Source organism: Candidatus Thiodictyon syntrophicum, assembly GCF_002813775.1.
GTDB lineage: Bacteria > Pseudomonadota > Gammaproteobacteria > Chromatiales > Chromatiaceae > Thiodictyon > Thiodictyon syntrophicum.
On record NZ_CP020370.1, the window covers coordinates 5500788 to 5958527 of the forward strand.

Consider the following 457740-nt stretch of genomic DNA (forward strand, 5'->3'; position numbering starts at 1 on the left):
AACGGTAGCACCAGCTCGGCGGGTGCCGCGACACGCCGCCTTGCGCGTCCCAAACGGCCTGTTGCGTATGGAAACTTTCTCTTTTCGATCAATGTGTTGGCGATCTCCCGCTCCACCACCAGCAGGTCCAAATCCGAGCCCGCGTCATCCCCACTCAGCGCAGCCTGCGCTGTCGGCTGAAGTCCTCGCCGCCGATCGAGGTCGACAGGCTGGCACCACGCGCTTGCTTGATCTGCAGTGAGGCGAGGGCGTTGACGATATGGTATTGAGTCGGCATGTCTTCCCAACTCGCTGCGTGGAACTGTACGCTCCCCTCGCCTCGCCACAGAGCCGTGGTGCGCGCCTGGCTGTATCCGTTCGGCTGGAGCACCGCGTAGTCGGCGTCAGGCGTGCTGTCCTGGCCGGTCCCTGGGATGTACTTGTAATGGAGCATGCCAAGCGCTATGCCGTCACGCGCCACCTCGGGTGGTGGCGGATAATTCGCCGGCGGGACCGCGATCAGGTTGCGGATCGCGATATCCACAAACCGAAATCCGAGCCAACTCGCGCTGAGGTGCGTCTCATTTCCGCGAATGATCGGGGCCGGGATCTCGGCATAGATCTTGGCAAACCCGATCTGTTCCCTTCCGGTCAGAATCGGGTCTGCCAGGTTCTCCCAGAGCACGGCCAACAAGGGTCCGGCGGCGCGATCCCGCTCGCCGCTGTAGGTGACGGGAAACATGACTCCCAGGACATTGTAGCCACGCCCTGCAAGCCACTCGACCTCGGTCAGGTGGACGGACGCAATCGTCACGACCGGCTCACCGGCCACCGCGAAGCCAGGTGGGCATAAGGCCTCGAGCTGATCCGCATCGGTTAGAAAGCTGACCGTGTAGGTGGTGCTCTTTGGCGAGGCGACATGATTGAACGGCTTGAGATCGGGGCCCTGGCGCGGACCCGACAGCGGGCCGAAGTGGGTCGGCATCATGTACATCACGCCTGGTTCGATATGGTATCCCATGATTCACTCCGATGGTCCGCAGGCCGTAGCGTCATCGCCGTCGACGCCATTACGCAGGAGCCGACCGATCGCGGCATCGCGTTGGTAACGGTGAAAATGGAGAGTCCGAGACATCGTCGTCAACCCGACGGTCAACCGCGCGCCCAAGGCCGCGCCGATCGACCGCCATCCGGGTCGAGCGGTGGCTCCAGCGGCCAGCGCCGCGACCGCCACCCCCTGACCCGAGCCGGACCACCATGATCGACGACCCGACCCCCCGCCTGCGCGCCTGGATCATCGCCAACCTGCTCGACGGCCGGGCGTGGCCGGGCTTCGACGACAACACCGACCTGATCGCCGACGGCCTCATGGACTCCTTGGCGATCATGATCGTTGCAAGTACCACTACGGCATATCCTGCGGTATCACCGTTGCCAGCGTAGGCTGCGATGCGATCAGCCGTGCGCGACCGATTGCCACGTGCGAGGTGAACAACGCGTAATTATCGGCATTGTGCATGCGCGGCTGGTGCGCGAGCTTGAATGCGCCTTCGCGGTAACCGTTGGGCGCATCGACAATCCGGCGCTCTTTGGATTCATCATCAACAAAATGAAACAGTTCATGTAGCAGGATGTGCGCGAACAAATCCTGTGCCTCGAAATCGATTCTATCGCAGAGATAGACATGGCCCGACGTAATGCCGTCCTTGCGCCTGTCCTCAAATGTCTGCATGGGCGTGAAGGCGCGCCAGTCGGGCCGCAGGCCGGTGGGATCAATGTCGAATATGGCCACGCCAAAGGGATTGCCGCCGAAAACGCTGGGCCGCGGATTGTTGATCACACCGTTCAGCCGCCTGAAGGTTGTGCGGATAAAGCCGAGATCCTGCAACGTCTGCGCCTGCGGCTGGTTGCCAAACCTGAAATGAAAATCGACCTTGCGAAATGACTGGGCGTTGGATGCCAGCGCGCCGGCACCCAAGGCCACGTGATCCATTGCCTGTTCGATCACACGCAGCCCCTCACGCCCGGCGCGTATCAGGTCGGGCAGTGTGCGCTCGGTGCGCTTGAGCCGCAGCGCGCGACGCAGTGCCGGCCCGAGGCCGGCCAGATTGCGCACTGCCGGCACATCCGCACCCAGCACTGCGCGCAACTGTGCAATCGCGCGCTGGCCCGGGGTCGATACTTCGTTCAGGCGCCGCAGCGTCGGTCCATCGGGATCGATGCGTCCGTCCGCCACTTTCAGTTGCTGACCCTTCTGAAATTTGTGTATGGCACCTTGAGTCAAGGGCCCGGTGATGCCATCCTCCGCCAACAAAGGCAGCGGGCCGCTTTCCTCGGGTGCCACGCCGTTGAGCAACTGCTGAATGGTGAGCACATCAACGCGCGCATTGACACCGCCCACACCAACGGAGGCCTTGATTGTCGATGCGCCCGGCCCGGCAGAATCGAGGTCACCCACCTTGCAGCACGATGGCGTATTTGCGCGTACCAGCATGACTGTCTCCTGGTGCGGACTATCCGCACGGCTGCGGTTCCAGCATTGGGCAATCTACCCCCCGATTCACCCAGCGTCAACCGTCGGCGCCGACGAGGTGTATATCAAACTCAACCTGAGCGCGGCGGACTCAGGTCAGCAATTTGTAACGGGGCACCATCCTGAAAGAGCGCCGCCCCCTCCCGGCGGAAAAACCGTCCAGGATGCCAAGCTGGCGAAGGAGCACCACGAGACGACGTATCCACGTTGCTGACCGCAATACGCTACCGAGACCGCTCGCATAAAATGGGAAAATCCGCCCCCCGGCGCACCACCGAGCAACCCCCATGACACCCATCACCCCCGACCTTGCCCTGGACTTCACCCGCGACATCTACAGCGTCGCCCGCCTGGCGAGCGAGGTGCGCGCGGTGTTGGATGGCAGCTTCCCGTCAATCTGGGTGCGCGGGGAGATCTCCAACCTGGCGCTGCCGGCGTCCGGGCACTGCTATTTCAGCCTCAAGGACGAGGCCGCCCAGGTCCGCTGCGCCATGTTCCGCGCCAAACGCCTGCTGCTAGGGTTTCGGCCGGAGAACGGGCAGCAGGTGCTGGTGCGGGCGCGGGTGACGCTCTATGAGGCGCGCGGGGACTTCCAACTGGTGGTGGAGCACATGGAGCCGGGCGGTGAGGGGGCGCTGCGCATGGAGTTGGAGCGGCTCAAGCGCCGGCTGGCGGCCGAGGGGCTCTTCGCCGAATCCGCCAAGCGCCCCCTGCCCGCCTTCCCGCGCCAGGTCGGGCTCATCACCTCGCCGACCGGGGCGGCGGTTCATGACCTGCTGACGGTGCTGGGGCGGCGCTGTCCGGCCCTGCCGGTGTTGATCTACCCGGCGCAGGTGCAGGGCACGGCGGCGGCGGCCTCCCTGGTCGCGGCCTTGACGCTCGCCAACCGGCGCGCCGAGTGCGATGTGCTGATCCTGGCCCGCGGCGGCGGCTCATTGGAGGATCTGAACGCCTTCAACGACGAGTCCCTGGCGCGGGCCATTCGCGCCTCCCGGATCCCGGTGGTCAGCGGGGTCGGCCATGAGGTCGACACCACCATCGCCGACCTGGCGGCGGACCGCCGCGGGGCCACCCCCTCGGCGGCGGCAGAGCTGGTGGCCCCCGCGGCGGAGCACCTGGCGCAGCGGGTCGCGGCGCTGCGGGCGCGCCTCGGCCACCTGCAAGGGCGGCTGATCGAGGGGGCCGGCCTGCGCCTGGCGGCGGTCCTGCGCCAGTTGGCCCTGCTGCACCCGGCCGCACGCCTGGAGAGCCGCGCGCAACACCTGGACGAACTGGACCGGCGGCTCGCCGAGGCGATGCAGCGGCACCTGCGCGGCGCCCGCGCCCGCCTGGAGCCGCGCGCGCTCAGTCTCGCGGCGGTCTCACCGGCGCGGCGGCTGGGACTCGCCGCCGCGTCATTGGACGGGCTGCGGGCACGCCTGCACTGGGCCCAGTCCCGCGCCCTGGGCCGACTGCAGGAGCGCCTGGGCCGGGCGCTCACCGGTCTGGACGCCCGCAGCCCGCTCGCCACCCTGGCCCGCGGCTACGCCATCGTTACCCGGCTGCCGGATGGCCAGATCCTCCGCGACCCGACGCAGGCCCCGCCCGGGACCCGGATCGAGGCGCGGCTGGCGCAGGGCGTCCTGCACGCCCTGGTGGACTCGCCCGAAAACGTAAACCCAAGAAGAGTACTTGGCCGCAAATGAACGCAAATAAGCGCAAATAAGCGCAAATAAATCTGCTTGTTAGCATCGTCGCGGGCATCACCCTTGATCATAACTCCGGCCGCCTCGAGTGTGAGATCCGTCGCGGCCTGGGGGCCGCTCCTACGGCGTAGGAGCGGCCCCCAGGCCGCGACGGGTTGCCGCAAGGGCGCATGGCCGGAGTTGTGATCAAGGCCGCGGGCGTCACCCGGACGGCGAATTTGCAGTAAAGGCCAAGTCTCTGATTATTTGGGTCCATTTGCGTTCATTTGCGGCTCAACTGCTTTTTCTATGGTAAAAGGTTAAGCCAAGGTCAGGTTCCGACACCGCGTCTCCCGTATCAAGGATGCGGCAATCAGGCCCAGCAGCGCACAGGCGCAGGAGAGCCAGAGCCCGTTGTGGTAGTCGCTCAGGGCATAGTGGCGTACCCCCGCGACCAGGGTCCCGTCCCAGGTGAGGTCCATGGCCCAGCCGAAGGCCGGCTGCATGATGGCCGCCCCCAGGAAGAGCCCCGTGTTGACCAGCGCGATCACCATGCCGGCTACCCCCGGGGGCACCACCTCCTTGGCGGCGACATAGCCGACCACGAAGCCGCCGGTGCCCAAACCCAAGAGGGTGAACAGCGCGAGCCCCGTCCAGCCCGGCCCCCAGGGCAGCAGGACCAGCCCGAGCCAGGCCAGCACCGCGAGCAAGCAGGCCCCGACGATCACCGGCTTGCGTCGACCCAGATAGTCCGAGAGTGACCCCGTCAGGAGACACCCCAGCGCGAACCCGGTGAGCATCAGCGTGGTGTAGAGCGAGGCCGCGGTGCGGTCCAGCCCGAAGCAGTCCTGCATCAGCTTCACGCCCCAGAGCCCGGCGAAGGCGAACAGGCTGCCGGTCACACCGAACATCATGAAGAACACGGGCCACACGGCCCGAGTGGTGAAGACCCCACGGAGATCCAGCAGCCAATGCTGGTGGCGCTCCGGGTGGGGCGCCAGGCCCTCCAACTCGCGCACTGAGGGAAAACCCGCGTCCTGTGGGCGGCTGCGCACGACGACCACCGTCAGGGCCGCCGTCGCGAAGGACAGCACACCGATGCCGACGAAGACGTCCCGCCAGGACACCACGGCAACCAGGAGCGCAAGCGGCCCGGCCGCCAGGATGGCGCCCAGGTTACCAAGCAGCAGGGTCGCCCCGCTGATGGCCCCGGAATAGCGCTCGGAGAACCACTGGGTATTGCTGCGCATGAGCCCGACGAAGACCACCGAGACCCCGAGCCCGACCAGCAAGCGGCCGACGGCGGCGACCTCGAAGGTCTGCGCCAGCCCGAACAGGATCGACCCGCACCCCGCTACCAGGCACGCCAAGGCGACCCCAACGCGCGGCCCCAGGGTGTCGGCCAGCACCCCGGCGGGGATCTGCATGGCGGTGTAGATGTAGTAATACATGGCCGCCAGCGACCCCAGCGCCGCCCCGCTGGTGTGGAAGGCCGCCATCAGCTCGCCGGCCACCACCCCCGGGGCCATGCGGTGGAAGTACACCGTCATATAGGCCAGGATCAGGATGGCGTAGATGCTCCAACGGCGGCGCTGGAAGCGCCGCCAATCCGCGGGGTCGAGTGACATGAGTCGGTCCTGGTGGGGGTCCGGCGGGTCGGCGGCCCGGCCGGAACTTGAGCGGGCGGGGCCTATGTTACCGGAGCGGGCGGGCGGGGGCCGACGCATCACGGTTGACCAGCGTCGCATCAGGGGCTAGAGTCTGGTCAGGCTGACTAGACAACAGGAGAAGCCATGAAGAGCACTGGCGCAGAGGAGCCCTCCCGTCGTGGGAATACAAGCTACTGGCAGCTTCAGGATGCCAAGGCCCGGTTCAGCGATGTGGTTCGCCGGGCCGTCGAGCAGGGACCTCAGCATGTGACAGTCAACGGGGAGGAGCGAGCCGTGGTCGTCTCGGCCCGGGAGTATGACCGTCTCACGGGCCACCGCACGGGCGGCGAGCTGGTAGCGTTGCTGGTCGACTCGCCCCTTGCAGAGGTCGAATTCGAGCATCCACGGATTACCGGGCCGGTTCGGGATGTCGATTTGTGAGTGGTTGGCTCCTCGATACCAACGTCCTTTCCGAGCTTCGGCGCAAGCAACCCGAGCCCGCGGTCGCGCGCTTCGTCGCCGCGCAGCCGTTGAACGATTTGTACGTGAGCGCTGTGACCTTCGCCGAGATCAGATTCGGTATCGAGCTGATCGGTGACCCAGAGCGGCGGGCCGAACTGCACCACTGGCTGACCCAGCGGTTACGGGCGCTGTTCGAGCGGCGGGCACTACCCGTCACGGAGGACGTCCTCCTGCAATGGCGGCTGATGATCGAGGCCGGACGCAAGCGTGGTCATACCTTCAGCCACCCGGATATCCTCATCGCCGCCACGGCGGCCCAGCACGGACTGACGGTCGTGACGCGAAACACCGGCGAATTTGCCGCTGCGGGCGTTGCCATCTTCAATCCCTGGAAAGGTCCGTAGGGCGGAACGCGCAACGGTTCCGCCATCGTCAGCGTCGGCGCCATGGCGGACGCCGAAGCGGGCATCCGCCCTACGGGACCTTCGGCGCGCCGCGCCGCGGCCTGGGACCGAGCAAGTCCTCCAGGCTCTGGGCCTCGAAGATCCCCTCCAGCCAGCCGTCCAACTGATCCATGGCGGCCCCGTCCAGACGCAGGACGGCCCACCGGGGCAGGGCACCGAAGCGGCGCTTCAACTGTCGCTTCAGTCCGTCGGCCTTGCCCTTGGCCTCGCCCTCGGCCTTGCCCTTAGCCTCGCCATCGGCCTTGCCGGCGGCTTCGCCCTTGGCAAAAATCTCCTGATAGGCGCGTGTTTGTTCCAGTGGAACCAGTACCGGCAACATGCTGCGCAACTCCTCGTTGGTGAGTAGTGGAAACCGCTCCATCAGCAAGAATTCGAGTATCCTTTCCAGGGTGGCGCGGACCGGCGGCGCCACGGCGGCCGTCCGGATCACCTGCCAGGCCGCCGGTGTACGGACCCGAAGGTCCTCGGTACGCGGGATGATCAACGGGACCAAGGCGGCGACATAGGGGTTGTCCGGTTCGCGCTCCAGCCACGCGGGCAGAATCTCGTCGAGATACGCGACCGAGCACAGGGGCGGCCCGGCGCCCGGCGGTAACCCGGGATCATCGCCCGCGCGCAGGAAGATCAGCATACCGCGAACCGCGCGCCCCGGGTGCGCCTCCCCGTAGAGACCGAGCTTGGTCAGCAGGTTATACCAGGCGCCGGCCACCGGTTGCGCCTGAAACTCGACGATCTGGACGGGACCGTCGTGATCATCGGGCTCATAGATCCCGTCCAGGCGCCGCTCGATGCCCTTGAGCGTCAGGGACACGAAGCGGTAGCTCCCGCTCAGGGTTACACCGCCGCTCAGGATGCGAAACGCCTCGGCGCCGGTTGAGAGGTATTCATAGATCGACGGATCGGTCTTCATGTCGCGCTGTCCGCTGCCGGCCATGGCCTTAAGGATAGCCCAACCCCTACCGCACTTCCTCCCGCTCGGTCGCTGCCGCGTAGGCTCCACCTCCTCCCAAACTGCCCACCACCGGCACCATCCGCCACGCCACCACCCGCTCGCGAATCCCGGTCCAGTCCCGCTCGCCCTGCCGCACCACGACCACCGATCGCCCGCCCACGATCAACCGGGCCAAGGTCCGCCCGAACAACCGCCCCGGCACGCCGAAGAGGGCACCACGAGGGTTCTCGCCCAGCGGTTGCAGCCCCAGCAGCCCGGCGATGGGCGCATCACGCCGGTCGTAGAACTCATAGTAGGCCCCGACCTGAAACAGCGCCACGGCGTCCGGGAAGCGCCCGCGGACCCAGGCATACTGCTGACGGACATTGGTCAGCCCCGGCGGCATCCGCCAGCGCGGTGTGACCCGCCAGGCCGCCGCATCCCAGTCGAAATAGACCGCCAGCCACCCGTGCCCGGCCCACAGCGACTGCCACAGACGGTGCGCATTGGCGTGCTTGAAATGGCCGAGATAAGACGACAGCACCGCGTGCAGCCGATCCAGGTCCGCCGCCTCGAAACGGTAGGTCACAGTCCCCGCGTCCGCCGTGACCAGCAGCGCCCGGTAGGCCCGCAGCCGTGCCTTGAGCGCATCGACCACCCGCCGACGCACCAGCCGGTAGTCGCGCCGCACGATATAACCCAGGAAATCCACGCCGTCGGACAGCGGTCGCAGCCGCTCGCGCGGGTTCAGTTCCAAGGCCAGCGTCTCGCGCAGATAGGTCTCGAGCCGCGCCCGCCAAGACACCAGCTCATCCCGGTCCGCCGACAGCAGCAGGAAGTCGTCGCAATAGCGCAGGTAATAGCCGCAACGCAGTTGATGCTTGACGAACTGATCCAGCCCGTTCAGATAAACATTGGCGAAAAACTGGCTGTTGAGATTGCCGATCGGCAGGCCCTTGCCTGGCTCGCAGCGCAGCAGGGTCTTGTGGGGCGGCACCCGCTCCAAGTCGCCGGGCGCGCCCTTGACGATATGGCCCAGGGTGCAGTCGTGAAACACCAGCAGTTCGGTGAGCCAGCGCGCATCCTCATCGGTGATATGCGGGGCGAGCAGCCGCCACAAGATCGCCTTATCGATCCGCATGAAATAATTGCGGATGTCCAGTTGCAGATACCAGCCCGGGCGTTGGCCGTTGGCCGTCACCTGACGGATGAACCCCTGCAAACGCGCCACCGCCGCATGGATGCCTTTACCCTTGCGGCAGGCATAGGAGTCGTGGATGAAGACCCGCTCCCAATACCGCTCCAGATGGTCCACCAGCACATGGTGGACCACCCGGTCGCGGAAGTCCGCGGCGAAGATCTCCCTGAGCTTCGGCCGCTGAGTAACAAAGCAGACAGATGGGGCTGGCCGGTAGGTACGCGTCTCCAGCGCCTCGCGCAGCGCCAGGAGGTTCAGTTCCTGATGCTCCTCGAAGCGCAGGGCGTTGATGGTGTTGCGCTTGTTGCTCCGGCACCGCAGATAGTGCCGGTCGAGGTTCTCATAGGAGAACAGCATCAGGCCCCACCTCTCGGGCTCATCTGAAGCAAAGGGAATCATTCTCCGGGGCGCACGGCCCAACCGTAGATCTGGTTGTCCTTGTTGTCGTTGTTCTGGTTCCCGTTGTCGGTGTTGAAGTTCCACGCGTTGTTGGGATTCGGCGCGAACTGCGTACCGGACCAGTACACGGACGCTTGCCCAGCCACTTACCGGCACCGCATCCGGCGTTACATCCGGCTCCGCGGCACCCCACCGGTTGGGAATCCCGCTTAGGGTATCCCGCCCTGTATCGACATGCCTGCCCCTCATGGGTGGCGAGGGCCAGGCGGGATGGGCGCACAATGATTCAATCGGCACGCGTCGGCGGTCGCGCGCGAAGGCGACGCCCGCCAACTTCTGGCCCCCGTTGCGTTGGCCCGTCTTGCGGACCCTTGAAACTGCGGAGCCAACCCTCGTTCTGTCTGCAAACCGAGGCGACCTGTTCTACCGTGAACTGATAGGCCGCAAAACTTTTGAACGCCTGGACCTCTTTCGCCAGGCGGATCAGAATGAATAACTCATCGAGCTGGCCGCGCAGCACCAGCAGCATCGGCGGCTTGTCATACTCGGCATTGGCGCGAATAATGAGGGAAACGATCTCCCGGCTCTTATTGCGTAGCTCGGTGCCCAGCGTGTATTTGTGATAGCGGCTGAAGCCGGCCACTACCTTCTCGAAGTGTACCGCGACGTCCATCGCCTGTTTGTAGATCGGCAGATGTTCGTATCGCGCCATAACATTGCACTTTTTGTGTATTCACGCGCGCTACGCGCGCGAGCAGGGGGGAAGTATCCCCCCTGACCCCCCTCTAAAGGGCCGAATCACCCGAATCACCGAATAACCAAAGTCGCTCGCCGCCCGTGTCGGGTAGCTCCGAGGGCCAGCAAGCCCAGTGCCATCAGCAAGCCCGTCGCGGGTAGCGGGGCGGCGGCGACTTGTCCGGGGCGCACGGCCCAACCGTAGATCTGGTAGCCCTTGCCGTCGTAGTTCTGGAACCCGAAGCGGGGTAGAAGAACCACGCGTTGCTGGGATTCGGCGCGAACTGCGTACCGGACCAGTACACGGACGACTGCATGTAGGTGAAGTGTTGAGTGAGCACCGTACTGGAGGTGATGGCTTGGCCCGATGTCAGACCACCCTCGGTATAGAACAGGTGCCCCAATTCACTTCCGGTGCAGTTGTAGCCGGAACAAGGGCCACTGCCATCGCTGTTCAGCGCCGACCACAGCCGCCAGCCGTTGGTGCCCGCATAGTTGGCCGCGTTCATCGCCGTGATCCAGCTTTGGGCCACGTCCCAGGTCATGGTGCCGTTGGCCGCGATACCGCTCACGCCGAAGTCGACCGTGTCGGCGAGGTTGGCGTTTTTCAGCCAGGTCAGTCCCGTCGCGCCATAGTCGTTGTCCCAGACCAGGTTCACGCCACCCGCCGTGTAGTCGATCAGCGCCGCCTGAGCCGCGCCGCCGCCCAGCAGCAGCGCCCCCGCCAGCAGCCCCGCGCCCGTCAGTGTCGTCCTCATCGTTCCCCTCCGGCCTATCAGTTGAACAAAGGATTCGGCAACCCGGGGCCCGGTGGTTTCCTTGCGGCTTGGGCGACGTGTGCTGCCTATGGCGATATTACCATAGCCGGGGGGGGGGAGACAAGAAAAGTGAACCGACGCAGCAGCCCGGCGCGCGGTCCCGCAGCGCCCGCGCTGCCGCAATCATCGGGGTCGGCGCAATGGCGGACGCCTAAGCGGGCATCCGCCGTGCGGTACCGTGAAGGTCGCGCAGCGACGCTGTGGGAGCGGCTTCAGCCGCGACCAGACTCGCAGCCCGGTCGGCCGGTCGGTCGGGTCAGGCGCGCGCGGCACGAATTCGCGTTTTGGCTTGGAGGCTTAGCGCGCTCCGACTCGATCCCATCTGGGCGCGCCTAACCCGACCTACAAGATCGTCAGCGCACCTTCGGCCCGCCGCGCCGCGGCCTGGGACCGAGCAGGTCCTCCAGGCTCTGGGCCTCGAAGATCCCCTCCAGCCAGCCGTCCAACTGATCGATGGCGGCCGCATCCAGACGCAGGATGGCCCAGCGGGGCAGGACACCGAAGCGGCGCTTCAACTGCCGCTTCAGTCCGTCGGCCTTGCCCTTGGCCTCACCCTTGGCCTCACCCTCGGCCTTGCCATCGGCCTTGCCCTTGGCAAAAATATCCTGATAGGCGCGTGTTTGCTCTAGGGGAACCAGTACCGGAAACATGGTGCGCAACTCCTCGTCGGTGAGTAGTGGAAACCGTTCCATCAGCAGGAAGATCAGCATACCCCGAAGCGGACGCCCCGGGTGCGCTTCCCCGTAGAGCCCGAGCTTGGTCAGCAGGTTATACCAGACACCGGGCGCCGGTTGCGCCTGAAATTCGACGACATAGACCGGCCCGTCATGGTCCTCGGGTTCGTAGATGCCGTCCAGGCGCCGCTCGATGCCCTTGATCGTGAGGGACACGAAGCGGTAGCTCCCACTCAGAGTCACACCATCGCTGAGCACCCGAAACGCCTCGACGCCGGTCGCGAGAAATTCATAGATCGACGGATCGGTCTTCATGTCGCCCTGTCCGCTGAGTTCAAACCTCAGTCCACCGCCCGCCCCTGGGCGAAGTAACGGGCCAGGAACTGGTCGAAGTCCAGATCGTCGGCGGCCTCGATCTCCTCGCGGCGGCGGATGGACTCCGCGGCGAGGTCGGCGAACAGGGCCTCGCGCTCGGGACTCAGAGGGCGTACCGCGAGTTGCTCCCGATGGGCCTGCGAGAGGCGCCGGGCAAAGTCGGCGAAGCCGAGACCCTCGGCGCGCATCCCGGCCAGCATTCGGGCCGATGGGGTCAGGTCCGGGTCCTGCACCTTCGCCTGCTGCAAGGCCAGGCGGCGCGCACGTGGACCCGCGCCCGCGCCGTCCAGCAACGCGGCGATGGGTTCCATGGCGCCGAGCAGATCCCCGGCCCAGCGGCGCAGTTCGACCGCCGCGCCGTCGCGATTCAGCGTGAGGCCCGGCTCGCGCCCGCGCTGCGCGGCGAGGACCTGGTTGTCGTCGATCGCCTGCCGCTCGGCCGCGGCGATGCGGGGGCTGTCGCCGAGCAGGCAATAGAGCATCAGGGTCTCCAGGACCAGGAGTTGTTCCAGCCCCACCCCGATGGGCTCGAAGGCGTTCACGTCGAGCGAGCGCAGTTCCACATAGCGGATGCCGCGGCGGCGCAGGGCCAGCGTCGGCTTCTCGAGCCAGTCGATGATCTGCTTGGGTCTGACCGTGCTGTAGTATTCGTTCTCGATCTGCAGGATGGCGGCGCTCAACTGCTCGTAGCGGTCGCCGACCTTGACCCCGATCTTCTCGTATTGGGCACAGGGTGTCTCGATCGCCCAGGTGAGGCTGCGGATATAGGCGTCCAGGCTGTCGTAATTGGCCTTGATCCCGGTGCACTGCTCCTGCTGATTCTGGTAGCCGATGTCGCCCATGCGCAGTGAGGTGGCATAGGGGTAATACAGGGTCGTGGCGTCGAAGGGGAGCAGGTCGGTGTCGCGCCCCTGCACGAAGCTGCGGCACACCGCCGGCGAAGCGCCGAAGAGATAGGGCACGAGCCAGCCGACCCGCTGGAGGTTGCGGATCATGCCCATGTAGGCCTCGGAGCGGAACGCCTCGAGTGGTCCCGCGTCCCCCTCCAAGCCCTGGTAGAGCCGCCAGAAGTCGTCACCGAAGGAGAAGTTGAAGTGCACCCCGGCGATGGCCTGCATCGTGCGCCCATAGCGGTTGCCCAGGCCGCGGCGATAGACCGTTTTCATGGTCGCGGCGTTGGAGGTCCCGTAACGGGCCAGCGGGATGCCGCGCGCCCCTTCGAGTATGCACGGCATACTGGTGGCCCACAGGCACTCGTCGCCCAGGTGGCGATAGACCAGCCGGTGGATGTCGGCGAGAAAGTCCAGCACCGCGGCCGGCTCCCCCAGGGCCGGCGTGACCAGTTCGATCAGGGCCTCGGAGAAATCGGTGGTGATGTGAGGATGGGTCAGGGGGGAGCCGAGCTCCGGCGGGTGGGGCGTCGCGGCAATGCGCCCCGTCGGGGTCACGCGCAGGGACTCCTTCTCCAAGCCGATGCGGTTGCCCTGCAGCGCCTGCGCCAGGCTTTTGGATGAAACGTCGCTGCCGAGCGCGCACAGGCGCCGGCTGAGAGGGTCTGAGGTTGAGTTCACGGTGCGGTCCTTGTTGGGTGGCCCCGGATGCAGGCCCCGAGGCTGGATCGAGACTCCGGCGACTCGCGCGCAAACGATGGGTTTCGCTGCGCTCTACCCATCCTACGGGCTAACACATGCGTGATACCGTGAAGCGGTGTCACGCGAAAATGACAAAACTGAATTTTGCCCCAGCGGGCCAAAATTCAGTTACGCATGGCGGCCTTGGGTCGGCTGGCGCTCTCCAGTCGGATGCCGTCGGCCAACACCCGCGCCGCCTCCTCCACCTGGATGCGGGCGATGGCATTGCGCTGGGCCTCGAGGGCGTCCTCGTCCACCTGGTCGGCGTCCTCCTTCACGGGGGTGATGCCGCGGGCGCGCAGGAAGCGGTCTTTTTCGTCCTCGAACAGGGTCCGCCGGTGCTTGTCCTCGGCGCGCCGGTCGGACTCGCGCAGCGACACCCGCGTCTCCTCCTTGACCTCGCGCAAGACCTGATTGCGCCGCTCCAGCATCTTGAAACCCACATCCTGGCCGATCCGCTCGGTCGACTGGCGGGTGAGCGCGGCTGCATCGGGGACTTGGGCGTGTTGATAGTCGGCCGCATCGATCCGCGCCCAGGGCAGCGGATTGTGCAGCGAGCGCTCGCCATGTTCCGCGGGATCATCGCCCGCCGGGAAGTGCACGTCGGGCTCCACCCCCTTCAATTGGGTGCTGCCGCCGCTCACCCGGAAGAATTCCGCCATGGTCAGGCGCAGGCGGCCCAGATTGGTTTGATCCCCAGGGACATAGCGGTTGAGATCCACCAGGGTCTGCACCGTGCCCTTGCCGAAGGTCGGCTCCCCGATCACCAGGCCGCGTCCATAATCCTGGATGGCGCCGGCGAAGATCTCGGAGGCGGAGGCGCTGTCGCGGTCCACCAGGACCGCCAGGGGCCCCGCATAGGCCACCCCCGGATCGGTGTCGCGCTCCACCTCGACCTTGCCGGATGAGTCCTTGACCTGGACCACCGGCCCCGTGTCGATGAAGAGTCCGGTCAGCGACGTGGCCTCCGCCAACGCGCCGCCGCCGTTGCCGCGCAGGTCGATGACGACCCCGTCGACCCCCTGCCCCACCAGTTTGTTCAGGATTTGCCGCACGTCACGGGTGGTGCTCTTGAAATCGCGCTTGCCATGGGTTTCGGCCTCGAAATCCCGATAAAAGGCAGGCAGTTCGATCACCCCGATCTTGAGCCCGGGGGCATTGGGCAACTGGTCGATCACGGAATCCTTGGCGGCCTGGTCCTCGAGCTTGATCTCGTTGCGCACCAGCGACACCTCGCGGGTGCCGCCCTTGTGACCGCCGGCCTGGGACACGAGTTGCAGGCGCACGACCGATCCCTTGGAGCCGCGGATCTTGTCCACGACGTCCTGGAGCCGCCAACCGACCACGTCCTCGATCTTCCCGTCCAGGCCCTGGGCGACACCGATGATCCGATCACCCGCCGACACCTGCCCGGAGTCCCGCGCCGGTCCGCCGGGGATGGTCTTCTGGATGACCGTGTATTCGTTGTCGGACCGCAGGACGGCGCCGATGCCCTCCAGGGACAGCTTCATGCCGATGTCGAAGTTCTCCGAGGTGGCCGGCGACATATAGCTGGTATGGGGCTCCAGGGTCTCGGTGTAGGCGCTCATGAAGGTCTGGAAGACATCATCACCGGTGAACTGCTGGATGCGCCGCGCCAGGCTGTCGTAGCGCTGGCGCAGGCGCTCGCGGATGTCCTCGTCGCTCTTGCCGGCGATGCGCAGGCTCAGGAAGTCGTTCTTGACCCGCAGGCGCCAGAGCTCGTCGAGCTCCGCGTCGGTCTTGGCCCAGGGCGCCTTGGCGCGGTCGAATTGGTAGGACTCATCGACGGTGAAATCAAAGGGGCGGGTAATGAGACCCAGGGCGTAGGCGACGCGCTCATCGACCCGCATGCGGTAGACCCGGAAGATGTCAAAGGCACTATCCAACTCCCCGCGCCGCAGGTTCTCGTTGAGCCGACGGGCACCGCCCTCGAAACGCTCCACGTCCCGTGCCAGGAAGAAGGAACGGCCGGGGTCCAGGGCCTCCAGATAATTATCGAGCACCGAACGGGCAAAGGCCTCGTCGAAGGTCACCTTGCGATAGTGGTAACGCTCCAGGACCTTGTTGATGACGATGGCGGTCTTCGCCTGCGTCTGGCTGGGGAACAGTTCGGACAGCGACACCTGGTGCGGCGCGGCGCCGAGCGCCCAAGCGCTGAACAAGAGTGCCGCGGCGGTCAGGAATAAGGGTATGCGCAGTCTCATGTAGATGCTCGATTACGAAAACTAAAATGGGCCCGTCGCCAAGGGACAACGGGCGCTGCCGGGGGTTCCCGGAGGGGCCGCCGGGACCCGCATGGCGACGGGGAAGGCACCAACCGGCCCGCCCCGAGACGGCCACCGGGCGCCGTGCCCCACATAACCGCAGGGTAGAGGTTGGGAAAGAGGATTTCAACGACTTAAGCCACTTTTTCGGCTAAAGAGATCGGTCCGCCGACTCACCAGCCGATCGATGAACAGGAGACCATCCAAATGGTCCAGTTCGTGCTGAAAGGCGCGCGCCTCAAAACCCTCCATCTCGAGCGTCAGCGGCGCGCCCCCCGGGTCCTGGGCTTGGAGTTGGAGACGGGTGGCGCGGATCACATTACCGGTAAAGTCCGGCACCGACAGACATCCCTCGCGGCCGATCGCAAAGCCCTCCCAGTGGACAATCTCCGGGTTGACCAAGACCAGGCGACCCTGGGCACGAACCTTGGGTCGCCCCGAGCAATCCAGGATCAGGATACGCTGGTGTCGGCCGACCTGGGGGGCCGCGATGCCCACCGCGGCGGGGCCCGCACGGCGCGTCTCCTCGAGATCCGCGATGAAGTCCAGCAGTGCCTGGTCGAACTCGCGAACGGGCTCGGAAACCTGTTTCAGACGCGCGTCCGGCAGCCGCAGGATGGGTAGGATTGCCATCGGTCAGCCGATCAGCAGATCCACCGCGGCCACCGCGACCGAGACCCCGCGCACGGCCAGTGTCGATAAGGCCTGCTTCAAGTCCTCCAGCGTCCGCGGGCAATAGCCCTCGATGTTCATGATGTAGACCGGGCGAGCGTCGTCACCCGCCACGTCCGACTCCAGCTCCAGAATATTGAATCCCTGCTCCGCCAGGATCTCCGTCACGTCCGCCACGATACCGGCGCGGTCCGCCCCCGCCACCCGCACCGTGACGTTCGGCACCAGGTGCTGGTGCAGACCACCCTGGACCGGGTCCAAGTGGACACGCAGCCCGAGTTGCGCGGCCACTGGGGCCAGGATCGCCGCCAGATCCGCGCCGCCAGCCCCACCGGAAACCATCAGCAGAATGGTAAAGTTACCGCCCAGGCGCAGCATGGACGCCTCCCCCAGGTTACATCCCGCCTCACACAGGACGCGGGTTACCCGGGCAACGATCCCGGGCCGGTCCTGGCCTACCAGGGTCAGCATGGTCCAGTCGGTCATCAAGGTCTCTCCAGCGGCTCACTCAACCAGATCAGACTCGCCATCCGCCCCGTCACGCCATCGCGACGAAAGGAGAAAAAGCGCCCCGGGTCGGACCAGGTACAGTGGTCGCCGCCGAACACCCGCGTCACCCCCGCCCGCGCCAGCCGGGCGCGCGCCAGGGCATAGAGATCGGCGAGCCACCGATCGCCCGCGCCGGGGCGGAAGGCGCAGGCGACGCCCGGGTCGGCGGCGAGGAAGGCGGCGCGGACCTCCGGTCCCACCGCGAAGGCCGCGGGACCGATCGCCGGTCCCAGCCACACCAGGAGGTCCGCGGGTGCCTCGCCCAGGGCCTCCAGGGTCCGTTCGATGACCCCCGCGGCCAGCCCGCGCCAACCGGCGTGGACCGCCGCCGCCGCGCGACCCCGCCGGTCACAGATCAAGAGCGGCAGACAGTCCGCGGTCAGCACCGCGCAGACCACCGCGGGCCGCCGGGTCATGACCGCGTCCGCGAGCTGCCCCGGCACCGCCCGCTCGCCCTGCGCCACCGCGCACCCGTGGACCTGGGTCAGCCACCGCGGCGCGGCCGGGAGATCCAGCGCGGCGCGCACCAGGGCGCGGTTGCGTGCGACCCGGCGCGACTCGTCCCCCACATGGTCGCCCAGATTGAGGCTGTCATAGGCCCCGGTGCTGACCCCGCCGCCGCGGGTGGTCGAACCGGCATGGACCCACGGGGGGGCCGGCCACTCAGGTCGGATCAGTTCCACGCGCCGCCTCCCGTCGGAAGAGTTCGAGCAGCGACTCCAGATCGGCCGCCAACGGCACCTCCCAGGCCATCGGTCGACCGGTCTCGGGGTGCTCGAGCCCCAGGCGCACGGCGTGCAAGGCTTGGCGCCCGAAGCCCTGGATGGCCGCGACCAGGGCCGGGGCGCACCCCTTGGGCGGCCGCGGTCGCACCCCATAGACGGGATCACCGACCAGGGGGTGACGCACATGGGCCAGGTGCACCCGAATCTGATGGGTACGCCCGGTCGCCAATTCCACCCCCAGCAAACAGTGGCCCGGATAGCGCTCCAGCACCCGGTAGCGGGTGAGCGCCGCACGCCCGTCCGGGACCACCGCCATGCGGGTGCGCTGGGTCGGGTGCCGCCCGATGGGGGCCGCCACCGACCCGCCGCCCGCCAGCTCCCCGACCACCAGTGCCCGATACTCCCGGTGCACGGTGCGCTCCTTGAGCTGGGCCACCAGTGAGCAGTGGGCCTGCAGGGTCTTGGCCACCACCAGCAGGCCGCTGGTGTCCTTGTCCAGGCGATGCACGATGCCCGCCCGCGGCACGGCGGCGAGCCCGGGCGCGTGGTGCAGCAGGGCGTTGAGGAGGGTGCCGTCCGGGTTGCCGGCGGCCGGATGGACCACGAGCCCCGCGGGCTTGTCGATCACCAGCAGCATGGCGTCCTCGTAGACCACCGCGAGCGGGATCGCCTGCGGCGAGTCGCGCCCGACGGCGACCAGTTCGGCGTCGAGCGCGACCGCCTCATGGCCCCAGACCCGGTCCCGGCAACGGCGCGGGGCACCATCCACCAACACCTGCCCGGCCTCGATCCACCGTTGGATGCAGCCGCGCGAGAACTCGGGCCAGGCCTGGGCCAGGGCCTGATCCAGACGCTGGCCAGCGCTCGCGGACTCCACCCGCAGGGTACGCCGAACCCGTGACACCGGCCCGGCACTCATCCCGCGAGCCCCTGGGGAGCGCGACCGCCGCCGGGACCAGACCCGGCCCCATCGGGTATACTCGCCATGTTTAGAGACTGGTAAACACCTGACATGCGCCGCACCCTAACACGACTGGCCACGCTGCTGCTGATCGCATTGCTGATCGGGACCTCGATCTGCGCCTGCTCGGCGTTCAAGGGCAAGGAGTTCGACGAGACCGAGGGCTGGAACGCGTCCAAGCTCTACGCCGAGGCGGCCTCCGAGATGGATTCGGGCGGCTACAAGAAGGCCATCGAGTTGTACGAGAAGCTCGAGGCCCGCTACCCCTTCGGCCGCTATGCCATGCAGGCCCAGCTCGACGTCGCCTATGCCAACTACAAGGCCGAGGAACCGGAGGCCGCCATCGCCGCCGCCGACCGCTTCATCAAGCTCTACCCGCAGAATCCATTCGTTGATTACGCTTATTTTCTTAAAGGGATCATCAACTACAACCGCAGCGTCGGCTTCCTGGACCGCTACATCCCCACCGACCCGTCCCAGCGCGACCCCGGCGCCGCGCTCGATGCCTTTGCCGACTTTTCCGAGCTGATCAAGCGCTTCCCCGACAGCAAGTACACCCCCGATGCCCGCCAGCGCATGGTCTATCTGCGCAATAACCTGGCGCAGAACGAGGTCAACGTCGCCCGCTACTACATGAAACGCCAGGCCTACGTGGCGGCGGCCAACCGCGCCAACTATGTCATCGAACACTTCCAGCGCACCAGTGCGGTGAAGGGCGCGCTCGAGGTCTTAGTCGCTGCCTACCAGGCGCTGGGAGAGGAAAAACTGGCCGCCGACGCCCAGCGGGTGCTGGACGTCAATCGCAAGGCCGGGCGCTTTATCTCCAACGACCCGGCCCCGGCCGAGATCGGTGTGACCCGCAAGCTCTGGGACTATATCGAACTCGACAAGAACTAGGCGGCGCGCGGGGACCGGGCTTCGTTGTCGTTGTCGTTGTCGTTGTCGTTGTCGTTGTCGGATTATTCGATTACGACAACGACAACGACAACGTACCCGGGGGCAACCTGTCGCCCGGCGCCGCCTCAGACCGCGGCCTCGTTCTCCTCGCCGGTGCGGATGCGCACCACCCGCGTCACCTCGGAGACGAAGATCTTGCCGTCGCCGATTTTGCCGGTGCGCGCGGCGGCCGTGATGGCGTTGATGCAGGCGTCCAGATTCTCGTCCGCCACCACCAGTTCAACCTTCACCTTGGGCAGGAAATCCACGACATATTCGGCCCCGCGGTAGAGCTCCGTGTGGCCCTTCTGCCGGCCGAAGCCCTTGACCTCGATGGCGGTCATGCCGGTGATGCCGGTGGCGGACAGGGCCTCCCGGACGTCGTCGAGCTTAAATGGCTTGATAATCGCTTCGACCTTCTTCATGGGGTACTCCGCTGGGGGGTCAGAACTGGTAAAGCCTGTGAGTATAGTTTCCGGCCCCGGAGAAGAACAGACTGCGCGTGCCCTCAGTGCGGCAGCGAGACAAAGACCGGACGGCCGTTGAGCGGCTGCGCCGGGCGGGCATTGCCCCCGGTCGCGCGCGCGATGCGCCCGATCAGCTCCGGCGCCAACTCCACCGGCGCGGCCAGGATGAACCAGGTGACCGGCTCGCTGCAGGGCGGGTTGGCGAACGACCCGGTGTAGCGGTAATAGCCCCTGTCCGGCGGGAGCAACAGCAACGCATTGATGCCCAACTGCCGGTAGTTGACCCGCTCTCCGGCCCGCAGCGGCAGGCGCTCGGCGATGCGCACCAGGGCGCTGTTGGGGTGCGGCCCGGGTTGGATCGGGACCACCACGACCGCGTGCCGGCCATCCCGATCGAGGTGCACCAGATGGATCTCCGCCGCCGCCGCCACCCCGTTGATCAGGGTCTCCCCGGGGACATGAAAATGCAGTGCCGTCAGGTTGTAGCTCAGGCCGCCGACGCGCAGTTCGCTCCCCGGCTGGATCAGGACATTGACCCCGCGACCGTCGTTGACCGCGTCCAGGGGTTGGGAGCGATACCGCGGCTGGAGCGGCTCGTAGGGGATCGGCTGGACCGTACGGATGTCGATCGGTGACTGCCGCTGGCCCGTGCGGCAGGCAGCGAAGCCGGGCGACAGGTCCGCCCACCGGGCCGGCCCGGTCGCGCCCTGATAGGACCAGGCGGCGGCGGATGGCGGGGCGGCCAGGGCCCGACCGCCCAGGGGCGCCGCCAGGCCGACGGCGAGCAACAGGGGCACCAAGGCCCGGCCGACAGAGTGGACGTATGAGCGGGTCGGCATCATCAGTTCGCCTTGCGCTTCAGGCCAGCCATCGGCACCAGTTCGACCGCCTGCGGTTCGTCCGTGAAGTGGGGGCGTTCCCCGCCGCGGCCCTGGAGTTGCGCCAGGCCCCGCTCCCGGGCCGCGATCAGCAGCAGACAGTGGCGCACGTCCTCAATGGTGGCGTCACGCAGCGGGTGGCGCATCCCGGGCGCCGGGGTCAGATCCCGGATGATCGCCGACAGGGTCTTACGCATCGCGATCAGGATCTGCTGCTCTTCGGTCAGGTCGTTGGGCGGTGCGGTCATGTGCGTTCCTCAGGTGGTGGGCTAGGTGTCGGCGATCAATCGAGCCAGTTGCTCCTCGGTCATGATCGGCACGCCGAGTTCTTGCGCCTTGTTAAGTTTGGACCCGGCCGCCGCTCCCGCCAACAGAAAATCCGTGGCCGTGGAGACGCTGCCCGTGACCTTGGCCCCCAGCGACTCCAGTTCAGCCTTGAACGCGTCGCGCGGGCGGCTCAGGGTGCCGGTGATGACAAAGGTCTTGCCGGCCAGCGGCCGGGCCTGGGACCCCGCCGGGGACCCGGGAGTGACCGCCGCGGCGGGCCAGCGGATGCCGGCCGCAATCAAACGCTCGATCGCCTCGCGGTTATAGGCCTGGGCGAAGAATCCGACCAGATGCGCGGCGACCACCGGTCCCACCCCCTCCACCAGGCCGGCGCCGGCCCCAACCAGGTCCGCGGGCAGGGCCCCGCGCAGCCGCTCCAGGGTCCCGCAGGCCGCGCCCAGGGCTGCGGCGGCGGCGCGATTGAGTCCGGGGATCTGTTGAGCCGCCAGCCATTCACCCAGGTCGGGAGTCGCCTGCGCGTCCGGGCTCGCGAGCAGCCACGCCTGGAGCGCCTGCGCCGCCGCGGGTCCGACCCCGCGCACCCCGCGCGTGGGCAGGAAGTCCGCCTCGCGCGCCGCCATCAGCGCCGCCAGTGAGTCGAAGTGCGCGGCCAGGGCCGCCGCCGTTGCCTCACCCACCTCGCGAATGCCGAGCGCGAAGATGAAGCGGGCAAAGCTGGTCTCACGGCTGCGCGCCAGGGCCGCGATGAGATTCTCCGCGGACTTGTCGCCCATCCGCTCCAGGGCGGCCAACTGCCCCTGGGTGAGCCGATAGAGGTCGGCCGGTTCCTGGACCAGGCCCCGCTCGACCAGTTGATCGATCAGCTTCTCGCCCAGGCCCTCGATATCCATCGCCTTGCGGGAGGCGAAGTGGCGAATCGCCTCCTTGCGCTGCGCCGGGCAATAGAGCCCGCCGCTGCAGCGCGCCACCGCCTCGCCCGCCGGGCGGATCACATCGGCGCCGCACACCGGACACCGGGCCGGCAACACCACTGACTGGGCGTCCGGGGGCCGCCGCTCGGGCAGGACCCGCACGATCTCCGGGATCACATCCCCGGCCCGGCGCACCGAGACACTATCGCCGATCCGCACGTCCTTGCGCTCCACCTCGTCCATATTGTGCAGGGTGGCGTTGGCCACCGTCACGCCGCCCACGGCGACGGGCGTCAGGCGCGCGACCGGGGTCAGGGCCCCGGTGCGGCCCACCTGAAACTCCACCGCCTCCACCACCGTCAACGCCTCCTGCGCCGGGAACTTGCGGGCGATGGCCCAGCGCGGGTGGTGAATGGTCGCCCCCAGGGCGGCCTGATCCGGGATACGATCCAGCTTGAAGACCACCCCGTCGATATCGTAGCCCAGGGACTCCCGGCGGCGACCCAGGTCGTCGAAATAGTCCCGGCAGCCCGTAAGCCCGGTCACCTGCCGCAGTTCCCGGGAGATCGGCACCCCCCAGCCGGCGAGGCGCTGGAGCATGGCGAACTGGCTCGCGCCGGGGTCCGCGCTGGTCTCGCCCCAGCCATAGCAGCAGAAACGCAGCGGGCGGGCGGCGGTCATGCGGGGGTCGAGCTGGCGCAGACTGCCGGCGGCGGCGTTGCGCGGGTTGGCGAAAATCTTATCGCCGCGCGCCAGGGCCTCCGCGTTCATCCGCGCGAAGCCCGCATGGGGCAGATAGACCTCACCGCGGACCTCCAGCACCGCCGGATAGTCATCGCCCAGCAGACGCAGCGGCACCCCCTGGATGGTGCGCACATTCGCGGTGATGTCCTCGCCGGTGGTCCCATCGCCGCGGGTGGCGGCCTGGACCAGGGCGCCCTGCTCGAAGCGGATGCTCACCGCCAGGCCGTCGAGCTTGGGTTCGGCGGTGAAGGCCGCCTCCCCGGTCGCCGCGAGCCCGCTGCGCACCCGGCGATGGAACTCCGCCAGGTCGGCGTCGTCCATCGCATTGTCGAGCGAGATCATCGGCAGGCGGTGCCGGACCTGGGTGAACTCCGGCCGCGGCGCCGCCCCCACCCGCTGGGTGGGTGAGTCCGGGGTCACCAGGTCCGGGTGGCGCGACTCCAGGTCCACGAGTTCCCGGAACAGGCGGTCGTAGTCCCCGTCCGGAATATCCGGATCATCGAGAACGTAATACCGGTGGTTGTGGTAGCGTAACTGCCCGCGCAATGCCGCGGCACGGGCCCGGGCCGCGGCCTCGGCGCCAGCCGGCGACCCGGTGTCGGGACCGCCCGCGGTCACCGCCGTGCGGCCCTCGCAAAGCGCGCCTCATTGGCCAGGACCGACTTGCGCAGTTCCTCCTCCTTGCGGACCGTGAGCGGTCGGCGGGTCTCGTCGAGCACATCGCCGCCCAAGGTCGTGGCGAGCTTGCGCGCGGTGGCGATCATCTCCTCCAGGATGGTCAGGTCCTCCGGTCGGCCGTCGAGTTGCGCGAACAGCATCATCCCCGGGGTGTTGAAGCCCTCCATGTCGTCGAAGGGGAAGGTGCCGGGCTTCACCATGTTGGCCATGCTGAAATAGACCCGGGTGCCGTCGTCGAATTCGTCCAGGCAGTGGAAGATGTCCATGTCGCCGGGGCGCAGTCCGCAGGACTCGGCCACCTCCAGGAGGTCCAGCCCCGGAAACTCACCATAGCGCTTGGCAACGCTCAGTTGGAGCAACAGCGGGGCCGGGACGCCCTCGTCCGGGGCCGCGTCGGCGCGCGCCGCCGGGGCCTGGGGCCGGTCGCCCTCGTCCTCCGGGTCGGGGTCGTCCACGTGGTCGCGGGCGTGCCGGCCCTGGGGCTCGCGCCCGCCGGGACCCGCGGCCTCATGCGTATCGTCCTCGTCGTCGCCATCGTCCGACCCCTCCTCATCGGGACCGCGACTGCGTTCCCAGAGGTATAGGGCGAGGATCAGGATGGCTCCCAGGACGATCAGGATCAGTCTGACGGTAGTGGCGTCCATTCATGCTCAACGCGATGGTTAAAGAGAAGATCGGGCAGCCCGGAGTATAACCCGGGCGCCCTGTTTATGGGCACAGGCACGCACCGGGGCGGCCCCCCGCACCCCGCTCCCGGCGGACCAGCGGCGCCGGCCGCAGCCCTCGCGGGTCCGCCCTGTGCGGTACAACCATAGCAGATCGCATCGGGGAGATCCCGAAGCGCCTGAGCGCGCGGCACAGGATGTCATACTCCGGGACGCCGCGGCCGGTTCAGGCCGCGTGCGGCGCGGTTCGGCAAGGGCGGTCTGTGGCATGGGCGTCTCCCGGGGCGGTGGCGGTCATGGACATAGCCTGGAACGGGTCCCGACGGTCGCAGGCCCGCAGTCCAAGGCGCGAGTACCGCCGGGTGGAAAGGCGCGGGTCAATAGCCGAACCGGTAAACCTGAATCCGGCATCCCCGGATTGCTCTTTCTGGGAAAAAGCCGCCCGGGGATTCAGGCCCGCGGCGCGCCCAAGGCCGCCAGGGCGCTGCGAAGTCCGCACCCCAACTCGGCCGCGAGCGCGCCCAGGTCCGCGGGCGGGCGCAGGTCGGCGACCCGCGTGACCGCCAGCCCCGGATAGCCGCAGGGATTGATACGCCCGAAGGGCTCCAGGTCGAGGTCGACGTTCAATGCCAGCCCGTGGTAGCTGCACCCCTGACGCACGCGCAACCCGAGGGACGCGATCTTGGCCCCGTCCACATAGACCCCCGGGGCATCGGCACGCGCAACGGCGACGATCCCGCGGGTGGCCAGCAGGTCGATCACCGCCTGCTCCAGGAGTTGGACCAGGCGCTTGACCCCGATCCCGCCGCGATGCAGATCAAAGAGCACATAGGCGATGAGTTGGCCGGGTCCGTGGTAGGTCACCTGGCCGCCGCGGTCGGTGCGGATGACCGGGATCGTGCCGGGATCGAGCAGGTGCTCGGGGCGCCCGGCCTGACCCAAGGTGAAGACCGGCGGGTGCTCCAGGAGCCAGATCTCGTCCGGAGTCGCCGCGTCGCGCGCCGCGGTGAAGGCGCGCATCGCCTCCCAGGTGGCCTGATAGTCCTGCAGACCGCTTAGGCGGCGCAGGATCAGGGTGGGGGACGGGACGGGCATCGCGGCCTCCGGGGTGGGATCCCGACCGAAGTCATTGTCGTTGTTCGGGCCGGACGGGGCATTCGCCCCGTCCGAAACGTTTTCCGTGGACCTGCCGAATGGTGGCGACGCCCGACGTAGCATCAAACGTTCGGGACGGGGTGAATACCCCGTCCCGCCCTGGCACCGTTGACGTTGTCGTTGTCGTTGTCGTTGTCGTAATCGAGGTTATCGTAGTGCCCCGGATTCTCTCGCACCCCAAGTTGCATCGCCTCTCCGATTACGACAACGACAACGATTGTGTTTAACTTTGATTGTTGACTCCTTACTAAAGGGCCCAGACGACCTGCTCGTGGGCGGACAGGTCCCGGTAGATGGCATTGAGTTGGGCACGGTTCTGGGCCACGAAGGTGACGGTGACCGCGAGCCACTTGCCGCCGCTGCTCACGCGGGCGCTGATGGCGGTTTCGTCGAGTTCCGGGGCGTGGCGGCGCATGATGGCGAGCACCACGGACTGGAAGTCCGCGTCGGCCCGTCCCATGGCCTTGATCGCATAGCGGCGGGGGAAGTACCGGGGCTTCTCCTTGGCGGCGTTGGGCGCCCAGAGCGACGGGTTAAGCACAGCCGCGGCGCACCCGCGCCTTGTAGTCCTGGTAGAGGGCGTCCATGCGTCGCCACAGGGGTCCCGGCACGCCGCCCCCCACGGGGACGACATCCAGACGGGTGACCGGCAGGACCTCGCGGGTGGAACTGGTGATCCAGATCTCCTGCGCGGCCGTCAGTTCCTCCATGGGGATGCGCCGCTCCAGGGCGCGGATACCCTGGTCGCGGGCCAACTCCAACACCAGTTCCCGGGTGATGCCGGGGAGGATCAGGTGGCCCCGGGGCGGGGTGACAATCTCGTCGCCCACGACCACGAATACGTTGGTGGCGGCCCCCTCGGTCACCATCCCGTCGCGCAGCAGGATGGCCTCCAGGGCACCCTCGTCCGCGGCCTCGCGGCGCATCATCACGGCGGACAGGAGCGAGATGGCCTTGATCTCGCAGCGGTGCCAGCGGATGTCCGGGCGGGTGATGCAGGCCACGCCCGCCGCGGCGACCGCCGGGTCGCGGGGGGCAATGGGCTTGGCACGGGCGAAGACCGTCGGCACCACCCCGTCGGGACACAGGTGGTCGCGCTCCGGCGCCGCGCCGCGGGTTACCTGGAGATAGACGGATTGATCGGGCGCCGGGGCCGGTCCGATCAGGTGGGTCAGCATCGCCTCCCACTGCTCCCGGCCCAGGGGATTGTCCAGGCGGATCGCCGACAGGCCGTCGTCGAGCCGATCCAGGTGCTGCTCCAGGCGCAGAAAGTGTCCGCCATAACTGGGGATGACCTCGTAGACGCCGTCGCCGAACACAAAGCCGCGATCCATCACCGAGACCCGGGCCTGCTCCTGCGGCAGGAAGGCGCCGTTGAGAAAAATTTCACTCATGGCGTGCGGACCCGGATCAGAACCACTGCCAAACCGTGTCCCTGGTGCGCTGCCAGAGGTTGCCCTCGGCCACGTCCTGGAGGGCCACCAGGGGCACCCGCGAGACCTCGGTACCGGCGAGGAAGACGACGATGTCCCCGACCCGCGCACCCCGGGCAATCGGGGCGGTCAGGGTCTGGGCCTTGTCCAGACGGGGGCTCAACTCCGCGTAGCGCCCGCGCGGGATGGTCGCGTAGACATCGCGGCCCGGACCGACCGGCAGTTCCTTCAGGTCGCCCTTCCAGACCCGCAGGTTCTCCAGCGGCTGGTCGGCCGGATAGAGCAGGTGACTTTCAAAGAAACGGAAGCCGTAGTTCAGGAGTTCCAGACTGGCGACCGCGCGCGCCTCCGGGTTCTTGGCGCCCAGCACCACGGACACCAGGCGCATCCCGTCGCGCCGGGCGGAGGCCACCAGGCAGTAACCGGCGGCCTCGGTGTAGCCGGTCTTGACGCCATCGACGGTCGCATCCCGCCACAGCAGGCGGTTGCGGTTCTGCTGCTTGATGCCGTTGTATTCGTACTCCTTGGTCCCGTCCCACTCATAGAACTTGGGGAACTCGCGGATCAGGGCGGCGGTGACCCGGGCGATGTCGCGGGCGGTGGTGAAGTGGTTGGGGTCCGGCAGGCCGGTGACATTGACGAAGTGCGAATTGGTCATGCCCAGGCGCTGGGCATTGGTGTTCATCAACTCGGCGAAGACCTGCTCGCTGCCCGCCACATGCTCGGCCAGGGCCACGCTTGCATCGTTACCGGACTGGATGATCATGCCCTTGAGCAAATCCTCCAGGGGGACCTGCTTGCCGACCTCGATGAACATCTTGGAGCCGCCGGTCCGCCAGGCGTTTTCGCTGATCAACACCGGGTCGGTCAGGTGCACATGCCCCGCGAGCAACTCCCGATAGATCGTGTAGCCGGTCATGATCTTGGTCAGGCTCGCCGGCTCCAGGCGGTCGTCGGCCCGGGACTCGGCCAGCACCGCCCCGGTGTTGAAGTCGATCAGGAGATAGCCCTTGGCATCCACCACGGGGGGCGACGGGACGGCTTGGGGCGCGGCCGGGACCGCCGCGGTCGGGGGTGCCGACGGCGCGGCCGGCGGCGTTGCGGTCTGGGCCGCGGTGCGGGCCGGGGCGGCGGCCGGGACGGCCTGCGCCGGGGGCGGCGTGTAAGCCGGGGCCGGCGCGACCGCGGGGGCGGCCGGCGCCGCGGCGACCCTCAGGTTCAGCGGCAGCAGGACGGACAGGCACAGGACGAGCAGCGCGGGTTGCAACTTCATGGGGCGTAACCGGAGATCTGGATAGCGGGCGAAAGACAGCGCCGATTCTACCCGTCCGCGGGGGGTTTGGCACCAACCGCGCCGAGCGTCCAAGGCATTACCCTATCCGTCAGGCTGGGACCCGGTGGGAGCGACTTGCGCCACGACGAGGCCACGGCAGCTTGCGAGCTGCGGCAAAGCCGCTCCCACGAATCAGTTCCACGTCAGCCGCGGCGCCTCGCTGATGCCCAGCGCCGTGAGTTTGGCGGAGAGGCGCCGCGCATCACTCTCGGAACCCAGGGGGCCGACCCGGACCTTGTAGATGTCGGACGCGCCCGCGGCGCTGCGCTGGACACGCACCGGTTCGGCCAGTTGGGGGCGCAGGCGCTCACGCAGACGCTCGGCGTTGCGCGGGTCCCCGAAGGCGCCGACCTGGAGGAAGAGCCCGCGGCCAGGCCCCGCGGTGTCGGCCGCACCGCCCGCCCCGTTGCTGTCGGCGCCGATAGCGCGGGGGCGCGCCGCCACGACCTTAGCGGCGGGGGCCGGCGCCGGCGCTGCATCGGCAACCCGCGCGGGCCCCGGCTCGGCATCCACCGCGGCGAACGCCGCCGCCGCGGCCCGCTCGCGCGCGTCCGCGGGTCTGGCCGCAGGACGAGGGGGTGGCGCCGACCCCCGGTTGGCAATCGCCAATGAGCGGGCGATGGCGTCGCCGCTCGCCCGCCCCGGCTGGTTCGTCCAGAAGGGCGTCGGCGCCGCCGCGGCGACAAACCCCGCATCGGTTCCAAACCCGGCGCCGCCGGCAGGGGCAGGCACCGCACCCGGGTTGGCGGGATCGATCCCCCGGATCTCCACCGTGGCCGTGCCCTTCGGGAAGACCCCGATCTTGGTGGCGGCGGCATAGGACAGGTCGATGACCCGGGTGCCGTGGAAGGGTCCGCGGTCGTTGATGCGCACGACCGCGCTGCGCCCATTCTCCAGGTTGGTGACGCGGGCATAGCTGGGCAGGGGCAGGGTCTTGTGGGCGGCGGTCATGCCGTACATGTCGTAGCGCTCGCCGGAGCTGGTGCGGCGGCCGTTGAACTGCTTCCCGTACCAGGAGGCCAACCCGTGCTCGACATGGCCGCGGCCGTCTTGTTTGGTGCGGTAGACCTTGCCGCGGACCTTATAGCTGGCCATATTGCCGTACTTCGACCTGGCCTCCACACGGGGCACCGCATCCGGGATCCCGGTGGGGTCCAGACGGCGGTAGTCGGGGCCGCCATCGGCGTCGCGGGAGCCCTGGCCGGCACAGCCGGCCAACAGCAGCAGGGCCGGCAGGATCAGCGCTATGGGAGCGTGGGCGTCCCGCCCGCGGCTTCCCCGGGCGGAGCGCGGGAGGCCCACGCTCCCAGGCGGGGCTGGATGAGGCTCGGTGTGCACATTCATCGGTCGATTCCCCCCGTAGGCGTAGGGTGCGCCGTGCGCACCTGGAGCGGCTGCGCTTCACCGCAACGCTGTGGGTCGCGGCTGCCGCCATGGTGCGCACGGCGTACCCTACGCGATATTTTACCTTCAGTGTATCCGCAAACTCGCTCAATTCAAAGCTATTTGCGATGGGTCTGAATCCCCATGAGAAGACCGAACCCGACCATCAGCGTGACCATGGAGGTCCCGCCGTAGCTGATCAGGGGGAGCGGGACCCCCACCACCGGGAGCAGGCCCGTGACCATGCCGGTGTTGACGAAGACATAGACGAAGAACACTAGCGACAGGCCGCCGGCGAGCAACTTGCCGTAGGTGTCCGGGGCCTGCACCGCGATGCGCAGCCCGCGGTAGATGATGAAGAGGTAGATGACCAGCAGCACCAGGATGCCGGTCAGCCCGAACTCCTCCCCGATCACCGCGAAGATGAAGTCCGTGTGACGCTCCGGCAGGAACTCCAGGTGGGACTGGGTGCCGTTGAGCCACCCCTTGCCGTGCAGGCCGCCGGAGCCGATGGCGATCTGGGATTGGATGATGTGGTAACCGGTGCCCAGCGGGTCGGACGTCGGGTCCAGGAAGGTTAGTACACGCTGGCGCTGGTAGTCGCGCATGTGAAACCACAGCAGCGGCGCCAGGGCCGCCGCGGCGGCGCCGACCATGAGGATGACCCGCCAGCTCAGGCCCCCGATGAAGAGCACCGTGATCCCGGCAGCGGCGACCAGGATCGCGGTGCCCAGATCGGGCTGTTTGGCGATCAGGACCACCGGGATCAGGATCAGCAGCGTGGCCGCGAACACCCGCGCCAGGCGCGGCGGCAGGGACCGGTCCGCCAGCACCCAGGCGACGGTCATGGGAACCGCGAGCTTCAGCAGTTCAGACGGCTGAAAGCGCAGCGCACCCAGCGCGAGCCAGCGCTGGGCGCCCTTACCCACGTCGCCGACCAGGAGCACCGCCACCAGCATCAGCACCCCCGCCACATACAGAGGAAGCGACCAGCGCCGCAGTTGGTAGGGGGGGACTTGGGCCACCGCGAACATCAGCCCGAAGGCCAGGGTGAGCCGCACCAACTGGCGCTCCACCCCGCCGAGGTCGCGGTCCATCGCGCTGAACAGCACCATCAGACCAAAGGCGCAGAGCAGCAGCAGCCCCGCCAGCAGCGGGGCATCGATGTGCAGGCGCGTCAGCAGTCCGGCGTCACCCGGGTCCGCCAACTGGTGCAGCCCTGCGGCGACGGGCCTAGTCGCCATCGACCACCCCCGGATCGGTGATCAGGGTCGAACCGCCGAGCCAGGCATCCATGACCTTGCGCGCCACCGGCGCCGCCACCGTGCCCCCGTGTCCGCCGTTCTCGACGATCACCGCCACCGCGATCCGCGGGTCGTCCGCCGGGGCAAAGGCGACGAACAGCGCATGGTCGCGCATCGTCTCGGTGAGCCGGGCGGCGTTGTAGGTCTGGTTCTTGCCCAGGGTGAAGACCTGGGCGGTCCCGGTCTTGCCGGCGATCCGGTAATCGCGGCTGCGGATCCCCTTGGCCGTTCCGCGGGGGCTCTCCACCACCTGGGTCATGGCGTGGATGATCTGGTCCCACTGGGTCGCGTCGCCCGCCGCGATGGTGCGGGAGAAGACCGGCAACTCCTGGGCCCGCGGCGCGCCCGGCACCTGGGCGGCGCGGGCCACGCGGGGCGCAAGGAAGTGACCGCGATTGGCCAGGGTGGCGGTGGCCACGGCCAGTTGCAGCGGGGTGGCCAGAAAGGCGCCCTGACCGATGCCGACGATCAGGGTCTCGCCGGGGTACCAGAGCTGCTTGCGCACCTGTTCCTTCCACTCCCGCGAGGGCACCAGCCCGCTCAACTCGCCGGCCACGTCGATGCCGGTGCGGGCACCGAATCCGAACGCGCCCAGGTAATCCTTGAGGCGCTCGATCCCCAGTTCGTGGGCGAGAACATAGAAATAGACGTCGCACGACTGCACCAGCGCGGCCTCCAGCGCCACCGCCCCGTGCCCGCCGCGCCGCCAGCAGCGATAGCTGTGACTCTGACCGGGCAGCCGGTAGTAGCCAGGGCAATAGGTGGTCTTGCGCGCATTGGTCACCCCCGCGGCGAGCCCGGCGAATCCGACGAAGGGCTTGACCGTGGACCCCGGGGGATACTGACCACGCACCGCCCGGTTGTACAGCGGCTTGTCCGGGGAGTAGAGCAGGGCGTGATAGTCGGCACTGCCGATGCCCTCGACAAAGGGGTTGGGGTCGAAACTGGGCTTGCTCACCAGGGCCAGCACGCCGCCGGTGCGCGGGTCGATGGCCACCACCGCACCGCGGTTGTCACCCAGGGCCTCGGTGGCCGCGCGCTGCAGGGCGATGTCCAGAAACAGGTGCAGGTCCTGCCCGGCGACCGGGGACTTGCCCTCGAGCGTGCGCAGCACCCGGCCGCGCGCGTTCACCTCCACCTGCTGGTAACCGGCCTGTCCATGCAGGAGCCCCTCATGGTACTTCTCCACCCCGCCCTTGCCGATGAAGTGGGTGCCGGCATAGGCACTGGTGTCGATATGGTCCATCTCCTCCCGGTTGATGCGCCCCACATAGCCCAGGACATGGGCGGTGAGTTCCCCGTGCGGATAGCTGCGGATCAGCTCGGCGCGCACGTCCACGCCGGGGAAGCGATAGCTGTCGAGCGAAAAGCGGGCCACCTCCTCCGGGGTCAGATTCAGCCGCAGGGGCACGCCCTGGAAGCGCACCCGCTGACCCTTGAGGCGCCTGAAACGCTCCCGGTCCTTGTCATCGACGCGGATGATGGCCGCCAGCGCATCGATCGTCGCGGACAGGTTCTCGACCTTCTCGACGGTAATCTCCAGCGAAAAGGAGGGGTGATTGTCGGCCAGGACCACACCCTTGGTGTCATAGATGAGACCGCGGCTGGGCGGGACCGGCTGGACCTTCACCCGATTTTCCTGGGACAGCACGGAGAAGTGCTCGTGGTCGGCGATCTGCAGGCGCGCGAGCCGCACCACGACCAATGACAGGGCCGCCAGGACCAGGACCGCGGCAACGATGGCACGCGCCCCCACCAGCCGCCACTCGCGCTGCCGATCCGCCAGATGGGAGTCCAGGCGCATCAAAAGAGCCCGGCCCGCCGCCCCAGATCGCGCAGCACCACGAAGACCCAGGGCCACAGCAAGGCGCCCAGGAAGGTCGGCGCCCAGTAGATCAGGGTGGGCATCGGCTGCCCGGTGGCCTCCAGCACCCACAGATACAACAGCCGCTCCACCAACAGCAACAACCAGACGAACAGGGTCTGTTGCCACAGGGGGAAGGTGCGCACCCGCTGGTGCAACTCCACCACCACGTAAGCGATCACCGCGAGCCCCAGGGCGTGGTGGCCAAGCAGGGCGCCGGTGGTCACATCAAGCACCAACCCGGCCGCGAAGGCGGAGAAGACCCCCACCCGTTCGGGCAGGGTCAGGCACCAGAAGATCAGGGTCAGGGCCGCCCAGGGGGGGCGAAACTCATCGATCCAAGCGGGCATGGGCAGGATGCTCAAGAACAGCGCGACGAGCAGGCTCCCCCAGACCACGCCGCCGCCGCCGCGCTGCGGCTTGCTCATGGCAGGTGCTCCGCCGCCGGCCGCGCGCCGGGCGCGGCCCCGCTCAGGGCGTCCTGACGCTGATCAGGGCTCAGGGTCCAGACCAGCAGGACCTCCCGGCTGCGGTCGAGCCGCGCCATGGGCTCCGCCTTCACGCTGGTGAATGGGTTATCCGGCGCGTGCCCGACCGAGGTTACGCGCGCCACCGGATAGCCCGGCGGGAAGCGTCCGCCCAGCCCGGAGGTCACCAGCAGGTCGCCGACCTGGATATCGGCGTTCTTCGGGATATACAGCAGGTCCAACTCGTGGCCCAGCCCGGACCCGGCCGCGATGCTGCGCAGCCCGTTGCGATTGACCTGGACCGGCAGGGCGTGGTCCAAGTCGGTAATCAGCAGGACCGTGGCGGAGAAGGGGTTGATCTGGATCACCTGCCCCATGACGGCATTGGCATCCAGGACCGGCTGCCCGACGAAGACCCCGGAGTTGCTGCCCTTGTTGATCAGGACCTGCCGGCGATACTCGGCGAGATTCACGGCCAGGATCTCCGCGATCAGGACCCGCTCACCGATCTTGAAGGAGGACCCGAGCAGGTCGCGCAGGCGCATGTTCTCCGCCTCCAGCGACGCGAGTTGCTGGGAGCGCGCGCCCAGGATCAGGTTCTCACGGCGCAGGCCGTCATTCTGATCGCGCAACTGCCGCGCGTCCGCCAGCCGGTCCTGCGCCTCGCGGGCATAGTGCACCGGCAGGTCGGCCAGCAATTGCAGCGGATAGACCAGCACCGCCAGGGCCGAGCGCAGGGCGCCCAGGTGCCGGCCGCGATGATCGGCCACGACCAGCCCGATGGCCAGGAGCACCGCCAGGATCACCCGGAAGGTGGGGGACGGTCCATGTAGAAACAGGGGTTTGATAGCGGTGCCCCTCGGGCAGGCGATGCGGACCCGGGCGTGCCGCGCCCGCAACGGCCCAGGTAAGTAAACGCCACAAGCGGCAAGTAGGGGCCTTAGACCGTCGCGTCGGACACGCTGGACTGATCAACCCAACCAGACTCAAGAAGATAATTTAGCCGCAAATAAACGCCAATGAGCGCAAATAATGCGCTTGCGACCCTATATGTGCCGCCGGGCTCCGACCCGGCACAATACCTTAAGTGCCGCGGCTATTTGCGTTAATTTGCGTTCATTTGCGGCTAAATTTACTCAGTGGAGAAGAGGTCCAGGCCCCGGGTGTCGAGCATATCCAGGGCCTTGCCGCCGCCGCGGGCGACACAGGTCAGGGGGTCCTGCGCCACCACCACCGGCAGCCCGGTCTCCTCCTCGATCAGGCGGTCGAAGTCGCGCAGCAGGGCCCCGCCGCCGGTCAGCACGATGCCGCGCTCCGCCACGTCCGAGCCCAGCTCCGGCGGGGTCTGCTCCAGGGCCGACTTGACCGCCCCGACGATGCCCGACAGGGGTTCCTGGAGCGACTCCAGGATCTCGTTGCTGTTGAGGGTGAAGCTGCGCGGGATGCCCTCGGCCAGGTTACGCCCGCGCACCTCGATCTCCAACACCTCGTTGCCCGGGAAGGCCGAGCCGATGGCGTGCTTGATGCGTTCCGCCGTCGCCTCCCCGATCAGGGTGCCATAGTTGCGGCGCACGTAGTTAATGATCGAGTCGTCGAAGGTATCGCCGCCGATGCGCACCGAGTTGGAGTAGACGATGCCGTTCAGCGAGATCACCGCCACCTCCGAGGTCCCGCCGCCGACATCGATCACCATGGAGCCGCGCGCCTCGCCCACCGGCAGCCCGGCCCCGATCGCCGCCGCCATCGGCTCCTCGATCAGATAGACCTCGCGCGCCCCGGCCCCGGCCGCGGACTCCTTGATCGCGCGCCGCTCCACCTGGGTCGAGCCGCAGGGCACGCAGATCAGCACCCGCGGGCTCGGGCGCACCATGCGCGCCTCGTGCACCTTGTGGATGAAGAACTGGAGCATCTTCTCGGTGACGGTGAAGTCGGCGATCACGCCGTCCTTGAGCGGACGGATCGCCGTGATGTTCTGGGGCGTGCGCCCGAGCATCGCCTTGGCCTCCTCCCCCACCGCCACCACCGTCTTGGGGCCCCCGGCGCGCTCCTGGCGAATCGCCACCACCGAGGGCTCGTTGAGCACGATGCCCTGGCCGCGCACATGGATCAGGGTGTTTGCGGTCCCCAGGTCGATCGCCAGATCGGTGGAAAAAATGCCACGAAAACGTCTGAAAAACATCAGGTCTTTACCTTGAAGAAACGGGGGCACGGCGCCCGCTCGACCCGGGGGCCGGGGTGCATCCGTTGGGGTCCGCTGGGGAATCCGCTGGGGAGTCCATCAGAAAAGAGGGCGGTAATCTAACAACGTAGCGCGCAGTCGGCAAGGCGGGGCAGTCCGGGGTCGGCACACCGGCCCGGCGGCCCTCCCCGCGGGACGGGGTGCGCAACCCCGTCCCGAACGGTGGTGACCGAGATCCCGGGTACGTTGTCGTTGTCGTTGTCGTTGTCGTAATCGAACAATCCGACCACGATTACGACAACGACGCCCGGCGCGTGGGAACGTCCGGTAGCTGCAGGATACGTATCGCGTACCCGGCTCCGGCGGTCGCCGGGGCTTGGCGGGTAGGCGATGCCTACCCATCCGGCGGGACGGGGTTTGCAACCCCGTCCCGAACGTTTTCCTTCGGTCCCTTGCCGGCCTCCGCGCCTTCGGTCGGCGGGACCCGTGCTAGGCTATATTGCTAACCGCCACCGCTCCGGGAGACGCCCATGTCGCAGACCGCCCTTGCCGAACCGCGTCGCACGCGGCCTGAACCGGCCGGTGCCGCACCCCCCTCTGCCGCCGGCCGCTACGTCTCGGAGGAGGAATACTGGCGCGACTACTACCTCGACTCCGACGTCCACTATGAATGGAACAACGGGCGTCTGGAGGAAAAGCCGGTGTCCAACTATGAGACCTTCCTCGTCTACCAGTGGTTCATGCTGCTGCTGGAGCACTTTCTGACCGCCCGACCCATCGCCAGGATGGTCGCGCTGGAGATGGGCTTTCGGCTGCCACTGCCGACCGGCACCGTCATCCGCAAGCCCGATTTCGGCGTCGTCTGCAACGACAACCCGCAGCCGTTGTTGCCGCTCGATGCGTCCTATCGCGGCGTTTTCGACCTCTGTGTCGAAGCCCTGTCGGATCAGGAGCGCCGCGACATCCTGCGCGACACCGTGGTCAAGAAGGCCGAGTATGCCGCCGGCGGCGTCCCGGAATATTACATCCTGCACCGCGCGCCCGAGCAGCAGGCGTTCTTCACCCGCACGGCAACGGGCGTCTATGTCCCCATCGCACCGGACGACGGCGTCATCCGCTCACGGGTCTTGCCCGGCCTGCAGTTTCGCGTAGCCGACCTCTGCCGCCGGCCCGCACACGAAACGCTGCGCGATGATCCGGTCTACGCCGCCTTCGTGCTGCCCGGCTGGCGCGCGGCCGAAGCGCATGCCGCCGCGCAGGCGCAGGCCCGACGCGAGGCCGAACAGGCTGCCGCCGCGCAGGCACAGGCCCGGCAGCAGGCCGAACAGCACGCCGCCGCCGAATCGAACCGTGCCGACAACGAGTCGCACCGCGCCGCCGCCGAGGCACAGGCGCGCCGGCAGGCCGAGCGGCGAGCCCAGGAGGCGGAGCAGGCACTTGCCCGGCTTCAGGCACAACTGGCAGGCCGCAACGCTGCGCAGTGACCGGCCCCCGGGCGGCACGGCAGCGAATACTCTGTGCAAAGTCAGCCCAGGCCCCGGTGGGGGCGGCTTGAGCCGCGACCCGACCTTACAAGCAGCCGCGGCCTCGTCGCGGCTGAAGCCGCTCCCACGGGGGATGCGCGGCCGTGCGGCCCGCGTGCCTCTGCCCTGCCCCTATGGTACTTTTGCCGCTTCACGCACGCGCCCGCCGCTCCCGTCGGCCGGCCGTCCCACCTACGCCTCAGGACCCTCACGCAATGGCACTGGATCGATCCGACGTCGAGAAGATCGCGCACCTGGCGCGGCTCGCGGTCAGCCCCGCGGCCTGCGACCGCTACGCCCTGGACCTGACCAACATCCTGGACCTGGTGGCCCGGATGGACGCGGTCGACACCACCGGCGTCGAACCCATGGCCCACCCGCTGCACATGACCCAGCGGCTGCGCCCGGATCGGCCCACCGAGCCCGATCAGCGCGAGCGCTTCCAAGCCATCGCACCCCAGACCGAGGCCGGGCTCTACCTGGTCCCCAAGGTGATCGAGTGATGCACGACAAGACCATGACCGAACTAGCCGCGGGGCTGCACGCCGGGACCTTCTCAAGCCGGGAGTTGACGCGCCACTACCTGGAGCGGATCGCGCGCCACAACCCGAGCCTCAACGCCTTCATCACCGTCGCCGCGGAGTCGGCACTGGCCGCCGCCTCGCAGGCCGACCAGGCGCTCGCCGCCGGCACCGCCGGGCCGCTGACCGGCATCCCCATCGCCCACAAGGACATCTTCTGCACCGCGGGACTGCGCACCAGTTGCGGCTCGCGGATGCTCGACCGCTTCATCGCCCCCTACGACGCCACCGTGGTCGAGCGCTTGGCCGCCGCCGGGGCCGTGGTGCTCGGCAAGACCAACATGGACGAGTTCGCCATGGGCTCGTCCAACGAGACGAGCTGGTACGGCCCGGTGAAAAACCCCTGGGACCAGACCCGGGTCCCCGGCGGCTCCTCCGGCGGCTCCGCGGCGGCCGTCGCCGCCCGTCTGTGCGCCGCCGCCACCGGGACCGATACCGGGGGGTCCATCCGCCAACCCGCGGCCCTGTGCGGCATTACCGGCATCAAGCCCACCTATGGGCGCTGCTCGCGCTGGGGCATGATCGCCTTCGCCTCCAGCCTGGACCAGGCCGGCCCCATGGCGCGCACGGCCGCCGACGCCGCACTGCTGCTCCAGGCCATGGCCGGCTTCGACCCCCGCGACTCCACCTCCCTGGATACCCCGGTGCCCGACTACGCGGCCGGATTGGACGCCGACCTCAGTGGGCTGCGCATCGGTCTGCCTAAAGAGTATTTCGGCGCCGGGCTCGATGAGCGCATCGGTGCCGGCATCCAGGCGGCGCTGTGCGAATACGAACGCCTGGGTGCCCGGGTGGTCGAGATCAGCCTGCCCAACAGCGCCCTCTCGGTGCCCGTCTATTATGTCGTGGCCCCCGCCGAATGCTCATCCAACCTCGCCCGCTTCGACGGCGTGCGCTATGGACACCGCTGCGAGAATCCGCAGGACCTGGAAGACCTCTACAAGCGCAGCCGCGCCGAAGGCTTCGGCGCCGAGGTCCAGCGCCGCATCATGATCGGCACCTATGTGCTGTCCGCCGGCTATTATGACGCCTATTATCTCAAGGCCCAGAAGGGCCGCCACCTGATCGCCGACGACTTCCGCCGCGCCTTCGAGCAGGTCGACGTCATCATGGGACCGACCAGCCCGACCACGGCCTTCCCCATCGGCGCCAAGATGGACGATCCGGTGGCCATGTACCTGAACGACATCTATACCATCGCCGCCAACCTCGCCGGCCTGCCCGGCATCTCCATCCCGGTCGCCGCGGTGGACGGCATGCCGGTCGGGTTGCAGATCATCGGCAACTATTTCGATGAGGGGCGGCTGCTCAATGTCGCGCACCGGTTGCAGCGGGAGACGGAGTGGCATTTGGGGGTGCCGCAGGGGTTTGAGATCTGAGCAATAGCCATCCACTGAGCGCAACTGCCGACACTGTCGGCAGCGCGAAGACGGAAAAGATAAATTTCTAACTCTACACGCAATACACCACTATGAAAATCGAACGGTTCCAATACCACAACAAGGCTCTGCAATGGGAACTGGAGCCCGTATCTTTTTCAGACTTGACACTTCTCGTCGGCATTTCCGGAGTCGGCAAGACGCAGATTCTTCAGGCCCTTCTTAACTTGAAGAGGATCGCCGAAGGAAAATCGCGGAATGGGATAGAGTGGAATGTCGAATTCTCTACTATCGAGGGACACAAATATCAATGGACGGGCGAGTTTGAAACACAGAATCGAATTTTCTCAGATGAAGTCACGTTCCTGCCTGACAACGATGAAGGCATTCGCGATAAGCCCGCAATCATCGCAGAAACGTTAGTCAAAGATGGGGCTACGATTGTCACTCGAACACCCGATGACATCTTTTTCCTTGGCGAGAAGACTCCTAAACTTTCGCCAAGCAGCAGCATCATCAGCCTATTGAGCGAAGAGGAGAGTATTCAGCCAGCCAGCAACGCTTTCCGTCGAATCATTTACAGCGACCAATCGGTCCAGCGCTCTCTCCGCGTCCTCGACTCGAAATTCGATAAGCTGGCGGCTAAATACGACACACTGGCGCAGATCCGCGAAAGCGATCTGGACACACAGACGAAGCTTGCGCTTGTTTACAGGAATCATGAAGAGGTCTTTAGTCGCATCAAGAACCGATTCCTGGATATTTTCCCTCAGGTCACGGACATCAAGGTTGAGCCGCGGGACAACTCAGAAGACATGCCCGCATTCTTCGCCGACATACCAATCCTCCAAATCAGGGAAGACGGAGTAAAAAACTGGATCGAACAAGACAAGATTTCCTCGGGAATGCTTCGGACGATAATTCACGTTGCAGAAATGTACCTGTGGCCAGACGGCACGGTGATTCTGATTGATGAGTTCGAGAATAGCCTGGGGGTCAACTGCATTGACGTTATCACTGAAGATCTGCTGCTCAACAACCGCAGACTTCAGTTCATCCTAACCAGCCACCATCCGTACATCATTAATAATATCGGCACCCGCTACTGGAAAGTCGTGACGAGGAAGGGCGGGATAGTGACGGCACATGACGCATCATCCCTTGGCCTTGGTGAATCCAGCCATGACGCCTTTATGCAATTGATCAACAGCGACAAGTACCGGGACGGCATCAACGGATGAACGCCTACATCCTCGTGGAGGGCAAGCGATGCGAAAGAAAACTCTATCCCGCATGGCTATCGGCTATTGCGCCACATCTGCAACAAGTCAAAGACCCGAACAAGATCGCAAGCAATAACTATTTCTTGTTCAGCGGGGAGGGTTACCCGTCAATTCTCGATGTACACCTGGGAAACGCCATCCGCGACATTGAGAAGGTGGGCCGCTTTGATTTCCTGATTGTTGCACTGGACTCGGACGAGGATTCAGCAGCGGCCAGGGAGGAGGCCGTAATTGCAGCCGCAGAAAACGCTACGCCAGCGCTGACGACCGCCACCCTGGAAGTCGTCATACAACACCGTTGCATAGAAACCTGGCTGCTGGCAAATCGTAGGATATTTGTCAGAAACCCCGAGAATTATGAGCTACGGAATTACATTGAACATTACGATGCCCGACAGTTGAACCCCGAAGAGATGCCGAAACCACCGGAATTCAACACCCACGCGCAATTCCACTACGCATATCTGCGGGCCATTTTTGAAGAACGAAAGATCAGTTATACCAAGACCCGACCGGGAGAGGCGGCAACGTCGGCCTATCTTGAACAGATCATGAGCCGAGCGAAAGACTGCCCTGATCACATCCAGTCGTTTTCGCGATTCCTGGACATTTGCAGAAAACTCTCCTGAATCAAGTTTGACGCCGCCAAAGTGATGCCATTTCAAGGGCCGCTTTCCGGCGGCCGACACCAATTCGTGGCGGAGGCCACAGCACGGCGTTAATCAGGTAAACAGCGTCAATACCCCCGTATAGCCATAAAGCCGGTCCCGGGAGATCTCACCATTGGCATAGAAGCCCACCAGGGGGAAATCGCCCAGGGTGTCGCGGATCTGTCTCAGCTCGGCGGAATCCGGGCCGAAGAGGTTGACGCCGCGCCCCAGACAGGTGCAGTAGACGCCGCCGCGGGGCGGCCCGGTGAGGCGGCCGGCCAGGGCCTTGAGCATCCGGTCCAGGTCCTCGCGGGCGGTGCCGGTGTCGCGGCGACAGAAGATGAGGCTGCGGCCCTGCTCCATCAGGTCGCCGACGGCCACCAGGCCCTCGGTGGGGTCCAGGCCCACCAGGTTGCGGACCAGATAGTCGCCGGTGTCGGAACCGGTGATCGGCAGCCCGACGAAGATGTAGCCGCCGATGCGCATCAGGTCCCGGGACAGGACCTCGCCGATGTCCTCCTTGAGCACGTCCAGAGCCGGCCGGCCGTCCAGGGTCATGACGATGTTGCGCTGCGCCTTGGTGATGGTGCGGTGGGGGCCGATGGGGGAACAGCCCTGACTCAGGCGGGTGAGGAGGCCGACCCCCTCGGCGAAGAGCACGCCGGAGAGCCCGCCCTGGTGCAGCCCGTTGGCGATGGTGTAGGTCGTGCCGCGGGAGCTGGCGAGCCCGCCGACCAGGAAGCCGGCAGCGGTGCGCTGCGCGAGCGCCTTGATCAGGTCTTCGCTGACGCCGCTCGTCGGGTCCCCATGGACCAGGCCGAGGTTGGGGCGGCGCTCCGCGATCCACTCGCCATGGCGCGCGTCGAAGGCGTCCAGGTCCTCATCGACCAGCCCCGGGAAGACCCGGAAGCCGTCGGGAGGAAACTCCCCCAACATCAGGGCCGCGGCCGGCTCCTCGTAATACTCGGTGCCGGTGGCGCAGATGCCGATCCCCACGGCGCCGACCCAGGCGCGCACCCCGGTCGCGTCCTTCAGTTGGGCGAGCAACTCATCGAGATCCTCCGCCAGCGCGTCGGTCACGTAGAGAAAGCCCAGATTGGCGGCGGCGGGGACCCGTGCGAGCTGGTCCAGACAGGCGTCCGCGATCTCCCGCCAGTCGTCCCCGGCGGCATGGGCGAATCGGAATGGGTGCATGGGGCAGGAACCTCAAGCTGTGCGAACGGTCAGCGGCCCTGGTCAGGAGTCCGAAGGTCGGCCCGGCCGCTGGGACTCTACGACGCTGGCCTGACGCTAACACCGGCGCGGACGGCGGGCAAGCCCCGGCGCGATCCCTGGCGTCGATCAGCCGCTCCGGGCCTGGAGACAGCCGATGTCGATCAGCTCCTGGCCTGGAGTGGGCGTGTCCTCAATGCCCACACGCTCGCGGAGGTCTTCGCGGACGATCCACTCTAGTGCATTTCATCGTTACCAAGCTGGAACTCGGTAACCGAATCCACCAGATCATAAAGAGAATCGAACCACCACGGAAACCTCCAATTTCATTAGTGCCTTGCCGGTTCGATTCTCTTATTCAAACCTCCGCCAGGTCCCCCTTCTCCTGCAGCCAGGCACGCCGGTCCGCCGCGCGCTTCTTGGCGAGCAGCATGTCGAGCAGGCTGGTGCTCTCATCCGTCGCCTCGATCGTGAGTTGCACCAGCCGACGGGTGTCCGGGTGGATGGTCGTCTCGCGCAATTGCGCCGGGTTCATCTCGCCCAGGCCCTTGAAGCGCTGGACATTGACCTTGCCCTTGATCCGTTCGGCCTCGATCCGGTCGAGGATGCCCTTCTTCTCGCCGTCGTCCAGGGCATAGTAGACCTGCTTGCCGACATCGATCCGGTAGAGCGGCGGCATGGCGACGTGCACATGCCCCTCGCTGACCAGGCGTCGGAAGTGCTTCAGGAACAGGGCACAGAGCAGCGTGGCGATGTGCGCCCCGTCGGAGTCCGCGTCGGCCAGGATGCAGACCTTGCCGAAGCGCAGCCGGGTGAGATCATCGCTGCCCGGGTCCACCCCGATGGCCACCGCGATGTCGTGGACCTCCTGGGAGCCCAGCACCTCCGCGGCGTCCACCTCCCAGGTGTTGAGGATCTTGCCGCGCAACGGCAGGATGGCCTGAAACTCCCGGTCGCGCGCCTGCTTGGCGGAGCCGCCGGCGGAGTCACCCTCCACCAGAAAGAGCTCGCTGCGGTCCGGGTCCGTGGAGGTGCAGTCGGCGAGCTTCCCCGGCAGGGCCGGCCCCGCGGTGATCTTCTTGCGGGTGACGGTACGCCCGGCCCGCAGCCGCGCCTGGGCGGCGGTGATGGCCAGTTCCGCGATCCGCTCACCCTCCGCCGTGTGCTGGTTGAGCCACAGGCTCAAGGCGTCCTTGACCACCCCGGAGACGAAGGCGGCGCACTCGCGCGACGACAGCCGCTCCTTGGTCTGACCGGAGAACTGGGGGTCGATGAGCTTGACCGAGAGGATATAGGCGAGCCGGTTCCAGACGTCCTCCGGGGCCAGCTTGACGCCGCGCGGCAGCAGGTTGCGAAACTCGCAGAACTCGCGCACCGCCTCGGTCAGCCCGCTGCGCAGACCGTTGACGTGGGTGCCGCCCTGGACCGTCGGGATCAGGTTCACATAGCTCTCGGTCACCGGCTCACCCGCCTCCGGAGTCCAGGCCAGGGCCCAACTGGCCGCCTCGTTGGTGCCCTCCATGTCGCCGACGAAGGGCACGGCGGGCACCGTCTCGCAGCCGCCCAGGGTCTGGACCAGATAGTCCTTGAGCCCGTCCTCGTAGCACCACTCGCGCTCGTCCGCCGCCGCCTCGTCGCGATATCGCACGGTCAGCCCCGGGCACAGGACGGCCTTGGCCTGCAACAGGTGAATGAGCGGCTTGGGGGCGAACTTGGGGGTGTCGAAATACTTGGGGTCCGGCCAGAAACGCAGCCGGGTCCCGGTGCGCCCGCGCGCGACGGTGCCGACCGGCCGCAACGCGCTCGCCTTGTCCCCGTGGGCGAAGGTCATCTGGTATTCCTGTCCCCCGCGGCGCACCCAGACCTCCAGGCGCTCGGAGAGCGCGTTGACCACGGACACGCCCACGCCGTGCAGGCCGCCGGAGAAGCGGTAGCTCCCGCCGCCGAACTTGCCGCCGGCGTGGAGCTTGGTCAGGATCACCTCCACCCCGGGCATCCCCTCCTCCGGGTGCATATCGACCGGCATCCCGCGCCCGTCATCGGCCACCTCCAGCGAACCGTCGGCGAAGAGCACGACCTCAATGCTGCGGGCATGGCCGGCCAGGGCCTCGTCGACGCTGTTGTCGATGACCTCTTGCGCCAGGTGGTTGGGGCGGGTGGTGTCGGTGTACATCCCCGGGCGCTTGCGCACCGGGTCGAGGCCGCTTAAGACCTCGATCGCTGAGGCGTCGTAGTTGCCTGTCATGGGCCTGTGGCTGATCCTTAGGTAGCGAATGGGCGGCGGCCGAGGTGTGACGGGACGCGCCTGGTTCGGGGACGCGAAAGCCGTCGGTTTGACCGTCAAACCGCGGTACGCTACCGTAGTTTGAAACCCTGATGCAAACCCCATGAAGAAAGTCGCAGAACCCTCCCCGCCCCCGTTCGAGCAATCCCTAGGCGAACTGGAGGCGATCGTCGCCGCCCTGGAGAAGGGCGACCTGACGTTGGAGGCGTCCCTGACCGCCTTCGAGCGCGGCGTGACCCTCACGCGCGCCTGCCGGGCCGCCCTGGAGGGCGCCGAGCAACGGGTCCGCATCCTCACCGAAGGCCGCCCGGACGCCGTGCCCGAGCCCTTCACCACCCCCAAGGCCCCCGTCACCGCCCCCCTGGACCATCCATGACTGAACAAGCACTGGACGCCTTTCGCGCGCGCTGTGTCGCGCGCGTCCAGGCCACCCTCGAACGCCTGCTGCCGGCCCCCCAGATCGAGCCCGCACGGCTCCACGAGGCCATGCGCTACAGCGTACTGACCGGCGGCAAGCGCATCCGCCCGCTGCTGTGCTATGCCGCCGGGGAGGCCCTGGGGGTCTCCCCAGCGCTGCTGGACCGCCCGGCCGCCGCCGTGGAGCTGATCCACGCCTACTCCCTGATCCATGACGACCTGCCGGCCATGGACGACGACGCACTGCGCCGCGGCCGACCCACCTGTCACAAGGCCTTCGACGAGGCGACCGCGATCCTTGCCGGCGATGCCCTGCAGACGCTCGCCTTCGAGACCCTGGCCGAGGCCACGGATCTCAACGCCACCGCCCGCATCGCCATGGTCGCCGCCCTGGCCCAGGCCAGCGGCTCCCGCGGCATGGCCGGCGGTCAGGCCCTGGATCTGGCAGCCGAGGGCAAGCACCTCGATCGCGTGATGCTGGAGCACATCCACATCCACAAGACCGGCGCCCTGATCCGCGCCGCCATCCGCCTGGCGCTGCTCGCCAACGGCCCGGTCGACACCGACCACGCCGCCCGCCTGGACCGCTATGCCAAGTGCGTCGGGCTGGCCTTCCAGATCCAGGACGACGTGCTCGACGTGACCGCCGAGACCACCATCACCGGCAAGACCCGCGGGCGCGACCAGGACCTTGCCAAGTCCACCTACCCCTCGGTGGTCGGGCTGGCCGAGGCCAAGGAGATGGCGCATAACCTGCTGACCGATGCGTTGACCGCCGTGTCCGTCTTTCCCGCGCGGGCCGATCCGTTGCGGTGGGTGGTGGAGTCGTTGATCGTGCGGACGGCGGCGTAGGGCGGAGCTCCGCGGGAGGTTCCGCCGACTACCTCGGTCAAGCCCCCCGTTGGCGGATCGCCCTGCGAGCTACGAGCGTTGCTCCACTATAGGGACCCCGCGGTTTATTGCGTGTTCCTCCCCCGAAATGTCGTTAGGAGTAGGAGACCATTCGTGATCCGGAGTGGCGTGAGAACATCGCTGCCGCGGTCAAGGGTTCCGATGTAAACAACCAGGGCCGTGCGCACAGTCAGAATGTGGCTAAGCTTGAATTCGAGGGTCTACTCTTTCGATCCAAGCCAGAGGTTCTTCTATATAAGGCTCTCAAGGCAACGGGAATCCCGGTGGCGCCCCTTCCGGTGTTTATTCGGGGTGGCGCATCCTTCTCCCGCGTCGAGCCTGACTTTGTTCTGATCAAGGATGGCGTCGTGGTATTTGTGGAGGTTGATGGACCGATCTCTCACAGCGAGAGCCCAGCAGACGCTCACTATCGCGTTAAGCCGTTTCTGGACGAAGGTGTCATCGTGGAGCGTGTGAAGTCTGGGGACTGCAACACCCAGGAAAAAGCCAACCTCTACGCCAAGCAGCTCACTGACCTAATTAAGAAGCGCGGCGCGCAAAAGTAGTCGCCGTATTCTGAAAGCGGGACGGGGTATTCACCCCGTCCCGAACGTTTTCTGCGTGACCGCCCGCTGGCACAAGCCGGGCGTTCCGGAGAAACGTTTCGGACGGGGCGAATGCCCCGTCCGGCCTACAACAGAGCTAATCGGGAACTAATCGGGGACAGTGCTAATCGGGTGCTAATCGGGGGCAGACATCGAATCCGTCAGCGCGATGCATCCGCTGCGGCCAACCCGGAGATTCCATATGATCTCACTCACCAATGTCACGCATCGTGATCCGGAGATACTCAGCGGAACACCGGTATTCGTAGGCACACGCGTGCCGGTACGCTCGCTGTTCGACTACTTGGAGGGCGGTGATACCCTGGAAGAGTTCCTGCACCAATTCCCGTCCGTCAAGCGCACCCAGGCCATCGCGGTCCTTGATGCCGCCTATGAATAGATTGCCGCAGATGCGCATCCTGCTTGACGAGAACTTCCCGGCTGATTTTGCAACGTTGCTGGCTGGGCATCAAATCGCAGCCGTTCACAGCCTCGGCTGGTCAGGCATCAAGAACGGCACCGCAGTGCGCAAACTTCCGGCGCCTGCTGGTCGCGCGGTACAACGCGAGGGTGGCGTTAGCGCCTTGCCCTCTGGAAATGATGCCTATACCATTGTCGTATGACAAGCAAGCACCGCTTTCGCGGAAAGTACCGGCTTGAACTGCGGGAACGGGACCACGCCCCGGCCCACGTCCATCTGGTCGGGGGCAATTTCGACGTTTGCATTGATCTTGCCACCCTGGAGACGGAGGGCCGATGGCCCCGTGGGCTGCAAGCAGAGGTCTTGGCCTGGGTCGCCGCGCACCGCGACGAACTGTTGGAGGAATGGCACCGATGGCATCCATGAAACGCCCCCGCCTGACCAGTGCCGAGCCACTGGCCGGACACCGGCTGCGCCTGACATTCATCGACGGCAGCACCTACACACTCGATTTCACGCCGCTGCTCGATGCCTCCCCAGGGCTTGCCCCACTGCGGGAGGCCGCCGCCTTCGCCGGGGCCACGGTCATCCCCGGTGAAGGCTGGGCCGTCGTCTGGCCGGATTTTGACATCCAGATCGGCGCCGACACCCTCTGGCTGGACGTGCAAGCACAACAGGCGCCGGACGAGAACACCCGCACCTTCGTGCAATGGCGCTCCCGCCACGGCCTGTCGCTCACCCAGGCCGCCGCCGCCCTGGGCCTCACACCCCGCACGGTCAGCGCCTATGGGACCGGCGCCCGACCGGTTCCGCGTTACATCGCGCTCGCCTGCAAGGGGTGGGAGGCGGATCGCAGGCAAGGTTGAGTGGTTTAACGGGCGCCGGACGCCCTGAAAAATGGCTAATCGGGCAGCTGCTCGGCGGTCGCTTTTGCAAAGTTGCCGGTTGGGAATGAACTCGCAACCGTTCACAGTCTCGGCTGATCAGACATCGAGAACTCGGTCCCTGACTTCGGAATCCTCCTTGATGAATCAACCGAATAGCCGCTCCTTCCAAGCCACAGACCGGCGTGCCGCATCGGCATTCTGGGCAAAGGTCACGCCCCGGATCGCGGTGCCGAACGGCAGGCACCAAAGCCAAAGATGGCGGGTTACGGGCTACTTCGCAGAAACGTATTTAATGATCGAAGGTCTATAGATAATGAAGCTATTGCCGGATTCGACGCCTGCACATGCGAGTGCGATCATCCTGCTGGCCGCTGCCTGGATTTTCTCGCCGGGCCTGCCCGCTGACCAGAGTGCACAAAAGGGGTTGACCTGGGGGAAGCTGCGTCATTTGAATGACCTGCAGATTGACTTTGTGGGATGCGGCGGCTGTGACGCCTACCACGGAGACACCAGTTGCCTGGAGGCGCGCCCCATTCTATGCCTGAAGGTAGACCATTCGCCCAGGCCGCCCTATGAGATTACCGGTTCAGCTCACGCGATGCCCAAGGAGTATTATGAAGGTTGGGCCGACGGGACCATCGCCCTGACCGCCCCGGTCATCGGCACGACGTTGCAGAGCCCAAGTAATGCCGATGACATCTGCAGCGCGCAACTCGGAGCGGGTTATCGCATGGCGGAGTTCCACGATGGCCATGGCGGATGGAATTTTTGGGCTTTTGGAAATATCCCGGACAACTCTCGGTTCTGGGTCGCGATAAACGATCAGCCCGCCAACTGTTGGGGCCAAGTTGCGGCACCGGCCCGGGTTACGGCGCCAGCCCAGGTTAAGGCGCCCGACTTCGTCGCGGCACCGGATCACCCCTCGAAATCAGCAAGCGTTTTCAAATGCCGCGGCGCCGATGGAGTTATCACTCTGACTGATCAGCCCTGCGCTGGTGGAGCGAGAGACAGTGATGGGCCGTCGATTGATGCAGACGACGACCGCTAATCAGTGCTCGTCGCGTTTGCCACCCTAGCTGATCAGGGACAGACTAGGTTCACAGTCTCGGCAACAAAACGCGTCGGTCCCGGAGTTCGCGCTACTGCGTCGATGAATCAGACGAACAACCGCTCCATCCAAGCCACGAACCGACGTGCTGCATCGGCATCATGGGCAAAGGTCGCGCCCCGGATCGCAGTGCCGAAGGGCAGCGCGGGCTCCTCCTGCCAGGCAAGCCAGGTATGGATGCGCGCCTTGATGAAGTCGGTCTGCGCGAATCCAGCGCCGAGTTGACTGGCACGCATGGTGCTCTCCTGCGACCAGGCCCAGCACGGATCGTCTGGCGGAACCAAGAGGGCGAGGAAGTCTTCCAACTTGCCCGGATTCTGGTTGTCTGGCATGAGCCAGACACCCAGGCGCCGACCATCCGCCGCTGCTGCCACTGCACCTGCCGGGTCGGGCAGATCCGGAAGCGGGAAACCCGAACCGGTCAGGCGATCACAGAGCGACTGCCACCGGTCTCCAACTGCGAGGTCTGCATCCAAGACGATCCCGACCCGCCGGCAGGAGCGCAATGTCACTGGCAGGGCTTCCAGTGCGAGCGTATCGCCTTTGGCATCATCGATATAGGGATAATGCGGCCCGGGGTTATCCCAGTCCCAGCCGTGTTTGGCAGTCAGTTCGATGATCGACCACTGATCATCTCGCCCCTCGACGATCAGGCGATGGGGCGCGTTCGGCTTCACCTTGGCCGCGGTCATCCCCGCACCTCGATATGGTGACGCGCGGCGATTTCGATGTCCGCCGCCGAATAGCGGACCGCGGCGGTTGCGGTGCGGTCGATCCGATGCACCGAGATGTCCGCCGCCAGTTCGGGGGCGTCGGTCTGGAGCCAGGCCAGAGCGCGGATACAGTCGCCGCTGTGAGAAGTGGCAAAGACCTGGACATCGAGGCGCCGGGCGGACTCGATGACGAATCGCCACATGGCTTCCAACGTCGTGTAGTGGAGTCCGGTATCGATCTCGTCGATCAATAGCACGCCACCGGCCGCACGAGCCAGGCAGATCGCCTGGGCGAGCAACCGCTTGATCCCGTCGCCGAGACTGCCCAGGGGTATTCGCTGCACTTCCCCGGTCAACTTCACGAACGCGGCACTCTCAGACGAGGTGGGGTGGCCTGTGAAGGCGAGCCGCTCAATCGTTGGTTCAAGCATCCGTATGGCAAAAATGACCTTTTCTTCCTCCGGCGTGAGCACGAGTGGATCCCAGAGTGCCCGCAGAACGTTCAGGTCCACGCCTGCGGTGTCGAGAAACCAGACATTCGCCTGCCCAAGCAGGTGCGGGGAGGTGCCACTACGACGGTACTCAGGAACCGAGCCACGCGCCGACAAGGGAAGGTCCGGGATGCCATTTGGGTTGTCCGGACCAATGAGGACGATGTCCAGGGGCGGCCCCGGATCGGGTTGCATAGCCAGAAGGTAGAGTTGATTCTGTTCTCTCTGACTTCGCTGGACCTCACAGCGAACCTTGCGTTCAATAGAGCCGGTACAGGCAGTCACCTCGAAGTAGGCGTTCTCCTGTATCCGGTGACCCCAAAAAAGGTGGCAGACACCCAGGTCGCGCCGAACCTGCTCATCCACCGATTCGAATGAAACTTCGCCCCGCCGCGCGAGACTTCCCAGCAACGAGCTGATACGCCCACCCAACGCGGCCATTTCGACCGCATCGAGGAGGGATGTCTTGCCGGCGTTATTCTTGCCGACCAGGAGATTGACGCGCGTCAGCCCGGGAAGCTCGAACGAGTTGAAGGCGCGAAAGCCTTGAACCTTCAGGGAGTCAAACATGATCGGCCGTGATCCTCATTTCAACCAATGGCCCTCGAGGCGCAGAGCGCCTGAGACAGGCGTGACACCGCTGGAGCGGCGCCACGAGCGCAAAGCGCAGCCGGCGGAGCGACGGACAGATGACTCGGTGCGGCAAGCCCTCAAAGCACCAAATCCAGCCCCCGCTCCAGATTCGCCACCGTCCGCTCGCAATCGTGCAGCTTGTCGAGCCCGAAGAGCCCGATGCGGAAGCTCTTGAAATCAGCCGGCTCGTCGCACTGTAACGGCACACCGGCGGCGCTTTGCAGGCCGACGGCGACAAACTTGGCGCCGGTGGCGAGGCCATCGTCGGTCGTATAGCTCACCACCACGCCCGGCGCCTGGAAACCCTCCGCCGCCACGCTGCGGATGCCGCGCGATTCCAGCAGGGCACGCACCCGCCGCCCCAGTTCCCATTGCTCCGCGCGCAGCTTCTCAAAGCCATAGGCCGCGGTCTCTTTCATCATATCGCGCAGTTGCGCCAGGGAGTCGGTGGGCAGAGTGGCGTGATAGGCGTGGCCGCCGGCCTCATAGGCGGCCATGATCTGGAGCCATTTCTTGAGGTCGCCGGCGAAGCTGGTGCTGGTGGTGGCCTCGATGCGCTCGCGGGCCAGGGGGCTCAGCATCACCAGCGCGGCGCAGGGCGAACTGGTCCACCCCTTTTGCGGGGCGCTGATCAGGATGTCGACCCCGATCGCCTGCATGTCCACCCAGATGGCGCCCGAGGCGACACAGTCGAGCACGAAGAGACCGCCGACCGCGTGCACCGCCTCGGCCACGGCGCTCAGGTAACCGTCGGGCAGGATGATGCCGGACGAGGTCTCGACGTGCGGCGCAAAGACCAGATCCGGCCGGTAATCGCGAATCGCGCTCACGACCTCCCCAAGCTGCGCCGGGGCGAAGGGTGACTGCGGGGACTCGGCCACCCGCCGCGCCTTGAGCACCACGGATTCGGCCGGGATCGCGCCCATGTCGAAGATCTGCGTCCAGCGGAAGCTGAACCAGCCGTTGCGGAGCACCAGCACCTTCTTCCCGGTGGCGAACTGGCGCGCCACGGCCTCCATGCCGAAGGTGCCGCCGCCGGGCACGATCGCCACGGCCTGGGCCTGATACACGGTCTTCAGCATGGCGGACAGGTCACGCATCACGCCCTGGAAGGCCTGGGACATGTGGTTGAGCGAACGGTCGGTAAAGACCACCGAGTATTCGAGCAGGCCGTCGGGATCGACGTCGGGGAGCAAGCCGGGCATGGTCACCTCGCAAGGACCCGGCGGCGCCGGGCGGACGTGGGGCAGGTCGAGTGCCTGCGCGAAGCCTGCGATTGTAGCGGGTGTGGGCGGGGAAGGAGGCACCGCACGAGCCCGTCGACGGTTCGCCGTCGGCCGCGGCGGTACCCGCTGCAAGCGCGGCGCGCGCCTGGCAGCCGCCGCGTCCTGGTCCTGGAGGTGCTCCGGATCGGCAAGGCACCGGCCTGAGCGTGCGGGGCCGGACCAGCCCCCCACAGCCCCCGCGCGGGGGGTAGCCCCCCGGGGCCTGTCAATGAACGCAGTGCTCAGGCCGGACGCCGCCGCCGCAGGAGGAGACCCAAGACGCCGATTCCCATCAGCGCGGTCGATGCAGGTTCCGGCACTGTAATGTCGACGACTTCGCCGAGGCTGTCCGTGGTGTGGTCGAAACTCCAGACCCGCAGTTCATCGTAGGTACCGCTACCGCCTCTCAGGCCCGGCCCGGTAGGCCCGATACTCAGCATCAGGCTATTCAACGCGTGGGCAAAGCTGGTGGTCGTCGCAACCGCGTACCTTTGGTCATCCTGGTAGAGCGCGACGGTGCCGTCGTAGGAGATCAGCGTCGCCCTGAACCACTCGTCCGGCGAGTATGCGAAACCGATCATACGCGTGGCAGCGGAGGCACCCTGGATCAGGTTGATGCTGCCCTTGTTCACTTCCAGAGTAACGGCGTTGGCGGCCTCTTCATTGGTGCTGAACAGCAGGTAGCTTTGGTTGACTTCGGGTACTTCCGGCACCTTCACCCAGAGCTGCGCCGCCCAGTCGTCGGTCAAACCGTAAGTGGCGGTGGTACCCGTCCATCCCGCGTTTGCGATCCAGGCCGCTTGAATCAATTGAATCGCTGCGGTGCTGCCGGGGGCGGCCAAGCCAGTCGTCTGAATACTGGGAATGGGCTCGCCGCCGTATTGGTAACGGGTGAAATCATTTGGTGTACCGGCACTGTCTTTCAAGGGTGCGAAACCGTAATACTGGGGATTTGAAGTGGTGCCGATACTGTTCGGCTCGCCCAGTCCGTAACTGCCTATCAAGGCGATCGTCGCATCGGCACTCGCACCGAGGCCAAGTCCGCCGACGAGAAGGATCAGGTGATACGTCTTCGCTGCTGGTATATGCATCTTTGTTCTCACTGTGTGCTTAGGCTTGATTGACAGGTTGCGCTCCCTTGCGGATGCCCTGCCAGGTGCTGCGCGCTGTCCGCTCCCGACCGCGTTTCAAAGCGCGGCGGGCCATTCCGACGTCAGGCCCTGAAACATCGGCAAACGACGCAACGGCGGGGGCCGTTCATCCCCATGGGGGCTCAAACGAACGCCCATCGCTAGACTAAGTTGCGCGCGACGAGATGTAACTACGCCTCTCAACGTAGAAGGGAGTACGCAAATATGCTTACGGCAGCCGACCCGACGCCGCCTGGACCCGCCCGGCTGAAAGCAGATGCTGCCTCCGAGAACGGGCCGACCGGGATCTACACGGCCAAACCTTCCAGTACCGCCCACCGCACCACGTTCGCGACCGAATGCAGATCCAATTTATTCATCAACCGGTTGCGGTGGGTATCCACGGTGCGGGGACTGATTTCGAGGACCCGGGCGATCTCCTTGCTGCTCTTGCCGTGGGCGATCAAGCGCAAGATCGTGCGCTCCCGAGGGGTCAGGGTGCCCGCCGGCTGGCCGTTTCGCTGGAGATCGCGAAGGCTGCGGCGCACCGCTGGAGTCATGAAGGTCCCACCCCCCGCAACCGTGCGCAGGGCGAGGGACAATTCCTCAAAGGTGCTGTTCTTCAGCACATAGCCGGCGACCCCGGCCTGTTCGGCCTCAAGCACCGCGCGGGGATCGCTGTTCATGGTGAGCAGGACGACCCGGGTGTTCAGCGCCGCCTCCTCGATTCGGCGGGCGAGCCCGATACCGTGGATTCCGGATAAGGCGATGTCGAGGATCGCCACCGCCGGGTGATACTGCACGATGAGTTGCCAGGCCGTGTCGCCGTCGGCGGCCTGGCCGAGTACGCTGACGTCCTCTTCACGCTGGAAGAGGGCAACAAGTCCCTGGCGGACCATGGCCTGGAACTCGGCGAGGATGATGGTGGTCGACATGGTGCGTCTCTCCTTTCGATCTGATCTCCAGTCAGAAACGCCATGGTGGTGACCCGGCACTGACCGGTAAGGATGTCGCGGGCCTTGGTCATAGCTCCGGCCACGCGGCAGCGTAGGGTGGACAAGCGCAGCGCAGTCCACCAACAACGGCACGGGATTCGGTGGACTGCGCTAGCGCTTGTCCACCCTACGGCCGGAATTATGATCGAGGCCGGTGTCGCGCAGGCTCGACCAGCGGTCGAGCGCCTGAACGAAGCGCCCAGGCGCCGCGGGGTCGGTGCGAAAATAGAGCGACGGCTCAATCAACTCGAGTTCCATCAGCAGGAAGCCGCCATCGGACCCGCGCACCAGATCGACCCGGGCGTAGAGCGGCGGCTGCGCGAGCGACGCAACGACGGTGCCGGCTTGGGCCAGCAGCCGGGCCGCGGGCGCGATGGCGCGGAGCCGCCCGCCGTGCTCCTCCTGGACCCGGAAGTCACCGGGCTTGGGCCGCTTGAGCACGGTGTGGCTGTAGACCCCGGCGAAGAAGAAGACCGAATACTCCCCTTCGCGCACGATGGTGTCCAGGAACGGCTGGGCCATGAAGGGACGCCGCGCGAAGGTGCCCACGGCCTGGGCCAGGACCTGGGGCGGGGAATCGCGACGCAGCCGGAAGGTATCGTGCGCCCCCGCGCTCACCACTGGTTTGAGGACCAGCTCGGCCGTCCGCAGGGCGTCGAAAAGACCATCCAGCCCGTCCCGATCGAGCCCCTCGCCCCAGTGGGTCGGGACTATGGGGATGCCGGCCGTTTCGAGGTCACGTAGGTAGGTCTTGCGCAGATTCCACTGCACCAGACGCAGGTCGTTTTGCAGGCAGGTCCCGGAGTGGTCGATCTTCGCCAGGGTGGCGAGGAAGGCCTCAGGGTCATGGTAGTAGTCCCAGGTGCTGCGGATCAGGACCAGATCGAAGCGACCCCAGTCGACCTGCCCCTGGCGCCAGGGGATCGACTCCAGGCGCCAGCCGGCCGCGGCCAGGGGCCCATGGACCAGGTGGTCGTCGCTGAAGAAGCCGGCGAGGCTCGGGATGGTGAGGAAGGCGCAGGATCGAGGCATTGTCGCACCGGGTCGCGGTTTGCGCTCAGGCGGCCATCCGCTGGTCGTCGAGCATGGCTGGTATTCGTCTGAAAAGGTCGTCAGGGCGTTGGATCCGGGTCTTGAGCATGACGGCAAGCGATCATCATGGCAATTCGCCGTCATTGACTGGATGCTGACCTGACCCAACAAGGCTTCATCGGGGTTTGCCCGAGGCGTATCCTTGGCAGGAACTGGCGGGACGTCCGGGCGCGCGGACAAGATGCCTGCGGCGAGCCCCGCCCATAGCGACGGACACCGAGGACGCGCACCCATGGCCCACCAGGCACGCACACGCATCTGGCTCGCGCTGGCGCTCCTGCCCGCGCTCGCCCCCGCGGCGACCGCCGCGCCCGGTTTCTGTGTCGAGGACAGCGATGACGCGCTCTGGATCGACTGCGAGCGCGAGCGCTCCGGCGTCACCGGCCGCGCCTTCGTCCTGTGCCGCCGTGCGCCCGCGAAGGAACTGATCGACCGACGCGCGCCCAGGCCGGTCCTGATCGAGGTCACCGACATCGCCCGCGAGCTTAGCCCCGGCAGCGGCGACTGCCCGGCGCCGAGGGCGACCCGCGCGTCGGGCTCGGCGCCGGACAAGGACGGGCTTCCCCGCACCGACGGCGATGGCGCGGACGCCGACGGCCAAGTCACCGATGCCGCGGCCCCGGGAGCGCCGGCCGCCGGCCGGCCCGCGGGCGCGACGCCCGCGCCCCCAGGCCCAGCGCCGTCGGCCGCCCGCCCGGTCCCGGAGACCACCCATGGCCGCTGAGCCCGCGCCCGGCGCACCCGCCCCCCGGCTCCCGCTCCCTGATCTCGCCTGGATCACCGGCCTCGTCCTCGCCTGGCTCTATGCCGCCGGCTGGTCCTACGCCTACCGCTGGTACGCCCGCTTCGACCTGGGGCTGAACGGCCTGGACCTGCCGGTCGAGACCGTGCTGATGTACGGTTACTGGGTGCTGCGCTCGCACTGGGTCCTGCTCCTGCCCGCGCTCGCCGTCTGGCCGCTGTGGACCCTGGTCCCGCCGACCGTGCGGCGCCGCGGGGTCTACGGCCTGCCCCTGGTGCTGATCCTGCTGTTCGCCCTCGCCTACACCCTGGGCGCCCGCGCGGCCGATGACCGCTTCGTCGCCCATCGCGACCACGGCTTCCGCTGTCTGCCGCGGGCGCGGGTCGGGCTCGTCCCCCAGGCCGACCGCGGCCCCGCCATCGCCGCCCTGGCCGCCGGCCTGGCCCGCGAGTCCCCGCCGCCGGGCACCCCCGACCCCAGCCCCGACGCCGAGTGGCGCCTGCTGGTGCAGACCGCGAGCCTGCTCGTGCTCATCAAGCCCGAGCCCCAGGGGCCGCCGGTGGTCGCGCTGGTGCCCTGGGAGAACCTCGATGTCGCGCGGCTGAGCCCGGTGGTGGGGGGGTGCGAGTAGTGAGTAGCGAGTCGGGTGGAAGGTGCGGCGCTTCCGCCACCCCACCGGACACCAAACGCCCGAACATCCTTAACGGAGGTCCCGATGTCCCGCCGTCGCCTTGCGTCCGCCGCCCTGCTGGCCCTGCTCGTCGCCGCCGTCCCGATCGCCCCCGGCCCGACCGCCGCCGAGCCCGCCGCCGATGCCGATGCGGTCATTGAGCAGGTGCGGACACGGCTGCGCGAGCGCGACGGCGCCGAGCCGGATGCGAGCGCGGTAATCGGTGCGCTGAATGACCGCGTTGTCGCCCTGGATGGAAAAGGCGACTACGCTGTCGCGGCCAAGCTGGCGAAGCTCACGCTGGACTATGCGGACCGGGTGCTGGGGGCCGAGCATCCCGATACCCTCCAAAGCATCAACAATCTGGCTAACCTGTACGAGTCCCAAGGCCTCTACGACGAAGCCGAGCCGCTTTACCGCCGCGCACGGGAGGCCCGCGAGCGGGTGCTGGGGGCCGAGCATCCCGATACCCTCACGAGCGTGAACAACCTGGCCTTCCTTTACCAGGCACAGGGCCGCTACGGCGAGGCGGAGCCGCTCTACCGCCGCGCACTGGAGGCCCGCGAGCGGGTGCTGGGGGCCGAGCATCCCGATACCCTCGGGAGCGTGAACAACCTGGCCTTCCTTTACCAGGCACAGGGCCGCTACGGCGAGGCGGAGCCGCTCTACCGCCGCGCACTGGAGGCCAGCGAGCGGGTGCTGGGGGCCGAGCATCCCGATACCCTCCAAAGCATCAACAATCTGGCTAACCTGTACGAGTCCCAAGGCCGCTACGGCGAGGCCGAGCCTCTCTACCGCCGCGCCCTTGCGGCCCGCGAGCGGGTGCTGGGGGCCGAGCATCCCCAGACCCTCTCGAGCGTCAACAACTTGGCCAGCCTGTACCAGTCCCAAGGCCGCTACGGCGAGGCCGAGCCGCTCTACCGCCGCGCCCTTGCGGCCCGCGAGCGGGTGTTGGGGGCCGAGCATCCCCGCACCCTCATAAGCGTCAACAACCTGGCCTTCCTATACAAGTCCCAAGGCCGCTACGGCGAGGCCGAGCCGCTCTACCGCCGGGCGCTGGCGGCCAGCGAGCGGGTGTTGGGACCCGAGCATCCCCATACCCTCGGGAGCGTCAACAACCTGGCCTTGCTGTACCAGTCACAAGGCCGCTTCGGCGAGGCCGAGCCGCTGTCCCGCCGGGCACTGGCGGCCCGCGAGCGGGTGCTGGGGGCCGAGCATCCCGATACCCTCGGGAGCGTCAACAACCTGGCCGCCCTGTACGACTCGCAAGGCCGCTTCGACGAGGCCGAGCCGCTCTACCGCCGCGCCCTGGCGGCCAACGAGCGGGTGCTGGGGGCCGGGCATCCGCAGACAATCACCACCCAACTCAACCTGGCCGTGCTGCTGGTCAACCAGGACCGCACCGGCGCGGCACTGCGTCAACTGCGCACACTGGACGAACGTATGCGCGGTCTGGTCGCCCAGGAACTGGCCAGCACCGAGCAGGAGTCCGTGCGCCTCGCCCGGCTCGCCGCGGAGTCGCGTCTCCAACACATCGTCTTCACCCTGGCACTGGCCCACCCGCGCGACCCGGAGGCCCGTGGGCTCGCGGCCGACGTGCTGCTGCGCTGGAAGCGTCTGGCCGCCGACGAGGAGTCGGTGGTGGTCCGGCTGGCCCGCACCAGCCAGGACCCGCGGGTGGTCGAACTGGCCGGGTCGCTGCGCGGCGCCCGGGCCGAGCTCGCGCGCCTGACGGGCCTGTCGCTGGAGAAGATGAACGCGGCCCAGCGCGAGTCCCATCGCACCGCGCTGGAGCAGGCCGGCGCCGAGGTCGGCCGGCTGGAGGTCGCGCTGGCGCAACTGAGCCGCACCTTCCGCGGACAGCAGGCACGCCGCGGGGTGGAGTGGGAGTCGGTGCAGTCAGCCCTGCCGACGGGCGCGGCACTGCTGGAACTGCGCGCCTTCAGCCCGTTCGACTTCAAGACCGGCAAGTACGGCGAGCCCCATTGGCTCGCCCTGCTGCTGCCGGCCGAGCCGCCGGCCGACTGGGCCGGCGGGACGGGCGAGGCCCCGCCGCTGCGGTTCTGGGACTTAGGCGCGGTGGCGGACAGCGCGGCGGCGCTCGCCGCGCTGGGCGGCGGCGACGCGGCGGCCGCCGCCGCGCTCTATCAGACCCTGTTCGGACCCATCGACCGCGAACTCGCCCGCTACCAGACCCTGTTCCTGGCCCCGGACGGGGTGCTGGACCTGGTCGCCTTCGCGCGCCTGCGGGTGCCGGCCGAGGAGCCCGGGGCGGCGGGGGCGCCGGGGGCGTCCGCCGGGCGCTGGTGGATCGAGCGTCAGGCACTGCGCTCGGTGAGGGTCGGGCGCGACCTGGTGGCGTTCGAGCGTGCAGCCACGCCCGCGGGCGGGATGCTGGCGCTCGGCGGGGTCGACTATGAACGGTTCGCGGAGGCGGCCGGGCCGGGCGCGGAGGGGCCGCGGGCGGCGGGCGCGGCCAGGGTGTCGCCGGGACCGGGTGGGACGGGGGCAGCGCCGGGGCGGTCGGGGGCGGATGGGGAGGGCTTGCAGGGTGAGGCGGGGGCGGCGCGGGAGGGCGGGCCGGGCGCGGCGGGGGCGATGGGTTTCGCTGCGCTCTACCCATCCTACGGGGGCGGCGCGGTCGGCGCGATGAACGAACGGCTGCGCGCCGAGCGCGGGCGCTTCGAGGCGCTGGAGAATACCGGTCCCGAGGTCGCGGAGGTGCTGAACTATTTCTGGGAGCCGGACAACCGCACCCCGCGCAAGGAGCCGCTGACCGGGTCGGCGGCGACCGAGACCGGGCTCAAGACCCGGCTCGCCCCGGGGCGCACGGCCCCGCGGGTGCTGCATCTGGCCACCCACGGCTTCTTTCTCGCCGCCCAGGAGGGAACAGGCACGGGAACAGGCACGGGCGCGGCCCCGGTCGGCGGCCGGGACCGCGCCCTGACGCTGGCCGGTCTGGCGCTCGCCGGTGCCAACCGCGGGCTCGAAGGCGGGCGCGACGCGGGCGGTGACGACGGCATTCTCTATGCCCTGGAGGCCCAGGACCTGAACCTGGAGGGGACCGACCTGGTGACCCTCTCCGCCTGCAACACCGGCCAGGGGCGGGTGGATGTCAGCGAGGGCGCCTATGGTCTGGTGCGCGCCTTCCAACTCGCCGGCAGCCGTCATGTGCTGATGACCCAGTGGACCCTGAACGACCCGCTGGCCCGGGACTTCATGCGCGCCGTCTACCAGCGCTGGCTGACGCCCGCGGGCATTGCCGACCCAGCCGCAGCGCTGCGCGCCACCCAGCGCGAGTGGCTCGGGGGCGATGATCCGGTGCGCGCGAATCCGCGGTATTGGGCGCCTTATGTGTTGATCGAGCGGGGGTGAGGGGCTGGCGGCGGGGCCGCCCGCGGGCCTCCGCCCGCGCCTGGGTCATACAAGCAGAAGCGCTGCCAAGGCCTCTTGGGTTGGCCTTGGTCATCGCCCCAGCGGGCGGCATCGGTCCGCACAGCGGACCCTGCGGCAGCGCCGACCCGTCGGGTCCAATCAAGGAGTAAGCCCGGCCACCCCGGACATTGAACGGCCTGGGTGGGAGCGGCTTCAGCCGCGACGAGGCCAGGGAAGCTTGCGAGGTCGCGTCGCGGCTGAAGCCGCTCCCACAGGGTCCCCGTCGGGCTTTTACGGTAGAGCCTTGGACCTTGATCAGCAGTGCGCCCGTGGACAAGCGATAGCGCAGTCCACCGAATCCCGCGCCGCCTGGCGGAATACGAGACGCGATAAGGGTAACCGGGAGCAGCGCCAAGACCCGGGGGGCTTGCTCGCAACGCCGACCCTTGGGAGCGCCGCACCCCAGTGCGGCCCGGCCTATCGAACACCCCGAGGCCGCAGGCACCAGCGAGACCGCGCCGCACTGGGGTGCGGCGCTCCCGATCGCGCTCATCGCGCGCCATGACCGGCGCGTTCTCGATCAGGCGCCAGCGCGGATTGGTTCGGTAGGCCATGCAGGTAGCGGCTGCCAGATCGGCAGTGAGGGGCTGCTTGAGGACCACTGGGTTGCGTAGCAGCAGGTAGAGTTCGACCAGCACCAGTTCGCAGATCGCCACATCGTCCCGGGTCCCACAGGCGGCGACGAATCCAAACGCGGGCCCATGCTCGACGCAATCAACGTTCTTGGCATAGAGCAGGATGTTGGTGTCGATGGAGATCACGGCAGGGTGCGATCGGTGGGCTCATTGGCCAGGAGCCGCCAATCGTCCACCGGGGCCTGGAAACGCCCTAGCGATCTGGGTTCGGGCGGCGTCCAATCCCCCACCGGGGAAATGATGTCGCCCAGGATTCGACCCTTGCCGGCGATGTCGGGCGGCGGCTGGCGGCGCCGCGACGCGGGCGGCTCATCCAGCACCAAAAAGATAGCCTCCATCCGGACACCCGGGAATAGCGGAGGCAGATTGACGATCTGTCCATGCTCGTTCGTCTCGACGATCAGTCGTGTGGCTTGCATGTCGAATGTTCCCGGACTGTCAGCAAGACGCCTTTGTGGGTCTGGCGCCTGCCTGCCGCGCCCGGCGATGGGCGCGGCATCATGCCCGAGAGTATAGGCCCCAACCGCGCATTGCGGTCGTCGGCGCTCGGGGCGCACAGCGCCCAACACAGGCGTGACACCGTTGGAACGGTGTCACGAGGGTCGGAGAGGAGGCGGCGCGCGCCCCCGCTCCGACCGCCCTCAGCACCCCGCCCGATAGCGCAAATCAAGCGTATAGGGATGCTCCCCCGCCGGCTCCTCCACCGGTGCGTCGATGATCCCCGACGTATGCCCCATGAGCCGGAAGCGCGCGATACGCCGACTCTCGGCCTCATAGCTGTTGACCGGGAAGTTGGACTCGCTGCGCCCGCCCGGGTGAGCGACATAGTAGGTGCAGCCGCCCAGGCTCGCGCGATTCCAGGTGTCGACGATCTCGAACACCAGCGGGCTGTGGGCCGGGATGGTGGGGTGCAGGCCGGAGGGCGGGTTCCAGGCCTTGAAGCGGATGCCGGCGACGAACTCGGCCTTGCGGCCGGTGGGGCGCAGGGGCACGCGGCGGCCGTTGCAGGCGAGTACGTGACGGTCGCCGACCATGCCGCTGACCTTGACCTGCATCCGCTCGACCGAACTGTCGACGAAGCGGGAGGTGCCTTGGGCCGTGACCTCCTCGCCCAGGACGTGCCAGGGCTCGATGCCGGCGCGCAGTTCCATGTGGATGCCGTTCTCCGTCACCAGGTCCCCGTAGTGGGGGAAGCGGAACTCGAAGAAGGGGTCGAACCAGGCGGACTCGAAGGGGTAGCCGGCGCGCCGCAGGTCGCAGATCACGTCCTCGAAGTCGACCCGTGCGAAGTGGGGCAGGAGGAAGCGGTCGTGCAGTTCGGTGCCCCAGCGCACGGGCTTGCGGGCATAGGGTTCCTTCCAGAAGCGGGCGACCAGGGTGCGCAGCAGCGCGATCTGGGCCAGGCTCATGCGGGCGTGCGGCGGCATCTCGAAGCCGCGGAACTCGACCAACCCCTGGCGGCCGGAGGCGCTGTCGGGCGAGTAGAGTTTGTCGATGCAGAACTCGGTGCGGTGGGTGTTGCCGGTGACGTCGGTCAAGAGGTTCCGCAGCACCCGGTCGACGATCCAGGGCTGGGCGACCTGGCCTTGCGGCATCTGCTGGAAGGCGATGGCCAGCTCATAGAGCCGGTCGTCGCGCGCCTCGTCCACCCGCGGGGCCTGGCTGGTGGGGCCGATGAACATGCCGGAGAAGAGGTAGGACAGGCTCGGGTGGTGCTGCCAGTAGGTGATGAGGCTCTGCACCAGGTCGGGGCGGCGCAGCAGCGGGCTGTCGGCCGGGGTGGGGCCGCCCAGCGTCACATGGTTGCCGCCGCCGGTGCCGGTGTGACGGCCGTCGAGCATGAACTTCTCGGTGCCCAGGCGGGCGAGTCGGGCCTCGGCGTAGAGGATATCGATGTCGCGCACCAGGTCGTCCCAGGACTCGGCCGGGTGGATGTTGACCTCGATCACGCCCGGGTCGGGGGTGACGGCGAGCTTCTGCAGCCGGTGGTCGCGCGGCGGCTCATAGCCCTCGATGATGATGGGCATCTTGAGCTCCGCCGCCGTGTCCTCCAGACACAGGGCCAGATCCAGCCAGTGCTCCAGGTGGGTCAGCGGGGGCATGAAGCAGTAGAGCCGGCCCGCGCGCGCCTCGATGCAGAGGGCGGTGCGCACCAGGTCCGGGTGCAGGTCGTCGGGCAGGGCGATCTGGGGGTGCAGCGACTGGTGCGAGTCGTCCGCCGGGGTCAGGCGGCCATAGCGCGCGGCGATGCCCCGCGGGTCGGTGCCCTGCTCGCGGAGCGTCTGCGGGGGTTGCGCCGGTTGCACCAGTTGGCTGTAGCGGCGTGTCACCTCGTCGGTGGGGGAGCGCAGGGTCGCGACCGGCTCGAAGGGGTTGCGCTCCGGCACCTGGTCCAACTCGGCCTCCGGCAGGTAAGGCAGGCTGTCCAAGGGCAGGCGAAAGCCCATGGGGGAGTCGCCGGGGACCAGGAACAGGCGCCCGTCGCGGAAGGTCCACTTGCCGCTCTTCCAGCCGCCCTGGGCGCCGAAGCCCCACCAGCGCAGCGGCAGGGCGTAGCCGGCCACCTGGTTCAAGCCCTGGTCGAAGAGCCGGGCGATGCGCTTGCGCTCGTTGGGGTCCTTGAGCTTGTTGTCCAGCGGGTCGACGTTGACCGGCAGGCGTTGCTCCTTCCACAGGTAGTACCAGACGTCCTCCCAGGCCGGTGCGGCGTGCTCCGGGTCGACGCCCAGGTGCTTGGCCAGGGTGTGGATGAAGGTCTGCGCCTGCTCAGGTCCGTGGCCGTAGTCCTGACTCTCCAGGCCGAACAGCGCGGGGTCGCGCCACACCGGCTGCCCGTCCTTGCGCCAGTAGCAGGAGAGCGCCCAGCGCGGGAGCTGCTCACCGGGATACCACTTGCCCTGGCCGATGTGCAGCAGCCCGCCGGGGGCATAGTGGCCCTTGAGCCGCAGCAGCAGGTCCTCGGCCAGGCCCTTCTTGGTGGGCCCCAGCGCCGCGATGTTCCACTCGGCCCCCTCCATGTCGTCGATGGAGACGAAGGTGGGCTCACCGCCCATGGTCAGGCGCACGTCGTTGGCCTTGAGCTCGGCATCGACCTTGTGGCCCAGGTCCTGGATCGCCGCCCACTGTTCCTCAGTGTAGGGCTTGGTGACGCGCGGGTCCTCGTGGATGCGCCGGACCTCGTTGTGGAAATAGAACTCCACCTCGCACTTGTCCATGGAGCCGGTGATGGGGGCCGCGCTCAGGGGGTCGGGCGAGCAGGCGAGCGGGATATGGCCCTCGCCGGCGAAGAGCCCGGAGGTGGGGTCGAGCCCGATCCAGCCGGCGCCGGGACAGTAGACCTCGGTCCAGGCGTGCAGGTCGGTGAAGTCCTTCTCCGGTCCCGAGGGACCGTCCAGCGACTTCTGGTCCGCGGTGAGCTGCACCAGGTAGCCGGAGACGAAGCGCGCGGCGAAGCCCAGGTGACGCAGGACCTGCACCAACACCCAAGCAGAATCGCGGCAGGACCCCTTGGCCAGCCCCAGGCTCTGCTCGCAGGTCTGGATGCCGGGCTCCATGCGGATCACGTAGCCGATGGTCTCCTGGAGCCGCTTGTTGATGTCGACCAGGAAGTAGACCGTCTCGCGCGGGGTCTGGTCCACCCCCTCCAGCCACTTGGTGAGCAGCGGCCCATCCTCCTTGATCTCCATGTAGGGCGCCAGCTCCTTGACGAGCTGCGGGTCGTACTTGAAGGGGAAGTTGTAGGCGTACTCCTCCAGAAAGAAGTCGAAGGGGTTGATCGTGATCATCTCCGCGATCACGTCGACCTCCACCGAGAGCTTGGTCGTCTTCTCCGGGAAGACCAACCGTGCCAGGTAGTTACCGAAGGGGTCCTGCTGCCAGTTCAGGAAGTGCTCCGCCGGTTCGACCTTCAGCGAATAGGCTCGGATCGGCGTGCGGCAGTGGGCGGCCGGGCGCAGCCGCACCACATGGGGCGACAGGTTCACCGGGCGATCGAACTGGTACTCGGTCTTGTGATTGATCTGGACGAGGATCGACATGGAAGGGGGCCGGACTCCGTGGTTGGGCGAAGGCGATAAAGCGGGGAAGCAGGAACTGTTCCAGCGTAGCCGACCATGGTACCGGCAGGGTCCGCGCCCGTCCATGTTGGTTTGTGCCCTATGTTGGGGCGATTGTTCAGATACTTGGCCTTGAGGGCGCACACGGGTCTTGACGCTTCGGGGCGGAAGACGGGGCGTGCAGGCGGCCCGGTGGACGGGCATGTTTGGTGTTAGTCGGTTCGGCGCCGAACGGCCCTGAAGACCGGGGCCGGGGCGGACAAATTCCATTTGATGTAAAGCGGACATTACACCTTGCATCAAGCTTAAGCATCTGCTTTTGAAGGAGACGACTGAAGCTTCCGCCGTTCGGCCCCGAGAAAACGTTAGAAATCGCGAGCTGAAGTGTCCGAATTGCCACCGAAGGCGCCCAACTGTCAGCTATTTTTACACTTTCGTGTCCGGCATCCACGAAACGATGACTTGATGGCAGCACCGATGCCGCTGCAAGCCTTGCGATTGCTGGATCCATCCGCGCTTTGATGAGCATCGCGAGAACTTGGCACGCGGATCGCATTAGCAGGTAGCGAGCGAAACTAATGGGCTGCGGCTTATTGATCGTGGACAGCGGGCCGGGGTTGCGGCGGGTTGAATCGAGAAAAAGAGTACTGGCCCGCTTTCGCGCCTTTTTTCTGCTTTCCTGAGCGGAATGCAGTTTAGTTCACAAGGGGAATAAGATGATCCGTATTGCGGATGGTAAAGTTGTGTGCAGTCTTTCATTCCTTCTGATGAGCTGCATGGGGAGCGCATCGGCCACGCCTGTTTTGACCAGCTACTTGAATCCATTATGGACGGACGCAAACAAGAGCCACGACGCCGGGAATTGGACGGAAAACTCCTGGGATGATGCGAATAACAACGGCCATTGGGAAAATACTGAGACGCTCGCCGATGCCGTCAACGGAGCCTGGACTAAACCGAAGACCGCCAACGACAACTCATGCTGGATCGCTTCCGCAGCTAACATGTTGGCGAGCGCCGGTTTCGCGTCCTCAAAGGCGCAGGATATCTATTGGGATATGGTATACAATATGGACTTTAATTACACCAGCGACCGCGGCTGGGAATACGGCGGCTGGCAACATGAGGCAGTGAACTGGTATCTGAGCAACAGACCACATCCCGACGACCGCAGCTACGCCGTTTACTATTATGGAGTCTATAACGGCAGGGATGGCACCACGGCCATGGCCTGGCCCAGCGATCCCTTTGACCTCGCCGCTGACTTATTGTCAGGCGCAAATGACTTCCTGTCCCGCGGCGCCCAGGTGGGTATCGTCATTCACGATCCGAACGCATACCACGCCGTGACCTTTCAGGGTTACAATAGTACGCTGGGTAAGATTTACATAACGGATTCGGATGCGGACAAGCAACCGTCGGGACTCGACGACTATGGCTACGACTTGCGCCCGCCCACCAATTGGCGCCTGAGCGATTACGTCGCAGGTGGCATTCCCGTGGACTATTTCGCCGTACTGACGGTTCCGGAGCCGGACGCGATCTCACTGATGCTCATCGGCGGCTGGCTCTTGGCCAAGAAACGCAGGAGGGGGAAGGGAGCCAATACGTTATTCAAATCCATAGCATCTGACCCTCCGGCAGCCCCCGCTCATCCCTGACCTTTTTCGGCCAGCCGCGACTGGCGTAACCCCGAGCGCCCGCTCGATCTCCTCGCGAAACCGGTCATTCCCCGGGGCGTGCCAGTTGGCCTTGATCATAACTTCGGCCACGCGCCCTCACGGCATCCCGGCGCGGCCGGGGGGCCGCTCCTAACGGCGTAGGAGCGGCCCCCCGGCCGCGACGGATATCACCCTCGAGGTGGCCCGAATAGTGATCAAGCCGTGCCTGTTTGCAGGCAGGCCCCGATTTCTTTCAAAGTCACGGGATCGAAGGCGTGCGGGAGGAGTTCTCGGATAGACCCTCAACTAATGCGTGTCCGTCGCCCTAGCGACCGATGCAGGCCATGCGGCAGGGGGCATGAGCCCTAGTCCGGAATCTTCGACAAGAGAGGAGAATCTACGATGCGTGTATTGACCAAATTCGTCGGCACCTGGGTTCTGGCGATGTCCGTGGTGACCACGGTGAACGCCGCCGCGTTCTCGCAGTTGGTCGTTTTCGGCGACAGCCTGTCCGACGCGGGGAATGCGGCGGCCATAACCACCCCCAGCGGCGGTTAGCCATTCTTCCCGCCGTCCCCGCCCTATGCCTACCGTTTTTCAAACGGGCCGACGGCTGCCGAATACCTCGCGCAGTCCTACGGCGCTACTGTCAATCTCGGCTGGCCGACGGCTACCGCCAACTCCAACAACTTCGCGGTTGGCGGGGCATTGAACGGCAACTACAACGTCCTGGTCGACCAGCCCAGCGGCTTGGGTACGACCTACCCCGCGGTGGCCGATACGGGGATCACACAGCAGATACCGCGCTATGACGGGACCACGCTGGTTGCGGACCAGACGCTATTCCTGCTGTGGGGCGGGCCGAATGACATCTTTCTCGGCCTCGCCACGCGGCCGAACGATATGCTCACCGTCATCAACGATGCACTGGGTGCCATGGCATCCAATATCCAGACGTTGGCGGGGTTGGACGCAGAGCACATCCTGGTCCCCGGTATGCCCGACCTCGGCAAGACGCCGGAAGCGCTGGCAGCGGGCCCGGTCGTGTCGGAACAGATGTCCCAGATCAGTGCATTTTACAACCTCGGCTTGGCCGGGCTGCTGGATATGCTCGATAGGCCTTGATCATAACTCCGGCCACGCGCCGTTGCGGCATGGGGGCCGCTCCTACGCCATAGGAGCGGCCCCCAGGCCGCGACGGATGTCCCCACGAGGTGGCCGGAGTTATGATCGAGGCCCCGCGGTCTGGGGATGTCACGCCCTTTCAGGGCTGGGCTCCTTTACAACAGGCCACCCAGGGCGTTGCCCTGGGCTGGTATGTCGCGCCCCTTCGGGGCTTGAGGGTCGCGGCGACTGGAGGCGCCCCCGTGCGGGATCAAAGCGTCCGGGCGGGAGGATTGACCCCAACGGGGTCATATCTACCAGCCCAGGGCAAGGCCCTGGGTTGTCCGCAGAGATGATCTTAGCCCTGAAAGGGCGTGACAGATCGCGACCTTGATCATCGTTCCGGCCGCCCCGGGCCGGAGTCCAAGGCTTCAGCCTTGGATGTACTAGACCAAGGCTGAAGCCTTGGACTCCAGAAGATGGCCGCTGGCCGGAACGATGATCGAGGCCGCTCGATAACCTGCTGGCGGACACGCTACTCTATCGCTTCGACACGGCGGCGTTCTTCAGTCAAGTGACCGCCAATCCGGGGGCCTACGGGTTCACCGACACCACGCATTCCTGCCTCTACAGCGGTGCCTGGTCGCCGACCGACACCACATGCACGGGCTATCTCTATTTCGATAACGTGCACCCGACCACCGCCGCGCACCGGCTGCTCGCCGCGCAGTTCGCCGCCGCGGCACCCGCGCCCGAGACCTATGCGTTGATACTGCGGGGTTTGGCCGTGATCGGGGGGTCGATGGGTCGAGGTCGGCGCCACTACGGTCAGCCCTGAAGCATAACCGCGCCACCCCAGTCACGGCGCGGGCTGGCGGGGGTTAGAGAAAGTTAATGTTCGCACAAGGGGGTAGACACCGCGCGGCGACTCTGGCAGGATTAATGGCAGGGTAATCGGTCTGCCGTTCCGCCGGGGGGTGGCGATGGGTGCGATGAGTCCAGGACCGTGGGTGCACTGTGGTCGCGTCTTCAGCGTCGAGGAGATCGCCGGTATCCGCCAGACGGTGGCGTGGCTGCCGCGGTTGGGGCGGCGCGAGTTGGCGGCGACGCTGTGCGAGCATTTGCAGTGGTATACCGTGACGGGGGCGGCGAAGGTTCACGCCTGTCGGGAGTTTCTGGAACGTCTGGAGGCGGCCGGGTTGGTGGCGCTGCCCCCGTTGCAGGTCGCGCGGCGTCCCCGCCCGGTCCCCCCGGCGCCGGTGGTGGCGGCGCCGATGCCGATTCACGGCCCCTTGGCCGCGCTCGGCCCGGTGCGCCTGGCGCCGGTGCGCGCCGACGCCGCGGCGGTGGCGCAATGGAATGCGGCGGTCGCGCGTTGGCACCCCTTGGGCTACAAGGGTGCCTTCGGCTACCGGCTGCGCTACTTCATCACCGCGGGCGAGCAGCACCTGGGCTGCCTCCTGCTGGCGGGCGCGGCGCGCGCGCTGGCGGTGCGTGACCACTGGATCGGGTGGGACGCCCAGACGCGCCGGGCCAACCAGGTGCGGGTGCTCAACAACAGCCGCTTTCTGATCTTTCCCCACGTCCAGGTGCCGCACCTGGCCAGCCATGTGCTGGGACAACTGGCGCGGCGGGTGCGCGCCGATTGGCTCGAACACTGGGGGTTTGCGCCGCTGTTGCTGGAGACCTTCGTCGACCCGCGCCACTACGCCGGCACCTGTTACCGTGCCGCCGGGTGGGAACTGCTGGGGGAGACCAGCGGGAGCGGGCTGGCGCGACCGGGCCGGACCTATCACAGCGCCCCGCGCCAAGTCTGGGTCAAGCCCTTGAGTGCACAGTGGCGCGAGCGCTTGTGCGCCGCGTCCGGGGGGACGACGCCATGAGCAAACCCTGCCGCCGCCTGTCACGCGCGGCCATCAAGGAGCAACGCGCGCACAAGAAACAGCAGGAACAGGCGCTACGCCAACAGCAGCGCCAGGACGGACTGATCCCCCGCGTACCCGCGCCGTTACCCAATCGCTGCTCGGCGTACGCCACGCTCGCCGAGGAACAGCAGGCCCGCGAGGCGGCGGTCAGCGGCCAGGTGCGCGTCCTGCGCCGGGAACTGCCCGCGTTGCTCGCCGCCCTGGGACAGATTCCCGAGCCCCGCAACCCCAAGAAGTGTCGGCATCGGCTCACCGTGCTGCTGCTCTACGGGCTGCTGATGTTCGTCTTTCAGTTCGCCTCCCGGCGCGCGGTCAACCGCGAACTGACGCACCCCCAGTTCGAGGCCAACCTACGGCTCCTGTTCCCCGAACTGGAGACCCTCCCGCACGCCGACACCCTGTTTCGGCTGCTGCGCGACATCGACGTGACCCACCTCGAACAGGCGCACATCGACCTGGTACGCCGCCTGATCCGCGCCAAGACCTTCCGCCGCTACCTGATCAACCACGCCTATCCCATCGCCATCGACGGCTCCCAGAAATTCACCCGTGACCACCTCTGGGATGAGAATCTCCTGGAACGTCAGGTCGGGGCCGAGGACGCGCGCCACACCCAGTACTTCGTCTACGTCCTGGAGGCCAGTCTGGCCTTTCACAACGGGCTGGTGATCCCCTTGCTGAGCGAATTCCTCGAATATGCCAAGGGCGATACCAAGGCCGACAAACAAGACTGCGAACGGCGCGCCTTCACGCGGCTCAGCGCCCGGATCAAGACGCTGTTCCCGCGCCTGCCGATCTTGCTGTTGCTCGACGGTCTCTATGCCGACGGACCGGTGATGCAGTGCTGCCATCAGTACCACTGGCAGTTCATGATCGTTTTCAAGGACAAGGACTTGCCTACGGTCTGGGAGGAATTCCACGCGCTGCACGCGGTGCAGCCAGCGGGTTGTCAGCGCGACTGGGGGGAGCGCCACCAGCGCTTTTCCTGGGTCAACGCGATCGACTATGCCTTCTCAAACAACACGCGCCGCCACCTCAGTCTGCATGTGGTGGTCTGTGAGGAGACCTGGGAGACGATCGATGAACAAGGCGCGCGCCTGACCAAGACCGCGCGCCATGCCTGGCTCTCCAGCCAACCACTCAGCCGCGCTAATGCGCATGAGCGCTGCAACCTAGGGGCCCGTTACCGCTGGGGCATCGAGGCCGGCTTCCTGGTGGAGAAACATCAGGGTTACCACTACGAGCACGCCTTTGCCCTGAACTGGAACGCCATGAAGGGCTATCACTACCTGATGCGCCTGGCGCACCTGTTCAACACCCTGGCACGCTTTGCCCGCCATCTGCGCGAGCTTTATCGCACCCTGGGCGTGCGTGGCGCCATCGCCTTCATCCGCGCGTCCTGTGCCGGCCCCTGGCTCGACCCCGCGCGGATGCGCCGCCTGCTCGCCCAGCCGCTGCAGCTTCAGCTCGAATAACCGCCGCCGGGAACGGCGCCCGACCCCGGCACGCCGGCGACCACCGGTGCTGGCAACCGCTGGCCTGGCGAGCGTGACGCATGCCCGAGTACCGGTCCGACAACCCTCCCGGCACCTGCCAAACCTTCTGCCGCAACCCCCGGTCAGGGCCAACGCACCCCGCAGCGGCCAACGCCAGCGCCCAACGGCGCCGACGCCGCCCAATGTCAGCCGGCGGCAGGGTTATGCTTCAGGGCTGCACTACGGTCAATGTGGGCAGTAGCCTTAGGCGCTTTGTGCGATAATTACAGGCTGAGCTTTCCGACCCAAGGTCCGAGACCAGCATGGAGTTACCCACGACTGCCGGGCCCAGGACCAAGGTCCTGGCCCTGTCCTCGCTCTACCCGAGCACGGCGCTCCCCCAAAACGGCATCTTCATCGAGCACCGGCTTCGCCACCTGCTGGCATCGGGGCTGGTAGACCTGCGGGTCGTCAGTCCCGTGCCCTGGTTTCCGCTGGCCGGCGCCCGCTTCGGCCGCTATGCCGCGTTCGCCCAGGTCCCGGCGCGCGAGGAGCGCTTCGGCATTCCGGTCACTTACCCGCGCTTTCCCACCATCCCGAAGGTCGGGATGACGCTCGCCCCCGCCCTGATGGCGGCGGCGCTCTATCCAAAGCTGCGCCGGCTGCTCGCGAGCGGTGACTTCGCCTTCGAGGTCATCGACTCCTACTACATCTACCCGGACGGCGTGGCCGCCGTCTGGCTGGGCCGGATGCTCAAGCGGCCGGTCATCATCAGCGCCCTGGGGACCGACATCAATCTGATCCCGCGCTATCGGCTGGCGCGGCGGATGATCCAGTGGGCGGCGCACCATGCCGCCGGGATCACCACGGTGTGTCAGGCGCTCAAGGATGGGATGGTGGACCTGGGCGTCGATGCGGCGCGCATCCGTGTCGTTCTGCATGGCGTCGATCTGGAACTCTTCCGCCCGCCCGCGGACCGGGAGGCACTGCGCGGACGTCTGGGTCTGACCCGCCCCACCCTGCTGTCGGTCGGTCACCTGATCGAACGCAAGGGTCACAACTTCGCCATCGAGGCCCTGGCCGAGCTTCCCGACATGGATCTCGTGATCGCCGGCTACGGACCGGAAGAGGGCGCACTGCGCCGCTTGGCGAGCCGCCTTGGGGTCGCGGACCGGGTGCGTTTTCTGGGCTTCGTCGATCAGGCGGCGCTGCGTGATTGGTATGGCGCTGCCGATTGCCTGGTCCTGGCCTCCAGCCGGGAGGGGATTGCCAATGTCATTCTGGAAGCGCTCGCCTGCGGCACGCCGGTGGCGGCAACCCGGGTCTGGGGTGCGCCGGAGGTGATCGACAATCCCGCCGCCGGGGTCCTGATCGAGGAGCGCTCGGGGCGGGGCGTGGCGGCCGGCGTCAGGGCCTTGCGCGGCGTGGCGCAAGACCGAGACGCCACCCGCCGCCAGGCGGAGCGCTTTCGCTGGGAGCAAACCACGCACGACCATCTCGCGGTGCTTGCAGACGCACTGTCGTCCGGCGCCATACCTTGATCCATCGCTCAAGAAAGAAATTCTCTCACGGAGACACGGAGACACAAAGAAAGAGATTATTAAAAACAGTCATCTGCGTCGGTTAGGATATGCAATGCAGCGACCCGTCCGCGGTCGATTCTGTGTCTGACAATCACCCGGCGTTGATCTCAGCTTGCTGGTTGGACATCTGAAGCGCTGTTATCCAGTCCTTATTCTCCGTGTCTTTGTGTCTCCGTGAGAGAATTTGGTCTGAATTCAGGCGAGCGCGTCATACACACGCGTATAGCCGCCGATCATCGCGGCCTGGCTGAAGACCGCGACCGCCCGGTCGCGGCCGGCGCGCCCATGCGCGGCCAGTCGCGTCGGATCGGTCAGGTTGCCGTGCAGCGACCGCGCCAGTGCCGCGGGGTCCGCGGCCGGGACCAGGTCACCGGTAACCCCCTCCAGCACCAGTTCGGGATTGCCGCCGACCCGGGTCGCCACCACCGGCAGCCCGCTCGCCATCGCCTCCAGCAGGGTGTTGGAGATCCCCTCACGCCGGGACGGGAGCACGAAGAGGTCCATACAGCGATAGAGATCGGGGATATCGTCGCGAAAGCCCGGCAGCCAGGCGTGGTCCTGGAACCCGGCCGCGGCCAGCACCGCCTGCATCGGCGCGCGCAGGGCCCCGTCACCGACGACGAGCAGACGTACACGCCGACTCAGTTCGGGGTGGGCTTGCAGCAGTCCGACCAGGGCCTGGGCGAGGGTGACCTGGTCCTTGACCGGCTCCAGACGCCCGATGGTGCCGATCACCAGTGCGTCATCCGGAGCGAAACCGCTCGGGAGCAGGTGCCGCGGCCGCGCCCCCGGGGCGAAACGCTCGATATCCACGCCATTGTAGACAACCGACAGGTCCCGGGGCGGAATCCCGACCTCGGCGTTAAGCCACTGCTTGAGGTCGGCCGACATCGTGATGTAGTGCCCGACCAGCAGGCGGCTCAAGCGCCGCAGGCGGTTGTAGCGTTGGTGGCGCCCCTCGAGCTCCACGGCGTCCAGGCCATGCTCGCTGTGGACCAGTCGGCGCACCCCGGCGAGCCGGGCCGGCACCAGCATGTCGATGGCGGGCAGGTTGCGCGTATGTACGAGCCAGGGGCGCAACTGCCGCAGGGCGCGGTAGACCCGGGCATAGGCGGCCGGGTCCTTGCCCGTCTGCTTGCCGATCTCGATGATCGGGACCGCGGGCCGACGGATGCGCTCCTTGAAATCGGTCGCGTGGCTCAGACACAGGATGGCGTGCCGATAGCGCTCGGTCGGCATCCAGTTGATCAGGTTGACCACACCGTTCTCCAGGCCGCCGTAGTCGAGCTTGAAGATGATGTGACAAATCAATCGGCGGTGGTCTGGTTCGCGGGGTTCGCGGGGGTCGCGGGAAACTGGGGTCATGGTCACTCATCCAAAAAAATCCACAGATGAACACAGATGAACACAGATTGAATTGTCATGCGCTTATCGCTAGTGTCACAAGCACCGGCAAGGTGGGTCGCCAGCTAATCGTAAATCAATGAATAATCTGTGTTCATCTGTGTGCAACTGTGGATAACTGCTCTTTCCAGGTTCATCTGACAGGCCTCGCGATGCGCACGCGCGGGGGTGCGTGGGGCCGCGGTTCAGGAGGGGGCCTTGGTCATCCGTGCGGCATCGGTCCGCGCAGCGGACCCTACGGGCTCGCAGCAGGTCCGCGGGGCGGACCGACCGCCGGGCGCACGCCGCGAGCGCAGTGGTCAGGGCGAGGGAGGGAAGCGCCAGGATAACCCGTACCACGCCCGCCGCGGCGAGTCTTGGGAGCACGCCAACACCGGCCACGGCGCACCAATTAGGCCCCGACCTGGCACTGAATGCGCGATCTTGGGGCAGCTTGCCGGACCAAGACCACCGCCGCTGGCGCGGCAGACGAGCCGATTCGGCGATCCACTCAAGCAATCGGGCCTGACCGCCCACCTTGGCCCAGGCCCGCAGACAGCGCCGGGGCTACCACAGTCACTGGCACGCAACGTGCTTACTCAAGGGATACACCCCGAGCCACAAGGCAGTCGCACCATGCTAAGGCAATTCCAATCCAGTGGCGGCGGTCAGGTCCAGTCCAAACAGGCTGGCCCCGCGATGGCCTACCACGAGTTCTACAGCGACAACTTCGTACCGCGCGAACATTATCGCCCGATGTGGGAACACATCCAGGGGACCGGGCAGCAGATGCTCGGCGCCAAGGCGCACGAGGCCCACCTGGCGCTGCACACCGAAGGCGTCACCTTCACCGTCTACTCCGACCAGGACGAGGGGATCGAGCGGGTCTGGCCCTTCGATATCCTGCCGCGCATCATCACCGCCGATGAATGGACCATGCTGGAGGCCGGGCTCAAGCAGCGCATCCGCGCCCTGAACCTGTTCCTGAAAGACCTCTACCACGGCCAGCGCATCCTCAAAGACGGGGTGGTCCCCCCGGAACTGATCTACCGCGGCAAGGACTTCCGCCGCGAGATCATGGACATCGATCCGCCCCACGACATCTACACCCACATCAGCGGGATCGATCTGATCCGCGACGAGGAGGGGCGCTATCTGGTCCTGGAGGACAACCTGCGCACCCCCTCGGGCGTGTCCTACATGATCGAGAACCGGATCGTGGAGCGGCGCATACTCCCGGAGTTCTTCGCCCGCTACAAGGTCCGGCGCGTCGAGCACTACCCCGCCCTGCTGCTCCAGGCCCTGCGCTTCCTCTCCCCGCGCGGCCCCGACGAGGCCACCATCGTGGTCCTGACCCCCGGCATCTTCAACTCCGCCTATTTCGAGCACACCTTCCTCGCCAAGGAAATGGGCGTGGAACTGGCCGAGGGCCGGGATCTCGTGTGCGAGAACGACAAGGTCTATCTCAAGACCACGCAGGGGTTGCGCCGGGTGGACGTGGTCTACCGGCGGGTGGACGACGACTTCCTGGACCCCCTGGTGTTCCGCGCCGACTCCACCCTGGGGGTCGCCGGGATCATCGACGCCTGGCGCGCCGGCAACGTGGCCCTGGTGAACGCACCGGGCAGCGGCATCGCCGATGACAAGGCGGTCTATGCCTATGTCCCGGAGATCATCCGCTACTACCTGGGGGAGGCGCCGATCTTACAGAACGTGCCCACCTACCAGATGACCGACCACCAGGACCGCGCCTATGTGCTGGATAACATGGAGCGGATGGTCGTCAAGGCGGTCGCGGAGTCCGGCGGCTACGGCATGTTGATGGGCCCCTCCTCCACGGCTGCCCAACGGGCCGAGTTTGTCAAGAAGATCAACGACAACCCGCGTAACTACATCGCCCAACCAGTGGTGCAGTTGTCGCGCCATATCTGTTATCTGGACGGGGAACTGGAGTCACGCCACCTGGATCTGCGCCCCTTCATCATCTACGGCGACGGCATCGAGGTGGTGCCCGGGGGACTCACGCGCGTGGCCCTGACTAGGGTGTTCAATATCTCACCTATATCGCAAATTAAATTCATGCAGTTTTCGTGTTTGACACAAAATCAATGAGAGCACGCCGACGCCGGGCCAGCATCGACGCACCGAGGTGCGTTGTCGCCCACTGCTCGACATCAATAGTACGCACCGATTCCATCGCCTCCTGAATCAACGGAGTCGCTAGGTCGGCGATGAAGGCAGGAATCGCAAGCACCAGCTTACCGATCTCCTTGAGCGGCCCCCTGGTGGTGAAGCATTTGTATTTCCCGAAGACCGATTCGATGATATCGGAGGAGGCCAGCCAGACACTATCAGTCGGGATCTTGGCGGATTCCAATGCGACCTTCGCGAGAATCTGTTGGGTAAAGGCCGCCGCCCGTGGGGTGAGCGTTGACGGCGGTGGCAGCGTGGCCTGGAGTGATTCTTGGGAGCCCTGCTGAAGACCCGTGGATTTGAGATGCGACTGAATCAGCTTGGATTGCGCCATCATTTGCGCGTAATCCACCAGGTCATCCCGGTAGGACAGTAGCCAGGCAAAGCCGTCAAGGAAGCGGCTGTACCCGGCGTCCGCTTGCTGCCAGAACACATCGTCGAGCGTATCACTCTCGAGGTCTGAGTGTGTCTGCAGTGCCTGGCAAAAAGCCGCCCGGTCGGGATAGCGAATGCCGACGATGGCCCGCAATGGGTGCGCCCGGGCGGCGCCGAACCGCGCGCACAGGTGCTCCCATGCCGACCACTTCAGGACGTATTGCGCGCGGATCGCGCTGAAGTCGCCGCGATCATGGTAGGCGAGGACGCGTTGTGCCCACCGCACATGGACATCCAGATTCATAAAACGCGCCTTGATGCGCTGCCGAGGCGGCAGCAAGAAGGCGAGATCGGTCTGCTGCAAGGACGACCACGCGCGGCGACAGTGCGCCAGCAAGGACTCCCAGCGCGCATCTCGGCCCATCTCGGCCTTGAGCCGCGTCGCAATAAGATGCGATATATCATAAGTATAGACGCAGGCAGTGGCGTGCTCCTGAAACAAGGCGATGCCCTTGTGCAGGTCGCTGCCGTGGTCGGCAACGATCTGGACTGGTGGACCGGTGCGTTGCGCAACGCGCCTGAGCACTTGTGCGACCCACGCTCCCGTGCTGTGTGTTGTGATCTCCACGGCCAGCACCTGCATGGCGCCGTGACACGGGCTGTAACCGCTCTGGGCCAGTGCACTCACCGGAATACCCAGGATGACGAGGCACTTGGACGCCCCCAAGGCGATCGTATGGTCGGCGACGTAGATCCAATCCGTGCGCCATTGCGGTTGGCGATTGAGAATCGCGAGACCGCAGCGATAGACCCAGTTGAGCACGGTGGTGTGGGCTGGCGCCGCCACCGGGAGTGACGCGCCGAACAGATTCAATACCCGCGCCACCCCGCGGCTGCCGAGCCCCGCGTGCAGATACAGCCGCATGGTTAACTGCATGACCATGACCGAATAGTGATGGCCGACCGGCGGGGACAGCGCAAGGTGTGGTGGCTCATCCGCTGGTTCGTCATCCGCCGGCGCCGCGGCCTCTTCGGCTCCCGTTCGCGCACGCTCCGCCTTTAGCGCACGCGCCTTCCACTGCGCGCGGCTGTGCTCCAGATCCCGAATCTTGACCTCCGCGGCCCGCAGGCGCTGCTGCCGCTCCAACGCTTTCGCCTTCCAGGCATCACGTGATCGCTGGAACAGGTTGGCCAGACGGCTCGCTGGGCTCTTGAATGCATTCATCACGTCGTGCGTGCTCCGGCAAGGCGGTCAGATCACCGCGCCAGTAGACTGATCAAGCGTTCGTCGTTTGTCAACGGCTTGGCATGAGAAAGTGTCGCACGCGTCATCGTACTCCCCCAAGCACAGAACCGACCGCCGGGCCTTCCAGGCAACACGCTTCTTGCATCGACTTTTCGGCGCCTTTTTAGGTCAGATTGAACACCCTAGGCCCTGACCAAGGGGTCACTGGTGGTCAATTCATCGCAGGGCGGCGGGAGTAAGGATACCTGGGTCCTCGCGGATTGACTAGCGAGCCGGTAACGAAACGTTGTCGTTGTCGTTGCCGTTGCCGTTATCGTAATCGGACAAGCGATACAATTTGGGGTGGGAAAGAATCCGGGGCACTCCGATAACCTCGATTACGACAACGACAACGGCGCAAAAGCATTCAATGGACTCCCGCGCGGGACTGTGGCATTTGCACGCAACCGCAGCGGGCCGGACGGGGCATTCGCCCCGTCCGGAACGTTTTCGGGAGGGCTCCGGCGCGCGGCGCACTTCACCTGTGGATTCATTTGCGTTCATTTGCGGACAATCTCCTAAATGTTGAGTCGTATCGGCGAATCGCTGTACTGGATGACGCGCAACCTGGAGCGGGCGGACGACACCGCGCGCATCCTGGATATCAATGTCGTCTACATGCTGGAGGCGGATGAGGGCGCCACCGAGGAGATGCAGTGGCAGCCGCTGCTGAACATCGTCGGCGCCGATGAACTCTATCCGGTGCGCTATCCGGACAAGCGGGTGACGGTGCAGCGGGTCATCCACCTGCTGACCCAGGAGAAGGATAACCCCGGCTCGCTCTACAACAGCGTGCGACTGGCCCGGGAAAACGCCCGGGTGGTGCGTGACCGCATCTCCAGTGCCATGTGGGAGGCGATGAACGAGTTTTGGCTCTCGGTGGACAAACACCTGAAGACCACGCTGCAACCCTGGCGGGCGGCGGAGTTCTATGCCCATGTCCACCGGGAGGTCGCCACCTTCTACGGGCTCGCCCAGAGCACCATGATACGCGGCGAGGCCTACGGGTTCACCGTGCTCGGCAGCCTCCTGGAACGGGCCGACATGACCGCGCGTATCCTGGACGTGCGCTACCACCTGCTGCTCCCGGATCTGAGCCTGGTCGGCTCGCCGCTGGACTACTACCAATGGGGCGCGTTGCTCAAGTCACTGTCCGGGTTCGACGCCTATCGGCGCCAGTACCACGGCGGCATCCGTCCCATCGAGGTGGTGGAGTTCACCGTACTGAATCCGGACTTCCCCCGCTCCCTGACCTACTGTCTGAACGGCATGGAGCGGGCCCTGGCGCGCATCGGCCTGATCGATCACGGGGAGGTACCGCGGGCCCTGCAGGCACTGCGCGAACACCTGACCGTGGCCACCCCGCGGGACATCCTGGACCAGGGCCTGCACGAGTATCTCGACCGCTACCTGGCCCTGTTGGCGGAGCTGGCGACGGCCCTGCAGGCGGACTACTTCGAGGCCCACCTGGGAGACGCGCCGTGAGATACCGCATCGAGCGCGACTGCCGCATCCTCTATCCCACCCCGGTGAGGGAACATCACTGCCAGGTCCGCCTGGCGCCTTGGGAGGACGGTAATCAGGCACTGACCCGCCTGGACCTGACGGTCTCGCCGGCGACCCTGCCGGTCGCCCGTTACGACGGCTTCGGCAACCTGACACACCACTTCGGCGTGCTCAGCGCCCACCGTGCGCTTGAATTCACCCTCAGCGCCGAGGTCGAGACCAGGCTATCGAACCCGTTCGACTTCGAGGTCCTGAGCCCGGCCCGGGAACGCGTCTGGCTGACGGACAGCCTGCACCAGGCCCCGCGTCTGTGGGACTTCGTCTACCACCAGGGGTGTCTGACCCCCAAGCTCCCCGAGAAGATCGCCGGCCGCCCCACGCCCGAATGGCAGGAGGGGGTGGCGGTATTGAAGCAAATTCAGGAGGCGCTGGCCTGGGTCCATAGCGTCGCCGAGTTCGACCCCTTGGAGACGCAATCGGCCAGCGCCCTGCCGGACCTCTTCAGTGCCGCACGCGGCACCGCCGCCGACCTGTCCCACCTGTTGATCGCGCTCCTGCGGGGCTGGGCCCTGCCGGCCCGCTTCGTCTCCGGCTACCAGGACGCCGCCTGGTTCGAGCCCGACGACGAGGCCCCCGCGGGCACCGCCGCGCGCCCCCAGGCCCTGCACAACTGGGTCGAGACCCTGGTCCCCGGGGCTGGCTGGCGCGGTTTCGACCCCGCCTTCGGCCTGCTCGCCGACGACACCTACATCCGCGTCGCGGTAGGGCGCGACGCCCACGACGTAAGCCCGCTGCGCCATACCAGCAAGGGCGCCGGCGACAGCCCGGAAGTGACGGAGACGTTGCGCGTCACCCGCCTGGACGGGGCCCCTGCCCCTTAGTCACGAGTCAAGAACAGGTTAAACACGACACAATCGTTGTCGTTGTCGTTGTCGTAATCGTAATCGGAGAACCGATGCCATTTCGGGTGCGAGAGAATCCGGGCGCGACGATAACCTCGATTACGACAACGACAACGACAACGGTACCAAGCACATTCCCTAATGGAACTGTTTCACTCGCACCTACCCTCGGCGACGGAGTAAACATTGGGGGGACGAGGTCAATACCACTCACAAAAAAGGCATACCCCGGCCCGTCCCCAGCCCGGCCTTCGCACCAGCCGGGGGGCCGAGGTGGCCACCCGCCCACTAGCCCAGGAGTTCAAGCAGCCCGAACCCAAGGGTCCCGAAGGGGAGAATGGCGAGCTTGATCAATGGGTTCTCCGAGAACCGCTGGAACGCGAAATCGTGCATCGTCTCGACCCGCTCGATCAGGTTCTCCAACTGCCGCCGCGGCGGCAGCCCCCCGGGACGCGCCGCGGCATCGCGCAACTGGTCGCGATAGTCACCCAGGGTAGCCGCTCGCAGTCGCCGCGCCGCGCGCTGCACGATCCAGGCCGAGAGCAGGAGGTAGAAGGCCAGCACGACGAAGGCGATCAGGATCGCGGGCGACAGCACGGTCGTGTCGAACCAGGGCAGGCGCGCGGCGACCAGCAGCAGCAATACCAGGAGTGGATAGACGGCGGCGCGCACGGCCATGTCCGCGTAGCGGGCGACCACACGCAGACTGATCCAGCGGTCGACGAGACTGATGTCGACCCGCAGTTCCTCGTCCGCGTAGCGCCGACGAACCGGTTCGGGCCAAGAGACCGTCTTCGGACTCAGTTCGGCGATCAGGTGCCGTGCGCAGAACGCCAGATCCAGATACAGAAAGACGAGCACCGACACGCCGAAAATGCTGAGTGGGCGCAGGTTGATCATGAACTGCCGGAGATCCTCACCGCGCAGGGCGCCCGTGCCGCTGTTCCCGCCGATGGCCGGAAACAGGCTCATGACGAAGAAAAAAAACAACAGGGCCAGGGACAGGGGACCCAGCAGGCGCAAATCGAGCCGGACGCGGCGCCGATGCCGCTGCCAGAGCGCTTGCGCCTGGTCCGATTCCCGGCTGCCCTCCGCGGGTAGCGCAGGCCCATCATCGCTGGCACCGGCCCCGGGCGTTGCGACAGCCCCCGATCCCGCCTGCTCACCGGGTCCCGTCGTCTCATCGAGACCCCCGCGCACCCGCTTCAGGCGGCCCGCCAGGCTGGCACCGCGGCAGCGCAGCCAGGCCCAGTCCCGCGCAAAGCCCTCGCGATACGACTGCGCGGATACGGACCTCGGCCGACTGTCGGCAGCGGCATTCGTGATATAGCGCCGCTCGATCTCGCCGAGGGCGCGCGCCCGCTCCATGAACATCAGGGGGACGAACAGGACCGACAGGGCCACGGCGAGGGTGGTCAGGTAGATAGGTATCCAGCCGCTGGTCCCGCTAGCGAGGCTGAAGGGTTCCGTAGGGACCCCGGGCGGGCGCAGCGGATAGACCAATACGGAATGACTAAAGGCGTACCACAGGCCCAAGGCCAGCAGGATGACCAGCACCAGCAGCCCCAGCGCACCCAGGGGGTGCGTACGCAGGAATCTGCGGATGGCGGGGTCATAGAGAAGATAGACACCGGCCAGGGTGAGTGTGAAATAGAAGAACGCCAGCAGCCAATCGGCCGACTTCCCCGGGGCCAAGCCCCGGGTGGTCGGGTCGGGGGGGCTGGGCACCGCGGCCGGGTTCACGAGTTCGGTCGGGCCGTTGCGACTTGACTCCGTCCTCGGCACCGCCGGGTCGACAGGTGCGGCCGGGTTCACGAGCGCGATCGGGCCGTGGCGGCCGATCTCGTAGAGTCTCACCACCGCGGCTGGCTTGTCGATGACCTGGCAGCGCGCGGCCCTGGTCTCGTCCGACGCGGTGCCGCGCGGGAAGGCCTGGCGTACGGCATGGAAGATCGCGGTCTGGTAGTTCGTCCGAAACGGCGGGAACGAGGCACTGGGGTCGCACTCGGCGGGTCTCAGGTCAAAGCCGCTGGCGACGATGAGCCCGCGCGTCGCCTGTTCGTAGGCCGAGTCGAACATCCGGGCGTCGAGATCCGTCGTGAAGAAGACGGCGGCGGGAAACTTCGGGCGCAGCGCCTGCAGGATCAGCATCTTGTCGTGCAGGTCGCTGCCCAGGATGCCGATGGCGAAGACCCGGTTCGGCCCCTCGGCCAGTTCATCCGCCAGGCGGCGCAGATAGTCCAGTTGCGCCTGACCCTCGGCGCGCTCGTTAGCGGGGGTGACCCGGGGCGGCGGCGACAGGGCCCCGGACGCCGCCCCCGGGGCCGCGCGCGGGGCCTCCTGCTTGCCCTGGGAGGATGGGATGTTGCCATCCAATCCGCGCATATAAGTAAACAGGTCGACGCGGGGCTGGCCCTCGTCGTGGCCAGCCAACGGAACGAGATGCTTCTGCACCGCCAGCGGCAAGGAGCGACCGTAAATGGTATCCCACTCTGAAATGAGAACGACGCGTTTTACCCTTTTAGGCTCATGGATATCAGCCGGACCCGCCGCCCCGAACCAACCGCCCACAATACCATTGACCCACTGGGTGATCTGTCTTGGCCATTCCAGTATAAGAGCAGGGTTGCCCAAGATACCCTTGACCCATTCGTTGATCTGTCTCGGCCATCCCAGTGGAGGCGACGGGTTACTCTGGGAGTAGAGTCCACGGTCGCGCAGTTCCAGATTCAGTCGAACCGCCAAGTGGTCATCGGTGGGAATGAAACGCCGCAGGCTCACCCGCAGCGCCGGGCAATCGTAGGCGCTATCTTTGCAATCACCCCGACGCTCGGAATCGAGGCCGACGGCACGCTTCAGGCTTTCATCCGTCGCCGTGGCAATCGCCGAGAAAAACTCCAGTTCCAGCGGCGGGTCCGCCGCGGTTTTCTTGAATGTATAGATATCCTTGAGGTAGCCCACCAGTCCGTCGGAACTGGCCGGACCCAGCACCTTGACCGGGGCCACGATACGCATCCGGGGATCCATCCCGGCGGCCGCCTGCTCGACCACCGCCCGGATACGGCTCAGCGGTTCCTGCTTGAAGGCGTCGCTGGCGAGCCACAGGAGCATCAGCCTGTCCGGGGCCTCTCCCGCTTTCAGGCGCTCGAACCGCTCGTACGGCACCACCTTGGGAAGGCCGTCCCCATGGGGCTGAAAGTAGCCGACATGGGTCGAGTCGACCGGCAGGTAACGGCTCATCTCGAGGGCCGACAGGATCGCGTGGCGCGAGCGCAGGCGACCCTCCACGGACTCCGCATAGGGTTCCGCATTGACCAACACGGCCAGGACTTGCGTCGGCTCGTCCGGGGCCGGGGCTGCGGTCGGGGCCGGAGCCGGCGGCGGTGCCGTGGTGGGGTCGGGGCGCGGCTCCGGGGGTTTCAGAAAGCGCTCGACGGCCTCGAAGGGGTCCTGCCACAGGCGTGCCGGGACCTTCTGATCAGAAAAAGACTGGTCCGCCAGGCCGGAATTGGGGGGGCGCAGGGTTTGCAGCGGCGCGCCGTCGAACCAGACGACGCCGACGACCGCAAGCACCGCGACCACCCCGGGCACGGTGAAACCAAGACCAGTGTTGGACGCGCTCATGACTCCCCCTCGAACCCCTTTGAATCGGTCGGCGAACCACGGAACCTTGGGAGCCGGACTTCCGCCCGGTGCTCGGGCCTAATGATAGGCGATGGTGCGACCGTTTCCAGGATTTCATCAGAACCTTGAGTAACCGAAGGCCATCGATCCTGCCGCGCCACCCTGTTCAAGGCGGCCGGCGCCTGGAGGCGGTGCGGTACGCCACTGAGCGGCACTGGGGCCGCCGACGAGAGTAAACAGGCTCCGTCCCCTGGTCTACCCTTGAGCCCGCCCGCGCAATCCCCCATGATGCCGCTCCCCCATCAGGTCCAGGTCCGCCCCACCCATGAAATACGCCGATCTCCGCGACTTCATCGACCAACTGGAACAACGCGGTGAGTTGAAGCGCGTCCGGGCCGAGGTCGACCCCCATCTGGAGGTCACCGAGATCTGCGACCGGACGCTGCGCGCCGGCGGTCCGGCGCTCCTGTTCGAGCGGCCCAAGGGGTCGCGTGTCCCGCTGCTCGGCAACCTGTTCGGCACCCCCAAACGGGTGGCCCTGGGGATGGGGGAGGAGTCGGTGGCGGCCCTGCGCGAGGTCGGTCGGCTGCTCGCCTTCCTCAAGGAGCCGGACCCGCCCAAGGGGCTGCGCGAGGCCTGGGCGGCACTGCCGATCTTCAAGAAGGTCCTGGACATGGCCCCCAAGGTCAGGCGCAACGCCCCCTGCCAGGAGCAGGTCTGCGCGGGCGGGCAGGTGGACCTGGGGCGCTACCCGATCCAACATTGTTGGCCGGGCGACGCCGCACGGCTCATCACCTGGGGCCTCGTGATCACCCGCGGTCCGGAGAAGCCGCGGCAGAACCTGGGCATCTACCGGATGCAGGTGCTGGGACCCAACCGGGTCATCATGCGCTGGCTGGCCCACCGGGGGGGCGCGCTGGACTTGCGCGACTTCCAGCGGGCGCACCCGGGCCAGCCCTTCCCGGTGGCGGTGGCCCTGGGGGCAGACCCCGCGACCATCCTGGCGGCCGTGACACCGGTGCCGGACAGCCTGTCGGAATACGCCTTCGCCGGCCTGCTGCGGGGCAGTCGCACCGAGGTGGCCACCGCTCTGGGGTCGGACCTGCAGGTGCCGGCCAGGGCCGAGATCGTACTGGAGGGGCACATCTACCCGGACGACCTGGCGGCCGAGGGTCCCTTCGGCGACCACACCGGCTATTACAACGAGGTCGACCGCTTCCCGGTCTTCACCATCGAGCGGATCACCCAGCGCGCCGACCCCATCTATCACAGCACCTATACCGGCCGACCGCCGGACGAACCGGCGATCCTGGGGGTGGCGTTGAACGAGGTCTTCGTGCCGATCCTGTGCAAACAGTTCCCGGAGATCCAGGACTTCTACCTGCCCCCGGAGGGCTGCTCCTATCGGCTGGCGATCGTCAGCATGAAGAAGCAGTACCCGGGGCACGCCAAGCGAGTGATGATGGGCGTCTGGTCCTTCCTGCGCCAATTCATGTACACCAAGTTCGTCATCGTGGTGGACGAGGACATCAACCCGCGGGACTGGCAGGACGTGATCTGGGCCATGACCACCCGCATGGACCCGGCGCGCGACACGGTGATGATCGAGAACACCCCGATCGATTACCTGGACTTCGCCTCCCCGGTGTCGGGGCTCGGGTCCAAGATCGGGTTCGACGCGACCAACAAATGGCCGGGCGAGACCACCCGCGAGTGGGGCCAACCGATCCGCATGGATGATGCGGTGCGCGAGCGGGTGGATCGGATCTGGGCCGATCTGGGGATTTAGGTGAACTCCGGATAATTTTATACCCGTACAACCAACCGGAGGTCGAGGCTTCAGCCGGATGCGGCGCCGCTGCCCGCTAAAGCGTCGGCCTCCGGTCGAGTCGCCCCGGCCATCGTAGGTCGAGCCTTCGTGGTACGGAGATTTTCGGAAATCGCCTTAGTACCCGGTTTCGGCTTCTCTTGCGTAGCGACCCCAACGGGGTCGAACATACCAGCCCAGGGCAGCGCCCTGGGTATGGGTTATCGTAGCGCTTAGCCCTGAAAGGGCGTGACATAACGGCGCGGCTCCTTATGTCACGCCCTTTCGGGGCTGGGCCGGATAAACAACGCTATCCCAGGGCGTTGCCCTGGGCTGGTATGTCGAGCCCCTGCGGGGCTTGAGCAGGCGCAGCCAGGAGTAGCGTCCAATGTCAGAAACCTCTATCGCCGACACGAAGAGCCAGCGCGCGAGTTTCTGGGACCAAATCGAAGCGATGCGCGCGGATTCCGGATTTCAGCCAGTCGACCTGACCCCGCAGGAAGTTCGTGCTTGGCGCGACCGCAGCGACGGGCGCGATTTCCAGTGGCCGCAATGAAGTACCTACTCGACACCAACGTGGTTTCCGAGCCGGTCGCATCCACACCGAACGCCGACGGCATGGGCCATATCAAGGCAAACTGAATCCGGCCAGATCCCGGCCGCGACGAAGGGTGGCCGGAATGTTGATCAAACATCGTAGGGTGGACAAGCGTAGCGCAGTCCACCAGCGACGGCGCAAGCCTAAGAGTCCGGACAGTGCCACCCGGATGTACCAGTACCGCGAAGAGGCTTCCCGGTACCCGTCCGGCGATCGATCAAGCGCGAACAATCAGGTGATTTGCGCATCAGTTCATACCCTCAGGATACACCGACCCGGTGAGAGCGGATTTACCGTGAAAGCCCGGCGGGGCCTTGTGGGAGCGGCTTCAGCCGCGACGAGGCCTCGCGGGATGCCCGAGCGCCGCGGCCTTGCATCGCGGCTAACGATGATGAAGTCTTGTCCGTCACCCCGGAACATGAGAGATCCATGTGGGAGCGGCCTGTGGCCGCGATGCGGCGCCGCGGCGAACGCCGACGCCGCGTTCCGCACGCGGCCCGTCGCGGCTGAAGCCGCTCCCACAGCGTCGCTGCGCGACTCTCACGGTGACGCCTCGACCTCCTGTCTCCCGGCAGGGCGCGCCGCACCGGGGCGCGGCGCCCCCGGGTGGCTCAGTAGCGCCCGCCGCCTTCCCGGCCGCCGCCGTCGCGGTCACGATCACGGCCGCCACCGCCGCCGCCCCAGCCACCACCGCCGCCACCGCCCCCTCCACCACCACCACCACCGCCGCCACGCGGACGGCTCTGCTGGTCGCGCGGGCGCGCCTCGTTGACGGTCAGTTTGCGGCCCTTGAACACGGACTCGTTGAGTTCCTTGATGGCGGTCTCCGCCTCCGTGCCGTTGGGCATGTCCACAAACCCGAAGCCCTTGGACTGTCCGGAAAACTTGTCCTTGATGACCTCGGCGCTGGCGAGTTCCCCGTACTCGCCGAACACGTCGCGCAAATCCTCATCGGTGACGGTATAGGTTAGGTTGCCTACGTAGATCCTCATCGCTTTCTCTCACGCTTCTTGTGTATTGATCGGAGGAAACCCGAGGAGCGACCAACACACAAGTCCGCTCACCGGAAACTGAGAGTCTGCGCAGGCACCACTGCCTGGCCGGCACCGCCCTGCCCCGGACACCCGGCCAGTGCGATCGAAACAAGATGAAAAGTAGTGGATCAAGGTCAAGGCGTCAACCATGCTGCGATGAAAAAAGGCTTGACCCTGACCACCTCAGTCGATATTGCCCTTGCGATGCTGATCGTAGAGGTAGCCGCCCAGGGCGCCCACGCCAAGCCCGATCAGGGCGCCGGCACCGGCGTTGGCACTCAGGGAACCGATCAGGGCACCGCCCGCGGCGCCCATGAGCGCGCCGCTCCCGGCGCGGCTGCCGGTGGTGGTCCCGCAACCGGCGATGGCCAGCGTGGCGATCAGGAGGCTGGGGACGGCGAGGGTCTTGAATGAGAAGGTCTTCATACGCGGGACTCCTGGAATGTGGCGGACGCGACGCGGAAATGTGAGAGGCCGATGGGGCTCAAGGAAGCCGGACCGGGGGATCGATCAGCACCGAGGACGCCCTCAACCCTTGCAGGGATACTTGGCCGCCAGGGCGCGGAGCAGGCCCAGCACGGGCGGCGCGCCCATTGCCTGCGCGTCCCCGGCCTTGGCCGCGGCCCAGGCATTGAAGGCAGTGACCCCGTCCTCGATGGTGGCATTCGGCGGGAAACAGACCAGGCGCTTCAACTTCCCCGGCTTGCTGACCGCGTCGTGGTACTGGGCCACCGCCTCGATGAAGGCCCGACACGCCTGGCGGGCCGGCGGATACTCGGCCGCGTCCGCCGGCACCGAGCAAATGCCGTAGAGTCCCTTGGTGGTATCGAAGCGGAAATCGGCGTTCTCCACCGCCGCCGCGCGGTGACCGAGACCCAGCGTGAGCAGGGCGGCGAGCCCGGCGTTGATCGCTACTCGTTTGGAAATCATGATGGCTCCACCTCGTTGATTGTCTGATCGACGCCCGCTAAAGGATCGGCGCGCGTTGCGCCGCGCCCAAAACGGCGCCGGCACCCCGGCCATTCTAGGCGATTTTCGGAACACCTTGTACCAAAGCAGGAGTGCCTTGTAGGGTGGATAAGGCGCGCGTGAGGACTTTGCAGACCGGGCACCGCGCTCGATCGCGCCGCATCCACCAAGCCTCCTCCCGGACGTTCTCACGGACCGGGCGTCGTTGTCGTTGTCGTAATCGTGGTCGGATTATTCGACAACGACAACGTACCCGGAATCTCGGTCACCACATCAGTTCTGATCGCACCCTAGCCAGTAGCCAGGTCCCGCTGCGATCAGGACTCACCCAAGCAGCACCTCCTTGGCCTCGTTGATCTTGGCCGCCAGATAATCCGAGCCGCCCCGGTCCGGGTGCAGCCGCAGCATCAGCCGCCGGTGGGCCGCCAAGACCTCCTCCTGGCCCGCGTCTGGGGCCAATCCCAGGACCGCCCGCGCCTCCTCCGGCACCATGCGCAGGGCCGGCGGCAGCTTCGTGTCCACGGCCGCCCGCGGCGCGGCAGGGCGCGGCACCCGCTGTCCGCGCTCGCGCTCCAGATAGACCTCCAGGGCCTCGGCGGAGGCGACGTCCAGTTGGTTCCAGCGCAGGAGCAGTTCCAGCAGGTCCTCGGTGGAGACCGCGTCCAGCGACTGCCCCTGGTGGACCCCATCCAAGAGTTCACCGCTGATATGTCCGGAGAGCTGATCGATCGCCAGGCGCACCCCGCGGGTCGCCACCCGGGACTCATGGGGCCCCTGGTAGTTGCGCGGCCCTTTGAGTTCCCGCACCCACAGCGCCGTGGCGCCGGCCACCGCGCTTGGCATGACGATGAAGTTCAGCACCGGGACCAGGTTGAGCCCGGCGGTCGCGGCGCCGAAGCCCAACCACAGGCCGCGGCGCTCACGCAGGCGCCGGCGCTGCTCCGGGAACTTGAGCCCGTTGTTGCCCATGGGATAATCCGCGTACTGGACGGCCAGCATCCAGGCGGTGAACAGGAACCAGAGCACCGGGCCGACCAGGGGCACGAACAGCAGCAGCAGAAAGGGGATGGCCCAGAGCAGGGCGTAGAGCACCTTTCTGGCCTCGTCCCACAGGGTGGGCACCAGGTCTTTGAGCATCCGCGCCGCCCCCCCGCCCCCGTCCGGCTCCAGGGGCCGCCCGGTGAGCAGGAGTTCGACCTTTTGCGCGAGCAGGCCGTTGAAGGGGGCCGCGATGAGATTGGCGATCAGCGAGAACCCGTAGACCACCAGCACCAGGAGCAGCAGGACGAAGAGCGGCCACAGGACCCAGTCCAACCACTGGAGCCAGCCCGGGATGCGCCCGTTCATCCAGGTCACGAACCCGTCGAACCAGGACACCCCGGCGGCGATGCCGACCGTGAAGACCAGGATATTGATCAGCAAGGGGACTATGACATAGCGGCGCAGGCCGGGGCGGCTGATGAGGCCGATGCCGGTCAGCAGATAGCCGGCACCGGAGGCAGGATCGACGGGCATGGCTGGATTCGCATGGTTTATACCGGGACGACAGTATACCGAGCCCGGACCCGCAACGCCGAAAGGAGCCGGGGCGTCCCGCCCCGGCGTCCACCAAGCCCGGACCAGCCCCCCATCCGCACAGTGCCTCAGACCGGCGGCAGCGTCACCACCCCGGCCAACCCGCAGTAACCGAACTGCTGGTGCTCCGATTCGGCCTCAGGCAACAGGGGGTCAGCCGGCCGGCTCATCCAGCGCCAGGCCATACAGTGGCTGCCCTTGCAGACGATGTGCTGCTGGGCACCGGAGACCACCGGACAAAAAAAGCGTTTGGCGTCTTCTTCTTTGCAGATCACGTTGAATTACCTGGCTCCAGTCGATCGGCCGGGAGCGGCGATGGGGGCCGCGCCCGGGCTCAGGCCAGCGCGGCCGCCGCGTCGCTCTGGCCTTCCGTCAAGGCCCGGTGCATGACGATGTTGAGCATGCGCATGGCCGCCGCGACGGCGGCATAGACCTGGTTGGCGTGCACCCCGCGGGTCTTGAACTCGCCCTGATCGCCCTCCCCCTCCCAGGTGATGGTGCACTCGGTCAGCGCATCGCTGCGTCCGCCCTTGGGGATGCGCACCTCGAAGTCCTTGAGCCCCGGCAGGCTGATGCCCTGGCGCTTCACCAACCGCGCCAGGGCATTGTCGAAGGCGGCGAAACCGCCGTTACCGCTGCCCGCGGCGCTGAAGACCTCCGCGCCCAGGCGCAGCTTGATGCTGGCGGTGGACTCCAGGTCCAGGCTGGAGGTGACGGTGCAGGCGAGCAGTTCCGCGTGGTGATAATCCTTGCTGTCCAGGACCTCGGCGATGATGAAGGGCAAATCCTCGATGGTGATGGTCTTCTTGGAATCCCCCAACTCGACGATCCGCGCCAGCACGCGGCGCTGGTTCTCCTCCGACAGACTGATGTCGAGGCGTTCCAGGTTCTTCGCCAGCGACGCCTTGCCGGCCAGCTTGCCCAGGGCATACTTGCGCCGCCGCGCGAAGCGCTCCGGGGAGAGGCGCGTATGGTAGAGACTGCCCTTGCGGTCCCCGTCGGCGTGGATGCCGGCGGTCTGGGTGAAGACATCGGCCCCCACGATGGGGGCATTGTCGGCGATGCGCTTGCCGGAGAAGTACTCCACCAGTTCACTCACCCGGGCCAGATGGCTCTCATCGATCCCGATGGTGAAACCGAGCTGGTCACGCAGGTTGACCGCCACCTCCGCCAGGGACGCATTGCCCGCCCGTTCCCCCAGACAATTGACCGTGCAATGCACCGCCGCCGCGCCCGCCGCCGCGGCAGCCAGCACATTGGCCGTCGCCAGGCCATAGTCGTTGTGGGGGTGAAAGTCGAACCTGGCGCCCGGAAAGCGCCGGATCATGTCGCCCATGGCGAGCGTGACGCGCTCCGGGGTCATGACCCCGAGCGTGTCCGGCAGCATGAAGTGGGCGATACCGCAGTCCGCCAGGCGCTCCATCAGGCCGTACACATACCCCGGCTGGTCCTGATAGCCGTTGGACCAGTCCTCCAGATAGATGTTGACCTTGAGGCCGCGTGCCAGGGCGATGGCAACCGTTTCGCGCACGTCCGCCGCGTGTTCGTCCAGGGTCTTGCCGAGCTGGCCGCGGCAGTGTGTCTCGCTGCCCTTGGCGAGCAGGTTCAGCACCCGCCCCCCCGCGCTTGCGATCCACTCCACGCTGCGCCCTCCGTCCACGAACCCCAGCACCTCCACGCGCTCCGCCAGCCCTCGGGTAGCCGCCCAGTCGATGATCCGGCCCAGCGCGTCCTGCTCCCCCGGCGACACCCGCGCCGAGGCCACCTCGATGCGGTCCACCCGCACCAGGTCCAGCAGCACCTTGGCGATGTTCACCTTCTCGTCCGGGGAGAAGGAGACCCCATGGGTCTGCTCGCCGTCGCGAAGCGTCGTGTCCATGATCAGGACGGTGCGGGGGGAGTCGGTCATGGGCAGGTCTCGGCAGGCGTCAGGGGTCCCGGGCAAGGGCGTGGTCCCCTGTTTCATTGGCTCACATCGCCCTCCCGGGGGGTGGGGCGACCACGGTGGTAATGATATCACCCAAATCCGCCCCGCCGCCGCGTCAGGCGTCTGGCCTGCGCGGGCGCAGCCTGATCCGGCGGTATCGATCCAGGGCGTCCCAGCCCAGATGCGGCAGGGGTTTACCGCGCGTGCGCGGACACCCGACCCCGCCGGCGCGCGGCCTGTGGGCCCACGCCGCGCCGTACTTCAAGAATGGTCTGGTACCACCTGACGCAATTGCTCGGACTCTTGGCGTAGCGAGAAGCCAAGAGCCGTTTCCGATGGCGCGGAAATCGTCCCGCCGACGGAGCCGCCTGTTGATATTCCAGGCACCCGATCCCTTCTCGATGTTCTGAAGTCACTCCCCCCGGAAGGTTTTGAACGCGCGTCGCAGCGACTACTGCGCGAGTCCGGGTTCGAGCGCGTCGTCGTCACTGGCAAGTCCGGCGACGGGGGCATTGACGGCAACGGAATTCTGCAGGTCAATCCTTTCGTTAGCTTCACAGTGTTATTTCAATGTAAACGCTACGCCGGTTCGGTCTCTGCATCACAGGTTCGCGATTTCCGCGGGGCGATGGTCGGACGAGCTGATAAAGGCATCATCATCACGACCGGCACCTTTACTACAGAGGCGATGAAGGAAGCGCGACGCGACGGGGCGCCGCCCATCGAACTGGTCGACGGCGACACACTGGTCCAGATGTTTGAGCGCTTGGAGCTTGGAGTCAAACCGAAGACCGTCTACGAAGTCGATGAGACGTTCTTCGAGGAATACCGCTGATGGGAACATCCAACTGATCCAGCTCGGGCGCCAGACCGGGACGCCCAGGCCCGCACAGCAGCGCCTGCAGCACCCCCATGGCGGTGCGCGGCACGGCCCCGACCGCCAGCGCCTCGCCCAGGCGCAGGAGGTCGGTCTCCGTCGCCGAGCCCAGTAGCGTCTCCCAAATCTGCATCGCGGCCCCTGTCGTGTCGTCGTTCAGCCGCGGATGGTAACCGACCGGCGGCCTGGAAGCGCTGCGGGCTGGTGCGGCGGGGTCACCCTCGGCACGACTGCGCCGCCTCGACAAATCGAACACAACAGCACCGGCGATTGCCGATCGCCTCGGCAGGTGCCAGGATTTGACCTTTGCCGTACAGCGTGCCGGTCAGTCGCCGGTCCGCATCACCCAACAGCATCCCAATACCCCTATGCACAGCTTGGAAGGGTTATCGGCCTCCGGCAGACAGATGCCGCCGGCGCGTAAGGCAGTGGGAGTGGAGAGGTTATCCCCCTCGCTCGCTGAGTCGGCGTTGTTCCGCCGCTTCATGCTCGAGTTCGGAGACGAGAAACGCGCAGTGTTTACCGATGTAATCGGCAACGCCTTGGAGATCGACCGCGGCCTCTTTCTGAACCTCAGGGGAGAGTGGAAGATCATGAAGGGCGAGCGGGCGCCTTGGCTGCTCTATACCGCCTTCAACATCAAGGAGCCGGACGAGATTTGGCGCGAGCCTGGTCGGCGCGGCGGGCGGGACAAGCTTTACTACCTGAGCCGGTTCGAGGTCGGGCGCCGGGGCTTACTGGGCTGTGTCGCCGTCTTCGCGCGCGAGCGGGGCGCAACTGGGACCTGGGCGGGCAGCACGAATTACGCGACGACAGACGAAAAATACATCTATCGCAAGCGCAACAAGGAGATTCTCAACGGCGAGATGAAATACTGGAGGCGGGAGTAAGGGCAGGGCGTTGCCCCCATCCAAGCCGATCGCTGGTGCGCCACGTCCCGACCTCGCAATCGACCGTTACGCTGACCAGTGTAGGCGATCACCGCCGGACCTGCAATCCAGGCGGGAGGCTCACGCCGGGTTGCGCCCCTGGGGCACTGCGTTTAGCCTTCCCCGGCCGCATCCCGTCGGCCGGAGGACCGCAACAACATGAACGACGACCAGGCACCGGGCTTTGCCACCCGCGCCATCCATCACGGCTACGACCCCCTGGACCACGAGGGGGCGCTCAATCCCCCGATCTATCTCAACTCCACCTACGCCTTCCCGGACATCGCCGAGGGGCAGCGGCGGTTCCGCGGCGAGTCGCCCGGCTTCATCTACTCGCGGGTCGGCAACCCGACCGCGAGCGTGCTGGAGGCGCGGCTCGCAAGCCTGGAGGGCGGCGCGGCGGGGCTCGCCACGGCCTCCGGGATGGGCGCCATCACCTCCGCCCTCTGGACCCTGCTTGCGGCCGGCGACACCATCGTCGCGGACCAGACGCTCTACGGCTGCACCTTCGGCTATCTGGAGCACGGGCTGACGCGGCTCGGGATCAAGGTGCGCTTCGCCGACCTCACCAGCCCCGCGGAGTTGGAGGCGGCCCTGGACCCGCACACCCGCGTGGTCTTCTTCGAGTCCCCCGCCAATCCCAACATGCGCCTGGTGGATATCGCCGCGGTCAGCGCCATGGCCCGGGGGCACGGGGCCCTGACGATCGTCGACAACACCTATTGCACGCCCTATCTGCAACGCCCGCTGGAGCTGGGGGCCGATCTCGTCGTGCACTCGGCGACCAAATATCTGGGCGGACACGGCGACTTGCTGGCCGGGGCGGTGGTGGGCAGCGCCGAACTGATCCAGCAGATCCGCTTCTTCGGGGTCAAAGAGATGACCGGGGCCTGCATCTCGGCCCTGGACGCCTATCTGGTCCTGCGGGGACTCAAGACCCTGGAACTGCGGATGGAGCGTCACTGCGACTCGGCCCAGTCCCTGGCGGAACTGCTCGCCGGCCACCCGGCGGTCGCGCAGATCTGGTATCCGGGCCTGCCGTCCTTCCCGCAAGGCGACCTGGCACGCCGCCAGATGCGCCGGCCCGGGGGTATGATCGCCCTCGAACTGCGCGGCGGCTACGCGGCCGGGGTGCGCTTCATGGACGCCCTGCGGCTCGTCACCCGGGCGGTGAGTCTGGGGGACTGCGAGACCCTGGCCCAGCACCCGGCGTCCATGACCCACGCCACCTATGCCCCGGAGGAGCGCGCCCGGCACGGCATCAGCGAGGGCCTGGTGCGTCTGTCCGTGGGGCTTGAGACCTGTGCCGACCTGGCCGCCGATCTGCGCCAGGCGCTCGCCGGCATCTGAGCGCGCCCAGAGGCCCGCACCGTGCCCGCCGCGCATCCCGATCGTCGATGACTGACATCACCGGAGCGACCTGCCGACCCATGTCTGACCCAGAATCCGCCACGCCCGAGTCCGCGCCCCCCGCCAAGGACCACACCCTGCTGGAACTGCGACTGATGGACGCCGTCGCCGCCACGGTCGCGGTGGACGCGGTGGGGCAGACGTTGCGAGGGCTGGGCCTCACGGCCGCCGTGCGCGACAGCCTGACCACGGTCTTGGTCCAGCTCCTGCTGGAGGCGCGTGAGCGCGAGGTGTTCGCGGATGATCCGCCGGTGGTGCAGGTGACGCTCAGCCTTCACGGCAACCAGGTCCGGGTGCGGGTGAGCGACCTGCGTATGCCGCAGTGGGGCGAGGAACCCAAGCCCTGCCGGTCCGACCAGTTGGTGCGCCAATCGCGGCTGGATGGGTTCCACCGGGGCGAGCAGGGCAACAGCGGCAACTGGAGCGAGTGCATCCTGAACCTGCCGACCGCGGCCGGCGGCACCCCGCCGGACCTTGAGCTGCCGACGGATACGCCGCGGGTGAGCGCGCCGGCGGCCGCGGCGGTGCAACTGCGCGAACTGTGCGCCGCGGATGCCGAAGGACTGGTGCGGCTCATCTACCGGGTCTATGGCTACAGCTACCCGAAGCCCGAGTTTTATTCGCTGGAGGAGATTCGGCGCCTGCTGAAGGTTGGCGGCTTGCGGGGCATTGTGGCGATCGATGACACCGGCCAGGTCGTGGGCCATGTGGCCATCGTCCCGGATACCCCTTACCTCACCTGCGAGCTGGGCCGCCTGGCGGTGGACCCCGGCTATCGGGGGCATAACCTGGCCTCGCGGCTCACCGATCAGATGCTCGCGCTGGCGGGCCGGGCCGGCATACCGGCGCTCTGGGCCGAATGCGTGGCCAATCACCCGGCCTCCCAGCGCGTCCTTCTCGCGGCGGGCGGTACCGAGGTGGGGTTGCTGCTGGATGCCTTTCCCGCGATGCGGATGTCGCGCTTCGCCGCACCCCTGCAGGCGCGCCAGAGCCTGGTGCCGATCGCCAAGGTCCTGGCGCCAGGCCCCTCCTTCAAGGCCCATCTGCCTGCCCATCTGGAGCCGATCTACCGGCAACTGATCGGCCAACTCGGCCTGCAACGCGACCTCGACACCAGTGACCGGACGCCCGCGGGCACCTTGGCGCTGCGCGTGGCGATGCTCCCCCAGATCAACGGGGGCTTTGTGGCCGTGGATCACCTGGGCAGCGGCGGGGTCAAGCGCGTCCGGGCGGAGATGGCGGCGATGATCCAGGCCCGCATGGCGGTCATCTATCTCGATATCCCGCTGGCCGAGGCCGGCGCCGGCCATGCCATCGAGGTCGCCTACCAGCACGGTTTCATTTGGGGCATGTTATTTCCCTGCGCCCGCGCCGACGGCGACGTGCTGCGCCTCCAGTGGCTTGGTTCGCAGGTCCTGGACGTGAACGGCATTGTGTGTGCCACGGAGCATGGTCGGGCGATGAAGGACTGGGTGCTCGGGGAGCGGCAACGCCGGCTTGCCGGTTCCTGAGCCGCCGCCGGCCGGTAAGGGCCGCGCCGCGCGCGACCGCTCCAGTTGCATCATCAGGCGCCATAACCAACGAGAGGACCCCAGTCATGCCGATCAGCAACTCGCTTCCGGGCCTGCTACCCCTGATCTTTGCCCTGCTGCATGGTTCCGCGGTCATGGCCGCGGGCGGCACCGATCAGCAGCAGCGCCAGCCCTCTCCCGCTTCCGCGGCCTTCGAGGATCGCGGTGCCTGTCCATTCGAGTGCTGTGAGTATACCAATTGGATCGCCAAGCGTGAGATCGCCGTTCATCAGGCAATGGACGAGGCCTCGCCGGTCGTCTTTCGGAGCAAAGAGTCCGACGCCTTCGGCAATCAAGATCGATGCGAATAAGCAGGCACCGGGTGCGCCGCCCGGCGGCCCTCAGTCGACCGGACTCACAGCGCCGGCAAAAAAGACCTCGGCCGCCGGGTGCAGCGGCAGGGTCAGGCCGACGGCAGCGCTGCGGCGGTTGATCTGTGACCCCGCCGCCGACCCGGCCGCCACGAAGTCGATCCCGCCGAAGAGGGTGCCGAGCACCAGGTCGACATCGGCCCGCGGCAGGCGCTCCGCGGCCACCAGCAGGGCGGTCGCCGCCAGCGTCGGCACCGCCTCGTGCTGACCCGGGTAGGTGTCGGGCGGCAGTTGGATCGGCACCAGCCCGGTGGCCTGGCCGGCCAGCGCGCGCTGGAGGTCCGGCGCAATGGGCAGGAGCCGGATCAGGCCCAGCGCCGCCGCCTCCTGGATGCGGGCGGCCGGGGCGCTGATGGTGGCAATGACCGCGTCGACCCGTCCCGCCGCCAGGTCCGCCAGACCCTGCTCCAAACCGCCCTCGCGGACCGCCGCCAGCCCCTTCATATCGACCCCCGCCGCGGCCAGGAGCAGGAGTGCGTTGGCCCGACTGCCCGAGTTGGGCTGGCCGATCTCCAGGCGCCGGCCGGCCAGGTCGTGCGGGGTCCGCAGGGCGGAGTCGGCGGCCACGATCAGGTGCAGGGGCTCGGGGAAGAGGCTCGCGAGTACGCGCAGGGCGGGCTGCGGACCGGCCGAGGCGAAGCCGTCGCTCCCCAGCAGCGCGGCGGCGGCGAGATCATTCTGTACCAGGGCCAGGTCCGCCCGGCCGTCGCGCAGCAGTGCCAGGTTCTCCGCGCTGCCGGCGGTGGTGAGCGCGTCGGCGGTGCGGCCCCGCGCGGTCAGGGTCTGCGCCAGCAACTGCGCCACCCCCTGGTACTCACCGCCGGCCGGGCCGCCGGCCAGGATGAGGGCGTGGTCCAGGCGGTCCAGGCGCTGGGTGATCGTCTCGTAGGCCTGGTCGAGTTCCTCGTTGATGATCTTGTACTGGCGCTTGGGGTCGGCGCTCTGGCGCGCATAGAGCTGCTTTAGGCGCGCGAAGAGCTGCTGGGACGCGGCGCTGCTCGCGGGGCTCAGCGGCGCCGAGGGGGTCCCGACGCCGGGCAGGGTCACCGCGACCGGCACCCACCCGTCGGCCGCGGCGGCGTCGCGCACGAAACTCGCGCTACCGTGGACATAGACGCGATCACCGCGCCGGTTGCCCGCCTGTTCCAGACCGCTCACGCCCAGCGGCGTGGCCCCCAGCAGGCTCGCAAAGGCGGCGATGTTGAGCGTGTCCCAGGAGGAGAAGTCCAGATCCCGCTCCAGCCCGAGCACGGCGTTGAAATAGACGATTTGCCGGGGTCGGCCCTGCGCGTCCGCGGCCAGGGGGCCGCTGCCCAGGCGGCGCAGGCGCTCGATGGCGAAGGTCTGGGGGCCGAAGGCCTGGGTCAGGCGCGCCTCAATCACCGCGTCGAGCGCGGCCTGGTCCGGGGCCTCCCGGCAGCCGGTCAGCAGCAGCACGGCCAGCAGCAGCCAGAGCCCGTGGGTGAGTTGCATCAGGGATCGCTGCATGATCAGAACCCGAACCAGGGCAGTGCCAGGAACCCCTGGATCACCAGGGCGTTGGTAATGTCGATCAGGAAGGCGCCGATGATCGGCACCAGCAGGAAGGCGAGCGGCGAGGGGCCGTAGCGGTTGGTGATCGCCTGCATATTGGCGATCGCCGTGGGGGTGGCACCGAGTTGGAAGCCGCACTGACCGGCGGCGATGACCGCCGCGTCATAGTCGGCGCCCAGCACCCGAAAGGTCAGGGTGACCGCCAGGACCACCACCAGCAGGGCCTGCAGGCTCAGGAGCACGAGGATCGGCAGGGCCAGACTCACCAGCTCCCACAGGCGCAGCGACATCAGGGCCATGGCCAGGAAGAGCGACAGACAGACGGTGCCGAGCAGTTCCACCGTGGGCCCGTCCACCTGGTAGAACCCCCGCCACCCCAGGGTGTTGCGCAGCACGATGCCGGTCAGCAGGCACCACACGAAGGTCGGCAGCTTAAGGCCCGGGATCTGCACGGTCTCCGCCAACAGGGTGCCGACCCCCAGGCACAGCATCAGCAGCAGCACCGTCTCCATCAGCGACTCAGGGCTCAGGGGCCGCCGCTCATCGGTGCGCAGCGAGCCGGGCCCCTGGTCCGCGGCCGCATCCGCGCGGGGTTCGAGCCCATGCCGCCGGATCAGCCACTGGGCCGTGGGCCCGCCCAGGATGCCGCCCAGCACCAGCCCGAAGGTGGCACAGGCCATGGCCACCTCCACCGCCCCCTGCAGGTTGTTGACCTCCCCGAACAGCTTGCCATAGGCCGCCCCGGTGCCGTGACCGCCGGTCAGGGTCGCCGAGCCCCCCAGGAGGCCCATCAACGGGTGCAGGTCGAGCACCTTGGCGATAGCGATGCCCAGGGCATTCTGCAGCAAGAGGGCCAGGATCACGACGGCGAACAGGATGACCAGCTTGCGCCCGCCCCGGGCCAGGGTGCGCAACTCCGCGCTGAGCCCGATGGTGGAGAAGAACACCAGCAGCAGCGGCGCCTGGGCGCGGGTATCGAACTGCACCTGAAAGTCCCCAAACCGCGCCAGCGTCAAGAGCAGCGCCGCCGCCAGCCCGCCCACCACCGGCTCCGGGATGCTGTAGCGTTGCAGCACCGGCACCCGCGCGATCAGGGCCCGCCCCGCGAGCAGGACCAGGATGGCGGCGACCGCCGTCAATGCGAGCGAGACCTCGACCTGCATGGGGTAGCGTCCAGTGGGATGAGTCGGAAAGGCGGTCGCGGGTCCGGGCCTGAGGTGGGCGAGGCGACCGTTCGTCGGCGGGGGTAAGGTTAAGCGAAAACGCCGCGCGATGCAGCAGCGTACTGGGAGCGCCGCACCCCAGTGCGGCGAGACCTCTCTGCGGCACGGGACGCCGCGTTCGTCTGAGCCGGCTGGGCGCCCTGCCCGCGAATGCCCCGGCCAGCCGCCCCGCGTTGCGACCGCCCCGCTGCGCGCGGGCCTGGTGTCGTCCCCGCGACCGGGCGCCCGGCCCCCACTCCGGGCTATACTCACGGCGGCTCCACCGGAGGATCACCGTGTCACTCAAGACCAGACCCAGCTACCAATTCGAGGACTATCTCGCAACCGAGCGGGCGCAGACGCAGGTCAAGCACGAATATGTGGACGGCGAGGTGTTCGCCATGACGGGCGCCTCATTCAATCACAATCTGATCGTGCTCAACCTGGGCAGCGAATTGCGGGCGGAGCTCAAGGATCGACCCTGCCACGTCCTCCCGAGCGACATGCGCGTGCGTATCCAAGCGGCGAACGCCGGCACCTATCCGGACCTGGTGGCCCTGTGCGAAGCACCCCGCTTCCATGACCAGCGGCGCGATGTGCTCATCAACCCGGCCCTGCTCGTCGAAGTCCTCTCCCGCTCCACGGAGGCCTATGACCGCGGCGGGAAGTTCGCGATCTACCGCCGGCTGCCGAGCCTCAAGGAGTATGTGCTGGTGAACCGCGACCGCCCCCTGGTGGAGGTCTATGCCCGCCAATCCGACGGTCGTTGGCTGCTCGACGCGATGGAAGGGATGGATGGCGAGGTCCGCTTCGAGTCCATCGCGTGCGCGGTGGCCATGCGGGAGATTTACGACAAGGTGGATTTCGAGGCGGAGTAGCGTTTTCGGCCTTGGTCATGGTTCCGGCCGTAGGGTGGACAAGCGCTATCGCAGTCCACCGAACCCCGCGCCGCCGCTGGTGGACTGCGCTGCGCTTGTCCACCCTACTTGACGGTCGCGCCCGGCCTTTCCAACGCCCAGGTCTCCACCAGTTGGGGCTCGCCCAGCAAGATGGCAGAGAGGGTGCATTGGGGATCGTAATCGAGCACGAGGACGCGGAGTCCGGCCCGCGCCCACACCGAGTCCAATTGATCGGGCAGGGTACCGGTCACGGTCTTGCGGGTCGCCACCGGCGTATCGGGGTCCGCGCCCTTATAGCGGACGAACTCGATCTTGGCCCCCGGGAGCCAGGATTGGGGGCTTGCGCCATACAAGAGCTGCGCCGCCGGGTTGGGCCGCCAGGCCCCGGCGACCGTGCGGCCCAATTGGCGCTAGAATCCCCACTACCCCGGCACCGCCGGGGCAACCCCGGAGGACTCGCCATGGCCTTCAGCAGCGTGCTGCACATCCGCCAAGCCGATCGCATCGATGGACACTACCCCATCCGCCTGCGCCTGCGCTGCCCGGACCAACCGGACCTGGAGGCCGAGGCGCGCATCACCTTCGCGCTGACGCCCCAGGAGCAGGAAGACCTGCGCTGGTACCTGGAGGACTATCTCCAGAACCCGGGGGCGGTGGAGCCGGTCCAGATCGCGCAGATCGAGTCCATGCTGCACAGCCGCGGGGAGGACCTGTACCGGCAGGTCCTCACGGCCAATCCGGACACCCAGGCGATCTGGTTCGCCATCCGTAACCAACTCGCGGATCTGCGAATCGAGATCGCCTCCGGCATCAGCGGGGCCGCGGCCATCCCCTGGGAGCTGATGCGCGACCCGGCCTTGGACTGCGCCATCGCGCTGCGGGTGCGCGCCTTCGTGCGGGTCCAGTCCAACCCGAGCCTGTCGTTCATCCCCATCCCCCCGCTGGACGACGGGCGCATCCGGCTCCTCTATTGCTGCTGTCGGCCCAACGGGACCGACGACGTGGGCTTGCGCGCGGTCGCCAACCGGCTGCTCCAGGGCCTGGGCGAGCACCGCCCGCGCTTCGCCATCCGCGCCCTGCGCCCGCCCACCTATGAGCAACTCCAGAAGGAGCTGACCGACGCCAAGGAGGCCGGCCGGCCCTTCCATATCGTCCACTTCGACGGCCACGGCATCTACGCCGACCTGGGCGGCACCGCGCTCGCCGGCTGGGTCGCCCAGCTCGGGAGCCTCATGCTCGGCGGCAAGACCAAGGGCCCGCAGGGCTATCTGATCTTCGAGCACCCCGGGAGCAAGGAGCGGGTCCGCCCGGTCCCGGGTGCGGCGCTCGGCCAACTGCTGCACGACAGCGGCGTCCCGGTCCTGGTGCTCAACGCCTGCCAGTCCGCCATGCACGAGGCGCTCGAGCGGCCCGCCGCGGCCACCGACGCCCACGCGGAGGTCCGGGCCATCGGCTCGCTCGCCCAGGCGGTGGTGGACCAGGGCATCCCGGCCGTGCTCGGGATGCGCTACAGCGTCTATGTCGTCACCGCCGCCCAGTACATCGGCGCACTCTATGCCGCGCTGGCCAAGGGCCGCGGCCTGGGCCAGGCCGCGAGCGAGGCGCGCAAGGACTTGAGCCGCAACCCGGAGCGCTGGGTGGGGCTCCGGCCCCGGCCCCTGCAGGACTGGTGCGTCCCGGTGATCTACGAGGCCATCGACCGCCCGCTGCTCGCGCCCGGGCAGACCGCGACGCTCAGCCCCGGACCGGACCTGGACCCGGTCCAGAACGACCCGGCCCTGCGCCGCTATTGCCCGGACCAGGGGTTCGTCGGCCGCGACGAGACGCTCCTGATGCTCGACCGCGCCTTCGACACCGCCCCCGTGGTCCTGCTCCACGCCTATGCCGGCCAGGGCAAGACCGCGACCGCGGTCGAATTCGCCCGCTGGTACGCCCAGACCGGGGGGCTCGGCGACCAACCGGTGGTCCTGCTGACGTCGTTTGAGGTCCACACCGACCTGACCGACGCGCTCAACCGTATCGGCCAGCGCTTCGCCCCCATTCTCCAGGCCAACGGCATCGAGTGGCACAGCATCAACGACGAGACCCGGCGCCGCACGCTCATCCTGCAACTGCTGCGGCTGGTCCCGGTCCTCTGGATCTGGGACAACCTGGAGCCGGTCGCCGGCTTCCCGGCCGGCGCCGAGTCCGCCTGGACCCCGGCCGAGCAGACGGAGCTGGCCGATTTTCTGAAACAGATCAAGCTCGACGGCCAGACCAAGGCCAAGCTGCTGCTGACCTCCAGGCGCGACGAACAGGCATGGCTCGGCGGCCTCCCGCGGCGCGTCCGGATGCCGCCCATGTCCGCAGCCGACGCCGCGCTGCTCGCGCTCGAACTGGGCCGGGAGCGCGGGCTGGAGCGCACCGGGATCGGCGACTGGCAGCCGCTGCTCGACTACTGCGCCGGCAACCCGCTGACGCTGCGGGTGCTCATCGGCCAGGCGGTCGGGCTGGGGCTCAGCGGTGCCGGTCAGATCGCCGCCTTCGTGCAGGCGATCCGCGACGGCGCCCGGCCGATCGCCGATGGCCCGGACGGGGGCGACGCGGACGCGGAGCAGGGGCGCGACCGGTCGCTGCGCGCCTCGCTGGACTATGGGTTCGCCCATGCCTTCGCACCGGCGGAGTTGCCGATCGTCGCGCTGCTGCACCTGTTTCAGGGGGTGGTGGATGTCCGTGCCCTGGCCTTGATGGGCCAAGGCGACCATGCGCTGCCGGCGTTGCAGGGCCAGGACCAGGACCGGCTCACCACGCTGCTGCGGCGCGCCGCGGACATCGGGCTCCTGACCCCGCTCGGGGGGACCCTGATCGGAATTGGGTTCGGCATCCACCCGGCGCTGCCCTGGTTCCTGGGCCAGGTCTTTGCGCGCTGCTATGACGGCGCCGAGGGACGCCCGGCGGCTGGGTCGGCCAGGCGCGCCTGGGTCGAAGCGGTCGGGGCCTTGGGCGATTACTACTGCGGCCAGGTCGTCGCAGGTCACCAGGAGGCGATCCAACCGCTCGCGCTGGAGGAGTCCAACCTGCTGCACGCCCGCCGGCTGGCCCGACGGCAGGGCTGGTGGTCGCCGGTCATCTCCGCCATGCAGGGGTTGCGGGTGCTCTATGAGTACCAGGGGCGCCGGACCGAGTGGTCCAGGCTGGTGGCCGAGTGCGTGTCGGACTATTGCACGGCGGACGATGGACCCGTCCCCGGGCGGGAGGACGGGTACACCCTGGTCATGGGCTATCGGGTCGATCTGGCCCGGCAACTGGACCACGACCTCGCCCGCGCCGCCGACTTGCAGGCGAAGCTGGTCGACTGGGACCGGCAAGCGGCGGCCGAGGCCCTGGGGCTGCCGGGGGATGCGCCGCTGGATGCCGATCGGCGCCACCGCGTCCGGACCCTGGGGGCATCCCTGGCGGCGCTGGGCACGATCCTGCGCGAGCAGGGCAGCGGCGACTGCATCGCCCGCTATCTGGAGGCCATCGGGCACGCTCAGCGCATCGGCGATACCGCCGGCGAGGCGATTACCCACTTCAACCTCGGCCACGCCTACAAGGACATCCCAGCCATCCGCGACCTGGACTCGGCCGAGTCCGCCTACCGGCGCAGCCTCGACCTGTTCGATCCCAACGACGCACTGAACCGCTCCAAGTGCCTGCAAGCAATCGGCATGGTGCATCACCAACGCTTCGACGCCGCGCGCGCACGGGGCGAGCCCGAGTCGGCGCTGCTCGACCAGGCGCAGTCGGCGGAGACCCATTTGCAGCAAGCCTTGGCGCTCTGCCCGGCCGGCGCCATCGCCGACCTGGGGCCGATGCACAACCAGTTGGGCGCTCTCTACGACGCGGTCGGCCAGACCGAGCGCGCCCGCGAGCACTACGAGCAGGCCGTGCAGTTGGCCGAACGGGTCGGCGACCGCTACAGCGCTGGAACGAGACGCTTCAACCTCGCGGTCCTATATCTCGGCTCGGCCGAACGCGAGGCCGCCCTGCCCCGCCGCCGCGACCTGCTGCACCGCGCCCAGGCCTACGCCCACTCCGCACTGCGCGACTTCGGCCACTACCAGGGCCGCGCCGCCGATCCGGAGGCCCGGGCGCAGCAACTCATCGACTCGATCGCCCAGTCGCTGGCCGAGCCGCCGCCCCCGTAGGGTGCGCCGCGCGCACCACCCGCCGCCCGCGAGCCCCGTCGAGCGGGTCAGGCGCGCCCCCTGCGCCCGGCCCGTCAGGCCCCGTCGGTGGCGGCACGCCCTAGCCCGACGCGGCGGCGCCGACCGTGGGAGCGGCCTCCAGCCGCGGTCAGACGCCGCCGCAACCCGCCCCGCCGCGTTGCCCGCGGCGCCCGGTGGGAGCGGCTTCAGCCGCGACCCAAGGCTGCGGTAACCCGCGACGCTCGGGCAACGCGCGAGGTCTCGTCGCGGCTGAAGCCGCTCCCACCGCGTCGCTGCGCGACGTTCACTGCAAAGCCGCTCCCACCGGGTCGGCGCCGGACCTTGACGGTCACCGCCAGGCCGCTGGTCCGCTGATCCTGGTCCTGGTCCGCACAGCGGACCCTACGCGCCCGGCGGATCAGCACCGTAGCGCCGTAGGTCGGGTTAGGCGCGCCCCCCTTCGCCCTACCCGGCACGCTCCGTCGGTTGCGGCGCGCCGTAACCCGACGGTGAGGCGCCGACCGTCGGGTTACGCTGCGCCCCCGTCCCGCCTGGGCGCGACCATTGCGTCTGCCGCCCCTGCGGCCCATGCTCAGCCGATCCGTCCCGGACAGTTGGAGCCTAACCAGGCCCAAAGACGTAGAGACTGAGGTGATGAAGAATGACCGGATCGCCGAGTTACGACCGTGACTTTTTCGGCTGGCTGAATACGAATGCACAATTGATGCGGAACCGTCAGTTCGACCAGATCGATGTCGAGCATATTGCCGAGGAACTGGAAGGGATGGCGCGGAGCGAAAAGCGGGAATTATTGAATCGCCTCGCGGTACTGCTGGTGCACTTGCTCAAGTGGCAGTACCAGGCGCCCAAGAGGACCGGTAGTCGGCGCAATACCATTGTGATGCAGCGCATGGATATCGCGGACCTCATCGAAGATAGCCCGAGCCTGAAGCCGCTGGTGGCGGAGAAAATGCAAGCGGCTTATGAAAAGGCCAAGCTCAAAGCGGAGGATGAGACCGGAATCGACCGACGGAGTTTTCCGAGCCAGTGTCCCTACACGCTTGAGCAGTCGTTGTCGCCGGAGTTTTTCCCCGGCGATCACAGCGATCTCGCCTAGCCATTTGACTCCCGCGCCGGACGGGGCATTCGCCCCGTCCGCAACCTTTTCTCCGAGCCCGCGGACCCGCGGCACGAATCAGCGAGAGAATAAACGTTCGGGACGGGGCGAATGCCCCGTCCCGCCCGTAAGTCGCGCGCGCATTCGGCGACCGGCGGGTTACGCCGCCCGGCGCGCCAATGGCAAACGCAGGTCGACTTCATCCCATGGCACCCACACCCGGCCATCTGCGCCGCACTCCACGACCGTCCACTCCATCAGGGCGGCCACCGGTCATGAGCGACGACCGCATGGGCATAGGCGAGGCAGGCCGTGATGTCGTCCGCCTCCAGACCGGGATAGTCGGCCAGGATGGCGTCGGTGGCCTCACCTTGCGCCAACAGCGACAGCACCATTTCCACTGAGATCCGCAGGTCGCGGATGATTGGTTTGCCGCCGAATACGTCGGGGCGCGCTGTGATTCGGTGCAACAGGTCGTCTCGGTTCATGGGCCGCTCCGGTCAAGTCGGTGAGTCTGCTGGTCGGATTATGCACCTGGGGCCGGGGACGCGGGGAATCTGCGCATGATGTGGGTCTCGACTTGCCCCTCCTGCGACCTGAGAGCACGGGGAACTTCCATGTTCCGGGGTGACGGACGGCGCCCCTGATCGGGTCAGCACCTGGGGCGCCTTCGCCGCGCGGTTCGGCGGCCTTGATCATAGCTCCGGCCACAGGCCTTTCGGCAACTCGTCGCGGCCTGGGGGCCGCTCCTACGGCGTAGCAGCGGCCGCCAGGCCGCGACGGAAGTCACCCTCGAGGTGGCCGGAATAATGATCGAGGCCGATTCGGCGACCCCTCAGGCGGCCATGGCCAACCGCAGATCGGCCTGCGCATCGGCCCCGGTCAGGCGCAGGTCATAGCGTTCCTGCAGGATCTTGAAGACGTTGGGCGTAATGAAGGCCGGCGGATTGGGCCCCAGCGTGATCCCGCGGATACCCAGATGCAGCATGGTCAGGAACACGGCGATGGCCTTCTGCTCGAACCAACTGATCACGAGCGTCAGCGGCAGGTCGTTGACGCCGCAGTTGAAGGCCTTGGCCAGGGCGGCGGCCACGGCGATGGCGCCATAGGCGTCGTTGCACTGGCCCATGTCCATCAGGCGCGGAAGGCCCAGGTGCTCGCCATAGTCGTGGTCGCGGATGCGAAACTTGCCGCAGCCGAGCGTCAGGATGAATGAATCCGGCGGGGTCGCCTGGGCGTAGTCGGTGAAGTAGTTGCGACCCTTCTCAGCCCCGTCGCAGCCGCCGATGACGAAGAAGCGGCTGATCTTGCCGGCCTTGACCGCATCGACGATGGCCTGGGCCTGATCCAGCAGGACGGTGCGGTGGAAGCCGATGGTGGATTCGCCGGTGATGTGCTCTGCACAGGGGGGGCCGGCCAGGGCGGCGGCGATCACCGGGGAGAAGTCGCCATCGGTCAGGCGCTGGCCATTGGGCACGGCGGTGGCACGGGTGGTGAAGAGCCGGCCGCTGTAGCTCTGCGGGGGGATCAGGACGCAGTTGGTGGTGCCGAGCACCGGCCCCGGGAAGGCGGCAAACTCGCGCTTCTGGTCCTGCCAGGCGCCGCCGTAGTGGCCCGCCAGGTTGGGATGCGCGGCGAACTTGGCGTACATGTGGGCCGGGAGCATCTCGCCGTGGGTGTAGACCTTGATCGGGGTCCCTTCGACCTGTTTGAGCAGGTCCCAGAGGTCCAGCAGGTCATGGCCGGTGACCAGGATGCCGGGGCCGGCCTGGGTGCCCTCCTTGACCTTGATGGGGGCCGGTTTGCCGAAGGTTTCGACATGGCCCTCGTCGAGCAGTTGCATCACCCGCAGGTTCATCTCCCCGCATTTGAGACACAGTTCCAGCAGCGACTCCGGATCGAAGTTGACGTTGGTCATGGTCGCGAACAGGGCCTCTTCGATGAAGGCGGAGACCGCCTCATCGTGCTTGCCCAGTCGGCGCGCGTGGTTGGCGTAGGCGGCCATGCCCTTGAGCCCGTAGAGCAGGGTTTCCTGCAATGACTGGACGTCAGCGTCCTTACCGCAGGTGCCGGGGGAATTGACGCAGGCGGTCTGACGAAAGGTCTGTTCGCATTGATTGCAGTGCATGGGGGATACTCTCTTGCCGGGAATCGGGTCAGGTACGCATACGGCGTCGCTGCCGGCCCTTGGGAACAGGGACCGGTGAGCGGCCGGCGCTCGACGAGGAGTATCGATGGGTGCGGGCGGGATGGCCTTGACGCGAATCAAATCCACCGGGGCGGGACTCTGGTAGGGGCGGCAGCGGACGGCGGCACGCGCCCGACCTCACCCGGGGCCGCGGCGGCCTTGGTCATCGCTCCGGTTCGCGGCGCTCGGTCCGCACAGCGGACCCTACGGACTCGCGACAGCGCGGTCCGCACAGCGGACCCTACGGGCGCGAAGTCTGCCTGTAGGGTCCGCTGTGCGGACCGAGCGACATGCCCGGCACCGGTTTGGTCAGCGGGTCCCCGCGCCGCTCAGACCTTGGCCCCAAGCGTCTGCTGGATGTTCTGCACAACGGCCGCATCAAGGCCGGTCTTCCTGGCCAGGTCGGCCAGGTAGGCCACTTCCTGGGGGGTGTCGACCTCGATCGCCAGGAGCGAGGCGGCATAGACCTGGGCGGCCACCTCCTGGTTGGGGATGGCGGCGGCGAAGGCGTCGAGATCCAGGGGCTGGCGCAGTTCCTTCATGATCCAGGCCTCCGTATCCCCGGTCATGCCGGCCTCCTTGAGCTTGCCGACGATGCGGGTGATCTCGTCCGCACTCACCTCCCCGTCCGCCTTGGCGGCGTTGATCATGCCCTTGATGACCAACTCCGCGGTGTTCGCCAGGACCTGGTGGTCCGCCGGGGTCTGCGCCGCCGTCATACCGACTGGGACCGCGCCGCCGCTGAACACCGGCGCCGACCCACCCTCGGCCCCCTGACCGGCATTGGTCAGGGCCTTGTAGGCGATGCCTGCGAGCATCGCCAGGGCCCCGCCCTTGATGGCACCGGAGACTGAACTGCCGCCGCCGCCCAACAGGGACCCGAGCACGGCGCCAAGACCGGCCGCCTGCGCGGGGTTCTGGGAGGCATTGCCCAGCGTGGTCTTGGCCTGTGCCAGCACCTTCTCCAGGATGCCGCCGGCCCCTCCCTGGCGGTTGACCATGTTACCGACATTGGCCTGCAGGTCTTTGAGGACATTGCCGACCCGCTCCCCGCCGGAGGGGGACATCGTGTTCTGGATGAAGGTACCGACGAGTTCGCTCAAGTTCGCCATCGATCGCTCCGCGCTGGTGGTTGGTGGTATCGCGCAGGGGAGATAGCGTCGTCGAAACCCCTTTTCCAGTGTTACCCGGAATGAAATTGCACCGGATCGCCGGGCGCGAGTCCCAGCACCCGGTCGGCCCGCCCCTGGTTGACCGCGATCTCGACCAGGCCCAGGGCGTTCTCGTACCAGAACGCCTGCCCGGGGGGCACCTCGCAGAAGGTGCGGGCATACGCCAGGGTCCGCCCAGCCGCACGCAGTTGCGCCCCGGGCGGATCGGCAGGCGGGCGCAGCCCGCACATCAGGTTGCCATAGCCATCGACATAAACCACGAGTGGCATGTCGTCGGCCCAGTCTGCACCGACCAGGGCACCCGCCGCAAGATCGGTGAGCGGCACGGCCTCGCCGCGGCACAGGGCGGCGGCTACCGGGGCGAACCAGTCGCGCCCGTGAAAGCTGTTCGAGGTCCATGGGGGTTGCCAGTCGATGCGCCGTGGGCGCGCACCCTCGCGGCGCCGCGCGACCTGACTCAAGAGCCCATTGTCCGGACCGATGAACAGATCGTCTCCGGCCCCCAGGACCAGTCCCGCACGCTCGCCCCCGACACCGGGGTCCACCACACACAGGTAGAGGGTACCGTGCGGCATATCACGCACCAACGCGGGCAGGAGGTAGGCTGCCAGGTCCGGGCGAAAGGGCGGCAGGTCATGCACCAGGTCGATGACCGGGACACCGGACGGCTGGCCGGTGAGCCGCGCCATCACCTGGCCGACATAGATGCCGGGACCGAAGTCGGTCACCAGTACGATGCGTTCGATGGGGGCTTCATTCATGACATTACCGGCCAGCCAACAAAAAGCCGGGCAGAGCCCGGCTTCTTGAATCCAGCAAGAACGGCCGGCTCAGTCCTCGTCGGCCTCGGCGGCCGACGTGCGTTCGGGCCGGTCGACCAGTTCCACATAGGCCATCGGGGCTGCATCCCCGGCCCGGAAGCCGCACTTCAAGATGCGCAGGTAACCGCCGGGGCGGGCCTGATAACGGGGTCCAAGTTCGACGAACAGCTTGCCCACGACCTCCTTGTCGCGCAACCGGGCGAACGCCAGGCGACGCGTGTGGACCGAGTCGATCTTGGACAGCGTGATCAAAGGCTCCGCCACCCGACGCAATTCCTTGGCCTTGGGCAGCGTGGTCTGGATCAGTTCGTGCCGAAACAGGGACGCGGCCATGTTGCGAAACATCGCCTCGCGGTGCGAACTCGTTCTATTTAGGTGCCTTCCGGCTTTGCGGTGACGCATGGTCCGTGATCCCGGTATCTGTTAGCGAATGCTCAGTTCGTCGATGTTCTCAGGGGGCCAGTTCTCCAGGCGCATCCCCAGCGACAAACCACGAGTGGCAAGGACGTCCTTGATCTCCGTCAGGGACTTCTTGCCGAGATTCGGCGTCTTCAGCAGCTCCACCTCGGTGCGCTGGATCAGATCGCCGATCAGATAAATGTTCTCCGCCTTGAGACAATTGGCAGAGCGGACCGTCAGTTCCAGATCGTCCACCGGGCGCAACAGGATCGGGTCGATCGCCGGTCCCTGCGGAACCTCTTGGGCTGCGCCGTCGCTCGGGGCCGCGCCCTCGAGCGCCACGAAACTGGCCAGTTGATTCTGGAGAATCTGGGCAGCCCGCTGGATCGCCGACTTGGGGTCGATGGTCCCGTTGGTCTCCAGATCGATCACCAGACGGTCCAGATCGGTACGTTGCTCCACCCGCGCCGACTGGACCTCAATGGACACCCGCCGCATGGGGCTGAACGAGGCGTCCAGCGGCAGGCGGCCGATCGGCCGGTCCTCGGTCCCGTCGATGTCGCGCTGGGTCGCCGGCTCATAGCCGATACCCCGGCGCACCGTCAGGGTCATACTGAGTTCCGCATCCGTGGTGATGTTGGCGATGATCAGCCCCGGGTTGGCGATGACGCCCGAATGCCCCAGGTCGATATCCGCCGCGGTCACGGTACCCGGACCCTTCTTATTCAGCGCAAAGGTCGCCTCGTCCTTGCCGTTCAGCGAAATGGCAAGATTCTTGAGGTTGAGCAGGATCTCCAGCACATCTTCCTGGACGCCCGCCAGGGTGGTGTACTCGTGCAGAACACTGTTGATCTCCACCTCGGTGACGGCGCAGCCGGACATGGACGACAGGAGAATGCGCCGCAGGGCGTTCCCCAGGGTATGCCCAAAGCCCCGTTCCAGAGGCTCCAGAGACACGCGTGCATGATTCAGACTGCCGTCGACCGGTTCGACCTGAACAATCCGCGGACGTAGAAACTCGCCGATAGCTTCAGTCATTCGGTACCCCCTTGTGGAGTTACTCCTTACTTGGAGTACAGCTCGACGATCAGCGATTCATTGATGTCAGCAGGCAGGTCGGAGCGATCCGGAACACGCTTGAAAACACCCTTCAGGCCCTTGGTATCGACCTCGACCCAATCGGGAAAGCCATACTGCTCGGCCAAGGCCAGGGCGTTTTGTACGCGCACCTGCTTCTTCGCGGCCTCGCGGACCTCTACCGCATCCTCCGGACCCACCGGGAAGGACGCGACATTCACGACCCGCCCGTTGACGAGGATGCACTTATGGGAGACGAGTTGCCGCGCCTCGGCCCGGGTCGAACCGAAACCCATCCGGAACACGACGTTGTCGAGACGCCGCTCGAGCATCTGCAACAGGTTCTCACCGGTCGCACCCTTCGACTGCGCGGCCTTCATGTAATAGTTGCGGAACTGGCGCTCCAACAACCCGTAAATCCGCCGCACCTTCTGCTTCTCGCGCAACTGGACGCCGTAATCGGAGAGGCGGCGGCGCCGGTCCCCGGTCTGTCCGGGCTGCTTCTCCAGGTTGCACTTGGTATCGAGCGCGCGCGCCCGGCTCTTGAGGGAGAGATCCGTGCCCTCGCGTCGCGCCAGTTTGCAGGTTGGGCCTGTATAACGTGCCATTTTCTATAGCTCCCTCAGACGCGCCGCTTCTTGGGCGGGCGACAGCCGTTGTGCGGGATCGGTGTCACGTCAGTGATACTGGTGATCTTGAAACCGGCATTGTTGAGTGCGCGCACCGCGGACTCGCGCCCGGGGCCGGGGCCCTTCACATTCACGTCCAGATTGCGCACACCATATTCCTTGACCGCTTGACCGGCCTTGTCGGCCGCGACCTGGGCCGCGAACGGGGTGCTCTTGCGCGACCCGCGGAACCCTGAGCCGCCCGAGGTCGCCCACGCGAGCGCGTTGCCCTGGCGGTCAGTGATCGTGATGATGGTGTTGTTGAAGGAGGCATGGACGTGGGCAATCCCATCCGCCACCTGCTTCCGGACCTTTTTCTTTACGGTACGAGTCGGTTTAGCCATTCGCCTTTACCAGCCGGGGCGCATCATCTGCGCGGCCTTAACGCTTGATGGGACGCCGCGGTCCCTTGCGGGTCCGGGCGTTGGTACGGGTCCGCTGGCCACGCAACGGCAGCCCGCGACGATGACGGATGCCGCGGTTGCAGCCGAGGTCCATCAAGCGCTTGATGTTCATTGAGATCTCGCGCCGGAGATCACCTTCGACGGTGTATTTCGCCACCTCGCCGCGAAGCTTGTCCACTTCCTCCTCGGAGAGGCTCTGGACCTTGGTGGCGCGCGACACGCCTGCGGCGTCGCAGATTTCGCCGGCCCGCACCCGGCCAATACCGAAGATCGCGGTCAACGCGATCACTGTGTGCTTCTTTTCTGGAATGTTAACGCCGGCTATACGGGCCATGGCTCGAAACCCTCAGTTCCTGGATGCGGAGCGGTAAACCGCGTATCGTAACAGAAGTCTGGCCGGAGTCAACCAGACGATCGTCAACCCTGGCGCTGCTTGTGGCGCGGGTCCTTGCAGATGACCCGCACAATTCCGTTGCGCCGCACGATCTTGCAGTTGCGACACAGCTTCTTGACCGATGCTCGTACTTTCATTCTCTTCTCCTAAGGATTCATTCGCCCCGCGGGGCAGAGGCCCCGGCGGCCGCTGCGGCCGGCCGTCACGCACTGCTTGCGCGGGGGGCGCGGCCAGCGGATCATCCGGCGCCGACGGCGCGCTGACCGGGCCCGCCGGGCAGGTCTGGTCAGCAGGTGGTTAGCGCAACATGCCCGCGCCCGGCGCCTTGAGGTTCGCCTTTTTCATCAGGCCCTCGTACTGATGCGACATCAGATGGGCCTGGACCTGCGCCATGAAGTCCATGATCACGACCACTACGATCAACAGCGAGGTACCGCCGAAGTAGAAGGGGACGTGATAACCGACGATCAGAAACTCCGGCAGCAGACAGACGGCGGTGATATAGATGGCGCCCACCGCGGTCAGCCGGGTCATCACGGTATCGATATACTTGGCGGTCTGCTCACCGGGTCGGATACCCGGGATGAAGGCCCCGGAGCGCTTCAGGTTATCGGCGGTCTCGCGCGCATTGAACACGAGCGCCGTGTAAAAGAAACAGAAGAAGATGATCGCCGAGGCGTAGAGGATCACATAGATCGGCTCCCCCGGTGAGAGCTTCGAGGTGATATCCGAGATCCAGCGCAGCTTCTCGTCGTTCGCGAACCACTGCCCAAGGGTGCCGGGAAAGAGCAGGATGCTGGAGGCGAAGATCGGCGGAATCACGCCGGCCATGTTGATCTTCAACGGCAGATGTGTACTCTGCGCCTGCATGAGCTTGCGCCCCTGCTGCCGCCGCGCGTAGTTGACGGTGATGCGCCTTTGTGCGCGCTCCACGAAGACCACAAAGGCGGTCACCCCGACCACCATGGCGAGCATGACCAGCACGGCCATGGGGTTCATCTCCCCGTTCTCCACCAACACCAGGGTACCGCCGAGCGCCGCCGGCAGGCCCGCGACGATGCCGGAGAAGATGATCATCGAGATCCCATTGCCCACGCCGCGCTCGGTGATCTGCTCACCCAGCCACATCAGGAACATGGTCCCGGTAACCAACGACACCGTGGCGGTAAACACAAAGCCGACCCCGGCCTGGGTGACCAGCGACGTACCGCCGGCGGTCTGCCCCTGCAGGGCCATCGAGATTCCCAGCGCCTGGAAGGACGCGAGCACGACAGTCCCGTAGCGGGTGTATTGGGTGATCTTGCGCCGTCCCTGTTCGCCCTCCTTCTTCAACTGTTCGAGCTGCGGGATCACCGAGGTCATCAATTGCACGATGATCGACGCCGAGATATAGGGCATGACCCCCAGCGCAAACAGGCTGGCACGCTCCAGCGCACCCCCGGAGAACATGTTGAACATGTCCAGGATCGAGCCCTTGTTCTGCTCGAACAGCAGGGCCAGCGCGTGGGGGTTCACCCCGGGGACCGGAATGAAGGTGCCGATGCGATACACCAGCAGCGCCCCGACCAGGAAGAGCAGGCGCTGCTTCAGTTCGGTCAGGCGCCCCATCCCGGCAAGCGCCTGTCCCATCGATGAGGGGTTTTTAGCCATCGGCAGGGATCCTGATTATTCCTCGACCTTGCCGCCGGCCGCCTCGATCGCGGCGCGGGCACCCTTGGTGACACCGATACCGCGCACCGTCAGCGCCCGGGTGACGGCACCGGAAACGATGATCTTGGCCCCCGTGGTCGAACGCTTGATCAGGCCCGCCCGCAGGAGTGCCGCCAGGTCCACGACCTCACCCTCGATCCGACCGAGTTCGCCCAGGCGAATCTCCTCGAAGGCCGAGGCGGTCCGGGAGCGAAAGCCGACTTTGGGCAGGCGACGCTGCAAGGGCATCTGGCCACCCTCGAAACCCACCTTGTGGTAGCCGCCCGCTCGGGACTTCTGCCCCTTGTGGCCGCGCCCGCCGGTCTTGCCCAGGCCACTGCCGATCCCGCGGCCGCGGCGCTTGGCGGGGGCCTTGCTTCCGGCATCGGGCTTCAAATCGTTAAGACGCATCTGGGGCCTCCTCGACAACCTTGACCATATAGGAGACGGCGTTGACCATGCCGCGGGTGCAGGCACTGTCCTCGACCGCCACCACCTGGTGCATCCGCCGCAACCCCAGGCCGCGCACGCAGGCCTTGTGGGTGGCCAGACGCCCGTGCATGCTGCGCACGAGCGTGACCTTCATCATCTTCTTGTCGGGCGTGTTCGTTGGCATTGCCTACCCCAGAATCTGCTCGACCGTCTTGCCGCGCTTGGCGGCAATGGTCTCGGGATCAGTCATCCCCTTGAGACCCGCGACGGTGGCGCGCACCACATTGATCGGATTGTTGGTGCCGATGCACTTGGCGAGTACGTTCGCCACGCCCAGCACCTCGAAGACCGCGCGCATCGCACCGCCGGCGATGATCCCGGTACCGTCGGAGGCGGGCATCATGAACACCTTCGCCGCCCCGTGCCGTCCCTGCAGCGGATACTGCAGGGTGGTGCCCCGGAGTTTGACGTCGATCATGTTCTTGCGGGCGCTCTCCATGGCCTTTTGGATCGCCACCGGCACTTCACGGGCCTTGCCGCGCCCATAGCCGACCCGGCCCTTGCCGTCACCGACCACCGTCAGCGCGGCAAACCCGAACTGACGGCCGCCTTTGACTACCTTGGCGACACGGTTGACCGCCACCAGCTTTTCCAGAAGGCCATCGCCTTCCGGCTTGGGATTGAAGTTCGACATGGTACAGCCCCTAGAATTTCAGTCCGCCCTCGCGGGCAGCGTCGGCGAGCGCCTTCATGCGCCCGTGATAGCGGAACCCGGAGCGGTCGAACGCCACCTTTTCAATTCCCTTCGACAGGGCGCGCTCTGCGATCGCCTTGCCGATGGTTGCCGCGGCGCCCGCGTTACCCTTATGCCCCTCGATCGATTGGCGGAAATCCTTTTCGACCGTGGATGCGCTGACGACCACCTTATCCCCTTCCGGGGCGATGATCTGCGCATAGATGTGTTGCGGCGTGCGGTGAACGCACAGCCGATACTCACCCAGTTCGCGAATCTTGGCGCGGGTACGAGCCGCCCGACGCAACCGAGCCTGTTTCTTGTCCATTGGCTATACCCCTTATTTCTTCTTGGCTTCCTTACGCAGGACATCCTCGTCCGCGTAACGAACACCCTTGCCTTTGTAGGGCTCCGGCGGACGGTAGGCGCGGATCTCCGCCGCTACCTGACCCACCCGCTGGCGGTCGGCCCCACTGACGATGATCTCAGTCTGGGTAGGGGTCACGATGGTGATACCGGCCGGGACCGGATAGTCTACCGGATGCGAGAACCCAAGGCTCAGCGTCAACACCTCGCCCTTGGCCGCGGCCCGATAGCCGACGCCGACCAGGGTCAACTTGCGTGAAAACCCGGTGCTGCAGCCCACCACCATGTTGTTGAGCACGGCCCGGGTGGTCCCGGCCATGGCCCAGGCACCCGCCTGACCGGCGGCCGGCGCGACGGAGATGACCCCATCGTCAAGCACGACCGTGACCGTGGGGTGAACCGTCCACTCCAGGGAGCCCTTGGTGCCCTCGACCTTTACAGACTGACCAGCCAATTGCACCGTGATCCCCTTGGGGACGGCAATCGGGGCCTTTGCGACGCGTGACATAGCTGTTCCCCCTACGCCACGAAGGCGATGATTTCGCCGCCGTGACCCGCCTGGCGGGCCGCACGGTCGGTCATCAGCCCCTGCGAAGTAGACACGATCGCCACGCCCAGACCAGCCCACACACGGGGCAGCTCCCCATGGCTGCGGTAGATACGCAACCCGGGCCGGGAGACGCGCTTCAGAAATTCAATCACGGGCTTACCGCGATAGTATTTGAGCTTGACGACCAGTTGCGCCTTGCAACCGTTGGTCTCGACCTGCACGTCGGCGATATAGCCCTCCTCCTTCAGCAAGTTCGCAATGGCGAGCTTCTTCTTGGAGGACGGCATCAAGATCGTGATCTTGCCGCGCTGCTGGCCGTTGCGGATGCGTGTCAGCATGTCCGCAATCGGATCCGACATACTCATGTGCTGCTCCTAAAGAACACGGTTGTGGGTCAGACCACCAACATGGCGCGATACCCGAGATTCCACTGGCGATCCGGCCATCGCCGGATGCACCGCACGGCGTTCCTACCAACTCGCCTTGACGACACCCGGCACGTCGCCGCGCATCACGGCCTCACGCAGCTTGTTGCGCGAGAGCCCGAATTTCCGATAGACCGCGTGGGGCCGCCCGGTGATCCGGCAGCGTAACATCTGGCGCGTCGGACTGGCATCGCGCGGCAGCTTTTGCAGCTTCGCGAGCGCCTCGTCGAGCTGCTCAGGGGTCGCCTTGCGGTCGTTGATCACGGCCTTGAGAGCGGCGCGCTTGGACGCGAACTTGGCAGCGATCTCGCTGCGCCGCTGGTCACGGACGATCATGCTGGTCTTCGCCATGGTGTTTCCTTGAGTACCGGCCGCTTCAGTTGCGGAAAGGGAAATTGAACGCCACAAGGAGGGCACGGGCCTCCTCGTCAGTGCGCGCCGAGGTGGTGATCGTGATGTCGAGACCGCGCAGGGTGTCGATCTTGTCGTAATCGATCTCCGGAAACATGATCTGTTCCTTCACGCCCATGGAGTAGTTTCCGCGCCCGTCGAAGGACTTGCCGCTCAGGCCGCGAAAGTCGCGGATACGGGGGATGGCGATGTTGATCAGTCGATCCAGGAACTCGTACATCCGTTCGCGGCGCAGGGTCACCTTGCAACCGATCGGCCAGCCGTCACGGATCTTGAAGGCGGCGACCGACAGCCTGGCCTTGGTCACGATCGGCTGCTGCCCGGCAATGGCGCGCATGTCACCAACCGCGAAATCCATGACCTTCTTGTCGGCGATGGCCTCGCCCACACCCATGTTCAGGGTGATCTTCTCGATCCGCGGCACCTGCATGACACTGCGGAAGCCGAATTTCTCCTTCAGCTCACCGACAATGCGCTCGCGGTATACAGTCTGCAATCTGGACATTTCGCTACCTAACTTATTCCAAGGCCGGGCGGTGACGTGGGACTCAGACGTCGACCACTTCGCCATTCGATTTGAACACCCGGACCTTGCGGCCGTCGTCGAGGACCTTGAACCCCACACGATCGCCGGCACCCTTCTGCGGGTTGTAGAGCGCGACATTGGAGATGGCAAGCGGCATCGCCTTGTCGATGATGCCCCCGGCCTGTCCCTTCTGGGGATTGGCCTTTTGGTGCTTCTTGACCATGTTCACGTTCTCGACCAGGACCAGGTCGTCGGCAAGCAGCTTGAGGATGGTACCCCGCTTGCCCTTGTCCCGTCCGGTGATGACGATCACGTCATCGCCTTTCTTGATCTTTTGCATGGCAGCAGCTCCTTACAGCACTTCGGGTGCGAGTGAAATGATCTTCATGAACCGCTCGCCGCGCAGTTCGCGCGTCACGGGTCCGAAGATGCGCGTGCCGATGGGCTGGAGCTGGTTGTTCAGGAGCACCGCCGCATTACCATCGAAGCGGATGGCCGAGCCGTCGGGGCGCCGCACACCCTTGCGGGTACGCACCACCACCGCGTTGTAGACATCGCCCTTCTTGACCTTGCCCCGCGGGATCGCGTCCTTGACGGTGACCTTGATCACATCGCCGATGCCGGCGTAGCGTCGATGCGAGCCGCCGAGCACCTTGATGCACATGACGTTCCGGGCGCCGCTGTTGTCGGCGACGCTCAGATGGGTTTGCATCTGAATCATTGTTCTCTACCTAGTGTTGCTGATGGCGACGGCCGCATACGACAAAGACCGGGGACCGCACGGCAGGCCCTGGGGGTTCCTAGCGGGCCTTCTCGACGATTTCGAGCAGGCGCCAGCTCTTGGTCTTCGACAAAGGCCGGCACTGTTCCACCCGCACCAAGTCACCCTCGCCGCAGGCGTTGGCCTCGTCATGGGCATGGATCTTGGTCGAGCGGGTCAGAAACTTGCCGTACAGGGGGTGCTTCACCCGGCGCTCGATCAACACGGTGACTGTCTTGTCCATCGCGCTGCTGACCACGCGGCCACTTAAGGTCCGGTTGATCTGGTTCTCGTCGCTCATGATTTCGCGCCCGCCTGCAATTCTGTCATCACCGTCTTGATCCGTGCGATCTCACGGCGTACCGCCCGCATCAGGGAGGGGCGGGTGAGTTGCCCCACACCCCGCTGCATACGCAGATTGAACTGCTCGCGCAGGAGACCCTCAAGTTGCTCCTGAAGCGTCTCGGGGCTCTTGGTCCGAAGCTCTTTCGCCTTCATCACAGAATCGTCCGTCGCTCAAAGGTGGTCTGTATCGGCAGCTTGGCCGCCGCCAACGTAAAGGCTTCACGGGCCAGGTCTTCGCTGATCCCCTCGATCTCGTAGAGGACCCGGCCGGGCTGAATCAGCGCAACCCAGTACTCGACGTTACCCTTGCCCTTACCCATACGGACTTCCAGGGGCTTCTTCGACACCGGCTTGTCCGGGAAGACGCGGATCCACAGCTTGCCGCCACGTTTGACCTTGCGGCTGATCGCGCGGCGCGCGGCCTCGATCTGGCGGGCGGTCAGGCGTCCGCGACCGATCGCCTTGAGTCCGAACTCGCCGAACGAAACCCGGTTGCCGCTCTGGGCCAGACCGCGATTGCGCCCGGTCTGTTGCTTTCGGTACTTGGTGCGTTTCGGTTGCAGCATGACTTAACCCCTTTCCCGCTCGCGTTCACGTTCCCGACGCGCGGGCTGCTTGACGACCGGCTCTTCGGGAAGTTGATCGCCGAAGACCTCGCCCTTGAAGATCCAGACCTTGACCCCGAGCACGCCGTAGGTGGTGCGGGCCTCGGCGAAGCCGTAATCGATATCGGCACGCAGGGTGTGCAACGGCACCCGCCCCTCACGCGCCCACTCGTTACGTGCGATTTCAGCACCGTTCAAACGCCCCGCCACGGCGACCTTGATGCCTTCGGCACCCAGGCGCATCGTATTCTGCAGCGCCCGCTTGACGGCCCGCCGGAACATGATACGGCGCTCCAACTGCTGGGCAATCCCTTCGGCTACCAACTGGGCGTCGAGTTCCGGCTTGCGGATCTCCTCGATGCTGATATGCACCGGTACCCCGAGGATCGCCGACACCTTGGCGCGCAGCTTGTCGATGTCCTCGCCCTTCTTGCCGATCACCACACCCGGGCGCGCCGTGTGGATGGTGATGTGGGCGTTTTTGGCGGGGCGGTTGATCTGGATGCGGCTCACGGAGGCGCTCGCCAATTCCTTCTTCAGGAAGGCGCGCACCGCGAGATCCTTGTTGAGCATGTCCGCGTAATCACGCGTGTTGGCATACCACTTGGACGTCCAATCTTTGACGATGCCCAAACGGAAGCCGATCGGATGAACTTTCTGTCCCATACTGGTCCCCTGGCCCCTTAGGCTTCCGCCACCGTCAAGGTGATATGACTGGTCCGCTTCATGATGCGATTGGCGCGCCCCTTGGCCCGCGGCATGATTCGCTTCATCGTCGGCCCCTCGTTGACCTGGATCGACTCGACCCGCAAGGCATCGATATCCGCGCCGGCGTTGTGCTCGGCGTTTGCGATCGCGGACTCAAGCACCTTCTTGATCAACTCGGCACCCTTCTTGGTGCTGAAGGCGAGGGTGTTGAGGGCTTGCTCGACGTGTTGACCGCGAATCTGGTCGGCGACCAGCCGCGCCTTTTGCGCGGATATTCGGGCATATTTCAATTTTGCTTCGGCTCGCATCTCAGGCACTCCGGCTACTTCTTCTTCGCCTTCTTGTCGGCGGCGTGACCCCGGTAAGTCCGGGTGAGCGCGAATTCGCCGAGCTTGTGGCCGATCATGTTTTCGTTGACGAGCACCGGAATGTGCTGACGTCCGTTATGGACCGCGATGGTCAGACCTACCATCTCTGGGAGGACCATGGAGCGGCGCGACCAAGTCTTAATTGGGCGCTTGCTGTTTTGCGCGACCGCCTCTTCCACCTTCTTCGCCAGGTGGTGGTCGATAAAGGGTCCCTTTCTAACTGAACGTGGCACTTCAGAACCTCGTCTTGCTTACTTGCGGGTTTACTTACGGCCGCGACGGCGCACAATCATGCCGTCCGTCCGCTTGTTCTTACGCGTCTTGTAGCCCTTCGTCGGCACACCCCAGGGGGTTACCGGATGACGGCCACCGGAGGTACGACCTTCGCCGCCGCCGTGGGGATGGTCGACCGGGTTCATGACGACACCACGAACCGTCGGACGGACGCCACGCCAGCGGGTCGCACCCGCCTTGCCGAGCTTGCGGAGATTGTTCTCCGTGTTGCCTACCTCACCGATCGCCGCCCTGCAATCGGTATGAACCTTTCTCATCTCGCCGCTGCGCAGACGCAGCGTCGCATACTCGCCTTCGCGGGCAACCAGTTGCGCCGAGGCCCCGGCCGAGCGCGCCAATTGCGCACCCTTGCCCGGGCGCATCTCGATACAGTGCACCTGGGCACCCACCGGGACATAGCGCAGCGGCATACAGTTGCCGACACTGATCGGCGCGCCCTCGCCGGACTGCACCCGCCCGCCGGTCTTGAGTCCCTTGGCGGCAATGATGTAACGACGCTCGCCGTCAGCGTACTTCAGCAGGGCCAAATGGGCACTGCGGTTCGGGTCATACTCCAACCGCTCAACCACCGCGGGGATCCCGTCCTTTTGGCGCTTGAAGTCGACGATCCGGTAGTGCTGCTTATGGCCGCCGCCCTGATGGCGCACCGTGATGCGCCCCTGGTTGTTACGACCACCATGGCGCGTCTGATTCTCCACCAGGGGGTGGTAGGGGGCGCCCTTGTGCAGGTCCGGTGACACCACCCTGACGACAAACCGGCGTCCGGGGGAGGTCGGTTTGGACTTTACGATTGGCATGTTCGTCTATCCGCTTGATCCGGCTTTGGTCCGGGTTAGTGGGGCCGGGCTCAGGCGCCGACGCCGAAATCGATGTTGTGCCCGGGCTTCAACCGGACATAGGCCTTGCGCCAATCCTGACGCCGGCCCAGGCGCTTACCGACGCGCTTTTCCTTGCCCTTGACGTTGACCACCTGGACGCCCGCCACCTCGACCTCGAACATCAGTTCGACCGCGCGGCCGATCTCGCGCTTGTCGGCGTCGGTGACGACGCGAAAGCCGTACTGGTCGGAATCGGCAATCCGGGCGGTCTTCTCCGACACCAGGGGTCCCAGCAGCACCTTCATCAGCCGTTCTTTGTTCTGGCCAGGGTTCATGACAGACGCTCCTCCAGCTTGCGGACGGCCGCCTGCGTGGCGACCACGGTCTCGAATGCCATCAGGCTGACCGGGTCCACTTCCTGGGCGGACATGACGTCCACGCCCGGGAGGTTGCGCGCTGCCAGATAGAGATTCTCATCGAGTTCATCGGTGATGATCAGGCAATCCGTCACCGCGAGCCCCTTCAGCAGCCCGAGCAGTTCCTTGGTCTTGGGCGCGGCGACCGCGAAGTCCCCGACGACGACCAGACGCTCGGAGCGGGCCAGTTCGGACAGGATCGAGCAGACGGCCCCGCGGTACATCTTGCGGTTGACCTTTTGCGTGTAATCCCGCGGCCGGGACGCGAAGGTCACGCCGCCGTGACGCCACAGGGGACCGCGCGAGGTGCCGGCCCGGGCACGCCCAGTCCCCTTCTGTCGCCAGGGCTTTTGCCCACCGCCGGAAACCTCCGCGCGCGTCTTCTGGGCACTGGTGCCGGAGCGCGCCCCGGCGAGATAAGCGGTGACGACCTGATGGATCAGCCCGGTCTTGAGTTCGACGCCGAACACGGCATCGGAGACCTCGACCCTGGCACCACCGGCGTCATTTCGAATCACGAGATCCATGACTATTTGCCCTTGTTCTTGTACTTCACGGACGGCACCACGACCAGGCGTCCGCCGGTGGGGCCGGGCACGCCGCCCCGGATCAGCAGCAGGTTGCGCTCGGCATCCACCCGCACCACCTCCAGGCTCTGCTGGCAACGGGTCACGGCACCCAGGTGGCCGGCCATCTTCTTGCCTTTCCAGACGCGGCCCGGGGATTGGTTCTGACCGATGGAGCCCGGCGCCCGGTGCGAGACCGAGTTACCGTGGGTGGCATCCTGGGTGCGGAAGTGGTGGCGCCGCACGCCGCCGGAGAAGCCGCGACCCTTGGTCACGCCGCGCACGTCCACCATCTGCCCCGGGGCGAAGATCCCGACCGAGATCTCCTGCCCGACCGCCAACTCCGCGCCCTCGTCGCCCTCCAGGCGGAACTCGCCCAGACACTCGCCGGCCTCGACACCGGCCTTGGCGTAGTGTCCAGCCATCGGCTTGGTCACCCGCGACGCCCGGCGGGTCCCGAAGGCCACCTGCACGGCGCGATAGCCGTCGGTGTCCGCGGTCTTGACCTGGCTCACCCGATTCGGGGGGACCTCGACCACCGTCACCGGGATGTTTTCCCCGGCCTCGGTAAAGATGCGGGTCATGCCGGCTTTACGCCCGATCACTCCAATCGTCATGATTGCGCCCTCAGCTCAGCTTGATCTGGACGTCGACGCCCGCCGCCAGGTCCAGTTTCATCAGCGCATCGACGGTCTTGTCGGTAGGATCGACAATATCCATCAGGCGCTTATGGGTACGCAGTTCGTATTGGTCGCGCGCGTCCTTGTTGACGTGCGGGGAGACCAATACGGTCCAGCGCTCCTTCTTGGATGGCAGTGGTACGGGGCCGCGAACCTGGGCGCCGGTGCGCTTGGCGGTATCGACGATTTCGCGTGCCGACTGATCGATCAGGCGGTGGTCGAAGGCCTTCAGGCGTATGCGGATTCTTTGGTTGTTCATTGACCTACTCGAGGATCTTGGCGACGACGCCGGCGCCGACGGTGCGGCCACCCTCACGGATGGCAAAACGCAGCCCGTCTTCCATGGCAATCGGGTTGATCAGCTTGATCACCATCTTCACGTTGTCCCCCGGCATCACCATCTCGATGCCCTCCGGCAGGGTGCAGGCACCCGTGACGTCGGTGGTGCGGAAGTAGAACTGCGGACGGTAACCGTTGAAGAACGGGGTGTGACGCCCGCCTTCTTCCTTGGATAAGATGTACACTTCGGCCTCGAAGTGGGTGTGCGGGGTGATGCTCTTGGGCTTGGCCAACACCTGGCCGCGCTCCACGTCCTCCCGCTTGGTGCCGCGCAACAGCACGCCGATGTTGTCCCCGGCCTGCCCCTGATCGAGCAGCTTGCGGAACATCTCCACGCCGGTGCAGATGGTCTTGGTGGTGTCGTGGATGCCGACGATCTCGACCTCCTCACCCACCTTGACGATGCCGCGCTCCACCCGCCCGGTCACCACGGTGCCGCGCCCGGAGATCGAGAACACGTCCTCGATCGGCATCAGGAAGGGGCCGTCGATGGCGCGCACCGGCTGCGGGATATAGCTGTCGATCGCGTCCATCAGCTTGTCGATGGATTGGGTGCCGTATTCGGAGGCGTCCCCTTCCATGGCGAGCTTGGCCGAACCGATGATGATCGGGGTGTCGTCGCCGGGGAAGTCGTAGCTCTGGAGCAGCTCGCGCACCTCCAGTTCCACCAGTTCCAGCAGCTCGGCGTCGTCGACCATGTCGGCCTTGTTCATGTAGACGACGATATAGGGCACGCCGACCTGACGCGCCAGCAGGATGTGCTCGCGGGTCTGGGGCATGGGGCCGTCGGCCGCCGACACGACCAGGATGGCACCGTCCATCTGCGCCGCGCCGGTGATCATGTTCTTCACATAGTCGGCGTGTCCGGGGCAGTCGACGTGCGCATAGTGGCGCGCCTTGCTTTCGTATTCGACGTGCGCCGTGGCGATCGTGATGCCGCGTTCGCGCTCTTCCGGGGCGTTGTCGATCTGGTCATAGGCGCGCGCCACACCGCCGAATTTCTTCGCCTGGTGCATGGTGATGGCGGCCGTCAGCGTGGTCTTGCCATGATCGACGTGACCGATCGTGCCCACATTCAGGTGCGGCTTGGTGCGCGAAAATTTTTCTTTGGACATCCCGATCTTCCCGTATCACTCGTTACTGTTTCTTGGCGACCGCCTCGGCAATGCTGGCGGGCACCTCGTTGTACTTGGCGAACTCCATGCTGTAGGTCGCCCGCCCCTGAGTGGCGGAACGAAGGTCCGTGGCATAACCGAACATTTGGGCCAAAGGCACCTCGGCGCGGATGGTCTTGCCGGTCACGGTGTCTTCCATGCCCTGGATCATGCCGCGGCGGCTGTTCAGGTCGCCCATGACATCGCCCATGTTCTCTTCGGGCGTGACCACCTCGACCTTCATGATCGGTTCCAGCAGCTTCGGCTTGGCCTTGGCGCAGGCCTCCTTGAAGGCCATGGAACCGGCGATCTTGAACGCCATTTCGCTCGAATCCACTTCGTGATACGAGCCGTCGTAGAGGGTGACCTTGACGTCCACCACCGGGAAGCCGGCCAGTATACCGTTACGCATCGCCTCCTGGATACCTTTATCGACCGCCGGGATATACTCCTTGGGGATGACGCCGCCGACGATGCCGTTGACGAACTCGTAGCCCTTGCCGGCCTCCTGCGGTTCCAGCTTGATGTAGACGTGACCATACTGGCCGCGCCCACCGGTCTGCCGGGCAAACTTGGTCTCTTGCTGCACCGCGTTGCGGATCGTCTCGCGGTAGCTGACCTGCGGCGCGCCGACATTGGCCTCCACATGGAATTCACGCCGCATCCGGTCGACGATGATCTCCAGGTGCAGTTCACCCATGCCGGAGATGATGGTCTGGCTCGATTCCTCGTCGGTGCGGACGCGGAACGACGGATCTTCCTGGGCCAGCTTCTGCAGGGCCATGCCCATCTTCTCCTGGTCGCTCTTGGTCTTCGGCTCCACGGCCACCGAGATGACCGGCTCCGGAAACTCCATGCGCTCCAAGGTGATAACCTGGTTCAGGTCACACAGCGTATCCCCGGTCGTGACATCCTTGAGACCCACCGCCGCGGCGATATCGCCGGCATGGACCTCCCGGATCTCGTGCCGATCGTTGGCGTGCATCTGGAGCATCCGCCCGAGGCGCTCCTTGCGGCCCCGCACCGGGTTGTAGACGCTGTCACCGGAGTTCAGCACACCCGAATAGACGCGGAAAAAGGTCAGGGTCCCGACAAAGGGATCGGTCGCGATCTTGAACGCCAGGGCCGCGAAGGGGGCATCGTCCGAGGCCGGGCGCTCGCCCTGGCTCTCGTCCTTGTCGTCCAGGATGCCGGTAATCGCGGGCACGTCGAGCGGCGAGGGCATGTAATCCAGCACGCCGTCCAGCATCGCCTGCACGCCCTTGTTCTTGAAGGCGGAACCGCACAGCATCGGCGTGATCTCGCTCTTCAAGGTCCGCGCGCGGATGCCGAACTTGATCTCCTCCTCCGTCAGTGCGATCCCTTCCAGGTACTTCTCCATCAACTCTTCGCTGCCCTCGGCAGCGGCTTCGATCATCTTTTCACGCCATTCGTTGCATTCGTCGAGCATCTCCGCCGGGATCTCGGCGTACTCGAACTTCATTCCCTTGGACTCTTCGTCCCAGATGATCGCCTTCATCTTGACCAGATCGACCACGCCCACGAAGTTTTCTTCGGCGCCGATCGGCAACTGCAGCGGGACCGGGGTGGCACCCAGGCGGTCCTTCAACTGCTGCACGACGCGCAGGAAGTTGGCCCCCATGCGGTCCATCTTGTTGACGAAACCCAGGCGCGGCACGCCGTACTTATTGGCCTGGCGCCACACGGTCTCGGACTGGGGCTCGACACCGCCGACCGCGCAGAACAGGGCGCAGGCCCCGTCCAGGACGCGCAACGACCGCTCCACCTCGATGGTGAAGTCGACGTGTCCGGGGGTGTCGATGATATTGATCCGGTGCTCGAGGCGGCCGAGATCCATGCCCTTCCAGAAACAGGTGGTCGCGGCCGACGTGATCGTGATGCCGCGCTCCTGCTCCTGCACCATCCAGTCCATGGTGGCGGCGCCGTCGTGCACCTCACCGATCTTGTGGGACACGCCGGTGTAATACAGGACGCGCTCGGTCGTGGTGGTCTTTCCGGCGTCGATGTGCGCCATGATACCAATGTTGCGATAGCGCTCGATGGGGGTGCTGCGTGCCACGACTATTTCCGTCCTGCAAGTAAAAAAAGAACTGCGAGCCGACAACTACCAGCGGTAATGAGAGAAGGCCTTGTTCGCCTCTGCCATCCGGTGGGTATCTTCCTTCTTCTTGACGGCGGAGCCGCGGGAGTCGGCCGCATCCATCAGTTCGCCGGCCAGGCGCAGGGCCATGGACTTCTCGGAACGCTTGCGCGCCGCATCGATCAGCCAGCGCATGGCGAGCGAGTTGCGCCGGGTCGGGCGCACCTCGACCGGGACCTGATAGGTCGCACCGCCGACGCGCCGGGACTTGACCTCGACGACCGGACGGACGTTGTCCATCGCCTGCTCAAGGAGGGTGATCGGCGGACCACCCTTCTTGGTCGCTACCTGGTCCAGCGCGGTATAGATAATCCGCTCGGCGACCGACTTCTTGCCGTCTTCCATCAGCATATTGATGAACTTGGTCAACAACTCGCTTCCGTGCTTGGGATCCGGCAGGATCTGACGGCGTGCGGCTACGCGTCTTCTGGGCATCTTCTAGGCTCCGACCTACGTGACTGGGTACTTGCGCCGCGCTGCCCTGTGCCCCACTTAAGAGACCAGGGCAGCGCCGGCGGAGATTATTTCTTCGGACGCTTGGCGCCGTACTTGGACCGGCCCTGGCGGCGCTTCTCGACCCCGGAGGTGTCCAGGGTGCCGCGAATGGTGTGGTAACGCACACCCGGCAAGTCTTTGACGCGCCCACCGCGGATCAGCACCACGGAGTGCTCCTGGAGGTTGTGCCCTTCGCCGCCGATGTAGGAAGCGACCTCAAAGCCGTTGGTGAGGCGCACACGGGCAACCTTACGCAGGGCCGAGTTCGGCTTCTTCGGCGTCGTAGTGTACACACGGGTACAGACACCCCGGCGCTGCGGACAAGACTCCAGCGCCGGCACGTTGCTCTTTTCAACGTCGCGCTTGCGAGGCTTGCGCACCAGTTGGTTGATCGTTGCCATTCAATCGGTCTCCAGCGGCGCCCTCGCGCCAGTCTCAACGCAGCAATTCGCTTGCGACAAAATCGCCACCGCCTGCCCTGAGAGCCAGGTGAGGACGACAGCCCCGCACGGGGAGGATTCGAGTGCTTCGGGGACCGGACGGGTCCGGACCAAGCCCCGGAATCGGTACCGGATGGTAAAATAGTCAGGCCGGCGTGTAAGCCGGCCAGCCAAGACCGCGCAGTATAGGGATGCTTCCCAGGGGTGTCAATCAGGTTATCGGCGGATCGGGCGATTTGGGAGTCGGCCCGGTCCAGCCCGGCACGCGGCACTCGGCACTCGCCGGGCGAGGGTCGGTTGCCGCCTGCTCGGGTCCGCGGGTGCCGGCCCCCCGGTCAGTCGCCGTCGGTGGGACCTTCAAGGCGCTCGCGCGTCCGCCCGGCCTCGCCGCAGGCCCCATGCCTGTCCCACCCCGAGTTGCCAGGGCTTGCGTTCCCTAAGATCAGCCGCCCCCGTCCCGGCCGCCGGCCCAGGCCCGTCGATCAGGTTCACCCTTAGCTATAGGGAAGCCCAGGGTGGGCGGACCCAGGCATCGTGACCCACAGGGTGCGCTACGCGACGGCGTTTCGCTCAAGCGTCTGTTTTTACAGTCAAGTGCGCACAGACGCGCGGACCGCCCCGGGCGGTGAGACACAGGTCCCACTGCTGACAAAACCCTTGGACCGCCCGCCGTGATGGCCCCGGAACCCCGCGGACGCAAGGTCCCCAGTCCGCACGCAGACCCTGTGGTCCGGCTCCGCCCCCGTAGGGTCCGCTGCGCGGACCAGGCACCGGATTGGCGACGAGGTCTCGCTAGTGCCGCACCACGGAAATGCTCAGACGATTAACCGCCCCGCAACCGTAGGGTGCGCCGCGCGCACCTTGGCGCCAACCGAAACCCTGACCGCGTAGATCAACCGCAGCCTCTCAAGGTGCGCACGACGCACCCTACGCCATATGGTCGGAGCAACTGCGTCAGATTGTGGGAGCGGCCTGCGGCCGCGAGGCGGCACCGCGGCAAACGCCGATGCCGCCTTCCCGGCGCGGCCCGTCGCGGCTGAAGCCGCTCCCACAGCGTCGCTGCGCGACTTTCACGTCAAAGCCTCGACCTCCAGTGGCCGGAGCGACGATCAAGTCCCGCTGCCACCCCCGCCGCGCCCCCGGTACCCGCTGACACGTCAATGAGACGCCCGCCGACGACCCGCCCCCCGCCCCCCCGCCCCCCCGCCCGGCGGGCGACGTGCTCAATGGCGGAATCGCTATCGCATTCCGCCCGACGCGGGCTTGCTAGATACATTCGATCTCAAGAGCCGCGGCAAGCGCCTGTGCGAGTTCGTCAAGTTTTTGCCTTGAGAGGGTACCGACATAGTCTGTAAGAACGACCTTTGGTAAGCTCACAAGATCGTCGCAGTGGATGCTGGACGGGTGCTTCAGGCCTTCCTCGACACCAACCAACACCTGCGTGGTCAGGCCGTAGAACGATGTGTATATCGGCGCGCAAATCACGGTAGAAAAGCGCGACTCGATGAGAACCTGCCTGCTCACCACGGCGAAAACGCGAGATCTTTTCGGATCGCGCCCCGAAGGGTGCGCGACCCGGTAGAGATCGCCCCTAATCAAGGCAGCACCTGGTAGCCCAATACATCCTCGGCCTCGCGGTTCAACTCGTCGGCGTGCTGGTTCAGTAGGTCAAGCTCTGATTCTGCTGCATTGTGGGCGGAGAAATACTCTCTGAAAATACGCTCGACCAGCTCTACCCGGCGTTCCGGATGAGGTGCGCGCCGATAGAACTCGCTGGCTATCTCATCCGGCATTTCGATTTGTACGGTGGTCATCGCAATCCCCCAATCGGGTTTATCATCGCAGAAAGAGCAGCGATCCAGTCCGAAAAGGGCTCCGAGCCCTTTTCCACTCAAAACGATTATTTCAGACATTCCCAGTCCGCCTCATCGACCAACGGAGCAACGATGTCACCCAGGATTTCGGCCTTGCCGGCTAAGGATGCGGGGGGCGCACGGCGCCCTGGTTCGACGCAACCTTCAGCCAGCACGGTGACGATGACCCGGGCCGATTCGATATTCGGCTGTTCGTCCAGCCACTTCAAGCGTCCCTTCTCATAGACGACCTCGTAGCCCTTCAGCATACCTTGTTTCTTAGCGTCATCGCTTTCCGGCTTATTTCCTCAAGACTTAGATCTTCGTCCAGACCTTGCCGCCATTTAGTATAATCGAAGGGCTCTCTTTGAATTAACGCAACGAATCGCTCCGCTTCAACGTCGCCAAGATGCTGCGCAAGAACCTGAAATCCCTTTATTTTTATCTCTGTATCGGTGATCATGGCAAGACATCCTTGAATTGATTCTTACTGTTCTCATAGTCCAAGATGTAAGACCAAGCCAGCTCGTAGGCACCGTTGCGCACCTCTTCCTGGACTCTCAGTTTGGCCTCCGCCTCAAGCATTATCCGAAAACGTGACTGATCATCATAGGGGCTATTGAAGCAACAATTATCAAGATAGATTCTCATTTCCTGACCGCCGTAGTTTCTTCATCTCTACTCATGGTCTGTTTCCAACTAGGTCTGAGCCTGCGCCACTTTGCGTCTTATCTTACATGAGGCAAAAGGCAAGACCTGACTCCATCCATGTGCAATTATTGACTCTTCCCCCCAATTAGGTAAACTGTCCCCGGAACTGCGAAATGCTTAATTGCAAGACCTGACCCCGTCCCCTCTTCTTAATTGCAAGACCTGACCCCGTCCCCTCTTCTTTAGCCTCTGGCCCATTCACTGGCTTTGGCCGCTGGGCTGTCGCTTTGGATATACCTCAATGGCCAGTGCGGTAACCCCATCTCCGAACCGCTTCGTAGGATTTGCACGACAAAAATTTTCTACCGTGGACAATAGCGAATAATTTTTTTCGGCTCCTGGGAAAATGTCGAAGGTATCAGGTGTACTCATGTTGTAACCAGTCTGGAACCCAAGCAGAAACATTGTAAAACCGATAGTCTCCTCAACATACTGAGCCGAGCCAATGTTGCTTGATCGCGCTCTCTCCATGACGGCCACAAAATCCGGACATTGGACTCCGCCTGCCCCGCCCCCAAGCATGAAACGTCCGGTAGCGTCTGCACCACTAACTGGTAAACCGCAGCAGACCAATAAAATGGCTAAGGCACGCTTGAGTCTGTTCATGAAAATCTCCGTCGCACCATGCCCAAACACGAGCATCGGTTGGTTCAGTTGGGTAGTTGAGTCTCACGGATATCAAAGTACGGATACTCTCTGCAAGGTATGTCAGAAAGACCCGCCGCGGTCGACAAGTAATATCGGTGGAAGCCGTCGCGAACAAGCAGCCGCTTAGTATTGGGATGCCTGTGCAATTCGATTGGTGGTAGCGCCGAACCTGATTCCAAACCATCCAGAATACAGGACATCCGTTCAACGTCAAACCATTTGACGCCGGAATCTCGTTTGGGTGAAGTAAGCTTTCTGAGTGGGACGGCTGTAGCTTCAGCATCGTTGCATACGTACTTGATCTGCGCTGGTAGCAGCCGCGCAAGGCGTGACTCGATCTCACGCGGAATTTCAAACCATATTTCGTCGTGGGTGTAACGTTGCATACTGCCGCCTGAGACGAAGCCTAACCTAGCGGAAAAGGGGCCAGGATCGAATAGCACTGACTTAAGCTAATTCTCCATTTAAATCTTACTGTTATGCCTGACGACCCGATGCAGTTCTGTGCCCTTTCACTTCGCTTTCTTGGGGTGCCCGTGGAGTCGAACGTCCTGCCGGGCCAGTGCCCGGGGCTCCATCAGCAGCGGGAAGTTGCGCGGTCGTCGTTTCAGTGCCCGTGGCTCGATGCGGCCGGGACGCAGACCGACCCGCTGCTCCGCCATCATGGCCAGCAAGGCCATCAGATCGGACGCCGTGGCGAGGGCGTCGCGGTACGGTTGCCACAGGGTCCACAGTTGCACGGTGTGCTTGAAGCTGAGTTGGCGCGGGATCTGGTCGGCCAGCAGTGCCGACTGTGCCATCAGGAGACGGATCAGATTGTAGGCGAGCAGGTAGATCCAGATCTCCTTCTCCACCATCGCCGGGGTTTTGCAGGAGAGTTGGTCCATCCCGAGGGTGGTTTTGATGTTCCTCAGGTCGAGTTCGACACTCCAGCGCCGCCGGTAGAGGGCGTTGATCGCCGACTTCGGATAGCGGCTGGGGCACAACAGGGTCGCGACCAGGATCTTGCCGCCGGCCGCCAGTTCGCGCACCGTCAGAGTGGCCGGCACGCGGGCGTAGTCGGCTGGACTCAGCCACTCGGGACGCTTCGGCTTAGGCAGTACGATGAGATGGTCGCGTGGGCCACGCCTCTGACCGACAGAGAAATTCGTGCTACGCCGACGCGCGCCGTACTGCTCGAAGACGCCGTCGATACCGGCTGCAACCAGCGCGCACAGCAGGAAATAGGTCGGAAAGAACGCGTCGCCGACCAAGATATCGCCCGCTTTCAGGCGCGGGAGGAGTTGGCGCAGCAACGTCTGCTCGTCGCTGCCTTTGCCCTCGCAGGGGGCGATCAGGGCATCGCACAGGGCGCCGCTGCCCAAGCCGATGAGCCCGACCAGGCGGCAGTGCGGAAACCCCAACCCCGGCGCCTGGGTGGCGGGCTGCGGCCAACGGATCTGGTTCGCGCGGGTGTCGGGCATCGACACGATCGTGCCATCGACCAACCACACCCGGCGGTTCTGCCACTGCCAGTGCTGCGGGATCGCGTCCGATACCAGCGCGCCGGTCTCACGGGCCAGCGTCCTGGGCATCTCCGTCGGCAAGCGCTGGCGCGCCTTACAATAGCCGCCGGTGTCGCTCTTGCAACGCGGCAGACCATGGGCCATCCGGTTGAGCGCCTCGGCATCGACGGCTTCTTGGCACGAGCCGTCCGCCGACAGCGCCTGGGTGCAGAACATCGACAGCACCTTCACAGGCGGAAACAAGCGGTTGCGATGGGGTGGGGCCAATGCGGCGGCGCGCTCCAGCAACCGCGGGCCGGTCAGCAGGTTGAAGAAGACGTCGGCCTCGGGCTGCTGCGTGCAGTTCTGGACATGCCGTTGAACGGCGCTGGTCTGTGGTCCGCAATGCATCGTGGCTGGCCCCTCGGGTGGCGGGTTGTTCGATCGCAGCCTACAGCCTACCACGCGCGGCGGTCGGCCCCTGTTTTTTCTCTCTTTTTCGGAGAGTTGCGCCTTAAGTCAGTGCTATTCGGGCCAGGATCGAATGGCGCCCGGTTAAGACCGCCCTTAATGATATCAGCGACTTGCACTCCAACCCAGCCCCAAGCTTCTGGAGAATAAGCGACAGTCCGCCAGATTCCTCCGGGTTCCGCCTTAGTTCTGGAGCGTCTCGGCCAGCCAGCAGGCCGCGTAAGTTACTGTTCTTGTAAAGTCTCGCCCTCAACTTAGCGCCATTTGGGCCAGGGTCAATTTCTGCCGTCGGGGGTCCTCACAATCCTTTACCTTCCCGCGATCAAGAATCGTTTAACCTCAAAATTGAGCCCGGCACCCTTCCCCCCCTCGCAACGCCATAGCGACCTCGGAAAGATGCTCAAAATGCACGCGGAAGCCCGGCCTGCTTGAGAACGCCATTCGCCGTATGTCGAGATAAGATTTTGGAATCTACCGGAAAGCGGCGACCGCTGATCGGACTTTCCCAAATGTCATGGTCGCCCTTGCCCCGTTTAACCAGTAAACAACCGGCGGCCTTGAGCTGCCGGACGAGTTCCGCTGTATAGCTCTCCCCCATCAAGCGGCCACGCGTAGTTGCGCCAGATGCCCCGTTGTCAGCAGCCGCAACGGGATATCGTCATCCCGCGGACATCCGTTCTCCTCGAGCATTTCCGGAACCCGAGTCCGCAGGAGCGCCAGCATGGCTTCAAGAGAAGATGCTTCGCCGACCAACCCGGGAACATTGCTGTCCTCGATATACCAAACATTCGCCTCGGAATCCCACTCGAGCCGAATTTCGTAAGACATATCGTGCACCATTAGAGGGCCGGGTTGAGGAAAAAGTCAGGCTGCGAGGTTGCTCAACTTTCCTGGCTCTCTGGCAGACGAGCCGTGTGACACTCGGCGCCATGCCGTGAAACCCCACGCCTACCGCCGCAAGACGTGCAGAATCTCCTCCAACTCCTGGCGCATCTGCCGCAAAACCTGGTGCGTCTGGGTGAGGTCGTGCTTGGCACCCTCGCCGCTCAATTGCTGGCGGGCGCCGCCGATGGTGAAGCCCTGGTCGTAGAGCAGGGAGCGGATCTGGCGCACCATGAGGACGTCGTGCCGCTGATAGTAGCGCCGGTTGCCGCGCCGCTTGACCGGCTTCAACTGGGGAAATTCCTGCTCCCAATAGCGCAGCACGTGCGGCTTGACGCCGCACAGCTCGCTGACCTCGCCGATCGTGAAATAGCGCTTGCCGGGGATCGCCGGCAGTTCGCCGGTCCCGGCCTCCTCCGCGCTATTGCTGCTCGTGTCCAGCATAGGCTTCCACCCGCGCTTTGAGCTTTTGGCCCGGACGGAAGGTCACCACGCGGCGGGCGGTTATGGGGATCTCCTCGCCGGTCTTGGGATTGCGCCCGGGGCGCTCTTTCTTCTCGCGCAGATCGAAGTTCCCGAAGCCGGAGAGCTTGACCTGCTCGCCGCGCTCCAGTGCCTTGCGGATCTCCTCGAAGAAGCTTTCGACGATGTCCTTGGCCTCACGCTTGTTGAGCCCAAGCTCTTCGAACAGGTGTTCTGCCATATCAGCCTTAGTCAACGCCATACCATCAGTCCCGCAGTCGTGCCCCAAAATCGGACTCGAGACGGGTCAACACCCGCCCCACCGCCTCATCCACCACCTCGTCGGTAAGTGTCTGAGAAGATACTTGTAAAATCAATCCCAAAGCGAGACTTTTTCGCCCCGCTCCGATATTTTCCCCGGCATAGACGTCAAACAGCACCAGTTCGCGCAGCAGATCGCCCGCGCCGGCCCGGATGCAGCCGGCAATGTCGGCGTAGGCGACGCCCTCGTCCACCACGATCGCGAGATCCCGGCGGATCGCCGGGTACCTCGAGATCGGGGCGAAGCGGGGCAGCACGCCGGTGGTCAGGGCCGCCTGTTCCAGCTCGAAGAGAAAGGCGTCGCCGGTCAGATCCAGGTCCGCGGCCAGGGCCGGGTGGAGCATCCCCAGGCGCCCGACGGGCCGACCGGCATAGTCGATACGGGCACTCTGGCCGGGGTGCAGGGCCGGGTGCTGGTCCGCGACGAAGCTGAAACCGGGCAGGTCGCCGGTCAGGGCGAGCAGGGCCTCCACGTCCGCCTTCAGCGCGAAGAAGTCGACCGGCCGTGTCGGCGCGCCCCATTGCTCCGGGTCCAGGGGACCGATGACCAGGCCGCCGATCGCCGCCTCCTGGGACAGTCCATCGGGGCCGGGGCGAAAGCGCAGCCCGGTCTCGAAGATCCGCACCCGCTCCTGCTGGCGCGCCTGGTTGTAGCGGGCGGTGTGGAGCAGGCCGGGCCACAGTGAGGGGCGCATCACCGAGAGCTCGGCGCTGATCGGATTGGCCAGGGCCAGCCCCTTGACCTCGGGCTCCACCCGGGCCTGCAGCTCTGGGCTTACGAAGCTGTAGGTGATGACCTCCTGAAATCCCCGGTCGACTAGGGCGAGGCGCGCCCGATCCAGGTCGAAGGCGGCCTCCGGTCTGGCCCTGGTGGCCGCCGCGGACGACGCATGGCTGACCGGGATGCGGTCATAGCCGTGGATGCGCCCGACATCGGCGATCAGGTCGACCTCGTGGACCAGGTCGAAGCGCCCGCTGGGCGGCGTGACCTGCCAGCCCCCGGCGACCGGCACCAGGTCCATCCCAAGCCGTTTCAGGATCCCGGCGATGGTTTCCGGCGGCAGTTCGAGCCCCAGGACCTGGGCGCAACGGGCGGCGCGCAGGGTCAGGGGCGCACGCCGCGGCAGGTGCTCGGCCGCGGTCATGTCGACCACCGGACCGGGTTCGCCGCCGACGATGGCGACCAAGAGCCGGGTGGCGCGCTCCAGCGCGCGGACCTGGAGCCCCGGGTCGACGCCGCGCTCGAAGCGGTGAGATGAATCGGTGTGCAGGCCATAGCTGCGCGCCTTGCCGCTGATCCCGGCGGGGGCAAAGAAGGCGCTCTCCAGCAGGATGTCGCGGGTCTCGGACTCCACAGCACTGCCCGCGCCGCCCATGATCCCGGCCAGGGCCACGGGGCGCACGGCGTCGGCGATCACCAGGGTATCCGGACGCAGGTCGATGGTCTCGCCGTTCAGCAGGTGGAGGCGCTCGCGCGGCTCGGCCAGGCGCACCCGGATCTCGCCTTCCAGGTGCGCCAGGTCGAAGCCGTGCATGGGCTGACCCAGCTCCAGCAGCACATAGTTGGTCACATCGACCACCGGGCTGATGGCACGGATGCCGCCCCGGCGTAGGCGCTCGCGCATCCACAGCGGGGTCACAGCCGCCGGGTCGATGCCGCGGATGATCCGGCAGGCATAGCGCGGGCAGTGTTCGGGCGCCTCCAGCGTGACCTGGAAGCGGTCATCGCTCGCGGGCGCGACCGGCTCCACGACCACCGGGGTCAGGGGGCAATCGTTGATCGCCGCCACCTCCCAGGCCAGGCCGGCGATGGACAGACAGTCGCCCCGATCGGGCGTCAGGTCGACCTCGATGCAGGCGTCATCGAGCCCCAGCCAGGCGCGGAAATCGGCACCCACCGGCGCCTCGGCGGGCAGGGGCAGGATGCCGCTGGAGGTTTCGGCCAGACCCAGTTCGCTGGCGGAACAGATCATGCCGAAGGATTCGACTCCGCGCAGTTTCGCGCGCTTGATCTTGAAGTCACCGGGCATGACGGCGCCGATGGTCGCCACCGGCACCCGCATCCCCGCGGCGACATTGGCCGCACCGCAGACGATGGTCAGCGGCGCCGCCTGGCCCAGGTCCACCGTGCACACATGGAGCTTGCCGGCGTCCGGGTGGGGCGCGACCTCCAGCACCAGGCCCACCACCACACCGCTGAAGGCCGCGGCGGCGGGTGCTATCGCGTCCACCTCGAGGCCGGCCATGCTGAGTTGGTCCGCAAGGGTCTGGGTGTCGATGCAGGGATTGACCCATTCCCGCAGCCAGGACTCACTGAAACGCATATTTTTCGCTCCCCAAGGTCTCGCTTCCCAAAAGCTCGCTTCTCAAATTCACGCGAATTGCCGCAAGAACCGCAGGTCGTTCTCGAAATAGAGGCGGATGTCGTCGATGCCGTAACGCAGCATCGCCAGACGCTCCACCCCCATCCCGAAGGCGTAACCGAGATAGCGGTCCGGGTCGATCCCGACATGCCGGAAGACCTCCGGGTACACCATGCCGCACCCCAGGACCTCGAGCCAGCCGGTCTGTTTGCACACCCGACACCCGGCCCCGCCGCACATGACGCACGCGATGTCGACCTCCGCCGACGGCTCGGTAAACGGAAAATAGGACGGACGAAAGCGCAGTTTCAGGTCCCGCTCGAAGAAATTGGTCAGGAAGTCGTAAAGGACACCCTTGAGATCCGCAAAGCTCACCTGCTCATCGACCAGGAGCCCTTCCACCTGATGAAACATCGGGGTGTGCGTCAGGTCCGAGTCGCAGCGGTAGACCCGCCCGGGGGCGATGATCTTGAGCGGCGGGGCCTGCTCGGTCATCACCCGGATCTGCACCGGCGAGGTATGGGTGCGCAGCAGCAGGTCCGCGTCGAAATAGAAGGTGTCGTGCATCGCCCGGGCCGGGTGGTGCTCGGGGATGTTGAGCGCCTCGAAGTTGTGGTAGGCGGTCTCCACCTCCGGTCCCTCGGCGACCGCGAAGCCGGCGTCGGCAAAGAGGCGCTCGATCCGCCGCAGGGTCCGGGTGACCGGGTGCAGGCCGCCCGCACGCCCGCCCCGTCCGGGCAGGGTGACATCCACCCGCCCGGCCGCCAGACGCGCCGCCAGGGCCGCCTCTTCCAGGACCGACTTGCGCGCCTCGATGGCCTGCGCGACCGCGTCCTTCGCCACATTGATCAACTGACCCGCGGCGGGGCGCTCCTCCTTGGGCAGACCGCCGAGTTGCTTCAGCAGCAGCGTCAGGTCGCCGCTCTTGCCCAGATAGCGGACGCGTACCTGATCCAGCGCGGCCAGGTCCGGCACCGCGGCAATGGCCGCGAGCGCCGCCTCACGCAGTGGGTCTATTCCGAGTCCGGACCGTTCAGGCATTTTCAGACCTTGCAGCAATCATAGAGAACCGCAACGACATGGGGCCGCAGAGCGCAGGGACCGGCACTCAAATCGAACCCGAACGCCACCGCAATTCGGAGAGAAATTAGACAGGATTAACAGGATTTCTCAGGATTAACAGGATAAGAATCCTGCATCTTGAACCCAATCCTGTAAATCCTGAGAAATCCTGTTAATCCTGTCCATTTATTTCAGCCGGCTCGAACGCACGGCAATGACAGGTGTCGCCGCCTCTGCACGGCCGACCGGAAGGGCAAAAAAAGGGGAAAGACCAGGGCCTTTCCCTTCCTTTACCAGGCTTGAGCGGGACCTTCCGTCCCGCTCAAGCCCCCAGGTCTCAGGCCGCCAGGGCGCCCTTGGCCTGCTCGGCGATGGCGCCGAAGGCGACCGAGTCGTGGTAGGCGATGTCCGCAAGCATCTTGCGATCCACCTCGACCCCGGCCAGCTTCAGACCATTGATCAGCCGGCTGTAGGAGAGTCCATTCTCGCGGGCCGCCGCATTGATACGGGCGATCCACAGGGCGCGGAACTGGCGCTTCTTCTGGCGGCGGTCACGGTAGGCGTATTGACCGGCCTTGATGACCGCCTGCTTGGCGACACGAAAGACTCGGCTGCGGGCACCGTAGTAGCCCTTCGCCTGCTTCATGATCTTCTTGTGACGGGCGTGAGCGGTTACGCCCCGTTTAACGCGTGGCATCGTTGTTCTCCGGTATCAGGTGCGATCAGCAGTAGGGGATCATCCGCCGCGCGGACTTGAGATCCGACGCATGAATCAACTTGGCGGAACGCAGTTGACGCTTCCGCTTGGTTGTCTTCTTGGTCAGGATGTGCCGCCGAAAGGAGGAGTAGCACTTGACACCGGAGGACGTGCGCTTAAAGCGCTTCGCCGCCCCGCGATTGGTCTTGATCTTGGGCATATTCTCACTTCGCGATTTGCAAACGTTTATTATTTAGTGTTTTTTGGGGCCCAGCACCATCACCATCTGGCGTCCTTCCATCTGGGGTTGTTGTTCCACGATGCTGTGCGGGGCGAGGTCGGTCTCCACCCGCTTGAGCAATTCCAGCCCAAGCTCACGGTGCGCATGTTCACGCCCGCGAAAACGCATGGTGACCTTCGCCTTATCCCCTTCTTCCAGGAAACGGATCAGGTTGCGCAGTTTGACCTGATAGTCCCCTTCATCCGTCCCTGGGCGAAACTTGATCTCCTTGATCTGGACCTGCTTCTGCTTCTTCTTGGCCTCGTTCTGCTTCTTTTTCTGGTCGAAGCGGAACTTGCCGTAGTCCATGAGACGGCATACCGGGGGTTCGGCGGTCGGGACTATCTCCACGAGATCCATCCCCGCCTCTTCCGCCATCTCCAGGGCCTCGCGGACCCGCACGACCCCAACCTGGTTGCCATCCGCGCCGATCAACCTTACTTCCGGGATGTTGATTTCGCGATTGACGCGGTTTCTCTTTGGTGCAGCGATTGCAGGTTCCTCCACAAGGATAGAAAAAAGGCCGTCCTTGTCCGGCGGCCGGGATCAACCCCGGCCCGCGTTGCAGACGTATGACCCCCGATGGAGGTCTGGCCCGCCGGGCGGCGACTGCCTGTCACCGCCGCAAAAAACCGCCGCCCTAGCCCGCGCCGCCGCGCAAGCCCGTGGGGGGCTTAGTCGTGCACCCGCCGCGCGACCTCGTCGCCCAAGCGCTGCGCAAAGGCGTCGAGCGCGAAGGAGCCCAGGTCCTGACCCTTACGGTCACGCACCGTCAGGGTCCGGGCCTCCACCTCGCGATCACCCAGGATCAGTAGATAGGGTACCCGTTGCAGCGTGTGGGCGCGAATCTTAAAGCCGATCTTCTCGTTTCTCAAGTCCGCATCCACACGGAAGCCCTTTTTGCGCAAGGCGTTAGTCACCTCGGTCACATAGGGTGCCTGGGCGTCGGTGATATTGAGCACCACCGCCTGCACCGGGGACAGCCACAGCGGCAGCAGCCCGGCATAGTGCTCGATCAGGATGCCGATGAAACGCTCCACCGACCCCAGGACGGCGCGGTGGATCATCACCGGGGTCGCCTTGGCGTTGTCCTCGGCGATATAGTGCGCCCCGAGCCGCCCAGGCATGGAGAAGTCGACCTGGATGGTACCGCACTGCCAGGCCCGCCCGATGCTGTCGTGCAGGGTAAATTCGATCTTGGGGCCGTAGAAGGCGCCCTCGCCCGGCTGGACTTTGAACTCCAGGCCCTTATCGCGCAAAGCCTTATCGAGCGCCGCTTCGCCCTTGTCCCACAGGTCGTCGCTGCCGACCCGCTGGTCGGGGCGCAGCGACAGGGCCAGCGCCACCTGCTCGAAACCGAAGTCCCGATAGGTCTCGAAGACCATGTCGATCAGGGTCGCCACCTCCGCCTGGAGCTGGTCCTCGGTACAGAAGATGTGGGCGTCGTCCTGCGTAAAACGGCGTGCGCGCATCAGCCCGTGCAGAGTACCGGAAGGCTCGTAGCGGTGCACCACCCCGAACTCGGCCATGCGCAACGGCAGGTCCCGGTAGCTCTTCAGGCCCTGGTTGTAGAGTTGGATATGCCCCGGGCAGTTCATGGGCTTGATCGCGTAGTCGTGTTCGTCCAACTGGGTGGTGAACATGCCGCCGGCGAACTTGTCCCAGTGGCCGGAGCGCTCCCAGAGCGAGCGGTCCAAGACCTGCGGCGTCTCCACCTCCTCGTAGCCGTACTCCGCGAGCTTCTCGCGCATGTACTGCTCGGCCAGGCGATAGATGATCCGGCCCTTATGGTGCCAGAAGGCCATCCCCGGGGCCTCGTCCTGGAAGTGGAAGAGGTCGAGTTGCCGGCCGAGCTTGCGGTGGTCGCGCTTCTCGGCCTCCTCCAGGCGGGTGAGGTAGGCGCGCAGTTCCTTCTTGTCGCGCCAGGCGGTGCCGTAGATGCGCTGGAGTTGGGCGTTCTTGGAGTCGCCGCGCCAGTAGGCGCCGGCCACCTTGGTGAGCTTGAAGCCCTCGCCAAGCTTCCCGGTGCTCGGCAGGTGTGGACCGCGGCAGACATCGAACCAGTCGCCCTGGCGGTAGATCGAGACCTCCTCCCCCACCGGGATGATGTCCTCAATGATCTCGACCTTGTAGGTCTCGCCCAGGGCCGCGAAGACCCGCTTGGCCTCGTCGCGGTCCATCACCTCGCGGGTGATCGGCAGATCGCGCTTGACGATCTCATGCATCCGCGCCTCGATCTTCTCCAGGTCCTCCGGGACGAAGGGCTCGGCGCGGGCGAAGTCGTAGTAGAAGCCGTTCTCGATCGCCGGACCGATGGTCACCTGGGTGCCGGGGAACAGTTCCTGCACCGCCTGGGCCATCACATGGGCGGCGTCGTGGCGCAGCAGTTCCAGCGCGTCGGCCTCGTCCTTGGCGGTGACGATGGCAAGGGTCGCGTCGTTCTCGATCACATAGGAGGTATCGACCAGACGCCCGTCCACCCGCCCGGCCAGCGCCGCCTTGGCGAGGCCGGGACCGATGGCGGCGGCCACCTGAAGCACGGACACCGGGGCATCGAAGGGACGGACTGAACCGTCGGGGAGACTGATCTGGGGCATGGGGAAAATCCTTAAGATTCAGTGGTGATCGCTACCAAAGATCACATGACGGCGGCCCCCGACGAGGACCGAAACGAACACCGCCGACTACCGGCCGCAAGCCCCCGGCACGCTCAAGAGCGGCGGGGGCTGGGCCGGTAGCCGGCGGCAGAGATATTGGTAGGCGCGATTGGACTCGAACCAACGACCCCCACCATGTCAAGGTGGTGCTCTAACCAGCTGAGCTACGCGCCTGTCGTCAACAGCCCACAATTCTACCGATGGTTGGGGGGCTTGGCAAACCCAATTTTCCGGTGCGCCCGCAACGTCGGCAGCTGCAGCCGGGCGTCAACCCGTACGGACCCCGGGAGGGCGTTCGTCGAGACCCCACCCCCAAGGTCTGCTCTCGACGCCCGCGCACGGCGTGGCAGCGAACCGCGCATGTCCTTCAAGCCGACTGAAACCCCGACACCGCCAGCGGTCCAGATTGGCACCCTGGACCAATTACCGTACACGGCATTGGTCCCTACGATACCAGCCGCCCCTGGTTGATGGTGCATGACGACGCGTCGTTACCTTTGGCGGCCCAGGTGTGTGAGGGCGTTGCACTGCAATTGCTGACGCAACACGCTCCAGATTATGCCCGGCTGTACCTGTTCGAGTCCGCCCCGAGCCCGAACTTCGCCCAGATCAAACGGCTGTTGGCCGCCTCGCATCAGCGTTGGGGACAACACCTTCTGACCGCCCGTGACTGTCTCAAGCACTTGACTGAATTGGAGGAACTGACCCACCGCCGGTTTGCCCTGCTGGCACAGGCCGAGGTCGCGGATATCCATGCCTACAATGCCGCGGCGGCCCATGCCGAACCCGTGGTCTACTTGTTGATCAGCGTTTCTTGCCCAAGCCGTCTCCTGACCCGCTAACGCGGGACGGGGTTTGTAGACCGTCCTGAATGTTTTCGCACTTCCTCAGCCCCGGACCGCCTAGAGTCCAAGGCTTCAGCCTTGGTCCCCCCATCCAAGGCTGAAGCCTTGGACTCCGAAGGGCGGGCTGAGAGGTGGCAGCTTGGGGATTTCTTGGCGAGCTTCGCGCCTTGGCGTGAGTCATTGCGGGATCTGGGTTCGACAACGCCTGGGTCTTCTTGCGCCTCGCCTTCTTTTACAGATTGCAGCTAAGACCTGCAATTTGTAAAATCCCCACCATGATTCCTCGTCACGCCACCGACACCGCGCTGCGCCTCGCGCGCGGCTTCCCGATCCTCGCGATCACCGGTCCGCGCCAATCGGGCAAGACGACCCTGGCCAAGTCCCTGAACCCCGGGCGGGCCTATGTGTCGCTGGAGGAGCCGGACCAGCGCGAACTGGCGCTGGTGGACCCACGGGGATTCCTCGCCCGCTTTCCGGACGGGGCCGTGATCGACGAGGCGCAGCACGCCCCCGACCTGATGTCCTACCTGCAGGGGTTGGTCGATGCCAGGCAGCGGATGGGCGATTTCGTGCTGACAGGCTCGCAGCAGTTCGGGCTCATGTCGCGCATCACCCAATCCCTGGCCGGGCGGGTCGGGCGGATCGAACTCCTGCCGTTCTCACTGCCGGAACTGGCCGGGGCCAGCCTCCTGCCCGGGGACCTGGACACCCTCTTGTGGCGCGGGGCCTATCCACCCCTCTATGACCGCCCGCTCGCGCCCGGCGACTGGTTTCCGAGCTATATCGCGACCTATCTGGAGCGCGATGTCCGTCAATTACTCGCGGTACGGGATCTCACGCTGTTCCAGCGTTTTGTGCGGCTGTGTGCGGCGCGCACCGGGCAATTGCTGAATCTTTCGGCGTTGGCGAACGACTGCGGCATATCGCACACTACCGCCCGGGAATGGCTGACGGTCCTGGAGGCGAGCTATCTGGTGCTGTTGCTGCCGCCCTATTTCCGCAACTTCGGCAAGCGCCTGGTGAAGACGCCGAAGCTCTATTTCCTCGACACCGGGCTGGCCGCGGCGCTGCTCGGGATCAGGGACAGTGCGGCGCTCAATATCCACCCGCAGCGCGGTGCGCTGTTCGAGACCCTGGTGGTCGGCGAATTCGTCAAACAGCGCTTCAACGCGGGCCAACCGGCCGGACTCTGGTTCTGGCGCGACAATACGGGCAACGAGGTCGATCTGCTCTTCGAGTCGGGCACCCGTTTGCAGCCGGTCGAGATCAAGTCGGGCGCCACCCTGGTGAGCGACTGGCTCCGGGGGATCGAAAAGTGGCGCTCATTGGTCGGCGCGGACGCCTTGCCGGGCTGGCTGGTCTATGGCGGTGACGACGAGTACAGCCGCGCGGGGATCGAGGTCTTTCCCTGGCGGTCGATCGGGGAGGCGGCGGGCCGGACCTGAGGACGTACCCTGGGCCGGCGGCCCCGGCTGGGCGCGGCCGGGGGCATTGATTATGACTGCGGCCATCGCGTTGGCTGCGCGGTCGTCGGTCCGCACAGCGGACCCTACGGGCCCCGCCAAGGCTGAAGCCTTGGACTCCGGGGGCCCACGACGCTAGAACCGATAACCCTTGGGCACCACCGCGATCCCCCCGGGCGAGACCGTAAAACGCTCGCTATCCTGCGTGCGCTCGAAGCCGATGCGCACCTTGGGCGGGACCTGGACGTCCTTCTCGATGATGCAGTTGCGCAGGTTGGCGCCCGGCCCGACCTGGACCCCGTCGAAGAGAATGGAAGAGTCGACGATGGCGCCGTCGCAGACCCGCACCCGGGGGAACAGGATGGACTGGTTGACGCCGCCGCCGCTGATGACCGTGCCGGCGGAGAGCATGGAGTTGACGAAGATTCCCTCGGTGCCGCTGGTGACGCCGGGGACGGTACGCGCCGGCGGGAATTGGCCCTGGTAGGTGCGGATGTTCCAGTCGGTCTGGTAGAGGTCGAGCGGGGGGGCGGCGCGCAGCAGGCCCATGTTGGCCTGGTAGTAGTCGTCGATACCGGCCAGATCGCACCAGTAGCGGTCCGGTGTCACCCGGCCGCGCTCACCGCCGAAGCGGTAGCCGCAGGCCTTCAGATCGCCCAGCAGCGGGGCGATCAGGTCCAACCCCAGGTCCAGGTCCGGCCCCTCCCGGGCGGGATCCAGGGCGGCGAGCAGCCAGGACTTCTCGAAGCAGTAGACGCCCATGGTGGAGAGGGTCTCATCCCCCGACCCCGGGTCCCCGGACGCGCCCGCGGGGGCCGGCGACAGCCCCAGGACCTGCCCCTCGCCGTCGAGGCGCACCAGCGGTTGCACGCCTGACCCGGGCTCCCGGATACCGCGCACCGCGAGCGTCACCTGGGCGCCGGACTCCCGGTGGGCCCGGACCAGCTCCGCATAGTCCATGCGGTAGATGGCCTCGCCCACCAGCACCAGGACCTGGCTGGCGGGGCTGCGCTCCACCAGATAGCGGTTCTGACGGATGGCGTCGAAGGGGCCGCCGTACCAGTTGAGGCCCTCGCGCTGCTGGGGCGGCACCGCGGTGATGAATTCGCGCAGTTCCGGATTGAAGATGGACCAGCCATCGCGCAGGTGCTTGTGCAGCGAGTGGCTCTTGTATTGGGTGAGCACCAGGACCTGGCGCAGACCCGAGTGCAGGCAGTTGGCCAGCGTGAAATCGATGACCCGGTACTTGCCGCCGAAGGGCACGGCGGCCTTGGGCCGATCGATGGTCAGCGGTTCGAGTCCGGTGCCGCGGTTGGCGGCAAGGACCAGGGTCAGGGTGTCAAAAGACATGGCGGACTCTTACTCTTCTTGAGGATTGACGCACCGGCTGCGGCCGCTGTCGTTACCCATATTCCTTGAATCCTCTCACAAAGACACGGAACCACGGAGAAAACGTTCTTTCTTTGTGGCTCCGTGTCTGCGTGAGAGTAACTTTCTTATCCCGCGATGGGTGAAGGCATGGCTCAGGTCGCGCGCGCCACCGCGGCGTCGATGACCCGCTTCATGTCCCGCACGGCCTGATCCAGGCCGCAGAACAGGGCACGCGCCACGATGGCGTGACCGATGTTGAGCTCGCGGACCCCGGGGATGGCGGCCACGGCCTTGACGTTGTGGTAATCCAGACCGTGACCCGCATTGACCTGGAGTCCGAGCTCAAGCCCCAGTTCCACCGCGCAACGGATGCGCTCGAACTCCAGGGTCCGCTCCTGCGGCGCCTGGGCATCGGCGTAGCGCCCGGTGTGGATCTCCACGACCGGCGCCCCCACCGCGTGGGCCGCCTCCAGTTGCGCCGGGTCCGGATCGATGAAGAGCGATACCCGCACCCGGGCCTCCGCCAGCATGGCGCAGAAGTCGGTCAGCGCGGCCCGCTGACCGACCACGTCCAAACCGCCCTCGGTCGTCAACTCGGCGCGCCGCTCCGGCACCAGGCAGCAGTCCGGCGGGCGCAATCGGGCGGCAATGCGGCCCATCTCCGCGGTGGCGGCCATTTCCAGGTTCATGCGGGTCACCAGGATGTTGCGCAGCAGTTCCACGTCCCGGTCCTGGATGTGTCGGCGATCCTCGCGCAGGTGCAGGGTGATGAGGTCGGCCCCCGCCTGCTCCGCCACCAGGGCCGCCTGGATCGGCTCCGGATAGCGGGTCCCCCGCGCCTGCCGGATGGTGCAGACGTGGTCGATATTGACCCCGAGCAGGACCTCGGGCGGTGCTATGGTGTTCATCAGTGCCTCCCTCATGCGCGCGAAAATAGAGACGAGATTGGTCCGCAAATGAACGCAAATGAACGCAAATAAGATCAGTGATCCCGGACCTACAGGTCCGCGGGTCGTTCCCCTTGCGTTCAGTTGGCCTTCTCTACGGATGCAGGGGTCAGTTCCGATCCCCTTGGCAGCCGCCGTCTGGCTGGAGCAAGGCCCGCGCCAATAACGACAGCCTCATCATCGGGAACCTATTTGCGTTCATTTGCGTTCGTTTGCGGACAAGATTCTGCCCTTGCCCGCCCCTGCCAGCGCCGGAAGAGTTCACGGCTCTTCAGCGGCTTGGGGCCAAGATGGGGTTCGAGCAGGCGCCGCAACAGGGCGCGCGCCTCACGGGCCTGCGCGACCCCGAGCGTCTCGCCGCGGGCGAGCGCGAGTAGGGTCGCGCCGCAGACCCGTTCACCCGGCGCGTCGGCCGCGGCCGCCCGGGTGCCGCGCCCAGGCTCGACCAGATAGTGACGGTCGGGCTCCACCGCCACGCCGCCGTCCGCCACCAGGTCGAGGCCGGGCGCATAGCCCAGGGCCTCCAGCAGGCGCAGCTCGAAGCGACGCAGCACCGAGTCCAGGTCCTCCCCGGCGGCCAATTGGCCCAGGGCGGCGTGATAGAAGGCAAAAATCGCGTCCTGGGGGTCATGGCGGCCGAGCACACGCAGCAGCACCTCGTTCAGATAAAAGCCGCACGGCAGGGCCCGCCCGCCCAGGGCGAAGGGGCGCCCGGCCGCCTCGCAGCCCGTCAGGGTCAGCACCTCGCCGCGCCCCACCACGCCGATCCAGATAGGTGCAAAGGGTTGCAGCAAGGCGCTTGCGGGGCTGCGGCCGCGGCGAGCCCCCTTCGCGATGGCCGGGAACCGACCGACACCAGCGGCGAACAGATCCAGCAACAGGCTGGTGTTGCCATAGTCACGCCGATGCAGGACCAGCGCGCGCAACAGACCAGCGTCACGACGCGCAGCCACGTTGGAACACCAGTAGGGCGAGGCACGGCTTCATACCAATAGAGGACGCTCTTTGCGCCGCTGTCGTTGTCGTTGTCGTTGTCGTTGTCGTTGTCGTTGTCGTTGTCGTTGTCGTTGTCGACATTATCGTAGTGCCCCGAATTGCATCGCTTCTCCGATTACGATTACGACAACGACAACGACAACGACAACGACAACGATGGTGTCTGCGTTTAACTTGTTCTCGACTCGTTACTGCCGGCCCGCACGCAGGCTTTACCCGTCGCGATAACCCAGCCGCGCAAGGGCCGCCTCGTCGCTGGACCAGCTCTTCTTGACCTTGACCCAGACCTCCAGGTGCACCGAGCAGCCGAAGAGCTTCTGCATCTCCAGGCGCGCCTGGGTGGCGGTCGCCTTCATGGCCTCGCCGCCGCGGCCGATCAGGATCGCCTTCTGCCCCGGGCGCTCGACCCAGATCAGGGCATTGATCCGGTAACGCCCGTCCACCGCTTCAAAGCGCTCGATCTCCACCGTGGTGCGATAGGGCAACTCCTCACCGTAGCGCTGGACCAGTTGCTCACGCAGCAGTTCGGCGGCAAAGAAGCGCTCCGAGCGGTCCGTGATCTGGTCCTGCGGGTACTTGAACTCACCCTCGGGCAGGGCGGCGATCACCGATCGCTCCAGGGCCTCGATCCCGTCGCCGCGAGCGGCGGAGACCGGCACCAGTGACCGGAACCCGTAGCGCGCTGCCAGCGTCTCCAGGTACGGCAACAGGACCGACTTGTCGGGTATCCCATCGACCTTGTTGATCACCGCAATGGCGGGCAGCGCGGCAGTGGTCAGGGCCTCCAGGGCCAGTGCGTCCTCGTCGGTCCAACGCAGGGCCTCGACCACCAGCAGTACCAGGTCCGTATCGCCGATGGCCGTGCGGGCGGCCCGGTTGAGATAGCGATTGAGCGCACCCTCGCCGCGGCGATGGATACCCGGCGTATCGACGAACAGGATCTGACCCTCGGGTCTGGTCTTGATACCCAGGATCGCGTGGCGGGTGGTCTGCGCCTTGTGGGAGGTAATGGCCAGCTTCTGGCCCAGGATACGATTGAGCAGCGTGGACTTGCCCACGTTGGGCCGCCCGATGAGCGTAACGTAGCCGCAGCGCGTCAATGCCGGATCAGCCATGGGCGACCTGTCCTTCAAATTGAATGAGCATGGCCTCGGCAGCGGCCTGTTCAGCGCGCCGTCGACTGCTGCCCTCACCCCGACTCAGACGCCCGTCATCCGGCAGAACGCAACTGACGGTGAAGCTCTGGGCGTGCTGGGTGCCGCCGACCGTCAACACCTCATACTCGGGGATGGGGCGGCGGCGCGCCTGCAGGAGTTCCTGTAGTCGGGTCTTGGGGTCCTTGCTCGCGTGCGCGTCGTTGAGTTGCGCCAGCGAGGCACGAAAGAGGTTCAGAACCACGGTGCGCGCCCGATTGAATTCCCCGTCCAGATAGATGGCCCCCAGGACCGCCTCCAGGGCATCCGCCAGGATGGAGTCGCGGGTATGGCCGCCGGTGCGCAGCTCGCCCGCGCCCAGGCGCAGGTAGTCGCCCAGCTCCAGCCCACGGGCGAGTTGCGCCAGGGACTCGCGTTTGACCAAAGCGGCACGCATCCGGCTCAGGGTCCCCTCGTCGGCGTGCGGGAAGCGGCCTACCAGGGCCTCGGCAATGGTGAAGCCGATCAGGGCATCGCCGAGAAATTCCAGCCGCTCATTGTTGACGGCACCGGCACTGCGGTGGGTGAGGGCCTGCTGGAGCAGGTCCGCACGGGCGAAGGGGTGACCCAGGGCGCGGGCCAAACGGCGGCTGTCCGTACTCACCGCCCCTTGACCACAACCGTGTGGTTGAAGGTCAGCACCGCATCGACGTTGAAAAAGAGATGCTCGCGCTGCTCGTATTTCAGCGTCACATCGAAGGCATCCTCACCGGCCTTCTTGAAGGAGAAGGCATTGACACCAACGGCGCGGACGTCATTGACCATCATGCGATTCTCCAGGACCCGCATGATCGCCTGTTTACCTCCCAGGATAGGCTCCGGCGACTCCGCGACCCCATTCATGATGGATTTCATGGTCATGTAGCTCATATAGGAGGGACCGAGCTTGAACAGCACGGTCACGACGAAGATGACCACCACGAGGACGAACAGTATGCCGCTCATCCCCATTCCCTGCTGTCGGGCCGGCATCTTAGTCATATCGATCACCCCTCACTGAAATCAGATTAGCGAATCAGGTTGCCGAGCCGGCCCCAGGCAATGGGCGGAAAGCCGTCGCGTTCGCCGTCCCAGTGCATCCAGATGGCAAAGGCCTTGCCGACCAGGTTTTCCTCGGGAACGAACCCCCAGCAGCGGCTGTCATTGCTGTTGTCACGATTGTCGCCCATGACGAAGTAAAACCCAGGCGGTACCTGCACCGGCCCAGCGGCAAGCACGCGACACCCGGGCGGCAGGTCCGGCAGACCCTGGCGGACCAGGGTGTGGTGCTCCACGCCGGCGAGCGTCTCCACCGCCTCCCGGGCGCCGGTCATACCCGCCCCGGACGCCACCCCGGTGTAGCGTCCAAGCGCCACTTGACCCTGGGGCTTGCCGTTGAGGTAGATGGTCTTGTCGCGATAGAAGACCTCGTCACCCGGGACCCCGATGATCCGTTTGATGTAGTCGGTCTTGCCGTCCTGCGGGTACTTGAAGACCACCACGTCACCGTGCCGGGGTTCCCCGACAGGCAGAAACTTGAAATTGAGGACCGGCAGGCGCAGCCCATAGGCAAACTTGTTGACCAGGATAAAATCCCCGGTCAGCAGGGTCGGCATCATCGAGTTGGAGGGGATGCGAAAGGGCTCGACCACAAAGGAGCGCAACAACAGGACGACGAGGATCACCGGGAAAAACGAGCGGGCATACTCAACCAGGATGGGCTCGCGCCCCCCGGCCGGACCCGGCACCGCGACCACAGACCCATCCGTCGGCGCCAAGGCGCGACGCCGCGGCGCGAAAACCAGGGCATCCACCAGCCAGATGCCGCCGGTGACGGCGCAGGCCAGCACCAAAAAGGCTGGAAAATCAAAATTCATGGATATCTCAGTGTAGAAAACTCAAGGTGCCCCGGTGCGTCCGTCAATTATCCTTGCCCACCTGGAGCACGGCAAGGAAGGCCTCCTGAGGGATCTCGACCCGGCCGACCTGTTTCATGCGCTTCTTGCCCTTCTTCTGTTTGTCCAGGAGCTTGCGCTTGCGCGAGACATCGCCCCCGTAGCACTTGGCCAACACGTTCTTGCGCAGGGCCTTGACGGTCGTGCGGGCGATGATCTTGCTGCCGATGGCGGCCTGGATGGCCACCTCGAACATCTGCCGCGGGATCAACTCCTTCATCCGTACGGTGATATCCTGGCCGCGGGACTGCGACACCGCACGGTGCACGATGGTCGAGAGCGAGTCGACCTTGTCGCCGTTGATCAGGACATCGAGCTTCACCAGGTCGGAGGCCTGAAAGCGCTTATGCTCGTACTCGAAGGAGGCATAGCCGCGGCTGGCCGACTTGAGGCGGTCGAAGAAATCGAGCACGACCTCGGCGAGCGGCAGTTCATAGGTCACCTGGACCTGGCCGCCCAGGTACTGGATCTGCTTCTGCACCCCGCGCTTCTCGATGCACAGGTTGATCACGTTACCCAGGTAGTCGGGGGGGGTGAGGATGTGGGCCTCGATGATCGGCTCACGGACCTCGCTGATCTTGTTAGGCTCCGGCAGATTGGCCGGGTTGTCGATACGAAAGACCTCACCGTCCTGGCGCAGCACCTCATAGACCACGGTCGGGGCCGTGGTGATGAGGTCGAGATCATATTCGCGCTCGAGGCGTTCCTGGACGATCTCCATGTGGAGCATCCCCAGAAAGCCGCAGCGGAAGCCGAACCCCAGGGCCTGGGACACCTCCGGCTCGTAGAACAGGGAGGCGTCGTTGAGCCGCAGTTTGCTCAGAGCCTCGCGCAGGTCCTCGTAGGCGTCCGAGTCCACCGGATAGAGGCCGGAGAAGACCCGCGGGCGCATCTCCTTGAAGCCCTCGAGCTTCTCTCCGGGCCGCTCTGGCCTGGTGATGGTATCGCCGACTGGGGCGCCATCGATCTCCTTGATCGAGGCGATCAGATAGCCGACCTCACCGGGGCCCAGGCTCGGGCGTTCGACCTTCTTCGGCGTGAAGACCCCCACCGAGTCCACCAACTGGGTGCGCCCGGTGGCCAGCATGACGATCTTGTCGCGGCGGCGCATCTCCCCGTTCATGACCCGCACCAGCGACACCACGCCCACATAGGGATCGAACCAGGAGTCGATGATCAGGGCCTGCAGGGGCGCTTCGCGGTCGCCCTTGGGGGGCGGGATGCGCAGCACCAGGGCCTCCAGCAGGTCGGGAATGCCCTCGCCGGTCTTGGCGCTCACCCGCAGGGCGTCCTCGGCCTCGATACCGATGATCTCCTCGATCTCCTTGATCACCCGCTCCGGCTCGGCGTTGGGCAGGTCGATCTTGTTCAGGACCGGCAGCACCTCCAGCCCCTGCTCGATGGCCGTATAGCAGTTGGCCACGCTCTGTGCCTCCACACCCTGGGCCGCGTCCACCACCAGCAGCGCACCCTCACAGGCGGCGAGCGAGCGAGAGACCTCATAGGAGAAGTCCACATGGCCCGGGGTGTCGATGAAATTCAGCAGATAGGTGCGTCCATCCCGGGACTTGAAGTCCAGGGCGATGCTCTGGGCCTTGATGGTGATCCCGCGCTCGCGCTCCAGATCCATAGAGTCGAGCACCTGACTCGACATCTCGCGCTCGGTCAAGGCCCCGGACAGTTGGATGAAACGATCCGCAATCGTCGACTTGCCGTGGTCGATGTGGGCAATGATCGAGAAATTACGGATGTGGCTGAGATCGGTCATCGTTGGGGACCGTCGCGGGTCTCGGTGGAGGGGCGCGGGGATGCAAGGGCGGCGGCACGCAATGGCGCGCCGGTTGCGTGCGCCGCTGCAGGCCGCACACGGGAGCCGCAAGAAGTCGGCCATGATAGCAGAAACCGGGCGGGGGCGGGGCCACACCGGGCGCGGCCGGGGTTTCCACGCGGCGCGACGGTGTCGGCATTCGCGCACAGTCTCGGGGCACGGGAACCGGTATCATGATCGGGAACGACACCGCGCCGGACTTTAGTGATTCGCGTGAAGCGCTCCGACTTCCATTTCGACCTGCCCCCCGGGCTGATCGCCCAGCGCCCGCTGGCGCAGCGCTCGGCCTCGCGGCTCCTGGCCCTGGACGGGGACGGCACCACCCCGCGCGATCTGCTGTTCACCGATCTGCCGGAGCAGCTGCGCCCCGGCGACCTGCTGGTCTTCAACAACACGCGGGTAATGCGTGCGCGGCTGTTCGGGCACAAGGACTCGGGGGGTGCGGTCGAAGTCCTGATCGAGCGCCTGCTGGGGCCAGCACAGGCGCAGGCTCAGGTGCGGGCCTCCAAGTCGCCCAGGCCCGGCAGCCTGATCCTGCTCGGGGGCGGAGGGCGCCTGGAGGTCCTGGGGCGGGACGCCGACCTGTTCCTGCTGCGCGCCCTGGACCAGCCCTTCCCACTCCTCATGCAGACCCAGGGGCATGTCCCCCTGCCCCCCTACATCGAGCGGCCGGACGAGGACGCGGACGCGGAGCGCTACCAGACCGTCTACGGGAGCCGGACCGGGGCCGTCGCCGCCCCCACCGCGGGCCTGCATTTCGACCAGCCGCTGCTGGAGCGGCTGGCCGCCCTGGGGATAGCGCGCGCCGAGGTCACGCTGCATGTGGGGGCCGGCACCTTCCAGCCGGTGCGGGTGGAGGACCTGGACCAGCACCGGATGCACGCGGAGTGGCTGGATGTGGACCCGCGGGTCTGCGCCCAGGTCGCGGCCACCCGGGCGGCCGGCGGGCGCGTCGTCGCGGTCGGCACCACCAGCGTGCGCAGCCTGGAGAGCGCCGCCGCGCATGGGGAACTTGAGCCCTTCCAGGGCGACAGCCGGATCTTCATCCGCCCCGGCTACCGCTTCCAGGTGGTGGACGCCATGATCACCAACTTCCACCTGCCGGAGTCGACGCTGCTGATGCTGGTCTGCGCCTTTGCCGGCATGGAGCCCATCCGCGCCGCCTACCGCCACGCGATCGCCGGCCGCTATCGCTTCTTCAGTTACGGCGACGCCATGTTCCTGACCCGCCGCGATCAATGAGGGCCACCACGATGATCGAGACCCGCCCCATCCCCGCCTTCGACGATAACTACATCTGGCTCCTGACCGAACCGCCGGGCCGCAACGCCGTGGTGGTGGACCCCGGGGACGCGGACCCGGTGCTGGAGACGCTGGCCGCCGAGGGGCTGCGGCTCACGGCCGTGCTGGTGACCCACCACCATGCGGACCATGTGGGCGGGCTCGGCGAACTGGCGCAGGCCTTCCCGGGGCTCGCCATCATCGGCCCCCGCGACCCGCACATCCAGGGCCTGACCCAGCAGGTCGGCGAGGGCGAGTTGGTCACACCCGCGGGGCTTGCCAGCCGCTTCACGGTCTGGGAGGTGCCCGGCCACACGGCGACCCATATCGCCTTCCTGGGGGACGGCTGCCTGTTCTGTGGGGACACCCTGTTCGCCGTCGGCTGCGGGCGGGTCTTCGACGGCACCTTCGAGCAGTTGTCCGGGTCACTGCGGCGCATCGCCGCCCTGGACCCGGCGACCCGACTCTTCTGCGCCCACGAATACACCCTGGCCAACCTGGGCTTCGCCAACTGGGTGGAGCCGGACAACCCGGCGTTGCGCAGCCGCGCCCGCGCGGACGCCGCGCGACGCGCCCACGACCTGCCGACAGTCCCGTCCGACCTGGCATTGGAACTCGCCACCAACCCCTTCCTGCGCACCGGCGAACCCCAGGTCATCGCCGCCGCCGAGCGCTTCGCCGGGGCCGGGCTCCAGGGTCACGCGGCGGTCTTCAAGGCCCTGCGGCAGTGGAAGGACGCCGAGTATGACTAGACCCCAGATTGACCACACCGCCCGCGGCTGCTAGAACCGCGCCCGACCTCACCCAGCGCCAAGGCGATCTTGCAATGCATCCGAGTCTCACCCGTCTTGGCCCGCGCCTGCGGCCCTTCCTGCCCGCCGTGACCGCGCTCGCGGCCGGCGCGCTCGCGGTCCTGGGCTTCGCGCCCTTCTCGCTCTTTCCACTCGCCGTCGTCGCACTGGCCCTGTTGAACGAGTCCCTGGCCGCCGGTCCGGCCGCCGCCGGGCTGCGGCGCGGCTGGCTCTTCGGCCTGGGCCTCCTGGGCTTTGGGGTCGCCTGGATCCGCATCAGCCTCAACCAATACGGCAACATGGACGCCTGGGCCGCCAACCTGCTGATGGTGGTCTTCATCGCGTGGATGGCGGGCTACTACGCGCTGGCCGGCTGGCTCGCCCGGCGCCTGCAGCCGGCCCCGTCCTGGACCGGTCCCGTGCTGCTGCTGCCGGGGCTCTATGTGCTCTGTGAATGGCTGCGCGGCTGGCTCTTCACCGGCTTCCCCTGGCTCAACCTGGGTTACACCCAGATCGATGGCCCCCTGGCGGGTTATGCCCCGATCCTCGGGGTCTACGGGCTGAGCCTGCTGACCGCCATCTCCGGCGGGCTCCTGTGGGGCCTGATCCGCTGGCCCGGGCGGGGCCGCCTGGCCGCCGCCGCGGCGCTCGCCATCCTCTGGCTAGACGGCCTGGCCCTGCAACGGGTGCCCTGGACCCAGCCGTCCGACGCGCCCTTCACGGCCACCGTGATCCAGGCCAACATCCCCCAAGCGATCAAGTGGGACCCCGAGGCCCGTGTCGGCATCGTCAAGGTGTACGTGGACCTGACCCGGGAACACCTGGACTCGGACCTGATCCTGTGGCCGGAGACGGCCATCCCGGACTTCCTGCACCAGGTCCGGGAACCGCTGATCGAGCCCCTGGCCGCGGAGGCGCGGGCCCAGGGGGCGGAGATCGTCCTCGGCATCCCGGTCCTGGACCTGGACAACGGCAATTACTACAACGGACTCCTGAGCATCGGCAGTCAGGAGGACCTCTACACCAAGCGTCACCTGGTGCCCTTCGGTGAATTCCTGCCCTTCAAGGCGTGGCTCGGCCCCCTGGTGAAGATGTTTGAGATCCCGATGTCGGATTTCAGCGCTGGTACGGCACCGCGCCCGCTACTGCGGGTCGGCGCCCGCACCGCCGGCGCAGCCATCTGTTACGAGGACATCTTCCCGGCGGAGGTCGCCCAAGCCCTGCCGGAGGCGCAGTTCCTGATCAGCGTCAGCAACGACGCCTGGTTCGGGGATTCGCTCGCGCCCCACCAACACCTGGAGATGGCGCGGATGCGCGCCCTGGAGACCGGGCGCGACCTGGTGCGCGCCACCAATACCGGCATCTCCGCCATCGTCGACTGGCGCGGCCGGGTCCTCGGCCAGGTCCCGGCCTTCGTCCGCGGGACCTTCAGCGCCCCGGTCCAGCCCCGCACCGGGTCCACCCCCTTCGTGCGGTGGGGCAACTGGCCGGCAATCGGGCTCGCCCTAGGCCTGGTCGCGGCGGCGCTCTTGATGCGGCGGCGCGGGGTGCGATCAGAACCGATACATTAACGCAGATATCGTAGGGTACGCATCGCGTACCCTAGAGCTACAGCGACCGGACGTTCTCACGGACCGGGCGTCGTTGTCGTTGTCGTTGTCGTAATCGAATAGTCCGACCACGATTACGACAACGACAACGACAACGACAACGAAAGCGCACCCGGCAACGCGCGCCTTGAGCACAGCAGGGGCGCGGCGGTATATCATGACAAGCCCGATTCGCCGCAGGACTTCCCAGTGCAGGCACTGATCCGCTTTTTTGTCGACCTCTGCCTGCTGCGCCGGGCACCGCAGGACCTGCCCGCCTCCACGACCCTGTTCCGGGCGGTCCTGACCGCCGACCTGTTCGCCGGGTTGCTGGTGGGACTCATCTCCGGTCAGCCCATCCTGTCCAGCCTGGTCCAGGGGATCGTCGAGTTGTCCCTGCAACTCGGACTGCTCTACGGGGTGCTGCGCTTCACCGGGCACCTGGGTCGCTTCACCCAGGCCGGCACCGCCCTGTTGGGCAGCGGCGCCTTGATCGCACTGGCCGCCCTGGGACCCCTGGCCCTGAACCCGACCGGCAGCACCGAGTCCGATGCCGCCGCCCTGGGCGCCTTCCTGTTGCTCCTGGTGGTGGCCTGGAACCTGCTGGTGACCGGCCACATCGTGCGCCACACCTTCGGGATCAGTCTGGGGCAGGGGATCGCGGTCGCGGTCGGCTACGAGGTCCTGGCGGTAACCCTGATCAGCGTTCTCTTCGGCGGGGGATGATTCGGTTAGCAGCGAGACAAGAACACGTCAGACACAATCGTTGTCGTTGTCGTTGTCGTTGTCGTTGTCGAGATTATCGTAGGAGCCCGGATTCTCTCGCACGCCAGAGTGCATCGCTTCTCCGAGTACGATTACGACAACGACAACGACAACGAAAATGGCGCTATCGGCAGCGCGCCATCGCTGCACCCAAACGATGGGTTTCGCTGCGCTCTACCCATCCTACGGGACAACAAGCGGCACGGCCGGCGGCCAAGCCCGACGCGCGCTTTGAACTTATGAGTTAATCCTCTAACACTGAGCACCAGGACGATATGCACCTGCACATCCTCGGAATCTGCGGCACCTTCATGGGCGGGATCGCCCAACTCGCCCGCGCCCTGGGCCATCGCGTCACCGGCTCCGATGCAAACGTGTATCCGCCGATGAGCACCCAGCTCGAGGCGGCCGGCATCACCCTCATGGAGGGCTATGACGCCGCGCAGTTGGACCCGGCCCCGGACGTAGTCGTGGTCGGCAACGCCATGCGCCGCGGCATCCCGGCGGTGGAGGCCATGCTGGATCGGGGCCTCCCTTACTGCTCCGGCCCCGCCTGGCTCAAGGCCAACCTGTTGCAGGGGCGCTGGGTGCTGGCCGTGGCCGGGACCCACGGCAAGACCACCACCGCCAGCATGCTCGCCTGGGTCCTGGCCGACGCCGGGCTTGACCCGGGCTTTCTGATCGGCGGTGTACCCCAGGACTTCGGCGTCTCGGCCCGCCTGGGTTCCCCGCCCTTCTTCGTGGTGGAAGCGGACGAATACGACACCGCCTTCTTCGACAAGCGCTCCAAGTTCGTCCACTACGGCCCGCGCACCGTGATCCTGAACAACCTGGAGTTCGACCACGCGGACATCTTCGACGATTTGGCCCAGATCCAGCGCCAGTTCCACCACCTGGTGCGCACCGTGCCGGGCACCGGGCTCATCATCCACCCCGCCGCCGACCCGGCCCTGGACCAGGTCCTGGCGATGGGCTGCTGGACCCCGTGCGAGGTCTTCGGGCGGTCTGCCGCACCGGCGACGGGCTGGGACGCCCGACTCATCCAACCCGACGGCTCCAGCTTCGAGGTCCTGCACGACGGCACCCCCCAGGGCCAGGTCCACTGGGGCCAGACCGGCCTGCACAACGTAAACAACGCCCTCGCCGTCCTCGCCGCCGCCCGCCACGCCGGGGTCCCGGTAGGCATCGGCATCGAGGCACTCTCCCGCTTCCAAGGCGTCAAGCGCCGCATGGAACTGCGCGGCGAGGTGCGGGGCGTGCGCGTCTTCGACGACTTCGCCCACCACCCCACCGCCATCGCCACCACCCTCCAGGGGTTGCGCCGTCAGGTGGGTGCGGCGCGCATCCTCGCGGTGCTGGAGCCGCGCTCCAACACCATGCGGCTGGGGGTCCACAACGCCGAGTTGGCCGCCTCCGTCACGGACGCGGACCTGATCTATATCCACGCCCCCGCGGACCTGGGCTGGGACGCGGCGGCCGTCTTCGCCGGGCTGGGCGAGCGGGCAAGGGTCCTAGGCTCGGTGGACGCCATCGTCGCACAAGTGGCCGCAGAGGCCCGCTCCGGCGATCAGGTACTGGTCATGAGCAACGGCGGCTTCGGCGGGATTCACCAGAAGCTGCTGGACGCCTTGGATGCGCCAAAATGATGACGGTGCCGGTAGGGTCCGCTGTGCGGACCATTCGTCGCCAAGCGCACCGACGCCCAAGCCCGGCCCATCACCGCGGCCGGTAATCCCGCCCCAACAGCGCATCGACGCAGTAGCCGCAGCGCCTTTCCTGCACCAGCCAGGCGAGCCGGTCAACTCCATGCAGCGTGGTGGCGCTCATGCGTCACCCTCCTCATCATCGTCGTCCGCACCACGCGCGAAGAGGTCCACCAACCCGGCGATCTGCGCAAGAACCTCGGGCGGAACCGACTCACGCTCAAGGATCCCCAGCGCCACCGCACGCGCCACCGGGAGCACCGGATCATTCCCGGCATAGCGCTTCCAGATGTCACGCGCAATCCCGTTGTGATAGGCATGGACGGACTGATCCAGTTCATCGCAGCTCAGGGCGCCCGCGCGCCACTGGTCGAACCGCTCCGCCAGGGCCACCAGCGCCACGCGCATCTCGGCTTCCCAGGCGCGGTCCGCCTGCTCGGCCAGCAAACGTTTGAGCTTCTTTGGGATCTGGTTCATTGGATAGACCTGCTTCACCGTCTTGGCGGCCCCGAGCATAACCTCGGCCACGGCAATTCATCCACCTCGCGGCGCAGCACGCAACGCAACCCCCCGGATCGTCAAACGGCCGATTGGTTTGCGCGACAACCAGAATATCGTAATCGCTTCATGCGTCCTGGGCGGACGCGCGCCCGCCGCCACCAGCAGCGCTTTAAGCAGTTTCTCTGCCGCCTGCTGACAGTGAAAGCAGATCGCATCGTCGAGCCGTTCCGCCGATTCGGCGAGCAACTGCGCGACGCGATAATCCTCCGCGACCTTCGTCAGCCAATCGTTGACCTCCGGATCATCAGGCCGCCTCATAAAGAACCTCCCCGTGCTCAACGGCATCCCGTACCACCCCAGTGAGCCAAGTCGAATACTTGCGGAACTCATCAGGAGTGACGACGACGATATCCTTTGAGACGCGCACGTCACGGACTGCCCGCCGCGCCGCAACCCCCCGATCCTCAAATGGAAGATCGGTGTCCGCGACGACTAAAATGTCGTAATCGCTATCGGGCTGAGCGGTCCCGCGCGCACGCGATCCGAAGAGAATAATCCGGCGCGGTGCGAGGGCCGCTACCAGCCGGTCGCGAAGCAATTCTACCGTCGGGTTGACCAATACACCCATGCCTCATCCTCCTCCGGTTTCAGCCAATCTTTGGCCAGCGCCGCCTCTGCCAACAGCGCTGGCTCATTCGCTTGATCATCCAGCAATGTGAGCAGGGAACGTCCGGACGGCAAGCGGATGAGTGGCTCCAGTGGGTGCACTTGGCCGCTGGCATCGATCTCCGTTTTGTTGATGGTCACGAGAAGCCCTCGCGCAGCAAGGCCCAAAAGCCCGCCTGTTGGAAATGCTCGTCGGTGGTGAGTGCGTCGGTCAGCCCGCGATCCTGCATGAGTCGGATTCTTGCCGCCTCCATCTGCTCGGCGAGTGCGATGGCACGCACATGCAACTGATCCTTTGCCGAGGAAAGGGCAATCGCATAGGCGGTGTCCAGAAACACCTCAGTCGACATGGGGTCGCGCCCCACCATACAGATACTCGTCGACCTTCTCCGACCAGTCGGGGGGGCCTTCCAGCTCAAGCGCGCGCGCCGTGCGAAGGAAAGACGGGGCCTCCTGCTCGGCGGGCGGCAGGCTCTCGATGGCCATGCGCACACGGGTATTGGGGGCCAGGGCGATCGGCCCCGTCGGCCGAAAGACCTTCCCGTCGTACAATACTTCAATTGTGTCGGTCATTGTTCACCTCCTCTTGCCGATATCAATGCGGGATTGTGCAGCCGCGGCCCTCACGCGACGCTGGAGCGTCGGAACTTGCTCCAACAGTGTTACGACTTCGCTACATCAGTGTGGTTCCGGCCTGTCTTCCCCGCGCGGTGACCCAACGTCAACCAATCCATACCGTCGCGCCGTTGCATCGCTAATCACCGCAACCGCAGTCGGTTTCAGCCGCCAAGTCTTCACGGTGGCGTGCAGGGCCTTGGACAACGCATCCTGCAAGGGCACACACCAAGCGTCCTGGTGTCCGTTGATGACCAGCACTAGCCGAAAGTCGGCCCGTGCGAGATCGGTCGTCTTGAAGGTCTCAGGAAGCGCGTCGCGCCCGTTCTCATGTCGTCCGAGACAGGCCGCAATCAGGAGCGTCAAGGCGTTCGTCAGCTTGTCGCGAATCTCGCAGATAAAGTCGTCGAAGCCCGGCTGGGTCTCCGGACGGGGTGTACTCGACTTCGCTTCGATGATCCACAGGCGCGGTGGATCGGCAGCGGCGCAAGGCGACACGATCATCTCGGCCATCTTGACGCCGTGCGCGATCCGCCTATACAGTTGGCTGCCTTCGATATGGAAGCAGTGCCCCTGCGGGTACGGCCCGAAGCACATTCCGGACTCGACAATCGGCTCCGCGGTCATTTCAGCACCAGGTCCACTTCTTCTTTGTAAAGCCGGATGGATTCGTCGATGATGGGATTGGAAGGCATCCCATCCTTCAGATCGGCGATCTCCCAGGCGTCCCCTTCAGCCATGGCCACGGGAATCGAGATTCCCTTCTCCTGAGCGATCAGATACAGTTTCTTGACGACAAAATAGGAGTGGCTTGCGAGGAAGATCTGAATATCCTGGTCGAACGCCTCGACCAATGAATAAAGCACATCGAGAAAAGCGGTGATCGCCTCCGGATGCAGCGTCGACTCGGGCTCATCGACAAACAGAATCGACCCTCTGCGTAGCTGGCGGTTACGCAGAAGACGATCCAAGACTGCGAGCTTGCGGGCACCCTCGGCCGCCAGACCGATTGCGTGCTCCCGATCACCGACGCGGAAGCGCCAGACGCTTTGAGGAATCGGAATGCCCTGAGATGGCGTCATGACGAGATCGTAATCGGCACGGCCACCGACCCGCTGGTGAAGCGCTGACATCGGGTGCGCGACGCCTTGCGGATAGTCGATGACGTCTGGTTGATAGCTCAAGGCGTCGACAAGATCCAGATAGGTATCGTCGAAGCCGAACAAGCGCAAGTCCCGGCGCGTCCGCAGGATCACATTGTGCAAAGAGACGACCTCTTTAGCGGGAATAAAAATCGACGTGTAAATGGGGGTTCTGATCGCCTGATTCTCGAAACGGACATCGCCCCGCTTGGCGTTCTGGGGTATCGAAAAGGCGAGCAGCTTTGCTGGATCGCGCGGAGCCATCGGCCACCGCAGCATTATCTCCGCGGACAGGTCCGCATCGGAGCCGATTCGCACCAAATCCCCCAGGTTGTCGTATTGAAAGGTCCAAAAGAGCTTCTTTTCCAGGATCTCCCCGGAGCTCATCGGCTCGTCGCCGCGCTTTTCTTCCAGTGCCCGGAGCGCACAATACAGCGCCTTGAGCAGGAAGGTCTTACCGGTGCCGTTGCGCCCGATGACCAAATTGATCGGCCCGAGATCGCGCCAGGCGAAGTCCGCAATGGGACCGAAATTCTTGAGCTCGACGCTTTCGATCATCTTGTGTCTCCAGTGGCCCCGGCATCCCGATCTTCGCGCAGATAGACGACGAACGCCGATTCCGGGAGGCCAAACGCGCAGAGAAGACGCTTGATGTTGTCCCGGATCTGGTTGGCCGAAAGGTTGGTTTCGGCAAGCACGCCCCGGCCGTAGTCCCGCGCGATGCGGAGATCCGCGGCCTGCCTGGAAAAATGCTTATTGCCTTTGGAACTGACGAAATCCGGATTGGTCGGCAAGGCATTGAAGACAACTGGCTGCAAGGATGCGAGATAACGGCACAGTGTCTCGTAGACCTGGGACCAGGTGTTGGTACCGTCGAAGGGTACGCCGCTCAGGGTGAAGATCGCTGGCCGCTTGTAGCGGAAATCCTCGGCCAGACCATGGGGCACGCGCCGGTCGAGTGCGCGGATCAGGCGCTCCCGCCGCTCCCGCTCGGCCTCCGACGCGGGGGCGCTCGGTGCCTCGAAGGTCGGGACCTGCGTATAATCTTGGACCAGATCCGACAGCCGGCCCGAGACCTCGCGGAATTCGCCCACGGACTTGTTGAACGCCTTCTTGAAGGTTAGACCTTTATCCAGTGCGTCGTTGTCGTTGTGGTCGATGTTCAGCCAGATGTCGTCGGAAAGGGCGAGCAGGTCCTCGCCGACGGTCTCCAGATTGGTCAGGATGCTTTGGATTCGTTCGCGCATGATTTTGTAAACCAAGAGCATTGTAGTGAAGACTTGTCTGGTGAACGCTGCAAAGGAATACATAATCCTCCTTTGCAGCCATCAAGCTCCGACTCCACTTTCTTGTAGCTGGCTGCGTCGGCCTTAAAGGATGCCGAGCACGACTTCGCTGCTTTTGATCCTTCAAAGCTGTCGAGACCGTGACCAAGATCCCAAACATAGTCACCAAATCGAAGAAAGCGGTCTCTGGCAAAGACTTTGAAATCTCTGTCCGTAACCAATTGGACCGTCAGTCGCTTTACATTACCTTTCGGCAATCGCCCCGCCAACTTTTTCAGCTTTGGCTCCATGGCACTCTTGGTAGACTCTATCGTCGGATCGCCGAACTGTTCCCATAGCTTGCTGGTCCAGGACGAGTACAATTTTACGTACCGCGGTCCGCTGGCGTCTTGGTCGAGCAGATGCAGAAAACGTTCCAGACCCGAAAACCCGTCGCGTGGCCTTAGGTGCTGCTCCATCGCGTAGCGATCAACCAGCGAAATGTTCTTAATGGCGGCAAGTGCAAGAGGCCGAAAGCGCAGGTTCCATATCGTTCGATAGTCCTCGCCTATCTCGATGTGGCGGCCCGAGATATCTTCGGCAGCCTTAAACACCGAAGAGCAACGTGCCTCAAACAGGTGACAAACGACGAGTTGGCGGGCATCAGCAGCCGGCAATACGATTTCGGTCTGCTCCTCGGCGACATTGAATTCCGCCAGGGCGAGCGTGTTATCAACGAGCGCCAACGATGCGAAGGCGCAGATTTTCTCTTTGGCAGCTAACGTGACCGCTCCATCCCAGTCGTTCCTACAGGGGATATACGGACACCGCTCCAGCATCGCCTGCCATTGCGGTCTGATTTTTTGCGGAAGCGCAGCAATTGCCCGCATTAGAGTAGAGCTTTCAATGTTGTCGCCGTCATGCACAAGAAGTCCGAAACGTCGCCAAATTTCAAATAGATCGTGATGGCATTTCCGCGAGACCTGGAGAGTCCATTCCCGCTCGGGGGTCACGCTGTCCGCATTGATAACGAAGGGCACCAACATGGTCAGCGCCCCGCGAACTTTTCGCGGTAGGATTCCTCGAAGAATCCGCCCGGCCACTCATCAATGAAATCGCCGTCCTCGTCGATCTCGATACGGCGTATCCGTGGCCCGCTATCGGTAGACTCGACAAAATGCACCGCGATGTCCTTCGGCGTCACTGCCGGGATTCCCTCAGGCAAGACGCCCTTTGCCGTCTCCCTGATCCGGCGCAGACAGCGCAGCATCAGGTGCTCGCTGTGGGTCTCGATCAGAAATAGAGCGTCGGGATTGGCCTTCGCCTGGCTGATGAACAGGTCGGCCAGCACGACCTGGAAAGCCGGGTGGAGGTTCGACTCGGGCTCTTCGATGGCGACGATTCCCGCGGCGTGTCGCAACGCCGCGACCACGACCGGAATGAGTTGCGACAAACCCACACCAAGGTCCTGAGGTGCCAACGAAACGCCCGTGCGGACATCGCAAAGCTCAAGCTTGTTCGCATCCTCCGGCAATTGTTCAAGTCGCCCGCGAATCGAGTCCACGATGGCGCCGAGATCGCCCAACATGAGGTCTTGCCAAAGCGAGCTTTCCATCGGGAGAATCTTATTTCGATGGACTGCCACGGAATAGTCGGTGCGAAAACCGGTGCTGGACCCGGACAGCCAGTCGTTCACCCGCTGCACAAGCGAGGGATCGGCGGCGCCTGCCAACGCATACCAGGCGGCAAGTCCGCTTCCCCAGTCGGGCGCGGAAGGCGCGTCTCTCAGCCGAAAATCCCGGGACGGCAGTCGTCTGTAAGGCCCTAGATAGATGGCATCGTTCTTCAGGGCTTGAAGCAAGAGCTCGCCAGGTCGAACGACGAAAGGACTCAAGACTCCAAGGATACGAGCCCGCTTCTCGTAGAACCACACGAGCGGCTGCGACGCGAGCGGCGACCCGAGCGGTTCGTTCCATCCAGGAAGTGCCGTGCCGATAAACAACAATTTCTCTGGAATGCGCAGGTCCCCGAACCCGCAATATTCTTCCCTGGCTAGCAGGCCGTCTAGCGCGGATTCAAATGGCTCCGTGTGGAGTAACCGCAAGCCCTCGGATAGGGCAGTAATTTCTTCTAAATCTCCCTGCTCAGTAACGGAATACCAATGGCTATCTATCTCCACGATATTGCTTTCTAGCTCCCGAAATTTTGGGTAATCAAAACGCACCCGGCCAACGGCCGCGGCAGAATTTAGCAACTCTTGTCTTTGTATGTATTTTGGATTCTGCTCGTGAGTCTCAGGATCGACCGTATCGTCTCCCCAAAGTCCCTCTCCGCGAACGATTTCCGACACCAGATTATCGAAGTCGCTTCGCGTCATCTTATTGGCGCCGGGGTGAACCTTTTCGTCCGGTGCAGCGACAGTCGCACCCTGACGCAGGCCGTGTCGAGAGCTTCCGTCAGACGAGATGTACCCGGACACCCAGCTTCGGGCAACGCGCTCAAGATCCCAGTCGAAATCGCTTTTCTCGCCCTGAGTATAGTGCGCTGCCACCACCGGAAATAGCTTGCTGTCCAGAAACGACAGTCGGGCACACTCCTCAGCGTCGTCAACGGTAATCTCGGCGTATTTTGCAGGTCCACGTCCTACGCAATAGCGCAGTACGGCTGGACCGCCGGACGAGCGACGCGAGCGCGCACCCAACCAACCGATCTCCAACTCGACCCAAAGATCGGCGGAAACGTCGTGCGATTCCGAGAGGGCATCGACATTGAAAATCTCGCTTATGCCCTCGTCTTCGGGCTCATCGTCCGAGTCCGCGAACTCCTCATCTTCGTCGAGTGCCTCTTGCCTGACGGCAAGAGCCGGAAGATCAATGGCCAGATCGAATCGCATGCGAATGCTGCGCCTTGCATCGTGGCCGTGGACCAGATTCGCGAACCCTCCCAGATCGACGCTATCGCCGCCCAGCTCGCTACGGCGAGCGTCGCAGTTATTCCGTTCCAACACCTCCCGGGCATACATGATCGCCTGAACGACGGTGCTCTTGCCCGCGTTATTGGGGCCGAACAGCAGCGTCAGCGGTGCAAATTCGATCCGCACCGGCTCGCGGATACCTTTGAAGTTTTCGAGGGTGAGTGCCTTGAGGATCATCGGGTTATCCTGTGCGTTCCGTGGGTGTCGGTGATGCCGGTCGGGTTATCTGGCAGGTGCCAGGTCTGCGCCTGCTTGGTCCAGGCCCTCGCTCGACAGGTCGAGACCATGTATGTCATTGACCAGACGGAGGTCTTCGCGGACCGTCTCGTCGTCGATGACCATACCGTAGCCGAAGTGCTCCTTGAGGAGGTCATGGAATTCATCGAAGCCGAGTCCGGCGAGTGCCGCCGCGGCGGCGAAGCTGATCTTGTGGGAATGGTAGAGACTGGCGGCGAGGAAGAAGTTTCCGGCGCCCTGGCCCAGCGGCTCCAGGACCGGCACGAAGTCCGGGTTGATCTGCGCGGTGGACATGGGTTCCGGCTCCGGATTGGTTGTTCGTGTGGCGAGTCGCTCGGTGTCGCGGCCCTGGTCCAGTTCGGCGATGGACTCCAGCAGGCGCCGGGCGTTGTTTGGGCTGCGCAGTAGATGGGCAGTCTCGGTCATGGCGTCGTGGTCCTGTTGATCGGCAGCCGGTCCAGGAACTCGTCCAGGTTACCCTTTGCCGATGCGGTTGGGTCGGACTCGAACAGGACGATGACGCGGACCGGTCCGGGCGCGACATGATCCGGGAGTCTCACCCGGAGTTCATGGTCCGGCGTGATGATGGCGTTGATTTCGATGGCTTGCATCGGACTGAGTCCCCAAGGGTTTGAAGTCGTATCGAGGCGCGCTTTGGTACCAGTAAAGCAGATGTCATGCCATCACGCATCGACCCCGTGTTTCTTGAGCCAGTTGGTCAAGGTCGTGGGGTTGCCGAAGCCCAGCAGCCGCGCGGCGCGGGTCTTGTTGCCGCCGGTGAGGCGCATCGCCTGTTCCAGATAGTGCCGGGCGATGCGGTCGATGGTGGCATTGAGATCAATTCCTTGGGCGATATCCTGCGCCAGGGCGGGCTCGCTCGCAAGGTCCCGCGCCGGGCTCGGCAGCAGGGCGTCGCGGGCGTCCTCCAGGTCAATGGTGGGGCCTGGGGTCCAGACGGCGGCGCGGCGCAGGGTGTTCTGCATCTCGCGGACGTTGCCGGGCCAGGGGTGTTCAAGCAGAAGCTTTCTTGCGTTAACTGAAAGGATCTTGGGGCTGTAACCCGGCTCGGACTCGCTCTCGCGGTTCACCTGATCCAACAGCCGGTCGAGCAGCAGGCCGGCGTCGCCCTCGCGTTCCCGCAGTGGCGGCAGGTGGATGACGGCGACGGCGAGCCGGTAGAAGAGGTCTTCGCGGAAGCGGCCGGCGGCGACCTCCTCGACCAGGGTGCGGTTGGTGGCGGCGAGGATGCGCACGTCGACCGGGGTCGGGGCGGTGGCGCCGACGCGGGTGACCTCGCCTTCCTGGAGTGCGCGCAGGAGTTTGACCTGGGCGGGTTTGGGCAGTTCGCCGAGCTCGTCCAGGAACAGGGTGCCTGAGTGGGCGGACTCGAAATAGCCCGAACGCTGCCCGACGGCGCCGGTGAAGGCGCCCTTTTCGTGGCCGAAGAGTTCGGACTCGATCAGGTCCGGGGCGATGGCGCCGCAGTTGACGGTGACGAAGGGGTGGGCGCGCCGGGGGCTTGCCTGGTGGATGGCGCGGGCGAGCAGTTCCTTGCCGGTGCCGGACTCGCCCTCGATCAGGATGGGGATGGAGCGCGGGGCCGCGCGGCGGGCGCGGGCGATGGCGCGCGCCATGGCGGGGCTGCGGTGGCAGATGGCGTCGAATTCGGGGGCGGCGGGCGGCAGGCCGAGGGTGAGGCGCTCCAGGGTGCGGTCGGGGCGCTCCAGCAGGTCGGGGAGGAAGTCGGCGGAGATGTCGAAGGGGACTGAGGCTACGCGCACGCCGTGCTGGATAGACGACTCGATCAGCTCGGCGGGGAAGCGGGTCTTGGCGAGGATGATCCAGACGGCGGCCATGGCGGGGGTGCCGGGGCTCAGATGGAAGGCGAGTCCGTCGCCCGGCGGTTGGGCGGCGCTGGTTTGCGCGACGACGGCGCGGGCGTGGCGGTAGATGGCGCCGAAGTCGGTGGGGCTGTCCAGGGTGACGTAGTGGGGGGTGACTGGCGTTGGTGCCTGGGTCTGGAGCCAGGCGAGATAAGGGGCGGCCTCGTCCGGGGCGTAGTCGCAGAGGAGGTCCAGCCGGGCGAAGCGGCGCGTTTGCAGGGCCTGGGCGACTGGGCCGACGCCGACTTTGTCGGACTCGGCGACGGCGCGCAGGTCGGTGCGGCCGAGCCAACTGATGAGGGTGGTTGCCATGATGACGGATCTTAGGGGCTGGCGCGGGGTAAGGCGAATCGCGCGCGGGGCGGCTTCCGTCGCTGCCGGGGCCTTGATCAAAGTTCCGGCCAGCGACGCTTATAGGTCCGCCCTCAGGCCGACCGACTGGGAGCGCCGCGCCCCGGTGCGGCCCGGCCTATCCGCAACATGCGACGCCGCGGTCGTTTGAGAGATCGCGCCGCACTGGGGTGCGGCGCTCCCAGTGGCCGGGATGATGATCAAGGCCGCTGCCGGTTCCGGGTCCTGGGCACCGGAGACTGGGTTAATATTCACCGCAGGCGCCCGCGCGGGGGCAAACCATGACCGGGGAGGCGAACGGTGAGCGACTTGAGTCTACTCTATGAGGACGATTTCTCCGCATGGACGGCGCAAACGATTGCCTTGCTGAGGCAAGGGCGGCTTGCGGACCTGGACATCGAGCATTTGGCGGTGGAGTTGAACGACATGGGTAAGAGCGGGCGGCACGAACTGGTCAACCGGCTGCGGGTGCTGCTGGCTCAGTTGCTGAAGTGGCAATTTCAGTATCGGCGACTCACCGCACGGTGGGCGGAGATCGAGGGCAAGGGCTGGCGCAGCGCGATCATCGAGCAGCGGGCGGCCTTGTCGTATCTATTGGATAAGAACCCGGGGCTGCGGTCTGTGCTGGCCGATGGCATCGCGGAAGCATATCAGCAAGCGGTGGAGATGGCGGCGGAGGAGACTGAGTTGCCGGCGGCGATTTTTCCGGCGGATTGTCCTTATGACGAGGGGCAGGTGTTGGGTCGGGGTTATTATCCGCCGTCGGAATAATTCCAGGAAAAGCAGTTTAGCCGCAAATGAACGCTAATTGACGCAAATAATCAGAGACTTGGCCTTTGCTGCATGTTCGCCGTCCGGGTGACGCCCGCGACAATGCCATCCGGTAGATTTATTTGCGCTTATTTGCGTTCATTTGCGGCTAAATAATCTTTTTAGGACAATATGTTGAGACGGGATCGGGCGCGGTGGGGCTAGGGATGGGTTTCGCTGCGCTCTACCCATCCTACGGCGCAACGATAACCTGCGATGCTACGGCGGCTTGCGCGGCCCGTCGCGGCTGAAGCTGCTCTCACCGGGGCGCTGCGCAAGGCCCTGATCATCACTCCGGCCATGCTGCTGGACGGGAGGTCGTTGGTCCGCACAGCGGACCCTACGGCGGCGCCGGACCTGGTCAGCCGGTGTTGCGCATCCCGGCGGCGATGGCGTTGATGGAGCGCAGGAGGGGGTCGAGCCATTCTTCCTGCTGGGCCTCGTCGGCTTCGCGGCGATAGCGGGCGAGGACGGCGACCTGGATGTGGTTGAGTGGGTCCAGGTAGATGTTACGGCGGGCCAGTGAGTGGGCCAGCTCCGGGGTGTCTTCCATGAGTCCGCACAGGCCGACGACGTTCAATACCTGGGTGCAGGTGCGCTCGTATTCGGCCTCGATCAGGCCGTAGATGACCTGGGCGCGGCGCTGGTCCTGGGCCAGACGCAGGTATTCACGGGCGATGTGCATCTCGGCCTTGAAGAGCGACATCTGGGTGTTGGACAACAGCGCCCGGAAATAGGGCCACTCCTGATACATGCGCTGGAGCTTGGCGAGACGCTGGGGGTCGGTGCCGCGCCAGCGCTCGATGGCCTGGCCGACGCTGAACCAGGCCGGCAGCGTGGTGCGCGATTGACCCCAGCCGAAGACCCAGGGGATGGCGCGGATGGAGGACAGTGCCCGGTCGCCCTGCTTGCGGTGCGACGGGCGCGAGCCGATATTGAGCAGCGCGATGGCATCGAGCGGTGTGCATTCATAGAAATAGTCGAGGAAGCCGTCGGTCTCGCGCACCAGCCGGCGGTAGCCCTCCTCGCCCAGGCGGGCCAGTTCGTCCATGATGCCGAGATAGTCCTTGCGGTCCTCCGGGGGCGGTTCGATCAGGCAGCGGCTGGCCTTGATGAGCCCGCTGATGCCCATGGTCAGTTCATAGCGGGCGGTCTCGGGGTTGGCATAGCGGTAGGACAGCACCTCACCCTGCTCGGTGAACTTGATCTGGCCGTGGACCGTGTCGGCCGGCTGGGCGAGGATCGCCTCGTGGGTGGGGCCGCCGCCGCGGCCGATGGTGCCGCCGCGGCCGTGGAAGATCCGGCAGGAGACCTGGCGGCGGTCGGCCAGGGCAATCACCTTGCGCTGCGCCTCGTAGAGGTTCCAACTGGCGCAGAGGATGCCGCCGTCCTTGCAGGAATCCGAATAGCCGAGCATGACCTCCTGGCGGTTGCCGGAGGCCTTGAGCAGCGCGCTGTAGGTCGGGTGGTCGAAGAGCGCGCTCATGACGGCGTCGATGTGACCCAGGTCCTCGATCGTCTCGAAGAGGGGCGAGATCTGGATGTTGCAGAACCACCCCTGCCGGTCGCGACCGGCGAGCCCGGCCAGACGCGCGAGCAGCATCGCCTCCATGACATGGCTGGCGGCGTGGGTCATGGAGATGACGTACTGGCCGAAGCAGCCGGGACCGATCTCGGCGGTGAGGCGCGCCATGACCTCGAAGACCTCGAGCGTCTCGCGCGTCTCCGGGGTCAGGGTCGCCTTGTCGATGATGAAGGGATGGGGGTGGGTGATCGACTCGGCCAGGGCCATGAGCCGCTGGTCCTCGTCGAAGGCCTCGTAATAGGGGGCGCCGGGCTGGCGGGCGAAGAGTTCAGTCACCGCCTGGGTGTGGCGGGTCGACTCCTGGCGGCAGTCCAGGTGCACCAGGTGGAAGCCGAAGCTCTCGGTGAGGCGGATCAGGTCCTGGAGGGGGCCGGCGGCGGCGTTGCCGTCGTGGTGATGGATGAGCGAGTCGCGGATCAGATAGAGGTCGGCGAGGAACTCCCGGTCACCGGCGTAGCCGCCCGGCAGCACCTCGTGATGCTCGCCGCGGATGCGGGCGCACACCCGCTCCAGGTTGGCGGCGAGGCGGTGGCCCATGATGTCGAGCTTGCGCCGATAGGGCTCGTTGGCGAAACGGCGTGGGCCCTGGCCCATGGTGACCAGCCGGTAGTCCTCGTCGGCGTCCAGGCTGTCCATGAAGGCCGGCGAGGGCTGGCACAGTGGGATGCTGTGGCTCAGCACCCGGCGCAGCGCCGTGACCCGCCGCAGGTATTCCTCCAGCACCAGTTGATGGTGCAGCCGCACGGCCAGCGCCGTGGTCTCGGGCTTGACGAAGGGGTTGCCGTCGCGGTCTCCGCCGATCCAGGAGCCGAATTGGATGAAGCTCGGCACCGTGAGCCCGCTTGCGGGGCCATAGGTGCGGCGGATGGCCCGCTCCAGGTTTCGATAGGTCTCGGGCACGGCCTTGAACAGCGATTCACGGAAATAGTGCAGCCCTTGGCGGACCTCGTCGGTGACCTGGGGCTTGTGGACGCGTACCTCGTCGGTCTTCCAGAGGATCTGGATCTCGGTCAGGATCGCCTGGAGCTGCTCCATGCGCTCCTCCTCGTTCAGGCGCTGGCGGTGCAGGCCATGGGCGATCAGGAAGATGCGGCGGAAGGCGTCCGAGGTGGTGCGGCGTTTGGACTCGGTGGGGTGAGCGGTGAAGACCGGCAGATAGACCAGGTGGTTCAAGAGGTCCTGGAACATCTGCGCGGGCACCCCGTCGGCGTGGAAGCGGCGCACCGTGTCGTCGAAGGAGCCGAACCAAAGACGCTCACCGGCGTGGACCCGGTCGCGGCGCGCGAGATGGGCATTGAGCTCCTCGGCCGTGTTGACCAGCCCGAAAAAGATGGTGAAGGCGCGGATCACCTCCGCGAGCGTCGGGGCGTCCATGGCGTCGATCCGCTTCATCAGCTTCTCGCGCAGGTCCGCGTCCTCCTGGTCGCGCAACTGCATGAAGCCGTCGCGCAGCCGCTCCACGATCACCAGGACGCGCTTGCGGCTGTGCTCGCGCAAGACCTCGCCCAGGAGGGCGGTGAAGAGTTGGACGTCGCGCTCCAGGTCCAGGCCCTGATCCTGATCCGGCGCCGGGTCCCGCCCCTGGGTCCGGACCTGGTCCAGCTCCCGACGCCACTCTTGGGTGCTCTGATTCATTGACGGGTTCCGCGCACGGCCGCTAGGGTTATTGCCTCAAGGCGGCATTCTAACCCGTGGGGGCAGGGTGTAGGCGGGGGAATCGGTGCGGGGGCGGCTTTGATCATGGTGCCGGTCCTTGGCGCCGGGTCCGCGGCGCTTGGTCCGCATAGCGAACCCTACGGCTCAGCTTGGTCCGCACAGCGAACCCTACGGCTCAGCGTGGTCCGCGCAGCGGACCCTACGAGTGCCCGTCGCCGGGCTGCGACTCCTTGTCACCGAGGCGCTTGATCAGGTAGTACCCGGCAATCAGGGTGCCCAGCAGCGCCGCCAGCCCGATGAGATAGAGTGCGTCGGCCTCGGTGGTCTTCATCACCACCACCTTGCGTGTCAAGGCGGTGATGGCGATCAGCAGCATGATCTCCACATGCACGGATTTATCCTTCATATACATGTAGATGCTCGACATGAACTCGATCGCGATCAGGACGATGAGGAACATCCCGAAGACCTCGAACAACTCGTCCAGGCCCAAGAGGAGTCCCTGCGGGCTGATCAGGTCGAGGTAGAGCACAAAGCAGAGCTCCGCCACGGCGATGACCGCCACGGCGCCGATCAGGAGCAGCAGGACGGCAGCGAGGGAACGCTCGAACAGGTGAAAGAGACGGTCGATCATGGGGGCGGACTCGGGGTGACTGACGGTAGGAACCGGGGCCTAGTCTAAGGCCAAAGGACCGCCGGACGGGCCTGGATCATGGTTCCGGCCACCCGGGGGCCGGAGTCCCGGGCGTCAGCCTTGGCTGGACAAGACCAAGGCCGAGGCCGAGGCCTTGGACTCCAGAGGATGGCCGCGGGCCGGAACGATGACCCCAGAAAGAGCAGTCATCCACAGATGAACACAGATGAACACAGATTTTTCATTGACTTACGCTTGATCGGGGGCTCACCTTGCGGGTGCTTGTGACAGTAGCGATAAGCGCATGACAATTTGAAGAAATCTGCGTTCATCTGTGTTCATCTGTGTTCATCTGTGGATTTTAGGATGATCAAGGCCGCTAAGCGCGGGGGGACGCCGCGCCCAACCGTTGCCCTGTGGAACCGGGTCGGGCGCCCCCAACTGCGAGGCATGGCAGGCCGTGCCTGCCCCACCCGTCGGCCGACCGCACCCCGGAGCCCTCATGAGCCGCAACCCGTTCTTCCCCCGCTTTGCCGATCTGCCCACCGAGATCCCGATCTTTCCCCTGCCCGGCGCGGTGGTGATGCCCGGCGTCCAGCTCCCGCTCAATATGTTCGAGCCCTGCTACCTGAACATGGTGACCGACGCACTGGCGGACGCGCACCTGATCGGCATGGTCCAGCCCACCAGCGAGACCCTGTTCGAGGAGGTGCCGGAGATCCACCGCATCGGCTGCGCCGGGCGCATCACCTCCTACAGCGAGACCGCGGACGGGCGAATCGTGGTGGTCCTGACCGGGGTCTGCCGCTTCCAGGTCCGCGGCGAGGTGGCCGGGCGCCGCGGCTACCGGCGGGTCTCGGTGGACTGGGAGCGCTTCGCCGCCGACTGCCACGAGGAGACCCAGGTGATCGGGGACCGGGACGGCTTCCTGGTGTCGCTCAAGTCTTACTGCACCCTGCGCGGGGTCGAAGTACCTTGGGAGGATGTCAACAAGATGGCGGACAGCGATCTCGTGAACCTGCTGTGCGCCCACCTGCCCCTGAGCCCCGAGGACAAGCAGGCCCTGGTCGAGACCATCCAACTCAGCGAGCGCGCCGGCCTGATGCGGGGGCTGATGGACATGGCCTCCGCGGCCAGCATGGACGTGGCGGAGCTGCGGCACTAAGTAAAGAGTCAAGAACAAGCTAGATACCATCGTTGTCGTTATCGTTGTCGTTGTCGTTGTCGTTGTCGTTGTCGTAATCGTAATCGGAGAAGCGATGCACTTCGGGGTGCGAGAGAATCCGTGGCGCTGCGATAACCTCGATTTCGACAACGACAACGACAACGACAACGAACACGTTAACCGAAAAGAGGTTTTCAAAATGGCAGTGACACTGACAGAGGCGGCGGCCAGCCATGTCGCCGGCATGTTGAACCAACGCGGGTCGGGCCTGGGGCTGCGGGTCGGCACCAAGAAGAGCGGGTGCACCGGCTACACCTACGACGTCGACTATGCGGACGCGGTGGACGCGGGCGACCGGGTCTTCGAGAGCCATGGCGTCAAGGTGGTGGTGGACGGCGCGGCCCTGGAGCAGATCGATGGCCTGGAGATCGACTATGTGCGCGCAAGCCTGCTGCATCAGGGGTTCGAGTTCCGTAATCCCCGGGTGAAGAACACCTGCGGGTGCGGCGAGTCCTTCAACGTCTGAGCCGTTCGCGGCGCCCGCGCCGCGTGCGCGCGGCGATCGATTCGGATTGCGCATCATGATGAGTGACGAGATCAAGGCCGTCATTGAGGACTTCGAGCTCTTCGACGACTGGGACCAGCGCTACCAGTATTTGGTCGAGATCGGTGAGCGCCTGCCGGCCATGCCGACGGCCGAGAAGACCGAGGACAATCGGGTCAAGGAGTGCATGAGCCTCGTGCATCTCGCGCCTCACCCCGACGCCGCCTCACCCCCGCGCCTGCACTTCACCGGGGACTGCGACACGGCCATCATCAAGGGCGTGGTGGCCCTGCTGGTGCAACTATACTCCGGCAAGACGGCCGCGCAGATCGAGGCGACCGACGCCGAGGCCCTGTTCGAGGGGCTGCACCTGGAAGAGCACCTGAGCCCCAACCGCCACGTCGGCGTCTATGCCATCGTCGAGAAGCTGCGCCGCCAGGCACAGGCCTACGCTTGAGCGCCGCCAGGCCCGCACCCACCGCGGGCCGGCGCCAGTTGCAAAATGCACTTGTGGTACCGATCGCGTCCGGGCACCCGATTTTTAGGCATTTTGCAACGCACCCGCAATCCGCGCGTCTGCCACCATCCGGAAACGGCTGAGTACGCGCGGCCTAGGAATTTGTTTTAAGAAACGAATATCGGCTGGCACGGCACCTGCATTGAGTCGGATAACCCACCCGCTCCGACCGACTCACAGGCAGGCCCCGATGAACACCAGCACCCTGATCCGCATCGCCGCCGCCCTCCTCCTGGCCGCCACCCTGTCCAACACCCAGGCCGCGAGCGCGTTACAGGAGCTGGCCGCAGCCGACGCCAGCTTCAAATATTCCGCCGAACGGGACCTGTGGGTGCAGATTAGCGCCTACGATAGAGAGGGTGCCCCCGCCGACCTGCGTACCGTCGAGATCCTCGAGGCCCTGAACGCCGACGGCAACGAGACCCGCGTGCTGGAGCGTGGCCTGACCGACGCGACCGGCAGCTTCGAGCGCAAGGTCCGGGTTCCGGCCGCTACCAAACAACTGACGGTGCGCGTCGGCGTGCTCGGCATCACCAACACCGTGACCATGAACCTCGACGCCGGCGGCACCCTGACCCACACCTTCGAGTGACCGTCGCAAGGCCCGGTGCAGCAACCCAAAGAACACAGGTGTCCGCAACGGGCCAGCCGCCCCTACCGACCTGGAGTCTCTTCCATGACCAAGCCCGTCAGCACCGGCCCGCGGCACACTCTGCTCGCCGCGGTGATCGCACTGGGCGCCGCGACATTCGCCATCCCGGTCCAGCCGGCCACCCCGCCCAACGTCTACCGATTCCTGTTCAGCGACACGCCGGGCAAGGACCTGGCCGAGACCTACCGGCTCAATCACGACGCCGCCGGGATCCCGCTCAAACTGGACCGAAACCTGGTCACGGTCGACGCGGCCCTGATGACGCGGATCGCCATGACCCTGCCGGAGCGCAGTGACATCCGCACCCAGGGCCGGCAACTGATCGCCGGCGAAGACGCCGCGGTGGTGCATCTGTTGAAGCCCGCGGAGGTTTGGATCACCTTTCTCCACGAGGGGGCCGCCGCCAAAAACGCCTTCGGCTATTTCACCTATCCGGAGGGTCAGCCCCCCACGAGCCCGTCTGAGATCACACACGTCGTCATCCTGCCCAACGCCTCCTTCGCTAACGGCGGGGGCAGCGCACTGGGCCTGCACACCGGCAACCGCATCTATCTTGGACAGTTTCCGGCCGGTATCCGCCTCGGGTTCTTCGTCGTCGCCAACGGCTGGCACAGCACCTTGGGCGTCAACCCGGATCTCAACCGCTACCCGGTCTTCTACAGCCTGAGCACCCTGAACCCGGAGCCCACCGAGGAACTGCGCAAGCACATGGTCCTGCTCAAGGATTCCTGGGGGCAGCGGGTGGTCCTGGGGATGGAGGACCTGCTGCGCAGCGCCGTCGGCTGCGACCATGATTTCAACGATGTCCTGTTCGCGGTCGAGTCCAACCCCGTCGAGGCCATTGCCACCCGGGGGATCACGGAATTGGACCTGCTGACGGGCCGCGACCTGGACGGGGACGGCGTACCCGATACGATGGACGACTACCCGCAAGACCCCGACATGGCCACCCGGGTGACCTACCCCAGCAACAAGACCAGGGCCCAATTATCCTTCGAGGACATGTGGCCCCTGGAGGGGGACTACGACCTGAACGACCTGGTGCTCGCCTACACCATCGAAGAAGGGCGGGACAGGGACGGCAATGTCAGACAGGTCACAGGTAATTTCCAGATCAGGGCGCGCGGCTCGGCCTATTCGCATGGCTTCGGGCTCAATTTCCCTCAGCTCCCGGCCAACGCCCTGGAATCGGCGAGCCTCTGGGTGGATGAGCAGCCGAGCCAACCCTTGGTGAACGAGCCCGGCCAGCCCAACCTGACCCTGGTCCTGACCACGGATACGCGCAAGCTCGCCCCCAAGAACCCCACGACCCGTACCTGCTACACCACCAAGTTCAACGCGGACAAGAACTGCATGGAGGAAAAGGGCCCGACCATCCACTTCCAGGCCCGCTTCAAGCAGTCCCGTACCCGCGACGAGATCGGGCCGGCGCCCTACAACCCCTTCATCTATATCGTGGGGGACCGTCTGCGCGAGACCCATCTCCCGAACCAGCCGCCGACCGCGCACAGCAAGACCTGGCTCTTCGGATGGAGCAACGAGGGTAGCATCCCGGCCATCGGCCGCTACTACAAGACCAAAGACCTGGGCCTGCCGTGGGCGGTCAATATCCCAGCAGAATGGCGGCAACCCCTGGAGAAGCAGCCGGTCAACGCCTGCTACCCAAGCTTCGTCGATTGGGTCAACAGCAGCGGTGCCAAGGCGGCCGACTGGTACAAGAGCCCGGCGGCGGGCTGCGTCTTCCCGACGCCCTGACGCCTGGAGTGATGGCGATCATCTGGAGCCAGGGGCCACTGCAAACGGTGACCCCGACTTGAGGTCGCGGCGAATGTGCCTGGCACCGCGAAGCGCGGATTCCTACCATTCGAGAAGACCCGTGATGCGCTGCGGCAACCCGCGCGGTCCCAAGTCAGGAGGCAGATCGACCATCCGCAATCTGCAACGCACCCGCAATTTGCATCGCCCTCGCCCATCTTAAGAGAATCAAGAAAAAGAGGCTATCTATATTATATTAAAACACTTTTTTCTTTGGCACGGAAGATGCTTTATTACCAGCAGACGCACCATCCGACCGACTCACAGGCAGGCCACGATGAACACCAGCACCCTGATCCGCTTCGCCGCCGCCCTCCTCCTGGCCGCCACCGTCTCCAACACCCAGGCCGCGAGTTCCTTACAGGATCTGGTCTCCGCCAACGCCAACTTCCAATACTCCGCCGAGCAGGATGTTTGGGTGCAGATCGCCGCCTATGATGTCGAAGGTGCGCCGGCCGACCTGCGCGCCGTCGAGATCCTCGAGGCCCTGGACGCCGACGGCAACGTAACCCGCGTGCTGGAGCGCGGTTTGACCGACGCGAACGGCAGCTTCGAGCGCAAGGTCCGGGTACCGGCCGCCACCAGGCAACTGACGGTGCGCGTCGGCGTGCTGGGGATCACCAATACCGTGACCATGAACCTCGACGGCAGCGGCACCCTGACCCACACCTTCGAGTGAGCGTCGCGCCGCGGATGCAGTCATCCGAGAACCAACACTGTCCGTCATGGCCCGCCCGGCCCTACCCGACCTGGAGTCTCATTCAATGACCAAGCCCATCAGCACCGGCCCGCGGACCTCGCTGCTCGCCAGCTCGATCGCGCTGGGCATTGCCATCGTCGCCACGCCGATGCCGGCGAGCGCCACCACCGCCTATAAGTTCGTGTTCAGCGACAAACCGGGCAAGGACCTGGCCGAGACCTATCGGCTCAACCACGACAGCGCCGGCATCCCGCTCAAGCTGGATCAGAACCTGGTGCAGGTGGACGCGGCCCTGATGGCCCGCATCGCCAGTACGCTTCCGGAAATGAAGGACATTCGTACCCAGGGCCGGGACCTGATCGCCACTGACGACGCCGCCGTGGTCCAACTGGTGAAGCCCGCGCAGGTCTGGGTGACCTTCCTGCACGAGGGTGCCGCCTTCAAGAACACCTTCGGCTATTTCACCTATCCGGAGGGCAGCCCACCCAAGAGCCCGGCAGAGGTCGAGCACATCGTCATCCTGCCCAATGCCTCCTTCTCCAACGCGGGCGGCAATGCCGCGGGCATGCGCACCGGCCACCGCATCGACCTGGGGGTGTTTCCGGCCGGTATCAGGATCGGGTTCTTCGTCATCGCCAACGGCTGGGACGGCACCAAAGGTGTCGATCCGGATCACAATCACTTCTATAGCCTCAGCACCCTGAACCCCGAGGCCAGCGAGGACCTGCGCAAGCACATGGTCCTGCTCAAGGACTCCTGGGGCCAGCGCATGGTTCTCGGGATGGAAGACCTGATGCGCACGGGCGGTGACCACGACTTCAACGACGTGCTGTTCGCGGTCGAATCCAATCCGGTCGAGGCGATCAAGACCGACAAGATTGTCGAGCTTGACTACCTCACGGGCAGCGACCTGGACCAGGACGGCGTCCCCGATACGCTGGACGACTACCCGGAGGACCCCACCATGACCACCCGGGTCACCTACCCCAGCGACAAGGGCCGGGCCCAGTTGTCGTTTGAGGACATGTGGCCCCTGGAGGGGGACTACGACATGAACGACCTGGTGCTCGCCTACACCCTTGATGAAGGGCGGGACAAGGAAGGGCGGGTCCGGCAGGTCACGGGCAGTTTCCAGGTCAAGGCCCGCGGGTCGGCCTACGCACACGGGTTCGGGCTCAACTTCCCGAAACTGCCGGCGGACGCGCTGGAATCGGCCAGCGTCTGGGTCGACAACCAGGCGAGCCAACCGCTGGTGAGTGAAGCCGGTCAGCCAAGCCTTACCCTGGTCCTGACCGAGAACACCCTGAAACTCGCCCCCAAGAACACCAATACCCGGACCTGCTACACCACCAAGTTCAACGCGGACAAGAACTGCCCCGAGGAAACCGGCCCGACCATCCACTTCCAGGCGCGGCTCAAGCAGTCCTATACCCGCGACGAGATCGGGGCCGCGCCCTACAACCCCTTCATCTACATCGTCGGGGACCGTCTGCGCGAGACCCATCTGCCCGATCAGCCGCCGACCGCCAAGAGCAAGACCTGGCTCTTCGGCTGGTCCAACGAGGGCAGCGTCCCGGCCCTGGGCCGCTACTACAAGACCAAGGACCGCGCCCTGCCGTGGGCCGTCAACATCCCCGCGGAATGGAAGCAGCCCTTGGAAAAACAACCGGTCCATGCCTGCCACCCGAGCTTCGTCGATTGGGTCAACAGCAGCGGCGCCAAGGCGATGGACTGGTACAAGACCCCGGTAACAGGCTGCGTCTTCCCGACCAAATAGCCGTGAATAATCGCCCTCCGGGCGATTATTCACGTTGTTACAGAAAGATGACTTGCTTGAAAAATCGCCCGGCGGGCGATTTTTCAAGTACCTTCCGTGAGGGGAATGATGGTGATGTCCACCCGGCGGTTCAGGCGGCGGCCGGCGTCGGTGTCGTTGGTTGCGATCGGTCGGGACAGGCCGTAACCGGACGCCTGGATGCGCTGCGGCAGTACGCGTCGACCCTCCAGATAGCGCTCTACCGACCCGGCGCGCCGCTCGGAGAGTTGCTGATTGTGCTCTGCCGACCCCGTGTTGTCCGTGTGCCCGGCGACCACCAGCTCGGTCTTGCCATACTTGTTCACGATGGCCGCGATCTTGTCCATGGTGCTGTAGAAGCCGGGCTTGATCTGATCCGAGTCCACCTCGAAGGTGGTCTCGCCGGTCATGCCCACCAGCAGTTGATCGTTGGGGAGCTTCTCGACGCGGATGGCGCCGGCGCTGATCTCCTGGGCCAGGACCTTCTGGAAATCCTTGCGCTGCTGCTCCATATAGGCCCCGGCGAGGCCCCCGATCAGGGCCCCGCCCACGGACCCGATCAGGGCGCCGCGACCGGCGTTGGCGCCCTGTGAGCCGATGATCGCCCCCAAGGCGGCCCCGGCCGCGGTGCCGATGGCGGCCCCCTGCCCGGTCTCGGTCATCCCGGACCCGTCCGAGGCACACCCGGTCACGAGCAGGCTGACGGTCGCCGCAATCGCGGCACTCTTGGCAAGACGCTGTTTCATCGGGACGACTCCGCAGGGGTAGGGATTGGCTGGGGCAGACACGGCGTGGCAGCACGGCCCCGGCGGACCGTCCCAGGAGCGGTGCAGTCGTCATGCGTGCGACCGGGGCGCGATGATAACAGAGGCACACGGCGTACCGGGGACGTCGGCGGGGCTGGCGCCCGGTGCCGTTCCCAAGCTCACCGCACCGCCCGGGACCCGCGTCAGACCGCAGGATCGCCCGCCGAGCGGCGGCCAGCCGCATCCCCGCCCAGCCCGTGCGGATAGTCGTCCCCGACGATCTCCCGCAACACCAGCAAGCCGTCTGGATAGGCCCGCCAGCGGCCGACCGAACTTGAGTAGATGGGTTTGCGCACCTGCGCGACGCTGGCAGTGCGTACCGGGCGGCGATTCTCGTGGAAGCGCAGGCAGGCGTCGTCCCAGGGGAGGCCCACATGCGCGATGACCCGCCGGGCCTGACCTTCCAGATCCGCCACCATCGCCTCGTAGTGCAGGTGCAGCAGCACCCCCGCGGGCAGGACCCGATCCCAGTGCTGCATCATTTGAAGGTAGCGGTTGTAGTAGCGCCCGACGTCGCCCAGGTCATAGGCGAACTCCATGGTGTCGTTGAAGAGTCGGGTGAAGTTGGACCAGCAGGAATCCATGGGGTCGCGCATGCTGTGGATGACGCGCGCCCCCGGCAGGGCCCGGTGGATGAAGCCGAGGTAGTGGAAGTTACCCGGCATCTTGTCGGTGATACGCCGCGCGCCGGCGTGATGGCCGCGCAGCCTCTCCAGATAGGCGGCGCCGATGTCCCGGAAATCCTCGTCCGTCAGGCGCGGCACCCACTGCGCCGCCTGGTCCATCTCGCCCACCTTGGGATGGGCCTTCACGACGGCGTGAAAGTCCTTCAACTCCCCGGCGCCGTGGCAATCCGGGTGGCTGCTCAGCACCTGTTCCAGGAGCGTGGTACCGGAGCGCGGCATGCCGACGATGAAGATCGGCGTCGGGTCCGCGGGGGAGGCCGGATCGGGCCGGCAGGTGTCCGCGGAACACGCCGCGATCAGGGCCTGGCACAGCCGTTCGCTGCGCTCCTCGTCGAAGGCGAGCGTCGCCCGCTTGAGCCGGTTGGCCTCCCGGTAGGCGATCAGCGCCAGGTCGTAGCGTCCCAGGTCCTCGCGCGCCTTGCCCAGGGCGAACAGGAGCCGTAGCCGTTGCTCCGGCTCCAGCCGGTCGCGCACCGCCAGTTGCTCTTCCAGGAACCGGTAATGGGGGTCGTCCGCCGTGTAACGGGTCAGGGTAGAGATGTTCTGGTGGGCCTCCAGAAAGTCCGGCCGGGCGTCGATGGCCGCGCGCAGCCGCTCCTTGGCCTCGTCCAGTTCGCCGCGGTCGATCAGGATGGCCGCGATGTTGTTCTGCGCCTCGGCGTGCCGGGGGTCGATCGCCGCGGCCTGGCGATAGGCGGCCAGGGCCGCCGCCTCGTCGCCCAGGCGGTTGCGCACGCTCCCGAGATTGTTCCAGGCGAGGTTGTGCCCGGGGTCGAGCACCACCGCGCGCTCGTAGACGGCGCGGGCCTCGGCCAAGTCCCCGTGGTCGTCGAGCGCGATCCCTAAGTTGTAGTGGGCGACCGCGTCCGCCGGGGCGAGCCGGACCGCCTCCCGCCCCGCCGCCAGGGCCTCGTCCAGGCGCCCCAGCCGCCGGAACAGCTCGCACAGGTTGCGGCGGTAGCTCGCCACCTGGGGCGCTGCCGCCGCCGCCTTCGCCATCAGTTCCGCCGCCTGCGCGGCCTGGCCGGCCCCGTGTGCGATGAGTGCCAGGCACTCCCAGGCCGGGGCCAGCCCCGGCTCGGCCTGCAACAGGCGGCGACATAGGGTCTCTGCCTCCCGCAGACGGCCGGTGTTGCGCAGTTGGTCGGCCTGCCGCAGCAGGCCGGCCAGGTCCTTGGGTACCGCCATCAGCCCGCCTTGCGCCACCGGGCGCGGAATCCCAAGGCACCCAACCCCAGCAGGAAGAGGGTCCCGGGCTCGGGCACGTCGCCCTGCGCGTAGAGTTGAATGTCGCCTTCCACGGTGTAATCGATCCGGTATTGCCCGCCGTTGGCAGAGCCTACCACGGCGCCCTGGCCGTAGTTGGAGAACAGGCCCGCGCGGGTGCCGGCGATGTTGAACAGGGTGAAGTGCGAGCCGATGGCAAGATTGAACTGGTCGAACCCGCCGAACAACAACTGACCGTCGATGTCGGCATCGCCGCCGACCAGCATGGGCGCGAACAGGTAGTTGGCGACATTCATCAGGGTGACTTTGAAGATGCCGGTGTCCGTCTGGGTATAGTCCCCGCTGACCCGCGACATACTCTGGCCGATGTCGATGGTGCCGGGGTTGTCGAGGTCGATGAGACCGGTGCCGACGATATCGAGCGTGCCGGTCAAGCTGCCGCTGTTGGTGATGCCGCCGGAGACCGTCGAGGTCGCGTCCACCAGGATGCTGGTGTCGCCGGCGGTGATGGTGCCGACATTGACGATGGAGCCGACGCTGGCCCCGCTGGCGAGCGCGACGCCATTATGCGTGGCGAGGATCTGGCCGCCGGCCGCGTTGCGGATAGCGCCCGTCACCGCGGCGCCCGAACTGAGTTGGATACCCGTGCCGGCATTCATCGTGCCGTTGTTGCCGATGTCGGTGTCGACGGCAGTGCCGGTCCCCATGTAGAGCGCGATGCCATAGCCCGTGGCAGTGATCGTACCATCATTGACGATGGCGTGGGCCGAGGACCCGGAGGTCAGCGCAACGGCCGTGTGGTCCGGCGCCGTGATCTGGCCGCCGGCCGCGTTGTGAATGGTGCCATCCACCCGCGAATTGTACAGATTGATCCCCAACTGGTTATTGATGGTTCCGCTATTGGTGATGTCCCCGCCCACCTGCGACGAGCTGATCTCGATGCCCAGCGCCCCAGACTGGATTGTACCGGAATTGGTGACGGCGCCGGTCGTGGTGCTGGATAAGAGGTGGATGCCGCTGTGGCCGGCGTTGATCTGCCCGGCGTTGACGATGGAGCCCACCGTCGATGCGGAATACACGGCGATGCCGTGCTGCGCCGCGTCGATCGTGCCGCCGGCGGCATTGACGATATCGCCGTTGACCGAGGAGGTGGACTCCAATTCGATCCCGTCCCGGCCGGTGGCGTGAATGGCGCCGGTGTTCTCGATGTTGCCCGTGACGGTCGACGCCAGCCATACCGAGATACCGCGATCGGCGGTGATCGAACCGGCGTTCGAGATGGATTTCGCGGTGGATGAAGAACTCACGATCATGCCGACATCGTGGGCATTGATGACACCGCCCGCTTGATTGGCGATAGCGCCGCGGACCTCGGAGGTATTCCCGACGAAGATGCCATATCCGGAACTGCTGTCGATCCGGCCGCTGTTCTTGATGGCGCCTTCCACCAGGGAACCCGAGGCCAGACTGATGCCTGCCCATGGCGCGGTAATGTGCCCGGTATTGACGAGGTCCCCGCCGACGCTGGATCCGGGGGCAGTGCCCTGACCGTTGCCCAGCAGACTGATGCCGCTGCTGGTCGCAGCGGTGACGCTGCCGTCGCTGATGATATTGCCGTTGACGCGGGCACCATTCATGAGCGCGATGCCGCTGGAGGCTCTGACCGGGCCGCCATTGCTCGTGATCGCGCCACCCAGGGCGTTGGTGATATCGCCCGTGACGGTGGCGGCATTGGCGAGTATGGCGCTGTCGTTGGTCGCGGTGATGGTACCGGCGTTGGCGATACCCCCGACCGTGGCGCCGCCGACGACAATGCCGTTGGTGGTGGCCGCGATCTGGCCCGTGGCGCCGTTACGCAGCAAACCGTCCACGGTGGCTCCGTTGATCGCCCCCATGCCGACCGCGCCCCCATCGATAGTCCCGTTGTTGACGATATCACCGGTGACATGGCTGACGGAGGCCCCCATGCCGCCGATGTCGGCGTGGATCGTGCCGTCGTTGAAGATGGAGCCGACCTTCGCCCCGCTATAGGCACCGATGCCGTAATTGGTCGCGGTGATCACACCGCCAGCGCCGTTGTGCAGGGCGCCATCCACTTGCGCGCTTTCGCCCGCCACGATGCCATAGGCGGCCTCAATGGTCCCGAGGCTGGAGACATCGCCGGTAACATGGCTGGCGCTATTGATGAAGAGGCCGGCCGCGGACGCGGTGATGGAACCCTCGTTGGTGATGGCGCTGGTCGTGGCCCCCCGGGTGAGATAGATGCCGTTGTTGTCGGCGATGATCTGGCCGCCGGTAGCATTGCGGATGCCGCCGTTGACGGTCGTGCTCGAACTGAGCTTGATGCCGTCGCTCGCCTGAATCAGGCCGTTGTTGCGGATCTCGCCCGCGACGTGACCGTTCCACCAGAGGTGGACCCCGGTGCCGCCGGTGACGTTGATGCTACCGTCATTGATGACGGAGCCGATCACGGCGTGGCTGGAGATCTGCACGCCATCGTAACCCGCCGTGATCTGGCCGGTGGCCGTGTTATGGATGGCGCCGTCCACCTGCAAATTCCCGTCGGCCGCGATGCCATTGAAAGCATTGATCGTGCCGCTGTTGGCGAGGTCGCCGATCACATGGGAACCAGCCCAGACCCCGATGCCGCTGGATTGGGCATTGATCGTGCCGGCGGCGGCATTGGTGATCGAAGCGATCGTGGCGTTACGAACATCGACCGCCGTGTTGTTGGTCGCATCGATGCTGCCGGAGTTGGTGACGTGGCCGACAGAGGCGACCGTCGACAGACCGATGCCGACCCCGAACTCGACACTGATGCTCCCGGCGTTGCTGATGTCGCCGATGGCGGTGGCAGCGGCCGTCCTGCCCACACCAGGGACCGAGGCCCCGGTGCTGGTGATGGACCCGGTGTTGGTGACATTCAGCGCCTGGTTTTGGGTCAGCAATACGGGGCCGGTCTCCGCGGTGCTGACATCGCGCGCCTGCGCCGGGAGCCCCAGCGCGAGGCTGCCGCCGAGGGCGACGGCCGCGGCGCACCGTAGGGCGAGCGCCCGGCGGCGTTGCCGCTCGGCGTGGAGCAGGTGTTGGTGGTGCCGGCGGTTCGATTGAAGGGTTCGTTTCATGGTTGTAGCGTGCTTAATGATGGGCCGCGAACTCCCCCGGAGCAAACGGCGCTGCCTGAATGGAAAGTGGATAAACGCGCTCGGTGGCCCGTTCGCACCCGGAGAGCAAGATGCGCGCCAGTGACACCAGCCTACTGAATCGCAAAGGCAATGCACTACGCGAGGCGGTCTTATGCCAGTGAAGTGTAAAATTGGGTCTGTCAGGAAATGGCGCGACCGCCGACGGCGCGCGCCACTACGGACCTCAGGCGCTCCCGGCCGGTCGGCCCAGTGCCGCCGGGAGTCCTCGGCCGGGTTCCTGGTAGAGCTTCCAGAACTGGGCCACGGATTCGACGGTGCGCCAGGGGCCGCTCTGGGACACGGCGTCGTCGTAGACCCGCGGCCACTGCGGGGGCTGCGGCGCGACCCGGGCGCGGATGGGGTGCAGGTCGCGGAAGCCGTACTCCAGGTCGTCCTCGAAGGTGACCTGCTCGACCTGCTGGAAGTCGTGGTCATGGGGCGCCTCCCCCAGGAAGCGGTAGATGCCCGCCAGCACCACTGCCGGCTCCCGGGTCAGGGCGTCATACTCGACGAAGTGCAGACAGTCCTTCCAGCCCCGGGTCACCGCGTCGCGCACCGCGTTGTAGGCGCGCCCCACCGGCTGGGCGTCGTCGATCCACATCTCCAGCCGACCCAGGGCGGTCTTGGACTTCACCAGGTTGTTGCCCTCCAGCGGCACCTGGCCGAGCGACGAGGTGCTGCGATACAGCCGCTCGAAGGAGGCCAGTATGTCGCGCAGATCCCGTACCGTCATCAGCACCCGGACCCGGTCGCGCCCCCCCACGAGGGTCGTGGCCATCTCCAGGAACTCCGCCCAGTAGCGGTTCTTGTCCAGGCACACCGGCTGCTCCACCCGTGCGAACCAGCCCTGGAGCATGGCCCGCAGCACGTCCTCCTTGGCCCGCAGGCTCTGCGCCCGGTCCATGGCCCGCAGCGAGTCGTTACGGTCCCAGGCGTTGCGCACCTGCACCAGCATGTCGAGGATGCCGGAGGTGGGGGTGACGTGAAAGCGCGGGGTCTGGGCCAGGATGTTGGCCAGCAGGGTGGAGCCGCTGCGGGGCAGGCCGGCGAGCAAATAGACGGTCTTGGGAGCGGTCATAGGGTTCGGGATGAGTCAGAAAGGTCAAAGCGGGACCGGGGTCCCGTTCATTCTAGCCGAACGCGACGGGCGCTGGCGGTCCAGTCATTCAGAATCTGGTCGGCATCGCGCGCCCTCCCGTCCTAGCCCGGAAATCGTGGTCTCTCCCCGGCTATTCCAATTGTTCCTGGCCGCCGACGGCGAATGGCAAAGCCAACCAAGCCCGCCGTCAACAGGGCCAGGCTGGCGGGCTCGGGGACATCCGCAGTGGCGGAAGTGACTTTCAAGACAAAGGTACTGACCGAGGGCGATTCGGGAATAGCTTGAGCGTTCAACAAGCTGATCGTGATGTTGCCGGACACGCCAACGGTACCGCTGTCCGTGAAATTGATGCCGGATACCGACGGACCCGACAACAGCGTCACCCCGGTGATGTACCCTTGCGGGTCGCCGAAAAAATCGATGCCCGAAATAGAGATTTGGTCGCCGGTGGTAAAAGTCCAAATAGCCAAATCGGAGTTTATGGAATAAGTGATGGTGTCGGCTTCGATGTTGAAGCTCTCGGCAAAAAGGGAATTCAAATAGGTGGTGCTGCCCGCATATTCAATGCCCGGGGTCGTAGCCGTCACGACATGGTTCGCACCGAATAAATCGGTGACCACCATCGTGTCTCCTATCATAGTCAGCGCGGCCTGAGAAGATGCGGCGAAGAGCAGAGCGGCAAGTCCCGCGGTGGGACGGATCATCGATTTCATAGCAGTTACTCCAAAATATTCGGTGCTCATGGGTTGATCTTGCCAAGACAAACGTCTTGGGTCTCCAGCTTCCACTTAACAGTGCGCGGCGGCGGCCGGTGACTCGGGGCCCCGCGGCGTGCGGGGCCCGGGCCACCGGTCGCCGCGGGTCAGCGGGCCAGGCGCCGCAGCCCGCGGGCCCAGGGCCAGCAGCGCAAGGGTTCCGGGCTCCGGCGCGTCCTGCACGCGCAGCCCCAAGTGGAAGCCGCCGCCGCTGCTCGGCTCGTCGTAAGTCTCCCAAGTGTACCGGCTGCCGAGGCCTGTGACCTGATAGTTGATGTTGCCGACACCGCTGAAGGCGTTGCCCTGAACCAGGTCCCAACTCATGCCGGCGGCGGCCGCGAACAGGTTGTCGAAGACGATTGAGGTGATGCTGCCGGCGCCGAAGCTGATGCCCTGGGTCACGTTGAGCCCATCGAAGGTCCCCGGCGCAGTCCCGTCGATCTCCATGACCAGGGTGCCGTCCAGCGCCAGATTGCCGTTCACCGTGAGGATGCCCGGGGAGTGCCCGGGGGCCAGGGTGGCCGCGGCGCCTACCGTCACGTCGCCCTCCAGCGTGCCGGTGCCAAACAGGGACCCACCCTGCAGGTCGATCGCCGCGGCCAGGAGCAGTCCGTCGGCGGTGGTGACACCGCCGGTCTGGGTGAAGCTGCCGGTGCCCAGGACCTGCCCGACGGCGGCGACGTCGAGGGTGCCGGCATTGGTGATGGCACCGCTGCTGGTCAGATCGCCGGCCACGGACAGGGCGCCGCCGGCCGCATTGGCCAGGGTGCCCTCGTTGGTGAAGGTGGCGCCCGTCTGGTTCGTCAGGGTGCCGTAGTTGCGCAGGTGATAGCTCGAACTCAGGCTCCCGGCATTCCCGAGGGTACCGCCGGCCAGGTTATTCAGGTTGTCGGTGGTGCTGAGGCTGCCGCCGAAGTCGATGCTCAGCGTGCCGCCCGAAAAGATGTTGCACCCGAAGGAGAGGGTTTCGCTCCCGCTGACGGTCGTGGTGCCGGTGATGGCGGCGTAGGCCGGGGCGGCCCCCAGTGTACCGAGCGCCAGACAGAGGCTCACGGCCTGGGCCAGCGGATGGCGGCGCAGGCCGAGCGGGCGGACGCGGGCACGGCGGGGCCAGGATGGCGTTTGGGAACGGGCTGTACGTGATGCCATGGATTGATGATCCTGATATTCGTGTCTGATCGGCAGTGCGCTGGACGCGACACGCGTGGGAATGACCCGGAGCCCTGGGCGTTCGACTCCGCTCCCCAGCGTATTAGCAAAAACTGTGCCTGTATCTTTTTATTTCTCTTAAACAGCTAGCCCGGATTATTCACAAAGAGGGGCGACACTCGTTCAACCAATTGATATAATTGGTGTTACGCCAATAACGCTTCGGAAGAAGCTAAACGAGGTCGCCCCATGGCAGAGTCTACCCCAGTCCAGTTGCGTTTTCCTCCCATCGACGGCTTGACCGTGCGCGGGGACTTCGATGGCGGAGCGCTGTCGTCGGATTTCGGCCCCCTGATCCTGCGCGGTGTCGACCGCCAGATCGGGCTGACCGAGCGCCTGGCCGCCGCCTTTGACGACCAGCGTCACCCCAGCTACATCACGCATCCAGCGCGTGACCTCATCGCCCAACGCGTGTATCAGATCGCCTGCGCCTATGAGGATGGCAACGACGCCAACGCGCTGCGGAGTGATCCGATGTTCAAGCTCGCACTGGAGCGTCGGCCCCTGGACCGCGAGAACGATCTGGCCAGCGCCCCGACGATCTCACGCCTGGAGAATGCGGCCACCACCAAAGACATCTACCGCATGGCCCAGGGCTACGTCGATCAATTCATCGCCAGTTATGCCACGCCGCCGAGCATCATCGTGATCGACATGGATCACTCTGAGGACGCCACGCACGGTCAGCAGGAGTTCAGTTTCTACAACCACCACTACGGCAGTCATTGCTACCTGCCGTTGTTTCTCTTCGAGGGACTCTCCGGGAACTTCATCACCGCCGCCCTGCGTCCCGGCAAGCGCCCGACGGGGGCCGAAAACGCCATGATCATCCGGCGCGTGCTCAAACGCTTGCGGGCGGCCTGGCCGCAGACCCACATCGTGCTGCGCGGCGATGGGCATTTCTCCAACCCGGAGCTGATGCAGCTGGCGCTTGACGACCCGCACGCCGACTTCATCTTCGGCCTCAGTAATAACAAGGTGTTAGCGCGCTTCGCACAGCCGTATCTGGAGGCCAATCGCCGCACGCATGCCATCCGGTGTCAGAATGCCGAACGCCTGGGCCAGTCGGAGCCGGTGCATACCCGCACCTACCATGAACTGGACTATGCGGCCGGCTCCTGGCCGCAACCCTTCCGGGTCGTGCTCAAGGCCGAGGTCATGGGTTTCGACGACAATCCCCGCTTCGTCGTCACCTCCCTGCGCCTGCCCACCCCGGAGAACCTCTATCGCGATCTCTATTGCGCGCGCGGCCAGGATGAGAATTTCATCAAGAAGATGAAAAACGACTTGGCCAGCGACCGCACCTCCGACCACAGCTTTCTGGCCAATCATATGCGCCTGTTCTTCTCCTGCGGCGCCTATGTGTTGCACCAAGCGCTACGCACCGAGGTCCTGGTCCATACCGAACTGGCCCAGGCCCAGCCCGCCACGGTCATCATCAAATTGTTCAAGATCGCCGTGCGCGTGGTGCAATACAAAGACCGCATCCGCCTCCAGCTGCCGACCCACTGCCCGGTCAAGGATCTGTTGCATCGGGTGACCGAACTCTTGTTCTTGGCCCGGCCGCCGGGACCGCTCATCTCCTGACCCCACCGATCCATTCGGTCTTCGTATTGCTGATGCTCACCCGGGCAGGATGACCTGTGCGCGTCGGTCCACTTTGGGCGGAAATGATGGACCGAACGGCAGCGAAACGCCTTCGCCTGCGATTCCCGCTGATCTCCTGCGCGCCGTTTTGGTGGCTGCCGGGCTCGTCGCTAGGGTTATTCTCCAAGTTCCGCACTCGGGTACTGGGGCTCGCGGCGCCCTTATGAAACATTCGGGCTAGTTGGATGGCAGCGATCCGCACCGCCACAAGGCACCGGCGGGCCACTGTAAAATCTGGCCTGTCAGGAAATGGAGTATCGATACATCGGCTTCCCGCCCCGCACCGCGACCACCCGGTGTCGCGGCGCGAGCCCGGCGGAGCGCTCAGCGCCGCGCCGCTTGCGCGCGAACAAAATCCTCGAACTTGTCCCCGGGTCCGCGCGGGATCTCCGCGTGGTAGCTGATCTCCACCTTGAGCGGCCAGTCGAAATTGGTGCGGATCAAGGCCGCGACCTGCGCCGCCTCGGCGGCGTCCAGGGTCCGGCCGCACACCAGCCGCACCTCCACCCGATCGGGCGCGGACTGCACCAGTTGCGCCTGACGCACGCCGGGGATGCGCGCCAGGTCGCAGAAGCCCACGCTGGGGCGGAACTCACGCCCGTCCGGCAGGCGCGCCAGATTGCGGGTGCGCCCCAGGATGCGCCGCAGCACCGGCAGCCCCCGCCCGCAGGCGCAGGGCTCGCCCACCTCGGCATGGTCACCCAGGGCGTAGCGGATCAGCGGCGTGCCGAAGTTGTGCAGGGGCGTCACCACCACGCGCCCGACCGTGCCGGGCGCGCAGGGCGCCCCGGCCTGGTCCAGGACCTCCAGCACCAGCGCCTCGGACTGGACGTGATACTGCTCGCACCGCGGGCATTGCAGGGCGATGAAGCCGGTCTCCTCGGCCGTGTAGGCATCGGCGAGCCCGACCCCCCAGGCGTCTGCGCACAGTGCGCGCAGCCCGGCGGGCAGGGCCTCGCCCAGTGTCAGTACCTGACGCAACCCGGGCAGGGGGAGTCCCCGGTCCAGCCCGTACTCGGCCAGCCGGGCCAGGTTCGACGGGTAGCTCAGCAGATAGGCGGGGCTGGCCCACCGCAGCCAGTCGTACTGGACCGCGATGTCGTTGCGGGTGGAGAGCAGCCAGGCCGGGCCGGTCTGCAGACAGTCGCGGGTCCCGGGTCCCCAACTGGGCAGGACCTCGCCGGGGGGCGCCATGGCGGCCGGACTCTCGGTGTGGCGGATGGCGGCGAAGCAGGCCCCGAGGTCGTGCCCGTGCCAGAGGTGCAAGCGCAGCGCAAACACCTTCCAGTAGAAGTTGCAGAGCTCGGTCTTGGCGATGCCGACCGGGGTTCCCGTCGAGCCGCTCGACTGCACCCGCAGCAGTCGACCGTGCCCCGCGGGCACCGCCCGGCTCACCAGTGCCTCGCCCTGGGCCTGGAGGTCCGGGCGGGTCAGGATCGGCAGGCGCCGGAACTGCTCCCAGGTCAGGTCTGGGATCCCCGACGGCCCTTCCGCTGCCGCGAGCCCCGGCAGGCAATCGCCGATGACCGCGCGGTAGTGCGGGATGGTCCGGGCGCTGTAGCGCAGGAGCACCCCGAGCTGCGCGCGCTGCAGGCGCCCGAGTGCCTCCGGGTCCCACCACTGGCTGCGCTCCAGGTGAAACTGCGCCGCGAGCTGATTGGCCGCCGCGCTCGCCGCAAAGGGCGGCCAGCGGACCTCGGGCAGGGTGCCGGGGAGCAATTCAAAGGCGGGCGGGTGAGGCATGGCGCGATTCAGCACCGGACCAGGAAGAGGTGTCGGGAGCGGAACAGGGTGCTCGCCGGCCCCTCGCCGGTGACGACGAGCCGCGGGTCCAGGTGCGCGCTGCCCGGCTCCGCGAGCAGCCAGCCGCCCGGGGCCGGGTCGCGCAACACCACCGGGGTGCCGGGGCGCACCGTCGCGGCCACCCGCGCCAGGACCTCCGTCTTGTGTCGCACCAGGTTGGCGACATAGACCAGGTCCGCCCCCGCATAGTCATGGGTGCGCCCGTCGGCCACCCGGGCATGCAGCCGCGCGAGCCCCAGGTGCCGGGCCAGGGCGGTGGCCACGGCCACCGCCCGCGGGTCCCGGTCCAGGCCCAGGGCCGCCGCGATCCCGGTGCGGGCCAACACATGGATCAGTGTGCCGGGCAGGGGGCCGCAGCCGACCATCACCACGACCTCGCGGCCGGTGAAGTCGATCCGCTCGAACAGGTCCGCCACCCGCCCGTAGACCTGAGCGCCGAAGCCGTCCGGGCCCCCGGGGTCCGGCGGGCCATCCCGTACCGGTGCCGGGGCGGCGAGCAGGGCCGCCGCCGCGGTCTGCTCCTGCAAGGCGATCCATCGGCCGTGGGCCTGGCGGCAGCGCTCGAGGGCCGCGGCGAGGTGTGGCTCATCGGCCAGGCGGTCGGCCGGCGGCTGCGGGAACTCGGCCGCCGCCCGGGCGAGCAGGTCCTCGATCGAGGCCGCGGCGGGCGGGGCCGGGGCGGCGCCCAAACGGGTGAGGGCCGCGTACAGGGCCGCCGTCAGGGCCGCGGCGGCGGCCGTGACCGCGCCGTCGGGCGGGGGGCCCAAGACCACCGGGTCAACCGGGTCACCGCTCGGCGGGGCCGCGGCCTGCATCAGGTGCCGAAATCGGGCGCGCCGGCGGACGCCGGTCCCGCGGACGAGGACGGGACGGCCGCAAGATTGAAGGCGATGGAGATCCGCTCCCCCGCGCCCTGGAAGGGGTGGACCAGGTGCGTGAGCCAGCCCGGGAACAGGACCATGAGCCCGGGGATGGGCTCGATCAGACAGCGCCCGTCCAGCACCGTGCCCGGCAGGCCGCTCAGGCGCACCCCGGGGCGGGGGTCCAGGAGTTCCAGGCGGCCCTGCTCGAGCGGCCCGGGGCCGGTGGTCGCGGCGGTCACGAAATAGACCCCGGACCAGGTGGCGCCGCCGTGGTGATGGACCCCCAGGTAGCCTCCCGGGCGGATCAGGTTGGCCCAGCCCGTCAGCCGGAAGCCGACCTCAGCCTGCGCCGGGTCGGCCAGCAGGGTACGGGTCAGCCCCGTGGCCATCTGCCGGGCCTGGTCCGCCAGGGTGCGCAGGCACGCGGCGTCGCGCGCGAAGAGGTCCGCCCCCCCCTGCCAACACGCGCCGCCGCCGGGGGCGGCGGCCGCCAGGTCCCGCACCAGGGCGGCGAGCGCCGCATTCAGCCCCGCGGCCTGCGGCCATAGCCGGGAGGCGATGGGGGTGCCGAAGGCCATGGCGAATTGCGCCTGGCCGGCGGCGGGGGTGCCGGTGGCGGTCGTGCCGGGGTTGGTCATGGGACTCGTGCTGCCTCGCTGTCGGGTCGCCGTGGGGACATGCTCGCCGCCTCAGCCGGTTTGCCCCGCGCCTTGACGACGCCGACGGCCGGTCGCGAGCCCCGCGAGCCCGGTCGCGATCAGGACGACGGCGGCCGGCTCGGGGACGTCGGCGAAGGTGTACGTGACGCTCGCATAACCCTCCCAACTGACGCCCTGCGACCCGTACGCGTAGAGGTGGTTCACGGTCCCATTCGCCAGGGTGGCGAAGGTGCCTGTTCCCGCCACGCTCCCCGTGACATCGAAGGTTCCGGTGCCGTAGAAGTTGGCGAAGGATGCCGCTGTCATATCGAGGATGAGCGGACCGAAATCCACCGGATCCGATAAGTAGCAGTCATCCTGATGAGCGACATCGAGGGTGCAGGTCAGATCCGGGTGGGAGATGAGCTCGGTCACCGACTCGCCGAAGGCCGTGATGCCGATCGTCTGGCTGGCCCCCGAGGTCGTCGCCGTAAAGCTGCCCGAGAGGATGTCCGCATAGTTGAGCAGCGCAAAACTGGTTGCGCTGCCCGCAAATCGAGTGATCTCGATGGAAACCCCGGTCAGGGTGCCGGGACCGTCGTACTGTGGCAGCTGGCCGGTAAGCGAGTCGTATGATGCGATGTCCCAGGACCCGGTTTCGGGCGTGTAGGACTCGTGCTCGTTGCCGCTGTAGATCGCAAAGAACTGCGAGGGCGGGGTGATAGTCCCGGCAACGGCGCCGGCGACGCCGCCGACCAGCAGGGTCACCCCCGCCAGCCCGCCGACGGCCGTGCGTTGATCGATTTTGTGGTGCTTCATGGGTCGGTCTCCGATAGGGGTTGGTAGTGCGGGCAGCGGTCGCGGCGCGCCCCCGGCATTGCAAAGCGAAAACCGCGCCATGTCTTACATTGTCTTTATATCCAATACCTTCTGACCCTGGCGCCCGTCCCGGTGAGGGGCGAGTGTAAAATCGGCCTTGTCAGGAAATGGAGCATCGATGGATGGGGGCATCCCAAGCAGTGCCCACAGAGCGTAAGCGGCCAACAGCACGGGATACACCAGGCGTAGCCGTTGCGCAGCAGCCGGTCGATCGTCATCAGGGCCAGTGCCGGGAGCAGCAGCGCGGGGCGAGCCCGTCCGCTGGACAGAAGTCCCCTGCGGGATCGATCAGCAATAGACCCCGTGCGGCCGGATCGATCTCCAGCGCGGCGGCGGGGGCCATCGCCAGGACGAGCAGGAGCGGGAGCGGGGCCAGTGTCGGCAGCCATCGCCGCGCCCAAGACAGGACGCGCGGCAGGTCAATCGACCCCGGCGAGTGCGTCGAGCCGCAGATATCCGTGACGCAACGCGTAGACCACCAGTCCGGGGACGTGCCCGATACTGAGCTTCGCCATCAGGCGTCGGCGGTAAGTCTCCACCGTCTTGACCGAGACCCCCAGGGCGGCGGCGATCTCGGCCATGGGCTGGCCCTCGGCCAGGCGGGTCAGGACCTCGCGCTCGCGCTTGGAGAGGCTCTCTTGGGGCCGACAGCGCGGACCCTCGATCCCGAGCCCCGGGCTGAACCAGCGCCCGCCCCCGCCGACCGCACGGACTGCCGCGATCAGCGCCTGCGCACCGGCGGTCTTGAGCACATAGCCGCCGGCCCCCGCGTCCACCATGCGCCGCACGAAGCACCCGTCGGCGTGCATGGTGAGCGCCAATACCCGGGTCGCCGGGCACTGAGTGCGGATCGCTTGGGCCGCCTCGATGCCGTTGCAGCCCGGCATCCCGAGATCCAGGATCGCCAGGTCCGGGCGTTGTTCGATGGCGAGCGCAATCGCCGCGCACCCATCCGCCGTAGCGCCCACCACCTGCAGGTCCGGCTGGCCGGACAGGAGCATGGCCAACCCCTCGCGCGCAACGGTATGGTCGTCGGCAATCAGGATCTTCAGGATCCGTCTCTCACCTGGTCGGTCGCGCTCGCCTGACCTGCAAGCGGAAGGGTCAGGACGACACAGGCCCCGGGCGCGCGGGGCGCGACCCTCAGGCTGCCGCCGAAGGACTCCAGACGCTGACGCAGGCTGAACAGTCCGAAGCCGCGGCCGATGCGCGACTCGTCCATGCCCCGCCCGTCGTCGATCACCGAAACCCGCAGGCGGTCGCGGTCGCGCTCGGCCAGGATCAGTCCGGAGCGCGCGGCGGCGTGACGGATCAGGTTGGCGACCAGCTCCCGCGCGCCCAGGAAGGCGAGCGCGGCCGCCTCCTCGGGCAGGGGGTCCAGCGCGCCCCCGACGCGCAGCGCGAGATCGACCGGGAAGCGTCGGCGGGTGCGCTCCACCAGACTGGCCAGCGCGGCATCCAGGCCCAGGAGGTGCAACTCCGGCGGACTCAGGTCAAAGATCAGGCTGCGCAGATCGGCGATGGCGGATTCCAGGGTGGCATCGATCTCGGCGAGCGACACCCGGGGCTCGGTGGCGGCGCCGATCCGCGCCCGCGCCAGGGCCAGGGTCTGGATCACCCCGTCGTGCAGCCCCTGCGCGAGTTGGCGCCGTTCGCGCTGCTCGACGAGTGATGCGGCGGCACTGAGGCGCTTGAGCCGTCCGTTCAACGCGGTCAGCTCGGCGGTCCGGGCGGCCACCTCCGCGCGCAGGCCGCCGGTCAGCCGCCCGAGCAGCAGGTGGCTGCGCACCCGGGCCAATAACACCGCCGGCGCGAAGGGTTTGGCGACGTAGTCCACGGCGCCGAGTGTAAGCCCGTGCACCACGGCCGCGTGGTCGGTGTCAGCGGTGAGGAAGATGACGGGGATCGCCGCGGTGACAGGATTGGACTTCAGCAGCGCGCAGGTCGCGAAGCCGTCGCAGGGTTCCATGTGCAGGTCGAGCAGGATCAGGTCGGGGCGGATCGCAGCGGCGATGCGCAGGGCCTCGCTGGAGCCGGTCGCCGTGTGCACGCGCAGCCCCCGCTCGACCAGGAGTGAGCCGACCAACCGCAGCATAAGCAGGTCGTCGTCAACGACCAGGATAGCGTCTTGTCTCGCTGCGCCGTCTGGCACTGTCGTTGTCCGCGTCGCGTCGCCCCGCGGGGAGGCTAATCGCCGCTCATAGGGGAGTTGGTCGCCCATTATCGACCGTTCGGCCGGCATCCGCCACGCCTGAGTGCCCCGGCCGTGACGACGCGCCGCCGCCCCGGACACGGCGTCCACCCCTGGCCCTTGCATCTGCGCATTTGGACATCAAGTGGACACCCAAGCGTGCAGATCGATCGACCGGCAATCACCATGACCAGCAAAATCATCCCCCAAGCATCACCCGACGCGGATACGCAGGCCAGTCCCCGCCAGCCGGCGCGCACCGCGGCAGGCGGCCGGGGCCCGGCCCATGTTTGATCTCGCGATCTTCGCGACCGGACTGGCCGTCGCCTTGGCCCTGGCCCTGCTCGGTTGGATACTGAGCATCCCGCTCAAGAACGCGGGTCTTGCCGACTCACTCTGGCCGCTATTTTTCGTCCTGCTTGGGCTCAGCTATCTGCTTGGGATGCTCGGACTTGCCGGCGAACTTCAGGGGCGCGCCTGGCTCGTGTTCACGCTGGTCGCACTCTGGGGGGGCCGCCTCGGCGTCTACATCACAGGCCGCAACTGGGGCGAACCGGAAGACCGCCGCTACCGCGCCATGCGCGCGGCGAACGACCCGGGCTTCTGGTGGAAGAGCATCTATCTGGTCTTCGGGCTCCAGGCAATCCTGGCCTGGGTGATCTCACTGCCGCTCCTGGCGGCGATGCTGGGTCAGGCGCCGCTGGGCTGGCTGGACGCCGCCGCCGCGTCCCTGTGGGTTATAGGTCTCGGCTTCGAGGCGCTCGGCGATCGGCAACTCGCCCGCTTCAAGGCGCAACCCGGCAACGCCGGCCGCGTGATGGATCGCGGCCTGTGGCGCTACACCCGTCACCCCAATTACTTCGGCGAGGCCTGTCTCTGGTGGGCCTTCTTCCTCTTCGCGCTGGCCGCGGGCGGCTGGTGGACCCTTGTCTCGCCCGTCCTCATGACCTGGCTCCTGCTGCGCGTCTCCGGCGTCAGCCTGCTGGAACAGGACATCGGCGAGCGCCGGCCCGGCTACCGGGAGTACATCGAATGCACCAACGCCTTCATTCCGGGGCCGCCCAGGCGACCGGCCCATCACACGAGACCGGAGACACCCAATGACTGAACACCCGCTCGCCAGTTCCCGGCCAGCGCGCAGCGCCGCGGCCCTGCTGGGACTCCTACTTGCCTGCCCCGTGGCCCATAGCGCCGTCGCCGCGCCCGACTCGCGAACCGACGCGCTGCGCTTTCGCGTCTTTCTAAACCAGGACCCGATCGGCGAGCACAGCTTTCAGGTTGGCCCTGGCCCGAATGGCAAGCAGATCGTCAGCCGCGCCAGTTTCGACGTGAAACTGCTCTTTGTCACCGCTTACCGCTATCGCCACGAGAGCCGCGAGGACTGGCGTAACGGCTGCCTGGAACGTATCCGCGCCAGCACCGACGATAACGGCACGGCCTTTACGGTGGCGGGCGACAAGCAGGCCGACACACTGACCCTTAAGGTCAATGGCGAGGCGCGGCGTCTTCCCGACTGCGTCTCCACCTTTGCCTACTGGGACCGGGACTTCCTGAAGCGCCCCCGTCTGCTCAACCCGCAGACCGGCGAAATGGTCGAGGTGCAGGTCACACCGGGGGGAACCGAGCGCCGTGTCGTCCAGGGCCGCACGGTCGAGGCCGAGCGCTACCGGCTGCGGGCGGACAAACTCGACATCACCCTGTGGTACACCCCGGACGGCCGCTGGATCGGGCTGGAGAGCGACACCGGCAAGGGCCGCACCTTACGCTATGAACGGATCTGAACCATGACACCGACCAGCACCCGCCTACTCGCCATCTCACTGCTGCTCATGAGCGCCGCCGCCCTGGCGCAGGAGAAACCGATGCAGACCGTACCCCAGGTCGACCTGGCCCGCTTCATGGGCCCTTGGTATGTCATCGCCAACATCCCGACCTTCGTCGAGAAGGGCGCCCACAACGCCGTGGAGTCCTATGCCCTGAACCCGGACGGCACCATCGCCACGACCTTCAGTTTCCGCAAAGACGCCTTCGACGGCCCCCAGAAGGAATATCACCCCAAGGGCTTCGTCGTCCCCGGCACCGGCAATGCCCGCTGGGGGATGCAGTTCATCTGGCCCTTCAAGGGTGACTTCCGGATCATCTGGCTGGAGCCCGACTACGGCATCACCGTCATCGGCCGCGAGAAGCGCGACTATGTCTGGATCATGGCCCGGCAACCCCAGATCCCCGAGGCCAAGTTCAAGGAAATCGAGGCCTTCCTCAAGGGCGTCGGCTACGACACCGCGCAACTCCAGCGGGTTCCGCAGCGCTGGTAGTGAAGCCCACCCGCGGGGGCCGCGGCCTCCTGCGGTCTTTTTCATTCCGGCACTCGAAATCCCGCCCCGTATCGACGATGATTCGCCCACTGACCCTCGCCGCGCGCGGCCAGGGTCACCAGCGCCAGCCACACCACCCTTAGGAGAGCCTGATCATGCGCCCCACGCTGCCCATCCTTGCCGCCTGTTTCAGCCTGGCCCTCACCGGCGCCGCCCTGGTCCGGGCGGAAACCGAGTCGGAAAAGCTCTTGGATCAGTCCTCGTTCGCGGAGTCGGAGGACCCGACCCAGGTCCGGGAAGAGAAGGCGATCGAGCGGAAGGACGGGATGAACGCCCCCCAGGACCAGGCCGCCGATGCGGGCAAGAAGGCCGCCGCGACGCGGGCCCTGGATGCAGCGACCGGCGCCGCCGGTGCCGCGGTGGTGCCGAACAAGTGACCTGAGGCCGACGGGCGCTGGACTGACGGCCCCGCGACCACGATTCAGCCCCGATCCGGAGCCGACCACCATGACCAAAGCCCCCCTGCACCGCCGACCGGCAGCGACGCCAGGCGCCCGGACCCTGAGGTCCCTGCTTGCCGCCCTGGCGCTCGTCGGCTGCGCCTCCTCGCCCAGCACCCCCACCGGCGTCATCTCGATCACCGTCAAACCCGGCGACACCGGGAGTTGCGAATCCACGCCCTGCCAGGTCCGGCTCGTCATGCCCCCGGGGACCGGCACCTACGAGGTGACGGGCAACGAGGTGCGGGTCGGCACCTTCCCGGCGGGTCAGACCGTGAATCTCGGCGGCTACTGGAACTCCCAGAAATTCGCCATCGTCGGGGCCGGCGTGAAGCCCGCCTATGTCTATGTCCCGTCCGACCTCTGAGCAACCCCCGGCGCCGGCCGGGATCATCGCTCCGATCGCCGCCCATCGCCGGGCGCCGAACCCCGTTTGCTGGAGTTGCACCCATGGCGCATCCTGGTCCCAGGTCTCACCCGCGGCGGCGGGGGCTCGTGCGGCCCCTGGTGCCCCTGGTCCTGTGGTGCTGCGCCCTGGGGCCCGGCATGGGCGCGGCCGCGGCCCAGGTGGAGGTGGCGGCGGAACTGGAGCGGATGATGACCCAGTACGGCTTCGCGATGAAGCCGGCCGACCTGGATGCGACCCGCGACAAGAAGGCGCGCGCCGAGGAGGGCGCGGAAGTGCTCCCGCGCCTGCGGGTGCTCCTGGAGGGATTTGACCACATCATCGTCCAGGCGCCGCAAGGCGGGGTCGAGCGCGTTCTGATCCTGGGCGCGAAGACTCCTTACTCCCCACCGGCCCCGGCCACCGCGACACCTGGGGCCGCCGACCCCGCGGGCGCCGCGGGCGAGATCGTCCTCGACACCCAGCGCGTCGGTTCCTCCCACGCCGTCACCCTGACCCTGGAGGGTGAAGATGGCAGGCGCGTTTCCCGGGTCCTGTTAGTGGATACGGGGGCCGACTATGTGGTACTTCCGAGCTCGCTGATCGCACAGCTCGGCATTCCCCCGGAGGGACTGCGCCAGCAGCAGGTGCAGACCGCCAACGGCAACGTGGAGGCGGCGCTCGGGACCCTCCAGGCGGTCTGGTTGAAAGATCAGCGCGTTACCGGGGTCCCGGTGGCCTTCATCGAGGATGGGAGGCTCGGCGGCAACGCCCTGCTGGGGATGAGTCTGCTCGGGCGCTTTCGCCTCACCATCGAAGACGAAAAAAACCGCCTGCTGTTGGGGACGAAGTGATCCGGGCGCACCGCGACGGCATGCGCCGATTCTGGCGCTATCACCCGGATCGGTGGACAATCAGCGGACAATTTTCTGGCTGGACTCACGGGAGACTTGATCCTTGGTCAATCGTTACGCCTATAAGCCCGGCCGGACGGCGCTGGCGATCTATGTGCTCGTCGCCGCGGTCCTCGCCGGGGCCATCAACGCCACCATCGTCTTCTCGGATGCGGCCGAGTGGACCGAATCCCTGAGAAAACCGGCCTTCGCACTCTCCGGGTTGCAGATGGGGCTGGTGTGGGAGGTCCTCTTCGCCTGCATGGCCGCCGCCTACTGGGTCGTGCGCCGCACCCCGCCGCTGCCGGAGCGCCGTGCCGCGTCCATCGCCCTGCTGGCGATGATCCTCGTGGTCATGGCCTTTCCCTTCTACGCCCTACTCCCGCAAAGCCTGCTCAACAGCTTTGTCGGGACCTTCGCCTCCGCCTTCATCGCCTGGATCGTCTGTGGCGTGGTCTTCGTCAACAGCAAGCGGGCCGGCCTGCTGTTGCTGCCGCTGGCGCTGTGGCTGAGTTTCGCCTCGGTGGTGGCCTTCAATGTCCATCGCCTCAATCCGCCGGTCAGTCTGTTGGGCTGACGGATGAACGACCGACAACTGCTGCGCTACAGCCGTCAGATCATGCTGCCGGCCTTTGGCATCGAGGGCCAGGAGCGGCTGCGCCGGGCGCGGGTGCTGGTGGTGGGGCTCGGCGGGCTCGGATCGCCGGTCGCGATGTATCTGGCGGCGGCCGGGGTCGGCCGCCTGGTGCTGGCCGACTTCGATGCCGTGGACCTGTCCAATCTCCAGCGCCAGATCCTGCACACCACCGAGCGTATCGGGACGCCCAAGGCGCAGTCCGCGCGGACCACCCTGGCCGCGCTCAACCCCGAGGTCGAACTGGTGCTGGTCAAGCGCAGCCTCACCATCGATACCCTCCCCGGTCTGCTGACCGACGTGGACCTGGTGGTGGACTGTTGCGACAACTTCGACACCCGCTTCGCGGTCAATGCCGCCTGCGTGGCGGCGTGTAAACCCCTGGTGAGCGGGGCCGCCATCCGCCTGGAGGGACAGGTGGCGACCTTCTCGGGCCAACCCGGCGGACCCTGCTACCAATGCCTCTTTCCCCGGGATGGCAGTGCCGACGAGACCTGCGCCGCCCACGGCGTACTGGCCCCGGTGCCCGGTATCATCGGCAGCATCCAGGCGACCGAGGCAATCAAGGTCCTGACCGGCCTGGGGCAACCCCTGTTCGGACGCCTCCTGGTGCTCGATGCCGCCGTCATGCAATGGCGCCAGATCCGCCTCGTCGCCGACCCGGCCTGCCCGGTCTGCGCATTAGTCACGGTCACGCCCGAGCGTCAGGCCGAGCCAGGGCAGCGCGAGTAGGACCATGAAGATGGCGGCATTGGCCGGGATGTGCAGATTGGCGTCGGTTGCGGAGTGGATCAGGATCGCGGTGATGCCCATCAGGCTCGCAAAGGCCATGCCGCGGCACAGGGCGTCCTCGCGACGCCAGAGCACGTGCAGCGCGGCCGCCAGTGATAAAAGGACCACGCCGGCCAGGGGCACTACCCCAACGATCCCGTATTCCAATTGAAACTCCAGCAGGTCATTATCCGCGTGCGCGAAATGCAGCGGGATCGACTCCGCGTCGCGGTAGGCCGGGTAGACGACGGAGAAGCTCCCACCCCCGCTCCCGAACCAGCGATAGTCGCTCAAGTAGGCCGCTGCCCGCACCCCCAATTGATAGCGCGCATCCTCGGTCAGCACGGTCTGCTCCAGGCGCTCGCGCACCCGATCGAGCCCGAACCAGGTCCCCAGGATCAGCAGGTCTACCGCCACCAGACTCACCAGTAAGATCAGCACCGGCCTTGGCGAGCGACGGAAGCTCAGCATGCCAATCGCCCCGGTGACCCCCAGACTGATGAAGAAGGCGGTATTGCCCATGCGTGAGGCAGTCATCACCAGCGCGATGACGAGGATGGCGAGGTAGATGCGTAACCGTGCCTTGCGCCCCAGCACAGTCCTGACCCAGGCGCGCAGCCGCTTGCGCCAGTTGGAGGCGTCACCTGGCTCGGACAGGTCCGCGACCAGCAGGCCGATCCCCAGGGCCAGCGCCATCTCCAGGTAGCCGGCCAGGTGATTGGGGTTGACAAAGGTACCGTGGGCGCGTGCCCCGGCGTCGATGAACAGCCAGGAGGTTCCGGCGAGTGCCAGCAGGCTCGCCAGCATGGCCTGGACGACCGCCGCGAGCACCAGGGTACCCGCCAGGAGGCGCAGGCGTCGGCGGCTGCGCACTAACAGCAGCACCAGCACAAAGACGCCGGTCAGGGCCAGACCGAGACGCCACGCGATCAGCGAGCCGTGGGGGGCCATGCTGAGCGGTGCGTACCCGGGGGGGCGGCGTCGCCCAGGGCCAGCGAGGTGGCCGCCCACTGCCGCGCAGCTGTCGGCGACAGGACCTCGAGCCAGTGCCAAGGCAGCGGCAGCAGTTGCAGCAGGCCGAAACCAAGCCACAGCAACAAGGCCGCGGTGGCAAGTCGTGCCTTCATACCCGCGCTGGTCAGCCAGACGCGGGCGCCGACGGCGAGCACGAGCCAGACCGCCGCCAAACTGAAGATACCAACCTCAAGCAGGGCGCTCGCCCAAGGTCGGTTGCTGCCCAGCGGCAGGGGCGCCCAGACGAGGAGGACCAACAGGGCGTAGAACAGCCACCGATCACTGGAGCCCAGATAGGGCGCCCAGCGATCCTGCAGGGAGGGCCTGTCGCTCATCGCAGGCCCGCCGCGCGGGCGCGCAGATCCGCGTAGAGGCGCACCAGCGCGGGGTCTGATGCCAACAGGGGCTCGACCAGGGCACCGCGATGCAGACGCACGGCCTGCTCGAGCAGGTGGTGGGGATCGCGCCGCAGGCCATGGCGCAGGAGCGCCAGGACCTCCCGTCGGCCGTCCGGCTCAAGCACGGGCCAGGCCGCCAGACCCAGGTCGACCAGGGCGCCCAAGGATACCGGCTCCGAGCGGCCCAGCTCGGCCGCACGGGCATAGAGCCGGTTGAATGCTCCGCCCCACCGGCCGAGCTTGAAATCGATGCGTAACACCGAGGTCAACCCCAGGGGCCAGGTCGGGCGCTTACGAACCCCCTCGACATAGCGTGCGCGCGCCTGCGTCAGGAGCCGGTGCTCCAGGTCGGACCGCGGCGCGGCCTGCCCGGCCTGGCGTTCCAGGTAAAGCGCGAACTGATCGGCGTGACGCGGGTCGGCGGGCTCCAGGCGCCGGGCGAGCGCCAGCAGGCGGCGGATCGCGTGGTCGTCTGCCCCCCCGGTGACCACCCCCACCCCAGGCGCGTGCTCACTGATCCGCCCCGCCTGCCAGGCGGCCGCACTGGCGAGCGCACTCGCCAAGCTCCAGCAACAGGCCAGCATGACCAATCCCAGCAGGGTGCCAACCAGGCCCCGGCGCGCCCGCACCCTCACCCCGGCTTGCCGCTGTCGCGGTAATACTGGGTATAGCCCCGGTATGCATAAGAATAACGTCGGTAGCGGCCATAGCGGTAAGACCCGTACCGGGTGCTCTTGGCATTGTCGAAGTGGTTCAGCACCGCGCCGATCAGATGCGCATCGACCCGGCGCAAGCGCTTGACCGCGAGTTGTACGAGTTGACGCGGCGTGGCGTCCGCGCGGACGACGAAGACCACCGCATTACATAGGCGCGAAAGGACCAAGGCGTCGCTCACCGCCTGGGCCGGGGCCGAATCGAGCACGATGCGGTCGTAGCGCTGCGCCAATTCCTCCAGGGTCTTCTCGAAGCGCTGGGAGGAGAGGATCTCCAGTGGGTTAGGCGGCGACACGCCGGCCGGCAGGACGTGCACATTCGTTCCCTCCAGGGGGTGAATGCACTCATCGAGCGGCGTGGTACCGGCCACGCAGTTGGACAGACCCGGGGCCTGCGCGGGCAGCCCGAGACGCAGGGCCACCGAGGAGCGGCGCAGATCCGCGTCCACCAGCAGTACTCGCTCCAATTGACCCAGAGCGGCGGCGAGATTGATCGCGACGGTGGTCTTACCTTCCCCGGGAACGGTCGATGTAACCAAGAGAACCCGCTGTGGATTATCGAGCCCGGACAGAGCCACGGCGGTCCTGACGGTGCGGATCGCCTCCGCGAAGTCACTCTTGGGGGAGTCGAGAAAGATCCGCTCGGGCCGCCCCTTGCGCAGCCCGCGCCGGCCCAGGAGTGGGACCGTCCCCAGGGTGGGGAGTTGGGTGTACAGCTCGACATCCTCGGCGTCCTTCAGCGTGCTGTCGAGGTAGTCCTCGAGCACCGCGAGCCCGGCGCCCAGGACCAGGGCCAGAAACACCGCGATGCCCACGATGCGCGCCTTGCGCGGCTCGATCGGCGCCCGCGGGACCCGTGCGGCATCAATGACCCGGGCGTTGGTCGACTCCACGTCTGCGCCCAGATCGGTCTCCTTGAAGCGCTTCATGAACACTTCATAGAGTTGGCGGTTGGTTTCCACCTCGCGATCGAGCGAGCGCAGGGTAAAGGTCTTGCGGCTCACCTCCTGGGCGCGTGACTTCATCGCATCGAGTTCCTGCTGGAGCTGATCCGCTCGCGACTTGGCGATGTCGTATTCCTTCTTGACGCCGGCCACGGTGTTGTCGATCTCGAAGCGCAGCTTGGCACGAATCGTATTCAGATCGGAGCGTGCCGCTGCCATCTTCGGATGCTGGGCACCATAACGCTCGGCCAATTCCGCAGCGGCACGCTCGGCCTTTACCTCCTCGGTCTTGAGTGCCTGGACGGTCGAGTTGCGGATCACGACCGGATTGGAACTCAGTTCCGCGCTCGCCAGGTCCCGGAGTCTACGCACCTGGTCGAATTCGTTGGCCAAGCCGTCGCGTTTGGCGCGCGCCTCGACGAGGCGCGCGGCCAGGTCGCCGAGTTCCCGATCGGTCAGGTCGAGACCGCTCTTCACGTCCACCAATCCCTGTTGCTCGCGGTAACTCTGAAGCTTGCGCTCGGAGGAGTCCACTTGGCCGCGCAGACCTTCCAGGCGCCCCGTCAACCAACCGGCGGCCTTTTTGACCTGTTCCAGGCGGGTCTCCAGCCCAAACTCGATATAGGCATCCGCATAGGCCGCGGCAACGCGGGCAGCCAATTCCGGATCATGTGAAGTCACCGAGACCCGAATCATCTCCGACTCCGGCAGCACACTCGCCTGCACCTGTCCCGCCAGGGCCTCGACCACGCTGCGGTGGACGTCCTCCTTCGCGATGGGCGCCGGGTCCTGGTCGGACTCGAACCAGTCCGGGAGCAGGCCGCGCAGACTCAACCGAAAGCGCGCCCGCCGCGGCGCCTCCTGGCGGGGATCGAACTCAGGATGGGTCCACAGGTCCAGGCGCTCCGCAACGCTCTGCGCAAGCGCCTGGGACTTCAACAGCAAGATCTGCGTCTCGAGGTAGGTCTGACCCGCCAGAAAGGAATACCAACCGCCCGCCGGATCCTTGTCGACCGGGCTGAAGCCGCGGCGGCTGGTGTCGATCAGGAGCGTGGTCGAAGCCGTGTACAGCGGCTCCAGGGACTGGGCTACCAGGCCGGCCAAAAGGCCGATGGCCAGTGCCAGACCGACGATTTGCGGCCATCGCCGAAACAGGATTCGCCAATAGGTCGCCGGATTGAAGGCGTCGCTCCGCGCGGTCACGGTCACCGCTTCGCGTCCCTGCGCGGCGGTATCGACGGGTACCTCCAACTGATCCTCGTAGCGATTGATCAAAAGAAGCTTTCCTTGACGATCACCGTGTCGCCCGGCCCAATGCTGTCGTCCTGCCCCACCTTACGCTCCTGCTTGGCGGCCCCCTCCGAGACCACGAAGACCTTACTGCGCGAGGCGCGCTCGGTATAGCCGCCGGCGACCGAGATCGCCTTACGCACGGTCAACCCCGGCAGGTACGGGAAACTCCCTGGGCGATTGACCTGTCCCATGACGAAAAACTCCCGATAGGCCTCGATGCTCACGCTCACCCGCGGGTCGACCAGATAGGGCCCGCGCAGCCGCCCGGTGACCAACTGCTCCAACTCCCCCGGGGTCAGGCCCGTGACCTTCAACTCCCCAAGCAAGGGGTAAGAGATGGTACCCCGGGCGCTGACCTGGCCGGTCACGGTCAGGTCGTCCTCGCCGAAGACGGCGATCCTTACCTTGTCCCCGGCGCTCAAGCGATAGCTCTGCAGGTCGTCGCCACCGGTGGCCAAGCCGGAAAAGAGCAGGATGAGGCAGGCGCCGATCAGCAGCCGGGACCAGCGGGTGCGGTGCATATAGCGAAGAGAGCGGACCGGCAAGACAGCAAGCGGATTCATGGGATCGACCAGGTGGAGGGTTGAGCAGGCGCCGTACTGCACTCAAGGCAGCCTCCGTGACAAGGCTCCCGGACACGGGATCAGTACGCGGTGCGCATCGAGAACAGCAGCACATTGTCGGTGTAATCCGCCGCGTCGAGGGGCACGTCGGAGGTACGTGCCTCATAGGTATAATTGACCCCGAGTTCCAGCCACCGCCGCATCTGATAGAAGACCCCCCCGGAAGCATTGTAACGATGGTCCGTGCGCGCCTCGCCGATATATTTGTCATTGGTGCCGAGCAGCCCGACCCGGGTATAAAGGCGCGGCTGCCAGTAGTACACCCAGTCCAGATTGACGAGGCTGACCACAATCGCGTCGGCCAGGCCCGTGTTGGTTTCGGCCGGGGTGCGTTCAGTCACCAGATTGAACGTGGAATAGGTGCGGGGGCGATACTGGAGCTGGGCCGACCAACCGAAATCGCTGACATTCTCCCGCTGGCCCGCCGCGAAGTTCTTGCCCAGCCAACCCACCTTCACGGTGCCGCTGGTCTTTGCGGTGGCGTCCCAGGTGACGCCCGTATAGAGGGTCATTTGGTCGCTATCCAGGGTGAGCGCACCCGGAGCCTGCCGCGTGTAATTCACCTTTTCCCAGGCCGCATCAAACAACAGCGACACCTTGGGGCTGACCCGCGTGTACAGCGTCGCCCCCAGGACGGGCCGGTCGTTGTCGCGCACCTCCTGGTTGTTGTTCAAGTAATGACGGGTCCGGTAACCCGCCATCAGATCGAGACGGCCGCGCGCCCCCGGGGCACCATAGCTGTAGCCGAGCGTGACGCGGTTCGAATCCCAGAGGTCGGGATGCGGGTAGAAAAAGTTGGCGCGCGAGGAGTCCACCGGCGAGCCCGAGCCGCGGCGGTCGTGCCAGTACCAATACTGGTAGTTGAAGGTGACGCGATGCCGCAACCCGAACTCCCAATTGGCGTTGGCCTGCGCCTGCTGATCCGTGAAGTTGTCGGCTGGGCTCGCGCTGACGATGCCGATGCGGGCGAAGTAGGACAGGCTGTATGAATCCGCCCCCTTCAAGGCCGTGAGGCGGATGCCCGGCTCCACGACCGTTTCCCAGGTAGACAATCGCCCGACGCCGCCCAGGCCCGCAATCGCATTATCGAGACGCACGTCGTTACTGGTCTTATAATAATTGGATTCGTAACCCGCGAGCAGATTGAGCCACGGATAGGCCCGAAACCCGCCAAGATCGAATCCGGTTCCGACCGGCTGACCGAGCGTGGTCCCCGGAACCGCGCAGATCGCCAGGACGCCGACAAGCATGAAGGGGCGCAGCCTTACCATTGAAGGGATTCTCCGCAGTATTGGCGATCAGGACCGAAACGGCACTCAGTTGGGGCTGGCAAAACCACCGGGGTCCGCGCGCTGGTCCAGGGTGTGGTCGAGGTAGCCGCCGCCGACCAGGGCCTGGGTGTAGAGTATCCCGTAAATCGCCTCGTCGGGCTCGGCGTAGGCAGGAACTTCCGGAAAGCTTCGCTCGGCCAGGGAGCGCCGCTCGTCGATGTAGCGTCGATATTCGTCATCAATGAGTCCTTTCTGCATCATACGTTCCAGCCGCTCCCGCTCCAGGTCGCGCTGCGCCTGGGTTGCCGTCGTGGCCCCGGCAGCCGGGGCCCCGTCCAGCGGCGCGGCGCGGCGGCGGCGCTCGATCTCCGCGGCCGCTGCCAGTACGCCCGCGTCGATCAGGTATTTCGCCGTCGGCCCCTTGATCATCAGCGCACGCGTGGCGACTCGCGCGGCCACACCCGACGCGTTGCCGTCCTTGCCACAGGCGAGGATGGTGTCGCGTACCACGGTGAAGACGTCAAACCCGCTGAGCAGCAGGGCCTCGGTGAGGTCACCCGTGTCAGTCGACTCTGAACACAGTTCGGAAATCCGCTCCTCCGCCCCCGCGGCGCGCGCACCCGAGGCGGCCAGCCGATCGGTCAAGGCCCGCACCGACGGTGAGATGAAGGCGGCGTTCGTGACGCCGGCGGTTTGGGCAAAGGCGGGCGCCGCGGCACTCAAAACCACAACCCCAAGTATGCAAGTGACGATCTTGAAATTCATGTTTCCGACTCCGGCAGTGCACACGGCGTGCTGATCTGATACGACCCAACAGACCAACCTGGACACCAACGTCCTAATTCTGGCACATTTCCCGGCAAAAGCTCCAGAGCCGTTGCGCCCGTTGCACGCACCAGGCGTTTCAGGGCGCCCTGCACCAGTCCTTAGGGCGCATCTGGTCCGCCCTGAGTTGGGGACTGAAGTACAGATCGGCCGCATCAAGGTCCACCGCGGCGCCCGCGGCATCCACCAAGGGCCGCTCGTCGTCCTTCCAGCCCCGCAACCCGGTCCGCAGCGAGGCGACGTCGGAAAAGCCTAGTATCAACAAAGCATTGGCTGCCAAGACGCTACGATAGCCGGAGCGGCATACCACCACCAGTTCCCGCTGCCGCGCCCGCACCAGTTCCGGAACCGTCTCCTCATACTCCCACTCGCAGGCGGACTCCAGTATGCCGCGGGGGACAGACAGTGAGCCCGCGATGTGCATGGCCGCAAATTCGTGCGGCTCGCGGACATCCACGATCAACAGGTCAGGGTTCTCTTGCCGGCGCTCCGCCAGGTCCCAGGGCATGATCTCTCTGACGTCTTGCAGGCAGCCCCGGATAAGCTCGATAAAATTTTTCATACAGCGGTCTGACTCGCGGTGGGTTTCAGGGTGGCGGCGCTGCCCTCACGCTGTTGCAGGTCCCACATGGCTGCGTAATGGCCGCCGGCCTCCAGGAGTTGCCGGTGGGTCCCCTGCTCACGGATGCGCCCCTGCTCCATAACCAGTATCCGGTGTGCCTCCACCACCGTGGACAGGCGGTGGGCGATGACCAGGGTGGTGTGATTTTCCGCCACCTCCGCCAGGGTCTGCTGGATCGCCTGCTCGGTGTGGCTGTCGAGCGAGGAGGTCGCCTCGTCGAAGACCAGGATGCGCGGGCGCTTGAGGATCGCCCGGGCGATGGCCACCCGCTGCTTCTCCCCGCCCGAGAGCTTGAGTCCACGCTCGCCCACCAGCGTCTCCCAGCCGTCCGGCAGACCCTCCACAAAGGTGCGTATATGGGCCATCTCCGCCGCCCGCTCGATCTCCGGGCGCGTCGCCGTAGGGCGCCCGTAGCGCAGATTGTAGTAGATGCTCTCGTTGAACAGGACCGTGTCCTGGGGAACGATGCCGATGGCGGCACGCAGGCTGGCCTGGGTCAGCTCGCGCAGGTCCGCGCCATCGATCAGGATACGCCCGCCGGTCACATCATAGAAGCGGAACAGGAGCCGCGCCAGGGTCGACTTACCGGCCCCGCTGTGGCCGACCACGGCCAGGGTCTGACCGGGCTCGATGCGGAAGTCCAGGTCATGGAGGATGCCACGCTCCGGCTGGTAGTGGAAGTCCACATGCTCGAAGCGGATCCCGCCCTGGCCGGCCGGGAGCGCGCGCGCCCCCGGGCGGTCCGCGATCTCGGGTTGGCGCTCCAGGAGCTTGAAGACCAGGTCCATGTCCGCCAGGGCGTACTTGATCTGGCGATAGACGATACCCAGGAAGCCGAGCGGGATGAAGAGTTGGAGCAGCAGGGCATTGACCATCACCAGGTCGCCGACGGTCATGGTCCCGCCCACCACGGCGCCGGCGGCGAAGACCATCAGGAGTGTCACCCCCAGGGCGATAATGGCCCCCTGACCGAAGTTCAGGACCGCCATGGAGGTCTGGCTCTTGACCGCCATCTCCTCCCAGGCGGCCAGGGTGCGGTCGTAGCGCGCAAGCTCCATGCCCTCGTTGCCGAAATACTTCACCGTCTCGTAGTTGATCAGGCTGTCGAAGGCCTGGGCGTTGCCGAGCGAGTCCAGGCGGTTCATGTCGTGGCGGTAGTCCATGCGCCACTCGGTGATGGCGAAGGTGAAGGCGACATAGACCGCGGCCGTGCCGAAGGTCACAAGGGCGAACACCGGCGCGTAGCGGCCAAGCAGGACCACCGCCACCAGGGCGAACTCCACCAACACCGGCAGGACGCTGAAGACCATGTAGTTGACGATGGTGGACACCGAGCGGGTGCCCCGCTCCAGGTCCCGGCTCACCGCCCCGGTGCGCCGCTCCAGGTGGTAGCGCAGGGACAGGGTGTGCAGATGTTCCAGCACCCGGGTCGAGAGCCGCCGCATGGCCCGGTAGCGCACCCGGGCGAACACCACGTCGCGCAGCTCGTTGAAAAGCGAACTGCCGAGCTTGAGCGCCCCATAGGCGAGCAGGAGCGACAGCGGCAGGACCAGGGTCTGGCCCCGGGTCCCGCTGAAGGCGTCCACGATCCCCTTGAGCACCAGGGGTACGCCCACGTTGGCGACGCGGGCCAAGACCAGACAGACCAGTGCCGCGACCGCCCGCCCGCGAAACTCCCAGAGATAGGGCAGCATGGCGTGCAGGTTGCCCCAGTCGCGACGGTCACTGTGGACGCGCTCGGTACTGATGATTCGTGGTTGCATCGGGTCTGGTTGCGTTTGGGCCGCGCGGGTGTCAATTTACACGGCGGTGCGGGGTCCGCCGTCGTGCGCGGCCCCGGTGAAGTAAGGTCATCGCTCGATGAGGACGGATAATGACAGATCATACCCCGGCCGACACGGATTGCAGCCGCCAGGAACCCTATGCCCTGCAGGTCCTGGGCGAGGAGATGGCGCCCGAGTTCCCACACGGCTGCATCGTGATCGTCGCCCCCGGCGACCGGCGCGACCCCGGGTCCTATGTGTTCGCGCAGGTTGCGGGGGTGCGCTGGTTCCGCAAGTATGTGCGCGACCCGCAGGGGGCCGAGTATCTGATCGCGGAACACCCGGATTATCCGCCGATCAGCCTTGCCGGGCGCGACTGGGACGTCCTCGGCGTCATCGTCCAGCGCAATATCCGGCGCCGGATCAAACACTACCCTTAGCGAGACCGACAGCGGCGGCAAGCCGCTTCCGCGGTTTTCAGCCGCCGACGCGCTCCGGCCGCAGCGACGCCATGTCGATGACGAAGCGGTATTTTACGTCGCTGCGCAGCATCCGCTCATAGGCCTCGTCGATCTGCTGGATCGGGATCATCTCGATGTCGGAGACGATGCCGTGTTCGGCGCAGAAATCAAGCATCTCCTGGGTCTCCCGGATGCCGCCGATCAGCGAACCGGCCAGGCGGCGGCGCTTGAAGATCAGGTTGAAGACGGTCGGCGACGGGTGCGGATTCTCTGGTGCCCCGACCAGACACATGGTCCCGTCGCGCTTGAGCAGCTCCAGATAGGCGTCCAGGTTGTGCGGCGCGGCCACCGTATTGAGAATAAAGTCGAAACTGGCAAGATGCTGCTTCATTTCATCAGGGTTTTTCGAGATCACGACCTCATCGGCACCCAGCCGACGGGCATCGGCCGCCTTACCCGGCGAGGTCGTGAACAGCACCACATGGGCCCCGAAGGCATGGGCGAACTTCACCGCCATGTGGCCCAGGCCGCCCAGACCGACCACGCCGACCTTCTGGCCCTTGCCCACCTTCCACTGCCGCAGCGGCGACCAGGTGGTGATACCGGCGCACAGCAGTGGCGCGACTCCCGGCAGGTGCAGTTTGTCCGATACCCGCAGCACGAAGTGTTCATCCACCACGATGCGGTTGGAGTACCCGCCATAGGTCATTTTCCCGGTATGCGGGTCCGGGCTGTTGTAGGTCAGGGTGAAGGTCGGGCAATATTGCTCCAGGCCGTCGCGGCAGTCAGGGCAGGTCCCGCAGGAATCGACCATGCAGCCCACCCCGGCCAGATCGCCAACCTTGAAGCCCTTGACCTCGCCGCCCACCGCGGTGACCCGGCCGACGATCTCGTGGCCCGGCACCACCGGATAGACACTGTTGTGCCATTCGTCGCGCACGGTATGCAGGTCCGAATGGCACACACCACAATAGAGGATCTCGATCTGCACGTCGCGCGGGCCGGGCGCGCGCCGCGCGAAGTCGAAGAGAGCGAGCGGGGCGGTCGCACTGTGGGCGGCGTATCCAAGCGTAGGGGTCATGACGAAGGCGCTCCTCAAATGGAAAGTTGATAATGCGGCAGCCCGGTCGACGGTCTTGATCATGATTCCGGTCGCCGCGCGCGGGGCCGTTATCGCGGCCTGGGGGCCGCTCCTACGGGGGTAGGAGCGGCCCCCAGGCCGCAACGGGTAGCCGCAAGGGCGAGTGGGCGGCGCCATGATCAAGGGCCCGTCCAACGCTGGTCGCGGCCAAGGCTTGCGCGCTCAGGTCGGCAGCGGGGCGGAAGGGGGCGTGGAGCGTTGAAAGACGGCCCAATCATGCGACGCACGCCAAACGGCGCTCGCCGATGGCCTTCAGGTGCCACTCCCGGGACTGTTTATGGGTCCGCGCCGCCGCGCTCACAAGGTCGCCCCGCCCCGGGTGCGATCGGAACTGAAGCTACTGGACGTTCTCACGGACCGGGCGTCGTTGTCGTTGTCGTTGTCGTAATCGTGGTCGGATTATTCGATTACGACAACGACAACGTACCCGGGATCTCGGTCACCACATCACCTCTGATCTGATAGCACCCCCCGCCCCACCGGATTTGCCGTGACCTGCCCGCGTCGTTCCGGCAAGATGGCGACACTCCCCCTCGGCACGCGGCACCGGCCCGATGAATCTGCAAACCTACACGCTGATCCTGCGCCTGCTGCTGCCGTTCGTGTTGCTGCGACTCTACTGGCGCAGCCTCAAGGCCCCTGCCTATCGGCGGCGGATCCGTGAACGCCTGGTCCGCGACGCGCCCCCCACCGCGCCGGCCGCGGTCTGGGTCCATGCCGTCTCGGTGGGAGAGGTCCAGGCGGCGGCACCGCTGATCAGACACCTGTTGACCCGCCAACCACCGCTCACCGTCCTGGTGACCACCACCACCCCCACGGGCGCGGCCCGGGTGGGGGAACTGTTTGGGGATGCGGTGACACATCGCTACACGCCCTATGACCTGCCCGAGGTCGTCGCACGCCTGCTTGCCCGGATGCGGCCCCGGCTCCTGATCGTCATGGAGACCGAGATCTGGCCCAACACCCTGGCCCAGTGCGGCGCCCACGGCGTTGCCGTAGTGCTCGCCAACGCCCGGCTCTCCGCCCGATCGGCCAAGGGCTATGCGCGTCTGGCCGGGCTGACCCGGGAGACCCTGGGGCGCTTCGACCTGATCGCCGCGCAGGCGCAGCCGGACGCCCGGCGCTTTCTGGACCTGGGGGCGGACCCGCGGCGGGTGCGGGTGATCGGCAGCATCAAGTTCGATCTGCGGCTGCCGGCCAGCCTTCAGGACCAATCGGAGGTGCTGCGTCGGACCTGGGGCGGCGAGCGTCCGGTGTGGGTAGCGGCGAGCACCCATGAGGGCGAGGACGAACTCATGCTGGCCGCCCACCGCCGGCTGCGCGCGCGCGTCCCAGGGGCCCTGCTGGTGCTGGTGCCGCGCCACCCGGAACGCTTTGAGCGGGTCGCGAACCTGGTGACGCGCGCTGGGTTTGAACTGGTGCGGCGCAGCACCCGGACGCCCTGTACGCGGGAGAGCGCAGTCTTCCTGGGCGACAGCATGGGGGAACTGCCGGTCTTCCTGGCCGCCGCGGACGCCGCCTTTATCGGCGGCAGTCTGGTGCCCATCGGCGGTCATAACCCCCTGGAGGCCGCCGCCGTGGGGGTGCCGGTGGTCACGGGCCCCCAGGTCTTCAACTTCGCGGCAATCACCGAGTTGCTCGTAAGCGAGGGGGCAGCGGTGCAGGTGACGAGCGCGACGGCCTTGGCGGACCTGCTGGGCGACTGGCTGACCGACGCGGCCCTGCGCGCACGCATCGGCGAGCGCGGACGGCAGGTGGTCGAGCAGAACCGCGGCGCCTTGGCGCGGCTGATCGAACTGATCGAGGAGCGGTTACCGGCGGCGACCGGCGCCTGAGCCGCACGCTTTATCCAGGATCACCCCAAGATAGAGTATTTGGCCGCAAATGAACGCAAATAAGCGCAAATAAACCGACTGGTTGGCATCGTCGCGGGCGTCACCCGGACGGTGAACATGCAATAAAGGCCCAGCCTCTGATTATTTGCGTTAATTTGCGGCTAAACTGCTTTTTCTGGGATCACTGATTCCGGATCAGTGACAATCGCATTTCTTGGCCGAACTGTGCATAACATGCCAGTCGGCTATGACCACTCCAACCCCTTCCGCGCGTTCATTTTCCTGCCGATTGTTATAGACTGTTACGCCTAGTGGGTAACAGCCCATAACACCCAAGCCCGTTACCCGAGGCGTTACCCGGGGAGCGCCCCGGGTAACATCCCGGGCCATGACAGGAACCGCGACCATGCCAAAACTGCGCCTGACAGATGCTGCCGTGAAGCGCGTGAAGGCCCCTGACGGGGCCGACCGTGCCGAGTTTTGGGATACCACACAACCCGGCTTTGGACTTCGCGTGTCGGCATCTGGCGCCCGTTCGTGGATCCTGATCGTTCGTGCCCTCAAGGCCGGCGCATGGATGCAACAGCGGGTGACGCTCGGGAGGTATCCGGCGGTCAGTCTCGCTGAGGCCCGCGCCCTGGCGACCGAGGCCCGGACCATGGCGGAACGGGGGCAGGACCCTGCGCGGGTTGTGCAGGACCGGCGGGAAGGGCAGGCATCGGCAAGCCGCAACACCTTTGCCGCGGTCCGTGACGAGTTCTTGGAGAAGTACCGCGGACGCCAGCAACGCCGACCGGCCCCCCGCACCCTGAGCGAGATAGAGCGCGCCCTATCGTCAGACCTGTTCGCCGCGTGGACTGATAGGCCGCTGATAGAGGTCGCCAAGCGTGACGTGTTGGACGTGCTTGACGCGCTGGTTGAACGTGGCGCGGAAGTCATGGCGAACCGGACGCTCACCTATCTCGGTACGCTATGCAAGTGGGCACTGGACCGGGAAATCATCAAGACCGATCCTACCGACGGCATCAAGAAGCCCGGCGCCGAACGAACCCGGGAGCGGGTACTATCTCCAGGCGAACTGTGTGTTATATGGCGAGCCCTGGCAGAGACTCAGGCCCATCGTGAATGCTTGTTCGCGGGTATGGTCAAGGTTCTCGCACTGACCGGGCAACGGCGCGATGAGGTGACGGGGTTGCGCTGGTCAGAAATTGACGGCTGCACTTGGACCCTGCCCAGTTCCCGGACGAAGAACCATCGCGAGCATGTCGTTCACCTGTCGGCGCCCGTCTTGGAGATCCTTGAAGCGCGCAAGTCTGAGCAGGATTCGATGGGGATAAAATCTGACTTCGTGTTTACTACATCCGGCGCAAAGCCTGTCTATGGCTGGTCTTGGTACAAGGCCAAGCTTGACGCCTGTGCCAATCTCGCCCCGTGGACCTGGCACGACTTGCGCCGGACGCTCGCTACTCGCCTTGCAGAGGACTTGCGGATTCCGCCACATGTCATAGAGGCCACGCTGAACCATGTGTCGGGCGCCCGCGCTGGCGTTGCTGGCACCTACAACCGAGCCTTGTATCTGGACGAACGCAAGACCGCGTTAGATGCTTGGGCAGGCTACGTGCTGCGCCTGGTAGGCGAGGCCGAACTGAGTAACGTGGTGGAGTTCGCGCGGAGATAGCCGGCTGCCGACCCGGGCAAGGCCCCCGGCCGGCTCGCCCTGGTCCCCGGGTTCGAGCGGGTGACGGCCCTCCCGGCGCCGACTGCCGGGTCACTGCCGGCGGATCGGCGGCCCCGTGGTGGAGGTCGCGCCGCACCTGGCGGACCGCACCGCGACACCCAGGCCGCGGCCGTCCCCTCCTGACCTGGCCACCGAGCCCGCGGCCGTCCCCTTCAAGCTCGCCCTGGTCCCCGGCTTCGAGCGGGTGACGGCCCTCCCGGCGCCGACTGCCGGGTCACTGCCGGCGGATCGGCGGCCCTGTGGTGGAGATCGAGCAGCACCTGGCGGACAGGCACCACGACACCCAGGCCGCGGCCGTCTCCACCCACCTGGTACTCCTGACCGCTCGCCCGGGTCACTGCCGGCGGATCGGCGGCCCTGTGGTGGAGATCGAGCAGCACCTGGCGGACAGGCACCACGACACCCAGGCCGCGGCCGTCTCCACCCACCTGGTACTCCTGACCGCTCGCCCGGGTCACTGCCGGCGGATCGGCGGCCCTGTGGTGGAGATCGAGCAGCACCTGGCGGACAGGCACCACGACACCCAGGCCGCGGCCGGCCCCTCCTGACCATGGTCACTGCGCCCGCGGTCCTGCCGGCGCACCGGCGGCCCTGTGGTGGAGATCGAGCAGCACCTGGCGGACCGGCACCACGACACCCAGGCCGCGCCGGCGGATCGGCGGCCCCTTGGTGGAGGTGGAGCCGCACCTGGCGGACCGCACCGCGACACCCAGGCCGCGGCCGTCCCCTCCTGACCTGGCCACCGAGCCCGCGGCCGTCCCCTTCAAGCTCGCCCTGGTCCCCGGCTTCGAGCGGGTGACGGCCCTCCCGGCGCCGACTGCCGGGTCACTGCCGGCGGATCGGCGGCCCTGTGGTGGAGATCGAGCAGCACCTGGCGGACAGGCACCACGACACCCAGGCCGCGGCCGTCTCCACCCACCTGGTACTCCTGACCGCTCGCCCGGGTCACTGCCGGCGGATCGGCGGCCCCGTGGTGGAGGTCGCGCCGCACCTGGCGGACCGCACCGCGACACCCAGGCCGCGGCCGTCCCCTCCTGACCTGGCCACCGAGCCCGCGGCCGTCCCCTTCAAGCTCGCCCTGGTCCCCGGCTTCGAGCGGGTGACGGCCCTCCCGGCGCCGACTGCCGGGTCACTGCCGGCGGATCGGCGGCCCCGTGGTGGAACTGCGCCGCGGCCGGTTCGACCTGCCCGAGGCCCCGCCGGCGCCGACTGCCGGCGCAACCTCCCAGGACCGCGGCCCCGGGTTCGGCTTGGCGGCCGTCTCCCCCTGGCCACCGAGCCCGCGGCCGTCCCCTTCAAGCTCGCCCTGGTCCCCGGCTTCGAGCGGGTGACTGCCCTCCCGGCGCCGACTGCCGGGTCACTGCCGGCGGATCGGCGGCCCCGTGGTGGAACTGCGCCGCGGCCGGTTCGACCTGCCCGAGGCCCCGCCGGCGCCGACTGCCGGCGCAACCTCCCAGGACCGCGGCCCCGGGTTCGGCTTGGCGGCCGTCTCCCCCTGGCCACCGAGCCCGCGGCCGTCCCCTTCAAGCTCGCCCTGGTCCCCGGGTTCGAGCGGGTGACGGCCCTCCCGGCGCCGACTGCCGGGTCACTGCCGGCGGATCGGCGGCCCCGTGGTGGAACTGCGCCGCGGCCGGTTCGACCTGCCCGAGGCCCCGCCGGCGCCGACTGCCGGCGCAACCTCCCAGGACCGCGGCCCCGGGTTCGGCTTGGCGGCCGTCTCCCCCTGGCCACCGAGCCCGCGGCCGTCCCCTTCAAGCTCGCCCTGGTCCCCGGCTTCGAGCGGGTGACTGCCCTCCCGGCGCCGACTGCCGGGTCACTGCCGGCGGATCGGCGGCCCCGTGGTGGAACTGCGCCGCGGCCGGTTCGACCTGCCCGAGGCCCCGCCGGCGCCGACTGCCGGCGCAACCTCCCAGGACCGCGGCCCCGGGTTCGGCTTGGCGGCCGTCTCCCCCTGGCCACCGAGCCCGCGGCCGTCCCCTTCAAGCTCGCCCTGGTCCCCGGGTTCGAGCGGGTGACTGCCCTCCCGGTGCCGACTGCCGGGTCACTGCCGGCGGATCGGCGGCCCCATGGTGGAGGTCGCGCAGCACCTGGCGGACCGCACCGCGACACCCAGGCCGCGGCCGTCCCCTCCTGACCTGGCCACCGAGCCCACGGCCGTCCCCTTCAAGCTCGCCCTGGTCCCCGGCTTCGAGCGGGTGACGGCCCTCCCGGCGCCGACTGCCGGGTCACTGCCGGCGGATCGGCGGCCCCGTGGTGGAGCTGCGCCGCGGCCGGTTCGACCTGCCCGAGGCCCTGCCGGCGCCGACTGCCGGCGCAACCTCCCAGGACCGCGGCCCCGGGTTCGGCTTGGCGGCCGTCTCCCCCTGGCCACCGAGCCCGCGGCCGTCCCCTTCAAGCTCGCCCTGGTCCCCGGGTTCGAGCGGGTGACTGCCCTCCCGGTGCCGACTGCCGGGTCACTGCCGGCGGATCGGCGGCCCCATGGTGGAGGTCGCGCAGCACCTGGCGGACCGCACCGCGACACCCAGGAGGACCGGGAAGACTAGCCTCGAGGCTATTTTTACGCTTCGTGTCCGCGCCGGTCGATAGGCTGAACCTATGGGCACGTCAATTGCTTAATGCTCGCAAAACCCTGTATTACATGAAACGCAATAACTGCGCCCGATAGTTATAGCCTATGAGTCGGCCGGGTTCCGGTCAGTCTATCCTGAATCCGTGAACTAGTACGGTGCCCTACTCCGACAAACGGCTACCAAAGGGGTTGGAGTCGAGATTCGCGGCGTAACAGTAGGCCAGCGGTCGCGAGAGGGTCGCCGCTGCGTCAATTTTGAGCTGGAGTGACGCATGCCGGGGATCGACCGCATACGTTAACCAATAGGGTGAGTCCACCGCGCGCATCGCACGGCGGCAAGCGGGCCGCACTGCATCCGTCGCAGGGATTAGGGACCGGCCAATTGGGCGTACAAGCGACGGAAGACAGGGACGATCCGGCAACCATAGCCGAAGGCCAGTTTGAGGCGGCGGCCGGTGACGATCAGGCGGGCGGCAACGTACATCAGTTCCTGCATCACGGTGCGCAGGCGTCGCCGCTTCGCCGGGTGGCGGGGCGGGGCATCCGGGCCCAAGAGACCGGTCTGACCGATCCAGCGCAGGATGTTGTAGGCGAATGCGGCACAGGCTAACACCAGTGCGTTGGTCGCAAACTTTCCTGAGGGGAGTCGCTCAATGTCCAGGTCGGTCTTAAATTCGCTGTGGAATTGTTCGGAGGTGGCATGGTCGGCATAGAGCGCAATGATGGTTTCCTCATCGAATTCCAGGCTGCTCCACCAGCCTTCGATTTCAATGTCGGGAATCAGGAGGTGCTGACCATGCTTGTCGATGGTGCGCTCGATGACGCGCATGACGCGGCGCAGCGGGTATTCGTATCCGTCCAGAAAGCGGGTGTCGCGCACCTCGAACAGGGCCACCCGCTTACCCGGGCGCGGCGTGCTCCAGTCGCCGTACTCCTCGGCGTAAGTCAGCCACTGCGTTGGACTTTCTTGGCGCGGGTTCCACTTGATCAGGTAGTGCACCGGGGCGGCGTCCGGGTGCGCCTCATTGTGCGCGATGACCGTCGCGATGTTGTCGAGCGCGTCATTGCCGCTGTCCAGGCGCAGCAGCAACGGCAGCGCGGTCAGCCGGCGGGCCCGCGTCAGCACCCGCTCCAGCAACGCGGGGGTGTCCTTCTGGCAGTGCTGGCTACCGGCCCGCAACTCCCACTCCAAGCAGTACCCCTCCTGGCCCAGATAGGCGGCCATCGGGGCGAACCCGTCGTCACCCTTGTAGGTGCGCGACACCCCCTCTTTCTTGGTCTTGGCGTTGTTCAACGGGGTGACATCCGCATCCAGTGCGACCAGACCATTGGCCAGGGGCGTAATCGGTGCCGCGATACGCTGCAGAAACGCGATGGATGCCTCGATGATCGGCGCCATGAGCGCCGCCGCGTGGGTATCAAGGCGTTGGCGCAACGTGACGGCCGAGGGAACTTGGTCGACATCCAACGCCTCAGCGAAATACGGGTCCTGCCGGAACGCCGTGATCGCTTCAAAATCGCTCTTGCCCAAACACAGCAGCCCGATGTAGCTAGTCAGGATCTTGACATGCGGTATGGCATCGCTCCGGGCCGGCGCCGCTGCGGTCGCATCTTTCGCCAGGTCGGTGTGCTGACTAATCGCCATCCCGATCAGTCCCAATCCCGCGTGGGAAGTAAAATCAGCCTCGGATTTCGCAATGATGAGCCGTCGCACCATGTCACCTGCGGAGTGAGTCTCAGGAATGCGCCATTTTAACTCTATCTCGCTGAAATTCCAACAGATCAACGATTCTGAGGCTCATTTAGATCACTGGCCGAGGTCTATGGCCTTCACTGCAATAAGCTGCCGTTGACACCTGGTCACAGACCCCGCGCAAGCCTATTGCGCATGGCGCAAGTTTATTGCGCCTGTCGCAAGCCCTGCGAAGCGCTAAAACGCTTTAGCGGACTTTCGATCGTTCGCCTCTTATCCTGACCACACCACACAACACCACGTAGCAACGCCAAACATGCAAGACCCCCTAAGCAACGCTTACGCAACGACTCCCACCGAACCCCAAGCGCCCGACTGCGCGACCCTAATCAATTCGACAACTGCGTGCGCCCTGGCCGGCGACATTTCACCTATGACCTTATGGCGCTGGACGCGCGACGGCGTTATCCCCCGCCCGCTTATCATCCGTGAGCGGAAGTTTTGGAACCGCGCAGAGTTCATCGCGGCACTTATCGCGGCCGGGTCAGGGAAAAGCAGCCTACCCCGTAAAATCCCCACCAAACAGAGCAAAGCAGCATGAAATTACCCCTTGTAGTAACCGAGTTGTTGACGCCCGAGCAAGCGGCCGTGCAACTGGCCGTGAGGCCGTCCACGATGGCGAGCTGGCGACAACGGCTGGCAGGCCCTGAGTTCGTCAAGATCGGCGGCCGGGTCCTCTACCACCCCGCGGCGTTGCAGGCTTGGGTAACTGCCAACACCCACACGGAGCGCCCCAAGGAGGCCACCCAGTGACCCACCAACAACGAAAAGCCCCGGCACGTGACGGCGTGCAGGGGCTTGGAGAGCGCTCAAGACTGGCGTATGGTGGAGGCCGTCGCGGGAACCCTGCCAGGGGTTCCCGCGCAAAGCGAGGCCGCAGACACGGCGTTGCACCGGCAAGGCGATTGTACCCCGCGTGGGGGCTGTCCGTCCTGCCCCTGCCGACTGTTCGCGGCCGATCCTCCCACCCCTTGGAGATCGGCACATGACTACCCTAGAGCGCGCCCCCGGCGCCCCCCTGCCCACCCCTACCCCTGACCCCGCCCGGGTCGCCCTTGCCCTGCGTGTGTTGGACGGGGCCATCCGCCCCGGCGCCCTGTCGAACGCGGACACCTTGGCCGTGTGGCTGACCGCGATTGAAGGCGCGGCCGGGTATCTGGAATATTCCGCGTCGGCGCTGTCCTCTGATCTTCCCCCTACACCGGACGACCTGGCCGGCGTCGGTGCGCTGATCAAGTTTGCTGCGCGCATCTGCGGCCACCTGGCGGACGCGGTAGCCGAGGGGGCAGCATGACCACCACCGTCCTCTTTCCCACCGAAGCGGCCATCAATCCGCTTGCGTTCTACCAGAAGGAAATCCTTCATGCGCCGCTTTTGGTAGCCGACCGTAAAGGCTACGCACAGCGCATAATGTGCCCTTTCTGTATCGAAGCTGATTTATCGTTTGTGATACGCGCCAAGACCGGCGCCTATCGCTGTATGAGCTGCGAGAAAAGCGGCGCATCGGTGCTTGACTTCATCATGGCTTACAAAAAGCTGAGTCGTGACCAAGCGCAAGAATACCTGATCGAACAGTACGGGATCGCGCCCGCCGTCGCCCCCGTGGCAGAGGCGCCTTCCGCGCCCGATGCCGGCCCGGCACCGCACCCCCTTTGCCGCCTGTTGCCGGACATGTCCCCGAAGGACTTCGCCAGCCTCAAGGAGGACATCCAGGCCCATGGACTGCGGCACCCGATCTTGCTTCACGAGGATCTGATACTGGACGGGCGGCACCGGGCCCGCGCCTGTGCCGAGTTGGGTGTCTACGTCAGATTCGAGCAGTGGACGGGTGACGACCCGCTCGCCTACGTCCTCAGTGAGAACCTGCACCGGCGGCACCTGACCATCAGTCAGAAGGCCATGGTTGCCGCCGCCGCAATGGACCTGCACCGGCCCGCGGCCCAGGCCCGCCAGATGGCCGGGACTACCTTAGCGCAAGATTGCGCTAACCCCACCGAGGGCGGCAAGGCTGCTGCCGCCGCCGCCGCATCGGTAGGCGTCTCCACCAGATCCGTCGAGAGTGCAGACAAGGTGCGGAGGGAGGGCACCCCGGAGGACGTGCGCGCCGTCATGAGCGGCGAGGCTACCGTGAATTCCAAGCTCAAGGAGATTAAGCAACGCCAGGAATCGGGGGGCGCCGACCCCACCGGCCCGGCATCGGCGCCCGTCGCTGAGACTCCCCTGCCGTACCGCGCCGACTATCTGACGATGCATCAACGCGACGCGGCGCACCTGGCGAAGCTTGCCAGGGACCTGAAAGCCGCCATGGGATCAGAACAGCGGACTGGGGTCCCTATCGCCGAGGCACTGGCACTGCTGCGTGACATTAAGGCCACTACCGAGAAGCTTGCCAGTAGCCTATCAAAGCGTCTGAGCGATGCTGCACAGGAGGGCAGGACATGACGAACCCCGTTCCATTTGCGATCATCGTCGATTCTGGTAAGGAAGGCGGCCCAGTGACCGGGGGCGGGCCTAAGAAGCTTGGCGACATGCTTGCTGGGTTCGATCAACGCGCCAGAAACCCGCGGCCCCGCAACCGGAAACGCGCAGACAGGGAGGTCACGCATACCGCCGAGCCCACCGCGCCCACCGCGGCCCCGTGGCCCGCTCCTGAACCGCTCCCGTCTGGCCTTCCTGCCGTGGCCCCGTTCGCCCTGGACCTGCTACCCGCGGCTCTGCGGCCGTGGGTCGCAGACATTTCCGAGCGGATGCAATGCCCACCTGACTACCCCGCCGTTTCTGCCATGGTCACACTTGCGGCCGTGGTCGGCCGACAGATGGCGATTCGTCCCAAGTGTCAGGACGACTGGACCGTTACGCCCAACCTATGGGGTGCCGTGGTCGGTCGCCCCAGTCTGCTGAAGACGCCCGCGATTCAAGAGCCGATTCGCATGATTGACGCGCTTGAGGCGAAAGCAAGGCAAGTTTTCGACCACGAAAACACCAACTATGAAGCCGCGCTATTGGTCCATAAGGAAACATCTAAAGAGGCCATCAAACGCGTGTCCAAAGCCGTTCACGAGAAGGATGCAGGACGCGCCCATTCCATTGCGCTGGAAGCCGTGCAGGAACCGCCGCCGCCCATGCGGAAACGCTATAAGACTCACGATGCCACCGTTGAGAAATTAGGCGACCTGCTACGCGAAAACCCCCGCGGGATGCTGCTGTATCGTGATGAACTGATCGGCTTCCTAAAGTCGCTGGACCAAGACGGGCGGGAGGGATCGCGCGCCTTCTACCTGGAAGCCTGGAACGGCACCGGCGGATTTACCTTTGACCGCATGGGTAGGGGCACCGTTGAGATTGCCGGCGCCTGTGTGTCGATCATCGGCGGCATTCAACCCGGCCCGATTGGTGACTACATGGTGTCGGCGATCCGCGGCGGCATCGGTGACGACGGGCTTGTACAGCGGTTCCAGTTGGCCGTCTGGCCGGACGCAACGCGCGACTGGCACAACGTGGACCGCTGGCCCGACACCGCGGCCCGGGACACCGCCCGCGCCGTCTATGAGCGCCTGGACTGTATTGACCCGGACGCCCTGCACGCGACCTGGGAGGATGGTGACGCGCTGCCGTGGGTCAGGTTCGACGAGGCCGCACAGCGGGAGTTCAACGCCTGGCGGGAGGTCTTAGAGCATCGCCTGAGAGATGACGACCTACACCCGTGTCTTGAGTCGCATCTGGCGAAATTTCGTTCGTTGGTCCCATCGCTGGCGCTGCTGTGCCACCTGGCCGACGTGCCAGAGGGCGGCCCGGTAGGGCTTGCCTCAGCACAGCGGGCAATGGCTTGGGTTGAGTATCTGGAGACTCACGCCCGGCGCATCTACGCCCCGGCGATGGCCGTTGACATGGCTGCCGCCCTGGAACTGGACCGGCGGCTTAAAGGTCTTCCTGCCCCGTTCACCGCCCGCGATGTCTACCGGAAGGGCTGGCGGTTTCTGGATCGGAAGGGAACCAGTGACGCCCTGGCCGTGTTGATCGAGTTCGGGCGCATCCGGGCCGAGGACGGCGACGCCCAAGGGCGCCCGACTACCCGCTACACCGTTCACCCGAGCATCTTGGAGGACAAGACATGAGCTATTTGGAACGACTGCGCGCAACCGAAAAAAAATCTGAAAGCCCCGGATGGGGTACTGCCAAAACTGACAAAACCCCCCTCAATGCGACTTTTGGCGGTTTTGGCGGTACCCCGTCCGGCCCTTTTCGAAAAATCGAGGGGCTTCCGGAGGCCCCGCGCCAAGCCACACCCCTGCCCGCCGCCGACCCCGCCGGACCGGCCCCGGCGCCCCGCCCGGTACAGCGGGCTTACCGCGTCCTGGTCCGCATGGCCCCGCACGATCCCGCCCGCTGGATCACGCTGGTTACGGTCGCCACCGACTTAGGGAGCGTCTTCGCTGAGGCAAATGAACAGTTCGGCCCCGCGTGCGTCTTGGCCCTGGATTGCTGAGCAGCACCATGGACAAGCAGCACCACACCGAGGCGACGCTGCATCAGTTGCCCCTCGCACTGTCCGGCGAAGACCCAGGGCGGCCGGTACCGGCATGGCTGCACACCGACGCGCTACGGGCTGACCTTGGCCCGCTGGCGTGCTATGTGCAAACGTTGGTCGCACTCCCTGCCGGGTTCGTGGCGCGGTTGCGACTGGACACGCCCCGGGCGGATGCAGAACTGATCTATGCCGAGTTTGACCGGCACGCGGCACGGGTGAAAACCATCGTGGCGCCCGCGGCGGCCCCGGCGGCGAAGACCCGCAAGCCGCGACCACGCAAGGCGGCCCCGGCGCAACCGAAGGAGGCGACATGAAAAAACGCACCGAACGAGCAAGTTTTGTTGTGTCGGTAGGATCAAGCAAAAAATCATGGTTGATTGATATGCAGGGAGACCCCGGGAGAACCTGCGTTCTTTCGTCTGCAAGGCGCTGGAATAGCCGATCGGCTGCCGAGCGCGCCATGTTCGCCGCAAAGTCGTCTTATCCGTCTCGCACTTATGAGGTTCAGGCTATGAAATAACGAACAACAGCCGAACCAATTAACTCCGTTCAATTACCAAGAGCCATCATGAAGAAACCCATTACCGCATCCCCCGCTGTAACGCCCCTTGCCGCCGCCCTGGCGGCCCTGGATGCACAGGACACCTTGCGCGCCAAGCTTGGTACGGCACGAAGCGCCGAGGCCGAAAGCGCCGCGGCGCTACAGCACATGGAAAGGACAGCGGCCGACACGGAAAACGCCCTAGCCGGATACCGAACGAGCCCGGACCGCTACGCCCATGAGATCACGACCGGAACCGACATCGGCGCCCGGGTGCAGGCAGACATCGCCATGGAGGGCGCCCGCCTGGAGGCGCATCGGTCCGAGGTCGCGCGCCTGTCGGCGTTGCTCGACAACACCGCCGCCACCGCGGTAACCCCCGCCATCCTGGCGGAGCAGCGTACGGCCCTGGACCTGACCAAGCAGCGGGTGGACACCTTGCGCCGTCACTGCGCCGACCTGCCGCAACTGCACATGCCCACCTGCCCCGCCAAGTCTCAGGAGATGAAAACCGAGCTTGAGGACTTGCTTGCGGCGCAATTGCTTGGTGAGGACGTGTCGGCGCGCCTGGCCGAGGTCACAGCGGAGCTTGCCCAAGACGCCAAGGTGAGAGCGCAGAACGACAACGAGGTGTCCGCGACCCTGGCCGGACTGAACCGCCTGGCCGATGCCGCCGAGGCCGCGCTTGAGCGCGACCGCGGCCACTACCGCGACCTGGTAGACGCCTTTTTGAGGTCGCAGGTTGCCGCCGCTGCAGAACGATATGAACTGCTGGCGGAGCAGACCGCCGCCGCCTTGATCGAGCTGCAGGCATTGGATGATGCCCGCCTTGCAGGGTGCAAGGGCGCCCCGTTTGGCTTGGTGTCCGGCTATTTGACGCGGGTGTCGCTGCCCCGGGTGAGCAGCCTTGGAGCCCCGTTGTTGTCGGCGGACATGATGCTTGAGCGCGTTCCGCCCGCAACCGCCGCCGTGCGTGCCGAATTCGGGATCTGACCATGGCCCACCCCGCACCGCTTGATGGGCTTGCCGTCGGCCCGGCTGCCGCGTTCGGCGGCCCCGTCCCGCCCCTGTGGCTACTCTTGGCCCCTGCCGGAATCATCGTCGGCCGGGACGGGCGGACCTTCAGTAACCCGGCGCCCGGTCCTGTCGTGGAGCGCTTCCAGGCCGGCGGCGTCGATCTGCCGCTTGATACCGAACACGCAACCCACATCCGCGCCCCGGCCGGCTTGGACGCCCCGGCGGCCGGGTGGATTGAGGCCATGGAACAGCGGGCGGGCGAAGTCTGGGGGCGGGTGAAGTGGACCGAGGCCGGCGCGGCGGCCGTGAGGTCGCGCGGCTATCGGTATTACAGCCCCGCCTACACCCTGAACGCGGCTCAGGAGGTTATCGCCGTGCAGTCGGTTGGGCTGACCAACAAGCCCAACCTCGATCTTCCGGCGCTGAACCGCCTGGCGGCCCCGCGGCCGTCCCCAACGCTGAGCGGCGACGCGCTCAGGATCGCGGCGGCGTTCGGGAACACCCCAGAGAGCTTAGAGCGCTACGCCCAGACCGCGGCGGCCCTGCACCGGGCACAGGAGGGCGTAATCGTTGATGCGGCGCGGATCGCGGCGGCGTTCGGGAACACCCCAACCGCCCTGATCCGGTATGGGCACCTGACCACCACGTAAACCGAACCCGGAGGACGCATGGGAGACTTAGACCTTGAGAGCCTGACAGATGCAGGACGCTGGCCGGGCGTGTTTGAGGAGATGACCACGATAATCTTTGACACCGTGGCGAACACGCTTCCACATCTGGATCCCCGAAGCACGCGAACATGCGCCGTCAACGTGATTGCGAGGATAGCGACTGAGTATGGAGGAGGGTCGCTGTACATTCCCAAGAATGACGCGATCACGCGCGCCCTACGCAATCTGGAGATCTGGGCAGAACATGACGGCACGACCAACGGACCGCACGGAATCAGGGCCATTGCCAAGCGCTACCGGATGTCCGAGCAGTCGGTTTGGATGATTCTCAGGCATCAAAGGCAACTAAACCATAAAAATAACGCGGTATAGCGCCGGATAGCGCGGCATAGCGCACCGGCCGGCGCAATCTTTTTGCGTATGGCGGCCGTCACCTCCTGACCTGGCCACCGAGCCCGCGGCCGTCCCCTTCAAGCTCGCCCTGGTCCCCGGGTTCGAGCGGGTGACTGCCCTCCCGGCGCCGACTGCCGGGTCACTGCCGACGGATCGGCGGCCCCGTGGTGGAGGTCGCGCCGCAGCTGGCGGACCGCGCCGCGACACCCAGGCCGCGGCCGTCCCCTTCAAGCTCGCCCTGGTCCCCGGCTTCGAGCGGGTGACGGCCCTCCCGGCGCCGACTGCCGGGTCACTGCCGGCGGATCGGCGGCCCCGTGGTGGAGGTCGCGCCGCACCTGGCGGACCGCACCGCGACACCCAGGCCGCGGCCGTCCCCTCCTGACCTGGCCACCGAGCCCGCGGCCGTCCCCTTCAAGCTCGCCCTGGTCCCCGGCTTCGAGCGGGTGACGGCCCTCCCGGCGCCGACTGCCGGGTCACTGCCGGCGGATCGGCGGCCCCGTGGTGGAGGTCGCGCCGCACCTGGCGGACCGCACCTCGACACCCAGGCCGCGGCCGTCACCTCCTGACCTGGCCACCGAGCCCGCGGCCGTCCCCTTCAAGCTCGCCCTGGTCCCCGGCTTCGAGCGGGTGACGGCCCTCCCGGCGCCGACTGCCGGGTCACTGCCGGCGGACACGCCATAACAGTTCAGAACAATCTAAACGCCCACCAACTGTTACCCGTGGCGTTACCCGCTGAGGGGTTGCGGACACTAAACGAGTTCTCACGCGAACATAAACTACTGTTTATATTGATTCAAAGAGTCTGTTTTAGGCCCCTGTGTCACTGATTCCGGAACAGCGACCACACCTCTCGGAAATGCTCCTGGGCCGAGTCGCCGATCCATTCAAAGGCGACCGATTCGGTGCACGACACCTGAACGCCGCCGGCGCGCATCCGGTCGAGGACATTCGCCTTCCACACCTCCTTGCGGGAGATAATGGCATCGGCGGGAACGAAGACCTGATAGCCCCAGCGCTGGAGCCCGGCGACGGTCTGGGAGATGCAGATGTGGGCCTCCATGCCGACGACGATCAATTGGCGCCGCCCCGGGTGGGCCGAGATACTGCGCTCAAAGCCCGGCGCCGTGCAGCAGGAATAAGCGGTCTTCTCGGTGGCTTGGGTGTCCGGCGGCAGGTTCAGACCGATCGACTCGATAATCGGCCCCAGACCCTTGGAGTTTTGCTGAGTGGCGATCACCGGGATGCCGAAGACCTTGGCGGCGGTGATCAGTCGGTTGATGTTGGCGACGACCTGCTCCAGTTCCTCGGTCGGCATGGCCCGGGCCAACCGCTCCTGGGCGTCGATGATGAGCAATTGGGACGAGTCGCGCTGACACAGCGGCATCTGGATGGGTTGAACGCTCACTGGATTTCCTCCGATTGGTTGTTGCTGCTTGATGCAGATCTATTCTTTGTCGTTGTCGTTGTCGTTGTCGTAATCCAGGTTATCGTAGTGGTGCGGATTCTCTCGCACACCAAATAGAATCGCTTCTCCGATTACGATTACGACAACGACAACGACAACGACAACGATTGTGTTTGTGTTTAACTTGTTATTGACGCGTCACTTACCGATCAGAACACAAAGGCCGGGGCCGTGGGGCAGTGGGCCAGCGCCGGGATGCAGGTCTCGAACAGGGACTCGCGGCGCAGTCCGCCGCCGGCCGCCCGGGTGATCAACCAGGCTTCCATGACCGGCGGCCGACCGAGGATGCAGAAGAGGCGCCCGGCCGGGGCCAGTTGCGCCTCCAGTACCGCCAGGAGCGCAGTGGCGGGCACCGAGCCGGTCACCGCGATCACGTTGAAGGGCCCGCCCGCCGTCGGTCCGGCCAGGGCGTCGGCCGCCCGCACCTCGATCCGGTCGAACCCCGCGCCCACAAGCCGCTCCTGCGCGGCGGCGGCCAAGGCGGGGTCGGCCTCCAGGCTGACCACATCGGCGCCCAGTCGGCTGAGACAGGCGCTCAGATAGCCGCTGCCGGTCCCGACTTCCAGCACCCGGTCGGCGAGTTGAACCTTGAGCGACTGCAACAGGCGTCCAACCACCTTCGGAGCCAACATCACCTGACCCTCGCCGAGCGGAACCTCGATGTCCGCGTAGGCCAGCCCCCGGTAGGCATCGGGGACAAAGACCTCACGCCTGATCTCGCCCATGACCTCCAGCACCCGGTCATCGAGCACCTCCCAGGGGCGGATCTGCTGCTGAATCATGTTGAAACGCGCGATGTCGCTGCTTGAGTCCACGAGGGCTTCTCCGCGGGTACAGGGGATTTGGTGGCCGGTCGGCGCGCACGGCCAGGGGCTTCGCACCCGGCACGCAACCTCGCCGCCCGGACCGACCGACCGGTCTATTTAAGTCTTGAGCGACACCCGTCATCTAAGAAAAACTACTCTAAAGATGACGATTGCCGCGGGTCACCGACTCGCTTAGGATAATAATATAGAACATTAGCTATTTCTGAAATACTTTTTTGCTCCAAGCGGACCTCGGCCAACACAGACTCGGCAACTGGTCCGCGAGGCGCGAAGAACGTAATATCATGCCGATCCTCACTGGGCCGCCGTGCGGACCAAGGCCCCGGCCCAGCGGCGAAACGGCCGCGACGACCATTGAGGCACCCCGAACCCAAGCCACCCGGTAGCCAGCGCATGCGCAAGACTTACCTGCTCGCGGTCCTCCTCATCGCCACGGCCGCCGCGGCGGTCCGTGCGGCCGACCAGTCGGCGCCGAAACCGCTCGCAGCGCCGGCTGCGGCGCCGGCCCCAGCCAAGCCGCCCGCCCCCGCCAAGCCCGGCACCCCCAAAAAAAAGGGCAGCGAAAAGGCCGAGTACAAGGGCCCGACCGAAACCGACATCCGCGTCGCCTACACGGACAGAATCAACGAGATCAACGCGGGGACGACCCGGTATCTCGACCCGGCGGCGGCGGCGAAGCTCACCATCAAGCTGGTGAAGGTCGACGTGGTGGAGTGCAACCCGGTCGAGGAACGCAAGGATATCTATATCTGTAGCATCTTGGTCGAGGCCGGCGTGGGTGCCGGCGAGGTTGAGTTCAAGCGCTCGGAGGTCGCGCTGGTCAAGGCGAAGGACACCTGGCGCGTCCACTAGCGGCGCCACCTGAACCGGCGTCCACGCCGCACTGTCCCATCGCTTACAATGCGGCGCGGTCGCACCCGGCTACCGATCCGCCGACTGCCGTTCGGAGCGACAGCGCCGTCAGGTACCCGCCGACTCGCGGACCGCCTGCCAAGTCCGGAACCCGTCCCCTTCACAACACTCCGAGGTGATCTACATGTCCCTGATGTCCCGTTCAATGGCCGAACTGATCGGCACCTTCTGGCTCGTCTTAGGCGGTTGCGGCAGCGCCGCGCTGGCGGCGGTCTTCATGGCCGGCCCCAACGATATCGGTATCGGCCTGCTCGGTGTCGCCCTCGCCTTCGGCCTCACGGTCCTGACCATGGCCTATGCCATCGGCCACATCTCGGGCTGTCATCTGAACCCGGCCGTGACCGTCGGTCTGGTCGTCGGGGGCCGCTTCCCCGCGGGGGACGCGCCCCTGTACATCATCTTCCAGACCATCGGGGCGATCCTGGCGGCCTTCCTGCTGCTCTTGATCCTCCAGGGCAATCCGGAATTCGTTCTAAAGGCCAACAGCCTGGCGGTCAACGGGTTCGGCGACCTGTCCCCCGGCAAGTACGGCATGACCACCGGCCTGATCGTGGAGGTCGTCATGACCGCCATGTTCCTGTTCATCATCCTGGGCTGCACCGACAAGCGCGGCATCGGCACCCACGCTGGGCTCGCCATCGGCCTGGCCCTGACCCTGATCCACCTGATCTCCATCCCGGTGACCAACACCTCGGTGAACCCGGCGCGCAGCACCGGCCCGGCCCTGGTCCTGGCACTGAACGGCCAGGGGCTGGCCCTGTCCCAACTGTGGCTCTTCTGGGCCGCCCCGATCATCGGCGCCGGCATCGCCGGCGGGATCTATCGGCTGTTCGAGGCCCCCGCAAGCAAGTAACCGCCTGCCCGGCGGGGGCCTTGGCGGCCCCCGCCGCTGTTCCAACAAGATACCCCTCAGAGAACGACGAGATTGTCCCGGTGGATCAATTCCTCGGCGTCGCTGTGGCCCAGGATTTCCTCGTGTCGGCTGGTGGGCTCCCCGCGGATACGCAAGGTCTCGGTCACATCGTAGTTGACCAGGCCCCGGGCGACCTCCCGGCCCTCCTCGTCCACACAGGCAACCACCTCACCCCGGTCGAAGGTGCCGTGTACCGCCTTGACCCCCACCGCCAACAGACTGGTACCCTTCTCGCGTAGCGCGCGCACCGCACCCGGGTCCAGGGTCAGCCGGCCACGCACCTGCAGGTGCCCGGCCAGCCACTGCTTGCGCGCCGCTTGGGGGCACTGGGCCGGCACCAGCAGGGTCCCGACGGCCTCACCGGTACCGATCCGCGTCAGCACGCCCGCGCCGCGGCCGGGGGCGATGACCGTGGCCGCCCCCGAGCGGGCCGCCAGCCGGGCCGCCCGCACCTTGGTCACCATGCCGCCGGTGCCGTGCGCGGTGACGCTCCCCCCGGCCACCAGGTCCAGCTGCGGGTCGTCCACCCGGGTCGCGCCGATCAGCCGGGCGGCCGGATCGCGGCGCGGATCGCGGTCGAAGAGCCCGTCCTGATCCGTCAGCAGGATCAGCAGGTCGGCCTCGATCAGGTTGGCCACCAGGGCGGCCAGGGTGTCGTTGTCGCCGAAGCGCAGCTCCTCGGTGGCGACCGTGTCGTTCTCGTTGATGACCGGGATCACCCCGAGCCCCAACAGGGTGCGCAGGGTGCCGCGGGCGTTCAGATAACGGGCCCGGTGGGCCAGGTCGTCGCGCGTGAGCAGGACCTGCGCAGTGTGCAGGCCGAAGGTCTCGAAGCAGGCCTCATAGGCGCGCACCAGACCCATCTGACCGATGGCGGCGGCGGCCTGCAGCTCATGCAGCGCCTTAGGGCGCTGCCGCCAGCCCATGCGCACCATGCCCTCAGCGACCGCCCCGGAGGACACCAGCACCACGTCGTGACCGGCCGCGCGGCGCGCCGCGATCTGTTCCACCCAGGGCATTAGCATCCCGCGGGTCAGCCCCAGACCGTCGCGGGTCAGGAGCGCGCTGCCGATCTTGACGACCCAACGGCGGGTCGCGGGGAGACTGTCACGGGAGATCACTTCTAGGGCTCCTTTCGTCAGGCTCAATCGAGCGGGTGCCAGTCGGCGGCGTCGGGCTCATCCGCGGGTCGGGCCTCCCCGGACTCGACCTTGAGGGCCTCTAATCGGCGCATCAGATCCTCCATCAACTGGGCGGTACCGGCGCCGGTCAGGGCCGAGCACTCGTAGACCGGTGCCAGCCAACCCAGGTCGTCCACCACCCGCTGGCGGCGCTGCCGCAGCACCTCGGGCGGGAGCAGATCGCATTTGTTCAGGACCAGCCAGCGCTCCTTCTGCGCCAGGTCACCGCCGAAGGCGGCCAACTCGGCCTCGATCTTGCGCACCTGTTCGGCCGGCTCCAGCGATTCGTCGAGCGGGGCCAGGTCCACCAGGTGCAGGAGCAGCCGGGTGCGGGCCAGGTGTTTGAGGAACTGGATGCCGAGCCCGGCGCCCTCCGCGGCGCCTTCGATCACGCCCGGGATGTCGGCGATCACGAAGCTGCGCCGGTGCCCCAGGCGGACCACGCCCAGGTTCGGATACAGGGTCGTGAAGGGATAATCGGCCACCTTGGGGCGGGCACTGGAGACCTGACGAATCAGCGACGACTTGCCGGCGTTGGGGAAGCCGAGCAGTCCCACGTCCGCCAACAGGATCAGTTCCAGGTGCAGGTCGCGCCGCTCCCCCGGGGTCCCGGGCGAGAACTGGCGGGGGGCACGATTGGTGCTCGATTTGTACCGGGCATTGCCGATGCCGTGGAAACCGCCCTGGGCGACCAGCAGGCGCTCCCCGTTGGTCAGCAATTCACCCAAGGACTCGCCGGTCTCCTGCTCGAAGACCCGGGTCCCGACCGGCACCCGGATCAAGAGGTCGCGACCGCCGCGACCGCGCATGTCCTTGCCCATGCCCTTGTGGCCGGACTCGGCCCGGTGCATCCGCTGGAAGCGAAAGTCGACCAGGGTATTGAGATTGTTGTCGGCCAGCAGGTGGATGCTGCCGCCGTCGCCGCCGTCACCGCCGTCCGGACCGCCCTTGGGGATGTATTTCTCGCGGCGAAAGCTGACGCAGCCGCTGCCGCCGTCGCCGGCCTCGACCCGTATGAATGCCTCGTCGACGAATTTCATGACGTTGTCCGCGATCTAAAGGCCAAAACGCAAAGAGCCCCGTCCGGGGGACGAGGCTCTTGTGCAGACACCCATGCGATCACCGGCTCGGACGCCCACCCGCGGAGGCGGGGGCGGCGCGAGCCCGAGGACGGCGGGGTGACGAAAGCCGATCGAGAAATCCCGACCGACAAATCCCGATCGGCAAATACTATGCGGTCTCGACCGTGACGAACTTGCGGTTCTTCGGCCCCTTGATCAGGAACCGCACCACCCCGTCCGCCAGGGCAAACAGGGTATGGTCCTTGCCCAGGCCCACATTGACGCCGTTGTGGACGGGCGTGCCGCGCTGCCGCACGATAATGCTGCCCGCCGTGACCTTCTGGCCGCCGAAGATCTTGACGCCGAGGCGCTTGGACTCGGAATCACGGCCGTTGCGCGAACTGCCGCCTGCTTTCTTGTGTGCCATGGATGCTCCCCGATCAGCCCGCGCTGATCCCGGTAATCTGAAGCTCCGTGAACCACTGGCGGTGGCCCTGGCGCTTCAGGTGATGTTTGCGCCGCCGGAACTTGATGATGTGGACCTTGGCGGCGCGCCCGTGGGCCTTGACCGTAGCGGTCACCTTACCGCCCAGGATGAAAGGCCGACCGATCGTCACCGCATCGCCGTCGGCAACCATCAGGACCTGATCGAGTTCGATGTCGGCACCTGCCTCAGCAACGAGCTTCTCGACCTTGAGGGTATCCCCCTCGGAGACCCGGTATTGCTTGCCACCGGTTTGGATCACCGCGTACATGTCTTGAAGATTCCCCAAGGCTGAGTTCGACCGCCGACGCTCCAGGCCGGATGTAAAGACCCAGCACGATAACCGGGCGCGGCCCCGCCGTCAACCCACCCAGAGGGCATCCACTCGGCGGCGATGCGGTCGTCCCGGTCCGCGCCGATCCGACCAGGCTTGACAGCCCCCCGGCCGACACCTAGCATCGGCGGTCACACTTTGATGCCAGCCCCCATACGCATGGACCTTTCCGCGATCCGGCTTCCCGCCGCCGAAGACACCAAGGCCGTCGATGCACTGATCGTGCGCCGACTGCGCTCCGACGTGGCCCTCATCAACCAGATCGGACACTACATCGTGCGCAGCGGCGGTAAGCGTCTGCGACCGCTGTCGGTGCTGCTGGCCGCGCGCGCCTGCGGCTATGGCGGCACCCGTCACATCGACCTGGCCGCGGTCATCGAGTTCATCCACACCGCCACCCTGTTGCACGACGACGTCGTGGACGGCTCCGAGTTGCGCCGCAACCAGGACACCGCCAACGTGGTGTGGGGCAACGAGGCCACGGTGCTGGTAGGGGATTTCCTCTACTCGCGCGCCTTCGAGATGATGGTCGAGGTCGGCAGCATGCGGGTGATGGAGATCCTGGCTCACGCCACCAACCGCATCGCCGAGGGTGAAGTCCTGCAACTGCTCAACACCAAGGACCCGGACACCGACGAGCAGCGCTACATGGAGGTCATCGTGCGCAAGACCGCCACGCTGTTCGAGGCGGCCACGCGCCTGGGCGCCGTCCTGGCCGCGAGCCCGGACGCCATCGAAACGGCCATGGCCGACTATGGCCGCAACCTCGGGATCGCCTTCCAGTTGATCGACGATGCCCTGGACTACAGCAGCGGCAACACCGAACTGGGCAAAAACGTCGGCGATGACCTGGACGAGGGCAAACCGACCTTGCCGATCCTGCGGGCGATGGCCGTCGGCACCCCCGCCCAGCGCCGCCTGCTGCGCGAGGCGATCGAGCACGGCGGACGCGAGCGCATCGACGACGTGATCGCGGTGATTGCGTCCACCGACGCGATTGCCTATACTGCCGAACTCGCACGGGATTACGCGCGACGGGCGAAGGAGGCACTCGCCGTCCTCCCCCCCTCGGACGCCACCGCGTCTCTGGTCATGATGGCCGACTTCGCGGTCAGTCGAGACCACTGAAGACGGGTCACAGAGCGGCAGTCAGGCCGCCACCGTCGTCGTAACGGTCGTCCCCCCTTTCCCTCGGGGTGTAGCTCAGCTTGGTAGAGCGCTGTCTTCGGGAGGCAGAAGTCGCAGGTTCGAATCCTGTCACCCCGACCATCTTCGATGTGTCTGCAATTGAGCCGCTTACGAGCGGCTTTTTTGTGTCTCTCCAGGCGCAGGTGGCTGAGCCAGGTGCCCTCGACGAAATGCTCGACGTAGAGACCCGGCGCGGTGACGTCCTCTATGATCCACCAAGCGACAGACCGCGCGCCCGCACCCAATTGGGCAGCGCCAGTTGGGCCGCGACCTGGAGGCTCGACAGGACGAAGATCCAGGAGACGCCCGCGAGCAGGGACGCGGCCGCCGCCGCCGCATAGGGATCGGCGATCAGCGAGAAGGCGGCCAGCACCAGGGCGGTCAGCAGGCTGTCGGCGGCAACGGTGCCGTCGGGGCCCAGGCGCGGCTGTACGCGCGGCAGCAACAGGGCACCGAGCACCGCTGGTCAGGTCGGGTCGCGCCGGGCGCGCCGCGGGAATACCGGGCCCCAGATCCCGGACAGGGCGCGAGTCTCCCCGGTCCGGCGCCATGCGGCAATTTCAGGGTATGATGGGTGCCCGTGAGCGGGGCGGGTCGGCCGCCCGCCCGCGGGCCGCCCCCCTGCCCCATCGCGGCGCGTCGCGCGCAACGTTCAACCGACGCCGGAGCCACCCGATGCATCTGCACCTGAACCAACTCCTGATCGAGCCGGCCATCTCGCTCCTGCTCGGCATTCTGATCCTGCTCATCCCCAGGTTCTTGAGCTTTTTCGTGGCCATCTATCTGATCGTCATCGGCGTCCTGGGGCTGATGCGGCACCTCTGAGCCATGATCGCGCGGCTGCTCGTCGGCTACGACGGTTCGGAATCGGCCCGCGCCGCCTTTGATTTCGCCCTGGACATGGCCGGCCGGTACGGCGCCGAGCTGCACGTGCTGGCAGTCGCCCATCCGCCGGATATCGGCGAGGACCAGCAGACCGAGGCCCTCATCAACGCGGCGCGCAGCCACTATGCCCAGGCCCTGCAGGCCCTGAAGCCCAGGGTCGAGGGACTCAAGACCCGCTTCGCGGTCAAGGTGGGTCACCCGGCGGAGCAGATCCTGGGCTATGCCGAGGGCCATGGCATCGACCACATCGTCGTCGGCCACCGCGGACGCACCCTGTTCGAGCGCTGGCTGGTCGGCTCCATCGCCCGCCGGGTGCTTGCCTATGCCCCCTGCCCGGTGACCGTGGTGCGCCCACGGCCTTGAACCAAGCACTCAAGGCGGTGCCAACCGGTCGAAATTTGTTCTCAGCTTGCTCAGACCTCGCCGCCCCCGGGGTCGGTTAAGATCCCGCCATCGCCAACCAGGCCCCGAACCAGACGCAGGGTAATCCATGACCACCATCCGCGAGTCCGATTTCGTCCAGAGCATCGCCGACGCCCTGCAGTTCATCTCCTTTTACCACCCGGCGGACTACATCCGCGCCCTGGCCGCCGCCTATGCGGCGGAGGAGTCCCCGGCGGCGAAGGACGCCATGGCGCAGATCCTGGTCAACTCCCGGATGTGCGCGCAGGGCCACCGGCCCATCTGCCAGGACACCGGGTCAGTGGTGGTCTTCCTCAAGGTGGGCATGGGGGTGCGCTGGGACACGGCGCTCAGCATCCAGGAACTGGTGGACGCGGGGGTGCACCGGGCCTATCTGGACCCGGACAACCCGTTGCGCGCCTCCATGGTCGCGCCGCCCATCGGGGCGCGCAAGAACACCGGCGACAACACCCCGGCCGTCGTGCATGTGGAACTGGTCCCGGGGAACCTCGTCGAGGTGCGCCTGGCGGCCAAGGGCGGGGGCTCGGAGAACAAGTCCAAGTTCACCATCCTGAATCCCAGCGACAGCCTGGTCGACTGGGTACTCAAGACGGTCCCGACCATGGGCGCCGGCTGGTGTCCGCCGGGGATGCTCGGGATCGGCATCGGGGGCTCCGCCGAGAAGGCCATGCTAATGGCGAAGGAGTCGCTGCTCGGCCATATCGATATCCATGAATTGAAGGCGCGCGGCCCCGCCGACCCGATCGAGGAACTGCGCCTGGAACTGTTCGAGAAGGTCAACGCGCTGGGCATCGGCGCCCAGGGGCTGGGCGGGCTCACCACGGTGCTGGATGTCAAGATCGAGACCTTCCCCACCCATGCCGCCTCGCTCCCCGTGGCCATGATCCCCAACTGCGCCGCCACCCGGCATGCGGAGTTCACCCTGGACGGCTCGGGCCCCGCGACACTGACGCCGCCGCGGCTCACCGACTGGCCCGAGATCACCTGGGACGCCGCCGCCGGGGCGCGCCGGGTGGACCTGGACTCGGTCACCCGCGAGGACATCGCCGGCTGGCGGCCGGGCGAACGCCTCCTGCTCTCCGGCCGGCTCCTGACCGGCCGCGACGCCGCCCATAAGCGCATGGTCGATCTCTTGAACAGCGGCGCGGGGTTGCCGGACGGGGTCGACCTGCGCGGACGCTTCATCTATTACGTGGGTCCGGTCGACCCGGTGGGCGACGAGGTGGTCGGCCCCGCCGGCCCGACGACCGCCACCCGCATGGACAAGTTCACCGAGCAGATGCTGAGCGAGACCGGCCTCATCGGCATGGTCGGCAAGGCCGAGCGGGGGCCGGTCGCGATCGAGGCGATCCGGCGCCACCAGGCGGTCTATCTCATGGCGGTGGGCGGGGCGGCCTATCTGGTGGCCAAGGCCATCAAGTCGTCGCGCCTCATCGCCTTTGGGGACCTGGGGATGGAGGCGATCCGCGAGTTCGAGGTGCTGGACATGCCGGTGACGGTGGCCGTGGACAGCCGGGGCGAGTCGGTCCACCAGAGCGGGCCCGCAGAGTGGCAGGCGCGGATCGGCAAGATCCCGGTCGCCGTCGCGGCCTGAGAAGATGTTTTGTCCGCAAATGAACGCAAATGAACGCAAATAGGAGTGCTCATTTGTGGACAATCGACCTGATCGCCTGACATGAGCAGATGAACCGCAAGGGTTTTCTGATTTGCGTTTATTTGCGTTCATTTGCGGACGAATAATTCTTAAGGACCACCTCCGGAGACCCCAACCATGCCGACCTACCCCGCCTTTCGGATCCATCAGGACGCGCAGGGACACCACGCCGGGATCGAGCAACTCCCGCGGCCTACGCCGGCCGCGGGCGAGGTACTGATCCGGGTCGGTTGGTCCGGCGTCAACTACAAGGACGCGCTGGCCGGGACCGGACGGGGCAAGATACTGCGCACTTTCCCCCTGGTCGGCGGGGCCGACGCCGCCGGGGTAGTGGAGCAGTCCGCCCACCCCTGCTACCAGAACGGTGAGGCGGTCGTCGTCACCGGCTGGGGGCTCACCCACGACCACGACGGCGGCTTCGCGGGGTATCTGTGCTGCCCCGCGGAGTGGCTGGTGCCGATCCCGGACGGGCTCGACCCGCGCCGGGCCGGGATCTTCGGCACCGCCGGCCTCACCGCCGCGCTGGCGGTGCACCGGATGCTGGTCAACGGTCAGGAGCCCGGCCTGGGGCCGATCCTGGTCACGGGTGCCAGCGGCGGGGTGGGCGCCATGGCCGTCGCCATCCTCGCCCGGCTCGGGTTCTCGGTCAGCGCAGTCTCCGGCAAGCCGGAGTTGACCGACTGGCTGCGGCACCTGGGCGCCGCTGAGGTCCTGCCGCGCGAGGCCCTGGCCGGCGCGACGCGCCCCTTGGAGAAGGCCCGCTGGGGCGGCGCGGTGGACAATGTGGGCGGCGAATTGTTGGCCCAGATCACCCGCACCATCGCCCCCGGCGGCAACATCGCGGCCATCGGGCTGGTCGGCGGCCATGAACTGCACACCACCGTCATGCCCTTCATCCTGCGCGGGGCCAGCCTCTTGGGCTGCAACTCGGTGGATATCCCCTACCCCCTGCGCCGCACCCTGTGGAATCACCTGGCGAGCGACTGGCAGCCGCCGGACCTGGAGGCCCTGGTGTCGGAAACCGTCGCGCTGGAGGGACTGCCGCCGGTCTTTGAGGACATGCTCGCCGGCCGTACCCATGGGCGGGTGCTGGTGGCCCTGTGAATTCAACCTTCTCTGCCGCCTGCGGGAGCACTGCCGTTAGGTTAAGCGCTGCAGCCCAAGCGCCTGGAGTCCAAGGCTTCAGCCTTGGAGCGCGCCAAGGCTGAAGCCTTGGACTCCCAGGCAGAGGCGACACGGTCGACGAGCGCGCCTTAACCTAATGGCAGTGGCCTGCGGGGCCGGAAAAGCCGGCGGCCTTCACCATCTTCGCGCCCGCCGAGGTCCGGTCCGCACCGTCACCACACCGGAGCGAGCGGTCCGCACAGCGGACCCTACGGCGCTCGCTGAAGGAACTTTGCCGACCTTCAGGCCCGCCGGGCGATGATGGCGCCGACCTGCGCCTGACCCATGTGCAGCAGCAGCCGCTTGGTCGGCGAGAGGGTGCCGTAGTGATAGCCGGGATGGGTCCCCTCCACCTGGAGCCCGGCCTGGGCGACCTTGCGCAACCAGGCGGTACGCGAGTGGAAGCAGACCCCGACCCCGGCCGTGTTGGCCCCGAGCCGCTGGGTGAAGGCCTTGAGCAGGCGGCTGGCGGTCAGGGTGTAGATGATTCGCGACGGCAGGTCGTCGATCAGGAGCCCCGGATAGTAGTTCTCGAAGACCACGACGATCCCGTCGGCGGTCAAGAGATTGCGCGCGTCCATGAGCCCCTGCAGTTGCAGGCCCTGGGTCTGCCCATAGGTGTCGGCGACGAAATGGTGCAGGACCCAATTGAAAAAGATCACGTCGAAGCGGCGTTCCGGATCGAAGGCGGCGGCCTGAAAGGTCCCGGGCACCAGGGTCTTGGAGGGGCGCGGCAGATTGCGTTCGCGCAGCGTCTGGGACGGCTCGACGATGACGCCCTCACTCTGCGGGAAGGCATCCATCACCCGATCGGTAAAGACCCCATTACCCCCGCCGATGTCCAGGAAGCGCGACGGCCCCCCCAGACGCGCGGCGAGATAGGGCTCGATCAGGGCCCAGAGTTGGGGAATGACATACTCGACGTCGAAGGCCTCGGTCTGCTGGTCGGCCAGGAGTCGGGGCGGGGTCGCATGGGTCGGCACGAAGGACCTCCGGTGGCATGAGGATGACAGGGCATTGGTCGGCGAAGGGACACACAGTGACCGCTGGCGCTAAGGCTCGGACCGGGTCACCCGCGCTTTCCATTATGGGCCCCGGAGCGTCGCGCGGGGCGTGATCAGGGTTGCAGCGCACGACGATCGGTCGGCACAGCGGACCGTACGGGGCCGATGTCGGCGCGGGCGATCGGTCCGCACAGCGGACCCTACGGGCTGAAAGTCGGCGCGGGCATCGGTCCGCACAGCGGACCCTACGGGCTCGCAGCCGACCTAGGGGCCGCTGTGCGGACCAAGCCGCAGGGGCCCACCGTACGCACAGTGGCCGGGACAAGGATCGACGCCCGCCGCTCACAGTCGAACCAGCCAGGCCTCGACGGCGGCCGCGATCTGGTCGTAGGCGGCCTCGCCCGCGGCGCGGCCTCGGCCGTAGGGGTCCGGGATCTCGCCCCCACTCCACCGGCCCAGCAGACAGACCTTGCCCGCCGCGGCCGGGGCCAACTCGAGCAGGTGGCGGCGATGGGCCTCTTCCATCACCAGCACCAGGTCCGCCCGGCGCACCAACCCGGGATCGACCGGTCTGGACGCATGGCCCGAAAGGTCAAGCCCATGCCCCGCTGCCACCAGGCAGGTCATCTCATCGGCCGGCTCGCCGACCGCGGCGATCAGCCCGGCGGAGGCGACCTCGATCCCCTTCCCCGCCCGCGCCAGGCGGGTGCGCATCAGCGCCTCCGCCAGCGGACTGCGGCAGAGGTTGCCGGCGCACAGGACCAGCAGGTGTTGAAACAGCATGGGCGGCAATCGAATCAGGGGGCGGGGACTGGTGGCTGCCAGGGTGAGGCCGGGGCCGGCGGGAAGCAAGGGGAAAGCGGGGAGCGGGCCTTTGACGCCGACGCGGAGTCATTGATCATCGCTCCGGCCGCCCCGGGCCGGAGTCCAAGGCTTCAGCCTTGGATGCACAGGACCAAGGCTGAAGCCTTGGACTCCAGACGGTGGCCGCTGGCCGGAATGATGATCGAGGCCGAAGCCGAGGTCGTTCATGGGAGCCGCAAAAAAAATGACACCGGCGCAAGGGCCGGTGTCCGGGAGTGGGCGCGCGTTGCACGCGCCCGGGGGCTTACTGATTGGGCTTCAGGGTCTAGCGCTTCACAGACACTTGAATGGTCTTGGCATTGCCGGACGTATCGGTCGCGGTCAGCTTGATGACATGGGTACCGCGGGTCGCGGCGGCGGCGTTCCAGGCGCAATTGAGCGCGGTGCTGGTGCCGGTGCAGAGCTTTACGTTATCGATATAGAGCGTCATGGTGGCGACGGCGACGTTGTCGGCGGCGATCGACTTCACGGTCACGGTCCCGCTGACGGTCTTATTCGCGGTCGGGGCGGTAATGGCGGCGGTAGGCGCGATGGTGTCAGTCGGGGCATTGTACACCGTCACCGCGACCGCACTGGACAGGGCCTCGTTGCCGGCCGCGTCATAGGCGCGGGCAGTCAGTTGCAGGGCGCCGTTGCCATAGGCCGTCGTGTTCAGGCTGATGGCATAGGGGGCGGTGGTCGCGGTGCCGATCAGGGTGGCACCGGCGTAGAGCTTGACCGAGGTCACGCCCACGTTGTCACTGGCGGTGATCTGCACGCTGAGCGTCCCGGAGACCTGGGCACTGGCGGCCGGCGAGCCGATCGCCACGCTCGGGGCCTGGGTGTCGGCCGCGACCCGCTGCCAGGCCAGGGCCATCTGCACGGCGGCGGCGGCGTCGATGCGGCCATGGCCGTAATACTGGTCCCAACCGGGGGCACCGAGATCGACCGCGGAGTCTTCCAGGATCTGCTCGATCGCATCCGCCGTCAGGTTGGGATTGGCGGCAATCATCAGGGCGGCCACGCCGGCCACGATCGGACTGGCGAAAGAGGTGCCGCCGCCGGAGGTGTAGCCGCCGCCGATGGCGGTGGTCACGATCGCGCTGGCGGGGGCGGTCAAGTCGACGTTGGTGCCGTAGTTGGACCAGGTCGGGACCAGGTCGGCGGAGTCGGTCCCACCAACCACCAGAACGTTCGGGTTGGCGCTGGCGGCTGAATAGGCCCCGTCGTTGCCGGAGGGCATGACCACCACGCCGCCCAGACCCCGCATATAGGCGGCAGCCGCGGAGATGGACCCGTCCGACGGCAGGGCATAGGCCACATTGGCGACGCGGGCGCCGTGGTCGGCGGCCCAGACCAGACCGGCGGCGATGTCCAGGGAACTGGCGACACCGTCCGTCCGATTCGTCACCCGTACTGGCATCAGTGAGACGTTCCAGGCGACCGAGGTCACGCCCAGATTGTTGTCGCTGGTCGCACCCACCACACCGGCCGTCTTGGTGCCATGACCGGAGACGTCGGCGGTATCCGTATTCTGCGAGACGACGTTCCAGCCGGCGACCAGTTGGCCCGCCAGTTCCGGATGGGTCGCCTCAATGCCGCTGTCGATCATAGCGACCGTCACGCCGTCACCCAGGCTGAAGTCCCAGGCGACCGGGGCGCCGATCTTGGGGAGGTGCCAGGCATAGTTGGTGTAGGGGTCATTGGCGGTCAGCTCGCGGGGTTCCAGGTAGTGGTTGACCTCGGCGAAGCGCACGCGCGGGTCGGCGGAGAGGGCGGCGGCCAGAGGCGCTTCAAAGGCTTGGGGAACCGCGACGACCTGCAGGTCGATCCCAGCGACACGGCCGACGGACTGGGCCATGTTGCGCTTGAGCAGCGCGGCAAACTCGCCGCTCGACACCCCGGGGTTCAACTTGACCAGCAGCCGCCCCTGCTCGAAGCCACCCTCGTTGGCCCGGCCGGCGGGCGCGACCAAAACGCCGGCGACGGCGAGCGACACAATGGCGGTGGTCCACAGGTTCTTTGCGGTGCGTGCGTTCATGTCAAGCCCCTCTCGTGTAGTTCCCGGAGTTGCTCCGGATGCAGAACGAATCAAAGTTCGTTATGAGAGAGGTTAACGGGAACGGGCGGCGGTCATTGGGACCTACCGCACGCTTCGCCTCGCGCCGTGAGTGAACCGATGGGAAATGGGATCGGGGTCACATCGCCCAGCGGTGGCACAGGGATGGGCAGCACGGCGACCACCCTTGGGATAGGCTATACTTAAGCATTTTGTTTCAGATACTTAACGCAGACCGCAGCGCAGGCATACCCGCTGGCGGCACAGGTGTGACGCCAGTCGCAGTTCTCGATGATGGCCGATTCGCCGCCGTAGTCTCCGGCCGAGAGGGTGTCACGGCGGGAATGAGGGGGAATGACACGGAGAATTACGGACGGATCAGCGAGCGTCCGATCATGGAAAGTGATTGGCGTCGAAACCCGGCTGCCTTCCGCGGCCTGCCGATGTCACGCCCTTTCATGCCTAGGATTCTTGATAACAGACCAACCCAGGGCAACGCCCTGGGTTGTGCATAGGAATAAGCCCTGAAATGGCGTGGCCGATGGCCGCATCGACACCGCCTGAGTTTCGACGCCAATCACCTCACGGAAAGCGCTTGCACCCACTTCCAAGGCTGAAGCCTTTGGCTCCAAGGGGGCGCAAGCGGGTGCGGCTGGCAGAAAAAAGGGTGGATGGCTGCACCATCCACCCCCCGTTTGCTGAGGCCTGGCGGGTTTCAAACCCGCGCCCTGCTCGCTATCGCTCAGCGCGCCCGCCGCCGTGCGGCCATGGCAATCAGGCCCGCCGCGATCAGGGCCAGCGGCGCCGGCGCCGGGGCGTCCGTCACGATGACCTGCACGACGTTAGACGTAGGATAAAATGGCGTTTTTTCCCCTTCATCCCAGTATTTCGAGTCATAGGTCGGCGGGGCAATGTCGGGGACGAAGCTGGTATCGTTCAGCAGGATGATCGCCGAATTGCCGATCTGTGTGGTAACCACGTCGAAGACGATCGTAAAAAGGAGCGACGGCCCCGGACCTTGCGCGGCAAACAAGTCAGCGATGTCAAAGGTTCCTTGTTGATCGATCACCATTTGCACCCGCAGCGAGCCATCATAATAGCCACTCTCGGCCACCGGGGTCCCTATGCCGGTGATCGAGGGGTCAAGTGTCCCGAGCGATGTGTAGTTGGCGTTGATCAACGCATTGAGCGACGGCCGCGGAGGAGTCCCGCTGAGGCTGCTCAGAGCGGGGCCAAACGTAATGGGAGAAGCCGTCTTGTATTTCAGTACATTAGGATCATAAGCAACGAAATTGTCGAATTGGACCATCACATCATCGACGGTAGCGCCTGCACCGAGTGAGACACTGAAATCTAAACTCAGCGTTTGATTCGATTGACTCGTGTTGTAGGTTAGGGGACCGCCTGGGGTCAACGAGATGGTCGCGGTCGCTACGGCCGCACCGCTCCCGAAGACCCCAAGCATCGCCAAGCCGGCGGCGAGCGTGCGAGCGAAGGATTTTGCCATGTTTTTCTCCCATTCAGTTCGGACTATGGTGTGCCAAGCGGCGCATCCAGAGATATTTAAGCAATATAAGTGCCAGTACCAGATTTATCTGTTTTTCATAAAGTTTTCCTACGCTCCCCGGGATTGTAAGGACAGAGTGTAAAAAAAACTGACAAACCCTTCAGGCGTTCGCCGAATGACGAGGACCGACTCGCCAACCTCCGAAACGCAAAAAGGGGCGATCCCTCGCCCCTTCAGCCATCCGGGTCCTCCCGCCCTATTTCGTCTTCAACTGGTCGTTCGCCACGCTCTGACACCAGGTGTAGTTGTTCGCGGAGAGTGTGGCTCCCCCGCCGCAGCTCCCGCTACCTGGCGCCCACTGACCCGGGTTGGGGGCCTGGTTCTGGTGGGCATAGATCCAGTCAACATCGTCGGCCTGCGTGACCTTACCATCGCGATTGATGTCGCAGACGTCGTAGCACTGATGCACGACCCCAAAGTCCACCGTCATGTCGCCGCTGTCGTCCTCGGCATCGTCCTGGGTGTGACCGACACTGGTCGGATCCGTGACCTGGGCGAACTCCTCCCCGACTTGCGGGCTGTTGCTGTCCACGGCGTTCACCGGCTCGCCGTGGAAGCTCAGGACCACGGGGTCGGAGGCAATCTCGCCGCCGTAACCGTCGGTCTGCAGGCCGTTGTCGTCGCCGTCCTGACGGATGACATCATTGTCGAGGTAGGCCGAGTCCTTGGTCGATAGTACCTGAACCTCGTTGATGTTCGAGATGCCGCCCACGCGACCGTAGTAGATCCTCACCTTGTCCGCAAGGGTACCGGCACCGCCGGTCATCTGACTCGCCGGCAACACCACCTGGTAGGTGTCCTCCTCCAGGCCGGAGAAGAGATACTCGCCCCGGGAGTTGGTGAAGGTCGTACCGACCCACACCCGATCCTGATTGGGGACCAGCCGGTAGAGTTGCACCTCGATCCCGCCCATATCCATCCCTGGCTTGGTCGCGGTGGCGGCGACAATCCCGGTCTCGAAGGCGTCCTGCCTGCCGTTGCCGTTGAGGTCGATGAACACGGTCGAGGCAATACTGCCCAAGAGTTCGGACCCGGTGGTCTCGTTCTTGACGACCGCGAGGTCGCGGGTCAGGTCGGTGTTGTAGTCCTGCAGGTTGGTGAACAGACCCGGGTTGGTCGCAGCCTGGGCCGGGCTCGGGCGCTGACCGGTCTCACCCGTGCGCAGGTAACCGGCCGTCAGTTCGAACACCGGCGACACGATGCCGTCGGTGGTCGGGTCGATCGGGTCCTTACCATTCTCGTCTGCCGTGGTCTCCCCCGAGTCATCGTCCGTGTCCGCGGTGCCGTCACCGTTGCCGGAGAGGCTGGTGTAACCGAACAGGTGGCCGCCGTCCTGGAACTCCTTGGCCGGAACCTTCAGCACGAAGTAGCCGGGCGCCAGGTTGTCGAAGAGGTAGAAACCGCCGCCCTGGGTGGTCATGGACCGGACCTCGACCACCGGGTTACCGTTGGCGTCCGACAGCGGGTTGCCGCCGGCGTCGGTGCGGTGCAACTGGACCTCCACCCCGTCGAGCCCGAGATCGCCGCCCGCGCTGCTGAAGCCGTCCTGGCTATCCTTGTCTTCCCACAGTAAGTTACCGACGGCAACCAACTCGGAGAGCGCCAGGTCGGCGGTGCGGTTGACGTTGACATCCGGCAAGGTCTGTTCGCCCGCACAGGCACCGACGGCCGTCGGCGGCACCTCGGTGGCATTGCTCCCGGTGCTTGTCGGCATGGTAAGCGGCTGCAGGTCGTAGGCTTGGGTAACCACGGCACCAGTAGCGCCTTGACCATTCAACTCCCAGCGGGCGTTGTGGTCGGCCTGCTCGTCCTGATCGGCAATGTCCGTCATACCCAAGGGCGAGGGGCTGTAGCCGAACAGCGAGCCGCCGGCCTCGAACAGGGACTTGCGCAGACTCACCACATAGAGACCGGCATCCATGCCCTCGGCCAGGTAGCAGCCGTTGTCGTCGGTCGTGACGGTCTTGGCCGGGACGCTGGACCCCTGGGGCAGCACATCGACGGTCACACCCTTCACCGGCAGGTCTTCACCGACCTGATAGCCAGCCGTGCCGTTGAGTTCAAAGTACACGCGATCACCGATGCCGACCGTCACGGGCGGGGGCGGGATCTCCTTGAAGGCGAAGTCGGCGGTCTCGTTGACGTTGGCGTTCGGCAGCACGACACCGTTGGCATCGGGCAGGGAGGCCAGGCCGCACGCGGCGCTGGAGGCGTCATTGGTCGGCATGGTTCCCGGTGCGAGGTTGTACACGGCGGTTTGGGTGTCGCCGCCGAGGTCGGGATACTGCACGCCGTTCTGGTCGCCGCTGTCGTCGGTGACTTCGTCGTTGCCAGCCAGGGCGTAGTCGGGGTCGATCGACACACCTTGCAGGCCGTTCAGTGCCGACTGGCCCGCGAGGATCTTGGCGACATAGGGGCCGGCCGACAGACCGCGCACCAGATAGCAGCCGTTCCCGTCGGTGGTCGCGGTGTAGACCTTGGTCGCGTCCTCGTTGTCGACGACGGTCACGGTCACACCGGACAGCGGCTGGTCGGTGCCTTGCGTGTACTTGCCGTCGCTGTCCATGTCCTTCCAGACGCGGTTGCCGATGGCCACCTCGGTGATCGGTTTGTCTTCCAGGGCGAAGTCCACCGTCAGGTTGGTGTTCTTGTCCGGGAGGCTGGTCGTGCAGGCGGTGGCGCGCTCGTTCTCCGGCTGGTTGCCGGGGGTCAGGGCGATGGTATTGGACGCGACGCTGCCATCGACGGCCGCCTGGCTGCCGTTATGGTCGGCGCTGTCGTCCGTGGTGGTGCTGGTGCCGAAGCCGACGGCGGAGGCACGCAGTCCCTTCAGCGCCCCGGTGGCGCCGAACTGGTTGGCCGGGAGCACCGCGGAGTAGCTGCCGCTGGCGAGGTCGTCGAACAGATAGCAGCCGTCGTCACCGGTGGTGGCGGTCTTGCCGGTGGGGCCATCGGCATCGTAAAGATCGACCACGACGCCCTTCAGCGGCAGATCGGGGTTGGCGCCCGTGGCCTGATACCCGGCGGTGCCGTTGACCTCCTTGTAGACCTGGTTGCCCAGTGCGACCTTGACGACCGGGGCGGGCTGGAAGGCGAAGTCCGCGGTCAGGTTCAGGTTCGCGGTCGGCGTGCTGGTGCTGTAGGACGTGCAGGCGGCACCGGTCACGCTGGTCGGCTGCTTGCCGAGGCCCAGGGTGTAGCCCGCGGTGGTGACATCGCCGCCGGCCTGCGCCGTGCCGTTCTGATCGGCGTTGTCATCGATGTTGCCGGAGCCGGCCGGGGTTACCGGCACAAAGCCATTGAGCACGCTACCCGCAATGCCGTTGGCGGAAAGGCGCAGGGCATAGTCGCCGGCCGCCAGGTTGTCGAACAGGTAGCAGCCGTCCGCACCGGTCGTGACCGTGGTGATCGCGGGACCGCCGAAGAGGCCGGTCAGTTCGACCGGGACGCCGATGGCCGGGGTGTCCGCATCGGTGCCGGTGGGCTGGTAGCCGGGCGTGCCGTTGTTCTCGAACCAGACGCGGTTGCCGATCCCGTACACGACAGGCGGCTTGGCCTCGAGTGCGAGGTCGGCGGTCAGGTTGGTATTGGCGTCGGGCGTGGTCGTCGTGCAGGCACTGACGCGCTCGTTCAAGGGTTGCAGGCCGGCACCGAGCGCGTAGTCGTTGGTGCGGACATCGCCGTCCACGACCTGCTGGGAGCCGTTGTGGTCGCTGCCGTCATCGGTGCTGGTGTCGCCGCCGAACCCGATCGCCGAGGCGCGGAGCGCATTCAAGGGCGCACCGGTGGCGAACTGGCTGGCCGGGAGCACGACGCTATAGCTGCCGGCGGCAAGACCGTCGAACAGGTAGCAGCCATCGGTGCCGGTGGTCTTGGTGGCGACCAACTGGGTGCCCTGGAAGAGTTGCACCGTCACGCCCGCCTTCGGCTGGTCGGCCTTGGTGCCGGTGGCCTGGTAGCCGGCCGTGCCGTTATTCTCCTGATAGACCTGATTGCCCAAGGCATAGGTCAGCGGGGCGCACACGGTGTCGATGGCGGCGCTGGCCTGGGACTTGAAGTGCGACCGGGTATTGGACGCCGGGGCCGTCTTCAACTGCGCGAAGATGTTGGCGGTGCTGCCGGCGGTGAGGGCGAAGGAGGCCTCATAGCCGATACGCTTGCCGGCGCTGTTGTAGACCCAACGGAAGGTCGTAGAGCTGGTGCTGTCGGTCGCGGTGACGACCTGGACGCTGTTGAGCTTGACGAAATTCCACGGCAGATAATTGATCGCCACATAGCCGGTGCGGGCGAGCGTCAGCACATAGGCGCGGTTGTTCGCCGTGTCGTAGCGCACATAGAGGTCGGCGGTCTGGGTGGTGGTGCCTTCCTTGACCATGGGCTTGAGCAGGTCGGCGCTCAGGTCCCACTCCGTGATCTTGCCGTCCACCGTGGCGCTCTTGCCGGTGGTGCAGGTGCCGCCCGTGCCGCCGCCGCAATTGGCAACCAGGGTCTGGTCGCCATTGGTGGCCTTGAAGTGGTTGCTGGTCTTGTTGCTCGGGGCGGTCTTGAGCTGGGCGTGCAGGCGCTGCCAGGTCCCGGGGGCCAGCTTGAAGGAGGCCTCGTAGCCGACCAGGGTGGTGCCGTTCTTGACCCACGCGAAGGAGGCCGAGTTGCTCGCGGTGGCGGAGACGACGGTCTGGCCGTCCAGGGTCACCCAGTTCCAGGGCAGATAGTTGATGGCGACGTAACCGGTCGTGGTCAGGGCCAGGACATAGGCGGTCTGGGTTGCCTGGTCATAGCGGACGAAGAGATTGCCGGTCTGGAGGCTGGTGCTCTCCTGATAGAGCTTGGAGAACAGGTCGGGGCTCGTCGCGGTGGTGTTCCACTCCGCGGTGCTGCCGTCCACCACGGCCGTGCCGCACTTGGCGGTGCCGCCGCTGGAGGGGGGCGTCGGGCAACTGGGGGTCTTCAGCGTGATCAGGGCCGAGTAGGGCGTGCTGCGCTTGCCGGTGGAGCAGGTGCGTCCGGACGCGATCTGGACATGTACTTCGACCTGGGAGTAACTGCCGGGGGCGAGCGTAAACGACGCCTCGTAGCCGACGGTCTTGCCGTTGCTCACGACCCACTTGAAGGCGGTGAACGGAATCGGGCTGTTGCCGGCGGCATAATTCTTGACCCAGGCGTCGGAGGTGTTCTGCACGACCGTGTTGGTGCCGGTCGCCAGGACCAGGACATAGCCGGTCTGGGTGCTGCTGTCGTAGGTGAAATAGAAATTACCGAGTTGGGACTTATCGGTCCGACCCGCCTCACGCATGGAGGTGTAGAGGTCCTTGGTCAGATTCCAGTCCGCCGTGTTGCCGTCGACCGTGCGGGTCCCGCAGACACCGACAGTGGCGCAGGCAAAGACCGGCTGCGCGACCAAGGCCGCCGCAACCAGACCGAGTACCAGAACGAAACGGGCCCAAAAACCACCGGCCGCGGGCTGACGGGTGTGTGCACCGCCCCCCGATCCCCGGCCCAGCCTTGACGATGTGCCTGTGCGTGTCATGGGAAAAGTCCTCTAGCTTGGTGAGTTCATTAGAAATACAGGGAAAAAGTCGTCTGTGGCAGCGCCTTGATGGCGCACCGCGGGCTTAAATAAAGACGGGGTGCCTCCGCCGGGGAGGCTGGGGGTCAGGTCAGGCCGCCCGGGGGCGGGGCTCCTGACGGGAAGTGGCTGTGCGCGTCGTTCATCTGGTTTGCCTTGGATTTGTGAGCGCGTTCACGGTTGCGCGCCCCTGTCGTTGACAAGGCAAAAGTCGTGCCGCCGCCTGATCGGGTCGGAAGGACCCGGGAAACCCATCTGGGTCAGGCCCGATCCGGCCGCCGGCGCGGCGTGCGAATTCCGTCACAAAACGGACATGCGGGGCTTAAGTGCCGATGACTGGGGATTGCCCGATCACCGGACATTGCGGATGGCAGGCTGGGCACGACTTGACTTCGATGGGTTGACTGAGTGCCTGAAACGCCGCGCGCCCACCACCCGGAACGCGACAGGGGGCGGGTCCGGCTTCCAGACCCGAACAGTTTGCTTCGCATTTTGCGAATTTCGGCCCATGGGCGGGCGGATCGGGCGCCGGGCGGGGGGTGCCGCGTCAGACTCGGCGCCGTTGCGCAGCGAGATTCTTCTTGACACTGCTGCCATTTCCATGGCAGGCAGCGGCTCGACCCGAGGTGCGGGGGTCGCGTAAACCGGACATTCCGCGGGACGCGGCGGCACCGGATGGACGCATCAAGGCGACCCGACGGGCCATACCCCTGTCTGCGGCAGCTTAATTAACCGGGATGACCTGCTTGGTAGACCCACCGGACAGGGCACCGGGGAAGCGGCATTGCAGAATGCAAACGGCGGGCGGAGCTACTCGGCCACCGGGTCCAGGCCCGGCTCACGACGCCCATCGGGAACCGCGTTGCGCGGCTCCAACTGGCGGCGCAGGGCGACCGCCGCATCGCGCTCCGGAAAATCACTCTCCTTCTGGAACAGGATCTTGAGTTCGCGCAGTGCCTCGTCCTTGCGGCCCAGGCGCTCCAGCGCGTAGGCGATGTGGTAGCCGACGCCCGGCGCCGCGGCGGCGCGACTCTGGGCCTCACGCAGGTACTTCAGACCCTCCTCGACCTGACCGCCCTGCACCAACACCCAACCCAGGGTGTCCGTGATCTCCGGGGCCGGCACCAGTGCATAGGCCTTGCGGGCAAACTCGATGGCCTTGGGACCGCCCTCCCGGGCGTAGACCAGGGCCAGATTGTTCAAGGCGGTGGCATTGTCCGGGGCGCGAGCCAGGACGCGCTGGTAGATCTCTTTGGCCTCGTTGGTGCGGCCGCCGCGTACCAGTCCCTCGGCCAGGGCCTGGCGCGCGATCTCATCGTCGGGGTGTTTGTCAACCCAGCGCTTGAGGAAATCGACCGCCGCACCGGTGCCCTGAACCGCGCGCAAGGTCTCGTAAGTGCGGACCGCGAGCACGGGGGACTCACGCATCTTGAGCGCCTGCGTGAAGTGCTCCAGGGCCTGCGCATCCTTGCCTTGGGCGCGGGCGATGGTCCCCAACAGGTGCTCGCCGTAGGGCTCCTTGGGGAAGTCCTTGAGCAGCGCCTGCGCCAACTCCTCAGCCTGGGGGAACTTGCCGACCTCGGTGTAGATCTCGCCCAGTTTGAGGCGCGTCGGCAGAAACCGCGGCTGACCAGAAACCGCCTTTTCCAAGGACCAGATGGCACCGTTCAGGTCTCCGGCCTGCCGTTGCAGGGTCGCGATCTCCAGCAGACTCGCGGCGTTGTAGCCGGCGAGACTGGAACCCCGCGTCAATACCACCTGCGCCGTGGCGCGACGGCCATTGGCGATGTAGGCGCGGCTCAGCGCGGCCAACAGGGCGAGATCATCAGGGTCTGCCGCGCGCAACTCAATGGATTGCGCCGCCTGGAGGGCGTCCTCGGAACGCTTCATTTTCAGCAGCAGGTCGGTCAGGTAGACGGCCACCGGGACCGCGCCGGGGTCCGCACCGACGGCCCGTTGCGCCCAGTCCCTGGCCTGCTCATGGTCGCCCTGCTGATCGAAGGCGCGGGCCAGCATCAGCATGGCGGAGACCTGATCGGGGTTGCGGGCCAGCACCAGGCGCAGGCGTTCACGCGCGGCCTCCGGCCGCTTCTCGCGCAACTCCAACTCCGCCAGGTTGAGTTGCGCCGGGACAAAGCGCCAGTCCAGGGCCAGGGCGAGATTGAAGGCCCAGCGGGCGGCCTCCGGCTGGCCTGCCGCCAACTGGGCAACACCGTAGAGATTCAGGTAGCTCAGATTGTCTGGACTGCCCTGCAGCAGGGTGCGTGCGGCGGCGACGGCCTCGTCGTAACGGCGCTCCTTGAGGTCGACGACCACCAGGGTCGCACCGGCGTTCTCGTACTCGGGATTGGAGCCAAAAACGGCCCCGAGCTCCTCGATCGACTGCGCCTTGCGGCCAAGCCCGAACTGATTGACGGCGCGCTGCGTACGCAACACCAGGTTGTCGTCACCGGCCGCGGCGGCCTGTTGCAGATAATTGGATGCCTTCACATACTGGCGTTCGCGCATGTTGGCTTCCGCCAGCAGCGACAGGACCTGCTGATCCCCGGGGGCCAAGCCCAAGGCCGGTTCGAGCAATTTCACCGCCTCCTCTGACTGATCCCGCTGGAGGTAGATGTGTGCCAACAGGGTGCGCGGACCCACCGTATCGGGGAATTTCTCAAGGAACAGACGCAGATAGGCCGTCGCCTGGGCCCAGTGCTTCAGGCTGTAAGTCACCATGCCCGCCAGTAACAGGGTGGGGGGATGGCCTTCGATCAGCTCGCGCGGCAACTGGAAGATCAGGGCTTCGGTCTGTTTCAGCGTCTCCCTGGCCTCGTCCATGGCTTGGCGCCGCGCCTGTACCGCCGCCTTCAGGTACAGGGTGCGCGGATCGCGGGGATAGAGCTTGATGGTCTCCTCGGCCGCCGCCTGCGCGGCCTCGAGCCGCCCCAGCTCGAGCAGGGCACTGACCCGTGCGATCTGGGCGGGCAGATAGGCCGGCAGGGCCTGCACGGCACGCTCGAAGTCACGCAGGGCCGAGGCGGTATCGCCGAGGCCGCGGGTCAGGCTGCCCTTGAGAAACCAGGCGTGCGGGTTCTCCGGGGCCAACTCCACGGCGCGACGGGCATAGAAGTCCGCCTCGTTCAGGTCGCCCTTGAGGAGCAGGACATGGATGCGCCCCAGCACAGCACTGACGTTGTTTGGGTTTTTCTCCCAGGCCTGGGTGAAGGAGCGTTGCGCATCGTAGAACTGCTCCAGTTGCAGGGAGGCCTGGCCGCGCAGGGCCAGCAACTCGGCGTCCTCTTCGACCAGGGTACCAAGCGGGAACAACTCGGCCAGCAGTTGTTCGGCCTTGCCCTGCAACAGGTAGGCACGGGCCAACGGGATCAGGGTCAAGGACTGGTGCGCCCCGAGCCCGTCGGCGATCAGGAGTTCCTTCTCGGCCTTGTCCCCCTGACCGAGCTGGATGTAGATCTTGCCGAGCAGCAGGTGGGCGGACAGCAGAAAGGGGTCCTGCAACAGGGCGTTCTTGAGGTGGATATAGGCCGCGCGCGTCTGGCCCAGGTTGAATTCGACCAGCGCCTTCTCGTACAGCGCGGAGGCACGCCCCTTGGACTCGCCCGCCGACTGAGCGACCGCAACACAGGCCCCACCGAACAGGGCCAAACACAACAGGATAGACGCCAAACGGGTGCGTGGATTCATGGACAAATTCACCCTTGAGTCACGCCAGCGGGTCGGCAGCGGTCAGAAAATACTTGGACAGGATTAACAGGATTGTTCAGGATTGACAGGATTAAGAGGGTCGCGGTGTCTGCCATAGGCACTTCCGAAAATCCTGTTAATCCTGCGAAATCCTGTTAATCCTGTCCATTTCCAGCCAACTGGCATGGCCTTCAATGCCTGAGTGATGCGCTGGCCAAGGCCCGCTATTTCATCTGTTCCTGTAACAAGGCGAGGATGCGCCCGGCGGAGCTTGCGCTATCGCGAGCGCCGCTGGGGTCAACGACGCTGACCCGGGTCTCACGGTCGTTGCCCTCGACCTTGATCTGGTATTCCTTCAGTCGATCGATGTCCGCCTTGCGCCAGAAGGCCAGCCGCTCACCCCAACCGCGCGCCTTCGGGGTGGCGCCGGCATCCATGTCCTGATAGCGGACGTAATAGACCCCCCGGCTCATGTCACGATCCTTGACGGCGAATCCAGCCCGATCCAAGGCCGCGCCGGTGATGCGCCAACCGCGTTGGAAGTCCTCTGGGATCAGCAGTTGTGCGCCTGCGCCCTCGCCTACCAGACGGGCACTGCCCCCGCTCGCGGCCGGACCCGTACCTCGGGTCTGCGGGGCCGTCGCTGCCAGGGCCGCCGCCGCCTTCTTCTCGGGGGCGCCGAGGAACAGCATCAGGCGGCGCAGCATCTCGGCCTCCTTGCCCGGATCGCTCTTGCCGGGTTGCCAGACCGTGCGCTTGCTGTCGCCCAGCGTGCCGGTCTCCAGCGTCTCATCCATTCCACGATGCGTCAGGTGCACCTCCGTACTGCCCGCCCCCTTGGCCCCGGGCTCCATGCGAATGCTGTATTGGTCGCGGGTCGAGGTGGCATAGAGACCGTCGGCAACCTTGCGGAACATCCGCGTCAGGAAACCCTGTGGGATCTCGGCACGGTTCTCTATCCAGTCCGTCTTCATCACCCCAACCGTCGGATTCTGGTCCACCAGGAGGATTCCCTGCTCCCGCCAGAACGCCACCACGCGCGGCCATACCTGTTGCGGGGCGGCCTGGACCTCGAGCCAGCGGGAGTCACCGCTGCGGCGTAACTCCACGTTCTCCACCGTGGGCAGGATGGCACCGGCACCGGACGTACTTGCCTGCCGACGCTGCGCCCGCCCATCCGCATACTGTGAATAGGTGGCACCGCCCGCGATCGGCGGGACGTCCATGGCATCATCGAAACTGGCGCCCTTGAGATCCGGCGGCAGTTCCAGATTTTCCTCCGCCTGGCGGCTTTTTTGGTAGGCGAGGCCCTGGTCGGGCAGCGCCTCCTTCAACATGCCGCACCCGCCGAGGCCAGCGACAACCAGCAATGACAGGATCGACAGGACGGCAGGGCCGACCAGGACACACAAAGATCTCAAGGTCTTGGGCCTCTCAGAGGATTACCGATGCGCAACGCGCAGGCGCCGACCCGTTTCACAGGACGCCGGCCTGTTCCAGGGCGGCACGCACACGGGTGTGGTGTTGCTCCGAGAGCCAGGTCAACGGGAGCCGTATCCCGATCCCGCAGAGCCCCAGCGCGACCGCCCCCCATTTTACCGGGATCGGATTGGACTGCACGAACAGGTCCCGGTGCAGTGCGGCGAGACGTTGATCCAGCGCACGGGCACCGGCGCGATCACCCGCGAGCGCGGCCTGACACATCGCCTGCATGAGGCGCGGCGCCAGATTGGCCGTCACCGAGATCACCCCATCGCCGCCCAGCAGCAGAAAGTCGCAGGTGGTGGCGTCATCGCCGCTGTAGAGGGCGAACCCCTCCCCACAGGCCGCGCGCAGGATCGCCACCCGCTTGAGGTCGCCGCTCGCCTCCTTGAGGCCGATGATATTCGCAATCTCCGACAGCCGCCCGGCGGTCTCCGGCAGCATGTCGCAGGCGGTGCGCCCCGGGACGTTATAGAGGATCTGGGGGATATCCACGGCCTCGGCCACCGCCCGGTGGTGCAGATAGAGCCCTTCCTGGGTCGGCTTGTTGTAGTAGGGGGTAACGAGCAGGGCGGCGTCGGCCCCGGCCTCTTTCGCGCAACGGGTCAGGGTGATCGCCTCCCGGGTCGAGTTGGCCCCGGTACCGGCAATCACCGGGACGCGCCCGGCCGCCAACTCCACCGTGCGGGCAATGACCTGACAGTGCTCTGTCTCGTCGAGGGTGGCCGACTCCCCGGTCGTCCCGACCGACACGATGGCCTGGGTCCCCGCCGCCACATGGAAATCGACCAAGCGCTTCAGGCTCGCGTCATCGATCCCACCCTCCGCGTCCATGGGCGTAATCAGGGCTACGATACTGCCGCGCAACATGCTTGAAACTCCAGGTCAGTGGAAAAACAGCCCATAGTAGCCTGCCGCCCGGCATCTGAACAACCCGGCCGACCAGCCGCGGCCACGAAACGCTCGGCAGGTTGACGGGAAAGCTGGGGGGCCGGACGCTGGAAAATAGACAGGATTGACAGAATTTTTCAGGGCTTGCAGGATAACAGAATACCGATCCTGATCCGTGAAATCCTGTTAATCCTGTCCAATTGTTGTCACTCTGGGCAAGCGCTTGCGCCCTGCGCAGGCGCTTGCGGGGCAGGCCCGGCTAGCGGAACGCCGCCTGGCAGAGACCCAGCAGGGCGGCCGGGAACAGCCCCAGCAGCAGGACCGCGAGGCCGTTGACCGTCATGGCGGCCCGCACCCCGCCGCTCGTGATGATGGGCAGGGCGGTCGTCGGCTGGTCGAAATAGATGAACTTGACCACCCGCAAATAGTAAAAGGCGCCGATGATCGAGAAGAACACGGCCACCAGCGCCAGCCACACCAGGTCCACCCGCACCACCGCCTCCAGCACCAGCAATTTGGCCATGAAACCGACCGTCGGCGGCACCCCGGCCAGGGAGAACATCATGAGCGCCATCATGGCCGCATACCAAGGGTCCCGGTCGTTGAGCCCCTTGAGGTCCTCGAGCTGCTGCGCGTCGAATCCCTCCCGGCTCAGGATCGTGAGGATGCCGAAGGTCCCGACCGCGGTCACGGCATAGATGATGATATAGAACATGGCGGAGGCATAGCCTTGGGATGACCCGGCCAGCAGCCCCAAGAAGACGAAGCCGACATGGGAGATGGTCGAATAGGCCAACATGCGCTTGATGTTGGTCTGGGCGATCGCGGCCAGATTGCCGAGCCCCATGGACAGCACCGCCAGGATCAGGAGCATCCCCTGCCAATCGGTGTGCAGCGCACCCATCCCCTCCACCAGGAGTCGCACGACCAGGGCGAATGCGGCAAGCTTCGGGGCCGAACCGATAAAGAGCGCGACCGGCGTCGGCGCCCCTTCGTAGAGGTCCGGCACCCACATGTGGAAGGGCACGGCACCGAACTTGAAGCCGATCCCGATCACCAGGAAGGCGATGCCGAAGACCAGCACCTGGTCGGTACTGCCCGCGGCGACCACCGCCCGCGCGACCGCCCCGAGCTCGATGGAGCCGGTCGCCCCGTAGATCATGGATACGCCGTACAGCAGCATCCCCGAACCCAGCGCCCCCAGCACGAAGTACTTCATGGCCGCCTCGGGCCCGATCTTGGAGTCACGATCGAAGGCGACCAGCGCATAGAGCGAGAGGGCCTGGAGTTCCAGCCCCAGATAGAGGGTCAGAAAACTGTTGGCGGAGATCATCACCAACATGCCGAGCACCGCACAGAGTCCCAGCACGTAGAACTCGCCCACCAACAGGTTGCGATCCTTCAGCCAGGGACGGGCATAGATGAAGGCGAACGCGGAGACGATGAGCACCGCGCCCTTGAGGAGATCGCTCATGGCATCACGCACCACGTTGCCGTCCCAGGCCAGAGTCCGCTCACCCCCGCCCACCCAACCGGTCAGGCCGATTGCAACCACCAGCCCCAGGAGGGCCAGGACATGGTTAACGCCCTTGTCGGCATCTTTGAGGTAGAGGTCAACGACCAACACCACTAAGGCCGTCACGAGGATCGCGACCTCGGGCAGGATGGGCATCAGATTGGCGGAGTCAAATGGCATGGGGGTCATCCGTAGCTACGGTCGACCGGCTCGCCGTTCCCTGCCGATGGGAATGAGGCATACCAGTCAGTTGGGACGTTGTCGTTGTCGTTGTCGTTGTCGTTGTCGAGGTTATCGTTGTCGTTGTCGTAATCGAGGTTCCCGTAGCACCCCGGATTCTCTCGAGCCCCAAAGTGCATCGCTTCTCCAATTACGATTACGACAACGACAACGACCGTGTTTAACTTGCTCTTGACTCGTTACCTAGGGCGCCAGCGACGCCACCGGTGCCGACCTGCTCAGTCGGCAGGAACCCGCCTGCTCCGGCGGCAGCTTGCAGATGCTGACCTGGGCGACCAGGTGTTCGACGCTGGCGTGCATGACGTTCACCAGGGGCGCGGGCCACAGGCCGAACAACAGGACCGCCGCCGCCAGGGTGCCGAGATTGAACACCTCCCCGCGGTTCAAGTCCTGGAGCGCGGCCACCCGCTCATTCTTGACCTCTCCGTAGACCACCCGCTTCACCATCCAGAGGGTGAAGGCGGCGGCCAGTATCAGCGTCGTGGCGGCCAGGAAGGCGAACCAGAAATCGGCACGGAAGGCCGCCAGGATGACCATAAACTCACCGACAAAGCCGGAGGTCCCCGGCAGGCCCGCGTTGGCCATGGCGAAGAATACCAGCAAGCCGCCGAACCAGGGCATGGTGTTGATCACCCCGCCGTAGTCGGCGATCTGCCGGGAATGCATCCGATCGTAGAGGACCCCGACGCACAGGAACAGGGCCCCGGAGATGAATCCGTGAGAGATCATCTGGACCATCCCGCCCTCGATCCCCATCACCGCGCCGGTACTGGTCCCGGAATGACGCAGGATCGCGAACACGATGAAAAAGCCGAGCGTCACGAACCCCATGTGCGCGATTGAAGAATAGGCGATCAACTTCTTCATGTCCTGCTGCACCAGCGCAACGAACCCGATGTAGACCACGGCGATCAGCGACAGGGCGATGATCAGCCAGTCCAGCGACGCGCTGGCGTCCGGGGTAATGGGCAGGGTGAAGCGCAGAAAGCCGTAGCCGCCAATCTTGAGCATGATGGCGGCCAGGATCACCGACCCGCCGGTCGGGGCCTCGACATGGGCATCCGGCAGCCAGGTGTGCACCGGGAACATCGGAACCTTCACCGCGAAGGCGAGCAGGAAGGCGATAAAGATCAACACCTGGGGCGTCATGCCCAGTTCCAGCGCCTGAAAATCGAGGATACTGAAACTGCCCGCCTGGAAGTACAGGTAGATCAGGGCGACGAGCATGAACACCGAGCCGAAAAAGGTAAAGAGGAAGAACTTGATGGTCGCGTAGACGCGGTTCGGCCCGCCCCAGACCCCGATGATGATGAACATCGGGATCAGCATCGCCTCCCAGAAAACGTAGAACAGGACCGCATCGAGCGCCGAGAAGACGCCGACCATCACGCCCTCCATGATCAGAAACGCCGCCATATACTGGGACGGATGGTAGGTGATGACGTCCCAGCCGGCGACTATCACAAAGATACTGATAAAGGTGGTGAGCACGATGAGCGGCATGGAGATCCCATCCACGCCCAGGTAGTAAAAGACACCGAAGGTCGGTATCCAGGGGCTGTACTCGACGAACTGCATCTGCGCCGTGGCCGGGTCGAACCCGAGCCACAGGCCGAGACTGACCAGGAAGGTCAGTACCGCCACCGCCAGCGCGATTTTCTTGCTCAGCGCGCTGTCCCGATCGCCGCTCGCGAGTACCGCGAGGCCGCCCAGGATGGGCAGCCAGATCGTCAATGTCAGCAGGGGGAAACCCGATTCCATCGTCTTGCGTCTCCTGGTCCGGTCAGAGGGTCACGAAGATCGTCAACAGGCCCACGAGCCCGACGATCATGGCGATGGCGTAATGATAGAGATAGCCCGTCTGGAGGTGGCGCGTCACCTCGGCCAGCCGCCCCACCGAGCGGGCCGAGCCATTGACGACAGCACCGTCGATCAGCACCTGGTCGCCGCCGCTCCACAGCGCGTTGCCCAGCGCCCGACCGCCACCGGCGAAGACGCGCTGATTGAAGTCGTCGAAGCCGTACTTGTCCTTCAGTATCCGGGTCACCGGACCGCCGAGGGCCTGCAGCCGGTCGTCGATCGCGGGACTCAGCCAGAACAGGAGCCACCAGATCGCCGCCGCCGCCCCCAGCCCTCCCATGGCCAGATAGAACGGCAATTCGTGCATCCCGTGCTGCACGAGGGCCCATGACCCGTGCCAGTGCTCGGCCAGGTGACGCAGGGTGTCGTGTGCCGGACTGACGACGATCGGATGCCAAGTTCCCGAACTGAACCAGTCGCCCACCAGCAGGGGCTCGATCGTGAACCAGCCGATTGCCACCGATGGAATGGCGAGCAGGATCAGCGGCACGGTGACGACCCAGGGGCTCTCGTGCAGGTGTCCACGGGTGTGCTCGTCCATGCGCCCCTTACCGTGAAAGACCAGGAAGTACAACCTGAAGGAATACAAGGCGGTAATCAGGACCCCGTAGGTCAGCAGTGCGCTCGCATACCCGGCACCGAAGATCTCGGAATGGCTGACCGCTGCGATGATCGCATCCTTGGAAAAAAACCCGGAGAAACCGGGGAACCCGATCAGGGCCAGGGACCCGAGCAAGGCGGTGATCCAGGTGATGGGCAGGTACTTGCGCAGGCCGCCCATGGTGCGGATATCCTGCTCATGATGCATGGCCATGATCACCGAACCCGCGGCCAGGAACAGCAGGGCCTTGAAGAAGGCGTGCGTCATCAGGTGGAAGATGCCGGCCGCGTAGGCCGAGGCACCCAGGGCCGCCACCATATAGCCCAACTGAGACAGGGTGGAGTAGGCGATGATGCGCTTGATATCGTCTTGGACCAGCCCGATCAAGCCCATAAACAGGGCCGTGGTCGCGCCGACGATCAGGACAAATGAGAGGGCGGCGTCGGACAACTCGAAGAGCGGCGACATCCGCGCCACCATGAAGACACCGGCCGTCACCATGGTAGCGGCATGAATCAGGGCGGAGATCGGCGTCGGACCCTCCATGCTGTCCGGCAGCCACACATGCAGGGGGACCTGGGCCGACTTGCCCATGGCGCCGATGAAGAGCAGGACGCAGATCAGGGTCATCAGTGAGACGCCCCCGAACAGATCGACCTGGGTATCGGCCAGCGCGGGCGCCCGCTCGAAGACCTGCGCATAGTCCATGGAATTGAAATACATGGCGACCGCAGCGACCCCGAGGAGAAAGCCGAAGTCACCCACGCGGTTGACCAGGAAGGCTTTGAGGTTGGCGAAGATCGCCGATTCGCGCACCGACCAGAAGCCGATCAGCAGATAGGACACCAGGCCCACCGCCTCCCAACCGAAGAACAACTGCATGAAGTTGTTGGCCATCACCAACATCAGCATGGCGAAGGTGAAGAGCGAGATATAGCTGAAGAAGCGCTGGTAACTGTGGGTGCCGGCCTTGGAGTCGTGGGGCCAGTTGTGCTCGTCATCCGCCATGTAGCCGATGGTGTAGACATGCACCATGAGCGAGACGAAGGTCACGGTCGCCATCATCAGGACGGTGAGGCGGTCCACCAGGAACCCGACCTCGAAACGGATACCGTCGGAGACCATCCAGGTGTAGAGCGCCGCATTGTAGACCGGCTCGTCGCCCCAGGCGAAGCGCGCCAAGGCAAAGAACGACAGGGCGGTTGAGATCCCCACCCCCAGGATACTCACCGAGTGTGCACCCCGCCGCCCGATCCGCCCGCCGAAGAAGCCGGCGACGATGGCGCCGATGAGGGGCGCGAGCACGATGATCAGATAGACATTCGCCATCTCTTGATTCGCTCTTTGTCTGCGTTACGCGGCAGGACGGACAGATTGGTCGTGACTTGAAAAAAATGGACAGGATTAACAGGACTAGCCTTTCAAAGAGTCGAGGTCCTGGACGTTGATGGTGCCGCGGTTGCGGAACAGGACCACCAGGATCGCCAACCCGATCGCCGCCTCGGCCGCCGCCACGGTGAGGATAAAGAACACGAAGACCTGGCCCGTGATGTCATGGCGAAAGTGCGAGAAGGCGACGAAGTTAGTGTTCACCGCCAACAGCATCAACTCGATGCACATCAGTAGCACGATCACGTTCTTGCGGTTGAGGAAGATCCCCGCGACCGCAATCGAGAACAGGATGCCGCCCAGAATCAGATAGTCGGAGAGTGCGATCATAGGGCTATTCCTTGGTTTCGGCCAGGCTCGCCGCAGGCATCTCGGCGGGGCCCACCGAGGCCATCTTTACGATCCGCAGGCGGTCGGGCCCTTTCTTCACCCGCACCTGCCGCGCCGAATCGATGTATTTGCTGTCGGGCCGCCACCGTAGCGTCAGACGGATGGCGGCGACGATCGCCACCAGGAGGATGACGGAGGCCAGTTCAACAGGATAGACGTAGTCCTTGTAGAGCGACATCCCCAGGTCGTGCGTGTTGTTGACGGCGACCCCGGCGGGGGCCGGCGCGGGGAACTGCGCCAGCCCGAAATGGGCCGGCCCCACGACCAGTACGATCTCGATCAGCATCACCGCGGCAACCAGGGCACCGACCGGCAGATACCTGATGAAGCCGGCCCGCAGCGTGGCGATGTCGATATCGAGCATCATGACCACGAACAGGAACAGCACCATCACGGCACCGACATAGACCAGGACCAGGACGATCCCAAGGAACTCGGCCTCCAGCAGGATCCACAGCGCCGCACTGCTCACGAAGGCGACCACCATCCACAATACCGCATGGACGGGATTGCGCCGACTGATGACCATCGCCGCGGCGGCGACCGTCATGGCCGCGAAGCAGTAAAAGAGAAACTTCTCAAAGCCCATGGCGCCATCCCAAGGAGTCGGTTGGAGGGTGGATAAGGCGCGCCGCACCCTGCCGGGCAGGGGCACCGGGTCGGCGCGGGCCGCGGTCCACCGCCGGCCCCGCGGGCTGGTAGACCGCACGGCACTGGTCCACCCCAGGCGCTCGGCGTCGCTGCGGTTCGATTAGGTTCATCGGTAAGGCGCATCCGCGGCGCGGGCGGCGGCAATCTGCGCCTCGTAGCGGTCGCCTATGGCAAGCAGTTTGTCCTTGGTCATGACGTTGCCGCCGCGCTCCTCGAAGTGGTACTCGCAGATCCCGGTCTCCACGATCGAGTCCACCGGACAGGATTCCTCGCAGAACCCGCAGTAGATGCACTTGAAGAGGTCGATATCATAACGGGTGGTGCGCCGCGATCCATCCTCCCTGGGCTCCGACTCGATCGTGATGGCAAGCGCCGGGCAGGTCGCTTCGCAGAGTTTACAGGCGATGCAGCGCTCTTCGCCATTCGGGTAGCGGCGCAGCGCATGTAAACCGCGGAACCGCGGCGAGAGGGGCGCCTTCTCCTCCGGGTATTGGACGGTGAACTTACGTTTGAAGAAATAGGCCCCCGTGACCCGCAGCCCCTTGAACAACTCAAGCAGGAACAGGCTCTGGAGGTAGGTGCGTGCCGTCTTCAGCATTGCGCGCGCTCCCGGGGGGGCTGGTGTGGCAACAGGTATGACATCAGGCGGACCACCAGGGCGGGAGCTTGGCAACGACGCCGCCCGCCACCACCAGGATCCAGACGATCGTAATCGGGATGAAGACCTTCCAGCCCAGGCGCATGATCTGGTCGTAGCGGTAGCGCGGGAAGGTCGCGCGCAGCCACAGGAACACGAACATGATGAAAAAGGTCTTGAGCAGCAGCCACTGGAACCCGTCATCCAACGGGAAGACCCCCTGCACCCAGGACTGGGGCAGCGGCGAGAGCCAGCCGCCCATGAAGAGCAGCGCCGTCAGGGCGGAGATCAGGATCATGTTGGCGTATTCGGCCAGGAAAAACACCGCGAACCCCATCCCGGAGTATTCGACGTGGAAGCCGGCGACGATCTCGGACTCGCCCTCCGCCACGTCGAAGGGGGCGCGATTGGTCTCGGCCACACCCGCGATCACATAGACGCCGAAGAGCGGCAGCAGCGGCAGCCAGAACCAGGTGAGGACGTTGCCGGTCTGGGCGCGCACGATGTCCCCCAGATTGAGACTCCCGGCCGCGACCAGGACCCCCACCAGGGCGAAACCCATGGCGATCTCATAGGCGACCAACTGGGCCGCGGAGCGCATGGCCCCGAGTAAGGCGTATTTCGAGTTGGAGGCCCAGCCGGCGATGATGATGCCATAGACCCCGAGCGAGGACAGGGCCAGGATGTAGAGCAGACTCGCATGGATGTCCGCCACCACCAGGGTCGCGTCGAAGGGGAACACGGCCCAGGCGGCGATGGCCGGGACGATCGAGATCAGGGGCGCAATGACAAAGAGCGTCTTGTCCGCCTGGGTGGGCACCACGATCTCTTTCATCATCAGCTTGAGTGCATCGGCAATGGGCTGGAGCAGGCCGCGCCAGCCGACCCGGTTGGGCCCGATCCGCACCTGCATATAGCCGATGACCTTGCGCTCCGCCAGAGTGTAATAGGCGACCAGGCCCAGCAAGGGCAGCACGATCACGATGATCTTGAGCAGGATCTGGATCAGCAGCGGCAGGGCATTCCACAGTTCGATCATTGGCCCCTACTCCTCACGCCGGATGCTGACGGGGGCGATCTGATCGCCCAAGGATTCACTGCCCGGGACGCCCGCCGGGATGCGCACACAGCCTGGCGGCACACGATCATCGATCAGGACCCGGGTATGGACCGCCGCCCCCTGCTGCGACACCACGACGGCAGCGTCCGCCGCCAAACCCAGGTCGGCCGCCTGTGCCGCGTTCAGATAGGCGCCGAAGGTCCCCATGGTCGGCGTCCGCTGCAGGGGCGGCGAGCGGCGCACCAGCGCATCCAGTGCGTAGGTCGGCACATTGCCGATGCGGATCAGGCCCTCGCCAAGGCCCGCGGGCGCGGCGTCGAAGTCCGCCGCGGGCCCGTTGTCCGGGCGGGCATCGCCGCAGAGGGCCGCCAGTTCGGTGCGGATCGCCGCTGTGTCCAGGTACTCGAAGCCCTTGAGATTGAGCAGATTGCCGAGGACCCGCAAGACCTTCCAACCGGGTCTGGCCGCGCCCGGGGGCGCCACGGCCCCCTGGAAGCTCTGCCAGGTCCCGCTCCCGTTCACGAAGGTCCCCGAGGTCTCGGCGAAGGCGCCGATGGGCAGCAAGACCTGGGCCACCGACTCCAGTGAGGGGCAGCGAAAGGCACTGGCGGCGACCACAAAGTCGGCCTGGGCCAAGGACTCCACGGCCTGGGCCGGATTGCCCAGGTCATAGGCCGGCTCCAGGCCCCAGAGGACCAGGGTGCGGTGCGGCGCGGCCAAGATCTCCGCGACCGGCAGGCCGACCGGGTCGGCTGGCCGACCCCCGGGCTGGACCTGGGGCAGAGCCCCGGCCAGATAGGCGCCGACGCTATTGGCGGCGGCGGGCAGGTAACCGACCTTGCAGCCAGCGGCCGCGGCGATCCGGTAGGCCAGGGCCTTGAGCAGGCTGTAGTCCGGGTGGGCCGCCGCCAAGGCGCCGAGCAGGATCAGGCCCGCGCCGTTTGCCCCGGCAGACTTGAGTGAATCGGCGACCGCCTGATGCTCGGCGCTGGGCGCGGCACGGGCGATGATACCCTTCAGCGCCCCTAACCCACCGTCACCCAAGGCGTTGGCGATGGCGGCCAGGTTGTCCAGCATCCCGGCCGGTCCGCCCGCCAATTGGTCGGCAGGATGCGTCAGGTCCAGTCGGTAGGGATTGACCAGGGCCAGACTGCCGCCGGCCAGGACCGCCTGGCGCAGTCGGTGGGCCAGGAGCGGCTGCTCCTGGCGAATGTCGGTGCCGATCAAGAGCACCGAGCGCTGGGCCGGAAGCTCCGCGATCGGGAGCCCGAGCCAGGGCAGGCGCGGGTCGGCAGCGTCCCCGCGGAAGTCGCGCTGACGCAATCGGTGGTCGATATTCGCGCAGCCCAGCGCCCGGGCGAGCCCCTGCGCCAGGTACATCTCTTCCAAGGTAGCATTGGGGGCGATCAGCCAACCGGTCGTGGCCGGGTCGGCGGCCTTGAGCCGCTGCGCGACCAGGGCCAGGGCCTCGGTCCACTCCACCGCCACCCAGGCGCCGTCGCGCTTGATCAGCGGCTCGGTCAGCCGGTCGGCGCCGTTGAGACCGACATAGCTGAAGCGGTCCCGGTCGGCGATCCAGGACTCGTTGACCGCCTCGTTATCGTGGGGATGGACGCGCATCACCTGACCGCGGCGCAGATGCAGCCGCAGGTTGGAACCGACCCCGTCATGGGGCGCGATGGCGGACGCGTCCGTCAGTTCCCAGGCGCGGGCGGTGAAGCGGTAAGGCTTGGAGGTGAGCGCCCCCACCGGACACAGGTCGATGATGTTGCCGGAGAGTTCGTGGGCGAGGGTGTGGGCGACGAAGGTACCGATACGCACGTCTTCGCCGCGGCCGGTCGCCCCCAATTCCCGCAGGCCCGCGATCTCGGCCCCGAAGCGCACGCAACGGGTACAGTGGATGCAGCGGGTCATCTCGGTGGCGATCAAAGGGCCGAGGTCCTCATCCATGACGACCCGTTTGCCCTCGGTGTAGCGCGACTGGTCGCCACCGTAGCCCATGGCGACGTCCTGCAATTCACACTCACCGCCCTGATCGCAGATGGGACAATCCAGGGGGTGGTTGATGAGCAGGAACTCCATAGTGCCCTGCTGCGCCTCGATCGCCTTGGGCGAGCGGGTGAGGACCTTCATCCCGGGGCCGACCGGCGTGGCGCAGGCCGGCACCGGCTTGGGGAAGGGGCGCCCGCCCTGCTCCGCCTCCACCAGACACATGCGGCAGTTGGCGGCGATCGAGAGCTTTTTGTGGTAGCAAAACCGCGGGATAGAGATCCCCTCGCGGTCGGCGACCGCGATGATCATCTCGCCCGGTGCCGCCTCGCAGGCGCGACCGTCGATCTCGATAGTGAGCATATCCGTCATTGCGGTCTCTCTACGCGGCCAACTGCATTGCTTGCGGCCAAACTCAGGCCCTCGAACGTTGCCCGTGCTCGATCAGGTGCACGAATTCATTGCGATAGTGCTTCAGGAAACTCTGCACCGGCATGGCCGCCGCATCCCCCAGGGCACAGATGGTACGCCCGCCGATCCGCCCGGCGACACTGTCCAGCAAGTCCAGGTCCTGCGGGCGGCCCTGGCCCGCGGCGATCCGCCCGACCACCCGCGCCAGCCAGCCGGTGCCCTCGCGACAGGGGGTGCACTGGCCGCACGACTCTCGCATATAGAAATGGGACAGATTGGCCAGGACCTTCACCATGCAGGTACCCTCGGCGATCACGATCACCGCGCCGCTGCCGAGCATGGACCCGGCCTTGGCGACCGAGTCGTAGTCCATGTCGACCCCCATCATGATGTCACCGGGCACCACCGGCACCGAGGACCCGCCCGGGATGACCGCCTTGAGCGGCTTGCCGTCCTTGACCCCGCCGGCCATTGCCAGCAGGTCCCGGAAGGGCGTACCCAGGGGCACCTCCACATTACAGGGGTTGTTGACATGCCCCGTAATGGAGAAGAGCTTGGTCCCGCCATTGTTGGGCCGCCCCTGGTCCAGGAACCACTGACCGCCGCGCTCCAGGATCACCGGTACCGAGGCCAGGGACTCGGTATTGTTGATGGTGGTGGGCTTGCCATAGAGACCCACCTGGGCCGGGAAGGGCGGCTTGTAGCGGGGTTGACCCTTCTTGCCCTCCAGCGACTCCAGGAGCGCCGTCTCCTCCCCGCAGATGTAGGCGCCCGCACCCAGGTGGGTGTAGAGGTCGAAATCCACCCCGGTACCCAGGATGTCGCGCCCGAGCAGTCCCGCCGCATAGGCCTCCCGCAGGGCCGCCTCGAAGCGCTCGATCGGCTCGTAGAACTCGCCGCGGATATAGTTGTACCCCACGGTGGCCCCGATGCAATAGCCCGCGATGGCCATGCCCTCGATCAACTGGTGCGGATTGAAACGCAGGATATCGCGATCCTTGCAGGTCCCAGGCTCGCCCTCGTCCGAATTACAGACGATATATTTCTGCACCGGGGCCGTGCGGGGCATGAAGCTCCACTTGAGCCCGGTCGGAAAGCCGGCGCCGCCGCGCCCGCGCAGGTTGGAGAGCTTCAACTCCTCAATGACGCCCGCCGGGTCCACCCGCTCGCGCAGGATACGCTCCCATTGCGCATAGCCCCCCAGGCCGCGATAGGCCGCCAGGGTATGGCGCTCATGGACCGGAAGGTGCATGGTGCGAAAGCAAACGGTGTCGTGATTGACGGCCATGGCGCTCACTGCAACCCCTCGATCAGCCGGTCCAGGGTCTCGGCGGACAGCTTTTCATGGTAGGTCTGGTCGATCAGCACCGCCGGGGCGTCGCGGCAGGCGCCCAGGCACTCCACCTCCTTGAAGGTGAAGCGCCCGTCGGCAGTGGTCTCGCCGGGTTTGACCTGATAGCGGTGCTCCACATGGTGGATCAGGTCCTCGGAGCCGTTCAACAGACAGGAAATGCTGTTGCAGATGCAGACCTTGTGCGCCGCGGTCGGCTCCAGATCGTACATCCCGTAGAAGCTCGCGACCTCGTAGACCGCGACCGCCGGCATATCCAGATAGGCCGCCACCTCGTCCATCAGTTCGCGGGACAACCAGCCGCCGTTGCTGTCCTGGACCAGGGTCAGGGCCGGCATCACCGCAGACTGCCGCCATTGCGCCGGATACTTGGCGGCATGGGCCTCGATCGCGGCACGCAGCACGGGCGTCAGGAGGGTCGACTTGTCCCGATCGTGGACCACGGCCAGGGGGTCATTGCGAAAGCTCATCAGCGGTCGATCTCCCCAAACACGATATCCAGGGTCCCGATGATGGCCACCACGTCCGCCAGCATGTGGCCCCTGGCCATCTCATCGAGCGCCGCCAGGTGCGGGAACCCGGGGGCGCGGACCTTGAGTCGATAGGGCTTGTTGGCGCCATCGGAGACGATGTAACAACCGAACTCGCCCTTGGGCGCCTCGACCGCCGCATAGACCTCGCCCGGCGGGGTGCAATAGCCCTCGGTGAACAGCTTGAAGTGGTGGATCAGGGCCTCCATGTCCTCCTTCATGGCGGCACGGGCGGGCGGCATGACCTTGTGGTCGTCCACCGCAACCGGGCCCGGGTGCTTGCGCAGCCAGTCCACGCATTGTTTCATGATCCGATTGGACTGACGCATCTCCTCGACCCGCACCAGATAGCGGTCGTAGCAGTCCCCATTCACACCGACCGGGATGTCGAAGTCCATGTCGGCATAGGCGGCATAGGGCTGCTTCTTGCGCAGGTCCCACTCAATTCCGGAGCCGCGCAGCATGGGACCGGTAAAACCGAGTTGCAGCGCCCGCTCGGGGGAGACGACACCGATACTCACGGTGCGTTGCTTCCAGATGCGGTTGTCGGTCAGCAGGGTCTCGTACTCGTCCACGCAGGCTGGGAAGCGCGCGGTGAAGTCCTCGATGAAATCCAGCAGAGACCCCTGGCGGGCGGCATTGCGGGCCGCCATCTCACGGGCGCTGTGCCATTGGGTCCCGGCCGCCTGGTACTGGGGCATCGCCTCCGGCAGGTCCCGGTAGACGCCGCCCGGGCGGTAATAGGTGGCGTGCATGCGCGCACCCGAAACCGCCTCGTAGCAGTCGAGCAAGTCCTCGCGCTCGCGAAAACAGTAGATGAAGACGGACATGGCACCGATGTCCAGGCCGTGCGCGCCGAGCCACATCAGGTGGTTCAGGACGCGGGTGATCTCGTCATACAGGGTGCGGATGTACTGGGCGCGCTGCGGTACCTGCACCCCCAGGAGCTTCTCGATCGCCCGCACATAGCCGTGTTCGTTGCACATCATCGACACATAGTCCAGGCGGTCCATGTAACCGATGCTCTGGTTATAGGGCTTGGTCTCGGCCAGCTTCTCGGTGCCCCGGTGCAACAGGCCGACGTGGGGGTCAGCGCGCTCGATCACCTCGCCGTCCAGTTCCAACACCAGACGCAGCACCCCATGGGCGGCGGGGTGCTGGGGGCCGAAGTTCAGGGTGTAATTGCGGATTTCAGGCATGTCAGGCCCCCTTGCCGACAGCGCCGGCGTGGTCCGGGCCCAGATAACGGCTGTCCTCGCGGATCACCTTGGGCACCAGGATGCGCGGCGCGATCGACACCGGCTCATAAACCACGCGACCCTGTGCCGGGTCATAGCGCATCTCCACCTGGCCCGAAACGGGGAAGTCCTTGCGGAAGGGGTGACCGACGAAGCCGTAGTCCGTGAGGATACGACGCAGGTCGGGGTGCCCGCGAAAGAGGATGCCGAAGAGGTCGAAGGCCTCCCGCTCGAACCAATTGGCCGCGGCCCATATCGGCACCACCGAATCCACCATGGGTTCACCCTCCCCGTCCGCGTAGACCCGCAGGCGCAGGCGCCGATTGTGGGCCAGGGAGAGCAGGTGATAGACCACGGCAAAGCGGCGCGGGGCGGTGATCGCCAGGTCCAGGTCGCGGTCCACCCCGCGGCCGAAGCCGAAGGTGGACGCCGACTCGGTCTCCCACTCGCCCTTGCCGTAGGCGGCATAGTCCAACCCGCAGACATCGATCAGTTGCTCGAAGCGCAGGTCCGCGTGGTCGCGCAGGACCCGGCAGACCGGGAGCAAGTGCGCCGCGGGCACCACCAGCGTGACCTCGCCGGGCGCGCTCAAGGTTTCGCAGCCCTGTCCACTCAGATGCCGGGACAGGGCCTGTTCGAGCCCGGCCAGTCTGATATCGCGCGTTAAGGATTCTGTTGCCATGGGTCCTGGGTCATTGAAGCTGCGCAAGGGCCGCGAGGCTCAGCGGGCGATGGTATTGGTGCGGCGGATCTTGTTCTGCAATTGCAGTATGCCGTACAACAGGGCCTCCGGCGTCGGCGGGCAGCCGGGCACATAGATATCCACCGGGACGATGCGGTCACAGCCGCGCACCACTGCATAGGAATAGTGGTAGTAGCCGCCGCCGTTGGCGCAGGAGCCCATGGAGATCACCCAGCGGGGTTCGGCCATCTGGTCGTAGACCTTACGCAGGGCCGGGGCCATCTTATTGACCAGGGTGCCGGCCACGATCATCACGTCGGACTGGCGGGGGCTGGGGCGAAAGATGATGCCGAAGCGGTCGAGATCATAGCGGGCGGCACCGGCGTGCATCATCTCGACCGCGCAACAGGCCAACCCGAAGGTCATGGGCCACATGGACCCGGTGCGCGCCCAGTTGATGAGCTTGTCCGCCGTGGTGGTGACGAAGCCCTGTTCCAGCAGACCCTCTATTCCCATTCCAGTGCCCCCTTCTTCCACTCGTAGATGAAGCCGACGACCATGATCGCGAGGAACACGAACATGACCCAGAACCCGTAGGCGCCCAGGTCCGGGAGGACCACCGCCCAAGGAAAGAGGAAGGCGATTTCCAGGTCGAACAGGATGAAGAGGATGGCGACCAGGTAATAACGCACGTCGAATTTCAGGTGCGCGCTTTCAAAGGCGGGGAAACCGCACTCGTAGGGCGAGTCCTTCTCCGCGTCGGGCCGCCGGGGGCCGAGCAACCATCCGGCCGCCAAGGCGCCGCCGCCGACCAGCAGGCCGACGATGATGAAGATCAATATGGGCAGGTAGTTGCCGAGCACTGTATCCCCCGGACCGCGATCGTTGACGGAATGTCGCAGTTCTATAAGCAGAGTCTAAAGCAGCGTCGCGCGGGAAGTCAACCGGATCAATAGTCCAGATTGACTATTTTTCAGTGACTTTCAGTTGATTAGCGACGAAAAAAGAAAAAACGGCAGGTCGCTCGCGCGACCTGCCGTTTACTGATGGTGCCGACGGCCAGACTCGAACTGGCACGGCTTGCGCCACTACCCCCTCAAGATAGCGTGTCTACCAATTTCACCACGTCGGCATAAAAACATAAATCAGAACTTCACTTGTCCGCGGTCGGTGACGGGGTCGGCGCAGCCGCCGGCTCGGCGACAGCGGGGGCGGACCCCTGCGGCGCCTGCTGATCCAACGTCTGGACTTTTTCCTTGGGCTCGTCCTTGGTCTCAATTTTCGCAGGGGCCTCGACTTTCACAGGGGCCTCGTCCGTCACTGGCCCGGGAACGACCGGAACGGTTTTCGGCGCCCCATCCCCGGGAATCGTCTCCTTGACCGGCGTCGAATCCATCGTCGCACCCGGCACGATCGGTACGTCAGAGCCCGCGGCCTTGACCGCCACCCCTGGCACCATGGGCACCGGGGACGGCACCGCGGGGGACTGTCCCGCCGCCGGCACGGCAATCTGAGGCACAACCGTGACCCCGGCCGCAGCAGGGGTCTCGACCTTCACCGGCAAACCGGTCACCCCGTCCATCAGGCCCGCGGGCTTCTCACCCTTGGCGGCATAATACGCCATCGCCATGCTGGTGAGAAAGAACAGGGCCGCAATAATTCCGGTCGCGCGGGACAGGAACGAGCCCGAACCACGCGCACCGAAGACGGTCGCCGAGGCGCCGCTGCCGAAGGCGGCACCCGCGTCGGCCCCGCGCCCGTGCTGGATCAGCACCAGGCCGATCAGGCCGATCGAGAGAAAGACCTGGGTGACGGTCAGGATGGTATGCATGGAATCGCTAGTCCGCTCTCGTCCGGGAGGCCGCAGGGTGACACATTACTGCGTCGCCGCATCACCGGCCTTGGCGATCGACAGGAACTCGTCCGCGTTGAGCGCCGCCCCGCCGATCAGACCGCCGTCGATGTCCGGCTGGGACAGCAGTTCCAGGGCATTGCTGCCCTTCATGCTGCCGCCGTAGAGGATGCGGACCTTTTGCGCCACCGCCGCATCGTGCCCGGCAAGCCGCGCGCGGATGAAGGCGTGGACCTCCTGGGCCTGGGCCGGGGTCGCGGTCTTGCCGGTGCCGATCGCCCACACCGGCTCGTAGGCCAGTTCCAGGCTGCCGAAGGCGCCGATCCCGCACAGCGCGATGATGCCGTCGATCTGGGCGGCAATCACCTTTTCCATGTCACCGCGCTCGCGCTCCTCCAGGGTCTCGCCCACGCACAGGATCGGGGTCAGGCCAGCGGCGAACGCGGCCGCCAACTTCTTCGCGAGGATCGCCTCGTCCTCGCCGTACATGGCACGGCGCTCGGAGTGACCGATGATCACATAGTGGCAGCCGAAATCCGCCAGCATGGGGGCCGCGACCTCGCCCGTGAAGGCGCCGCTCGCCGCGGTGGCGCAGTTCTGCGCACCCAGGCGGACACTGCTGCCGGCCAACGCCGACGCGGCCATCTGCAGGAAGGGATAGGGCGGGCAGACCGCGACTTCGCTGCGCTCGATCGCGCCCGCACCGGCGACCACGCCGGCCAGGAGCGTCTCCACGCTGGCCTTGGTCCCGTTCATCTTCCAGTTACCGGCAATCAGGGGCTTGCGCATGTGCATCTCCTAAAAATAGAGCCCGGCAATTTATCTGGGTCGGGCCTAGAAATCAACCGAAAATTTGCCGTAAACTGCCGCCCATGAGCAAGGCTAAGAAAAAGACCGACGGCGGCTCCACCATCGCACTCAACCGGAAGGCGGGGCATGACTACCACATCGAGCAACGGATCGAGGCCGGCCTGGTCCTGGAGGGCTGGGAGGTCAAGAGCCTGCGTGCGGGGCACATCCAGATCAAAGAGGCCTATGTCAAGATCCTCCACGCCGAGGCCTTCCTGATCGGCTCCCACATGACGCCGCTGCCCACGGCCTCGACCCATGTGAGCCCCGACCCCACCCGCACCCGCAAGCTGCTGCTCAAACGCCACGAGATCAACCGCCTGATCGGCGAGACCGAGCGCGCCGGCTACACCCTGGTGCCGACCGCCATGTACTGGGTACACGGCCGGGCGAAGCTGGAGATCGGGCTCGCCAAGGGCAAGAAGCTCCACGACAAGCGGGCGGCGGAGAAGGACAAGGATTGGCAGCGGGAGAAGGGGCGGTTGTTCAAGGCGGGGTGAGGGGCTCACGCCAAGGCGCCAGGCCCCGGAGGATGGGCAAAGCCCGCATAATAGCGGGCGGGACGGGGCATTCGCCCCGTCCTGAACCTTTATTCCGTCGCCGATCTGTGATGCGGGCCTGCGGGGTCGGGAGAAAATGTTTCGGACGGGGCGAATGCCCCGTCCGGCCCGGAAGATCGTCGTTCCGGCCGCAAGCAGACAGGAGGTCGAGGCTTCAGCCGGTCGACATCGCAGCTGCGCGGCCCGGGTCCGGCTAAAGCCTCGACCTCCGGCGCGGAACCCTCGGCACTGGCAGCGCTCGGGCCCAGGGGTCGGATCTTGGCCCTTGCCCCGGAGCCCCGCACGCCCTATATTGTTCAAGACACTTGGGGGCGACTTGGTTTCGACGTGGGTCGCGAAACCTTAGGTGCATGCCGAGGTGCAGGTACCTCGTTAAACCGTCTGCAAATTCTAGTTGCCAACGACGACAACTACGCCCTCGCTGCTTAACCCCAGCGGGCCTCCGACCGATGTTTGCCTGTGGGCATCGGGTTCCGGGGGTAACAACACATAGGATCGCGGTGACGGGGGTCCAGACCTGATCCGCTAAAACCCCAAATTTGGAATCGCCGACCGTGCGCCCTGCCCTTCGGGCGCGGGAAGGCTAAAAAAAATTGAACGGGCTAAGCATGTAGTACCAACGGCAGAGGGCTTGCGGACGCGGGTTCGATTCCCGCCGCCTCCACCATCAGTGGGCCTTGGAGTCACATCCAAGGCCCTTTTTTTTGCCCGCGACAACCCCGGGGCCGAGCGACGCCGACCGGACGCCGGGAACAGCGCGGGATTCGCTACGCGGGCTCCTTCCTCACCACAATCGCCACCTACCGTACGGGACACCAACCGCAAAAGCGAACCCTCGCGTGCGGCACCGTCGCAGCGCCGCTTCGTCAATTCTCCGAAACATCAGTATGTTATCCCGCTTCCGCAACAGTAGGTTTGGCCCCGAGCGGCCCCGAACCAGATGACGGACGCCCCAAAAAAGCCGTTTTTTTCCTTGTTGCTTGATATTTTCTTGCGCTTGACTAAGATCGTCTGAAGTTTCCTCTTTTTTCCGCGGGTTCCAGATTGGCGGGGGGAATCTGTGGGTGGATTCTCAAGGGTCTGCCCAACTCCGCGCGAACTCCCGAAACCCCAAGCACCTGGCCCCCAGACAGGTAGGAAAACCCGGAAACTTCAGTTATGTCAGCAGATGTGTCGATAGATCTCCGCATTATCGGCGACCGACCGTACCGCATTCCTGATACCCTTTGAATAGTGAGCAAGCCAATGAGAAAGTCCTTCCTCGCATCCGCATTGTTCGGACCTGCGGCGCTGCTTATGGCCTTTACGGCGACGTCCGCGACCTATAACCCGGTCGGTCCGCAAACCAATGTCCCTCTGGCGACCGTGACCGACGGGGGCTGGACACAATGTTTCAGCCAGACCTATGCCGTCCAGAATAGCCCACCACTCGCGAGCATTGAGTCTCAATGCAGCGGCACCCAGCTGATGCTGGCTTGCCGCGAAACCGGCAGCCCCACCATACAATTGCTGGCGCAGGCCCCCAGGGCGGATGTGCTGTTCGACACTGGAACCAGTAATACACCGCACGATGCGAACGGCACCGGCTGGTATTTCAGCAACAGCTATTCTTGGGGCTTCGCTGCACTGGGCGATACGTTGAGCAGGACTCCGTGTGACGCAGCCACCTCTGGTAACAATAATGCTCGCCTCTGTTGGCACACCTCTGCCGCAAATATGGATTACGGCTATCGCTGCGGAGCGAATACAGATCTGAATGTAAGCACCGCTTACGAGAAACTCATCTTTCAGGCAAGTTCGTCCGCCCCGATCGCCTACCAAGCCATTCCCACGCTCTCCGAGTGGGCGCGGATTACACTGGCGCTGCTGTTGCTCGGCGCGGTGGGCTGGTATGGTCGTAGACGCACTCGCCAGTAGCCGCATCGCTGGGTTAATTATTGAGGTGGCGCGCCGGCCGACACGGAGGTCAGCACCGCGACCGGCTGCGGCAGCAGCGACTCGGCATACATGGGCCTGACCCCGGTATAACGCAGCGCCGTATAATGGGCGATAACGACGGAGAGCATCAGCGGCAGCACGATCTGATAGTCCATGGTCATCTCGATGATCATCAGGATCGACATCAATGGCGCCTGGGTGGTGGCGGCGAGCATCGCCCCCATGCCGACCACCGCATAGGCACTCGGCGGCGCGGTGCCGACCGGCAGGACCGTCTGGACCAGGGTGCCGAACAGGGCGCCTTGCAGGGCACCGACGAAGAGGGTCGGTGTGAAAGCCCCGCCGATGCCGCCGGAGCCCAGGGTCACCGCGGTCGTGAACACCTTCAGCAACAGCACCGTCGCCAAGGCCTGCCAGGCCCAGGGCGCCAGCAGCACCGAGTCCACCACGGTATACCCCTTGCCCCAGACCTGGGGCTCATAGACCGAGACGAGGCCGACGATGAGCCCGCCCAGCGTCAGGCGCCCGGCCAGCGGGAGCGGCAACCGGGTGAACAGGTCCGTGGAGCGCTCGAGCAACCGCAGGAACACCGGCGCCGTGTGCCCGGCGATCAGACCCAGGAGCAGATAGAGGCCCAGTTCCCAACTGCTCACCAGGTGAAACGCCGGGATCTGATAGGCCGGGGCATAGCCCAGCAGATCGTGGACCGTGACGCTCGCGATCACCGCGGCGACGATCAGCGGGCCTATGTGCTCCAGCGCGATGGACCCCAGCACGATCTCGGCGACGAAGATGGTCGCGGCGAGCGGCGCATTGTAGGCCGCGGCCAGACCCGCCGCCGCCCCCGCGGCCACCAGCAGCCGCAGGTGGTCGCGCGGCAGGCACGCGAGGCGCCCGAGGGTCGAGGCGACCATCGCCGCCAACTGCACCATGGCCCCCTCCCGGCCGATCGAACCGCCCGAGGCCACGGTGCAGAGGGACGATGCGCCCTTCACCAGGCTCTGCCGGATACTGATCCAGCCGTCTCCGGCCGCGACCGCCTCCATGTAGTCGGTGGTGGTACGGCCGCGCAGCCGCCCCCCAATCTCCTGGAGTATCAAGCCGGCGGCCAGACCGCCGAACGTCGGCAACAGCAGCCGCTCCCAGGGCGATAGGGTCAGCGCCAGGACCACCAGGCTGCTGCCCTGGCCCCCGAGCAGCGCCTCGATGCCCGTGATCGCCTCACGAAACAGGACCGTCACCGCCGCGCCCAGCACCCCGGCCAGCGCCGCCAGCACCAGCAGCAGATACAGATTGCGCAACCCGGGCACCAGGTGCAACACGGCGGGCCCGGGCGGGCCGCCGGTCCCCTCCCGCGACGCGGCGTCCGCGGCCCCGCGGCCCCCGCCCGGACGCCGGAAGGCGAACGCGAGCAGGCCCAGCGCCAGCACGGCCAGGAACCACCCGGGTGCGCGCGGACCCGGCGGCACCTGGGGCGTCGCCTCCCCCGCGGCCACCGGCGGGCCTTGGAAACCGACCGGCCCAGCCGCGACGCCCGTCGCCGCGCCGGTTGGGCAGGGGCAAAGTGCGGCCGGTGCAGGCGCCGGCCCGGACGGCAATGCCTTGGATGGCGTCGGCGGAGGCGGCGCATCAGCGGCCGGCGGCGTCGACTGGGCCGCGACGGTCCCGGACGGCCCCGCGGCGAGCACGGCGCAATCCAGCGGCCGACCGCCGCGGCGATGCCCGGCCCAGTCCCGGGCCTGGTCCGCGATGGCCTGCCGGGCGGCCGCCGGGTCGACCGCCGCGATCTCCTCCGCGGTCGGCACCCGCAACCGGGTCCCGACCCGCAGGGCCGCATTGACGTTGCAGGACGGTGTGAAGGCCTGCGGGTTGGCCCGCAGCAGGGCCAGCATGATCTGGTTCCGGTCCAGGTCCCCGCCCGCATCGACCCGCCCCGCGACCTGCCACAGGGTCTCCCCCGGCCGCACCGGCCCGTATTCCGCCGCGCCCGCCGCCGCACAGCACGGCAGCAGGGACGCAACCGCGATCCAGCGCGCCCGTGCACGCATCAGGAGAGGGTCCGCGCCGCAACCATCGGTGCCTCCCGGATCGGCAGATTGAGAATGGCGGCGAGTGCGGCGAGCGTCATGTCCGCATACCACATCCAGCCATAGTCGCCGAACCGGGTCATGGTCAGCCCGCCCAGGTAGGCGCCGAAAAAGCCGCCGATCTGATGGCTCAGCAAGGTCACCCCGAACAGGGTCGCCAGATAGCGAATGCCGAACAGCTTACCGACGATGGCGGCGGTCGGCGGCACCGTCGCGAGCCAGGTGAAACCCAGGCCCGCGGCAAAGGCATAGAAGGTCCACTGGTTCCGCGGCATCACCAGATACCAGGCAATCAAGAGGACGCGCGACCCGTACATGGCCGCCAGGACATACTTGCTGCGATAGCGCGAGACGGCATAGCCGGCATAGAGACTGCCGAAGATATTGGCCAGCCCAATGATGGCGAGCGACCAACCGGCGACCGCGGCCGGCAGGCCACACAGATTCACCTCCCCGGGCAGATGCGTCACCAGAAAGGCGATATGAAAGCCGCAGGTGAAGAAACCGGCATTGAGCAACAGATAGCTGGGGTCCGTCATGGCCGTGGTAAGGGCCCGGCGCAGCCCCTGATCCACATGCGTGTGGACGACCGGCGTCGTGGCCGCCCGGGTCAAGCGCCCGACCAGCGGCAGTGCGGCGAGCGTCATCACCGCCAGCGACCACATGGCGCCCATCCAGCCGATGCGCTGAATCAACTGTTGCAGGATGGGCGCAAAGACGAATTGGCCAAAGGAGCCGCCGGCGTTGATGACCCCCGAGGCCGCACCGCGTGCCGACGCGGGCAGGCGCGCCGCCGCGGCGCCCATCAGCACCGAAAAGCTGCCGGCCCCGGACCCGATGGCCGAAACCAGACCGAGCGAGACGACCAGCCCGAAACCGGACCCCATGAACGGCGTCATGGCGCTGCCCAGGGCCATGACCGCAATACCGCCGACCAGCACGGGACCCGGACCGAAGCGGTCGGCCACAGCCCCGGCGATGGGCTGGATCGCCCCCCAGGTAAACTGGCCGATCGCGAGCGCGAAGCTGATGGTGGCGAGCCCAAGCCCGGTCGTCGCATCGATCGGGCCGATGAAGAGCCCCAAGGACTGGCGGGCGCCCATGGTGACCATCAGGATCCCGGCGGCGGCCAGGGTGGTGGCCAGGACCTCAGGCCGTCTCAACGAGTGCCACATTCGCATTCACTCATTTGAATCTAACCGCACGTATCGGTCTCGGGATCAGCAGTCACCCCATTTGTCTTGCCAAAGAGTTTGCCGAAATTATAACGCCATTGGAGAGCAAAGCTCATGCCGATCTTGCCGTCAAGAGGACTCTGGATCAGCCGCTCCCTCTCGTTATCATTAGGGGCACGGGCAGCGTCCTTGAGGAATTCGGTAACCCAATTATCCAGTTGATTGATGACGCCAAGACTACGCGGGGTTGCGTCAAAGACCTTTTTCATCGCGACGAGGTCACACTCCGGAATCAGTTCACCATTCTTCTTCAGCCGACTCTGATTCTGCTTCTCGTAGTCCTTCTCAATGAGATCCAAGTTCTTGTCAAACTCCTCGATTGGAGCGTACAGTTGATCAACGAGAGCGAGCAACCTTCGGCATCGCCAGTCGCTTTGGTTGACGTAGGCGAGAAATCGAAACACGCGCATCATGGTAGAGGGATCGTCCGCGAGGAGTAACGGTCGATTTTTCCTGGCAATCCGGCACAATTCCATGTCGGCAATCTCGCTGCCGCGCAGATATTGCCAGGATTCCGCCTGCAATCGAAAAGTATCTTTCGCCTTCTTTGCCGTTTGATAATCCGTCAAAATTATCAGACAATCGTGCTCGTTACCATAGAGTCGCTCATACGCCGAAAAGAAAGGCTCGCTTGTACAGTAATTGGCGGAAGGCGACTTGACGCCTAAGTCCAAATCGGGAAGATCGATGCCACGAGCAGGGTTGACTCTGAGCCGCAACCCAGTGTCTTTCAGGACACTGGTCTCGAGAACGCCGACCAGAAGCATCTCGAGAATGCTTCCGATGGTCTTCCCATCGAGATTGACAATCGTGCCTTTACTCTTGAGTTCCGTATACCAATGCGGCAGTTGCCCACCTCGTCCGATACGCTTGATTACATGCTCCAGCCGGTCCAGATCTTCACCTCGAAGCGCTGCATTCAGCGTCACCATGATCGCGTCGAGATTGTCCCTCACAATCTCCCGAAGCCCGACTTTCGTATTAGGCACTGAACAGCTCCAGTTGAGTGTATTCCAGGTTATTGACCGCCACCGTGAAAACTTCGGCGCGATCTTCAGTGAGCTGGCTCAGTACCCATGTCGCAAGCGGTGGCGGCACCGCATTGCCGTAGAGCATGTATTGGTCGTAATTGGTCGCCGCCGAACAGTGGTCGTCAGCGAAGCCCTGTAGACGCGCGTATTCAACCGGCGTAAGGCGCCGATAGCGCCCATCGATCTTGTAGCGTTCATAGTGCCGACTGGTGGATGCGGTAAGCGTTGGCGCGAGCCCGCCGATACCAAATATCGTGTAACCCATCCTAGCCCCGCCGGCTTGGTTACTGATAATTTCTACACCGTTGACGAATCGATCCACGATTTCGCTGTTCTGGATACGCGCAAGCGTCTGGATCGTGTAGTCATACTCTGCAGGCGTTGTTGTTTCGAGGACGTCTTGTAGATAAGTCAAAGGCATAGCGGCGGAGAAAAGGTCCAAGCCGCAGGCCAGACACTTGCCGTTGAGCGCAACACCCCAGAACGGGAACTTTATGGCGTATCGATTCAAGGGCTTCCAATTGGATGGCTGGGCCAGCAGTCCGCCTATACCTCTCGGGCCGGACGCCAAATCGATGTTGCCGGCGAGACGGAGCAACTCTCTCACATCGCCGAATTTTGTGGTTCTTGAGTCTACTTTGGTTCCGACGACAAAAACGCGCTCACGATTTTGCGCCAAGCCAAAATCCTTGGCGTTGAGTATGCGCCACTCGATGAAATAATCCAGCGCAGAAAGGGCCGACAGGACAGTTGCGAAGTGGGCACCGTGCTCCATGGAGAGAAGGCGTTTGACATTCTCAAGAACAAAATGCTGTGGCTGCTTTTCCTGGATTACATCGACGATAGATTGAAACAGGGTACCGCGTGGATCTCTGATGCCTTCCTTCTTGCCGGCAGCACTGAACGGCTGGCAGGGAAAACCGGCGGTGAGAATGTCATGCACCGGCACGTCTGAAATCAAATCCTTGATATCCCCCTCCTGCAGAACGTCCGCGCCGAAACGATCGCGATAGACCGCGCACGCCAAGGGACTGATATCGTTCGCCCAGACAGTGGAAATCGCCAGGCTATCTGCGGCAATACGGAAACCGCCAATGCCAGAGAATAATTCAACGGTAGTCAGAGGTGCGGATGGCTTTGGAGACATGAAATGGAGCAAATAATGTGGACGGAAGGTATGGACTGAAAACTCAACCGTCGCGCGGCGAAGTCAGGCGGGAGAATAGCCCCGGTGCGACCGGCAGGCAAGTTCGCAGGCGAGATTGGATGGCGGTTTGAGGGGCTAGCCTCGATGATCATCGCGACCAGCCCGCTCACCGCGAGGTCGTTGGTCCGCACAGCGGCCCCAAGGTGGCCCCGCAGCCGCGCGGTCCGCCATGCGGACCCCGCGCAACCGATTGAAACGACGATCAAGGCCAGCGAACCACCGGTCTACCCCTATGAGTCCGGCACCTAGGGACCCGAGGTGCCGACGCAGGAAGTCACCCCCCGGCGGCTAGCAAAACCCAGCAGTGACGGGCTAGGCCGCGCGCTCATCTTGGGAGATATTTGTAGATCACCCAATACGCCATCCCCACAAAGACCCCCCCGCCGACGATATTGCCGAGTGAGACGAAGGGCAGGGTGCCGACGAGGAAATTCCACCAGGTCAGGGCGTCCAGGTGTGGCACATGGTCGGCGACGCTCGCGACGAAGGCCGGGTCCCACCAGGCCAGCAGGAGCGCATAGGGCAGGAAAAACATGTTGGCGACGCAGTGCTCGAAGCCGGCCGCGACGAACATCGCAATCGGCAGCGTCAAGGCGGCGATCTTGCCGCCGATGGTGCGGGTGGTGAGTGCCACCCAAATGGCGATACAGACGAGCACATTGCACATGATGCCGCGAAAGAAGGCCTCTCCCGGGGCCAGGGCCGCCTTGGCGGCGGCAATCTTGAGCGCGGCGGCCCCCAGCTCGCCGTCGGCGGCCGTATAGACACCGGTCAGGATCAGCAGCACGGCCGTGCCTAGGGCCCCGACGAAGTTGCCGGCAAAGACGAGCCCCCAGTTGCGCAGCATCCGCCGCAGCGTCACCTTGCGGCTGGCATAGGCCATGACGATGAGGATGTTCCCGGTAAAAAGCTCCGCCCCCCCGGCAATGACCAGCACCAGCCCCATGGAGAAGGCGAGCCCCTTCATGAACTGGATGCCGCCCCACCAGACACCCGCGGACCCGGTGGAGACGATGATGGCAAAATAGGCCCCGAGCGCAATGAAGGCACCGGCCATGATCCCGAGCACGAAGGTCGTGAGCGGCGGATTGTTCGCCTTCTTGACCCCGGTGTCTTCGCTCAACTCCTCGACCTCCCGCGATAAGCGGTCATCGAAGCCGGCCGGCACGAGCGCGACGGCACCGGCGAAGCGGTCAGGCGGCAATGAGTCAGACATGATGCCCATCCCGCTCCACTGGAGCCGCTGGCGAAAGATCAAGTAAGAACAGATAGTTAGCATGGCTGATAGACATGACCGACACCCTTTGGTTGCGATTGACCCAATGAACCACCCCGCCGGCAACCGATGCCGACCGTTCGGCCGCGCCGGGCGGAGAAAATACACAGAGCGACAGATAACGGAAGAACAACGCGACCACCAACGGACAGCGTCCGGATTCGATGTCAGCCACTCGCAAGACGACAGACAAGGCCGAAGACACGCGGCGCCGGCCTCGATCATCGTCCTTGGCGAGCTTGGCGCCTTGGCGTGAGATCTGCTTTTTCCAGGATCAAGGCCGCGGCGCCGGATCTCAAGTGCGGCGCTGCCTCACAAGCGACCGCCCAGGACGCCCAGGGCGATGCCCACAAATCCGCCACCTGAGGACCCTGGACGGTCGAGCGGGAACTGACGGCTCCCGGCGGGCAGCAGGAAACGCTGGTCCCGGGCCGGCAACGCCAAAAAGCAACCGCGCAGGCCGCTATTTCTCTTGGATCGCTTCCAACTGTTCAATGCGTTCCTTCAGGAGCAGATTCAACAGCGCTGCTTCGCTGACCCCTCGCTGGTCTGCCAAGGCACGAATCTTGAGCCAAAGCTGCCTATCGACAGGAAAGTGGCGTCGTGGGTATCCCAGAATTCACCGATAGCCTGGTAGCCGGCGGCGGAAACAGACGATTTATTCGCCATATCTGCTTACCTCTTTGTCGGCCATGTCCCGGGCCGAGACGACGATGGCCCACTTGTCTCTCGTGTAAACGAAGAACACACAAAGCCCCGAAGGGGCGCAACATACCAGCCCAGGGCAACGCCCTGGGTACGAGGTATAACCGAGTCCAGCCCTGAAAGGGCGTGACATAAGGAGTGCCGCCGTTATGTCACGCCCTTTCAGGGCTAGACTATTACACGACGCAATCCCAGGGCGTTGCCCTGGGCTGGTATATGCGACCCCGTTGGGGTCGCTACGCTATATAAGATAGAACCGGATATCGGCAAACCATCAATTCCTCACTTGGAACCCGGGTTGTGCAAGGAGCCACCGGGTGTATTTGGCATCGGCAAGCAGTACTTCCATGGGCTGCACTTCGTATTTCCCAAAAGGGACTATGCTCTGATCGGATATCTGTGCCATTTTCTTTCCAGCCTTGTCCGCCGTCAGTCGCGCTCGGGGTCGCTTGTATAGAGCCCACCCATGTCGCACTCGTCAAACACGGACTCCGCCGCGCTGTAGGGTGGACCGACCCAGTTACGCGGGTCCCCATCCAGCTTGATCGCGCAGAGGGTGCGGGTACCAATATCGGTGCAGCGCCAACGGCCGGTGGCCGTCCAGAACTCGCACCCGATGGAAAAGTCGGTCAGCAGCATGGCCATTGAGATTGAAAGGTCAACCGCCTCGCGGCGAAATCAGGCGGGAGGATAGCCCGGGGGCGGGCGGCGGGCAAGGTCATGGGGCTTAAGGGTCGGCCTTCATCATGGTCCCGGCCACCCCGTTTGCCGCGAGGTGGATGGTCCGCACAGCGGACCCTACGGGGCGACTCGTCGCGACCGGGGCCGCGACGACGGCAGTGAAATCAGGCGGACCCACTAGCCTCGACGAACGCCGCCGTCTCCGCCGCCAGGGTGCGTAAGAGCCCATCGGGCACCCCATCGGCCCCTTGGCCGAGGGCCAGCGCCCGCATCAAGAGCCCCGCCTCCTCCTCGGTCAGGGCGCCCCGCGGCAGGGCCTCGGCGAAGACCCAGACGCCGGCCTGGGCGGGGGGCGGCGCGCTCTCCTGGCCGACGCGCAGCGCGGCGGCGGCCAGCAGCGCGGCGACCAGCAGGTCCATGGCGGCGGCGGGGCAGGCCTGGCCGATGAGGACCTCGGCGCCGTGGAGTTTTTCCCGCGCCTGGCGCAGCAGCCGGGGTTCGGCGTGCACCGGGGTGCCGTCCGCGGCGGCCAGGTCCGCATCGAACAGGGTGCGCGCCGCGGCCACCGGGGAGGCGGCGCCCAGGCGGTTCAGGCCGCCCAGGGTGCGGCGGTCGATGAGTGCGACCGGGACCGGGCCGGGGATGGCGGCGGCGGCGCGGTCGGCCAGGTCATCAACCTGATCGAGCACGACCAGCAGACCGCCGCCGGTGCCCAGAATGCGCTCGATGCGCGCCCCGAACGCGGACTGGACGGCGAGGATGGCGTCGCGGACCTCCTGCTCGGCCTCGTCGAGCGGCGGCTCCGCCAGGGGTTGCGCGACGGCGCGCGGCGCTGGGGCGGGCTCGGCCTCGGGGGTCGGCTCCGCCGCCGCGGCGGTCTCGGCCAAGCCCTCGGTCGCTGCATCGAGGGTCGCGGCCCCGTCCGCGCCGGCCCCCGCGCCGACCGCCTCGGTCTCCGCCTCGGCCTTGCCCGCGACCTGGCCGGGATTCTCCGCCAGGTCCTGCGCCAGGACCTCCAACAGCTTGCGCGACACCCCCGCCACGTCCTCGGTGGCATCCGGGTCCACCACATTGTCGAACAGGTTGCGCTTGCCGCCGACCAGTTCCAGCACCCGGCACTCATAGGAGTCTGCGGCAACCAGGAGCAGGATCTGCACCCGCTGGGTCTGACCCAGGCGGTGGATGCGCCCGATCCGCTGGTCCAGCACCGCCGGGTTCCAGGGGATGTCCAGGTTGATCAGGACCGAGGCCGCCTGGAGGTTGAGCCCCACGCCCCCGGCGTCGGTGGAGATGAAGACCTGGGTCGCGGGGTCGTCGCGGAAGCGGTCGATGAGCGCGCCGCGCTTGTCCGTGGGTACGCCCCCGTGCAGGCGCACGCAGTTGAGCCCCATGGCCCGCACCCGCGCCTCGACCATGCGGGTCATCTGCTCCCATTGGGAGAAGATCACGGCCTTCTGCCCGGACTGGAGACAGAGGTCATCGAGCAGATTCACGAGTTCGTCGAGTTTGGGCGAGCCCTGGGTCTCCTTGTCCACCAGACCGGCCGCGTCGCAGGCCATGCGCGCCTGTTGCAGGGCGGCGAGTAGACGCTTCTGCTCGGAGGGGGTGAGCGGGCGGCGCTGGGCGATCTGGGCGATGAGACGGGCGCTACGCAGGGCCGCATCGTGCAGTTCCATTTGCACCGCGTCCATCGGGATGTCGAGCCGGCTCTCGATGCGCTCCGGGAGCTGGTCGCGCACCAGTTGGCGGTCGCGCCGCAGCATCACCGGGGCGAGCCGACGGCGCAGTTCCGAGAGGTTGCGGTAGCCCAGGACCTTGCCGCGCTCGTCCGTGATATGAAAATCGACCAGATAGCGCCACAGCGGCCCCAGCACCCGGTGGTCCACCACCTGCATCAGGCTGTAGAGGTCCTCCAGGCGGTTCTCCAGCGGGGTGCCGGTGAGCACGAAGGCATAGCGCGAGGGGATCCGCTTGACCGCGGCGGCGAGCTTGGTGCGCCAGTTCTTGATCCGCTGCGCCTCGTCCAGGATCACCAGATCCGGGCGCAGCGTCTCGTTGATGACCGAGACATCGCGCAGGACCAGTTCATAGTTGAGGATGAAGAAGCCGCGGCCCTCGCGGTACTGCACCGCCCGCCCGGCCGCCGGCCCGCCCACCACCCGCGTCTCCTGGCCGGTGAAGCGCTGGATCTCGCGCGCCCACTGCGCCTTGAGCGAGGCCGGGCAGATCACCAGGACCCGTTCGACCTCGGCCCGCTGGCGCAGCCAGGCCGCGGCGGCAATCGCCTGGAGGGTCTTGCCGAGCCCCATGTCATCGGCCAGCAGGGCGCGACCCCGGGCGACCAGGAAGGCCACGCCGTCCACCTGATAGGGATAGAGCCGGGCCGTCACCCCCGGCAGCCGCCCGCCCCCGGCGCGGATCGACTCGCCCAGCGTGCGCGCCCGCTCGCCCTGGGCCGCCTGCTCCGCCAGGCGCCGGGCATAGTCCAAGGCGTCGGCCCCCAGGTCGATGTCCGGGCGGCCGGCGAGTTGATCGGCCAGGCGCAGGAAGTCCTCCGGCAGGCGCCGACAGAAGGCACCGGCCGCGTCGAAGTGGACGTCCAGCAGGTGCGCGAGGTCCGCGTCGAGGGCCAGGGCCCGATGCAGCCGGATCGTCGGACCCGGGTCCGACTCCCAGTCGAGCCAGATGAAGGGCGTAGTCGGCGCCTGCTCCTTGAGCCGCGCGAAGTCCCGGCGCTTGCCGATACGGTGCAGCACCGCCTCGATGTGCTTGCAGGTGCCGAGCTGATTGCTCGCAAAATCCGGGCAGGTGCAGTAATTGGCCCGCTGCGTAAGCGAGCGCACGTGCACCCGATAACCGACCGGCACATGGGTAGACGAGGTGATGGAGCGGGCGCGCCAGGCACCGAAGGCCAGATCGCCGGAGACCGGCTCCACCGCGACCTCGGTGCGCCCGCGCTTGATCCGCTCATTGATGGCGCCCTCCGCCGCGCCCACCAGTTCCCGCGCCCCGGTGCTGCGATCGGCCCAGGCGAACAGTGCCGCCAGCGCATGGACACAGGGCGGACCCGGTTCGGCCGGACAGGCGCAGTGGGTCGCCAGCCGGCCCGTCGCATCGAAGGTCAGTTCCAGGGCCACCTGCTCCTCGGTCCCCTCGTCCTCCACCGTCGCCCAGAGGCAGACCCCATCGCGGTCGACTGCGACCACCCGGGTGTCCTTGAAGTGGCGCAGCCCGGCACGGACCAGCTCGGCCGGGGCCAGGGCCTCCAGCCCCTCCTGGTCGAACAGAAAGGGGTCCGGGTCCGCGGGCCGGTTGGATTGGGGGTCCGCGGCAGGGGCTTCGGGTGGGCTCATGGGCGTGGTGTGGGCGGGTTGGGGAGGCGGGATCTTACCAGCAGCGGGGGCCGCCCTGGGCACTGCGCGTAGGTCCCTACTACCCGGTTTCAGCTTATCTTGCGTATCGCCCCCCGGGCTGCATGGCTGGTAGCGGCCGATCCCGAACCCCTACTACCCGGTTTCAGCTAATCTTGCGTATCGACCCCAACGGGGTCGGACATACCAGCCCAGGGCAACGCCCTGGGTATGGGTCATCGTAGCGCTTAGCCCTGAAAGGGCGTGACATAAGGCGATTTCCGAAGAACTCCGAACCACGAAGGCTCGACCTACGATGGCCGGGGCGGCCGCGATCAGCACTCCGGCCACTGGGAGCGCCGCACCCCAGTGCGGCGCGGCCTACCCACAGCACGCAGCGTCGCGGTCGTTCGCGAGGCCGAACCGCACTGGGGTGCGGCGCTCCCAGCGTTCGACCCGGGCTGCGCGCATGCGCTCGCCGGTGCCGGGTGGCCGGGATTATGACCAAGGCCGCCGGGGCGATTCGACCGGAGGCCGACGCTTTAGCGGGCAGCGGCGCCGCATCCGGCTGAAGCCTCGACCTCCGGTTTGTTGTGCGGGTACTACTGTCCTGGGTCTGAAGAGGTCCGAGCCCGCGGGCGCGTCTGCCGCGTCAGCCACGCGATGACGGCATCCTTGGATGCCGCACCGCTCGCGACCGCCATCACCAATGCCTCGAATGACTCCGGGGATGCGGTCAAGTGGATCCCGTTGACATCCAGGAACACGAAGGCGGCCATCGCGGCGACACGTTTGTTGCCGTCCAGAAAGGGGTGGTTGGCGGCGAGGTGATACAGATAGGCCGCCGCCATGGTTTCAGGATCGCCGTGAAGGTAGTCCCCGCCGAACTGCTGTTGCGGCATCATGACCGCGGATTCCAGCAAGCCGGGGTCGCGGGTCCCGGGGAAGCCGCCTTCCGTGGCGATGGTGTCCGCGTGCAGGTCGAGGACGTTGCGCAGCGAGAGAAAGAGCGGCCCGCTCACTCGTCCCCGGGACCCGCGGCCAGATTGCGCAGGGTCTGGCCGTAGCGCTCGCGCATCTTCGCCAGGGACCTCTTCAGTTGCGCCTTGGGCACACCCATCGGGACCGGCGTGACCACCAGGGTGTTGCCCGTGACGGTGACTTGCAGCGGCGTGTCCTGGTCGATGCCCATGGCGTCCATGGTCGCCTGGTCGATGGGCAGGACCTGCCCCCGGCCCTGACGGCGTAGTGTCGTGATCACGAGGATTTGGCCCTCCGCAATGGGTATCCTGAGGATTGTAACCTGGCTTTGCGACGAGGAAGGGGCCGGATCCTCGATTGAGCGGCACAGCGCAGTGTACCGGCCTTGAGCACATCCTTCGCGGCCTGGGGGCCGCTCCTACGCGGCGTAGGAGCGGCCCCCAGGCCGCGACGGGTTGCCGCAAGGGCGCGTGGCCGGAGTGACGATCAAGGCCCAGGGTGCCCATCTCCAGACCTCCGCGGCCGTCAGCCACCCGTCGCACCCGCTCCCGCCCGCAACCGGATCTCGTCCATGATACGGGTCGCCGGCAGGTGCGGCCCCAGGGCCAGGCCCTCCAGGTCGATCCGGCCCATGGCGTCCACCCGCTCCCGTACCGAACGCCGCGCCGCCTCGCCGACCGCCAGCACGGCCCCCAGGCGGTCGATGAACCCCGGGTCCGCGATCAGGTCGGCGGCCAGGGGGTTGTCCGCGGGTTCGGGTCCGGGCGGCGGGATGAGGGGCGGCAGCGGGTCCGACGGGACGGGCGCGGAGTCCGATGCGGCCGGGACCAGGCGACGGTGCAGCCGGATGAGTTGGCGCCCGATGACCGCCAGGTCCGGGACCGGCGTCGGCGCGGCGCCCGCCGCCGGCGCCCGGCGGCGGTGCCGCAGCGCCAGGGCGGCGAGGGCCGCCGCCACCAGGTCGGGCCGCTGGGCATAGCGGTCGGCGATGGCGAGCACCGCCGCCGCATCGGGTGCCGCGGCCAGGGCGGACAGGACCCGGCCGCCGGGGTCCAGGCAGCGGGTGCGCAGCAGGTCCTTGACGGACGCGGGCAGCCGTGACCAGTCCTGGCGCAGGCGCTGCTCCAGGAGGGCGGCGGCGGGGGCGCGCTCCAGGGTCCTCAGGAGCGCCGCCATGATCCGGCACTCGGCGAGGAACCCCGCACGCACGCCCGGCGCCGCGGCCGTCGCCGGGGCAGGCCCGCCCTCCAGGGCCGCCGCCAGGTCGGCGAGCAGGTCGGTGAGGCGCGCCCGCCCGGCGGTTTCGCCCGGGTGCGCCTCCTCCAGCCGCGCCAGCCCGCCAAGGTAGGCGCAATAGAGCCGGGCGCCGTCGGCCCGCAACCCGGCCTCATCCACCCCCTCACCGCGCGGACCGGGCCAGAGCCCGGCCGGCGGCGGCGCGTCCAGGGCCTCGCCCAGGGCCCGCCAGGCGAAATCCAGGGTCGCGCCCAGGCTGTCGGCCAGGTCGGTGCCCGTGGCCCCGGCGTCGGCCCCGGCGGCGGCGCTCCAGGCCAGGCGCTCCGCGAGTAGATAGAGGGCCGCCTCCAGGTGCAGCGGCAATTCCGGGCCGCGCGCCGCGGGCCGCCCGGCGCCGCGTCCGTCCGGACCCGCGGGGGCGAAACCGCACCGCTCCGGGTCCAGACCCCGCCACAGCGCCTCCCCGAGCGGTTCGCCGGTCAGGGACTCGACGCAGCGCAGCAGGTTATAGAGTTCCCCGCTGCCCGTCAGGCGCGCCAGATAGGCCGCCGCCCCCGAACCCAAGCAGGTACGCAGGGCCCCCGCCAACTGGACGCGCCGGCCGGACTGACCGATCAGCCGATCCCAGGTAGGACGCCGCTCGCGGGTGCGCTCCATCAGGATGCCGGTGCCCAGACCATCGCGCTCAAAGACCTGGCGCACCGCGTCGTCGGCACGCTGCCCCTGGTGCCCGGGCCCCTCGAAGAGGGCGCGGTAGGGACGTTCCTCCCGCAGCCAATCGGTACCATATTGGTTCCAGAAGGCCACCGCCTTGCGGGTCAGGATCAACTGCACCGCCGGGGTCGAGCCAACCACCAGAACCGGGAGCAGGTTCAGGGGCGTCCAGCCGGTGTCCGCCAGGGTGTTGGCCAAACCGTCGGGGTCCTTGTTGCCGGCATACCCCAGGACCTCGACCAACTGGTCCAGTGTTTTCTGGTCCCCGCCCGGCTGTCCGGCGTCCGGCGCCGGGGAGTCCCGCGGCGCATCCGGGTGCGCAACAACGACCGGGGGCGGGAAGATCGCCGCCGAGGCGGTGTCCTGCGCCACCAGGGCGCGGTCCCAGGGGGAGGCCGCACCGGGCGCCGCGGCCTCGCCCAGGACCTGGCACAGCCAGGCGGCGGGCAGGCTGGAGAGGTCGCCCACCTGGGTCAGCACCAGGAGGCCCTGACCGCGCCGCCGCAGGCCGGGCAGGGCCCGCACCCAGTCCAGGTCCGCCGCATCCAGGGCGCCCTGACCGCGCAGCACCAGCAGCGCCAAATCCGGGCGCCCCCAGGGGCCGCCGAAGAGCCGGTGCCGCAGCCAGCGCCGGCCGGCGGCCTGCTCCAGACGGTCAAGGAAGGCACCCAGGCGGCGGCCCACGGGGCTCCCCACCAGCCGCCGAAGCAGGCCGAAGGAGTAGTTCTGCAGCTCATCCCAGGCCCAGTCTGCAATGGCCTTAGAGCCCAGGAGGCGCAGCCGCAATTCGTGCGGCAGGAAGCGGTTGAGCGCCTCTAACCAGGCCCAAATGGCGAGGACGAGCATGAGAAGCCCTCCGCCCTGCAGCCACGGGTCGAGTTCGCGCCAGCCCGCCCACAGGGCCCCGGCCAGGGCGTCCAACCGTCCCGGCATCCCGCTCAAAGCCAGCCCGGGCCAGGACGCCGCTGGTCCCTTGCCGTCGCGCAGGATACCCAAGGCATCGACGCCGGTCTGGTCGGCCAGGGTCCAGACCAGCAGGGCGCCGAGCCCCAGGGCCAGCAGCAGGAGACCCAGGGCCGTGCCCGCCGGCAGCCACCAGATCTCGCGCCACTGCTCGGCCCCACGCGGCCCGCCCAGACCGGTGAGCGGCCGGACCAGCGCCCCCGCCAGGGTGCCGACCCACCGCAGCCCCTGCCGTAGCGCGCCGCCCTCCTCCGCCGGGGGCCAGGGCTGCCTGGGGGCGAGCATAGCCGTCTCCAGGCGAGCACGCAGCCCCTCACCCGTCCGGCCGGTCCCGTCCAGTTCCAGCAGGCTCAGACGCGGCGCACGGCAGCGGCCCTTGGTGGGCGGGTCCGGCCGCTCCTGCCGCCATCTCTGGGTCAGGGTGTGCAGGCGCGCCGGGGCCGAGCAACGCAGCCTGGCCAGATCCGACTCCAGCGCGGCGGCGTCCGCGCAGACCAGGGCCAGCGACCAGCAGGGGGCCGCCCCCGCCAGCCAGGCACGGACCAAGGCGGCGAAAAAGAGCGACAGCGGCAGACTGACCGGGACGGTCAGCGGCAGGTCCGCCGCCCCGTCGGCGGGCCCCGGCGGCAGGGCGGAGAGCCGCCGCAACTCGATCCGGTGGTCGTCCGGCCGCTCGGGCACCCGGTCGAGCCGATAGACCTGGGCCTCAGTCGCCCCCGCCTCGCCCGTGGACACCGCATCGGCCGGATCGGTTTCGGGCGCGGACGCGGCGGCGGCCGGTGCCGGGGGCCGGGGGCCGAACCAGAAGCGGGTGAAGCAGTCGGCGCAGCCGCTCATCAGAAAGTCGGCCAGGGCCTCCGGGTCCCCGCCGCCGTGCGGCCCGGCGGGCGCCTCCGCCAGGGCGGCCAGGGTCTCCACCAGGGCCAGGTCCAGCCGCTTGCCGCGGCGCCGGGCCGCCGACTCCGCCGGGTCGGGCGCTTCGGTGTCATGGCGGACCTCCGTGAGCGCGGAGTCTCCCACCGGGCGGAAGAAGTTCCAGGCGTCCCAACGCGGCCGGGCGATCCCGTCGCCGCCCCGGTTGCCCCAGCAGCGATTGCCGTCGCAGCGACCGTTCGCGGCCAGGAAGGCGATGCCGGATTCCAGGTTGTGGTCGCAGTGGTTGTCGGTCAGGTCGGCTTCGCTTGGGGGCGAGGAGTCGTCCATGCGCCGAAGGGCGATGCCGGAGCCGCCGTTGGACCAGCAGTCGTTGCCCGTAACGCAGCCATGGTAGGAGACAAACTTGATGCCGTGCTCCTGGTTGTGGTGGCAGCGGTTGGCCGTCAGGTCCGCCTTGCTCGGCTCGTTCGGGGAGTCCGAGTCGCGCTGAAGAACGATGCCGGAGCGGCCATTCCCCCAGCAGTCGTTGCCCTCGGCGCGGCCGTGGGAGGAGAGAAAAACGATACCGTTTTGCTGATTGTGGTGGCAGCGGTTAGCCGTCAGGTCCGCCTTGCTCGGCTCGTCCGTCGAGTTCTGGCCGCGCTGAAGGCAGATGCCGAAGAGGCCATTCCCCCAGCAGTCGTTGCCCTCGGCGCGGCCCTGGGAGGAAGAAAAGTTGATACCGGAGGTCTGGTTGTCGTGGCAGCGGTTGGCCGTCAGGTCCGCCTCGCTCGGCTCATCCAGGGACTTCGGGTCGCGCTCAATGTGGATGCCGGAGTAGCCATTCCCCCAGCAGTCGTTGCCCTCGGCACGGCCCTGGGAGGAGAAAAAGCCGATGCCACTCTGGTGGTTGTCGTGGCAGCGGTTGGCCATCAGGTCCGCCTCGCTCGGCTCGTCCGGGGACTCGCGGTCGCGCCAAAGGCCGATGCCCGAACGGCAATTCCCCCAGCAGTCATTGCCCGCGACGCGGCCCCGGGACGAGTCGAAGAGGATGCCGTTGCGACACCCGGACACCCGGCAGTCCGCGACGCGCACCCCCTGGGAGCGGCGGGCCAGGACGCCGTGGAAGTGGTCCCCGCCGCCGCTCAGGGTGCAGCCGATCACCCGCACCCCGGTGCAGTCCACGAGCAGGATCAGGGCCTCGTCGCTCCGCTCGGGCGCCGGTTCGGGATGCAGCCCCGCCTCGACCTCGATCGCCAGCCCCTCCACCCCGGCCCCGGCAACCCCCGTCAGAGTCAGGGCCGACCCCGCCCCGGCCCAGATCAGGCGCGCCCCCGGGTCCCCGGCCAGGGTCACGCCGGCCGGGACCGCGAGCGGCGTGGTGCCCCGGTAGTCCCCCGCCCCCAGGCGGACCAGCGCGCCCGCGCCGGGTGCGGCCCCGACGCGCGCGGCGGCGCGGGCGAGGGCCGCGGCGATGCCGTCCCAGCCCTGCGCCGCCGTGCAGTCGATTGCGTCCGGCCCTTGATCAGCCATCTGCCGTCCCCCGTTCGCCGCCCCTGATGAACGGGCGTCAGGATAACCGGGCGCGGCCCGGGGGGCGAGCGGCGGCGGGCGTTAAGGTGAACTCCGGATGACTTTGAACCCAGACCACAGACCGGAGGTCGAGTTTTCGGAAATCGCCTTTGCGGGACATCCTTCCGCTGGTCTCAGGTATCCGTGACGACAATGTCGTTACGCAACTGCTAGTATCGGAGCAACCGGGAGGAAACACCATGCCGACAGTCCAAGAACCAGCCGCCAAGCGCCAGACGCTCAACCTGCGCATCAAACCCGAGGAACGCGAGCTGATCGATCGCGCCGCCCGTGCCAGCGGTAAGAACCGCACCGAGTTCATCCTCGATGCCACCCGCCGGGCCGCCGAGGACGCGCTGCTCGACCAGGCCCTGCTGCGCGTCGGAGCCGAGGCCTTCGCCGCCTTCCAGGCACGGCTCGATGCCCCACCGCAACCCAATGAACGACTGTGCAAGACCATGCAGAGTGTGCCGCCATGGGAGACGCCGTGACGCTCGGCGCGCCGCAACCGCTGGCCGCCATACATGACTGCACCGGGTTCGCTATGCCCGAGCCGATCCCGGTGGTCGTGCTGGCCCGTCTGGCCGTCCACTGTTCCTGGCAGGGAAATGGGCTCGGCCGGGCCCTGATGCAGGATGCCGGACAGCGGATTGTCGGCGCCGCGGACAGCATCGGCATCCGTGGCGTGCTCGTGCAGGCCCTCGACGATGCCGCCAAGGGGTTCTATGAGCGCCTTGGCTTCGACCCCTCACCGCTCGACCCGATGGCACTGATGATCACCCTGGGCGACCTTAGGGCAAGTCTCGCCGGTCGCGTTCGGTCAGCGTGAGCCGACCCGAGCGGTTGACGTACTCCATCTATTACCACAGGGTCGCGACCGGAAACGCGGTGAACGCGGGGTCTCGGGACAGTTGCGGGTCCGCGGTGAACCACCAGAGCAGCGCATGGGTATCGAGCAGCAGCCGCATCAACGGCCTTCCCAGGCGGCGAGTTCTTCCGGGGGCAGGGGCTCAAAGAAGGCGTCGGTCACGCGGCCCGCGAGGCAGGGTCCCGTCAAAGTCCGGGGGCTTGACGTAGCGGCGGGGGCCTCGGGCGATGCGAAGCGCGCGGGTGACGGTCGGGCGGTAGATCTGGCGAAGACGATCGCGGGGTTGGGCGAGGCGCGCGAAGGGGAAGTGCGCGGGCGCAGGCGAGCGCCAGCCTCCGCCGGAGCGGCCGTGCGTCAGCGTCAGCGGCGTCGGGTGTCAGACGCCGATGGCGGCCAGGGCCCGGCGCGGTTGGTGAGCGAAGGCGCGCAGGGCGCTGGCGATATTGGTAAAGCCGTGCAGACGAGCCAAGGCGATGGCGAAGTTGCGCAGGCTGGCCATGATGGCCGGTCCGTGGCCGACGCGCACGCGCGAGCGATCCTCGTCGAAGGTGACGTCGCGGACATAATGGGAGCGGTTCTCGATGCCCCAGTGGCCGCGGTTGAGTTGCAGGAGTCGCGGCGGGTCGGCCAACTGCGGTGGCAGGCTGGTCACGGCGAACACCGTCTCGTCGCGTTGCTTGCCCGACGTGAGTTCGGTGACGGCGCGTTCGATGCGACAGACCTGGGCGACGTGGGGGAAGTTGACGTAGTCGTTGAGGGCCGTGGAGGCCATCAAGCGGCGCTGCTCCAGGCGCCCATGGCCCTTATCGAGGGTCGTGGTGCAGAGGGGGGAAATGCGCCTCGGTCAGGGCGCTGAGGTCGGCATAGAGGGTGGGCTGATTTTCTTTGACCGTGAAAAAATAGTGGGCCTGTTTCTCCTCGACCAGGAAGCGCGCGGTCTCGCGTTGGGTATGCAGCGCATCGGCGGTGACCACCCGTCCCGTGAGGTCCAAGGGTGCGAGCAGCGGTTTGAGCTCCGGGATCTCGTTGGTCTTGGCCGGGATCTCGCGCTGCGCCACGGTCACGCCCTGATCTTGGAGGAACGCGCTGAGCAGATGCACCTGGGTGCCGTCGGGGCGCACCGCCCCGCGCAGGGCCTTACCATCGACGGCCACGGCATCGTCGGCAGCGACGAGGCCGAGCAGCCAGTCACTCAAGGTGGCATCAATGGCGGCAACGTCGCTGGCTTGCAGGACGCGGCGCAAGGTCGGCTCGGAGGGTGGCTCGAAGCGCTCGGTGCGGGGATTGTAGCGGGCGTGTAGACGCTTGAGTTGGGCCTGGGTCAGGCGCGCTGCCCACTCGGCGAGCGCGGTATAGCCGCGGTTGCCGGCGAGTACGGCGGCGAGGCCGATGCTCAACACCGTGGCCTGGGGATGGCGTTTACCGCGCGGACGGCGCCGATCGGGCAGCGCGCGCAGACGCTGCTGCAGGTCCTGCATCTGGGCCGTGGTCAGGGTGACGGATTGCATTGGCGTGCTCCAAGGGGCGGGTAGCACGGGGGCGCACAACAGCGCCCGGGCGCGTGGGTGCAACGGATAGACGAGTGCCTGCTTGGGTTCGCCATGGGGGGTATAGCGGCCGTTGCAGCGCGCAAAGCCGCGCGTGGTGCCGACCACCTGCCAGTTGGCGGCGCGGTAACAGGCACCGGTAAAACGCGTTGGATCGACGAAGGTCTCGGCCAGCAACAGGCGGTGACCATGGACGCGCAGCCAATCGTCGGACAGGCGCCGCAGGTTCAGCGCCAGGATGCGCGAGGCCAGATTAGGGACGCGCCCGGTGGCGGGGAGGATCAAGAACCGGGCGTTGTTGGCCAGCAGATGCAGGCGTTGATAGTGCAGCACCCGCGGCCAACCGATCCAGGCATCGCGGGCCGCGCACTTGAGCGCCGCCGCCTGCCAGCCGAGCAGCGCCAGCCAGCACCCATCAAGCGTGGCAACGTAGCGTAAGGTCTTGCCGAATAACGAGCGTAGGCCCAGGTAATGATGCGCCTCGACCAGCGCATCCCACGCGTCCCGCTCCCCGGGCAGGATCAGGCGGACCTCCAGACGCCGGAGTAACTCCGACGCGGGGCGGCAGGACTGGCAAGGAATTTCGGCCATGCCGACTGTTGTAAGACATTTCGGGCCGAAAATCCAGTTCTGCGAACATCGGTCACAAGCTCAAGGGGCTACGGGTGAACTCGACGGAGCCCTGGCCCGCGAGGCGCCCCGGTTGACGCCGGGCGGGTGTGGGCGCCAAGGGCATCAGGCGTGCGTAGGGCTTGCCGGCCTTGGCCAGGATGCTCTCCTGACCGGCATGGGCCTGCTCCAGGAGCTTGGATAGGTGGGTCTTGGCCTCGTGGACGTTGACGGTTAGCGTCATCGGCGGCTCCTGGTGGACTTGAGTTCGCGGATTGGCCTTGGTCATCACTCCGGCCACTGGGAGCGCCGCACCCCAGTGCGGCGCGGCCTATCCGCAGCACGCAGCGTCGTGGTCGCCCGCGAGGCCGCGCCGCACTGGGGTGCGGCGCTCCCAGCATTCGACCCGCGTTGCGCGCGTGCTCTCGCCGGTGCCGGGTGGCCGGGATTATGACCAAGACCCGCGGACTCGAGTCTATGCAGGTTGACCCTGCGATGGAAGCAGCCTGGTAGCTTGGGGGGCGGGACATTCCTCTCGATCCGACCCCTTGTTCTGGTGCTGTTGCCTGGTGCGGGCCCGTGGGTCGGGAGAAAACGTGTCGGACGCCCGTCCGGCGCGGGAGCCGGAATTGCTACCGGGAGCGCCGCACCCCAGTGCGGCCAGGCCTCTGCACAGCCTACACAGTCGGGGTTTTTGCGAGCACGCGCCGCACTGGGGTGCGGCGCTCCCAGGGGGCGCTCCCGGGGTCGGCCACCAGCTCAGAACTGGCGCACCTTGATGTTGAGCGTCTGGATCCGATAGGCAATCTGCCGCGGTGTCATGTTGAGCAGGCGCGCGGCCTTGGCCTGGACCCAGCCGGCCTCTTCCAGGGCGGCGATGACGCGCTCGCGTTCGTCGAGATCCGGGTCGTCCAGGTCGACCTTGGGGCCTGAGTCGGCCGAGGACTCGGGGCCTGGATCGGCACCGCTGCCGGGCGCGGTCCCCAGGGTGGCGCCGGCGGGCCGCCCGTCCCAGGTGCTGACATCCAGGCCGGTGAGTTCGATGACGCCGCGGTCGATGGTGCCGTCGGCGCTCATGACGGCCGCGCGCTCCATGCAGTTCTCAAGCTCCCGCACATTGCCGGGCCAGTCGTGGCGCATGAGGATGCGCAGGGCACTGTCGGTGATCGAGAGCTCCCGGCCCTGCATCCGCGCGACCTTGGTGACCAGGAAGCGGGCGAGATCCGGGATGTCCTCAATGCGTTCGCGCAGGGCGGGCATGCGGATGGGCATGACGTTGAGCCGGTAGTAGAGGTCCTCGCGAAACTCGGAGGCGCGCACCTCGGCCTCAAGATCCCGGTTGGTGGCGGCGATGATGCGCACGTCGACCTTCAGCGTCCGGCCGCCGCCGACCCGCTCGAACTCGCCCTCCTGGAGTACGCGCAGGAGCTTGGCCTGGAAGGCGGGGCTGATCTCGCCGATCTCGTCTAAGAACAGGGTGCCGCCGTCGGCCTGCTCGAAGCGGCCCTTGCGCATGGCCACGGCGCCGGTGAAGGCGCCCTTTTCGTGCCCGAAGAGTTCGGACTCCAGCAGGTTGTCCGGGAGCGCGGCGCAGTTGAGCTTGATGAAGGGGGCGCGGGCGCGCGGTGAGTTGTAGTGGATGGCGCTGGCGATCAGTTCCTTGCCGGTGCCGGACTCGCCGCGAATGAGCACGGTGGTGGTCCACTTGGCGACCTGGCGGACCTGGTCGAAGACCAGGCGCATCGGCTGGGTGCGCCCGATGATGCTGTCGAAGCCGTGGACGCCCTTGACCTCGCGGCGCAGCTTGTCGCGCTCCTCGCGCAGGGCCGCCTGTTCGGCCTCCACCCCGCGCGCCAGGCGGATGGCCTGGCCGATGAGGTTGGCGACCATCTCCAGGAAGCGGGCGCGCTCCTCCAGCAGGCCGTCGGCCACCGGCGGCTGGGCGGCGAAGACGCCGACCGCGGCGCCCTCGCCGATGCGGATGGGCACGCCGATGAAGGGCAGGTCCGATTGGTAGAGGTTCAGGCGGTCCAGGAAGCGCGGCTCGTCCCCTACCCGGGGCAGAATCCAGGGCTGGTTTTTCTCCAGGATGCGCCCGATCACGCCCTCGCCGGGGCGGTAGCTGACCGGCTCGAAGGGGTCGGCATCCTCTTTGTTGTAGAGGGCGCTGATCAGCAGCTCGCCGCTCTCCTCATCGAGCAGGCTGACCAGTCCGTAACAGAGCCGGCCGCGCTCGTGCAGCACCCGCAGGACCTCGCGCAGCGTCTGGCGCAGATCAAGCGAGCGGCTGAGCACGGTGCTGACCTCGTAGAGTGCGGCCAACTGGGTCTCCAGCAGATCCAGCCGCGCCGCCTCCGTGGCGGTGACCGGTACCAGGGGGTCGCGATTCATGGGCTCACTCATCCGCCGGCACGGCGTTCAGGGTGAGCAGGATGCGGCAGCCGTCCTGGAAGTCCGGGTCCACCTCGATACTGCCGCCGTGCTCGGTGACGATCTCCTGGGCCATCGCCAACCCCATGCCGGCCCGGCCGCGGCGGTTGCGCCAGCCGATATAGAAGGGCTCGAAGACCCGGTAGCGGTCCTCGAACGGGATGCCGCGGCCGTTGTCCTGGATCGCCACCTCCACCGCCCCGTCCACCAGGCGGGTGGCGAGCAGCAGGTCGCGATGCGGCCGGCCGGACTCGCCGAGTGCCTGGATGGCATTGTCGATCAGGTGCTTGAACAGGGATCTGAGTGAATCCTGGTGGCCCGGCAGTTCCGGCAACAGGTGCGCCGGGCGCCAGTCGACCACGACCCCGGCGGCCAGCAGCCGGTCGGTCGCAAGCACCAGGACCTGGCGCAGCAGGTCGTTGACGTTGACCATGACCCCGGGCTCGCGCGGCCCCTCCGGCAGGGCCGCCTTCAGGGTGTCCAGGGCGCGCGCCCCGGAGCGGCTGATCTCCTCCAGCATCCCGGCCAGGGTGGCGAGGCTCGCATTGCCGCCGCGGGCCATGGCGGCGGCCGCCTGGATCACGTTCATGGGGGCCTGGATCTGGTAGATGGCCGCGGCCAGGGCCTCGCGCATCCCGTGGGCCAACTGCTGCTCGGCCAGGCGCGCGCGCAGGTTCTCCAGGTGCGCCCGGTCCACCTCCCGGCGGCGGGCGGTGACCTCGTTGGCGAGGAGCAGCATCCGCCGCTCGCCGGGCTTCTGCCGGCCGAAGAAGCCGCGGGCGCTGGGGTCGACCTCGTCGGCCGGGGTGCCGGAGCAGGAGAACCAGCGCGGGCCGCTGGCCCCCGGCAGGACGATGCTGACCTCCAGGTCCTTGAAGGCGCGCCCGGCCAGGCACTCGGCCAAGGGGTCCAGCCCGACCTGTTCGCGCAGCGCCGTGCTCAGGGTCTGCGCCGGTTCCTGCCCGCGCAGGTCGCCGACGAGGCGCTGGTATTCCTGATTGGCGAGGATCACCTGGCCCGCGGCATCGAGCAGGACCACCACCACGGGTGCGGCGTCCAGGACGGTCTCGATGCGCGCCTTCTGGCGGCGCAGTTCACCCTCCAGTTCGTGCAGCTTGGTGACATCGCGGTGCATCCCGAGGAAGTATTTGATGTCATTGTTGCGATCGAGCACCGGGGCGATGATCAGTTCCGCCAGATAGTCCCCGCCCTGTTTGGTGCGGTTGACCAGGGTCCCGGTCCAGGTCTGCTTGCGCTGAATGGTCCGCCACAGATGTTGATAGACATTGTCCGGGGTCGCCTGGTTGGACAGGATCGCCTCGTTCTGTCCGATCACCTCGGCGCGGCTGAAGCCGGTCAGGATCTCGAAGGCGCGGTTGGCGTAGAGGATGGTCGCGCGCGCGTCGGTGATGGAGATCGCCGAGGGGGCCTGTTCCACGGCCTCGAAGAAGAGGCGCGGCGACAGCGGGTCGCGCGGGTTGCCCGCCATCAGGGTGAGGGCCTCGACGACCTCCCCCGGGGTCCCCGGCGGGGGGGCCGCGAGGAACTCGCCCAGGGCGGTGGCGACGAGCTGTATCGGGGTTTCCGGGGACTCCGGGGATGGTCGGGCCGACACGGTGTTCTCCTGGGCGTCAGGGGTTGGGGTTCGGGTCGCCGGCGGCGCTGGTCTTGCGGTCGGCAGCTGTCGATATTACGACAATTCCGCCGAGTCGCCGCGTGGGTATTGTCATGTCGTCAACAGCCCCGGACGCGCCTGGCCTTCACCAGGGAACCTGCGTCCGGTGCGCCGCGGCGCACCGGCCGGCAAGCGATTGACATGATCCATAAGGGCTTTGTGCGGCGGGCCGGCAGCTCCCGCGCCGGCCCCGGGCGCTTGGTCTGCGCCCCCGGGACCTCCTGGCACCTCCTTTGCAGTGCAGTCAGCAAAGAAGGTCTTGAGGCGAGGTCCGCAAGCGGACTTCGCAGCGCTGCATTGGCGCCCGTTCGCGGCTCAAAACCCTTTCAAACGAGCGGCTTGCCGCTCGCATCAGAGGAACGCAATTATGCTCGCCGCCATCGGTACCGCCATCGGTAGTCTGGCCCTGCTCGGTCTGGTCTTAGGGGGCATCCTCGGCCTCGCCTCCCATTACCTGAAAGTAGAGGGCAATCCGCTGACCGCGCAGGCCCTGGCCCTGCTGCCGGGCTCCCAGTGCGGACAGTGCGGCTATGTGGGCTGCGGCCAGGCGGCCGAGGCCCTCACCGCCGGCACCGCCCCGCCCACGGTCTGCCCGCCCGGGGGACGGGCGGTCGCCGAGGCCCTGGGCAGCCTGCTGGGAAAAACGGTGGATCTCGCGGGGGTGGCGGAGAAGGCCCCGACGGTGGCCCACGTCAATGAAAACCTCTGCGTCGGCTGCACCAAGTGCTTCAAGCGCTGCCCTACGGACGCGATCATGGGGGCGAACAACATGATTCACAGCGTCTTCGCCGACGCCTGCATCGGCTGCGAGAAGTGCTTCGAGGTCTGCCCCACCGAGTGTATCGAGATGCGGCCCGTAGCGCCGACCCTCCAGACCTGGTTCTGGCCGAACCCGGCCCTGGCAACCGCTTAAGCGCAGGAGGTCGACATGAAACTGTTCAAGATCCGCGGCGGTGTCCACCCGCAAGACCGCAAACAACTGGCGGCCGGGCAGGCGATCGAGGACCTGCCGCTGGCACCCCTGCTGCACGTCCCGCTGCAACAGCACATCGGCAACCCGGCCACCCCGGCGGTGCGGCGCGGCCAGCGGGTCGCCAAGGGAGAACTCATCGGCCAGGCGCAGGGACCCATGTCGGCCCCGGTGCACGCCCCGACCTCGGGTCGGGTCATGGGCATCGGCAGCTTCCCGGCCCACCACGCCTCCGGCCTCTCGGTGCGCACCATCACCCTGCAACCCGACGGCGAGGACCGCTGGGTGGAGGGCCTGGAGGGCGTGCCTGACCCCTTCGCCCTGACCCCGGAGGAGATTGCCGCGCGCGTCGCGGCGGCCGGGATCGTCGGGATGGGCGGGGCGACCTTCCCCTCGGCGGTCAAGCTCAACCTGCGCACCAAGTACAGTCTCCACACGCTGGTGATCAACGGGGCCGAATGCGAGCCCTATCTCACCTGCGACGACCGGCTGATGCGCGAGCACGCCGAAGGGGTCCTGGACGGCGCCCGCATCATGGCCCATGCGCTCGGGGTCGCGCGGATCATCATCGGGATCGAGAACAACAAGCCGCAGGCGCAGGACGCCATGACCCAGGCCGCCGCGCCCTACCCGAGCGTCAGCGTCGCCCACCTGCCCATGCGCTTCCCCATGGGCTCGGAGAAGCACCTGGTGCAGGCCATCACCGGCCAGGAGACCCCGGCCCGCGGCCTGACCGCCGACATCGGCGTCGTCGTCCACAACCCGGCAACGGCCTTCGCGGTCCACCAGGCCCTGCGGCTGGGCTGGCCCCTGGTGGCGCGGTTGGTCACGGTGAGCGGCGCGGCCATCAACCGGCCGCGCAACCTGCGGGTGCCCCTGGGCACGCCGGTGCAGCACCTGATCGACCACTGCGGCGGCTTCCGCGAGGAGCCGGCGCGCCTGGTGAGCGGGGGCCCCATGATGGGTTCGCCGCTGCCGGGCACCCGGGTCCCCATCGTCAAGGGCAGCAATGGCGTCCTGGCCCTGACCGCGGCCGAGATCAACGCCGCCCCGCGCTCCGCCTGTATCCGCTGCGGGAGTTGCGTGACCGCCTGCCCCTGCGGCCTGCTGCCGCTGAACATGGCCGCCCATGCCCGCGCCGGGGACCTGGAGGGCACGGTGCGCCTGGGGCTGATGGACTGCATCGGCTGCGGCTCCTGCTCCTATGTCTGCCCCTCCCATATCCCGCTCGCGCAGTTCTTCAGCTACGCCAAGGGCGAGATGGCCGCCCGCGGGCGCACCAAGCAGAAACAGACCGAGACCCGGCGCCTGATCGAGCAGCGCACCGAGCGGATCGAGGCGATACAGCGCGCCAAGCGCGAGGCCATGGCGGCACGCAAGCGCGACACCAAGGCCGCCGCGCCGGCGACGGAGCAACAGTCGGCGGACAGCCATGCGGCGGCCTGAGCCCCGAAGGGGCGCGACATACCAGCCCAGGGCAGCGCCCTGGGATAGCAGAATGGAGTGGACCAGCCCTGAAAGGGCGTGACATCGGTCGTTGTCGTTGTCGTTGTCGTTGTCGTTGTCGAGGTTATCGTAGCGCCCCGGACTCTGTCGCACCCCAAAGTGCATCGTTTCTCCGAATTACGATTACGATTACGACAACGACAACGACAATGATTCCGCTTAATTTTCTATTGCCTTGCTACTTACCGCGCATCCACCAGACTTCATTTGCGCTCAGATGCAGACAATCATCTTCCCACGCCCGACCCCGGAGGTCACCATGCACGTCGGCGTCGCCTATGCGGACAAATTCAAACAGACCTGGCTCAAGCTCGATGTGCCGGACGGCAGTTCGGCACGGGATGCGATACAGCGCTCCGGCCTGCTCGCCCAATTCCCGGAGATCGATCTGGCGCGCAACCAGGTTGGCATCTTCGGCCGGGTCGTGACGCTCGACACCCCGCTTGCGGACGGCAATCGGGTCGAGATCTACCGCCCCATCATCGCCGACCCGGAGACCGTCGAGCGCCGCGATCGGGAGTGAGGGGACCACGACCGTCCCAATCCAGCGCGCTCACCGCACGGTCGACGATCCGCACAAACGCTTCGATCATAACTTCGGTCATCTCTCAGGGTAACATCCATCACGGCCGGGGGGCCGCTCCTACGCCGTAGGAGCGGCCCCCCGGCCGCGACGGGTTGCCGCAAGGGCGCGTAGCCGCAGTTAAGATCAAGGCGCGCACCGCGGACACGACGGCGCAACCCTGACCGGGTTGGCTGTCTTTGGTCCGCTGGCCGCGCCCCTTACTGCTGGGTCTTGAACTCGATGCGGCGGTTACGGAACCGGCCGGCCGGGGTTTCGTTACTCGCCACCGGGATGTCACTGCCGTAGCCCCTCGCCTTCAGTCGCCCGGCCGGCACCCCGACGACGACCAGCGCCTCGCGCACGGATACGGCGCGCGCCTCCGAAAGTGCCCTGTTCCTGGCCGGATCGCCGCTGTTGTCGGTGTGGCCGGCAATCTCGATGACGACGGTTGGCGGAGCGCCCAGGATGGCCTGGGCGGCAGCGGTGACGAGCGGCAGACTATCGAGCGGGACCTCGGCACTGTCGGTCGAGAAGTTGATCACCCAGAGATTCAGCGCCTTGACCAGATCGGCACCACCGTAGCCCGCCCTCAGGGCCGCGAGCGCGGCCCGGGTCCGATCGGCGCCCGTCTTGACGGCTTCGCCGGTCTTGTCCCCCAGGAACCCGAACGAAAAACCGCTTCCAAACTGCAACTTGATGGCATCCAGCAGCTTTGAGCGCTCAGTGTCGGACAGCCAACCGCCGACCTTGATGTCGTTGCCTTCGAGCAGGAGGTCCGCGCCGGGCAGCCTGAACCGCGGCAGCAGGGCACCAAGATCGGCAAGCCAGGACGCCGGCCCAACCCGGGGGTCCAGTTCCAGTTCGCCCGAGCAATTGGCCGCACCGAACACACTGCTTAGTCCATCGAGGATGGTAGCGCGGGACTTCTCATCCGCCACCACACCCGCGTATTGGACCTTGCCGTCGTCATTGCTCAGGGCCAGGCGGGGCACCGGCAGCGCCTGGGGCTGCACGGCGGCGACGGCAAGCGCGTCCTGCGCCTGCTCGGGTCCGTGCCAGGCCCAGTAGCCGAGGAGTCCCGCCCAGGCGAGCGCCGCCAACCAGCCCCAGACGGGCATCCCGCGCGATTCCCGCGCCTGTGTCGATGGGGGCGGGGGGGCCGGGACCGCGGGTGTCGCTGCCGCGACCGGGGCGACGACAGCGGGCCGAGTAGCCGCAGCGGCCGGACTGACCGCGGCGGTGGCTGGCTTGACCACGGCGGTCGGGCTGACCGCGGCGGCGGCTGGCTTGACCATGGCGGCCGGGCTGACCGCGGCGGCGGCCGGCTTGACCACGGCAGCCGGGCTGACCACGGCGGCGGCTGGACTGACCGCCGCGACGGCCGGGCTGGCTGTGGCAGCGGCTGGCTTAACCACGGCAGCCGGGCTGACCGCGGCGGCGGCTGGACTGACTGCGGCGACGATCGGGCCGACCGCGGCCGCGGCCGGAGTGACACCAGCGGCAGAGCGCTCGAGGAAGGACGCGACCTCCCCCTCCATCGAGTCCTGGATGTAGCCGGCGGGCGTGAGCAAATTGACGAGCTTTGGTACGGCGTAGGCCAGCGCGTCGCGCGCCGTGGAGTCCGGCAGCGAAAACCGGCTCGCCAGGCGGTCGATCAGGCCGCTACCGAGGACGCCCTCCAGTTGGGCCCCGGTCAACGGCAGACTCTCGCGCACCTTGGTCACCCAGGAGGCCGCGATATGGCCGAGCCCGGCTTCCTTGAAAAGATCGATGAACCCGCGCAGCCCCCCATGGTCCGTAGCGACGATATAACGAATTGTGTCCGCGACGAAGGCGCGGGCGCTTTCGCCCAGGCCGAAGCGTTGTTCCAGTTCACCAATCAGACTGTCAAACAAGGCCATGGAAAACTCCCCTTAACGAAATTAGAAATCCCAACCGTACCGCGATTGGGTAAGGCAGCGATGCTAGCCGCGATGCGGACAACAGACAAGGGCGGCGGCTGGGACGGCACCCCCGCCCTTGATCATCGTTGCGGCCGCCCCGGGCCGGAGTCCAGGGCTTCAGCCGTGGATCAGTTGTTGCGGTTCCCGCCGAAGACCTTCATGGGGTTCGGCATGTTCTTCATCGGGTTGAAGCCGTTGCCGCCCGCGCGGGGGGGCGGCTGATCGCCGCCGTAGGGGGGGCCGTTATAGCCCGGTCCGTCGCCGCCGGGACCGGGCCTCTGGCCGTTACCGGGTCCGTACCCACCCTGGGGGGCGTAACCGTAGCCCGGGCCGGGGCCGGAGTAGCCCGGGGGCGGACCCCCAGCGCCGGGGGCGGGCGCCGCTCCCGGCTGACCATAGGCCGGCCCGGCGTACCCGGGAACCTGGTAACCGCCGCCCGGGGCGGCCCCCACTCCCGGCTGACCATAGGCCGGCCCGGAGTACCCGGGAACCTGATAACCGCCGCCCGGGGCGGACCCCGCTCCCGATTGGCCATAGGCCGGCCCGGAGTACCCGGGGACCTGATAACCGCCGCCCGGGGCGGACCCCGCTCCCGGCTGACCATAGGCCGGCCCGGAATACCCGGGGACCTGATAACCGCCGCCCGGGGCGGACCCCGCTCCCGATTGGCCATAGGCCGGCCCAGAGTACCCGGGGACCTGATAACCGCCGCCCGGGGCGGGCACCGGTGCCGGTTGCCCGGAGGCCCGGCCCACATCGGCGGGCGCTCGATAGGCGCCGGGGCCGCCGTCGGCACCCTGCGCCCGCACGGGGGGGTTGGCGCAGACCGTGAGTACCAGCAGAACACCAAGGCCGATCGGATGCTTGTGCATGATTGCTCCTCTTCGCAGAAATAAGTACGTTAGTACGGGAGTACGTTGGCACGGGGTGAGTACGAAGCGGAGTCCTGACGTACTAACGTACTAACGTACTTCCCTGTCTTCATCCGCCGAGGAGCCGCGTCACCCGCGCCAAGTCCTGGGCATTGTCCACACCAGGTCCGGGTTCCTCCGCCGCAACCCCGACATGAACGCGCTCGCCGTGCCACAGGACCCGCAGTTGCTCCAGTGATTCGGCCAGTTCGAGCGGGGAAGGCTCCCAGGCGACGTAACGCTCGAGGAAGCCCGCCCGATAGGCATAGAGCCCGATGTGACGCAGGAAGGTCACGGAGTTGGGCAGATGGGTTCGCTTACCCATGAACTCGTCCCGGTGCCAGGGCAGCGGGGCGCGGGAGAAGTACAGGGCGAAGCCGGCGGCATCGGTCACCACCTTGACCACATGGGGGTCGAAGAGGGTCGCGGCGTCGGCGATCGGATAGGCCAGGGTGGCCATCTGCACCCCATCCTGCCCGCACAGGTTAAGCGCCACCTGTCGGATCAGCGCGGGCGGCATACAGGGCTCGTCCCCCTGCAGGTTGACGACCACCGTATCGGCGGCCCAGCCGCGCTGCGCGATGACCTCGGCCACACGGTCCGAACCGCTGTGATGGTGCGCCCCGGTCAACTGCGCCTCGACCCCGCAGGCGGCACAGGCCGCGACGATCCGTTGGTCATCCGTGGCCACCACGACCTCGCCGGCCCCGCTCGCCAGTGCGCGCTCCACCACATGCGCGATCATGGGCTTGCCGGCGATGGGCAGGAGCGGCTTGCCGGGCAGCCGGGTGGAGCCGTAGCGGGCCGGGATCACGACCTTGAAGTCCAATGGCGGCGGCGCCGGATCGGTGGGCGATGGTCGGGTGTTCAAGGGCTGACTGTCTCCTGCTGCGTGAACGATGGACTTTGGGTTTCGTCATTTGCCGCGGGCGCCGGCCCGAGCCGCGCGAAGAGCGCCGCCACGAAGGCCGGATCGGGCGCCGCCGCCACCGGGCACACCCAGTGGTCGGGCCCCGCGAAGGCGGCGCACTTCACGGCGTCCTTCTCGGTCATCAACACGGGACCGGGCGGCCACTGCGCCGCCTCGGCCGCGCTGAATGGGTGGTGGTCCGGATAGGGCAGCTCATCCACCAGCAGGCCGCGGGCGCGCAGCATCGCAAAGAAGCGCCCCGGATTGCCGATACCGGCCACCGCCGTCACCCGCTGCCCACGAAAGTCGCTCAAGGGGCGGCGCCGCGCCGGGTCACGCAAGGCCTGCGTGTCACCGGGGACCAAGCCGAACCGATACCCGGCCGCGTTGCCGCCATGATGGATCACCAGGTCGACACTCCCCAGCCGTCCGCCCGGCTCCCGCAGGGGCCCGGCGGGCAGGCAGCGGCCGTTGCCCAGGCCCCGTTCGCCGTCGACCACGGCGATCTCCAGGTCGCGCGCGAGTCGATAGTGCTGGAGACCGTCGTCGCACAGCAGCAGATTACACCCGCAGCGACGGATGGCAAGGGCGCCGTCCGCCGCCCGATCCGGCCCGACCACCACCGGGCAGACCCCGCGCCGGGCGAGCAGCAGCGGCTCATCCCCCACCAGCAAGGGGTCGTCCGCCGCCGCGGCCACCCGCGGCCATGGACCCGAGCGGGCGCCGTAGCCGCGGGTGATGATCGCCGGCCGCCAGCCCCGCGCCACCGCCAACTCCGCGAGCCGCAGCACCAGCGGGGTCTTGCCGGTGCCGCCCACGGTCAGGTTGCCCACCACGACCACCGGCACCGGCAGGCGCCGCACCGCGAACAAGCCGCGGCGGTACCCGTGGCGGCGGACCAACGCCACCGCGCAATAGAGCCAGCCCAGCGGCGCCAGGGCCAGGGACAAGGGATGGTACCGACGGTACCAGACGGCTGTGGGGTCTATGAAACGCAAAGAGGACTTGTCCGCAAATAAACGCAAATGAACGCAAATAACCCGCACAATAAGTGTCGCTTAAGGTGGTACCTCAATCGGGCCTTGATCGTGGTATGACGTGCAACCGCAAAGCAACATTCATTTGCGTTCATTTGCGTTCATTTGCGGACAAAAGATCTTCTGCGGTTTCACACTGACCCGTCACCCAGCGGGCTCGCCCCCGGCTCAGGACCGTCATGAAACTGCAGCCGATGCAGCCGCGCATAATAGCCGCCCAGGGCCAGGAGCTCCGCGTGGCGCCCCTGCTCGACGATGCGCCCCTCCAGCAGCACCAGGATCCGGTCGGCGTTCTCGATGGTCGACAGGCGGTGGGCGATGACGAGCGTGGTGCGGTGCGCCATCAACTGCTCCAACGCCGCCTGGATGTGGCGCTCGGACTCGGTGTCCAGGGCCGAGGTCGCCTCGTCCAGGATCAGGATGGGCGCGTCCTTGAGCATGGCCCGCGCAATGGCCAGGCGCTGGCGCTGGCCCCCGGAGAGCAATACACCGCGGTCCCCGATGGGGGTATCGAAGCCCTGGGGCAGCCCCTCGATGAATTCCAGCGCATGGGCCGCCTGCGCCACCCGTGTCAGCTCCGCAAGCGACGGGGGCTGCGCCCGACCATAGGCGATGTTGTCGGCAATACTGTCGTTGAAGAGCACCACGTCCTGGCTGACGAGCGCGATCTGGGCGCGCAGGTCACTGAGCCGCAACTCCAGGATCGGCACCCCGTCGATGCGGATCTGCCCGGCGGTAGGGTCGTAGAAGCGCGGCAGCAGGCTCGCGATCGTGGTCTTGCCGCTACCGGAGCGGCCCACCAGGGCCACCTTCTCGCCCGGTTCGATGACCAGGTTGAGATCGATGATCGCGGGCGTCTTGTCCGCGGCATACTGGTGAGTTACGCCCCGGTACTCGATACGGCCCTGGGCGCGCCCCAGGGTGCGGGTGCCCGTATCGGATTCGGGGTCCGAGTCCAGCAGCTCGAACAGGCTCTGCGCCGCGATGATACCGCGCTGCAGGTGGGAATTGACCCCGGTGAGCCGCTTGACCGGGGGGAGCAGCAGGCCCATGGCAACCACGAAGGACATGAAGGTGCCCACCGTGATGTCTTCGCGCAGGCCCTGGAGGGTGGAGAGATAGACGATCACCGCGATGGCGAGCGCCGCGATCATCTGCACCAGGGGAACGCTCGCCGACTCGGTGGCGATCATCTTCATCTGCAGCGAGCGGGTCTTCTCGTTGATGAAGCCGAAGTGACGCGATTCCTGCGCCTGGCCACCGAAGGCCTTGACCACCCGATGACCGTCGATCGCCTCCTGGGCCACATGGGTGAGTTCGCCCACCCGGTCCTGGATGCGCCGGCTGTAGCGCCGGAAGCGCTTGGTGGCGTATTTGACCGCGCCGGCCATCACCGGGCCGATCACCAGAAAGATCACCGAGAGGCTGGCGTTGATATAGAGCATGTAGCCCATGAGGCCGATAACCGTGGCGCCGTCGCGCACCAGGGTGGTGACGGCGGAGGTGGCGGCGCTCGCCACGTTCTCCACGTTGTAGGTCAGTTTGGCCAGGATGTGGCCGGAGCCGTGGGTGTCGTAGTAACGGGTGGGCACCCGCAGCAGGTGCTCGAACATGGCCTGGCGCAGGTCCGCCACCACGCGCCGCCCGATCCAACTCAGGCAATAGTCGTTGATGAAGCCGGCGACCCCGCGCACCAGGAAGATCACCACCAGGAACACCGGCATGGCCCGCACCACGGACTCGTCCTTGTGCACGAAGCTTCCGTCGATCAGCGGCTTCATCATCGCGGCGAAGAGCGGCTCGGTCGCCGCGTAGATCAGCATCCCGAAGATCGAGAAGCCGAACATCTTCCAGTAGGGCCGGGCATAGCCGAGCAGCCGCCCGTAGACCTGCCGGGCCTGCACCTGGAACGGGACCTCGTCGCCGATACTCATCGGTCGGCCGCCGGGGCCGCCCGGGTGGCACTGAAGGCGATCTTCAACAGACCCAACTGCGCCGCCGCGTCGAGCGCGGTCATCACCGCCTGGTGGGGGCTCAGGGCATCGGCCTGGATCAACACCGCCAAGCCCTTGCGCTCACCCAGGGCGCCGGTGATGGCCCGCACCAGGGTCTGGGTCTGTTGGTCCACCACCGCGCGGTCGTCCACATAGAAATTCCCCCCCTGATCGATAGTGATTCGCAGCCGCTCCGGGTCCTGGTTCGGGCGCTCCTCCTCCCCCTGCGCCTGGGGCAATTGGAGGTGCAGCCGCGAGGCGTCCTTCTCCTTGAAGGTGGTCGAGACCATGAAGAAGATCAGCAGCACCAGCAGCACGTCCAGCAGCGGTATCAGGACCAATTCCGGCGGCTTGCGGCGGTTGGGGCGCAGGTTCATCAGGACTCCCCGGCGTCTTCGCGCTCGCCCTTCATCACCTCCACCAGCCGCAGGGCCTGCGCCTCCATCTCGATCGCCAGCCGATCCACCTTGCCCTCGAAAAAGCGATGGCACAGGAGCGTCGGGATGGCGACGAAGAGCCCCGCCGCCGTGGTCAGCAGGGCGGTCGCGATGCCGCCCGCCAGCAGCGCGGGGTTACCGACCCCCGCGCTCGTGATGACCGTAAACATCTTGATCATCCCCACGACGGTGCCCAGCAGGCCGAGCAGCGGCGAGACCGCGGCGATGGTCCCCAGGGCATTGAGGTAGCGCTCCAGGTCCGCCACCACATGGCGGCCGGCATCACTGAGCGCCTCCTTCATCACCTCACGCGAGTGACTAAGGTTCACGAGCCCCGCCGCCAGCATCCGGCCCAGGGGCGAGCCCTCCCGGATCTCCTCGATCTGGTCCGCGCCGAGCTTCCCCTGCCGATGCAGTTGCCAGATCCGGCTCACCAGATCCTCCGGCATGATGCGCGAGCGCCGCAGGGTCAGGGCGCGCTCGATCACCAGGGCGGTGGCGACCACGGAACAGGCGAGGATCGGCCACATCAGCCAACCGCCCGCGCGCATCAACTCGAGCAAGGGGAGTTCCTCAGGAGAAGCCTCTAAGAAATCAGAGCCCGGCACGCCAACGAGGCCGCCCACAAGCGGCCCCCGGGGTGCCGATGGTCACCAGCAGCCGGGGATGATACCCCAAACCGCGGGGCTGTCCGCTATCGCCGCGGCCGTGCCACGTCCCCACCCGCGCGTCGGGGCCGCCCAGGCAAGTCGCGCAGCGACGCTGTGGGAGCGGCTTCAGCCGCGACCGGCCGCGCGCGAACGCGGCGTCAGCGTTCGCCGCGGCAGAGGCGCCGCGGCCCGCGAGCGCCGCGACGACGCCCCCGCAACCGATGATGGTTGCAACCCGGCCGTTACCCGCGCATACAATCCGCCGGATACCGGGGCGCGGGCATCCGGTCTCGATCGTTGCCGACGCCCTCGCCCGCCGCGAGATCCGTAGGGTCCGCTGTGCGGACCTAGCTCGGAGCCAGCCCGTAGGGTCCGCTGTGCGGACCAAGCTCGGAGCCACCCTGTAGGGTCCGCTGTGCGGACCAAGCGCGGAGCCAGCCCGTAGGGTCCGCTGTGCGGACCAAGCTCGGAGCCAGACCCCAGGTCCGCCGCACCGATCATCGCTTTATTATGATTCAAGACAAACCAGCAGGTCCATCATTGTTATCCGCACTGGAACAGACAAGGCTCCGGGTATCGCAAAACACCGGCGCCCAAAAGAAATCGCTCTTCGGCCAATTTCTCACGCCGGCCCGCACGGCCCGCTTCATGGCCGGGCTATTCCGCCCGACGGCCGCGGATCGGTGTCGATTACTCGATCCAGGCGCCGGCATCGGCTCCCTGACGAGCGCCTTCCTTGACCGGTGCCACCCGGGCGACCTGCGTTTTTTCGCCATTGACGTCACCGCCTTTGAACTGGACGGGCTTCTTCACGCCGAACTGGCCCGCTCGCTTTCCCGTTTTACCGCGCACACGCAACTGACCCACGAAATCCTCGGCGGCGACTTCATCGAGCAGGCAGTCAATCGCGTCCAGTTCGGGCAGACCCCGTTCACCCACGCCATTCTCAATCCACCGTACAAGAAGATCGGCAGCGCGTCTCGCTACCGCCTGCTGCTGCGGCAGATCGGCATCGAGACGGTAAACCTATATTCAGCCTTTGTCGCCCTGACGGTCGCCTTGATGGCCCCGGGCGGGCAGGTCGTCGCCATCATCCCGCGCAGCTTCTGCAACGGCCCTTATTACCGGCCGTTCCGTGACTTCATGCTGGAGCGTGCCGCGATCCGTCATTTGCACCTGTTTGACTCGCGCACCAACGCCTTCAAGGACGACGCGGTGCTGCAGGAGAACATCATCATCGTGCTTGAACGCGGCGCCCGGCAGGGCGAGGTTACCGTGTCGGCATCGACCGATGACGGCTTCAGCGACCTTGCATCACACACCCACCCCTTTGAACGCATCGTCTTGCCGGGTGATCCGGAACGCTTCATCCAGGTGCCGATGACGCTTGAACCCAACGCCATCGAGCGGTCGCCCGCCGTTGCCTGTTCGCTCGCCGAGATCGGCGTCGGCGTATCCACCGGGCCGGTGGTCGATTTCCGGCTGAAGGTGCACCTGCGCGACCTGCCGGGCCCGGGTACCGTCCCGCTGCTTTACCCCGCCCACTTCAGGGGCCTGGGCACCGAATGGCCCAAGCCGGGGCTGAAGAAGCCGAACGCGATCCAACGCAACGCGGAGACCGAGAAATGGCTTTATCCCAATGGCTGCTATTGTGTGGTGCGCCGCTTCTCGGCCAAGGAAGAGCGGCGCCGGATTATTGCCGGGGCGGTTCGTCCGGGCGCCTTCGACGGCACGGAAATGCTGGGTTTCGAGAATCATTTGAATGTCTTTCACGAGCGTAAACAGGGCCTGCCGGAGGCCCTTGCACTAGGTTTGGCCGTGTTCCTCAGCACGAGCGCCGTCGATGAGAACTTCCGGCGCTTCAACGGACACACCCAGGTCAATGCAACGGACTTGAAGCTCATGAAATACCCGAGCCGCGCGGCCCTGATCGCTCTTGGGGAATGGGCGATCAGTACAGCAACCGCACCAACGCAGGCGATGATAGATGGCCAACTCGCCAAGCTGACTTTATGACGAATCGTAGCGACCATACTTCACCGACGAAGCCCGGCGTGATCGATGTTGATCGAATCGCGCGCGACATCATCAATGCAACGGTTGCCGCGGTCGCCCCGGAACGGATTGTCCTGTTCGGCTCCCGTGCCCGCGGAGACGCCGGCCCGGATTCCGACCTGGATCTGCTCGTGGTATCACGCGATTCCTTCACACCACAGCGTACCCGGCAAGGCGAATTGAGGCGGATTCGCCAAGCGCTAAGGGCATTCCGACTCCCGGTCGACGTTCTTCTCTATAGCAGCGACGAGATCGACGCTTGGCGGCAATCACCGAACCATGTGATCGCGCGCTCCTTGCGCGAAGGGATTACAGTGTATGAAAGGTCCTAAGCAATCCGTCGCGGCCTGGGGGCCGCTCCTACGGTGTAGGAGCGGCCCCCAGGCCGCGACGGATGTCCCCATCGAGGTGGCCGGGTCGGGTAGCCAGGCGACGTTACCGCCACCCAGCCCCCTAAGAACCGTGCTTGCGACTTTCACCGCACACGGCTCAAGCCTTGATAAGCCCCTGTGACAGAGCCGGCCATTCGGCCTTCGCGATACCAATTTGCAGCCCTCGTACCGTTCGGTGTACCCTGGCTTGCGCCAATCCACTTTGCAGTCGGTGGCTGCACCAATAGCAGAAGCTATCATCATTTGCTTTGCCGCCGTTGTGAGAGTTCTACAAATGTTCTCACGATTCAAGACCACCTGGAAGTCTGCCCCCTTTCGGGTGAGGCGATGTTTCAGCCCCTATCCGCGTCGTTACAACCCGGCGTTCGCTTGCTCCAGCTTCCTTTACCCGCCTCCCCAACAGATCCTCTTGCGATTCACCTGCCCTCAGTAGGGCGGAAAGACGGGCTTACCACGTTCCGCATAAATAACAGAGAGGGTTAGGTGTCGACTCTAACTCGGTGGAGCAACATTCTCGTGCGACCAATCATTAAGATCGCATCCTGTCCACTTGCCTTTTGGCCACTGCCTATCGAATAAGCGTTTATCCGTCGTGCGCGCCCAACTGACCCCGAGTCGGAGCGCGACGCCGCGCGCGCACGACGGATAAACGTTTGTTGGACTAATCCGCTCCTGGCACGACGCCTGCTGCGGCCGCGGTCCTCTTTAAGAGAGGGAATTGTATCCCTGAGGCCGGGGCGCCGGTCGGTCCCGGACCACGTTGCAGCACCCGGATGCCGCTCGGTGCGGCACCAAGCGGGCCTCCGCAGGGCTCCGCGGGGCTGGACAACGGGCTATTGAGGACGAAGTGTAGCCCATTTCCCGGATGTTGGGCGAGCGCGAACGCAGGCCGCGGGCGGCCTGTCCCGGACGGCCGGCGGGCGCTGAGGCTTAGCAGGTGGCGGGCATCAGCGAAACCCCCTGACCACGCCGTAGCGGGGCCAGGTGCGCGGTGACGTGCAAGCGCCCAGTGCGGCACTTGGGACAGGGATAGCCGTCAAAGGGCGCCGTCGCCGCCGGTGCCGTGGCGGGTTCCGGCGTCGGCGGCGGGGCCGCCAGCGCCGCACGGATCAGCGCCAGACAGCGCGCCCGGCAGCGGTTGGCCAGGAAACCGAAATGACGAACGCGCATGAACCCTTTGGGTAAGACGTGCAGCAGGAAGCGCCGGATCAGTTCCTCGCCGGTCAGGGTCATGACCTTGTTGCGACTGCCGTCGCGGTAGTCCTTGTAGCGGACGTCCACCGTGTCGTCCTCTTCATCGAAGGCCAGCAGCCGCCGGTCCGACAGGGCGATGCGATGGCTGTAGCGGCCCAAGTACTCGATCACGGTGTCGGTGCGCGCCAGACAAGGCTTGGAATAGACCACCCACTCGGGCTGCATCAGGGCGTTGAGGACGCGGTCAACCTCCGCGGCCGTGAGGCGCGACAGTCGCCCGTCTTTGAAGGCCCGGCGCAACCGGCTGACCAAACCGCCGCGGAAGTGCCGCGACAGCGCCCGCACCGGGAACAGATAGGTACTCTTGGCCGGATGCCAGGTCCCGTCGGCGCCAAAGGCCCCGCCCGGCACCAGACAGTGCAGGTGGACATGGCGTACCAGCGTCTGCCCCCAGGTGTGCAGCATCGCCGTCATCCCCAACTGCCCGTCCAGGCGCTTGGGGTCCTCAGCGAAGGCGGACAGGGTCGCCCACACCGTCTCGAACAGCAAGGCGTAGATCACCTCGGGGTGGACCTCGACCCAGCCGTTGAGGGTGTCGGGTAGCGTGAAGACCAGATGGTGATAGGTCACCGGCAGCACCGCCGCACGCTGGCGTTCGACCCATTCCTCGGAGGCCCGGCGTTGGCAGCGCGGGCAATGGCGATCACGGCAGGCGTGATAGAGGAAGGGGCAATCCCCACACTGGTCGCATTCCAGGGCGAAGCCGCCCAGCGCGGCGGTACGACAGTCCAGGATGTGATGACAGACCTGCCATTGGTGCGGGCTCAACGGGTGATGTTCGGCATAACCGGACAGGCACGCCGCCATGACCGCTTGCAGGGAGGTATTAGCCATGGCCGGCCTCCAATTGGGCAAGCAGGTCCAGGGTCCCTTCGCCCTCGCTGGCACTGGGCAGCCAATGCACATAGCGCAGGGTGGTCTGGATGCTGCGGTGGCCCATCAACCGTTGCAGGCGCTCCACCGACAACCCGCCCGCCAATTGATGGGTGGCGTAGGCGTGGCGCAGCCCATGGATCCCGCCGACCGTGGTTACGCCGGCCTGGCGCTTGGCGTCGGTGAAGGCCTTCTGCAAGCCGGTCGGCGACAGCGGCGTCCCGGCGCGCCCGGCGAACAGCCAATCCGCTGGCCGATAGAGGCGCCAATAGTCCCGCAACGCCTCCAGCAGGGTCGGTGAGAGTGGGACCAGGCGGTCCTTCGCCCCCTTGCCCTGGGTGATCCGCAGCAGTCGGCGCTCGCCGTCGATGTCCTGCACCCGCAGGGCCAGGACTTCGCTCAGGCGCAGTCCGCAGCCATAGCAGACCGTCAACATCATGCGGTAACGCGGATTGTCGCAGGCGGCCAGGATGGCGGCGACCGCGCCGCGGGTGAGCAGCTCCGGGATGCGCTGCGGGCGCTTGGGTAAGGTGACCTCCAGGTCGACCGTCGGCCAGCCGAGCACCCGCAGATAGAAGAAGCGGATGCCGTTGTACATCAGCCGCACGCTGGCCGGGGCCAAACTGCGCTGCACCACCAGATGCTCGAAGTAGCGCGTGAGATCGGCGTGCTCCAGGGTGTCCGGGGAGCGCCGGGTGAATTTGGCGAGGTCACGCACCGCGTCGAGATAGCTTTCGTGGGTGCGCGGCGAGAAGCCATGCATCTGCATGGCCGTGATCATCTGCTGACGCAGGGGTGTCATCGTCTGGTTCTCGGTCAACGACCCGGAGTGGGCCGTTACGAGTGTGGACGATGGGGGACGGGGCGGGGCCGCGGGTAACCGTGGGACGGCTGGGCTTATCCGCGCTTCATTCGCTATTCAATGGCGCTGCGGGATGGCCGCGGAAGGCCCCGCGGAGCGGATTAGTTCAACAGCATCTTTGGCAGTTTCTTGATCACGGGTCTTATGTCGATTCACATGTGTTCACCATACCTCCCAGCCTGGCCTCCTACCGCATGATGCTTGCAGTGTTGGTCGCCCTCACGGGCTCGTCTTACCCTTTCGGGCGGAGTACATTGTCAGAGCAGCTTCACACCGGACCGTTACCAGTCTCGCATGTGCTCCTAGGCTACGACGGGAGAAACCGTCGGTTCCATCAGGTCGCCATATAGAGACTTCCAGTAGAACAATTACTTACGCGACTTCGTGTCGCACAATTATGATCAAGGCCCGCAGCGCCAGCGGCAGAGCCATCGGGGCCGCCAAGGTCGGCTCGATGGCGGCCCCCGCGACCGATTCTGGTTGCAACCCGACCATCACCCGCGCATACAATCCGCCTGGCGTAAAGGTCCGGACATCCGGCCTCGCCGATGGTCACGGCCGCCGAGCGCACCGCGGGGTCCTTGGTCCGCACAGCGGACCCGGGCTCGGTGGCGGACCCCAGGGGCTCGCCGTGCGAACCGATCCGCGCCTCGACCGCAACCTGGACTCCCGCCGCGAACAAAGGATGCCCCCATGCCCAGAATCTTCGACAACATCGACCAAGCGCTCCTGCCGGTCCTGCAAGAAACCCTGACGGTCGGTGAGCGGGCCGATTTCTGTGTCGGCTACTTCAACCTCCGCGGCTGGCGTCACCTGGCGGACGCAGTCGGTCGCTGGACCGGCGGCGAAGGTCATTGTTGCCGGCTCTTGGTTGGGATGCAGCTCGCGCCGTCCGAGGAACTGCGGCACGCCCTGCGCATCCAGGACCAGGACGATTCACTCGACAACCAGACCGCGTTGCGCGAAAAACGCCGCCTGGCGGAAGACTTCCGACGGCAACTCGCCCTTGGGGTACCCACCAATCCGGATGAGGCCGCGCTCCGGCAACTTGCGCAACAACTGCGCGCCGGCCAACTCGTCGTCAAGGTGTACCTGCCGCGGTCACTGCACGCTAAGCTCTATCTCGTCCACCGGCGCGACGCCAACAACCCCATGACCGGCTTCGTCGGCAGCAGCAACCTCACCATGGCCGGCCTGGCACAGCAAGGAGAGTTGAACGTCGATGTGCTGGAGCACGACGCCTGCGCCAAACTCGCCGCCTGGTTCGAGGATCGCTGGCGGGAGCGTTGGTGCATCGACATCTCCAAGGAACTCGCGGCCATCATCGATGAGAGCTGGGCCGCGGACCGGCTGGTTCCGCCCTACCACGTTTATCTGAAGATGGCCTATCACCTGGCCCAGGAGGCGCGAACCGGGCTCTTGGAATTCCGCATTCCGGCCATCTTCGGCGATGCCCTCTTCGACTTCCAGGTAGCAGCGGTCAAGATCGCCGCGCACCATCTGAACAAGCGCGGCGGCGTGCTGATCGGGGACGTGGTGGGACTCGGAAAGTCCTTGATGGCGACCGCGCTGGCCCGGATCTTCGAGGATGACTACGCCACCGAGACCCTCATCCTCTGCCCCAAGAACCTGGTGTCGATGTGGGAGGACTATTGCCACCGCTACCGCCTTCACGCCAAGGTCCTGTCGATCTCCCGGGTCCTGATCGAGCTTCCCGAGAAGACCCGGCGCTATCGGGTGGTGCTCATTGATGAATCACACAACCTGCGCAATAAGGAGGGCCGGCGCTGGCGGGCCATCCGCGACTACATCGACCGTAATGACAGCCGCTGTATCCTGCTCTCCGCCACCCCCTACAACAAGACCTATCGCGACCTGTCCGCCCAGCTTGGCCTGTTCCTGAAGGAGGATACGGACTTGGGTATCCGCCCGGAGCGGCTGGTCGCCGAGTTGGGGGGCGAGCACGAGTTCATCCGCCGCCATCAATGCCCGGTCCGCTCGCTCGCCGCGTTCGAGAAGAGTAATGACCCCGACGACTGGCGCGACCTGATGCGACTATACATGGTGCGACGCACGCGCGGATTCATCATGCAGAACTATGCAAGCAGCGACGACACCGGCCGCTATCTACAGTTCCCGGACGGCAGCAAGTCTTATTTCCCCAAGCGCATCCCCAAGAATCTTGCCTTCCGCATCGACGCCAGCGACCCGCGGGACCCCTACGCCCGCTTCTACTCCAGCTCGGTGGTCGATGCGGTCAATGCCCTCGTCCTGCCCCGTTATGGTCTCGGCAACTATCTGACCCCAAAGCCAAAACAACCAGCCAACGCCCACGAGGAGCGGATCATCGCCGGCCTCTCCCGGGCCGGGACCCGGCTCATGGGCTTTTGTCGTACGAATCTCTTCAAGCGTCTGGAGAGTGCCGGGCCAGCCTTTCTGCTCTCCATCGAGCGTCACATCCTGCGCAACTTCATCGTTCTCCACGCCATCGAGCAGGGGCTGCCGATACCCATCGGTACCCAGGGCGCGGAATTGCTGGACACCCGCTACTGCGACGAGGACGACACTCTGGCGGCGGACGAGGAGACCGCGGACGGCACCGACACCGACCTGGACGACGCCCCGGAGACCAACGTCAACCTGCGCGACGCCCTGCGTACGGAGGCCGACTTCCGAACCCGCGCGGCCAAGGCTTACGCGGCCTATAGCGGTCCCTTCAATCGTCGATTCCGTTGGCTGCCCAGCACCTTGTTCAAGCGCACCCTGGCCGCCGACCTGCGCGCCGACGCGCGCGCCCTGATCGGTGTCCTGGGGGTCTGCGGCGCTTGGGACCCGGCCCAGGACACCAAACTGGCGCAGTTGCACAGGCTCGTCACCGAGGACCATGGTAAAGAGAAATTGCTGGTCTTCACCCAGTTTGCGGACACGGCCCGCTACCTCGCCGAACAGCTTGAGAACCGGGGGGTACTGGCCATCGCCCCCGTTACCGGCCAATCCGCGGACCCGACCGAATTGGCGTGGCGCTTCTCGCCGGATTCCAATGACAAGCGCGGTAAAATCCCGGCCGCGGAGATGTTGCGGGTCTTGATCGCCACGGACGTACTCTCCGAGGGTCAGAACCTCCAGGACTGCGCCATCGTCGTCAACTATGACCTCCCCTGGGCCATCATCCGCCTCATTCAGCGCGCCGGCCGGGTAGACCGCATCGGTCAGCGCGCGGATCGACTGCTGTGTTACTCCTTTGTCCCCGCCGACGGAGTGGAGCGTCTCATCGGGCTGCGTCAGCGTGTGCGTCGACGGCTCATCCAGAACGCGGAGGTGGTCGGCTCCGACGAGCAGTTCTTTGAGGACGACGGCAATGACCAAGTGGTCCGGGACCTCTACACGGAGCGCAGCGGCATCCTGGACGATGACGCGGACACCGAGGTCGACCTTGCCTCCTACGCCTATCAGATCTGGAAGAACGCCACGGACGCGGACCCGGGTCTCACCGCACAGATCGAGGGCCTGCCGGACGTGGTCTATGCCACCAAGGCCCACCCGTCCGCGCCCGGCGCCCCGCCCGGCGTGCTCGTTTACACCCGCACCCCCCAGGGCAATGACGCGCTCGCCTGGATGGATGAGGAGGGCCGCGCGGTTACACAATCCCAACTCACCATCCTCAAGGCCGCTGCCTGTGCCGCGGACACCCCGGCCCTGCCGCGCCAGGAGCAACACCACGCGCTCACCGAACGGGGTCTTGCGCACATCGTCAAGGAGGAGCAGTCCTTCGGCGGTGCCTTGGGCCGCCCTTCCGGCGCCCGGTTCAAGACCTACGAGCGGCTCAAACGCTATCGCGCCGCCCTGGGTGACACGCGCGACCTCTTCATCACCGACGAGCACGTCCGCCAGGTCGATCGGGTCCTGGAGGAGGTCTATCGCAACCCCCTCATGACGGGCGCCGCGGATACGCTCAATCGGCAACTCAAGGCCGGCATCGACGACCATAGCTTGGCCGACCTAGTGCTACGCCTGCGCGAAGACGGCCGACTCTGCGTTATCGCCGACGAGGAGGAGGTGCGAGAGCCACGCCTGATCTGTAGTATGGGCCTCGCGCAACCTGACTGGCTGGATCGCGCCTGGGGGGCTGCGCCTAACTTCCCCGATCGACTGCCACAGCCGCCGTTGATCGAGATCCAGGTATTGTGATGAGCTATTTACTGGACACCAATGCCTGCATCGAAGTCCTGCGCGGGCGAAATGCAACCCTTAAGGCGCGTCTCGCGGCCACTCGGTTCGAGGAACTATCCTTGTGCAGCATCGTTTGGGCGGAACTATACTGTGGCGTCCGGCTAGCCGTGGACCCAAGCCGTGAACTCGTACGTGTGCACACAGCCTTCGGCAACTGGCCTCGTCTGCCGTTCGATGACCCTGCCGCGGAATGTTACGGCGAAATTCGTGCCCACCTTCGACGCGCGGGGCAGTTGATCGGCGCCAACGACCTGCTGATTGCGGCTATAGCCCATGCCAACGGGCGTATATTGGTAACGCACAATACCAGTGAGTTTGGGAGAGTGCCCGGGCTAGTCATTGAGGATTGGCAAGCGTGAACATGGATAAGCGAGACTGCTCATGACCATCAATCCCGCCCGCTTCCAGGCCCAACTCAACGGCATCAAGCTTGGGCAATTGTTCAATGAACTGGGTTGGGACCATCCCCGACTGACCGCCCAATCGATTGTGGTCAACGGTGAAACCTTCACACTGACGCCCATTGCCGAAAAGCGCGGGGTGATGGCGTTGCGCTGCTCCCCGGATAGCAAGGGCCAGGTGCCACCCCGGGCCGTCCAACTCAGGATCGAAAAGGAAGCGACACGCCTGGTCCACGAGCACCTGTTGATCTTCGCGGACCAGGGGCCCTCCGTGCTCACCTGGCTTTGGGTGCTGCGCGCCCCCGGCCAGCCTGCCGCCATCCGCACCCACACCTGGCATCAGGGCACCAGCGGCGAGGCGTTACGTCAGAAGCTCGAACACATCGTCTGGTCCCTGGAGGACGAGGAGGCCATCACTCTGACCGAGGTCATCAAGGGTCTGCGCAGCGCCTTTGACCGGGAAAAGGTCAGTAAGAAATTCTATGACCGGTTTAAGGCCGAGCATCAGGCTTTTTCCCTGTTCATCATCGGCCTAGCGAAGACCGCAGAGCGGGATTGGTATGCCTCCCTGATGCTCAATCGGCTCATGTTCGTCTATTTCATTCAACGCAAGGGTTTCCTTGACGGCAATCCGGACTATCTCGCCGACCGCCTGCGGTGCGTCCAGGCACAGGCGGGCACCGGTCACTTCCATTCGTTCTACCGACTCTTTCTCCGGCGCCTGTTCCACGAGGGTCTGGGGCAGCAAAAGGCCCTGCGGGCAGATGATCTCGCGGACCTCATCGGCGAGGTTCCTTACCTCAACGGCGGGCTTTTCGACCTCCATGAGTTGGAGCAGGCCCACCCGGATATCGATATCCCCGACCAAGCCTTCGAGAAACTTTTCGCCTTCTTCGATGACTTCGACTGGCACCTGGATGACCGCCCGCTACGCAGCGGCCGGGAGATCAACCCGGACGTGCTCGGTTACATCTTCGAGAAATACATCAACCAGAAGCAGATGGGCGCCTATTACACCAAGGAGGACATCACCGAATACATCAGCAAGAATACAGTCATCCCATATCTGTTGGAGCAGACGCGGGCTCAGTGCAAAGAGGCATTCGCCGGGCAGACATCCGTCTGGAACCTTCTGGCGACCGACCCGGACCGCTATCTCTATCCGGCCATGAAGACTGGCGTGGTTGATGCGCAGGGGGAGATTGTTCCCGAGTCGGACCTGCCCGAGTTCGTTCAGATCGGTATGCACGATCCCAAGGCGCGCATGTTCAATGCTGATTACAACCTGCGAGAGGCGGCCTTCCAAACCAGCACCGGCGAGCGCGGCACCCTGCCTACCGAAACCTGGCGTGAATACGTCGAGCGGCGCAACCGGTGCATAGAGGTGCGCACCCGGCTCGTCAGCGGTGAGGTGCGCGACAGCGATGACCTGCTTACGCTGAATCTGAACATCCGCCAGTTCATGCAGGATGTCATCGATACCTGCGACAGCCCGGTGCTGCTGCGTGCCATCTGGCGCACCATCGTCGGGCGGATACCGGAGAGGGCCAACGAGCGGTTTCGCCACGGTATCGCCATCCTCGATCCCACGTGTGGTTCGGGGGCCTTCCTGTTCGCCGCCCTCAATGTGCTTGAGCCGCTCTATGAGGGCTGCCTCGACCGTATGGAGGGCTTCATCGAGGACGCCCGCAAGCAGGGAAAGCCAATCGACAAAGAGTTTGAGCGAGTGGTTGGCGAGGTCGGCCGCCACCCGTCGCGCCGTTATTTCATCTACAAGTCCATTATCCTGCACAACCTGTTCGGCGTGGACATCATGGCCGAGGCAGTGGAGATCTGTAAGCTGCGGCTGTTTCTCAAACTGGTATCTCAGGTCGAGAGCGGCCAGGAGTTGGAGCCCCTCCCGGATATGGACTTCAACATCCGGTGCGGCAACGCCCTGATCGGCTACGCGACTGAGGCGCAGTTCGATGAGGCATCCAAGTTCTTCAACAGTGCGCACCGTGCGGAGATTAAGGCGAGCATCGCCGACCTGGCCGATCTCTTTGAGCGCTTCCGCGAGCAGCAGACAGTCCATGGCGGTAGGGTCACCGCCGCAGACAAGGGCCGCTTGCGCGATAAGCTCCGGGGCCTGAGCGCGGACCTGGACAGTTACCTGGCGCGCGATTACGGTATCGATCCGGGTAATGCCGGTGCGTTAACCGCGTGGCGTGCAAGTCACCAGCCCTTTCACTGGTTCGCGGAGTTTTATGGAATCATGCGGAACGGTGGGTTTGATGCAGTGATTGGGAATCCACCTTGGAAAGAGTATTCGGCAGTTCGGGAAACCTATACCGTCAACAGCTACGAAACAGAGTCGTGCGGTAATCTTTATGGGCTATGTACTGAGCGGAGTCTTGTTCTGTGTCAGGAGAGTTCTCGATTCAGCTTCATCGTACAATTACCTTTGGTCTGTTCGTCGCGCATGAGCGGTTTACGCGAAACGCTTAGAAACGCGAGTGCAATTCTCTGGGTAATGACGTTCGATGACCGCCCAGGGAAGCTTTTCGATGGTTTACAACACTGCCGCGCAGCAATTTTCTTTGCTAAACAGGGCAGGTCAAACGCTTTGACTTTTACGACAGGTTATCAGCGATGGCCGACCGCGAACCGCGATGTGCTGTTTGACACTATGCGCTTTGCCGTGGAAGCGGATAGTGCGCAGGCCGGCAGAATCATTGCAAAGCATTCAAACCCACTCTCTGCTTCTATTTTCAGTAAGGTCCGTAGCACGTCCGCACGAAATGTAGGCGCGTTTCGAGTTCGTCGGGCTGCTGACCACTATGTGTTCTATCAGGAGGCAACACAGTATTGGACCAAGGCGACTTCGATGCTTCCGTTTTATTCTAAGAATGGGTTGCGATCGGCGCCGGCGCATGGGCGGTTTATTTACTTCGATGATTCACGGAAAGCCGGCACTGCAGCCGCTTTGTTAAACAGCAGTCTCTTTTACGTCTACTTCATAGCCTACTCCGACTGTTTTCATTTAAGCGATACAATCGCAGCGGGCTTTCCGGTTTCCTCAGATCTTATCGCAGATAAGGACCTTGCGAACTTGAATGAGCGCTTGATGTGCGATCTCGACGGTCACTCGGAACGCAAGGCGATTGCTTCCAAGCGCGGTGGCGCTGTTGATCGGATCGAGTATGACGAATACTACGGAGCGCGCTGCAAGAATACGATTGATCTGATCGATTTGCGGTTGGCCGAGCTGTATAAACTTACGGCCGATGAGGTCGACTTTATCATGAACTACGACATTAAGTATCGCATGGGCAGTACCAGCGACGAGGAATGAAAAATGCGCCCCAATTCCTTTATTCTCTCCCGGTTTGCCGATTTTCTTCTGGTATTGATGTTCGGTGGTCAGGCAGTGTCAAACCTAATCTGACGAGGAGCCCAAGGCATGGATAACCTGACTGGCCCCCAGGCGGAAGCCTTGATCGCCAAATTGCTGGCTCAACCGGAAACCTCCCGCTTCGAGGCCAAGCGGGTGTCCGGCAAGATGGTGGGCAAGGCCCTGGAAACCCTATGCGCCTTCGCAAACACGTCCGGCGGCAACCTGGCATTAGGCTTTGAAGACCTCGCGAAGGCAAAGGGTGCGGACAGACTCTACGGGCTGGCGGAAAACCCTGAGGCGGTGGATGAACTTCGCCGCAAGGCGCTCACCCATCTGCTTCCAGCGGTGGATGGCCTGCGCTGGGTGCGGGTCGCCTGCCAGTTGCGGGACGGAACTGATGGTCATGTGCTGCTGCTCATCGTTCCCCAAAGCCCTAAGGTGCATTCTATTCTCGATGACGGGACCTGGACCCGCCTGGATGCGAGCAATCGCGAGATGTCCGCCAGCGAGATCACCGAGTTGTCCTACCGGCGCGGTGTCATCAGCGCCGAATCCGAGCCGGTGGCCGTGCCGTTCGAGTTGCTGGAGACGGACACCTGGCAGCGTTTTGCGACCAACCGAGGCTTTCTCACTGGCGATCTGCCCGACCGGCTGTTTCGTATTGGCCTCGCGAAACGTGTGGGGGGCGAGCTGCAACCGGTGCGCGCGGCAGTGCTGCTGTTCGCCTATGAGCCGGGCGGTCTTCTTGCGGCCCAGCAAACGCGGGCTGATGTGCGGGTGTTTCACTATCGTGGTAACCGCATCGAGCCGGGGGCGGTACCCAACCTGCTCAAGGCGCCCAAGACGATTTCCGGTCCCCTGCCCGTGCAGATCGCCCAGGCCAGCGCCTATGTGCTTGACGAACTCGCGGCGGGGCTGACGCTGGCGGCCTCCGGTTTCAAGACGGTGCATCGTTATCCGGAGCGGGTGATCAAGGAGGCCATTACGAACGCGCTGATCCACCGTGACTACCGGCTGAACCGCGATGTCCAGATTGGCATCTTCGACAACCGGATCGAGGTCCTCAGCCCGGGCCTTTTTCCCGGCACCATCACGCCGGCCAATGTGAGCCGGGCCGGCTCTTTCGCCCGCAATCCGCTGATCGCCCGCAACCTGCGCGAGTTTCCCGAGCCGCCCAATGTCGATGCCGGCGAGGGCGTGCGGATGATGTTCGCCGAGATGCGCGCGGCGAACCTGTACCCGCCGCTCTACGGCGAGAACCGCGATACGGCCCAACCCTCCGTGACCGTGACCCTGCGCAACGAGGAACGCCCGCCCATCTGGGAGCAGGTGAGCGACTGGATCGACCGCAACGGCGCCCTGGCCAACAGCGATTTGTGCCAGATCGCGGGGCTGGACACCCTGAAGGCATCCAAGATGCTCAAACGCTGGGTGGAGCAAGGCGTATTGTTGCGCGACGACGCTGGCGGAAAGCGCCATACAGTGTACAAGAAACCTAACCCGGACAGCGATCTCGGTGCGGATGCTTCATTATCCCTGCCGCTGGATAATGGGCAGGAAAAGCAAGAAAACAGCTTATGAAACAATATTATGCGGCCGCTTTCATTATCCGGCGGGCGCTGTGACCCCGCGGGCGGGGGCGCTGAGGCCGATCCCACTCCCCCTGCCGGAGCGGGCAAGCCGGACCTTGCCGGATCCAAAACCCGCCACCCTCCATGCCGTCGGCAATCCTGCGTTGCTCGCTGGGCCCTTGCTTGGCCTGCTCGCCTCTCGCGACTGTCCCGGTCGCATCCTGCTCGATACCTTGGAACTGGTTCCCCCGTGGGTCCGCGACGGACGGGTGATCCTGAGCGGCTTCCACTCCCCGTTGGAGCAACAGGTGCTGCGCTCGGTGCTGCGTCGCAACGGCTGCGTCGTCAAAATACTGGCGCGCGGCATGCAGGAGTACCATCCGCCGGAGCAGGAGCGCGCGCCCCTGACGAACGGGACCCTGCTGGTAGTGACGGCGTATCCCGACCGCGTTCGTCGCACCACGCGCGAGACCGCGCTGGCACGTAACCGGCTGGTCCTCGCACTCGCCAGCGAGTTGCTCACCCCGTATATCGCACCAGAAAGCGGTCTGGCGTCTTTGCTGACCGAGTGGGGCAATCTCTCAGGCACTACCGCTGCGCCCGGGGGCAAGTCCGCGATTACCAGGCTGTAGGCGGGCCCGAGACCCCACCGCAACAGGCCGAAACCTCGAATTTGCACAGAGCAAGAATCTGATGACAAACAGAATTCGGAGCATCCTAGAGCAACTGGAGCAGGTCCGCGAAGACCTGTTGGCCTTGTCGGACGACATCTGGCAGAGCATCGACCACAACGACAGCCAGGCATTGGATGAGGGCGTTGCCTTCAAGAAGGAATACAACGCCAAGATGGCTGCCTTCGACCAATTGGCCGGTGAGCTTTCGGCTTTGGTACAGCAGTTCACCGCGGTCAAGCTCGATGACCCGGTGACAGCAATTCCCGCTCGGCCGCCGCGAGGTCAACCGGGGCGAGCACGCGGCGGCAGGGCGCACAGCCAGGCACAGCAACCCCTCACCGACGCACGGCGATGTTGAAACGGTTGGCTGACGATCCCCCTCAAGAACGGCGCTTCGCGCACCCGCGGTCACGGCCGGCGCCTACGAGGTGTCGGCGCCCAGGGGGAGCGACGGCGGGGTAATAATGGAGCGGTAGAGGGTTTCCCAGTCGGGGATCAGGCACAGGTCGAAGCGGGTGCGCAGCTTGCGCCAGAAGCGGGTCTTGCTCTTGGCGGCCGTCACCGCAGTCTGGAACAGTCGGCAGCAGCGTTGCTGGATCTGATCGATCAGAAACGCCAGCATCATCAGGTGCATGAGCACGGTGCTGAGGTGCTGTTGACCGTGACCGAAGTTGTGCTCGAAGTGGTAGCCTTGGTTCTTGAGGGTGTTGAAGGTCTCGTTCTCGATCTTCCAGCGTGCGCGGGCACCTCGCATCAGGGTCATGAGGTTGGTCGGCTCGATCCGAATGTCCGTGACCCACGCGAAGTGGGTCACGGTGCCGTCGGGGGCGTGCTCCCAGTACTCAAGGAAGTTCACCTCGAGGTCGAAGTTGGCATCGTTGAGGGGCGCGCCGTTGAGGTAACGGAAGCGGTGGCGGAATCCCTGCCGGTCGGTGAGCGTGGCCTCAGCGGTCTGCGCGGTGGCCTCGACCCAGTCGAACAGGAACGTATGGTCGCCCTGCTTAGCGCCGAGAATAAATCGCAGATCAAGTGCTTGCAGATGACGGATGTGCGGCGCGTTGGAGGCCAGCCCGTCTTCGACGACGATCAGCTTAAGGTGCGGATGCACCCGGCGCAGCTCGCTGAGCAGGCGCTTGGCCGCATTGCGCTCACAATCGTTTTTCGTCGCTCCGTCGGGTTTGAGGATCGGCTCGGGCGCCAGCGGAAAGACCTCCCGGTGATCCGGATGCACCAGCACCGCCCCGAGCATTTGATGGTAGTAGGTCGTGGTGCCGTCGCGGTGATGCTTCTCTGCACACTGCGGGCAGTGTACCTTCTGCGAGGAGAAGTAGCCGGTGCCGTCGAGCGAGAGCAGGTAGTGGCCGTCGAGGTACTCAAACCCCTCCAACCCCTTGCCGCGCTGTAGCTGACTAAACAGGGCCTTGTAGAGCGGACACAGCTCGCTCGGTGCGACCGCATCAAGGCGTTCGCGAAAGCGCGTGTCACACGGCGCGCGTTCGACCCCGTAGAGCGCCCGGAGGTTCGCCCGCGTCGTGACCTCCTGGCGGTCGTGCTCGAACTGCAGCAGGGAGGGGTATTTCAGGCCGAACAGGGCCAGCCCCGACATCAGGTGATCGACCAGCGGGATCGCATGGCCGGGCTCGTCGGGGATTTGGGCAAACACCCGCCGCGCTTCGCGCAGCAGCCCTTCGGCGCTGAGGTGTTTGCGGGAGAACGGCGCACTCATCGATACCTGCCTCGCAACCTGAGGTGTGCGCGGCAGTATACTGATTCGCAGCAGAAAGTTTACGAAAAACTATTTTTCAGGCATTCCCAAGCCTCTGTTGTATCGAAAAATAATCTAGCGGCGGGAATTGCTGACCCGGTGACCCCCGCAAATCAGACATCCCATACTACCGAGCGGATCATCCGCGACCTGGACCAGCGTCAAGCCTATGGACTCACCGAAGACTTCACCTTCAAGCGCCCCTACGGTTTCCAACTCGGCAACGAGGCGCAAGCCGAGGTCAACACCTGGCGACGTCTGTACGAACTGCTCTGCCTGCACTTAGAGCGACACGATCCGGAGCGCTTCGCACGGCTGCCGGATGATCCGATCTTCACCACCCGCCGCGGCAACCGGTCCTTCGCGCGCGACCCGATTAACCTGCGGTCGGCCATGGCACTACCCTCCGGCGTTTATGCCGAGGTCAATCTATCGGCCAACCACCTTCGCGATCAGATCAAGACCCTGCTGGATACCTTCAGCATCGAGCGTCAGACGCTCCGCATCTATCTGCGCCAGGATCGCGACGCAGAAGGTCAATGAAAACCCCTCCGCCACAAGCCGCTCACTCCGGCAGCTTTGGAGAATAAGAGGCGGGGGATATAGGGCTAGTCGGAAGAATGCACAAACCACACGGCCTGAAGCCGAATTTCGCCCCCCGGCCTTAGAACCAAGATATGCCGGCCGGCGCTTGAGATCAAGCCCTCGACCCCTCGCGGTCTGGGCCTGCGAAGGCGCCAACCGGCGGGCCTGACTTAAAGCCGATAATCCTCCAGCGGATCGGCGGTAGCCCCCCGGCCGGAGCAGAAACCCCACCGCGACCGCGCCTCGCCCAGTGCCCACTCCACCACGTCCAGTGGGTCATCGCCGCGGGTCAGGCGTTCGTCGGCCTCGCGGGGCAGGCCGAAGCGTTCCTTGAGGTCCTCCCCGGCACGCAGACGGCGAGCGCTGGCGATGGCTGAAGCGGCGTGGGCGATGCGGCTATTGAGGGACGCGATGGTCTGCTGCTTTTTCATGACGACGCCGACCAGGAAGTCGATGACCCGCGTGGAGTCCGCCCAGCGCTCGCGCAGTTGGCGAATCCGTTCCTTGATGGCCTGGGGTTCCAGCCGTCCTTCATCCAGACAGTATTCGGCGAAGACGCCTTGAACCACGACGACGAACAGGGTCAGGGAGCGCGCGGCGTCATCGGCGCGGCCGTAGACCAGCCGCCCGGCCTGGTCGATATCCAGTTCATCGAAATAGGCCCGCACGCCGGGGGTGGCGCCGTCGATGCAGTCGCCGAGGTGGTAGCTGGCCAGGCAGCAATCGAAGCGCTTGGTCTGCACCTGCGTGTCCTTGCCGTCGATCTCGATGTAGAGCGAATCGAACATGCCCATTGCAGTGGCCTCCGGCATAAGGGTCGCTGGTCCGCACAGCGGACCCTACGCCCTTGGCGTGAAAGTTCTTAGCGGCTGACCCGCGTAATACGCATAACCAGCGGGATCTGCCGCAGCCGCCGCATGATCCGCGCCAGGTGTTTACGCCCGCGCACCGCAACCAGGAACTCCAGGGTGGAGGTCTGACCGTCCCGGTCCTGGGACTGGACGTTCTCGATGTTGGAGCCCTGCTCGGCGATGACCCCGGCGACGACCGCCAGGGCGCCGCGGCGGTTGCCGATGTCGACCCGGATCTCGACGGGGAAGTCACCGTCCGGCTCCGCCGCCCACTCGACATCCAGGCGCTTGTTGCGCTTGCTCTCCAGGCTGCCCAGGTTGCGGCACTCCTGGCGGTGGACCACGATCCCGCGCCCGGGGCTGAAGACGGCGGCGATGGCGTCGCCCGGGATGGGGCGACAGCAGCGTGCGAAGCTGACCACCATCCCCTCGGTGCCGCGGATGGCGAAGCGATGCGGGTGGGGCTCGGCGGCGTCTTCGGACACGGCGGGCGCCGTGTCCCCGTCGCCGCCCGCCAGGCGGCGCGCGACCAGGGCCGGCAGGCGATTGCCGAGCCCGATGTCGGTGAGCAGGGCGGCGGTCTCCGGCAGGCCCGCGTCCTTCAGGTACGCCGACATGCGCGCGGGGGGCAGTTGGTCGAGGTCGACGCCGAGCACGCTGAGTTCCGCACCGAGCAGGCGCCGACCCAGGTCCTCGGCCTCCTTGGCCTTGAGGTTCTTGAGGAAGCCGCGGATGCCCGCGCGCGCCTTGCCGGTCACCACGAAGCCGAGCCAGCCCGGATTGGGTTTGGCCCCGGGGGCGGTGATGATCTCCACCGTCTGCCCGCTGCGCAGCGGGGTGCTGAGCGCGGCCAGACGCCGGTCGATCCGCCCGGCGACGCAGGTGTTGCCCACGTCCGAGTGGATGGCATAGGCGAAGTCGACCACCGTGGCGGCGCGCTTGAGGGTGAGGATGCGGCCCTTGGGGGTGAAGACGTAGACCTCGTCCGGAAACAGGTCGACCTTGACGTTGTCCAGGAAATCCTGGGGATTGCCGTCGCCGCGCTGCATCTCCAACAGGTTCTGGAGCCAGTCGTTGGCCAGGTTGGCGGGCGCGGCGGCGCCTTGGGCGCCGCTCTTGTACATCCAGTGGGCGGCGATGCCGGACTCGGCGGCGCGCTGCATGGCCTCGGTGCGGATCTGGATCTCCAGCGGTACCCCCTGGGGGCCGAAGAGGACCGTGTGCAGTGATTGGTAGCCGTTGGCCTTGGGGATGGCGATGTAGTCCTTGAAGCGCCCGGGCACCGGCTTGTAGAGGTTGTGGACCTGACCCAGGACGCGGTAACAGGTGTCCACCCGGTCCACCGTCACCCGCACGCCGAACACGTCCACCACCTCCGAGAAGGAGCGCCGCTTCTCGCGCATCTTGCGGTAGATGCTGTAGAGGTTCTTGCAGCGCCCCTTGACCTCGCCCTGAATGGACTCCTGCTGGAGCCGCCGCTTGATCCCGGTCTCCACCGTGCTGAGCAGCTCCTGGCGCGCCCCGCTCGCCTTCTGGACCGCGCGCTCCAGGACCAGGTGGCGCCAGGGCCAGTAGTGGCTGAAGCCCAGTTCCTCCAGTTCGACCCGGATGCTGTTGATGCCCAGCCGGTTGGCGATCGGGGCGAAGATCTCCAGCGTTTCGTGCGAGATCCGCCGCCGACTCTCGGCGCGCATCACCCCGAGCGTGCGCATGTTGTGCAGGCGGTCGGCGAGCTTGATCAGGATCACCCGGATATCCCGGGTCATGGCCAGCAGCATCTTCTGGAGGCTCGCCGCCTGCGCCTCGGCGCGGGACTCGAAGTCGATCCGCGACAGCTTGCTGACCCCGTCCACCAGTTCCGCGATCTCGCTGTCGAAGGCCAGGGCGAGTTGGTCCTTAGCCACCGGGGTATCCTCGAGCACATCGTGCAGGATGGCGGCGATCAGGCACTTGTAGTCCATGCGCATGTTACCCAGGGTGCGCGCCACCGCCAGCGGGTGATAGATGTAGGGCTCGCCGGAGCGGCGCTTCTGGCCCTGATGGGCCTCGGCGCCGAACAGATAGGCGCGATAGACCTCGCTCACCTGCTCGGGCGGCAGGTAGGACTCCAGGGAGGCGCACAGATCGCTGATAAGGAAGCGCGGGCCAACAGCCGCGTCCGACGGGAGCGGCGTGATTGGCGGAAGGGGGTCGGTCATGGTCTGCGGCACCGGGGGCCGGCTCCTACCGCAACCTGGCGCACCGGGACGCGCCCCGCGTCCGGTGAGACGCAGATGACCCGGCGTCGGCCCGCCGCTCGTGGGCGCCGCGGTGCGTGGGTGTGCCGGCCGTCGTCACTCCTTCTCCGAGTCCAGATCGCGCATCTCGGCGGCCATCTCGGCCGCCAGACGCTGTTCCAGCGCCGCGGCGGTTTCGTCGATGTGGCGCTGTGCGGCCTGGACCACCTCGTTGGTGATCCGGCCCTCGGCGATTTCGCGCAGGGCCATGACGGTCGGCTTGTCCTTATGCCAGGGTAAGGTGGGCTCCACGCCGTTGGCGAGCTGGCGCGCCCGCTTGGTCGCAAGCAGGACCAGGTCAAAACGGTTGTCCACGTGGTTCAGGCAGTCCTCTACGGTGATGCGGGCCATCGATCAATCACTCCAACAACGGGTTCAAATGCTCGCCGGACCATCACGACAGGACCGGCAGGGGCGCGCGGCAGGTCCGGCCGGGGCCTGGTTCGGGGCGCTCCGGGGACGCGGCGCGTGCGCGCATGAACGCTTAGCCTAGCACAAGAGCCCGTGGGCGTACCCGGCGTCCGGCGGGCGGGGGTGTGATCCAGACTGATGTGGTCGCGCGAACTCCGTAGGATGGGCAAAGCCCGCGCGCGTGGGTCCGGACCTGAGCTCACCAGGAAATGCTTGTCGCGTCGTGGTCGAGGTCGTGGTCGTGGTCGTTGTTGTCGTTGTCGTTGTCGTTGTCGTTGTCGTTGTCGTTGTCGTTGTCGTTGTCGTTGTCGTTGTCGTTGTCGTTGTCGTTGTCGTTGTCGAGATTATCGTAGCGCCCCCGATTCTCTCGCACGCCAAATCGCATCGCTTCTCCGATTACGACAACGACAACGACAACCACACCAATCGCGATATCTCTAACTTGTTATTTATTAGTTCGTTAGATGGCAAGCAGATCGCCATCAAGGCACGCGGGCAGGCCCAGTTGGCGCCTGCTGCGCAGCCGTTCGGCGCCGACGACCGCCGCCAGGTCCGCCACGGCGGTCTCGAAGCGGTCGTTGACCACCACGTAGTCGTATTCCTCCCAATGGGCGCAGTCCTCCCGCGCCTGGGCCAGCCGACGCGCGATCACCGCGTCGCTGTCGGTGCCGCGGGTGCGTAAGCGCCGCTCCAACTCGGGCGCGGACGGCGGGAGGATGAAGACCCCCACCGAGGCCGGAAAGCAGGCCCTGACCTGGCGGGCGCCCTGCCAGTCAATCTCCAGGATCAGGCCGCGGCCCGGGGTGCAGTCGCGGCGCACGTCGGCCGCGCGGGTCCCGTACAGATTGCCGAAGACCTCCGCGTGTTCCAGGAAGCCGCCGGCGGCAAGCTCGGCGCGAAAGGTGTCGACCGAGAGAAAGTGGTAATGCACCCCGTCGCGCTCGCCGGGGCGCGGCGCCCTGGTGGTGGCCGAGACCGAGCGCCCGAGCCCCGGGTCGCGCTCCAGCAGGGCCTGGACCAGGCTGGTCTTGCCGGCCCCGGACGGGGCTGAGACGATCAGCAGGATGCCGTCATGCATGATTGAAATCCGGCTATTCCAGGTTCTGGATCTGCTCGCGCATCTGCTCGATCAGGACCTTCATCTCGACCGCCTCGCGCGTGACCGCCACGTCCGCGGACTTGGAGCCCAGGGTGTTGGCCTCCCGGTTCAATTCCTGCATCAGAAAATCGAGCCGACGGCCCACCGGTTCGTCGCGCCCGAGGACGTCCCGGACCTCGGCCACATGGGCCTCGAGCCGATCCATCTCCTCCTCCACGTCCAGCCGGGCGGCGAGGAGGGCCAGTTCCTGTTCCAGACGCCCCGGGTCCAACTCGGCGCGGATCTCCGCGAGCCGGTCGGCCAGGCGCTTGCGCACCCCGGCCAGGACCTCCGGCATCCGCGCCCGCACCCGCACCACCGACTCCTGCAACCGGTCGCAGCGCTCACGCAGGAGCAGGCCCAGGCGCGCACCCTCGCGCTCCCGGGTGGCCAGCAGCGTGGTGAGCGCATCGTCCAGCAGGGTCAGGGCGGCGTTGGTCACCTGATCCAGGTCCCGCTCCTGCTCTTGGATCACCCCCGGCCAGCGCAGCAGTTCAAACCCGGTGGGCTCCGCGGACCGGCCGATCAGGTCAGCGATCTCCTGCCCGGCCGCCAACAATTGCTCGACAAAAGGACGGTTGACCCGCAGGCTGCCGGACATCCCCAGCGCCGGGCAATAGCGCAGGGCGCAGTCCACCTTGCCGCGCTGCAGCCGCGCCGTCAGCCGGTCGCGCACGGCCGGTTCCAGGGCGCGCAGTTCCTCGGGCAGCCGCAGATGGGGCTCGAGGAAGCGGTGATTGACGCTGCGCAGTTCCCACGCCAGTTCACCCAGGTCCCCGGTGCGGGTCTCCCGAGCGAAGGCGGTCATACTCTTGATCATCGGGGGTGGCCTTTGGTTGCGCGCGGCGGCATGATGCGGCGGCGGAGATTGCAGTGAGGGTAGCACTATCATACCCTCGCAGGCGTGCGGGCGAGATCACTCGCTGCGCTCGGTGCGGGCGCGGTGCGCTCGCCCCGCCGGCCCGCGGCCCCGGCCGCGACCCCCGACTCCCATGAGGTTTGGCCTTTACCACTATGTCCGCCGCCGCCCGCGAAAGCCTGCCACCCGACACCATGCTCGGCGCCTATCGAGTCGTCGATAGCATCGGCAAGGGCGGTTTCAGCCTGATTTACCTTGCTCTTGTCGAGGAAACAGGCGACGAGGTGGTGATCAAAGAGTTCATGCCCAAGAAGATTGCCCGCCGCGACCACCGGGGGTATCTGGTGGCCACGGAGCCCCAGTATATCGAGAACCTGCACCGCGGGCGTCGACTCTTCTTTCAGGAAGTCAAGGCTTTGGCGTCGCTCAAGCACCCGAACATCGTGCGCGTCCTGGACTTCTTTCTCGCCAATCAGACCGGTTACCTGGTCATGCCCAACGAGCGCGGACGCAACCTCGGGGCCTATATCCAAGAGCGCCGGGGGGGACTGAGCACCACCTTCATCCTGGACGTCTTCCTGCCGATCCTGGACGCCCTGGCCTTGCTGCACAACCGCTCCATGCTCCACTTGGACGTGAAGCCGGGTAACATTCACCTGCGCCACGGCAACCAGCCCCTGCTGCTGGATCTCGGCGCCGTCCACCCCTTGAGCCGCGGGCGCGCCCGCGGGGGTCAGGTCATCACCGCCGGCTACTCGCCGGTGGAGCAATACTACCGCGGCGGCCATGTGGGTCCCTGGACCGATGTCTATGCCGTGGGCGCCAGCCTGCGCACCTGCATGGAGGGTCGCACGCCGCCGCCGGCGATCGATCGTCACCAGGAGGACCGGCTGATCCCGGCCGTGGTCGAACTCAAGAATCGTTACCCTAGTTTCCTGTTGGAGGCCGTGGACTGGTCGATGTCCATGGACCCTACCAAGCGCCCGCAGGACGCGGGTGAACTCCTGAATGCGCTGGCCCGTCAAGCCGCCGGCCTGCCGCAGTCGCGCCTGGCCGACCTGCCCGAGACGCAGCGGCCCAGAGACACGGCCTGAACCGGGCGCCGACCAGTCACCCCACCCCAGACCACCGGAGACTCAAGCCCCATGCGATCCTCAACCCGCGAGCCGGACGAACTGCGCCCGATCCATTTCACCCGCGGCTATACCCGCCATGCCGAGGGTTCCGTGTTGGTGGAGTTCGGCGACACCCGGGTGCTGTGTACCGCCAGCGTCGAGGAGCGGGTACCGCCCTTCCTGAAGGGTCAGGGCCGGGGCTGGATCACCGCTGAGTACGGCATGTTGCCGCGCGCCACCCATGAGCGCAGCCCACGGGAAGCGGCACGCGGCAAGCAGAGTGGCCGTACCCAGGAAATCCAGCGCCTGATCGGGCGCTCACTGCGCGCGGCGGTGGACCTCCAGGCCCTTGGTGAGCGCACCCTGACGCTCGACTGCGACGTGCTCCAGGCCGACGGCGGCACCCGTACCGCCGCCATCACCGGCGCCTGGATGGCGCTCTGGGATGCCCTGGCCGGGCTGCGGGCGAACGGCACCCTGGCCGCCGATCCCATCCGCACCCAGGTGGCAGCGGTCTCGGTGGGGATACACGAGGGCATCGCGATCCTCGATCTCGATTATGCGGAGGACTCCAGTGCCCATACGGATATGAACCTGGTCATGGACGGAGAAGGGCGCTTCATCGAGCTCCAGGGCACCGCCGAGGGCGAGCCCTTCACCCGCGCCGAGTTGGACGGGCTGCTGGAGTTGGGCGGCTATGGGATTCGGCAACTGCATGACATGCAGCGCGACGCCCTTGGCCTCTGAGCGCCGGCCCCCTGACCAGCTTCATGCAGAGAGAACGAGCCCATGACCAGATCCCACCGCGGTGAGACCATCGTACTTGCCAGCAACAACCCCGGCAAGGTGCGCGAATTCAGCCAATTGCTTGCGGATGCCCGGATTGCGGTCAGCCCCCAGGGGGCGCATGAGGTGCCGGAGGCCGCGGAGACTGGCCTGACCTTCGTCGAGAACGCCATCCTCAAGGCGCGCAACGCCGCCCGGTACAGCGGGCTCGCGGCCATAGCGGACGATTCCGGCATTGAGGTGGACGCGCTGGACGGTGCCCCGGGGATCTACTCCGCCCGCTATGCCGGCCCGCAGGCCAGCGATGCCGACAATCTGGCGCGTCTCCTGCGCGACCTGGAGGGGGTGCCCGATGACGAGCGCACCGCGCGCTATCAATGCGTCCTGGTCTATCTGCGCGACCCGCAGGACCCCACGCCCCTGATCTGCCAGGGGACCTGGGAAGGGTTGATCCTGCGCGAGTCGCGGGGCGCAAACGGCTTCGGCTATGACCCGGTGTTCCTGGTCCCGACCCACGGCTGCACCGCGGCCGAACTCGACCCGATCGAGAAGAACCGCATCAGCCACCGCGGCCAGGCCCTGCGCGAACTGCATCGGCTCATGGAGGGCGGCGCACCGGCCTCCGGGCCTTGATCATCGTTGCGGCCGGCGACGCTTGCAGGTCGGCCCTCAGGCCGACCGACTGGGAGCGCCGCACCCCAGTGCGGCCCGGCCTATCGGCAACATGCGACGCCGCAGTTGTTTGAGAGATCGCGCCGCACTGGGGTGCGGCGCTCCCAGTGGCCGGGATCATGATCAAGGCCGTGACGGCCAACCCCTCCTGGCCGTTAGCCGGTCGCCCTCGCAGATCAGCGGCCCATTAGGGAATGGTCGTCGCGTCGTTGTCGTTGTCGTTGTCGGGGTTATCGTAGCGCCCCGGATTCTCCCGCACGCCAAATTGCCTCAGCTTCTCCCATTACGATTACGATTGCGATTACGACAACGACAACGACAACGACAACGACAACGACAGACTACCAGCCGGAATGATGAACGCCAATCAGAACATTGCGATCGATGTCCAGCTCGCCGCGGTCCAGGCGCGCATCCTGGCCGCGACCCGGCAGGCTGGTCGGGCACCCGACAGCGTGGGCCTCGTCGCGGTGAGCAAACACCAGGGCGCGCCGGCGCTGCGTGCCGCCTATGCCGCCGGCCAGCGTGCCTTCGGCGAGAGTTATGTCCAGGAGGCCCTGGACAAACAGGCGCAGTTGACCGACCTGGCCATCGAATGGCACTTCATCGGCCGCATCCAGGCCAACAAGACGCGCCCGATCGCCACCGGCTTCGACTGGGTCCATGGGCTCGCGGACCCGGGCCACGCCCGGCGCCTGAGTGAGCAGCGGCCCGCGGGGCGCCCGCCGCTCAAGGTCTGCCTGCAGGTCAATACGAGCGGCGAGGGGAGCAAGGGCGGGGTCGCGCCCGGGGCGGTCGCGGACCTGCTCGCGGTCTGCACCGGCCTGCCCGGGTTGCAGGTCATGGGGCTCATGACACTCCCGGCCCCCGCCGCCGACCCGCACGGCCGACGCGAGCCCCTGCGCGCGCTGCGCCTCTTGCGCGACCGCCTGGCGACGCCGGAGCAACCGCTCGGCTGTCTGTCCATGGGCATGTCCGACGACCTGGAGGCGGCGGTCCTGGAGGGGGCCACCCTGGTGCGGATCGGTACGGCGATCTTCGGGGCGCGTCCGTATAATAAAGCACTGGCCTTGGCTGGCCCTTGAGTGGGATCGGCCTGTAGACGGCGTTTTCCGACGGTCCACGGGGACCGCAGCACCATGGGAACCTTCATGAGCACACCCAGCATTGCCTTCATCGGCGGCGGCAACATGGCGGGCAGTCTGCTCGCCGGGCTGCTTGCCGACGGCTGCCCACCCGCGTCCATCCGCGTCGCCGAGCCCAACGAGGCCCGCCGCCAGGAACTGACCGCGCGCTTCGGCGTACGCACCTGCGCGAACAACCGGCAGGCCGTAGGAGAGGCCGCGACCCTGATCCTGTGCGTCAAGCCGCAGTTGGCACCCCAGGTCTGCCGCGAGATCGGCAGCCTGGTCTCCGAGCTTGGGCCATTGGTCATCTCGATCATGGCCGGGGTCACGGAGGCAGCCATCCAGACCTGGCTGGGCGCGCCGGTGCCGGTGGTGCGCACCATGCCCAACACCCCGGCGCTGGTCCAGACCGGGGCCATCGGGATGCACGCCAGCCCCGAGGTCACCGAGGAGGGGCGCAACCAGGCCGAGACCATCCTGCGCGCCACCGGACTCATCCGCTGGGTGGACGACGAGGCGCAGATCGACGCGGTGACCGCCATCTCCGGGAGCGGCCCGGCCTACTTCTTCCTGCTGATGGAGGCCCTGGAACAGGCCGGGATCGACCTGGGACTGGACGCCGAGACGGCCCGCCTGCTGACCATCCAGACCGCGCTCGGCGCCGCGCGCATGGCGGTGGAGAGCGACTCACCCCCGGAACGGTTGCGCGAGCAGGTGACCTCCCCGGGCGGGACCACCGAGCGCGCACTCGCGGTCTTCGAGGAAGCCGGATTGCGCGCCCTGGTCGGGCGCGCCGCGCTGGCCGCCCGCGACCGCGCGGCCGAGATCTCCCGGACCCTGCTGGAGCAGTCATGAGCGGCGCCTACCTTACCAATCCCCTGGTCTTCCTGATCCAGACCCTGTTCGGGCTCTACATCACGGTCGTGCTGATCCGCTTTCTGCTGCAATGGGCGCGGGCGGACTTCTACAACCCCTTCTCCCAGTTCATCGTGCGCGTCACCTCCCCGGTGCTGCGCCCGCTGCGTCAGGTGATCCCCAGCCTGGGCGGGATGGACACCGCCTCCCTGGTGCTCGTCTGGCTGCTGCAGACACTTGAACTGGCACTGCTGGCCCTGCTGCTCGGGTTCAACCCGATCGGCGCCCCGCTCTGGTCGCTGCCCGCCCTGCTGGAGTTGGTACTTAATATCGCCCTCTTCGCCGTGCTGATCCGCGCCCTGCTGAGCTGGATCAATCCCGACCCCTACAACCCCGCCATCGGGCTGCTCACGCGCCTCACCGACCCGCTGCTGCGCCCCGCCCAACGCGCCCTGCCCCCGATCAGCGGCATCGACCTGTCGCCCCTGGCGGTCATGATCGCCCTGGTCCTGTTGCAGATGTTGCTGGTGCCGCCGCTCAAGTGGCTGACCGGCAGCCCGTTTTAACGCACGCATTGCCAATGGGCACGACCGGGCCCCCCACCCATGATTCATAGAACCGAAGACCTGGTCGATCATGTCAGCGCGCTCGGGCTGCGGACCAACATCGCCGTGGCGGCGGCCGACGACGCGGACACGATCAAGACGATCCATGAGGCCTGGACCCATGGAATCCTTGATGCGACCCTCGTGGGGCCGGAGGGGAAAATCCGGCGGATTGCCGAGGAATTGGCGGTGGATCTCAGCCGCTTCCGGATCATCGATGCCGCCGCGGACGCCGAGTGCGTCGAGTCCTGCGTCCAACTCGTACGCACGGGCGAGTGCGAGGTCGTCATGAAGGGCCGGGTCAGCACCGCCGACCTGATCGGCGAGATGCTGCGCAAGGACAATGGGCTGCGCACGGACCGGGTTCTGAGCCACGTCGGCGCCTTCACCTCACCCGGTGAAAACCGGATCATGATCATCACCGACGCCGGGATCAACATAGCCCCGGACCTGGCCCGCAAACGCGATATCGTCATGAATGCGGTGGACGTCATGCACGCCCTGGGTTATGAACACCCTGGCGTCGCGGCGCTGTCGTTCATCGAGAAGATCGAGAACAAAGACCTCCAGCCGAGCGTAAAGCAGGCCACGCTGGACGCCGAGCAACTCACGCAACTGTGCCGCCAGGGCCAACTCCCCGGCTGCACCGTCGATGGCCCCTTCGCGCTCGACAACGCGATCTCACCCTACGCCGCCGCCCACAAGGGGATCAAGGGCGAGGTGGCAGGGCGGGCCGACGTGCTGCTGGCCCACGACATCAACATGGGCAACGCCATCTACAAGGCGCTGCAAATCTGGGTCAAGGTGGTCTTCGCCGGGGTGGTGGTGGGATGCAAGACCCCGGTCGTGGTGCCTTCACGCGTCGACAGCCCGGAGAGTAAATTGCAGTCGATTGCGCTGGCGATATTGCTGATGAAGAAGAAGGCTGGCGCATGAGGGGCACCCGGCTGCCGCAAGGCGGGAGTCCCCCTATCCGTGGTGGCCGCGAAATAGAATTCGAGCTTGACCCCTTTTCGGCCCCTTTTCGCCTTTTTGTTTAACTCTTGGCCACTTTGCCATATGATCGGCAATCGCCTCGGGATCGCATATGTTGACATCCAAGTCAGAACGGAGCTCGCTGACATTATGGTTACCGCCCTTAAGAGGCGCATATCCCCCGATGTGAACGTGCTACATAGCATCCGCATGAACGTATACGGAGCGGACGAATCATTCGCTTATATCGAGTTGACTGCAAAATGAGGAAGCTTGAGTGGTAAAGGGGCCAAGCTCAATCAAGTCCGGCGGGCAGAGAAGAACTCAATTGCGCCGAGCCCTATATCCGCTGGTGGACTGCGCTGCGCTGGTCCACCCGACAATGCCGCGTGCCCCAAATGTGACCAAGGCCGCGCAAGCACGACGCAGACCACAGATGTCTTGCTACGACGGACCCCGAACCGCAGCTTCATCTCGCGGTCGAGCCCAGCCGGGGTTCGCTTCCCTATTGCGCGAACAAGTCTTGAAGCACAGCGAGCACGTCGCCGAGCGTCTTGGCGTCCACCGCCCCGAGCTTGCGGATGAGACGCGTCTTATCCAGGGTTCTGATTTGATCCAACACGATCAGGCCGGCTTTGCCCTGGAATGTCAGCGGGACTCTGAATGGGGCGGGGTGACTCCCGGTCGTCATCGGTGCCACGATCAGGGTTCGCAAGTGATCGTTGAGGTCCGCCGGTGAGATAATCAGGCACGGCCGCGTTTTCTGAATGTCGCTGCCGATCGTCGGGTCGAGGCCGGCGAGCCAGATCTCGCCCCGCGTCACCATTCCCATCGTGCGTCATCCTCGTTGGCGAATGCGGGCCAGACGAGGGCGTCACCGCCCGCGGCCGCGAGCGCCCGGCTGGCGTCCGCCCAGCCTTCCCGTACTGCCGGCCTTGGCTTGCGCAACACGATGGCACCGTTTTCAACCGCCATCTCGGCGATGTGGTCGATTCCTGTCTGCGCGAGCAGGGCCTTGGGGATCAGGACCCCTTGCGAATTGCCGATTTTTCGGATTGTGGCTCTCATGGATGCTGGCCGACTTTCATCTGATGTGAGAACAATATTATTATGGTTGGGCGAGGGTCGTCCCCACCCGCCCCCCGTGCTAGGCTTTCTCCCAGGCAATCCCGCAAGCAAGGCCCATCCCTATGTGCCCAACCGCCGCGACCCTTCGCACACCGGCGCACCAGCCCCCTCCCCCCGCCAGCGCCCGCCCGCCCGGCGTCGAACCCCAGCCGCCTGGCGAGCCCCGCTGCGCGGACGGTCTGCAGGTCTCGGAGGAGACCTATTGGAACGAGTATTACCTGGAATCGGACGTCCATTACGAGTGGAACAACGGTCGTCTGCGGGAGGCCGAACTGCGCGCGGCGGCGGAGGCTCAGGGCCGACGCGATGCCGAGGAGCGTGCGCAGGCCGAGGCACAGGCCAGACGTGACGCCGAGCGGCGCGCCGATGCGCAGACCCAGCGCGCCGACGCCGAGGCGCAGGCGCGCCGACAGGTCGAACAAGAGTTGGCGGACCTGCGGGTGCAGTTGGCACAGCGACTGCCGCCACCCTGACATGGGTGGTGAAGGCACTGAGGGGCCGGCGGCCGTTCGGCTCCGGCTGAAGACTCGACCTCCAGTTGGTGCGTGATCACCCGGAAGGTCGAGGCGTTAGTTTCGTCTCATACGGCGCCGGGGGTGGCGTGCTCAGGGGAGCGGATGCCCCACCAATGCAGCAGGTCGGTCTGCGCCCGCTGTGCCAGCACCAGGGTCTCATCGACACCCTGGAACCAGGCCCCGACCAGACCACGCGGGCCGACGAACCAGGGCAGGACCCAGGCCGGAGGGGCGGCGGGGGCTGGGGGGGAGGGGGCAGCGGTCGGTGCGGCCACGAGGGCCGGTGCCGGGAGCGGCTCCGGTGCCAGGGTCGGCGCCGCTGCCGGGGCGGGCGTCAAGGCGCAGTCGTACTCCAGGGTGCCGTCCTCGACGCGCCGGGCCGTCCCACCCATGTGGTGGGCAAGCTTGCGCATCTGCATATTGTCGGCCAGCACCTCGAAGCACAGTTGGCGGATGCCGGCGGCCGCGGCCGCCTGCATCACGGCATCGGCCAGCGCGGAGCCCAGGCCCCGCCCCTGTTCGGCGTCCAGCACGGTGATGGAGAACTCGGCGCAGGGGCCGCGCGGCACCAGGCGGACACAGCGCACGAAGCCCAGGGCCTCCTGCTCCTGTCCCTGCTCGTCCAGCCGGATCGCGGCCAGCGCGATGTGGTCGCCGCCGTCGGCACCGGAAAAGAAGTCGAGTTCCTTATCGCTCAGGGCGCGCTTGGTGGCGAAGAAACGCAGGCGGCTGGACTCGGGCGAGAGGGTGCGAAAGCACAGGTCAAGGCGCTCGCGATCGGCGCGGCCCGAGGGGCGGATGCGCAGATTCAGCGGCGTGAAGCGCGGGTCCAAGCGCCGCATCTCATGGTGGAGGTGCGTAGGTGTCGTCATGCGGATCCCCTGCCGGTCGGGCAGTTGGGCGAAAGGCCAGGGCGGCGAAGTGACCGCGGTCATTTGTTGCAGTGCACAATAGAGCACGGCGCGGCAGGCCAGGCAACCTCAGAGCGACTGCCGGTCCGACGGACGGTCATTTACGACGCAGGTCGCGGTGCCACTCGCAAACCAGCATAGAAAATTACTATAAAGAAGATTAACCCGCTTCCCAACGCCCGTTGTTGATGCAGGTCGCAGCCTGAAAATGCCGCGCCGATTTGAGCGATGCCGTCAGACTCCCCGGGGCGCAGACCGCAAGGACGCCCGCAGGCACGCGATGGCCCGTGACACCGCCCGTGCGAGCCAGGTCCCGGCGCGGCCCACGGTATCGCACCCGGCGGGCAGCGGGGCGGCCTGCTCCAGCAGGGTCGCCAAGGCCGCCCCGGAGAGCGGCGCACTGAACAGGGGCCCCTGTGCCTCGTCGCAACCGTATTGCGCAAGGATGCGCACCTGACCCGGCGTCTCCACCCCGTCGGCCAGGACCGCCAACCCAAAGGCATGACCCAGGGCGATGATCCCCTTCACGATGGTCGCGGCGGCCGGGTTCCCCTCCAGGTCCCGCAGCAAGGACGGCGCGATCTTCACGCGGGTCAGCGGCACTGCCCCGAGTTGGCGCAGTGCAATGGCATCCGACCCAAAGTCCCGCAGCGTTAGTTGCACACCTTGTTCACGCAGGCGCGCGAGTGCGGGAACCGTACCTTGCGAATGGCGCACGATGACTGATTCAGGGATCTCCAGTTCCACCACGAAGGCCCGTGCGGACAGCGCCGCGCTCACCCGCCGGATCAAGGGTGCGAGGTGGCCCGGAGCGAAATGGGGCGCCGCGATGCCGAAGGCGACCCGCAGCTCGCGCAAACCACCAGCACCCGCCCGCTGCGCCTGTGCCGTCACCGTGCGCAACAGCCAATGCTCCAACGCCATGACCATTCCGGTGGTTGCGACGAGCGCGGAAAACGTTCCCTGGTCGAGTAGACCGTGCCCCGGCCGGTTCCAGCCCAGGATGACCTCGCAGCCGCTGATCCGCAGGTCGCGCAGCCTGACCCGCGGCTGATACTGGATGACCAACTCCCGGCGGCCCCAGGCGTGGCGCAGGTCCGCTGCCAATTCGTCGTGCTGCTTGAAATCGGGACTGGTCTGCGGCGAATAGAAGCAGGCCCGGTTCCCGCCGGCCTTCTTGGCCTCGTACATCGCACTATCGGCACAGTTCAGAAGGGTTTCCAGTGTCTTGCCATCCTTCGGGAAGAGCGTGATGCCGATGCTGGCACCCACGCTCAGCTCCCGGCCATGCTCGCAGAACGGGGTCGCTGCCAGTTGCTCGAGGATGTTTGCGGCGACCCGGCCGGCAGCGCCCTCCACCGAGAGATCGGGCATGATGATGGCGAACTCATCGCCGCCGATCCGTGCCACGAGGTCCGTCCGACGCACGGACGCCTTGAGCGCGGCGGCGAAGAATTGCAGCAAGCGGTCGCCGCCGCTGTGCCCGAGTCCGTCGTTGACCTCCTTGAACTTGTCCAGATCGATGTAGATCAGCCCCAACGGATGCTTGTCGCGGCGCGCCGCGCTCAGGGCCCGGCCGAGGTGCTCGAGCAGGCTGGCACGGTTGGCGAGGCCGGTGAGGCTGTCGCAATAGGCGAGTTGGACGAGTGAGTTTTTCGCGGCATCCTGGCCCGTCATGTCGGAGAACATGCAGACATAGTATTTCGCCCCGCCATGCGCATCCGGAATGGCGTTGATCTGCGCCCACTCCATGTAGGGGGCCCCGTCCTTGCGGCGATTCGCTATCTCGCCCTGCCAGTAACCGCGGGCGCGCAATTGTGTCAGGATCGGATGATCAGGACCCTCGACCCCGCCGGCCTGGAGGAACACGCCAGGGACTTGGCCCAAGGCCTCGGTGGCAGTGTACCCCGTAATCGTGGTGAATGCGGGATTCACCGCGACGGTGCGATAGGCTGCATCGGTGACGATGACGGCTTGGGCGCTGTGCTCCACCACGCTGGCGGCCAGGCTGAGGCCCTCTTCCAGCTCTTCGAGCCCGGAGGCATCGAGCAATACGGCACGCAGTGGCCCGTCCCCCGGGGTGCCGAGATTGAGCGTCTCGATGCGCACCGGCAGCGGCGGCCCACCCGGGCGCTCGAGCGTGAACTCGCACAGGTCGAAGGCGGCCCCCCGGGCGAGGCGTTCGAGGTGCCCGGCCACCTGGTGGGCGCCATCCCCCGAGCAGAATTCCCGCAGGAAGTGCCCGTCGAGCGACGCCTGACCGGGCGTGAGGATGGCCGCGGCGGCGCGATTGGCGCGGGCGATCCGGCCGTTGAGGCCCATGACCAGGAAACCGACCGGCGCCCGCTCGAAGAGATCCCGGTAGCAGTTGAGTTGGTCCTGCAGGTCGGCAAGGGCGAGGCTGGGGGTGGTGACGGCATCTTCAAGCTGGCTGGCCGCCGCCGCGAGCGCGAGCATACCCTGAGCAAGGGGCCGGGCCGCGTCGCGGTGGGTGGCCACGCACAGATTCGCGGTCGCCGACCACGCGCGTCGGCGGAACTCAACCACGTTGGACTTGCCTGGAGCCATGTTGCCTGGTCGTGCGGATTTCGGTTGCCCAAAAACGACTGGCGTCCAAGCAAGACAGGTCGCCGCCGCGGGGCGGCGGGTTTGTTGTTCTTCTTTGACCGTAAGACTAAGCGCAGAGGGCGCGGCAGAATGTGACCGGGCTCACGGAAACCGGCAAAGAAGCCAAGCACCCGATGATCCATGCGTTACCGGCACCGCAGAGGGTGCGCAAGCGCACGTGTGCCCATCGGCGCGCCCGGACCGCCGGGCGGTCGGAAGTCAGCGGCGAACGGCGGCGCCACGCGCTCGGGGCGGGCGTGATCCTGTGGCCCAGCGCTGCGGCTGCCGACAGGCGTCGCTGCATTCCCGGAAGCGATTGGTGCAATACCCGTAGAGGTTCTCGCTGCACGACCACCAGGGGTAGCCGCATTCGGGCTCGCTGCTGGAGTTGCACCAGCGGAAATCGCGTTGGGCGACCTGATAGCCGGCCTCGCACTGCCGGTAGTCGTAACGGGCGTCGTCGTCGCACCGATCCTTGACCGACTGGCAGCGGCTGAGGCATCCAATCTCATGCACCTGCCGCGCCACCGCGTCGCGGGTGTGCGCGGAGCACCCCGTCAGGGCACACAGGACGGCGGCGGCGGTGACCCATCCAGCGGCGACGCGGCGGCGCCGGCCGCCCATGGCGGGTGCGGGATTGGGGTTTCGGGTACTGGGGGTTGGACTCATCTGGGTGATCCCGCTCCAAGGTGAAGGCGCGACGGGGACGGCCGGGCCCCAACCGGGTCCCGGCTCAGGATCGCCGGCACCCCGCGGGCGCCTGCCGGGTCCGCGACGGCGCGGCGCCGTAGGCTGCAACTTTACCGTGAAAGCGCGACGTCGCCTAACAACGCCTCCCAGGCCGCCAGCGCCTGCTGCTGCCCGAAGCGATCCTCCAACATGCGCCGCGCATTGGTCCCTTGGCGCTCCCGCGCGTCTGCATCGTCGCGCAACTGCCGCACCGCGGCGGCAAAGCCCGCGGCGTCCCCCTCGGCGACGGCTCGGCCGCAATCATAGGTTGCGAGCAGCCGCGGGATTTCGCCGTCCGGATCGCCCACAAACACGATCGGTCGGCCCGCCGCCGCGATTCCATAGAATTTGCTCGGCACGCTCAGCCCTTCGAGCGCGGGGCGGAGAGAAATCCAATGGACATCAGCGACACCCAGACTGTGGGTCAACAATTCACGGGGCTGATAAGGATGAAACCGAAACATCGAATCCAGGCCGCGGCGCGCCGCCTCCGCACGCAGATCCGCAAGCCAATGTCCACCGCCGATGAACACAAACACCACCGGCGCGCGGCGGCCGCCTGCCGTCGCCCCCACCCCGATCGGCTCCGCCAGCAGGAGTGCCGCCGCATCGAGTACCGTCGCATAGGCGTGCGCCCGCCCCAGGTTCCCGGAGTAGCCCACGACGAAGGCATCCTCCACCCCCCACTCGTGACGCAGCCGATTCGCCGCCGGCGCGAGCGGGCGAATGGCCTCGCAATCGGCCCAGTTATGGACCACGCGAACCTGCCCTGACGGGATCCCGCTCGCCCGCACCGCCTTCGCCATGCGCTCACCGATCGCCACATTCAGCGTCGCGTGGCGCAGGGACCGATTACGCACCTGGCGTAGCCAAGCCCCGAGCCGACCACCCAAGGCCCCGACACCAAGGGCGGTGGCCACCTCGGGGTACAGGTCCTGCAGCCAGTTCACCACGCGCACCGGCCGACCGGTCAGAGCCCAATAAACCAACACGGACAGAAGCGGCGGGTCGGTCATCGCGACCACCACGTCGTCCGCCCGCGCCAGCCTGCGCAAGTGCCAGCCCACAGTCAGATAAAAGCTCAGATAATCCACCGCCCGCCCGGGCAGGCCCGCCCGCCCGAAGCGGCTGGACCAGAGGCGATGGACCTCCACTCCCTGCACCGTCTCGCGACTCGGCAATCGCGAATTGGCATCGAGATAGCCCTGGCGGCTCGCGATCACCCGCACCCGATGCCCTCGTGACGCCAGATAAGACGCCAGATCGGTCACCATCTGACTCGTCGCGGAATGGTCCGGACAAAAGAAGCGATTCAAGAAAATCAGGTCCATATCACCCAGTCAAGCTCCAGTCGGCACACATCCCCAGTGAAGACCACCTCCAAGCACTGCGCCGGGAGACTCAGGCCAGTCGGCGATAGCCGTCGTGGGCGGCCGAGGCCAGGAGTGGACCATCCGGCGATGGGGTGGCTGGTGGGCGTGCGCCTGGCCGCCCCAAGCTCCCGCGCAGCGCAACCAGGTCAAGCAGGATCGCGTGGTACATGGGGCTGCGCTCGCAGTGCCCGCCGTCGGGCGGCACCTGCTCGCAGAGCTGCGCCGAGAGTATCTCCCGCCCCTGCGTGCGCCACGCATCCGCCTCGTCGCCGTAAAAGAAGGACCCGGCAAAGACCAAGGCCTTGGCATTCGCCAACAGATGATTCCCCCAGCAGATGATACTCCATCCGCCGCCACAGCCAGCGCGCCTGCACCGCCAGGCTGTGCTGACAGTCGGGCGGCAGCGCGTTGCCCGCCAGTGCGCATTTTACCCAGTTGACGATCCGCAACGAGGTCGGATAGGGCTCCCAACCGGTGCCGATGCCCGGCGGATTCTCCGCCACCCAGCGCCCCACCAGCGCCCGCTGCCAGTCGGCTCGCGTCGGCGCCTCAACCGCGTTCAGATCATCGAAATAGCTCAGGTTGTAGAGCCAGAGCTTGTCGCGCCGCAGATGGTTCCAGTCCGCTGACCCCGCGACCCGATGCGTACCAGGACGCCCTCCGGATGCGCCCGCAGCAGCGCCGCCGCCAGTATCGTCTCCAGCGCGTGCGCCATCGCATGGGTGCCGATGTAGCCCGCGACGAACTTGCCGGTCAGTCCCACTCGCGCCGCCAGTTCCGGATCACGCGTCATCGCACGAAAGCGCGTCAGGTCTACGCCGTTGGTCACGACCTGGATCTTCTCGCCGTCGATACCGCGTGCAATCAAGTTGCGCCGGAACGACGCGGTGACCGCAACCACCGCCGCCGCGCGACGATAGAGAAACAACTCCAGACGCTCCATGAGCCGCAGCAGCGCTGAATCAGACATGGCGCCGACGGTCTTGATCGACTCCGGCCACAGATCGCGCAACTCGAACACAAATGGCCGCCGCCGCAGGACGGAAAGGACCCAGGCCGCGCAGTTGGTAAAGAACTGCGGCGAGGTGCCGACGATCACATCCGGCCGGCGCTGTAGCACGCCGGCCAGCAACCCGGTGATCATAAAGGACAGATAATCGAGCGTCCACTTGGCGAAACCTGCGTTGGCAGTGATGTAGGTCCAGACGCGCACCACCTCGATACCATCCATTATTTCGCGCTGCCACAGGCGATTACGGTAGCCCGGAAAGACCTGCCGACATGATAGATCCGCGCCGCATGCCAGACCCGGTCAACCGCCGACCCCAGGTCCGGATAGGGCCAGCCGGGTGGCCCAGGATCCATTGCGCCCCCCAGCACGACCGCTGCATCGGCCACCGGCGATTCGGCGACGGGCACATAGGAAAATCGCCCCGGCAAACGGCTGATGATCCGCCCCCAGCCACACGCCGAACTCCGGCACGCGCAAGCCGCGCGCCGACGCGAATCCAGTACGCGGCATGATCAGGAGGGCGATAAACCCTTGCAGGTCAAGCCAATCCACTTACCCCACCCTCCGCGCAACCCCAATCAAAGACTGCCCGGCTCTCGCCACCCACAATCCTGACCTCCAGGCAGCGCGTCGGCAGGGAGCGACCAAACTCCGGGTGCCAGGCGCTGGGGATCAATCGCGCCTCCCCGCCAGTGACAGACCACCGTACCGCCTGGCCGCCGGGCAGATGCAAAAGCCCCCGACCGCCGGCCCCTGCAGTCTCCACCTCGGCGGTCGCCTCGGGATGCAGATGGAAACGGGCCACGGCCTCCCCGAAGGCCCCCGAGACCGCGTCGGTCACCACCAGGCACCCCGGGGTCATCTCCCAGGTACGCCGATGGATCGGCCGCCCCGGCAGGCGACGATAGCCGTTGTGTGCGGCTGCCACCCGCTGAGCCGGAACCACGGGCATACCGCCCGGCACCGTGCAAGCGCAGGCCGGCACGCACTCCACCGAGATAGCGAAGGGCCGGGCACGGCGGGCGACGCGGAAGCCCCCCCAGACTTCGCTCGAATCGGCGTGGTCGATCTGCACCGTACTGTGCGCGGCCGTTCCGCGCTCGGCCAGGCGCTCGGGGCCAGTACCGTAGCGGGAGGTGCCGCCGTTGACGATGACCCGCCGGCCGAACAGCGACAGTTCAAAGGACAGGGTATCGGCGTGGGCATGACCAGGGAGATAGTCCGGGCCGATGGGGGCGACGTCCAAGAGCGCGACGGCGGGACCGGCCTCCAGGCGAACATAACCGGAGTCCCGCAGCCAGACTGGCGCCTGGGCCCGGGGTGCCGCGAACTCCGGCGGGCCATCGAGGGCCGCGGGCCCGGGCCCCAGCGCCAGGAAGGGTGAGCTGGCCGGCCCGGTGCCCTCCCCCCCGACGGTACCCGGCCCCACAGGGACCCCCAGACGCCCGGCGTATTCGATCAGCGCCCCCAGGGTGGGCGCGATGCCCAAGGCGGCGTCGTTGAAGAAGCCGATCCCGCCGTCGGGGTGGCACATGACCCCCAGCCAGCCCAGCATGGCGGCGGCCTTCTCGCGGCAGAGCGCCAGGTCGTCCGGGGCCAGGGTCCCCGGAAAGGTACCGGCCAGGTTGATCAGGTCCAGCACATCCTCCAGCAGGATGGCGTGGTACATGGGACTGCGCTCGAAGTGGCCACCGTCCGGCAGGACCTGCTCGCGCAGTTCGCGCGCCAGCAGCCACTGGCCCAGCGCCAGCCATCGGTCCGCCTGCGCCCCAACGAAAAAGGCCCCGGCATAGACCAGGGCCTTGGCGTTGGCAAAGAGGTGATTGCCGAGCAGATGATATTCCAGCCGTCGGCGCAGCCAGCGGACCTGCACCGCCAGGCTCTGCACAGACTCCGGCGGCAGGTCATTCCCCGCCAAGGCCCACTTCACCCAATTCAGGATCCGCAGCGACGTCGGATAGGGCTCCCAGCCATTGCCGACTGCCGGCGGGTTCTCCGCCACCCACCGCCGCAGCAGCGCCCGGTGCCACTGCGCCCGCACCAGGGGGCCGGTATCGCCGCCGGCACCCAACTCATCGAAATAATGCAGGTTGTAGAGCCAGAGCTTGTCGCGGGCCGGATCGTTCCAGGCACCTGGGCCGGTTGCCTCATGGGTTTCATTGAGGAAACGGAAGGTGGCAGGCCCCAGCATCCTGTCCTGTCTTGCCGGCGGCCTCTCCCAATGACCGGCGACCAGGCGTAGCCCGGGCGCGGGGCGCAGATCAGGCGTTGGGCGGTAGAGCCGGAACCACAGCCGACCATAGAGCTGGACCGGACGCAGATAGCGCAGGGTGTGCCAATAGCGGCTGAAGGCCTTGATCATAACTGCGACCGGTGGCGATCGGTCCGCACAGCGGACCCTGCGGCAAAGCCGCGCTCCGTAGGGTCCGCTGTGCGGACCAACGGCCTCGCGACGAGGTCAGTGGCCAAGTGATAACCAAGGCCGCGGCTGAACATCCCTAACCCCGCCCGGCAACAGTCGTCAAGACGCCCAGCATCTTCGCCGCCAGCCCCCTGCGGTCATAGCGCGGCGCGGCAGCCAGGCAATGACTGCGCAACTGCCGATACAACGCCTGATCCTGGGCCAGGCGCAGCAGGCCATCGCACAGGGCCTGGGCGTTCTCGGGCTCAAACACCAGGCCAACCCCCTCGCGCTCGACGATCCCGGCGGACTCGCCCGCCACGCCGTGCAGCACCGGGATCCCCACCCCCATGCACTCGAACAGCTTGGACGGGATCACCTGGGTGAAATTATCGGCCTTTCTCAGATGGATGATCGCGACATCCAGCAACGACCAGTAGCGCGGCACATCGGCCTTGGGCACCGTATCCAAGAACAGCACGTTGTCCAGCCCCATGCGCTGCGCGCGGGCCTTCAGCGCCTGCTTCTGCGCCCCATCGCCCAGCAGCACGAAGCGCACCCGGACCCCCTGCGGCCGTGCGCGCATCAGCGCGGCCGCCTCCAGCACCGTCTCCAGCGCATGGGCCATACCGTGGGTGCCGATATAGCCGGCAACGAATTGATCCGTCAGCCCCAGCCGTTGCGCCAACTGCGGATCGCGCGCCATCGGCCGGAAGCGCGACAGGTCGACACCATTGGTAACCACATGGACCTTGTCGCCGTCGATGCCCCGGGCGATCAGATTGCGGCGAAAAGACTCAGTCACCGCCACCACCGCTGTTGCCCGCCGATAGAGAAACAGCTCCAGGCGCTCCAGCAACCGCAGGGCCGCCGAATCCTTCATCGCCCCCACCGTCTTGATCGACTCCGGCCAAAGGTCACGCAACTCGAAGACGAACGGCCGCCACTTGAACACGGACAGCATCCAGGCCGCACAGTTCGTGAAAAACTGCGGCGAGGTGCCGACGATGACATCCGGCCTGGGCAACCACAGACCCGCAATGAACCCGGTCACCATGAACGACAGATAGTCCAGCGTCCGCAGTGCAAAGCCCGCGTTAGCGGCAATATAGGTCCACACCCGCACCACTTGGATTCCGTCCATGGTCTCACGCTGCCAGGGCCGGTTCCGGTAACCAGGAAAGACCTTGCCCCTGGGGAAATTCGGTACATTGGCGATCACTGTTACCCGGTGGCCGGCCTGCACCCATTCGCGGCAATGCTCGAAGGTCCGCGAGGCCGGGGCGTTGACCTCCGGTGGAAAGTTATCGGTCAAGAATAAGATATGCACACAAGGTCCTTTCAACCTAGAAAGAGCAGTCAGCCGTCAGCCGTCAGCTATCAGGCGAACACGGACCGCTGATAGCTGAAAGCTCTTTTTGGGGCCAAGACCGGAACTCAACCCGAGAGCGCCCCTTAGCACTGAGCCCCGAGCACCTGTTCAAGCCCCACGACGATCCGCTCCCCCGCTCGCCCATCCCACAGTTGCGGTATCCCACCCGGCTGCCAGTCCCCGGCAAACAGCCGATCGAGCGCCGGCCCGAGCTTGGCGGGATCGCTACCAATCAGCGCATTGGTCCCCATACTGACCGTCTCCGGCCGCTCCGTAGTGTCCCGCAGCGTCATGCAAGGCACCCCCAGCACCGTGGTCTCCTCTGTGATGCCACCAGAGTCGGTGATCACCGCCTTGGCGTGCCTGACCAGGTAATTGAATTCCAGGTACGGCTGAGGCTCCACCAGATGCAGGCTCCCGGGCAGGTCGGTCAGGTCGCCCAGCGTCTTGGCGGTGCGCGGGTGCACCGGGAAGATCACCGGCAGGCCGCGCGTCCCTGCGCCGATGGCGGCCAGCATCCGCGCCAGCGCCGCGCCCTCGTCCACGTTCGCCGGGCGGTGCAGGGTCACGACGAAATACTCGCCTGCCCGCAACCCCAGGTCATCCCAGAACGGCGGCGGGCGCAGTCGGTCCAGGTTGGCCAGCAAGCTGTCGATCATGGTATTGCCGACGAAGAAGATCCGCTCATCCCCGACCCCGGTCTTGCGCAGATTGGCGTTGGCAAACTCACTGGTGGTGAAGAACCAGTTGGTGATGGCGTCCGTCACCATCCGGTTGATCTCCTCCGGCATGGTCCAATCACCGGAGCGGATGCCGCCCTCCACATGCGCCACCGGGATGCACAGCTTCTGCGCCGCAATGGCGCAGGCCATGGTCGAGGTCACGTCCCCCACCACCAGACAGAGCTTGGATGGTGCCCCCAGCAGCAGCCGCTCATAGCCGGTCATGATCGCCGCCGTCTGCTCCGCCTGGGTACCGGAACCGACCTCCAGGTTCACATCCGGCGCCGGAATACCCAACTGGAGAAAAAAATCGCCCGACAGGCGGGCGTCATAGTGCTGGCCGGTATGTACCAGGCGGTATCGCAATGGGCTGCCGGCTGCCTTCCGTGCCTCCAAGGCCCGGATGATCGGCGCGATCTTCATGAAATTCGGGCGGGCGCCGGCAATGATATCGATGAGCATGCTGAGGACCTTGACTCTTAACCCTGGAAAGCGTCTTTCAGCTGTCAGCTTTCAGCTTTGCGTTTCAAACGTTTCTGACCACCCGGCGCATCACCTGTCGCGTGGGTGCCTGCGGCTCCAAGACGGCTGGTAAGATGCTGATGCACTTATGACTGAAGGCGGCCTTGATCATAATTCCGGCCACCCTGCTGGACGGGAGGTCGCTGGTCCGCACAGCGGACCCTACGGGCGCGGGGCCGTAGGGTCCGCTGTGCGGACCAAAGACATGGCCGTTGGCTGATGGGCCGGGATTATGATCAAGGCCGCTGACGGCTTACGGCTGACGGCTGACGGCTGACAGCTGACAGCTGACAGCTCTTTCCAGGTTCAGTGGGTATCTCCCTGGAAAACATTCACTGATCGATTGTACAGATCATACGGGCTTCGCGAGCTCGATCGTCACCCGGCTCACCTCCAGAATCTCCTCCACCGGAATCGGCGCCGGCCCGCCCGTGCGCAGGGCCTGCACAAAGGCCGCCACGCAGGCGCGCTGACCCTTGTCCTGGCGCCACAGGTTCAGCTTCTTGAACCCGGGCCAACCGAAGCCGGTCAGGCGGCGGAAGTTGTCGAGTTGCAGCACCCGCCCGGCGGCAAAGACCTCCAGGCGCTCCTTCGGAAACGCCTTGCTGCCGTTGGCCAGATAGTGGACGGTGCCGATCGAGCCATCGGCAAAGCCGAGCTGCAGGCTCACCGTATCGCCCGTAGCCGACGCCATCCCGATCCGCGCATGCTGGGCGATCGGCGCCCCCGCCAGGAACCGCAGCAGATCGATGAAGTGGCAGGCCTCGCCGAGGATCCGCCCCCCGCCTACCGCCGGGTCCTGGGTCCAGTGCCCCGCCGGGATTGTACCCGCGTTGACCGTCATCACGAACGCCTTCGGCCCCGTCACGCCGGCCAGCAGCGCCCTGATCTTCTGCACCTGCGGCGCAAAGCGGCGGTTAAAGCCGACCATCAGCAAGAGTTTCTGGCTCCCACGCTCCAGCGTGGGAGCAAGCGCAGACGCTCCAGCGTCCAGTCCCCCCTCGGGACGCGGAGCGTCCGCACGACACTCCCACGCAGAGCGTGTGAGCGAGGGCGCAAGCGCTGTCTCGATCCGCCCAAGCTCCTCCAGCGTCAAGCACAGCGGCTTCTCCACAAACACCGCCTTCCCCGCCGCCAGCCCCTGCAACACCAGCCGCGCATGACTGTCGTGCCGCGTCGTAATCACCAGCGCATCTGATTCGGCATCGGCGAACAGCGACTCCGTGTCCGTCGTGGTGCGCAAGAAGCCGAACTTGCGCCCCGCATGCACCCCGCTCACCCCCCCACTGGAGGCCACCGACACCAGTCGCGCCCCGGCCGCCTTGAACGCGGGGATCAACACCCCTGTCGCATAGTTCCCAGCCCCGATGAAGCTGACCGCCGCCCTCTGGCTCCCACGCTCCAGCGTGGGAGCAAGCGCGGACGCTCCAGCGTCCAGCCCACCGTCGGGACGCAGAGCGTCCGCACGACACTCCCACGCAGAGCGTGGGAGCGAGAAGGAAGCCGAGCCTGGGAGCGAGAAGGAAGCAGAGCATGGGAGCGAAAAGGAACGCTCCCGCAGCCGCGCGTCATCCCCCCCGGGATACTCCAACAGGATCCCCAGCGACGGCTCAGCCCCGCCCACCACCGCATAGGCGCGCTCCGCGTCCGCCAAGGCGAACCGATGCGACACCAGCGGCCCCACATCCAGCCGCCCATCGGCCAACATATCCAGCACCGCCTCGAAATTGCGCTGCTCGGTCCAGCGTACGAAGCCGATCGGATAGTCCTGCCCCTGCTCCTCGTACAACGGATCGTAGCGCCCCGGCCCATAGGAGCAGGAGACCTGAAAGCTCAGCTCCTTCTCGTAGAAATCCGCCCTGGAAAGCTCCAGCCCCACCACCCCGACCAACACGATCCGCCCGCGCCGCCGACACATCAGCGCCGCCTGATGCACCGGCTCATTACTGCGCGTCGCCGCCGTAATGATCACCGCATCCACCCCGCGCCCGCGCGCGAAGGTCGCGGCCACCGCCACCGGGTCCTGCCCCGCCGCCAGGTCCACCGTCTCGGCACCGAATTGGCGCGCCAACGCCAGCTTGGCCGGGTCCAGGTCGATCCCCAACACCCGGCAGCCATGGGCACGCAGCAGTTGCACCGTCATCAGCCCGATCAACCCGAGCCCGGTCACCACCACCGCCTCACCCAGGGTGGGCGCCGCCAGCCGGATGCCCTGCAAGGCGATGGCCCCGATCACGGTAAAGGCCGCCGCCTCGTCCCCCACGCCATCCGGGACCCGGGCGCAGAGGTTCACCGGTACGCTCACCATCTCCGCATGGCGGCCGTTGGACGCCACCCGGTCACCCACCGCAAATCCCGCTACCCCCGCACCCAGCTCTGCCACCACCCCGACGTTGCAATAGCCCAGCGGCAACGGCTGCTCCAGCTTGTTGCGCACCGCCTCCAGGGTCGGCACCAGACCATCGGTGCGCACCTTCTCCAACACCTGCCGCACCTTCTCCGGCTGCTGGCGCGCCTTCTCCAGTGGATTGGCCTTACCGAAGTCCACCAACATCCGCTCAGTCCCGGCGGAGATCAGCGTACAAGACGTGCGGATCAACAGCGCCCCGCGACCCACCCGCGGACAGGGCACCTCGGCCAGCTCAGTACGGCCATCCTTAAGATTCTGCAGAATTTGTTTCAAGCTACAACTCAGATAAAATGATGGAGAACAGGTGTTTGTACGAGCTGTCGTGCGGCCTACCCGCCGGTTTGGCGGTCGCCCGAGCGGACGCGCGGACGCGCGGGATCGACGTTGGCGAGGGGATCGGGAAACCTTGATCATACCGGCCACCCGTCGTCGCGGCGGCCCGTCGCGGCCGGGGGGCCGCTCCTACGGCGCGTAGGAGCAGCCCCCCGGCCGCGACGAGTGCCAGCCGGGTTCTGGCCAGATTCATGATCAAGGCCGGCGGGAACAACTACCGCGTCGTGGTCATCGTTCGCTACCGGGACGGTAAGATATTCGTTCGTTGGGTCATGACGCACCGGGAATACGATCATTGGTGCAAACTGTACAAACAAGGCAAGGTGTAACCAAGATGACTGCTACCGCCTCTCTCGACCTCAAGGTGCTGCAACAGACTTGGGTCGCGTTCGATCGCCTCGCCCACTTGCGTCCGATCCGTACCGAAGAAGAATACGACCGCACCATCGCGCTGCTGAACCACCTGCTGGACGTCGTCGGCGAGCAAGAAGAGCACGAATTGTCAGGGCTCTCGATCTCGTCGGCGAACTGGTGAGCGACTACGATACGCACCATTTTGCTATTGAGGCATCGGAGGCCAAGGAGGTGCTGCGCTACCTGATGGAAGTACGCGGCCTGAAACAAAGCGATCTGGCTGAAATCGTGCCCCAGAGCAACCTGTCGGCCATTCTCGCCGGCAGGCGTAAGATCAGCGCAACACTTGCGGGAAAACTCGCCAAGTATTTCAGCATCAGCGCGACAGTTTTCATTCCGACCTAAGGGGATAGTTGCCGCCGCCCTTTACTTGTTCGCGGCCACTCGATCACCTCAGAATCGAGGCGGATCGTGATCCGTTCCTTGTTGCTCTTGATAATCGCCCCCCGCTGACTCCCTGAAAAATCGTACTCGTCGCGCATGTTGCTCACCCTCGCTCGTAGTGTCGGCGCTCGGCGGCCGTGGCGGGCGCTATTCTTGCTCCCACGCTCCAGCGTGGGAGCAAGCGCGGACGCTCCAGCGTCCAGTCCGCCGGTCGGGACGCAGAGCGTCCGCCAGACACTCCCACGCAGAGCGTGGAAGCGAGAGGGGGCCACTCAGCCAGAACCCTCCTGCGGACCGATCAGGGCCAGCAAACTCTCGGCATCGAAGATCCCGTCGAGCCAGGCATCCAGTTGCGCCACCGGCGCCGCGTCGATGCGCCGCTGCGCCCAGCCCGGCACCGCACCGAAGCGGCGGGCCAGTTGGCGTTTGAGCGTGCTGGCCCTACCCTCGGCCTTGCCCTCGGCCTTACCTTTGGCCTCACCCTCAGTCTTACCCTCCTCAAAGATCGACTGATAGGCCCGGGTCTCCTGGATCGGTGTCACCAGATTCAACATGGCCCAAATCTCCTTCGCGGTCAGCCCGCGAAACCGTTCAAAAAACCAAAACTCCAGCACCTGCGAAAGCAGGTCGCGCACCGCGGGCAACACCGGCGCCTCCTGCACCGTGCGCCACAGCGCCGGGGCCTGCGCCCGTAATTCTGCGTCATCCTCGATCATCAGCGGCGCGAACACCGCCACGTATGGATTATCCGGCTCGCGCGCCAACCACTCGGGCAGGATGCGATCAAGCGCCACCCCCATGGCCAGCGAGCCCGCCTCCCCGACCCGGCTCGGACACCCCGGCGCGTCGCGCTCACGCAGAAACACCGCGATACCGATCACATCGCGCTCGGGATGTTCCTCACCGTACAGCCCGATCTTGGTCAGCAGGTTATACCAGGCACCGGCCGCGTACTGCCCCTGGAATTCGACCACATACACGGGCCCAGCGTGCCCCTCAGGCTCAAAAATACCGTCCAGGCGCCGCTCCAGCCCCTTGATCGTCAACGAGCAGAAACGGTACTCCCCGACCAGTTGGTGGCCACCGGTCAGCACCCGGAAGGCCTCCGCACCCGTCGACAGAAACAGATAGATCGGATGGTCGGTCTTCACCGCCGGGGTCGCCTCCTCAAGCTCATCACATCGGCCTCAATCGTCGTTCCGCCAGCCCCATGGCCGACATCCATCACGGCCGGGGACCGCCCCGATGCCGTAGGAGCGGCCCCCCGGCCGCGACGGGTTGCCGCAAGGGCACGTGGCCGGAGTGATGATCAAGGCCGGGGGCGGCCTTGATCATAACCCCGGCCAAGCCGCACCGGCGAGCGCACGCGCTTAAGCCCGCGCGGACGCTGGGAGCGCCGCACCCCAGTGCGGCGCGGCCTCGCGAGCGACCGCGGCGTTGCGTTCTGCGGATAGGCCGCGCCGCACTGGGGTGCGGCGCTCCCGGTGGCCGGAATGATGATCGAGGCCCGCATCGGCCTCGATCGTCGTTCCGCCCTACGGGTGACCCCAAGGGTAGCCGTAGGGTACGCATCGCGTACCCGGCCCCAGCGATTGCGGCGGCCTGGCGGGTACGCGATGCGTACCCTACGCGATCTGCGTCAACCCATCAGCTCTGATCACACCCCGTTGGCAGAGCAGTGCTCATGATCCAGGCCGTGCTACGGGACTATGCGCTGATGCGCGATCACACCCCCTGGCATCGACTCTTCGGCATCGCCCTGACCGACCTCTTCACCGGCCGCCCCTGGCGCGTGGAGTGGCTGGTGGATGCGCTGCGCTCACCTAAAGCCTCGACCTCCAGCCGATCAAGGCCCTGCTTGAACACCAGGGTACACCCCTCAACCCGCAGGCGGGCGGGGCTCCGGGGGCTGGCGACCCAGCAGGGCTTCCAGCGTCCCGGCGGCGAAAATCCCGTCCAGCCAGGCGTCCAGTTGACCGAGGCTCGCCGCATCAATGCGGGCCCGTGCCCAAGGGGGCAGTTGACCAAACCGGCCCGTCAGCAAGCGCTTCAACGCGTCGGTCTTGCCTTCCCGCTTACCTTCCCGCTTGCCTTCCCGCTTACCTTCCCGCTTGCCTTTCAGTTCACCCTCCAGCATCCCTTCCCGCTTCCACTTCTGCGTCCACTCATCCACCCGTTCGGCCAACATCGTCTCGACCTCCGTTAAATCATGCACTTCCGGCAACTTTTCGCCCGGCAGCAAGCGCCGCAGCAGGACCCGCGCGAACCAGACCGTCAGCGCCCGCCGCAGGCTGGTGTAGCCCGGACCCTGCAACCGCACGCTGAGCCGGTGCAGTATCGGACGTAGCGCGTCGGGCCCGTCGCCGGCCAAGGTTTCCAGCCGCACCAGTTCAGCCGCGACGCTGGTAGCCTGCTCCAGCGTATCCTCCTCAATGCGGCCCTCGTCAATCAGATGATAGCGCTGTTGGGGCCGGTAGCGCGCCAGCGCGTCGGGCCACGGGACGATCAGGTCGGCGACATCGCGCGCCGCCGTCCAGCGCCCGGAACCGTTGTAGAGCACCAGCGGAAACACCGGCGGCAGGCGCTCACCCGCGGCCACCGCCTGGCTCTTGATCAGGTCCTGATACAGCAGCCCGGTGTAGACCATCACCCGCACCGCCATCCAAGGGTCGACCTCGCTTTGGAACTCGATCAGCAGGTACACATAGAGCCAATCCCCCGCCACCCGGACCCGCCAGATGATGTCATCCTCGCGCGTACGCAGGTCGTCGGTGACATAGCTGCCACCCTGCTTCTCCAGGGTGGTGAAGTCGATCAGCGCCAGCCAGTCCTCCTGCACGAAGTCACGCAGCAGGCCCTCGACCATCTCCGGATGGGAGAACAGGTGTTTGTAGGAGCCGTCGTGCGGCGCACCCGCCGGCTGGGCGGTCGCCCGAGTGGACGCGTGGGAGCGACGCCGGCGAGGGGATCGGGACATGGCAGCGGGGCCCACGGGCCGGTTGGGAACACGAAAGGGAACCGAAACGCATCGCCCGGATAGGACAACGCAGGGGCCGACACCGGAAGGGCACCGGCAGCGCTGAAGTTTCGTAGGGTGGATAAGCGCAGCGCATCCACCATCAGCCGCGTCCCCGGCACAATGCCGGCTGCGGCCATCCGATCATGATCAAGGCCCACGTCCGCCCGATCGTCGTTCCGCCCGCCCCACGGGTGACATCCATCACGGCCGGGGACCGCCCCGATGCCGTAGGAGCGGCCCCCCGGCCGCGACGGGTTGCCGCAAGAGCGCGTGGCCGGAGTGATGATCAAGGCCGGGTGCGGCCTTGATCATCACCCCGGCCACGCCGCACCGGCGAGCGCACGCGCTTAAGCCCGCGCCGACGCTGGGAGCACCGCACCCCAGTGCGGCGCGGCCTCGCGAGCGACCGCGGCGTTGCGTTCTGCGGATAGGCCGCGCCGCACTGGGGTGCGGCGCTCCCGGTGGCCGGAATGATGAGCGAGGCCCGCATCGGCCTTGATCGTGGTTCCGGCCAACGCACGCGTAGGGTGCGCCGCGCGCACCGGGAACGTCTGCGCCGCTCGGAGGTTACTGGGTGCGCACAGCGCACCCTACGGCGTTGGCTCGGTTGCGGCCGGGACGATGATCGAGGCCGTTTCTGACCACCCGGCGCATCACCTGTCGGGTAGGCGCCTGCGGCTCCGAGTAGCCGTAGGGTACGCATCGCGTACCCGGCCCCAGCGGTTGCGGCGGCCTGGCGGGTACGCGATGCGTACCCTACGCGATCTGCGTCAACCCATCAGCTCTGATCGCACCCCGTTGGCAGAGCGGTGCTCATGATCCAGGCCGTGCTACGGTACCATGCGCCGATGCGCGATCACACTCCCTGGCATCGACTCTTCGGCATCGCCCTGACCGACCTCTTCACCGGCCGCCCCTGGCGCGTGGAGCTGGAAATGGAGCTGGCGCTCAAGAGCCAGCGGCTGGACGTGCTGATCATCGAACGGTTACCCGGCGCCGCGGCAACCACTGAGGCGGCCCTGGCCGACCTGCCCGACGGGCTGGAGAACCTCACCGCCCATAATGTCCTAAGCTACAAGTCCAAACAGGAGCCGCTGGACGGCTGGGCGCTCGAAGAGCTGATCGGCCACTACGTCACCTATCGCAAACTCGCCTCCATCCAGGCCGCCACGGGCCGACCGACAGCCGCCGACACCGACGCCGCCGTGGAACCGCCGACCGCGGGCTATCGGCTGCTGCCGGAGGCGGATTTCCGTCTCTATGCCGTCGCCACCCGCCATCCTGGGAAGCTGTTTCGGCAACTCCCCGCCGCGGCCCGGACCCCCAGCGCCTGGCCCGGCATCTACGATCTCGGCTGGGGCAACCGCCGGATTCGGCTGATCGTCCTGAACACTCTGGCCCAGCACCCGCGCAATGCCCCCTGGGAACTGTTCGCCAGCGAGATGGATCGAATCCGCTACGGACTGGCCCATTACCGGCCGCACAGCCCAGCGGCGCAGTTGCTGCGCTACCATCTTGCCAACGTCCACCGTCTGGAGCTTCCCGACATGGCTTACACGCTCGACGACTTCAAACGCGACACCTACCGCATGCTCATCGACGACCTGCATGAACTCAGCGAGCAAGAGCGCCAAGTACTGAGCCAAGCACTGCTGGAGCGGATGGGTGTCGAGGACCGCTTGCGCGGGCTCGCTGCCGAGGACCGCTTGCGCGGGCTCGCTGCCGAAGACCGCTTGCGCGGGCTCGCTGCCGAAGACCGCTTGCGCGGGCTCGCTGCCGAAGACCGCTTGCGCGGGCTGGACCCCGAACAAGTCAAGGCTTGGCTCAAACGCACCGGGCATTAAACGCACGCCGGGGTGGTTTCGCTGACGCCCACGGTTACGACCGTCCCGGCCTGGATCATCCTTGCAGCCACCGCGGGTCACCGCGCGGTCGTCGGTCCGCACAGCGGACCCGACGGGCGCGCAGCCTCGATCAATATCCCGGCCACCCCACCGATGACGGACGCCGCGCCAACGCCGTAGGAGCGGCCCCCCGGCCGCGACGGGTTACCGCAAGGGCCGGGTGGCCGAAGTAATGATCAAGAAAGCGCCACCAAGCGGCCGCCATCGCAACTCCCGCCCCGGCGTCATCACGCCCAGCCCCGCCACCAATACACCCACCAGCCCAAATACTCCTTCAGCGCGCGCGTGCTCCCCGCCAGGGCCCCCGCATCCGGCAGCCAGCGCAGCGCTTGGGCCGGCTGGGGCATCACCTCGAAATCGGTCGGCGCCGGGATCGCCGCCACCCCCGCCGCGCGGAAACTCGCCAGTGCCCGCGGCATATGCAGGGCCGAGGTCACCAGCAGCACCCGCTCGATCCCCAGCGTCCGGATCAGCTCCGCGCTGTAGAGCGCATTCTCGCGGGTGTTGCGGCTGCGCTCCTCCAACACCAACGCGGCGGCCGGCACCCCCAGATCGGCCAGCAACCGACCCATCGCCTGCGCCTCCGGCAGTCGCTCCCCCTGCCAGGCCAGGCGCCCGCCGGACAGGATCAGCCGCTTGGCCTTGCCGGCGTGATAGATCCGCGCCGCCTGCCAGACCCGGTCAGCCGCCGAACCCAGGTCCGGATACGGCCAGCCGGGCGGCCCGGCATCGATCGCACCCCCCAGCACCACCGCCGCCTCGGCGACCGGCAATTCCGCGACGGCCAGATTGGCAAAACGTCCCTCCAGCGACTGCCGCAGCGCATCCGAGACGGCGGGCAGCGACCAGACTCCCAACCACACAACCGCCACCAGCAGCGTCCCCAGACCCCAACGTCGCCGCCCCAACGCCAGCAAGAGCAGCCCCAGCAGGCACAGGGTCAGCGACAGACCCAGTGGATACGCGAGTTGCCCCAGTAGCTTGTCGAGGTAGAGACCTTGCATGCCCGCTCACTTGTTCGGCGTCTTCGCCGGCAACACCCCGCCCGACCGCAGCACCCGCGCCACCTCCGCGAGCACCGCCGCCGGGTCTACTTCCTCGCCTCGATCAACATGAACAGCCCGGCATTGGGCCATAGCCGCCGAATCAGCCCCCGCGGCCACACCTTGCGCGCCAGCGTCAGCAAAGCCCCGCGATGTCGCTGCCCCGCGTCGGACTCCAGCAGATCACCATGCGTCAGCACCGTCGCGATCCGCACCTCACGGAAATCCGCACACAGCGCCCGCGCCTCGCGAACCGAATAAGCCTTGGTGCCGGGACTCTCCAGATAGCGCGCATAGACCTCGGTCAGCGACAACCAGGGCCTCAGCCCCAGCAAGGCGTAGCGCGCCCAGAGCATCAGGCCGACCAAGGACCACCGGTGGTAGATCATGATCCTCGCGCACCCGCCCGGCTTCAGCACCCGCCACACCTCGGCGATCGCCTTGGGCGTGTCCGGGCTGTGATGCAACACACCCCAGGAATACACCAGATCGAACGTTTCGGCCGGGAACTCCAGGTTCTCCGCGTCCCCCACCGCCAACCGCGAGGCCAGCCCAAACGCCGCCAGGCGTCGCCGCGTATGCGCGACCGCCCGCTCGGTCAGGTCGATCCCCCACAGGTCCGCACCCGCCGCGGCAAACTCCTGATGATCCGCCCCCAGCCCCACGCCGATCTCCAGCACGCGCAAGCCGCGCGCCGCCTCGAAACCGGCAAAGTCACGGATATAGGGCTCCAACCGGTAGCGCGTCTGCGCCTGGGCCAGATAGCCGGCACGATCCACATCCGCCAGATACAGGGCCTCGCCGCAGGCCGCCTGGTCCCAAAAGGCATGCACCGCGTCTTTCGCCTCACTCATCACCCCACTCCCCGTTCGGCTTTATCGTAACTTGCGGCCACCTCGAGGGTGATATCCGTCGCGGCCGGGGGGCCGCTCCTACGCCGTAGGAGCGGCCCCCCGGCCGCGACGGCTTGCCGCAAGGGCGCGTGACCGCAGTGATGATCAAGCCCCCCCGCTCGGCTGATCGATAAACCGCCTGGCCCAGAGTTCCATCGTCAACACTGCCCATTGCAGCATATACAGATCATCCCGGCCGGCCTGGCTGCGCGCGCGGGCCTCCTGCAGCGCCCGATAATCGAACCAGCCCCGCGCCTTGACCGCCGACTCCGAGGTCAGGTCATGCCACAGATCCGCCAGATCATAGCGCAGCCATTTCCGATAAGGCGCCCCGAAACCCGCCTTGGGTCGGTCGATGATCGAATCCGGCACGATACCCCTGGCCGCCTCGCGCAACAGCACCTTGGTCTCGCGCCCCAACAACCAGTCGGCCGGATAGCGCGTCACCGCATTCACCAGTTCCAGGTCCAGCAGCGGCACCCGCGCCTCAACGCCCACCGCCATACTCATCTTGTCGGTATAATTAAGGTTATGATTGGGCAGATAGATGGCGAGGTCGCGTTCCTGCAAGGCTGCGAGCCCCGACAGCCCGGTCTCAACGATGTGACGTTGGCAGTCGTCGCGAAAGGTCTCGGTGTGCAACGCATCGCGCACGCCGGGCGACCAGACCCGGCTGATCTCCGCCTGCGGCGTATTGGCACAGAGGTTGAGAAAGCGCGTGCTAGGGGGTTGCGCCAGTTCGCTCAATATCCGCCGCACCCGCCGCAGTTGAGCCCCGAACCGCCCCTCCCAGGCCCCGGGGAGCCGCGCCGCCAGTGCGGCGATCAGGCGGCGCGGCGCGAGCGGCCAGCCCGCCAATCCCCCCATGGCACGCAGCACCTGATAGCGGGGATAGCCGCAGAACAATTCGTCCACGCCCTGCCCGGACAGCAACACCTTGACCCCCTGTTCGCGGGCCTGTTGACATATCAAGAAACAGGCAATCGCCGCCGGATCGGCCAGCGGCTCATCCAGGTGCCAAACCAGCTCGGGCAGAAGGTCGGCGACCTGCGGCCGGAGTTCGATCTCATGCAGCGGCAGACCCAGCCGCCGGGCCAGCGCGCGGGCGTGCGGCAAGTCTTCGGCCGCGCGGTCGAGCTGATTGTCCGCCTGCGGATAGGAAATAGTAAAGCAGTCCAGCCCAGCCCCGGCAGCCGGTGCGGCCAGTGCGGTGATCAGACTGCTGTCCAACCCGCCGCTGAGGAACAGACCCACCGGGACATCCGCCACCAGTTGCCGCCGGGTGGCAGCCAGCAGTTGACCCCGCAGATCGGCGAGCGCGCCAGCCCGATCCTGAAGCCGCGCCTCCCCGAACGGGGCCTGCCAGTACCGCTGGACAGCGATCGGACGACCGGACCGCCAGCGCAGCCAAGTGCCTGGCGCCAACCGCTTGACGGCCTTAAAGGCAGTGCGCTCGCCCGCGGCGTGACAATAGGCCAGGTGCTGTTGCAGCGCCGTGAAATCCGGTTCACGCGAAAGCCCGGGATGTTGCAGCAGCGCCTTGATCTCACTGCCGAACAGCAACTGGCCGGGGGCGGGTTCCGCATAATAGAGCGGCTTGACCCCCAGCGGGTCCCGCGCCAAGAGCAGTTCCCGGGTGCGTGCGTCCCACCAGGCGAAGGCGAAGATCCCGTTGAGGCGGGTAGTGAATGGCGCACCGTATTCGAGCAGACCGTGCAGCAGGACTTCCGTGTCGCCGGTGGAGTGGAAGCGATGACCACGAGCGGTCAGGTCTTGGCGCAGTTCCCGGAAGTTATAGATCTCGCCGTTATAGACCAAAACGCCGCACCCATCCGGCGCGTGCATCGGTTGGGCCGCGGCCGGGCTGAGGTCGAGGATGGAGAGCCGCACTTGGCCGAGTGCAACCCCGGCGGCTGGGTCCTCGAAAATGCCCTGACCGTCCGGGCCGCGGTGGGCTTGGGCGGTGTTCATCCTGGACGTCAGGCCTTGCAGATAATCACCGGCGAATCCGGATATCCCGCACATAATTTTCTCCCTAGCTTAAGGAGCGTCTGCAGTCATCGTCAATCGCACTCCTTAACCCCCTGACCGGCCTTGATCATAATCCCGGCCTATCAGCCAACGGCGAGGTCTTTGGTCCGCACAGCGGACCCTACGGCCCCGCGCCCGTAGGGTCCGCTGTGCGGACCAGCGACTTCCCGTCCAGCAGGGTGTCCGGGGTTATGATCAAGGCCCGCTGACCGCATCCAACGGCGTAGCGGCGCACCGCAGCGTCCAGTTGAGCCGCCATCCGCCCGAGGTGCCCTCCTCGACTTCGCGGCAGCCTCAGCCGTTAAGCCCGGGCGAGCGTACGGTAAAGAAGCGCATACTGGCGAGCAATAGCCGCCGGCCGAAAGCGTTCAACATTCTTGTAGCCGCTCGTGACCAGCTCCTGTCGATAGGCCACATCCTGTATCAACCGCTCGACCGCCGACCTGATCTCGGCGACATCGTACGGATCCACGTAGCAGGCCGCATCGCCGCCCACCTCCGGCATCGAGTATAAGCGGCTCGTGATCACGGCCCGCCCGACCGCGTTGGCCTCGACAATCGGCAATCCGAATCCCTCGTAGAGCGAGGCAAACATCACCAGGTCGGCCTGCCGGTACTGCTCCACCAGCGCCTCCCGACTGAGCCCTACGTGGTTCTCGTAGTCGATGGCGTAACGCGCCAATACCCCCTTCTGCACCTCGGATAAAGGCCCAATGATCGCGAGACGACAAGGCAAACCGTGCAGCGCCTCGGCCACCCGCCCGATATTCTTATTTTCCGTGGTGCCGACCTGAAGGATGCGCGGGCATTGGTCATCGAAGGGCTTTTCACTGGCGGTAAACTCGCTGGAAACCGGGCAGTGGATCACGGTGATCTTGTCCGGATCGCAACTGAGATAGCGCAGCAACTGCTGCTTGGTCGATTCCGATATCACCGTGATAGCGGCACAGCGCTTCTCCGGCAGCCAGTACCAAAAAAGCCAAAACACCCATCGCCTGAGCCCGCGCAAGCGCTCCAATGTCACGCAATCGAGGATGGTCAGCACGGTCCGCTTGGCGTCGAGAAAATAGGTCAGGTAATGCACGTCGCCGGTGACATGATTCACAGAACCCTGCTGCCGCGCCGCGAGAATCGTATCAATGAGGCGTCGCCACACCCCCCATGAAGGATAACGATTGACGCGAATGTGAACGCGAATGTCCCCTGGCAAAGCCGAGCATACGTCATCGAAGACTTGCTCGACGCTGAAATAGCCCAGAAGCGCCTTGCGCTTATGATGAACAACCGTGATCGCCTCAGCCATAACGTTTTCTGGTTACCAAGCAGTTCGGCAAGTCTATGAAGCACGAGATGAGGTACAGCAGCACCCGCTCTTCCCCCAAGATTATGCCCATCGTCACAACCACCGATCTTACGCGCTAACCAGCCACATCCTCTCTTGGTTTCACTATCGTGGAGATCAAGAACTGCCCCATGCGGCATTGATTAGTGAGGAAACGAGTGAATCTATCGGGCACAATGCGCATAAGCGAAGACTTTAGTTTTCCTTGGGGGAGAGGGAAAAGATCCGATTTTTGCCCTTTGACAGAGGCATTCTTGACTTTAAGCCCCGCCCCTTGAATCAGGCTATGCCAACTGGCTAAAGTGTAGTAACGAGCTATAGCTCCGTCCGTAGAATTCTGGACCGCCTTCGAGAGCGACCACGACCTGAATAGATCGCCAAGTACGATCCCGTGCAATAAGCCGTGAAGGATATAATAGTTCCACCAACCACGGTGATAAACCATTAGTGTTGCCTCCCCCCCCGGCTTTAATACTCTAAATATTTCACAAACAATTTTTTGGGTATCTGCAGAGTGGTGGATTACCCCCCAACTCCACACGAAGTCGAAAGTGGAATCAGCAAAAGACATCTTTTCTGCATCCATCTGAAAAATATTTCCGGGTATATCGAACAACCTGAAACGTTCCGAGGTACTCTTCACTGCATAACGTGTTAAATCGATGCCGGTAAACGAACCCGAGTGAGTAGCCAACAATTGCGCATGACTCCCGCTTCCTACGCCGATTTCAAGAACGTTTTTTTGTTTCAAGCCGTCGAAACTGATCAGTGCGTCAAACGGGATTTTTCGCCAGGGCATATACTCATGAGCGTTCGAGAAAAAACGCATGTCAATTTCCTTATAAAAAGATACAGTAAAAGGCTCGTGCCCAACCTCCTTGTTCCAGTCATAACGCATTGGGTGCTTTTCCCAAAAAGAACGGTTGGCATCCTGCCACTGCCTCGCTTCCTGAGAATCACTGGGGAGCTGCTCCGGTTTCGCAAATGTAATAGGCGCAGCAGATCCAAGAGTAAGACCTGTTTTCATTCTTTATACCTCAGCAATATTGAGTCACCGGGCGCCCTAAACTGCTTGCGGAGTCCGCAAGGCAAGTGGCGAGCAACGATGTTTTCACCTGGTCGCAGGCACCGCAAATACGTCACTTACTGCCGGCGCGACCCTAATAGGCAGGTGGGTTTCAGGAGAAATCGATGTTGCGCAAGAGCAACGTATCCAATTGCAGATAATTGCTCGTGCAGTTGATTCTTTGCACGACTATAGCAACTGGACTGCAAGCGCATACGCCATGCGGCGTGACCAGTGACATCGCGGGTGATTGAGCAGTGGGATACTGCGCCACCGCTCCAACAACGGAGTCCGCTCCAGCCAATCACCCATCGGCAGTGAGAACCCGGACTTGGGCCGGTCGATCACTGTGTTCGGCAACGCGGGGCGCGGCGCCAGCGCCAGCGCGCGTTTACCTGTCAAGCCGACGGGGCGTGGAGCTGCCAGGACCGGGGCCAGCTCGCGCAACAAGTGGAAATCCACCAGCGGGGTCCGCAACTCCAGCGAATGTGCCATGCTGGCCCAGTCGCTGTCGCGCAGGAGTTGGTTGCGCAGATAGTTGGAGGCCTCCAGCACTGCGATCCTGGCGTAGTCGCTGTCGCAGTCCGGATCGAGACCGGTTTGCAAAAAATGCGGTGGATCTAGCGCCGCCAGGCCCTCCCGCACCAGATCGGCGTCCAGGAGCGCGGGTAACTCCCAAGGCATGAACAGCCCGCGCCGCACCAGATAGAGTCCTGCCAGGTCAGGCCCCAACCTGCCCAGCGCCGCCGCCTTGGCGTGTACAAGCCCAAAGCGGCTCGCCAATCCCAGCCCCCCCGCCAGCAGCGGCAGCAGCCCGGGCACCCTGGCAAGCCGTTGCAGCCGACGGCGCCAGAGCGGCAACTGCGCAAAATGGGCATAGCCGCCGAACAGTTCATCCCCACCTACACCGGAGACCACGACTTTCAAGCCCAGGGCAGCCGTGTGCTTACTCACCAGCCAGGTGTTGAAGCCGTCAACGCTGGGCTGGTCCATGTCGGCCAACGCCCGGGGCAGATCGGCGGCGGCCTCCGCATCGCTGATCCACACCGTGTGCTGCTGGGCGCCATAGCGCGTTGCCATCCGCTCGGCATGGGCGACCTCGTCCAGCCCGGTGCCCCGAAAGCGACTGAAACCGAGGGTCACCGTCTGCAGCTGGGCTGTCCGGTTCTCCGCCATCAGCCCCACCAGGGCGCCCGAATCGATTCCGGCCGACAGAAAGGCACCGACCGGCACGTCCGCCACCTGATGGGCGACCACGGAATCGGTAACCGCGGCGCGCACGCGGTCCAATAGCTCCCCGGATCCCAGCCGCTCCGGACGCCGTGCCGCCATGCACCAGACCTCGCCTACCGAGGCGTACCCCGTCGGTTGCCCAGCCCCCCGCGCGGTCACCCACAATGCGTGCCCGGCTGGCAGGGCACGGATGCCACGGCAGACGGTATGGGGCTCCGGCACGCTGCCCATTAGCAAAAAGCCGACCACGGCGGCCGGCTCTGGACGGATGTCGATTACGAGGCTTGTCCGTAAGGGCTGGACCTGAGAGGCAAAGGCGAACCGTCCAGCCTGATCGGCGTAATACAGCGGCTTGATCCCGTACGGATCGCGCGCCAACCAAAGGCCACGCTTGGCCGGGTCCCAGAGTGCGAAGGCGAACATGCCCCGCAACCGCTGCAAGAGTCCCTCGCCCCAATGCAGATAGCCCCTCAGCAGGACCTCGGAGTCGCTTTCGGAACGGAACCCATGTCCGGCGCGGACCAACTCCTCGCGCAGTGCGCGGAAGTTGTAGATCTCCCCATTGAAGACCAAAGCACAGCCGCTGTCCGCATCCAGCATCGGCTGATTGCCGGCCGGGCTCAGGTCGATGATCGCCAACCGACGATGCGCGAACCGTGCCAGACCGTCAGGACTGGTCCAGGCCCCTTCGCCATCAGGCCCACGCCTGCGCATGGCCTGGCTCAGGCGGCTGAGTCGCTCCCCATCCGCCGGATCGGCCCCACCCCGATAGGAAAAGATACCGGCAATGCCGCACATCAGCCGTCACTCACGGGCGGAAACCGCCACCCGACCCGCAGCGCACAGGAACAGTTGCCTGTTTGCCTCGATGATCGACTCCACAGCAAGCTTCCTACCCGCATAGCGGCGTACTCGCTCACGCCAAACGGCATACTCCGTGGGCGCGATGCCCGCACAGTACTCGATGCGATCGACGAAAGCCGACTCATCGCCCAAGGGCAAATCCCAGCCAACGCCGGCCGACGCTAGGTCGCGCCAGGGCGTCGTGTCGGCAATCAGCACCGGGGTGCCGACGGACAGTGCCTCCGCAATCACATGACCATAGTTCTCGCCCCGTGTCGGGAACAAAAACAAATCCTGCCGGGCAAGGACGCCCGCCACCTGCTCCGGATGTATCGCGCCGTGCCAAAACACCTTGATATGTCCAGGCAGCGAGGCGGCCAAAGCCCGGCACTGCTCCAGATAAGCCCGATCCTCTTGCGGTCCGTAGATGGAAAAGTCCACCGGCACCCTGACCGAGTGAAGCAATCGAAGGGCGACGTCCAGGTTTTTCTTTGGGGATAGGCGGGAAAAGAAAACCAGCCTAAGTGGATTCTCTGTTTGCCTGCCGATCACGCAAAGGTCCACTGCTTCATGAATTGGGGACGGCAAATTTGGTGCGACCATGACCCGGGCATTCCTTCCCATCCAGGCCCTGATATCGGCGGCCTCATACTCACTCGATGCCTGCCAGATCACACCGCGATACAGCCCGAACAGCCTCGCGATAAAGAGAAAAATGGCCTTCTTGGTCTTTTTCAAGCCCAAGGCACCTGCAGAGAACTCTCCCCGCGGGGCGAGCACGACGGGCACTCCCGGTCCGACACCCAGTCCTCGCAAGAAAAGTGGTAGCAGCGTAAACGCCGGATCGAAAAGACTATTGAGATACAACAATTCATGGGGTGTCCTGGAAAAAAGCCGGACCAATCTCAAGGGCCTCTTGAGCCCTGGGGGCGTATAGAACACCTGCGCTTGACTAACCCGATTCCAACACAAATACGACAACCCCAGATACGGCTCAACATCGCCGGAATCACGGTCGCTGGTAATAATGTGGAAGTCGAATTCCTCCCCCAAACGATTGACCAGATTCGCGACTGTACGGATTGGACCGCCTGCCCTAAATCCGGGATAGTAGTAACACAGCGTCGTCAGTATCCTCATGGTCGTAATCCCGCCGAAGCAGTCGTTTATCGAATACCATTCCGCTGGGTATCACGATGCTTCCATATGAAGAGACTCGGAAAGAATCTTGCAGCCACATAGGCAACAATAACCAGCGAGATAGCGGAAATGATCAACTGCCCAAACAGCAGCGAGAGATTGCTCTCGACGAAAAACAGCGGGATCCCGATGACCATGCCAAAGGCGTAAGTGCCTGCATCACGCGCACGAGTCCAAAAATGAACGCTCAGATAGCGAAAGGCGACGCCCAGCAGGAAGCTCACGCCAAACACCCCAAGTGCGCCGAAATTCATGTACATCTCCGTAAGCCATGGAAGATTGAACGAGGTTCCAAAATCATCTTCGCCGAGGTACCCATACTGCCGCCCCCAGCGGTTACCCAAATCTTCCCGGGGCTTTTCCGGCCAAATAAGGCGTGGTATCCACTTCGTCAGCAATGGCAAATAGCTTTCACCATAAAGGAATGGTTGGCGGCTCGGCGTGTCGGCGATGACCGCCGCCGTGACCATGAGATGATTGACGCGATCATAAGATTTTTCCATTCCTTTGCTAACCTGGTTAACGCCCGAGGATTGATCGTCGAGATAGTAAGACAACCCCATCTCGACCCAGACCTGGATGCGCTTCATGGCCGACCAATCGACGTCTTCTCCCCAAGTCAGCGCCCGATACTCGCCTTTGATGGGCTGCAACAGAAAGACCAGTACCGCCGCTGCCAGTATCCACTGGTAGGGAACACGTCGCCGGGTTACGACATAGGTCAGACCGACCACGACTGCCCAGACAAAAGTCCCAGCGATCGTGCCACCAGCCAAACCGCCCGCGATAATCAGTTGATAGGGAATCAGCCCAAAGAGGACAATACGCCGCGCTACTCTTGTCAGTGCGCCGGAGAATGCCGCATGTATGACCAGGATCACCACAAAAGTACATATTGCGTCAACAACCTCGGAAAGTATATTGAGACCCGCAAAAGACACCAAGGACTTTATGACCAGAACCGCTGGAACGGTAACGTAAACGAGGAAAGAATACGCCGCAGGCAGAATAACCAAGGGCCAGGAAACGCTTACTCTTTTGCTGTTGCCTATGCTCCGCGCAAGATGATACCCGAGATAGAGAGACAACAACCCCAGTCCGGCCATAACCAGCGCCTGTTGGCGCTCTCCCTCGCTGGTCCAATCCAAGGTAAACATCTGTCCCGGGGGCATCAAGCCGGCGAACCCGAAACTCAGCGCCATGAACCCTGCATGCATCGGCAGCACGGGGATGGCGTCGCGCCCGGGATTGCCGATCCAACGGTACAAGGGCCACAGACCCAGCAGGATAACGACTGACGCCAAGAACAGTGTCTCAAAAGTCTTGACGTATGAATTGAAAAAATTTGCCCATATCACAATGACCACGACAAAGAGACCAAAAAGCCATTGCGCCTGTAGCATTCGCCGCTCGCGGCGGACAAAGCGCATCCCGGGCTGAAAGGGAGGAGGTATTGCGCTCATGGGATTGCTGACTGAATTGACATTGCCGGGAACGAAGACATCTCAATCGATGAGAGCAAGCAGATCAGTGACGCGGTGCGTGTAATGATGCCTGGCGTCGACCAACGCGTGAGCCCGGCACGCTGCCGCAGTCCGCTCCCGGTCATGCACCAGATAGTATTCGATCTGCGTCAGACACTCGTCGATGTCGTTGAAATAGCCCGCCGACTCCCCCTCCGGAAACAGCGTAGTCGCCCCACCACTGCGCGTTGCCAGCAAGAAGCCCCCGGCGCCCGGGACCTCGAAGGTTCGCATGATCACACCATCGGCTGCGCCATCCACATAGTGCTGGGGGCGCAGGACATTGAGGTTGATCCGCGCGCGGGCAAACACCGCCGCGGCCTCCCTGCCATCGAGCGCCCTGCCCTGCCAGCAACGGCGCGCAGCACCATTGCGCCGGCTCCGCTGCCCCCAATATGGCGGCCCCCAGATCTTGAGATTGAAATGCCGGGCGACCTCCGTGAGAAAGGCCTCGCGCCGGGGGTCCCACCCGCCCACAAAGGCGACATCCCCGTCTGAAACGGCAGGAAAACCCTGGAAGGGGAATACCGATTCATCCCATCCAAACGCAAGGAAGCCCGCCGGAATACCCATTGCGCGCAGTTTCACCACCAGCGCAGGACTCCAGATCAGGAAGGCATCGCACGCACTGGCCGCCTCCAGGGTCTCCGGCCGCGCGTTATAGTGTGGCGGCATCGGGTTGTCGGCATGGAAAATGACAAAGCGTACACCACGCCGGCGGATGTTGCACACGGTCTCCGGCATGACGCATTCGCCGTTGAAGGCGAGCACCAGGTCAGGCCGCTGTTCACCGGTAACCGCCTCCAACGCCTGGTTATAGCGCAAGGAGCCGGCTCGCCGGGCCCACTGAAGGCCAATGGAGAGTCGATGACCGACCCGGCTGCGTAGCCACCAATCCAGATCGGTCCGATGGGCCTCAACATCGAATGCAATGACATCGTGGCCCAAGGACTCAAAGGCGCATCGATAAGATGCCGCCAAGTGCCCCTGTTTAAAGATACCCGCCAACAGTACCCGCATGGTTCAGCCCCCCTCCGGGCGCACTGCCCGCAGCGCAGCCTTGACCCCTATTACGCATTGCTCATAACTCCAGTCGGCGATGATCTCCCGCGAACGCACGCCCATGCGGCGGCACCGTGCGGGATCTTGCAGCAGTGATGCAATCTGGTCCGTGAGTCGGCCAATATCCCGCGCTGGATACAGCAGGCCATTGTCACCGGCCCGCACCAGGTCGGCAACAGCGCCGACTTCCTCGGTTGCAACAATAGCCACGCCGGCACACATCACTTCATTGATGATCAGGCCCCAAGGCTCGCTCTCAGAGGGAAGAATGAAGATATCCGCCAGCGCATAAAAGCCTGGCAGTTCACATTGGTTGCGGAAACCGAGGAACTGCACATCACGCAGTCCCCGCTCCCGGCAGTATTGGCGCAGTGAGCGCTCCTGCTCGCCGGCGCCGATCAGTAACAGCGCACACTCCAGACCCCTGTCTTGCAGTGCCGCCTTGGCGCGCAGCACGTCCAACGGATGCTTACGCTGGGTGAACTTTGAGGCAAAGAGCAGAACCGGCACTTCAGACCCTAACCCTAGGCCGGCCTTGAGCGCCGCGGCCCGTGACCGGCCGGCATCCGACAATGCCATAAAGCGTGCGTTATCCACCGCATAGGGCACCGGGAAAATCTTCCGGTCCGGCACACCATGATGGCGATAAAAATCCGCGTTGCGGCTGCCGATGGCAAGGCAGGCATCACACCGGGCATAGAACCAATGCAGCAGCGGGCGGCGCAGTAAGCGTTTGACTGCAGAGCGCCGCAGCAGCAGATGCGTTTCGCCACGGGCAAAGATCGCGGTACCCGCAAGACGCGCGGCAGTATAAGCCATGAGGTAGGTGGCGTGGTTATGGCCGTGAACCCAGAGCGCGTCATAACGCTGGCGTCGAAGTTCGTCTAAGATCCCAGGATTGATCAGGCTCCAGAAGCCTCCGACTCCTTTACTTTGACGGAGATTATCCAGAAAGACCGCGCGATAGCCTTCCAGCAGCGGAACATCCCACTGTATCTGTTGGCCGCCAAACCCGGCATCTGCATAGGCATCCAAACCCTGGCGGCTACAATAATAAACAGTCAGATCGATATCCGTCTCTTGCGCCAGACGGCGGTAGAGCGGGGCGAAATACTGGATGACGTGCGAATTCAACACCGCCAGGCGATACGGTTGCATCTATACTTCTACTCGAGGGGACAACGGGACAACGACACTTGGCACCTCCTGCGCCCGCAGGCGAGAAGGTGGATGAAGGGTATTCACTCAAATAAATCACATTTCCCGCACTATCCTCATCCAATAAAATCAGGGATTGAATCCATTTAGTTCGACAACGAACTTTTGACGAAGCTTCACCGCACCGAGAGCACAATCGTCATGTTTGCAGTGATCACTGATTTCTGATTGTCGTGGAAAACGGTGCGAATAAACTGGCTTACCACACTGCGAGCCAGCAACATCATGCTTCGCCGCATGTAACGCAATAAACCAACCCCCTTCAAAGGAAGAACCGGCGCCCGCGCCTGGACCACGTCAAAACCGGATATTGCTGCTAATTGCGCGACCGCCTGCGAACCCAGCAGGGACCGATGGGTCACATCGCCGAATTGATAGAAGCCGGAAAACGGGCTATCCCCGCTGGGTACCCTCGCCACAAATAGTCCCTTTTTCTTTAAGAGACAGCGCGATCGTTGCAGCAAGACGTAGATATCGTCAATCGCCAAGTGTTCAAGCACATCGAAAGCGATTATCAAGTCGAAGTGTTGCCGACACTCGAGCGTGGACAGGCTTTCTGAACCATCAACCACTTCAAAACCTTGCTTTCTGGCACACGCAAGGAGATCTGGATTGATCTCTGTTCCTGTATAATCGAAACCGCTATGCCTACACCACCCGGCGAACGCTCCATTGCCAAACCCGATCTCCAGGATACGGAGATCCTTCCCCAGTTCGACGCCTGAAACAATCAGTTCCCGCGTGAAGTAGATGGCATCGGTCTTCGTGAACTCAGCAAATGCCTGATCATTCCAATGCTTTAGCTGAATGTAAGCTCTATCTGGAATTTCCATAGCTCAGAAATTTCAATGTTCAGTTTGCCAGTAAATTGGTGAGGGCCACATCAGGATTTCAATGCCGCATCCTGTCGTATCTCGCGCCGTCGGCCTATCAGCCCATTGGCTGGATCACAATACATGGAGCAGGTCTTGCATGTGGTTGGAACATTGCCCGATTCCCATTCATCCAATATGTCTCCAATCTTTCCATGTGCTTCGACAAGATCCATTTCCTTGATGTTCCCGATATGCAGGCGGGGGTCGCCATAGACATTGCGACATGCGCACAGATGGATATCCCCGTCAGGATGAACTGTCAGGTCCCATAATAGCATACAGGGACGCAGAGTGAGTTCGGGCGCCTCTTTCTGAAGGATATAGCCTTCAGGCAAGATGTCCTTGGTAATTAGCCCCAGCCAATCGTCCACCTCGGTCATAACCTCCACGCTATGGGCGAGTTGCATCACCTCTTCCATTTCCGGGGCCGCAAGCAAAACATCAACGGGCAAATCTCCCCGCAGCCTGATGTTTATTTCTCGTTTATTGCCGAGCAATCTATTTTCGCGCAAAAGCTTCAATATACTGTCACGCGTTCGCTCAAAGTGGCGGACCCGGTAATCTCTTTCGTACATTGCCTGATCGAACCCAGCAAACGAAAGATTGATTTTATCCGGCCCATTAAGCAGAAATTTGCGCGCATCAGTCCTATGCAGCAAAAGACCATTCGTTGTCACTTCGATCTGATCGACACCAATCGCTCTCAACTGGCTTAACTTGTCCATGAACATCGGAGCCATAAGCGGTTCACCGATATTTGGGGACATCATGACTTGTCTGATTCTGGCATGCCGCATCCTCTGCAAAGCAAGTTTGAATATAGCATCTGACATATGGACCGTGTCTTCTTTTCGAGCGAATTGATACGCGCAAAATACGCAATTCGCGTTACATTTTCTTGTTATCGCCAGGTTTAAGCGTATTGGCGATGCACCCAGATAGGCTGATCTTGGAATCGAACGCCATGCGTACTTGGCAAAACCGTTAATAACAGGAATTAATGCGATCTTGAGAATGCTCGCTATACTTCTCTTGTTCTTGATGTAGACAGCAGGCATATCCAGGCAACCTCCTTAGCAATCCGGTAAGGTGAAAGCTATAACCAGAAATAGTCCAGGCATAGCGCTGCACTTAATGTTGGCAACAGCCATGTCAGAGGATTTTCACGAAATCGGAGAAATCCAAAGGTTCATCGACTTCGCATCGCTGCAAGTTTACTGGAGTAGCGTTCTCCATAAGCCCGCCACGATAGTCGAGACCGTGCCTCACCCAAGAGATTACGGGCTACTCCGACAGGGAAGCGGCTCTGTGCCCAATCCACGGCCTGACGGATGCCGTTGACCAAGGCATCAGGGTCATCATGCGGAACCACGAAAATGCCTTCCTTCAATCCAGTCAGTTCTGCTAGATCGTCGCCGCCGGTGCGGTCGGTACAGACGACCGGTAGCCCGCAAGCTAAGGCTTGGGCCTGCACGAGCGACAAACCTTCCTCTCGCGAGGCTAGGACAAAGACCTGAGCACGCCCGTACCAGGTAGGCAACTGCCACTGCGCCACTGCATCCTGATGTTGGAACCAGGACTGGAGCGGCAAAGGGGCGTCGGCCACCGCGCCGACATGGAGCAATTGCACCGCGCCGTCTAAACGCGCAACGGCCTCCACCAGCAGGCCGCAGCCCTTTCGATAAGACCATGCGCCGGTATAGATTGCCCTTGGCGGCTCATTGGCGGGAGCGACCGTGGGCATGAACATGTCAAGATCGACGCCATAGGGATTGCGAAATAGTTTGCTGACCGGGAACCCTTGCTCCAGGAAGCTCTGCGCGACGTGCAGTGAGGGTATGGCCACCTGATCAGCCAGTGAATACCCAGCCAACTCCCGCTCTATGTATTGGCTGGTTACAGTTTCCGACGGCAAGCCGCGGTCTCTTAGCTCATCCAGAATCGCCTGCTGCGATAACACATGCCGACTGCCGCGTTCGATAAACACCTTGGCCCCATAGCGGTTGCGGGCCGCACGGGCACTTTCGATGCACAGGCCCGACATGCCAATGAACACGTCGCAGGCTTCCAGTTTGATGGCAATCAGTCGATCGGCCGCGGCGAGCATCAGCGGGGCGAGCTGGCGACGCACCCCCTTTCCGCCATAGCGCTGCGCCGCCACCAGGGGCAGCAGCCATGGCAGCAAGCCCCGGTGCGCCGCCACAGGCAGGCCAAAGCGGGCGGTCCGGCTCCGCGGCAAGATCGAGTAGAAGGCGACCTCATGACCGAGTGCAGCCAACTCCCGTGCCAAATCCAGCACATGGAATCGGCCGGTCGTAGCAATGGCAATCTTCATACCCTGGTCTGCCGGGTAACCTGCTGAAAGACCCGCTCCAGCCGCACCGCAAGGGCAGCCCAGGTGAAAGAAGCACTACAGACGTCATGTGGGGCTGGCGCCGGGCACCGCCCACGGATCAGATCGAGCGTTTCGGCGAGATCGGCGCTGGCGGCGCAGCAGAAAAGCTCACCGCCGGTGTCCGCCGCCAGTCCGCGCGACTCCTCGGTCTCGCCTGGAAAGGCCAGCACCGGTCGGCCACAGGCGAGGAGTTCCAGCAGCTTGTGATGAAAGCAGTTGGGATCCCATAGGTAGGTATTGACCGCCGCCGACCGGCACAAGGCCGCGAGCTCCGGCAAGGGCAAGTAGGGATGTGCCTCCACCCGCGCCAATCCCGCGAGACGCTCCAGGGCTGGACGCACTATAGCGTGATCGCCACCAGCGTAAACGATCTCGACCCCAACTGGCTTAACCCCCGTAAGTTTCGTCAGCCATTCCGATAAGCCGTCGATGAACGCTTCCAGGCTTCCATGATCATAAATACTACCGGTCAGGGTTAGCCGGAATACGCCCTGATCGAGTCGAGTCGGCGCAGCGTCTGCAAACGAGCGGTCCACGCCGCTGTAAACGACGCATGGTTGCGACGGGAACCACCGTGACAGGACCTGGGCATTGAATTCGGCATTCGCGGTGCTGGCAGCCATATCACTGAAGCGGCGGGCGATGATTGTTTGCAGGGTACTGGGCATGAAGACCTCCCAGGAATCCTTCATGTCTGCCGCCCACGGGCAGCCCGCCAACCGCCCCAGCCGCTGGGCGATGAGCCAGCAGTCTGTATTGCCGAACAGCCCCCAAGTCGCTTGGGGTTGGAACTCCCGCGCCAGGACCGTCAGGTACGGCTGAGTCGCTTGACTGAAATCCGTAAACATCCCGGAATGCCTGAGATAGCTCCAGGTCACCAGTGCCTTGCGCAGCATAACCGGCGTACGTGTCGAGCGAATGCGGTCCAGCAAGGCGCGCCTCAGGGGCCGGACCGCCAGCAACAGTGGCTCCGCCCAGTCATGTGCTCGCAATCGTTGGGCCAGTCGAGTTGGGGGCGGCGCGATTTCCGTCCCTTCGCGCCACTCGCAAAGCTGAACGACCCGATGCCCCCGCCTGGCCAGTTCTCTTGCAAAAAACCAGGAGCGCATGCCGGAGACGTGCGGCGTTGTGGGGTGCATGTGATTGACGAAGACAAGGTTCATGTACTTATCAATCAGCAACGCCCAACGAAATCGCGCTTCCACGCCTCACCGATAAAGGGCTGCCAGAGCGCCCACCCCAACTGCGTCTCGCCGCGCTTCAGCCGTTCCAGCACCCGGTGCCACCAGGGGGCATCCCAGTAAGCGCTTTCGCAAAAGGACCGCGAATGCAGCAGGTCTTCCGCGAGCGCCAGCAGCGGTCCCTGGAACCAGCTCTCCTGCGGGGGGCGGAAGCCCTGCTTGTTCCAGCGCGTGCGCACCTCCTCCGGAAGGATACCACGCATGGACTCGCGCAGCAGGCGCTTGGTCTGCACCTCGCCCATCAGGTACTGGGGCGGTAGGGACAGAACCAACTCGGCCAGGCGGTGGTCACAGAAGGGCAGCCGCACCTCGCGCGAGTGGGCCATGGAATTGCGGTCCCCGTAGCGCAGCAGGGTGGTCAGGTACATGCTGAAGGAGTCCTGATAAAGGGCGCTGCTCAGGGCGTCGAAGCGCGCGACCCGGCCGCGCTGGTTTTCCTGCGCGACGCGGCGGGCGACCTCGGGCTTGAGGCCATAGAGCAGGTTGGTGCCGATACCCAGCCGATGGGAGAGCCAGCGCCGCAGGCCGAAGGGCAGCCGGTCGCGCCAGCCGCGGGCCGGCGGGGTCAGGGCCAAGGGGTAGCGCTGCCGGATCGCGGGGAGTTCCCGCCTTAGCCGCTCAGTCTCGCCGCGCTCGGTCAGGGCCTGCACATAGAAGCGGAAGTATTGCTCGTAGCCGCCGAGTAGCTCATCGGCCCCTTGGCCATCCAATAGCACCGTGATTCCCTGCTCCTTGGCGAGCCGGAACACGCAGTACTGGGCATACTGGCTGGACGAACCCACCGGCAACTCGTTGTACCAGATAAATTCGGCCAGCTCGGCGGCAAGGCCGTCCGCCGTCGGCAGTACCACATGGCTGGTCACGCGGGAGGCGGCGATCACCGGTTCGGCATAATGCCATTCGTCCGCCGCGGTGCCCGGAAAGCGACCGGTGAAGGTGTGATACTCGCCCTCGGGATGGATGAACCGGCGGATCAGGCTGACGATCGCGCTGGAATCGAGCCCGCCCGACAGACAGGAGCCCACCGGGACATCGCTGCGCATGCGGATGCGCACCGCGTCCGTGAGCAGCTCGCGGAACTGGGCGACGGCGTCGGCCACAGAGAGTGCGGCCAATTCCGCGCGCGGCTGCAGGTCCCAGTAACGCCAAATCCGATAGTCCAGGGTTCGGCAATCCAGCACCATCGCCTCTGCGGGCAGCAACTGCTGGATGCCATTGAAGACCGTTTGCCGATCGCCGTCCAGCCCCATGCTGGCATTGTGCAGACCGCGCAGCAGGCGGAACTCGTCGTAGTCCGGTGCGATGCCCGGCAGGGCCAGCAGGGCCTTGTATTCCGACGCGAAGCCGAAGCGCGCCGGCCCGGCCGCGAACAGCAAGGGCTTCTCGCCGTAGCGGTCGCGGGCGCAGAAGAGGCACTGCGTGACGGTATCGTACAACGCAAAGGCGAACATGCCGTTGAAGCGCTGCAGGCAACCCTCGCCCCAGGCCCGGTAGGCGACCAGGATCACCTCGGTATCGGTGCCGGTGTGGAAGACATGGCCTAGGCGCTGCAACTCTGCACGCAGTTCCAGATAGTTGTAGATCTCGCCGTTGTACGTGATGACATAGCGCCCGCTGCTGTCTGACATCGGCTGGGTGCCGCGCTCGGACAGGTCGAGGATCGACAGGCGACGATGGGCAAGGTGCACCCTATCGCAAACGCTGGACCAGGTGCCGGCGCCGTCGGGACCACGGTGGATAAGCCTAGGCAGGATTGCCTCTAGCAACGCCTCGGATGAAACGAGGGAAGGGCCGATGATTCCTGCGATACCACACATATAAGATAAGCTGATGGAAAAAGAACTGAAGCGAAACGCTAAGGCCTTGTCGCTTCGACATAAAGCGACTCAACGGCCCGGTCTATGCTATCGATCAAAAGCCTGGCATCTGCACCACGCATATAAGCGCAATGCACAATATCATAAAAGCCGACTTCGGCTAACAACACCTGCATCGTTTCAAAATCGTAAGCATACTCATGCCCAAAATTCCTGAACACCCGATTGATCGCCATCAGTGGCGTTTTCTCATCTGTGTTGACATCGAAGTAGGGGGCATTAAATTGGCCGTCTGCCCGACTTCTCGTATACTCGTTAAGATAAAGCTCCGCATCCGGGACAACAATCCTAACTCGGCCACCCGGCCTTAGCACGCGATGCAATTCCCCCAGCACGTGTTTGCAATTAGCCAAAGACAAGTGTTCTAAACAGTGTTCGCTGAACGCGCCCACCATCGATCGGTCCGGAAGAGGTATACCATTCTTCAAATCCCAGCAGATATGTATACCAGGCCTCCACGAATAATCAAGATTTATAAATCCATTTACGATATTTGAACCGCACCCAATATTCAGAAGCTCTGATTGTGTCGCCTCCGGGCTGATAAAGGTTCTATTGTTGCGTATCAAGAAACCGATGAACGCCTGTACTTTTGAATAACTCCATATCGAGCGCGCCCAAGTGAGCCTGGTATTCGAGAATTCCAGCTTCATACTTTCGTCTCGCTCATTTCTTGCTAACCTGTCTATAATGCCAATAGTCATTGCGTCGCTCAATGACGGGTAAGGCTCGTTTGATGGCCAGCTTGAATACCAGCCTCAGGAGCCGCAGGAGAGTAGCCACTCGGTGGCCGGTCGTGACTGTATCGTCCCCAAGGTAATAGTCCCTCAGCATCGCGTTCTCGAGGAGTTTTTCCATGGCGGCCCAGCGGGCGCGCTTGAGGTCCTCCACTGGCCAGGAATCTGCCGGCACGGAATGGAGGTCGCGCAACATCTGCAGGTACGCCTTGACCGACTCACTCTTCTGCCAGATCGCCTTGCGATGATGCCGCGTTCGCCATTCCTGGAAATCCACCAGGTCGTAGGCCTGGCTGATATTGTCGGCGTGGACGCGATAGTTGACCAAGGGTTCGCGCAAATGAACCCGTTCGCCCAACAGAGTAGCCCTCAGATACAGCGCGTTATCCTCCAAGAGGAGGTTGTCAGGTAGTGGACCAAAGGCTTCAAACACGTCACGGCGCACGGCCAGCGATGCAGCCGCAACTCCGCCGAAGCGCCTCCTGACACCATCTTCAAGGCTCTGAAAGATTGTCTCGGTGTTCATTATACGCCCAAGGGACTGTCCAGCGGCACCAATCAAGGCAAGGTCGTTAGTGATGACCCTTGCCCGGCAATCCGATGCCTTCCATCGCTCCACCAAGACCCTGACACGATTGGGAAGAGAGACATCATCGGCATTTGCCAGGACGATGAGTTCGCCGGTTGATTTAGCGACCGCCGCATTGAGTTGACTGCCAATACCGATGTTGCGCTCGTTGCGGTTCAGGATAATCTTGTGCGGCCCGATATAAGCAGCAGACATCTCCTGCATGATGCAATAAGTACGATCCGCGGAGCCATCATCAGAGAGGACCACTTCCAGAGGAGAATAGGTCTGGGCAAAGGCGCTCTCGATTGCCTTAGAAATAAAACGCTCTTCGTTGTAGGCATAAATTACTAAAGTCGCAAGAACCACTGACTCATTTGGCTGCGAGCGAGGCTCCATGGGGGTATTCATACTAAAACCTTGAAAGCAAAGCCTTAAGAACTCCGTAACGTGAGTTTAGAGCAATCATGTTTCCTGCACAAAGATGCGCATTGGAAAGAAGCGATAGATCCCATATGACCCCCCCTTGTGTTAACCTTCCGATTTGAAAACCAGGCAATACTTCCCTAAACTTGTCCAAAAAATTGCCGCGCATCCAGCTCATTTCATTGTACTCAAACTGAACGATTTGGACCGAGTCCAATATGCCTGATAGCCCTTCAATAACTTCTATTTCAAAACCCTCCACGTCAATTTTGACAAAATCGATAGATTCAATACCTGCATGCTTCGCATACACATCTCCACGAATGACTCGACTCTTAAGGACCCGCGACTCCACTGAGTAAGGACGGCTACCTAAACCGCTTAAAGAAGGATTTTCGTCTACATGATGAAATGCTACTTCCGCTTCTGTATTCGATAAGCCAGCATCAACAAGAATAATTTTGGTGTCATGTCTTACATTATCTTGCAGTCGAGAAAACGTAATGGGACTAAGCTCGAATGCGAATATCTTAGCTTCTCCTAGTATTTTTGATATCATCTTAGAGTAGGAGCCATCGTTCGCGCCGACATCAAAAATTGTAGTTACCTTTTCATTCGATAAGCGACGTATAAGCGCGTACTCACCATCAGATGCAGACTCATAGTTATTTGCGGAAACATAACCATCACGGTATATCTGCGCAGCGAGAAAAATAGACCTTGATCCCGCCAAGTGCCTACTCGAATGCCAACGAAGCAAAGACTTAAGCATTTACAACCACCTCATTATCAGAATAAAACCCCCGGCTATGCCGGGAGACCCCAAGAGTTTGACATTTTCGGCACTTGATGACGAGAGTTATTTGCGCTCTATTTTTGAAAAATACAGTCCTGAAAAAAAACGCGCAGCAAGAAAACGTAAGCTCTGCTTGTAATCTCTAGTTAAGATCATCCACGATACTATTAACTTTAGCTGGTGGAAAACGTCATGCATACTGTAAAAATTCCAACATATGACCGCCTTTTTCATAGAAAAATTTACTGATTTAATCGCATCCGTTATTTCTAATTCACTAATAGAGTCGAAGCTTTTTGAATATTTGATAAGATCTTTTTTATAAGACCACAAAGCAGCAGTTGTCTGTTTCCACATTTTTGAATTGTATCGAAAGTATTCGTTGTAGGTCCATCGCTTTTTTTGTTGCGATATCCCGAACTCATGAATTCGATACCGCACTAACGGGTGCGGGATTTCGCATATTTCCCCAAGCAAAACCTCTCGAAGCGGAAGAACGCGGTCTTCAGTAATTACTCTCGGGTGGAGCGGACCGAAAAAATCAAATACTTCCCGTCTCCATGCGTGCGACGCACCCAGAAGACCGGGGCAAAACTTTTTGACGGCCATCACGAGGTCTTCTCGACTAGTCTGGTTTTTTGAACAGAATATTCCTAAGCTCGTTCCATTTTCATCAATCCGCAAAACACATGAATAGACACCCATACATTGCTTATTATTTGAAAATAACCGGACGATCTCGCTCGTGCGTTCTGGCATAGATATATCGTCACCAGCAGCAACAACGACTATTTCCCCCCGAGCTAATCCAACAATCTTATTTATATGAGATGCAATTCCTAAGTTGCGATCATTTCGATTGATTTTCAGACTGCTCAAGCCCTCATATCGCGCTGCTTTCTCTTTTATTAGATCGAAAGTTCTATCGATTGAACAGTCGTCGGAAATAATAATTTCCAATGGAGAATAAGTCTGTCCCAAAGCACCATCGACTGCTTCGCAAATATATTTTTCCTGGTTGTAAGCAAAGAGCGCGAAGGTGACCAGCGGGCGCTGATCATGGCTGGAGTGTTGCGTCATTTGATCAATTATTGAAACCGGTTAGTTTATTTGTCCCGGTGCGCTTACACCAGCAACACCCTACTGGCATCCACCACCCCCTGGACCACCCAAGCGGCATCCTCCACCGCCAGATGCGGCCCCAGCGGCAGGCTCAGTATCTCGTCTGCCAGGCGCGCGGCCAACGGGAAGGTTGCCGCGCCATGGCCCGCCGCGGCATAGGCCGGCTGCCGGTGCGGCGGAATCGGGTAATGGACGAGGGAGCCGATGCCGCCCGCGGTCAGGCGTTGCTGAAGGGCGTCGCGCTGGGGATGTCGGATGACGAACAGATGCCACACGGGCTCGGCCCAGTCGGGGACCTGGGGGAGGGTGAGGGGTGAGGGGTTAGGGGTGAGGGGTGAGGCGTTAGGGGTGAGGCGTGAGGTGTATTCTGTTGCAAGGGCTTTGCGGCGGGCGTTCCAGTCGTCCAGGTGGCGCAGCTTAACGCGCAGGACGGCTGCCTGCAGCGGGTCGAGGCGGCTGTTGAAGCCCTGGACCTCGTTGACGTATTTGCTCCGCGAGCCGTAGTTGCGCAGCACGCTCAGGCGGTCGGCCAAGTCGGCATCATTAGTGGTGACGGCACCGCCATCGCCGAGGGCGCCCAGGTTCTTGCCCGGATAAAAGCTCCAGGCGACGGCGTCCCCATGGCTGCCGATCCGTCGCCCCCGGTAGCGGGCGCCGTGCGCCTGCGCGGCATCTTCGAGGACCTTGAGGTCGTGGCGGCGTGCGATGGCCAGGATGGGGTCCAGATCGGCGGGCTGGCCGTAGAGGTGGACGGGCAGGATGACCTTGGTACGCGGGGTGATGGCCGCGGCAATGCGGTGCGGGTCCAGGTTGAAGGTCCGCTCGTCCGGCTCCACCGGGACCGGCGTGGCGCCGCAATGGCTCACGGCCAGCCATGTGGCGATATAGGTATGGGACGGCACGATCACCTCGTCGCCCGGCCCGACGCCTAAGGCCCGCAGGGCCAGGTGCAAGGCGTCCAGGCCATTGGCGACGCCGATGCAATGCCGCGCCTCGCAATAGGCGGCAAACTCCTCCTCGAAGGCCTCCACCTCCTCGCCGAGAATATACCAACCGGAGGCCAGCACCCGCGCCACCGCCGCGTCGATCTCCGGCCGCAGCTCGCGGTAGGCCGCGCCCAGGTCGAGAAAGGGGACGGTCACGCGCCCCACCGCGCCCGCATGAAGGCAGTGTAATCGCGGTAGTAGTCGTCCTCCGCATAGCGGTTCGAGGCCAGCACCATGCACACCGAGCCGGAGGAGAAGTTATCCAACTCCCGCCAGATCATCGGGCAGATGTAGAGCCCGCTATAGGAGCGATTGAGGTGGACGCGCTTCTTGTCCTTGCCGTCATCCAGGACCACGTCGAAGCTGCCGGACATGGCGATGATGAGTTGGTGCAGTTCCTTGTGGGCATGACCGCCCCGCTCCGCCCCGCCCGGCACGTCGTAGAGGTAATAGACCCGTTGGATGTCGAACGGGACATGATGGCCACCCTCGATAAAGGTCAGATTGCCCCGCGGGTCTTGGATCTTGGGGAGGTCGACGAGTTGGCATTGCTCCAGGCTGTACAGCATGGCGGGTCCCATTCAAGGCTGAGTCAAGGGTCTGGCCGGGTTCCCCACCGCACGACCGACCGGCCAGCCGCTCAGATTTTTATCACATTGGATGGCTATAGTGTCAATCAAGGCTGAACAAATCCTAATTCCTGCTCGATCAACCCGATCAAGTCAAGAATGCTCAGCGTCTGACCTGGTACGACCTCTTTACTGGATAACGCCAGCCGGGTTTTGACCGCAGCAAGATAGAGCCCAACCTCGTTCATCGTTCGCTTTGCAGCGCGTGCAGACGTTCGCGCAGAATTTGGGCCATATCACACAGCGCACTCCATTCAAAATAGTCGGCGCCATCGCCCAACTCACCGTCGTGAAAGCGTTCCTGGAAGTCGCGGGAGGTCATCTGGTATTGACGTTCATAGACTTGCAAATCAGCCTCGATGATCTCCAGCTCCCGGCGGGTTTGTGCGTTCTCCAGGGCGATCATTTTTTCCAGCGTTCGATCCACCACTTCACTCTGGTAGCCTTGGCGATAGAGTGATTCCAACTGTTGCAACTTAACTAACGTATTCATTGCTGTATCCATGGCTGATTGCTACCGCTGGGGGGAGAAGATGGCGGAACCGCTGCGCGTTCCGCCCTGCATCTTCCCGAATCTGTCGGGCGCACCCCCAGCCTCGATGCGTCGCCAACCAGTTCTGTAGGGTACGCACGGCGTACCCGACGGGCTCGCCCAGGTCGCGCGAGGGGCCGCTCACGCGCCCCACCGGGCCCGCATGAAGGCAGCGTAATCGCGGTAGTAGTCGTCCTCCGCATAGCGGTTCGAGGCCAGCACCATGCACACCGAGCCGGAGGAGAAGTTGTCCAACTCCCGCCAGATCATCGGGCAGATGTAGAGCCCGCTATAGGAGCGATTGAGGTGGACGCGCTTCTTGTCCTTGCCGTCGTCCAGGACCACGTCGAAGCTGCCGGACATGGCGATGATGAGTTGGTGCAGTTCCTTGTGGGCATGACCGCCCCGCTCCGCCCCGCCCGGCACATCGTAGAGGTAATAGACGCGTTGAATATCAAAGGGGATGTGATTGCCGCCCTCGATAAAGGTCAGATTGCCACGCGGGTCTTGGATCTTCGGGAGGTCGACGATCTTACAGGCGTCCAGGCTATTGGGCATGGCCATTCCGATTCACGAATTGATCAAGATCCTGGCGGGATTGCCGACGACGGTCACACCGGGAGGTACATCCTTGGTCACCACGGCCCCCGCGCCCACTCTGGCCCCAGCGCCGATGCGCAGGCCGGGCAAAATCGTCGCCCCTCCGCCGATGCTGGCCCCGTCTTCCACCCAAGTCGGCAAGCAGGGATAGTCGACATTTCGACTCTGGGGATATTTGTCGTTCGTAAAGGTCACATTGGGGCCGATATGTACGTCGTCGCCGAGGCGAAGGCCATCCCACAACTGCACTCCACACTTGACCGTTACCCGGTTACCGACGATCACATCGTTTTCGATGAAGCAATGCGAGCAGATGTTGCAGTCGCGGCCGATCCGGGCGCCGGGCAGGATGACTACAAATTGCCAGATCCTGGTCCCGGTACCGATCTCGATGCTCTGCACATCTGAAAGCGCATGAGCAAAATGGGCCATCGGCTCACCCAAGTGCTTGCTCATAATAAGCGGCCAGCCTTTGGCCAAAGGCCGTGGTTCCGCACAGGGACACGACATGCGCCCTGATGGCTTGCGGTTCAAATTGGATGTCTCCTCGATAAATGGCCTCGAGCCTGTCGGCAATCTTCAAATAGTTCTTGATCTCCACCAGCACACCTGATTCCGTCGTCAAAATGTCCTCCGTGCCCCCATGCCGGGTCGCCACGACGAACAGACCACATGCCATCGCCTCGAGCACCGAGACCGGGAAGCCCTCGGCGATGCTGGTCAACAGAAAGACCTGATTGGCTGCCAGATACCCCGGGACACGCTGCCTCTCGATACGATCAATGACGGTGATATCATCGGCTAGACCCTGGTCGACGATGAACTGTAACGTCTCCTCATACAGGCCGCCCCATACCTTAAGCCCGATCAGCGTCAGCTTGAACGGAATGTTCCGTCCCTTCAAGATCGTCAGTGCCCGCAACAGGGTCCGATGATCTTTCAAATGCGAAGCAGCGCCGATGGAGATCAGTTTCAAAGGGTGTCCTGGTTCATAAGGCGCGCACAGCTTGTTGAACACAGACTCATCGACAAGATTGAAAATCAGATTGGGCTCGACGTCGATATCGGACATGCCAAGCTGGCGCACCTTGTCATAACTCAAGGAAAGAACCATATCCGCGTTTCTGAACGCCCCCTTGATGTCGTCGCGCATGTGCTCCGGGTAATTGCAAAGCGCGAACGGCCTGTGTTCCGTAATTACGTAAGGAATCCCATAGACTTGCTTGATCCGCTGAGCGACCAGCCCGCCCAGATCGACCGAGTGGGAATGAATGAGATCGGGTTTCCAACCAGTAGCTTTCAGTTCCTCTAGTGCTTCTAAATAGGCGTCCAGCCTTTTTCGGTGGCGTTGACGTGGTGTCAAGCCAATAATCCGCATCCGGTATTCAATGAGGGGCGGATTCGAGAATACTTCGTCATCGGGAAGTCGTGCTCTGGTTTTGCTTTGGAAAACATACTTTAACCATTCGTCAGCCGTGTTTATTGGAGTTTTCAGCAATGCACGTATCGACGGGCGACAAATAAAACGGAAAAACAACACCTTGACATCAAAATGGTCGCACACAAGCTTAGCCTGCTCCTGAAAAAAAGAGCCATTGATTTTGTCTTCAGCGCGCGGATACCAAGAGGGGATTATTAAAATGCGTCTTTTAATCAATGGCGGGGAACTTTTTTGTATGATAGGGCTTTGTAATTACTGCCGCAACGATTCTTAAAGACAGCTTGATGGACTGCCTAGTTAATCCATACCCCGATATCATCTTCTGTAAATATTTTAGTGATGTTCTTTTCCACCCATGTGACAGCGCACTTAGGGCTGTAAAGTACATGTAGTCTAGGCGAGTTGAAGATGTCGCTTTCGTACTTTTCCCTGAATATCTAACAAGAGGTAAGCCCCTGCGCCTTCTGGCATCGTTTACTGCTTTTATTGCACTAGCTCGCTGCAATTCAGATCTTGTGTGAGATATTGACTTTGCGTGTCTTCTATAATGAATAACGACAGAGTCCAGGTTCGCCAGTTTGCCAACTTCTGCAACCCTTAAGAATAGGTCAAGATCTTCTGCCCAAATATAGCTTTCTCTGTAACCTCCTATTTTTCTTATTTTATTTGTTCTAAACATAACTGATGGATGGATCATTGCTCGACTATTGAATCGATTGAGCAAATCAACATCAATTGCATCGTGATCGGTTAAAACAGGCAGTGGGCATATAAGATCACCATCTTCATCAATGATGTACCCTTGCCCGCCAACCGCGAGCACATCAGTATTTTTTTCCAGAAAATTAAATTGTTTTTGAAGTCGCTCGGGTAAACTTATATCATCGGCATCCATGCGTGCGCAGTAGTTACCCTGTGCCTCAATCAATGCACGATTAAGAGCCAAAACTACTCCACTATTAGATTGCTCTAGCAACTTAATTCGAGGATCTGAATTCATGGCACTTCTTATAATTTGACTCGATTCATCGTTCGATCCATCGTCAACTATCAGAAGCTCAAAAGTTTTTAACTTCTGATTCAAAATGCTTTGAATAGCAGGTTCTAAATATCTCTCTGCGTTGAAAACAGGCATTAAAATAGACACAAGAGGTGATTTCATTTTCTTATGAAAGCTGCGTAATACACGAGGTAGTCTTTAATATGCGCCTGTTTAACTTACATTATCTCAGGCTAATATATTTTTTTATCGCTCTGATCATTACTCGGATATATGCTTTATGTTTAATAACAAAGAACCGAAGCAAATGCAGCAAAAAAATTATCTTAGCCTTGATATTCAATTCATATGCTTCTGCCAACTTCCAGGTAACGCAATCATAATCCGAATGTGGCACTGGGTATTTATAACTTCTTAAACCAAGCTCATATGAAGACCATGCCAAGAAGACTTGGGAAAGAACCTTATAACTCTGTATTACCTCGAAAAACCGAACATCATCATGTGCGCTAAACCGGAATTTAATACCAATTCTTAACAAAAAATCCAAGCAAAGCTGCTGCTCGGAATGAAAAGGATAGTCCATTCTTTCAGAAACGTCACATTTATAAAGCGGAGCATATAAACAAGATGCCAAAAATGATTTTCGACAAATAGTAATATTATTCTTGTTTTCAACTAACTTTCCATTCCAGATCTGCAAAAGGTCTCGCTGGAAACCTGCATGGAAGATATCCGAAATGTAATAAGGGAAAAGCGGGTTTCTATCATAGGACATTCCCATTAAAACTCGTGCGGCGAGACCAAAGCGTCTAACATTGGGAGAGTCTATTTTATCTAGCGCGTCTTTTAGACAAGAAGTAGAGTCCAGCCAAAAATCGGATCGTAGACGGACTGCGTATTTTGTTCTTACAGCCAAAAGGCCATTGTGTGTCCCTACCACCATCCGGTTATAATTCTTGAAATACCGGTTAGTGGTATCAATTTCCCCAGGGTCTTGATTATATAAGACCAATATATCAGAGCGCGAATAATTTGATGGCCATGTTGATAAAATTATTGGGGCACCAGGGAAATTAGTTTTTATGCTGTCAATACACTTTTCTGTAACATTAATATCGTTATGAAAGCTGACTGGTCCCTGAATAACGAATGTAATGTCTCCATTAGAGATTGCTGACATAAGACCAAAGCCTCCGCACAACGCGTCGAAAACGAGTGGATTTATAACTTACTTCCATTTGAAGATACTCATAAATAACTTGTATCGTTACCAAAGATCTTGCCAAAAAACTATCGGCAGCCTTCACCGCCATGTTCCAAATATAGAGATTATCCTGCCGATTATCCACTAAATGCTTTTTGCTAATCAGGTTTAGTTTATTGCGATCCACTACACAAAATAGTTCTCCCAGAATGTAATAGCTTTCTAGCAAATCAAAAATACTACTCCTCACCAGTGCTGTCATCCTGACTTTAACCCCCACCGCTTTAAGAAATCCTAAACATAATTGCTGCTCCGAATGGAAGAGATGATCCATGTTCAGACAACTGTCAGAACAACCTATTGATTCATAAATCAGACGCCCAATCCAGCTTGCTTCACAACTTACACGTGATGTCTCTACCAGTCGACCATTCCATAATTTTTGCATATCCTCCTTACATCCGAAGTTAAACCAGTCTGATATATAGAAAGGGTATAGCCGATAGTGCCGCCTTTGCATACACATCATGATCTTAGCGCTTAGCAATGGGTATTTAATCTGATCAATAAAACATTGCTTAGAAAATTCCTCCAATATTGGATAGAACCCTCCAAACCAAAAGTCTGATCGTATCTTCGCGACGTAACGTGTCTTTGACCGCGCAATACCTTCCGCAGTCGACTTCATCATACGGTTGTAATTTAAAAAGAATGGATCAGAGGTTTGTATAGGACCTGGATCTTCATTGACTATTATCACCACCCCGTCAATAGGGCCAGGATCTGTCCAGGTTGAAACAATAATCGATGCTTTCGAATAGTATCTTTTTATCGACTCTATACATTTTATGGTTATATTTTCACGACCATGTACAGCAATAGCGCCCTGGATAACAAACGTTACATCGGAGTAAGCATGACCACTCAAATGGATTTTTCCTCAGCTACCAAACACGTAAAGTTTTTATTGTTTATGCTACGCCTGACTGCAAAATAGGGCTACAATGTCGGCTTTATTACTTATTTCATGGGTTAAGATGGCGCATACTATTAGTCACGACCGAATCAATCCTCATGCACCTAAAATGAATTGCCTCGATCAATCTATTCCGAGAAAGGATTTAAAAAAGTGATAGTCCTCTGGCGTACCCAGCCCGTACATGCCCGCGCCATCTGCTCCTGCACTCTTCACGACGACCGTGGCACCCGCTTCGATGAGTTGGTTATAAATCGGCGCCACATAAAACTCGCTATTGACGCGCAGATTTTTCTCAATCATTTGCCGCGCGGCATTAATGAAATCCAACCCTCGTCGAAAGTTATAGATCCCGACCGTGGCTTCATGGCTTACCACCTGCTTCTCTACCACCTCACTCACCGTACCATCCGGTCGCATCCGGCAGTAAGACCATTTCGGGTGATCTGAATTGAATGTCATGATCAAGCCATCCACCCCTGGCCTGTCACCTACCGCCAAATACTCATTAATATCCAGATCGACATACTGGTCACTGTTTGCGATCATCAGTGGCGCCTGGGTGTCAATGAATTCTCTGGCCGTTAACACCGTGCAGGCGGCCCCTTCCGTAACCCCTGCCAACTGCACAATTACGCAACCGGGGCACAGGGATGTCAGGGTATCCGCCACCTCTGGATATCGATCGAGATGCTCACGCAAACAGATAAAAATAAAGCGATGAGGGCGCGCCGGACGAACGTTGTCAATCACCCACTGAATCATAGGTCTGCCCTTCAAGGGGATCAGGGGCTTTGGTGTGGTATAACCCGCGTTGACGAAACGGGAACCGCGGCCCGCCATCGGGATCACAATGTTCAATGGCCAAGTTTCAAGCTGCGGCATACTTATCACCTTGGAGGGATGGGAGTTTCACGACTGTCGTTGCGGCATCAGTGATGGCTTCAAAATCAGTGGACTCTCCCGGTGCGATCACCACGATATCACCTGACTGGTAGATTTGCTGGCCCATCCGCACTTTGCCCGTGACAATCACGGTATATTCGGTTGCGATTCGATGCACATGGGCATCTTCCCGGTCACCGGCTCGGTAATATTTAACTCCGACCTCAAAATCGCGTGTGAGATGCAGGGTCGGGACAAAGTCTCCGATAAACCAACCTTTGGTCATCTCTTCTAATTTATGGCGCTTCATGGCGATGTCCTGATTCTGATTGAGCGAGCAGAAATTGCTCGTAGGCATTTACCCCAGTCGGCGTAGCCAGTGACCAATAGGCGGATTTTGGGATCTTGGCAATGGCAATTCGCCGCTGCAGCAAAACCAACTCGTTGTAGGTAGGGCAAATATAATAAAACTCATCAACCCGTGCGTCCTTTTTGATCATCTCCTTAGCGGCCAGCAAAAAATCCCGCGCAGTAGCAAAATAGTAAACACCTGCTGTGGCCAGATTACTGATGGGTCTTTTTTCCGCCGCTTCCACGACCCACCCGTCCTCATCGCAACGGACAAACGACCAGCGGGGATGGATAGCCTCAAAGACCACGATCCCACCGTCAACTTCATTTGCACCGAACCCAGAAAGAAGTACCTCCAAGTCGGCCCTGATAATCTGGTCACCATTGAGGATCACCATAGGCTGATCGAGGTCCATCTGGTGCATGGCGAGGATCGCGCTGCATGCCGCCCCTGCCGTATCTCCGACAGTAACTATCCGTGCCTGGGGTTCTAACAATTGAATCACTGACCCAGTGTGATGTTTGCGGTCTTCGCCTTTGGGTATCACGCAAGTAACTGACAGACAATGCCCAAGCAATTCTTTTATACTTTCTAGGGTATGCTGAATCAGTGGAGTGCCAGCAATTTCAACGAGATTTTTTGGATATGGATAGCCCGCCTCCGAGAAAGCCTGGATCGGACCGGCCATCAACAGTAGTAATTGCAGCGTCTTCATAAGCCCGCCACCCCTGTTACTACAGTACCTGATTCGATTTGAGCGATGCGAGACATGATGTTCGCAAAATTGGTTTCCGTGACTTCTTCCACTACCAGCAAGTGGCAACCCGCGGCCTGTGCGGCATGAATGCCGTGTTCGTTATCCTCCACCACCAGACATTCATCGGCCTGTAGGCCAAGTCGCTCCGCTGCCAGCAGATAGATATCCGGGTGTGGTTTGGCCTGGGTCACATCTTCATTACTCAACATCACATCCATGTATCGTTGCAGGTTGCTTTTCGCCATCATCACCTCAACCGTCGCGCGGATGGAGTTTGAGGCCACAGCCGTTTGATAACCCATCTTTTTGAGCCGAGCCAAAGCGTATTCGTGATAGAACCTTGGCTTGCATTGGGCGTAGACCAGTTCCATCGTGTAGAGCTGCTTCAGTTCATTGATAAAATCATGCAGCATAGCCGGTAGTCCCTGTTCCCGCGTCAGCATTTCCAGTTTTCGCCTGGTCGGTAAACCGTCATAAGTAACCAGATGATCGTAACGGCTAATGCCAAACCCGAACAAACCCAGGGCCCTATTGAGCGCCGCGTAATGCCAGTCCTTGGCCTCGATCAACACGCCATCCATATCGAACACAACCGCCTTGATTCTGGTCACGCGAAGAATCTCCTGGCTTCTTCAGGATGATCGGTACACAGCGTCAGACCCTGATCCTGGCTAACCGGCCAAACCCGTAAACGTTCCCACAACGGCAAATGATTGCGGCCATGAAGTTCGGGGGAGACCAGGCAGACTGCCTTGCCCGCCTTCAGATGCCGCTCAATAACCTCGGCTGTTACCCAGTCCGGCCCGAAACTATCCAGCCAAATACCGGCTGCTTCTGCGAAAAGAACTGGGTCGGGCTCGATATCGCTATGTCGTGTGTAAAAAGGGAGCCCAACGCGGCGATATCCTAACGCATCAGGAATAGACATATCAAAAAAGAAAAAGCTTACTAATTTAAATACAGTTATCAGATCAAGCAGTTCATTTTGCAATCCGTCTGACTTTATGTTCAGTGCAAGCGGTAGTTCGGGGTTATGTACGGCATGAATTGCCAGCAGCTCAGCGAATTTCAAAGCGCCTGCTTGAGGAGGATCGTGAGATATGACTAATTCACCGGCATAGTCTCGTATGTCTGTCTCAGTTCCAAACCCGGACTCAAACGACCGTACAAATGCTACAGATGAGTTTTTTTCTTCATCGCTAAACCAAAAACCTCGATGACTAATTATCTTCATAAGGTTGCAGATGTGGTTGTCTTAGAAATGGACCAATTCCAATCGGGCCGGAATATCGAAAAACGGGCGCTTAGATATCGCCTTCCTATTCCTGCCGTGTTTTCTAAGCGGAAACCAAGAGAGATAAGCTTTTCTGGCACCAGTCGTTTAATGTTATGTATGCCGACGTCAAGAGACAATATGTAATCACCCGCAGCAAGCGTATCAGGGGGGATTCTCATGATCATCTCATAACATCCCTGTAAACTATATTCTGTAGATATCGGATCTAAATCATCGAAGAGTGAGTAAGCAAGCGTTTCGTTCTGTATATTTTTTAGTTCCCAACCAATCACCAAACCAATGATTTGTTTTTTTATCTTGATTTTAGTTTTAACTAATATCGGGTTATGACTTAACAACCCTTCATTTTCTCCTAGTACAATTTCTGCAGATTCAACTCTGATTAATGAATGCTCGAATGGTCCTTTCCAAAACAATTCCGCAGTGACTAAGCCGGAGTTCAAATATTTATCTATAACGTTAGACACGGAACCGACCGTGATAATTAAGCCGTTTTCAAGAAAAATTGCTTTATCGCACAAGGAAGAAATTGCTGCCATATTATGGCTAACAAACAGGACAGATCTACCGCGTTCTGTAACGTCCCTCATTTTTCTCAAACATTTCTTCTGAAACTGCACATCTCCCACCGCCAGTACTTCATCAACTATAAGTATTTCCGATTCCAGATGTGCCGCTACGGCGAAAGCCAGGCGGACGTACATCCCCGATGAGTAGCGCTTGACCGGAGTGTCAAGGAATTTTTCGACTTCAGCGAAATCGACGATTTCATCAAACTTTCGCAGAACTTCCTTACGGCTCATGCCTAAGATGGCGCCGTTGAGGAGAATGTTTTCTCGGCCACTTAACTCCGGATGAAAACCCGTTCCTACCTCCAGCAGGCTTGCAACGCGGCCGTTGATCTCGATGCGGCCCTTGGTCGGTTCGGTGATGCGACTGAGGATCTTGAGCAGGGTCGATTTACCGGCGCCATTGCGGCCGATGATGCCGACACGGTCGCCTTGTTCGATCTCGAACGAGACGTCCTTCAGCGCCCAGAATTCCTCCACCGAGTCACCCTGGATGATGGGGCGACCGTGGATCATGTCGCGTGTCTTGCGGGCCAGATCGCGGGCGTTGCGGGCGATGACGTCGCGCAGGGCCGTGTAGCGCTCGCCTTGGGCGGCGTTGTGGCCGACAAGGTAGGACTTGCTGAGGTTTTCGACTTTGATGGCGGGCATGGGAGTGAGGAGTGAGGAGTGAGGAGTGAGGAGTTAGGAGTTAGGAGTTAGGAGTGAGGAGTGAGGAGTCGGGCGGGGACCTACCTCACCCCTCACCCCTCACCCCTCACCCCTCACCCCTAACGCTTCAATCAGCCAAAGCCTCATCCAAACCCGCGGCGGTCAGCACCCGTTCGGACCAGCGCAGCAGGGTGTCGGCGTCGGCCGTTTCGATGCGCTCGCGGTAGGCAGCGGGCAGGTCGCCAAAGCGGAGGCGCAGCAGGGCGGTCACGATGCGCGCTTCCCCGCGCTGCAGGCCTTGTTGCAGGCCTTCATCTCGGCCTTGTTGCAGGCCTTCATCTCGGCCTTGTTGCAGGCCTTCATCTCGGCCTTGTTGCAGGCCTTCATCTCGGCCTTGTTGCCGGCCTTCATCTCGGCCTTGTTCTGTGAAACGCTGGGCAAATCCAGTCATGGCGGTGACCTCTTGCGGGTAGAGCCGGGTGTAGAGCTGACGCTCATTGTCATCCAGGTCGGCGTAGATGTCGATGAAGTCGATGTATTTGAGCCGTTTCTCGGGGGCCGGTTCCAGTTCGAGGAGGCCGCGCAGCGCCTGGGCGTAGACCAGGAGCTTGTCTTGCGGGGCGTAGGCCATGTTGGGCAGGTTGAGACGGGCGACCAGGTTGGTGCTATGGAGATGGTCGCGGGCCGGGATCTGCTTGAGCGCACAGGCAATGTAGTGGAAATCGAGGTAGGTCCGGGTCTCGCTGCCGAGGACCAGACGGGTCGGAAAGCCGCCGGGGCGCAGGAAGATGACGACGGGGACGACACGCTCAGTGGCGTAGAGTTCGGCCAGGTCGAGGCAGTAGTGGGCCAGGCGATGGATGGAGAAGCGTGCTGCGTCGGTTTCTTCTTCGAGGACGAAGAGCAGGGCGGCACGGCGACCGTCGGGCCATTCCACCAGGAGGGGCACGTCGAGTTCACGAAACCGCTCGCCCAGGCGTTCTTTGAGTTGCTCTTCGCGGATGGGCAGGAGACGCGCCCCCGCGTCGACGGCCTGGGCTTCCGCGGCGGCGAAGAAGCTGATGGACTCGCGCGGGTAGTCGCAGATGAGGTTTTTGAAGTTCTGATCGTGGCTCATGGGGGGGCGGGAGGAGGGAGGAGGGAGGAGTGAAGAGTGAAGAGTGAAGAGTGAAGAGTGAAGAGTGAAGAGTGAAGAGTGAGGAGTGAAGAGTGAGGAGGGAGGAGGGAGGAGGGAAGCATCTCGTTACGCCTCACCCCTCACCCCTCACCCCTCACCCCTCACCCCTCACGCCTCACCCCTCACCCCGTCGCGGGCGGCACCTTCGGCGATGTTGCTCGGCACGGACACGGCAGCGCGGCGCATTTGGCTGGTCAACCCATACATTTCACTGGACGGAAATCCGCCCGATACCTGGTAGACCTCGACGACCAAGTCCATCGCCCCCTGCCAAACCCTCAATTCGTGATGCTTCCTCACCCCTGGCGGATAATGGGCCAGTTCCCCATGAATGCCGAAGTCGCGGGCACCGGACGGTCCCGGACCGGGTTCGCCAGTGACCCCGGTGGGCGATCCGAAGCCATCGGTTCCGCTCAGTGCTGACCGGACTTCCGTCGCGCCAGCAGCGCTTCGAGTCGGTCCAGTTCGGCGTCGCTGAGTCCCCGCAACCGTTCCTCCGGGGGCAGCCCCCGCAGCCGTTCCTCCGGGGGCAGCCGCTCCAGCAGTTCGCGTTCATAGTCGTGGCGAAAGTCTTCAAAGGTGTAGGACATCGGAATCCCCGTCTCGCGATAGCGTTGGTAGATGGTCTCCAGGATCGGCAGATGATCGTCCTGGCGCCAGCGGTAACTCTCGGCCCCCAGGGCGACCCGCGCGGCCTCGAAACTGAAGAGTGACCACAGGGCGTTGCGCGGACAAACCTCCACCTCGCGCAGGACGATGAGGGTGATCATACGACCCACCACCGGTAGGCGGTATACCCCGGGCTTGACCGGCTCCAGCGTCACCTGGTGCGCCAGGGCGCGGGGCCGGCGGGTGGTGACCGCATAGAGCCCGAACCGGTGCGTCGGCTCGCGCGGGGCGAAGGCCTTGCGATAATTGACATAATGGCCGATCAGTTCGTCGATGGCCCAGGCGTCCAGACTCTCCTGGCCCGATTTGTAGGTCAGGAGGTTGTGGGGTTTGAGGTCCTCCAGCCCGTCGCAGGGATCGTCCAGGGCCGCGCCGCTCCCGCGCACGATAACCACATCCAGCACCTGGCGCTTGCGGGCGACGTCCTTCTCCAGTTCCACCCGATAGTGGGTCCCGGTGAAGTAGTCTTCCAGGGTCAGGCCGAAGAGGCGGTGCCAGTCGATCATCGCGGGGGGGAGGAAATAGGCAATACCGGGGATGACAATTTCTAAGGGGGAAGGGGCCGGGGCGGATAATGGGCCAGTTACCGATGAATGCCGAAGTCGCGGGCACCGGACAGTCCCGGCCCGGGTTCGCCAGTGACCCAGGTGTGCGATCCGAAGCCATCGGTTCCGCTCAGTGCTGACCGGACTTCCGATGCGCCAGAAGCGCTTCGATTCGGTCCAGTTCGGCGTCGCTGAGTCCCCGCAACCGTTCCTCCAGGGGCAGCCCCCGCAGCAACTCCTCCGGCGACAACCCCCGCAACAACTCCTCCGGCGACAACCCCCGCAGCAACTCCTCCGGCGATAACCCCCGCAGCCGTTCCTCCGGGGTCAATCGCTCCAGCATTTCGAGCGCATAATCGTGGAGAAAGTCCTCGAAGGTGTATGACATCGGGATACCTGTCTGGCAATAGCGTTGATAGATGGTCTCCAGGATCGGCAGATGATCGTCCTGGCGCCAGCGGTAACTCTCGGCCCCCAAGGCGACCCGCGCGGCCTCGAAACTGAACAGTGACCACAGGGCGTTGCGCGGACAGATCTCCTCCTCGCGCAGGACGATGAGGGTGATCATACGACCCACCACCGGCAGGCGGTAGACCCCGGGCTTGACCGGCTCCAGCGCCACCTGCGCGGCCAGGGCGCGGGGTCGGCGGGTGGTGACCGCATAGAGCCCGAACCGGTGCGTCGGCTCGCGCGGGGCGAAGGCCTTGCGATAATTGACATAATGGCCGATCAGTTCGTCGATGGCCCAGGCGTCCAGACTCTCCTGGCCCGATTTGTAGGTCAGGAGGTTGTGTGGCTTGAGACAATTCCGGGGACAGTTTAATCAATTCCACGGAGCCGCGTTCGTTTGGCCAATGTGCTTGGAGCAACGAGCCAAAAGATGAGTGAACTGCCCCCGAAACTCGTCCCCGGAACTCCCGAAAACCGTTGCCAACCTCCAGCAGGCTGGCGACCCGCCCATTGATGGTGACGCGGCCGGTGGCCGGTTTGGTGATGCGACTGAGGATCTTGAGCAGAGTGGATTTTCCTGCGCCGTTGCGGCCGATGATGCCCACGCGGTCCCCTTGCTGGATCTCGAAGTTGATGTCCTTGAGTGCCCAGAATTCTTCTACCTCATCGCCCTGGATGATGGCGCGACCATGGATCATGTCGCAAGGTCTTGCGCGCCAGATCGCGGGCGTTGCGGGCGATGACGTCGCGCAGGGCCGTGTAGCGCTCGCCCTGGGTGGCGTTGTGGCCGACGAGGTAGGGGGTGAGGGGTGAGGAGTTAGGAGTGAGGAGTGAGGAGTTAGGAGTTAGGAGTCGGGCGGGGGCCCACCTCACCCCTCACCCCTCACCCCTCACCCCTCACCCCTCACCCCTCACCCCTCACCCCTCACGCCTCACGCCTCACGCCTCACGCCTCACCCCTCACCCCTCACTCTTCACCCCTCACCCCTCACATTCCTAAGTTTTAGGGTACGGATGAGCCCGCCGAGCTGGCCGAAGACTGTGTCGATGTGGGCGGCGGTTTGCTCGATTTGGGTTGCATAGCCGAGGCGTTGGGCAAGTTGCAGTTGGGTTTCCAGTTCGCTGAGGGAACCGCGGGCGATGGCGAGGAAATGGAGGAATTCTTTGTCGCTGTCGCGGGCGGCACCTTCGGCGATGTTGCTCGGCACGGACACGGCAGCGCGGCGCATTTGGCTGGTCAACCCATACAGTTCACTGGACGGAAATCCGCCCGATACCTGGTAGACCTCGACGACCAAGTCCATCGCCCCCTGCCAAACCCTCAATTCGTGATGCTTCCTCACCCCTCACCCCTCACCCCTCACCCCTCACCCCTCACGCTTCAACCGGCCAGGACCTCATCCAGGGTCGGGGCGGTCAGCACCCGTTCGGACCAGCGCAGCAGGGTGTCGGCGTCGGCCGTTTCGATGCGCTCGCGGTAGGCAGCGGGCAGGTCGCCAAAGCGGAGGCGCAGCAGGGCGGTCACGATGCGCGCTTCCCCACGCTGCAGGCCTTGCTCCAGGCCTTGTTGCAGGCCTTCATCTCGGCCTTCTTGCCGGCCTTCTTCGCGGCCTTGTTCTGTGAAACGCTGGGCAAATCCAGTCATGGCGGTGACCTCTTGCGGGTAGATCTGGGTGTAGAGCTGACGCTCATTGTCATCCAGGTCGGCGTAGATGTCGATGAAGTCGACGTATTTGAGCCGTTTCTCGGGGCCGGTTCCAGTTCGAGGAGGCCCCGCATCGCCTGGGCGTAGACCAGGAGCTTGTCTTGCGGGGCGTAGGCCATGTTGGGCAGGTTGAGGCGGGCGACGAGGTTGCTGCTGTGGAGGTGGTCGCGGGCCGGGATCTGCTTGAGGACGCAGGCGATATATTGGAAGTCGAGGTAGGTCCGGGTCTCGCTGCCGAGGACCAGACGGGTTGGAAAGCCGCCGGGGCGCAGGAAAATGACGACGGGGACGACACGCTCAGTGGCGTAGAGTTCGGCCAGGTCGCCCTAAGACCTCTAGTTGGCTTGTGAGCGTTTAAGGGTGTGGGCTTTCCGGGCGTTCCGAATTGGCGATGATGGAGTCAAATTCGGCTTGAAAGTCGCCTGCTAAGGGAAGGATGCTCAGGTCTTCGCGGCAGTAGGCGAGAAAACGGCCCGCGTTGCCGTACAGGCTGGGTATCAATCCGTTCAGGGCGTTGAAATGCTCGGCGATCGTTGCGTAGTCGGTATCGTACTCGTGAGCCGCGAGATTGCGTGTCGCGCGGCATAGCTGCCAGTCCGCGATGGACTCCAGCACACCAATCTTTTCAAAAAAGGCCAGTATTCTTAGAAAGGTGTCTCCAGGCTCGCCGGCAAGTAACACAGCATGCCTCATGCTTGCTCCAAGGGTGTCTTGCAGTTTGGCAAATCGTTCGTTAATCGCCGCAAGGGACTCGAACAGGCCGATGTCTTTACGTCGTTTGGCCAGGTCATCCGATGCCAGCGGCCAGGTGTGTTTGTGACGCGAGGCTTCGAGAAAGTAGACGCAGCGTTGGATGGCATCGAGCAGACCGGCAAGATGGGTACGCTCCGCGGCAAGTCGCTGGCCTGTCATTTGTCCGCCTCCAATCGGATCGCTCCGGCGCGGGCGATGACCTGGAAGGCGGTTGGCACCTTCGTGGGTGTTTGGGCGAGTATATCGACCGGCAGGCCTAACTGGGTCTCCAACTCCATTTTCAGGTGAGCGCGGACCAGTAAATCCAGTCCTGCGGGGGTTTCGATGAGTAAATCAACATCACCTCCACGCGCCCGGTCGTCGGTACGGGATCCAAACAGATACACCGCGACGGAATCGCCGGCAAGACGTTTGGCGGTCGAGAGGATATTTTCTATCTGATGGGGGGTTAGGCGCATGGGAAGATGAAGGGTGAAAACTGAATTGGGCTTCGCTGGGCTAGTGGTGGCCGGTGGGTTTGTCGATGTAGCCGATGTCCATGCCGATCGAGATTTGGGTGCGGAGCTTTTCAGTACTGCCTTTGACGTAAGCGAGGAAGTGGATCCTGCTTTATGTTGGTCTCGTACTCGTACCCTTTGGCGATGTTGCTGGGTACGGACACTGCCGCACGGTGCATCGTAAGCGTTCAGACCCCTCCGTCCGCGGCGCCTTTGAGTTGCTCTTCGCGGATGGGCAGGAGGCGCGCCCCAGCGTCGACGCCCTGGGCTTCCGCGGCGGCGAAGAAGCCGATGGACTCGCGCGGGGGGGGGCGTGAGGAGTGAGGAGTGAGGGGTGAGGGGTGAGGAGTGAGGAGTGAAGCATCTCGTTACGCCTCTCTCCTCCCCCCTCACGCCTCACCCCCTCACGCCCCCCCCTCACGCCTCACATTCCTACAGCCCCATCGCGCCAATCAAGACGTCCAGACCCTGGATACGCAGTTGCGCTTCCGTTGTCATACCAGTTCTCCAGGATTGCGAGGGCGGTCGGCGGCGGCACAGGCCGCGGGATGTGGCGTGCCTCGATTTCTCAAGAACCCAGACGCTCATTGCATTGCTTGCAGATATCGCCGACGAATTCATCAGCAGGTCTCCCGCAATAGTAACAGACACCCAGCCGTTTACCGAGGTCTTCCAGTATCTCTCCGGGATTGCAGTCGTACTCGAAGGCGAGATCGAGAATCTCGCCAACGAATATCTGTGTCTTTTCTTTACCGAGATAATCAAAGACTGAAGATTCATCCAACTTTTTCAAGACGGTATTTAGCATGTAGCTGCCGCTATGATTCGACATCTGCTATAGCATCCGAATGATTGCCAGGGTTTGCTTGAGGTCAAGGTCAGTGAAGCCAAGCATGGTTTGAATCTCCTCACGGCGGCGGCGCGGTCGTCAGCCATGGTCATCTTCGTTTTGCGCTGAGCCAGGATAGTAGTCGTCATCGAACAGTGCGGCAACATGGTAGGGGCAAAGCGCCGGAAAGGTCTCCGGCGGCAGGCGCGTCTCCTTGCTTGCCAGGTCGACCGCGTCGGTATAGGCGCTCGTGATGGCGTCGGGAAAGATGGATTTCAGGCCGGGGGCTTGGCGCAGCAGCACGGCAAGCTGCTTGCGTTGTTCGACGATGGTCGTACGCCAACTATCGCCCTTGAATTCCCGCCAACGGTCGGACAGGTCGCGGTATTGGTATTCCCATTTCAATAAGTGGGCGAGCAGAATCAACAGCCGGCTTTCCAGTTCGCGGCGCTCGCTTTTGCTCATGTCACTGAGCTCATCCAGTAAATGCTCGAGATCCAATTCCGTGTAGCGTCCGGCGCGCAGCAGCTCGGCATGGCGTTGAGCCCACGTTGCATAATCGGTTTGATACAGTATGCTGAGTTCACTCATGTCGGACTCCGGCCTTGATCGCAAATCCGCCCAAGACCGCCCGGTCGATGTGGGTTGACGCGCGCAAGATCATATTCTGCAAGGGCCCGTTGGCCTCGGGGCTGAACGAGGTGGGCGGAATTATGATCAAGGCAGGGGTGAGGAGAAAAGCATCTCGCTACGCCTCACCCCTCACCCCTCTCTCCTCACCCCTCACACAAAATCCGCAAAGCTCCTTTCCATCCGGCGAAACTGGCGGATGCCCAGCCACAGGAAGCAGGCGATCAGGCCCCAGCTCAGGATGAACCCCGGCCAGTAGATGTGTGCCGCGCCGCCGAGGATGGCCCAGCGGAAGCCGTCGATGACGCCGACCATGGGGTTGAGGGCGTAGAGCAACCGCCATTGTTCCGGGATGACGCTGGAGCTGAAGCCCACGGGGGAGACATAGAGGCCCATCGAGACGATGAAGGGGATGACGTAGCGAAAGTCGCGATATTTGACGTTGAGTGCCGTGATCCACAGCCCCGGCCCCAGACTGGCGAGGAAGGCCATGAGGACGAAGCCGGGTAAGGTGAGGATCTGCCAGCCGGGCCAGAACTGGTACCAGAGCATGAGCAGGACCAGGATGCCGAAGCTGATGAGAAAATCAATGAACGAGGTCACCACCGCGGCGGTGGGGACGATGAGCCGCGGAAAATAGACCTTGCTGATCAGGTTGGCGTTGCCGGTCAGGCTGCCGGACGCGGACGACAGGGCGCTGGCGAAGAATTGCCAGGGCAGCAGTCCGGCATAGACCAGCAAGGCGTAGGGGGTGTCGCCCTCGGTGGGCATCCGGGCGAGTTTGCCGAAGACGACGGTGAAGACGACCATAGTAAAGAAGGGCTGCAGCAGGGCCCAGGCAAGGCCGATGATGGTCTGCTTGTAGCGCACGGCGACGTCGCGCCAGGCGAGGACGTAGAAGAGCTCGCGGTAGCGCCAGAGGTCGCGCCAGTAGTGGCGCTCGGCGAGGCCGGGTTCGATGATCAGTGTCTGATTGGTCACGCGGACGTCATGAATGGTTGGCACGTTGGAATCATATGAGCCGCAGTTCGGCCAAGGTCATCTCGCGGATGAGGTCGGCGAACGCGGTTTGCGGGACCCAGCCAAGGACGGTGCGGGCCTTGCTTGCATCACCGACCAACTTCATGGGCTCGGCGGGGCGCAGCAGGCCCGGATCGCTCTCGACATGGTCGCGCCAGTCGAGATCCAAGGCGGCGAACGACTGTTCCAGCACGTCTTGGACGCTGTGCAGCTTGCCGGTCGCGAAGAGGTAATCGTCCGGTGTCGGGTGCTGCAGGGCCAGCCACATGCCGCGGACATAGTCGCGGGCGTGGCCCCAGTCACGGCGGGCGGAAGTGTCGCCCAGCTTGAGCTGGTGCTGGCGGCCGGCCTTGATGGCGGCGGCGGCACGGCAGATCTTGCGGGTGACGAAGTTCTCGCCGCGGCGGGGCGACTCGTGGTTGTAGAGGATGCCGTTGACGGCGAACAGGCCATGCGCATCGCGATAGATGCGCAGCATCTGGGTGGCGAAGGCCTTGGCGCAGCCGTAGGGGTTGATGGGCGCCATGGGGGTGTTCTCGGTCTGGGGTACCTGCTCGGGCTGGCCGAAGATCTCGCTGGAGGTGGCGTGGAAGAGGCGCGGCGGGTCGGGCAGGTCCCGCATGATCTCCAGCAGCCGCAGGGTCCCCATGGCGGTGAATTCGCAGGTAGTCTCCGGGATCTCGAAACTGAGTCCGACGTGGCTCTGGCCGGCGAGGTGGTAAAGCTCGGACGGCTGGACCTTGGTCAGCACGCGGCGCAGTGTGGTCGGGTCGTCCAGGTCGGCGTAGTGCAGAAAGAGCCGCCGGTTGTACAGGGACTGGTCGGCGTACAGGTGCGCGAGGCGGCTGCGCTCCAGGGTGCTGGTGCGGCGCACGGCGCCGTGCACTTCGTAGCCCTGGGCCAACAGCAGCTCCGTGAGGTAAGAGCCGTCCTGGCCGGTGATGCCGGTGATGAAGGCCTTGGTCATGCGATGAGACAGGGTTCAGAGCGCGGCGACCAGGAGGCCGGGTTCAGGGCCGGTTGGGCATGGACCAGGATGTTGTCGATGACATACCGATTCAGGCCGAGGTCTCGACATTGCTCGGGGTAGAACCAGCCGAAGGCGCTTGCCTGAGCATCAATGAGGATCTCAGTTCCGGATTCGACCTGCCGACGGAAGAGGATGGTCACGTCGTGATAGGTGGTCTGGTCGATCTCGAAGAACAGATCGAAGCTGCCCAGTTCGGTCAACTCCCCGGCGGGCAGGACGCACTCTTCCCTGAGCTTGCGGTGCGCGGCCTGGAGGCGGGTCTCGCCGATATGCACCCGGCCGCCCGGAAACCACCATTGGCCGATGGCGGGCTGGTTGGTACGCTGGAGTAGCAGGACACGTCCTGCTGTGTCGGTCAGTAGGATGTCGACGCAGACACGCGGGAAGACCCTGATGATCCGTTCGTATTCTTCCCTTGCGATGCGCATTCGTGTGAGATGTCGGAGCTTGGCGAGTGGGGTGGTCGGCGCCGTCAGCAGTAAGTTAAGGCGCACTCGCCGACCGCGTCGCCTCTGCCTGGAGTCCAAGGCTTGCGCCTTGGCGCGCGCTAAGGCTGAAGCCTTGGACTCCAGGCGCTTGGGCTGCGGCGCTTGACTTAACGGCAGTGGGGCGTTGCGGGCGAGCGTATCGCGCAACGCGGGGTAACGCTCGCCCTTGGCGGCGTTGTGGCCGACCAGAGAGGATTTGCTGAGGTTTTCGACGCTGATGGCAAACATCGGTGACAGGCGTGGGGCGAGGCGTCAGGTTGAATTCAGGGGTCAGGATTTGCGTTGAGGCTGGCGGACTCTGTGTTGCTGCAGCGGCGATGTCCGCGATACTCAGCGTTGGCGGTCCGGCAAGGTGCGCACGGCGCACCCTACGCCGATGGTCCGAAAAGTTACACCTGGCGGCGGTAGCGAGCACGGGCCGCACTGGGGTGCGGCGCTCCCGGTGGCCGTGGCGATGATCATGGCCGCGAAATCGATCGACGCGATGGATGCGGTGGGTTCCCCACCACATCTGACGGGCTGAGGTCGGGTCCGGCTAACGGTGATGGCAGAATCGATTGTGTTTCGTAAAATACCCGGCCAACCCGTCGGATGTGGTCCCGCAGTGCTTCGTCCTGGATACCGGCAAGCCTGGAGAGATCGATGCAGTAAGGCAGCAGCAGGTCGTCCAACTGGGTTTCCAGTGCCAGCAGTTGGGTTTCGTCGAGCCCGCGACCCTCCAGGGCCAGGTCGATATCCGAGCCATGGTGGTAATTGCCCTTGGCGCGAGAACCATAGAGCAACGCCCGTTCGACGGTGGGACAGTTGGCAAATACGGCGCAAATTCGATCGATGACCGACTGCGACAGCCCGCACGTTTCCGGGGTGATGTCAGCCGCCGACATCATCGGCCAGTGCCTGCATATGTGTCTGGAAAGCCGCGAAAACGGTCATGTAGCGGGTGGTAACGATCGCGATCAGTTGTCTTGCCGTGTTTTCGTCAATTAAACCTTGCTGTTCGAGTCGCGACAAGGGCCGTGCTTCGGCCAAGTCTACGCCCTCGCGCAGTTGCTGTAAGGCTCGCCGGTAATTGGCAAAGCGCGGTTGCCAGCGGATATCCAGGGCTGATTCATCCATACCCCTCATAACGCTTGCACCTCCAGCGAGTCGCCGTAGGTCTCGATCCCCAGGCGCTCCGCCACCTGGCGCGCCCGGGCGTCGATCATCGGTGAGATCACGATCAGGCGGTTGGCGGTGCGCTGGTGTCGCTGCTCGTAAAACCGGGCTTTGCGCTCGAAGATGTACATCCCGGCCTTGTCGATGGACGACTTCAGTTCACAAATCAACAGCAGACCGTTTTGGATAATGACGTCCAGTTCGATCTGGTCGGGCCGCCCGAACACGGTACCCTGATCGTCGTATTCGTTGACGTTGAGCACCTGGACGCCGAAGTTCTTCTCCAGCATCCCGGCCAGCGCGTCGCGGAAGGCCTTCTCCGATTGCAGGCCCCAGCGCGAGCCCAGCGCGCCGATGCTGCGGTCATGGCGCTGCGCCTGGGCCATGATTTCCTCGTGAATCCGCTTGAATTCTTCGCGCTGCTCCGCCTGATGCTGGTCCCACTTGCGGTTTTGTTCGTCCCACTTTTGGTTTTGTTCTTTTTTATACTCGTCCCACTTGCGGGCGCCTTCCTCCCGATCGCGGCGCAGTTCCGCCAGGAGTTCGTAGAACCGGTCTTCGGTTGCCGCCCGCCCGGCATACTCCTGGCGGGTCAAATCCAGAATGTAGCCGCGAAACTCCGGATCCGTGCGGATGATCTCCGGCAGCTCACGTCTGATCGTGTCTTTCAGCGCCTGGGTATTCATCTGGGTTTCACGCCACGGGGTAAGTGCTGACAGGGACCATCGCTGACGGCTGATCGCTGACAGTCTCTCCGGGGGGCTCTTGGGCAGCGGCGACCTCGGAGCGGAGTTGGGCGATCTCCCGCTCCAGCGCCTCGTATTCCTCCAGCTTACGCTGCAAGAAGCGCACGGCGATGCGGGTCTTGGCCTCGATGCCGCTGGGGGTGAGGAGGTAGGCGTAGGCGAGCTTGTGGTGGCTGTTCCGGAAGTTGGTGACCTTGACCCAACCGCGCTCGATCAGTGCGTTGATGCAGTAGTTGAGGCTGCCGACGCTGACGCCAAGGACTTGCGAGAGTTGCCGTTGGCTGGCTTGGGGTTGCTCCGCGAGGTGCTTGAGCAGGCGGTAACGCAGGTCGTCGCTGAGGTGTCGACGGACTTTGGTTGGGGTCTCGGACACGCTACCGCCCTACCGTGACGGGACGGTACTCGGGGCTTGGGGGCCAGCCGGCCGGCGGGGCGGGCCGAGAATTCATAGGATGAACGGCGATATATAACACCACAGTCGATTAGGGTCGGTCAATGGGCAGTGCGGGCGATTGGTGGATGCTGCTTGACTCTGTGATCGGGTTCGCACTCTGGGGCGTCATGTCGGCAGGGAGGCTGGCGGCCACGCACCCTGGCGGTCACCCGTCGCGGCCGGGGGGCCGCTCCTACGGCGTGGGTGCGGGCATGGGCCTTGATCAAGATTCCGGCCGCTTGGGCTCGGCGGGTGCGTGGTCAGGCCATCTTGGCCTGACACCTTCAGGGCTGGAAGCCCTGACTACGTACGGCGCTGGCCGGGATGATGATCAAGGCCCGGGCCGGCCTTGGTCATCCTGTCGGCCACCGAACTGACCGCGAGGCCGTTGGTCCGCACAGCGGACGCTACGGAGCGCGGCCTTACCGTAGGGTCCGCTGTGCGGGCCACTCGCCGCGGGCCGGAGTGATGATCATGGCCTTTGATCCAACCCTGGTCGATGACGGCGCGGCCTCGATCATCATTCCGGCCACCGGGAGCGCCGCACCCCAGTGTGGCGCGGCCTATCCGCAGAACGCAACGCCGCGGTCGCTCGCGAGGCCGCGCCGCACTGGGGTGCGGCGCTCCCGGCGTCCGCGCGGGCTTAAGCGCGTGCGCTCGCCGGTGCGGCTTGGCCGGGGTGATGATCAAGGCCGACGGCGCATACGCCGTGGTTGGTGCTGCCGATACTGATGCCCAGTACTTCGGCCAGGTCGCGCTGGGTGGCTGGGGGTAGGCCGCCAGGTGCTTGATGACGCGATAGTGGCGCTTTTCGGTCACGGCAGCGGGGGTTTGTCAGGCTACCGCCCTACCGTGTCGTGCCGGTATCTGTGGCGGGGGCTGATGACTACCTTGGGCACTGTACTTGTTCAGCGCCTGAATCTCATCATGGGACCATGAATGGCGGCCAATAATCAAGTCTGGGTCTTCAAGGGGATGCGATCCGAATTGATGTGGTCGTTGGCATTGGCGCTTGGCTTCGGCCTGGTCCAGGGCACTTGGGGTTTGCTGTTGGACGCGGGCTGGGGTGGTGTTCTGCTTGCTGTTTCCGGCGCTTAAGGCGCGGGGCTGGCTGAGCGGTAGCGTCAGTGGCGCTGAGTTCCGGCATCCTGCCCTTGACTGCCGTGCCATTGTGCCGGCCGCTGGGAGCGCTGCACCCCAGTGCGGCGCAACGAGCTTGCTGGTGAGCGCGGCGGCGCGTCCCGCGGGCCTTGATCATAGTCCCGGCTAGCGGCGTGCGTCGTCAGGGCTTCCAGCCCTGACGCTGTCAGGCCAAGATGGCCTGACTACGCACCCGGCGAGCCCAAATGGCCGGAATCTTGATCGAGGCCCGTCCCGCGGGTCGGCTGGGGGCTTCGAGCATTGATCCGGCGGATCCCGGCTGGCGCTCGTCGCGGCCGGGGGGCTGCTCCTACGGCGTGGGAGCGGGCCCCCGGGCGCGACGGGTGGCTGCGACGATGATCAAGGGCAGTTGGGCCTTGATCATCGTGCCGGCATCGGCCCCGGCAATGTAGGTCGCCCTTCAGGGTGATCGCCCGGCAGCACGGGGGGTCCGGTCGCCTTGAAGGGCGACCTACACCTGCCCGTGGCCGGGAGCATCCTGCGGGGCCGCTGACGGCTAATCGCTGACGGCTTCCCCAGCGGGCGCTTGGGCGGCGGCGACCTCGGAGCGGAGTTGGGCGATCTCGTGTTCCAGCGCCTCATACTCCTCCAGCTTGCGCTGCAGAAAGCGCATGGCGATGCGGGTCTTGGCTTCGATGCCGCTGGGGGTCAGGAGGTAGGCGTAGGCGAGCTTGTTGTGGCTGTTCCGGAAGTTGGTGGCCTTGACCCAACCGCGCTCGATGAGGGCGTTGACGCAGTAGTTGAGGCTGCCGACGCTGACGCCGAGGACCTCGGAGAGGTGCCGTTGGCTGGCCTGCGGTTGCTCCGAGAGGTGCTTGAGCAGGCGGTAGCGCATGTCGTCGCTGAGGTGACGGCGGACCTTGATGGCGGTGTCGGACACGCTACCGCCCTACCGTGTCGGGACGGTACTCGGGGCTTGGGGGCCGGCCGGCCGGCGGGGCGGGCCGAGAATTCATAGGATGAACGGCGATATATGACACCACAGTAGATTAGGGTCGGTCAATGGGCAGTGCGGGCGATCGGTGGATGCTGCTTGAATCTGTGATCGGGTTCGCACTCTGGGGCGTCATGTCGGCAGGGAGGCTGGCGGCCACGCACCCTGGCGGTCACCCGTCGCGGCCGGGGGGCCGCTCCTACGGCGTCGGTGCGGGCATGGGCCTTGATCAAGATTCCGGCCGCTTGGGCTCGGCGGGTGCGTGGTCAGGCCATCTTGGCCTGACACCTTCAGGGCTGGAAGCCCTGACTACGTACGGCGCTGGCCGGGATGATGATCAAGGCCCGGGCCGGCCTCGATCGTCGTTCCGACCGGAACCGAGCCAACGCCCGTAGGGTGCGCCGTGCGCACCCGGTAGCCTGTGAACTGCGCGGACGTTCCAGGTGCGCGCGGCGCACCCTACGCGTTCGTTGGCCGGAGCGATGATCTAAGGCCTGCGGGCCTGGGCTTCGAGTCCGGCGGGCAGGTAGGCCGGCGAGCTTATGCGTGCTGTTGCGGAAGTTCTGGGCTTGATCATGAGTCCGGCCGCGATGTGGCCGCGACGGATGTCACCCTCGAGGTGGCCGGAGTAGTGATCGCGGCCGACGTTCCGTACCTTGACCGGCCTTGGTCATCCTGTCGGCCACCGAACTGACCGCGAGGCCGTTGGTCCGCACAGCGGACGCTACGGAGCGCGGCCTTACCGTAGGGTCCGCTGTGCGGGCCACTCGCCGCGGGCCGGAGTGATGATCATGGCCTTTGATCCAACCCTGGTCGATGACGGCGCGGCCTCGATCATCATTCCGGCCACCGGGAGCGCCGCACCCCAGTGCGGCGCGGCCTATCCGCAGAACGCAACGCCGCGGTCGCTCGCGAGGCCGCGCCGCACTGGGGTGCGGCGCTCCCGGCGTCCGCGCGGGCTTAAGCGCGTGCGCTCGCCGGTGCGGCTTGGCCGGGGTGATGATCAAGGCCGACGGCGCATACGCCGTGGTTGGTGCTGCCGATACTGATGCCCAGTATTTCGGCCAGGTCGCGCTGGGTGGCTGGGGGTAGGCCGCCAGGTGCTTGATGACGCGATAGTGGCGCTTTTCGGTCACGGCAGCGGGGGTTTGTCAGGCTACCGCCCTACCGTGTCGTGCCGGTATCTGTGGCGGGGGCTGATGACTACCTTGGGCACTGTACTTGTTCAGCGCCTGAATCTCATCATGGGACCATGAATGGCGGCCAATAATCAAGTCTGGGTCTTCAAGGGGATGCGATCCGAATTGATGTGGTCGTTGGCATTGGCGCTTGGCTTCGGCCTGGTCCAGGGCACTTGGGGTTTGCTGTTGGCCGCGGGCTGGGGTGGTGTTCTGCTTGCTGTTTCCGGCGCTTAAGGCGCGGGGCTGGCTGAGCGGTAGCGTCAGTGGCGCTGAGTTCCGGCATCCTGCCCTTGACTGCCGTGCCATTGTGCCGGCCGCTGGGAGCGCTGCACCCCAGTGCGGCGCAACGAGCTTGCTGGTGAGCGCGGCGGCGCGTCCCGCGGGCCTTGATCATAGTCCCGGCTAGCGGCGTGCGTCGTCAGGGCTTCCAGCCCTGACGCTGTCAGGCCAAGATGGCCTGACTACGCACCCGGCGAGCCCAAATGGCCGGAATCTTGATCGAGGCCCGTCCCGCGGGTCGGCTGGGGGCTTCGAGCATTGATCCGGCGGATCCCGGCTGGCGCTCGTCGCGGCCGGGGGGCTGCTCCTACGGCGTGGGAGCGGGCCCCCGGGCGCGACGGGTGGCTGCGACGATGATCAAGGGCAGTTGGGCCTTGATCATCGTGCCGGCATCGGCCCCGGCAATGTAGGTCGCCCTTCAGGGTGATCGCCCGGCAGCACGGGGGGTCCGGTCGCCTTGAAGGGCGACCTACACCTGCCCGTGGCCGGGAGCATCCTGCGGGGCCGCTGACGGCTAATCGCTGACGGCTTCCCCAGCGGGCGCTTGGGCGGCGGCGACCTCGGAGCGGAGTTGGGCGATCTCGTGTTCCAGCGCCTCATACTCCTCCAGCTTGCGCTGCAGAAAGCGCATGGCGATGCGGGTCTTGGCTTCGATGCCGCTGGGGGTCAGGAGGTAGGCGTAGGCGAGCTTGTTGTGGCTGTTCCGGAAGTTGGTGGCCTTGACCCAACCGCGCTCGATGAGGGCGTTGACGCAGTAGTTGAGGCTGCCGACGCTGACGCCGAGGACCTCGGAGAGGTGCCGTTGGCTGGCCTGCGGTTGCTCCGAGAGGTGCTTGAGCAGGCGGTAGCGCATGTCGTCGCTGAGGTGACGGCGGACCTTGATGGCGGTGTCGGACACGCTACCGCCCTACCGTGACGGGACGGTACTCGGGGCTTGGGGGCCGGCCGGCCGGCGGGGCGGGCCGAGAATTCATAGGATGAACGGCGATATATAACACCACAGTCGATTAGGGTCGGTCAATGGGCAGTGCGGGCGATTGGTGGATGCTGCTTGACTCTGTGATCGGGTTCGCACTCTGGGGCGTCATGTCGGCAGGGAGGCTGGCGGCCACGCACCCTGGCGGTCACCCGTCGCGGCCGGGGGGCCGCTCCTACGGCGTCGGTGCGGGCATGGGCCTTGATCATCACCCCGGCCACGCCGCACCGGCGAGCGCACGCGATTAAGCCCGCGCGGACGCTGGGAGCGCCGCACCCCAGTGCGGCGCGGCCTCGCGAGCGACCGCGGCGTTGCGTTCCGCGGATAGGCCGCGCCGCACTGGGGTGCGGCGCTCCCGGTGGCAGGAGTGATGATCAAGGCCCGGAAAGGCCGTGATCGTTAATCCGGCCAGATCCCGGCTGGCACTCGTCGCGGCCGGGGGGCTGCTCCTACGGCGTCGGAGCGGCCCCTGGCCGCGACGGGTTGCTGCGACGACGGGTGGCCGGAATCGTGATCAAGGCGCGGCCGGGCCGCGCTGGGGTGCGGCGCTCCCGGTTGTTCGGCCTGACGGCTGAGCGGCACGCCCCGCTGAGCGCAGGTCGCTGGTCCGCACGGCGAACCCTGCGGGTTGGCGCGTGTCAGTGGAGCACCTCGTCGAGGGTCTGGGCGGTCAGGATTAGGTCGGACCATTCCAACAGGGTCTCGGGGTCGGCGCCCGCGATGCGCTCGCGCACCGCGTCGGTGGGCGGACCGAACTTGCGGGCGATCTGGCGCAGGAGGATGGCGACCTCGCCCTCTTTGCGGCCCTCTTTGCGGCCCTCTTTGCGGCCCTCTTTGCGGCCTTTCTGAATCCCGATGCGCTCGGCAGTGGTCACGTATTGCATGTGCTCGGCTTCCTCTATCGCTTGGATACAACGATGGTAGTCTTCTTCCAAGGCGTCGGGCAACGCTAACACCCAGTCGATAAAGGCGTAAAGGCTCAAGATGTCGTCGCGCTCCAGCCCCCGTCGATAGAGTCGGCGGGTCAGGCCGATCTTGTGTGCGAGGCGCGCGGGCGGGTCGCGGCGGGTGGCGATGGCCGCCAGGTGCGCCAACGCGACCAGCGCAAAGGGATTGGCGCTGGTCTCCAGTTCGGTCACTCGGTCGCGGTAGTCCAGCAGCTTGATGCTGGGGAACTCCAAGACCGCCCGGCAGCCCCACAGCGCCTGCTCGTAGCGCGCGGGGCGCCAGTCGGGATGATCGTCCGTCAGCACCACGAAGGTGGCGACCGGGCGGTTGTAGCGATCCGTCAGGCGCGAGTGGTAGGTGTACAGGCGCTTCGGGAAGTCCGCCTCCCGGTTGCCTTGCACCTCGGTATGGATCAATACCCAGGTCTCCGCTCCGCTGCGCCGCCAGACTTTGATCAGCTTGTCCACATGGCGGCGTCCCACGACCGCGCGCCGGGTGACCTTCTGCAGCTCTTTGTCGAGAAATTCATGCCCGCGCGACCAGTCGATCTCGGCGGCGGCCAGGGGGAAGAAAAACTCGAGGAACTGCCGATGCCAGCGGTCGAGCACGTCCTTCCAGGGCGTGTCGTAGTCGGCGCGCCGGGCGGTGGACGGGGGTGGTTGTTTCGGCATTGGTTGGGTGATGAGCGACGCGGCCTTGATCATGACTCCGGCCGCCCGGGCGGCGGTTGGTGCCCCGCTGTAGGTCGGCCTTCAGGCCGACCTACAAACCGGTGGCCGGGTCGGGTAGCCAGGCGACGTTACCGCCACCCAGCCCCCTAAGAACCGTGCTTGCGACTTTCACCGCACACGGCTCAAGCCTTGATAAGCCCCAGTGACAGAGCCGGCCGTTCGGCCTTCGCGATACCAATTTGCAGCCCTCGTACCGTTCGGTGTACCTTGGCGTGCGCCAATCCACTTTGCAGTCGGTGGCTGCACCAATAGCAGAAGCTATCATCATTTGCTTTGCCGCCGTTGTGAGAGTTCTACAAATGTTCTCGCGATTCAAGACCAACTGGAAGTCTGCCCCCTTTCGGGTGAAGCAATGTTTCAGCCCCTATCCGCGTCGTTACAACCCGGCGTTCGCTTTCTCCAGTCTCCTTTACCCGCCTCCCCAACAGTTCCTCTTGCGATTCACCTGCCCTCAGTTGGGCGGCAAGACGGGCTTACCACGTTCCGCATAAATGACAGAGAGGGTTAGGTGTCGACTCTAACTCGGTGGAGCAACATTCTCGTGCGATCAATAATTAAGATCGCATCCTGTCCACTTGCCTTTTGGCCACTGCCTATCAGCATCTTTGGCAGTTTCTTGATCACGGGTCTTATGTCGATTCACATGTGTTCACCATACCTCTCAGCCTAGCCTCCTACCGCATGATGCTTGCAGTGTTGGTCGCCCTCACGGGCTCGTCTTACCCTTTCGGGCGGAGTACATTGTCAGAGCAGCTTCACACCGGACCGTTACCAGTCCCGCATGTGCTCTTAGGCTACGACGGGAGAAACCGTCGGTTCTATCAGGTCGCATCCAAGCGACCGCCAGTAGAACAATCACTTACGCGACTTCGTGTCGCACGATTATGATCAAGGCCGCTGATGGCTGCTAGCGGACGGCTGAAAGCCGCTAGCCTGGCCCCGGGGTGCAGCGGCGGCAGCGTCCGTACCGACCCCGGCCAACAGCCTCCGCGGGGTAGTCAGCACTCAATGGTCACGACGGGGGTGTTGCGTCAGCCAGGCTTCGATGATCGCGGGATCGAGACCTTCCAGCCGGTCCTCGGGGGCGAGCCCGCGCAGGCGCTCCTCCAGAAGGAGCCCGAGCAGGCGCTCCTCGGGGGTGAGTTCGCGCAGCCGATCCTCTGCCACCAGGCGATCCAGGAACATCTTCAGGTGCTTGGGGTCGCTCAGGACGTCCTCCATCAGGTCCCGCATCGCTTCGCGTTTGAAATCCTCAACGGTGTAAGCCATGTCGGTCTCCAGGCCAAAGTCTTTGGCCAGTTGGTCGCGCAGGAAGATGCCGATACTGCTGCGCGGACGATAGTGGGTCAAGCCGTACTGGGTTTGAGCGCTGGCGTGTGCAAAGAGTCCCCAAGGGGCGTTGCGCGGCTGCTTTGCCAAGCTGTCCAGCACGATGAGGCGCACCGGTAGTGCGCCCACCGCAAGATCATAGACCCCGGGACAGGCGGTCGCGCGACAGGTGCCGACCGGCAGTTGGCGCATCAGTTGGCGCGGCTGGCGGGTGGCGACGGCGTAGCGGCGAAAGTCGCGCGCCGGCAGCAGCGGGTAGGCGCCGGCGGGTTCGGCCAGCGACTCATCCGCCGTTCGTGCGCCGCGGTGGGCGGCGCGCAGCGAGGCTAGTTTACGATAGGTCACGTAGTGGCTGATGAGTTCTTCCAGCGCCCAGGCATTGAACGGCTCGGCCGCGGATTTATAGCTCAGCAGGTTGTGGGCGGCCAGATTGTCAAAGCCATCGGGGAGCCCGTTCACGGCCTCTGGATCGGCGGCCGCACCCGCCGCGCCGCGCCGTTCGATGATGAGGATGTCGAGTCGTTGGCTCTTCAACGACAACTCCTCTTCCATGGCCACCGACCAGGGGCGGCCGACGAACAGGTCGGTCAGCAGGATGCCGAGCCAGCGGTGCCAGGGTTTGGGAGGGCGTTTGTCCACGGATGGCGTTTGGTCGCGGGCCTCGATCACAATTCCGGCCACTGCCAACGCGCAGTACCGTGGGGTGGACAAGCACAGCGCGGCCCACCAACGGCGGCGCGGGATTCGGTGGACTTCGCTCCCGCTCGTCCACCCTACCGGCCTCCGTTTGGGCCTTGGTCATAAACTTGGCCACCTCGCGTTCTGCGCGGTTGTTGGTCCGCACAGCGGACCCTACGGATCGCGGTCTTACCGTAGGGTCCGCTGTGCGGACCAGCGGATGGGCGGGCCGATCGCGACCGACCGGAACGACGATCAAGATCGTCAGTAATCAAGAGGCTATCAGGGACAGACCACGTTTAGTTGCGGGGCAGCGCGGGCGTTTCAGCCTCGGAGAATAGGCCCGGTCTGGGGTGCATCGGCCGTCCCCTGTGGCAGCAAAGGCCGCAAGGTCAGGTCTCCCATCGCACGCTTGATTTGTCCCGGCATTCGGCGGATTCATCGCCCGTCGGTCTCCGCGAAGACCTCCTCCAGACGGGTGGCGGTGAGCACCCGCGCGGACCAGCACCGTAGGGCGTCGGCGTTGGCCTGTTGCACGCGCTTGGTCACCGCATCGACGGGTGGGCCAAACTTGAGTGTGAGCAGTTGCAACAGGATCGCCGCGGCTTCTTCCTGACGCCCTTCCTGACGCCCTTCCTGACGCCCTTCCTGACGCCCCTCCTGACGCCCCTCCTGGATCCCTTCTTCCCGTGCTTCCCGCAACAGCGTGATCTCATCGCGCACCGCGCGCTCGCGCACGAAGGCCAGGCGCCTCGCCTCCTCGTCGGCGCTGAGCCGACGGACGCGGCTCAGCGCCGCTTGAATCGGGGGATGTTGGATCGCGGCCATCGTGATCTCCTCGCGCCAATGCTCGAAAAACGTCACCCAGGCCGACAGCGGCCCGGCAGCCAGCCCCAATCGATCGGCCTTGCGCAGTTCGATCAGGTTCAGTTGCAGCAGACGCCCCAAGGTGACCTCGGGCTGTCCTTGGTCACGCATCTCGAAGCGCCATACCGCTTGCCCGCACTGCGCGGGGGTGGCGTCGAACAGATCGAAGTCCAGCAGATGGATTCCGACCGCGGCGCGTAGTTCCCCATAGTCCTCGCCTGCGACCAACTGCCGGCTCAGGGTGCGCGCGAGATAGAACAGCCCGCGCTGGCGCCAGGCGCCATGGCGACGGATCTGGATCTCGACGTTGTAACAGTGGCCCGCGGCATCGCGCGCGAGCACGTCGAGGATGATGTACTTGCCGCGCAACTCTTCCGCGTTGATGGTGGGGTTCAGCACCTCCACCGCCGTGATCTGGGGCAGGTCCGGGCGCAGGTCGTTGATCAGGGCCACCAACAGGTCGGGATCCTCGCCGAACAGCCGCTTGAAGACATAGTCATTCTTGGGGTCGAGCAGCTCCGGCGCGGGGTTGGGTCGCCCGGTGCGCAGGTCAAGGTGTCTCCCAGACTGTTGGTTCGACATATAAAGAAACGGGGCTTGAAAAACGACATTCGCTCAGAATAAGCGCGGACTCGATGGCTTCGAGCATGCGGCCGGTCATGGCGCCGTGGGACAGGCAGGCAATCCCGAGGTGATGGTCCGGGCGCGGGATGTCGAGTTGCGCAAAGAAGACATCGGACATGCTGGCGTCGAAGTGCTGGCCGGTGTGGACGATGACCTCGCGGATGGGCGGGGCTGCCCGGCCGCATTCTGCTCACGAATGGCGCGGCTGACCGTGGCGGCCTTGATGAACTGGGGACGGGCGCCGATGACGGTGAGGATCTTCATGCGTTAGGGATTCTTGGCTTGGCCAATGGTCGCGGCGGGCCGGCGAGCGTCGGCGGGTTCACCCCGGGGAGGCACTCCCACTGGCTCCCCGGCCTCAGTGTCCGGTCCGCTGGAGCCAGGCTTTGATCTGTTCGGGATCCATCGCCCGCAGGATCTCCTCCGGCGGCAGGCCGCGCAGGCGGTCTTCGGGCGCGTAGCGTTTGAGTACCTCCGCCGGATCCAGGCCGTGCAGGCGCTCTTCGGGGGGCAACTTCTGCAGCAGGCCGGCGCGCAGGGTCGCTTGCTCCTCCGGTGTCAGCCATGGGTCCGTCAGCATCAGGCGCAGGGTGTCGAATTTGAAATCGTCGACGGTGTAGGACATGTCGGTCAGATCCGGTCGATGCACTTGTGCGATAAGTGACGTCGTGGCCGATCAGTTCATCCACGGCCCAGGCATTCAGGTCCGTCAGGGCCATGCCGAACAGGCGGTGCGAGGGCGTGGGGGCGTCGCGGTGCATCAGGGGTCGGCTGGCGTCGGGCGATCAAGAGGGCTTGCTGGGGTGATCGCGATGATCCGCCTCAGTGCCCGGGAAAGATCTACCGACGTCTAGGGGCGACTGAAGTCACCCCTACAGCCGCGCTGTCGGGATGTTTGTTCCTGAGAAGCGCTTTAAGTCCGATAGCCCGCCAGGCGATCTCTGTCGATCCCCTGAGTGTCCGGTTCGCTTGAGCCAGGCTTTGATCAGGTCGGGATCCATCCCGCGCAGGATGTCTTCCGGCGGGAGGCCGCGCAGGCGCTCTTCGGGCGTATAGCATTTGAGTACCTCCGTCGGATCAAGGCCGTGCAGGCGCTCTTCGGGGCTCAACTTCTCCAGCAGGTCGGCGCGCAGGGTGGCATGGTCCTCCGGTGTCAGCCATGGGGCGTCGAGCATCACGCGCAGGGCGTCGCGTTTGAAATCGTCCACGTTGAAGGACATGTCGGTCAGCTCCGGTCGATGCACTTGTGCGATAGGTGACGTCAACAGCTTACAGGATTCGCCACCAGTGTCCGTGCCTCACCCCAACCGACGGCATTGCGATGTTCTCGGGTTCGGAGCGAACACTTTCCCAAACTCAGTGCGGCGCGATCTCGCAAGCAGCCTTGATCATCGTTCCGGCCGCCTCGGGCCGGAGTCCAAGGCTTCAGCCTTGGATGTAAAGGACCAAGGCTGAAGCCTTGGAGTCCAGAAGGTGGCCGCTGGCCGGGACGATGACCAAGGCCGTCGCGGGCCTTGATCATCATCCCGGCCACTGTGCTGCCCGCGAGGCTGTTGGTCCGCACAGCGAACCCTACGGATCGCGGACTGACCGTAGGGTCCGCTGTGCGGACCGAGCGCGGCCGACCGGAACGGTGATCAGGGCTGCGGCCACAGGCCTGTGTAGGTCGCCCTTCAGGGCGACCGCGCCACCGCGATGTCCGCGGGCGCCCTGAAGGGCGACCTACACCGACAGGGCATGGCGGCGGACATGATGATCAAGGCCGACTCCCGTTACTCCTTCGACGAGGCGGCGGTGATCGCCTCATAACGCTTGCACCTCCAGCGAGTCGCCGTAGGTCTCGATCCCCAGGCGCTCCGCTACCTGGCGCGCCCGGGCGTCGATCATCGGGGAGATCACGATCAGGCGGTTGGCGGTGCGCTGGTGTCGCTGCTCGTAAAACCGGGCTTTGCGCTCGAAGATGTACATCCCGGCCTTGTCGATGGACGACTTCAGTTCGCAAATCAACAGCAGACCGTTTTGGATAATGACGTCCAGTTCAATCTGGTCGGGCCGCCCGAACACGGTACCCTGGTCGTCGTATTCGTTGACGTTGAGTACCTTTACGCCGAAGTTCTTTTCCAGAATGCCGGCCAGCGCGTCGCGGAACGCCTTCTCCGATTGCAGGCCCCAGCGCGACCCGAGCGCGCCGATGCTGCGGTCATGGCGCTGCGCCTGGGCCATGATTTCCTCGTGAATGCGCTTGAATTCTTCGCGCTGCTCCGCCTGATGCTGGTCCCACTTGCGGTTTTGTTCGTCCCACTTGCGGTTCTGTTCGTCCCACTTGCGGTTTTGTTCGTTTTTATACTCGTCCCACTTGCGGGCGCCTTCCTCCCGATCGCGGCGCAGTTCCGCCAGGAGCTCGTAGAACCGGTCTTCGGTTGCCGCCCGCCCGGCATACTCCTGGCGGGTCAAATCCAGAATGTAGCCGCGAAACTCCGGATCCGTGCGGATGATTTCCGGTAGCTCACGTCTGATCGTGTCTTTCAGCGCTTGGGTGTTCATCTGGGTTTCACGCCACGGGGTAAGTGCTGACAGGGACCGTCGCTGACGGCTGATCGCTGACGGTCTCTCCGAGGGGCTCTTGGGCAGCGGCGACCTCGGAGCGGAGCTGGGCGATTTCCTGCTCCAGCGCCTCGTGTTCCTCCAGTTTGCGCTGCAGGAAGCGCACGGCGATGCGGGTCTTGGCCTCGATGCCGCTGGGGGTCAGGAGGTAGGCGTAGGCGAGCTTGTTGCGGCTGTTCCGGAAGTTGGTGACCTTGACCCAGCCGCGCTCGATCAGTGCGTTGATGCAGTAGTTGAGGCTGCCGACGCTGACGCCGAGGACTTGCGAGAGTTGCCGTTGGCTGGCCTGCGGTTGCTCCGCGAGGTGCTTGAGCAGGCGGTAACGCAGGTCGTCGCTGAGGTGACGACGGACCTTGATTGGGGTCTCGGACACGCTACCGCCCTACCGTGACGGGACGGTACTCGGGGTTTGGGCGCTGGCCGGCCGGCGGGGTGAGATCTACATTCACGGGGTGAACACTGTTGCATGGGACCACACTGAGCGGGGGGCGGTCAAGCTGGGAAGAGCAGTCAGCGGTTAGGTGTCAGCTGTCAGCTATCAGCTATCAGAAGAACACGGACCGCTGAGAGCTGATCGCTGACGGCGCTTTCTTGGATCGTCAGCAGTCAATGGTCATGACGGGGATGTTGCTTCAGCCAGGCTTCGATGATCGCGGGATCGAGACCTTGCAGCCACTCCTCGGGCGCGAGTCCGCGCACCCGTTCCTCGGGGGCGAGCCCGCGCAGCCGCTCCTCGGGCGCGAGCCCGCGCAGCCGCTCTTCGGGCGCGAGCCCACGCAGCCGATCCTCGGGGGCAAGGCCGCGCAGCCGCTCCTCGGGCGCGAGGCCGCGCAGGCGCTCCTCGGGCGCGAGTTCGCGCAGCCGATCCTCGGGGGCGAGCCCGCGCAGCCGATCCTCGGGGGCAAGGCCGCGCAGCCGCTCCTCGGGGGCAAGGCCGCGCAGCCGCTCCTCGGGGGCAAGGCCGCGCAGGCGTTCCTCGGGGGCGAGCCCGCGCAGCCGCTCCTCAGGGGCGAGTTCGCGCAGCCGATCCTCTGCCACCAGGCGATCCAGGAACATCTTCAGGTGCTTGGGGTCGCTCAGGACGTCCTCCATCAGGTCCCGCATCGCTTCGCGTTTGAAATCCTCAACGGTGTAAGCCATGTCGGTCTCCAGGCCAAAGTCTTTGGCCAGTTGGTCGCGCAGGAAGATGCCGATACTGCTGCGCGGACGATAGTGGGTCAAGCCGTACTGGGTTTGATCGCTGGCGTGTGCAAAGAGTCCCCAGGGGGCGTTGCGCGGCTGCTTTGCCAAGGTGTCCAGCACGATGAGGCGCACCGGTAGTGCGCCCACCGCAAGATCATAGACCCCGGGACAGGCGGTCGCGCGACAGGTGCCGACCGGCAGTTGGCGCATCAGTTGACGCGGCTGGCGGGTGGCGATGGCGTAGCGGCGAAAGTCGCGCGTCGGCAGCAGCGGGTAGGCGCCGACGGGTTCGGCCAGCGGCTCATCCGCCGTTCGTGCGCCGCGGTGGGCGGCGCGCAGCGAGGCCAGCTTACGGTAGGTGACATAGTGGCTGATGAGTTCTTCCAGCGCCCAGGCATTGAACGGCTCGGCCGCGGATTTATAGCTCAGCAGGTTGTGGGCGGCCAGATTGTCAAAGCCATCGGGGAGCCCGTTTACGGCCTCTGGATCGGCGGTCACACCCGCCGCGCCGCGCCGTTCGATGATGAGGATGTCGAGTCGTTGACTCTTGAGCGACAACTCCTCTTCCATGGCCACCGACCAGGGGCGGCCGACGAACAGGTCGGTCAGCAGGATGCCGAGCCAACGGTGCCAGGGTTTGTGGGGGCGTTTGTCCACGGATGGCGGAGCTGGGCGATTTCCTGCGCCAATGCCTCGTGTTCCTCCAGTTTGCGCTGCAGGAAGCGCACGGCGATGCGGGTCTTGGCCTCGATGCCGCTGGGGGTGAGGAGGTAGGCGTAGGCGAGCTTGTTGCGGCTGTTCCGGAAGTTGGTGGCCTTGACCCAACCGCGCGCGATCAGTGCGTTTACGCAGTAGTTGAGGCTGCCGACGCTGACGCCAAGGATCTCGGAGAGTTGCCGTTGGCTGGCCTGCGGCTGCTCCGAGAGGTGCTTGAGCAGGCGGTAGCGCAGGTCGTCGCTGAGGTGACGGCGGACCTTGATTGGGGTGTCGGACACGCTACCGCCCTACCGTGACAGGACGGTACTCGGGGCTTGGGGGCCGGCCGGCGGGGCGAGATCAACATTCATGGGATGAACATTGTTGTATGTAACCACACTGAGCGGGGGGCGGTCAAGCTGGGAAGAGCAGTCAGCGGTTAGCAGTCAGCGGTTAGCAGTCAGCCGTCAGCGGTCAGCTATCAGAAGAACACGGATAGCTGATAGCTGAAAGCTGATCGCTGACGGCGCTTTCTTGGATCGTCAGCAGTCAATGGTCATGACGGGGATATTGCTTCAGCCAGGCTTCGATGATCGCGGGATCGAGACCTTGCAGCCGCTCCTCGGGGGCGAGCCCGCGCAGGCGTTCCTCGGGCGCGAGCCCGCGCAGCCGCTCCTCGGGGGCGAGTTCGCGCAGCCGATCCTCGGGGGCAAGGCCGCGCAGCCGCTCCTCGGGGGCAAGGCCGCGCAGCCGCTCCTCGGGGGCAAGGCCGCGCAGGCGTTCCTCGGGGGCGAGCCCGCGCAGCCGCTCCTCAGGGGCGAGTTCGCGCAGCCGATCCTCTGCCACCAGGCGATCCAGGAACATCTTCAGGTGCTTGGGGTCGCTCAGGACGTCCTCCATCAGGTCCCGCATCGCTTCGCGTTTGAAATCCTCAACGGTGTAAGCCATGTCGGTCTCCAGGCCAAAGTCTTTGGCCAGTTGGTCGCGCAAGAAGATGCCGATACTGCTGCGCGGACGATAGTGGGTCAAGCCGTACTGGGTTTGAGCGCTGGCGTGTGCAAAGAGTCCCCAAGGGGCGTTGCGCGGCTGCTTTGCCAAGGTGTCCAGCACGATGAGGCGCACCGGTAGTGCGCCGACCGCAAGATCATAGACCCCGGGGCAGGCGGTCGCGCGACAGGTGCCGACCGGCAGTTGGCGCATCAGTTGGCGCGGCTGGCGGGTGGCGACGGCGAAGCAGCGAAAGTCGCGCGTCGGCAGCAACGGGTAGGCGCCGGCGGGTTCGGCCAGCGACTCATCCGCCGTTCCTGCGCCGCGGTGGGCGGCGCGCAGCGAGGCCAGTTTACGATAGGTCACGTAGTGGCTGATGAGTTCTTCCAGCGCCCAGGTGTTGAACGGCTCGGCCGCGGATTTATAGCTCAGCAGGTTGTGGGCGGCCAGATTGTCAAAGCCATCGGGGAGCCCGTTCACGGCCTCTGGATCGGGGGGTCACACCCGCCGCGCCGCGCCGTTCGATGATGAGGATGTCGAGTCGTTGACTCTTGAGCGACAACTCCTCTTCCATGGCCACCGACCAGGGGCGGCCGACGAACAGGTCGGTCAGCAGGATGCCGAGCCAGCGGTGCCAGGGTTTGGGAGGGCGTTTGTCCATGGATGGCGGAGCTGGGCGATTTCCTGCGCCAATGCCTCGTGTTCCTCCAGTTTGCGCTGCAGGAAGCGCACGGCGATGCGGGTCTTGGCCTCGATGCCGCTGGGGGTGAGAAGGTAGGCGTAGGCGAGCTTGTGGTGGCTGTTCCGGAAGTTGGTGACCTTGACCCAGCCGCGCTCGATCAGTGCGTTGACGCAGTCGTTGAGGCTGCCGACGCTGACGCCGAGGACCTCGTAGAGTTGCCGCTGGCTGGCTTGGGGTTGCTCCGCGAGGTGCTTGAGCAGGCGGTAACGCAGGTCGCCGCTGAGGTGACGACGGACCTTGATTGGGGTCTCGGTCACGCTACCGCCCTACCGTGTCGGAACGGTACTCGGGGTTTGGGGGCTGGCCGGCCAGCGGGGCAGGCCGAAAATTCATGGGATGAACGTTGGTGAATGAGACCACAGTGGGCATGGGTTAATCAATGCGCATCGCGGGAGGGCCGGTGGGTGCTGCTTGGAAGTGTGATCGGGTTCGCAATCGGTTGTCGCTGTGCGCCAGCAGTTCCACGTTTGGACGGCAGCGCGCGGCCTTTCGTGGATGCGGCGCGCGCGACGTGCCCGCTCCCTCGCATCGTGGGGCGCGCCTTATAAACCCTACAGCAGGGCGAATTTCGGAGGGTGAATCAGCATCGCGCCTCCACCATCGGCCCCGTCGCCGGCACGCTGGCGGTTGCGCCCGCCCAAGTTTGAACCTGCTAGCCGTGCGCTGCGGCCGGCATCCGTGGGACCCACCCTCAAGTAGTCGGCTGGGCGGTGGCGTGAGGGCCACCGTGGGCGGGCAGGCGGACCGTGGACGTTGGGCCTCTTTCGTCGGCCAAACGAGGCTTCGGCAGGGGTGGGTGCCGGCACGGCGCCGGGTGCCGGTCAACTTGCGTCGTCGAAGACCTCGGCGAGGGTCTGGGCGGTCAGGATCCGGTCGGACCACTCCAACAGCGTCTCGGGATCGCTCATGTCTCATCTGCCGCGATCTTGATGCTCGCCCACTCATGTAATGTCTTCACGATCGCCATGGCATCCGCGTCCTTGATCCAAATTGTCTCCGTGCTTTCATACCGAAGCGCAACGGCGTATGGGTTGAGGCAGCGTAGCACGTCACCAGAAACAGGAACGGCGATGTGTTGCTCAACAGCCAGATCGAATAGCCGTTCGAGATCATGCGTCCGCTCAACCCGAGCCCCATGGCGAACCAGCACGGCCTTGATGAGTTTTTCGCAGGCTTGCTGCGCGAGAAACCCAAGGGTTTCATGGGGGGCGCGTCCAGTGCCGAGAAGCAATTCAAAGGATAGCCGATCCCTGGTGGCGGCACGCAATAGTTGGCGGGCCTCATCAAGCGGCGCGTTCATACAGCACCTTGCCGCCTCTCACCGCATCGGAGACCGGTGATGTCTGCCAATTCTTCCGTCGCTCGAATTCATTCAGTGGATAGATGAGAAGATCGACACCCGTTCCCACCGACCCAATGGCGCCACGCAAACGGCCATATTCTTCAGCGAAGTTGGGCACGTCCTCTTCCACGACGAGGAGGTCAAGATCGGAGGTGTCTTTGGCATCGCCTCTCGCGTAGGATCCAAACAGGATGACCTTGAGAGGTGAGTGGGCTACACCAATGAGACGATCGACCGCAGATTGAATGATTTGTGCGTCTAACATCGGGAAGTCCTCAGTGAGCGGCTGGTGTCACGTCTTTTCTGTTGAACCAGGGTAGTCATCGTCATCGAGAAGCGGCGCGGGGCCTTGGTCATAATTCCGGCCACCCGGCATCGTAGGGTGGACAAGCCCAGTGCAGTCCACCACGGGTGGCGCTCGTCGATCAGCAGCCGTTCCGGTACGCCGTAGGTGGCGCAGGTGCTGGAGAACACCAGCCGCTCCACCCCGCCGGCGCGCAGGGCGGGCAGCATATTCCTCCAGTTTGCGCTGCAGAAAGCACATGGCGATGCGGGTCTTGGCCTCGATGCCGCTGGGGGTAAGGAAATAGGCGTAGGCGAGCTTGTTGCGGCTGTTCCTGAAGTTGGTGACCTTGACCCAGCCGCGCTCGATCAGTGCGTTGACGCAGTCGTTGAGGCTGCCGACGCTGACGCCGAGGATCTCGGAGAGTTGCCGTTGGCTGGCCTGCGGTTGCTCCGAGAGGTGCTTGAGCAGGCGGTAGCGCATATCGTCGCTGAGGTGTCGACGGACCTTGATTGGGGTATCGGACACGCTACCGCCCTACCGTGACGGGACGGTACTCGGGGCTTGGGGGCTGGCCGGCCGGCGGGGCGAGATCAACATTCACAGGATGAACACCGGTGTATGGGACGACACTGAGCGAGGGGCGGTCAAGCTGGGAAGAGCAGTCAGCTGTCAGCTATCAGAAGAACACGGACCGCTGATAGCTGATAGCTGATCGCTGAGAGCTGATCGCTGACGGCGCTTTCTTGGATCGTCAGCAGTCAATGGTCATGACGGGGATGTTGCTTCAGCCAGGCTTCGATGATCGCGGGATCGAGACCTTGCAGCCACTCCTCGGGCGCGAGTCCGCGCACCCGTTCCTCGGGGGCGAGCCCGCGCAGCCGCTCCTCGGGCGCGAGCCCGCGCAGCCGCTCTTCGGGCGCGAGCCCACGCAGCCGATCCTCGGGGGCAAGGCCGCGCAGCCGCTCCTCGGGCGCGAGGCCGCGCAGGCGCTCCTCGGGCGCGAGTTCGCGCAGCCGCTCCTCGGGGGCGAGCCCGCGCAGCCGATCCTCGGGGGCAAGGCCGCGCAGCCGCTCCTCGGGGGCAAGGCCGCGCAGGCGTTCCTCGGGGGCGAGCCCGCGCAGCCGCTCCTCAGGGGCGAGTTCGCGCAGCCGATCCTCTGCCACCAGGCGATCCAGGAACATCTTCAGGTGCTTGGGGTCGCTCAGGACGTCCTCCATCAGGTCCCGCATCGCTTCGCGTTTGAAATCCTCAACGGTGTAAGCCATGTCGGTCTCCAGGCCAAAGTCTTTGGCCAGTTGGTCGCGCAGGAAGATGCCGATACTGCTGCGCGGACGATAGTGGGTCAAGCCGTACTGGGTTTGAGCGCTGGCGTGTGCAAACAGTCCCCAGGGGGCGTTGCGCGGCTGCTTTGCCAAGGTGTCCAGCACGATGAGGCGCACCGGCAGTGCGCCCACCGCAAGATCATAGACCCCGGGGCAGGCGGTCGCGCGACAGGTGCCGGTCGGCAGTTGGCGTAACAGTTGACGCGGCTGGCGGGTGGCGATGGCGTAGCGGCGAAAGTCGCGCGCCGGCAGCAGCGGGTAGGTGCCGGCGGGTTCGGCCAGCGGCTCATCCGCCGTTCGTGCGCCGCGGTGGGCGGCGCGCAGCGAGGCCAGTTTACGATAGGTCACGTAGTGGCTGATGAGTTCTTCCAGCGCCCAGGTGTTGAACGGCTCGGCCGCGGATTTATAGCTCAGCAGGTTGTGGGCGGCCAGATTGTCAAAGCCATCGGGGAGCCCGTTCACGGCCTCTGGATCGGGGGTCACACCCGCCGCGCCGCGCCGTTCGATGATGAGGATGTCGAGTCGTTGGCTCTTCAACGACAACTCCTCTTCCATGGCCACCGACCAGGGGCGGCCGACGAACAGGTCGGTCAGCAGGATGCCGAGCCAGCGGTGCCAGGGTTTGGGAGGGCGTTTGTCCACGGATGGCGTTTCGTCGCGGCGGGCGGTGGCAAACGGCGCTGGTCATCAACCCGGCCGTCTCGCGATCTGCACGGCGGTTGGTTCGCACAGCGAACCCGACGGATCGCGCTCGCGGGCTGGCCTGCGGCTGCTCCGAGAGGTGCTTGAGCTGTAGGGTACGCATCGCGTACCCAGCGCCAGCGGTTACGGTGGCCTGGCGGGTACGCGATGCGTACCCTACGCGCTCTGCGTCAACCCATCCGTTCTGATCGCACCCGGAAAGGCCGTGATCGTTAATCCGGCCAGATCCCGGCCGCGACGGGATGCTGCAACGATGGGTGGCCGGAATCATGATCAAGGCACGGCCGGGCCGCGCTGGGGTGCGGCGCTCCCGGTTGTTCGGCCTGACGGCTGAGCGGCAGGCCCCGCTGAGCGCAGGTCGCTGGTCGCTGGTCCGCACAGCGGACCCTACGGGCTGGCGCGTGTCAGTGGAGCACCTCGTCGAGGGTCTGGGCGGTCAGGATCCGGTCGGACCATTCCAACAGGGTCTCGGGGTCGGCGCCCGCGATGCGCTCGCGCACGGTGTCGGTGGGCGGACCGAACTTGCGGGCGATCTGGCGCAGGAGGACGGCGACCTCGCCTTCTTGGCGGCCTTTCTGAATCCCGATGCGCTCGGCAGTGGTCACGTATTGCATGTGCTCGGCTTCCTCTATCGCTTGGATACAACGATGGTAGTCTTCTTCCAAGGCGTCGGGCAACGCTAACACCCAGTCGATAAAGGCGTAGAGGCTCAAGATGTCGTCGCGCTCCAGCCCCCGTCGATAGAGTTGGCGCGTCAGGCCGATCTTGTGTGCGAGGCGCGCGGGCGGGTCGCGGCGGGTGGCGATGGCCGCCAGGTGCGCCAACACGACCAGCGCAAAGGGATTGACGCTGGTCTCCAGTTCGGTCACTCGGTCGCGATAGTCCAGCAGCTTGATGCTGGGGAACTCCAGGACCGCCCGGCAGCCCCACAAGGCGTGCTCATAGCGCGCGGGGCGCCAGTCGGGATGATCGTCCGTCAGCACCACGAAGGTGGCGACCGGGCGGTTGTAGCGGTCCGTCAGGCGCGAGTGGTAGGTGTACAGGCGCTTCGGGAAGTCCGCCTCCCGGTTGCCTTGCACCTCGGTATGGATCAATACCCAGGTCTCCGCCCCGCTGCGCCGCCAGACTTTGATCAGCTTGTCCACATGGCGGCGTCCCACGACCGCGCGCCGGGTGACCTTCTGTAGCTCTTTGTCGAGGAATTCATACCCGCGCGCCCAGTCGATGTCGGCGGCGGCCAGGGGGAAGAAAAACTCGAGGAACTGCCGATGCCAGCGCTCGAGCACGTCCTTCCAGGGCGTATCGTAGTCGTCGCGCCGGGCGGTGGGCGGGAGTGCTCTTTTCGGCATCGGCTGGCCTGCGGCTGCTCCGCGAGGTGCTTGAGCAGGCGGTAGCGCATGACGTCGCTGAGGTGGCGACGGACTTTGGTTGGGGTGTCGGACACGCTACCGCCCTACCGTGACGGGACGGTACTCGGGGTTTGGGGGCTGGCCGGCGGACGGGGCGGGCCTAGCATTCATAGGGTGAACGGCGATAAATGAGACCGCAGTCGATAAGGTTCAGTCAACGGGCAGTGCGGGCTATCGGTGGATGCTGCTTGAACCTGTAATCGGGTTCGCAATCTGGGCCGTCATCTGAGAGCTGATCGCTGACGGCGCTTTCTTGGATCGTCAGCAGTCAATGGTCATGACGGGGATGTTGCTTCAGCCAGGCTTCGATGATCGCGGGATCGAGACCTTTCAGCCGCTCCTCGGGGGCGAGCCCGCGCAGGCGGTCCTCGGGCGCGAGCCCGCGCAGGCGTTCCTCGGGCGCGAGCCCGCGCAGGCGCTCCTCGGGGGCGAGTTCGCGCAGCCGATCCTCTGCCACCAGGCGATCCAGGAACATCTTCAGGTGCTTGGGGTCGCTCAGGACGTCCTCCATCAGGTCCCGCATCGCTTCGCGTTTGAAATCCTCAACGGTGTAAGCCATGTCGGTCTCCAGGCCAAAGTCTTTGGCCAGTTGGTCGCGCAAGAAGATGCCGATACTGCTGCGCGGACGATAGTGGGTCAAGCCGTACTGGGTTTGAGCAGGCGGTGGCGCATTGCCGCTGAGGTGAGGACGGACTTTGGTTGGGGTCTCGGACACGCTACCGCCCTACCGTGACGGGACTCGGGACTCGGGGCTTGGGGCTTGGGGCTTGGGGGCTGGCCGGCCGACGGGGCGGGCCGAGCATTCATGGCGTGAACACAGGTGTATGGAATCACACTGGTCAAGGGTTAGTCAATCTCCATTGTGGGATCAGCAATGCCACATTGGGCAACCCGCCGTTACCGAGGCTCACTCGAGCTTCGCCCCCTAGCAGCGGGCAGCGCGCGCTCGGCGGCGGTTAAAGCCCCAACGGAGCGATACCTACCAGCCCGGGGCAACGCCCTGGGTGTTGGTCGGTTCTTCGTTGAGCCCGATACCCAAGGCGCTGCGCCTTAAGCTGCTGGCTCATGCGGCCAACTGTGTGGTTGGCCTACGCTTGGCCAGCACAGGTGGTTGATTCAGATTGGGGGGCTTTCCTGGCAAATGAGGGTGCCAAAAAATCCGCCCCATGAGCCTAAGGGTTAAAGATTTATTGGGGTTCCAGCGACTTGGGGGAAAAAATCCTCGTCCAGGATCTGCTCCACCGAGTATGGGCAATCTGCTGGGAAGGTGTCGGCAGCGACATTGGTTTCTCTGCTTGCCAGGCGGCGGGCTTCGGTGTAGGCATCTGTCATTGCGGCTTGCAGGGACGATTTCAGGCTGGGAACCTTTTTCAACAGGAATAGAAGTTGGGCGCGCTGCTCAATGATCGTGTTGCGCCAGCTTTTCGCCTCGAATTCTTTCCATCGTGCAGTCAACGTCTCCAATTGAAATTGCCACTCTAGCAGATGGGCAATCAGGATAATAAAACGGCTTTCCAGCTCACGCAGGTTGCTCTTTCCCATATCTTCGAGCTCCGCGATAAGATGCTCAACGTCGAGCGCGTGGGTCAAGCCTTGCTTTAACAGAAAGACCTGACCTTCGGCCCAGGCGTTGACGTCCTGCTCATAGAGTCCGGCGTTGTGGTTCATCATTCTTTGCTCGGTAGCGGCCGTCGCGTTGAGGGGCGTCGATCAAGATTCCGGCCGCTTGGGCTCGCCGGGTGCGTAGTCAGGCCATCTTGGCCTGACACCGTCAGGGCTGGAAGCCCTGACTACGCACGGCGCTGCCGGGATTATGATCAAGGCCGCGCGGGAGGGCCGGACGGTGGGCGGAGGTGGTTCTTTCGGCATCGGCTGGGTGCTAAGCGACACAACTTCGCCATCGTTGATGAAAGATAGGGCGATGTCCGCGGCGGATTCATCCAGACCCCTCATAACGCTTGCACCTCCAGCGAGTCGCCGTAGGTCTCGATCCCCAGGCGCTCGGCCACCTGGCGCGCCCGGGCGTCGATCATCGGCGAGATCACGATCAGGCGCTGCGCCTGGGCCATGATCTCCTCGTGAATGCGCTTGAATTCTTCGCGCTGCTCCGCCTGATGCTGGTCCCACTTGCGGTTTTGTTCGTCCCACTTGCGGGCGCCTTCCTCCCGGTCACGGCGCAGTTCCGCCAGGAGCTCGTAGAACCGGTCGTCGGTTGCCGCCCACCCGGCATACTCCCGGCGGGTCAAATCCAGAATGTAGCCGCGAAACTCCGGGAAAGTAGGAAACTCCAGTTATTTTACCTTCGGCAAGGACACCCGTTACTCCTTTCCTGGCAGCGGCGTACTGTTTGCGCTTCGTTGCCTGCGGCACGAGGAGCAAGCCCGATCAAGTGACGCTCCCGGACACGCTACCGCCATACCGTGACATATGACGATACAGGGCGGGGCGGCTCGCCGGGCCTGGCTGCGCTATTGGCTCAGTTCATGGACATCCAAATCCTGCTCAACCGGCGCGCACCGCTCCAGCGGCAACGCTATGGCGCTGGCCCGGGTCTGCGGTCGGGCGTCTTCCGGCGCGCTGCAGGGCGTATCCTGTTGCCGGGCGGCACGCAGTCCCACAGGCCGCGGCCACCTTGACGTCGTTACGGCCGCGATGGCCGATCGGCGGCGGGTGCGCGGCGCGCATCTTCCGCAGGAACGCAATGGCATCGCGGTGGTCGGAACGATGATCGAGGATGAAAGAACAAAGCGCTCTACTCGCTTTCCTGTCTGCTGCCGTATGTCCATGGCAGCCTCAGCAGGGATCGATGCCATTTCTTGTCGGTATCGCTCGGGCGTAGTGATCGGCGACGATCCTGGCCGATGACCGGCGAGTTCGGTGGCGGGAGCATCGTGGTTGTGATTCTGTAATACAGCAGAAAAAGACCGACGAAGGCATAGAATCCCAGACAGCAGGGCAAGTCCAGCCGGTCGGCCAGAACGCCTAGTCCACCGGTCAAGAAGGTGAGCGCCAACAGCACGCCGGTGACCTGGCCATCCGTCAAGCCGCGGCCCAGCAACAGATGGTGCAGGTGCTGGCGGTCTGCGACGAACGGGTTGCTCCCGGAGCGCAGGCGGCGGACCATGACCGTCAGGGTGTCCAATAGCGGTAGGGCCAGAATCCATACCGCAGTGATCGGTGTCATCACCGCTTGCTCCCCCTGGGACAGGTGGATCAGAAACCAACTCAGGACGAAACCGAGCATGGTGCTGCCGGCATCGCCCATGAAGATGCCGGCTCGGGCGCGCCAGGGATGGCGCAGGTTGAAGGCCAGAAAGCCCACGATGACCATGGCGAGGACCAACAGGGCACCGATATCCCCTGGGTGGCGCGCGTGCGTACTCAGGCACAGCACGAGCAGCCAGCCGCCGGCGATCAGCCCCGAACCACCCGCCAAGCCATCCAACCCGTCGATCATGTTGAAGGCATTGATCACGCCGACCACGGCGAACAGCGTGAACAGCACCGCCCAGTCGCCGAGGCTGAATTGGCCCAACCCGAACAGATCGCCCAGATTGCCCAGCACCACATCGCTTCCCAGCGCCATCAGCAGGACGGCGGCGGCCTGAAACAGAAAGCGCGTGGAGGCCCGGCTGGAGCGCAGATCGTCATAAAGACCAAGCAGCGTCAGCATGACCGTGCAGATCAAGAGGACCCGCCAGTCGTGAGGCTTGTCCGGCAGCAGCAAGATGCCGACGCAGAAGGCGACGCACATGGCCACCCCCCCGACCAGCGGCACGGGATGCAGGTGGTGTTTGCGGGTAGAGGGGTGGTCCACCCAGCCCAGTGCCCGGGCCGGGGGCCTCAGCACGGCAATCAGGCCGACCGTGAGCAGGAAACTGCCCGGGAATACCAAATCCGCGAACCAACTGGGCGCACTCATGAACTTTCTATACTCCTGTACGACGACGACTGACGGCTGTCGGAGACCAAGTCCTGAAGGGATTGTTCTGATTCTCCGGTGGAATCGCAAAGACCGGCGGCGCTCGGCCGCTCTTCTCGCCGGGCGCCGCCGGGCGGCGGATGCGGCGCGCGGCCGCGCGGCGCGGTTGGTGAAAAAAAACGCCGGCCAGAAAGGCCGTGAACAGCGCGTTGGCCGGGACTCGCAGGTTGTAGTCCACCAAGGTATGCAGCATCATCAGCAGCAAGGCCGTGCCTGCTCCAGCCTGGACGAAGCGGAACCTCGTCCATTCCCCGCTCTGCCATACCCGCCCCCACTGGCGCAGATAGAACAGCAACCAGACGGCAACCAGTACGGCCGCGATCAAGCCGAATTCCAGCAGCCATTCCAAATAATCATTGTGGGCGCGGTTGATGGTGACGCCCGGCATCGTGAGCGGGTGGAACCGCCGCAGCACATCGAGGAACGTACCCGCACCGCTTCCCAACGGAAAGAACTCGCCGATGGCCTGCACGGTGGCGTCGAATACCGTCCAGCGCCCATCCTCGGCACTGGTTCAGTTTAATTCCTGTTTACAAGACATTGAAATATATGTAATATATCTAGTTCGGCGCGGGTTTCCGTCACTTTTTGAATAAGTGAGAACTTCTTGAACGGACAATGGACATGCCCTCATTGCAATTCACAGAATTGTCGGCATCACAAGACGTATCAAACCGGTCATAACGGTACGCGTTTGCTGTGGCGATGTCAAAGTTGCAATAGGCTCTTTTCCGAGACCAAAGCCACCCTTATCGAGGGGCTCAGGAAACCGACCAGCTTCATCATTCAAGTGCTCAAAACGCGCACTGAGGGGATCGGCTTGAACGCCGCCTGCCGGGCCTTCGCGATTGCGAAGAATACGTTGCTCCTATGGGAGCGTCGCCTGGCCGATTGCAAGGATGTGCTGGTCATATATGCCCTGACGCACACCTTTATTGAGCAACTGATCGAAGGTGATGAGCTTTATACGAAAGTGAATAGGAATGTCCCCCCGGAGGATTGTGAAGGCTGGACGATCGTACTGATGGAAAGGGCAAGTCGATTTATCTGGGCGCTTCAGTGCGGGAAAAAGGATCGCAGCCTATTTTCATATGCCATACAAATACTTAGAGATGTCATCCTGCGTACTGGCGATGTCACTCTAGTCACCGACGGGGAACGTCGGTATGGCAATCTCCTGTTTGAAATTTGCCACGAAGTATTGCGAACCGGAAAACGCGGCCGCCCACCGAAAGTGCTTCGTCGCGGTGTGAAGGTGCGCCTTAAGAATAAAGGGAAAGGAACTGATAGAACGGGGCACTCGCGTCCCAAATACGAAACCCCTCATCCGGAGCATCCAGAAACCGATCAAGATGTGACGCCAGCCGATATTCATGCTAATCATTTGGAAGCATCGAACGCTTCATTTCGGCGAAAGAATTCTGCTTATCGCCGCCGAACGAATACGTACGCGAAGAGCATTTCTGGTTTGCAAAGAACATTGGATATGTTGTGGATTGTCCATAACTTTATTCGCAGCCACTTCACGACAAAACAGGTTCCTGCGGTGGCTCTGGGGATTCTCCAGCAGGGACTCTCGTGGGATGAGGTCCTTAGAGTTCGACAGCCCAGGTTATAAAAATACTACAAAAACATAAGGATAAGGAAGAACCAAACTGAACCAGTGCCCCATCCTCGAACGGGTCAGCATAGGCGAACCGGTTCCATATCGGCACCAACCCGATCAGGCTGGCCAACCCAACCCCGGCGGCGGTGAAAGTGCCAATCAGGCCGTAGGTGTTACGCCCGCCCAGTCGGTAGGAGAACATCAGGCTACTTAGAAGAATCCCGAGCATCGCCAGACTTATACCTGCGCGGGACCGGGTAAAAATCAACCCCAGCAAGATGGCAATCGAGCTCGCCCCTAAGGCCGCGGTCTGGTTGATCCGGGCTACACCGAAGCGCGCTATCCATTGACGAAGCGTAGGTTTGCGTCGGCCATGAGGTCTGCCGGCGTGCGGGGGGCGACCGTGCCCGACCGTGGCCGCCAACAGGGCCAGGCCGACCGGCAGCGCCATTTCCAGCAGGCCAGCCAGGTGATTGCGATTCCGGTAGGTACCGGTGGCGCTGTCGGTCATCAGGGTGTTGCCGTACTGGATCAGCCCCAGTAGCGCCTCACCGGTGGCAATCCCCAAGAACACCAGCACCAATACCAGCAATCGCTCCCGGTCGAGCCGCAGCACGGCCAAGAACATGGCCAAGGGTGGCAGCAGCGTAAGCCACGCGGCCTCGGTGGTCGTCGGGATCAGCGAGATCGCCCGCCAGTTGAAACCGTCTTCGGTGTCACCCGCGAGCCGCAGCGCCTCGGCATAGAAGGCGCGCCCCGGCAGTTCTGACCATAGCTCGAACGGTAACGGCACCAACTGAAACAGGGGCAGGAGAAACAGCAGCAGCAAGAACAGGAGCGCCGGACGGGACGGCCGTCCGGGGTGGCCGACCGGTCCGGTCCGGCCATCTTCCGACCCGGCCGCCGCCGCTTGCCGGGGCATGAACAGGCCCGCCAGTAGCGCCACCGCCGCCAATTCCATGATCATCAGCGGCACCGGTCGCCATGTGCCCAGAAATAGCGGCGCGTACACCAGCAGCAGCGCGAGTCCATAAAACAGTGCCGCATCCTGGGCAGTGGCGTGATGAATACCCGAGGGCCCGTGCGGTGTGAGTGCCCCGCTCATACAGCGATCGGAGGGGCGATTGGCGGGTCGGTGAAGGGGGCATCCGCGCCGCTCCCGGCGCAACCCCCAGGCGTCACCGACGCCCAGGACCGAGCCGTGGCGCGGGTCGCCGTACCGATTGCTACGTCGTCCCCCAGAGCGGCCGACGCTAGCCAAACAATCCCAAGCATCTTAAGTCGTCCTCTAAATCCCTAATTCTAGTTTTTCTCTTATCAGTCTAGGATGCTCCCCGGGTCGTCGCCAAGTTAAGGTTTGTAAAATGCCGACCTGGGGAGGCATTAGGCAACGATTAGTTTGAAGACCTTGGTCATGGTCCCGGCCACTTAGCGGCGCGATCCGCAGGACCAAGGCTGACGCATTGGACGTCCGCAGAGCACCTATGGTCGGAGCCCTGATAATTGTTCGGGCCATCAGCCCTCGCGGTGCGGAGCACCGGATAAATCCGCATTGCGTTTCCGTGATCCTGAGCCTCCTGCGATCAGCCCGCGGGTTACCGATGCGGGCTACTGTCTATCCGGCTGTTGCCACGGGGTACGAGCAAAACTGATGTGATCTCGGTGACGACGTAGGGTGGATAAGCGCAGTGCATCCACCAGCATCGCCGATGCCTTAAAAACAGCTCACTGATAAGTTGAACAAGTCCATTAGCAGTGCTGGCCGGGGCGTTGTCGTTGTCGTAATCGAGGTTATCGTAGCGCCTCGAACTCTTTTGCACACCAAACTGCATCGCTTCTCCAAATTATGACAACGATTACGAAAACGACAACGATTGCGCTGTGTTTAACTTGCTCTTGACTCGTCACTTAAAAGCTGGTGGATGCGGCGCGCCGAAGCGCCGTGCCCGGTCCGGGGCGCTGTGCCGCGCGCAGCCTTGATTGACGATGACACCCGTCGCGGCCTGGGGGCCGCTCCTACCGCGTAGGAGCGGCCCCCAGGCCGCGACGGGTTGCCGTGTAGCCCGAGTTATGATCAAGGGCGCGCCTTATCCAACCTTACGACGGGCGATTTCGCCGGCCACACCCCTATTTTACCCCCTTCGTGTCAGGGTGCGCACCGCGCCGCGGTGCTCCGGGCCTCGGTGCGCCGGGCAGCGGACAGGCCAAAGAGGCCGATGAGCGCGAGCGCGAGCGAGCCTGGGGCGGGGGTGGCGAAGACCTGGACATTGATATCGCTTGAGTTACCCCAAACGCACTCGGGGTCGCTAGCGCTGTCGCAGTCATACCAGTCCCCGTAAAATCCAGCAGTCATATTAATAAAGGTGAAAAAGTCATCAGCATCCTGTTGCGGACTATTGCTGAGGGCCGCATTCGATGCGTGATTCGACCAGGGAAGTGTCGTCAAGGCCGCGGCGTCGACACCGAATACTATCCAGTCGCCCGGGGTGACGACCCAATTGAGATTCTTGAAATCGACTTGCCAGATCTGGGACCAGGTGCCGCTTTGACCCTGGTAGTCGTCGTTTGGAGCGGTTGCGTCCTGGTACAGCACCCGCGTGAATGTGATGTCGTTGTTGCTGGTATTCCCGGAGATCGTACCAGCCTTATTGATGGCCCAGGTCGCCGGATCGTTTCCCAGGTTGCTGTAGAGGTCGGCATAGAGTGTAATCGACGAGTACAGGCTACCCAGGGTGTCGCTGCCGGCAAGCGGGATGGCGGGCGACCAGGTGCGGATGGTGTCGATGGTCCACTGCTGATCGACAGGCATTTGGAAGGTATCGCCGGTAATAAACGACTGCCCCCCCGCGGTGTAACCGCTCCAATCGACGTTACTCCGGTTGACGCCGGCGCTGATATTGAGATTCGGTGTCGTCAGGTTAGCGACGGGCAACCCGCGGTCCACCACCAAGGTGGCCACGGCCTGTGCCGATCCGGTTGCACCAATCCCGAGCAGTAACGAGAGACCAAGCGGTGCGAAGGCAGTTATACTCAATCTCACGGCGGTCCTTCCTCAGTTAGTTAGAGACGGCGTTCTAAAGTGCTAAAGACATACCGGGGTTTTTCCGACGCCGACGACGTAACCCACGGCAGCCCCGGAGGACCGCGGTCACCGCGACAAATTTCCGCCCTCGGGAGGCGGCGGCGTGGTGGGCGGACGGGGCTTTTTTACCGGTGCGGAGCTGGTCTGCACCTTCGCCTGCCCGGTGCTGCACTGATTTGCGGCACCGATGGTGAGTGTGCTGTTGGCCGGGATCGTCACGCGGCAACCGCCCGGGTACTCGATCGTCAGCGATGCACCGGCGGGCGCGGCGATCCGATCACCCGGGTAGAGCGACAGCTTGCTCTGCGCCGAGACCGTCGCCGTGGTCTGAGTGACCAGCGGCTTCCCTTGCGATTGGACCACCACGGCCGACGCGGTCGCGGCCCCGGCGGTGACGCCGTAACCCGCCAGTACCAGGGCGAATCCGACCGCTGCGCCTGATATCTTCATTTTTTCTCCTCCTTTGCGCGGCACTGATTTTCTCATAGAATAACCAAAGACAGACACCGGCACCGTAAAAAATTTGTTAAGGGCGTCACCCGATGTCAGGCCATGGGCCGGAACCGGTCGCGTCCCGCCCGGCGGCGCGGGGCATCAACCCCGGCGGCTGATCGCCAGGTCGTCGAACCAGACCCCGCCCTGGCCATCGGGACCGCTGCCGACGCGCTCCCCGTGTTCCAGCCGCAACACCTGGAGCGGGCAATCCGTAGCCGGCACCTCGAAATCCAGTCCGAAGACCTGCCAGTCGTCCCTGCCGATGAAGGGCTCGGTCATCGCCAGTGGGCGCGGCTCCGGCCAGTCACAACCGACCATCCAGCGCAGGCCGTCCCCGGGTGAGAGCCCGTCCGGACGCACCCGGCCCTGGAGCCGATAGCGTCCGGGATCGAGGAACAGCGGCTGCAGGACGTGCCGAAAACGGGCCGGGCGGCCGTCGAAGGCCACGTGCAGGGCGCGTCGGCCGTGGGTCCCGTAGGTCTGGACCGTTTCTACTGTGACCCCGGGGGGCGGCTTGATCCTCCAGTCGAATCCGATCCCGGTGATGGGTAGGTCGAAACTGCCGTTGTACAGGTGTCCCAACCCCCGTCGGGCCGGTTCGTCCAGCCCTTCCAGCCAGGCGAGATAGGCCTCCCGCCAGCGGCCCTCCTTCCATAAGCGGTCCAGGTAGACGCCCTGTTCGTCCGCGGTCGGTAAATCCTGGCCGCGGTTGCGGGCCTGGTAGAGGAAGATCACCGTCTCCACGCGCGGCTCCTGCCGCGCCGCGTGGGCGAAAAAGCGCCCCCACCAGTCGGGCGGCCGGTCCAGGAAGGGCTGCAGCAGCGGGCGGGTGGCCGGGTCCTCGGCGAACGCGAGCAGCCGCGGGAAGAGTTCGGCCGTCGACGCGGGCCGGTTGCGCAGTAAGGCGCTCCAACGCTGCAGGCCCAGGTCCGGCCGGTCTTGGGTGAACCAGAAGTTGGCCGAGCGCGCCAGCGCCGGGATCCGCATCGGACCCAGGAGGTCAGCGATCTCAGCCAGGGCGAGCGCCTCCGGCCGTCGGTCGGCCGCGACCCACAGGTCCGCGAGGGCGAAATAGGCCAGGCCGTCGGTGGGGTCGCCCCAGATTGACGCCTGTAGTAGGGAGGACGCGACGGCGGGGGCCTTCTCGATCATGGTCTCGGCCCGCTGGTAGAGCGCCGCCGGATGGTTGGGGCGCCAGCGCAACGCGGCCACAGCCGCATCCGGTGTTCGCTGATCCGCGTAATAGTCGGCCAGTCCGACGACCAGGATGCGCCAGGTCAGGACCCCGAGCAGCAAGCCGAGGGCGGCGCGCCGCAGCGGGTTCCAGAAGAGATACGGGGGGTGCGGTTCGTTCATGCTCGCGGTGCGAATCGCCGGTTCCGACTCCGTAGGAGATGCCCAGCGGCCGCCGCCATGACCATGGGACCTTGCCGCGGGCAGGGGTAACGTCAAGATGCGACCTTACGGCCAAGGCTCGTCTTCTCTGTCGCTGGCCGTTGACGCCGATCGCAGTTGTCCCTGAGGGTTGCTCAAGGCTGCCGACCGCCAGCCCGAACAGCCACCGCCACTGGGGAGGATACGGCATCCCCGGTGCCCTGGGCAAATTCGGTATGGCCGTTGACTCTTTATATTTTGATGTTCGGCGTATAGTTGTGCGGCCAGAGGGCGTGATGCGTCCACGTTGCGGGGTGATAGGTGAGCAATTTATGGTCGATCTGCATTCGCATCTCTTGCCCGGCGTCGATGACGGCGCGCCCGATCTGACGACGGCGCTGGCGATGGCGCGTCTGGCGGTGGCCGACGGCATCGCGGTGATGGCCTGCACCCCGCATATCTACCCGGGTCTGTATGAGAATCAGGGTCCCGCCATCCGCCGGGCGGTAACAGAGCTACAAGCGCATCTGGACGAGGCCGACATCGCGCTGCGGTTAACCTGCGGGGCCGATACCCATCTGGCGCCGGACTTGGTCGCAGGCCTGCGCTCCGGACGGGTACCAACCCTGCACAACAGCCGCTATTTTCTGTTGGAACCGCCCCATCACGTTGCCCCGCCCCGCCTGGAAGAAACCGTGTTCAACCTCCTGACCGCCGGTTATGTGCCGATCATCACCCATCCGGAGCGCTTGGATTGGATCGAAGACCGTTACGCGGCCTTGGTCGAGTTGGCGCGACACGGCGCCTGGTTGCAGGTCACGGCGGGCAGTCTCACCGGCCGCTTTGGTGCCGGCGCCCGGTATTGGGCCGAGCGTCTGCTGGATGAGGGCTGGGTGCACATTCTGGCGACGGATGCCCATGGCGTCGACCGCCGCCCCCCGCTGCTGGCCGAGGGCCGACGCGCGGCGGAACCTTGGGTGGGGGCGGCCGAAGCCTTGCAACTGGTTGCGACACGACCGCGTGGTATATTGGAAGATAGCGATCCTGCAACGCTGACCGCGGCCTTGGGTCTGGTCGGCGTCGTCGCGCCGTCGGCGGGCCGGTCGTGGCTGCGAAAATTGTTCATCCATCGTTGAATTTCATGTTAATTAGGCGCATTGGTCCGTGGGGTACCGCGGTCCGTGCCATGGATCAGAGGTTAGCGCGGTTGTCCGGCAAGACAGGTCGAGGGTTCGTTATTTCATCACTTGCAAGGTGGTTCGTACGCGCGGCGCCCTGGGCCCTGGCGCTCGCCCTCGTCGGCTGTGCCAACACCGGCCAGCGGGCCGGGGATGCGGGAGGCGCCGTCGCGTCGGCGAACCCTCAGGCCGCATCCAAGGCCCGAGTGTCGAACGTCGCCGACAATCCGGGCCTCACCGCCGCGGGTAACGTACCAGGCGCCCAGGATTATTTGATCGGACCGCAGGATCTGCTCAAGATCGAGGTGTATGGGGTCGAGTCACTGAACCGCTCGGTGCGGGTCAACGCCACCGGTCAGATCGTCCTGCCGCTGATCGGCCTGGTCCAGGCGGCCGGCCTGACCAGCGAGCAACTGGCGTCCGCAATCGCCGCCCGGCTCGCCAAGGACTATCTGCAGAACCCGCAGGTCATTATTTTCATTGAGGAATATACCAGTCAGCGGGTCACCGTGATCGGCGCGGTCAAGGCCTCGGGAGTTTATCCGGTCAAGGGTCGAACGACCCTGATGCAGGCGGTGGCCGGCGCCGGCGGCCCCTCAAGCGTGGCGAATACCAAGTCGGTCAGAATCATGCGCAACAGACCTGACGGCACGCGCTATATTGAGGAGTTCAATCTGACCGAAATCCGCGACGGTCGCGCTCCCGACCCCGAAATCCTGGGCGAGGACGTGATCCTGGTAGACAGCTCCATCGTGAAGGATACCGCCAAGCAGATGTTCGAGTTCGTTTTCCCGTTCGCGGTGGTCGCCACTTTCTTCTAAGATGCGATGAACGCACCCGACCTGCCGATCGCGGCCGATCACCGCTTGCTCCCGCCGGAGCGCGCCCCGTTGGAGCGCCCTTACGGTGTCCCCCTCCAGGCGCCGTCGGCACAATCCCTGGGGCTCGAGGAGGAGCCGGAAGGCGAGGGATTGGATCTGCGCGAGTTGTGGCAGGTCGTACTCAAGCGCCGCTGGACCATCGTCGTGGTCACCCTCATTGTGGTCGCGACCATGATGACCAACACCTATCTGGAGACCCCGATCTACCGTGCCGACCTGACGCTGCAAATCGACAGCGAGGATATCAAGGTGGTGACGATAGGCACGCCGGTCGATACCGCCACCGGCGGCCAGGACTACCTCCAGACGCAGTACGAATTGCTCAAGAGCCGCAGCCTGGCCCAGCGGGTGGTCGAACAGATGGGCCTGAACGACCGCCCGGCGGCAGCGCCCCCCACCCCGCCCTCGTGGCTTACCCAGGCGAAGCGCTGGCTGGCCGGCTTACTGGCCCGCGGCGACACCGACCCGGTGGTCACGCCTGAGGCGGGGGCTCCAGACCCGGCCGCGGACAGCGCCCGGCTGGAGGGCGCCATCAGCGGCTTACTTGGCGGTCTGACCATTACGCCGGTGCGCAACTCCCGGCTGGTGCGGCTCTCATACGCCAGCCCCAACCCGGTGCTGGCGGCGGCCATCCTGAACAACCTGGCCAAGAGCTATATCAACCTGAATCTCGAGCGGCGCTTCGACTCCACCACCTATGCCCGCAATTTTCTGCAGGAAAGGCTACAGCAGGTCAAGACCAAGCTGGAGGAATCGGAACGGGAGCTGGTCGAGTTTTCGCGCCGGGAAGAGATCATCTCCGTCGATCAGAAGGAGAGCATCATCACCGGAAATATGACCGCGGCCAGCGCCGCCTTGATCGATGCCAGCAAGAAGCGGATGGCGGCCGAGTCGATCTACCGACAGATGGAGCGCACCCGCGGCCAGGGGCTGGCGGCGGTGCTCGACAGCACGATCATCCAGGACCTCAAGCAGACCAAGGCCAAACTCGAGGCACAGTACCAGGACAATCTCAGCACCTACAAGCCGGCCTTTCCGGAAATGGTGCAGTTGCGCAACCAGATCAATCAGATCGATGCCACGATCGATCAGGAGATCGACAACATTCGGGCCGCGATCACCGGCAACTACGAGGCCGCCAAGGCCGAAGAGGGAATGCTGCGCGCCAACCTCGAGCGGATGAAACAAGAAGTGCTGTCGCTGCAGGGCCGCAGCATCCCGTTGAACATCCTGCGCCGCGAGGCGGATACAAATCGTCAGCTCTACGAGGGCCTGCTGCAGCGTTACAAGGAAGTCGGGGTTACGGCGGGGATCGGCACCAACAACATCTCAGTGGTGGACGAGGCCAAGGTGCCGTCCGCGCCCTTCACGCCGAACCCGCGGAAAAACGGGCTGCTGGCACTGGTGCTCGGTGTACTGGGTGGTGTCGGCCTGGCCTTCCTGTTTGAGCGCCTCGATGACAGCTTCCGCCGCCCCGAGGAACTGGAGAAACTGCTGGGTCTGCCGATGTTGGGTATCATCCCGAGTTCCCCCAGGGTCACTGCCGAGGGCCGCGCGATTGCCCTGGTCGGCCACGACGACCAGCGCTCGGCCTTCGCCGAGGCCTACCGCTCGGTACGCACCGCCCTGCAGTTCTCCACCGCGACCGGCGTACCGCGACTGCTGACCGTGACCAGCGCGATCAATGGTGAAGGGAAATCAACGACTGCGCTCAGCCTGGCGATCCAGTTCGCCCAGGCCGGCAAGCAAACACTGCTGATCGAGGCCGACTTGCGCAGGCCCACGATCCACGGGTCCCTGCGACTCGACAATCAGACCGGCCTGACCAACTACCTGGCCGGCGGGGAGGCGCAGCCGGTCGACATTACCCGGCCTACCCATATCCCCAACCTGTTTGCCATCCCGTCGGGACCCCTGCCGCCCAACCCGGCCGAGTTGCTGGCCTCGGCCCGAATGGTTGAGTTGCTCTCCCTGGCCGCTGAAAGGTTTGATCAGGTGATCCTGGACAGTCCGCCGCTACTCGGTCTTGCCGACGCGCTGATCATCGGCAATCTGTGCCAGGGCACCTTGCTGACGGTGGAGGCGGGCAGCACCCCGCGCGGTTACGTCGTGGGTGCGGTCAAACGTTTGCGCACGGCGCGAGTGCCCCTGCTGGGCTCGATCCTGACCAAGCTCGAGGCCCGCGCGGGCGGCTACGGCTACTATCGCAGTTACTATTATTATCAGCACAGCGGCTATTACGGCGACAGCGAGGCAAAAAAGCTGTCGGGGTAGAGGGCAAGCGAGCGGGTGACTGAACGGTTTCGCCATCATCAGATCAGGATCGGCGCATGAAAACTTGGAGTGTGGTCTTCACCAAACCCCGACAGGAAGCCGTCGCCCGGGAGAACCTCGCGCGACAGGCCTTTCTGCCCTACCTGCCGATGCTCAAGCAGCCCAAGCGTCTGCGCGGGCGGTGGGTCGAGGTGGTCGAGCCCCTGTTTCCGCGTTACCTCTTCGTGGCGCTGGATTTCGGCGTGCAGGATCTTTCGCCAATCCGCTCGACGCTCGGGGTCGTCGATCTGGTGCGCTTCGGCCCGGAGCCCGCGACCGTGCCGGAGGGGATCGTCGAATCGTTGATGGCCGCCGAGGACCCGGCCGCGGCCTGTCATCTGGTTCGCGCCGAGCCGTTTCAAAAAGGCGATCGGGTGACCATTGCCGCGGGACCCTTCGCTGGTATCGAAGCGATCTTCGAGGCGCCAACGGGGAAGGGGCGGGTTGCTGTCCTGCTCGATCTGCTGGGCCGGGTCGCCCGCGTGCAGATCGACCGGAATCACATCGTCTGCGCACCGAGCACCTCGCAGCCCGCCGGACCGGCGTGACCCCGAACGATGGCGCGGCGCATCCATCGCTCGACGAGCCGCGCGCGGCCAGGCACCGCGGCGCGCGGTGCCAATTCCACGCCTCGCGCCGCCGGAACCGGCTACACTGGCGGGGTCCGGACCCAGGCAGTCCAACGGCACCGACGCACGGGGCGGGGTTGCGATCCCCGGCGGGCGGCGCGACCGACCGGGGCCATCCGCTGAGAGCAAGACCCATGCACAGACCCGTCCTGGCTACCGCGTTCCTGACCCTGCTGCTGAGCGGCTGCGGCTCCTTTCTGCCCGGCCATATCGGCGGCATTGTCACCTATGTCTCGCCCGACGATTACGCCGAGCGCCTCTGCGCCCATGTGGACCTGGAGAGCTATCCGTCCTGTGTGAGCCATGTCCTTGACTATTTCGAGGAGCCGAAGGCGGAGGATATCCCGGTGACCGAGGTCACCTCGGGGCCCTTCGCCGTCGCGATGGACAACCAGCTCTATCTGGGCACCTACCAGGGTGGGCTCTTCAGATCCAACTTCCGGGTGACCAGCGGGCACAAGGCCTGTCGGGGCGCCTACAGCGCCTACACCGGATCGCGCGACGCGATCTACGACGTCTACTGCAACGACGGCCGCGCCGGCTGGGCGGCGACCATCCGGGATCAGTCCGGCAGTAACGGCATCGGCCAACTGACGCTGAGCGACGGCACCAAGGGCGAGATCATCTTCGGCTATGCCGCCCTGGGTCGCGCCAGGCCCTATCCCTGGGGGGACGTCTGGCGGCCGCGGCCGGGGCAGACAGGTCCGGCGCCGCGGTCGGCGTTCGAGGTCGACTAGTACCGCGCAGCGCAAGTCGTCAGACCACGGGCGTAGGGTGCGCCGAGCGCACCTTCCAAGGCTGCGGTTGAACGAAACGTCGTGAGCCTGGGCCGGCGCCCCGGTGCGCGCGGCGCACCCTACGGGTACACGCTTTTTCCAAAGGTCCGAGCAGTTCCTTCCGGGTGTACTAGGGGCTTGACGCCGGTTCTTGAGCCGGGTGCAGCCCCGCAGGCGCCGGACCTGCCGGCGCGAGGCCGGGCACTGGCTGTCGTCACCCCTTGTAGTCTCCACCCGGGGTTTCAATATTGGACGGACGTCGGACAACTGCCCAAGGCAGTTGTGGGATCCGTTCATCCGACAGCATTTATCAACAGCAGGGGGGGTCGCGGTGTCACCAACATCGATCGGGGTCGTCGGGGGCGGAATCGGGGGGCTGGCGGCCGCCTGGCTGTTGGATCGCCGCTACGAGGTCACCCTGCTGGAGGGCAACGACTACGTGGGCGGCCACACCAACACCCGGATGGTCCCGCACCCGGACGGCGACTTTGCGGTGGATACCGGTTTCATGGTCTTCAACGACCGCAACTATCCGCTGCTGTGCGGACTCTTCGCGCATCTGGGGGTCGCCTCCTACCCGACCGACATGTCCTTCGCGGCGAGCATCGACGGCGGCCGGGTGGAGTACGCGGGGTCCGACTTCGGCGGACTCTTCGGGCAGCGCAGCAACCTGTGGAACCCGGGCTTCCTGCGGATGCTGATCGACATCGCCCGCTTCAACCGGGCGGCCAAGGCCTTCCTCGACCGGCCGGCGGACGACACCCTGTCCCTGGGCGATTTCCTGGACCGGGGACACTACGGCAAGCGCTTCGCCAGTCACTACCTGTTGCCGATGGCCGCGGCCATCTGGTCCTGTCCCACGCAGCAGATGCGCGCCTTCCCGTTCCTCTCCTTCGCCCGTTTCTTCAATAATCATGGGCTCCTGGACCTGGCAGACCGGCCGCAGTGGCGCACCGTCAGCGGGGGCAGCCGCAGCTATGTGCAGCGCATGGTGGGGGAACTGCGCGGCACGGTGCGCACCAGTACGCCGGTGCGCCAGGTCAGGCGCACGGGCGGCGCAGTCGAGGTGGAGACCGTCGGCGGCGAGCGGCTGACCTTCGATCAACTGGTCCTGGGCTGCCACGGCGACCAGGCCCTGGCCCTGATCGCGGACCCGAGCCCCCTGGAGTCGGAACTGCTGGGCTGCTTCCAGACCAGGCTCAACCGGGTCTATCTGCACCGTGACCCGGCCCTGATGCCGCGGCGGCGCCGCGTCTGGTCCTCTTGGAACTACCTGCGCGGCGCGGCGGCGGACCCGGGCGCGTCCGTCACCCTGACCTACTGGATGAACAGCCTGCAGAACCTGCCCAAGGACACCGATGTCTTCGTCAGCCTGAACCCGGCGCAGCCCCCGCGCGCCGATCTCATCATCGAGCAACTGGACTACCGGCACCCGGTCTTCGACGCCCCTGCCATCGCCGCCCAGGCGCGGATGCGCGAGATCCAGGGCCAGTCCGGGCTCTGGTTCAGCGGCGCCTGGCTGGGCTACGGCTTCCACGAGGACGGTCTGCGCGCCGCGGTCGAGGTGGCCGCGGCCCTGGGGGTGCCCACCCCCTGGCCCGACACCCGCACCCGTGCCCCGGCCCCCGCCGCCGGGAGTCCGGTCGGCGCCCGGCCCCAGCCGGCCCATTCATGAACGCCGCCGCGGGACAACTCCTGTTCGGTCAGGTCATGCACCGCCGGTTCTTCCCGGTGCGCTATCGCTTCGTCTATCGGGTCTTCAGCCTGGTCCTGGATCTCGATCGGATCGGCGAACTGGCGGCCGGGAGCCGCTGGTTCTCCCATAACGGCTTCAACCTCTTCGCCTTCCATGATCGGGACCACGGCGCCGGTGACGGGACCCCCTTGCGGGACTGGCTGCTGGGGCAGGTCGCCCGGCTGGGTCTGACGATCCCGATCGAGCGGATCGCGATCCAGTGTATGCCGCGGGTTCTGGGCTATGGCTTCAACCCCATGACCCCCTGGTTCTGCTATGGCCCCGATGGCGCGCTGGTGGCGATCCTGTGCGAGGTCCACAACACCTTCGGCGAGCGCCATGGCTATCTGCTGCACCAGCAGGGCGCGCCGCTGCAGTGGCCGGTGAGCCAGTCCCGCGCCAAGGGCTTCCACGTCTCGCCCTTCGTCGGGATGCAGGCGGACTACCGCTTCCGCTTCACCCGCCAGGGCGAGGAGTCGAATGTGGTGATCCACGAATACGAGGACGGCAAGCTGATGCTGGTCGCGGCCCAGCGCGGCACCCTGCGCCCGTTCACCGACGCCAACCTGCTGCGAGCGGCCCTGGCCTTCCCCTTACTGACGTTGAAGGTCGTCACCATGATCCACTGGCACGCGCTCAAGATCTGGCTGGGCGGCGCCACCTATTTCCCCAAGCCCATGCCGCCCCGGGAGGAAGTCACCTGATGTCCGCCGAAGAAACGATCGATGCCCGACCCCTGACCAGCCGGACCCGACCGGCTGGTCTGTCACGCCTGTTCGCCGCCCTGTGTCGTCAACTCGCCTTCGGCAGCCTGCTGGTGCGCCTGCCCGGGGACCGGGCCGACCTCTATCGCGGGCGCTTCGCCGGACCCGCGGGGGAGATCGTCATCGCGCGGCCCCTGCGCCTGCTGCTGCGCCTGCTGACCCGGGGCGACATCGGTTTTGCCGAGTCCTACATGGAAGGAGACTGGGAGACCCCGGACCTGCCGGGCCTCCTGGACGTGCTCCAACTCAACGAGGAACACCTGGGCGCCGGCCCCAAGGGGCTGCGCTGGTCCCGTCGGCTGGACCGCCTGACCCACCGGCTGCGCGACAACCGCCCCGGCATGAGCCGGCGCAACATCGCCCGTCACTACGATCTCGGCAACGACTTCTACCGGCTCTGGCTGGACCCGGGCCTGACCTACTCCGCCGCCCTGTTCGCGGACCGGGAGCGCGAATCACTGGAAACCGCCCAGGTCCGCAAGTACGCACGCCTGCTCGATGATCTCGACGCCCGGCCCGGCCAGCACCTCCTGGAGATCGGCTGCGGCTGGGGCGGGCTCGCCGAGGCCGCGGCCCGACGCGGACTGCGCGTCACCGGCGTCACCCTGTCGCGGGAGCAGTTGGACTATGCCCAGGCGCGCATCGCCGCCGCGGGACTCAGCGACCGGGTGGAACTGCGCCTGCAGGACTACCGCGACATCCGCGGCCAGTTCGACCACTGCGTCTCCATCGAGATGCTGGAGGCGGTCGGCGAGGCCTACTGGCCCACCTATTTCCAGGCCCTGCGCCGCCTGGTGCGCCCCGGCGGACGCATCAGCCTGCAGGTCATCACCATGAACGAGGACGACTTCCTGCGTTACCGGCGCAGCGCCGACTTCATCCAGCTCTACATCTTCCCCGGCGGCATGTTGCCCTCCCCGGAGCGCCTGCGCGCCCAGGCCGACGCCGCCGGCCTCACCCCCCTGCAAGAGCGCTGGTACGGCGCCGACTACGCCGAAACCCTGCGCCGCTGGCGCCGCGCCTTCCATGACCAGTCGTCGGCGGTCGCGGCACTCGGCTACGACGCGCGCTTCCGCCGCATGTGGGACTACTACCTGGCCTACTGCGAGGTCGGCTTCGACAGCGGTGTGACCGACCTGCTCCAGGCCGTCTTCGAGGTCCCGGGACCGGAAGCGGCCGGACGACGCCTTAGCGCGGCTTTGCCTCAGACCGACGAGTCAGCGGCCACAAAGTCAGCATCAACGACCGTGCCGGCTGGTTGTAAATTGACAGGATTGACAGGATTTCGCAGGATTGACAGGATTTGCAGACATGCCGATGACGGTAATCGTGTCCCTCTTAGATCCTGTTAATCCTGAAAAATCCTGTTAATCCTGTCTAATTTCTTGATTCTTGTCGATTGCCCGACTGGCATCGGAAATTGCGCCTCGCAGGACCAGACCCCACCATGCACCCTACCGATCCGGTTCCGCACCCGGACCCCGCCGCCGCCCACCACAGCGCCCGCCTGGGCGACCTGATCCGCGCCGGGATCGCCGCCGCCGGGGGTCTGCTGCCCTTCGATCGCTTCATGGACCTGGCGCTCTATGCCCCGGGGCTCGGCTACTACGTGGCGGGGGCGGCCAAGTTCGGGGCGGGCGGGGACTTCGTGACCGCGCCTCAGTTGTCCCCGCTCTTCGGCGGCTGCATCGCGGTCCAGGCGGCGCAGGCCTTGGAGCGGCTCGGTGGGGGCGACGTGCTGGAGTTCGGCGCCGGGGACGGCGCCCTGGCCGTCGCGGTCCTGACCGGCCTGGAACGTCTGGGCGCCCTGCCCGGCCGCTACCTGATCCTGGAGCCGAGCCCCGACCTGCAAGAGCGCCAGCGCGCACTGCTCGCCGCCCGGGTCCCGCATCTGGCCGGGCGCTGCGCCTGGCTCACCGGTTTGCCCAGTGCCCTGCGCGGGGTGGTCCTGGCCAACGAGGTGCTGGACGCGATGCCGGTCCACCGCTTCAGTATCGGCGCCGGGGGGGAGCCGCTGGAGCTCTGTGTGGGCGAGCGTGACGGGGCCTTGATCGAGGTCGAGGCCCCGGTGCGCTCCCCGGGCCTCACCGCGGCGATCACCGCCCTCCAGCACGCGGGGCTGGCCCAGACGCCGGGCTACACCTCGGAGATCAATCTGCGCCTGCACCCCTGGTGCGCCGCCCTCGGCGACTGCCTGGACGCGGGTCTGGTGCTGCTGATCGACTATGGCTACCCGGCGTCCGCCTATTACCAGCCGGACCGCACCATGGGCACCCTGATGTGCCACTGGCGCCACCAGGCGCACGCCGACCCCTACCGTCACCTCGGCCTGCAGGACATCGGCGCCCATGTGGACTTCAGCGCCGTGGCCCAGGCCGCCCTGGCAGCGGAGCTGACCGTCGCCGGTTTTGCCACCCAGGCCCAGTTCCTGATCGGCTGCGGTATCGACCGGCTGATGACGGACGCTGCCGACGGCGGCGCGGCGGACCTGAACCTGGCGCAGGCGGTAAAGCAACTGCTGCTGCCCGCCGCCATGGGCGAGCGTTTCAAGGTGCTCGCCCTCAGCCGCGGACTCAGCGGTCCCTGGTGCGGGTTCTCCATGCGCGACCTGCGTGACCGGCTCTGATCCATCGATTCCCGCTCGCCTACGCGGCCTCGATCATCATCCCGGCGACTGGGAGCGCCGCACCCCAGTGCGGCGCGATCTCGCAAACGACTGTAGCATCACCTGTTGCCGATAGGCCGGGCCGCACTGGGGTGCGGCGCTCCCAGTCGGTCGGCCTGAAAGCCGACCCTCAAGCCTCGGTGGCCGGCTGGCACACAGCCTCAGGGCGCGACGCGCGCGAGCGCATACCGGCTGCTGCGACCGCCCCCGGGCAGGCTGGTCAAGGCGCCCATCTGGGGTAGAGCCGCCAGGTCGCGGGGCGCGGTCGTCTTTGAGCAGCGGGCGATGCCGACATAGTTCCCGGCGGTCATCCCGCCCTCGAACCCGGCCGGACCCGCGGTGAACATCCGACCAACGACCTTGTGCCGGCGCTCGTTGAGCCGGTCCCGGTAAAGATCGAAGTAGCGCGCCTGCTCGACCACCAAATCGATCCGGGCGCGGGCGATCACCTGGGACCTGAGCACCAGTGCCTCCTGGCGGTCGGCGACGGCCAGGCGCGCCGCGCCGCCCGCAAGTTGCGCGGCCCGGTGGCGATACCCCGCGACGGCCGCGCCGAGGCGGTCCGCATCGAAGCTGAAGGTCGGCCAGTCGGGCCCTTGCCAGATCCACATGAGCCGATTATATGAGCCGACTATATGAGCCGATTATTGAGGCTATTCGGCTCAGCCTGGCGCCGGAACCGGTCGTCAATCAGGCAATCCAAGATTCCCCGGCGGACCCTATGGCGGATGCGCTACCCTTACCCACCCCACCGATCCGGTTCGCTGCCCCCTGACCCCGGCCACTGCCCCATGCCCATCCTCGATCTGGCAGGCTTCCTGCTCACCGGCGTCCTCTCCGGACTGCTCGCCGGTCTCTTCGGCGTCGGCGGCGGTGCCATCATGGTGCCGGCCCTGATCCTGCTCTTCGCCCACCTGGGGATCGGCGAGGACTGGGGTCCGCACCTGGCCGTCGGCACCTCGCTCGCGGCCATCGTCGGCACCGGGGCCGCCTCCGCGCTGGCCCACCAGCGGCGCGGCGCCGTGCGCTGGGATCTGGTGCTCGGCCTGGCGCCGGGGATCGTGCTGGGGGCCTGGGCGGGTGCCGCCATCGCCGGGTTCATGCCGGGGCTCTGGCTCAAGCGCCTGTTCGCCGCCTTTCTGTGTTACGTGGGGGTGCGCATGTTGATCCCGGGCCGGGCGACCGGGCATCGGCCCCTGCCCGGCAAGGCGGGCCTCTGGGCCGTCGGCGGCGGCATCGGCGCCCTGTCCGCGCTGGTCGGGATCGGTGGGGGCACCATCACCGTGCCCTTCCTCGCGCGCTGCGGGCTCGACCTGCGGCAGGCCGTGGGCACCTCGGCCGCCTGCGGGGTGCCGATCGCCATCGCCGGGGCCATCGGCTTCATGGTGGTGGGCTGGGGACGGGAGGGGTTGCCGGCCATGACCTCCGGCTTCGTCTACTGGCCGGCGGTGCTCCTGATGCTGGTCGCCAGTATCCCCACGGCACCGCTCGGCGCGCGCCTGGCGCACAGCCTGCCGGTGGCCGTGCTCAAGCGGGCCTTCGGCGTCCTGCTGCTGCTGATTGCGGCGCGATTGGCCTTTGGTTGAGGTCCGTCGGCACGATGGCTCGGCGGCAGCCGGGCAAGGGCGTTTGCCGATCGGTGACGGTGGGCAGCACGGGAACCTGATCCTGGCGCCCGGTCCGCGCAGCGGACCCTGCGCGGCTCTGATCAACCCGCACCGCGGGAGTTATCTGCGAGATCGCGCCGCACTGGGGTGCGGCGCTCCCAGGCCGGGCCGGACTGGCAGTGAGGTCAGGGGTTAAAGACCTGGCGGCCCCGGCACAAGGTCCCCAGGCGACTCAAGCACCAGGACGAGGCCCGTCAGGCGCCTGAGATTCGTCGGCGCAGCGAAGGTCGAGAGGCGGCCGCGAACCAGGACCGCGGTCGGCCGCCCGGCCCGGGCATCCGCGACCAGGCGCCGCAGCAGGGCGTCGCGCCCCGGGCCGTTGGGGACAATGACCGCGAACCCGTGCCCGAGCGCGTCATCCGCCGCGGACTTGAGGTCGAACCGCCAGGTGCCGGGGGTAGTTCCCTCGCCGCTCCAGTATTCCGCCAGGATCTCCCTGGCACCGCTATCCCCGTACAGGTTGCCGTGATCGACGAAGCCGCGGACCTCGATGCGTTGGCCGACCATCGCGCGCACGGCCCGCGGGTCCCGGGCGAAGCCGTCGCGGGCGATCTCCGCCGCAGCCTGGCCGCGCACCGGGGCGTCGCACCCGGCGAGGCCGAGCGCGAGGGCGAGGACCAGCAGGGCGGTTGCCCGGCAATCCGCAAGGCCGAGTCGCACGGCCCGCGTCACTGACCGGCAACGCCCGGATTCCGGTCGGTTTCGCCGGCGGTCAGGGCGCGGGCAGCCAGAACCATTACAGAGATTTTCATTATCTTCTTCACTTGCTTTGA

At 65.2% G+C, this 457740-nt stretch carries 439 protein-coding genes, 3 tRNA genes, 1 other RNA gene and 4 pseudogenes; 131 read left to right on the plus strand and 316 right to left on the minus strand.

Annotated elements, in window-relative coordinates; genetic code table 11:
• Nucleotides 1-154: 154 nt before the first annotated feature.
• Nucleotides 155-967 carry an acetoacetate decarboxylase family protein gene (locus THSYN_RS23310; RefSeq protein WP_216644616.1) on the minus strand — a complete coding sequence of 271 codons (813 nt, stop codon included), beginning with the start codon at nt 965-967 and terminating at the stop codon, nt 155-157.
• Nucleotides 968-1236: 269 nt separating this feature from the next.
• Between THSYN_RS23310 and THSYN_RS23315 the strand changes: the two genes are divergently transcribed.
• Nucleotides 1237-1422, plus strand: a complete 186-nt coding sequence (locus tag THSYN_RS23315; RefSeq protein WP_100921242.1) for a hypothetical protein — start codon at nt 1237-1239, stop codon at nt 1420-1422.
• On the opposite strand, the gene THSYN_RS23320 is transcribed toward THSYN_RS23315, so the two are convergent.
• On the minus strand, nt 1385-2473 hold the full coding sequence (locus tag THSYN_RS23320) for a peptidoglycan-binding protein (RefSeq protein ID WP_157817883.1): 1089 nt from the start codon (nt 2471-2473) through the stop codon (nt 1385-1387). The two genes, THSYN_RS23315 and THSYN_RS23320, sit on opposite strands and share 38 nt — an antisense overlap.
• Before the next feature lie 326 nt (nt 2474-2799).
• Here THSYN_RS23320 and xseA point away from each other — a divergent pair, with 326 nt between their 5' ends.
• The gene (xseA, locus tag THSYN_RS23325; protein ID WP_100921244.1) at nt 2800-4197 is read left to right on the plus strand and encodes an exodeoxyribonuclease VII large subunit; all 1398 of its coding nucleotides are present in this window, start codon (nt 2800-2802) and stop codon (nt 4195-4197) included.
• 299 nt (nt 4198-4496) lie between these two features.
• Here xseA and THSYN_RS23330 read toward each other — a convergent pair whose 3' ends face one another.
• Entirely contained in the window at nt 4497-5804 is a 1308-nt protein-coding gene (locus THSYN_RS23330; protein WP_100921245.1) for an MFS transporter, read from the minus strand.
• Between the two features lie 165 nt (nt 5805-5969).
• On the opposite strand from THSYN_RS23330, the gene THSYN_RS23335 reads away from it, so the two are divergent.
• Nucleotides 5970-6266, plus strand: a complete 297-nt coding sequence (locus THSYN_RS23335) for a type II toxin-antitoxin system Phd/YefM family antitoxin (protein WP_100921246.1) — start codon at nt 5970-5972, stop codon at nt 6264-6266.
• On the plus strand, nt 6263-6691 hold the full coding sequence (locus THSYN_RS23340) for a type II toxin-antitoxin system VapC family toxin (protein ID WP_100921247.1): 429 nt from the start codon (nt 6263-6265) through the stop codon (nt 6689-6691). Before THSYN_RS23335 ends, THSYN_RS23340 begins: the two co-directional genes overlap by 4 nt.
• Before the next feature lie 70 nt (nt 6692-6761).
• Here the strand turns inward: THSYN_RS23340 and THSYN_RS23345 are convergent, their stop codons facing one another.
• From THSYN_RS23345 to rluD, 11 genes are all read right to left on the minus strand, one after another.
• Complete coding sequence (locus THSYN_RS23345) at nt 6762-7661, minus strand: DUF2887 domain-containing protein (RefSeq protein ID WP_100922559.1); 900 nt, start codon at nt 7659-7661, stop codon at nt 6762-6764.
• A 46-nt stretch (nt 7662-7707) separates the two neighbouring features.
• Nucleotides 7708-9237, minus strand: a complete 1530-nt coding sequence (locus THSYN_RS23350; protein WP_172965325.1) for a reverse transcriptase domain-containing protein — start codon at nt 9235-9237, stop codon at nt 7708-7710.
• A 328-nt stretch (nt 9238-9565) separates the two neighbouring features.
• Nucleotides 9566-9991: a four helix bundle protein gene (locus THSYN_RS23355; RefSeq protein ID WP_100921249.1), complete on the minus strand. Its 426-nt coding sequence runs from the start codon at nt 9989-9991 to the stop codon at nt 9566-9568.
• Nucleotides 9992-10154: 163 nt separating this feature from the next.
• Nucleotides 10155-10772: an Lcl C-terminal domain-containing protein gene (locus THSYN_RS23360; protein ID WP_100921250.1), complete on the minus strand. Its 618-nt coding sequence runs from the start codon at nt 10770-10772 to the stop codon at nt 10155-10157.
• A gap of 413 nt (nt 10773-11185) precedes the next feature.
• Nucleotides 11186-11821, minus strand: coding sequence for a DUF2887 domain-containing protein (locus THSYN_RS23365; RefSeq protein ID WP_100921251.1), 636 nt, complete (start codon nt 11819-11821; stop codon nt 11186-11188).
• A 26-nt stretch (nt 11822-11847) separates the two neighbouring features.
• Nucleotides 11848-13452: a glutamate--cysteine ligase gene (gene gshA, locus THSYN_RS23370; RefSeq protein ID WP_172965326.1), complete on the minus strand. Its 1605-nt coding sequence runs from the start codon at nt 13450-13452 to the stop codon at nt 11848-11850.
• 185 nt (nt 13453-13637) lie between these two features.
• Nucleotides 13638-15737, minus strand: a complete 2100-nt coding sequence (locus THSYN_RS23375) for a carboxy terminal-processing peptidase (RefSeq protein WP_100921252.1) — start codon at nt 15735-15737, stop codon at nt 13638-13640.
• A 186-nt stretch (nt 15738-15923) separates the two neighbouring features.
• Nucleotides 15924-16430 carry a peptide deformylase gene (gene def, locus THSYN_RS23380; protein ID WP_100921253.1) on the minus strand — a complete coding sequence of 169 codons (507 nt, stop codon included), beginning with the start codon at nt 16428-16430 and terminating at the stop codon, nt 15924-15926.
• Between the two features lie 3 nt (nt 16431-16433).
• Nucleotides 16434-16955 (minus strand): glycine cleavage system transcriptional repressor, encoded by a 522-nt coding sequence (locus THSYN_RS23385; protein ID WP_100921254.1) that lies wholly within the window; start codon nt 16953-16955, stop codon nt 16434-16436.
• Nucleotides 16955-17701 (minus strand): peptidoglycan editing factor PgeF, encoded by a 747-nt coding sequence (pgeF, locus tag THSYN_RS23390; RefSeq protein WP_100921255.1) that lies wholly within the window; start codon nt 17699-17701, stop codon nt 16955-16957. Before pgeF ends, THSYN_RS23385 begins: the two co-directional genes overlap by 1 nt.
• Nucleotides 17682-18662, minus strand: coding sequence for a 23S rRNA pseudouridine(1911/1915/1917) synthase RluD (gene rluD, locus THSYN_RS23395; RefSeq protein WP_100921256.1), 981 nt, complete (start codon nt 18660-18662; stop codon nt 17682-17684). The genes pgeF and rluD overlap by 20 nt, the downstream gene beginning before the upstream one ends.
• Nucleotides 18663-18755: 93 nt before the next feature.
• Here rluD and THSYN_RS23400 point away from each other — a divergent pair, with 93 nt between their 5' ends.
• Entirely contained in the window at nt 18756-19601 is an 846-nt protein-coding gene (locus tag THSYN_RS23400; RefSeq protein ID WP_100921257.1) for an outer membrane protein assembly factor BamD, read from the plus strand.
• Between the two features lie 125 nt (nt 19602-19726).
• Here THSYN_RS23400 and THSYN_RS23405 read toward each other — a convergent pair whose 3' ends face one another.
• The 16 genes from THSYN_RS23405 to THSYN_RS23475 all read right to left on the minus strand — a co-directional run bounded on the left by THSYN_RS23405 (nt 19727) and on the right by THSYN_RS23475 (nt 35389).
• Nucleotides 19727-20065 (minus strand): P-II family nitrogen regulator, encoded by a 339-nt coding sequence (locus THSYN_RS23405; RefSeq protein WP_100921258.1) that lies wholly within the window; start codon nt 20063-20065, stop codon nt 19727-19729.
• An 83-nt stretch (nt 20066-20148) separates the two neighbouring features.
• Nucleotides 20149-20949, minus strand: coding sequence for a carbonic anhydrase (locus tag THSYN_RS23410; protein ID WP_100921259.1), 801 nt, complete (start codon nt 20947-20949; stop codon nt 20149-20151).
• Nucleotides 20949-21233, minus strand: coding sequence for a segregation and condensation protein A (locus tag THSYN_RS23415; RefSeq protein ID WP_100921260.1), 285 nt, complete (start codon nt 21231-21233; stop codon nt 20949-20951). Before THSYN_RS23415 ends, THSYN_RS23410 begins: the two co-directional genes overlap by 1 nt.
• A 21-nt stretch (nt 21234-21254) precedes the next feature.
• Complete coding sequence (gene ligA / locus THSYN_RS23420; protein WP_100921261.1) at nt 21255-23546, minus strand: NAD-dependent DNA ligase LigA; 2292 nt, start codon at nt 23544-23546, stop codon at nt 21255-21257.
• A complete protein-coding gene (locus THSYN_RS23425; RefSeq protein WP_100921262.1) occupies nt 23543-24250 on the minus strand; it encodes a cell division protein ZipA C-terminal FtsZ-binding domain-containing protein in 708 nt (235 codons plus the stop codon). The genes ligA and THSYN_RS23425 overlap by 4 nt, the downstream gene beginning before the upstream one ends.
• 471 nt (nt 24251-24721) lie before the next feature.
• Entirely contained in the window at nt 24722-25366 is a 645-nt protein-coding gene (lipB, locus tag THSYN_RS23430; protein WP_100921263.1) for a lipoyl(octanoyl) transferase LipB, read from the minus strand.
• Between the two features lie 122 nt (nt 25367-25488).
• Entirely contained in the window at nt 25489-25614 is a 126-nt protein-coding gene (locus tag THSYN_RS36755) for a hypothetical protein (protein ID WP_257791203.1), read from the minus strand.
• 59 nt (nt 25615-25673) lie between these two features.
• Nucleotides 25674-25967, minus strand: a complete 294-nt coding sequence (locus THSYN_RS23435) for a YbeD family protein (protein ID WP_236848663.1) — start codon at nt 25965-25967, stop codon at nt 25674-25676.
• Nucleotides 25960-26820: an aminotransferase class IV gene (locus THSYN_RS23440; RefSeq protein ID WP_100921265.1), complete on the minus strand. Its 861-nt coding sequence runs from the start codon at nt 26818-26820 to the stop codon at nt 25960-25962. The genes THSYN_RS23435 and THSYN_RS23440 overlap by 8 nt, the downstream gene beginning before the upstream one ends.
• 16 nt (nt 26821-26836) lie before the next feature.
• Nucleotides 26837-28132 (minus strand): D-alanyl-D-alanine carboxypeptidase family protein, encoded by a 1296-nt coding sequence (locus tag THSYN_RS23445; RefSeq protein WP_100921266.1) that lies wholly within the window; start codon nt 28130-28132, stop codon nt 26837-26839.
• 192 nt (nt 28133-28324) lie between these two features.
• Complete coding sequence (locus THSYN_RS36905; RefSeq protein WP_100921267.1) at nt 28325-29536, minus strand: septal ring lytic transglycosylase RlpA family protein; 1212 nt, start codon at nt 29534-29536, stop codon at nt 28325-28327.
• A gap of 158 nt (nt 29537-29694) precedes the next feature.
• On the minus strand, nt 29695-30819 hold the full coding sequence (gene rodA / locus THSYN_RS23455; RefSeq protein WP_100921268.1) for a rod shape-determining protein RodA: 1125 nt from the start codon (nt 30817-30819) through the stop codon (nt 29695-29697).
• A complete protein-coding gene (gene mrdA, locus THSYN_RS23460; RefSeq protein ID WP_100921269.1) occupies nt 30809-32683 on the minus strand; it encodes a penicillin-binding protein 2 in 1875 nt (624 codons plus the stop codon). The genes rodA and mrdA overlap by 11 nt, the downstream gene beginning before the upstream one ends.
• Nucleotides 32683-33171 carry a rod shape-determining protein MreD gene (gene mreD, locus THSYN_RS23465; protein ID WP_100921270.1) on the minus strand — a complete coding sequence of 163 codons (489 nt, stop codon included), beginning with the start codon at nt 33169-33171 and terminating at the stop codon, nt 32683-32685. Before mreD ends, mrdA begins: the two co-directional genes overlap by 1 nt.
• Nucleotides 33168-34004, minus strand: a complete 837-nt coding sequence (gene mreC, locus THSYN_RS23470; protein WP_236848664.1) for a rod shape-determining protein MreC — start codon at nt 34002-34004, stop codon at nt 33168-33170. The genes mreD and mreC overlap by 4 nt, the downstream gene beginning before the upstream one ends.
• Before the next feature lie 338 nt (nt 34005-34342).
• The gene (locus tag THSYN_RS23475) at nt 34343-35389 is read right to left on the minus strand and encodes a rod shape-determining protein (RefSeq protein ID WP_100921271.1); all 1047 of its coding nucleotides are present in this window, start codon (nt 35387-35389) and stop codon (nt 34343-34345) included.
• A gap of 530 nt (nt 35390-35919) precedes the next feature.
• Between THSYN_RS23475 and THSYN_RS23480 the strand changes: the two genes are divergently transcribed.
• The 5 genes from THSYN_RS23480 (at nt 35920) to THSYN_RS23500 (ending at nt 40784) form a co-directional block, all read left to right on the plus strand.
• Nucleotides 35920-36873: a Uma2 family endonuclease gene (locus tag THSYN_RS23480; protein ID WP_100921272.1), complete on the plus strand. Its 954-nt coding sequence runs from the start codon at nt 35920-35922 to the stop codon at nt 36871-36873.
• 254 nt (nt 36874-37127) lie between these two features.
• Nucleotides 37128-37415 carry an Asp-tRNA(Asn)/Glu-tRNA(Gln) amidotransferase subunit GatC gene (gatC, locus tag THSYN_RS23485; RefSeq protein ID WP_100921273.1) on the plus strand — a complete coding sequence of 96 codons (288 nt, stop codon included), beginning with the start codon at nt 37128-37130 and terminating at the stop codon, nt 37413-37415.
• Nucleotides 37415-38872, plus strand: a complete 1458-nt coding sequence (gatA, locus tag THSYN_RS23490) for an Asp-tRNA(Asn)/Glu-tRNA(Gln) amidotransferase subunit GatA (protein ID WP_100921274.1) — start codon at nt 37415-37417, stop codon at nt 38870-38872. The genes gatC and gatA overlap by 1 nt, the downstream gene beginning before the upstream one ends.
• 92 nt (nt 38873-38964) lie before the next feature.
• Nucleotides 38965-40113: an AAA family ATPase gene (locus tag THSYN_RS23495; RefSeq protein WP_100921275.1), complete on the plus strand. Its 1149-nt coding sequence runs from the start codon at nt 38965-38967 to the stop codon at nt 40111-40113.
• Nucleotides 40110-40784 carry a DUF4276 family protein gene (locus tag THSYN_RS23500; protein WP_100921276.1) on the plus strand — a complete coding sequence of 225 codons (675 nt, stop codon included), beginning with the start codon at nt 40110-40112 and terminating at the stop codon, nt 40782-40784. Before THSYN_RS23495 ends, THSYN_RS23500 begins: the two co-directional genes overlap by 4 nt.
• Before the next feature lie 93 nt (nt 40785-40877).
• Here THSYN_RS23500 and THSYN_RS23505 read toward each other — a convergent pair whose 3' ends face one another.
• Together THSYN_RS23505 and parE are read right to left on the minus strand one after the other, a co-directional pair.
• Nucleotides 40878-41999, minus strand: a complete 1122-nt coding sequence (locus THSYN_RS23505) for an FIST signal transduction protein (protein ID WP_100921277.1) — start codon at nt 41997-41999, stop codon at nt 40878-40880.
• Between the two features lie 376 nt (nt 42000-42375).
• Nucleotides 42376-44262: a DNA topoisomerase IV subunit B gene (gene parE / locus THSYN_RS23510; RefSeq protein ID WP_100921278.1), complete on the minus strand. Its 1887-nt coding sequence runs from the start codon at nt 44260-44262 to the stop codon at nt 42376-42378.
• Nucleotides 44263-44404: 142 nt separating this feature from the next.
• On the opposite strand from parE, the gene THSYN_RS23515 reads away from it, so the two are divergent.
• From THSYN_RS23515 to THSYN_RS23545, 8 genes are all read left to right on the plus strand, one after another.
• Nucleotides 44405-44677, plus strand: coding sequence for an exodeoxyribonuclease VII small subunit (locus tag THSYN_RS23515; protein ID WP_100921279.1), 273 nt, complete (start codon nt 44405-44407; stop codon nt 44675-44677).
• Nucleotides 44674-45570, plus strand: coding sequence for a (2E,6E)-farnesyl diphosphate synthase (gene ispA, locus THSYN_RS23520; RefSeq protein WP_100921280.1), 897 nt, complete (start codon nt 44674-44676; stop codon nt 45568-45570). Before THSYN_RS23515 ends, ispA begins: the two co-directional genes overlap by 4 nt.
• Nucleotides 45571-45806: 236 nt before the next feature.
• Nucleotides 45807-46175 carry a hypothetical protein gene (locus tag THSYN_RS23525; protein WP_157817886.1) on the plus strand — a complete coding sequence of 123 codons (369 nt, stop codon included), beginning with the start codon at nt 45807-45809 and terminating at the stop codon, nt 46173-46175.
• 241 nt (nt 46176-46416) lie between these two features.
• Nucleotides 46417-46614 (plus strand): DUF433 domain-containing protein, encoded by a 198-nt coding sequence (locus THSYN_RS23530; protein WP_100921282.1) that lies wholly within the window; start codon nt 46417-46419, stop codon nt 46612-46614.
• The gene (locus tag THSYN_RS34270) at nt 46607-46837 is read left to right on the plus strand and encodes a DUF5615 family PIN-like protein (RefSeq protein ID WP_157817887.1); all 231 of its coding nucleotides are present in this window, start codon (nt 46607-46609) and stop codon (nt 46835-46837) included. Before THSYN_RS23530 ends, THSYN_RS34270 begins: the two co-directional genes overlap by 8 nt.
• Entirely contained in the window at nt 46834-47061 is a 228-nt protein-coding gene (locus tag THSYN_RS23535) for a DUF4160 domain-containing protein (protein ID WP_100921283.1), read from the plus strand. The genes THSYN_RS34270 and THSYN_RS23535 overlap by 4 nt, the downstream gene beginning before the upstream one ends.
• Complete coding sequence (locus THSYN_RS23540; protein ID WP_236848665.1) at nt 47058-47501, plus strand: DUF2442 domain-containing protein; 444 nt, start codon at nt 47058-47060, stop codon at nt 47499-47501. The genes THSYN_RS23535 and THSYN_RS23540 overlap by 4 nt, the downstream gene beginning before the upstream one ends.
• 334 nt (nt 47502-47835) lie before the next feature.
• Nucleotides 47836-48570 carry a DUF4124 domain-containing protein gene (locus THSYN_RS23545; RefSeq protein ID WP_100921285.1) on the plus strand — a complete coding sequence of 245 codons (735 nt, stop codon included), beginning with the start codon at nt 47836-47838 and terminating at the stop codon, nt 48568-48570.
• A 107-nt stretch (nt 48571-48677) separates the two neighbouring features.
• Here THSYN_RS23545 and THSYN_RS23550 read toward each other — a convergent pair whose 3' ends face one another.
• From THSYN_RS23550 to THSYN_RS23575, 6 genes are all read right to left on the minus strand, one after another.
• On the minus strand, nt 48678-49322 hold the full coding sequence (locus THSYN_RS23550) for a DUF3226 domain-containing protein (protein WP_100921286.1): 645 nt from the start codon (nt 49320-49322) through the stop codon (nt 48678-48680).
• Nucleotides 49319-50404: an AAA family ATPase gene (locus tag THSYN_RS23555; RefSeq protein ID WP_100921287.1), complete on the minus strand. Its 1086-nt coding sequence runs from the start codon at nt 50402-50404 to the stop codon at nt 49319-49321. Before THSYN_RS23555 ends, THSYN_RS23550 begins: the two co-directional genes overlap by 4 nt.
• 140 nt (nt 50405-50544) lie before the next feature.
• A complete protein-coding gene (locus THSYN_RS23560; RefSeq protein ID WP_100921288.1) occupies nt 50545-51672 on the minus strand; it encodes an aminotransferase class V-fold PLP-dependent enzyme in 1128 nt (375 codons plus the stop codon).
• A gap of 302 nt (nt 51673-51974) precedes the next feature.
• Nucleotides 51975-52823, minus strand: coding sequence for a PEP-CTERM sorting domain-containing protein (locus tag THSYN_RS23565; protein WP_100921289.1), 849 nt, complete (start codon nt 52821-52823; stop codon nt 51975-51977).
• A 347-nt stretch (nt 52824-53170) separates the two neighbouring features.
• Nucleotides 53171-53797, minus strand: a complete 627-nt coding sequence (locus THSYN_RS23570; protein ID WP_100921290.1) for a LuxR C-terminal-related transcriptional regulator — start codon at nt 53795-53797, stop codon at nt 53171-53173.
• Nucleotides 53798-53968: 171 nt separating this feature from the next.
• Nucleotides 53969-54889, minus strand: coding sequence for an ATP-grasp domain-containing protein (locus tag THSYN_RS23575; protein ID WP_100921291.1), 921 nt, complete (start codon nt 54887-54889; stop codon nt 53969-53971).
• A 292-nt stretch (nt 54890-55181) separates the two neighbouring features.
• Here THSYN_RS23575 and THSYN_RS23580 point away from each other — a divergent pair, with 292 nt between their 5' ends.
• The 3 genes from THSYN_RS23580 (at nt 55182) to THSYN_RS23590 (ending at nt 59736) form a co-directional block, all read left to right on the plus strand.
• Nucleotides 55182-55673 (plus strand): hypothetical protein, encoded by a 492-nt coding sequence (locus THSYN_RS23580; RefSeq protein WP_100921292.1) that lies wholly within the window; start codon nt 55182-55184, stop codon nt 55671-55673.
• Nucleotides 55663-56322 carry a hypothetical protein gene (locus THSYN_RS23585; protein ID WP_100921293.1) on the plus strand — a complete coding sequence of 220 codons (660 nt, stop codon included), beginning with the start codon at nt 55663-55665 and terminating at the stop codon, nt 56320-56322. The genes THSYN_RS23580 and THSYN_RS23585 overlap by 11 nt, the downstream gene beginning before the upstream one ends.
• 84 nt (nt 56323-56406) lie before the next feature.
• Entirely contained in the window at nt 56407-59736 is a 3330-nt protein-coding gene (locus tag THSYN_RS23590) for a CHAT domain-containing protein (RefSeq protein ID WP_100921294.1), read from the plus strand.
• A gap of 817 nt (nt 59737-60553) precedes the next feature.
• Here THSYN_RS23590 and THSYN_RS35480 read toward each other — a convergent pair.
• Together THSYN_RS35480 and THSYN_RS23605 are read right to left on the minus strand one after the other, a co-directional pair.
• Nucleotides 60554-60850, minus strand: coding sequence for a hypothetical protein (locus tag THSYN_RS35480; protein ID WP_216644617.1), 297 nt, complete (start codon nt 60848-60850; stop codon nt 60554-60556).
• 222 nt (nt 60851-61072) lie between these two features.
• A complete protein-coding gene (locus THSYN_RS23605; RefSeq protein WP_100921295.1) occupies nt 61073-64468 on the minus strand; it encodes a transglutaminase family protein in 3396 nt (1131 codons plus the stop codon).
• Nucleotides 64469-65202: 734 nt separating this feature from the next.
• On the opposite strand from THSYN_RS23605, the gene THSYN_RS23615 reads away from it, so the two are divergent.
• The 7 genes and pseudogenes from THSYN_RS23615 (at nt 65203) to THSYN_RS36160 (ending at nt 72192) form a co-directional block, all read left to right on the plus strand.
• Nucleotides 65203-66147 carry a PEP-CTERM sorting domain-containing protein gene (locus tag THSYN_RS23615; protein WP_157817888.1) on the plus strand — a complete coding sequence of 315 codons (945 nt, stop codon included), beginning with the start codon at nt 65203-65205 and terminating at the stop codon, nt 66145-66147.
• A 402-nt stretch (nt 66148-66549) separates the two neighbouring features.
• Nucleotides 66550-66705 (plus strand): hypothetical protein, encoded by a 156-nt coding sequence (locus THSYN_RS34275; RefSeq protein ID WP_157817889.1) that lies wholly within the window; start codon nt 66550-66552, stop codon nt 66703-66705.
• 90 nt (nt 66706-66795) lie between these two features.
• Nucleotides 66796-67272: pseudogene (locus tag THSYN_RS23620) on the plus strand (SGNH/GDSL hydrolase family protein); the annotation flags it as partial.
• 553 nt (nt 67273-67825) lie between these two features.
• Nucleotides 67826-68089 carry an SGNH/GDSL hydrolase family protein gene (locus THSYN_RS23625; protein WP_100921299.1) on the plus strand — a complete coding sequence of 88 codons (264 nt, stop codon included), beginning with the start codon at nt 67826-67828 and terminating at the stop codon, nt 68087-68089.
• 154 nt (nt 68090-68243) lie between these two features.
• Nucleotides 68244-69134 (plus strand): Druantia anti-phage system protein DruA, encoded by an 891-nt coding sequence (locus THSYN_RS23630; RefSeq protein ID WP_157817396.1) that lies wholly within the window; start codon nt 68244-68246, stop codon nt 69132-69134.
• Nucleotides 69131-70651, plus strand: a complete 1521-nt coding sequence (locus THSYN_RS23635) for a transposase family protein (RefSeq protein ID WP_157817397.1) — start codon at nt 69131-69133, stop codon at nt 70649-70651. The genes THSYN_RS23630 and THSYN_RS23635 overlap by 4 nt, the downstream gene beginning before the upstream one ends.
• 323 nt (nt 70652-70974) lie before the next feature.
• Complete coding sequence (locus tag THSYN_RS36160; protein ID WP_100921300.1) at nt 70975-72192, plus strand: glycosyltransferase family 4 protein; 1218 nt, start codon at nt 70975-70977, stop codon at nt 72190-72192.
• A 237-nt stretch (nt 72193-72429) separates the two neighbouring features.
• On the opposite strand, the gene THSYN_RS23645 is transcribed toward THSYN_RS36160, so the two are convergent.
• A complete protein-coding gene (locus THSYN_RS23645; RefSeq protein ID WP_216644808.1) occupies nt 72430-73542 on the minus strand; it encodes a TIGR03088 family PEP-CTERM/XrtA system glycosyltransferase in 1113 nt (370 codons plus the stop codon).
• Nucleotides 73543-74253: 711 nt separating this feature from the next.
• On the opposite strand from THSYN_RS23645, the gene THSYN_RS23650 reads away from it, so the two are divergent.
• On the plus strand, nt 74254-75729 hold the full coding sequence (locus THSYN_RS23650) for a circularly permuted type 2 ATP-grasp protein (protein WP_236848666.1): 1476 nt from the start codon (nt 74254-74256) through the stop codon (nt 75727-75729).
• Here the strand turns inward: THSYN_RS23650 and THSYN_RS23655 are convergent.
• Nucleotides 75695-77410: a hypothetical protein gene (locus THSYN_RS23655; protein ID WP_100919025.1), complete on the minus strand. Its 1716-nt coding sequence runs from the start codon at nt 77408-77410 to the stop codon at nt 75695-75697. The genes THSYN_RS23650 and THSYN_RS23655 overlap by 35 nt on opposite strands.
• 582 nt (nt 77411-77992) lie before the next feature.
• Here THSYN_RS23655 and THSYN_RS23660 point away from each other — a divergent pair.
• Together THSYN_RS23660 and THSYN_RS23665 are read left to right on the plus strand one after the other, a co-directional pair.
• Nucleotides 77993-78955 (plus strand): alpha-E domain-containing protein, encoded by a 963-nt coding sequence (locus THSYN_RS23660; protein WP_100921302.1) that lies wholly within the window; start codon nt 77993-77995, stop codon nt 78953-78955.
• Entirely contained in the window at nt 78952-79857 is a 906-nt protein-coding gene (locus THSYN_RS23665) for a transglutaminase family protein (protein ID WP_100921303.1), read from the plus strand. The genes THSYN_RS23660 and THSYN_RS23665 overlap by 4 nt, the downstream gene beginning before the upstream one ends.
• A 309-nt stretch (nt 79858-80166) precedes the next feature.
• On the opposite strand, the gene THSYN_RS23670 is transcribed toward THSYN_RS23665, so the two are convergent.
• Nucleotides 80167-83502: a hypothetical protein gene (locus THSYN_RS23670; RefSeq protein WP_157817890.1), complete on the minus strand. Its 3336-nt coding sequence runs from the start codon at nt 83500-83502 to the stop codon at nt 80167-80169.
• Between the two features lie 325 nt (nt 83503-83827).
• On the opposite strand from THSYN_RS23670, the gene ubiD reads away from it, so the two are divergent.
• Complete coding sequence (ubiD, locus tag THSYN_RS23675; RefSeq protein WP_100921305.1) at nt 83828-85291, plus strand: 4-hydroxy-3-polyprenylbenzoate decarboxylase; 1464 nt, start codon at nt 83828-83830, stop codon at nt 85289-85291.
• A 406-nt stretch (nt 85292-85697) separates the two neighbouring features.
• Entirely contained in the window at nt 85698-85865 is a 168-nt protein-coding gene (locus THSYN_RS34280; RefSeq protein WP_157817891.1) for a hypothetical protein, read from the plus strand.
• Between the two features lie 758 nt (nt 85866-86623).
• Here the strand turns inward: THSYN_RS34280 and THSYN_RS23680 are convergent.
• The 6 genes and pseudogenes from THSYN_RS23680 to THSYN_RS23705 form a co-directional block, all read right to left on the minus strand.
• A pseudogene (locus tag THSYN_RS23680) lies at nt 86624-86899 on the minus strand (RNA recognition motif domain-containing protein); the annotation flags it as partial.
• A 225-nt stretch (nt 86900-87124) separates the two neighbouring features.
• Nucleotides 87125-87367 carry a glycine zipper domain-containing protein gene (locus tag THSYN_RS23685; RefSeq protein WP_100921307.1) on the minus strand — a complete coding sequence of 81 codons (243 nt, stop codon included), beginning with the start codon at nt 87365-87367 and terminating at the stop codon, nt 87125-87127.
• 102 nt (nt 87368-87469) lie between these two features.
• Nucleotides 87470-87871 carry a Rap1a/Tai family immunity protein gene (locus tag THSYN_RS23690; RefSeq protein WP_100921308.1) on the minus strand — a complete coding sequence of 134 codons (402 nt, stop codon included), beginning with the start codon at nt 87869-87871 and terminating at the stop codon, nt 87470-87472.
• A gap of 363 nt (nt 87872-88234) precedes the next feature.
• Nucleotides 88235-89425 carry a sulfate transporter CysZ gene (gene cysZ / locus THSYN_RS23695; RefSeq protein ID WP_100921309.1) on the minus strand — a complete coding sequence of 397 codons (1191 nt, stop codon included), beginning with the start codon at nt 89423-89425 and terminating at the stop codon, nt 88235-88237.
• A gap of 128 nt (nt 89426-89553) precedes the next feature.
• Nucleotides 89554-89760, minus strand: a complete 207-nt coding sequence (locus tag THSYN_RS23700) for a hypothetical protein (RefSeq protein WP_100921310.1) — start codon at nt 89758-89760, stop codon at nt 89554-89556.
• Between the two features lie 59 nt (nt 89761-89819).
• Nucleotides 89820-91394 (minus strand): alpha-isopropylmalate synthase regulatory domain-containing protein, encoded by a 1575-nt coding sequence (locus THSYN_RS23705; RefSeq protein WP_100921311.1) that lies wholly within the window; start codon nt 91392-91394, stop codon nt 89820-89822.
• 472 nt (nt 91395-91866) lie between these two features.
• Between THSYN_RS23705 and THSYN_RS23710 the strand changes: the two genes are divergently transcribed.
• The 5 genes from THSYN_RS23710 (at nt 91867) to THSYN_RS23730 (ending at nt 96510) form a co-directional block, all read left to right on the plus strand.
• Entirely contained in the window at nt 91867-92247 is a 381-nt protein-coding gene (locus THSYN_RS23710) for a restriction endonuclease (RefSeq protein ID WP_236848979.1), read from the plus strand.
• Between the two features lie 341 nt (nt 92248-92588).
• Entirely contained in the window at nt 92589-93179 is a 591-nt protein-coding gene (locus THSYN_RS23715; protein ID WP_157817892.1) for a PBECR2 nuclease fold domain-containing protein, read from the plus strand.
• Nucleotides 93180-93377: 198 nt separating this feature from the next.
• Nucleotides 93378-94568, plus strand: a complete 1191-nt coding sequence (gene megL / locus THSYN_RS23720; RefSeq protein ID WP_100921314.1) for a methionine gamma-lyase — start codon at nt 93378-93380, stop codon at nt 94566-94568.
• Nucleotides 94569-94648: 80 nt separating this feature from the next.
• Complete coding sequence (locus tag THSYN_RS23725; protein ID WP_157817893.1) at nt 94649-96139, plus strand: GNAT family N-acetyltransferase; 1491 nt, start codon at nt 94649-94651, stop codon at nt 96137-96139.
• An 86-nt stretch (nt 96140-96225) separates the two neighbouring features.
• A complete protein-coding gene (locus THSYN_RS23730; protein WP_100921316.1) occupies nt 96226-96510 on the plus strand; it encodes a hypothetical protein in 285 nt (94 codons plus the stop codon).
• Between the two features lie 30 nt (nt 96511-96540).
• Here the strand turns inward: THSYN_RS23730 and THSYN_RS23735 are convergent, their stop codons facing one another.
• Both THSYN_RS23735 and gltS read right to left on the minus strand, forming a co-directional pair.
• The gene (locus THSYN_RS23735; RefSeq protein ID WP_100921317.1) at nt 96541-98058 is read right to left on the minus strand and encodes a TAXI family TRAP transporter solute-binding subunit; all 1518 of its coding nucleotides are present in this window, start codon (nt 98056-98058) and stop codon (nt 96541-96543) included.
• Between the two features lie 2 nt (nt 98059-98060).
• Nucleotides 98061-99266, minus strand: coding sequence for a sodium/glutamate symporter (gene gltS / locus THSYN_RS23740; protein ID WP_100921318.1), 1206 nt, complete (start codon nt 99264-99266; stop codon nt 98061-98063).
• Nucleotides 99267-99601: 335 nt separating this feature from the next.
• On the opposite strand from gltS, the gene THSYN_RS23745 reads away from it, so the two are divergent.
• The gene (locus THSYN_RS23745) at nt 99602-100183 is read left to right on the plus strand and encodes a Uma2 family endonuclease (protein ID WP_100921319.1); all 582 of its coding nucleotides are present in this window, start codon (nt 99602-99604) and stop codon (nt 100181-100183) included.
• Between the two features lie 104 nt (nt 100184-100287).
• Here the strand turns inward: THSYN_RS23745 and THSYN_RS23750 are convergent, their stop codons facing one another.
• A complete protein-coding gene (locus THSYN_RS23750; protein ID WP_100921320.1) occupies nt 100288-100608 on the minus strand; it encodes a ParA family protein in 321 nt (106 codons plus the stop codon).
• Between the two features lie 57 nt (nt 100609-100665).
• Here THSYN_RS23750 and THSYN_RS23755 point away from each other — a divergent pair, with 57 nt between their 5' ends.
• Together THSYN_RS23755 and THSYN_RS23760 are read left to right on the plus strand one after the other, a co-directional pair.
• A complete protein-coding gene (locus tag THSYN_RS23755; protein ID WP_100921321.1) occupies nt 100666-104373 on the plus strand; it encodes a CHAT domain-containing protein in 3708 nt (1235 codons plus the stop codon).
• A 661-nt stretch (nt 104374-105034) separates the two neighbouring features.
• Nucleotides 105035-105490, plus strand: a complete 456-nt coding sequence (locus THSYN_RS23760) for a DUF29 domain-containing protein (RefSeq protein ID WP_100921322.1) — start codon at nt 105035-105037, stop codon at nt 105488-105490.
• Nucleotides 105491-105747: 257 nt separating this feature from the next.
• On the opposite strand, the gene THSYN_RS23765 is transcribed toward THSYN_RS23760, so the two are convergent.
• The 54 genes from THSYN_RS23765 to THSYN_RS24025 all read right to left on the minus strand — a co-directional run bounded on the left by THSYN_RS23765 (nt 105748) and on the right by THSYN_RS24025 (nt 141959).
• Nucleotides 105748-105978, minus strand: a complete 231-nt coding sequence (locus THSYN_RS23765) for a DUF433 domain-containing protein (protein WP_100921323.1) — start codon at nt 105976-105978, stop codon at nt 105748-105750.
• A gap of 347 nt (nt 105979-106325) precedes the next feature.
• Nucleotides 106326-107618, minus strand: a complete 1293-nt coding sequence (gene hcp / locus THSYN_RS23770) for a hydroxylamine reductase (RefSeq protein WP_100921324.1) — start codon at nt 107616-107618, stop codon at nt 106326-106328.
• Between the two features lie 389 nt (nt 107619-108007).
• Nucleotides 108008-108790, minus strand: coding sequence for a tellurite resistance TerB family protein (locus THSYN_RS23775; RefSeq protein WP_100921325.1), 783 nt, complete (start codon nt 108788-108790; stop codon nt 108008-108010).
• Nucleotides 108791-108861: 71 nt separating this feature from the next.
• A complete protein-coding gene (locus THSYN_RS23780; protein ID WP_100921326.1) occupies nt 108862-109611 on the minus strand; it encodes an SAM hydrolase/SAM-dependent halogenase family protein in 750 nt (249 codons plus the stop codon).
• 69 nt (nt 109612-109680) lie between these two features.
• On the minus strand, nt 109681-110073 hold the full coding sequence (rplQ, locus tag THSYN_RS23785) for a 50S ribosomal protein L17 (protein WP_100921327.1): 393 nt from the start codon (nt 110071-110073) through the stop codon (nt 109681-109683).
• Between the two features lie 21 nt (nt 110074-110094).
• Nucleotides 110095-111108: a DNA-directed RNA polymerase subunit alpha gene (locus THSYN_RS23790; RefSeq protein ID WP_100921328.1), complete on the minus strand. Its 1014-nt coding sequence runs from the start codon at nt 111106-111108 to the stop codon at nt 110095-110097.
• Nucleotides 111109-111134: 26 nt separating this feature from the next.
• Nucleotides 111135-111755 (minus strand): 30S ribosomal protein S4, encoded by a 621-nt coding sequence (rpsD, locus tag THSYN_RS23795; RefSeq protein WP_100921329.1) that lies wholly within the window; start codon nt 111753-111755, stop codon nt 111135-111137.
• Between the two features lie 14 nt (nt 111756-111769).
• Entirely contained in the window at nt 111770-112159 is a 390-nt protein-coding gene (gene rpsK / locus THSYN_RS23800) for a 30S ribosomal protein S11 (RefSeq protein WP_100921330.1), read from the minus strand.
• 37 nt (nt 112160-112196) lie between these two features.
• Nucleotides 112197-112553 carry a 30S ribosomal protein S13 gene (gene rpsM / locus THSYN_RS23805; RefSeq protein ID WP_100921331.1) on the minus strand — a complete coding sequence of 119 codons (357 nt, stop codon included), beginning with the start codon at nt 112551-112553 and terminating at the stop codon, nt 112197-112199.
• An 83-nt stretch (nt 112554-112636) separates the two neighbouring features.
• Nucleotides 112637-112750: a 50S ribosomal protein L36 gene (rpmJ, locus tag THSYN_RS23810; RefSeq protein WP_083925006.1), complete on the minus strand. Its 114-nt coding sequence runs from the start codon at nt 112748-112750 to the stop codon at nt 112637-112639.
• Between the two features lie 160 nt (nt 112751-112910).
• Nucleotides 112911-114263 carry a preprotein translocase subunit SecY gene (gene secY, locus THSYN_RS23815; RefSeq protein ID WP_100921332.1) on the minus strand — a complete coding sequence of 451 codons (1353 nt, stop codon included), beginning with the start codon at nt 114261-114263 and terminating at the stop codon, nt 112911-112913.
• A 15-nt stretch (nt 114264-114278) separates the two neighbouring features.
• Nucleotides 114279-114713 carry a 50S ribosomal protein L15 gene (gene rplO / locus THSYN_RS23820; protein WP_100921333.1) on the minus strand — a complete coding sequence of 145 codons (435 nt, stop codon included), beginning with the start codon at nt 114711-114713 and terminating at the stop codon, nt 114279-114281.
• Entirely contained in the window at nt 114703-114918 is a 216-nt protein-coding gene (gene rpmD, locus THSYN_RS23825; protein ID WP_100921334.1) for a 50S ribosomal protein L30, read from the minus strand. Before rpmD ends, rplO begins: the two co-directional genes overlap by 11 nt.
• Before the next feature lie 3 nt (nt 114919-114921).
• On the minus strand, nt 114922-115428 hold the full coding sequence (gene rpsE, locus THSYN_RS23830; RefSeq protein ID WP_100921335.1) for a 30S ribosomal protein S5: 507 nt from the start codon (nt 115426-115428) through the stop codon (nt 114922-114924).
• A gap of 10 nt (nt 115429-115438) precedes the next feature.
• Nucleotides 115439-115795 carry a 50S ribosomal protein L18 gene (gene rplR / locus THSYN_RS23835; protein ID WP_100921336.1) on the minus strand — a complete coding sequence of 119 codons (357 nt, stop codon included), beginning with the start codon at nt 115793-115795 and terminating at the stop codon, nt 115439-115441.
• 12 nt (nt 115796-115807) lie between these two features.
• Complete coding sequence (rplF, locus tag THSYN_RS23840; protein ID WP_100921337.1) at nt 115808-116341, minus strand: 50S ribosomal protein L6; 534 nt, start codon at nt 116339-116341, stop codon at nt 115808-115810.
• Nucleotides 116342-116352: 11 nt separating this feature from the next.
• The gene (rpsH, locus tag THSYN_RS23845) at nt 116353-116748 is read right to left on the minus strand and encodes a 30S ribosomal protein S8 (protein ID WP_100921338.1); all 396 of its coding nucleotides are present in this window, start codon (nt 116746-116748) and stop codon (nt 116353-116355) included.
• Between the two features lie 105 nt (nt 116749-116853).
• Nucleotides 116854-117159, minus strand: coding sequence for a 30S ribosomal protein S14 (gene rpsN / locus THSYN_RS23850; protein ID WP_100921339.1), 306 nt, complete (start codon nt 117157-117159; stop codon nt 116854-116856).
• A 25-nt stretch (nt 117160-117184) separates the two neighbouring features.
• Entirely contained in the window at nt 117185-117724 is a 540-nt protein-coding gene (gene rplE / locus THSYN_RS23855) for a 50S ribosomal protein L5 (protein ID WP_100921340.1), read from the minus strand.
• A gap of 43 nt (nt 117725-117767) precedes the next feature.
• Nucleotides 117768-118085 carry a 50S ribosomal protein L24 gene (gene rplX, locus THSYN_RS23860; RefSeq protein ID WP_100921341.1) on the minus strand — a complete coding sequence of 106 codons (318 nt, stop codon included), beginning with the start codon at nt 118083-118085 and terminating at the stop codon, nt 117768-117770.
• A 12-nt stretch (nt 118086-118097) separates the two neighbouring features.
• The gene (gene rplN, locus THSYN_RS23865) at nt 118098-118466 is read right to left on the minus strand and encodes a 50S ribosomal protein L14 (RefSeq protein WP_100921342.1); all 369 of its coding nucleotides are present in this window, start codon (nt 118464-118466) and stop codon (nt 118098-118100) included.
• A 79-nt stretch (nt 118467-118545) separates the two neighbouring features.
• Nucleotides 118546-118806, minus strand: coding sequence for a 30S ribosomal protein S17 (gene rpsQ, locus THSYN_RS23870; protein ID WP_100921343.1), 261 nt, complete (start codon nt 118804-118806; stop codon nt 118546-118548).
• Nucleotides 118803-119003, minus strand: coding sequence for a 50S ribosomal protein L29 (rpmC, locus tag THSYN_RS23875; protein WP_100921344.1), 201 nt, complete (start codon nt 119001-119003; stop codon nt 118803-118805). The genes rpsQ and rpmC overlap by 4 nt, the downstream gene beginning before the upstream one ends.
• Nucleotides 119003-119416 carry a 50S ribosomal protein L16 gene (gene rplP / locus THSYN_RS23880; protein WP_100921345.1) on the minus strand — a complete coding sequence of 138 codons (414 nt, stop codon included), beginning with the start codon at nt 119414-119416 and terminating at the stop codon, nt 119003-119005. The genes rpmC and rplP overlap by 1 nt, the downstream gene beginning before the upstream one ends.
• 3 nt (nt 119417-119419) lie before the next feature.
• Complete coding sequence (gene rpsC, locus THSYN_RS23885) at nt 119420-120121, minus strand: 30S ribosomal protein S3 (protein WP_100921346.1); 702 nt, start codon at nt 120119-120121, stop codon at nt 119420-119422.
• A gap of 17 nt (nt 120122-120138) precedes the next feature.
• Nucleotides 120139-120471, minus strand: a complete 333-nt coding sequence (gene rplV, locus THSYN_RS23890; protein WP_100921347.1) for a 50S ribosomal protein L22 — start codon at nt 120469-120471, stop codon at nt 120139-120141.
• A gap of 14 nt (nt 120472-120485) precedes the next feature.
• Nucleotides 120486-120764: a 30S ribosomal protein S19 gene (gene rpsS / locus THSYN_RS23895; protein WP_100921348.1), complete on the minus strand. Its 279-nt coding sequence runs from the start codon at nt 120762-120764 to the stop codon at nt 120486-120488.
• A 30-nt stretch (nt 120765-120794) separates the two neighbouring features.
• The gene (gene rplB / locus THSYN_RS23900; RefSeq protein ID WP_100921349.1) at nt 120795-121622 is read right to left on the minus strand and encodes a 50S ribosomal protein L2; all 828 of its coding nucleotides are present in this window, start codon (nt 121620-121622) and stop codon (nt 120795-120797) included.
• 50 nt (nt 121623-121672) lie between these two features.
• Nucleotides 121673-121978, minus strand: a complete 306-nt coding sequence (gene rplW / locus THSYN_RS23905; RefSeq protein ID WP_100921350.1) for a 50S ribosomal protein L23 — start codon at nt 121976-121978, stop codon at nt 121673-121675.
• Complete coding sequence (gene rplD, locus THSYN_RS23910) at nt 121975-122586, minus strand: 50S ribosomal protein L4 (protein WP_100921351.1); 612 nt, start codon at nt 122584-122586, stop codon at nt 121975-121977. Before rplD ends, rplW begins: the two co-directional genes overlap by 4 nt.
• A 2-nt stretch (nt 122587-122588) precedes the next feature.
• On the minus strand, nt 122589-123242 hold the full coding sequence (rplC, locus tag THSYN_RS23915; protein WP_100921352.1) for a 50S ribosomal protein L3: 654 nt from the start codon (nt 123240-123242) through the stop codon (nt 122589-122591).
• 10 nt (nt 123243-123252) lie between these two features.
• Nucleotides 123253-123564, minus strand: a complete 312-nt coding sequence (gene rpsJ, locus THSYN_RS23920) for a 30S ribosomal protein S10 (RefSeq protein ID WP_100921353.1) — start codon at nt 123562-123564, stop codon at nt 123253-123255.
• A 4-nt stretch (nt 123565-123568) separates the two neighbouring features.
• Entirely contained in the window at nt 123569-124759 is a 1191-nt protein-coding gene (tuf, locus tag THSYN_RS23925; protein ID WP_100918275.1) for an elongation factor Tu, read from the minus strand.
• 22 nt (nt 124760-124781) lie between these two features.
• Nucleotides 124782-126878 carry an elongation factor G gene (gene fusA, locus THSYN_RS23930; RefSeq protein ID WP_100921354.1) on the minus strand — a complete coding sequence of 699 codons (2097 nt, stop codon included), beginning with the start codon at nt 126876-126878 and terminating at the stop codon, nt 124782-124784.
• Nucleotides 126879-126923: 45 nt separating this feature from the next.
• Nucleotides 126924-127394 (minus strand): 30S ribosomal protein S7, encoded by a 471-nt coding sequence (gene rpsG, locus THSYN_RS23935; RefSeq protein WP_100921355.1) that lies wholly within the window; start codon nt 127392-127394, stop codon nt 126924-126926.
• 86 nt (nt 127395-127480) lie between these two features.
• A complete protein-coding gene (rpsL, locus tag THSYN_RS23940) occupies nt 127481-127855 on the minus strand; it encodes a 30S ribosomal protein S12 (protein ID WP_100921356.1) in 375 nt (124 codons plus the stop codon).
• Nucleotides 127856-129160: 1305 nt separating this feature from the next.
• Nucleotides 129161-129493 (minus strand): type II toxin-antitoxin system PemK/MazF family toxin, encoded by a 333-nt coding sequence (locus THSYN_RS23945; RefSeq protein WP_100921357.1) that lies wholly within the window; start codon nt 129491-129493, stop codon nt 129161-129163.
• Nucleotides 129490-129807 carry a hypothetical protein gene (locus THSYN_RS23950; RefSeq protein WP_157817894.1) on the minus strand — a complete coding sequence of 106 codons (318 nt, stop codon included), beginning with the start codon at nt 129805-129807 and terminating at the stop codon, nt 129490-129492. Before THSYN_RS23950 ends, THSYN_RS23945 begins: the two co-directional genes overlap by 4 nt.
• Nucleotides 129795-130016 carry a hypothetical protein gene (locus tag THSYN_RS23955; protein WP_100921359.1) on the minus strand — a complete coding sequence of 74 codons (222 nt, stop codon included), beginning with the start codon at nt 130014-130016 and terminating at the stop codon, nt 129795-129797. The genes THSYN_RS23950 and THSYN_RS23955 overlap by 13 nt, the downstream gene beginning before the upstream one ends.
• Nucleotides 130010-130210, minus strand: a complete 201-nt coding sequence (locus THSYN_RS23960) for a hypothetical protein (RefSeq protein WP_100921360.1) — start codon at nt 130208-130210, stop codon at nt 130010-130012. Before THSYN_RS23960 ends, THSYN_RS23955 begins: the two co-directional genes overlap by 7 nt.
• A gap of 446 nt (nt 130211-130656) precedes the next feature.
• Nucleotides 130657-131064: a hypothetical protein gene (locus THSYN_RS34285; protein ID WP_157817895.1), complete on the minus strand. Its 408-nt coding sequence runs from the start codon at nt 131062-131064 to the stop codon at nt 130657-130659.
• A 44-nt stretch (nt 131065-131108) separates the two neighbouring features.
• The gene (locus THSYN_RS34290) at nt 131109-131492 is read right to left on the minus strand and encodes a hypothetical protein (protein WP_157817896.1); all 384 of its coding nucleotides are present in this window, start codon (nt 131490-131492) and stop codon (nt 131109-131111) included.
• A gap of 126 nt (nt 131493-131618) precedes the next feature.
• Nucleotides 131619-133001, minus strand: a complete 1383-nt coding sequence (locus THSYN_RS23970) for an IS4 family transposase (protein ID WP_100921361.1) — start codon at nt 132999-133001, stop codon at nt 131619-131621.
• 460 nt (nt 133002-133461) lie between these two features.
• Nucleotides 133462-133659 carry a type II toxin-antitoxin system HicA family toxin gene (locus tag THSYN_RS23975; RefSeq protein WP_100921362.1) on the minus strand — a complete coding sequence of 66 codons (198 nt, stop codon included), beginning with the start codon at nt 133657-133659 and terminating at the stop codon, nt 133462-133464.
• Nucleotides 133659-133889 carry a DUF1902 domain-containing protein gene (locus THSYN_RS23980; RefSeq protein WP_157817897.1) on the minus strand — a complete coding sequence of 77 codons (231 nt, stop codon included), beginning with the start codon at nt 133887-133889 and terminating at the stop codon, nt 133659-133661. The genes THSYN_RS23975 and THSYN_RS23980 overlap by 1 nt, the downstream gene beginning before the upstream one ends.
• Nucleotides 133890-134009: 120 nt before the next feature.
• Nucleotides 134010-134387: a MerR family transcriptional regulator gene (locus THSYN_RS23985; RefSeq protein ID WP_100921364.1), complete on the minus strand. Its 378-nt coding sequence runs from the start codon at nt 134385-134387 to the stop codon at nt 134010-134012.
• The gene (ihfA, locus tag THSYN_RS23990) at nt 134365-134667 is read right to left on the minus strand and encodes an integration host factor subunit alpha (protein WP_100921365.1); all 303 of its coding nucleotides are present in this window, start codon (nt 134665-134667) and stop codon (nt 134365-134367) included. Before ihfA ends, THSYN_RS23985 begins: the two co-directional genes overlap by 23 nt.
• A 4-nt stretch (nt 134668-134671) precedes the next feature.
• Nucleotides 134672-137050, minus strand: a complete 2379-nt coding sequence (gene pheT / locus THSYN_RS23995) for a phenylalanine--tRNA ligase subunit beta (protein ID WP_100921366.1) — start codon at nt 137048-137050, stop codon at nt 134672-134674.
• 48 nt (nt 137051-137098) lie between these two features.
• Nucleotides 137099-138130 carry a phenylalanine--tRNA ligase subunit alpha gene (gene pheS, locus THSYN_RS24000; protein ID WP_100921367.1) on the minus strand — a complete coding sequence of 344 codons (1032 nt, stop codon included), beginning with the start codon at nt 138128-138130 and terminating at the stop codon, nt 137099-137101.
• A gap of 358 nt (nt 138131-138488) precedes the next feature.
• Nucleotides 138489-138848 (minus strand): 50S ribosomal protein L20, encoded by a 360-nt coding sequence (gene rplT / locus THSYN_RS24005; protein ID WP_100921368.1) that lies wholly within the window; start codon nt 138846-138848, stop codon nt 138489-138491.
• Between the two features lie 25 nt (nt 138849-138873).
• The gene (rpmI, locus tag THSYN_RS24010) at nt 138874-139068 is read right to left on the minus strand and encodes a 50S ribosomal protein L35 (RefSeq protein ID WP_100921369.1); all 195 of its coding nucleotides are present in this window, start codon (nt 139066-139068) and stop codon (nt 138874-138876) included.
• A 33-nt stretch (nt 139069-139101) separates the two neighbouring features.
• The gene (infC, locus tag THSYN_RS24015) at nt 139102-139635 is read right to left on the minus strand and encodes a translation initiation factor IF-3 (RefSeq protein WP_100921370.1); all 534 of its coding nucleotides are present in this window, start codon (nt 139633-139635) and stop codon (nt 139102-139104) included.
• Between the two features lie 167 nt (nt 139636-139802).
• The gene (gene thrS, locus THSYN_RS24020; protein ID WP_100921371.1) at nt 139803-141725 is read right to left on the minus strand and encodes a threonine--tRNA ligase; all 1923 of its coding nucleotides are present in this window, start codon (nt 141723-141725) and stop codon (nt 139803-139805) included.
• Between the two features lie 157 nt (nt 141726-141882).
• A tRNA-Val gene (locus THSYN_RS24025) sits at nt 141883-141959 on the minus strand.
• Between the two features lie 296 nt (nt 141960-142255).
• Between THSYN_RS24025 and THSYN_RS24030 the strand changes: the two genes are divergently transcribed.
• Both THSYN_RS24030 and THSYN_RS24035 read left to right on the plus strand, forming a co-directional pair.
• Nucleotides 142256-142627 (plus strand): hypothetical protein, encoded by a 372-nt coding sequence (locus THSYN_RS24030; RefSeq protein ID WP_157817898.1) that lies wholly within the window; start codon nt 142256-142258, stop codon nt 142625-142627.
• A gap of 278 nt (nt 142628-142905) precedes the next feature.
• The gene (locus THSYN_RS24035) at nt 142906-144075 is read left to right on the plus strand and encodes an ATP-binding protein (protein WP_100921373.1); all 1170 of its coding nucleotides are present in this window, start codon (nt 142906-142908) and stop codon (nt 144073-144075) included.
• A gap of 153 nt (nt 144076-144228) precedes the next feature.
• Here the strand turns inward: THSYN_RS24035 and THSYN_RS24040 are convergent, their stop codons facing one another.
• The 8 genes from THSYN_RS24040 to lepA all read right to left on the minus strand — a co-directional run bounded on the left by THSYN_RS24040 (nt 144229) and on the right by lepA (nt 152302).
• On the minus strand, nt 144229-145443 hold the full coding sequence (locus THSYN_RS24040; protein ID WP_100921374.1) for a glucose-1-phosphate adenylyltransferase family protein: 1215 nt from the start codon (nt 145441-145443) through the stop codon (nt 144229-144231).
• 173 nt (nt 145444-145616) lie between these two features.
• Nucleotides 145617-146372 (minus strand): pyridoxine 5'-phosphate synthase, encoded by a 756-nt coding sequence (gene pdxJ / locus THSYN_RS24045; RefSeq protein ID WP_100921375.1) that lies wholly within the window; start codon nt 146370-146372, stop codon nt 145617-145619.
• Nucleotides 146373-146599: 227 nt separating this feature from the next.
• Complete coding sequence (recO, locus tag THSYN_RS24050) at nt 146600-147364, minus strand: DNA repair protein RecO (protein WP_100921376.1); 765 nt, start codon at nt 147362-147364, stop codon at nt 146600-146602.
• Nucleotides 147365-147619: 255 nt separating this feature from the next.
• On the minus strand, nt 147620-148522 hold the full coding sequence (gene era, locus THSYN_RS24055) for a GTPase Era (protein ID WP_100921377.1): 903 nt from the start codon (nt 148520-148522) through the stop codon (nt 147620-147622).
• Entirely contained in the window at nt 148515-149204 is a 690-nt protein-coding gene (rnc, locus tag THSYN_RS24060) for a ribonuclease III (protein WP_100921378.1), read from the minus strand. The genes era and rnc overlap by 8 nt, the downstream gene beginning before the upstream one ends.
• Nucleotides 149201-149545: a DUF4845 domain-containing protein gene (locus THSYN_RS24065; RefSeq protein ID WP_236848667.1), complete on the minus strand. Its 345-nt coding sequence runs from the start codon at nt 149543-149545 to the stop codon at nt 149201-149203. The genes rnc and THSYN_RS24065 overlap by 4 nt, the downstream gene beginning before the upstream one ends.
• A 62-nt stretch (nt 149546-149607) precedes the next feature.
• Nucleotides 149608-150456 carry a signal peptidase I gene (gene lepB / locus THSYN_RS24070; protein ID WP_100921379.1) on the minus strand — a complete coding sequence of 283 codons (849 nt, stop codon included), beginning with the start codon at nt 150454-150456 and terminating at the stop codon, nt 149608-149610.
• Between the two features lie 43 nt (nt 150457-150499).
• Nucleotides 150500-152302, minus strand: coding sequence for a translation elongation factor 4 (gene lepA / locus THSYN_RS24075; RefSeq protein ID WP_100921380.1), 1803 nt, complete (start codon nt 152300-152302; stop codon nt 150500-150502).
• A 273-nt stretch (nt 152303-152575) separates the two neighbouring features.
• On the opposite strand from lepA, the gene queA reads away from it, so the two are divergent.
• From queA to mpl, 5 genes are all read left to right on the plus strand, one after another.
• Nucleotides 152576-153604 carry a tRNA preQ1(34) S-adenosylmethionine ribosyltransferase-isomerase QueA gene (gene queA / locus THSYN_RS24080; protein ID WP_100921381.1) on the plus strand — a complete coding sequence of 343 codons (1029 nt, stop codon included), beginning with the start codon at nt 152576-152578 and terminating at the stop codon, nt 153602-153604.
• An 11-nt stretch (nt 153605-153615) separates the two neighbouring features.
• Complete coding sequence (gloB, locus tag THSYN_RS24085; RefSeq protein WP_100921382.1) at nt 153616-154395, plus strand: hydroxyacylglutathione hydrolase; 780 nt, start codon at nt 153616-153618, stop codon at nt 154393-154395.
• 74 nt (nt 154396-154469) lie between these two features.
• The gene (gene lnt / locus THSYN_RS24090) at nt 154470-156005 is read left to right on the plus strand and encodes an apolipoprotein N-acyltransferase (RefSeq protein ID WP_100921383.1); all 1536 of its coding nucleotides are present in this window, start codon (nt 154470-154472) and stop codon (nt 156003-156005) included.
• A 228-nt stretch (nt 156006-156233) separates the two neighbouring features.
• Nucleotides 156234-156749: a hypothetical protein gene (locus THSYN_RS24095; protein WP_100921384.1), complete on the plus strand. Its 516-nt coding sequence runs from the start codon at nt 156234-156236 to the stop codon at nt 156747-156749.
• A gap of 314 nt (nt 156750-157063) precedes the next feature.
• Nucleotides 157064-158434 carry a UDP-N-acetylmuramate:L-alanyl-gamma-D-glutamyl-meso-diaminopimelate ligase gene (gene mpl, locus THSYN_RS24100; protein ID WP_100921385.1) on the plus strand — a complete coding sequence of 457 codons (1371 nt, stop codon included), beginning with the start codon at nt 157064-157066 and terminating at the stop codon, nt 158432-158434.
• Nucleotides 158435-158611: 177 nt separating this feature from the next.
• Here mpl and THSYN_RS24105 read toward each other — a convergent pair whose 3' ends face one another.
• The 14 genes from THSYN_RS24105 to THSYN_RS24170 all read right to left on the minus strand — a co-directional run bounded on the left by THSYN_RS24105 (nt 158612) and on the right by THSYN_RS24170 (nt 168086).
• The gene (locus THSYN_RS24105; protein ID WP_157817899.1) at nt 158612-159019 is read right to left on the minus strand and encodes a hypothetical protein; all 408 of its coding nucleotides are present in this window, start codon (nt 159017-159019) and stop codon (nt 158612-158614) included.
• Between the two features lie 6 nt (nt 159020-159025).
• Complete coding sequence (locus THSYN_RS24110; RefSeq protein ID WP_100921387.1) at nt 159026-159310, minus strand: HEPN domain-containing protein; 285 nt, start codon at nt 159308-159310, stop codon at nt 159026-159028.
• The gene (locus tag THSYN_RS24115) at nt 159297-159620 is read right to left on the minus strand and encodes a nucleotidyltransferase domain-containing protein (protein ID WP_100921388.1); all 324 of its coding nucleotides are present in this window, start codon (nt 159618-159620) and stop codon (nt 159297-159299) included. Before THSYN_RS24115 ends, THSYN_RS24110 begins: the two co-directional genes overlap by 14 nt.
• The gene (locus THSYN_RS24120; RefSeq protein WP_236848668.1) at nt 159593-159799 is read right to left on the minus strand and encodes a hypothetical protein; all 207 of its coding nucleotides are present in this window, start codon (nt 159797-159799) and stop codon (nt 159593-159595) included. The genes THSYN_RS24115 and THSYN_RS24120 overlap by 28 nt, the downstream gene beginning before the upstream one ends.
• Nucleotides 159796-160008, minus strand: a complete 213-nt coding sequence (locus THSYN_RS24125; protein WP_100922563.1) for a hypothetical protein — start codon at nt 160006-160008, stop codon at nt 159796-159798. Before THSYN_RS24125 ends, THSYN_RS24120 begins: the two co-directional genes overlap by 4 nt.
• Entirely contained in the window at nt 159998-160231 is a 234-nt protein-coding gene (locus THSYN_RS24130) for an antitoxin AF2212-like protein (protein ID WP_100921390.1), read from the minus strand. Before THSYN_RS24130 ends, THSYN_RS24125 begins: the two co-directional genes overlap by 11 nt.
• Before the next feature lie 105 nt (nt 160232-160336).
• Nucleotides 160337-160900 (minus strand): hypothetical protein, encoded by a 564-nt coding sequence (locus THSYN_RS24135; RefSeq protein ID WP_100921391.1) that lies wholly within the window; start codon nt 160898-160900, stop codon nt 160337-160339.
• Nucleotides 160897-161973, minus strand: coding sequence for an ATP-binding protein (locus THSYN_RS24140; RefSeq protein WP_100921392.1), 1077 nt, complete (start codon nt 161971-161973; stop codon nt 160897-160899). The genes THSYN_RS24135 and THSYN_RS24140 overlap by 4 nt, the downstream gene beginning before the upstream one ends.
• Nucleotides 161970-162662, minus strand: coding sequence for a hypothetical protein (locus tag THSYN_RS24145; RefSeq protein ID WP_157817900.1), 693 nt, complete (start codon nt 162660-162662; stop codon nt 161970-161972). The genes THSYN_RS24140 and THSYN_RS24145 overlap by 4 nt, the downstream gene beginning before the upstream one ends.
• Nucleotides 162635-163726, minus strand: coding sequence for a hypothetical protein (locus THSYN_RS34295; RefSeq protein WP_157817901.1), 1092 nt, complete (start codon nt 163724-163726; stop codon nt 162635-162637). Before THSYN_RS34295 ends, THSYN_RS24145 begins: the two co-directional genes overlap by 28 nt.
• A 2-nt stretch (nt 163727-163728) precedes the next feature.
• Entirely contained in the window at nt 163729-165831 is a 2103-nt protein-coding gene (locus tag THSYN_RS24150) for an AAA family ATPase (protein ID WP_100921394.1), read from the minus strand.
• Nucleotides 165832-165876: 45 nt separating this feature from the next.
• Nucleotides 165877-166317 (minus strand): UPF0175 family protein, encoded by a 441-nt coding sequence (locus THSYN_RS24155; RefSeq protein ID WP_418219893.1) that lies wholly within the window; start codon nt 166315-166317, stop codon nt 165877-165879.
• Nucleotides 166314-166502, minus strand: coding sequence for a hypothetical protein (locus THSYN_RS24165; RefSeq protein WP_100921395.1), 189 nt, complete (start codon nt 166500-166502; stop codon nt 166314-166316). The genes THSYN_RS24155 and THSYN_RS24165 overlap by 4 nt, the downstream gene beginning before the upstream one ends.
• Nucleotides 166503-166574: 72 nt before the next feature.
• Nucleotides 166575-168086, minus strand: a complete 1512-nt coding sequence (locus tag THSYN_RS24170; RefSeq protein ID WP_100921396.1) for a sigma-54 interaction domain-containing protein — start codon at nt 168084-168086, stop codon at nt 166575-166577.
• Nucleotides 168087-168425: 339 nt separating this feature from the next.
• Between THSYN_RS24170 and THSYN_RS24175 the strand changes: the two genes are divergently transcribed.
• A complete protein-coding gene (locus THSYN_RS24175) occupies nt 168426-168896 on the plus strand; it encodes a DUF29 domain-containing protein (RefSeq protein ID WP_100921397.1) in 471 nt (156 codons plus the stop codon).
• Nucleotides 168897-169296: 400 nt separating this feature from the next.
• Here the strand turns inward: THSYN_RS24175 and ppc are convergent, their stop codons facing one another.
• Entirely contained in the window at nt 169297-172155 is a 2859-nt protein-coding gene (gene ppc, locus THSYN_RS24180; RefSeq protein ID WP_100921398.1) for a phosphoenolpyruvate carboxylase, read from the minus strand.
• A gap of 220 nt (nt 172156-172375) precedes the next feature.
• Complete coding sequence (locus THSYN_RS24185; protein ID WP_100921399.1) at nt 172376-172810, minus strand: phosphate-starvation-inducible PsiE family protein; 435 nt, start codon at nt 172808-172810, stop codon at nt 172376-172378.
• Between the two features lie 502 nt (nt 172811-173312).
• Here THSYN_RS24185 and THSYN_RS24190 point away from each other — a divergent pair.
• The 7 genes from THSYN_RS24190 to THSYN_RS24220 all read left to right on the plus strand — a co-directional run bounded on the left by THSYN_RS24190 (nt 173313) and on the right by THSYN_RS24220 (nt 179980).
• Nucleotides 173313-173975, plus strand: a complete 663-nt coding sequence (locus tag THSYN_RS24190) for an LON peptidase substrate-binding domain-containing protein (protein ID WP_100921400.1) — start codon at nt 173313-173315, stop codon at nt 173973-173975.
• 199 nt (nt 173976-174174) lie between these two features.
• A complete protein-coding gene (locus tag THSYN_RS24195; protein WP_100922564.1) occupies nt 174175-174501 on the plus strand; it encodes a HesB/IscA family protein in 327 nt (108 codons plus the stop codon).
• 55 nt (nt 174502-174556) lie between these two features.
• Entirely contained in the window at nt 174557-174976 is a 420-nt protein-coding gene (locus THSYN_RS24200; RefSeq protein ID WP_100922565.1) for a SufE family protein, read from the plus strand.
• A gap of 250 nt (nt 174977-175226) precedes the next feature.
• The gene (locus THSYN_RS24205) at nt 175227-175628 is read left to right on the plus strand and encodes a hypothetical protein (RefSeq protein WP_100921401.1); all 402 of its coding nucleotides are present in this window, start codon (nt 175227-175229) and stop codon (nt 175626-175628) included.
• 84 nt (nt 175629-175712) lie between these two features.
• The gene (locus tag THSYN_RS24210) at nt 175713-177443 is read left to right on the plus strand and encodes an LruC domain-containing protein (RefSeq protein WP_100921402.1); all 1731 of its coding nucleotides are present in this window, start codon (nt 175713-175715) and stop codon (nt 177441-177443) included.
• A gap of 337 nt (nt 177444-177780) precedes the next feature.
• Nucleotides 177781-178182 (plus strand): hypothetical protein, encoded by a 402-nt coding sequence (locus THSYN_RS24215; RefSeq protein WP_100921403.1) that lies wholly within the window; start codon nt 177781-177783, stop codon nt 178180-178182.
• An 85-nt stretch (nt 178183-178267) separates the two neighbouring features.
• On the plus strand, nt 178268-179980 hold the full coding sequence (locus THSYN_RS24220) for an LruC domain-containing protein (protein WP_100921404.1): 1713 nt from the start codon (nt 178268-178270) through the stop codon (nt 179978-179980).
• Between the two features lie 83 nt (nt 179981-180063).
• On the opposite strand, the gene THSYN_RS24225 is transcribed toward THSYN_RS24220, so the two are convergent.
• The 6 genes from THSYN_RS24225 to THSYN_RS24250 all read right to left on the minus strand — a co-directional run bounded on the left by THSYN_RS24225 (nt 180064) and on the right by THSYN_RS24250 (nt 188905).
• Nucleotides 180064-180744 (minus strand): YiaD family glycine zipper/OmpA-like lipoprotein, encoded by a 681-nt coding sequence (locus THSYN_RS24225; RefSeq protein WP_100921405.1) that lies wholly within the window; start codon nt 180742-180744, stop codon nt 180064-180066.
• Nucleotides 180745-180947: 203 nt separating this feature from the next.
• Nucleotides 180948-182678: a tetratricopeptide repeat-containing sulfotransferase family protein gene (locus tag THSYN_RS24230; protein ID WP_157817902.1), complete on the minus strand. Its 1731-nt coding sequence runs from the start codon at nt 182676-182678 to the stop codon at nt 180948-180950.
• Nucleotides 182678-185665 (minus strand): beta strand repeat-containing protein, encoded by a 2988-nt coding sequence (locus THSYN_RS24235; RefSeq protein WP_157817903.1) that lies wholly within the window; start codon nt 185663-185665, stop codon nt 182678-182680. The genes THSYN_RS24230 and THSYN_RS24235 overlap by 1 nt, the downstream gene beginning before the upstream one ends.
• A 421-nt stretch (nt 185666-186086) precedes the next feature.
• Nucleotides 186087-186980 carry a sulfotransferase gene (locus tag THSYN_RS24240; protein ID WP_100921408.1) on the minus strand — a complete coding sequence of 298 codons (894 nt, stop codon included), beginning with the start codon at nt 186978-186980 and terminating at the stop codon, nt 186087-186089.
• A gap of 122 nt (nt 186981-187102) precedes the next feature.
• Nucleotides 187103-187714, minus strand: a complete 612-nt coding sequence (locus THSYN_RS24245) for a PEP-CTERM sorting domain-containing protein (RefSeq protein ID WP_157817904.1) — start codon at nt 187712-187714, stop codon at nt 187103-187105.
• Nucleotides 187715-187789: 75 nt separating this feature from the next.
• Entirely contained in the window at nt 187790-188905 is a 1116-nt protein-coding gene (locus THSYN_RS24250) for a hypothetical protein (protein ID WP_100921410.1), read from the minus strand.
• 249 nt (nt 188906-189154) lie between these two features.
• Here THSYN_RS24250 and THSYN_RS24255 point away from each other — a divergent pair, with 249 nt between their 5' ends.
• Nucleotides 189155-190552, plus strand: coding sequence for an IS1380 family transposase (locus THSYN_RS24255; protein WP_100918249.1), 1398 nt, complete (start codon nt 189155-189157; stop codon nt 190550-190552).
• 384 nt (nt 190553-190936) lie between these two features.
• Here THSYN_RS24255 and THSYN_RS24260 read toward each other — a convergent pair whose 3' ends face one another.
• The 6 genes from THSYN_RS24260 to THSYN_RS24285 all read right to left on the minus strand — a co-directional run bounded on the left by THSYN_RS24260 (nt 190937) and on the right by THSYN_RS24285 (nt 196947).
• Nucleotides 190937-192355 (minus strand): phenylacetate--CoA ligase family protein, encoded by a 1419-nt coding sequence (locus tag THSYN_RS24260; RefSeq protein WP_157817905.1) that lies wholly within the window; start codon nt 192353-192355, stop codon nt 190937-190939.
• Between the two features lie 8 nt (nt 192356-192363).
• On the minus strand, nt 192364-193230 hold the full coding sequence (locus tag THSYN_RS24265) for a class I SAM-dependent methyltransferase (protein ID WP_100921412.1): 867 nt from the start codon (nt 193228-193230) through the stop codon (nt 192364-192366).
• Nucleotides 193230-193916, minus strand: a complete 687-nt coding sequence (locus THSYN_RS24270) for a putative 2OG-Fe(II) oxygenase (protein WP_100921413.1) — start codon at nt 193914-193916, stop codon at nt 193230-193232. The genes THSYN_RS24265 and THSYN_RS24270 overlap by 1 nt, the downstream gene beginning before the upstream one ends.
• Nucleotides 193917-193967: 51 nt before the next feature.
• A complete protein-coding gene (locus THSYN_RS35490; protein ID WP_216644618.1) occupies nt 193968-194735 on the minus strand; it encodes a VPLPA-CTERM sorting domain-containing protein in 768 nt (255 codons plus the stop codon).
• Between the two features lie 479 nt (nt 194736-195214).
• The gene (locus THSYN_RS24280) at nt 195215-195796 is read right to left on the minus strand and encodes a response regulator (protein ID WP_100921414.1); all 582 of its coding nucleotides are present in this window, start codon (nt 195794-195796) and stop codon (nt 195215-195217) included.
• A gap of 47 nt (nt 195797-195843) precedes the next feature.
• Entirely contained in the window at nt 195844-196947 is a 1104-nt protein-coding gene (locus THSYN_RS24285; protein WP_172965328.1) for an ATP-binding response regulator, read from the minus strand.
• A gap of 325 nt (nt 196948-197272) precedes the next feature.
• Here THSYN_RS24285 and THSYN_RS24290 point away from each other — a divergent pair, with 325 nt between their 5' ends.
• The 8 genes from THSYN_RS24290 to THSYN_RS24325 all read left to right on the plus strand — a co-directional run bounded on the left by THSYN_RS24290 (nt 197273) and on the right by THSYN_RS24325 (nt 202445).
• Complete coding sequence (locus THSYN_RS24290) at nt 197273-198094, plus strand: DUF1295 domain-containing protein (RefSeq protein WP_100921416.1); 822 nt, start codon at nt 197273-197275, stop codon at nt 198092-198094.
• Nucleotides 198087-198767: a DUF6134 family protein gene (locus THSYN_RS24295; RefSeq protein ID WP_100921417.1), complete on the plus strand. Its 681-nt coding sequence runs from the start codon at nt 198087-198089 to the stop codon at nt 198765-198767. The genes THSYN_RS24290 and THSYN_RS24295 overlap by 8 nt, the downstream gene beginning before the upstream one ends.
• Nucleotides 198768-198770: 3 nt before the next feature.
• Nucleotides 198771-199301 carry a lipocalin family protein gene (locus THSYN_RS24300; RefSeq protein ID WP_100921418.1) on the plus strand — a complete coding sequence of 177 codons (531 nt, stop codon included), beginning with the start codon at nt 198771-198773 and terminating at the stop codon, nt 199299-199301.
• 155 nt (nt 199302-199456) lie between these two features.
• Complete coding sequence (locus THSYN_RS24305) at nt 199457-199738, plus strand: hypothetical protein (protein ID WP_100921419.1); 282 nt, start codon at nt 199457-199459, stop codon at nt 199736-199738.
• A gap of 70 nt (nt 199739-199808) precedes the next feature.
• Complete coding sequence (locus THSYN_RS24310; RefSeq protein ID WP_236848669.1) at nt 199809-200168, plus strand: hypothetical protein; 360 nt, start codon at nt 199809-199811, stop codon at nt 200166-200168.
• Between the two features lie 83 nt (nt 200169-200251).
• Nucleotides 200252-201040, plus strand: a complete 789-nt coding sequence (locus THSYN_RS24315) for a retropepsin-like aspartic protease family protein (RefSeq protein WP_100921420.1) — start codon at nt 200252-200254, stop codon at nt 201038-201040.
• A 103-nt stretch (nt 201041-201143) separates the two neighbouring features.
• Nucleotides 201144-201656, plus strand: coding sequence for a tryptophan-rich sensory protein (locus THSYN_RS24320; protein ID WP_100921421.1), 513 nt, complete (start codon nt 201144-201146; stop codon nt 201654-201656).
• Between the two features lie 3 nt (nt 201657-201659).
• Entirely contained in the window at nt 201660-202445 is a 786-nt protein-coding gene (locus THSYN_RS24325) for a HesA/MoeB/ThiF family protein (protein ID WP_100921422.1), read from the plus strand.
• On the opposite strand, the gene THSYN_RS24330 is transcribed toward THSYN_RS24325, so the two are convergent.
• From THSYN_RS24330 to THSYN_RS24370, 9 genes are all read right to left on the minus strand, one after another.
• Entirely contained in the window at nt 202395-203435 is a 1041-nt protein-coding gene (locus tag THSYN_RS24330; RefSeq protein WP_100921423.1) for an O-antigen ligase family protein, read from the minus strand. The genes THSYN_RS24325 and THSYN_RS24330 overlap by 51 nt on opposite strands.
• A complete protein-coding gene (locus THSYN_RS24335) occupies nt 203414-203833 on the minus strand; it encodes a hypothetical protein (protein WP_100921424.1) in 420 nt (139 codons plus the stop codon). The genes THSYN_RS24330 and THSYN_RS24335 overlap by 22 nt, the downstream gene beginning before the upstream one ends.
• Nucleotides 203830-204531, minus strand: a complete 702-nt coding sequence (locus tag THSYN_RS24340) for a hypothetical protein (protein ID WP_157817906.1) — start codon at nt 204529-204531, stop codon at nt 203830-203832. Before THSYN_RS24340 ends, THSYN_RS24335 begins: the two co-directional genes overlap by 4 nt.
• On the minus strand, nt 204528-206828 hold the full coding sequence (locus THSYN_RS24345) for a GumC family protein (protein WP_100921426.1): 2301 nt from the start codon (nt 206826-206828) through the stop codon (nt 204528-204530). Before THSYN_RS24345 ends, THSYN_RS24340 begins: the two co-directional genes overlap by 4 nt.
• Nucleotides 206825-207409, minus strand: a complete 585-nt coding sequence (locus THSYN_RS24350; protein WP_236848670.1) for a polysaccharide biosynthesis/export family protein — start codon at nt 207407-207409, stop codon at nt 206825-206827. The genes THSYN_RS24345 and THSYN_RS24350 overlap by 4 nt, the downstream gene beginning before the upstream one ends.
• Before the next feature lie 80 nt (nt 207410-207489).
• The gene (locus THSYN_RS24355) at nt 207490-208740 is read right to left on the minus strand and encodes an outer membrane beta-barrel protein (protein ID WP_100921427.1); all 1251 of its coding nucleotides are present in this window, start codon (nt 208738-208740) and stop codon (nt 207490-207492) included.
• A gap of 45 nt (nt 208741-208785) precedes the next feature.
• Nucleotides 208786-209505, minus strand: coding sequence for a hypothetical protein (locus tag THSYN_RS24360; RefSeq protein ID WP_100921428.1), 720 nt, complete (start codon nt 209503-209505; stop codon nt 208786-208788).
• 139 nt (nt 209506-209644) lie between these two features.
• The gene (locus THSYN_RS24365; protein ID WP_100921429.1) at nt 209645-210127 is read right to left on the minus strand and encodes a rhodanese-like domain-containing protein; all 483 of its coding nucleotides are present in this window, start codon (nt 210125-210127) and stop codon (nt 209645-209647) included.
• On the minus strand, nt 210124-211950 hold the full coding sequence (locus THSYN_RS24370) for an ABCB family ABC transporter ATP-binding protein/permease (protein WP_100921430.1): 1827 nt from the start codon (nt 211948-211950) through the stop codon (nt 210124-210126). Before THSYN_RS24370 ends, THSYN_RS24365 begins: the two co-directional genes overlap by 4 nt.
• Nucleotides 211951-212060: 110 nt before the next feature.
• On the opposite strand from THSYN_RS24370, the gene THSYN_RS24375 reads away from it, so the two are divergent.
• On the plus strand, nt 212061-212390 hold the full coding sequence (locus THSYN_RS24375; RefSeq protein ID WP_100921431.1) for a S24 family peptidase: 330 nt from the start codon (nt 212061-212063) through the stop codon (nt 212388-212390).
• A 37-nt stretch (nt 212391-212427) separates the two neighbouring features.
• Here THSYN_RS24375 and THSYN_RS24380 read toward each other — a convergent pair whose 3' ends face one another.
• Entirely contained in the window at nt 212428-213492 is a 1065-nt protein-coding gene (locus THSYN_RS24380) for an NAD(P)-dependent alcohol dehydrogenase (RefSeq protein WP_100921432.1), read from the minus strand.
• Nucleotides 213493-214106: 614 nt separating this feature from the next.
• Between THSYN_RS24380 and waaA the strand changes: the two genes are divergently transcribed.
• The 4 genes from waaA to THSYN_RS34300 all read left to right on the plus strand — a co-directional run bounded on the left by waaA (nt 214107) and on the right by THSYN_RS34300 (nt 219259).
• Nucleotides 214107-215387: a lipid IV(A) 3-deoxy-D-manno-octulosonic acid transferase gene (gene waaA / locus THSYN_RS24385; protein WP_100921433.1), complete on the plus strand. Its 1281-nt coding sequence runs from the start codon at nt 214107-214109 to the stop codon at nt 215385-215387.
• A 406-nt stretch (nt 215388-215793) separates the two neighbouring features.
• Entirely contained in the window at nt 215794-217065 is a 1272-nt protein-coding gene (locus THSYN_RS24390) for a tyrosine-type recombinase/integrase (RefSeq protein WP_172965329.1), read from the plus strand.
• 302 nt (nt 217066-217367) lie between these two features.
• Complete coding sequence (locus tag THSYN_RS24395; protein WP_157817907.1) at nt 217368-217673, plus strand: hypothetical protein; 306 nt, start codon at nt 217368-217370, stop codon at nt 217671-217673.
• 305 nt (nt 217674-217978) lie between these two features.
• Nucleotides 217979-219259 carry a hypothetical protein gene (locus THSYN_RS34300; RefSeq protein WP_157817908.1) on the plus strand — a complete coding sequence of 427 codons (1281 nt, stop codon included), beginning with the start codon at nt 217979-217981 and terminating at the stop codon, nt 219257-219259.
• Between the two features lie 802 nt (nt 219260-220061).
• On the opposite strand, the gene THSYN_RS24400 is transcribed toward THSYN_RS34300, so the two are convergent.
• Nucleotides 220062-221408, minus strand: a complete 1347-nt coding sequence (locus tag THSYN_RS24400) for an IS1380 family transposase (RefSeq protein ID WP_100922569.1) — start codon at nt 221406-221408, stop codon at nt 220062-220064.
• 576 nt (nt 221409-221984) lie between these two features.
• Here THSYN_RS24400 and THSYN_RS24405 point away from each other — a divergent pair.
• The 11 genes from THSYN_RS24405 (at nt 221985) to THSYN_RS24450 (ending at nt 229163) form a co-directional block, all read left to right on the plus strand.
• Nucleotides 221985-222200 carry a helix-turn-helix transcriptional regulator gene (locus THSYN_RS24405; protein WP_100921436.1) on the plus strand — a complete coding sequence of 72 codons (216 nt, stop codon included), beginning with the start codon at nt 221985-221987 and terminating at the stop codon, nt 222198-222200.
• A gap of 232 nt (nt 222201-222432) precedes the next feature.
• Entirely contained in the window at nt 222433-222741 is a 309-nt protein-coding gene (locus THSYN_RS24410; RefSeq protein ID WP_100921437.1) for a hypothetical protein, read from the plus strand.
• Nucleotides 222738-223889: a CHC2 zinc finger domain-containing protein gene (locus tag THSYN_RS24415; protein ID WP_100921438.1), complete on the plus strand. Its 1152-nt coding sequence runs from the start codon at nt 222738-222740 to the stop codon at nt 223887-223889. Before THSYN_RS24410 ends, THSYN_RS24415 begins: the two co-directional genes overlap by 4 nt.
• Nucleotides 223886-225562, plus strand: coding sequence for a YfjI family protein (locus tag THSYN_RS24420; RefSeq protein WP_236848671.1), 1677 nt, complete (start codon nt 223886-223888; stop codon nt 225560-225562). The genes THSYN_RS24415 and THSYN_RS24420 overlap by 4 nt, the downstream gene beginning before the upstream one ends.
• Nucleotides 225559-225933 (plus strand): hypothetical protein, encoded by a 375-nt coding sequence (locus THSYN_RS24425; protein WP_100921439.1) that lies wholly within the window; start codon nt 225559-225561, stop codon nt 225931-225933. Before THSYN_RS24420 ends, THSYN_RS24425 begins: the two co-directional genes overlap by 4 nt.
• 8 nt (nt 225934-225941) lie before the next feature.
• The gene (locus tag THSYN_RS24430) at nt 225942-226289 is read left to right on the plus strand and encodes a hypothetical protein (RefSeq protein WP_100921440.1); all 348 of its coding nucleotides are present in this window, start codon (nt 225942-225944) and stop codon (nt 226287-226289) included.
• Entirely contained in the window at nt 226286-226495 is a 210-nt protein-coding gene (locus tag THSYN_RS34305) for a hypothetical protein (RefSeq protein WP_157817909.1), read from the plus strand. Before THSYN_RS24430 ends, THSYN_RS34305 begins: the two co-directional genes overlap by 4 nt.
• A gap of 48 nt (nt 226496-226543) precedes the next feature.
• The gene (locus THSYN_RS24435) at nt 226544-227509 is read left to right on the plus strand and encodes a hypothetical protein (RefSeq protein WP_100921441.1); all 966 of its coding nucleotides are present in this window, start codon (nt 226544-226546) and stop codon (nt 227507-227509) included.
• Between the two features lie 2 nt (nt 227510-227511).
• Nucleotides 227512-228183 (plus strand): phage protease, encoded by a 672-nt coding sequence (locus THSYN_RS24440; protein WP_100921442.1) that lies wholly within the window; start codon nt 227512-227514, stop codon nt 228181-228183.
• 18 nt (nt 228184-228201) lie between these two features.
• Complete coding sequence (locus THSYN_RS24445; RefSeq protein WP_100921443.1) at nt 228202-228576, plus strand: Mor transcription activator family protein; 375 nt, start codon at nt 228202-228204, stop codon at nt 228574-228576.
• Between the two features lie 338 nt (nt 228577-228914).
• Complete coding sequence (locus THSYN_RS24450) at nt 228915-229163, plus strand: hypothetical protein (protein ID WP_157817910.1); 249 nt, start codon at nt 228915-228917, stop codon at nt 229161-229163.
• 254 nt (nt 229164-229417) lie between these two features.
• Here the strand turns inward: THSYN_RS24450 and THSYN_RS24455 are convergent, their stop codons facing one another.
• Together THSYN_RS24455 and THSYN_RS24460 are read right to left on the minus strand one after the other, a co-directional pair.
• Nucleotides 229418-229981 carry an isochorismatase family protein gene (locus THSYN_RS24455; protein ID WP_100921445.1) on the minus strand — a complete coding sequence of 188 codons (564 nt, stop codon included), beginning with the start codon at nt 229979-229981 and terminating at the stop codon, nt 229418-229420.
• 230 nt (nt 229982-230211) lie between these two features.
• Nucleotides 230212-230877 carry a protein-L-isoaspartate O-methyltransferase family protein gene (locus THSYN_RS24460; RefSeq protein WP_236848673.1) on the minus strand — a complete coding sequence of 222 codons (666 nt, stop codon included), beginning with the start codon at nt 230875-230877 and terminating at the stop codon, nt 230212-230214.
• 405 nt (nt 230878-231282) lie between these two features.
• On the opposite strand from THSYN_RS24460, the gene THSYN_RS24465 reads away from it, so the two are divergent.
• Nucleotides 231283-231741 carry a hypothetical protein gene (locus THSYN_RS24465; protein WP_100921446.1) on the plus strand — a complete coding sequence of 153 codons (459 nt, stop codon included), beginning with the start codon at nt 231283-231285 and terminating at the stop codon, nt 231739-231741.
• Between the two features lie 184 nt (nt 231742-231925).
• Nucleotides 231926-232654, plus strand: coding sequence for an aquaporin Z (aqpZ, locus tag THSYN_RS24470; protein ID WP_100921447.1), 729 nt, complete (start codon nt 231926-231928; stop codon nt 232652-232654).
• Between the two features lie 56 nt (nt 232655-232710).
• Here aqpZ and proB read toward each other — a convergent pair whose 3' ends face one another.
• From proB to rplU, 4 genes are all read right to left on the minus strand, one after another.
• Nucleotides 232711-233835: a glutamate 5-kinase gene (proB, locus tag THSYN_RS24475; protein WP_100921448.1), complete on the minus strand. Its 1125-nt coding sequence runs from the start codon at nt 233833-233835 to the stop codon at nt 232711-232713.
• A 23-nt stretch (nt 233836-233858) separates the two neighbouring features.
• Nucleotides 233859-234935 carry an Obg family GTPase CgtA gene (gene cgtA, locus THSYN_RS24480; RefSeq protein ID WP_100921449.1) on the minus strand — a complete coding sequence of 359 codons (1077 nt, stop codon included), beginning with the start codon at nt 234933-234935 and terminating at the stop codon, nt 233859-233861.
• Between the two features lie 190 nt (nt 234936-235125).
• Entirely contained in the window at nt 235126-235383 is a 258-nt protein-coding gene (gene rpmA / locus THSYN_RS24485; protein WP_100921450.1) for a 50S ribosomal protein L27, read from the minus strand.
• A 13-nt stretch (nt 235384-235396) separates the two neighbouring features.
• On the minus strand, nt 235397-235711 hold the full coding sequence (gene rplU, locus THSYN_RS24490; protein WP_100921451.1) for a 50S ribosomal protein L21: 315 nt from the start codon (nt 235709-235711) through the stop codon (nt 235397-235399).
• Between the two features lie 222 nt (nt 235712-235933).
• Between rplU and THSYN_RS24495 the strand changes: the two genes are divergently transcribed.
• Both THSYN_RS24495 and THSYN_RS24500 read left to right on the plus strand, forming a co-directional pair.
• A complete protein-coding gene (locus THSYN_RS24495; protein ID WP_100921452.1) occupies nt 235934-236902 on the plus strand; it encodes a polyprenyl synthetase family protein in 969 nt (322 codons plus the stop codon).
• 64 nt (nt 236903-236966) lie between these two features.
• Nucleotides 236967-237043 (plus strand) — tRNA-Pro (locus tag THSYN_RS24500).
• 124 nt (nt 237044-237167) lie between these two features.
• On the opposite strand, the gene THSYN_RS24505 is transcribed toward THSYN_RS24500, so the two are convergent.
• On the minus strand, nt 237168-237422 hold the full coding sequence (locus THSYN_RS24505; RefSeq protein ID WP_100921453.1) for an MFS transporter: 255 nt from the start codon (nt 237420-237422) through the stop codon (nt 237168-237170).
• 215 nt (nt 237423-237637) lie between these two features.
• Between THSYN_RS24505 and THSYN_RS24510 the strand changes: the two genes are divergently transcribed.
• From THSYN_RS24510 to THSYN_RS24525, 4 genes are all read left to right on the plus strand, one after another.
• A complete protein-coding gene (locus THSYN_RS24510) occupies nt 237638-237787 on the plus strand; it encodes a DUF3096 domain-containing protein (RefSeq protein WP_100921454.1) in 150 nt (49 codons plus the stop codon).
• A 3-nt stretch (nt 237788-237790) separates the two neighbouring features.
• Nucleotides 237791-238210: a universal stress protein gene (locus THSYN_RS24515; protein ID WP_172965330.1), complete on the plus strand. Its 420-nt coding sequence runs from the start codon at nt 237791-237793 to the stop codon at nt 238208-238210.
• A 127-nt stretch (nt 238211-238337) separates the two neighbouring features.
• A complete protein-coding gene (locus THSYN_RS24520) occupies nt 238338-239864 on the plus strand; it encodes a fumarate hydratase (protein ID WP_100921455.1) in 1527 nt (508 codons plus the stop codon).
• A gap of 177 nt (nt 239865-240041) precedes the next feature.
• Nucleotides 240042-241028: a YhdH/YhfP family quinone oxidoreductase gene (locus THSYN_RS24525; RefSeq protein ID WP_100921456.1), complete on the plus strand. Its 987-nt coding sequence runs from the start codon at nt 240042-240044 to the stop codon at nt 241026-241028.
• A 302-nt stretch (nt 241029-241330) separates the two neighbouring features.
• On the opposite strand, the gene THSYN_RS24530 is transcribed toward THSYN_RS24525, so the two are convergent.
• The 26 genes from THSYN_RS24530 to tpiA all read right to left on the minus strand — a co-directional run bounded on the left by THSYN_RS24530 (nt 241331) and on the right by tpiA (nt 275373).
• Nucleotides 241331-242071, minus strand: coding sequence for a class I SAM-dependent methyltransferase (locus tag THSYN_RS24530; RefSeq protein WP_100921457.1), 741 nt, complete (start codon nt 242069-242071; stop codon nt 241331-241333).
• Between the two features lie 363 nt (nt 242072-242434).
• Entirely contained in the window at nt 242435-242875 is a 441-nt protein-coding gene (locus tag THSYN_RS24535) for a low molecular weight protein-tyrosine-phosphatase (RefSeq protein ID WP_236848674.1), read from the minus strand.
• Nucleotides 242876-243221: 346 nt separating this feature from the next.
• Complete coding sequence (locus tag THSYN_RS24540; protein WP_100921458.1) at nt 243222-244976, minus strand: S8 family serine peptidase; 1755 nt, start codon at nt 244974-244976, stop codon at nt 243222-243224.
• A 760-nt stretch (nt 244977-245736) separates the two neighbouring features.
• Entirely contained in the window at nt 245737-246501 is a 765-nt protein-coding gene (locus THSYN_RS24545; RefSeq protein ID WP_100921459.1) for a hypothetical protein, read from the minus strand.
• Between the two features lie 256 nt (nt 246502-246757).
• Complete coding sequence (locus THSYN_RS24550) at nt 246758-251962, minus strand: SdrD B-like domain-containing protein (RefSeq protein ID WP_100921460.1); 5205 nt, start codon at nt 251960-251962, stop codon at nt 246758-246760.
• 975 nt (nt 251963-252937) lie between these two features.
• On the minus strand, nt 252938-255814 hold the full coding sequence (gene prsT, locus THSYN_RS24555) for an XrtA/PEP-CTERM system TPR-repeat protein PrsT (RefSeq protein WP_100921461.1): 2877 nt from the start codon (nt 255812-255814) through the stop codon (nt 252938-252940).
• A 224-nt stretch (nt 255815-256038) separates the two neighbouring features.
• Entirely contained in the window at nt 256039-257235 is a 1197-nt protein-coding gene (gene bamC / locus THSYN_RS24560; RefSeq protein WP_236848675.1) for an outer membrane protein assembly factor BamC, read from the minus strand.
• A gap of 55 nt (nt 257236-257290) precedes the next feature.
• Nucleotides 257291-258166 (minus strand): 4-hydroxy-tetrahydrodipicolinate synthase, encoded by an 876-nt coding sequence (gene dapA, locus THSYN_RS24565; RefSeq protein ID WP_100921462.1) that lies wholly within the window; start codon nt 258164-258166, stop codon nt 257291-257293.
• A gap of 280 nt (nt 258167-258446) precedes the next feature.
• Entirely contained in the window at nt 258447-259883 is a 1437-nt protein-coding gene (gene nuoN / locus THSYN_RS24570; protein WP_100921463.1) for an NADH-quinone oxidoreductase subunit NuoN, read from the minus strand.
• Nucleotides 259884-259888: 5 nt separating this feature from the next.
• Nucleotides 259889-260062, minus strand: coding sequence for a hypothetical protein (locus THSYN_RS24575; RefSeq protein WP_157817911.1), 174 nt, complete (start codon nt 260060-260062; stop codon nt 259889-259891).
• Between the two features lie 64 nt (nt 260063-260126).
• The gene (locus THSYN_RS24580; RefSeq protein WP_100921465.1) at nt 260127-261704 is read right to left on the minus strand and encodes an NADH-quinone oxidoreductase subunit M; all 1578 of its coding nucleotides are present in this window, start codon (nt 261702-261704) and stop codon (nt 260127-260129) included.
• A 22-nt stretch (nt 261705-261726) separates the two neighbouring features.
• The gene (gene nuoL / locus THSYN_RS24585; RefSeq protein ID WP_100921466.1) at nt 261727-263733 is read right to left on the minus strand and encodes an NADH-quinone oxidoreductase subunit L; all 2007 of its coding nucleotides are present in this window, start codon (nt 263731-263733) and stop codon (nt 261727-261729) included.
• Between the two features lie 84 nt (nt 263734-263817).
• The gene (nuoK, locus tag THSYN_RS24590) at nt 263818-264123 is read right to left on the minus strand and encodes an NADH-quinone oxidoreductase subunit NuoK (protein ID WP_100921467.1); all 306 of its coding nucleotides are present in this window, start codon (nt 264121-264123) and stop codon (nt 263818-263820) included.
• A 4-nt stretch (nt 264124-264127) separates the two neighbouring features.
• Complete coding sequence (locus THSYN_RS24595; protein WP_100921468.1) at nt 264128-264772, minus strand: NADH-quinone oxidoreductase subunit J; 645 nt, start codon at nt 264770-264772, stop codon at nt 264128-264130.
• 168 nt (nt 264773-264940) lie between these two features.
• Nucleotides 264941-265432: an NADH-quinone oxidoreductase subunit NuoI gene (nuoI, locus tag THSYN_RS24600; protein ID WP_100921469.1), complete on the minus strand. Its 492-nt coding sequence runs from the start codon at nt 265430-265432 to the stop codon at nt 264941-264943.
• A gap of 43 nt (nt 265433-265475) precedes the next feature.
• On the minus strand, nt 265476-266510 hold the full coding sequence (gene nuoH, locus THSYN_RS24605; RefSeq protein ID WP_100921470.1) for an NADH-quinone oxidoreductase subunit NuoH: 1035 nt from the start codon (nt 266508-266510) through the stop codon (nt 265476-265478).
• A gap of 6 nt (nt 266511-266516) precedes the next feature.
• Nucleotides 266517-268892: an NADH-quinone oxidoreductase subunit NuoG gene (gene nuoG / locus THSYN_RS24610; protein WP_100921471.1), complete on the minus strand. Its 2376-nt coding sequence runs from the start codon at nt 268890-268892 to the stop codon at nt 266517-266519.
• A 43-nt stretch (nt 268893-268935) separates the two neighbouring features.
• On the minus strand, nt 268936-270219 hold the full coding sequence (nuoF, locus tag THSYN_RS24615; protein ID WP_100922575.1) for an NADH-quinone oxidoreductase subunit NuoF: 1284 nt from the start codon (nt 270217-270219) through the stop codon (nt 268936-268938).
• Nucleotides 270220-270224: 5 nt separating this feature from the next.
• Nucleotides 270225-270752: an NADH-quinone oxidoreductase subunit NuoE family protein gene (locus tag THSYN_RS24620; protein ID WP_100921472.1), complete on the minus strand. Its 528-nt coding sequence runs from the start codon at nt 270750-270752 to the stop codon at nt 270225-270227.
• Nucleotides 270752-272011, minus strand: coding sequence for an NADH-quinone oxidoreductase subunit D (locus tag THSYN_RS24625; protein WP_100921473.1), 1260 nt, complete (start codon nt 272009-272011; stop codon nt 270752-270754). The genes THSYN_RS24620 and THSYN_RS24625 overlap by 1 nt, the downstream gene beginning before the upstream one ends.
• A 1-nt stretch (nt 272012) precedes the next feature.
• Nucleotides 272013-272732, minus strand: a complete 720-nt coding sequence (locus THSYN_RS24630) for an NADH-quinone oxidoreductase subunit C (protein WP_100921474.1) — start codon at nt 272730-272732, stop codon at nt 272013-272015.
• A 39-nt stretch (nt 272733-272771) separates the two neighbouring features.
• Entirely contained in the window at nt 272772-273248 is a 477-nt protein-coding gene (locus THSYN_RS24635) for a NuoB/complex I 20 kDa subunit family protein (RefSeq protein ID WP_100921475.1), read from the minus strand.
• Nucleotides 273239-273595, minus strand: a complete 357-nt coding sequence (locus THSYN_RS24640) for an NADH-quinone oxidoreductase subunit A (RefSeq protein WP_100921476.1) — start codon at nt 273593-273595, stop codon at nt 273239-273241. The genes THSYN_RS24635 and THSYN_RS24640 overlap by 10 nt, the downstream gene beginning before the upstream one ends.
• 184 nt (nt 273596-273779) lie before the next feature.
• A tRNA-Leu gene (locus THSYN_RS24645) sits at nt 273780-273864 on the minus strand.
• A 21-nt stretch (nt 273865-273885) separates the two neighbouring features.
• Nucleotides 273886-274563, minus strand: coding sequence for a preprotein translocase subunit SecG (secG, locus tag THSYN_RS37435; RefSeq protein ID WP_100921477.1), 678 nt, complete (start codon nt 274561-274563; stop codon nt 273886-273888).
• A 45-nt stretch (nt 274564-274608) separates the two neighbouring features.
• Complete coding sequence (tpiA, locus tag THSYN_RS24655; protein WP_100921478.1) at nt 274609-275373, minus strand: triose-phosphate isomerase; 765 nt, start codon at nt 275371-275373, stop codon at nt 274609-274611.
• 83 nt (nt 275374-275456) lie between these two features.
• Between tpiA and smpB the strand changes: the two genes are divergently transcribed.
• The 3 genes from smpB (at nt 275457) to THSYN_RS24670 (ending at nt 277910) form a co-directional block, all read left to right on the plus strand.
• On the plus strand, nt 275457-275933 hold the full coding sequence (gene smpB / locus THSYN_RS24660; RefSeq protein WP_100921479.1) for an SsrA-binding protein SmpB: 477 nt from the start codon (nt 275457-275459) through the stop codon (nt 275931-275933).
• A 367-nt stretch (nt 275934-276300) separates the two neighbouring features.
• Nucleotides 276301-276660: a transfer-messenger RNA gene (gene ssrA, locus THSYN_RS24665) on the plus strand.
• Between the two features lie 578 nt (nt 276661-277238).
• Nucleotides 277239-277910 (plus strand): IPTL-CTERM sorting domain-containing protein, encoded by a 672-nt coding sequence (locus THSYN_RS24670; RefSeq protein WP_100921480.1) that lies wholly within the window; start codon nt 277239-277241, stop codon nt 277908-277910.
• Between the two features lie 17 nt (nt 277911-277927).
• Here the strand turns inward: THSYN_RS24670 and THSYN_RS36860 are convergent, their stop codons facing one another.
• The 11 genes from THSYN_RS36860 to THSYN_RS36535 all read right to left on the minus strand — a co-directional run bounded on the left by THSYN_RS36860 (nt 277928) and on the right by THSYN_RS36535 (nt 295785).
• On the minus strand, nt 277928-279979 hold the full coding sequence (locus tag THSYN_RS36860) for a ClcB-like voltage-gated chloride channel protein (RefSeq protein WP_100921481.1): 2052 nt from the start codon (nt 279977-279979) through the stop codon (nt 277928-277930).
• A complete protein-coding gene (locus tag THSYN_RS24680; RefSeq protein ID WP_100921482.1) occupies nt 279979-281193 on the minus strand; it encodes an MFS transporter in 1215 nt (404 codons plus the stop codon). The genes THSYN_RS36860 and THSYN_RS24680 overlap by 1 nt, the downstream gene beginning before the upstream one ends.
• A 20-nt stretch (nt 281194-281213) precedes the next feature.
• Nucleotides 281214-282242: a hypothetical protein gene (locus THSYN_RS24685; RefSeq protein WP_216644619.1), complete on the minus strand. Its 1029-nt coding sequence runs from the start codon at nt 282240-282242 to the stop codon at nt 281214-281216.
• Nucleotides 282235-283431, minus strand: coding sequence for a DNA cytosine methyltransferase (locus THSYN_RS24690; protein WP_216644620.1), 1197 nt, complete (start codon nt 283429-283431; stop codon nt 282235-282237). The genes THSYN_RS24685 and THSYN_RS24690 overlap by 8 nt, the downstream gene beginning before the upstream one ends.
• 385 nt (nt 283432-283816) lie before the next feature.
• On the minus strand, nt 283817-284707 hold the full coding sequence (locus THSYN_RS24695) for a formate/nitrite transporter family protein (RefSeq protein WP_157817912.1): 891 nt from the start codon (nt 284705-284707) through the stop codon (nt 283817-283819).
• On the minus strand, nt 284700-284942 hold the full coding sequence (locus THSYN_RS34310; protein WP_157817913.1) for a hypothetical protein: 243 nt from the start codon (nt 284940-284942) through the stop codon (nt 284700-284702). The genes THSYN_RS24695 and THSYN_RS34310 overlap by 8 nt, the downstream gene beginning before the upstream one ends.
• A gap of 959 nt (nt 284943-285901) precedes the next feature.
• Nucleotides 285902-286117, minus strand: a complete 216-nt coding sequence (locus THSYN_RS24705; protein ID WP_216644621.1) for a hypothetical protein — start codon at nt 286115-286117, stop codon at nt 285902-285904.
• 200 nt (nt 286118-286317) lie between these two features.
• Entirely contained in the window at nt 286318-289506 is a 3189-nt protein-coding gene (locus tag THSYN_RS24710; RefSeq protein WP_100921485.1) for a DEAD/DEAH box helicase, read from the minus strand.
• Between the two features lie 599 nt (nt 289507-290105).
• A complete protein-coding gene (locus THSYN_RS35495) occupies nt 290106-290525 on the minus strand; it encodes a type II toxin-antitoxin system death-on-curing family toxin (protein ID WP_216644622.1) in 420 nt (139 codons plus the stop codon).
• Nucleotides 290522-290764, minus strand: coding sequence for an AbrB/MazE/SpoVT family DNA-binding domain-containing protein (locus tag THSYN_RS35500; RefSeq protein ID WP_216644623.1), 243 nt, complete (start codon nt 290762-290764; stop codon nt 290522-290524). Before THSYN_RS35500 ends, THSYN_RS35495 begins: the two co-directional genes overlap by 4 nt.
• 245 nt (nt 290765-291009) lie before the next feature.
• The gene (locus THSYN_RS36535; protein WP_100921487.1) at nt 291010-295785 is read right to left on the minus strand and encodes a right-handed parallel beta-helix repeat-containing protein; all 4776 of its coding nucleotides are present in this window, start codon (nt 295783-295785) and stop codon (nt 291010-291012) included.
• A gap of 239 nt (nt 295786-296024) precedes the next feature.
• On the opposite strand from THSYN_RS36535, the gene THSYN_RS24725 reads away from it, so the two are divergent.
• A complete protein-coding gene (locus THSYN_RS24725) occupies nt 296025-296315 on the plus strand; it encodes a type II toxin-antitoxin system TacA family antitoxin (RefSeq protein WP_100921488.1) in 291 nt (96 codons plus the stop codon).
• Complete coding sequence (locus THSYN_RS24730) at nt 296300-296653, plus strand: GNAT family N-acetyltransferase (RefSeq protein WP_100921489.1); 354 nt, start codon at nt 296300-296302, stop codon at nt 296651-296653. Before THSYN_RS24725 ends, THSYN_RS24730 begins: the two co-directional genes overlap by 16 nt.
• 415 nt (nt 296654-297068) lie before the next feature.
• On the opposite strand, the gene THSYN_RS36585 is transcribed toward THSYN_RS24730, so the two are convergent.
• The 5 genes from THSYN_RS36585 to nifL form a co-directional block, all read right to left on the minus strand.
• Nucleotides 297069-297464 carry a hypothetical protein gene (locus tag THSYN_RS36585; protein ID WP_100917962.1) on the minus strand — a complete coding sequence of 132 codons (396 nt, stop codon included), beginning with the start codon at nt 297462-297464 and terminating at the stop codon, nt 297069-297071.
• A gap of 31 nt (nt 297465-297495) precedes the next feature.
• Nucleotides 297496-298830 carry an ISAs1 family transposase gene (locus THSYN_RS24750; RefSeq protein WP_216644545.1) on the minus strand — a complete coding sequence of 445 codons (1335 nt, stop codon included), beginning with the start codon at nt 298828-298830 and terminating at the stop codon, nt 297496-297498.
• Between the two features lie 52 nt (nt 298831-298882).
• A complete protein-coding gene (locus THSYN_RS24755) occupies nt 298883-299092 on the minus strand; it encodes a type II toxin-antitoxin system Phd/YefM family antitoxin (protein WP_100921490.1) in 210 nt (69 codons plus the stop codon).
• Nucleotides 299093-299607: 515 nt separating this feature from the next.
• Complete coding sequence (nifA, locus tag THSYN_RS24760; RefSeq protein WP_100921491.1) at nt 299608-301239, minus strand: nif-specific transcriptional activator NifA; 1632 nt, start codon at nt 301237-301239, stop codon at nt 299608-299610.
• Nucleotides 301240-301243: 4 nt separating this feature from the next.
• Entirely contained in the window at nt 301244-302893 is a 1650-nt protein-coding gene (nifL, locus tag THSYN_RS24765) for a nitrogen fixation negative regulator NifL (RefSeq protein WP_100921492.1), read from the minus strand.
• Between the two features lie 427 nt (nt 302894-303320).
• On the opposite strand from nifL, the gene THSYN_RS24770 reads away from it, so the two are divergent.
• The 3 genes from THSYN_RS24770 to THSYN_RS24780 all read left to right on the plus strand — a co-directional run bounded on the left by THSYN_RS24770 (nt 303321) and on the right by THSYN_RS24780 (nt 305952).
• On the plus strand, nt 303321-303866 hold the full coding sequence (locus THSYN_RS24770) for an RnfABCDGE type electron transport complex subunit B (protein ID WP_100921493.1): 546 nt from the start codon (nt 303321-303323) through the stop codon (nt 303864-303866).
• A 15-nt stretch (nt 303867-303881) separates the two neighbouring features.
• Nucleotides 303882-305369, plus strand: a complete 1488-nt coding sequence (rsxC, locus tag THSYN_RS24775) for an electron transport complex subunit RsxC (RefSeq protein ID WP_100921494.1) — start codon at nt 303882-303884, stop codon at nt 305367-305369.
• 319 nt (nt 305370-305688) lie between these two features.
• Nucleotides 305689-305952 carry an RnfH family protein gene (locus THSYN_RS24780; RefSeq protein ID WP_100922579.1) on the plus strand — a complete coding sequence of 88 codons (264 nt, stop codon included), beginning with the start codon at nt 305689-305691 and terminating at the stop codon, nt 305950-305952.
• A 260-nt stretch (nt 305953-306212) separates the two neighbouring features.
• On the opposite strand, the gene THSYN_RS24785 is transcribed toward THSYN_RS24780, so the two are convergent.
• The 7 genes from THSYN_RS24785 to THSYN_RS24815 all read right to left on the minus strand — a co-directional run bounded on the left by THSYN_RS24785 (nt 306213) and on the right by THSYN_RS24815 (nt 313789).
• Nucleotides 306213-307895 (minus strand): OmpA family protein, encoded by a 1683-nt coding sequence (locus THSYN_RS24785; RefSeq protein ID WP_100921495.1) that lies wholly within the window; start codon nt 307893-307895, stop codon nt 306213-306215.
• 170 nt (nt 307896-308065) lie between these two features.
• A complete protein-coding gene (locus tag THSYN_RS24790; protein WP_100921496.1) occupies nt 308066-308809 on the minus strand; it encodes a hypothetical protein in 744 nt (247 codons plus the stop codon).
• Nucleotides 308810-308918: 109 nt separating this feature from the next.
• Nucleotides 308919-309719, minus strand: coding sequence for a 3-deoxy-manno-octulosonate cytidylyltransferase (gene kdsB / locus THSYN_RS24795; protein ID WP_236848676.1), 801 nt, complete (start codon nt 309717-309719; stop codon nt 308919-308921).
• The gene (gene lpxK, locus THSYN_RS24800; protein ID WP_100922581.1) at nt 309716-310747 is read right to left on the minus strand and encodes a tetraacyldisaccharide 4'-kinase; all 1032 of its coding nucleotides are present in this window, start codon (nt 310745-310747) and stop codon (nt 309716-309718) included. The genes kdsB and lpxK overlap by 4 nt, the downstream gene beginning before the upstream one ends.
• A gap of 179 nt (nt 310748-310926) precedes the next feature.
• Entirely contained in the window at nt 310927-312729 is a 1803-nt protein-coding gene (gene msbA / locus THSYN_RS24805; RefSeq protein ID WP_100921497.1) for a lipid A export permease/ATP-binding protein MsbA, read from the minus strand.
• Nucleotides 312726-313166 carry an ExbD/TolR family protein gene (locus THSYN_RS24810; protein ID WP_100921498.1) on the minus strand — a complete coding sequence of 147 codons (441 nt, stop codon included), beginning with the start codon at nt 313164-313166 and terminating at the stop codon, nt 312726-312728. Before THSYN_RS24810 ends, msbA begins: the two co-directional genes overlap by 4 nt.
• Complete coding sequence (locus tag THSYN_RS24815) at nt 313166-313789, minus strand: MotA/TolQ/ExbB proton channel family protein (protein WP_172965331.1); 624 nt, start codon at nt 313787-313789, stop codon at nt 313166-313168. Before THSYN_RS24815 ends, THSYN_RS24810 begins: the two co-directional genes overlap by 1 nt.
• A 597-nt stretch (nt 313790-314386) precedes the next feature.
• Between THSYN_RS24815 and THSYN_RS24820 the strand changes: the two genes are divergently transcribed.
• The gene (locus tag THSYN_RS24820) at nt 314387-315892 is read left to right on the plus strand and encodes an Eco57I restriction-modification methylase domain-containing protein (RefSeq protein WP_236848678.1); all 1506 of its coding nucleotides are present in this window, start codon (nt 314387-314389) and stop codon (nt 315890-315892) included.
• Nucleotides 315889-316263, plus strand: coding sequence for a nucleotidyltransferase domain-containing protein (locus THSYN_RS24825; RefSeq protein ID WP_100921499.1), 375 nt, complete (start codon nt 315889-315891; stop codon nt 316261-316263). The genes THSYN_RS24820 and THSYN_RS24825 overlap by 4 nt, the downstream gene beginning before the upstream one ends.
• A gap of 990 nt (nt 316264-317253) precedes the next feature.
• Here THSYN_RS24825 and THSYN_RS24830 read toward each other — a convergent pair.
• Entirely contained in the window at nt 317254-318411 is a 1158-nt protein-coding gene (locus THSYN_RS24830) for an IS91 family transposase (RefSeq protein WP_100917452.1), read from the minus strand.
• Nucleotides 318404-319252: a tyrosine-type recombinase/integrase gene (locus THSYN_RS24835; protein ID WP_100917453.1), complete on the minus strand. Its 849-nt coding sequence runs from the start codon at nt 319250-319252 to the stop codon at nt 318404-318406. Before THSYN_RS24835 ends, THSYN_RS24830 begins: the two co-directional genes overlap by 8 nt.
• A 753-nt stretch (nt 319253-320005) precedes the next feature.
• Between THSYN_RS24835 and THSYN_RS24840 the strand changes: the two genes are divergently transcribed.
• The 6 genes from THSYN_RS24840 to THSYN_RS24865 all read left to right on the plus strand — a co-directional run bounded on the left by THSYN_RS24840 (nt 320006) and on the right by THSYN_RS24865 (nt 329922).
• On the plus strand, nt 320006-323500 hold the full coding sequence (locus THSYN_RS24840; protein WP_100921500.1) for a helicase-related protein: 3495 nt from the start codon (nt 320006-320008) through the stop codon (nt 323498-323500).
• Nucleotides 323500-323901, plus strand: coding sequence for a type II toxin-antitoxin system VapC family toxin (locus THSYN_RS37440; RefSeq protein WP_100921501.1), 402 nt, complete (start codon nt 323500-323502; stop codon nt 323899-323901). The genes THSYN_RS24840 and THSYN_RS37440 overlap by 1 nt, the downstream gene beginning before the upstream one ends.
• A 22-nt stretch (nt 323902-323923) precedes the next feature.
• The gene (locus THSYN_RS24850; RefSeq protein ID WP_100921502.1) at nt 323924-327277 is read left to right on the plus strand and encodes an Eco57I restriction-modification methylase domain-containing protein; all 3354 of its coding nucleotides are present in this window, start codon (nt 323924-323926) and stop codon (nt 327275-327277) included.
• Nucleotides 327278-327385: 108 nt separating this feature from the next.
• On the plus strand, nt 327386-328900 hold the full coding sequence (locus tag THSYN_RS24855; RefSeq protein WP_216644624.1) for an ATP-binding protein: 1515 nt from the start codon (nt 327386-327388) through the stop codon (nt 328898-328900).
• A 106-nt stretch (nt 328901-329006) separates the two neighbouring features.
• The gene (locus THSYN_RS24860; protein ID WP_157817914.1) at nt 329007-329522 is read left to right on the plus strand and encodes a DNA-processing protein DprA; all 516 of its coding nucleotides are present in this window, start codon (nt 329007-329009) and stop codon (nt 329520-329522) included.
• Nucleotides 329523-329583: 61 nt separating this feature from the next.
• Nucleotides 329584-329922: a hypothetical protein gene (locus THSYN_RS24865; protein ID WP_216644625.1), complete on the plus strand. Its 339-nt coding sequence runs from the start codon at nt 329584-329586 to the stop codon at nt 329920-329922.
• A 63-nt stretch (nt 329923-329985) separates the two neighbouring features.
• On the opposite strand, the gene THSYN_RS24870 is transcribed toward THSYN_RS24865, so the two are convergent.
• Nucleotides 329986-331290, minus strand: coding sequence for a transposase (locus THSYN_RS24870; protein ID WP_100919380.1), 1305 nt, complete (start codon nt 331288-331290; stop codon nt 329986-329988).
• Between the two features lie 138 nt (nt 331291-331428).
• On the opposite strand from THSYN_RS24870, the gene THSYN_RS24875 reads away from it, so the two are divergent.
• Complete coding sequence (locus tag THSYN_RS24875) at nt 331429-331872, plus strand: hypothetical protein (protein ID WP_100921504.1); 444 nt, start codon at nt 331429-331431, stop codon at nt 331870-331872.
• Between the two features lie 212 nt (nt 331873-332084).
• Here the strand turns inward: THSYN_RS24875 and THSYN_RS24880 are convergent, their stop codons facing one another.
• From THSYN_RS24880 to THSYN_RS24900, 6 genes are all read right to left on the minus strand, one after another.
• Nucleotides 332085-332708 carry a hypothetical protein gene (locus THSYN_RS24880; RefSeq protein ID WP_100921505.1) on the minus strand — a complete coding sequence of 208 codons (624 nt, stop codon included), beginning with the start codon at nt 332706-332708 and terminating at the stop codon, nt 332085-332087.
• Nucleotides 332709-332776: 68 nt separating this feature from the next.
• On the minus strand, nt 332777-334963 hold the full coding sequence (locus THSYN_RS24885; protein WP_100922585.1) for a RelA/SpoT family protein: 2187 nt from the start codon (nt 334961-334963) through the stop codon (nt 332777-332779).
• A gap of 135 nt (nt 334964-335098) precedes the next feature.
• Entirely contained in the window at nt 335099-335392 is a 294-nt protein-coding gene (gene rpoZ / locus THSYN_RS24890) for a DNA-directed RNA polymerase subunit omega (RefSeq protein ID WP_100921506.1), read from the minus strand.
• 259 nt (nt 335393-335651) lie between these two features.
• The gene (locus tag THSYN_RS34990; protein WP_172965332.1) at nt 335652-335837 is read right to left on the minus strand and encodes a hypothetical protein; all 186 of its coding nucleotides are present in this window, start codon (nt 335835-335837) and stop codon (nt 335652-335654) included.
• A 75-nt stretch (nt 335838-335912) separates the two neighbouring features.
• The gene (gene gmk, locus THSYN_RS24895) at nt 335913-336530 is read right to left on the minus strand and encodes a guanylate kinase (RefSeq protein WP_100921507.1); all 618 of its coding nucleotides are present in this window, start codon (nt 336528-336530) and stop codon (nt 335913-335915) included.
• A 13-nt stretch (nt 336531-336543) separates the two neighbouring features.
• Nucleotides 336544-337410, minus strand: coding sequence for a YicC/YloC family endoribonuclease (locus tag THSYN_RS24900; protein WP_100921508.1), 867 nt, complete (start codon nt 337408-337410; stop codon nt 336544-336546).
• A 194-nt stretch (nt 337411-337604) separates the two neighbouring features.
• Between THSYN_RS24900 and THSYN_RS24905 the strand changes: the two genes are divergently transcribed.
• From THSYN_RS24905 to THSYN_RS24935, 7 genes are all read left to right on the plus strand, one after another.
• Nucleotides 337605-338543, plus strand: coding sequence for a serine/threonine protein kinase (locus THSYN_RS24905; protein WP_100921509.1), 939 nt, complete (start codon nt 337605-337607; stop codon nt 338541-338543).
• Nucleotides 338544-338594: 51 nt separating this feature from the next.
• Entirely contained in the window at nt 338595-339311 is a 717-nt protein-coding gene (rph, locus tag THSYN_RS24910; protein WP_100921510.1) for a ribonuclease PH, read from the plus strand.
• A 42-nt stretch (nt 339312-339353) separates the two neighbouring features.
• A complete protein-coding gene (gene rdgB / locus THSYN_RS24915) occupies nt 339354-339983 on the plus strand; it encodes an RdgB/HAM1 family non-canonical purine NTP pyrophosphatase (protein ID WP_100921511.1) in 630 nt (209 codons plus the stop codon).
• Between the two features lie 395 nt (nt 339984-340378).
• Nucleotides 340379-341107 carry a YggS family pyridoxal phosphate-dependent enzyme gene (locus tag THSYN_RS24920; RefSeq protein WP_418219947.1) on the plus strand — a complete coding sequence of 243 codons (729 nt, stop codon included), beginning with the start codon at nt 340379-340381 and terminating at the stop codon, nt 341105-341107.
• 66 nt (nt 341108-341173) lie between these two features.
• On the plus strand, nt 341174-342004 hold the full coding sequence (proC, locus tag THSYN_RS24925) for a pyrroline-5-carboxylate reductase (RefSeq protein WP_100922586.1): 831 nt from the start codon (nt 341174-341176) through the stop codon (nt 342002-342004).
• Nucleotides 342001-342570, plus strand: a complete 570-nt coding sequence (locus THSYN_RS24930) for a YggT family protein (protein ID WP_100921513.1) — start codon at nt 342001-342003, stop codon at nt 342568-342570. Before proC ends, THSYN_RS24930 begins: the two co-directional genes overlap by 4 nt.
• A gap of 39 nt (nt 342571-342609) precedes the next feature.
• A complete protein-coding gene (locus THSYN_RS24935; RefSeq protein ID WP_100921514.1) occupies nt 342610-343545 on the plus strand; it encodes a bifunctional enoyl-CoA hydratase/phosphate acetyltransferase in 936 nt (311 codons plus the stop codon).
• Nucleotides 343546-344089: 544 nt separating this feature from the next.
• Here the strand turns inward: THSYN_RS24935 and THSYN_RS24945 are convergent.
• Both THSYN_RS24945 and THSYN_RS24950 read right to left on the minus strand, forming a co-directional pair.
• A complete protein-coding gene (locus tag THSYN_RS24945; RefSeq protein ID WP_236848679.1) occupies nt 344090-344416 on the minus strand; it encodes a type II toxin-antitoxin system PemK/MazF family toxin in 327 nt (108 codons plus the stop codon).
• Entirely contained in the window at nt 344404-344652 is a 249-nt protein-coding gene (locus tag THSYN_RS24950) for an AbrB/MazE/SpoVT family DNA-binding domain-containing protein (RefSeq protein WP_100921516.1), read from the minus strand. Before THSYN_RS24950 ends, THSYN_RS24945 begins: the two co-directional genes overlap by 13 nt.
• A gap of 122 nt (nt 344653-344774) precedes the next feature.
• On the opposite strand from THSYN_RS24950, the gene THSYN_RS24955 reads away from it, so the two are divergent.
• Complete coding sequence (locus THSYN_RS24955; RefSeq protein ID WP_236848680.1) at nt 344775-345185, plus strand: hypothetical protein; 411 nt, start codon at nt 344775-344777, stop codon at nt 345183-345185.
• A gap of 107 nt (nt 345186-345292) precedes the next feature.
• Here the strand turns inward: THSYN_RS24955 and THSYN_RS24960 are convergent, their stop codons facing one another.
• The 10 genes from THSYN_RS24960 to THSYN_RS25005 form a co-directional block, all read right to left on the minus strand.
• The gene (locus tag THSYN_RS24960; protein ID WP_172965333.1) at nt 345293-346099 is read right to left on the minus strand and encodes a GNAT family N-acetyltransferase; all 807 of its coding nucleotides are present in this window, start codon (nt 346097-346099) and stop codon (nt 345293-345295) included.
• Between the two features lie 273 nt (nt 346100-346372).
• On the minus strand, nt 346373-348637 hold the full coding sequence (locus tag THSYN_RS24965) for a putative bifunctional diguanylate cyclase/phosphodiesterase (RefSeq protein ID WP_172965334.1): 2265 nt from the start codon (nt 348635-348637) through the stop codon (nt 346373-346375).
• 327 nt (nt 348638-348964) lie between these two features.
• Nucleotides 348965-349414, minus strand: a complete 450-nt coding sequence (locus tag THSYN_RS24970) for a hypothetical protein (RefSeq protein WP_157817916.1) — start codon at nt 349412-349414, stop codon at nt 348965-348967.
• Nucleotides 349415-349545: 131 nt separating this feature from the next.
• A complete protein-coding gene (locus THSYN_RS24975; protein ID WP_100921520.1) occupies nt 349546-350805 on the minus strand; it encodes a glycosyltransferase family 4 protein in 1260 nt (419 codons plus the stop codon).
• A gap of 70 nt (nt 350806-350875) precedes the next feature.
• Entirely contained in the window at nt 350876-351163 is a 288-nt protein-coding gene (locus THSYN_RS36190; RefSeq protein WP_236848681.1) for a heparinase II/III family protein, read from the minus strand.
• A 261-nt stretch (nt 351164-351424) separates the two neighbouring features.
• Complete coding sequence (locus THSYN_RS24985) at nt 351425-352078, minus strand: glycosyltransferase (RefSeq protein ID WP_172965335.1); 654 nt, start codon at nt 352076-352078, stop codon at nt 351425-351427.
• A 319-nt stretch (nt 352079-352397) separates the two neighbouring features.
• Nucleotides 352398-354221 (minus strand): heparinase II/III family protein, encoded by a 1824-nt coding sequence (locus THSYN_RS24990; protein ID WP_100921521.1) that lies wholly within the window; start codon nt 354219-354221, stop codon nt 352398-352400.
• A 136-nt stretch (nt 354222-354357) separates the two neighbouring features.
• Nucleotides 354358-355590, minus strand: coding sequence for a glycosyltransferase family 4 protein (locus THSYN_RS24995; protein WP_100921522.1), 1233 nt, complete (start codon nt 355588-355590; stop codon nt 354358-354360).
• 125 nt (nt 355591-355715) lie between these two features.
• Nucleotides 355716-356816 (minus strand): non-hydrolyzing UDP-N-acetylglucosamine 2-epimerase, encoded by a 1101-nt coding sequence (gene wecB, locus THSYN_RS25000; protein WP_100921523.1) that lies wholly within the window; start codon nt 356814-356816, stop codon nt 355716-355718.
• A gap of 412 nt (nt 356817-357228) precedes the next feature.
• Entirely contained in the window at nt 357229-359559 is a 2331-nt protein-coding gene (locus THSYN_RS25005) for a bi-domain-containing oxidoreductase (protein WP_100921524.1), read from the minus strand.
• Between the two features lie 251 nt (nt 359560-359810).
• On the opposite strand from THSYN_RS25005, the gene THSYN_RS37445 reads away from it, so the two are divergent.
• The 3 genes from THSYN_RS37445 to THSYN_RS25020 are packed head-to-tail and all read left to right on the plus strand — an operon-like array spanning nt 359811 to nt 360378.
• Nucleotides 359811-359948 carry a type II toxin-antitoxin system HigB family toxin gene (locus THSYN_RS37445; protein WP_100921525.1) on the plus strand — a complete coding sequence of 46 codons (138 nt, stop codon included), beginning with the start codon at nt 359811-359813 and terminating at the stop codon, nt 359946-359948.
• Between the two features lie 5 nt (nt 359949-359953).
• On the plus strand, nt 359954-360154 hold the full coding sequence (locus THSYN_RS25015) for a hypothetical protein (RefSeq protein ID WP_100921526.1): 201 nt from the start codon (nt 359954-359956) through the stop codon (nt 360152-360154).
• Nucleotides 360151-360378 (plus strand): helix-turn-helix domain-containing protein, encoded by a 228-nt coding sequence (locus THSYN_RS25020; protein WP_100921527.1) that lies wholly within the window; start codon nt 360151-360153, stop codon nt 360376-360378. Before THSYN_RS25015 ends, THSYN_RS25020 begins: the two co-directional genes overlap by 4 nt.
• A gap of 311 nt (nt 360379-360689) precedes the next feature.
• Here the strand turns inward: THSYN_RS25020 and THSYN_RS25025 are convergent, their stop codons facing one another.
• Together THSYN_RS25025 and THSYN_RS25030 are read right to left on the minus strand one after the other, a co-directional pair.
• On the minus strand, nt 360690-361568 hold the full coding sequence (locus THSYN_RS25025) for a DUF2887 domain-containing protein (protein ID WP_100921528.1): 879 nt from the start codon (nt 361566-361568) through the stop codon (nt 360690-360692).
• Between the two features lie 728 nt (nt 361569-362296).
• Nucleotides 362297-363394, minus strand: coding sequence for an Rpn family recombination-promoting nuclease/putative transposase (locus tag THSYN_RS25030; RefSeq protein ID WP_236848682.1), 1098 nt, complete (start codon nt 363392-363394; stop codon nt 362297-362299).
• 890 nt (nt 363395-364284) lie between these two features.
• Here THSYN_RS25030 and THSYN_RS25035 point away from each other — a divergent pair.
• On the plus strand, nt 364285-365280 hold the full coding sequence (locus THSYN_RS25035) for a hypothetical protein (RefSeq protein ID WP_100922589.1): 996 nt from the start codon (nt 364285-364287) through the stop codon (nt 365278-365280).
• Nucleotides 365281-365567: 287 nt separating this feature from the next.
• On the opposite strand, the gene THSYN_RS25040 is transcribed toward THSYN_RS25035, so the two are convergent.
• From THSYN_RS25040 to THSYN_RS37045, 43 genes and pseudogenes are all read right to left on the minus strand, one after another.
• The gene (locus tag THSYN_RS25040; protein ID WP_100921530.1) at nt 365568-366344 is read right to left on the minus strand and encodes a YdcF family protein; all 777 of its coding nucleotides are present in this window, start codon (nt 366342-366344) and stop codon (nt 365568-365570) included.
• 86 nt (nt 366345-366430) lie between these two features.
• Nucleotides 366431-367237, minus strand: a complete 807-nt coding sequence (locus THSYN_RS25045; RefSeq protein WP_100921531.1) for a class I SAM-dependent methyltransferase — start codon at nt 367235-367237, stop codon at nt 366431-366433.
• Nucleotides 367238-367381: 144 nt separating this feature from the next.
• Nucleotides 367382-369247, minus strand: coding sequence for an asparagine synthase (glutamine-hydrolyzing) (asnB, locus tag THSYN_RS25050; RefSeq protein ID WP_236848683.1), 1866 nt, complete (start codon nt 369245-369247; stop codon nt 367382-367384).
• A gap of 361 nt (nt 369248-369608) precedes the next feature.
• The gene (locus THSYN_RS25055; RefSeq protein ID WP_100921533.1) at nt 369609-370610 is read right to left on the minus strand and encodes a glycosyltransferase family 4 protein; all 1002 of its coding nucleotides are present in this window, start codon (nt 370608-370610) and stop codon (nt 369609-369611) included.
• A gap of 115 nt (nt 370611-370725) precedes the next feature.
• On the minus strand, nt 370726-371676 hold the full coding sequence (locus THSYN_RS25060; protein WP_100921534.1) for a class I SAM-dependent methyltransferase: 951 nt from the start codon (nt 371674-371676) through the stop codon (nt 370726-370728).
• A 228-nt stretch (nt 371677-371904) separates the two neighbouring features.
• Nucleotides 371905-373746, minus strand: a complete 1842-nt coding sequence (gene asnB, locus THSYN_RS25065; RefSeq protein ID WP_100921535.1) for an asparagine synthase (glutamine-hydrolyzing) — start codon at nt 373744-373746, stop codon at nt 371905-371907.
• Nucleotides 373747-373752: 6 nt separating this feature from the next.
• A complete protein-coding gene (locus THSYN_RS25070; protein WP_100921536.1) occupies nt 373753-374931 on the minus strand; it encodes a glycosyltransferase in 1179 nt (392 codons plus the stop codon).
• 26 nt (nt 374932-374957) lie between these two features.
• A complete protein-coding gene (locus THSYN_RS25075; RefSeq protein WP_157817917.1) occupies nt 374958-376454 on the minus strand; it encodes a hypothetical protein in 1497 nt (498 codons plus the stop codon).
• 42 nt (nt 376455-376496) lie between these two features.
• A complete protein-coding gene (locus tag THSYN_RS25080; protein ID WP_157817918.1) occupies nt 376497-377285 on the minus strand; it encodes a CgeB family protein in 789 nt (262 codons plus the stop codon).
• 252 nt (nt 377286-377537) lie between these two features.
• Nucleotides 377538-378734, minus strand: a complete 1197-nt coding sequence (locus THSYN_RS25085) for a glycosyltransferase family 4 protein (RefSeq protein ID WP_100921539.1) — start codon at nt 378732-378734, stop codon at nt 377538-377540.
• Between the two features lie 176 nt (nt 378735-378910).
• The gene (locus THSYN_RS25090) at nt 378911-379627 is read right to left on the minus strand and encodes a class I SAM-dependent methyltransferase (RefSeq protein ID WP_100921540.1); all 717 of its coding nucleotides are present in this window, start codon (nt 379625-379627) and stop codon (nt 378911-378913) included.
• 50 nt (nt 379628-379677) lie between these two features.
• Nucleotides 379678-380727, minus strand: coding sequence for a radical SAM/SPASM domain-containing protein (locus THSYN_RS25095; RefSeq protein ID WP_100921541.1), 1050 nt, complete (start codon nt 380725-380727; stop codon nt 379678-379680).
• A 131-nt stretch (nt 380728-380858) separates the two neighbouring features.
• Nucleotides 380859-382004 carry a glycosyltransferase family 4 protein gene (locus tag THSYN_RS25100; protein ID WP_100921542.1) on the minus strand — a complete coding sequence of 382 codons (1146 nt, stop codon included), beginning with the start codon at nt 382002-382004 and terminating at the stop codon, nt 380859-380861.
• Nucleotides 382001-383245, minus strand: coding sequence for a glycosyltransferase family protein (locus tag THSYN_RS25105; protein ID WP_157817919.1), 1245 nt, complete (start codon nt 383243-383245; stop codon nt 382001-382003). The genes THSYN_RS25100 and THSYN_RS25105 overlap by 4 nt, the downstream gene beginning before the upstream one ends.
• Nucleotides 383239-385122, minus strand: coding sequence for an asparagine synthase (glutamine-hydrolyzing) (gene asnB, locus THSYN_RS25110; RefSeq protein ID WP_100921544.1), 1884 nt, complete (start codon nt 385120-385122; stop codon nt 383239-383241). Before asnB (THSYN_RS25110) ends, THSYN_RS25105 begins: the two co-directional genes overlap by 7 nt.
• A gap of 38 nt (nt 385123-385160) precedes the next feature.
• Nucleotides 385161-385835, minus strand: a complete 675-nt coding sequence (locus THSYN_RS25115; protein WP_157817920.1) for a methyltransferase domain-containing protein — start codon at nt 385833-385835, stop codon at nt 385161-385163.
• 13 nt (nt 385836-385848) lie between these two features.
• Nucleotides 385849-386898 carry a glycosyltransferase gene (locus tag THSYN_RS25120; protein WP_100921546.1) on the minus strand — a complete coding sequence of 350 codons (1050 nt, stop codon included), beginning with the start codon at nt 386896-386898 and terminating at the stop codon, nt 385849-385851.
• A gap of 1 nt (nt 386899) precedes the next feature.
• Entirely contained in the window at nt 386900-387685 is a 786-nt protein-coding gene (locus THSYN_RS25125; protein WP_100921547.1) for an FkbM family methyltransferase, read from the minus strand.
• An 87-nt stretch (nt 387686-387772) separates the two neighbouring features.
• Nucleotides 387773-388789, minus strand: coding sequence for a glycosyltransferase (locus tag THSYN_RS25130; protein ID WP_100921548.1), 1017 nt, complete (start codon nt 388787-388789; stop codon nt 387773-387775).
• Nucleotides 388790-388833: 44 nt separating this feature from the next.
• Complete coding sequence (locus tag THSYN_RS25135) at nt 388834-389973, minus strand: DegT/DnrJ/EryC1/StrS family aminotransferase (RefSeq protein WP_100922590.1); 1140 nt, start codon at nt 389971-389973, stop codon at nt 388834-388836.
• Entirely contained in the window at nt 389970-390386 is a 417-nt protein-coding gene (locus tag THSYN_RS25140; RefSeq protein WP_100922591.1) for a sugar 3,4-ketoisomerase, read from the minus strand. Before THSYN_RS25140 ends, THSYN_RS25135 begins: the two co-directional genes overlap by 4 nt.
• Nucleotides 390387-390493: 107 nt before the next feature.
• On the minus strand, nt 390494-390634 hold the full coding sequence (locus THSYN_RS34315; protein WP_157817921.1) for a hypothetical protein: 141 nt from the start codon (nt 390632-390634) through the stop codon (nt 390494-390496).
• Nucleotides 390631-390939, minus strand: coding sequence for a hypothetical protein (locus THSYN_RS25145; protein ID WP_157817922.1), 309 nt, complete (start codon nt 390937-390939; stop codon nt 390631-390633). The genes THSYN_RS34315 and THSYN_RS25145 overlap by 4 nt, the downstream gene beginning before the upstream one ends.
• 180 nt (nt 390940-391119) lie before the next feature.
• On the minus strand, nt 391120-391542 hold the full coding sequence (locus THSYN_RS34995; protein WP_216644627.1) for a sugar 3,4-ketoisomerase: 423 nt from the start codon (nt 391540-391542) through the stop codon (nt 391120-391122).
• Nucleotides 391543-391548: 6 nt separating this feature from the next.
• The gene (locus THSYN_RS36910; RefSeq protein ID WP_269467347.1) at nt 391549-392034 is read right to left on the minus strand and encodes an acyltransferase; all 486 of its coding nucleotides are present in this window, start codon (nt 392032-392034) and stop codon (nt 391549-391551) included.
• Nucleotides 392015-393235, minus strand: a complete 1221-nt coding sequence (locus tag THSYN_RS25155) for a glycosyltransferase (RefSeq protein WP_157817923.1) — start codon at nt 393233-393235, stop codon at nt 392015-392017. Before THSYN_RS25155 ends, THSYN_RS36910 begins: the two co-directional genes overlap by 20 nt.
• Nucleotides 393228-394181: a glycosyltransferase family 2 protein gene (locus tag THSYN_RS25160; protein ID WP_100921551.1), complete on the minus strand. Its 954-nt coding sequence runs from the start codon at nt 394179-394181 to the stop codon at nt 393228-393230. The genes THSYN_RS25155 and THSYN_RS25160 overlap by 8 nt, the downstream gene beginning before the upstream one ends.
• A gap of 61 nt (nt 394182-394242) precedes the next feature.
• Nucleotides 394243-395202 carry a WavE lipopolysaccharide synthesis family protein gene (locus THSYN_RS25165; RefSeq protein WP_100921552.1) on the minus strand — a complete coding sequence of 320 codons (960 nt, stop codon included), beginning with the start codon at nt 395200-395202 and terminating at the stop codon, nt 394243-394245.
• Nucleotides 395186-396154, minus strand: a complete 969-nt coding sequence (locus tag THSYN_RS25170) for a WavE lipopolysaccharide synthesis family protein (protein ID WP_157817924.1) — start codon at nt 396152-396154, stop codon at nt 395186-395188. The genes THSYN_RS25165 and THSYN_RS25170 overlap by 17 nt, the downstream gene beginning before the upstream one ends.
• Before the next feature lie 171 nt (nt 396155-396325).
• Nucleotides 396326-397087, minus strand: coding sequence for a glycosyltransferase family 2 protein (locus tag THSYN_RS25175; protein WP_100921554.1), 762 nt, complete (start codon nt 397085-397087; stop codon nt 396326-396328).
• Complete coding sequence (locus tag THSYN_RS25180; protein ID WP_100921555.1) at nt 397074-397397, minus strand: hypothetical protein; 324 nt, start codon at nt 397395-397397, stop codon at nt 397074-397076. The genes THSYN_RS25175 and THSYN_RS25180 overlap by 14 nt, the downstream gene beginning before the upstream one ends.
• Complete coding sequence (locus THSYN_RS25185) at nt 397384-398154, minus strand: glycosyltransferase family 2 protein (RefSeq protein WP_100921556.1); 771 nt, start codon at nt 398152-398154, stop codon at nt 397384-397386. Before THSYN_RS25185 ends, THSYN_RS25180 begins: the two co-directional genes overlap by 14 nt.
• The gene (locus THSYN_RS25190) at nt 398151-398807 is read right to left on the minus strand and encodes an HAD family hydrolase (RefSeq protein WP_100921557.1); all 657 of its coding nucleotides are present in this window, start codon (nt 398805-398807) and stop codon (nt 398151-398153) included. Before THSYN_RS25190 ends, THSYN_RS25185 begins: the two co-directional genes overlap by 4 nt.
• The gene (locus THSYN_RS25195; protein ID WP_216644628.1) at nt 398804-399268 is read right to left on the minus strand and encodes a PI-PLC domain-containing protein; all 465 of its coding nucleotides are present in this window, start codon (nt 399266-399268) and stop codon (nt 398804-398806) included. Before THSYN_RS25195 ends, THSYN_RS25190 begins: the two co-directional genes overlap by 4 nt.
• Nucleotides 399269-399426: 158 nt before the next feature.
• Nucleotides 399427-400494, minus strand: a pseudogene (locus tag THSYN_RS25200) (ABC transporter ATP-binding protein); the annotation flags it as partial.
• A gap of 346 nt (nt 400495-400840) precedes the next feature.
• Nucleotides 400841-401830, minus strand: coding sequence for an RpnC/YadD family protein (locus THSYN_RS25205; protein ID WP_100921560.1), 990 nt, complete (start codon nt 401828-401830; stop codon nt 400841-400843).
• 168 nt (nt 401831-401998) lie between these two features.
• A complete protein-coding gene (locus THSYN_RS25210; RefSeq protein ID WP_236848684.1) occupies nt 401999-402151 on the minus strand; it encodes a four helix bundle protein in 153 nt (50 codons plus the stop codon).
• 152 nt (nt 402152-402303) lie between these two features.
• Nucleotides 402304-403065, minus strand: coding sequence for a hypothetical protein (locus THSYN_RS36205; protein ID WP_236848685.1), 762 nt, complete (start codon nt 403063-403065; stop codon nt 402304-402306).
• Nucleotides 403066-403234: 169 nt separating this feature from the next.
• A complete protein-coding gene (locus THSYN_RS25220) occupies nt 403235-403726 on the minus strand; it encodes a hypothetical protein (RefSeq protein WP_236848686.1) in 492 nt (163 codons plus the stop codon).
• A 364-nt stretch (nt 403727-404090) separates the two neighbouring features.
• A pseudogene (locus THSYN_RS36210) lies at nt 404091-404252 on the minus strand (ATP-binding cassette domain-containing protein); the annotation flags it as partial.
• Nucleotides 404218-404427, minus strand: coding sequence for a hypothetical protein (locus THSYN_RS35010; protein WP_172965336.1), 210 nt, complete (start codon nt 404425-404427; stop codon nt 404218-404220). The pseudogene THSYN_RS36210 and the gene THSYN_RS35010, both read right to left, overlap by 35 nt.
• Before the next feature lie 101 nt (nt 404428-404528).
• On the minus strand, nt 404529-404858 hold the full coding sequence (locus tag THSYN_RS25235) for a four helix bundle protein (RefSeq protein WP_236848687.1): 330 nt from the start codon (nt 404856-404858) through the stop codon (nt 404529-404531).
• 77 nt (nt 404859-404935) lie between these two features.
• Nucleotides 404936-405079, minus strand: coding sequence for a hypothetical protein (locus THSYN_RS37045; RefSeq protein WP_335582473.1), 144 nt, complete (start codon nt 405077-405079; stop codon nt 404936-404938).
• A 42-nt stretch (nt 405080-405121) separates the two neighbouring features.
• On the opposite strand from THSYN_RS37045, the gene THSYN_RS37050 reads away from it, so the two are divergent.
• Nucleotides 405122-405346: a hypothetical protein gene (locus THSYN_RS37050; protein ID WP_335582474.1), complete on the plus strand. Its 225-nt coding sequence runs from the start codon at nt 405122-405124 to the stop codon at nt 405344-405346.
• Nucleotides 405347-405613: 267 nt separating this feature from the next.
• Here the strand turns inward: THSYN_RS37050 and THSYN_RS25245 are convergent, their stop codons facing one another.
• From THSYN_RS25245 to THSYN_RS25305, 12 genes are all read right to left on the minus strand, one after another.
• A complete protein-coding gene (locus THSYN_RS25245; RefSeq protein WP_100921565.1) occupies nt 405614-406171 on the minus strand; it encodes a hypothetical protein in 558 nt (185 codons plus the stop codon).
• Nucleotides 406168-406470 (minus strand): nucleotidyltransferase domain-containing protein, encoded by a 303-nt coding sequence (locus tag THSYN_RS25250; protein WP_100921566.1) that lies wholly within the window; start codon nt 406468-406470, stop codon nt 406168-406170. The genes THSYN_RS25245 and THSYN_RS25250 overlap by 4 nt, the downstream gene beginning before the upstream one ends.
• Nucleotides 406471-407077: 607 nt before the next feature.
• On the minus strand, nt 407078-407341 hold the full coding sequence (locus THSYN_RS25255) for a hypothetical protein (RefSeq protein ID WP_100921567.1): 264 nt from the start codon (nt 407339-407341) through the stop codon (nt 407078-407080).
• A gap of 96 nt (nt 407342-407437) precedes the next feature.
• Complete coding sequence (locus tag THSYN_RS25260; RefSeq protein WP_100921568.1) at nt 407438-407929, minus strand: DUF29 domain-containing protein; 492 nt, start codon at nt 407927-407929, stop codon at nt 407438-407440.
• Between the two features lie 192 nt (nt 407930-408121).
• A complete protein-coding gene (locus THSYN_RS25265) occupies nt 408122-408949 on the minus strand; it encodes an ABC transporter permease (RefSeq protein WP_100922593.1) in 828 nt (275 codons plus the stop codon).
• A gap of 31 nt (nt 408950-408980) precedes the next feature.
• On the minus strand, nt 408981-409955 hold the full coding sequence (locus THSYN_RS25270) for a GDP-mannose 4,6-dehydratase (RefSeq protein ID WP_100921569.1): 975 nt from the start codon (nt 409953-409955) through the stop codon (nt 408981-408983).
• Nucleotides 409952-410446 carry an NUDIX domain-containing protein gene (locus tag THSYN_RS35015; protein WP_172965337.1) on the minus strand — a complete coding sequence of 165 codons (495 nt, stop codon included), beginning with the start codon at nt 410444-410446 and terminating at the stop codon, nt 409952-409954. The genes THSYN_RS25270 and THSYN_RS35015 overlap by 4 nt, the downstream gene beginning before the upstream one ends.
• A 518-nt stretch (nt 410447-410964) precedes the next feature.
• Nucleotides 410965-411393: a nucleotidyltransferase domain-containing protein gene (locus THSYN_RS25280; RefSeq protein WP_236848688.1), complete on the minus strand. Its 429-nt coding sequence runs from the start codon at nt 411391-411393 to the stop codon at nt 410965-410967.
• Entirely contained in the window at nt 411377-411622 is a 246-nt protein-coding gene (locus THSYN_RS25285) for a hypothetical protein (protein ID WP_100921572.1), read from the minus strand. The genes THSYN_RS25280 and THSYN_RS25285 overlap by 17 nt, the downstream gene beginning before the upstream one ends.
• Before the next feature lie 5 nt (nt 411623-411627).
• Nucleotides 411628-412347: a PD-(D/E)XK nuclease family protein gene (locus THSYN_RS25290; RefSeq protein ID WP_100921573.1), complete on the minus strand. Its 720-nt coding sequence runs from the start codon at nt 412345-412347 to the stop codon at nt 411628-411630.
• A 7-nt stretch (nt 412348-412354) separates the two neighbouring features.
• On the minus strand, nt 412355-412780 hold the full coding sequence (locus THSYN_RS25295; protein ID WP_100921574.1) for a MarR family EPS-associated transcriptional regulator: 426 nt from the start codon (nt 412778-412780) through the stop codon (nt 412355-412357).
• Between the two features lie 1717 nt (nt 412781-414497).
• On the minus strand, nt 414498-414881 hold the full coding sequence (locus THSYN_RS25305; protein WP_418219894.1) for a MarR family EPS-associated transcriptional regulator: 384 nt from the start codon (nt 414879-414881) through the stop codon (nt 414498-414500).
• A gap of 1310 nt (nt 414882-416191) precedes the next feature.
• Here THSYN_RS25305 and THSYN_RS35505 point away from each other — a divergent pair.
• Nucleotides 416192-416350: a hypothetical protein gene (locus THSYN_RS35505; protein ID WP_157817925.1), complete on the plus strand. Its 159-nt coding sequence runs from the start codon at nt 416192-416194 to the stop codon at nt 416348-416350.
• Nucleotides 416351-416909: 559 nt separating this feature from the next.
• Here THSYN_RS35505 and THSYN_RS25315 read toward each other — a convergent pair.
• The 23 genes from THSYN_RS25315 to THSYN_RS25430 all read right to left on the minus strand — a co-directional run bounded on the left by THSYN_RS25315 (nt 416910) and on the right by THSYN_RS25430 (nt 438274).
• Entirely contained in the window at nt 416910-417293 is a 384-nt protein-coding gene (locus THSYN_RS25315; protein WP_418219894.1) for a MarR family EPS-associated transcriptional regulator, read from the minus strand.
• Nucleotides 417294-418009: 716 nt separating this feature from the next.
• Nucleotides 418010-419023: a DUF4351 domain-containing protein gene (locus tag THSYN_RS25320; protein ID WP_236848689.1), complete on the minus strand. Its 1014-nt coding sequence runs from the start codon at nt 419021-419023 to the stop codon at nt 418010-418012.
• A 1032-nt stretch (nt 419024-420055) separates the two neighbouring features.
• Complete coding sequence (locus THSYN_RS25325) at nt 420056-421018, minus strand: hypothetical protein (RefSeq protein ID WP_100922596.1); 963 nt, start codon at nt 421016-421018, stop codon at nt 420056-420058.
• 477 nt (nt 421019-421495) lie between these two features.
• Nucleotides 421496-422506 carry an Rpn family recombination-promoting nuclease/putative transposase gene (locus THSYN_RS25330; RefSeq protein WP_100921577.1) on the minus strand — a complete coding sequence of 337 codons (1011 nt, stop codon included), beginning with the start codon at nt 422504-422506 and terminating at the stop codon, nt 421496-421498.
• The gene (locus tag THSYN_RS36915) at nt 422475-422666 is read right to left on the minus strand and encodes a hypothetical protein (protein ID WP_269467348.1); all 192 of its coding nucleotides are present in this window, start codon (nt 422664-422666) and stop codon (nt 422475-422477) included. Before THSYN_RS36915 ends, THSYN_RS25330 begins: the two co-directional genes overlap by 32 nt.
• A gap of 240 nt (nt 422667-422906) precedes the next feature.
• Nucleotides 422907-423173, minus strand: a complete 267-nt coding sequence (locus THSYN_RS25340) for a hypothetical protein (RefSeq protein ID WP_100921578.1) — start codon at nt 423171-423173, stop codon at nt 422907-422909.
• Nucleotides 423174-423420: 247 nt separating this feature from the next.
• The gene (locus THSYN_RS25345) at nt 423421-423768 is read right to left on the minus strand and encodes a hypothetical protein (protein WP_236848690.1); all 348 of its coding nucleotides are present in this window, start codon (nt 423766-423768) and stop codon (nt 423421-423423) included.
• 583 nt (nt 423769-424351) lie between these two features.
• The gene (locus THSYN_RS25350) at nt 424352-425092 is read right to left on the minus strand and encodes a PD-(D/E)XK nuclease family protein (RefSeq protein ID WP_100921579.1); all 741 of its coding nucleotides are present in this window, start codon (nt 425090-425092) and stop codon (nt 424352-424354) included.
• Nucleotides 425093-425099: 7 nt separating this feature from the next.
• On the minus strand, nt 425100-425525 hold the full coding sequence (locus THSYN_RS25355) for a MarR family EPS-associated transcriptional regulator (protein WP_418219895.1): 426 nt from the start codon (nt 425523-425525) through the stop codon (nt 425100-425102).
• 233 nt (nt 425526-425758) lie between these two features.
• Nucleotides 425759-426991 carry a hypothetical protein gene (locus tag THSYN_RS25365; RefSeq protein WP_335582475.1) on the minus strand — a complete coding sequence of 411 codons (1233 nt, stop codon included), beginning with the start codon at nt 426989-426991 and terminating at the stop codon, nt 425759-425761.
• On the minus strand, nt 426940-427329 hold the full coding sequence (locus tag THSYN_RS25370) for a MarR family EPS-associated transcriptional regulator (protein ID WP_236848691.1): 390 nt from the start codon (nt 427327-427329) through the stop codon (nt 426940-426942). The genes THSYN_RS25365 and THSYN_RS25370 overlap by 52 nt, the downstream gene beginning before the upstream one ends.
• A gap of 250 nt (nt 427330-427579) precedes the next feature.
• Nucleotides 427580-428497, minus strand: coding sequence for a DUF3106 domain-containing protein (locus THSYN_RS25375; RefSeq protein WP_236848692.1), 918 nt, complete (start codon nt 428495-428497; stop codon nt 427580-427582).
• A 129-nt stretch (nt 428498-428626) separates the two neighbouring features.
• On the minus strand, nt 428627-429016 hold the full coding sequence (locus THSYN_RS25380) for a MarR family EPS-associated transcriptional regulator (RefSeq protein WP_236848693.1): 390 nt from the start codon (nt 429014-429016) through the stop codon (nt 428627-428629).
• 647 nt (nt 429017-429663) lie between these two features.
• Nucleotides 429664-430059, minus strand: a complete 396-nt coding sequence (locus THSYN_RS25385) for a HEPN domain-containing protein (protein ID WP_100921580.1) — start codon at nt 430057-430059, stop codon at nt 429664-429666.
• A complete protein-coding gene (locus THSYN_RS25390) occupies nt 430043-430366 on the minus strand; it encodes a nucleotidyltransferase domain-containing protein (protein ID WP_100921581.1) in 324 nt (107 codons plus the stop codon). Before THSYN_RS25390 ends, THSYN_RS25385 begins: the two co-directional genes overlap by 17 nt.
• Nucleotides 430367-430393: 27 nt before the next feature.
• On the minus strand, nt 430394-430912 hold the full coding sequence (locus THSYN_RS25395) for a MarR family EPS-associated transcriptional regulator (RefSeq protein WP_236848694.1): 519 nt from the start codon (nt 430910-430912) through the stop codon (nt 430394-430396).
• 233 nt (nt 430913-431145) lie between these two features.
• On the minus strand, nt 431146-432351 hold the full coding sequence (locus tag THSYN_RS25400) for a hypothetical protein (protein WP_100921583.1): 1206 nt from the start codon (nt 432349-432351) through the stop codon (nt 431146-431148).
• A 464-nt stretch (nt 432352-432815) separates the two neighbouring features.
• Nucleotides 432816-433760 carry an RpnC/YadD family protein gene (locus tag THSYN_RS25405; RefSeq protein WP_100921584.1) on the minus strand — a complete coding sequence of 315 codons (945 nt, stop codon included), beginning with the start codon at nt 433758-433760 and terminating at the stop codon, nt 432816-432818.
• A gap of 328 nt (nt 433761-434088) precedes the next feature.
• Nucleotides 434089-434460, minus strand: a complete 372-nt coding sequence (locus THSYN_RS25410) for a hypothetical protein (protein WP_236848695.1) — start codon at nt 434458-434460, stop codon at nt 434089-434091.
• A 539-nt stretch (nt 434461-434999) separates the two neighbouring features.
• Nucleotides 435000-435491 carry a DUF29 domain-containing protein gene (locus THSYN_RS25415; protein ID WP_335582476.1) on the minus strand — a complete coding sequence of 164 codons (492 nt, stop codon included), beginning with the start codon at nt 435489-435491 and terminating at the stop codon, nt 435000-435002.
• A 278-nt stretch (nt 435492-435769) separates the two neighbouring features.
• Nucleotides 435770-436066: a hypothetical protein gene (locus tag THSYN_RS25420; RefSeq protein ID WP_472297471.1), complete on the minus strand. Its 297-nt coding sequence runs from the start codon at nt 436064-436066 to the stop codon at nt 435770-435772.
• A 506-nt stretch (nt 436067-436572) separates the two neighbouring features.
• On the minus strand, nt 436573-437742 hold the full coding sequence (locus THSYN_RS25425; RefSeq protein WP_100921586.1) for an MraY family glycosyltransferase: 1170 nt from the start codon (nt 437740-437742) through the stop codon (nt 436573-436575).
• 7 nt (nt 437743-437749) lie between these two features.
• Complete coding sequence (locus THSYN_RS25430; RefSeq protein ID WP_100921587.1) at nt 437750-438274, minus strand: O-antigen ligase family protein; 525 nt, start codon at nt 438272-438274, stop codon at nt 437750-437752.
• A 135-nt stretch (nt 438275-438409) separates the two neighbouring features.
• On the opposite strand from THSYN_RS25430, the gene THSYN_RS25435 reads away from it, so the two are divergent.
• Nucleotides 438410-439420 (plus strand): IS1 family transposase, encoded by a 1011-nt coding sequence (locus tag THSYN_RS25435; RefSeq protein WP_100917404.1) that lies wholly within the window; start codon nt 438410-438412, stop codon nt 439418-439420.
• Here THSYN_RS25435 and THSYN_RS25440 read toward each other — a convergent pair.
• From THSYN_RS25440 to THSYN_RS25455, 4 genes are all read right to left on the minus strand, one after another.
• A complete protein-coding gene (locus THSYN_RS25440; protein WP_100921588.1) occupies nt 439395-440513 on the minus strand; it encodes a hypothetical protein in 1119 nt (372 codons plus the stop codon). The two genes, THSYN_RS25435 and THSYN_RS25440, sit on opposite strands and share 26 nt — an antisense overlap.
• Nucleotides 440514-441554: 1041 nt before the next feature.
• Nucleotides 441555-442448, minus strand: coding sequence for a PEP-CTERM sorting domain-containing protein (locus THSYN_RS25445; protein ID WP_157817926.1), 894 nt, complete (start codon nt 442446-442448; stop codon nt 441555-441557).
• A 108-nt stretch (nt 442449-442556) separates the two neighbouring features.
• The gene (locus tag THSYN_RS25450) at nt 442557-442940 is read right to left on the minus strand and encodes a FecR family protein (RefSeq protein WP_100921590.1); all 384 of its coding nucleotides are present in this window, start codon (nt 442938-442940) and stop codon (nt 442557-442559) included.
• Nucleotides 442941-443084: 144 nt separating this feature from the next.
• On the minus strand, nt 443085-444341 hold the full coding sequence (locus THSYN_RS25455; protein WP_100921591.1) for a tetratricopeptide repeat protein: 1257 nt from the start codon (nt 444339-444341) through the stop codon (nt 443085-443087).
• Nucleotides 444342-444691: 350 nt separating this feature from the next.
• Here THSYN_RS25455 and THSYN_RS25460 point away from each other — a divergent pair, with 350 nt between their 5' ends.
• The 9 genes from THSYN_RS25460 (at nt 444692) to THSYN_RS25500 (ending at nt 455261) form a co-directional block, all read left to right on the plus strand.
• Entirely contained in the window at nt 444692-445495 is an 804-nt protein-coding gene (locus tag THSYN_RS25460) for a tyrosine-protein phosphatase (protein ID WP_216644629.1), read from the plus strand.
• 71 nt (nt 445496-445566) lie between these two features.
• Nucleotides 445567-446358, plus strand: coding sequence for a polysaccharide biosynthesis/export family protein (locus tag THSYN_RS25465; protein WP_172965338.1), 792 nt, complete (start codon nt 445567-445569; stop codon nt 446356-446358).
• Nucleotides 446359-446364: 6 nt separating this feature from the next.
• Nucleotides 446365-448692 (plus strand): GumC family protein, encoded by a 2328-nt coding sequence (locus tag THSYN_RS25470; protein ID WP_100921593.1) that lies wholly within the window; start codon nt 446365-446367, stop codon nt 448690-448692.
• 71 nt (nt 448693-448763) lie between these two features.
• A complete protein-coding gene (gene rfaH, locus THSYN_RS25475; protein ID WP_216644630.1) occupies nt 448764-449279 on the plus strand; it encodes a transcription/translation regulatory transformer protein RfaH in 516 nt (171 codons plus the stop codon).
• A 215-nt stretch (nt 449280-449494) separates the two neighbouring features.
• Nucleotides 449495-450097, plus strand: coding sequence for a hypothetical protein (locus THSYN_RS25480; RefSeq protein WP_100921595.1), 603 nt, complete (start codon nt 449495-449497; stop codon nt 450095-450097).
• Between the two features lie 370 nt (nt 450098-450467).
• Nucleotides 450468-451811 carry an NAD(P)/FAD-dependent oxidoreductase gene (locus tag THSYN_RS25485; RefSeq protein WP_100921596.1) on the plus strand — a complete coding sequence of 448 codons (1344 nt, stop codon included), beginning with the start codon at nt 450468-450470 and terminating at the stop codon, nt 451809-451811.
• Entirely contained in the window at nt 451808-452575 is a 768-nt protein-coding gene (locus tag THSYN_RS25490) for a DUF1365 domain-containing protein (protein WP_100921597.1), read from the plus strand. The genes THSYN_RS25485 and THSYN_RS25490 overlap by 4 nt, the downstream gene beginning before the upstream one ends.
• The gene (locus tag THSYN_RS25495) at nt 452575-453987 is read left to right on the plus strand and encodes an SAM-dependent methyltransferase (protein WP_100921598.1); all 1413 of its coding nucleotides are present in this window, start codon (nt 452575-452577) and stop codon (nt 453985-453987) included. Before THSYN_RS25490 ends, THSYN_RS25495 begins: the two co-directional genes overlap by 1 nt.
• A 95-nt stretch (nt 453988-454082) precedes the next feature.
• On the plus strand, nt 454083-455261 hold the full coding sequence (locus THSYN_RS25500) for a class I SAM-dependent methyltransferase (RefSeq protein WP_100921599.1): 1179 nt from the start codon (nt 454083-454085) through the stop codon (nt 455259-455261).
• 200 nt (nt 455262-455461) lie between these two features.
• On the opposite strand, the gene THSYN_RS25505 is transcribed toward THSYN_RS25500, so the two are convergent.
• A complete protein-coding gene (locus tag THSYN_RS25505) occupies nt 455462-455911 on the minus strand; it encodes a DUF4172 domain-containing protein (protein WP_100921600.1) in 450 nt (149 codons plus the stop codon).
• Between the two features lie 180 nt (nt 455912-456091).
• Between THSYN_RS25505 and THSYN_RS25510 the strand changes: the two genes are divergently transcribed.
• Nucleotides 456092-456886 (plus strand): sulfite exporter TauE/SafE family protein, encoded by a 795-nt coding sequence (locus tag THSYN_RS25510; protein ID WP_100921601.1) that lies wholly within the window; start codon nt 456092-456094, stop codon nt 456884-456886.
• Nucleotides 456887-457099: 213 nt separating this feature from the next.
• Here the strand turns inward: THSYN_RS25510 and THSYN_RS25515 are convergent, their stop codons facing one another.
• Entirely contained in the window at nt 457100-457627 is a 528-nt protein-coding gene (locus THSYN_RS25515) for a hypothetical protein (RefSeq protein ID WP_157817928.1), read from the minus strand.
• Between the last annotated feature and the right edge of the window lie 113 nt (nt 457628-457740).

Bases quoted from the DNA above. Each gene is read 5' to 3' on its own strand.
- THSYN_RS23310 (WP_216644616.1), bottom strand. From the start codon at position 967: ATGATGCCGACCCACTTCGGCCCGCTGTCGGGTCCGCGCCAGGGCCCC.
- THSYN_RS23315 (WP_100921242.1), top strand. From the start codon at position 1,237: ATGATCGACGACCCGACCCCCCGCCTGCGCGCCTGGATCATCGCCAAC.
- THSYN_RS23320 (WP_157817883.1), bottom strand. From the start codon at position 2,473: ATGCTGGTACGCGCAAATACGCCATCGTGCTGCAAGGTGGGTGACCTC.
- xseA (WP_100921244.1), top strand. From the start codon at position 2,800: ATGACACCCATCACCCCCGACCTTGCCCTGGACTTCACCCGCGACATC.
- THSYN_RS23330 (WP_100921245.1), bottom strand. From the start codon at position 5,804: ATGTCACTCGACCCCGCGGATTGGCGGCGCTTCCAGCGCCGCCGTTGG.
- THSYN_RS23335 (WP_100921246.1), top strand. From the start codon at position 5,970: ATGAAGAGCACTGGCGCAGAGGAGCCCTCCCGTCGTGGGAATACAAGC.
- THSYN_RS23345 (WP_100922559.1), bottom strand. From the start codon at position 7,661: ATGAAGACCGATCCGTCGATCTATGAATACCTCTCAACCGGCGCCGAG.
- THSYN_RS23350 (WP_172965325.1), bottom strand. From the start codon at position 9,237: ATGCTGTTCTCCTATGAGAACCTCGACCGGCACTATCTGCGGTGCCGG.
- THSYN_RS23355 (WP_100921249.1), bottom strand. From the start codon at position 9,991: ATGGCGCGATACGAACATCTGCCGATCTACAAACAGGCGATGGACGTC.
- THSYN_RS23360 (WP_100921250.1), bottom strand. From the start codon at position 10,772: ATGAGGACGACACTGACGGGCGCGGGGCTGCTGGCGGGGGCGCTGCTG.
- THSYN_RS23365 (WP_100921251.1), bottom strand. From the start codon at position 11,821: ATGAAGACCGATCCGTCGATCTATGAATTTCTCGCGACCGGCGTCGAG.
- THSYN_RS23375 (WP_100921252.1), bottom strand. From the start codon at position 15,737: ATGAGACTGCGCATACCCTTATTCCTGACCGCCGCGGCACTCTTGTTC.
- def (WP_100921253.1), bottom strand. From the start codon at position 16,430: ATGGCAATCCTACCCATCCTGCGGCTGCCGGACGCGCGTCTGAAACAG.
- THSYN_RS23385 (WP_100921254.1), bottom strand. From the start codon at position 16,955: ATGACCGACTGGACCATGCTGACCCTGGTAGGCCAGGACCGGCCCGGG.
- rluD (WP_100921256.1), bottom strand. From the start codon at position 18,662: ATGAGTGCCGGGCCGGTGTCACGGGTTCGGCGTACCCTGCGGGTGGAG.
- THSYN_RS23400 (WP_100921257.1), top strand. From the start codon at position 18,756: ATGCGCCGCACCCTAACACGACTGGCCACGCTGCTGCTGATCGCATTG.
- THSYN_RS23405 (WP_100921258.1), bottom strand. From the start codon at position 20,065: ATGAAGAAGGTCGAAGCGATTATCAAGCCATTTAAGCTCGACGACGTC.
- THSYN_RS23410 (WP_100921259.1), bottom strand. From the start codon at position 20,949: ATGATGCCGACCCGCTCATACGTCCACTCTGTCGGCCGGGCCTTGGTG.
- THSYN_RS23415 (WP_100921260.1), bottom strand. From the start codon at position 21,233: ATGACCGCACCGCCCAACGACCTGACCGAAGAGCAGCAGATCCTGATC.
- THSYN_RS23425 (WP_100921262.1), bottom strand. From the start codon at position 24,250: ATGGACGCCACTACCGTCAGACTGATCCTGATCGTCCTGGGAGCCATC.
- lipB (WP_100921263.1), bottom strand. From the start codon at position 25,366: ATGCCCGTCCCGTCCCCCACCCTGATCCTGCGCCGCCTAAGCGGTCTG.
- THSYN_RS36755 (WP_257791203.1), bottom strand. From the start codon at position 25,614: ATGCAACTTGGGGTGCGAGAGAATCCGGGGCACTACGATAACCTCGAT.
- THSYN_RS23440 (WP_100921265.1), bottom strand. From the start codon at position 26,820: ATGAGTGAAATTTTTCTCAACGGCGCCTTCCTGCCGCAGGAGCAGGCC.
- THSYN_RS23445 (WP_100921266.1), bottom strand. From the start codon at position 28,132: ATGAAGTTGCAACCCGCGCTGCTCGTCCTGTGCCTGTCCGTCCTGCTG.
- THSYN_RS36905 (WP_100921267.1), bottom strand. From the start codon at position 29,536: ATGAATGTGCACACCGAGCCTCATCCAGCCCCGCCTGGGAGCGTGGGC.
- rodA (WP_100921268.1), bottom strand. From the start codon at position 30,819: ATGGCGACTAGGCCCGTCGCCGCAGGGCTGCACCAGTTGGCGGACCCG.
- mrdA (WP_100921269.1), bottom strand. From the start codon at position 32,683: ATGCGCCTGGACTCCCATCTGGCGGATCGGCAGCGCGAGTGGCGGCTG.
- mreD (WP_100921270.1), bottom strand. From the start codon at position 33,171: ATGAGCAAGCCGCAGCGCGGCGGCGGCGGCGTGGTCTGGGGGAGCCTG.
- THSYN_RS23475 (WP_100921271.1), bottom strand. From the start codon at position 35,389: ATGTTTTTCAGACGTTTTCGTGGCATTTTTTCCACCGATCTGGCGATC.
- THSYN_RS23480 (WP_100921272.1), top strand. From the start codon at position 35,920: ATGTCGCAGACCGCCCTTGCCGAACCGCGTCGCACGCGGCCTGAACCG.
- gatC (WP_100921273.1), top strand. From the start codon at position 37,128: ATGGCACTGGATCGATCCGACGTCGAGAAGATCGCGCACCTGGCGCGG.
- gatA (WP_100921274.1), top strand. From the start codon at position 37,415: ATGCACGACAAGACCATGACCGAACTAGCCGCGGGGCTGCACGCCGGG.
- THSYN_RS23495 (WP_100921275.1), top strand. From the start codon at position 38,965: ATGAAAATCGAACGGTTCCAATACCACAACAAGGCTCTGCAATGGGAA.
- THSYN_RS23500 (WP_100921276.1), top strand. From the start codon at position 40,110: ATGAACGCCTACATCCTCGTGGAGGGCAAGCGATGCGAAAGAAAACTC.
- THSYN_RS23505 (WP_100921277.1), bottom strand. From the start codon at position 41,999: ATGCACCCATTCCGATTCGCCCATGCCGCCGGGGACGACTGGCGGGAG.
- parE (WP_100921278.1), bottom strand. From the start codon at position 44,262: ATGACAGGCAACTACGACGCCTCAGCGATCGAGGTCTTAAGCGGCCTC.
- THSYN_RS23515 (WP_100921279.1), top strand. From the start codon at position 44,405: ATGAAGAAAGTCGCAGAACCCTCCCCGCCCCCGTTCGAGCAATCCCTA.
- ispA (WP_100921280.1), top strand. From the start codon at position 44,674: ATGACTGAACAAGCACTGGACGCCTTTCGCGCGCGCTGTGTCGCGCGC.
- THSYN_RS23530 (WP_100921282.1), top strand. From the start codon at position 46,417: ATGATCTCACTCACCAATGTCACGCATCGTGATCCGGAGATACTCAGC.
- THSYN_RS34270 (WP_157817887.1), top strand. From the start codon at position 46,607: ATGAATAGATTGCCGCAGATGCGCATCCTGCTTGACGAGAACTTCCCG.
- THSYN_RS23535 (WP_100921283.1), top strand. From the start codon at position 46,834: ATGACAAGCAAGCACCGCTTTCGCGGAAAGTACCGGCTTGAACTGCGG.
- THSYN_RS23540 (WP_236848665.1), top strand. From the start codon at position 47,058: ATGAAACGCCCCCGCCTGACCAGTGCCGAGCCACTGGCCGGACACCGG.
- THSYN_RS23545 (WP_100921285.1), top strand. From the start codon at position 47,836: ATGAAGCTATTGCCGGATTCGACGCCTGCACATGCGAGTGCGATCATC.
- THSYN_RS23550 (WP_100921286.1), bottom strand. From the start codon at position 49,322: ATGACCGCGGCCAAGGTGAAGCCGAACGCGCCCCATCGCCTGATCGTC.
- THSYN_RS23555 (WP_100921287.1), bottom strand. From the start codon at position 50,404: ATGTTTGACTCCCTGAAGGTTCAAGGCTTTCGCGCCTTCAACTCGTTC.
- THSYN_RS23560 (WP_100921288.1), bottom strand. From the start codon at position 51,672: ATGCCCGGCTTGCTCCCCGACGTCGATCCCGACGGCCTGCTCGAATAC.
- THSYN_RS23565 (WP_100921289.1), bottom strand. From the start codon at position 52,823: ATGCATATACCAGCAGCGAAGACGTATCACCTGATCCTTCTCGTCGGC.
- THSYN_RS23570 (WP_100921290.1), bottom strand. From the start codon at position 53,797: ATGTCGACCACCATCATCCTCGCCGAGTTCCAGGCCATGGTCCGCCAG.
- THSYN_RS23575 (WP_100921291.1), bottom strand. From the start codon at position 54,889: ATGCCTCGATCCTGCGCCTTCCTCACCATCCCGAGCCTCGCCGGCTTC.
- THSYN_RS23580 (WP_100921292.1), top strand. From the start codon at position 55,182: ATGGCCCACCAGGCACGCACACGCATCTGGCTCGCGCTGGCGCTCCTG.
- THSYN_RS23585 (WP_100921293.1), top strand. From the start codon at position 55,663: ATGGCCGCTGAGCCCGCGCCCGGCGCACCCGCCCCCCGGCTCCCGCTC.
- THSYN_RS23590 (WP_100921294.1), top strand. From the start codon at position 56,407: ATGTCCCGCCGTCGCCTTGCGTCCGCCGCCCTGCTGGCCCTGCTCGTC.
- THSYN_RS35480 (WP_216644617.1), bottom strand. From the start codon at position 60,850: ATGCAAGCCACACGACTGATCGTCGAGACGAACGAGCATGGACAGATC.
- THSYN_RS23605 (WP_100921295.1), bottom strand. From the start codon at position 64,468: ATGTCGATCCTCGTCCAGATCAATCACAAGACCGAGTACCAGTTCGAT.
- THSYN_RS23615 (WP_157817888.1), top strand. From the start codon at position 65,203: ATGATCCGTATTGCGGATGGTAAAGTTGTGTGCAGTCTTTCATTCCTT.
- THSYN_RS34275 (WP_157817889.1), top strand. From the start codon at position 66,550: ATGCGTGTATTGACCAAATTCGTCGGCACCTGGGTTCTGGCGATGTCC.
- THSYN_RS23630 (WP_157817396.1), top strand. From the start codon at position 68,244: ATGAGTCCAGGACCGTGGGTGCACTGTGGTCGCGTCTTCAGCGTCGAG.
- THSYN_RS23635 (WP_157817397.1), top strand. From the start codon at position 69,131: ATGAGCAAACCCTGCCGCCGCCTGTCACGCGCGGCCATCAAGGAGCAA.
- THSYN_RS36160 (WP_100921300.1), top strand. From the start codon at position 70,975: ATGGAGTTACCCACGACTGCCGGGCCCAGGACCAAGGTCCTGGCCCTG.
- THSYN_RS23650 (WP_236848666.1), top strand. From the start codon at position 74,254: ATGCTAAGGCAATTCCAATCCAGTGGCGGCGGTCAGGTCCAGTCCAAA.
- THSYN_RS23655 (WP_100919025.1), bottom strand. From the start codon at position 77,410: ATGAATGCATTCAAGAGCCCAGCGAGCCGTCTGGCCAACCTGTTCCAG.
- THSYN_RS23660 (WP_100921302.1), top strand. From the start codon at position 77,993: ATGTTGAGTCGTATCGGCGAATCGCTGTACTGGATGACGCGCAACCTG.
- THSYN_RS23670 (WP_157817890.1), bottom strand. From the start codon at position 83,502: ATGAGCGCGTCCAACACTGGTCTTGGTTTCACCGTGCCCGGGGTGGTC.
- ubiD (WP_100921305.1), top strand. From the start codon at position 83,828: ATGAAATACGCCGATCTCCGCGACTTCATCGACCAACTGGAACAACGC.
- THSYN_RS34280 (WP_157817891.1), top strand. From the start codon at position 85,698: ATGTCAGAAACCTCTATCGCCGACACGAAGAGCCAGCGCGCGAGTTTC.
- THSYN_RS23685 (WP_100921307.1), bottom strand. From the start codon at position 87,367: ATGAAGACCTTCTCATTCAAGACCCTCGCCGTCCCCAGCCTCCTGATC.
- THSYN_RS23690 (WP_100921308.1), bottom strand. From the start codon at position 87,871: ATGATTTCCAAACGAGTAGCGATCAACGCCGGGCTCGCCGCCCTGCTC.
- cysZ (WP_100921309.1), bottom strand. From the start codon at position 89,425: ATGCCCGTCGATCCTGCCTCCGGTGCCGGCTATCTGCTGACCGGCATC.
- THSYN_RS23705 (WP_100921311.1), bottom strand. From the start codon at position 91,394: ATGACCGACTCCCCCCGCACCGTCCTGATCATGGACACGACGCTTCGC.
- megL (WP_100921314.1), top strand. From the start codon at position 93,378: ATGAACGACGACCAGGCACCGGGCTTTGCCACCCGCGCCATCCATCAC.
- THSYN_RS23725 (WP_157817893.1), top strand. From the start codon at position 94,649: ATGTCTGACCCAGAATCCGCCACGCCCGAGTCCGCGCCCCCCGCCAAG.
- THSYN_RS23730 (WP_100921316.1), top strand. From the start codon at position 96,226: ATGCCGATCAGCAACTCGCTTCCGGGCCTGCTACCCCTGATCTTTGCC.
- THSYN_RS23735 (WP_100921317.1), bottom strand. From the start codon at position 98,058: ATGCAGCGATCCCTGATGCAACTCACCCACGGGCTCTGGCTGCTGCTG.
- gltS (WP_100921318.1), bottom strand. From the start codon at position 99,266: ATGCAGGTCGAGGTCTCGCTCGCATTGACGGCGGTCGCCGCCATCCTG.
- THSYN_RS23755 (WP_100921321.1), top strand. From the start codon at position 100,666: ATGGCCTTCAGCAGCGTGCTGCACATCCGCCAAGCCGATCGCATCGAT.
- THSYN_RS23760 (WP_100921322.1), top strand. From the start codon at position 105,035: ATGACCGGATCGCCGAGTTACGACCGTGACTTTTTCGGCTGGCTGAAT.
- THSYN_RS23765 (WP_100921323.1), bottom strand. From the start codon at position 105,978: ATGAACCGAGACGACCTGTTGCACCGAATCACAGCGCGCCCCGACGTA.
- hcp (WP_100921324.1), bottom strand. From the start codon at position 107,618: ATGCACTGCAATCAATGCGAACAGACCTTTCGTCAGACCGCCTGCGTC.
- THSYN_RS23775 (WP_100921325.1), bottom strand. From the start codon at position 108,790: ATGGCGAACTTGAGCGAACTCGTCGGTACCTTCATCCAGAACACGATG.
- THSYN_RS23780 (WP_100921326.1), bottom strand. From the start codon at position 109,611: ATGAATGAAGCCCCCATCGAACGCATCGTACTGGTGACCGACTTCGGT.
- rplQ (WP_100921327.1), bottom strand. From the start codon at position 110,073: ATGCGTCACCGCAAAGCCGGAAGGCACCTAAATAGAACGAGTTCGCAC.
- THSYN_RS23790 (WP_100921328.1), bottom strand. From the start codon at position 111,108: ATGACTGAAGCTATCGGCGAGTTTCTACGTCCGCGGATTGTTCAGGTC.
- rpsD (WP_100921329.1), bottom strand. From the start codon at position 111,755: ATGGCACGTTATACAGGCCCAACCTGCAAACTGGCGCGACGCGAGGGC.
- rpsK (WP_100921330.1), bottom strand. From the start codon at position 112,159: ATGGCTAAACCGACTCGTACCGTAAAGAAAAAGGTCCGGAAGCAGGTG.
- rpsM (WP_100921331.1), bottom strand. From the start codon at position 112,553: ATGGCCCGTATAGCCGGCGTTAACATTCCAGAAAAGAAGCACACAGTG.
- rpmJ (WP_083925006.1), bottom strand. From the start codon at position 112,750: ATGAAAGTACGAGCATCGGTCAAGAAGCTGTGTCGCAACTGCAAGATC.
- secY (WP_100921332.1), bottom strand. From the start codon at position 114,263: ATGGCTAAAAACCCCTCATCGATGGGACAGGCGCTTGCCGGGATGGGG.
- rplO (WP_100921333.1), bottom strand. From the start codon at position 114,713: ATGCGTCTTAACGATTTGAAGCCCGATGCCGGAAGCAAGGCCCCCGCC.
- rpmD (WP_100921334.1), bottom strand. From the start codon at position 114,918: ATGCCAACGAACACGCCCGACAAGAAGATGATGAAGGTCACGCTCGTG.
- rpsE (WP_100921335.1), bottom strand. From the start codon at position 115,428: ATGTCGAACTTCAATCCCAAGCCGGAAGGCGATGGCCTTCTGGAAAAG.
- rplR (WP_100921336.1), bottom strand. From the start codon at position 115,795: ATGGACAAGAAACAGGCTCGGTTGCGTCGGGCGGCTCGTACCCGCGCC.
- rplF (WP_100921337.1), bottom strand. From the start codon at position 116,341: ATGTCACGCGTCGCAAAGGCCCCGATTGCCGTCCCCAAGGGGATCACG.
- rpsH (WP_100921338.1), bottom strand. From the start codon at position 116,748: ATGAGTATGTCGGATCCGATTGCGGACATGCTGACACGCATCCGCAAC.
- rpsN (WP_100921339.1), bottom strand. From the start codon at position 117,159: ATGGCGAAGACCAGCATGATCGTCCGTGACCAGCGGCGCAGCGAGATC.
- rplE (WP_100921340.1), bottom strand. From the start codon at position 117,724: ATGTCCAGATTGCAGACTGTATACCGCGAGCGCATTGTCGGTGAGCTG.
- rplX (WP_100921341.1), bottom strand. From the start codon at position 118,085: ATGCAAAAGATCAAGAAAGGCGATGACGTGATCGTCATCACCGGACGG.
- rplN (WP_100921342.1), bottom strand. From the start codon at position 118,466: ATGATTCAGATGCAAACCCATCTGAGCGTCGCCGACAACAGCGGCGCC.
- rpsQ (WP_100921343.1), bottom strand. From the start codon at position 118,806: ATGAGCGACGAGAACCAGATCAACCGGACCTTAAGTGGCCGCGTGGTC.
- rpmC (WP_100921344.1), bottom strand. From the start codon at position 119,003: ATGAAGGCGAAAGAGCTTCGGACCAAGAGCCCCGAGACGCTTCAGGAG.
- rplP (WP_100921345.1), bottom strand. From the start codon at position 119,416: ATGCTGCAACCGAAACGCACCAAGTACCGAAAGCAACAGACCGGGCGC.
- rpsC (WP_100921346.1), bottom strand. From the start codon at position 120,121: ATGGGACAGAAAGTTCATCCGATCGGCTTCCGTTTGGGCATCGTCAAA.
- rplV (WP_100921347.1), bottom strand. From the start codon at position 120,471: ATGCGAGCCGAAGCAAAATTGAAATATGCCCGAATATCCGCGCAAAAG.
- rplB (WP_100921349.1), bottom strand. From the start codon at position 121,622: ATGCCAATCGTAAAGTCCAAACCGACCTCCCCCGGACGCCGGTTTGTC.
- rplW (WP_100921350.1), bottom strand. From the start codon at position 121,978: ATGAACCCTGGCCAGAACAAAGAACGGCTGATGAAGGTGCTGCTGGGA.
- rplD (WP_100921351.1), bottom strand. From the start codon at position 122,586: ATGGATCTCGTGATTCGAAATGACGCCGGTGGTGCCAGGGTCGAGGTC.
- rplC (WP_100921352.1), bottom strand. From the start codon at position 123,242: ATGACGATTGGAGTGATCGGGCGTAAAGCCGGCATGACCCGCATCTTT.
- rpsJ (WP_100921353.1), bottom strand. From the start codon at position 123,564: ATGAACAACCAAAGAATCCGCATACGCCTGAAGGCCTTCGACCACCGC.
- tuf (WP_100918275.1), bottom strand. From the start codon at position 124,759: ATGTCCAAAGAAAAATTTTCGCGCACCAAGCCGCACCTGAATGTGGGC.
- rpsG (WP_100921355.1), bottom strand. From the start codon at position 127,394: ATGCCCAGAAGACGCGTAGCCGCACGCCGTCAGATCCTGCCGGATCCC.
- rpsL (WP_100921356.1), bottom strand. From the start codon at position 127,855: ATGGCAACGATCAACCAACTGGTGCGCAAGCCTCGCAAGCGCGACGTT.
- THSYN_RS23950 (WP_157817894.1), bottom strand. From the start codon at position 129,807: ATGTCTGAAATAATCGTTTTGAGTGGAAAAGGGCTCGGAGCCCTTTTC.
- THSYN_RS23955 (WP_100921359.1), bottom strand. From the start codon at position 130,016: ATGCTGAAGGGCTACGAGGTCGTCTATGAGAAGGGACGCTTGAAGTGG.
- THSYN_RS23960 (WP_100921360.1), bottom strand. From the start codon at position 130,210: ATGATCACCGATACAGAGATAAAAATAAAGGGATTTCAGGTTCTTGCG.
- THSYN_RS34285 (WP_157817895.1), bottom strand. From the start codon at position 131,064: ATGAACAGACTCAAGCGTGCCTTAGCCATTTTATTGGTCTGCTGCGGT.
- THSYN_RS34290 (WP_157817896.1), bottom strand. From the start codon at position 131,492: ATGCAACGTTACACCCACGACGAAATATGGTTTGAAATTCCGCGTGAG.
- THSYN_RS23970 (WP_100921361.1), bottom strand. From the start codon at position 133,001: ATGCATTGCGGACCACAGACCAGCGCCGTTCAACGGCATGTCCAGAAC.
- THSYN_RS23975 (WP_100921362.1), bottom strand. From the start codon at position 133,659: ATGGGGGAGAGCTATACAGCGGAACTCGTCCGGCAGCTCAAGGCCGCC.
- THSYN_RS23980 (WP_157817897.1), bottom strand. From the start codon at position 133,889: ATGTCTTACGAAATTCGGCTCGAGTGGGATTCCGAGGCGAATGTTTGG.
- THSYN_RS23985 (WP_100921364.1), bottom strand. From the start codon at position 134,387: ATGCTGGACACGAGCAGCAATAGCGCGGAGGAGGCCGGGACCGGCGAA.
- ihfA (WP_100921365.1), bottom strand. From the start codon at position 134,667: ATGGCGTTGACTAAGGCTGATATGGCAGAACACCTGTTCGAAGAGCTT.
- pheT (WP_100921366.1), bottom strand. From the start codon at position 137,050: ATGCGTTTCAGTGAGTCCTGGCTGCGGGAATGGGTCAATCCCTGCATC.
- pheS (WP_100921367.1), bottom strand. From the start codon at position 138,130: ATGCCTGAACGGTCCGGACTCGGAATAGACCCACTGCGTGAGGCGGCG.
- rplT (WP_100921368.1), bottom strand. From the start codon at position 138,848: ATGCCACGCGTTAAACGGGGCGTAACCGCTCACGCCCGTCACAAGAAG.
- rpmI (WP_100921369.1), bottom strand. From the start codon at position 139,068: ATGCCCAAGATCAAGACCAATCGCGGGGCGGCGAAGCGCTTTAAGCGC.
- thrS (WP_100921371.1), bottom strand. From the start codon at position 141,725: ATGCCCCAGATCAGTCTCCCCGACGGTTCAGTCCGTCCCTTCGATGCC.
- THSYN_RS24030 (WP_157817898.1), top strand. From the start codon at position 142,256: ATGGTGCATGACGACGCGTCGTTACCTTTGGCGGCCCAGGTGTGTGAG.
- THSYN_RS24035 (WP_100921373.1), top strand. From the start codon at position 142,906: ATGATTCCTCGTCACGCCACCGACACCGCGCTGCGCCTCGCGCGCGGC.
- THSYN_RS24040 (WP_100921374.1), bottom strand. From the start codon at position 145,443: ATGTCTTTTGACACCCTGACCCTGGTCCTTGCCGCCAACCGCGGCACC.
- pdxJ (WP_100921375.1), bottom strand. From the start codon at position 146,372: ATGAACACCATAGCACCGCCCGAGGTCCTGCTCGGGGTCAATATCGAC.
- era (WP_100921377.1), bottom strand. From the start codon at position 148,522: ATGGCTGATCCGGCATTGACGCGCTGCGGCTACGTTACGCTCATCGGG.
- THSYN_RS24065 (WP_236848667.1), bottom strand. From the start codon at position 149,545: ATGAGCGGCATACTGTTCGTCCTCGTGGTGGTCATCTTCGTCGTGACC.
- lepB (WP_100921379.1), bottom strand. From the start codon at position 150,456: ATGAATTTTGATTTTCCAGCCTTTTTGGTGCTGGCCTGCGCCGTCACC.
- lepA (WP_100921380.1), bottom strand. From the start codon at position 152,302: ATGACCGATCTCAGCCACATCCGTAATTTCTCGATCATTGCCCACATC.
- gloB (WP_100921382.1), top strand. From the start codon at position 153,616: ATGATCGAGACCCGCCCCATCCCCGCCTTCGACGATAACTACATCTGG.
- lnt (WP_100921383.1), top strand. From the start codon at position 154,470: ATGCATCCGAGTCTCACCCGTCTTGGCCCGCGCCTGCGGCCCTTCCTG.
- mpl (WP_100921385.1), top strand. From the start codon at position 157,064: ATGCACCTGCACATCCTCGGAATCTGCGGCACCTTCATGGGCGGGATC.
- THSYN_RS24110 (WP_100921387.1), bottom strand. From the start codon at position 159,310: ATGAGGCGGCCTGATGATCCGGAGGTCAACGATTGGCTGACGAAGGTC.
- THSYN_RS24115 (WP_100921388.1), bottom strand. From the start codon at position 159,620: ATGGGTGTATTGGTCAACCCGACGGTAGAATTGCTTCGCGACCGGCTG.
- THSYN_RS24125 (WP_100922563.1), bottom strand. From the start codon at position 160,008: ATGTCGACTGAGGTGTTTCTGGACACCGCCTATGCGATTGCCCTTTCC.
- THSYN_RS24130 (WP_100921390.1), bottom strand. From the start codon at position 160,231: ATGACCGACACAATTGAAGTATTGTACGACGGGAAGGTCTTTCGGCCG.
- THSYN_RS24135 (WP_100921391.1), bottom strand. From the start codon at position 160,900: ATGACCGCGGAGCCGATTGTCGAGTCCGGAATGTGCTTCGGGCCGTAC.
- THSYN_RS24140 (WP_100921392.1), bottom strand. From the start codon at position 161,973: ATGATCGAAAGCGTCGAGCTCAAGAATTTCGGTCCCATTGCGGACTTC.
- THSYN_RS24145 (WP_157817900.1), bottom strand. From the start codon at position 162,662: ATGCGCGAACGAATCCAAAGCATCCTGACCAATCTGGAGACCGTCGGC.
- THSYN_RS34295 (WP_157817901.1), bottom strand. From the start codon at position 163,726: ATGTTGGTGCCCTTCGTTATCAATGCGGACAGCGTGACCCCCGAGCGG.
- THSYN_RS24150 (WP_100921394.1), bottom strand. From the start codon at position 165,831: ATGATCCTCAAGGCACTCACCCTCGAAAACTTCAAAGGTATCCGCGAG.
- THSYN_RS24155 (WP_418219893.1), bottom strand. From the start codon at position 166,317: ATGACCGAGACTGCCCATCTACTGCGCAGCCCAAACAACGCCCGGCGC.
- THSYN_RS24165 (WP_100921395.1), bottom strand. From the start codon at position 166,502: ATGCAAGCCATCGAAATCAACGCCATCATCACGCCGGACCATGAACTC.
- THSYN_RS24170 (WP_100921396.1), bottom strand. From the start codon at position 168,086: ATGGCAACCACCCTCATCAGTTGGCTCGGCCGCACCGACCTGCGCGCC.
- ppc (WP_100921398.1), bottom strand. From the start codon at position 172,155: ATGAATCAGAGCACCCAAGAGTGGCGTCGGGAGCTGGACCAGGTCCGG.
- THSYN_RS24185 (WP_100921399.1), bottom strand. From the start codon at position 172,810: ATGATCGACCGTCTCTTTCACCTGTTCGAGCGTTCCCTCGCTGCCGTC.
- THSYN_RS24190 (WP_100921400.1), top strand. From the start codon at position 173,313: ATGAGCCGCAACCCGTTCTTCCCCCGCTTTGCCGATCTGCCCACCGAG.
- THSYN_RS24195 (WP_100922564.1), top strand. From the start codon at position 174,175: ATGGCAGTGACACTGACAGAGGCGGCGGCCAGCCATGTCGCCGGCATG.
- THSYN_RS24200 (WP_100922565.1), top strand. From the start codon at position 174,557: ATGATGAGTGACGAGATCAAGGCCGTCATTGAGGACTTCGAGCTCTTC.
- THSYN_RS24205 (WP_100921401.1), top strand. From the start codon at position 175,227: ATGAACACCAGCACCCTGATCCGCATCGCCGCCGCCCTCCTCCTGGCC.
- THSYN_RS24210 (WP_100921402.1), top strand. From the start codon at position 175,713: ATGACCAAGCCCGTCAGCACCGGCCCGCGGCACACTCTGCTCGCCGCG.
- THSYN_RS24215 (WP_100921403.1), top strand. From the start codon at position 177,781: ATGAACACCAGCACCCTGATCCGCTTCGCCGCCGCCCTCCTCCTGGCC.
- THSYN_RS24220 (WP_100921404.1), top strand. From the start codon at position 178,268: ATGACCAAGCCCATCAGCACCGGCCCGCGGACCTCGCTGCTCGCCAGC.
- THSYN_RS24225 (WP_100921405.1), bottom strand. From the start codon at position 180,744: ATGAAACAGCGTCTTGCCAAGAGTGCCGCGATTGCGGCGACCGTCAGC.
- THSYN_RS24230 (WP_157817902.1), bottom strand. From the start codon at position 182,678: ATGGCGGTACCCAAGGACCTGGCCGGCCTGCTGCGGCAGGCCGACCAA.
- THSYN_RS24240 (WP_100921408.1), bottom strand. From the start codon at position 186,980: ATGACCGCTCCCAAGACCGTCTATTTGCTCGCCGGCCTGCCCCGCAGC.
- THSYN_RS24245 (WP_157817904.1), bottom strand. From the start codon at position 187,714: ATGAAATCGATGATCCGTCCCACCGCGGGACTTGCCGCTCTGCTCTTC.
- THSYN_RS24250 (WP_100921410.1), bottom strand. From the start codon at position 188,905: ATGGCATCACGTACAGCCCGTTCCCAAACGCCATCCTGGCCCCGCCGT.
- THSYN_RS24255 (WP_100918249.1), top strand. From the start codon at position 189,155: ATGGCAGAGTCTACCCCAGTCCAGTTGCGTTTTCCTCCCATCGACGGC.
- THSYN_RS24260 (WP_157817905.1), bottom strand. From the start codon at position 192,355: ATGCCTCACCCGCCCGCCTTTGAATTGCTCCCCGGCACCCTGCCCGAG.
- THSYN_RS24265 (WP_100921412.1), bottom strand. From the start codon at position 193,230: ATGCAGGCCGCGGCCCCGCCGAGCGGTGACCCGGTTGACCCGGTGGTC.
- THSYN_RS24270 (WP_100921413.1), bottom strand. From the start codon at position 193,916: ATGACCAACCCCGGCACGACCGCCACCGGCACCCCCGCCGCCGGCCAG.
- THSYN_RS35490 (WP_216644618.1), bottom strand. From the start codon at position 194,735: ATGAAGCACCACAAAATCGATCAACGCACGGCCGTCGGCGGGCTGGCG.
- THSYN_RS24280 (WP_100921414.1), bottom strand. From the start codon at position 195,796: ATGCTCCTGTCCGGCCAGCCGGACCTGCAGGTGGTGGGCGCTACGGCG.
- THSYN_RS24290 (WP_100921416.1), top strand. From the start codon at position 197,273: ATGTTTGATCTCGCGATCTTCGCGACCGGACTGGCCGTCGCCTTGGCC.
- THSYN_RS24295 (WP_100921417.1), top strand. From the start codon at position 198,087: ATGACTGAACACCCGCTCGCCAGTTCCCGGCCAGCGCGCAGCGCCGCG.
- THSYN_RS24300 (WP_100921418.1), top strand. From the start codon at position 198,771: ATGACACCGACCAGCACCCGCCTACTCGCCATCTCACTGCTGCTCATG.
- THSYN_RS24305 (WP_100921419.1), top strand. From the start codon at position 199,457: ATGCGCCCCACGCTGCCCATCCTTGCCGCCTGTTTCAGCCTGGCCCTC.
- THSYN_RS24310 (WP_236848669.1), top strand. From the start codon at position 199,809: ATGACCAAAGCCCCCCTGCACCGCCGACCGGCAGCGACGCCAGGCGCC.
- THSYN_RS24315 (WP_100921420.1), top strand. From the start codon at position 200,252: ATGGCGCATCCTGGTCCCAGGTCTCACCCGCGGCGGCGGGGGCTCGTG.
- THSYN_RS24325 (WP_100921422.1), top strand. From the start codon at position 201,660: ATGAACGACCGACAACTGCTGCGCTACAGCCGTCAGATCATGCTGCCG.
- THSYN_RS24330 (WP_100921423.1), bottom strand. From the start codon at position 203,435: ATGGCCCCCCACGGCTCGCTGATCGCGTGGCGTCTCGGTCTGGCCCTG.
- THSYN_RS24335 (WP_100921424.1), bottom strand. From the start codon at position 203,833: ATGAGCGACAGGCCCTCCCTGCAGGATCGCTGGGCGCCCTATCTGGGC.
- THSYN_RS24350 (WP_236848670.1), bottom strand. From the start codon at position 207,409: ATGAATCCGCTTGCTGTCTTGCCGGTCCGCTCTCTTCGCTATATGCAC.
- THSYN_RS24355 (WP_100921427.1), bottom strand. From the start codon at position 208,740: ATGGTAAGGCTGCGCCCCTTCATGCTTGTCGGCGTCCTGGCGATCTGC.
- THSYN_RS24360 (WP_100921428.1), bottom strand. From the start codon at position 209,505: ATGAATTTCAAGATCGTCACTTGCATACTTGGGGTTGTGGTTTTGAGT.
- THSYN_RS24365 (WP_100921429.1), bottom strand. From the start codon at position 210,127: ATGAAAAATTTTATCGAGCTTATCCGGGGCTGCCTGCAAGACGTCAGA.
- THSYN_RS24370 (WP_100921430.1), bottom strand. From the start codon at position 211,950: ATGCAACCACGAATCATCAGTACCGAGCGCGTCCACAGTGACCGTCGC.
- THSYN_RS24375 (WP_100921431.1), top strand. From the start codon at position 212,061: ATGACAGATCATACCCCGGCCGACACGGATTGCAGCCGCCAGGAACCC.
- THSYN_RS24380 (WP_100921432.1), bottom strand. From the start codon at position 213,492: ATGACCCCTACGCTTGGATACGCCGCCCACAGTGCGACCGCCCCGCTC.
- waaA (WP_100921433.1), top strand. From the start codon at position 214,107: ATGAATCTGCAAACCTACACGCTGATCCTGCGCCTGCTGCTGCCGTTC.
- THSYN_RS24390 (WP_172965329.1), top strand. From the start codon at position 215,794: ATGCCAAAACTGCGCCTGACAGATGCTGCCGTGAAGCGCGTGAAGGCC.
- THSYN_RS24405 (WP_100921436.1), top strand. From the start codon at position 221,985: ATGAAATTACCCCTTGTAGTAACCGAGTTGTTGACGCCCGAGCAAGCG.
- THSYN_RS24410 (WP_100921437.1), top strand. From the start codon at position 222,433: ATGACTACCCTAGAGCGCGCCCCCGGCGCCCCCCTGCCCACCCCTACC.
- THSYN_RS24415 (WP_100921438.1), top strand. From the start codon at position 222,738: ATGACCACCACCGTCCTCTTTCCCACCGAAGCGGCCATCAATCCGCTT.
- THSYN_RS24420 (WP_236848671.1), top strand. From the start codon at position 223,886: ATGACGAACCCCGTTCCATTTGCGATCATCGTCGATTCTGGTAAGGAA.
- THSYN_RS24425 (WP_100921439.1), top strand. From the start codon at position 225,559: ATGAGCTATTTGGAACGACTGCGCGCAACCGAAAAAAAATCTGAAAGC.
- THSYN_RS24430 (WP_100921440.1), top strand. From the start codon at position 225,942: ATGGACAAGCAGCACCACACCGAGGCGACGCTGCATCAGTTGCCCCTC.
- THSYN_RS34305 (WP_157817909.1), top strand. From the start codon at position 226,286: ATGAAAAAACGCACCGAACGAGCAAGTTTTGTTGTGTCGGTAGGATCA.
- THSYN_RS24435 (WP_100921441.1), top strand. From the start codon at position 226,544: ATGAAGAAACCCATTACCGCATCCCCCGCTGTAACGCCCCTTGCCGCC.
- THSYN_RS24440 (WP_100921442.1), top strand. From the start codon at position 227,512: ATGGCCCACCCCGCACCGCTTGATGGGCTTGCCGTCGGCCCGGCTGCC.
- THSYN_RS24445 (WP_100921443.1), top strand. From the start codon at position 228,202: ATGGGAGACTTAGACCTTGAGAGCCTGACAGATGCAGGACGCTGGCCG.
- THSYN_RS24455 (WP_100921445.1), bottom strand. From the start codon at position 229,981: ATGCCGCTGTGTCAGCGCGACTCGTCCCAATTGCTCATCATCGACGCC.
- THSYN_RS24465 (WP_100921446.1), top strand. From the start codon at position 231,283: ATGCGCAAGACTTACCTGCTCGCGGTCCTCCTCATCGCCACGGCCGCC.
- aqpZ (WP_100921447.1), top strand. From the start codon at position 231,926: ATGTCCCTGATGTCCCGTTCAATGGCCGAACTGATCGGCACCTTCTGG.
- cgtA (WP_100921449.1), bottom strand. From the start codon at position 234,935: ATGAAATTCGTCGACGAGGCATTCATACGGGTCGAGGCCGGCGACGGC.
- rpmA (WP_100921450.1), bottom strand. From the start codon at position 235,383: ATGGCACACAAGAAAGCAGGCGGCAGTTCGCGCAACGGCCGTGATTCC.
- rplU (WP_100921451.1), bottom strand. From the start codon at position 235,711: ATGTACGCGGTGATCCAAACCGGTGGCAAGCAATACCGGGTCTCCGAG.
- THSYN_RS24495 (WP_100921452.1), top strand. From the start codon at position 235,934: ATGGACCTTTCCGCGATCCGGCTTCCCGCCGCCGAAGACACCAAGGCC.
- THSYN_RS24510 (WP_100921454.1), top strand. From the start codon at position 237,638: ATGCATCTGCACCTGAACCAACTCCTGATCGAGCCGGCCATCTCGCTC.
- THSYN_RS24515 (WP_172965330.1), top strand. From the start codon at position 237,791: ATGATCGCGCGGCTGCTCGTCGGCTACGACGGTTCGGAATCGGCCCGC.
- THSYN_RS24520 (WP_100921455.1), top strand. From the start codon at position 238,338: ATGACCACCATCCGCGAGTCCGATTTCGTCCAGAGCATCGCCGACGCC.
- THSYN_RS24525 (WP_100921456.1), top strand. From the start codon at position 240,042: ATGCCGACCTACCCCGCCTTTCGGATCCATCAGGACGCGCAGGGACAC.
- THSYN_RS24535 (WP_236848674.1), bottom strand. From the start codon at position 242,875: ATGCTGTTTCAACACCTGCTGGTCCTGTGCGCCGGCAACCTCTGCCGC.
- THSYN_RS24540 (WP_100921458.1), bottom strand. From the start codon at position 244,976: ATGAACGCACGCACCGCAAAGAACCTGTGGACCACCGCCATTGTGTCG.
- THSYN_RS24545 (WP_100921459.1), bottom strand. From the start codon at position 246,501: ATGGCAAAATCCTTCGCTCGCACGCTCGCCGCCGGCTTGGCGATGCTT.
- prsT (WP_100921461.1), bottom strand. From the start codon at position 255,814: ATGAATCCACGCACCCGTTTGGCGTCTATCCTGTTGTGTTTGGCCCTG.
- dapA (WP_100921462.1), bottom strand. From the start codon at position 258,166: ATGTTGCGCGGCAGTATCGTAGCCCTGATTACGCCCATGGACGCGGAG.
- nuoN (WP_100921463.1), bottom strand. From the start codon at position 259,883: ATGCCATTTGACTCCGCCAATCTGATGCCCATCCTGCCCGAGGTCGCG.
- THSYN_RS24575 (WP_157817911.1), bottom strand. From the start codon at position 260,062: ATGCACTTTGGGGCTCGAGAGAATCCGGGGTGCTACGGGAACCTCGAT.
- THSYN_RS24580 (WP_100921465.1), bottom strand. From the start codon at position 261,704: ATGGAATCGGGTTTCCCCCTGCTGACATTGACGATCTGGCTGCCCATC.
- nuoL (WP_100921466.1), bottom strand. From the start codon at position 263,733: ATGGCGAATGTCTATCTGATCATCGTGCTCGCGCCCCTCATCGGCGCC.
- nuoK (WP_100921467.1), bottom strand. From the start codon at position 264,123: ATGATCGCACTCTCCGACTATCTGATTCTGGGCGGCATCCTGTTCTCG.
- THSYN_RS24595 (WP_100921468.1), bottom strand. From the start codon at position 264,772: ATGGGCTTTGAGAAGTTTCTCTTTTACTGCTTCGCGGCCATGACGGTC.
- nuoI (WP_100921469.1), bottom strand. From the start codon at position 265,432: ATGCTGAAGACGGCACGCACCTACCTCCAGAGCCTGTTCCTGCTTGAG.
- nuoH (WP_100921470.1), bottom strand. From the start codon at position 266,510: ATGATCGAACTGTGGAATGCCCTGCCGCTGCTGATCCAGATCCTGCTC.
- nuoG (WP_100921471.1), bottom strand. From the start codon at position 268,892: ATGACGGATATGCTCACTATCGAGATCGACGGTCGCGCCTGCGAGGCG.
- nuoF (WP_100922575.1), bottom strand. From the start codon at position 270,219: ATGGCCGTCAATCACGACACCGTTTGCTTTCGCACCATGCACCTTCCG.
- THSYN_RS24620 (WP_100921472.1), bottom strand. From the start codon at position 270,752: ATGAGCTTTCGCAATGACCCCCTGGCCGTGGTCCACGATCGGGACAAG.
- THSYN_RS24625 (WP_100921473.1), bottom strand. From the start codon at position 272,011: ATGCCTGAAATCCGCAATTACACCCTGAACTTCGGCCCCCAGCACCCC.
- THSYN_RS24630 (WP_100921474.1), bottom strand. From the start codon at position 272,732: ATGGCAACAGAATCCTTAACGCGCGATATCAGACTGGCCGGGCTCGAA.
- THSYN_RS24635 (WP_100921475.1), bottom strand. From the start codon at position 273,248: ATGGGAATAGAGGGTCTGCTGGAACAGGGCTTCGTCACCACCACGGCG.
- secG (WP_100921477.1), bottom strand. From the start codon at position 274,563: ATGCATACCATCCTGACCGTCACCCAGGTCTTTCTCTCGATCGGCCTG.
- tpiA (WP_100921478.1), bottom strand. From the start codon at position 275,373: ATGCGCAAGCCCCTGATTGCCGGTAACTGGAAGATGAACGGGACCAAG.
- smpB (WP_100921479.1), top strand. From the start codon at position 275,457: ATGAGCAAGGCTAAGAAAAAGACCGACGGCGGCTCCACCATCGCACTC.
- THSYN_RS24670 (WP_100921480.1), top strand. From the start codon at position 277,239: ATGAGAAAGTCCTTCCTCGCATCCGCATTGTTCGGACCTGCGGCGCTG.
- THSYN_RS36860 (WP_100921481.1), bottom strand. From the start codon at position 279,979: ATGCGTGCACGGGCGCGCTGGATCGCGGTTGCGTCCCTGCTGCCGTGC.
- THSYN_RS24680 (WP_100921482.1), bottom strand. From the start codon at position 281,193: ATGTGGCACTCGTTGAGACGGCCTGAGGTCCTGGCCACCACCCTGGCC.
- THSYN_RS24690 (WP_216644620.1), bottom strand. From the start codon at position 283,431: ATGTCTCCAAAGCCATCCGCACCTCTGACTACCGTTGAATTATTCTCT.
- THSYN_RS24695 (WP_157817912.1), bottom strand. From the start codon at position 284,707: ATGTCTGACTCATTGCCGCCTGACCGCTTCGCCGGTGCCGTCGCGCTC.
- THSYN_RS24705 (WP_216644621.1), bottom strand. From the start codon at position 286,117: ATGGCCATGCTGCTGACCGACTTTTCCATCGGGTGCGAGTTCTGGACG.
- THSYN_RS24710 (WP_100921485.1), bottom strand. From the start codon at position 289,506: ATGAGCCCACCCGAAGCCCCTGCCGCGGACCCCCAATCCAACCGGCCC.
- THSYN_RS36535 (WP_100921487.1), bottom strand. From the start codon at position 295,785: ATGGCTGATCAAGGGCCGGACGCAATCGACTGCACGGCGGCGCAGGGC.
- THSYN_RS24725 (WP_100921488.1), top strand. From the start codon at position 296,025: ATGCCGACAGTCCAAGAACCAGCCGCCAAGCGCCAGACGCTCAACCTG.
- THSYN_RS24730 (WP_100921489.1), top strand. From the start codon at position 296,300: ATGGGAGACGCCGTGACGCTCGGCGCGCCGCAACCGCTGGCCGCCATA.
- THSYN_RS36585 (WP_100917962.1), bottom strand. From the start codon at position 297,464: ATGGCCTCCACGGCCCTCAACGACTACGTCAACTTCCCCCACGTCGCC.
- THSYN_RS24750 (WP_216644545.1), bottom strand. From the start codon at position 298,830: ATGGCCGAAATTCCTTGCCAGTCCTGCCGCCCCGCGTCGGAGTTACTC.
- THSYN_RS24755 (WP_100921490.1), bottom strand. From the start codon at position 299,092: ATGACGCTAACCGTCAACGTCCACGAGGCCAAGACCCACCTATCCAAG.
- nifA (WP_100921491.1), bottom strand. From the start codon at position 301,239: ATGAATCGCGACCCCCTGGTACCGGTCACCGCCACGGAGGCGGCGCGG.
- THSYN_RS24770 (WP_100921493.1), top strand. From the start codon at position 303,321: ATGCTCGCCGCCATCGGTACCGCCATCGGTAGTCTGGCCCTGCTCGGT.
- rsxC (WP_100921494.1), top strand. From the start codon at position 303,882: ATGAAACTGTTCAAGATCCGCGGCGGTGTCCACCCGCAAGACCGCAAA.
- THSYN_RS24780 (WP_100922579.1), top strand. From the start codon at position 305,689: ATGCACGTCGGCGTCGCCTATGCGGACAAATTCAAACAGACCTGGCTC.
- THSYN_RS24785 (WP_100921495.1), bottom strand. From the start codon at position 307,895: ATGGCCTTGTTTGACAGTCTGATTGGTGAACTGGAACAACGCTTCGGC.
- THSYN_RS24790 (WP_100921496.1), bottom strand. From the start codon at position 308,809: ATGCACAAGCATCCGATCGGCCTTGGTGTTCTGCTGGTACTCACGGTC.
- msbA (WP_100921497.1), bottom strand. From the start codon at position 312,729: ATGAGTATCGGCGACGAGGTCCCGTTCCAGGTGCAGGCCCGGCAGGTC.
- THSYN_RS24810 (WP_100921498.1), bottom strand. From the start codon at position 313,166: ATGAACCTGCGCCCCAACCGCCGCAAGCCGCCGGAATTGGTCCTGATA.
- THSYN_RS24820 (WP_236848678.1), top strand. From the start codon at position 314,387: ATGATTCAAGACAAACCAGCAGGTCCATCATTGTTATCCGCACTGGAA.
- THSYN_RS24825 (WP_100921499.1), top strand. From the start codon at position 315,889: ATGACGAATCGTAGCGACCATACTTCACCGACGAAGCCCGGCGTGATC.
- THSYN_RS24830 (WP_100917452.1), bottom strand. From the start codon at position 318,411: ATGGCTAATACCTCCCTGCAAGCGGTCATGGCGGCGTGCCTGTCCGGT.
- THSYN_RS24835 (WP_100917453.1), bottom strand. From the start codon at position 319,252: ATGACACCCCTGCGTCAGCAGATGATCACGGCCATGCAGATGCATGGC.
- THSYN_RS24840 (WP_100921500.1), top strand. From the start codon at position 320,006: ATGCCCAGAATCTTCGACAACATCGACCAAGCGCTCCTGCCGGTCCTG.
- THSYN_RS37440 (WP_100921501.1), top strand. From the start codon at position 323,500: ATGAGCTATTTACTGGACACCAATGCCTGCATCGAAGTCCTGCGCGGG.
- THSYN_RS24850 (WP_100921502.1), top strand. From the start codon at position 323,924: ATGACCATCAATCCCGCCCGCTTCCAGGCCCAACTCAACGGCATCAAG.
- THSYN_RS24855 (WP_216644624.1), top strand. From the start codon at position 327,386: ATGGATAACCTGACTGGCCCCCAGGCGGAAGCCTTGATCGCCAAATTG.
- THSYN_RS24865 (WP_216644625.1), top strand. From the start codon at position 329,584: ATGACAAACAGAATTCGGAGCATCCTAGAGCAACTGGAGCAGGTCCGC.
- THSYN_RS24870 (WP_100919380.1), bottom strand. From the start codon at position 331,290: ATGAGTGCGCCGTTCTCCCGCAAACACCTCAGCGCCGAAGGGCTGCTG.
- THSYN_RS24880 (WP_100921505.1), bottom strand. From the start codon at position 332,708: ATGGGCATGTTCGATTCGCTCTACATCGAGATCGACGGCAAGGACACG.
- THSYN_RS24885 (WP_100922585.1), bottom strand. From the start codon at position 334,963: ATGACCGACCCCCTTCCGCCAATCACGCCGCTCCCGTCGGACGCGGCT.
- rpoZ (WP_100921506.1), bottom strand. From the start codon at position 335,392: ATGGCCCGCATCACCGTAGAGGACTGCCTGAACCACGTGGACAACCGT.
- THSYN_RS34990 (WP_172965332.1), bottom strand. From the start codon at position 335,837: ATGCGATTTGGCGTGCGAGAGAATCGGGGGCGCTACGATAATCTCGAC.
- gmk (WP_100921507.1), bottom strand. From the start codon at position 336,530: ATGCATGACGGCATCCTGCTGATCGTCTCAGCCCCGTCCGGGGCCGGC.
- THSYN_RS24900 (WP_100921508.1), bottom strand. From the start codon at position 337,410: ATGATCAAGAGTATGACCGCCTTCGCTCGGGAGACCCGCACCGGGGAC.
- THSYN_RS24905 (WP_100921509.1), top strand. From the start codon at position 337,605: ATGTCCGCCGCCGCCCGCGAAAGCCTGCCACCCGACACCATGCTCGGC.
- rph (WP_100921510.1), top strand. From the start codon at position 338,595: ATGCGATCCTCAACCCGCGAGCCGGACGAACTGCGCCCGATCCATTTC.
- rdgB (WP_100921511.1), top strand. From the start codon at position 339,354: ATGACCAGATCCCACCGCGGTGAGACCATCGTACTTGCCAGCAACAAC.
- THSYN_RS24920 (WP_418219947.1), top strand. From the start codon at position 340,379: ATGAACGCCAATCAGAACATTGCGATCGATGTCCAGCTCGCCGCGGTC.
- proC (WP_100922586.1), top strand. From the start codon at position 341,174: ATGAGCACACCCAGCATTGCCTTCATCGGCGGCGGCAACATGGCGGGC.
- THSYN_RS24930 (WP_100921513.1), top strand. From the start codon at position 342,001: ATGAGCGGCGCCTACCTTACCAATCCCCTGGTCTTCCTGATCCAGACC.
- THSYN_RS24935 (WP_100921514.1), top strand. From the start codon at position 342,610: ATGATTCATAGAACCGAAGACCTGGTCGATCATGTCAGCGCGCTCGGG.
- THSYN_RS24945 (WP_236848679.1), bottom strand. From the start codon at position 344,416: ATGGGAATGGTGACGCGGGGCGAGATCTGGCTCGCCGGCCTCGACCCG.
- THSYN_RS24950 (WP_100921516.1), bottom strand. From the start codon at position 344,652: ATGAGAGCCACAATCCGAAAAATCGGCAATTCGCAAGGGGTCCTGATC.
- THSYN_RS24955 (WP_236848680.1), top strand. From the start codon at position 344,775: ATGTGCCCAACCGCCGCGACCCTTCGCACACCGGCGCACCAGCCCCCT.
- THSYN_RS24960 (WP_172965333.1), bottom strand. From the start codon at position 346,099: ATGACGACACCTACGCACCTCCACCATGAGATGCGGCGCTTGGACCCG.
- THSYN_RS24970 (WP_157817916.1), bottom strand. From the start codon at position 349,414: ATGAGTCCAACCCCCAGTACCCGAAACCCCAATCCCGCACCCGCCATG.
- THSYN_RS24975 (WP_100921520.1), bottom strand. From the start codon at position 350,805: ATGGACCTGATTTTCTTGAATCGCTTCTTTTGTCCGGACCATTCCGCG.
- THSYN_RS24985 (WP_172965335.1), bottom strand. From the start codon at position 352,078: ATGGATGGTATCGAGGTGGTGCGCGTCTGGACCTACATCACTGCCAAC.
- THSYN_RS24990 (WP_100921521.1), bottom strand. From the start codon at position 354,221: ATGATCAAGGCCTTCAGCCGCTATTGGCACACCCTGCGCTATCTGCGT.
- wecB (WP_100921523.1), bottom strand. From the start codon at position 356,816: ATGCTCATCGATATCATTGCCGGCGCCCGCCCGAATTTCATGAAGATC.
- THSYN_RS37445 (WP_100921525.1), top strand. From the start codon at position 359,811: ATGATCAAGGCCGGCGGGAACAACTACCGCGTCGTGGTCATCGTTCGC.
- THSYN_RS25015 (WP_100921526.1), top strand. From the start codon at position 359,954: ATGACTGCTACCGCCTCTCTCGACCTCAAGGTGCTGCAACAGACTTGG.
- THSYN_RS25030 (WP_236848682.1), bottom strand. From the start codon at position 363,394: ATGTCCCGATCCCCTCGCCGGCGTCGCTCCCACGCGTCCACTCGGGCG.
- THSYN_RS25035 (WP_100922589.1), top strand. From the start codon at position 364,285: ATGCGCGATCACACTCCCTGGCATCGACTCTTCGGCATCGCCCTGACC.
- THSYN_RS25040 (WP_100921530.1), bottom strand. From the start codon at position 366,344: ATGCAAGGTCTCTACCTCGACAAGCTACTGGGGCAACTCGCGTATCCA.
- THSYN_RS25045 (WP_100921531.1), bottom strand. From the start codon at position 367,237: ATGAGTGAGGCGAAAGACGCGGTGCATGCCTTTTGGGACCAGGCGGCC.
- asnB (WP_236848683.1), bottom strand. From the start codon at position 369,247: ATGAACACCGCCCAAGCCCACCGCGGCCCGGACGGTCAGGGCATTTTC.
- THSYN_RS25055 (WP_100921533.1), bottom strand. From the start codon at position 370,610: ATGGCTGAGGCGATCACGGTTGTTCATCATAAGCGCAAGGCGCTTCTG.
- THSYN_RS25060 (WP_100921534.1), bottom strand. From the start codon at position 371,676: ATGAAAACAGGTCTTACTCTTGGATCTGCTGCGCCTATTACATTTGCG.
- asnB (WP_100921535.1), bottom strand. From the start codon at position 373,746: ATGTGCGGCATTGCCGGTATCTTTTCCTATCGGGGTGGGGCCGATCCG.
- THSYN_RS25070 (WP_100921536.1), bottom strand. From the start codon at position 374,931: ATGAGGATACTGACGACGCTGTGTTACTACTATCCCGGATTTAGGGCA.
- THSYN_RS25075 (WP_157817917.1), bottom strand. From the start codon at position 376,454: ATGAGCGCAATACCTCCTCCCTTTCAGCCCGGGATGCGCTTTGTCCGC.
- THSYN_RS25085 (WP_100921539.1), bottom strand. From the start codon at position 378,734: ATGCAACCGTATCGCCTGGCGGTGTTGAATTCGCACGTCATCCAGTAT.
- THSYN_RS25090 (WP_100921540.1), bottom strand. From the start codon at position 379,627: ATGGAAATTCCAGATAGAGCTTACATTCAGCTAAAGCATTGGAATGAT.
- THSYN_RS25095 (WP_100921541.1), bottom strand. From the start codon at position 380,727: ATGCCTGCTGTCTACATCAAGAACAAGAGAAGTATAGCGAGCATTCTC.
- THSYN_RS25100 (WP_100921542.1), bottom strand. From the start codon at position 382,004: ATGAAGATTGCCATTGCTACGACCGGCCGATTCCATGTGCTGGATTTG.
- asnB (WP_100921544.1), bottom strand. From the start codon at position 385,122: ATGTGTGGTATCGCAGGAATCATCGGCCCTTCCCTCGTTTCATCCGAG.
- THSYN_RS25115 (WP_157817920.1), bottom strand. From the start codon at position 385,835: ATGAAGCTGGAATTCTCGAATACCAGGCTCACTTGGGCGCGCTCGATA.
- THSYN_RS25120 (WP_100921546.1), bottom strand. From the start codon at position 386,898: ATGAATACCCCCATGGAGCCTCGCTCGCAGCCAAATGAGTCAGTGGTT.
- THSYN_RS25125 (WP_100921547.1), bottom strand. From the start codon at position 387,685: ATGCTTAAGTCTTTGCTTCGTTGGCATTCGAGTAGGCACTTGGCGGGA.
- THSYN_RS25130 (WP_100921548.1), bottom strand. From the start codon at position 388,789: ATGACGCAACACTCCAGCCATGATCAGCGCCCGCTGGTCACCTTCGCG.
- THSYN_RS25140 (WP_100922591.1), bottom strand. From the start codon at position 390,386: ATGCTGTACAGCCTGGAGCAATGCCAACTCGTCGACCTCCCCAAGATC.
- THSYN_RS34315 (WP_157817921.1), bottom strand. From the start codon at position 390,634: ATGAACGAGGTTGGGCTCTATCTTGCTGCGGTCAAAACCCGGCTGGCG.
- THSYN_RS25145 (WP_157817922.1), bottom strand. From the start codon at position 390,939: ATGAATACGTTAGTTAAGTTGCAACAGTTGGAATCACTCTATCGCCAA.
- THSYN_RS34995 (WP_216644627.1), bottom strand. From the start codon at position 391,542: ATGGCCATGCCCAATAGCCTGGACGCCTGTAAGATCGTCGACCTCCCG.
- THSYN_RS36910 (WP_269467347.1), bottom strand. From the start codon at position 392,034: ATGAGCAAGCACTTGGGTGAGCCGATGGCCCATTTTGCTCATGCGCTT.
- THSYN_RS25160 (WP_100921551.1), bottom strand. From the start codon at position 394,181: ATGAAATCACCTCTTGTGTCTATTTTAATGCCTGTTTTCAACGCAGAG.
- THSYN_RS25165 (WP_100921552.1), bottom strand. From the start codon at position 395,202: ATGTCAGCAATCTCTAATGGAGACATTACATTCGTTATTCAGGGACCA.
- THSYN_RS25175 (WP_100921554.1), bottom strand. From the start codon at position 397,087: ATGCCGCAGCTTGAAACTTGGCCATTGAACATTGTGATCCCGATGGCG.
- THSYN_RS25180 (WP_100921555.1), bottom strand. From the start codon at position 397,397: ATGAAGCGCCATAAATTAGAAGAGATGACCAAAGGTTGGTTTATCGGA.
- THSYN_RS25185 (WP_100921556.1), bottom strand. From the start codon at position 398,154: ATGAAGACGCTGCAATTACTACTGTTGATGGCCGGTCCGATCCAGGCT.
- THSYN_RS25205 (WP_100921560.1), bottom strand. From the start codon at position 401,830: ATGAGCCACGATCAGAACTTCAAAAACCTCATCTGCGACTACCCGCGC.
- THSYN_RS25210 (WP_236848684.1), bottom strand. From the start codon at position 402,151: ATGGACTTGGTCGTCGAGGTCTACCAGGTATCGGGCGGATTTCCGTCC.
- THSYN_RS36205 (WP_236848685.1), bottom strand. From the start codon at position 403,065: ATGATCGACTGGCACCGCCTCTTCGGCCTGACCCTGGAAGACTACTTC.
- THSYN_RS25235 (WP_236848687.1), bottom strand. From the start codon at position 404,858: ATGGACTTGGTCGTCGAGGTCTACCAGGTATCGGGCGGATTTCCGTCC.
- THSYN_RS25245 (WP_100921565.1), bottom strand. From the start codon at position 406,171: ATGACAGGCCAGCGACTTGCCGCGGAGCGTACCCATCTTGCCGGTCTG.
- THSYN_RS25250 (WP_100921566.1), bottom strand. From the start codon at position 406,470: ATGCGCCTAACCCCCCATCAGATAGAAAATATCCTCTCGACCGCCAAA.
- THSYN_RS25255 (WP_100921567.1), bottom strand. From the start codon at position 407,341: ATGTCGAATCATAGCGGCAGCTACATGCTAAATACCGTCTTGAAAAAG.
- THSYN_RS25260 (WP_100921568.1), bottom strand. From the start codon at position 407,929: ATGAGTGAACTCAGCATACTGTATCAAACCGATTATGCAACGTGGGCT.
- THSYN_RS25270 (WP_100921569.1), bottom strand. From the start codon at position 409,955: ATGACCAAGGCCTTCATCACCGGCATCACCGGCCAGGACGGCTCTTAC.
- THSYN_RS35015 (WP_172965337.1), bottom strand. From the start codon at position 410,446: ATGCGCATCGCAAGGGAAGAATACGAACGGATCATCAGGGTCTTCCCG.
- THSYN_RS25280 (WP_236848688.1), bottom strand. From the start codon at position 411,393: ATGATGTCGGCGGCTGACATCACCCCGGAAACGTGCGGGCTGTCGCAG.
- THSYN_RS25285 (WP_100921572.1), bottom strand. From the start codon at position 411,622: ATGGATGAATCAGCCCTGGATATCCGCTGGCAACCGCGCTTTGCCAAT.
- THSYN_RS25290 (WP_100921573.1), bottom strand. From the start codon at position 412,347: ATGAATACCCAGGCGCTGAAAGACACGATCAGACGTGAGCTGCCGGAG.
- THSYN_RS35505 (WP_157817925.1), top strand. From the start codon at position 416,192: ATGGCGGCCAATAATCAAGTCTGGGTCTTCAAGGGGATGCGATCCGAA.
- THSYN_RS25320 (WP_236848689.1), bottom strand. From the start codon at position 419,023: ATGATCAAGGCCGCGTCGCTCATCACCCAACCAATGCCGAAACAACCA.
- THSYN_RS25330 (WP_100921577.1), bottom strand. From the start codon at position 422,506: ATGTCGAACCAACAGTCTGGGAGACACCTTGACCTGCGCACCGGGCGA.
- THSYN_RS36915 (WP_269467348.1), bottom strand. From the start codon at position 422,666: ATGTCCGATGTCTTCTTTGCGCAACTCGACATCCCGCGCCCGGACCAT.
- THSYN_RS25340 (WP_100921578.1), bottom strand. From the start codon at position 423,173: ATGTCCTACACCGTCGACGATTTCAAATTCGACACCCTGCGCCTGATG.
- THSYN_RS25345 (WP_236848690.1), bottom strand. From the start codon at position 423,768: ATGTCCTTCAACGTGGACGATTTCAAACGCGACGCCCTGCGCGTGATG.
- THSYN_RS25350 (WP_100921579.1), bottom strand. From the start codon at position 425,092: ATGAACACCCAAGCGCTGAAAGACACGATCAGACGTGAGCTACCGGAA.
- THSYN_RS25385 (WP_100921580.1), bottom strand. From the start codon at position 430,059: ATGAACGCGCCGCTTGATGAGGCCCGCCAACTATTGCGTGCCGCCACC.
- THSYN_RS25390 (WP_100921581.1), bottom strand. From the start codon at position 430,366: ATGTTAGACGCACAAATCATTCAATCTGCGGTCGATCGTCTCATTGGT.
- THSYN_RS25405 (WP_100921584.1), bottom strand. From the start codon at position 433,760: ATGCCGAAAAGAGCACTCCCGCCCACCGCCCGGCGCGACGACTACGAT.
- THSYN_RS25415 (WP_335582476.1), bottom strand. From the start codon at position 435,491: ATGATGAACCACAACGCCGGACTCTATGAGCAGGACGTCAACGCCTGG.
- THSYN_RS25425 (WP_100921586.1), bottom strand. From the start codon at position 437,742: ATGAGTGCGCCCAGTTGGTTCGCGGATTTGGTATTCCCGGGCAGTTTC.
- THSYN_RS25440 (WP_100921588.1), bottom strand. From the start codon at position 440,513: ATGAGCGGGGCACTCACACCGCACGGGCCCTCGGGTATTCATCACGCC.
- THSYN_RS25450 (WP_100921590.1), bottom strand. From the start codon at position 442,940: ATGAAGATATCAGGCGCAGCGGTCGGATTCGCCCTGGTACTGGCGGGT.
- THSYN_RS25455 (WP_100921591.1), bottom strand. From the start codon at position 444,341: ATGAACGAACCGCACCCCCCGTATCTCTTCTGGAACCCGCTGCGGCGC.
- THSYN_RS25460 (WP_216644629.1), top strand. From the start codon at position 444,692: ATGGTCGATCTGCATTCGCATCTCTTGCCCGGCGTCGATGACGGCGCG.
- THSYN_RS25470 (WP_100921593.1), top strand. From the start codon at position 446,365: ATGAACGCACCCGACCTGCCGATCGCGGCCGATCACCGCTTGCTCCCG.
- THSYN_RS25480 (WP_100921595.1), top strand. From the start codon at position 449,495: ATGCACAGACCCGTCCTGGCTACCGCGTTCCTGACCCTGCTGCTGAGC.
- THSYN_RS25490 (WP_100921597.1), top strand. From the start codon at position 451,808: ATGAACGCCGCCGCGGGACAACTCCTGTTCGGTCAGGTCATGCACCGC.
- THSYN_RS25495 (WP_100921598.1), top strand. From the start codon at position 452,575: ATGTCCGCCGAAGAAACGATCGATGCCCGACCCCTGACCAGCCGGACC.
- THSYN_RS25500 (WP_100921599.1), top strand. From the start codon at position 454,083: ATGCACCCTACCGATCCGGTTCCGCACCCGGACCCCGCCGCCGCCCAC.
- THSYN_RS25505 (WP_100921600.1), bottom strand. From the start codon at position 455,911: ATGTGGATCTGGCAAGGGCCCGACTGGCCGACCTTCAGCTTCGATGCG.
- THSYN_RS25510 (WP_100921601.1), top strand. From the start codon at position 456,092: ATGCCCATCCTCGATCTGGCAGGCTTCCTGCTCACCGGCGTCCTCTCC.